This window comes from [Ruminococcus] lactaris ATCC 29176, assembly GCF_025152405.1.
GTDB lineage: Bacteria > Bacillota > Clostridia > Lachnospirales > Lachnospiraceae > Mediterraneibacter > Mediterraneibacter lactaris.
Genome location: NZ_CP102292.1, coordinates 2,364,531 through 2,733,858, shown reverse-complemented (window position 1 = coordinate 2,733,858; position 369,328 = coordinate 2,364,531). Strand labels below are relative to the sequence as shown.

Annotated in this window: 355 protein-coding genes, 10 tRNA genes, 3 rRNA genes, 20 pseudogenes, 2 riboswitches and 1 other annotated feature (1 of these 391 running past the window's edge); of the genes and pseudogenes, 299 read left to right on the top strand and 89 right to left on the bottom strand. The window is 41.7% G+C overall.

The window, feature by feature from the left end; genetic code table 11:
• Positions 1–528 precede the first annotated feature (528 nt).
• From rpmH to rsmG, 8 genes are all read left to right on the top strand, one after another.
• Positions 529–663, top strand: coding sequence for a 50S ribosomal protein L34 (gene rpmH, locus NQ541_RS12890; protein WP_004613283.1), 135 nt, complete (start codon positions 529–531; stop codon positions 661–663).
• A gap of 71 nt (positions 664–734) precedes the next feature.
• Complete coding sequence (gene rnpA / locus NQ541_RS12885) at positions 735–1,070, top strand: ribonuclease P protein component (protein ID WP_005608456.1); 336 nt, start codon at positions 735–737, stop codon at positions 1,068–1,070.
• A 28-nt stretch (positions 1,071–1,098) separates the two neighbouring features.
• On the top strand, positions 1,099–1,311 hold the full coding sequence (gene yidD, locus NQ541_RS12880) for a membrane protein insertion efficiency factor YidD (RefSeq protein ID WP_005608453.1): 213 nt from the start codon (positions 1,099–1,101) through the stop codon (positions 1,309–1,311).
• 12 nt (positions 1,312–1,323) lie between these two features.
• Complete coding sequence (locus NQ541_RS12875) at positions 1,324–2,655, top strand: YidC/Oxa1 family membrane protein insertase (protein ID WP_005608452.1); 1,332 nt, start codon at positions 1,324–1,326, stop codon at positions 2,653–2,655.
• A 68-nt stretch (positions 2,656–2,723) separates the two neighbouring features.
• On the top strand, positions 2,724–3,536 hold the full coding sequence (gene jag / locus NQ541_RS12870) for an RNA-binding cell elongation regulator Jag/EloR (protein ID WP_044939819.1): 813 nt from the start codon (positions 2,724–2,726) through the stop codon (positions 3,534–3,536).
• A 91-nt stretch (positions 3,537–3,627) separates the two neighbouring features.
• Positions 3,628–5,061, top strand: coding sequence for a tRNA uridine-5-carboxymethylaminomethyl(34) synthesis GTPase MnmE (gene mnmE, locus NQ541_RS12865; RefSeq protein WP_005608449.1), 1,434 nt, complete (start codon positions 3,628–3,630; stop codon positions 5,059–5,061).
• Positions 5,027–6,919: a tRNA uridine-5-carboxymethylaminomethyl(34) synthesis enzyme MnmG gene (gene mnmG, locus NQ541_RS12860; RefSeq protein WP_005608447.1), complete on the top strand. Its 1,893-nt coding sequence runs from the start codon at positions 5,027–5,029 to the stop codon at positions 6,917–6,919. The genes mnmE and mnmG overlap by 35 nt, the downstream gene beginning before the upstream one ends.
• Positions 6,920–7,141: 222 nt before the next feature.
• Positions 7,142–7,885, top strand: a complete 744-nt coding sequence (gene rsmG / locus NQ541_RS12855) for a 16S rRNA (guanine(527)-N(7))-methyltransferase RsmG (protein WP_005608446.1) — start codon at positions 7,142–7,144, stop codon at positions 7,883–7,885.
• A gap of 241 nt (positions 7,886–8,126) precedes the next feature.
• On the opposite strand, the gene NQ541_RS12850 is transcribed toward rsmG, so the two are convergent.
• Positions 8,127–9,089: an alpha/beta fold hydrolase gene (locus NQ541_RS12850; protein ID WP_023921335.1), complete on the bottom strand. Its 963-nt coding sequence runs from the start codon at positions 9,087–9,089 to the stop codon at positions 8,127–8,129.
• Positions 9,090–9,360: 271 nt separating this feature from the next.
• On the opposite strand from NQ541_RS12850, the gene NQ541_RS12845 reads away from it, so the two are divergent.
• The 5 genes from NQ541_RS12845 (at position 9,361) to NQ541_RS12825 (ending at position 14,157) form a co-directional block, all read left to right on the top strand.
• Complete coding sequence (locus tag NQ541_RS12845) at positions 9,361–10,128, top strand: ParA family protein (protein WP_023921333.1); 768 nt, start codon at positions 9,361–9,363, stop codon at positions 10,126–10,128.
• 2 nt (positions 10,129–10,130) lie between these two features.
• Complete coding sequence (locus tag NQ541_RS12840; protein WP_005608440.1) at positions 10,131–11,045, top strand: ParB/RepB/Spo0J family partition protein; 915 nt, start codon at positions 10,131–10,133, stop codon at positions 11,043–11,045.
• Positions 11,046–11,066: 21 nt separating this feature from the next.
• On the top strand, positions 11,067–11,594 hold the full coding sequence (locus NQ541_RS12835) for a DUF4446 family protein (RefSeq protein ID WP_005608438.1): 528 nt from the start codon (positions 11,067–11,069) through the stop codon (positions 11,592–11,594).
• A 25-nt stretch (positions 11,595–11,619) separates the two neighbouring features.
• Positions 11,620–12,906: a serine--tRNA ligase gene (gene serS / locus NQ541_RS12830; RefSeq protein WP_005608436.1), complete on the top strand. Its 1,287-nt coding sequence runs from the start codon at positions 11,620–11,622 to the stop codon at positions 12,904–12,906.
• A 375-nt stretch (positions 12,907–13,281) separates the two neighbouring features.
• Entirely contained in the window at positions 13,282–14,157 is an 876-nt protein-coding gene (locus NQ541_RS12825; RefSeq protein ID WP_005608432.1) for a DUF3881 family protein, read from the top strand.
• A 96-nt stretch (positions 14,158–14,253) separates the two neighbouring features.
• Here the strand turns inward: NQ541_RS12825 and NQ541_RS12820 are convergent, their stop codons facing one another.
• Positions 14,254–15,393 (bottom strand): ROK family protein, encoded by a 1,140-nt coding sequence (locus tag NQ541_RS12820; RefSeq protein WP_005608430.1) that lies wholly within the window; start codon positions 15,391–15,393, stop codon positions 14,254–14,256.
• Between the two features lie 239 nt (positions 15,394–15,632).
• Here NQ541_RS12820 and NQ541_RS12815 point away from each other — a divergent pair, with 239 nt between their 5' ends.
• The 5 genes from NQ541_RS12815 to NQ541_RS12795 all read left to right on the top strand — a co-directional run bounded on the left by NQ541_RS12815 (position 15,633) and on the right by NQ541_RS12795 (position 21,874).
• Positions 15,633–17,249 (top strand): mannitol dehydrogenase family protein, encoded by a 1,617-nt coding sequence (locus NQ541_RS12815; RefSeq protein ID WP_005608428.1) that lies wholly within the window; start codon positions 15,633–15,635, stop codon positions 17,247–17,249.
• A 73-nt stretch (positions 17,250–17,322) separates the two neighbouring features.
• On the top strand, positions 17,323–18,681 hold the full coding sequence (locus tag NQ541_RS12810) for a GntP family permease (protein ID WP_044939789.1): 1,359 nt from the start codon (positions 17,323–17,325) through the stop codon (positions 18,679–18,681).
• A gap of 242 nt (positions 18,682–18,923) precedes the next feature.
• Positions 18,924–19,910, top strand: a complete 987-nt coding sequence (locus NQ541_RS12805) for a carbohydrate kinase family protein (protein ID WP_226968641.1) — start codon at positions 18,924–18,926, stop codon at positions 19,908–19,910.
• A 1-nt stretch (position 19,911) separates the two neighbouring features.
• Complete coding sequence (locus tag NQ541_RS12800) at positions 19,912–20,304, top strand: VOC family protein (RefSeq protein WP_005608422.1); 393 nt, start codon at positions 19,912–19,914, stop codon at positions 20,302–20,304.
• Between the two features lie 373 nt (positions 20,305–20,677).
• Positions 20,678–21,874, top strand: coding sequence for an ATP-binding protein (locus tag NQ541_RS12795; RefSeq protein ID WP_005608421.1), 1,197 nt, complete (start codon positions 20,678–20,680; stop codon positions 21,872–21,874).
• A gap of 166 nt (positions 21,875–22,040) precedes the next feature.
• Here NQ541_RS12795 and NQ541_RS12790 read toward each other — a convergent pair whose 3' ends face one another.
• The 7 genes from NQ541_RS12790 to NQ541_RS12760 all read right to left on the bottom strand — a co-directional run bounded on the left by NQ541_RS12790 (position 22,041) and on the right by NQ541_RS12760 (position 26,485).
• Positions 22,041–22,949, bottom strand: a complete 909-nt coding sequence (locus NQ541_RS12790) for a radical SAM mobile pair protein B (RefSeq protein WP_005608420.1) — start codon at positions 22,947–22,949, stop codon at positions 22,041–22,043.
• Complete coding sequence (locus tag NQ541_RS12785; RefSeq protein ID WP_005608419.1) at positions 22,937–23,626, bottom strand: radical SAM mobile pair protein A; 690 nt, start codon at positions 23,624–23,626, stop codon at positions 22,937–22,939. The genes NQ541_RS12790 and NQ541_RS12785 overlap by 13 nt, the downstream gene beginning before the upstream one ends.
• The gene (locus tag NQ541_RS12780; protein ID WP_005608418.1) at positions 23,623–24,060 is read right to left on the bottom strand and encodes a radical SAM mobile pair system MarR family transcriptional regulator; all 438 of its coding nucleotides are present in this window, start codon (positions 24,058–24,060) and stop codon (positions 23,623–23,625) included. Before NQ541_RS12780 ends, NQ541_RS12785 begins: the two co-directional genes overlap by 4 nt.
• Positions 24,061–24,178: 118 nt before the next feature.
• Positions 24,179–24,694, bottom strand: a complete 516-nt coding sequence (locus tag NQ541_RS12775; RefSeq protein ID WP_005608417.1) for a hypothetical protein — start codon at positions 24,692–24,694, stop codon at positions 24,179–24,181.
• A 17-nt stretch (positions 24,695–24,711) separates the two neighbouring features.
• Positions 24,712–25,083, bottom strand: coding sequence for a hypothetical protein (locus NQ541_RS12770; protein ID WP_005608416.1), 372 nt, complete (start codon positions 25,081–25,083; stop codon positions 24,712–24,714).
• Between the two features lie 37 nt (positions 25,084–25,120).
• A complete protein-coding gene (locus NQ541_RS12765) occupies positions 25,121–25,723 on the bottom strand; it encodes a hypothetical protein (RefSeq protein WP_005608415.1) in 603 nt (200 codons plus the stop codon).
• Positions 25,724–25,858: 135 nt separating this feature from the next.
• Positions 25,859–26,485, bottom strand: coding sequence for a hypothetical protein (locus tag NQ541_RS12760; protein ID WP_005608414.1), 627 nt, complete (start codon positions 26,483–26,485; stop codon positions 25,859–25,861).
• A gap of 381 nt (positions 26,486–26,866) precedes the next feature.
• Here NQ541_RS12760 and NQ541_RS12755 point away from each other — a divergent pair, with 381 nt between their 5' ends.
• The 3 genes from NQ541_RS12755 to NQ541_RS12745 all read left to right on the top strand — a co-directional run bounded on the left by NQ541_RS12755 (position 26,867) and on the right by NQ541_RS12745 (position 27,990).
• The gene (locus tag NQ541_RS12755; protein ID WP_044905056.1) at positions 26,867–27,073 is read left to right on the top strand and encodes an antirestriction protein ArdA; all 207 of its coding nucleotides are present in this window, start codon (positions 26,867–26,869) and stop codon (positions 27,071–27,073) included.
• A 240-nt stretch (positions 27,074–27,313) separates the two neighbouring features.
• A complete protein-coding gene (gene rd / locus NQ541_RS12750) occupies positions 27,314–27,478 on the top strand; it encodes a rubredoxin (protein ID WP_005608410.1) in 165 nt (54 codons plus the stop codon).
• A 77-nt stretch (positions 27,479–27,555) separates the two neighbouring features.
• Positions 27,556–27,990, top strand: a complete 435-nt coding sequence (locus tag NQ541_RS12745; RefSeq protein ID WP_005608408.1) for a bacteriohemerythrin — start codon at positions 27,556–27,558, stop codon at positions 27,988–27,990.
• A gap of 212 nt (positions 27,991–28,202) precedes the next feature.
• Here NQ541_RS12745 and NQ541_RS12740 read toward each other — a convergent pair whose 3' ends face one another.
• Positions 28,203–29,357, bottom strand: coding sequence for an IS3 family transposase (locus NQ541_RS12740; RefSeq protein ID WP_005608406.1), 1,155 nt, complete (start codon positions 29,355–29,357; stop codon positions 28,203–28,205).
• Between the two features lie 174 nt (positions 29,358–29,531).
• On the opposite strand from NQ541_RS12740, the gene NQ541_RS12735 reads away from it, so the two are divergent.
• Positions 29,532–29,816: a relaxase/mobilization nuclease domain-containing protein gene (locus NQ541_RS12735; RefSeq protein WP_330362672.1), complete on the top strand. Its 285-nt coding sequence runs from the start codon at positions 29,532–29,534 to the stop codon at positions 29,814–29,816.
• Here the strand turns inward: NQ541_RS12735 and NQ541_RS12730 are convergent.
• The 3 genes and pseudogenes from NQ541_RS12730 to NQ541_RS13315 all read right to left on the bottom strand — a co-directional run.
• Positions 29,799–30,014, bottom strand: coding sequence for a DUF6132 family protein (locus tag NQ541_RS12730; RefSeq protein ID WP_005608403.1), 216 nt, complete (start codon positions 30,012–30,014; stop codon positions 29,799–29,801). The two genes, NQ541_RS12735 and NQ541_RS12730, sit on opposite strands and share 18 nt — an antisense overlap.
• Position 30,015: 1 nt before the next feature.
• Positions 30,016–30,921 carry a thioredoxin-disulfide reductase gene (gene trxB, locus NQ541_RS12725; RefSeq protein ID WP_044939813.1) on the bottom strand — a complete coding sequence of 302 codons (906 nt, stop codon included), beginning with the start codon at positions 30,919–30,921 and terminating at the stop codon, positions 30,016–30,018.
• Between the two features lie 66 nt (positions 30,922–30,987).
• Positions 30,988–31,281 (bottom strand): annotated as a pseudogene (locus tag NQ541_RS13315) (thioredoxin family protein); the annotation flags it as partial.
• A gap of 202 nt (positions 31,282–31,483) precedes the next feature.
• On the opposite strand from NQ541_RS13315, the gene NQ541_RS12715 reads away from it, so the two are divergent.
• The 25 genes and pseudogenes from NQ541_RS12715 to NQ541_RS12600 all read left to right on the top strand — a co-directional run bounded on the left by NQ541_RS12715 (position 31,484) and on the right by NQ541_RS12600 (position 52,443).
• Complete coding sequence (locus NQ541_RS12715; protein WP_005608399.1) at positions 31,484–31,723, top strand: transcriptional regulator; 240 nt, start codon at positions 31,484–31,486, stop codon at positions 31,721–31,723.
• Positions 31,724–32,079: 356 nt separating this feature from the next.
• On the top strand, positions 32,080–32,274 hold the full coding sequence (locus NQ541_RS12710; RefSeq protein WP_023921300.1) for a helix-turn-helix domain-containing protein: 195 nt from the start codon (positions 32,080–32,082) through the stop codon (positions 32,272–32,274).
• Positions 32,255–33,148: a LysR family transcriptional regulator gene (locus NQ541_RS12705; protein WP_023921299.1), complete on the top strand. Its 894-nt coding sequence runs from the start codon at positions 32,255–32,257 to the stop codon at positions 33,146–33,148. The genes NQ541_RS12710 and NQ541_RS12705 overlap by 20 nt, the downstream gene beginning before the upstream one ends.
• Positions 33,149–33,204: 56 nt before the next feature.
• Positions 33,205–33,753, top strand: a complete 549-nt coding sequence (locus NQ541_RS12700) for an aldo/keto reductase (RefSeq protein WP_005608393.1) — start codon at positions 33,205–33,207, stop codon at positions 33,751–33,753.
• A 13-nt stretch (positions 33,754–33,766) separates the two neighbouring features.
• A complete protein-coding gene (locus NQ541_RS12695; protein WP_044939786.1) occupies positions 33,767–34,612 on the top strand; it encodes an aldo/keto reductase in 846 nt (281 codons plus the stop codon).
• A 36-nt stretch (positions 34,613–34,648) separates the two neighbouring features.
• Positions 34,649–35,782: an alpha/beta hydrolase gene (locus NQ541_RS12690; protein ID WP_005608389.1), complete on the top strand. Its 1,134-nt coding sequence runs from the start codon at positions 34,649–34,651 to the stop codon at positions 35,780–35,782.
• 121 nt (positions 35,783–35,903) lie between these two features.
• Entirely contained in the window at positions 35,904–37,079 is a 1,176-nt protein-coding gene (locus NQ541_RS12685; RefSeq protein ID WP_005608388.1) for an iron-containing alcohol dehydrogenase, read from the top strand.
• A gap of 21 nt (positions 37,080–37,100) precedes the next feature.
• Entirely contained in the window at positions 37,101–37,856 is a 756-nt protein-coding gene (locus tag NQ541_RS12680) for a flavodoxin (protein WP_023921295.1), read from the top strand.
• 72 nt (positions 37,857–37,928) lie between these two features.
• Entirely contained in the window at positions 37,929–38,588 is a 660-nt protein-coding gene (locus NQ541_RS12675; RefSeq protein ID WP_023921294.1) for a DUF4405 domain-containing protein, read from the top strand.
• A 17-nt stretch (positions 38,589–38,605) separates the two neighbouring features.
• Positions 38,606–39,289 (top strand): flavodoxin, encoded by a 684-nt coding sequence (locus NQ541_RS12670; protein WP_005608380.1) that lies wholly within the window; start codon positions 38,606–38,608, stop codon positions 39,287–39,289.
• 22 nt (positions 39,290–39,311) lie between these two features.
• Positions 39,312–39,848, top strand: coding sequence for a flavodoxin family protein (locus NQ541_RS12665; protein ID WP_023921293.1), 537 nt, complete (start codon positions 39,312–39,314; stop codon positions 39,846–39,848).
• A 25-nt stretch (positions 39,849–39,873) separates the two neighbouring features.
• Positions 39,874–40,323, top strand: coding sequence for a flavodoxin family protein (locus NQ541_RS12660; RefSeq protein ID WP_005608378.1), 450 nt, complete (start codon positions 39,874–39,876; stop codon positions 40,321–40,323).
• Between the two features lie 25 nt (positions 40,324–40,348).
• The gene (locus NQ541_RS12655) at positions 40,349–41,104 is read left to right on the top strand and encodes a carboxymuconolactone decarboxylase family protein (RefSeq protein ID WP_005608377.1); all 756 of its coding nucleotides are present in this window, start codon (positions 40,349–40,351) and stop codon (positions 41,102–41,104) included.
• A gap of 13 nt (positions 41,105–41,117) precedes the next feature.
• Entirely contained in the window at positions 41,118–41,957 is an 840-nt protein-coding gene (locus NQ541_RS12650) for an aldo/keto reductase (protein ID WP_005608376.1), read from the top strand.
• A 488-nt stretch (positions 41,958–42,445) separates the two neighbouring features.
• Positions 42,446–42,577, top strand: a pseudogene (locus NQ541_RS12645) (linear amide C-N hydrolase); the annotation flags it as partial.
• Positions 42,578–42,622: 45 nt separating this feature from the next.
• A complete protein-coding gene (gene cls, locus NQ541_RS12640; RefSeq protein ID WP_005608374.1) occupies positions 42,623–44,182 on the top strand; it encodes a cardiolipin synthase in 1,560 nt (519 codons plus the stop codon).
• A 172-nt stretch (positions 44,183–44,354) separates the two neighbouring features.
• The gene (locus NQ541_RS12635; RefSeq protein WP_005608373.1) at positions 44,355–45,788 is read left to right on the top strand and encodes a phospholipase D family protein; all 1,434 of its coding nucleotides are present in this window, start codon (positions 44,355–44,357) and stop codon (positions 45,786–45,788) included.
• Positions 45,767–46,477, top strand: coding sequence for a response regulator transcription factor (locus NQ541_RS12630; RefSeq protein ID WP_005608372.1), 711 nt, complete (start codon positions 45,767–45,769; stop codon positions 46,475–46,477). Before NQ541_RS12635 ends, NQ541_RS12630 begins: the two co-directional genes overlap by 22 nt.
• A complete protein-coding gene (locus tag NQ541_RS12625) occupies positions 46,477–47,520 on the top strand; it encodes a HAMP domain-containing sensor histidine kinase (protein ID WP_005608371.1) in 1,044 nt (347 codons plus the stop codon). Before NQ541_RS12630 ends, NQ541_RS12625 begins: the two co-directional genes overlap by 1 nt.
• 31 nt (positions 47,521–47,551) lie before the next feature.
• Entirely contained in the window at positions 47,552–48,616 is a 1,065-nt protein-coding gene (locus NQ541_RS12620; RefSeq protein WP_005608370.1) for an FUSC family protein, read from the top strand.
• A gap of 249 nt (positions 48,617–48,865) precedes the next feature.
• Positions 48,866–49,074: pseudogene (locus tag NQ541_RS13310) on the top strand (ParB/RepB/Spo0J family partition protein); the annotation flags it as partial.
• A 551-nt stretch (positions 49,075–49,625) separates the two neighbouring features.
• On the top strand, positions 49,626–49,955 hold the full coding sequence (locus tag NQ541_RS12615) for a DUF6442 family protein (RefSeq protein WP_005608366.1): 330 nt from the start codon (positions 49,626–49,628) through the stop codon (positions 49,953–49,955).
• Positions 49,952–50,158 carry a helix-turn-helix transcriptional regulator gene (locus NQ541_RS12610; protein WP_003865061.1) on the top strand — a complete coding sequence of 69 codons (207 nt, stop codon included), beginning with the start codon at positions 49,952–49,954 and terminating at the stop codon, positions 50,156–50,158. The genes NQ541_RS12615 and NQ541_RS12610 overlap by 4 nt, the downstream gene beginning before the upstream one ends.
• Before the next feature lie 9 nt (positions 50,159–50,167).
• Positions 50,168–50,470, top strand: a complete 303-nt coding sequence (locus NQ541_RS12605; RefSeq protein ID WP_005608364.1) for a hypothetical protein — start codon at positions 50,168–50,170, stop codon at positions 50,468–50,470.
• 224 nt (positions 50,471–50,694) lie between these two features.
• Positions 50,695–52,443 carry an IS1634 family transposase gene (locus NQ541_RS12600; RefSeq protein ID WP_005608362.1) on the top strand — a complete coding sequence of 583 codons (1,749 nt, stop codon included), beginning with the start codon at positions 50,695–50,697 and terminating at the stop codon, positions 52,441–52,443.
• A gap of 154 nt (positions 52,444–52,597) precedes the next feature.
• Here the strand turns inward: NQ541_RS12600 and NQ541_RS12595 are convergent, their stop codons facing one another.
• The 5 genes from NQ541_RS12595 to NQ541_RS12575 all read right to left on the bottom strand — a co-directional run bounded on the left by NQ541_RS12595 (position 52,598) and on the right by NQ541_RS12575 (position 57,123).
• A complete protein-coding gene (locus NQ541_RS12595) occupies positions 52,598–53,698 on the bottom strand; it encodes a Fic family protein (protein WP_023921282.1) in 1,101 nt (366 codons plus the stop codon).
• Between the two features lie 87 nt (positions 53,699–53,785).
• A complete protein-coding gene (locus NQ541_RS12590; RefSeq protein WP_005608358.1) occupies positions 53,786–54,424 on the bottom strand; it encodes a site-specific integrase in 639 nt (212 codons plus the stop codon).
• Positions 54,425–54,740: 316 nt separating this feature from the next.
• Positions 54,741–54,950, bottom strand: a complete 210-nt coding sequence (locus NQ541_RS12585) for a hypothetical protein (RefSeq protein WP_005608356.1) — start codon at positions 54,948–54,950, stop codon at positions 54,741–54,743.
• Between the two features lie 161 nt (positions 54,951–55,111).
• On the bottom strand, positions 55,112–56,407 hold the full coding sequence (locus tag NQ541_RS12580) for a tyrosine-type recombinase/integrase (RefSeq protein ID WP_005608354.1): 1,296 nt from the start codon (positions 56,405–56,407) through the stop codon (positions 55,112–55,114).
• Positions 56,408–56,493: 86 nt separating this feature from the next.
• Positions 56,494–57,123, bottom strand: coding sequence for a helix-turn-helix domain-containing protein (locus NQ541_RS12575; RefSeq protein WP_005608353.1), 630 nt, complete (start codon positions 57,121–57,123; stop codon positions 56,494–56,496).
• A gap of 171 nt (positions 57,124–57,294) precedes the next feature.
• Between NQ541_RS12575 and NQ541_RS12570 the strand changes: the two genes are divergently transcribed.
• From NQ541_RS12570 to NQ541_RS12535, 8 genes are all read left to right on the top strand, one after another.
• Complete coding sequence (locus NQ541_RS12570; RefSeq protein WP_004843519.1) at positions 57,295–57,525, top strand: helix-turn-helix domain-containing protein; 231 nt, start codon at positions 57,295–57,297, stop codon at positions 57,523–57,525.
• Positions 57,526–57,665: 140 nt separating this feature from the next.
• On the top strand, positions 57,666–57,980 hold the full coding sequence (locus NQ541_RS12565) for a hypothetical protein (protein ID WP_005608351.1): 315 nt from the start codon (positions 57,666–57,668) through the stop codon (positions 57,978–57,980).
• 330 nt (positions 57,981–58,310) lie between these two features.
• A complete protein-coding gene (locus NQ541_RS12560; RefSeq protein ID WP_040893156.1) occupies positions 58,311–60,032 on the top strand; it encodes a MobA/MobL family protein in 1,722 nt (573 codons plus the stop codon).
• Positions 59,971–60,705, top strand: a complete 735-nt coding sequence (locus NQ541_RS12555; RefSeq protein WP_005608347.1) for a DUF6040 family protein — start codon at positions 59,971–59,973, stop codon at positions 60,703–60,705. Before NQ541_RS12560 ends, NQ541_RS12555 begins: the two co-directional genes overlap by 62 nt.
• Positions 60,706–60,768: 63 nt before the next feature.
• Positions 60,769–61,113, top strand: coding sequence for a broad-spectrum bacteriocin mediterrocin MdcF (gene mdcF / locus NQ541_RS12550; protein ID WP_005608346.1), 345 nt, complete (start codon positions 60,769–60,771; stop codon positions 61,111–61,113).
• 67 nt (positions 61,114–61,180) lie between these two features.
• Positions 61,181–61,630 carry a hypothetical protein gene (locus NQ541_RS12545; protein ID WP_004843525.1) on the top strand — a complete coding sequence of 150 codons (450 nt, stop codon included), beginning with the start codon at positions 61,181–61,183 and terminating at the stop codon, positions 61,628–61,630.
• The gene (locus tag NQ541_RS12540) at positions 61,631–63,571 is read left to right on the top strand and encodes a DUF1430 domain-containing protein (protein ID WP_005608344.1); all 1,941 of its coding nucleotides are present in this window, start codon (positions 61,631–61,633) and stop codon (positions 63,569–63,571) included.
• Positions 63,568–64,176: an ATP-binding cassette domain-containing protein gene (locus NQ541_RS12535; RefSeq protein ID WP_005608342.1), complete on the top strand. Its 609-nt coding sequence runs from the start codon at positions 63,568–63,570 to the stop codon at positions 64,174–64,176. Before NQ541_RS12540 ends, NQ541_RS12535 begins: the two co-directional genes overlap by 4 nt.
• A 151-nt stretch (positions 64,177–64,327) precedes the next feature.
• On the opposite strand, the gene NQ541_RS12530 is transcribed toward NQ541_RS12535, so the two are convergent.
• From NQ541_RS12530 to NQ541_RS12490, 9 genes and pseudogenes are all read right to left on the bottom strand, one after another.
• Positions 64,328–64,564 carry a DUF6061 family protein gene (locus NQ541_RS12530; RefSeq protein WP_004843528.1) on the bottom strand — a complete coding sequence of 79 codons (237 nt, stop codon included), beginning with the start codon at positions 64,562–64,564 and terminating at the stop codon, positions 64,328–64,330.
• A gap of 290 nt (positions 64,565–64,854) precedes the next feature.
• Positions 64,855–65,232, bottom strand: coding sequence for an SdpI family protein (locus NQ541_RS12525; protein ID WP_003864540.1), 378 nt, complete (start codon positions 65,230–65,232; stop codon positions 64,855–64,857).
• Between the two features lie 195 nt (positions 65,233–65,427).
• Positions 65,428–66,228: a carbon-nitrogen hydrolase family protein gene (locus NQ541_RS12520; RefSeq protein ID WP_005608338.1), complete on the bottom strand. Its 801-nt coding sequence runs from the start codon at positions 66,226–66,228 to the stop codon at positions 65,428–65,430.
• Between the two features lie 6 nt (positions 66,229–66,234).
• Positions 66,235–66,438 carry a response regulator gene (locus tag NQ541_RS12515; protein WP_005608336.1) on the bottom strand — a complete coding sequence of 68 codons (204 nt, stop codon included), beginning with the start codon at positions 66,436–66,438 and terminating at the stop codon, positions 66,235–66,237.
• Between the two features lie 15 nt (positions 66,439–66,453).
• The gene (locus tag NQ541_RS12510) at positions 66,454–66,924 is read right to left on the bottom strand and encodes a GNAT family N-acetyltransferase (RefSeq protein ID WP_005608335.1); all 471 of its coding nucleotides are present in this window, start codon (positions 66,922–66,924) and stop codon (positions 66,454–66,456) included.
• A 78-nt stretch (positions 66,925–67,002) separates the two neighbouring features.
• A pseudogene (locus NQ541_RS13305) lies at positions 67,003–67,188 on the bottom strand (hypothetical protein); the annotation flags it as partial.
• Between the two features lie 48 nt (positions 67,189–67,236).
• Positions 67,237–67,521, bottom strand: coding sequence for a hypothetical protein (locus tag NQ541_RS12500; RefSeq protein WP_005608332.1), 285 nt, complete (start codon positions 67,519–67,521; stop codon positions 67,237–67,239).
• 296 nt (positions 67,522–67,817) lie between these two features.
• Positions 67,818–67,891 (bottom strand) — tRNA-Arg (locus tag NQ541_RS12495).
• Between the two features lie 577 nt (positions 67,892–68,468).
• Positions 68,469–69,938, bottom strand: a complete 1,470-nt coding sequence (locus NQ541_RS12490; protein ID WP_005608328.1) for an ISLre2 family transposase — start codon at positions 69,936–69,938, stop codon at positions 68,469–68,471.
• Between the two features lie 345 nt (positions 69,939–70,283).
• Here NQ541_RS12490 and NQ541_RS12485 point away from each other — a divergent pair, with 345 nt between their 5' ends.
• The 10 genes from NQ541_RS12485 (at position 70,284) to NQ541_RS12440 (ending at position 83,883) form a co-directional block, all read left to right on the top strand.
• The gene (locus tag NQ541_RS12485) at positions 70,284–70,919 is read left to right on the top strand and encodes a DUF4230 domain-containing protein (RefSeq protein ID WP_005608324.1); all 636 of its coding nucleotides are present in this window, start codon (positions 70,284–70,286) and stop codon (positions 70,917–70,919) included.
• An 11-nt stretch (positions 70,920–70,930) separates the two neighbouring features.
• The gene (locus tag NQ541_RS12480; protein ID WP_023920393.1) at positions 70,931–71,533 is read left to right on the top strand and encodes a DUF4230 domain-containing protein; all 603 of its coding nucleotides are present in this window, start codon (positions 70,931–70,933) and stop codon (positions 71,531–71,533) included.
• A gap of 186 nt (positions 71,534–71,719) precedes the next feature.
• Positions 71,720–72,379: a 3'-5' exonuclease gene (locus tag NQ541_RS12475; protein WP_023920394.1), complete on the top strand. Its 660-nt coding sequence runs from the start codon at positions 71,720–71,722 to the stop codon at positions 72,377–72,379.
• Positions 72,380–72,547: 168 nt separating this feature from the next.
• Positions 72,548–73,942, top strand: coding sequence for a D-alanyl-D-alanine carboxypeptidase family protein (locus NQ541_RS12470; RefSeq protein WP_005608318.1), 1,395 nt, complete (start codon positions 72,548–72,550; stop codon positions 73,940–73,942).
• Positions 73,943–74,341: 399 nt separating this feature from the next.
• Positions 74,342–77,497, top strand: a complete 3,156-nt coding sequence (gene ileS, locus NQ541_RS12465) for an isoleucine--tRNA ligase (protein ID WP_005608314.1) — start codon at positions 74,342–74,344, stop codon at positions 77,495–77,497.
• A 4-nt stretch (positions 77,498–77,501) separates the two neighbouring features.
• On the top strand, positions 77,502–79,982 hold the full coding sequence (locus tag NQ541_RS12460) for a glycogen/starch/alpha-glucan phosphorylase (RefSeq protein ID WP_044939778.1): 2,481 nt from the start codon (positions 77,502–77,504) through the stop codon (positions 79,980–79,982).
• Between the two features lie 17 nt (positions 79,983–79,999).
• Positions 80,000–80,908: a hypothetical protein gene (locus NQ541_RS12455; protein WP_005608310.1), complete on the top strand. Its 909-nt coding sequence runs from the start codon at positions 80,000–80,002 to the stop codon at positions 80,906–80,908.
• A 76-nt stretch (positions 80,909–80,984) separates the two neighbouring features.
• The gene (locus tag NQ541_RS12450; RefSeq protein WP_005608309.1) at positions 80,985–81,980 is read left to right on the top strand and encodes a SpoIID/LytB domain-containing protein; all 996 of its coding nucleotides are present in this window, start codon (positions 80,985–80,987) and stop codon (positions 81,978–81,980) included.
• 64 nt (positions 81,981–82,044) lie between these two features.
• Positions 82,045–82,830, top strand: coding sequence for a M23 family metallopeptidase (locus NQ541_RS12445; RefSeq protein ID WP_005608307.1), 786 nt, complete (start codon positions 82,045–82,047; stop codon positions 82,828–82,830).
• 786 nt (positions 82,831–83,616) lie between these two features.
• Complete coding sequence (locus NQ541_RS12440) at positions 83,617–83,883, top strand: GIY-YIG nuclease family protein (RefSeq protein ID WP_005608305.1); 267 nt, start codon at positions 83,617–83,619, stop codon at positions 83,881–83,883.
• 144 nt (positions 83,884–84,027) lie between these two features.
• On the opposite strand, the gene NQ541_RS12435 is transcribed toward NQ541_RS12440, so the two are convergent.
• Together NQ541_RS12435 and NQ541_RS12430 are read right to left on the bottom strand one after the other, a co-directional pair.
• The gene (locus NQ541_RS12435) at positions 84,028–84,570 is read right to left on the bottom strand and encodes an NADH peroxidase (protein WP_005608304.1); all 543 of its coding nucleotides are present in this window, start codon (positions 84,568–84,570) and stop codon (positions 84,028–84,030) included.
• 36 nt (positions 84,571–84,606) lie between these two features.
• A complete protein-coding gene (locus NQ541_RS12430; RefSeq protein ID WP_005608301.1) occupies positions 84,607–85,002 on the bottom strand; it encodes a Fur family transcriptional regulator in 396 nt (131 codons plus the stop codon).
• 414 nt (positions 85,003–85,416) lie between these two features.
• Here NQ541_RS12430 and NQ541_RS12425 point away from each other — a divergent pair, with 414 nt between their 5' ends.
• Both NQ541_RS12425 and NQ541_RS12420 read left to right on the top strand, forming a co-directional pair.
• The gene (locus NQ541_RS12425) at positions 85,417–86,487 is read left to right on the top strand and encodes a C40 family peptidase (protein ID WP_005608299.1); all 1,071 of its coding nucleotides are present in this window, start codon (positions 85,417–85,419) and stop codon (positions 86,485–86,487) included.
• 426 nt (positions 86,488–86,913) lie between these two features.
• The gene (locus tag NQ541_RS12420; protein WP_005608296.1) at positions 86,914–87,123 is read left to right on the top strand and encodes a DUF1858 domain-containing protein; all 210 of its coding nucleotides are present in this window, start codon (positions 86,914–86,916) and stop codon (positions 87,121–87,123) included.
• A 92-nt stretch (positions 87,124–87,215) separates the two neighbouring features.
• Here NQ541_RS12420 and NQ541_RS12415 read toward each other — a convergent pair whose 3' ends face one another.
• Positions 87,216–87,950, bottom strand: coding sequence for an adaptor protein MecA (locus tag NQ541_RS12415; RefSeq protein WP_005608294.1), 735 nt, complete (start codon positions 87,948–87,950; stop codon positions 87,216–87,218).
• Between the two features lie 522 nt (positions 87,951–88,472).
• Here NQ541_RS12415 and NQ541_RS12410 point away from each other — a divergent pair.
• The 9 genes from NQ541_RS12410 to NQ541_RS12370 all read left to right on the top strand — a co-directional run bounded on the left by NQ541_RS12410 (position 88,473) and on the right by NQ541_RS12370 (position 96,441).
• Positions 88,473–88,733: a hypothetical protein gene (locus tag NQ541_RS12410; RefSeq protein ID WP_005608289.1), complete on the top strand. Its 261-nt coding sequence runs from the start codon at positions 88,473–88,475 to the stop codon at positions 88,731–88,733.
• A gap of 126 nt (positions 88,734–88,859) precedes the next feature.
• Complete coding sequence (locus NQ541_RS12405; RefSeq protein ID WP_005608286.1) at positions 88,860–90,692, top strand: glycosyl hydrolase family 18 protein; 1,833 nt, start codon at positions 88,860–88,862, stop codon at positions 90,690–90,692.
• Positions 90,693–90,775: 83 nt separating this feature from the next.
• Entirely contained in the window at positions 90,776–91,471 is a 696-nt protein-coding gene (locus NQ541_RS12400; RefSeq protein ID WP_044904865.1) for an N-acetylmuramoyl-L-alanine amidase family protein, read from the top strand.
• A 75-nt stretch (positions 91,472–91,546) separates the two neighbouring features.
• The gene (locus NQ541_RS12395; protein WP_005608283.1) at positions 91,547–93,073 is read left to right on the top strand and encodes an L-threonylcarbamoyladenylate synthase; all 1,527 of its coding nucleotides are present in this window, start codon (positions 91,547–91,549) and stop codon (positions 93,071–93,073) included.
• A complete protein-coding gene (gene upp / locus NQ541_RS12390) occupies positions 93,073–93,702 on the top strand; it encodes a uracil phosphoribosyltransferase (protein ID WP_005608280.1) in 630 nt (209 codons plus the stop codon). The genes NQ541_RS12395 and upp overlap by 1 nt, the downstream gene beginning before the upstream one ends.
• A 26-nt stretch (positions 93,703–93,728) precedes the next feature.
• Positions 93,729–94,217, top strand: coding sequence for a deoxycytidylate deaminase (locus NQ541_RS12385; protein WP_044904867.1), 489 nt, complete (start codon positions 93,729–93,731; stop codon positions 94,215–94,217).
• A gap of 50 nt (positions 94,218–94,267) precedes the next feature.
• On the top strand, positions 94,268–95,113 hold the full coding sequence (locus NQ541_RS12380; protein ID WP_005608277.1) for a fumarate hydratase: 846 nt from the start codon (positions 94,268–94,270) through the stop codon (positions 95,111–95,113).
• 48 nt (positions 95,114–95,161) lie between these two features.
• The gene (locus NQ541_RS12375) at positions 95,162–95,719 is read left to right on the top strand and encodes a Fe-S-containing hydro-lyase (protein WP_005608275.1); all 558 of its coding nucleotides are present in this window, start codon (positions 95,162–95,164) and stop codon (positions 95,717–95,719) included.
• A 5-nt stretch (positions 95,720–95,724) separates the two neighbouring features.
• Complete coding sequence (locus tag NQ541_RS12370) at positions 95,725–96,441, top strand: lysophospholipid acyltransferase family protein (RefSeq protein ID WP_005608273.1); 717 nt, start codon at positions 95,725–95,727, stop codon at positions 96,439–96,441.
• A gap of 29 nt (positions 96,442–96,470) precedes the next feature.
• Here NQ541_RS12370 and NQ541_RS12365 read toward each other — a convergent pair whose 3' ends face one another.
• Complete coding sequence (locus tag NQ541_RS12365; RefSeq protein ID WP_044939771.1) at positions 96,471–96,965, bottom strand: hypothetical protein; 495 nt, start codon at positions 96,963–96,965, stop codon at positions 96,471–96,473.
• Positions 96,966–97,322: 357 nt separating this feature from the next.
• Between NQ541_RS12365 and NQ541_RS12360 the strand changes: the two genes are divergently transcribed.
• The 22 genes from NQ541_RS12360 to rsmI all read left to right on the top strand — a co-directional run bounded on the left by NQ541_RS12360 (position 97,323) and on the right by rsmI (position 113,959).
• Positions 97,323–98,000: a hypothetical protein gene (locus NQ541_RS12360; RefSeq protein ID WP_005608269.1), complete on the top strand. Its 678-nt coding sequence runs from the start codon at positions 97,323–97,325 to the stop codon at positions 97,998–98,000.
• 49 nt (positions 98,001–98,049) lie between these two features.
• A complete protein-coding gene (locus NQ541_RS12355; protein WP_044939768.1) occupies positions 98,050–98,316 on the top strand; it encodes a PqqD family protein in 267 nt (88 codons plus the stop codon).
• 261 nt (positions 98,317–98,577) lie between these two features.
• A complete protein-coding gene (locus NQ541_RS12350) occupies positions 98,578–100,833 on the top strand; it encodes a hypothetical protein (protein WP_005608262.1) in 2,256 nt (751 codons plus the stop codon).
• Positions 100,834–100,877: 44 nt separating this feature from the next.
• Positions 100,878–101,009 (top strand): hypothetical protein, encoded by a 132-nt coding sequence (locus tag NQ541_RS12345; RefSeq protein ID WP_259936301.1) that lies wholly within the window; start codon positions 100,878–100,880, stop codon positions 101,007–101,009.
• A 147-nt stretch (positions 101,010–101,156) separates the two neighbouring features.
• Positions 101,157–101,642 carry a S24/S26 family peptidase gene (locus NQ541_RS12340; protein ID WP_005608259.1) on the top strand — a complete coding sequence of 162 codons (486 nt, stop codon included), beginning with the start codon at positions 101,157–101,159 and terminating at the stop codon, positions 101,640–101,642.
• 86 nt (positions 101,643–101,728) lie between these two features.
• A tRNA-Ser gene (locus tag NQ541_RS12335) sits at positions 101,729–101,816 on the top strand.
• A gap of 540 nt (positions 101,817–102,356) precedes the next feature.
• Positions 102,357–103,887: ribosomal RNA gene (locus NQ541_RS12330) — 16S ribosomal RNA — on the top strand.
• Between the two features lie 155 nt (positions 103,888–104,042).
• Positions 104,043–104,160, top strand: a 5S ribosomal RNA gene (gene rrf / locus NQ541_RS12325).
• Between the two features lie 475 nt (positions 104,161–104,635).
• Positions 104,636–107,529, top strand: a 23S ribosomal RNA gene (locus NQ541_RS12320).
• Together the 16S, 23S and 5S rRNA genes with 7 tRNA genes alongside form the textbook arrangement of a ribosomal RNA operon.
• Positions 107,530–107,615: 86 nt before the next feature.
• Positions 107,616–107,689 (top strand) — tRNA-Asp (locus NQ541_RS12315).
• A gap of 6 nt (positions 107,690–107,695) precedes the next feature.
• Positions 107,696–107,768: transfer RNA gene (locus tag NQ541_RS12310), tRNA-Val, on the top strand.
• A gap of 13 nt (positions 107,769–107,781) precedes the next feature.
• A tRNA-Tyr gene (locus tag NQ541_RS12305) sits at positions 107,782–107,863 on the top strand.
• Between the two features lie 25 nt (positions 107,864–107,888).
• Positions 107,889–107,961: transfer RNA gene (locus NQ541_RS12300), tRNA-Thr, on the top strand.
• 28 nt (positions 107,962–107,989) lie between these two features.
• Positions 107,990–108,063, top strand: a tRNA-Met gene (locus NQ541_RS12295).
• A 22-nt stretch (positions 108,064–108,085) separates the two neighbouring features.
• Positions 108,086–108,158, top strand: a tRNA-Phe gene (locus NQ541_RS12290).
• Positions 108,159–108,248: 90 nt separating this feature from the next.
• A tRNA-Lys gene (locus NQ541_RS12285) sits at positions 108,249–108,321 on the top strand.
• A 60-nt stretch (positions 108,322–108,381) separates the two neighbouring features.
• Complete coding sequence (locus NQ541_RS12280; protein WP_005610433.1) at positions 108,382–109,872, top strand: aminotransferase class I/II-fold pyridoxal phosphate-dependent enzyme; 1,491 nt, start codon at positions 108,382–108,384, stop codon at positions 109,870–109,872.
• Positions 109,865–110,455 carry a nucleoside/nucleotide kinase family protein gene (locus NQ541_RS12275; protein WP_005610432.1) on the top strand — a complete coding sequence of 197 codons (591 nt, stop codon included), beginning with the start codon at positions 109,865–109,867 and terminating at the stop codon, positions 110,453–110,455. The genes NQ541_RS12280 and NQ541_RS12275 overlap by 8 nt, the downstream gene beginning before the upstream one ends.
• A gap of 50 nt (positions 110,456–110,505) precedes the next feature.
• Positions 110,506–111,501 carry a DNA polymerase III subunit delta' gene (holB, locus tag NQ541_RS12270; RefSeq protein WP_044940470.1) on the top strand — a complete coding sequence of 332 codons (996 nt, stop codon included), beginning with the start codon at positions 110,506–110,508 and terminating at the stop codon, positions 111,499–111,501.
• 5 nt (positions 111,502–111,506) lie between these two features.
• Positions 111,507–112,376: a PSP1 domain-containing protein gene (locus NQ541_RS12265; RefSeq protein WP_005610430.1), complete on the top strand. Its 870-nt coding sequence runs from the start codon at positions 111,507–111,509 to the stop codon at positions 112,374–112,376.
• Positions 112,348–113,109: a tRNA1(Val) (adenine(37)-N6)-methyltransferase gene (locus NQ541_RS12260; protein WP_005610428.1), complete on the top strand. Its 762-nt coding sequence runs from the start codon at positions 112,348–112,350 to the stop codon at positions 113,107–113,109. The genes NQ541_RS12265 and NQ541_RS12260 overlap by 29 nt, the downstream gene beginning before the upstream one ends.
• Before the next feature lies 1 nt (position 113,110).
• Positions 113,111–113,959: a 16S rRNA (cytidine(1402)-2'-O)-methyltransferase gene (gene rsmI / locus NQ541_RS12255; RefSeq protein ID WP_044940466.1), complete on the top strand. Its 849-nt coding sequence runs from the start codon at positions 113,111–113,113 to the stop codon at positions 113,957–113,959.
• A gap of 74 nt (positions 113,960–114,033) precedes the next feature.
• Here the strand turns inward: rsmI and NQ541_RS12250 are convergent, their stop codons facing one another.
• The gene (locus NQ541_RS12250) at positions 114,034–114,693 is read right to left on the bottom strand and encodes an ABC transporter ATP-binding protein (protein WP_044940463.1); all 660 of its coding nucleotides are present in this window, start codon (positions 114,691–114,693) and stop codon (positions 114,034–114,036) included.
• 123 nt (positions 114,694–114,816) lie between these two features.
• Complete coding sequence (locus NQ541_RS12245; RefSeq protein ID WP_005610425.1) at positions 114,817–115,344, bottom strand: spore maturation protein; 528 nt, start codon at positions 115,342–115,344, stop codon at positions 114,817–114,819.
• A gap of 143 nt (positions 115,345–115,487) precedes the next feature.
• On the opposite strand from NQ541_RS12245, the gene NQ541_RS12240 reads away from it, so the two are divergent.
• The 8 genes from NQ541_RS12240 (at position 115,488) to NQ541_RS12205 (ending at position 126,133) form a co-directional block, all read left to right on the top strand.
• Positions 115,488–117,281: a DUF885 domain-containing protein gene (locus NQ541_RS12240; protein WP_005610424.1), complete on the top strand. Its 1,794-nt coding sequence runs from the start codon at positions 115,488–115,490 to the stop codon at positions 117,279–117,281.
• A gap of 34 nt (positions 117,282–117,315) precedes the next feature.
• Complete coding sequence (locus NQ541_RS12235; protein ID WP_023920421.1) at positions 117,316–117,936, top strand: hypothetical protein; 621 nt, start codon at positions 117,316–117,318, stop codon at positions 117,934–117,936.
• An 88-nt stretch (positions 117,937–118,024) separates the two neighbouring features.
• On the top strand, positions 118,025–119,395 hold the full coding sequence (locus NQ541_RS12230; RefSeq protein ID WP_005610421.1) for a Wadjet anti-phage system protein JetA family protein: 1,371 nt from the start codon (positions 118,025–118,027) through the stop codon (positions 119,393–119,395).
• Positions 119,395–120,039, top strand: coding sequence for a DUF4194 domain-containing protein (locus tag NQ541_RS12225; RefSeq protein ID WP_005610419.1), 645 nt, complete (start codon positions 119,395–119,397; stop codon positions 120,037–120,039). Before NQ541_RS12230 ends, NQ541_RS12225 begins: the two co-directional genes overlap by 1 nt.
• Positions 119,990–123,340 (top strand): ATP-binding protein, encoded by a 3,351-nt coding sequence (locus NQ541_RS12220; RefSeq protein ID WP_044940461.1) that lies wholly within the window; start codon positions 119,990–119,992, stop codon positions 123,338–123,340. The genes NQ541_RS12225 and NQ541_RS12220 overlap by 50 nt, the downstream gene beginning before the upstream one ends.
• Before the next feature lie 2 nt (positions 123,341–123,342).
• Positions 123,343–124,566, top strand: a complete 1,224-nt coding sequence (locus tag NQ541_RS12215) for a Wadjet anti-phage system protein JetD domain-containing protein (protein WP_005610415.1) — start codon at positions 123,343–123,345, stop codon at positions 124,564–124,566.
• Positions 124,567–124,601: 35 nt separating this feature from the next.
• A complete protein-coding gene (yfcE, locus tag NQ541_RS12210) occupies positions 124,602–125,189 on the top strand; it encodes a phosphodiesterase (protein ID WP_023920424.1) in 588 nt (195 codons plus the stop codon).
• Positions 125,165–126,133 carry an NYN domain-containing protein gene (locus NQ541_RS12205; protein ID WP_005610413.1) on the top strand — a complete coding sequence of 323 codons (969 nt, stop codon included), beginning with the start codon at positions 125,165–125,167 and terminating at the stop codon, positions 126,131–126,133. Before yfcE ends, NQ541_RS12205 begins: the two co-directional genes overlap by 25 nt.
• A gap of 65 nt (positions 126,134–126,198) precedes the next feature.
• Here the strand turns inward: NQ541_RS12205 and NQ541_RS12200 are convergent, their stop codons facing one another.
• On the bottom strand, positions 126,199–126,489 hold the full coding sequence (locus NQ541_RS12200; RefSeq protein ID WP_023920425.1) for a hypothetical protein: 291 nt from the start codon (positions 126,487–126,489) through the stop codon (positions 126,199–126,201).
• 321 nt (positions 126,490–126,810) lie between these two features.
• On the opposite strand from NQ541_RS12200, the gene NQ541_RS12195 reads away from it, so the two are divergent.
• Together NQ541_RS12195 and NQ541_RS12190 are read left to right on the top strand one after the other, a co-directional pair.
• A complete protein-coding gene (locus NQ541_RS12195) occupies positions 126,811–127,266 on the top strand; it encodes a MarR family winged helix-turn-helix transcriptional regulator (protein WP_005610409.1) in 456 nt (151 codons plus the stop codon).
• 42 nt (positions 127,267–127,308) lie between these two features.
• Positions 127,309–128,664, top strand: coding sequence for a cytidylate kinase family protein (locus NQ541_RS12190; protein WP_044940458.1), 1,356 nt, complete (start codon positions 127,309–127,311; stop codon positions 128,662–128,664).
• A gap of 126 nt (positions 128,665–128,790) precedes the next feature.
• Here NQ541_RS12190 and NQ541_RS12185 read toward each other — a convergent pair whose 3' ends face one another.
• The 4 genes from NQ541_RS12185 to NQ541_RS12170 form a co-directional block, all read right to left on the bottom strand.
• Positions 128,791–129,408, bottom strand: a complete 618-nt coding sequence (locus tag NQ541_RS12185) for an NUDIX hydrolase (RefSeq protein ID WP_023920428.1) — start codon at positions 129,406–129,408, stop codon at positions 128,791–128,793.
• Positions 129,409–129,540: 132 nt separating this feature from the next.
• Positions 129,541–130,608: a PDDEXK nuclease domain-containing protein gene (locus NQ541_RS12180; protein ID WP_005610403.1), complete on the bottom strand. Its 1,068-nt coding sequence runs from the start codon at positions 130,606–130,608 to the stop codon at positions 129,541–129,543.
• 184 nt (positions 130,609–130,792) lie between these two features.
• Complete coding sequence (locus NQ541_RS12175; RefSeq protein WP_023920430.1) at positions 130,793–131,170, bottom strand: hypothetical protein; 378 nt, start codon at positions 131,168–131,170, stop codon at positions 130,793–130,795.
• Positions 131,171–131,344: 174 nt separating this feature from the next.
• Positions 131,345–132,121, bottom strand: coding sequence for a Cof-type HAD-IIB family hydrolase (locus NQ541_RS12170; RefSeq protein WP_005610400.1), 777 nt, complete (start codon positions 132,119–132,121; stop codon positions 131,345–131,347).
• A gap of 201 nt (positions 132,122–132,322) precedes the next feature.
• On the opposite strand from NQ541_RS12170, the gene NQ541_RS12165 reads away from it, so the two are divergent.
• Positions 132,323–132,526 carry a hypothetical protein gene (locus NQ541_RS12165; protein WP_005610399.1) on the top strand — a complete coding sequence of 68 codons (204 nt, stop codon included), beginning with the start codon at positions 132,323–132,325 and terminating at the stop codon, positions 132,524–132,526.
• Here NQ541_RS12165 and NQ541_RS12160 read toward each other — a convergent pair.
• The 6 genes and pseudogenes from NQ541_RS12160 to NQ541_RS12135 form a co-directional block, all read right to left on the bottom strand.
• A complete protein-coding gene (locus tag NQ541_RS12160; protein WP_005610398.1) occupies positions 132,499–132,903 on the bottom strand; it encodes a DNA cytosine methyltransferase in 405 nt (134 codons plus the stop codon). The genes NQ541_RS12165 and NQ541_RS12160 overlap by 28 nt on opposite strands.
• A 34-nt stretch (positions 132,904–132,937) precedes the next feature.
• Positions 132,938–133,126, bottom strand: coding sequence for a helix-turn-helix domain-containing protein (locus tag NQ541_RS13300; RefSeq protein WP_005610397.1), 189 nt, complete (start codon positions 133,124–133,126; stop codon positions 132,938–132,940).
• Positions 133,127–133,225: 99 nt separating this feature from the next.
• Entirely contained in the window at positions 133,226–133,408 is a 183-nt protein-coding gene (locus tag NQ541_RS12150; protein ID WP_005610396.1) for a hypothetical protein, read from the bottom strand.
• Positions 133,409–133,423: 15 nt separating this feature from the next.
• A complete protein-coding gene (locus NQ541_RS12145) occupies positions 133,424–133,603 on the bottom strand; it encodes a hypothetical protein (RefSeq protein ID WP_005610395.1) in 180 nt (59 codons plus the stop codon).
• Between the two features lie 9 nt (positions 133,604–133,612).
• Entirely contained in the window at positions 133,613–133,996 is a 384-nt protein-coding gene (locus NQ541_RS12140) for a TnpV protein (RefSeq protein ID WP_005610394.1), read from the bottom strand.
• Positions 133,993–134,358, bottom strand: a pseudogene (locus NQ541_RS12135) (DUF4368 domain-containing protein); the annotation flags it as partial. The pseudogene NQ541_RS12135 and the gene NQ541_RS12140, both read right to left, overlap by 4 nt.
• Positions 134,359–134,495: 137 nt before the next feature.
• Here NQ541_RS12135 and NQ541_RS12130 point away from each other — a divergent pair.
• The 8 genes from NQ541_RS12130 to NQ541_RS12095 all read left to right on the top strand — a co-directional run bounded on the left by NQ541_RS12130 (position 134,496) and on the right by NQ541_RS12095 (position 144,027).
• The gene (locus tag NQ541_RS12130) at positions 134,496–134,924 is read left to right on the top strand and encodes a MarR family winged helix-turn-helix transcriptional regulator (protein WP_167528449.1); all 429 of its coding nucleotides are present in this window, start codon (positions 134,496–134,498) and stop codon (positions 134,922–134,924) included.
• A 12-nt stretch (positions 134,925–134,936) separates the two neighbouring features.
• Positions 134,937–136,298 (top strand): MATE family efflux transporter, encoded by a 1,362-nt coding sequence (locus NQ541_RS12125; protein ID WP_005610389.1) that lies wholly within the window; start codon positions 134,937–134,939, stop codon positions 136,296–136,298.
• Positions 136,299–136,535: 237 nt separating this feature from the next.
• Positions 136,536–137,441, top strand: a complete 906-nt coding sequence (gene nadA, locus NQ541_RS12120; RefSeq protein ID WP_023920432.1) for a quinolinate synthase NadA — start codon at positions 136,536–136,538, stop codon at positions 137,439–137,441.
• Positions 137,442–137,464: 23 nt separating this feature from the next.
• Entirely contained in the window at positions 137,465–138,709 is a 1,245-nt protein-coding gene (locus NQ541_RS12115; protein WP_023920433.1) for an FAD-binding protein, read from the top strand.
• Positions 138,706–139,560, top strand: coding sequence for a carboxylating nicotinate-nucleotide diphosphorylase (gene nadC / locus NQ541_RS12110; protein WP_005610384.1), 855 nt, complete (start codon positions 138,706–138,708; stop codon positions 139,558–139,560). Before NQ541_RS12115 ends, nadC begins: the two co-directional genes overlap by 4 nt.
• Before the next feature lie 36 nt (positions 139,561–139,596).
• Positions 139,597–140,136 (top strand): transcription repressor NadR, encoded by a 540-nt coding sequence (locus NQ541_RS12105; RefSeq protein WP_023920435.1) that lies wholly within the window; start codon positions 139,597–139,599, stop codon positions 140,134–140,136.
• 139 nt (positions 140,137–140,275) lie between these two features.
• Entirely contained in the window at positions 140,276–141,499 is a 1,224-nt protein-coding gene (locus NQ541_RS12100; RefSeq protein ID WP_005610378.1) for a class I SAM-dependent methyltransferase, read from the top strand.
• 80 nt (positions 141,500–141,579) lie between these two features.
• The gene (locus NQ541_RS12095; protein ID WP_005610376.1) at positions 141,580–144,027 is read left to right on the top strand and encodes a C39 family peptidase; all 2,448 of its coding nucleotides are present in this window, start codon (positions 141,580–141,582) and stop codon (positions 144,025–144,027) included.
• A 196-nt stretch (positions 144,028–144,223) separates the two neighbouring features.
• Here NQ541_RS12095 and NQ541_RS12090 read toward each other — a convergent pair whose 3' ends face one another.
• Positions 144,224–144,823 carry a 50S ribosomal protein L25 gene (locus NQ541_RS12090; RefSeq protein WP_005610374.1) on the bottom strand — a complete coding sequence of 200 codons (600 nt, stop codon included), beginning with the start codon at positions 144,821–144,823 and terminating at the stop codon, positions 144,224–144,226.
• A gap of 435 nt (positions 144,824–145,258) precedes the next feature.
• Between NQ541_RS12090 and NQ541_RS12085 the strand changes: the two genes are divergently transcribed.
• On the top strand, positions 145,259–146,836 hold the full coding sequence (locus tag NQ541_RS12085; RefSeq protein ID WP_005610369.1) for an AAA family ATPase: 1,578 nt from the start codon (positions 145,259–145,261) through the stop codon (positions 146,834–146,836).
• A gap of 222 nt (positions 146,837–147,058) precedes the next feature.
• Positions 147,059–147,205: pseudogene (locus tag NQ541_RS12080) on the top strand (alcohol dehydrogenase); the annotation flags it as partial.
• A 276-nt stretch (positions 147,206–147,481) separates the two neighbouring features.
• Here the strand turns inward: NQ541_RS12080 and NQ541_RS12075 are convergent.
• Positions 147,482–147,817 carry a helix-turn-helix domain-containing protein gene (locus NQ541_RS12075; RefSeq protein WP_005610362.1) on the bottom strand — a complete coding sequence of 112 codons (336 nt, stop codon included), beginning with the start codon at positions 147,815–147,817 and terminating at the stop codon, positions 147,482–147,484.
• 149 nt (positions 147,818–147,966) lie between these two features.
• Here NQ541_RS12075 and NQ541_RS12070 point away from each other — a divergent pair, with 149 nt between their 5' ends.
• Positions 147,967–148,764 carry a hypothetical protein gene (locus NQ541_RS12070; RefSeq protein WP_167528448.1) on the top strand — a complete coding sequence of 266 codons (798 nt, stop codon included), beginning with the start codon at positions 147,967–147,969 and terminating at the stop codon, positions 148,762–148,764.
• A 144-nt stretch (positions 148,765–148,908) separates the two neighbouring features.
• Here the strand turns inward: NQ541_RS12070 and NQ541_RS12065 are convergent, their stop codons facing one another.
• The 7 genes from NQ541_RS12065 to NQ541_RS12040 all read right to left on the bottom strand — a co-directional run bounded on the left by NQ541_RS12065 (position 148,909) and on the right by NQ541_RS12040 (position 152,463).
• Positions 148,909–150,198, bottom strand: a complete 1,290-nt coding sequence (locus NQ541_RS12065) for a M18 family aminopeptidase (protein ID WP_005610356.1) — start codon at positions 150,196–150,198, stop codon at positions 148,909–148,911.
• 282 nt (positions 150,199–150,480) lie between these two features.
• The gene (locus tag NQ541_RS13010) at positions 150,481–150,723 is read right to left on the bottom strand and encodes an AAA family ATPase (protein WP_081442926.1); all 243 of its coding nucleotides are present in this window, start codon (positions 150,721–150,723) and stop codon (positions 150,481–150,483) included.
• Positions 150,720–151,133 (bottom strand): hypothetical protein, encoded by a 414-nt coding sequence (locus NQ541_RS12060; protein ID WP_005609945.1) that lies wholly within the window; start codon positions 151,131–151,133, stop codon positions 150,720–150,722. Before NQ541_RS12060 ends, NQ541_RS13010 begins: the two co-directional genes overlap by 4 nt.
• Before the next feature lie 72 nt (positions 151,134–151,205).
• The gene (locus tag NQ541_RS12055; RefSeq protein WP_005609946.1) at positions 151,206–151,583 is read right to left on the bottom strand and encodes a hypothetical protein; all 378 of its coding nucleotides are present in this window, start codon (positions 151,581–151,583) and stop codon (positions 151,206–151,208) included.
• 35 nt (positions 151,584–151,618) lie between these two features.
• On the bottom strand, positions 151,619–151,921 hold the full coding sequence (locus tag NQ541_RS12050; protein ID WP_005609947.1) for a hypothetical protein: 303 nt from the start codon (positions 151,919–151,921) through the stop codon (positions 151,619–151,621).
• Between the two features lie 9 nt (positions 151,922–151,930).
• Positions 151,931–152,137 carry a helix-turn-helix transcriptional regulator gene (locus NQ541_RS12045; RefSeq protein ID WP_005609948.1) on the bottom strand — a complete coding sequence of 69 codons (207 nt, stop codon included), beginning with the start codon at positions 152,135–152,137 and terminating at the stop codon, positions 151,931–151,933.
• Positions 152,134–152,463, bottom strand: a complete 330-nt coding sequence (locus NQ541_RS12040) for a DUF6442 family protein (RefSeq protein WP_005609950.1) — start codon at positions 152,461–152,463, stop codon at positions 152,134–152,136. The genes NQ541_RS12045 and NQ541_RS12040 overlap by 4 nt, the downstream gene beginning before the upstream one ends.
• A 174-nt stretch (positions 152,464–152,637) precedes the next feature.
• On the opposite strand from NQ541_RS12040, the gene NQ541_RS12035 reads away from it, so the two are divergent.
• Positions 152,638–152,709: transfer RNA gene (locus NQ541_RS12035), tRNA-Cys, on the top strand.
• Between the two features lie 119 nt (positions 152,710–152,828).
• Here the strand turns inward: NQ541_RS12035 and NQ541_RS12030 are convergent.
• The 3 genes from NQ541_RS12030 to NQ541_RS12020 form a co-directional block, all read right to left on the bottom strand.
• Positions 152,829–153,848: a stealth family protein gene (locus NQ541_RS12030; RefSeq protein ID WP_005609952.1), complete on the bottom strand. Its 1,020-nt coding sequence runs from the start codon at positions 153,846–153,848 to the stop codon at positions 152,829–152,831.
• A 3-nt stretch (positions 153,849–153,851) separates the two neighbouring features.
• Positions 153,852–154,862: a glycosyltransferase family 2 protein gene (locus NQ541_RS12025; RefSeq protein ID WP_005609953.1), complete on the bottom strand. Its 1,011-nt coding sequence runs from the start codon at positions 154,860–154,862 to the stop codon at positions 153,852–153,854.
• Between the two features lie 445 nt (positions 154,863–155,307).
• Positions 155,308–156,144, bottom strand: coding sequence for a formate/nitrite transporter family protein (locus tag NQ541_RS12020; RefSeq protein WP_005609956.1), 837 nt, complete (start codon positions 156,142–156,144; stop codon positions 155,308–155,310).
• Between the two features lie 401 nt (positions 156,145–156,545).
• On the opposite strand from NQ541_RS12020, the gene NQ541_RS12015 reads away from it, so the two are divergent.
• The gene (locus NQ541_RS12015) at positions 156,546–159,485 is read left to right on the top strand and encodes an InlB B-repeat-containing protein (protein WP_259936282.1); all 2,940 of its coding nucleotides are present in this window, start codon (positions 156,546–156,548) and stop codon (positions 159,483–159,485) included.
• A 260-nt stretch (positions 159,486–159,745) separates the two neighbouring features.
• Here the strand turns inward: NQ541_RS12015 and NQ541_RS12010 are convergent, their stop codons facing one another.
• Both NQ541_RS12010 and NQ541_RS12005 read right to left on the bottom strand, forming a co-directional pair.
• Positions 159,746–161,686: an oxidoreductase gene (locus NQ541_RS12010; RefSeq protein WP_005610660.1), complete on the bottom strand. Its 1,941-nt coding sequence runs from the start codon at positions 161,684–161,686 to the stop codon at positions 159,746–159,748.
• A gap of 72 nt (positions 161,687–161,758) precedes the next feature.
• Positions 161,759–162,529, bottom strand: coding sequence for an SDR family NAD(P)-dependent oxidoreductase (locus NQ541_RS12005; RefSeq protein WP_147644464.1), 771 nt, complete (start codon positions 162,527–162,529; stop codon positions 161,759–161,761).
• 297 nt (positions 162,530–162,826) lie between these two features.
• Here NQ541_RS12005 and NQ541_RS12000 point away from each other — a divergent pair, with 297 nt between their 5' ends.
• The 3 genes from NQ541_RS12000 (at position 162,827) to NQ541_RS11990 (ending at position 164,817) form a co-directional block, all read left to right on the top strand.
• Complete coding sequence (locus tag NQ541_RS12000; protein ID WP_005610663.1) at positions 162,827–164,044, top strand: PucR family transcriptional regulator; 1,218 nt, start codon at positions 162,827–162,829, stop codon at positions 164,042–164,044.
• A 115-nt stretch (positions 164,045–164,159) separates the two neighbouring features.
• Positions 164,160–164,372, top strand: coding sequence for a helix-turn-helix domain-containing protein (locus NQ541_RS11995; protein ID WP_005610665.1), 213 nt, complete (start codon positions 164,160–164,162; stop codon positions 164,370–164,372).
• Positions 164,373–164,643: 271 nt separating this feature from the next.
• Positions 164,644–164,817, top strand: coding sequence for a hypothetical protein (locus NQ541_RS11990; protein WP_023920453.1), 174 nt, complete (start codon positions 164,644–164,646; stop codon positions 164,815–164,817).
• Positions 164,818–164,838: 21 nt separating this feature from the next.
• Here the strand turns inward: NQ541_RS11990 and NQ541_RS11985 are convergent, their stop codons facing one another.
• Together NQ541_RS11985 and NQ541_RS11980 are read right to left on the bottom strand one after the other, a co-directional pair.
• Positions 164,839–165,753: an IS3 family transposase gene (locus NQ541_RS11985; protein ID WP_005610668.1), complete on the bottom strand. Its 915-nt coding sequence runs from the start codon at positions 165,751–165,753 to the stop codon at positions 164,839–164,841.
• Positions 165,750–166,034: a transposase gene (locus NQ541_RS11980; protein WP_023920455.1), complete on the bottom strand. Its 285-nt coding sequence runs from the start codon at positions 166,032–166,034 to the stop codon at positions 165,750–165,752. The genes NQ541_RS11985 and NQ541_RS11980 overlap by 4 nt, the downstream gene beginning before the upstream one ends.
• 95 nt (positions 166,035–166,129) lie before the next feature.
• Between NQ541_RS11980 and rhuM the strand changes: the two are divergent.
• The 4 genes and pseudogenes from rhuM to NQ541_RS11960 form a co-directional block, all read left to right on the top strand.
• A pseudogene (rhuM, locus tag NQ541_RS11975) lies at positions 166,130–166,522 on the top strand (RhuM family protein); the annotation flags it as partial.
• A 77-nt stretch (positions 166,523–166,599) separates the two neighbouring features.
• Complete coding sequence (locus NQ541_RS11970; protein ID WP_226968532.1) at positions 166,600–166,902, top strand: hypothetical protein; 303 nt, start codon at positions 166,600–166,602, stop codon at positions 166,900–166,902.
• Between the two features lie 13 nt (positions 166,903–166,915).
• Complete coding sequence (locus NQ541_RS11965) at positions 166,916–167,086, top strand: hypothetical protein (RefSeq protein ID WP_005610441.1); 171 nt, start codon at positions 166,916–166,918, stop codon at positions 167,084–167,086.
• A gap of 32 nt (positions 167,087–167,118) precedes the next feature.
• Positions 167,119–167,526: an LptM family lipoprotein gene (locus NQ541_RS11960; protein ID WP_005610443.1), complete on the top strand. Its 408-nt coding sequence runs from the start codon at positions 167,119–167,121 to the stop codon at positions 167,524–167,526.
• A 102-nt stretch (positions 167,527–167,628) separates the two neighbouring features.
• Here NQ541_RS11960 and NQ541_RS11955 read toward each other — a convergent pair whose 3' ends face one another.
• Positions 167,629–168,033 carry a hypothetical protein gene (locus NQ541_RS11955; protein WP_005610445.1) on the bottom strand — a complete coding sequence of 135 codons (405 nt, stop codon included), beginning with the start codon at positions 168,031–168,033 and terminating at the stop codon, positions 167,629–167,631.
• A gap of 292 nt (positions 168,034–168,325) precedes the next feature.
• Between NQ541_RS11955 and asnS the strand changes: the two genes are divergently transcribed.
• The 16 genes from asnS (at position 168,326) to NQ541_RS11875 (ending at position 186,151) form a co-directional block, all read left to right on the top strand.
• A complete protein-coding gene (asnS, locus tag NQ541_RS11950) occupies positions 168,326–169,717 on the top strand; it encodes an asparagine--tRNA ligase (RefSeq protein WP_005610449.1) in 1,392 nt (463 codons plus the stop codon).
• Positions 169,718–170,150: 433 nt separating this feature from the next.
• Positions 170,151–171,203 (top strand): metallophosphoesterase family protein, encoded by a 1,053-nt coding sequence (locus NQ541_RS11945; RefSeq protein WP_005610627.1) that lies wholly within the window; start codon positions 170,151–170,153, stop codon positions 171,201–171,203.
• A 6-nt stretch (positions 171,204–171,209) separates the two neighbouring features.
• Complete coding sequence (locus NQ541_RS11940; protein WP_005610628.1) at positions 171,210–172,856, top strand: ATP-binding protein; 1,647 nt, start codon at positions 171,210–171,212, stop codon at positions 172,854–172,856.
• A gap of 25 nt (positions 172,857–172,881) precedes the next feature.
• Positions 172,882–174,216: a CCA tRNA nucleotidyltransferase gene (locus NQ541_RS11935; RefSeq protein WP_005610629.1), complete on the top strand. Its 1,335-nt coding sequence runs from the start codon at positions 172,882–172,884 to the stop codon at positions 174,214–174,216.
• Positions 174,217–174,328: 112 nt separating this feature from the next.
• The gene (locus tag NQ541_RS11930) at positions 174,329–175,498 is read left to right on the top strand and encodes a protein kinase family protein (protein ID WP_005610630.1); all 1,170 of its coding nucleotides are present in this window, start codon (positions 174,329–174,331) and stop codon (positions 175,496–175,498) included.
• 161 nt (positions 175,499–175,659) lie between these two features.
• On the top strand, positions 175,660–175,932 hold the full coding sequence (locus tag NQ541_RS11925) for an HU family DNA-binding protein (protein WP_005610632.1): 273 nt from the start codon (positions 175,660–175,662) through the stop codon (positions 175,930–175,932).
• Positions 175,933–176,112: 180 nt separating this feature from the next.
• Entirely contained in the window at positions 176,113–177,045 is a 933-nt protein-coding gene (locus tag NQ541_RS11920) for a hypothetical protein (RefSeq protein WP_023920459.1), read from the top strand.
• A gap of 15 nt (positions 177,046–177,060) precedes the next feature.
• Positions 177,061–177,300: an RNA-binding S4 domain-containing protein gene (locus NQ541_RS11915; protein ID WP_005610635.1), complete on the top strand. Its 240-nt coding sequence runs from the start codon at positions 177,061–177,063 to the stop codon at positions 177,298–177,300.
• Positions 177,301–177,436: 136 nt separating this feature from the next.
• A complete protein-coding gene (gene yabP, locus NQ541_RS11910) occupies positions 177,437–177,721 on the top strand; it encodes a sporulation protein YabP (RefSeq protein WP_005610636.1) in 285 nt (94 codons plus the stop codon).
• Between the two features lie 9 nt (positions 177,722–177,730).
• Positions 177,731–178,060, top strand: coding sequence for a spore cortex biosynthesis protein YabQ (gene yabQ, locus NQ541_RS11905; RefSeq protein ID WP_005610637.1), 330 nt, complete (start codon positions 177,731–177,733; stop codon positions 178,058–178,060).
• A gap of 99 nt (positions 178,061–178,159) precedes the next feature.
• Complete coding sequence (locus NQ541_RS11900) at positions 178,160–178,495, top strand: FtsB family cell division protein (RefSeq protein WP_005610638.1); 336 nt, start codon at positions 178,160–178,162, stop codon at positions 178,493–178,495.
• A gap of 106 nt (positions 178,496–178,601) precedes the next feature.
• Positions 178,602–179,999: a SpoIIE family protein phosphatase gene (locus NQ541_RS11895; protein ID WP_005610639.1), complete on the top strand. Its 1,398-nt coding sequence runs from the start codon at positions 178,602–178,604 to the stop codon at positions 179,997–179,999.
• 66 nt (positions 180,000–180,065) lie between these two features.
• The gene (gene tilS, locus NQ541_RS11890; RefSeq protein ID WP_005610640.1) at positions 180,066–181,562 is read left to right on the top strand and encodes a tRNA lysidine(34) synthetase TilS; all 1,497 of its coding nucleotides are present in this window, start codon (positions 180,066–180,068) and stop codon (positions 181,560–181,562) included.
• 4 nt (positions 181,563–181,566) lie between these two features.
• Entirely contained in the window at positions 181,567–182,094 is a 528-nt protein-coding gene (gene hpt / locus NQ541_RS11885) for a hypoxanthine phosphoribosyltransferase (protein ID WP_005610641.1), read from the top strand.
• Positions 182,095–182,191: 97 nt separating this feature from the next.
• Positions 182,192–183,949, top strand: coding sequence for an ATP-dependent zinc metalloprotease FtsH (gene ftsH / locus NQ541_RS11880; RefSeq protein WP_023920463.1), 1,758 nt, complete (start codon positions 182,192–182,194; stop codon positions 183,947–183,949).
• A gap of 147 nt (positions 183,950–184,096) precedes the next feature.
• The gene (locus NQ541_RS11875) at positions 184,097–186,151 is read left to right on the top strand and encodes an alpha-glycosidase (RefSeq protein WP_005610643.1); all 2,055 of its coding nucleotides are present in this window, start codon (positions 184,097–184,099) and stop codon (positions 186,149–186,151) included.
• 109 nt (positions 186,152–186,260) lie between these two features.
• Here the strand turns inward: NQ541_RS11875 and NQ541_RS11870 are convergent, their stop codons facing one another.
• The 3 genes from NQ541_RS11870 to NQ541_RS11860 form a co-directional block, all read right to left on the bottom strand.
• Entirely contained in the window at positions 186,261–186,803 is a 543-nt protein-coding gene (locus NQ541_RS11870; RefSeq protein WP_005610644.1) for an ECF transporter S component, read from the bottom strand.
• 147 nt (positions 186,804–186,950) lie between these two features.
• On the bottom strand, positions 186,951–191,918 hold the full coding sequence (locus tag NQ541_RS11865; RefSeq protein ID WP_005610645.1) for an alpha-N-acetylglucosaminidase TIM-barrel domain-containing protein: 4,968 nt from the start codon (positions 191,916–191,918) through the stop codon (positions 186,951–186,953).
• Positions 191,919–192,031: 113 nt separating this feature from the next.
• Positions 192,032–192,463, bottom strand: coding sequence for a hypothetical protein (locus NQ541_RS11860; protein WP_005610646.1), 432 nt, complete (start codon positions 192,461–192,463; stop codon positions 192,032–192,034).
• A 218-nt stretch (positions 192,464–192,681) separates the two neighbouring features.
• Between NQ541_RS11860 and coaBC the strand changes: the two genes are divergently transcribed.
• Positions 192,682–193,902: a bifunctional phosphopantothenoylcysteine decarboxylase/phosphopantothenate--cysteine ligase CoaBC gene (coaBC, locus tag NQ541_RS11855; protein WP_005610648.1), complete on the top strand. Its 1,221-nt coding sequence runs from the start codon at positions 192,682–192,684 to the stop codon at positions 193,900–193,902.
• A complete protein-coding gene (locus NQ541_RS11850) occupies positions 193,886–194,680 on the top strand; it encodes a type III pantothenate kinase (RefSeq protein WP_005610649.1) in 795 nt (264 codons plus the stop codon). Before coaBC ends, NQ541_RS11850 begins: the two co-directional genes overlap by 17 nt.
• Before the next feature lie 127 nt (positions 194,681–194,807).
• Here NQ541_RS11850 and glgD read toward each other — a convergent pair whose 3' ends face one another.
• The 3 genes from glgD to NQ541_RS11835 all read right to left on the bottom strand — a co-directional run bounded on the left by glgD (position 194,808) and on the right by NQ541_RS11835 (position 198,072).
• A complete protein-coding gene (gene glgD / locus NQ541_RS11845) occupies positions 194,808–195,923 on the bottom strand; it encodes a glucose-1-phosphate adenylyltransferase subunit GlgD (protein ID WP_005610650.1) in 1,116 nt (371 codons plus the stop codon).
• Between the two features lies 1 nt (position 195,924).
• The gene (locus NQ541_RS11840; RefSeq protein WP_005610651.1) at positions 195,925–197,064 is read right to left on the bottom strand and encodes a glucose-1-phosphate adenylyltransferase; all 1,140 of its coding nucleotides are present in this window, start codon (positions 197,062–197,064) and stop codon (positions 195,925–195,927) included.
• Positions 197,065–197,208: 144 nt separating this feature from the next.
• The gene (locus tag NQ541_RS11835; RefSeq protein WP_005610652.1) at positions 197,209–198,072 is read right to left on the bottom strand and encodes a methionyl aminopeptidase; all 864 of its coding nucleotides are present in this window, start codon (positions 198,070–198,072) and stop codon (positions 197,209–197,211) included.
• A 232-nt stretch (positions 198,073–198,304) separates the two neighbouring features.
• Here NQ541_RS11835 and NQ541_RS11830 point away from each other — a divergent pair, with 232 nt between their 5' ends.
• The 20 genes from NQ541_RS11830 to NQ541_RS11735 all read left to right on the top strand — a co-directional run bounded on the left by NQ541_RS11830 (position 198,305) and on the right by NQ541_RS11735 (position 219,515).
• A complete protein-coding gene (locus NQ541_RS11830) occupies positions 198,305–198,937 on the top strand; it encodes an FHA domain-containing protein (RefSeq protein ID WP_005610653.1) in 633 nt (210 codons plus the stop codon).
• Positions 198,938–199,091: 154 nt separating this feature from the next.
• A complete protein-coding gene (locus NQ541_RS11825) occupies positions 199,092–199,478 on the top strand; it encodes a hypothetical protein (RefSeq protein ID WP_044940572.1) in 387 nt (128 codons plus the stop codon).
• Between the two features lie 332 nt (positions 199,479–199,810).
• The gene (locus tag NQ541_RS11820; protein WP_005609517.1) at positions 199,811–200,317 is read left to right on the top strand and encodes a shikimate kinase; all 507 of its coding nucleotides are present in this window, start codon (positions 199,811–199,813) and stop codon (positions 200,315–200,317) included.
• 229 nt (positions 200,318–200,546) lie between these two features.
• Positions 200,547–201,839, top strand: coding sequence for a UDP-N-acetylglucosamine 1-carboxyvinyltransferase (locus tag NQ541_RS11815; RefSeq protein WP_005609516.1), 1,293 nt, complete (start codon positions 200,547–200,549; stop codon positions 201,837–201,839).
• A gap of 193 nt (positions 201,840–202,032) precedes the next feature.
• The gene (cysK, locus tag NQ541_RS11810) at positions 202,033–202,965 is read left to right on the top strand and encodes a cysteine synthase A (protein ID WP_044940111.1); all 933 of its coding nucleotides are present in this window, start codon (positions 202,033–202,035) and stop codon (positions 202,963–202,965) included.
• A 116-nt stretch (positions 202,966–203,081) separates the two neighbouring features.
• Positions 203,082–204,389, top strand: a complete 1,308-nt coding sequence (locus NQ541_RS11805) for an O-acetylhomoserine aminocarboxypropyltransferase/cysteine synthase family protein (protein WP_005609514.1) — start codon at positions 203,082–203,084, stop codon at positions 204,387–204,389.
• 93 nt (positions 204,390–204,482) lie between these two features.
• Entirely contained in the window at positions 204,483–204,926 is a 444-nt protein-coding gene (locus NQ541_RS11800; protein ID WP_005609513.1) for an RrF2 family transcriptional regulator, read from the top strand.
• Between the two features lie 63 nt (positions 204,927–204,989).
• Entirely contained in the window at positions 204,990–206,144 is a 1,155-nt protein-coding gene (locus NQ541_RS11795; protein ID WP_147644478.1) for a trans-sulfuration enzyme family protein, read from the top strand.
• A gap of 116 nt (positions 206,145–206,260) precedes the next feature.
• A complete protein-coding gene (locus tag NQ541_RS11790; protein WP_005609511.1) occupies positions 206,261–207,445 on the top strand; it encodes a MalY/PatB family protein in 1,185 nt (394 codons plus the stop codon).
• Between the two features lie 161 nt (positions 207,446–207,606).
• Positions 207,607–208,602, top strand: coding sequence for a biotin synthase BioB (gene bioB, locus NQ541_RS11785; protein ID WP_044940108.1), 996 nt, complete (start codon positions 207,607–207,609; stop codon positions 208,600–208,602).
• A 131-nt stretch (positions 208,603–208,733) separates the two neighbouring features.
• Positions 208,734–210,140, top strand: a complete 1,407-nt coding sequence (locus NQ541_RS11780; protein ID WP_005609509.1) for a TrkH family potassium uptake protein — start codon at positions 208,734–208,736, stop codon at positions 210,138–210,140.
• Positions 210,141–210,150: 10 nt separating this feature from the next.
• On the top strand, positions 210,151–210,807 hold the full coding sequence (locus NQ541_RS11775) for a potassium channel family protein (protein ID WP_023920480.1): 657 nt from the start codon (positions 210,151–210,153) through the stop codon (positions 210,805–210,807).
• A gap of 11 nt (positions 210,808–210,818) precedes the next feature.
• Positions 210,819–211,658 carry a TrmH family RNA methyltransferase gene (locus tag NQ541_RS11770; protein ID WP_005609507.1) on the top strand — a complete coding sequence of 280 codons (840 nt, stop codon included), beginning with the start codon at positions 210,819–210,821 and terminating at the stop codon, positions 211,656–211,658.
• Positions 211,659–211,762: 104 nt separating this feature from the next.
• On the top strand, positions 211,763–213,856 hold the full coding sequence (argF, locus tag NQ541_RS13295) for an ornithine carbamoyltransferase (protein ID WP_005609506.1): 2,094 nt from the start codon (positions 211,763–211,765) through the stop codon (positions 213,854–213,856).
• Between the two features lie 114 nt (positions 213,857–213,970).
• Entirely contained in the window at positions 213,971–214,963 is a 993-nt protein-coding gene (locus NQ541_RS11760; RefSeq protein WP_023920482.1) for a biotin--[acetyl-CoA-carboxylase] ligase, read from the top strand.
• A gap of 114 nt (positions 214,964–215,077) precedes the next feature.
• Positions 215,078–215,413, top strand: a complete 336-nt coding sequence (locus NQ541_RS11755) for a DUF6145 family protein (protein ID WP_023920483.1) — start codon at positions 215,078–215,080, stop codon at positions 215,411–215,413.
• Positions 215,403–216,200, top strand: coding sequence for a TatD family hydrolase (locus NQ541_RS11750; RefSeq protein ID WP_005609503.1), 798 nt, complete (start codon positions 215,403–215,405; stop codon positions 216,198–216,200). The genes NQ541_RS11755 and NQ541_RS11750 overlap by 11 nt, the downstream gene beginning before the upstream one ends.
• Positions 216,201–216,210: 10 nt before the next feature.
• The gene (gene rsmA, locus NQ541_RS11745; protein ID WP_044940119.1) at positions 216,211–217,086 is read left to right on the top strand and encodes a 16S rRNA (adenine(1518)-N(6)/adenine(1519)-N(6))-dimethyltransferase RsmA; all 876 of its coding nucleotides are present in this window, start codon (positions 216,211–216,213) and stop codon (positions 217,084–217,086) included.
• Positions 217,087–217,207: 121 nt separating this feature from the next.
• A complete protein-coding gene (locus NQ541_RS11740) occupies positions 217,208–218,578 on the top strand; it encodes a citrate/2-methylcitrate synthase (protein ID WP_005609501.1) in 1,371 nt (456 codons plus the stop codon).
• A 10-nt stretch (positions 218,579–218,588) separates the two neighbouring features.
• On the top strand, positions 218,589–219,515 hold the full coding sequence (locus NQ541_RS11735; protein ID WP_005609499.1) for an alpha/beta fold hydrolase: 927 nt from the start codon (positions 218,589–218,591) through the stop codon (positions 219,513–219,515).
• A gap of 135 nt (positions 219,516–219,650) precedes the next feature.
• On the opposite strand, the gene NQ541_RS11730 is transcribed toward NQ541_RS11735, so the two are convergent.
• Positions 219,651–220,070 carry a hypothetical protein gene (locus tag NQ541_RS11730; RefSeq protein WP_005609497.1) on the bottom strand — a complete coding sequence of 140 codons (420 nt, stop codon included), beginning with the start codon at positions 220,068–220,070 and terminating at the stop codon, positions 219,651–219,653.
• A 15-nt stretch (positions 220,071–220,085) separates the two neighbouring features.
• The gene (locus tag NQ541_RS11725) at positions 220,086–220,418 is read right to left on the bottom strand and encodes a hypothetical protein (protein ID WP_005609496.1); all 333 of its coding nucleotides are present in this window, start codon (positions 220,416–220,418) and stop codon (positions 220,086–220,088) included.
• Positions 220,419–220,655: 237 nt separating this feature from the next.
• Here NQ541_RS11725 and NQ541_RS12995 point away from each other — a divergent pair, with 237 nt between their 5' ends.
• The 5 genes from NQ541_RS12995 (at position 220,656) to NQ541_RS11700 (ending at position 227,510) form a co-directional block, all read left to right on the top strand.
• Positions 220,656–221,642, top strand: coding sequence for an ATP-binding protein (locus NQ541_RS12995; protein WP_023920488.1), 987 nt, complete (start codon positions 220,656–220,658; stop codon positions 221,640–221,642).
• 495 nt (positions 221,643–222,137) lie between these two features.
• On the top strand, positions 222,138–222,791 hold the full coding sequence (locus NQ541_RS11715; protein ID WP_023920489.1) for a hypothetical protein: 654 nt from the start codon (positions 222,138–222,140) through the stop codon (positions 222,789–222,791).
• Positions 222,792–223,431: 640 nt separating this feature from the next.
• Complete coding sequence (locus NQ541_RS11710; RefSeq protein ID WP_005609492.1) at positions 223,432–223,908, top strand: complex I 24 kDa subunit family protein; 477 nt, start codon at positions 223,432–223,434, stop codon at positions 223,906–223,908.
• A 2-nt stretch (positions 223,909–223,910) separates the two neighbouring features.
• Positions 223,911–225,797 carry an NADH-quinone oxidoreductase subunit NuoF gene (gene nuoF, locus NQ541_RS11705; protein ID WP_005609490.1) on the top strand — a complete coding sequence of 629 codons (1,887 nt, stop codon included), beginning with the start codon at positions 223,911–223,913 and terminating at the stop codon, positions 225,795–225,797.
• A 12-nt stretch (positions 225,798–225,809) separates the two neighbouring features.
• On the top strand, positions 225,810–227,510 hold the full coding sequence (locus tag NQ541_RS11700; RefSeq protein WP_005609488.1) for a [FeFe] hydrogenase, group A: 1,701 nt from the start codon (positions 225,810–225,812) through the stop codon (positions 227,508–227,510).
• Positions 227,511–227,622: 112 nt separating this feature from the next.
• Here NQ541_RS11700 and lon read toward each other — a convergent pair whose 3' ends face one another.
• On the bottom strand, positions 227,623–229,890 hold the full coding sequence (gene lon / locus NQ541_RS11695) for an endopeptidase La (RefSeq protein WP_005609487.1): 2,268 nt from the start codon (positions 229,888–229,890) through the stop codon (positions 227,623–227,625).
• Between the two features lie 191 nt (positions 229,891–230,081).
• On the opposite strand from lon, the gene dusB reads away from it, so the two are divergent.
• From dusB to NQ541_RS11525, 33 genes and pseudogenes are all read left to right on the top strand, one after another.
• Positions 230,082–231,044, top strand: coding sequence for a tRNA dihydrouridine synthase DusB (gene dusB, locus NQ541_RS11690; protein WP_005609486.1), 963 nt, complete (start codon positions 230,082–230,084; stop codon positions 231,042–231,044).
• 267 nt (positions 231,045–231,311) lie between these two features.
• Entirely contained in the window at positions 231,312–231,794 is a 483-nt protein-coding gene (greA, locus tag NQ541_RS11685; protein ID WP_005609485.1) for a transcription elongation factor GreA, read from the top strand.
• 138 nt (positions 231,795–231,932) lie between these two features.
• The gene (gene lysS / locus NQ541_RS11680; RefSeq protein ID WP_005609484.1) at positions 231,933–234,014 is read left to right on the top strand and encodes a lysine--tRNA ligase; all 2,082 of its coding nucleotides are present in this window, start codon (positions 231,933–231,935) and stop codon (positions 234,012–234,014) included.
• A 318-nt stretch (positions 234,015–234,332) separates the two neighbouring features.
• Positions 234,333–235,046, top strand: a complete 714-nt coding sequence (locus NQ541_RS11675) for a lantibiotic protection ABC transporter ATP-binding protein (protein WP_005609481.1) — start codon at positions 234,333–234,335, stop codon at positions 235,044–235,046.
• Positions 235,039–235,770, top strand: coding sequence for a lantibiotic immunity ABC transporter MutE/EpiE family permease subunit (locus NQ541_RS11670; RefSeq protein ID WP_004853398.1), 732 nt, complete (start codon positions 235,039–235,041; stop codon positions 235,768–235,770). The genes NQ541_RS11675 and NQ541_RS11670 overlap by 8 nt, the downstream gene beginning before the upstream one ends.
• A gap of 1 nt (position 235,771) precedes the next feature.
• Positions 235,772–236,512: a lantibiotic immunity ABC transporter MutG family permease subunit gene (locus tag NQ541_RS11665; protein ID WP_005330844.1), complete on the top strand. Its 741-nt coding sequence runs from the start codon at positions 235,772–235,774 to the stop codon at positions 236,510–236,512.
• Between the two features lie 14 nt (positions 236,513–236,526).
• Positions 236,527–237,189 carry a response regulator transcription factor gene (locus NQ541_RS11660; RefSeq protein ID WP_005609473.1) on the top strand — a complete coding sequence of 221 codons (663 nt, stop codon included), beginning with the start codon at positions 236,527–236,529 and terminating at the stop codon, positions 237,187–237,189.
• The gene (locus tag NQ541_RS11655; RefSeq protein ID WP_005609472.1) at positions 237,177–238,553 is read left to right on the top strand and encodes a sensor histidine kinase; all 1,377 of its coding nucleotides are present in this window, start codon (positions 237,177–237,179) and stop codon (positions 238,551–238,553) included. Before NQ541_RS11660 ends, NQ541_RS11655 begins: the two co-directional genes overlap by 13 nt.
• Before the next feature lie 369 nt (positions 238,554–238,922).
• Positions 238,923–239,231: a type II toxin-antitoxin system RelB/DinJ family antitoxin gene (locus tag NQ541_RS11650; protein WP_026649468.1), complete on the top strand. Its 309-nt coding sequence runs from the start codon at positions 238,923–238,925 to the stop codon at positions 239,229–239,231.
• Positions 239,228–239,566, top strand: coding sequence for a type II toxin-antitoxin system RelE/ParE family toxin (locus NQ541_RS11645; protein WP_005609466.1), 339 nt, complete (start codon positions 239,228–239,230; stop codon positions 239,564–239,566). Before NQ541_RS11650 ends, NQ541_RS11645 begins: the two co-directional genes overlap by 4 nt.
• A gap of 89 nt (positions 239,567–239,655) precedes the next feature.
• Positions 239,656–239,865, top strand: a complete 210-nt coding sequence (locus tag NQ541_RS11640; protein WP_005609464.1) for a DUF6462 family protein — start codon at positions 239,656–239,658, stop codon at positions 239,863–239,865.
• Between the two features lie 445 nt (positions 239,866–240,310).
• A complete protein-coding gene (locus tag NQ541_RS11635) occupies positions 240,311–241,597 on the top strand; it encodes an AAA family ATPase (RefSeq protein WP_005609461.1) in 1,287 nt (428 codons plus the stop codon).
• A 253-nt stretch (positions 241,598–241,850) separates the two neighbouring features.
• Positions 241,851–242,744, top strand: coding sequence for a hypothetical protein (locus tag NQ541_RS11630; protein ID WP_005609458.1), 894 nt, complete (start codon positions 241,851–241,853; stop codon positions 242,742–242,744).
• Between the two features lie 105 nt (positions 242,745–242,849).
• On the top strand, positions 242,850–243,068 hold the full coding sequence (locus tag NQ541_RS11625; protein ID WP_005609454.1) for a DUF2188 domain-containing protein: 219 nt from the start codon (positions 242,850–242,852) through the stop codon (positions 243,066–243,068).
• Between the two features lie 347 nt (positions 243,069–243,415).
• Positions 243,416–243,655 carry a hypothetical protein gene (locus tag NQ541_RS11620; RefSeq protein WP_005609451.1) on the top strand — a complete coding sequence of 80 codons (240 nt, stop codon included), beginning with the start codon at positions 243,416–243,418 and terminating at the stop codon, positions 243,653–243,655.
• 12 nt (positions 243,656–243,667) lie between these two features.
• The gene (locus tag NQ541_RS11615) at positions 243,668–244,036 is read left to right on the top strand and encodes a hypothetical protein (protein WP_005609448.1); all 369 of its coding nucleotides are present in this window, start codon (positions 243,668–243,670) and stop codon (positions 244,034–244,036) included.
• Between the two features lie 93 nt (positions 244,037–244,129).
• Positions 244,130–244,339: a DUF6462 family protein gene (locus tag NQ541_RS11610; protein ID WP_005609446.1), complete on the top strand. Its 210-nt coding sequence runs from the start codon at positions 244,130–244,132 to the stop codon at positions 244,337–244,339.
• Positions 244,340–244,432: 93 nt separating this feature from the next.
• Entirely contained in the window at positions 244,433–244,603 is a 171-nt protein-coding gene (locus tag NQ541_RS11605) for a hypothetical protein (RefSeq protein WP_005609445.1), read from the top strand.
• 36 nt (positions 244,604–244,639) lie between these two features.
• Positions 244,640–245,875, top strand: a complete 1,236-nt coding sequence (locus NQ541_RS11600; protein WP_005609444.1) for a tyrosine-type recombinase/integrase — start codon at positions 244,640–244,642, stop codon at positions 245,873–245,875.
• Positions 245,876–246,045: 170 nt separating this feature from the next.
• Positions 246,046–246,513: pseudogene (locus NQ541_RS11595) on the top strand (lysine--tRNA ligase); the annotation flags it as partial.
• 302 nt (positions 246,514–246,815) lie between these two features.
• A complete protein-coding gene (locus NQ541_RS11590; protein WP_008119059.1) occupies positions 246,816–247,340 on the top strand; it encodes a flavodoxin family protein in 525 nt (174 codons plus the stop codon).
• Positions 247,341–247,493: 153 nt separating this feature from the next.
• Positions 247,494–248,015 (top strand): DUF6462 family protein, encoded by a 522-nt coding sequence (locus NQ541_RS13400; protein ID WP_005609441.1) that lies wholly within the window; start codon positions 247,494–247,496, stop codon positions 248,013–248,015.
• Positions 248,005–248,232, top strand: a complete 228-nt coding sequence (locus NQ541_RS11575) for a DUF6462 family protein (RefSeq protein ID WP_005609440.1) — start codon at positions 248,005–248,007, stop codon at positions 248,230–248,232. The genes NQ541_RS13400 and NQ541_RS11575 overlap by 11 nt, the downstream gene beginning before the upstream one ends.
• 14 nt (positions 248,233–248,246) lie before the next feature.
• A pseudogene (locus NQ541_RS11570) lies at positions 248,247–248,630 on the top strand (TnpV protein).
• Positions 248,631–248,775: 145 nt separating this feature from the next.
• Positions 248,776–249,384, top strand: a complete 609-nt coding sequence (locus tag NQ541_RS11565; RefSeq protein ID WP_044940102.1) for a recombinase family protein — start codon at positions 248,776–248,778, stop codon at positions 249,382–249,384.
• Positions 249,385–249,595: 211 nt separating this feature from the next.
• Complete coding sequence (locus NQ541_RS11560; protein ID WP_005609436.1) at positions 249,596–252,415, top strand: DNA methyltransferase; 2,820 nt, start codon at positions 249,596–249,598, stop codon at positions 252,413–252,415.
• 644 nt (positions 252,416–253,059) lie between these two features.
• Positions 253,060–253,788 (top strand): annotated as a pseudogene (locus NQ541_RS11555) (AAA family ATPase); the annotation flags it as partial.
• Positions 253,789–254,057: 269 nt separating this feature from the next.
• Positions 254,058–255,344 (top strand): IS110 family RNA-guided transposase, encoded by a 1,287-nt coding sequence (locus tag NQ541_RS11550; protein ID WP_005609426.1) that lies wholly within the window; start codon positions 254,058–254,060, stop codon positions 255,342–255,344.
• 532 nt (positions 255,345–255,876) lie between these two features.
• Positions 255,877–256,185 (top strand): type II toxin-antitoxin system RelB/DinJ family antitoxin, encoded by a 309-nt coding sequence (locus NQ541_RS11545; protein WP_005609424.1) that lies wholly within the window; start codon positions 255,877–255,879, stop codon positions 256,183–256,185.
• Positions 256,182–256,544 carry a type II toxin-antitoxin system RelE/ParE family toxin gene (locus NQ541_RS11540; RefSeq protein WP_005609422.1) on the top strand — a complete coding sequence of 121 codons (363 nt, stop codon included), beginning with the start codon at positions 256,182–256,184 and terminating at the stop codon, positions 256,542–256,544. The genes NQ541_RS11545 and NQ541_RS11540 overlap by 4 nt, the downstream gene beginning before the upstream one ends.
• An 88-nt stretch (positions 256,545–256,632) precedes the next feature.
• Positions 256,633–256,842 carry a DUF6462 family protein gene (locus NQ541_RS11535; RefSeq protein WP_005609464.1) on the top strand — a complete coding sequence of 70 codons (210 nt, stop codon included), beginning with the start codon at positions 256,633–256,635 and terminating at the stop codon, positions 256,840–256,842.
• Positions 256,843–256,934: 92 nt separating this feature from the next.
• Positions 256,935–257,090 carry a hypothetical protein gene (locus NQ541_RS11530; protein ID WP_005609418.1) on the top strand — a complete coding sequence of 52 codons (156 nt, stop codon included), beginning with the start codon at positions 256,935–256,937 and terminating at the stop codon, positions 257,088–257,090.
• On the top strand, positions 257,075–257,488 hold the full coding sequence (locus NQ541_RS11525) for a tyrosine-type recombinase/integrase (RefSeq protein WP_330665152.1): 414 nt from the start codon (positions 257,075–257,077) through the stop codon (positions 257,486–257,488). The genes NQ541_RS11530 and NQ541_RS11525 overlap by 16 nt, the downstream gene beginning before the upstream one ends.
• Before the next feature lie 32 nt (positions 257,489–257,520).
• Here NQ541_RS11525 and NQ541_RS11520 read toward each other — a convergent pair.
• A pseudogene (locus tag NQ541_RS11520) lies at positions 257,521–257,655 on the bottom strand (CHAP domain-containing protein); the annotation flags it as partial.
• A 15-nt stretch (positions 257,656–257,670) separates the two neighbouring features.
• Positions 257,671–257,931, bottom strand: a complete 261-nt coding sequence (locus tag NQ541_RS11515; protein WP_044939900.1) for a DUF4177 domain-containing protein — start codon at positions 257,929–257,931, stop codon at positions 257,671–257,673.
• 187 nt (positions 257,932–258,118) lie between these two features.
• Between NQ541_RS11515 and NQ541_RS11510 the strand changes: the two genes are divergently transcribed.
• The 21 genes and pseudogenes from NQ541_RS11510 to NQ541_RS11415 all read left to right on the top strand — a co-directional run bounded on the left by NQ541_RS11510 (position 258,119) and on the right by NQ541_RS11415 (position 276,723).
• Positions 258,119–259,348 (top strand): PrsW family glutamic-type intramembrane protease, encoded by a 1,230-nt coding sequence (locus tag NQ541_RS11510; protein ID WP_005608759.1) that lies wholly within the window; start codon positions 258,119–258,121, stop codon positions 259,346–259,348.
• A 293-nt stretch (positions 259,349–259,641) separates the two neighbouring features.
• Positions 259,642–259,779: pseudogene (locus NQ541_RS13395) on the top strand (IS4 family transposase); the annotation flags it as partial.
• Positions 259,780–260,193: 414 nt separating this feature from the next.
• The gene (locus NQ541_RS11500) at positions 260,194–260,433 is read left to right on the top strand and encodes a hypothetical protein (protein WP_005608758.1); all 240 of its coding nucleotides are present in this window, start codon (positions 260,194–260,196) and stop codon (positions 260,431–260,433) included.
• Positions 260,434–260,445: 12 nt separating this feature from the next.
• Positions 260,446–260,814, top strand: coding sequence for a hypothetical protein (locus tag NQ541_RS11495; protein WP_005608756.1), 369 nt, complete (start codon positions 260,446–260,448; stop codon positions 260,812–260,814).
• 91 nt (positions 260,815–260,905) lie between these two features.
• The gene (locus NQ541_RS11490) at positions 260,906–261,088 is read left to right on the top strand and encodes a DUF6462 family protein (protein ID WP_005608754.1); all 183 of its coding nucleotides are present in this window, start codon (positions 260,906–260,908) and stop codon (positions 261,086–261,088) included.
• A 256-nt stretch (positions 261,089–261,344) separates the two neighbouring features.
• Positions 261,345–261,683, top strand: a complete 339-nt coding sequence (locus NQ541_RS11485; protein WP_005608751.1) for an HIRAN domain-containing protein — start codon at positions 261,345–261,347, stop codon at positions 261,681–261,683.
• Positions 261,673–261,930: a hypothetical protein gene (locus NQ541_RS11480; RefSeq protein WP_005608749.1), complete on the top strand. Its 258-nt coding sequence runs from the start codon at positions 261,673–261,675 to the stop codon at positions 261,928–261,930. Before NQ541_RS11485 ends, NQ541_RS11480 begins: the two co-directional genes overlap by 11 nt.
• Before the next feature lie 232 nt (positions 261,931–262,162).
• Complete coding sequence (locus NQ541_RS11475) at positions 262,163–262,330, top strand: hypothetical protein (RefSeq protein ID WP_005608747.1); 168 nt, start codon at positions 262,163–262,165, stop codon at positions 262,328–262,330.
• Between the two features lie 125 nt (positions 262,331–262,455).
• The gene (locus NQ541_RS11470) at positions 262,456–263,445 is read left to right on the top strand and encodes a helix-turn-helix transcriptional regulator (RefSeq protein ID WP_023920598.1); all 990 of its coding nucleotides are present in this window, start codon (positions 262,456–262,458) and stop codon (positions 263,443–263,445) included.
• A 20-nt stretch (positions 263,446–263,465) separates the two neighbouring features.
• Complete coding sequence (locus tag NQ541_RS11465) at positions 263,466–265,064, top strand: type I restriction-modification system subunit M (protein WP_005608743.1); 1,599 nt, start codon at positions 263,466–263,468, stop codon at positions 265,062–265,064.
• Positions 265,065–265,069: 5 nt separating this feature from the next.
• Positions 265,070–266,293 (top strand): restriction endonuclease subunit S, encoded by a 1,224-nt coding sequence (locus NQ541_RS11460; protein ID WP_259936262.1) that lies wholly within the window; start codon positions 265,070–265,072, stop codon positions 266,291–266,293.
• A 174-nt stretch (positions 266,294–266,467) separates the two neighbouring features.
• On the top strand, positions 266,468–266,950 hold the full coding sequence (locus tag NQ541_RS11455) for a DUF3990 domain-containing protein (RefSeq protein ID WP_023920602.1): 483 nt from the start codon (positions 266,468–266,470) through the stop codon (positions 266,948–266,950).
• Entirely contained in the window at positions 266,931–267,380 is a 450-nt protein-coding gene (locus tag NQ541_RS11450; RefSeq protein WP_005608737.1) for a hypothetical protein, read from the top strand. Before NQ541_RS11455 ends, NQ541_RS11450 begins: the two co-directional genes overlap by 20 nt.
• A gap of 129 nt (positions 267,381–267,509) precedes the next feature.
• Positions 267,510–267,932: pseudogene (locus NQ541_RS13360) on the top strand (restriction endonuclease subunit S); the annotation flags it as partial.
• 123 nt (positions 267,933–268,055) lie between these two features.
• Positions 268,056–271,037 carry a type I restriction endonuclease subunit R gene (locus NQ541_RS11445; RefSeq protein ID WP_023920622.1) on the top strand — a complete coding sequence of 994 codons (2,982 nt, stop codon included), beginning with the start codon at positions 268,056–268,058 and terminating at the stop codon, positions 271,035–271,037.
• 63 nt (positions 271,038–271,100) lie between these two features.
• Positions 271,101–272,027: a site-specific integrase gene (locus NQ541_RS11440; RefSeq protein ID WP_005608731.1), complete on the top strand. Its 927-nt coding sequence runs from the start codon at positions 271,101–271,103 to the stop codon at positions 272,025–272,027.
• 113 nt (positions 272,028–272,140) lie between these two features.
• Positions 272,141–272,296, top strand: a complete 156-nt coding sequence (locus NQ541_RS11435) for a hypothetical protein (RefSeq protein WP_005608730.1) — start codon at positions 272,141–272,143, stop codon at positions 272,294–272,296.
• Positions 272,286–272,504: a hypothetical protein gene (locus NQ541_RS11430; protein ID WP_226968968.1), complete on the top strand. Its 219-nt coding sequence runs from the start codon at positions 272,286–272,288 to the stop codon at positions 272,502–272,504. The genes NQ541_RS11435 and NQ541_RS11430 overlap by 11 nt, the downstream gene beginning before the upstream one ends.
• A gap of 146 nt (positions 272,505–272,650) precedes the next feature.
• On the top strand, positions 272,651–273,010 hold the full coding sequence (locus NQ541_RS11425) for a YccF domain-containing protein (protein ID WP_005608727.1): 360 nt from the start codon (positions 272,651–272,653) through the stop codon (positions 273,008–273,010).
• 560 nt (positions 273,011–273,570) lie between these two features.
• Positions 273,571–275,763, top strand: coding sequence for a PTS sugar transporter subunit IIABC (locus NQ541_RS11420; protein WP_044939897.1), 2,193 nt, complete (start codon positions 273,571–273,573; stop codon positions 275,761–275,763).
• Positions 275,764–275,865: 102 nt separating this feature from the next.
• Complete coding sequence (locus tag NQ541_RS11415; protein ID WP_005608725.1) at positions 275,866–276,723, top strand: PRD domain-containing protein; 858 nt, start codon at positions 275,866–275,868, stop codon at positions 276,721–276,723.
• A 69-nt stretch (positions 276,724–276,792) separates the two neighbouring features.
• On the opposite strand, the pseudogene NQ541_RS13390 reads toward NQ541_RS11415, so the two are convergent.
• Positions 276,793–276,873 (bottom strand): annotated as a pseudogene (locus tag NQ541_RS13390) (transposase); the annotation flags it as partial.
• A gap of 182 nt (positions 276,874–277,055) precedes the next feature.
• Here NQ541_RS13390 and NQ541_RS11410 point away from each other — a divergent pair.
• Both NQ541_RS11410 and NQ541_RS11405 read left to right on the top strand, forming a co-directional pair.
• A complete protein-coding gene (locus NQ541_RS11410) occupies positions 277,056–278,309 on the top strand; it encodes an ATP-binding protein (protein ID WP_044939908.1) in 1,254 nt (417 codons plus the stop codon).
• Between the two features lie 63 nt (positions 278,310–278,372).
• The gene (locus NQ541_RS11405; protein ID WP_044939894.1) at positions 278,373–278,702 is read left to right on the top strand and encodes a hypothetical protein; all 330 of its coding nucleotides are present in this window, start codon (positions 278,373–278,375) and stop codon (positions 278,700–278,702) included.
• 88 nt (positions 278,703–278,790) lie between these two features.
• Here the strand turns inward: NQ541_RS11405 and NQ541_RS11400 are convergent.
• A pseudogene (locus tag NQ541_RS11400) lies at positions 278,791–279,546 on the bottom strand (AIM24 family protein); the annotation flags it as partial.
• A gap of 268 nt (positions 279,547–279,814) precedes the next feature.
• Between NQ541_RS11400 and NQ541_RS11395 the strand changes: the two are divergent.
• The 6 genes and pseudogenes from NQ541_RS11395 (at position 279,815) to NQ541_RS11370 (ending at position 285,406) form a co-directional block, all read left to right on the top strand.
• Positions 279,815–281,266, top strand: coding sequence for a LuxR family transcriptional regulator (locus NQ541_RS11395; protein WP_005608721.1), 1,452 nt, complete (start codon positions 279,815–279,817; stop codon positions 281,264–281,266).
• A 340-nt stretch (positions 281,267–281,606) separates the two neighbouring features.
• Positions 281,607–283,706, top strand: coding sequence for a hypothetical protein (locus tag NQ541_RS11390; RefSeq protein WP_005608717.1), 2,100 nt, complete (start codon positions 281,607–281,609; stop codon positions 283,704–283,706).
• A gap of 247 nt (positions 283,707–283,953) precedes the next feature.
• Positions 283,954–284,253: a recombinase zinc beta ribbon domain-containing protein gene (locus NQ541_RS13280; RefSeq protein WP_081442904.1), complete on the top strand. Its 300-nt coding sequence runs from the start codon at positions 283,954–283,956 to the stop codon at positions 284,251–284,253.
• Positions 284,254–284,301: 48 nt separating this feature from the next.
• Positions 284,302–284,517 (top strand): annotated as a pseudogene (locus NQ541_RS11380) (type II toxin-antitoxin system RelB/DinJ family antitoxin); the annotation flags it as partial.
• Positions 284,489–284,749, top strand: a complete 261-nt coding sequence (locus NQ541_RS13275; RefSeq protein WP_005608712.1) for a type II toxin-antitoxin system RelE/ParE family toxin — start codon at positions 284,489–284,491, stop codon at positions 284,747–284,749. The pseudogene NQ541_RS11380 and the gene NQ541_RS13275, both read left to right, overlap by 29 nt.
• A 429-nt stretch (positions 284,750–285,178) precedes the next feature.
• Entirely contained in the window at positions 285,179–285,406 is a 228-nt protein-coding gene (locus tag NQ541_RS11370) for a hypothetical protein (protein ID WP_044939887.1), read from the top strand.
• A 28-nt stretch (positions 285,407–285,434) separates the two neighbouring features.
• On the opposite strand, the gene NQ541_RS11365 is transcribed toward NQ541_RS11370, so the two are convergent.
• The gene (locus tag NQ541_RS11365) at positions 285,435–285,950 is read right to left on the bottom strand and encodes a helix-turn-helix domain-containing protein (RefSeq protein ID WP_005608706.1); all 516 of its coding nucleotides are present in this window, start codon (positions 285,948–285,950) and stop codon (positions 285,435–285,437) included.
• Positions 285,951–286,353: 403 nt separating this feature from the next.
• Here NQ541_RS11365 and NQ541_RS11360 point away from each other — a divergent pair, with 403 nt between their 5' ends.
• The 5 genes from NQ541_RS11360 (at position 286,354) to NQ541_RS11340 (ending at position 289,087) form a co-directional block, all read left to right on the top strand.
• Positions 286,354–286,587: a hypothetical protein gene (locus NQ541_RS11360; RefSeq protein WP_005608703.1), complete on the top strand. Its 234-nt coding sequence runs from the start codon at positions 286,354–286,356 to the stop codon at positions 286,585–286,587.
• A 15-nt stretch (positions 286,588–286,602) separates the two neighbouring features.
• Entirely contained in the window at positions 286,603–286,923 is a 321-nt protein-coding gene (locus NQ541_RS11355; protein WP_005608700.1) for an HIRAN domain-containing protein, read from the top strand.
• A gap of 192 nt (positions 286,924–287,115) precedes the next feature.
• Positions 287,116–288,114 carry a helix-turn-helix transcriptional regulator gene (locus NQ541_RS11350; protein WP_044939884.1) on the top strand — a complete coding sequence of 333 codons (999 nt, stop codon included), beginning with the start codon at positions 287,116–287,118 and terminating at the stop codon, positions 288,112–288,114.
• Between the two features lie 101 nt (positions 288,115–288,215).
• Positions 288,216–288,488 carry a hypothetical protein gene (locus NQ541_RS11345; RefSeq protein WP_005608697.1) on the top strand — a complete coding sequence of 91 codons (273 nt, stop codon included), beginning with the start codon at positions 288,216–288,218 and terminating at the stop codon, positions 288,486–288,488.
• A gap of 20 nt (positions 288,489–288,508) precedes the next feature.
• Positions 288,509–289,087, top strand: a complete 579-nt coding sequence (locus tag NQ541_RS11340) for an HD domain-containing protein (protein WP_005608696.1) — start codon at positions 288,509–288,511, stop codon at positions 289,085–289,087.
• A 28-nt stretch (positions 289,088–289,115) separates the two neighbouring features.
• On the opposite strand, the gene NQ541_RS11335 is transcribed toward NQ541_RS11340, so the two are convergent.
• The 5 genes and pseudogenes from NQ541_RS11335 to NQ541_RS11315 form a co-directional block, all read right to left on the bottom strand.
• On the bottom strand, positions 289,116–290,513 hold the full coding sequence (locus tag NQ541_RS11335; protein ID WP_023920661.1) for an MATE family efflux transporter: 1,398 nt from the start codon (positions 290,511–290,513) through the stop codon (positions 289,116–289,118).
• Between the two features lie 232 nt (positions 290,514–290,745).
• The gene (locus NQ541_RS11330) at positions 290,746–291,711 is read right to left on the bottom strand and encodes a PIN domain-containing protein (protein ID WP_005608694.1); all 966 of its coding nucleotides are present in this window, start codon (positions 291,709–291,711) and stop codon (positions 290,746–290,748) included.
• Positions 291,712–292,015: 304 nt separating this feature from the next.
• Positions 292,016–292,111: pseudogene (locus NQ541_RS13385) on the bottom strand (hypothetical protein); the annotation flags it as partial.
• 691 nt (positions 292,112–292,802) lie between these two features.
• Entirely contained in the window at positions 292,803–294,089 is a 1,287-nt protein-coding gene (locus NQ541_RS11320; protein ID WP_005608692.1) for an IS110 family RNA-guided transposase, read from the bottom strand.
• An 85-nt stretch (positions 294,090–294,174) separates the two neighbouring features.
• A complete protein-coding gene (locus tag NQ541_RS11315) occupies positions 294,175–294,891 on the bottom strand; it encodes a helix-turn-helix domain-containing protein (protein WP_005608690.1) in 717 nt (238 codons plus the stop codon).
• Between the two features lie 202 nt (positions 294,892–295,093).
• Here NQ541_RS11315 and NQ541_RS11310 point away from each other — a divergent pair, with 202 nt between their 5' ends.
• From NQ541_RS11310 to nagB, 13 genes and pseudogenes are all read left to right on the top strand, one after another.
• Complete coding sequence (locus NQ541_RS11310; RefSeq protein ID WP_005608689.1) at positions 295,094–295,858, top strand: GntR family transcriptional regulator; 765 nt, start codon at positions 295,094–295,096, stop codon at positions 295,856–295,858.
• A gap of 139 nt (positions 295,859–295,997) precedes the next feature.
• Entirely contained in the window at positions 295,998–296,717 is a 720-nt protein-coding gene (locus tag NQ541_RS11305; protein ID WP_005608688.1) for a GntR family transcriptional regulator, read from the top strand.
• Positions 296,718–296,863: 146 nt separating this feature from the next.
• Positions 296,864–297,286, top strand: coding sequence for a PTS sugar transporter subunit IIA (locus NQ541_RS11300; protein ID WP_005608687.1), 423 nt, complete (start codon positions 296,864–296,866; stop codon positions 297,284–297,286).
• A gap of 32 nt (positions 297,287–297,318) precedes the next feature.
• Positions 297,319–297,792 (top strand): PTS sugar transporter subunit IIB, encoded by a 474-nt coding sequence (locus tag NQ541_RS11295; protein WP_005608686.1) that lies wholly within the window; start codon positions 297,319–297,321, stop codon positions 297,790–297,792.
• Positions 297,793–297,803: 11 nt separating this feature from the next.
• Positions 297,804–298,574 carry a PTS mannose/fructose/sorbose/N-acetylgalactosamine transporter subunit IIC gene (locus tag NQ541_RS11290; protein ID WP_005608683.1) on the top strand — a complete coding sequence of 257 codons (771 nt, stop codon included), beginning with the start codon at positions 297,804–297,806 and terminating at the stop codon, positions 298,572–298,574.
• A complete protein-coding gene (locus NQ541_RS11285; protein WP_005608681.1) occupies positions 298,561–299,388 on the top strand; it encodes a PTS system mannose/fructose/sorbose family transporter subunit IID in 828 nt (275 codons plus the stop codon). The genes NQ541_RS11290 and NQ541_RS11285 overlap by 14 nt, the downstream gene beginning before the upstream one ends.
• Positions 299,389–299,411: 23 nt before the next feature.
• Positions 299,412–300,413: an SIS domain-containing protein gene (locus NQ541_RS11280; protein WP_005608679.1), complete on the top strand. Its 1,002-nt coding sequence runs from the start codon at positions 299,412–299,414 to the stop codon at positions 300,411–300,413.
• 59 nt (positions 300,414–300,472) lie between these two features.
• A complete protein-coding gene (locus NQ541_RS11275; protein WP_005608677.1) occupies positions 300,473–301,330 on the top strand; it encodes a PfkB family carbohydrate kinase in 858 nt (285 codons plus the stop codon).
• Positions 301,331–301,332: 2 nt separating this feature from the next.
• Positions 301,333–301,977 carry an HAD family hydrolase gene (locus tag NQ541_RS11270; protein ID WP_005608675.1) on the top strand — a complete coding sequence of 215 codons (645 nt, stop codon included), beginning with the start codon at positions 301,333–301,335 and terminating at the stop codon, positions 301,975–301,977.
• Between the two features lie 84 nt (positions 301,978–302,061).
• Positions 302,062–303,075: an SIS domain-containing protein gene (locus NQ541_RS11265; RefSeq protein ID WP_005608673.1), complete on the top strand. Its 1,014-nt coding sequence runs from the start codon at positions 302,062–302,064 to the stop codon at positions 303,073–303,075.
• A gap of 68 nt (positions 303,076–303,143) precedes the next feature.
• A complete protein-coding gene (gene pfkA, locus NQ541_RS11260) occupies positions 303,144–304,103 on the top strand; it encodes a 6-phosphofructokinase (protein WP_005608671.1) in 960 nt (319 codons plus the stop codon).
• 35 nt (positions 304,104–304,138) lie between these two features.
• Positions 304,139–304,954 (top strand): Cof-type HAD-IIB family hydrolase, encoded by an 816-nt coding sequence (locus NQ541_RS11255; RefSeq protein WP_005608669.1) that lies wholly within the window; start codon positions 304,139–304,141, stop codon positions 304,952–304,954.
• 18 nt (positions 304,955–304,972) lie between these two features.
• A pseudogene (nagB, locus tag NQ541_RS11250) lies at positions 304,973–305,582 on the top strand (glucosamine-6-phosphate deaminase); the annotation flags it as partial.
• A 319-nt stretch (positions 305,583–305,901) separates the two neighbouring features.
• Here nagB and NQ541_RS11245 read toward each other — a convergent pair.
• Positions 305,902–307,347 carry an ISLre2 family transposase gene (locus NQ541_RS11245; RefSeq protein WP_005608663.1) on the bottom strand — a complete coding sequence of 482 codons (1,446 nt, stop codon included), beginning with the start codon at positions 307,345–307,347 and terminating at the stop codon, positions 305,902–305,904.
• A gap of 409 nt (positions 307,348–307,756) precedes the next feature.
• On the opposite strand from NQ541_RS11245, the gene NQ541_RS11240 reads away from it, so the two are divergent.
• From NQ541_RS11240 to NQ541_RS11220, 5 genes are all read left to right on the top strand, one after another.
• The gene (locus NQ541_RS11240; RefSeq protein WP_005608661.1) at positions 307,757–307,987 is read left to right on the top strand and encodes a helix-turn-helix domain-containing protein; all 231 of its coding nucleotides are present in this window, start codon (positions 307,757–307,759) and stop codon (positions 307,985–307,987) included.
• A gap of 39 nt (positions 307,988–308,026) precedes the next feature.
• Positions 308,027–308,788 (top strand): ATP-grasp domain-containing protein, encoded by a 762-nt coding sequence (locus NQ541_RS11235; RefSeq protein WP_023920675.1) that lies wholly within the window; start codon positions 308,027–308,029, stop codon positions 308,786–308,788.
• A 70-nt stretch (positions 308,789–308,858) separates the two neighbouring features.
• Positions 308,859–309,440, top strand: a complete 582-nt coding sequence (locus NQ541_RS11230; protein ID WP_005608659.1) for a chromate transporter — start codon at positions 308,859–308,861, stop codon at positions 309,438–309,440.
• Positions 309,437–310,006: a chromate transporter gene (locus tag NQ541_RS11225; protein WP_005608657.1), complete on the top strand. Its 570-nt coding sequence runs from the start codon at positions 309,437–309,439 to the stop codon at positions 310,004–310,006. Before NQ541_RS11230 ends, NQ541_RS11225 begins: the two co-directional genes overlap by 4 nt.
• Positions 310,007–310,376: 370 nt before the next feature.
• Positions 310,377–311,321, top strand: a complete 945-nt coding sequence (locus NQ541_RS11220) for an L-lactate dehydrogenase (RefSeq protein ID WP_005608655.1) — start codon at positions 310,377–310,379, stop codon at positions 311,319–311,321.
• Between the two features lie 135 nt (positions 311,322–311,456).
• Here the strand turns inward: NQ541_RS11220 and NQ541_RS11215 are convergent, their stop codons facing one another.
• Complete coding sequence (locus tag NQ541_RS11215) at positions 311,457–312,566, bottom strand: endonuclease/exonuclease/phosphatase family protein (RefSeq protein WP_044939880.1); 1,110 nt, start codon at positions 312,564–312,566, stop codon at positions 311,457–311,459.
• Positions 312,567–312,744: 178 nt separating this feature from the next.
• Here NQ541_RS11215 and NQ541_RS11210 point away from each other — a divergent pair, with 178 nt between their 5' ends.
• Complete coding sequence (locus NQ541_RS11210) at positions 312,745–313,299, top strand: prolyl-tRNA synthetase associated domain-containing protein (protein ID WP_044939877.1); 555 nt, start codon at positions 312,745–312,747, stop codon at positions 313,297–313,299.
• Between the two features lie 18 nt (positions 313,300–313,317).
• Here NQ541_RS11210 and NQ541_RS11205 read toward each other — a convergent pair whose 3' ends face one another.
• Entirely contained in the window at positions 313,318–314,232 is a 915-nt protein-coding gene (locus tag NQ541_RS11205) for an FAD:protein FMN transferase (RefSeq protein WP_005608648.1), read from the bottom strand.
• 411 nt (positions 314,233–314,643) lie between these two features.
• On the opposite strand from NQ541_RS11205, the gene NQ541_RS11200 reads away from it, so the two are divergent.
• The 24 genes and pseudogenes from NQ541_RS11200 (at position 314,644) to NQ541_RS11090 (ending at position 346,730) form a co-directional block, all read left to right on the top strand.
• The gene (locus NQ541_RS11200; protein ID WP_005608646.1) at positions 314,644–317,823 is read left to right on the top strand and encodes a hemoblobin-interacting domain-containing protein; all 3,180 of its coding nucleotides are present in this window, start codon (positions 314,644–314,646) and stop codon (positions 317,821–317,823) included.
• A 402-nt stretch (positions 317,824–318,225) separates the two neighbouring features.
• On the top strand, positions 318,226–319,290 hold the full coding sequence (locus NQ541_RS11195) for an FUSC family protein (protein ID WP_023920684.1): 1,065 nt from the start codon (positions 318,226–318,228) through the stop codon (positions 319,288–319,290).
• 50 nt (positions 319,291–319,340) lie between these two features.
• Positions 319,341–319,772, top strand: a pseudogene (locus tag NQ541_RS11190) (FKBP-type peptidyl-prolyl cis-trans isomerase); the annotation flags it as partial.
• Between the two features lie 180 nt (positions 319,773–319,952).
• Positions 319,953–321,032 carry an STAS-like domain-containing protein gene (locus NQ541_RS11185; protein WP_005609143.1) on the top strand — a complete coding sequence of 360 codons (1,080 nt, stop codon included), beginning with the start codon at positions 319,953–319,955 and terminating at the stop codon, positions 321,030–321,032.
• Positions 321,033–321,096: 64 nt separating this feature from the next.
• Positions 321,097–321,335 (top strand) — a binding site (T-box leader).
• Between the two features lie 60 nt (positions 321,336–321,395).
• A complete protein-coding gene (locus NQ541_RS11180; protein ID WP_005609140.1) occupies positions 321,396–322,391 on the top strand; it encodes a bile acid:sodium symporter family protein in 996 nt (331 codons plus the stop codon).
• A 203-nt stretch (positions 322,392–322,594) separates the two neighbouring features.
• A complete protein-coding gene (locus NQ541_RS11175) occupies positions 322,595–323,899 on the top strand; it encodes a chloride channel protein (protein ID WP_005609138.1) in 1,305 nt (434 codons plus the stop codon).
• Complete coding sequence (locus NQ541_RS13355) at positions 323,808–324,098, top strand: prolipoprotein diacylglyceryl transferase family protein (RefSeq protein WP_081442913.1); 291 nt, start codon at positions 323,808–323,810, stop codon at positions 324,096–324,098. The genes NQ541_RS11175 and NQ541_RS13355 overlap by 92 nt, the downstream gene beginning before the upstream one ends.
• Positions 324,099–325,763 (top strand): PucR family transcriptional regulator, encoded by a 1,665-nt coding sequence (locus NQ541_RS11170; RefSeq protein WP_005609134.1) that lies wholly within the window; start codon positions 324,099–324,101, stop codon positions 325,761–325,763. It begins immediately after the preceding gene.
• A 64-nt stretch (positions 325,764–325,827) separates the two neighbouring features.
• Entirely contained in the window at positions 325,828–327,210 is a 1,383-nt protein-coding gene (locus NQ541_RS11165; protein ID WP_330362680.1) for an MATE family efflux transporter, read from the top strand.
• A gap of 87 nt (positions 327,211–327,297) precedes the next feature.
• Positions 327,298–328,131: pseudogene (locus NQ541_RS12985) on the top strand (Gfo/Idh/MocA family protein); the annotation flags it as partial.
• 241 nt (positions 328,132–328,372) lie between these two features.
• Positions 328,373–329,428 (top strand): 16S rRNA (cytosine(1402)-N(4))-methyltransferase RsmH, encoded by a 1,056-nt coding sequence (gene rsmH, locus NQ541_RS11155; RefSeq protein ID WP_005609128.1) that lies wholly within the window; start codon positions 328,373–328,375, stop codon positions 329,426–329,428.
• Between the two features lie 41 nt (positions 329,429–329,469).
• Positions 329,470–329,671, top strand: a riboswitch (cobalamin riboswitch).
• 192 nt (positions 329,672–329,863) lie between these two features.
• Positions 329,864–334,453 (top strand): ICP22 family protein, encoded by a 4,590-nt coding sequence (locus tag NQ541_RS11150; RefSeq protein ID WP_005609127.1) that lies wholly within the window; start codon positions 329,864–329,866, stop codon positions 334,451–334,453.
• Positions 334,454–335,665 (top strand): ABC transporter substrate-binding protein, encoded by a 1,212-nt coding sequence (locus tag NQ541_RS11145; protein WP_005609125.1) that lies wholly within the window; start codon positions 334,454–334,456, stop codon positions 335,663–335,665.
• Positions 335,666–335,675: 10 nt separating this feature from the next.
• Positions 335,676–336,716 (top strand): FecCD family ABC transporter permease, encoded by a 1,041-nt coding sequence (locus NQ541_RS11140; protein WP_005609123.1) that lies wholly within the window; start codon positions 335,676–335,678, stop codon positions 336,714–336,716.
• A 3-nt stretch (positions 336,717–336,719) separates the two neighbouring features.
• Positions 336,720–337,832 (top strand): ABC transporter ATP-binding protein, encoded by a 1,113-nt coding sequence (locus NQ541_RS11135; RefSeq protein ID WP_005609121.1) that lies wholly within the window; start codon positions 336,720–336,722, stop codon positions 337,830–337,832.
• Between the two features lie 407 nt (positions 337,833–338,239).
• The gene (thiS, locus tag NQ541_RS11130; protein ID WP_044940022.1) at positions 338,240–338,437 is read left to right on the top strand and encodes a sulfur carrier protein ThiS; all 198 of its coding nucleotides are present in this window, start codon (positions 338,240–338,242) and stop codon (positions 338,435–338,437) included.
• 3 nt (positions 338,438–338,440) lie between these two features.
• Positions 338,441–339,076, top strand: coding sequence for a sulfur carrier protein ThiS adenylyltransferase ThiF (gene thiF, locus NQ541_RS11125; protein ID WP_005609115.1), 636 nt, complete (start codon positions 338,441–338,443; stop codon positions 339,074–339,076).
• Between the two features lie 32 nt (positions 339,077–339,108).
• Positions 339,109–339,885, top strand: a complete 777-nt coding sequence (locus tag NQ541_RS11120; RefSeq protein ID WP_005609113.1) for a thiazole synthase — start codon at positions 339,109–339,111, stop codon at positions 339,883–339,885.
• Positions 339,886–339,974: 89 nt separating this feature from the next.
• A complete protein-coding gene (gene thiH / locus NQ541_RS11115; protein ID WP_181973198.1) occupies positions 339,975–341,180 on the top strand; it encodes a 2-iminoacetate synthase ThiH in 1,206 nt (401 codons plus the stop codon).
• Positions 341,173–341,808, top strand: coding sequence for a thiamine phosphate synthase (locus tag NQ541_RS11110; RefSeq protein WP_005609109.1), 636 nt, complete (start codon positions 341,173–341,175; stop codon positions 341,806–341,808). Before thiH ends, NQ541_RS11110 begins: the two co-directional genes overlap by 8 nt.
• The gene (locus NQ541_RS11105; protein WP_005609107.1) at positions 341,805–342,962 is read left to right on the top strand and encodes a glycerate kinase family protein; all 1,158 of its coding nucleotides are present in this window, start codon (positions 341,805–341,807) and stop codon (positions 342,960–342,962) included. The genes NQ541_RS11110 and NQ541_RS11105 overlap by 4 nt, the downstream gene beginning before the upstream one ends.
• 147 nt (positions 342,963–343,109) lie before the next feature.
• Positions 343,110–343,212: riboswitch (SAM riboswitch) on the top strand.
• A gap of 441 nt (positions 343,213–343,653) precedes the next feature.
• A complete protein-coding gene (metK, locus tag NQ541_RS11100) occupies positions 343,654–344,847 on the top strand; it encodes a methionine adenosyltransferase (RefSeq protein WP_023920724.1) in 1,194 nt (397 codons plus the stop codon).
• A 142-nt stretch (positions 344,848–344,989) separates the two neighbouring features.
• Entirely contained in the window at positions 344,990–346,045 is a 1,056-nt protein-coding gene (locus NQ541_RS11095) for a sensor histidine kinase (protein WP_005609099.1), read from the top strand.
• Positions 346,038–346,730 (top strand): response regulator transcription factor, encoded by a 693-nt coding sequence (locus tag NQ541_RS11090; protein WP_005609097.1) that lies wholly within the window; start codon positions 346,038–346,040, stop codon positions 346,728–346,730. Before NQ541_RS11095 ends, NQ541_RS11090 begins: the two co-directional genes overlap by 8 nt.
• Before the next feature lie 139 nt (positions 346,731–346,869).
• Here the strand turns inward: NQ541_RS11090 and NQ541_RS11085 are convergent, their stop codons facing one another.
• The 3 genes from NQ541_RS11085 to NQ541_RS13270 form a co-directional block, all read right to left on the bottom strand.
• On the bottom strand, positions 346,870–347,280 hold the full coding sequence (locus tag NQ541_RS11085) for an RrF2 family transcriptional regulator (protein WP_005609096.1): 411 nt from the start codon (positions 347,278–347,280) through the stop codon (positions 346,870–346,872).
• A 95-nt stretch (positions 347,281–347,375) separates the two neighbouring features.
• Positions 347,376–348,566, bottom strand: coding sequence for an IS630 family transposase (locus NQ541_RS11080; RefSeq protein ID WP_005609147.1), 1,191 nt, complete (start codon positions 348,564–348,566; stop codon positions 347,376–347,378).
• A 3-nt stretch (positions 348,567–348,569) separates the two neighbouring features.
• A complete protein-coding gene (locus NQ541_RS13270; RefSeq protein ID WP_081442912.1) occupies positions 348,570–348,797 on the bottom strand; it encodes a hypothetical protein in 228 nt (75 codons plus the stop codon).
• A gap of 152 nt (positions 348,798–348,949) precedes the next feature.
• On the opposite strand from NQ541_RS13270, the gene NQ541_RS13265 reads away from it, so the two are divergent.
• The 7 genes from NQ541_RS13265 to NQ541_RS11040 all read left to right on the top strand — a co-directional run bounded on the left by NQ541_RS13265 (position 348,950) and on the right by NQ541_RS11040 (position 354,343).
• Positions 348,950–349,135 carry a hypothetical protein gene (locus NQ541_RS13265; RefSeq protein WP_081442918.1) on the top strand — a complete coding sequence of 62 codons (186 nt, stop codon included), beginning with the start codon at positions 348,950–348,952 and terminating at the stop codon, positions 349,133–349,135.
• 129 nt (positions 349,136–349,264) lie between these two features.
• Positions 349,265–349,975: a hypothetical protein gene (locus NQ541_RS11065; RefSeq protein ID WP_005609092.1), complete on the top strand. Its 711-nt coding sequence runs from the start codon at positions 349,265–349,267 to the stop codon at positions 349,973–349,975.
• A 12-nt stretch (positions 349,976–349,987) separates the two neighbouring features.
• Positions 349,988–350,254, top strand: a complete 267-nt coding sequence (locus tag NQ541_RS11060; protein WP_005609091.1) for a PqqD family protein — start codon at positions 349,988–349,990, stop codon at positions 350,252–350,254.
• A 21-nt stretch (positions 350,255–350,275) separates the two neighbouring features.
• Positions 350,276–351,472 (top strand): nucleotidyltransferase domain-containing protein, encoded by a 1,197-nt coding sequence (locus tag NQ541_RS11055; RefSeq protein WP_005609090.1) that lies wholly within the window; start codon positions 350,276–350,278, stop codon positions 351,470–351,472.
• Between the two features lie 296 nt (positions 351,473–351,768).
• Entirely contained in the window at positions 351,769–351,909 is a 141-nt protein-coding gene (locus tag NQ541_RS11050) for a hypothetical protein (protein ID WP_005609089.1), read from the top strand.
• Positions 351,910–352,027: 118 nt separating this feature from the next.
• Positions 352,028–352,516 (top strand): HD domain-containing protein, encoded by a 489-nt coding sequence (locus NQ541_RS11045; protein WP_023920732.1) that lies wholly within the window; start codon positions 352,028–352,030, stop codon positions 352,514–352,516.
• 144 nt (positions 352,517–352,660) lie between these two features.
• Complete coding sequence (locus tag NQ541_RS11040; protein WP_005609087.1) at positions 352,661–354,343, top strand: phospho-sugar mutase; 1,683 nt, start codon at positions 352,661–352,663, stop codon at positions 354,341–354,343.
• A 72-nt stretch (positions 354,344–354,415) separates the two neighbouring features.
• On the opposite strand, the gene NQ541_RS11035 is transcribed toward NQ541_RS11040, so the two are convergent.
• Entirely contained in the window at positions 354,416–355,108 is a 693-nt protein-coding gene (locus NQ541_RS11035; protein ID WP_044939985.1) for a hypothetical protein, read from the bottom strand.
• A gap of 190 nt (positions 355,109–355,298) precedes the next feature.
• Between NQ541_RS11035 and thrH the strand changes: the two genes are divergently transcribed.
• The 5 genes from thrH (at position 355,299) to NQ541_RS11010 (ending at position 360,311) form a co-directional block, all read left to right on the top strand.
• On the top strand, positions 355,299–355,901 hold the full coding sequence (gene thrH / locus NQ541_RS11030) for a bifunctional phosphoserine phosphatase/homoserine phosphotransferase ThrH (RefSeq protein WP_023920738.1): 603 nt from the start codon (positions 355,299–355,301) through the stop codon (positions 355,899–355,901).
• 105 nt (positions 355,902–356,006) lie between these two features.
• Entirely contained in the window at positions 356,007–356,492 is a 486-nt protein-coding gene (locus tag NQ541_RS11025) for a DUF3887 domain-containing protein (protein ID WP_005609083.1), read from the top strand.
• Positions 356,493–356,650: 158 nt separating this feature from the next.
• Positions 356,651–357,532, top strand: coding sequence for a shikimate dehydrogenase (aroE, locus tag NQ541_RS11020; RefSeq protein ID WP_005609082.1), 882 nt, complete (start codon positions 356,651–356,653; stop codon positions 357,530–357,532).
• Between the two features lie 241 nt (positions 357,533–357,773).
• Positions 357,774–359,261: a L,D-transpeptidase family protein gene (locus NQ541_RS11015; RefSeq protein WP_005609080.1), complete on the top strand. Its 1,488-nt coding sequence runs from the start codon at positions 357,774–357,776 to the stop codon at positions 359,259–359,261.
• Between the two features lie 111 nt (positions 359,262–359,372).
• Positions 359,373–360,311, top strand: a complete 939-nt coding sequence (locus tag NQ541_RS11010) for a DMT family transporter (protein WP_005609077.1) — start codon at positions 359,373–359,375, stop codon at positions 360,309–360,311.
• A 24-nt stretch (positions 360,312–360,335) separates the two neighbouring features.
• Here the strand turns inward: NQ541_RS11010 and NQ541_RS11005 are convergent, their stop codons facing one another.
• Both NQ541_RS11005 and NQ541_RS11000 read right to left on the bottom strand, forming a co-directional pair.
• Positions 360,336–361,151 carry a Cof-type HAD-IIB family hydrolase gene (locus tag NQ541_RS11005; protein ID WP_023920745.1) on the bottom strand — a complete coding sequence of 272 codons (816 nt, stop codon included), beginning with the start codon at positions 361,149–361,151 and terminating at the stop codon, positions 360,336–360,338.
• 7 nt (positions 361,152–361,158) lie between these two features.
• Complete coding sequence (locus NQ541_RS11000; protein WP_023920747.1) at positions 361,159–362,607, bottom strand: nicotinate phosphoribosyltransferase; 1,449 nt, start codon at positions 362,605–362,607, stop codon at positions 361,159–361,161.
• A 186-nt stretch (positions 362,608–362,793) separates the two neighbouring features.
• On the opposite strand from NQ541_RS11000, the gene NQ541_RS10995 reads away from it, so the two are divergent.
• The 5 genes from NQ541_RS10995 to NQ541_RS10975 form a co-directional block, all read left to right on the top strand.
• Positions 362,794–363,615, top strand: a complete 822-nt coding sequence (locus NQ541_RS10995) for a CvfB family protein (protein WP_005609072.1) — start codon at positions 362,794–362,796, stop codon at positions 363,613–363,615.
• Between the two features lie 149 nt (positions 363,616–363,764).
• Positions 363,765–367,238 carry a DNA polymerase III subunit alpha gene (locus NQ541_RS10990; RefSeq protein WP_005609070.1) on the top strand — a complete coding sequence of 1,158 codons (3,474 nt, stop codon included), beginning with the start codon at positions 363,765–363,767 and terminating at the stop codon, positions 367,236–367,238.
• Positions 367,239–367,321: 83 nt separating this feature from the next.
• Complete coding sequence (gene pfkA / locus NQ541_RS10985; protein ID WP_005609068.1) at positions 367,322–368,341, top strand: 6-phosphofructokinase; 1,020 nt, start codon at positions 367,322–367,324, stop codon at positions 368,339–368,341.
• Between the two features lie 141 nt (positions 368,342–368,482).
• On the top strand, positions 368,483–369,304 hold the full coding sequence (gene murI / locus NQ541_RS10980) for a glutamate racemase (protein ID WP_005609066.1): 822 nt from the start codon (positions 368,483–368,485) through the stop codon (positions 369,302–369,304).
• A gap of 5 nt (positions 369,305–369,309) precedes the next feature.
• On the top strand, positions 369,310–369,328 hold the beginning of the coding sequence (locus tag NQ541_RS10975; protein WP_005609065.1) for a YwiB family protein. 455 nt of this gene lie beyond the right edge of the window; 19 of the gene's 474 nt are visible here — the first part of the coding sequence; its start codon is at positions 369,310–369,312; its stop codon lies off the right edge, out of view.

Sequence of the window (369,328 nt, the reverse complement as noted above, 5' to 3'; positions counted from 1 at the left end):
CGAAAGTAACTCCTAATCAATATAATAGAGAGAAATTTGGGTAGACTCTCTCCACTACATTTTACATCAAAAAAGCTTCATAAGCAATGAAAAATCAATGTGTATAACTTTATAAACAGTTTCCACACCGCAAAAATTGAGGAAATACAAGGTTTTCCGACATTATTTTATAGTTTTCTACACAATATTTAGTTGTTATACACGGTTTTTCCACAAGTTATCCACATATGTTGATAACTTTGTGGATAACTCATGGATAAGGGTGGGATAAATGTGTGGAGAAACTATTGTAATGCCGATAAAATAAGGCTTTGCGGGATTTTTAATTTTATCCACGTTTATGTGGGAAAATTAAAAATCAAAAAAATTTAAAAGTTTACAGGTGAAAATTGCAACAGAATGCTTGACTTTAGGGCATTTTCCAATTATAATTTAGAGCGATGTCTTCTCGAATGGAGACAGTAGAAGAGTTAATATTGTGAATACTTTATTATATAAGGTATATCAGGTAAAGGGAGGTGTAAGAAAATGAAAATGACATTTCAGCCAAAAAAGAGATCAAGATCTAAAGTTCACGGATTCAGAGCAAGAATGAGTACAGCAGGCGGAAGAAAAGTTCTGGCAGCTAGAAGAGCAAAAGGAAGAAAGCAGTTATCAGCATAGGCCGCATATATGTGGCCTTTTCTTCTATTTAAAAAAGCTTAAATGCATGAAAAGCAGTGAAGAGGGTATTGATGAAATTTTCCGAATCTTTAAAGAAAAACAGGGATTTTCAGTATGTCTATAAGAATGGAAAGTCCTATGCAAATAAATGTCTTGTAATGTATATTATCCCCAATGAACAAAATAAGAACCGAGTCGGTATATCAGTCAGTAAAAAGGTAGGGAACAGTGTGGTCAGACATCATCTTACGCGGCTGATCAGAGAAAGCTACCGGTTATCGGAAGAACATTTCCAGTGTGGATATGACATTGTAGTCATTGCGAGAACAAGTGCGAAGGAAAAGTCTTACCATGAGATTGAGAATGCACTGATCCATCTTGGAAAGCTTCATCACATCTATATCTGAAACGATCATTGAAAGGGAAGTGGCGCATATGAAACGCATCCTTTTATGGATGATTCGCTTTTACAGAAAGTATTTATCCAAAATGAAAAGATATAATACGTGTAAATATTATCCAACTTGTTCTCAGTACGCACTTGAAGCAATCGAAAAATACGGTGCTTTAAAGGGCGGTGTGCTGGCAATATGGAGAGTCCTGCGCTGCAATCCTTTTTCAAAAGGCGGATATGATCCGGTACCTTAAGGAGGATAAGTAATGGAAGTTTATGGACTTTTAGCTTCAGGCTATGGAGACTGGCCTATTATCAAGCAGATTGCCTGGCTGCTGGGTCAGGTAATGAATGGGATCTTTAATGTTCTGAGTGCGATCGGAATTGAGAACATTGGTGTATGTATCATCATTTTCACGATCATCGTTTATACTCTGATGATCCCACTTACAATCAAACAACAGAAATTTTCAAAAATGTCGGCTGTAATGCAGCCTGAGATCAAAAAGATCCAGAAGAAATACGAAGGAAAGAAAGATCAGGCTTCAATGATGAAGCAGCAGGAAGAAATCAATATGGTTTATGAGAAGTACGGAACTTCCATGAGCGGCGGATGTCTTCCAATGTTGATCCAGATGCCGATTCTTTTTGCTTTGTATCCTGTAATCAGAGACATTCCGACCTACGTTAAGGGTGTGAAGAATGTCTATATGCCTGTAACAGAAGCCATCATGAATACAGATGGATTCCAGAAGATCATGGAGAAGATCGGAGAAGCAAGCCCGGTTCTCATGAGTGCAAAGACAAATGATTATTCTCAGGTAGATACAATTGTAAATGTACTTTATAAATTTCAGGATTCCACATGGGATAAGCTGTTAGATAAGATCCCGAGTATTTCGGATCTTGCTCATCAGACGATGAACCAGGTAACTCACCTGAACAGTTTCCTTGGAATCAATATCGGTGAGCAGCCACTCACTCAGTTGACAACAGCACTTCATAACGGTTCTATCGTCGGAGTGATCCTTGCAGTACTGATTCCTGTTCTTGCAGGTCTGACTCAGTTTATCAGTGTGAAGCTTCAGCCAAATGCAGCTTCGGCAGATAAGGACAACCCGATGGCAGGTTCTATGAATGCCATGACATATACGATGCCGCTGATCTCAGTCGTAATGGGATTCACACTTCCGGCAGGTCTTGGTCTTTACTGGGCAGCAAGTGCAATTGTAAGATGCATACAGCAGCTTGCAATCAATAAGTACCTTAGCACAAAGTCTCTGGATGAAATGATCGCAGAGAATCAGAAAAAAGCTCAGAAGAAGAGAGAGAAGCATGGGGCTCCGGCAAAAGAGATCAATAAGATGGCTACAACAAGTACAAGAAATGCCGGAAAAGTGACAAAAGGACAGTCAGGGATCAGTGAATCCGAAAGAGATTCAAAGATTCAGGAGGCTCAGGCAAGGGCTCAGAAAGCAAAGCCGGGCAGCCTTACTTCAAAGGCAAATCTTGTAAGCAGATATAATCAGGGACTTGAGACCGCAGAACCAAAGGTGGAAAGTGCGGAAAAGGATTCTAAAAAGAAAAAGAAAAAATAAAGATAAAGAGTTGTCTGTCCTGATCAGATCGGTAAAAGTATCTGAGTATGAGAAAGGAAGGAATCGAGATGAATGGTAGTATCAGAGTATCAGCTAAGACAGTAGATGACGCTATTACAGAGGCAATGATTCAGTTAGGCGTAACAAGCGACAGACTGGAATATGAAGTAATTGAAAAGGGAAGTTCCGGATTCCTTGGAATCGGTATGAAGCAGGCAGTGATCGAGGCAAGAAGAAAGCCTGAATCAGAACCAGAAGTTGTTGAGGAAGAACCGTTTGCACCGGTTGAAGAAATCAGGGAAGAAAAAGCAGAAGAAATTGCAGAGCCGGTAAAAGCAGAAGTAAAAGAAGAGGCTCCTGTGGTTGAGAAGCAGGAAGAGAGGCCTGCAGAAGAGCCGAAGAAAGCAAGAGAACTTGCAGAGGTTCAGCCACAGACAGTTGAAGCAGTAAAGACTTTCCTTGCAGATACAATGAAGGCAATGAATATGGAAGTTGAGATCGAAATTTCTATCGATGAAGATGGAGCACTTTGTGCAGACCTGCGTGGTGAGCATATGGGAATCCTGATCGGTAAGAGAGGTCAGACGCTGGATTCTCTTCAGTATCTTGCAAACCGTGTTGCGAACAAGCATCAGGATGGTTATGTAAGAGTAAAGCTTGATACAGAAAATTATCGGGCAAGAAGAGAAGAGACGTTGAAGCATCTTGCAAAGAACATTGCACATAAAGTAAAAAGGAACAGAAGACCGGTTGCACTTGAGCCAATGAATCCGTATGAAAGAAGGATCATTCACTCAGCACTTCAGTCAGATCCTTATGTAACAACGCACAGTGAAGGAGAAGAGCCTTACAGAAAAGTTGTTATAACATTAAAGAGATAATCATTTGAAGCGAAAGGACGTTTACGCTTCACGGATACTTTCGTGAGGTTGTGAAACGTCCTTTTTTCAGCTTTAGAAAGGCAGTGTGAATATGAAAAAGGATACGATCGCAGCTATTTCCACCGGGATGACCAATTCAGGAATTGGAATCGTCAGACTGAGCGGAAACGAGGCTCTGGAAATAGCAGATAAAGTATACAGGGGAAAAGAAAAGATAACAGAAGTGCCGAGCCATACAATTCATTATGGACATATTGCAGACGGAGAAGAGACGGTGGATGAAGTCCTTATGATGGTCATGCATGGACCACGGACATTTACCGGAGAGGATACAGTAGAAATTAATTGTCACGGTGGAACGTATGTAGTGAGCAGGGTGTTGGAAACGGTTTTGAAATACGGTGCAAGAGCGGCAGAACCGGGAGAATTTACTAAACGAGCTTTCCTGAACGGGAAAATGGATCTGTCACAGGCAGAGGCGGTGATCGACCTGATCAATTCTGAAAATGAATATGCCCTGCAGAGTTCTGTCAGTCAGTTGAAAGGCAGTGTGAAATCAGCCATTAATGAACTGCGGAGTAAGATTCTGTATCATACTGCATTTATCGAAACGGCACTGGATGACCCGGAACATATCAGTGTGGATGGATATGGAGAAATATTGAAAGGCGTGTCAGAAGAGATCATTGAAAAATTACAGAAACTGATTGACTCTGCGGATGATGGAAGAATCATGAAAGAGGGGATTCAGACTGTAATTGTGGGAAAACCGAATGCCGGGAAGTCTTCTCTTTTAAACCTGCTTGCAGGGCATGAGCGGGCGATCGTAACTGATATTGCAGGAACAACCAGGGATGTCCTGGAGGAACAGATCAGACTGCAGGGACTGAATCTGAATGTGATCGATACTGCGGGAATCCGTCAGACTGAGGATTTAGTAGAAAAAATGGGTGTAGATAAAGCAAAAGAATATGCTCAGAAAGCCGATCTGATTATTTATGTGGTGGATGCATCAAAAAAACTGGATGAAAATGATGAAAAAATCATGGAATTGATTTATGATAAGAAAGCAATTATACTTTTGAATAAATCAGACCTGGAGACGGTGGTTGATGAAAACCTCATCCGTGAAAAAATTTCTAATCTGAAAAAAGAAGCAGAGCAGACAGAAAAATCAGAAGGTCAGAGGTATCAAGTATCAGAAAATATTCCGGTGATCCAGATTTCCGCAAAAGAAGAGCAGGGAATCCAGACATTTCAGGATACATTAAAGGAAATGTTCCTGCGTGGAAATATTTCCTTTAATGAGGAAATTTATATTACCAATGCGAGACAGAAAAATGCATTGGTGAATGCACTGGAAAGTATGAAAAAAGTAATAGAAAGTATCGAAAACGGTATGCCGGAGGATTTTTATTCGATCGATCTGATGGATGCTTATGAAGAACTTGGAAATATTACGGGAGAATCAATGGGAGAAGATTTAGTAAATGAAATATTCAGCAAATTCTGTATGGGAAAATAAAGATGAATATGATGTGGCTGTAGTCGGTGCAGGGCATGCAGGATGTGAGGCGGCACTGGCAACGGCAAGGCTTGGTTTTAAGACAGTGATGTTTACGGTAAGTGTAGACAGTATTGCACTGATGCCGTGTAATCCAAATATCGGTGGAAGTTCCAAAGGTCATCTTGTAAGAGAACTGGATGCACTTGGCGGGGAAATGGGAAAGGTCATTGACCGTACATTTATCCAGTCAAAGATGCTGAACAGCTCCAAAGGACCGGCAGTTCATTCGCTCAGAGCTCAGGCTGATAAAGCAAATTACAGCAGAACCATGCGTCAGGTACTGCAGAAGCAGGAGAATCTGGATATCCGGCAGATGGAAGTAACAGAACTTCTGACAGAAGACGGGAAGATTACCGGTGTACAGACCTATTCAGGGGCGATATACCGCTGTAGAGCGGTCGTATTATGCACAGGCACATATTTGAAGGCTCGCTGCATTTACGGCGAAATAAGCACGCATACAGGGCCTAACGGGCTGCAAAGTGCAAATTACCTGACTGACAGTCTGAAAGCACTGGGGATCAGAATGTATCGGTTTAAGACGGGAACACCTGCCCGGATTGATAAAACTTCCATTGATTTTACAAAAATGGAAGAGCAGAAGGGGGATGAACGGGTTGTGCCGTTTTCCTTTACGACAGACCCGGAGAGTGTTCAGATTGACCAGGCTTCCTGCTGGCTGACCTATACAAATGAAAGGACGCATGAGATCATCAGAAGCAATTTGAACCGTTCACCGCTCTTTTCAGGGGCGATTGAGGGAACAGGTCCGAGATACTGTCCGTCTATTGAAGATAAAGTCGTTAAGTTCCCGGATAAGAACAGACATCAGGTGTTCATTGAACCGGAGGGAAATGAGACCACGGAGATGTATGTGGGTGGAATGTCCAGCTCACTGCCTGAGGATGTTCAGTATGAGATGTATCGGAGTGTTCCGGGACTGGAACATGCAAAGATTATAAGAAATGCATATGCAATCGAATACGACTGCATTGATGCCCGGCAGTTAAAGAGTACCCTGGAATTTAAAGCAATCGAAGGACTCTTTAGCGGTGGACAGTTTAATGGAAGTTCCGGTTATGAAGAGGCGGCTGCACAGGGGCTGATCGCAGGAATTAATGCTGCAAGAAAATTGCAGGGAAAAGAAGGAATCGTGATTGACCGTTCCCAGGGATATATCGGTGTCCTGATCGATGATCTGGTGACAAAAGAGAGCCACGAACCGTATCGTATGATGACCTCAAGAGCAGAATACAGGCTGCTTTTAAGGCAGGATAATGCAGATATCAGACTCTCGGCAATCGGGCATGAGGTTGGATTGATTGATGATGAAAGATACGCACGCCTGCTGAAAAAGGAAGAACTGATCGCAAAGGAAATAGAGCGTGTTAATCATGTAAATTTAGGTACTTCAGAAGCAGTGCAGAAGTTATTGGAGGCATACGGAAGTACGCCGCTTACATCAGGAACCACACTGGCAGAGCTGATCCGCAGACCGGAATTATCCTATGAAAAACTGGCTCCGGTGGACAATGCACGGCCGGAGCTTCCATATGATGTGAAGGAACAGGTCGATATCAATATAAAATATGACGGCTATATTAAGCGTCAGATGCGTCAGGTAGAGCAGTTTAAGAAACTTGAGAATAAGCGGATACCGGAAAATATTGATTATGATTCAATTCAGAGTCTCAGGCTGGAGGCTAAGCAGAAACTGAATCAGATCCGTCCGGCTTCTATTGGTCAGGCATCGAGGATTTCCGGAGTATCACCGGCAGATATCTCAGTCCTTCTTGTATATCTTGGAAGTAAATAAAAAATAGATTTATATTATATATACAGGATAGAATGGGGGTTAGCGAGCAGGAGAAAGCACAGCTTTTTCAGTGCGAGCGGCGAATGACGATCATGATCGCTGCAAAGCAGCTTCAGGCACCAGATGGGTCGATTAAGATATGATATATAGCATGCAATATATTATATACTATATATTATACCCCAAAATGTAAAGCAGCAAAAAGAATATAGGAGGGTGACAGTGGAGAAAGAACAGAGAGAGAGCAGAAGCGGTGAAAAATTTACTGAAGAGCTTGCAAATCTTGGAATAGAGTTGAATGAACATCAGAAAGAACAGTTCGATCAATATTATGAACTTCTTGTAGAATGGAATAAAGTAATGAATCTTACAGGAATTACGGAGTATGAAGAAGTAAACTTAAAGCATTTTACAGACAGTCTTTCAATCGCGAGAGTGAAGGATATGCATCAGGTTCAGTCGGTGATCGATATAGGAACAGGAGCCGGATTTCCGGGAATACCACTTAAAATAGTGTATCCGGAGCTGGAAGTTGTATTATTGGATTCATTAAATAAAAGAATTAAATTTCTTGATGAAGTGATTCGTACGTTGGGATTGGAAAAAATCCGTACAATTCATGGAAGAGCAGAAGATTTTGCAAAGAAAAAGGAATACAGAGAATGTTTTGATCTGTGTGTATCGAGAGCAGTGGCAAATCTTGCGACATTGAGTGAATATTGTCTTCCGTTTGTAAAAGTAGAAGGAGAGTTTATTTCCTATAAAAGTGGGGATTCTGATGAAGAGATAAGAGATGCAGAATTTGCAGTAAAAGTACTGGGAGGAAAGATAACAGATGTGGATAAATTCCAGTTACCCGGTACAGACATGGGAAGATCGCTTGTGAAAATCAAAAAAGTTAAGAATACAGCCGGAAAATATCCAAGAAAAGCAGGTTTGCCATCAAAAGAACCTTTAAAAAAGTAAAACACCAAGAAAGTTATCCACATTATCCACATAAGATATTCACATGATGTTGATATCTTATGTGGATAATGTGGATAACTTTTTACTTTTTGTGGAAAACTCATTTGAAAATCGCTTAAAATTACATATCTCATTAAGTATTGAGCGTATTAAATTTAAGATGCCAGGGTCTCAAGGTCATTCTACCACCAGTGTGCAAGCACACGTGGTTTCAGACCTTTTGACCCTGGCATCAATTTAATTATTGAGCATCAGATAAGAAAATCTTTACATCGCTAAAGAACTCTTCAGGTTTTTCCATATGTGGCATCTGTTTTGTCTTTGCGATTCCCTTAATTTCAATAGAAGGAAGATAATTCTGATATTCATTAGCTGCAAGAATATTTTCCGGGTTAGAATTTCCAACTATAATATAAATACTGTTCGTCAGTCTGGAAAGGCAGTGAACAATATTTGCATTTAAATATCGTGACTTTTGACAAGCATAAAGATATTTGGAATGCGTATGGTCTTTATGGGATGATTCAAAATAAGTCAGAATATCCCTTTCTTTAATATCATTTTGAGCATAATAATAAGAAAAGATAAATTTCTGAAGGATTGTCTTCTTATTTACATTCAAGTTGTAGATAAATGTACCAATAACCGGTGTAAAAATAAGCTTTTTAAATAATTTACTTGCTTTAGTAGGTATTTTGGCCATTTTTACAAGATTCGGAGGATTAATCATCACTACCTTATTAATAATAGAATCATCATTAGCACATGCCATCAATACAAATGGACACGATTCACCGGATACAATTACATCTGTTTTTTCTCCAATAATATGCTTGATAAAGTTAGTAATCAGCTCTACATAAAGAAAATTAGTATAAGTAAATGCAGGACGATCTGAACGACCACATCCCAGCAGATCTATCGAATATACAGTATTTGTCTTTGATAATTTGGAACAGACTTTTTCAAATTCGTAGGAAGAAGAACATACATTTAAATCATGAATCAGGAGAACGGGTGATCCTGATCCGGTCTTCTTGTAAGTAATTTTTCCAAATCTCCAATTATAGTAATCGTATTTATCATCTGAAAGCATATTATCCGCGGTAGAAATGTATTGAAAGATTCTGTTCACTACATGCATCGTACCAATTACTGTCCCGGTCAGTGCAGTAAAAAATGTAAGATTTTTCTTTAAACTCAAAATAGTCACCTGCCTTTATAAATTTAATGATGCAAAAATGATAATTTTGCCTGTAAAATGGTGAGCATCATCTGACATAATTATACTACATTTTGTAAAACAAATAAAGACATAAAGAATGTTTCACGTGAAACGTTAGTCGTAAATCATAAAAAGTTAATAAAGAATGTTTCACGTGAAACATTTTTTTGATTTTTAATAGATGATGTTATGGAATAATGAAAAGAAAGATGATATAATAATGAAGTGTCCGAAAGAAAGGAGTACGAAGATGGGAAGAATTATAGCAATCGCTAATCAAAAAGGCGGTGTAGGGAAGACGACAACGGCAATTAACTTATCGGCATCATTAGCTAGTCTTGGAAAAAAAGTATTGGCAATTGATATGGATCCACAGGGGAATATGTCCAGTGGTCTTGGAGTCGATAAAAATGAAGTCGAGAAAACAGTATACGATCTGATAATTGGAAATATAGGAATAGAAGAGTGTATATATGAAGAAGTAATTGAAAATCTCGATGTTCTTCCATCAAATATAGATCTTTCGGCCGCAGAGATTGAATTGATAGGTGTGGACAATAAAGAATACATTCTCAGGGATGAAGTCAACAAAGTAAAAGAAAAATATGACTTTATCATTATTGATTGTCCTCCGGCACTTAGTATGTTGACCATTAATGCAATGACAACATCTGATTCGGTCCTTGTTCCAATTCAATGTGAGTATTACGCATTGGAGGGATTAAGCCAGCTTATTCATACGATTGAACTTGTGCAGGAACGCCTGAATCCAGAACTGGAGATTGAGGGTGTTGTATTTACTATGTATGATGCAAGAACAAATTTATCTTTGCAGGTTGTTGAAAATGTAAAGGATAATTTGAATCAGAATATCTATAAGACGATCATTCCGCGAAATGTAAGATTAGCCGAGGCACCAAGTTATGGAATGCCAATCAATCTCTATGACCCAAAATCAAAGGGAACAGAGAGCTATCTGTTATTAGCAGAAGAAGTGATCAATAAAGGAGAAGAATAAATATGCCGGGGAAGAAAAGTGGATTAGGTAAGGGACTTGATAGTCTTATACCTAATAAAAAAAATGACATTTCTGATTCAAAAGTTGAAAAGAAGCAGGAAAAGGAGAATGATTCACCAAAATCGGGAGAAATCATGGTAAGGATCAATGAGGTTGAACCGAACCGGGATCAGCCCAGAAAAGATTTTGATGAAGATGCACTTATGGAACTTGCAGATTCTATCAGGCAATTCGGTATTTTACAGCCACTTCTTGTGCAAAAAAAGAAAAATTATTATGAAATTATTGCCGGGGAAAGAAGATGGCGTGCTGCAAAACTTGCAGGAATCAAAGAAGTTCCGATTATTGTAAAAGACTATACAGACCAGGAAATTGTTGAAATTTCTCTGATAGAAAATATTCAAAGAGAGAACCTGAACCCTATTGAAGAGGCTATGGCATTTAAAAGACTTCTTCAGGAATTTCAGTTAAAGCAGGATGAAGTTGCAGAACGGGTATCAAAGAGCAGAACAGCAGTTACTAACTCGATGCGTCTGCTGAAACTGAGTCCAAGAGTCCAGCAAATGATCATAGATGATATGATCAGTACAGGACATGCAAGAGCGTTACTTGCAATAGATGATGAAGAACAGCAGTTCATACTGGCAAATAAGATTTTTGATGAAAAATTAAGTGTAAGAGAGACTGAAAAGTTGGTAAAAGCACTTAAGAATCCTAAAAAGGAAGTTAAAAAAGAAAAGCCAGAACATACGTTCATATATGAAAATATAGAAGAGCAGATAAAGAATATTATGGGAACAAAAGTTAGTGTGAACCAAAAAGCGAATGGAAAAGGAAAAATCGAGATAGAATATTATTCAGAGGAAGAACTTGAGCGTATTTATGATCTGCTCATGACAATACCAAGGGGAGAATAAGTAAAAGGAGATGTATAAATAATGGGCGGAATACTAGGGAGTCTCGGGATAGATCCGTTCTACCTGTTTGTTATTCTATTTGTGCTGCAAGTGGCAATTATCGTATTACTATGTCTGGTTTATGATAAATATAATCGCTTACAGAACAGCTATAATGTATTTATGAAGGGGAAAAATGGAAAGAGTCTGGAAAAATCAATCTTTCGCCGGTTTGAAAAGCTGAAAAAAATTGAAAAGCTTGCAGAAGAAAATCGAGAAGAAATTGATAAAATCTATAAAAAGATGGAAGGACATTATCAGAAAGTTGGTATTGTAAAGTATGACGCATTTCATGAGATGGGAGGAGATCTCAGTTTTGCATTGACTATGTTGGATGAAAATAATACAGGATGGATTCTTAATGCAATGCATAGCAGAGAAGGATGTTATACTTATATCAAAGAAGTGATAAAAGGTGAAAGTTATATTGAGCTTTCTGAGGAAGAAAGAGATTGTTTGGAAAAAGCAATCTATCAGGAAGAATATGATATAAAAAGTTCTAAAAATTAAGTAAAGGGAATGGAAGGAAAGAATTATGTTAGATATTAAATTTTTAAGAAGCAATCCGGATGTTGTAAAACAGAATATTAAGAATAAGTTTCAGGATGAAAAACTTCCTCTGGTAGATGAAGTGATCGAACTGGATAAAAGAAACAGAGAAATCAAGCAGGAAGTAGAGGCACTTCGTGCAGAGAAAAATAAAGCCTCCAAAGAGATTGGTGCAATGATGGCTCAGAAGAAGCTTGAAGAAGCAGAAGCACTGAAAAAGAAAGTAGCAGAGAGTAACGGAAGAATCAATGATCTTTCTGAAGAAGAAAAAGAGGTAGAAGAAAAGATCAAAAAGAATATGATGATCATTCCAAATATTATTGATCCTTCTGTACCGATCGGAAAAGATGATAGTGAAAATGTTGAGGTAGAGAGATTTGGAGAGCCGGTTGTTCCTGATTTTGAAATCCCGTATCATACAGAGATTATGGAATCTTTTAACGGAATTGACCTTGATGCTGCAAGAAGAGTGGCAGGAAATGGATTCTACTATCTGATGGGAGATATTGCAAGACTGCATTCAGCAGTAATCGCTTATGCAAGAGATTTCATGATCAACAGAGGATTTACTTATTGTGTTCCGCCGTTTATGATCAGAAGCAATGTTGTAACAGGCGTTATGAGCTTTGCTGAAATGGACGCAATGATGTATAAGATCGAAGGTGAAGACCTTTATCTTATCGGTACAAGTGAGCATTCTATGATCGGTAAATTTATTGGTACAACCTTAGATAAGACAGAGCTGCCACAGACTCTGACAAGCTATTCTCCATGCTTCAGAAAAGAAAAAGGTGCTCATGGAATTGAGGAACGTGGGGTATACAGAATCCATCAGTTTGAGAAGCAGGAAATGATTGTTGTCTGCGAGCCAGAAGACAGTAAAGAGTGGTATGACAAGCTGTGGAAAAATACAGTAGATCTTTTCCGTTCCATGGATATTCCGGTTCGTACTCTGGAATGTTGTTCAGGAGACCTGGCTGATCTGAAAGTAAAATCAGTAGATGTAGAGGCATGGTCACCAAGACAGAAAAAATATTTCGAGGTAGGAAGTTGCTCCAACCTTGGAGACGCTCAGGCAAGAAGACTTGGTATCCGTATTAAAGGTGAAAAAGGCAGCTACTTTGCACATACATTGAATAATACAGTTGTTGCTCCACCGAGAATGTTGATCGCATTCCTTGAGAATAACCTTCAGGCAGACGGATCTGTAAAGATTCCTGAGGTTCTTCAGCCATATATGGGTGGGAATAAAGAAATTACACCAAAGAAATAATTACGATTATTAAAGTACTGAAGTATAGGGTACGATAAAATAATCAGAGAACTTTTATAAAAGAATAAAAATGAAGTCGGGGGCAAAAGCCCCCGACTTTGATGCCTACGGATTGCTCCGTGCTACGCACTCCCACAATCCTACCCAATATTCGCATATCGTGGGATTATCATCCCACTTTTATGCTCATATCGGGGCGGGGCCTAAGGTCTTTCACCCACCTATGAGCAAGCTCATGTGGGCTTAGACCTTTTGACCCTGGCATCATAAAAATTACAATAGGAGAATAATTCACAGTAAACCGGGATTTGCTGTGAATTATTCACGTTTATAAATGAAACCGTGTGGATAATCCAGAAAAGAAAGAAATAGACAATGCATCAATATTTAAAAGCGATAGGATTTAATAATATTCATACAAGAAAAGATTTAAAAAAATTATTATCTGAAACAGAAGAAAATTTTACGCATCAGACAGTAGTATCTTACAGGCAGGGGGAGGATTTCTGCGAATTTCAAAAAGAATACGGACAGGGAATCGGTATCTCAGTCTGTGGGGAACTGACGGAAGATGAGAAGTTTGAAAGAGCGTACTATTTTCCATATTTCACAGGAAGTGGTATTACCACCTATGCTGATATTACAGTAGAACGTAAGATTGAAAAAGAACAGTATGTTGGCTTATGCGAAGATGCAAAAGTAGGTATCAGCCTGATCTTCACAATTCAAAACGGAATTGAATACATGAGGGAAAGAAAAGCCGGATTTGTGGAAGGAGTGCAGACTTCTGTTACATTCTCAGGGCTGGCATTATCGGGAATGATTTTACTTCCGGTCGTAAAAAATGAACAGCAGATACAATGGGAAAAGGCGGCATCTGATAATCGTCGGGAATTGATGAATGCAGCACGGAACGGAGATCAGACGGCAATCGAGACTCTGACTCTGAATGATATGGATATGTATTCAAAAATGTCAAAAAGGTTGAAAAATGAAGATGTTTTTACAATCGTAGATACTTATTTTATGCCTTATGGGGCCGAATGTGATATTTATTCCATTATGGGTGAGATACTTGCCGTCAGAGAGCGTATAAACGGTGCTACAGGTGTCCGACTGTATCAGATGAAGCTGAGTGTGAATGAACTGCAATTTGACGTTTGTGTGCCGGCTGACGAGGTCATGGGACAACCTGAGATCGGAAGAAGGTTTAAGGGCGTGATCTGGCTGCAGGGATATATTAATTTTTAGATACCAGGGTCAAAAGGTCTGACACCCACCTATGAGCAAGCTCATGTGGGCTTAGACCTTTTGACCCTGGTATCTTAAAATAATTTTCTTTTTCTTTTATGAAATTACAGGGGATAAAAATTCTTTCAGATAATAGAGTGCAGCTCCAATTGCCGGAGTGTATTGTCCGTGATTACCAACCAGAAGCTGATCCTCTTCCATATGGAAAAGAGATTGTTCATTAATTTTTTCTAACAGATATTGCATATCGGCATTACGAAAATAAGGTGCAAGGTATCCGCTTATGATTACCGGACTGTCGATCACAAGGTTCAGATTACGGATTGCAAAAGCAAGGTGATCCAAATAATCTCTCCAAATTCGAAGAAGCGTAGGAGTCTGCGTAGTGTGCAGAATCTTGAAAAAGTCTTTAATTGGCATCCCGGCAGCCGCTTTCAAAGCGTTAGCTGAGCAGTAAGTCTCAAGACATCCGCGATGACCACAGTAACAATCAGGTCCATTCGGGTCAATACAAATATGCTCAAAAAGCCCACTGTGCATATGTTTTCCCTGATGAACCTTATGGTTGGTGATAATTGCACCGCCAAGGTTGGGATTCAGAAGAAAAATTAATGCACTGTCGAACTGGGGATGATTCCAAAGCTCTAAATCTGCAGCTGATTTGGAATCATGTTCCAGGTGACAGGAGTACGGCAGTCTGGAAGAAAAATCAGAAAGCTTCATCTGCGTGTTCCCCATGATGTCTCCATAGATTACGGCTGTTCCATCCGGGGAAATAATTCCCTGGGTAGCGATGGAGATACCTTCAATTTTTTCGGGTTCATATTGACGATTCAGAATAAATGTCTCTACATTTTCTGCGAGTGATGTATAATAAGTATCACTATTCACATAAGGAAGTTCAATGGTTTCTGTCGCCATGACTTCGCCATATAAATTTACTGCTACAATATGAAACATATCTTTCAAAATTCCAAGTCCAAGTGATATGCGGAAATCTTCAACAATTCTTATAATCTGGGCCTTTCGTCCCCCGGTAGATTCAAAATATCCGTTTCGGCAGATCAGGCCATCCTGTTCTAATTCATTCAAATTCTGACTGACAGTAGAAAGTCCCATTTGCAGATCCCGGACAATCTGCAGCTTGGAAGTTTCTTTTTGCTGATAAATATATTGGTAAACTTTATTACGGTTAAATTTTTTTAAATTAATCGTGGTCATCCCTTTTTCTTTCATTTTTCCTCCTTCACTTATGGATGAATCATACGCATAAGATTTAAGCTTATTTTAATATAGATAGATTTGTAAAACAAGAATCCGGATCATTGTTTGTTTAAAATAGACAAAAATAATAAAATAAAATTGTATTTTTTGTCAATAGAAAATTGGTATCAACAGATATATACTTAACTTACAACTTAGAGATAAATGTAAGTCAAAAGCATAATTAAAAAGTAGAACAAGGAGGAAAAGAAATGAAGTTAACATTGGAAGGAATTAAGGATTGTGAATTATGGAATAAAGCGGGAATTACACTTCCGGGATATGATGTGGAAAAGGTTTCACAAAAAGCAAAAGAAGAACCAAAGTGGGTACATTTTGGAATAGGAAATATTTTCCGTATTTTTATTGGTGGCATTGCAGATGGTCTTTTGGAAGAAGGGGTTCTTGACAGAGCAATCACATGTGTAGAGACCTTTGACTATGATGTAGTTGATAAGATTTACGATCCATATGATAATTTGGGACTTAGTGTGATCCTTCATGGAGACGGAACACGCGAGTATAAAGTTCTTGGTTCACTGGCAGAGGCTGTAAAGGCACAGTCAGCAGATCCAAAGCAGTGGAACCGGTTAAAAAAGATTTTTGCAAGTAAATCCTTGCAGTTAGTTTCCTTTACAATTACAGAAAAAGGATATGCACTTCAGAAAGCAGACGGAAGCTGGTTCCCGTTTGTAGAGAACGACATCAAGAACGGACCAGAGCAGGTAACAGGAGCGATGGCAGTGCTTGTAGCGATGCTTCTTGAAAGATATAAAGCAGGAAAATACCCACTGGCACTGGTATCGATGGATAACTGTTCGCAGAATGGTGCAAAGCTTCGGGAGTCTGTACTGATGATGGCAGAAGAATGGAGAAAGGCTGGTTTTGTAGATACAGATTTTATTGATTATATCAGCGATGAGAATGTTATAGCATTCCCGTGGACAATGATCGACAAGATTACTCCACGACCGAGTGAGCAGATTGCAGCTGACCTGGAAGCACTTGGAGTAGAGGACATGCAGCCGGTGATCACAAGCAAGCAGACTTATATTGCACCGTTTGTTAATGCAGAGAAACCACAGTATCTTGTAATTGAAGACAGTTTCCCGAATGGCCGTCCGGCTTTGGAAAAGGGATTTGGAGTTTATTTGGCAGACAGAAATACCGTTAATCTTTCAGAGAGAATGAAAGTAACAGTATGTCTCAATCCGGTTCACTCAGCAACAGGTCCTTTGGGCGTTGTGCTTGGATATGATCTGTTCGCACATATGCTCAATACAAATGAAGATATGATGAAGATGGCTCGTATGGTTGCTTATGATGAAGGCCTTCCGGTAGTTGCAGATCCTGGAATCCTTTCACCGCAGGAATTTGTAGATGAGTTGTTTCATGATCGTTTCCCGAATGAGTATCTTGGAGATACAAACCTTCGTCTTGCAGTTGATGTATCACAGATGGTTGGTATCCGTTTTGGAGAGACAGTAAAAGCATATGTTGCAAAATATGGAGATGCGTCAAAGCTTACTGCCATCCCACTCGGAATTGCAGGATGGCTTAGATATATGCTGGCGGTAGATGATGAAGGAAAGAAATATGAACTTGCTCCAGATCCAATGAATGAGGAACTTCAGGAGCAGCTTGGTGATATTGTTGTAGGAAAACCGGAAACATTTACAGATCAGTTAAAACCAATCTTATCCAATGAGCGTATTTTCTTTACAGATCTTTATAAGGATGGAATTGGTGAGAAAATTGAAGAAATGTTCCGTGAGATGATTGCGGGATCAGGAGCTGTAAAAACAACGATCCATAAGTACGTTTGCTAATTAAGAGGATAGCGGGATGCTGGTAAGCCGGAATACTCGAAATACCAGCATTCCGGGCAGGAGGAAAATAAAAATGACAGAAGCAGTATTTGCAGCAGATCCGACAAGACTGCTGGTTGCGGCGGCAGCGGGGATTGTCTTATTATTGCTGTTAATTATTAAATTTAAATTTCATCCAGTATTGTCCCTGCTGATCTCTGCATTAGTAATCGGGCTCGGAGCTGGAATGCCGGTTCCGACTTTAGTTAATACAGTAGAAAAAGGAGCTGGAGAGACCCTTCAAGGAATTGTATTATTAATCGGTCTGGGATCTTTATTTGGAGGAATATTAGAGGTATCGGGAGGTGCACAGTGTGTAGCTCAGACACTGGTAAATAAATGTGGAGAGAAGAAAGCCGGAATTGCACTTGGAATCACGGGACTTGTTGTCGGAACGACAGTTTTTTTTGAAGCAGGAGTTGTCATTCTTATCCCACTGGCATTCGGTCTGGCAAAAAAAACAAGAAAATCGACACTGTACTATGTGATTCCTCTTTTGGCAGGACTTGCGACCGGATTTGCATTTATTCCGCCGTCAGCCGGTTCCGTATTGGTTGCAAATATGCTGGGGGTAGATCTTGGAATTATGATTGCAGTTGGTGTACCAACAGGTATCCTTTCTTTGATCTTTGCAGGGATCCTGTGGTCAAAGGTTATCGGAAATAAGATACATACCGGCCTTCCATCGGCAGTTTCAGAGGTAAGGGAAGAAGAGGAGGCAAATCTTCCGAAATTTTCAACTGTGATCGCCATTATTCTTGTTCCACTGGTTTTGATTCTGTTTAGTACACTTTCTGAGTATATTTTGGCATTAAATGGAATCCGTCCGGTACTTGAGTTTGTGGGTACTCCTTTTGTAGCATTAATTATAGCAGTTCTTTGTGCAATGTATTTTCTTGGAAAAAAGCAGGGATATAATGGGGAGCAGTTAAAGAAAATTTTGGATCGCTCTCTGCGCCCTACCGGACAGATATTATTGGTAATCACAGGTGGAGGTATTATCCGTTGGGTACTTCAGGATTGCGGAATGGGTGATATCATCGGGCCAGCACTTGAAAAAAGTGGTCTTCCATTAATTTTGGTAGCATTTCTAATTGCAGCCTTGGTCAGAGCATCTGTAGGAGCTGCTGTGGTTGCGATGACAATGGCAGCCGGAATTATGGCATCTATGCCAGCAGTTGCCGGTCTTTCACCTCTTTATCTGGCTGCGATGGTTTGTGCCATCACCGGAGGGGCAACTGCATTCAGTCATGTGAATGATTCAGGATTCTGGCTGGTAAGTTCACTGCTTGAAATTGATGAAAAAACGACTTTAAAATCATGGACAATGATGGAGACAATCATAGGATTTACAGGTCTGATCTGTGCGATGGTTATTAGCATATTTGCTTAGGAGGGTAAAAGATGATCGCAAAAGTAATATTGGGCACAATGAATAATGCCAGAAAACTGGTAAGCATAGTAGAAAAAATACCATATGATGCAGAACTTTGCAGCGGCAGGTATGTAGTGAATGCAAAGTCAATGCTGGGAGTTTTGAGTATGCCGGAATTTGAAGTCGGGGAGCTGCATATTCATACGGATGAAGAGATAGAGTGCAGTAATATTTTGGAAAAACTATTAGAAAATGGTCTTTTGGCAGATACTTATGATGCAGCAAAAAGATCTCTATATGATATTACGACTTTCGGTGAGATATTGATTGACTTTACGTGGCAGGGAGTCAGCGATACGGGACAGACATTGTTTGCTCAGAATCCAGGAGGAGCTCCGGCAAATGTTGCAGTTGCTGCAGAAAAACTTGGTGCACATACAGCCTTTATAGGAAAGGCCGGAAAAGATATGCACGGAGAATTTCTGAAATCTGTATTAGAAAAAGAAAAAGTTGATACAAAAGGAATGCTTTTGGACGAAAATTATTTCACCACACTTGCTTTTGTAAGCGTGGCAGAAAATGGAGAGCGTTCTTTCTCTTTTGCGAGAAAACCGGGAGCAGATACCAAAATTGAGAAAGAAGAGATAAATGTTGATATTTTAGACAAGACAACCCTATTCCATGTAGGCTCTCTTTCCCTGACGGAGCAGCCGGCAAGAAATACGACTCATTATGCAATCCGACGGGCAAAGGAAAAAGGAAGTATTATATCCTATGACCCAAACTACAGAGCTTCTTTATGGAAAGATAAAAAAACAGCAAAGGAACAAATGCGGAGTCTGATTCCATATGTGGATCTGATGAAAATTTCAGATGAGGAGACAGAACTTCTTACAGGAAAGGAAAAGCCAGAAGAGGCGGCAAAGCTTTTATTTGAAAAAGGAGTTAAGATCGTTGTGGTAACTCTGGGAAGTAAAGGAGCTTACCTCTATTGTAAAGAGGGAGGCCTACAGATTCCAGGATTTGTAAGCAAAGTGGCAGATACGAACGGGGCCGGAGATTCTTTTTGGGGAGGATTTTTGTACCGTATCAGTAAATCAGGAAAAAAACCGGAAGAATTTACATTGAATGAATTGAAAGAATATGTACGGTTTGGAAATGCGGTTGCAAGCCTGTGTGTGGAAAAGAAAGGTGCGATACCGGCAATGCCGACACTGATGGAAGTCAGGGAAAGGATGGGACAATAAAATGAATTTAAAAACATATACAACCGGAATACAGCATATTGGAATTCCAACGAATGATATTGAGAAGACAATTGAATTTTATCAAAAGCTTGGATTTGAAATTGCACTTCGGACCGTCAATGAAGAGGCGAATGAAAAAGTGGCATTTTTAAAACAGGAGACACTTGTGATCGAGACTTATGAAAACAAAGCTGCCCGCATGGAAAGTGGGGCAATCGATCATGTAGCAATTAATGTAAAAGATATAAAAGAGATTTATCAGTATATTGAAAAAATGCAGATGAATACGACCAATGATGAGATCCATTTTCTTCCATTTTGGGAGAATGGTGTAAAGTTTTTTACAATTGAGGGACCCAATAAAGAAAAAATAGAGTTCAGTCAGTACTTATAAGATAGCTTTTCCTGCAAAATAAAAGTACCGCATAATCGTCAGATCCGATAATTATGCGGTACCTTTTTTAGCGTTCCTCCGGGGAATGCCTTGATATTACCATTGGCAACAGTATTATTATTTTCCTGCTGTACATGCATCTGTGGATCCAGATTCTTTTTCTCATAAAATGCTTCTTCAAAAAGCTCTGCATTTTTTCTGAAATTAAGTAAAGAATCGGGTTGCCGTTACATAGTTTCCACTTTCAAAAAATTAAAAAATTTGTGTTTTTGAAAGTGACATCTTGCATATACTATTAGCAGACAGTATACTAAGTACAACGAAGCAGTTTCGAAAAATAAAAAAACTTCATTTTTTGAAAGTGGGTGACTAAATGAAAACAATCACAAGAGCAAAATATCTCGATAGAATCATTGAACTGAATGGCACTCCTGACATCAAGATCATCACGGGTATTCGTCGATCTGGTAAGTCCAAACTGATGCAGGCGTATATTGCGTATCTGAAAAGCAACTTTGAAAACATCAATATTATCTTCATTGACTTCATGGATTTAGTGTATGAAGAAATCAAGGAATACCATGCCTTACACGCCTATGTGGAAGAACATTATCAGGAAGGCAAAACGAACTACCTGTTTGTAGACGAGGTTCAGATGTGTTCCAAGTTTGAGCTGGCAATCAACAGCCTGTACTCTAAGGGAAAATACGACATCTATGTAACAGGCTCTAATGCTTTTCTGTTGAGTGCGGATCTGGCAACTCTGTTTACCGGACGCTATATTGAAATTCATGTGTTTCCTTTCAGCTTCCGGGAATATTGCCAATTTTATGATGATATCAGTGACAAAGATAAGCTCTTTGATGAGTACGCTATCAAGGGCGGTTTAGCAGGTTCCTATGCTTATAAAACCGAAAAAGACAGAACAAACTATATAAAAGAAGTCTACGAAACCATTGTTACACGGGACTTAGTACAGAAATATGCTCTGCCGGACACTTTGGTTTTGCAGCGTCTGAGCGAGTTCTTGATGGACAATATCAGCAATCTGACTTCTCCTAACAAGGTCAGTCAGCTGCTGACAGCAAATGAGACTCCAACCAATCATGTAACCGTCGGCAAGTACATTAAGTATTTGTGCAATGCTTTTGTATTTTATGATATTAAGAGATACGACATCCGAGGTAAGAAATACCTTGAAAGCTCTGAAAAGTTCTATTTGTGTGACAGCGGTATTCGATATGCAATACTGGGAAGCAGAAATATGGATTATGGCAGAGTATATGAAAACATCGTTTGCATCGAGCTTCTTCGCCGTGGATATGATGTTTATGTCGGCAAGCTCTATCAAAAGGAAATCGACTTTATTGCTCAGAGAGGCAGCGAGAAGATTTATATTCAGGTCAGCGACAACATTTCCGGGCAGGAAACATTTGAGAGAGAATACTCTCCTCTGCTTCAGATTCGAGATGCTTATCCGAAAATGATTATTGCCAGAACCAAACATCCCCAATATAGTTATGAAGGAATCGAAATTCACGATATAGCCGATTGGTTACTACAAGAATAAGCAGGGCGAAATATCTTTTACGAGTTTCTTGCGAGTTTTTTTAATACCACTCGTAAGAAACTTGTAACATTAGATTTTTCAGTAAAGAAAAAAAGCATATGGAATTGAATCCATACACTCTATGATTACTGGAACTTTATTTCATTTTAATTCAACAAATTGGAAGTTAGCGATTTCTTTTTCCGGTATTCTCTGTCCCTCGGATTTCCTCATGATAGAAATAATCTACGATCACCGGATGCCCCTGCGGGACTCTGCCATAAGGCATTTCATTATCCACAAAGGCACAATCATACTTCTTAGCCATTTTCTCAGCTTTTACTTCAAGCGCTTCAAAGTAGCTGCGGTTATGCTTGTTATAGATCTCGTCGTAAAGTGGTACAAGATCAGGATATTTTCCGGCGATATAATCCATAATTGTCTTTTTGAAACCGCCTCGAAGATTGAGGTTTTCGAGCCAGAACAGATCGCACTGATCCTTTACCCGCTCAAAGATTGCTTCAAAATCCGTGATGCCGGGGAATACCGGGGATACGAAACAGACTGTACGGATACCTGCCTTATATACCTGCTTCATAGCAGCGATACGGTGCTCAATGCTCGAAGCAGAATCCATATCGTTCTTGAAATTTTCATCTAGTGTGTTGATCGACCATGAAACGGTTACACGTCCAAGCTTCTTCAACAGATCAATATCCCGTACCACAAGATCCGACTTTGTACAGATCAGAATATCTGCGTCACTGCCGATCAGCTGCTCCAGAAGTTTTCTGGTATTTCCGAATTGCTCCTCCTGTGGATTGTAGCCATCCGTCACAGAACCGATGACCACCCGCTGTCCGGCATATTTCTTCGGATTTTTAATTTCCGGCCAATGCTTCACATCAAGGAAAGTGCCCCATTCCTCCTTGTGCCCGGTAAAGCGCTTCATAAAAGAAGCATAGCAATACTTGCAGGCATGTGTACAGCCCACATAGGGATTGACCGAGTACCCGCCTACCGGCAGACTGGACTTGGTCATGATGTTCTTTGTTTCCACCTCACGAATGAGGATTCCATTTATTACTTCTTCCATGATCTCTGCACCTCCAACACTTTGTTGAATTCCTCCGGCATTTCCTGAATCATATTTTCATTCCCTATGATAGGGACAAGGTCTTCCTTCATAAACACCGGAATGCCGAGTGCGTGTGCCTGATCCGTCAGAGACCATGCCCATCCCGGCTCCGTATGAATCTTCCTGCTCTGAGCTCCGGTCATGGTGCCGACAACGATCCAATTGATTCCGGAAAGGTCAACTGTGCCGGGATCATCGAATAACGGCTCAAAGGTAACATGATAATGTTTTGCTCTGACATTTTTCCGAAGGGTGTCAATACGCCACAGTTCTGCTTTCCTCGTCACCGTAACGCCAAACCATGCGTTTTCCAGATCGGTATCAAAATCCAGCAAATCAGGTCGCTTGGTAAGGAACAGGAACTGATGCTGTGGATTTTCACGGATCTTTGCAAATACCTCGTCTCTCCATTCCGGCTTCCATCCGGAGAGATCGCTCATCCCGGTAAGAAGAAAGTTCTGCGGACGTTTCTTTTCCATCATCTTGAGCTTACCCGGAAAGAATTCAGGGTCAGCGAAGTCATCAATCATATGCCAGCGTTTCACGTTGTTGCGGGCATAGCAATATGTACACCCCACGGTGCATCCAATGACGATATTCATGTTCTGAATCTGATCGTTGATACAAATACTCATGACTTCTGCCACTCCTCAAGATTCTTTCTAATGCGGTCGAGGCATTCCTCAAACCGGGTAATTTCTTCCTCTGAAAAACCTTTGTAGTAAATACTGCCCATCTCATCAGATACAGAATCGTACTCGCCCTTTAAGGTATGTGCTTTCTCAGTCAGAAACAGGAGCGTTTTCCTTTTGTCCGTTTCAGACTGAACACGGCTTATCAGCCCTTGATTTTCCATTCTTTCCAGCATCGTAGTAAGAGATGTTATCGCTAATCCGCATTTAGTCGAGAGTGACCTGATTGAGATACCATCCTCCTGCCACAGCACATAAAGAATACGCCCCTGGGCTCCATTAAACGCATCAATATTCTTTTCACTGAGAATCTTCTCGAAAATCCGGTCTCCAAGCTGTTTTATTTTGGTAACAAGAAATCCTCCATTCATTTCCATACAAAAGCTCCTATATAGTAGTTTGTTAAAAACATACTATATAGGAGCTTTATTGTCAACAGTTTATATGTCTTAATAGGTAAATTCCGTTTTTTCAATTCTCCAAACTGGAAGTTGTCTAATTCTTCTTTTTCTGATTCGAAATACTTCTTTGTGCATTTTTGACATCTCTTACTAATAACTGAACGTTATCATAAGCTAAGCCAAATTTAAAGAGCTTTTCACCTTGTTTATTATAGAAAATCGTGACCTTATCCCAACTGCTGCTTACATTTCCATCTCCATAATCTTTATAAAACTCTTCAATTTTTTCATTAGAGAATGCAATGTCTGACAATTTATATTCTCTCTTTGTTAAGAAAAATGAATACACAACTTTGCCTTTGTATCTTTCACATTTTCTTGTTAAACCATGCAAAAAACAGAATAAAAATATAAGAAAAATAACTGTGATTCCAATATCAAAAATCATCGTATCTGTACCTGCACAAAGTGATATCACTCCAAAATACATCGTACACACCAAAAATAAGGCAAACATAACGATATAAAGAATTCTATATCTCTTCTTTAGCGATATTATGTATTTGGGTTTTTCCTCAGTCAATATATTAGATTCCTTTTTCATCTCCATCTATTTTTCTGTCCCCTTCAATAAAATATCTCATCCAAGTCGCGTATAGACACATCGCTTTTCCTATACCACTTTGCAAATTTTCGATATATCCTTGTCGGGGGAATTACCATACTTAGCATCATCCATACACACATCCAAAAAATTCCTATAGTTGCACCAAAAGCACAGTAAATAAACTCTTTAAAAATAATAAGAAGAACAACTGATGGCACTATAAATCCAGCTAATACACCGATTAATTGAAACCAAAATGTAAATTTGTATGATCTTATAAATTTATTATAATTCTCCTCAAGTAATATTTCTTTTGCAAAATCCTTCATGTCCAAATTCTGTCGTAGATTTTCTAATGAAGCATTCGCTTGGATTAAGTCTCTTTTCTGCATATTCCTAACTTCTCCTAATTTTTTCTGCCTATAAAAATTATCTTGTTACAGTAATTACAATAGAGATTAGAATTGCCACTATAATACTAATTATTGGCCAGTGATTTTTTAATATATTTTTTCCAGTGTAAACTCTTCCGACTTCCATATAACCACTGATGATACCTGTACTGTTCATGGCTGAAAGCATGTCATCTGTAACACCAGGAATTACTTTTGTTATGGAATTTATTCCATTTCTTCTCATGGCTGCTTCCTCGATGCCCAGCATAACTTGCAAAACCCATTCCTCAAATTCCGTTCTCTCTCTGTTGCAAAAATTTATGTATCTGGTCATTAGCCCGACCTGAATTCTTCCAATAAAAAACATGATAAATCCAACGACAAATGCTACAGCCGGAACGATAAATTGAAAGACTCTAGGAAGGTCGTAAAGTATAAGAACAAACAAAGGAATCGCTCCAAACAATAAATCTATCCCCAAAAATGACAAATAGAATCCTTTGCGAAGTTTTTTAGTCACTTCTTCCGGTGAGTAAACAATCGTGTTTTTATCGGCTTTGTTCATAGTGCGAACCATTAACCATGTTGGAATTCCGATAAGAACCGACACTATAAGTAGTGGAATTATTATATCCATGCAACAATCTCCTCAAATTTCAATTTTCTTGATTCTGTAAATTGGAAGTTATAGCCTGTCAGAGTAATATATCATACCAGATTGTCATTCTAATAGAAATCCATCTTATTACAAAGCATAAAATTTTTCTTTTCTCTAGAAAGTTTTTTCCCAGTCCTCATCTGTATATGAAACTTCTTCATTCATTAGATTTCCGCCAACTACTAATTTCCCTGTATCGACATTATAAATATTTAGATAAATTGAATAATCAGGATTGCCATCTAATATCTGATACATGGCACAATATATAGCTGTTTTTCCAACGCATGAAAAAGCTTTTTTAAATGAAAGTTCTTGATCATAGTACATATTAATAGTGTTATATGAATCATTACAACACATATCATACTTCTGATTGATACCTGTTAATACTGCCTTTTGATCATCTATATGTTTTTCAACATATCCTTTCCAATACTCAATTTCTTCCTGAGTAGCAACCATATTAACTTGTCCGTCAATACATTCGATTTTCTGATAATTTCCGTCACTGTTTTCTTTAAGATAGTCAACTAGTGCTTTTTCATCATACCCAGACAATCCTTCAAACTGTTCTGGAAAAACAATTTCTATTGTATCTTCTAAAACTGTAGGGTTCTTTATTACACTACTTTCCTTTTCGTTTACAGATTCCGTCACAGCGTCTATTTCTTTACTACACGCCGTCAAGAATGTGCATACTAACACAACAACTAGTACAGTAAGAGTGCGTTTTTTCATGATTTTTCCTCCGTTTTTTGCTATTCTCTGTATTCAAACAACATATCATAATCCTTAATTATGATTTTGTGCTGTTCCTCATCAGTTAAGTAATTCTCATTATTCTCTTTTGCAACTTCCGATTTGTCTACTTACTATCATATTTTAATGTTAGCTTCAAAATTGCTTAATGGAGTTCATCCTAACCAAAAACTGACCATCCATAACCAAAAACTAACCAAGCACTAACCATAAAAATCTTTTTTTCTGTTTTACAGTGTGATAATATTATCATAGACAAATGAGACATAAAACACAACAACAATCTCTCGTTTGTTTTCTTTTGCAAAAGAATATGGATTCAAAATATAGCGTCAGCTCATTGCCGTACCGGTGATGAGTATGGCGCTTTTTTGTTGTCCAAAACCAGATGACGATCTGAAATACAACGAGGGTGCACTGGTCGGTGAATGGGTAAAGTTCCCGACAACAGCAGAAGAACTGCAAAAAGTATTTGAACGGATCGGGATCGGCTCCAAAGATGATTTCGGCCATCCATATGAAGAATGGTTCATCACCGACTATAGGATAATGAATGATGCTACATGAGAAAGAGCAATGCACTGCCAGATTTTCAGAAATAGTGTAGAACCAGTCTTTTTCGTAACATTTTAGTCAGATATTACTGAATTTAAAATACATAACATAAAATAATAACAATTACTGTTATTGACAAAATAGAAAGTATCATGTATAATATAAACATACATAAAAAAGCAACAAAATACTGAAAAATTCAGTAGGAATCTATTAACAAAATGAATCAACATTGAAAAGGAGAAAATAACTATGAAAAAATATGAATGTGAACCATGTGGCTATATTTATGATCCGGCAGTAGGCGATCCAGACGGAGGTATCGCTCCAGGAACTGCATTTGAGGATATTCCAGATGACTGGGTATGCCCGATCTGTGGATTAGGAAAAGATGTTTTTGTTCCTGTAGAAGACTAAGCAGAAAATGCAGGTGTGAAACTGACAGACACAAAAAAATCCCAAGAGAACATATAAAAAGAAATGGAGACCAGATTATGACTTACGATTTAAATATTACCTTTGATGACAATTTAGTAACAGGAAATGAAACAATTGATACCCAGCATAAAGAATTGATCGACCGTATCCAGAACTTTGTAACTGCCTGTCAAAATGGCAACAGCAAAGTAAAAGCAATCAAAATGCTGGATTATCTGGATGAATATACTGACTTTCATTTCAAAGAAGAGGAAAAGCTTCAGGAAAAATCCGGTTATCCAGAGCGTGAAAACCATCATGAAAAACATGAAGAGTTTAAAAAGACAATTCAGGAACTGCATGAATACCTTCAGGATTATGAAGGACCAACTGATCGGTTCAGTGAACTTGTACAGAAGAATGTGATTGACTGGCTGTTTGGACACATTAAAACATATGACTGCTCTGTAGCAGAATTTATCTTTATGAGAGAAAATCCAAAACGATACTAAAATAAAACAGGGAAGGTGTTCCCTCAGAGAATTTAGACAAAAGTCACCGACCGGTGGCTTTTTCTTTTTGGGAAGGAAGTGATGGGAATGGCAGCTATAGTGGCTCAGTTGTCAAGACAAAAATCTAAGATTTTTATAATGAACTGATATGGTTGATAAGTAACAAGGAACATGGGGAGGATAGTGGAACACTCCCCAGATCCATATATGCATTAAGCTGCATACGACAAAAGCATTGCCGGGTAGTAGCATTCAGCCGGTGTTTTGTAATCAAGGGCAGAATGGCATCTTTCAAAGTTATAGGTGTAGACATATCGTCCAATAGCAACTCTGGCTTCCTTGATGTTGTTATACAGCGTCAGATAAGCTTCTTCATACTTGAAGCTGCGGAACCATCGCTCAATCATGATGTTGTCAGCCCAACGGCTTTTTCCATCCATACTCTGACGGATACCGTTTTCTTTTACAAATTCAATGTATTTCTGACTTGTGAACTGACAACCCTGATCAGAGTTCAAAATCTGTGGTTTTGACACAGCAAATGCTTTTTTTAGAACATTGATAACCATTCTGGTATCAAGGGTATCATCGACTTCCCAGCCTACGATACAACGGCTGTACCAGTCGATTACAGCTGTCAGATACAGAAATCCGTGTCTGATTGGAATATATGTAATGTCAATAGACCACGCCTGATTTGGTGCATCTATGACGACATTTCGAAGAAGATAAGGACATACCTTTGCCTGTTGCATCCGCTTGGAAAGATTCATCTTAGGATAGATTGGGTAAATATCCATCTCATTCATATAGCGGCGTGCTTTACGACGCCCAACATGATAACCTCTGTTTTTGAGTTGTGCAGACATTTGCCTTGCACCCCAGGTTGGATTATCCGTATGAAGATGGTCGATAATCTCTTTACAAGCCAGTTCTTCGTCTGATACAGGTGAAGTCTTGTAATAGATGCTTGTACGGTTGATATCAAGCAGTTTTGCTCCTACAGATGCCGGGATTTCTTTAGTAGTCAAAAGGTTTTGGACTAAACTTACTCTCGTAGTCAGGTCCACAAATTTCTTCAGATTTTTTTTGAGCCAGTCAACCTGCATGGTTAACTGACCAACCTTTTTCGCATACTCCGCCTTTTCCTTGCGTTCTTCAGCAAGCTTGTCTTTGAGGTTTTCTTCACGCTTGTCATCGAATACTGCAGAGGCATTGTTAAGGAATTCTTTCTTCCAATTGCGGAGCAGATTTGGTTGGATGTTATTCTCGGTTGCAAGGGTGTTGAGATCTTTCTCGCCCTTAAGCAGCTCAATTACCAGGTCTGATTTAAATTTGGCACTAAAGTTTCTTCTTTGTCTGGACATAATGATGAATCCTCACTTTCATACTGATTTTAGTATATCAGATTCATTAATATTTGTCCGAAAAAGTGTCTTAATTTATGAGACCATTATAAGCGACACGATTGATTGCACTTCATGTGAATAAGGGAAAGACGGTCGCTCAATGTTTGGCAGACAGAACAGACTACTCACAAAATGCCGCAAAAACCAATGATAGCGAATTTATCAGTTCCTATGAGTGTGATCCAAAGACAGCAGATGAGGAATTTCTGCTTTCCCCACATTCACAACCATATTATTTATAATTCGACCTCGCTGGATGCCACACGGAAATTCAAAAACTTCTTTCTTTCCGGTCTGGCGGTGCAAAGACTCAGTGATATGGTTTGCCTGGAACACGGGCTGTCCATTATTACACCGAAGCCGTATCGGGAGCGCCAGAAAAGAACTGTTTATCCCAAGCTACTGCGTATTGCATGAACCGCTGCACCCCTTTCCGAAAATACCGGACAACAGCCAGCCGATAAAGCCCATATAGGCCATCGTGATGAACGGGTTAGAAGTCAGCGGACAAGCTCCAGTGGGGCATCTCACAAAGTAGTAATATGCAAGGCCAACTAATGCGCCGCCTGCGGTAAAAAGAACTGGCTTCAGCCAGTTCTTAATTTTTTCTTTCATCTCACATTTCTCCTGCTAAATATTCCTCTGCATAGTGAACAGCAGTTGCCCCATCGGCTACAGCAGTTACGACCTGCCGTAATGCCTTTGTGCGGACATCCCCAACGGCGAACACACCGGGGATGTTGGTGCGGGTACTCTCATCTGCAATAATGTATCCAGCCGGATCAATCTCAATCTGATCTTTCATCAATTCGGTGGAAGGCTTTCTTCCCACGCTTACAAATACACCATCGCAAGCAAGGGTACTTTCTTCTCCAGTTTTCACGTTCCTAATCTGGATACCGGTCAGCTTTTCGTTATGGAGCAGAGCTATAATCTTACTGTCCCAGAGAAATTCTACATTTTCTGTTTTCATCAAAGGTTCATGGTAGATCTTTGTTGCTTTTAGGGTGCCGCTGCGGTGAACGACGATGACCTTTTTGCAGATACGGGAGAGAATCAGCGCATCCGCCGCAGCGGTATTGCCACCTCCTGCGATGACAACCGTTTTGTTCCGATAGAACATTCCGTCACAGGCTGCACAGTAATGGACACCTTTACCGATTAACGCCTGTTCCCCATCAACACCCAGCTCTCTGGGACCGGCTCCTGTAGCCAATACGATGGATTTTGCGTACATAGCGCCTTCGCTGGTCACAGCTTTCTTTACAGAACCCGACAGTTCCAGAGACAGCACCTCAGTCAGCTTGGTTTCCACACCAAACCGCTCCGTTCCTCGCTTCATTTTTTCTCCCAGGGAGAAACCGTCGATGCCATCCTCGAAGCCGGGATAGTTGTCGATTTGCTCGGTCAGAGCCATCTGCCCACCGGCAGACAGCTTTTCTAAAACCACGGTGTCCATTCCTGCTCTTGCAGCATAAAGGGCTGCGGTATACCCGCCGGGACCGCCACCTACAACGATCATGTCATAGATATGCTGCGCATTATTTACTTCCTGAGTCCGGTGCTGTAAGGTTTCCTCAATAAAAGCCACCAGCTGCGCTCTGGATTCTGGAGCGACGATAGAGCCAAGAGTCTGTCCGCTATGATAGATCAGCAGAGTAGGGACAACTTCAATAGCCTCGGTCTCAGCCAATTCCGGTTCATCATCAATGTTGACAGCAGTGAATACCAGTGTATCCTTATATTCCTCAGCAACGCTTTCCAATGATGGAGCCAGACGGCGGCAATATACGCACCAAGGGGCTGAAAACTCCACCAGAACAGTCTTTCCGCTATGCACCATTTCTTCAAATTGATTTCTATTAATATTGATAACTTCCATATTGCCAGCTCCTTTCCTTTGCTTGATTATAGTATAGCCAATTTAAAATAACATTTCGGTGATGATATCACATAAAATAGTGCGACATCACTTTTTTCTTTTGAATATAGAGGAAAAAAGTAAGTAGAAGTAGTAGTAATATGATTGATAGGATAATAATAATCATTCTTATTAATTTCACTCCTTTATCAAAAGATAAGCCTTGGATTTGGATAAGAGTGGCTCATACATTCGTGGAATAACCAGCGGAGCAGCCTTGCCGTCTCTCAGGGAACTGTTCAATATCATCTCGTATTTTGATATGACACCGGCAGAATTTTTCGCCCCACTGGATGATGCGAATACCCCGTATCGTGAATTGTGCGAGAAGCTGAGAACCATGAATGAGGAAGATCTTGAAAAGGTCAGTATCTTTATTGGCTGGATCGAGAAGAAAGAATAACCCAAAGAAATTACGATTTTAACCTGGATGCCAAATGGTAGTCCAGTTTTTTCTTCTTCAGGAAAACGTTCAGTATGAACGAGTAGCCGGTATCGCAGATACCGTTCAAAGGGAATTGGGGATGCTCCCTCAACAAGCAAATTTGCGAAGATTGCACCGAAGGGGAAAATCGAGAAAATGAGTGAACCTGTACAGGTTTACACTGCTTGCCAATTTGTCTCTCCACAAATATTTCCTGCTTTTTCTAAAGCTGTTCACAAAAATTTCGGAAAAAATATCTTGATGCGTTATAAGCGCATGAATATAATATGATTGTACACTTCGGATAAACGCATTAACTTCACGGAGGTTGGAAGATGGATATAATGTCAGTAAAAGAAGCTGCGAAGCGGTGGAATTTGTCTGAGCGCTGGGTGCAAAAGTTATGTGAAGAAGGCCGAATTGAAGGTGTGCAGCGGTTTGGCCGTTCGTGGATGATTCCGAAAACGGCAACAAAACCAAATGATTTACGCAGAAAGGGCGGTGATTCTCATGTACAACCCCCAGCTTGAAACTTTTATCCGTGTTGCGGACGCAGGGAGTTTTAATAAAGCGGCAGAAGAATTATTCATTTCCCCACCCGCTGTTATTAAGCAGATCAATCTGTTAGAAGCACAGTTAGGTTTGACTTTATTTGTTCGGACCCACCGTGGCCTGAAATTGACGGAAGCAGGAAAATCACTCTATCAGGATGCGAAATATGTCATTGGGTATTGCAGGGAATCTGTTGAACGTGCCAGAGCGGCGATGCAAAAGGAAGAAAATGTGATCCGCATCGGCACCTCCCCAATGACCCCAGTCCAAAACATGGTGGACTTATGGCCAAAGTTTCAGGAGTATTGTCCAGATATAAAGTTTCAGATGATTCCGTTTGAAAATACACCGGAAAATGCCCGTGAGATTCTCAAAAATCTCGGAAAAAATATTGATGTGATCGCTGGTATCTTTGACGAGAGCATGCTGAATTACCGGCAGTGTTCCGGAACTGAGCTTTGCAGGGTGCCGCTGTGCTGTGCTGTATCGGTCAACCATCGGTTAGCGAAGAAAAAGCGTTTGACGATACAGGATTTGTATGGGGAAAACTTATTGTTGATGCACCGTGGCTGGAGCCATTACATTGACCTTTTAAGGGATGACCTTTGGACCAATCACTACAACATTCATATTGTTGACTTTGATTTTTATAGTCTGGAAATATTCAACCGGTGTGAAAACAGCAACGACATTTTGATTGCCATAGAAAACTGGAAAACAGTACATCCGTTGCTGAAAATTCTGCCTGTAGATTGGAATTATACAATTCCCTTTGGAATTCTGCACGCCCCCGAACCATCAAAAACTGTGCAGCGATTCTTACAGGCGATTCCTGCTGTCATGGAATTATAACGAAATATTTAGTATTAACTTTTGGGTTTATACTGCATAAGTAATCGAGACTTCTGTTGGAGTCTCGATTTTTTTATAATGTAGATGATAAATCAGAACCGTTTCACAATGAGGAAAACGTATCCGATGATATTTCAGAGGCTCTGATGCGGGGCGTGATCCGCGATCTGCGCGCGTCGATCAAGAATCCCCAGGACTACACAGCCCGAACCGATCCGAACGTCCCCATAGAGGAAGTGGCAGGTGTCATGGCAATTCAAAACCGTTGTTCCATGATGGCCCGGTGGCATGAGGTACTGTTCCCTGTACTGGAGGAATTTACAGCCGAGGCGATGGATCAGAATCAGAAACTGCTGGCACTGCCGCAAGATATGGCAAGGGAGAAAAACGCCACGCTAGCGCAGCTTTCTTTGGCGTGGATGCTCTGCAAAAAGCCCTGGATCGTACCGATTCCCGGCACAAGAAAGTTGGAGCAGTTGAGAGAAAATGCGGGTGCAGCCGATGTGGTACTGACGCCGTCCGAAGTCTCTGCGTTGGATGATGCTTTGGACACCATTCCCATGTCCGAAGTGTTCGGCGGATCAAGAATTGTCAAAAAATGTTAAGGAGGAATCAATAATGGAATATGTTACTTTGAACAATGGAATTAAGATGCCTATGGCAGGTATTGGAACCTTTCTTTTGACCCCGGACGAGGCGGAAGCATCCGTCCTCAATGTGCTGGCGTGTGGCTATCGCCTGATCGACACGGCAAACGCCTATGTCAATGAAAAGGCCGTAGGTCGTGCAATGAAGAAGTCCGGCGTGTCCAGAGAGGAGATTTTTCTGGAAACCAAGCTGTGGCCTGCCTTCTACGAGCAGTCTGATGCTGTGGAAAAGACACTGGAGCGGCTGGACACCGACTACATTGACCTGCTGCTCATCCACCAGCCCGCTGGAAACTATATCGCCGGTTACAAGCTGATGGAGAAAGCCTACACAGAGGGCAAGGTCAAGGCCATCGGTCTGTCCAATTTTAGCCAGTCTCAGATTCGTGAGATTCTGGATATCTGTGAGGTAAAGCCTGTAGTTTTGCAAACCGAGGTGCATCCTTACTATCAGGAGAAGAAGCTGAAAGATTACCTCAAGAAGGAAGGTATCGTCATTCAGGCATGGTATCCCCTGGGGCACGGGGACAAGGCTCTGCTTGAGGAACCCCTGTTTCAGGAACTGGGCAAAAAGTACGGGAAATCCAGTGCCCAGATTATTCTGCGCTGGCACATTCAGGCGGGCAATATCGTGATTCCCGGCTCCAAGAGCCCTGCCCACATTCAGGACAACTTTGACCTGTTCGATTTCAGCCTGACAGCATGGGAGATGGCACAGATTTCCATTATGGATAAGAATGTGCGCTACTACACCAGCACACCGGAACTGCTGCAACGGTATGCAGCTATGGTTCCTCCGGTAGACGAGCAGAAATAATCAGAGAGAAATTTAAATGACAGGAGGAAATCATATATGAAATCCAGATTTGCCGCATTGCTTTTGGCAGGCATCATGACATTATCCCTGGTGGCTTGTGGTCAGCAGGCTGCTGAAAACACCGCTTCCACAAGTGAACCTGAGACCATCGTGGAACAGCCCAGTATTCCGGAAGGTGTATTGGCGATTGCCGAGCAGGGAATGTTCTCTGCTGGCGGTACCGTAATCACCTCAGATGGAACCTTTGATGTTTCCAACTACTATACGTCCAGAGAAGGTTCCACTGCCCATGTGGATCATGCCAATGTGCTTTACCAAATTCCCGCAGAGGAGACTGGCCTGCCCATGGTATTTCTTCATGGCTACGGTCAGTCCCGTATGGGTTGGATGACCACTCCGGATGGCCGGGAAGGCTGGTCCGATATGTTCCTGAAAATGGGACATAGTGTATTCCTGATCGACCAGCCCCGCCGGGGCGAAGCCGGGCAGACCTCCGTAGCCGGTACCATCAACACCGAACCCTCCGACCAGACCTGGTACACCCAGTTCCGCATTGGTACTTACCTGAATGACGAATTTACCTACAACGAAGGCTCCCAGTTTCCTGCCGGAGAAGAAGCACTTGACCAATTCTTCCGCCAGATGACGCCGGATACCGGCATGGACAATGCTGGCGGCGACCAGAACATCGACAACACCGTGGTGGCCCAGGCCGTCGCAGCAACCATCGACGAGGTCTATGCACGTACAGGAAAAGATTCCATTCTGGTGACCCATTCTCAGGGCGGTATGCCTGGTTGGGAGACCGCCAGGTATACCGATCACATCGCAGCCATCGTAGCGATTGAGCCCGGTATGGCTCCCCAGGTGGACAGCGATGACTACAAGGCACTGCTGGAAAAGAAAATTCCTGTCACCTTCTATTACGGCGACTACATCGGTGAGGAATTTACCGATGTCCCGGCAGCAGCCATGTGGGGCTTTATGGCCTCCACCGCCGATACCTTTACAACAAGCTATACAGCGGCAGGCGGCATCAGCACTGTTGTCCATCTTCCTGACGAGGGCATCACTGGAAACGACCACTTCATGTTCCAGGACATGAACAACGATGTGATCGCGGAACACATTGAAAATTGGATTCAGGCGAATGTAATGTCTGCTGAATAAGCCACGGCTTCGGTCTCGGAACGGGAACGGTTGCAGAGGGTTGGATAAACGACGCTGTGAATTTTTGGGAAAATCAAATGCAATGATTAGCTCAAATTATCAATAAATCAGAGAAAGGACTATGACAATGAATAACTTTATTTTTGAAAATTCTACAAAGGTGTTTTTCGGAAAAGGCTGTGTAAAGGAATACCTTTGCTGCCTGACGAAAGCCTACGGCGATACCGTTATGCTATGTTATGGCGGCGGCTCAATCAAGAAAAACGGTATCTATGACGAGGTAACAAACATCTTGGAAGCCGCAGGAAAAACCGTTGTGGAGTTTAGCGGTATTATGGCGAATCCCACCTATGCGAAGGTATTGGAGGGTGCGAAGCTGGCAAAGAAAAATGATGTCAGTCTGCTTTTGGGAATCGGCGGCGGTTCGGTTATGGACTGCTGCAAGGCGATTTCGATTGCCGCCCGTTATGACGGCGATGTATGGGAAGATTTCTGGAAAAGACCGGGTGTTTTTGACTTCGAGCCGTTACCTCTAGGCGTGATCGTTACTGTGGCAGGTACGGGCAGCGAGTGCAACGGCGGAGCAGTTATTACCAATGAGGAATTGAAAATCAAGACGGGCAGAGATTATCCGCAATGCAACCCTAAATTTGCCCTGCTTGACCCCACCTATACTTACAGCGTTCCAAAAAAGCAAATGGTTTCCGGCGGCTTTGATATTCTGTCGCACATTATGGAGATTTATTTCAGCGAGCCGAATGAGGACAATGTATCGGACGATATTTCCGAGGTGCTTATGCGAAGTGCAATCCGCAACCTGCGTGCTGCTATTCAGAATCCGCAGGACTACACCGCACGAAGCAATTTGATGTGGGCGGCGACAATGGCGGAAAACCGTGTTATCAAACTGGGCAAGCGAATGGATTTTGAGTGCCACCAAATGGAACACCAACTCGGCGCGTACACAAACTGCAACCACGGCGAGGGGCTTGCCGTTCTGCACCCCGTTTATTACCGCCATATTTACAAATACGGCTTGCCGAAATTCAAACGGTTTGCAACCGAGGTTATGGGAGTTTCGGCAGAGGCCAAAACGGACGAAGAAATCGCCCTTGCAGGTATTGAGGCTTTGGAAGATTTCATTGTCGAAATCGGACTGCCTGTATCTTTGCAGGACTTGGGCGTGAATGAAAATACCGATTTGAAAGAAATTGCAGATTCCTGTGCCCTTATGCCCGGCAGTTACAAAAAAATGACCCACGAAGAAATCCTTGGAATCTTCAAGGAATGTTATTAAAAACAGAAAGGAAGAAAAGCGATGAAAAAGATTATTTCGCTTTTTATGGTGCTTACTATGGTGCTGTCGCTGGCGGCCTGCTCGACAAATCAATCCCCCAGCGAATCAACACCCGAAGAAAGCAGTTCGCAGACAAACGAGAGCACCCCTACGCCGAGTAACACAAACGGAAAAAATCTTGTGGTGTACTTCTCGATGCCCGATAATGTTGATGACAGTACGGTTGTAATCGACGGCGAAACGCTGGGTAATACGCAGTATATGGCGTATGTGATTCAGGAAACCGTCGGTGCTGATATTTTCCGCATTGAGCCGGAAACGCCCTATCCCACCGACCACGACGAACTGGTTGACCTTGCGAGTGAAGAACAAAGCAATAATGCAAGACCGGCAATCAAAGATACGATTGAAAACTTTGATACCTACGAAAACATTTTTGTCGGTTATCCCAACTGGTGGGGCGATATGCCGATGATTCTGTACTCTTTCTTTGACGAGTACGATTTTTCCGGCAAGACGATTATTCCCTTTAACACCCACGGCGGCAGCGGCTTTTCTGGTACAATTTCCACAATCAAAGAGCTTGAACCCAACGCCGAGGTGTTGGACGGCAAATCTATCTCCCGCAATGATATTCAAGACGCAGAGCAGGAAATCGTAGATTGGGTAAATTCTCTTGATCTGAAACAAGCTGAAGAACAGCCTGATTCTTCTGCCGAAGCACAGCAGCCTACCATGGGACGATTTCTTTATCTTTGCCGCTTCGGGTACGAATGATTTCGCCTATTCGGGATATTACGCTATGCTCTACTTTTATAACGGACTGTGCTGAATATGGAGGTGACAAAAATGAAATATAAACAGGTTGTCAAACTCATCATTGACATTGCAATGTATCTGATTTTTGTCGCTCTTATGCAGGAACACCTATGGGACGGATTACACGAATGGCTCGGTATCGCGCTGTTTACCTTGTTTATCGTCCATACCATCTTGAATTTCCGTTGGTATCAGTCCCTTTTCAAAGGAAAATACACTCCGACAAGGACAACATCAGCAGTTATCAATATTGCGCTGTTTGCTGCTATGCTGTGCTGTATGGTAAGTTCGGTGCTGGTTTCGGGAAAGGTTTTTGCTTTTCTGAATTTGGGCGGTGCAAGGATAGGCAGGACGCTTCACCTCGTATCGACTGCGTGGGTCTTTGTACTGATGAGCCTGCATTTGGGATTACATTTAGCACCGTTCGCAAACAAACTGAAAAAGCACAGACAATTCCTGTGGGCAGGTCGAATCATTGCTGTTTTATTAGCGGCATATGGTGTTTATGTATTCGTTGACCGAGCCTTTTATGAAGAATTGTTTTACCTTACTGAGTTTAAGTTTTTTGATACCGACAAATCGGCTGCACTATACTTTTTTGAGACGATTGCTATGTCGGCTGCCTTTGCAACCTTATCCTATTACGGCAAAAAGCTGCTGCAAATGAAAAGCAGACAGACAAAAATCTAAAAAATTAAGGAGGCACCATGAATAAAACATTAAAATCCATTCTTTCGCTTGTTTTATGCGTTTGCTTTGTTCTTGCTCTATCCGCCTGCGGTAAGCAGAACAACGACACTACTGCGAATAACACCGATACAAATGTAAGTAATAATAATGTCACAGACGACAATACAGATGATTCTGCCGATATCACCCCCGAAGAAAGTACCGCAGGAGATTCTAATATCTTGGTAGCCTATTTTTCGTGGTCGGGCAATACACAGCAGGTTGCGAACTGGATTTCCGATAAAACGGGCGGTGAACTGTTCAGAATTATCCCCGAAGTGGAATATACAGAGGACGATGTATTTGACCGAGCGCAGGACGAACTAAACAATGGTACTCGCCCGCCGCTTTCCTCACATATAGATCAAGAGGTTATGGAACAGTATGATGTTATCTTTGTCGGTTTCCCCATTTGGTGGTACGACCTGCCAATGCCTGTTTGGTCTTTCCTTGAAGAATATGACCTGTCCGGCAAGACAATTATTCCGTTTTTTACCCATAACGGCAGTTCGTCCGGAGCGAGCAGCATTTCTACCGTAGCTGAGCTTTGCCCGGATTCCACCGTACTGACCGATGACTACTTTACCTATTCGGGCAACAATGTTGACGAAGCCGAAAGCGCAGTTGACGAATGGCTTACCGAGCTTGGCTACAACAATTAAAAAACAGGGAGAATTTGAAACGATGAAAAATGTACTTATCTTATCCGGCAGCCCCCGTAAAGGCGGCAACTCCGATTTGCTCTGCGATGAATTTATGCGTGGAGCAAAAGAATCCGGCAACAATGTAACCAAAATCAATGTTGCAAGCAAAAAGATAGCGCCCTGTCACGCCTGCTATTTCTGCGGTGAACACGGCGGCGAGTGCGTCTATAAAGACGATATGGCTGAAATCCTGCAAGCGATGATTGACGCCGATGTGCTTGTGCTTGCAAGCCCCGTTTACTTCTATTCCATTGACGCACAATTAAAGGCGGTGATCGACAGAACGGTTGCACGTTGGCTGGAAGTGAAAAACAAAGAATTTTACTACATTATGACCGCTGCCGATGAAGATAAATCATCTATGGATACTACGCTTGCCTGTTTTCGTGGCTACGCCGACTGCGTAAACGGTGCAAAAGAAATGGGTGTAATTTACGGCACAGGCGTTTATGAAAAAGGTAAGGTGCTGAATACCCCGGCTATGGCTGAAGCCTATGAAATGGGTAAAAATGTTTAGCAGATAAAATCAGGAGGAATAAAGAATGAACATTTTGTTTATCAACGGAAGCCCAAATTCGAACGGGAATACTGCTGCCCTCGCAAAAGAGCTTTTGCAAGGGAAAGAATATGAAACGTTGAATCTGACTGATTACAGGATCGGCAGTTACGGACAAAACTTTGAGGACGACGAACTCGATCAGGTCATTGCCAAAATGAAACAGGCAGAGGTAATTGTTATCGGCTCTCCGCTATACTGGCACAATATCTGCGGCTCAGTGCGAAATATACTGGATCGCTTCTACGGTTTGGTGGAAAACGGCTCATTGTCGGGCAGAACACTTTATTTCCTCTTTCAGGGTGCTGCGCCGGAAAAATGGATGCTGGAAGCCGGAGAATATACGATGAAACGCTTTGCCGGACTTTACGGAATGAAATATGCCGGTATGGCAACCAACTATTCCGAAGCGGCTAAATTATCAAAGAAGCTCTAATATCACATTTTAGGAGGATAGCAATATGGCAGTAAAGCAAACAGCAGGAAGAACCGCCCTCGGAGAATTTGCGCCTAAATTCGCAGAACTCAATGATGATGTACTTTTCGGTCAGGTATGGAGTAGAGAGGATAAACTCTCTTTGAAAGAACGCTCTTTGATTACCGTGGTAGCGCTTCTTTCGCAAGGACTTACTGATACCTCGTTCGTTCATCATCTGGAATCGGCAAAGGCGAATGGTATTACAAAAAGTGAAATTGCCGAAATTATTACACACGCAGCCTTTTATGCAGGTTGGCCCAAAGCGTGGGCGGCTTTCCGTTTGGCAAAAGATATTTGGAAAGAGGACGCAAATGAAGCGGACGAAAAGACCGCTTATGAAAAATCTATGCTGTTCCCAATCGGACAGCCAAACGATACCTTTGCACAGTATTTTGTGGGACAAAGTTATCTTGCCCCTGTTTCAAAAGAACAGGTGGGCATTTTCAATGTAACTTTTGAGCCGGGGTGTCGTAATAACTGGCATATCCACCACGCCGAGAAAGGCGGCGGTCAGATTTTGGTCTGCGTTGCCGGCAGAGGTTTTTATCAGGAATGGGGCAAGACACCAATCTGTATGACGGCGGGTGATGTCGTCAATATCCCGGCAGGCGTGAAGCATTGGCACGGTGCAGCTCCGGATAGCTGGTTCTCTCATCTTGTGGTGGAAGTACCGGGAGAAAATACCCATACCGAATGGTGCGAGCCTGTCAGCAACGAAGATTATGCAAATATAAAATAAAGAGAAATAAATTATGGAATATGTAACTTTGAACAATGGAATCAAAATGCCGAAGCTGGGCTACGGCGTATATCAGTTATCAAATGAAGAATGTGAACGCTGCGTATTAGACGCAATCAGCGCAGGGTATCGCTCGATTGATACAGCGCAGTCATACGGCAATGAGGAAGCGGTCGGAAACGCTATTAACAAATGCGGCGTTCCCCGTGAGGAGCTTTTTATTACAACAAAGGTGTGGATTACAAACGGCGGTTATGAGAAAGCAAAGGAATCACTTGAGGAATCTTTGAGAAAACTGCAAACCGAGTATATCGACTTATGTTTGATTCACCAGCCTTTTAATGATTACTACGGTACTTACCGTGCAATGGAGGAAGCCTATAAAGAGGGCTGGATTCGTGCAATCGGCGTTTCTAATTTTTATCCAGACAGACTGGTTGATTTGTGTAGTTTCGTAGAGGTCAAACCTGCAATCAATCAGGTAGAAACGCATATTTTCCAACAGCAGACAGCCGCCCACGAATATATGGAAAAATACGGCGTACAGCACGAATCTTGGGGACCGTTTGCCGAGGGAAGAAAGGATTTCTTTACCAATCCCGTGCTGAATGAAATCGGGAAAAAGCACGATAAAAGTGCAGCACAGGTCGCTCTGCGTTTCCTTTTGCAAAGCGATGTCGTGGTAATCCCAAAATCCACCCACAAGGAGCGTATGGAAGAAAATATCAATGTCTTTGATTTTGCTCTGGACGCAAGTGATATGAACGCTATCCGGGCATTGGATGAAAAAGAAAGCCTGTTTTTCTCTCACTATGATCCAGCGATTGCAGAGATGATGATAAAGCTGCATTAACAGCAGACTTCCAAAAAGAGGTGAAACCCAAAGGGGATAAGTCTATCTTTTTGAGGTTAAGTCGGTATGCGTTTGTGTACCGGCTTTTTTGTTGCCCAAAAGTCGGTTACAACTGAATGACCGGCTGAATGGGATATGCACAGGCGGACATGGTAACAGAGGTATATGGCCATATCATTGACGAGGACAGGCGAAGAGCTTGAAAGCTGAATAAAAATATAATAATGGAAATAGAACAGAGTCTACTGGCATTAGGAGAAATCCAGATGTGGGTGGACTTTTTGTAATGGAAAATAATGTACATAAGATATATTTAAAGTTATAATTAAGGTAAATACCTTTTGTATGTAGTGTTAGATCAATTTTATATTAAAAATGCTGGAATATACCCAGAAAATAATGTAGTCCTTGAAAGTATGATTATATGTGAATTTGAAGCAAAACAATAGAATTGTGCTATACTATTGTTCAACAAAAAACTTATTGATATCTATTATTATAATACTTATGAAAATCATCAGATCAGTGCGGTAGATATGCATGCAGAGGATCTGGAAAGTAATAAATTGATTTGTTATCCAGTAATTCAAGGGGAACGAATCAATTATCAAAATAAATAGTATTTTGAATATAGAGCTGACGTAGAAAGAAGAGGTGGAATACATATGAAGCAAGATACCTTAGAAGGAAAAGCAAAAACAAAAAATGGAATAAAACGATTGTGCTTTTCCATAATCTGTATTTTTCTTGAAGTGATTTTTATTATTACTATCGTAATGCACTTGAATGAATATGCAGAAATCATAAATTTATTTACCAGAATTTTAAGTGGAATCTTAGTTTTGAGATTGTATGCGTCAGATAAGACATCTTCTATGAAAATGCCTTGGGTCATTTTAATTCTGATTTTCCCAATTATGGGTGTAGGCCTGTATTTATTGATTGGCTTGAATGGTGGCACGCATAAAATGCGTGAGCGATATGCAGAAATTGATAGCAAATTGTTACCAATGCTTCCAGACAATCAGGAGTGTTTAAGCAGAATAAAAGAAAAGATTCCGAAAGCAGGAAATATTGCAAGTTACATACAAAGAAATTCGTGGTATCCAATCTATCAGAATACGGATATCAAGTATTTTGATGAAGCAGTGAAGGGATTAGAGGCACAGCTTGAAGAACTTGCGAAAGCACAAAAGTTTATCTTCATGGAATATCATGCGATAGAAGATGCTGAAGCTTGGCATAAGATTCAAGATGTTCTGGAAGAGAGAGTAAAAGCCGGTGTGGAAGTCAGGGTATTCTATGATGATATGGGGTCTATAGGTTTTATTAACACAGATTTTGTAAAAAAGATGGAGAGTATAGGAATTCATTGTCGTGTATTCAATCCATTTTTGCCAGGCTTAAATCTATTTTTGAACAATCGTGATCACAGAAAAATAACAGTAATTGATGGAAAAGTTGGATTTACAGGTGGATATAATCTTGCAAATGAATATTTTAATTATACGCATCCGTATGGGCAGTGGAAAGATACCGGTATTCGTTTAGAAGGAGATGCTGTTCAGTCGCTTACAGTGACATTTTTAGAAATGTGGAATGCTGTTAGTGAAAAAGCTACGAATGATACTGATTTTAGTAAATACATTATTCATTACGATTATAAAGCACAGCAAACAGGTTTTGTTCAGCCTTATGCAGACAGTCCTATGGATAATGAGCAGGTCGGAGAAGAAGTTTATATCAGTATGATAAATAAGGCCGAAAATTACTGTTGGTTTATGACACCATATCTAATTATAACAGACGAAATGACACATGCGTTATGTCTGGCTGCTAAGCGAGGGGTAGACGTAAGAATTATCACACCAGGAATTCCTGATAAAAAATTCATTTATAATATAACTCGCTCTTTTTATCATGGATTGGTTAAACATGGAGTGCGAGTTTATGAATGGACACCAGGATTTTGCCATGCGAAAATGAGTATAGTGGATGACTGTATGGCAACCTGTGGAACAATCAATCTGGATTATAGAAGCTTATATCATCATTTTGAAAACGGCTGTTTTATGGCAGATTGTCAGGCAGTTGTGGAAATTAAAAATGATCTGATAAGAACGATGGGAGAATGTCGTGATGTAACAGATCAATATTGTACTGGGCGCAGTGCATATTTGCGACTGGGACAATTATTTATGAGATTATTTGCTGGATTGTTATAAGAATTTAGTGAAACGACCTTTCAAAAAATAGTTGATTTTGAGAGGTCGTTTTTGTTATGTCTGATTGCCGGTACAGGAAATTTACATGGATAAAATTAATTCTGTTGAGGTAAAATTGAGGTTGACTTTGTATTGTATAGACATAAGATGAAAAAAAGTCAGGTGATGTGCGATGGGAAAACGTAAGATATGTAAAATTGTTTTTGTTATACTGTCAATTTTTTTATGTGTGGCTTTTTATGAATTATTTGGAATCTGTATTGCATATAAAAAACAGCCGGAAGTGTCTAATACCATCAAAAAAGAAACACAAAATGATTCGTGGAACGAACGCAGCGAGAATATGGAACGAGCAGTGATCATAGAAAAAAATCCAGAAGCACTTTTACAAAGAGTGCGTTTGATCCGAAATGCAAAAGAAGACATTATTCTTTCTACTTTTGCATTTCAATCAGATGAAAGTGGAAAATTGATCTTAGGAGCACTGCATGATGCGGCAGACAGAGGTGTGCATGTTCGTCTGTTAGTAGATGGAATGGAGAGCTGGGTTGATATGGAAGGCAATCCGTATTTCTATGGATTATCTTCCCATGAGAATGTTGAAATTAAACTGTATAATAAGGCCAATCCGTTGAAACCATGGAAGATGATGGGGAGAATGCATGATAAATATTTGATTGCAGATGGTAAGACATATATTCTTGGTGGAAGAAATACATACAATTATTTCCTGGGTGATTTTCTGGGACATAAGAACTATGACAGAGATGTGTTAGTGGTTTGCGATGAACCTGAGAAAGAAAATTCAGTTAACCAGTTGTTAGAGTATTTTGAAACGATATGGGAACAAGAAGACAGTGGTTATTTTCATGACAATAAAAAACTGGCAAATAGAAAATCTGTAAAGAACGCAGTTTTAGAGCTGCAGAACGGCTATCAGAAATATTTTGAAGAGAATAAGGAAAGAATCTGCGATACCGATTACACGGACGAAACTTTTGAGACAGAAAAGATTGCATTAGTGTCAAATCCTATCCACACAGGTCCCAAGGAACCAGTAGTCTGGTATCAACTGGGAGAACTAATGAAAAATGCAAAAGAGCGCGTGAAAATTCATACACCATATATTATCTGCAATGATATGATGTATAATACATGGAAAGAGATTGCGGAGAGAGTTCCGGATTTTTCTATCATGACCAATTCGGTTGCCAACAATGGAAATCCGTTTGGTTCTGCTGATTATGCGAGAAACAGAAACAGAATTTTAAATACAGGAATTGATATCTGGGAGTATGAAGGCGGCTATTCTTACCACGGAAAAAGCATCCTGATTGATGATGATCTATCCGTAATCGGTTCCTTTAACATGGATATGAGAAGCACGTATCTGGATACGGAACTGATGCTTGTAATACGTAGCAAAGAGATTAATAAACAGTTGGAAGAAGGCATGATGGAATATGAAAGAGTGTCCCGACAGGTATTGGAAGATGGAACCTATCGTGATCCGTATCATGTAGAGCCAATCGAATTAACAAAGAAACGTCAGAGAAAAATATTTTTGGTACAGCATCTGCTTGGATGGGCAAGGTATCTGTTTTAATAAGGAGGAAGGAAAACGTGTTTCAAATATTGATTGTAGAAGATGATAAAGAATTAAGCCAGCTATTCCAAAAAGTGCTTGAGAAGAATGGATATCAGGTCAAAAGTGCATCGGATGGAGCACAGGCATTAGAAGTATTGGATAAGGAATATATTGATCTGATCATTTCTGATATTATGATGCCGGTTATGGATGGCTATGAACTGGTGTCAGAACTTCGTTCAGCAGGATATCAGATACCAGTGCTTATGATCACTGCGAAAGGTTCCTTTGATGATATGCGTCAGGGATTTCTTTCGGGAAGTGACGATTATATGGTAAAACCGGTAAATGTGAATGAAATGGTTTTAAGAGTCGGAGCACTGCTACGCCGTGCACAGATACTGAATGAACACAAAATTGTGATCGGTTCAACAGAGTTTGATTATGATGCAATGACGGTTACAACTGATAAGGAAAGTCTTGTTTTGCCTAAAAAAGAATTCCTGCTTTTATATAAGCTTGCAGCTTCGCCAGGCAGAACATTTACAAAACAACAGTTGATGGATGAAGTATGGGGATACGCGACGGAGGCAGACCAACATACGATAGAGGTACATATAGGAAGAATCAGAGAGCGTTTTAAAGATAACCCTGATTTTGAAATCGTAACAATGCGTGGAATTGGATACAAGGTGGTGAAAAAATAATGGAACAAAAGAAAGAAAAAGGATTGCGGATCCGATCCTGTCTGACTGGTGCAATCTGGCTGGCACTTGTATTTTCAACAGTCATATCTGCTTTATTATTTGCTTTTTTGAATCATTTTTTTAATCTGCCGGGCAGCATACCTGTGCTTGGCTGGCTTTTGATTTTCAATACATTGATTGCAGGGCTGATCACTTCCTTTATTAATGCAAAGTTACTGGAACCAATTACCAGACTCAGTAAAGCAATGAAGGAAGTTTCTCGGGGAGATTTTGAACAGCATTTGGAAACGAACAGCCGTATAGCAGAAGTTGGAGAATCTTATCAGAGTTTTAATGTGATGACAAAAGAGCTTCGTGCAACAGAGGTGCTGCAGATGGATTTTGTATCTAATGTTTCTCATGAGTTTAAGACCCCGATTAATGCCATTGAAGGGTATACAATGCTTCTTCAGGGAGAAGAACTGTCTCAGGAGCAGGAGGAATATGTAGAAAAAATCCTGTTTAATACCCAAAGGCTTTCCGGATTGGTTGGAAATATTTTGCTGTTATCCAAGTTAGAGAATCAGAACATACCAATGAAAAAAACAGAATATCGTTTGGATGAACAGATCCGTCAGGCATTTCTTTCCCTGGAGACAAAATGGACAGAAAAAGAAATTGGTTTCCAGGTAGAGCTGGAGGAAGTTAAATATACTGGGAATGAAGGACTTTTTATGCATATATGGATGAATCTTTTAGATAATGCGATTAAGTTCAGTCCTGCAAAGGGGACAATTATGATGTTTCTGAAGCAGGAAAAGGATTCTGTAATGTTTATTCTGGAAGATGAAGGACCGGGAATAGAGGATGATGTGAAAACCAGAATATTTGATAAATTTTATCAGGCAGACGGTTCTCACAAAGCAGAAGGAAATGGTCTCGGCCTTGCACTTGTGAAACGGATCGTAGATAGTGCTGGCGGGACAATCAAGGCAGAAAACCGGGAATATGGTGGATGCAGATTTGTTGTAGAGCTTCCAATACAGAAAGATGAGGCCATATAAGTTTAAGAAAAACAGATAGAGGAGGAATTACATGACATTTTATCAGGAATTGCAGTTAAATCAGGCAGGTTCTAAAAATCTGTTGAAAAAGAGTGAAACAGTGAAAGAAAAATCATATCATATACTGGTATATTTGGTAAAGATAGCTGTTACAATGGCATTTTGTTTTTTATTTGTTACTATTTTCAGTATCTTATTTGGAAATGAGAATAGTATTGTGGGTGTAGTAGTTTTATTATGCCTTATGGTATTTCGGAATGCGGATCTGGGGATCCACACCGGACAATCTACGATGCTTTTGGCTTTGTTCTTTGTAATTATGACTGTATGTCCGCATTTAGCAAACCAGCTTTCACCGGTACTTGGAATGCTGTTAAACATTGCTGCACTGGCAGTGCTGATTCTGTTCGGATGTCATAACCCATTCATGTTTAACCAATCCACATTGGTTCTTGGTTATCTGTTATTGTATGGATATGATGTAACAGGAAAAAGTTATCAGATGCGATTAACCGGAATGGCATTAGGTGCAGCACTTACCTGCTTCATATTTTATCGAAATCATAAAAACAGAACGTATAAAAGAAATTTGAATGATTTGGTACAGGAATTTGATATATCTTCTTCCAGAACAAAGTGGCAGTTATGTCAGATCATATGCGTACCGGCAGTACTCTGCATTGCGGAACTCTGCAATATGCCACGGGCAATGTGGGCTGGAATTGCGGCAATGTCAGCAATCTTACCATTTATGGAGGACATGCAATACAGAGTCCGCAAAAGGATTGTCGGAAATATTGCAGGTGTAATATGTTTTACAGTACTATATTTTCTGCTTCCGTCATCCATCTATACATACATAGGAATCCTTGGCGGAATTGGTGTAGGACTTTCTGCAAAATATGGCTGGCAGGCAGTATTTAACACATTTGGTGCTTTGGCCATTGCTACAGAGAGTTATGGACTAAAAGGAGCAGTTGGTCTTAGAGTGATTCAGAATGTTTTTGGCGTTGTATTTGCATTAATATTTTGTTCTATGTTTTATTGGCTTATGTCGAAAAAAAAGGAAACAGTGGTAACCGTGGCTGCAAAATAACATGGGTCAGAAAGAAAAAAGGTTGATCCGGAGATGGCAGCTTTGCTGACGAGTCTGGCAAAGAGTATAAAGATGTAAGGGAAAATGTAAGATCTGTTGGCTTTGGGAAGAATCCTAAGGGTGACAGATCTTTTTTTATGTTTTATTCTGCTTTGGATATACTAACCATAGTGCTAAAATTACATTGCCAGATCGTGAAAACAGGATATAGAATATAATTAACAAAAATAACCATATTAGCTACAGCTAATGGTCAAACAGCAATGTCTGTTTGGAACTTTACTATCTATAAAAGTTCCAGGCAGGCATTTTTTATTTCCTGAATCCTGGAGGAAAGGAGTCAAGACGACTGAACCAAACAGACAATCAGAAGAAAACATGCTGCGGAGAAACTGGGATACCGTAAAGTACCGGTAATCATCCGGGTATTAAGTGAAGATGATTCCATCTTGAGCATCCATAAAGCGACAGAACGAATTATTGAAGAACAGAAAGAACAATCTGAGGATTCATAGAATGCGATTTAAGAGAAAAAAGCCTCATGACCATGAGGAAAAATGAAAGCAAAATACGTTAGCTGATAAAGTGTATAGGCTCAAAAGGGAAAGTGCCCTTTTGGGCCTTATTTTGTGCTTTGCTATAAGTAATACCACAATTAAAGGGCAAAAAATAGCGTTTAAGCAGGGTGTAACGGAAGAACTGAAAGCAACGGATATGATGAGATAGATAGGATTGATGAATAACATTCGAGCCTATGCCGATGAGATTGTATTGAATGATATTGTGTATTCCTAACGGATACCAACCGAAGAAGAACTGCTGTCAAACCGATGGCAGTTTTTCTTTTTCGGCAAGTATTCAAGAAGTCATTAAGTCGTGAGTATAATCGAAGTGGTAGAAAAGTTATCTCTTATATCGGTTGTAACTTTTTTATGAACTCTATTGACAAGAAAACTTGGTATGTGTATAATTAAAATATGCAAAGAAAACTTGGCATGGAGGTGTTTTTATGAAAAAGGACGAAATCTTAAATGCAAGCAGAAAAGAACATCGCAATAAGGACTTGGCTGAAATGGAAGTGGTATATCAAGCCGGAAGTCACGCAAGCAGAGTTGGTGCTTTAGTGTGTTGTTTGCTTTCGCTGTTATCTTCTGTGCTTGCTCATACTATGATTTACAGTCCGTGGGTTATATACTTCAGCATTATTGCAACACAATGGTTAGTTCGCTTTATCAAAATGAAGCGAAAGAGCGATTTGGTCTTGACTGTTCTGTTTTTTGTGCTTTCCATTTTGGCATTTGTTGGATTTGTTAGCCACCTTTTAGAGGTGAGAATATGAAAGAACAATTACAACTGAAAAATCACTTAAAGGAAGTTCGCACAGAAGCAAATCTTTCTCAAGCTCAGCTTGCAGAAATGGTAGGGGTATCAAGAAATACCATTAGTTCTATTGAAACAGGACAGTTTAATCCAACTGCAAAATTGGCTCTAATTCTTTGTATTGCATTGGACAAAAAATTTGAGGAACTATTCTATTTTTAGGAGGTCATTATGGAAAATATTATAATGTTGATTTTGGGAGTGTTCATATCTGTTGTGGGAATTGTAAATATCAAAGGCAATATCAGCACAATTCACTCTTATAACAGGCGAAAAGTAAAGGAAGAAGATATACCAAAGTATGGAAAAACAGTCGGCACAGGAACGCTGATTATAGGAATATCTCTTGTATTAGGTTTTATTGCTTCGTTTTGGAGTGAAATATTTATAGATTATATCATTCTTCCAGCAGTTATTGTCGGATTAGGCTTTATATTGTATGGACAGTTCAAATACAATAAAGGAATTTTTTGAGAATCAGGTATAAAGATGGAATTGAACACAATATCAGGTCTGGCGATAGCGGGAGTTATCTGCTGTTTGCCATGCTGTTGGAGCCGGGAGTTTGACAGTTGAATATTAGAAAAATACCTTGCAGGCCTTATAAAACCTGCTTTTTTTATGTCAAATTTTCCGTTTTTATATGTACTTGTTTGTAATAGTGTGTTATAATAAAAGAAAAGGAGTTTTTTCTAATCATGTATATTGCACTTACAGGTAGTGAAAACAATAAAGATGTGTATATTTATCATTCTTTTCGCAAGGAAAATGGTAATTCCTCATCTCGTATTTATAAAAAACTTGGAAAATATAACACACTTTTAGAACAATTCGATGGTGACAGAGATAAGATGATGGCATGGGCAAGAGAGCAGGCTGATAAAGAAACAAAGCTCTATAAAGAAGCTACTGGAAAGATTTCTGTAGAGTTTTCAAAAGCTGCTTGCATTCCGATGAATGAACGCCGTTCTTTCAATGTTGGGTATCTCTTTTTACAAGAACTTTGTACACAACTTCGTATAGATAAGATTTGTAGAACAATCAAAGAACGCCACAAATATAAATATAATCTACAAGCAATCCTGACTGATTTAGTTTATGCACGAATCCTATCGCCTTCTAGCAAGCTGGCTAGCTATGACTATTGTCAAACACTGTTAGAGCCACCTAAATACAGTCTGCAGGATGTTTACCGCTCTCTTTCTGTGATTGCAGAAGAATCGGATTTTATTCAAAGTGAACTTTACAAGAATTCTAATTTCCTTTATCCAAGAAATAATCGTATCCTCTATTACGATTGCACAAACTACTATTTCGAAATTGAAGAGGAAAGCGATTCTAAGCGTTATGGTAAAAGTAAGGAAAACCGTCCGAATCCAATTGTAACTATGGGATTATTTATGGATGCTGATGGTATTCCTCTTGCTTTTGATGTTTATCCAGGAAATCAAAATGAACAGACAACTTTAAAGCCTTTAGAATCAAAAATTCTCCAGGACTTTAACTGCAGTGAATTCATCTATTGTTCTGATTCCGGACTTGGAAGTGCTGCGAACAGAAGATTTAACAGTCTTGGAAACCGGGCATACATCATCACTCATTCTCTTAAAAAGATGAAGAAAGAAGATCGTGAGATTGCTCTGAACCCTACGCAGTTTCGTAAAGTCGGTAGCACAAAATTCATAGATCTGCGTACACTTGATGAAACTGATGAAGAAGTTTATAACACTGTTTATTACAAAGAAGTTCCCGTGGTTACAGGAAACATGGATGAAACTCTGATTGTTACTTATTCTCCAAAATATAAAGCATACCAAAGAAGAATTCGTGACCGCCAAATCGAACATGCTGAAAAGATCATCAACACACCTGGGCGTAAACGAAAAGGAAAAAATCAGAATGATCCAATGCGTTTTGTAAAGAAGACTTCTGTGACGCCAGATGGGGAAATCGCTAATAAACAAGTATACAATATCGATGAAGAACAGATTCAAAAAGAAGAAATGTATGATGGTTTTTATGCTGTTATTACAAATCTGGAAGGTGATGTCTCTGAAATCATACGGATTAACAAACAGCGTTGGGAAATAGAAGAAAACTTTAGAATTATGAAAACCGAATTTGAAGCTAGACCAGTCTATGTACGAAGAGAGGAGCGAATAAAAGCTCATTTCATGACTTGCTATATCAGTCTTCTTCTTTATCGGTTATTAGAAAAGAAACTTGGAGATGCTTATACGGTCAGTCAGATACTTGGGACATTACGTTCTATGCAAATGACACTACTAAATACAGCAAGTGGTTATATTCCTTCCTACACAAGAACAGAATTAACGGATTCTCTGCACAAAACATTCGGCTTTAGAACGGATTATGAATTCATTACAAAAGCCTCCATGCGAACAATCATTAAAGAAACGAAACAGATTAAATCAAAAAAATCATAATATAGCACATATCGTTACGAAATAAAAAACGGCTACAGAGCCCATGTTTACTGGGTTTGTAGCCAATTTTATCTTTCCAACTGTCAAAGATGGGAATATAACGCATACGAGACGGTTTGTCCATGCGTTTTTGACTGGCAAATTTTATATTTTATTACGATATTTTTTTCAAAATCTTTTTCTCATTTGTCTTTGAAAAATCACTTAACCGATAAGATCGGACTCGTGTCTTTACAATGATTGGAATTAACAAACCATTATTTACCAACTTTGCACATCGATTAATAATCGTTTTGTTGGTTACACCAAGCATTTTGCTTACTTCAATTGGTGTAAACTCATATAGTCGCTTTTTTAACAGAAATGCTAAGAATTCTTTTTCTTTTGCATTTAAATAAGATAGACTTCCATCTAACTCGTCGTTTTCGGATGTTTTTGATAATTCATATACCTTTTTAGAATACAATTCCATCATCCGCAAAAAATAATTGATCCAAATTTCCGGATGAGGAGGGTTTTCTCTTCCTGAATAATATAACGTCGGTAACCCCATTTGCAGTGATGCATAATACTCATCTGGATCATAGGCAAAATATTCTTCCAGGGAACCTATTCCATTAAAACCATATCCATAATAATCAAGAATATAGCCTGACATTAATCTGGCGGTTCTTCCATTTCCATCTTCAAAAGGATGAATGGTAACCAATTGATAATGAACTACAGCAGCAATAATCAGCGGATGATCATCTGTAGTATTTACATATTCAACAAGTTCATCCAACAAGTCTGGAATATCAATATACTCTGGTGGAATATATTCCGCTGTGCCTGTTTCGGAATCATATACTGCAAATAACATTCCAGGCGGCATAGGGCCTCTTAATCCTATCTTTTCTTTTGACGCACCTTTTTCAACCATTGCCTGCACTTCTAAAATCATTTCTTTTGAAAAAGCTTCTTTCTTTTTCAGTTTTTCTTCTAAAAAATTTAAAGCCAAAAAGTAATTACGAACTTCCTGTTCTGGCTTTAAAAAATGTTTGTGAGGATCACTATCAATAGCTTCATTTGCCTGTTTTTCAGTTAATGGATTTCCTTCAATCTTATTAGAAGCATAGGAACTTTTTTTCTTAGAGTTTTTTCTAAGTCTGTTTTTTATAACAGGTGTCATTTCTATCGTACTAAGAGAAAAACGCTTTTCGTCTATTTCCGATATTCTTTTTAAAATTTCATTTGTTAGCGTAACCTTAATCACATGATCCACCTCCATTTCATCCATATATTATATCGTTTTATGAATTGTTTTTCCACTAAAATTACACTATTTTTTCACTATTTTTCATTACTTCATCGTCTTCGCCAGCGAATTGAGTAATGCCCGCATCTCTGGATTAGCCAATACTTTTGCCAAAAGTTCCGGATCGACTTCATCAGCAACAGGTGCATTATTATTTTCCTGCTGTACATGCATCTGTGGATCCAGATTCTTTTTCTCATAAAATGCTTCTTCAAAAAGCTCTGCATTTTTCCTTCGGTCATCATCCAGAATATGAGAGTACACATCTGTAACCATATTGACCTGAGCATGGCCGGAATTACCCTGTACCGCTTTGATGTCTCCACCATTCAATTTCAGCTTATAAGTAACACTACTATGACGGAAACTGTGAAATACAACCGGTGGGAGATTATAGTCCTCGATCAGTTTCTTTAAAGGACCACGGATTGCTCCATCGCCTAGAGGCAGACCAAAGGTACTTGCCATAACCAGGTTATAATCCATATATTCATCACCCAGGATTTCTTTCATTTCATCCTGCTCAGCTTTCCAGTCTACCAGCATATTAGCGACACTCTTCGGTAAGAATATCTTACGCACACGGCTTTCTGTTTTCGGTGTTTTCAGAATACGTACCGTAGAATTCTTCTTATGATTTGTCGGGAATACCAGCAACACATCTTTTCCATCCAGTGCGTCCAAAGATTCTTTTCTTATACGCTGTGATTCTTTATTGATGAAGACATATGAACGATTTTCTTCAATTGCCTCAGGAGAGATATCTACACAATCCCAGGTAAGACCAAGCAGCTCACCAAGTCGTAAAGAGCATGAGAACGATAGATTTATTGCGAGTTTTTTTTAATGCCACTCGTAAAAAACTCGTAACATTAGATTTCTGCATTTTTTCTGAAATTAAGTAAAGAAAAAGAGCATATGGAATTTGGAATCCATACACTCTATAATTTCACAAACTTGAAGTTGTACTTATGCACAGGCAATCAAGCATCCCGTTTAATCAAAGCGGCATCGGAGTCCGGGCAATCACAATGACTGCCAAAACAGCACCCGCAAACGCTGCTGCGCCGATAACTGCCGCCGTTTTTTTGCTGAAGTTCTTCTTTACTGCCTTACAGATTAGCATGGCACAAACCACGCAAACAGCCGCAGCCGCAAGCACAATGACCAGCGTCTCCCATAACCATGAAAGTTCGTATAATATTCTCATTCGCTCACCATACCTTTCTCTGGCAAACTGGAATTTATATAATTATTCCTCTAACTTTCCCCATTTTATAGGCTTTCCCGCCTGTCCATTAGTGAAATGATATGTAGTTTCCCTTCTTTTTGCCCTTATGAGATAATCACAAGGGAAATAAGGGAAATTTTTTAGTCATTGCCCACCACTTTATCAAGAAGCCGAACTGATTTTCGTTTCGCATCTCTTGTGGAGTGAGCATAGACGTTCATTGTGGTACTGACATCTGAGTGTCCCAACAATTCCTGCACATCTTTTGGGGCAGCTCCATTTGCTAAAAGGTTGCTTGTATAGGTGTGACGTAACTGGTGGAAATGAAAGCCTTCAAATCCCTCTAATGTTTTTGCCACCTTTCTGCAAACAGTCCCCAAAGTAGTTGGAAGTTCCAAACAACCATCCGGTCTTAAACAGACGAAAGAAATTTCTTTATAATCTGTCGGGACTTCCTCTGTTCTGTCTAAACAATAATATTCGTAGTACACTCTGTTTTTCTCTTTGACCTCTTTGTAGTAGTTCGTGTGATAAAGTTCTCCGTACTGCATTCGATTTTTTAACTGCTCTTTCCGGGCATTACGGAAAATCTCTACCAGTGTATCTCCAAAATCAACAACCCTTACTTTTTTCCGCTTGGTTGGTCCGATGATATATTTGCGCTTTGAGCCATCATATCGGATGCTGCGTCTTATGGTAAGGCATTGTTCTTCCAGATTTACGTCCTGCCATGCCAAACCGCAGGCTTCTCCAATACGAAGCCCGGCATAATAGGCTATCTGGATTGGAAGTATTGCGGCTGGGTTCTTTTTTTGCAGATAAGCAAGCAATCTTTCATAATCTTCTCGTGAAATTGGTTGGACATTTCCGTCCATATCCTCATCGGAAAACAAATCCACTTCATCCGTCTGATACCGCAGTTTAATATACTGCATGGGATTGAACGTAATATACTGCTTTGGAAATACTGCAAAACGGAAGGACTGCTGCATGACTGCGGAAAAAGAATGGATATAATCTTTGCTGTAACCCTTTCTCTCTTTTCCGTCGGGATGAACTCCCCCGAAGGAAAGCAAATCGAAGAAGGATTGCAAATGTTCAGAGGTTACATTTTTCAGTTTCCGTTCTGCCAATGGGTGTTTCTTGATATTTCGGATTGTTCCGAGGTAATTCTCCACCGTACCATTGCTGAGCGTACCTGTTTTTAATTCCTCCTCTGCCCACACATCCAAAAGCTGTCCGACTGTGAGATTTTCCGCTTTGGCAACAAATTTCTTTTTCTCATAATCATCCATTGCCTGACGGAGCAGCTTTTCAGTTTCACTTTTGCTTTCTGTTCCAACGCATTCTTTCTGAACAAGATTGCCGCTTGCGTCCTCTACATAGAAGCGGTAGTACCATTTCTTTCCTTTTTTTCTTACAGATCCTTTTGCCATAATCGTATGTCTCCTTTCGATATTAGACAATCGGAACTGATGAAATGCTTCGTGCGTGTAAGTATATCATAACTCCGGTTGTCTTACTATACCGATTCGGAATCTTCGTATAAGACTTCTGATAAAAGATTTGCAAGCCTTTGTTCTGCTGTTTTTGGTTTCTTGGAATAGAGCCTTACAACGTCTGCCATCTCATTAAAAGCATTGATGGTGTGAGTGATTTCCCTTAAGAACATAATCTCATTATATTCATCATTCGATTCAAACCCTATTGTTTTGGCAATATCCGTCTGACCAGCATTCCCCTTGAAGTTTTTGCAGGCGAACTGGAAGGAATCCAAAAACAGACCATATTGTTTTAACATCAGCAGTAATAAATCTTTTGAAAAAGCATCTTCTTCTTTGGTAAGGGCAAGCGGTAACTGTTCCAGAATATCTCCCATCGCATCACGAATCTGTAACTCTCTCTTATCCGTAATGTCGGTTTCATATTCATCTGTTTCCCCTTTGAGCCATTCCACAGATACATGGAGTGCTTCCGAAAGACCTTCCAGCACCATTTTTTTCGTATTGTCAATCGAACCATTCTCATAACGCAGGATTGTAGAAGCGGTAACACCCATCTTTTCTGCGACATAAGGCTGTGTCAGATTCAATTCCAGACGGCGCTGTTTTACTCTGCTGCCTATCAGCTTGCGTAGTTCTTTATCTTTCATGCTGACTGCCTCCTTTTTCGGTATGTATGAATTATAGCATTGTTTTTCTGTAATTGCAATATGCAACTTAAAAATTATTTTTAATATTTCGTAACGCTTGACAAAAAGATATGAAAAGGATATACTTACATCACAAGAATTGCATAATGCAATTTATAAGGAGGTGATTATATGACGCAAAGAAAAATTGCATTATCCATCGAAGAAGCTGCTGACTATACGGGAATCGGCAGAAACACCTTAAGACAGCTTGTAGAATGGAAGAAACTTCCAGTATTAAAGGTTGGTCGCAAAGTCCTGATTAAAACCGATATTCTGGAAATGTTTATGGAAGCGAATGAAGGTCGTGATTTGAGGGATAGAGGAAATGTAAAAGCCGTAACAAGAACTGCGGCAAATTAAAAAGGCGGCTTCCAAAGAAACCGCCAAAGGTTCTATCAGACCGAAGCCATGATATACCTACACGCAAGAAGATTATACCATGTGCTTCTTCTGATACGCAACCGAGAACTTATGTTTGTAAAAGAAAGGGGAATGTAATCATGGCAAAATCAACAAAAAGTTATGAAGAACGAATGCTTGAAATGGAAAAGAAGGAACAGGAAAGCCTTGAAAAAGCAAAACGATATGCAGCACAGAAGAAAGAACTTCTGAAACGAAAGAAAGCCGAAGAAAGTAAAAAACGAACCCATAGGCTCTGTCAGGTTGGCGGTGCGGTGGAATCCGTTCTCGGTGCGCCTATCGAGGAAGAGGACATCCCAAAGCTGATTGGTTTTCTGAAAAAGCAGGAAGCCAATGGGAAATTTTTTTCAAAGGCAATGCAGAAAGAAACACATACCGATATGGAGGAAGTGTAATGGCGGGGGGGGGGATGAGTTTTTCATTCCCTTCATTGCTTTTTCATGAAGGGCGCACTTATGGACAACCAGAGGTCGTCCCAATAAGTTTGCCACAAGTGGCAACCGGTCTTCGCTCACGCTTGCCGGGCTCGTTCCGTCGGCGGGGCTTTCAGCCAGACCTGCTCATGCCGCAGGAGGCACTCTTCGCCAGAGGGGCGCATTCCATGCAGGCTGCTATGCGCAGGGCACTCTTACGCAGAGGGCGTTCCGGCAATACTGCTTTTTCTAAAACTGAAAGCAATGTTGCCGGAAATCTATGCCGGATGTGCAGAAAGGGGGAATCCAGACATGGCGATTTTTCATTACACAATCAAAATAGTCGGACGAAGTAAAGGGAAATCTGTTATCTCCGCTTCCGCATATCTCAATGGGGATGTGATGAAAAACGAGGAAACCGGGCGAATCAGTTATTACACTTCTAAAAAAGAAGTGGTCTACACCAGTCTGATGATGTGCGAAAACGCACCTCCTGAATGGCAGATAGTACCAGAAGAAAATATAAAACGCTTTCAAAAATCTGTCCGATACAAAAGGTCAGAAGATAAAGAAGCTGCTTTAGAAAAATTTAAAATCACATTTCAGAAACAACGGTTATGGAATGAGGTATTGAAGATTGAAAAAAGTGCAGATGCCCAACTTGGCAGGTCATTTGAATTTGCCCTCCCCAAAGAATGGAGCAGACAGGAACAGATTCAATATACAGCCGACTATATCAAAAAAACATTTGTGGATAAGGGAATGTGTGCTGATTGGAGTATCCACGACAAAGGGGATGGCAATCCTCATGTCCATCTGCTTCTGACAATGCGCCCTTTTAACCCGGATCATTCTTGGGGGAAGAAAGAAGTCAAAGATTGGGATTTTGTCAGAGATAAAAGCGGAAATATCGTGATTGATGAATCCCATCCGAACTGGTGGCAGGATAAGAAAAACCCTGACCGTCATGGAATCCGTATCCCTGTATTAGATGAAAACGGAATCCAGAAGATTGGTGCAAGAAACCGCCTGCAATGGAAACGGGTACTGACCGATGCTACGGGATGGAACAATCCAAAAAACTGTGAACTGTGGCGGAGCGAGTGGGCAAAGGTGTGTAATGAACATCTGCCTTTGCATAATCAGGTCGATCACCGTTCTTACGAAAAGCAGGGAAAACTCCAGATTCCTACCATCCATGAAGGTGCTGACGCAAGAAAGATTGAACAAAAGTTTCTTGCCGGGCAGGAAATAAAAGGTTCGTGGAAAGTAGCGGAAAATCAAATCATAAAACAACAAAACACGTTATTGCAAAAGATACTGGACACCTTTGGGAAAGTATCAGGTGCATTATCATTATGGAAGGAGCGATTAAATGACATTAGAAGAAAGCCGGGAAATTATACCCTTAATGGAGTCCATGATTGGGCAAATCGAAGAACAGCAGACCTTAATGGCAGAAATGCTTCTGGAAATGCAGAACCGGGACACCCAACTCTCTCTTATGCAGGAACAGAATCAGAAATTGCAAAAATTAAACAGCGAGTTATCCGAGCTGCTCAACATTTTGCCAAATACCGAGGAACTACTTTCCAAGATGGAAGAACAGAAAACGAAGATAGAACTTTTGGAAAACGAAAATCAGCAATGGCAGATATTGGCACAGAAGCTGAACAGCGAAAACAGTTTATTACTGAAACAGAACACCGAATTGCTGAACTGGAACAGCAGGTAGAGAAAGGACGTGATATAGATGAACGAATCCAGAGAATTAAAGAACGCCGAACAGTTGGAAGAACTTCTGCTCTTGACCGAGGAGATACAAGAAGAGTTGGAACAGAAAGACCAGCTTATCGTGGAACTGAAGACGCAGCTCAACGAATCTCTGACCTTGAACGAGAAATTAAACAAAGAGAACAGAGCCGGGAATATTCAAGCATTAAAGAACGACTTGAAGCTGGCAGACAGAGCATTGCGGAGCGAGAAAGAGAAGCTGCGAAGCGCAAACGTCACGATAGAGGAATGTCAAGATAAAATACGATGCTTAACACAACAACGGGATTATGCCCGGACACATCAGAAAATCGTAGAGATACCGGTAGAAAAGCCGGTACTCTATAAAAAATGCGAAGCCTGTGACCGGACAGCCTATCAGAATGCAAAAGCAAGATACGAAACACAAAAAGAGCAACTTGCAGGACAATATAAAGCAAAAACGGTAATGTTCCAAACAACCTTGTTCCTTCTTGCATGGTATTCGCTGACAACCACTCTTTTTCAGGCAGTACAGTCAGATGTGTTCCTTTCCGATTGCAAATCATTCTTCCATGATGCAGCATCATTCATACAAACTTTTATCGGTTGGACGATTGATGCCGGGCAATCTGTGGCACAAATCAGCACAAAAATTCCAAATGAGATTATAGCCGGAATCATATATTGGTTATTGATGATATTGGTTGTTGGAATATGTGTGGCAGGGACAGGGATACTGGCAATACTGATAGAAATAAAGGTTATAGAATTATATAAGAAAAACTGTTGGGATGTTATTACCCTACTGATGATACTGACAAGTGCGGCTGTCATCATTTATTTTGGAGAAGTAATTAAAAAAGCATTATCAATAAATCTGTTGTTCTTTTGGTTAATTTTACAAGGAATATATCTTACAATTCGACGCTATATAAGTCAAGATACTGATTGACTAGATACAAAATATTTGATAAAATATAAATAGAAATACAGCAGATCAAAGGAGGTAAAACTTATGAGAGCAAAGAAAGTGATTGTAGGGGTAGCTATTAGTGCAATGTTAATTTCTTCATCAATTCCAGTAATGGCATTTTCTGTTACAAACGGGAATAAGACATTTGATAAAAAGTGGGAATTGAGCACTACATCTGATGGCGGAAAAGGTGTTTTGACTTATGGTTATAATACTCTTGCTATTAATGAAGATTATGCACACGCATATCATTCAACTAAAGATCATTACGCATATGTCAAGAATGGAAATGGTTCTTTTTCGGGTTCAAATGTTGGTAAAGGTAATTGGTCTAAAATTGAGGTTGCTCATAAAGGAAATAGTATTACCTACGGTAATAGCTACTAAACAAAGGTTCGGGATAATGGCTGAGTGGTTGGAATTCCAACCACTCTTTTTTGTGGAGTGTATATAAATGAAGAAAAAAATAAAATATATAGGAATTGTTTTGGTTATTTTGTTCTGTTGCTATAATTTATTTTGGTACTTCGGGAGTTATAAACCATATAACGAATTTCAGAAAGACTTCCCTGAAATAGAAGAATCTGGAGTAAAAATTTACACAGATAAAGATGGATTCCAGTATAGTGTGTCTGTCCCTGATTATTTGCTTTGGAATGGAAATCTTGCGATAGCTGAGTCAGATGTTCGATATGCACTAATTATTTGGATAAAACCATTTCACCAAGGAATAAGTCAAGGCGTGCTATTTAATGACTATAAGGATTTGAATACTCAAATTATGTTGTCAAGTAGCAAAAAAGCTGAAGATCAAGAAGATCAATGGATTGTTGATGAAAATAGCACAATATTGACTACGATATTTGAAAAAGCAAATAAAGTATGGAATCTGGGGTTGAAATAAATGAAAGCAATTAAAAACTTATGTTTGTTTTGTTTCCTGATTTTTGGAATACTTATGCAATCTGAAATATTTCAAGATCAGCTTTGGAACTTTTCTACAGCATATTTTACGTCATCACGCTATGAAGTTGCTAGTGAAGATATGTCGCAGTTTCTGAAAGATGTATCAGAAACTGCAACGGAGAATGATGTACATATTTTTTCTCAGTACAATGAAATCAATAATAAATACCTTTCAACACTTCATATTTATGGCGATGATAAAGTAATCAGACAAACATTAAAAAATACTGCAAACATAGAAGAATCAGAATATACCGCTTTAGTTTCCGGAATTACGAAAGTAAAATTTCATAATCTCTCAGAATTGCAAAGTACCTCTGTGGGTTATGAAAACTTTATCTCATACATAGGAAATGAGGACAATATTATCTCTGCATATCAGAAATTATCAGAAAAATATAGCTTAACTTATCCAGAATATTGGAATTCTACGGAAAAGGACATGATTTTTATTATATGGGGTATGATTATTGCATTGATGATTGTTCTAAATGTAATTGAAGTGGTTAGGCGAAAAAAAGAGGTTGTTGTACGAGTTTCCTTAGGAGAAAGTGCTGGTTTCATAGCATTTAAGGCTGCTTTATTCGATGTAACTTTTGACATTGCATTATTTATTGTTGCAAAAATATTGCTGTCAAATTATATATCGGGAGCATATGAGAATAGACTCGTCACAATTTTATATTCCATTGGAATTATTCTTTCCACTATTCCATATTGTTCTTTTTGCTTTTTTGATATTAGAAAGGCATTCGCAAATGCAACACACAAAAGAGGAGTGGATTTTTTAATTTATTCGTTAAAATTTATAGCAGGGGTAGCCGCTGTTTTTACAATTACCACTAATATTAGTAGTATTCATAATAACCTATTTACAAATGAACATTTGTTAGAAGAATATTATGATGCAAATTATTTTACCGTAAAGACTACTGATTTTAATGCTGAAAAAGAAGAAGCTTTTTGGAATAAACTATACAAGAATGAATATAACACATTAAAGCCTGTAATATGCTTGAATATTTTAAATGATAAAAATGATGTGATATATGTAAATAATCATGCAAAAGATATGTTACAAGGTTTTACGAAGCAGATAAATGCAGTAGAGAATGAATCTTCTGATTTGATTATTTTCATTCCAAAGAATAGATATTTTGCTAAAAACAAGCAATTAGCCTATGACTCCTTGAGCCATGTTTTAAATCATGATAATTTACAACAATTAAATATTCAGTACATAGAGTATAGCGAAACAGAATACTTTTCCTATTTAGATACAAGTAGAATAAATGGTATCGAAAAAAGCAAAAATCCGATAATTATTTATCAGGCAAACAAAGATTTAGCAGTCAATGGTGGGTATCTTGAAAGCTATAAAGCAGGAGCAGTTTTATTTCAATGTGATGAAAAACAGCTAAGAAATATCAGCAAAAAGTATGAAGATATGCTTGGAAATTATCAGCTAGTAATTACAAACGTACATGAACAGTATTTATATAATCACACATTTTTAATAAAACTCGTGGGATTTTTAAGTTCTCTTTGTACGATTGTATTGCTTTTAAATATTATGATTATTGTTACAGTAAGTAGACTAGAGTTCCGAGAAAATGCAATGAAAATTTCCTTGATGAAAATCTTTGGATATAGTTTATTTGAACGGCACAAAACACTTCTTAAAATGATTGTAGTGGAAAATTTTGTGATATTAGTAGGTATGCTTATCTATTCTTTATTATCGGTACAGACTGAAGTAGGAATTAGCATTCTTGTTAGTTCATTTATGGCACTAATAGAATTTACAATTATTTTCTTTAATATCACAATTGTTGAAAAAACAAACATACCGAAATCATTAAAAGGAGGTTGCTTATGATAACAATTGAAAATCTATGCAAAGCATATAATGATAAAATTTTGTTCAAAAATTTTCATTTGGAAATTCCAGATAGCCGTTTTTTGGTAATTAGTGGCGAAAGTGGATGCGGAAAAAGTACTTTACTTAATATGATTGGAGGTATTGAAACTCCTGACAAAGGTTCTATTATTGTGAATGGTTTTGATGTGGCAAAAAAAGGAAAAAAGCAGAAATATTTCAAAGAAGTTGTTGGATTTTTATTTCAAAATTTTGCCCTTTTGGAAAACAAAACAGTAAAAGAAAATCTAGAAATAATAAAAAAATCAGGTAGAACGGATATTTCAATAAATGAAGCTCTTGAAAAAGTTGGTTTACAGAAAGTAATTAACAAAAAAGTCTATCAATTATCTGGTGGCGAACAGCAGAGAGTTGCGTTAGCTCGTTTAATGCTAAAGAAATGTTCGATTGTATTAGCAGACGAACCAACTGGTTCCTTAGACAAAAAAAATAGTGAGATTGTTATGAATATATTGCATGAGTTAAGTGAACAGGGAAAAACAGTTATTGTTGTAACTCATAGTGAAGAAATTGTAGCACAAGAAAAGCATGTTCTATATTTATAATTACCCATAATAGAAGAATATGTTCTTTCGGGAGACACCTCCTCTAAGAACATATTCTTTTGGTTAAAATTGATTATAAAGATACTTTTATTTCAGTATATTCGCTATATTGATGGGATATATATTTGCATATTATTTATATGGATAAGGATTATAACTCTAGTGAGTCTTCTGCATCTACCCACATCTGTAAATTACCCTCAAGATATAATCTTGCATATTCCAAAGGCTCATCCACAGCCAATGAAGTAAGCGCACATTCTGATCCGTATGTGGTTTTTAGATTTTTTTCAGCTTTCCAGCAATCAATGCGAAGCATATATCCGGCACTTGTGTAAACATCAATACTATCGTGATTTATGTTGTATTCTGCATAAATTGTTCTCATCGTATCTTATCTCCATTTTCTTTTAATAATCAGTTATAGAGTTAAATATCGAAAACATTTCAATCAGTTCACCATGTCGTTATTGTTATACTGTGTTATGAAATTTTCTTTCCCTTATTTTTTCCCATATTAAGGTTCATGAAAACCAATGTGAGAATATAACACAAGGGAAAGAGTAAGGGAAAGCTCACTTGCTACAAACTTAGTATTTTCAAGGGTTTGCGAAGAATTTGATAATTAAATATAACAGTTATTAAATTTCCTAAAATATGTGAAATATCAACTGGAATTTATCGTCTTGTTCCATTCTTATCAAAATTCTTTTTTAAAGCTATTTCTGTTGGGAGAATAGACCCAATTAAAGGAATAAGTTGAACACCACAGATAATTCCTCCTATACTCCCAACACAATCTTCATTTTTCCCAATCACTAAAAGCATGAATATTACTGTTATCGGCAACATAACCATTCCACAGACATACCAGACTTTACCACAATATTTATGAGCAAATTCCCATGTGTCTTTGTTCTTCATAGACATCGAAGTCCGATATCCAAATACTGAATTTATTTCCTTTGGAGCCTTTTTCATAAAATATCTTCCAAAACCAATCATCGTAAATGGAAGAAGTAAATCCATAATCAACATAAAAATCCAAAACCCCATTGTAAACCTCCTTTACTACAACTTCCGATTTTCTCAACCGCGAACGTTTTCGGAAACAGGTCGATGTGCTTGTCCCTACATATATAATGGAACCGCACATATTATTCAATCGTCTCCACTCATCGCTCTGAGGGAACATGTCCGAAAATATGAGATTTCCCATCCACTCGACCTTATTTCTCAGGTGTTGCACAATCAAAGATAGTCTTCTGTGCGTCTCAGCTGGGTATATGGCTTCTTATTCCGCAAATCGGACGATTCTTTCAGATCCACTTCTGCGTAGAGCCCCCCTTCTTCGTCACCGGCCTTACAGATCAGATTCCCATAAGCATCGGTTACCAAAGATTCACCGGCAAACTGCATGTCGTCCTCTGTGCCTACCCTGTTGCACATAGCGATGGCTACAGAATTCTGAAACGCCTGCACCCTGATTTCCCACTCAAACATCGTGAGTGGCTCTGCCTTTTCGTTAACGGTCGGCACAAGGATTAGGTCGGCACCCATCAGTGCTTCTGTCCTGATACTCTCCGGATAATGCCGATCAAAGCAAACCACGATTCCTATCCTGCCTATGTCCGTATCGAACACATGGAATCCGTCATTGGATGGCGTGTAGTAATCCTGCTCGTAGAAATGCTCCGCCTGTGCGACATGTACCATCTTCTGAATACCAATGATCTCGCCGTCACGCCCAATCAGAATACTGGCATCATAATCGTGCCCGCCTTCACGCAGATAAACATTTGGAACTGCCATGATATGATTTTCCCTGCAGGCTGCCTGAAATGCCTGTATAATCTCGCCGTCAAGTTCACAGGCATATCCGGAAACGTCCTGTCCGGGATATTGCGGGAAGAACTCTGTCAGCTGCACTTCTGGAAAAAGAATCAGGTCAGCACCATTTTCTGCTGCCTCTTTGATTGCTGAGATCCCGGCATTCAGATTTTCATTCACGCTTCCTTTATTTTTATTTTGGAATAAAGCAATTCTTGCCATAGTTTATTATCCTCCTGTATATGCATCATCGACGCTGTTCTTAAAATTCTGCTTTGCCAGCCACTCGTGCTCTTCATCATTCTCCGGAATATCGATAATGCCTTTTCCCCCTGTATCAGCAAGGCTTACTCTGTAGTTTTCTTTTCGCAAGAAATCGCACAGCAGTGTACCTATTTCTTTGTTGTCCTCTACTATGATTATATCTGGCATTGTTCCGCCTTTCTCCTATAAAATATATTCCATCTGGCGTTCCTTTGTCTTAAGCCCCATCTTCTCATAAAATTTCTCTGCAGATGTGTTTCCACTCCATACATTGAGGGTGACCTCGTAGCAACCGAGACGCTTTGCCTCACTCTTTACATGTTCAAAAAGCTGCTCTCCGATATGCTGTCCTCTGGTCTTTGCATCTACACACAGATCATCTATGAAAAGTGATGTAAACGGCACCATGTTGTTGGAAAACGGCTGCTGTCTTATCTGACAGAATGCGTATCCCATGCAGATATCATCATCTCCTGCCGCAACATATATCGGCTTTGTATCGTCCTTTATCATATCTGCAAGCTCTTCATTTGTATATTTTGTCGTTCCTGGGATAAAAATATCCGGTCTGATATCGGCATGGATCTGAAGCACCTGCTCTAACAATTCTATAAGTCTTGGTATGTCTTTTTCCTGTGCTCTTCTAATATTCATTTTTGAGAATCATCCTTCCTGTTGTGGTTTATATGTTGATCTACAATAAATCAATTCAATGTTATATCTGATTACATTTCAGAATAAATCCAGCATATTATCGAGATAAATGTGCTCTCTGACATGTATCTGATACGGTGGCTTCGTCATATAGTAAAGCAGAAATTCAAGTATCATGACACTTCCAAGCCCTCTGCCCTCTATTTTAAAATTGCTAAAGCCCATTGGCAGATAAGTGTTCTTTATATCATCTACTCCTATAAACACCGATTTGCACAACAAATCGTTTTCTTCATTCTATCACAGCTTCTATTAATCCGCCATCAGTCTTTCAAACCAGGTATCCATAGCAAGGATGAACTGGCTTGCTTCCGACCATTCTTGTAGCATATCATCCAAGGGCTTATGCTTCACATATTTCTGCACATATACCCAGCAAGCAACGTCACTGGCTTCTGATACAATGTCAGCTATGATTTCACGCATGACCTCTTCAAATTCAGCGATTTCTTCTTTTGGAACAACATCATACAGTTTTGGCTCTTTATAATCTGATTTCACGCCATTTTCATGTACGTCTTTGATCAGATCCTTCACTTTTTCTTTTCAATACATCATTCTTCAGTTTGTAAGCAAAAGCTTTTTTACTGTAGCTGATAGAATTGAATACTGTTTCAGCTAATTTATGTTTGCAGGTTTGGGAGAGATTTTTTCTTTTCCCGCCTTTTCTCTGATTTACATCCCCAAATAAGGGGTGACAACAGAGCGGAACCCAAATGTTAGCTGGAAATTGATCATTTTGAATGGAATTTTGTGTCACGAACGTGATTAGAAAATAACAAAAGCGTTCGTTGTCAGCTAATCCAGCTAACATTTTCGAACGCTTTGAAGCCCGTCGCCAAGAGGATTTGAACCTCCGACCCCTCGCTTAGGAGGCGAGTGCTCTATCCAGCTGAGCTATGACGACACATGCCGCAAACCCTTGATTTTACTGGGTTTCTGGGATTTTTCCCTTCGGCCATATATAAGATTATCAACTCATTTTCGAGTTGTCAATCTACAGATTTTTTCGATTTGGTAACATTAGAACGTTCCCTAATTTGGGGAATGCCTCGGCTTTCCCTTAGGAGGGATCCGTTATATCCGTTTAACTAAAGGAACATACTGTATTTTCGTCTCAAAGTACCTCGGAAACAACTTTTATTCTATCATAAAATCAAGCGATTCTCAATAGCAAAATTCATAGCAGATTGCGTAAATTTACCTTCGGAAATAATGGTGTAGAGTCCACCCACGATGCTCTGATAAAATATCAGGCAATGACTTTTGGATTTAATATAACTCTTTTTTGTATTCGAAGCAAGCCCAGTTTTTCTTCTGGGCAGACTCCGGCTTATTCCTCTTGGCTGTGCTTTTGACCAGATACTTTCATCTGTCAAGGATGCCCTGCACCACTTGTGGCTTCGTCCTTGACAGATGAAAGTATCTGGTCTTCTTTGTAATCAAGAGGAACAAACCTCTTGATTACATTCCATGTGCACTGTCTATAATCCCCATATATGTGCATTAAAGTTCACGATCTTTTTATTTTGTAGCGACATGCTATGACTAATGTACTCTGTATATTTCCCAAGTTCTCCATGTCTGTTTTTTTCTGACTGGATCATCTGAGCGCTGCTCAGAACATCATATTCGGCTCCTGCAGCTTTCTGTAAATCTCTTTTTTGATATCTTACCAGTTCTAGCATATCTCCTCCATTGAGCTCATATGCTCTAAGTTTTGCCATTTTTGTTGCGCCTGTAATACTCCAGCCCATTGGTCTTGAACTCATTCTGTTGGATAATACATGACTCACATGCCCTTCGGTGCTGCTTCCTTTTACCCTGTTCTGATGTCTCAAACGTAGCTTAGCAGCTGTCCAGTTCGACAGAATATATTCCCTGCCAGTAGCAATTCGTTTTAATCCTGTTTCATCAACCAGACAATCTTCCAATCGATCAACGATTTCCTCAAAGTCCTGTTTTGTTTTACTTCTAATCGCTGCACGAAGTTCATCTAGTGCATCTTCCTTGCTGTCCTTCATGTGACTGGTCAACTTGATCAGATACTTCTCAAGATGAAATTCATCTAGTACATATGTGATTCCTGCTATCCGTTTCATTCCAGATTTAATCCAGCTTCCACCATCTGAACTCAGATATACTTTTTTGACTTTATCCAGGTCATAATGGTTGTTGATATATTCATAAACTTCATCCCAGAATTCCGCATTTTCTTCACCATAACTAGTTCCACAGAAGTAATACGGATTCACGAGTTTATGTCTTTTGCTCTGAGGTGCTTCGTTTTCAATTCCTTCGTGAACATAGACAAGCTTTGTGATCAGACAGTTGTTCTTCCGGTGATTCTCGTTTTCAATCAAATCACCTTTTTTCTCTCTGAACTGAAGTGACGCATGATCCTCATCCGCCTCGATATAGAGGTATTCCACCTCTTTTTTCTTTTCTGGCTTCTCCTTGTTTTTAGGAAATTCAAGCGCATGGATCTTATTTTTTACAGTCTGTTTTTTCACATCTGTTGTCAGGCTTGTTTCTTCTCCGCCACGTCTGTACGAGGTCTGAACAGACTCCTTAAGCATTCTGGCTAGCGCGTCTTCTGTGATACGTTCATGTTTCTCTAACCCCATTATTCGATCAAGAAGATACTCGCTTTCACCTGTTTCCTTATTCGTGAATAACGTTTTTTCAAATGTAACTGCCCCCAGTGATGTAATCAGCTGCTTGGTATCATGAGATTCAACCACCCAGTGTTGCAAACGTTTTGGGCTCTTTCTGAGCATCTGATTCATTTCTTCCAGGGATTCCTGTATCATTTTCAGTCCGAGGTTATGCAATTCTTCTGTGAGCCCCAGAACGTACTCAGCAAGCTTTTTCGGATTTTTTATGAAATCATCCTCAAGTTTTTCAAATCTTTTAATGCATTCTTCTTCAAAATATTTTATACTGTTGTACATAGAGAACACCTTTCTTTGCTTTAGTATTTTGGTCGTGCTTAATACTTTATCACAAAGTGGTGTTCTCTTTTTATCTATTTTCCATTATCCGAGAAAAATTTTACGCTAGCATTCATAGCATTTTACGATAGCATTTTCATGCACATTTTCATGTGCTTTCAGATGATAAATTCACCCTTTTATGTCACAAAATATGAGAAATACATTGAAATAATTCTGCTTTCCAGAAGTGTATTTATAATTTAATATTTATTATACTTGAATAAATCCGAAACAGCAAGAAACATGAAAAATGTAAGTATTCAAAAAGAAAATCTGAAAAAGAACTTATGAGGAGAAAAAAGAATGAAGAACAAAAGTAGAAAAAAGAAAGGTGCTGTTCCCAAGATCAATCCTTTGAAAGTACTCACTTCCATTCCAGGATTGATAAAAGGAGTTATAGGAATTATAGTGATCGTTCTGATCGTATTTGTTATAAAAAAAGGATTTTTTGATTCAAAAGAAGGAGAGGTAACAACGATCAGTCAGTCATCGATTGAAAAAATTTTAGATATCAGTGAACTGTCTACACTTGAGTATACGTATAATGCGGTAGCAGCCGGTTATGATGAAGACGGAAAGACGCTTCTTTATCATGTGGCATATGAGGGAACTGTGAGTGCGGGAATTGATTTTGATAAACTGAAAGTGAAAGTGAATCCGGATAAAAAGGAAATAAGGATTACTGTTCCAGAGGCAAAAATTCTGGACTGTAGTGTCAATGAAGGGTCATTGAAATATATTTTCGAGAAAGATGAATATAATACTGCAACAATTTCTGCTGATGCGTACAAAGTCAGCAAAGAAGATCTGAAAAAGAAAGCAAATGAAGAAACCCGGATTACGGAGCTTGCAAAAGAAAATGCGATTTCTGCAATTTCCGGTCTGATTGAACCATGGGTTGATCAGGTGGATGATGAATATACAGTTATAATTAAGTGAGGTGGATACAAATGAAAAAGAAGATCATAACCCTTTCCCTGATCGGAATCCTGCTGATCAGTCTGTTAAGTGGATGCGGAAAATCAGAAGACAAAGAGGCAGCAAAAAGTACAGAGCCGGATATTATGCAGGTCCGTTCCATCTGTAAACTTGCAACAGTAGAATGTTATTATCATAATGTGGCAAAATCCGAAAAGCCGGCAGGTACGGGAATCTGGCATTTTGGGGAAAAGGACCGGCAATTCTGGATTGAATATACCGGAACGGTGAAACTTGGCATTGATATGTCGAAAGTGCAGATGAAAGTAAATGGAACCGATGTAACGGTCACAATTCCTGAAGCTGAAGTACAACAGGTAAATGTAGATGATGATTCGTATAATTCTGACTCCTATATTTTCAGTGAAGACGGGATTAATAAAAATGAAATTACTGCGGAAGATGCAACCGGTGCGGTAGAAAATGCAAGAAATGAAATGATAAAAACAGCAGAAGAGAATACAGCACTTCTTGTAAATGCACAGGAGCGGGCAAAAAAGATGATTGAGAATTATATCATGCAGCTTGGAGAAACGACGGGAACAGAATATCAGATCACATGGAAATATGAATGAGAATCTGAAAAAACAGTCAGTAAAAATATGACAGAAAAAATTAATTATACTGGATTTATGCAAAAAAGTGATGGGGAGTTTATGCCACAGCTTATCAGATAAAATGGACTTTAGAAACCATTTAAAAAGCAGTTTGGAAAATATTAAGGAATGAGAAAATTAAAAAAGAACAAGAGGAGGATTTGTATGAATTATTTAGTAATAGACTTAGAGATGTGTAAAGTACCAAAGGATTATAGAAATAAGAATTATAAATACGCCAGTGAAATTATTCAGATTGGAGCGGTTCTCCTTGATGAACGATACAGAAGACGGGATGAGATCTGCTTATATGTTCATCCTGAACATGGAGTGATTGATAACTTTATCGCAAATATGACTGGAATCAAGAATCGGCAGATCAAGAATGCACCGAAATTAAGAGAGCGTCTTTTAGAATTGACAGAGTGGATTGGAGATAGAGAGTATCAGGTGTTTGCATGGAGCAACAGTGATTTTTCACAGTTGTCACATGAGGTCAGATCTAAGAAACTGCAGGATGAAAAAATCCAAAGCTTTATGGCCCCGGAAAGATGGATCGATTATCAGGAAGTTTTTGGAAAGAAATACAGTTTTGAAAAAGCAGTCAGTCTTCAGGAGGCTTTGATGCTCTGTGATCTTACGCAGGACGGAAGGATGCATGACGGACTGGATGATGCACTGAATACTGCTAAGCTGATCCGGAAGTTGGAACTGAATCCGGAGTATCAGTTGATTTGCCGGCAGACGCTGACGGAGGAAGAATCTGATCCGCTGAATATATGTCTGGGAGATTTATTTGCAGGATTGCATATTGAGTGTGCCTGAGAGGGGGCTGAAGAGCAGCAGGAAAGAGCAGTTTCAGGCACGGATTCAGGTGTCAGAAATTCTCTGAATGATAAAAAACATCGTAGATAAAAAACATCGTAGTCAGAAAGAGTTGAAAAAGTAAGAGCCGAGATTTATAATAAAGAAGATTATCGGAGGAACTCTTTTATGATAAATATAAAAAGATATGGCACGCTCTGTCTGTCCGCAATACTGGCAGCAGCGTTTGTTCTGACCCCGGCAGTAAAGATATTTGCTGAGGAGGGGGATACAGCGGCGGATCGTGAAACCCAGCGGCAGACTTGCTATGCAGAGCCGACGGATTCAAATGGACTGACGAACTGGCCGCAGGGACCGGCAGTTTATGCTGATTCAGCGATTGTGATGGATATGAACAGTGGAGCGATCCTATATGGAAAGCAGATCGATAAGCCGCATTATCCGGCAAGTATTACAAAGCTTCTGACTACACTTGTTGCACTGGATCATGCGAAACTGACAGATAAAGTAGAATTTTCACAGGACAGTATTTCTTTCCTGCAGTACGGAGATGCTCATATTGGGATGCGTGCAGGAGAGGAATTGACGCTGGAAGATTCTTTATATGCCGTGTTGCTTGCATCTGCCAATGAAGTGTCGTATGCAGTTGCAGAGAGCGTTGGAAAGCAGATGGGCGGAGACTACAATACCTTTATAGAGGCGATGAATGAAGAGTCAGATGCACTGGGATGTACCGGCTCACACTGGACGAATGCAAATGGACTTCATGATGAGCAACATTATACGACAGCTCATGATATGGCTCTGATTGGGGCAGCAGTATATCAGAAAGAAGCATTTCGGACGATCGCACAGTCACTGACACATCAGATTCCACCGACCAATCTGGTAAATGAGGTGAGAACGGTCAATCAGAAGCATAAGATGCTCTGGCCACAGAATGCAAATTATTATGAGTATTGCAAAGGTGGAAAGACCGGTTATACAGATCAGGCAAGAACGACCCTGGTGACGATGGCAGATAACGGAGAGCTGCAGTTGGTTGCAGTGGTGCTATATGATTTCGGGTCAGATGCGTATACGGATACCAGAGCCATCTTTGATTATGGATTTAATAATTTCTCGAAAGTGATGCTGAAAGATCTGGAAAAAGCAGACGGAGTACGGTCATATAAAGATGAGGAAAATGCTTATGTAGTACTGCCCCCCAACGTGAAGTTTTCAGATCTGAAAGCGGAAGTTAAAGCAAAGGATGGTTCCGTCAATGAGGGAACCGTTACATATACCTATGAAGGACAGATCGTAGGGAAGGCAGATGTAACGCTGGATAATAAAAAGTCGGTAGAGAAACCGACAATAACAAAAGGAACAGAAAAGACTGGCACAACGACAGACAGGAAGGAGAAAGAGAGCAGGCCGGTGGTGCTTATCGCTGTGGTCGCAGTGGTTTTGGTACTTGTGACGGGAGCGGTTGCATGGATAAAATATAAGCAGGCAAAAAGCAGACGGCACAGGCGGAAAAGACATCGCAGAAAGACATCGCAGAAAAAGAAAAAACCTTGACTAGCAGGCAGAATCTCTTTATAATAATTCTGTATGGAAGACTACAGGTTAAAGCGATGACGGAGAGAGTAGGATTTATCTGAACATCCCAGCGAGCCGGGGAAGGTGTAAGCCCGGTATCAGTAAGAGATTTCTGAAGATCACTCCAGAGCAGCAACCCCTGAAACGGAAGCATTTAACAGGCATACCGGTGATTCCGGTGAGACAGATTTCGAGGAGTAAGGGTTGACGTGAGTTCTGCGTTAAAGAATACCATATGCGGATCGGGAAGATCCAAGTATGCTGTAACAGGTGGTACAACGAAAGGAATTTCAGACCTTCGTCCTATTACGGACGGAGGTCTTTCTTTATTTTAGAAGATTCCTTTTCCAAAATATATTTTAAGAAAGGATCAAAGCTATGTATAAGAAAGTTTCAACAGACATGAATTTTGTTGAGCGTGAAAAAGAAGTTGAAAAATTCTGGGATGACGAAAATATCTTCCAGAAGAGTATGGATGAAAAAGAAGGATGCCCGGATTATATTTTCTATGACGGACCTCCGACAGCCAATGGCAAGCCGCATATCGGACACGTTCTGACCCGTGTTATCAAGGATATGATTCCGAGATACCGCACAATGAAAGGTTATATGGTTCCGAGAAAGGCAGGATGGGATACGCATGGTCTTCCGGTAGAGCTGGAAGTTGAGAAGATGCTCGGACTGGACGGAAAGGATCAGATCGAGAAATACGGTCTTGAACCATTCATCAAGAAATGTAAAGAAAGTGTATGGAAATACAAAGGAATGTGGGAAGACTTCTCCGGCACAGTTGGATTCTGGGCTGATATGGAGCATCCATATGTAACGTATGACAACAATTTCATCGAGTCTGAGTGGTGGGCTTTGAAGAAAATTTGGGATAAAGGACTCCTTTACAAAGGATTCAAGATTGTTCCTTACTGCCCTCGTTGTGGAACACCTCTTTCTGCACAGGAAGTTGCACAGGGATATAAGGATGTCAAGGAGCGTTCTGCAATCGTCCGCTTTAAAGTCAAAGATGAGGATGCGTATATTCTTGCATGGACAACAACACCATGGACACTTCCATCCAACCTTGCACTCTGCGTAAATCCAAAAGAGGATTATGCAAAGGTAAAGGCAGCAGACGGAAGAGTTTATTATATGGCATGTGCATTGCTTGATACCGTTCTTGGAAGACTTGCAGAAGAAGGAAAAGACGCTTACGAAGTACTTGCAACGTATAAGGGAACAGAACTGGAGGGCAAAGAATACGAGCCACTGTACCAGTGTGCGGCAGACGAGGCTGCAAAGCAGCGTAAGAAAGCATTTTACGTTGTATGTGATGAGTATGTAACTCTGACAGATGGTACCGGAGTTGTTCATATCGCACCGGCATTTGGTGAAGACGATGCCAACGTAGGAAGAAAGTATGATCTTCCATTTGTACAGCTTGTAGATGAAAAGGGTAACATGGCAGAGTCTACACCGTTTGCAGGACTGTTCGTAAAGAAAGCAGACCCGGAAGTATTAAAAGATCTGGATGCAAGGGGACTTCTCTACGATGCACCGAAGTTTGAGCATAGCTATCCTCACTGCTGGAGATGTGATACTCCGCTGATCTATTATGCACGTGAGTCCTGGTTCATCAAGATGACAGCAGTTCGTGATGACCTGATTGCAAATAATAATACAATTAACTGGATTCCGGAGAGTATCGGTAAGGGACGTTTCGGTGACTGGATTGAGAACGTTCAGGACTGGGGAATCAGTCGTAACCGTTACTGGGGAACTCCGCTGAATATCTGGCAGTGTGAGTGTGGATGTATGCATTCTGTCGGAAGTATTGAAGAACTGAAATCTATGTCCGATAACTGCCCGGATGATATTGAGCTGCACCGCCCATACATTGACGCAGTAACAATCAACTGCCCGGATTGTGGTAAAGAAATGCACAGAGTGCCGGAAGTTATCGACTGCTGGTTTGACAGTGGATCTATGCCGTTTGCACAGCACCATTATCCGTTTGAAAATCAGGAGCTGTTCGAGAAGCAGTTCCCGGCAGACTTTATTTCCGAGGCTGTTGACCAGACAAGAGGATGGTTCTACTCCCTGCTTGCCATCTCAACGCTGCTGTTCAATAAAGCACCGTATAAGAACGTTATCGTGCTTGGACACGTACAGGATGAGAATGGACAAAAGATGAGTAAGTCCAAAGGAAATGCGGTTGATCCGTTTGATGCACTGGAGAAATACGGAGCAGATGCGATCCGCTGGTACTTCTACATCAACAGTGCACCGTGGCTGCCGAACCGTTTCCACGGAAAAGCAGTACAGGAAGGACAGCGTAAGTTCATGGGAACTCTGTGGAATACTTATGCATTCTTTGTACTGTATGCAAATATCGACAATTTTGATGCTACAAAGTATACACTGGAATATGATAAACTTCCGGTTATGGATAAATGGATTCTTTCCAAGATGAATACCATGGTAAAAGATGTGGACAACAACCTTGGTAATTACAGAATCCCGGAGGCAGCACGTGTGCTTCAGGATTTCGTAGATGATTTAAGTAACTGGTATGTAAGAAGAAGCCGCGAGCGTTTCTGGGCAAAGGGAATGGAGCAGGATAAGATCAATGCTTACATGACTCTGTATACAGCCCTTGTTACGGTATCAAAGGCAGCAGCTCCGATGATTCCGTTCATGACAGAGCAGATCTATCAGAACCTGGTTCGCAGCATTGACAAGGATGCTCCGGAGAGTATCCACCTGTGTAGTTTTCCGGAAGTTCATGAAGAGCAGATTGACAAAGAGCTTGAGAATAATATGGAACACGTACTTGACCTTGTAGTAATGGGACGTGCATGCCGTAACGCATCCAATATCAAGAACCGTCAGCCGATCGGTCAGATGTTTGTAAAAGCAGACTTTGAGCTTTCTGAATTTTATCAGGAAATCGTAGCAGACGAGCTGAATGTTAAGAATATTAAATTTACAGATGATGTAAGAGACTTTACTTCTTATAGTTTTAAACCACAGTTGAAGACAGTTGGACCAAAGTATGGTAAAATGTTAGGTGGTATCAAAGCAGCACTCAATGACATCGATGGAAATGCAGCAATGGATGAGCTGAATACTACTGGCGTACTCAAACTGGATGTAAATGGTCAGGAGATCGAACTTTTCAAAGAAGACCTTCTGATTGATACAGCTCAGATTGAAGGATATGAATCTGTCAATGATAATGGAATCACAGTTGTACTGGATACGAATCTTACACCGGAACTTCTGGAAGAAGGATTTGTAAGAGAGATCATCAGCAAGATCCAGACGATGAGAAAAGAAGCTGATTTCGAGGTGATGGACAAGATCCGTGTTACGTACGAAGGCAGTGAAAAAGCAGAAGCTGTTTTTGAAAAGAACAGCACCCTGATCGGTGGAGAAGTACTTGCCACAGAAGTTGTAAAGGCAGAGCCTGCAGGCCATGTAAAAGAGTGGAAGATCAACGGTGAAGCAGTTACGATGGGTGTCGAGAAAAAAGGAGAATAAAAGGATGTTCAGTAAAAGATTTGAGAAGGCTGCATTTAAGACAGCAGTGAAAGAAAATGTAAAGACGCTTTACAGAAAGACGATTGATGAGGCTACACCTCAGCAGTTATTTCAGGCGGTTTCTTATGCAGTTAAGGATGTTATTATTGATGACTGGATCGAGACGCAGAAGCGTTACGATGAGACAGATGCAAAGACTGTTTACTATATGTCCATGGAGTTCCTGATGGGACGTGCATTAGGTAACAACCTCATCAATATGACAGCATATAAAGATGTAAAAGAAGCGTTGGAAGAGATGAATATTGACCTCAACGTGATCGAAGATGAAGAGCCGGATGCGGCTCTCGGAAATGGAGGACTCGGTCGTCTTGCAGCATGTTTCCTGGATTCTCTTGCGACATTGAATTATCCGGCATACGGCTGTGGAATCCGTTACCGTTACGGTATGTTCAAGCAGAAAATTGAAAATGGATATCAGGTAGAAGTACCGGATAACTGGCTGAAAGAAGGAAATCCGTTCGAGATCCGTCGTGAAGAGTATGCAAAGGAAGTACGTTTCGGAGGAAATATCCGTTTCGAGAAAGATCCTGTTACAGGAAAAGATAAATTTATTCAGGAAAATTATGAGTCTGTTATGGCAGTTCCGTATGATATGCCGGTTGTTGGATATGGCAACCACGTAGTAAATACACTGCGTGTATGGGATGCAAAGCCGATCACGGATTTCAAACTGGATGAGTTCGACAGAGGAAATTATCATAAGGCAGTAGAGCAGGAGAACCTTGCAAAACTGATCGTAGATGTTCTTTACCCGAATGATAATCATTATTCAGGAAAAGAGCTTCGTCTGAAGCAGCAGTACTTCTTCATTTCTGCAAGTCTTCAGGCACTGATCGCAAAATATAAAAAGAAGCATGGAGACATCAGAAAGCTGTATGAAAAAGTTGTCATTCAGATGAACGATACGCACCCGACGGTTGCTGTACCGGAGCTGATGCGTCTTCTGATTGATGTAGAGGGACTTAGCTGGGATGAGGCATGGGAAGTAACAAGCAAGACCTGTGCTTATACAAACCATACAATTATGGCAGAAGCACTTGAAAAATGGCCGATCGACCTGTTTTCAAAACTGCTTCCGCGTATTTATCAGATCGTACAGGAGATTGACCGCCGCTTCGTGATCCAGGTTCGTGAGACGTATCCGGGAAATGAAGAGAAAGTACGGAAAATGGCAATCCTTATGGATGGACAGGTTCGTATGGCAAATATGGCGATCATAGCAGGCTTCTCTGTTAATGGTGTTGCAAAGCTTCATACGGAGATCCTTGAGAAGCAGGAACTGAAAGATTTCTATCAGATGATGCCGGAGAAGTTCAACAATAAGACGAATGGTATCACGCAGAGACGTTTCCTGGCTCATGGAAATCCGCTGCTTGCAGACTGGATCACCAGTAAGATCGGTGATGGCTGGATTACAGATCTCTCTCAGATCTCCAAGCTGAAACCACTGGTTGAGGATGAAGAGGCAAGACGTGAGTTCATGGAGATCAAATACCAAAATAAAGTTCGCCTTGCAAAGTATATCAAGGAGCATAATGGAATTGATGTAGATCCGCGTTCTATCTTTGATATTCAGGTAAAACGTCTGCATGAGTACAAGCGTCAGCTTCTGAATATACTGCACATCATGTATCTGTATAATCAGATCAAAGAGCATCCTGAGATGTCCTTCTATCCGAGAACATTTATTTTCGGAGCTAAGGCAGCAGCAGGTTATCTTCGTGCAAAAGAGACGATCAAATTGATTAACTCCGTAGCAGATGTTGTAAATAACGACAGAAGTATCAATGGTAAGCTGAAAGTGGTATTTATTGAAGATTACAGAGTATCTAATGCAGAAATTCTTTTTGCGGCAGCAGATGTCAGCGAGCAGATTTCTACAGCTTCTAAAGAAGCTTCAGGAACAGGTAATATGAAATTTATGCTTAATGGTGCACCGACACTTGGAACAATGGATGGAGCGAATGTAGAGATCGTTCAGGAAGTTGGCGAGGAGAATGCATTTATCTTCGGATTAAGCTCACAGGAAGTTATCAACTATGAGAACAATGGTGGATACAATCCGGTTGACATTTACTTTAATGACTGGGAGATCAAGCGTGTAGTAGACCAGCTTATGGATGGAACTTACTCCAATGGTGACCACAATATGTATATCAATCTGTACAACTCACTGTTAAATACACAGTGTACAGACAGAGCAGACACTTACTTCATTCTGAAAGATTTCCGTTCTTATGCAGATGCACAGAAGAGAGTTGAGGAAGCTTACAGAGATCAGCAGAAATGGTCGAAGATGGCAATGCTCAACACTGCATGCAGTGGTAAATTTACATCAGACAGAACGATTGAAGAGTATGTACGGGATATTTGGCATCTTGAAAAAGTAGAAGTACCTTCAGGACAGGATCTTTTTGATTAAGACAGGAGGAATGACAGATGGAATATGGAAATGATTTTGATTTTTCATACGGAGTTCCGGATGGTCCGACAATGAGCAGCAGTGGATCAGATATATTTTCAGTGATCATGACCGTTTATCTGTTGGTGATCGTGGCAGCCGTGATGATTGGTATTGTGAAATATGTATTTAAATCCATTGCACTTTACCGTCTGGCACAGAGAACAGGAAATGCAAATCCGTGGATGGCATGGGTACCGTTTGCGAGATCTTATCTTCAGGGAGATCTTGCAGGCAGTATGCCTTTAAAGAAAAGAAGACTTCAGAGTCCGGGACTCTGGAAAGTCCTTATTCCGTTGATCGGAACGGCTGTAATCGCAGGACTTTATTTCCTTTTCATTGTTGTGGCAGGAATTGGAACTGCATTGAGCTATTCCACCGGAATGGGTGCAGGAAGTCTGACACTGATCTGGGTGATAGTTTTCCTGCTGATTATTGCAGTAGTAGCACTTCAGGCGATTGAAGCGGTGCTGGATGTACTGGTGAACTTTCATATTTACCATAGACTGACATCCCATAATATGGCGATTATCCATAGTGTTCTTGGTATATTTATTCCAATGTACGAAGCAATCTGCTTATTTATTATGAGCAAGAAGCCGTATAACCCGGGAATGGAGCCAAATCTTCCACCGCAGGCACCAAATTTCGGTGGTAATCCGATTCCTCCGACGATGCCTGTATCACCGGCAGCATCAGAAACTCCGGCAGAATCTGTATCTCCGATGCCAGCAGAAGCACCGGTACAGCAGGTCCCGGTAACTCCGACAGAGTCATCGGCACAGAATCCGTATGTGAATCCGATGCAGGTTCAGGGAACAGAAAACCTGGCAAAAGATGCACAGAGTACAGAAGCAGAACCGACAGAAAATAGTGCAGAAAAATAAAGCGTAAAGGTAAAATTTCATACAGGTTCTAAAATAAGACAGCCCTTCATATAATAAAGTATGGAGGGCTGTCTTTATGAGCTTTTATTCAGCAAAAAAGAAAATAAAAAATATAGCTGCATTTCTGATCATCCTCATATTTCTTCCATATGTTGTCTCTATTTTTGTAAATGGAAAAGATGTGAATCTACAAAATGGGAGCGGTCATTTTACAATAAAAGTTGCAAGAACAGACCCAGATGGAACGGAACTGGATCTTGATCTGGACTGGGAAGAGTATCTGATCGGGGTTCTTGCATATGAAATGCCGGAGTCTTACGAATTGGAAGCGTTGAAAGCACAGGCCGTGGTGCTGCGTACAAGCCTGTGCAGAGAACTGGCAGAAAACGAGGAGAAGACGGCAACAGAGAAATATCTGACTCATGCAGAAATGAAACGGAAATGGGGAGCGGCCAATTTTGATACATATTTGAAAAAATATACCAAAGCAGTGGAAGATACAGAAGGAACAGTGGTCTGGTATAATGAGGCTTGTGCATGGACACCATATCATCAATCCAGTAACGGTGAGACACGGAACGCATCAGAAGTTCTTGGAACAGAAGATTATCCTTATATCTGTAAGAGAGAATGCCCGTTGGACAAAGCGGCTGAGGATGAAATTCAGGTAACAGTTTTTGACTATCAGGAAATACAACAGTTATGCAGAGATTTTCTGGTGGCAGAAGAAAATTCGGAGAGTGCAGAAAAAGGCTATAACTTTGCTGACTTTGAAATACTGGAAATGGATTCTTCCGGTTATGTGCGACAGATGAGGATGGGAGATACAGTCTGTACCGGGGATCAGTTTCGGGATGCATTGTCCCTGTCTTCCAGTGCATTTTCATTTTACGAGAGTATAAAAGGTTTGAAGATCACGACCATCGGAAAAGGACATGGACTGGGAATGAGTCAGTGGACAGCAAATGAAATGGCAAAGGAAAAGAAAAATTATGAAGAAATCCTGCAGTTCTTTTTTGAAGGAACAACATTAAATAAAGAATTTGACGAAAAAGAAGCGACAGGGAATTAAAATAGAATTCTTTCCGAATAGAAGTCACATATTCTGGCAATGCTATAGTCAGAGGTGATGATGAATGAATAAGAAAGAGAAGTTTTCCTTTTTAAAGGGAAAAGGAGCTTCTGTTGGAATCGTACTTTGCTTCGTGGCAGTCATTGCAATGGTGGGGACAGTTACATTCAGAAATTACAAAAAGAATATGAATGAGCAGATTGCAAAGGTTCAGCAGGAGACAGAAAAACTGACAAAAGAAAATGATGCAGCGGCAAATTCAAAAGATGTACTTCCAATGGAGGGAGAGGAAGATGCAACACCGTCACAGACAGATCATGCGGATCGTCAGGAACAAGAAGGAGCATCCTCCACAGACGGAACAGAGGCAGAAAATGGACAGCAGCAGGGTCAGGAGACGGATGAGACTGCGGCACAGGGAAGTTCCGGTGCATGGTTTACGGAAGCAAGCATACTGGAGTGGCCGGCAAGCGGGGCAACGCTGATCGGGTACAGTATGGATCAGACCGTTTATTTTCCTACTTTAGAAGAGTATAAGTACAATCCGGCAATGATCATCGGTGGTGAAGTCGGGGAAAGCATCAAGGCATCAGCGACAGGAACAGTGAGCAGTATTGAAGAGACAGCACAGACGGGAACAACCGTTACATTGGATATGGGAAATGGATATGCGGCTGTTTACGGCCAGTTAAAAGACCTGTCCGTATCAGAAGGAGATACTGTTGCAACAGGTGAGCCGATCGGTCTGTTGAATGAACCTACAAAATACTATAGCGTGGAAGGACCGAATCTCTATTTTAAGGTAATGAAAGATGGAGAGCCGGTAGATCCGATGAAATTTATGGAGTGAAATTTGTAGTTGTTGGGGTGATACGCTTGTAAAGAAAAAGACTTCTTTATGGCGAAGCGGACGCAGAAATCAGGGATATTCCTTCGCAGTGCAGGCCCGCTTTACCTCAGCCCGTTGACCGTTTGTAACTCGAAAGTGGAAATCTTCGTGCAAAGGCACTCGATTTACTTTCTCTAACAAACGCTGCAAAGTGTCTTCGGAACGCTCTACGCTAATGCACCTGCTCAGGAACACCCTGCTTTCCGCTGACCATCTCGATAAGAAGTTTTTAGCTCCACAGCGTATTCACTCAACAATGCAAATTTAAAAAGAATAGAAAAAAGCCGGATGGCTATTGACTAAGATATTCGATCGTAAATATTAGATAGTAGATATTGTATTTAATATTTGACTAATCATTCATCTTAGTTGATAGCCATCCGGCTCTTTATTTCTTATTGGAATTTCGTCTTTGTTGGGAGAAACTGTTCTGGCATGAGGGAAAATTTTCTGATTTGAAAAGCCTAATATCCGCCCTTGCTGTTGCGTGAGCAGTGCATTGACAGGGAGCGTTCCGAAGACACTTTGCCCAACTTGTTAAGGAACGTAAACAGGAGTGCTTCTGCACGAGTGTTTCCACGTTCCTGTTACAAGTTGTCAACGGGCTGAGGTAAAGCGGGTCCTGCACTGCGATGCAACAACAAGTGTGGATATGGACGTTCTTCTGTCAGAAACACTTCCTGCTGTCGCGATATTTTCACCCCAACAAATACAAATGTCATGCTATAATAACTTCGAGGTGATTTTTTGAATTATACATACATTTTAAAATGCAAGGATGGAAGTTTATATACCGGCTGGACAAATGATCTTGAGCAGCGTGTGGCTGCCCACAATACAGGAAAAGGTGCAAAATATACGAAAGCAAGGCGTCCTGTTGAGTTGGTTTATTTTGAAGAATTTGAAACCAAAGAACAGGCGATGAAAAGAGAATATGCGATTAAGCAGATGGCAAGAAAAGATAAATTAGAACTGGTTCGAAGAAAAGAAAAAGCGGATGATCGGAGCGAATAAGTAAAAGATAAAGTAACGATCAAAATAAAGTAAAGGTCAGGTACAGGAAGATAAAAAGATGCCAGGATGAGAAGCTGTTCTGCTTCTCGTCCTGGCATTATCTATCATTTCCAAAGAAGGGTGTATAAGATCTGCAAGTTGGAATTAACCAAAGTATCTCTTCAGAAGTCCCTCGAATGCCTTTCCATGTCTTGCCTCATCTCTTGCCATCTCATGAACTGTATCGTGGATTGCATCAAGATTTGCAGCTTTTGCTCTCTTTGCAAGGTCGAATTTACCTTCTGTAGCACCATGCTCGGCTTCTACTCTCATCTCAAGATTCTTCTTTGTGCTGTCTGTAACAACTTCACCGAGGAGTTCTGCAAACTTGGCAGCATGTTCAGCCTCTTCATAAGCTGCTTTCTCCCAGTACAGACCGATTTCAGGATAACCTTCTCTGTGAGCAACTCTTGCCATTGCAAGATACATACCTACTTCAGAGCATTCTCCCTCGAAGTTAGCTCTTAAATCAGCAAGAATATCTTCGCTGACACCTTTAGCAACACCTACTACATGCTCAGCAGCCCATGCCTTTTCACCGGATACTTCTTTAAACTTGTCAGCACCTACATGACAGACTGGACATTCAGCCGGTGCAGCATCTCCCTCATAAACATAACCACATACTGTACATACAAATTTTTTCATAATCGTAATCTCCTTTTCTTTTAAATAAAATATAAGTTAAGACTTTCTAATGCAGTCACTGCATTCTCCATAAAATAAAGTAGAACTGGAAGTGATCATTCCGTCAAAACAGTCATTCGCAAGACGGTTCATCTCTTCAATACTTTTCATATCCAGCTCAAGATCCAGGAACCGTCCACATTTCGTACATAAGAAATGATTGTGCGGCTGTACGGTTCCATCAAATCTGTCTCCTCCGTCAGGTGTTGATATCTTGATCGCCTCACCGATGTCTGTAAGCAGATTCAGGTTTCGATATACAGTGCCAAGACTGATATTGGGAAATTCCTTCTTTACATGCATATATACGGTATCGGCTGTTGGATGTTCCTTTGTGGATGCAAGATAGTGCTTGATCGCTTCACGTTGTCGGCTGTATTTTAATGCTGCCACAAGAATCCCCCTTTCTAATGATGAAGAAATGGATCAGTAACTTCATCAACTTTAAATTAATAACAGTAATGATTACTGTGATTAGAATATAACTCAATTTTTTTAAAATGTCAACTATATTTCTGAAAAAAACTCAAAAATATTTTCAAATCGTAAAAGCTTCCTTAGTATAGGCGGATAGAAGTGGTCAGATCCTCTTTTTAAATGTTACAAAAATATTAAAAAATAAAGTTGAAAATAGACGAAAAAGAGAGAATAATGACAGATTAAAAGGGATGAAAATAATGAAAAAAGCATAAACTATGTTGACATTACAGCAAGATATTGATACAATCCGATTGTAACATAATTAACAAATATGTAACATTTAGAACTTCCTACAAAAGATAAAAAGAGAAAGTAAGGAGGTTTTATATGAAAAAATTGTATATGGGACAAAAGATGATCGTATCTGCACTGGCAGGTATGATATTGATTCCGGGGAGTGTAGTCAGGATACAGGCAGCAGAAACTGAAGAACAGCAGTCTGTTGTACCGACTGCAGGGATCGAATCGGCACTGGAAGAGTGTTACAGGACAAAAGTAAAAGAAAATCTTCAGCTCTATCTTGTGCCAACAGACGAGGGTGAGTATTTGAATATAGCGTTTTCTGACACGGATGATTTCACTTATGTCAGAAGCGAACCGGATGAGAACAGTGACTGGACAGGAAAATTATATAAAGATTCAACTGTCGAAGTCCTGGAATATCTGGATGGCTGGACAAAGATCCGGTCAGGTGAGACAGAAGGATATGTTCCCACAGAAAAGCTGTTTACAGGAGAAGATGCCCGTATTCATTCAGGGGAGTACGAAGAGAATACGGCAACTGTGACGGCAGACAGACTGAATGTAAGAGCCGGAACCGGAACAGATACAGAGGTGCTGACTCAGGTTAGTGAGGGAGAGACTTATGAAATCCGGGGTGAACAGGCAGATGGCTGGTATCCGGTGAAAGTCGGAGAGATCAATGGCTGGGTGTATGGAGCCTATGTCACGACGGAAACTTCCTATTCTTATGGGGAGACGAAAGAACAGGAAGAAGCACGTATTGCGGCTGAAGAAGAGCAAAAAATCCAGGAGGCAGCGGCAGCCGCACTGGTTTCAAAAGGACAGTCAGTAGTGGACTATGCATATCAGTTCCTTGGCAATCCGTATGTCTGGGGAGGTACAAGTCTTACGAATGGGGCGGACTGTTCCGGGTTTGTCCAGTCAGTTTACGCACATTTTGGAATCAGCCTCCCAAGGACATCCTATGAACAGAGAACAGCGGGGGATGAGATCAGCTATGCAGAGGCACAGCCGGGAGATCTGATCCTTTATGAAGGTCATGTTGGTATTTATATGGGAGATGGAAAGATCATAAATGCCATGAATGAAGCACAGGGTATTGGAGTTTGCAGTGCGACATATACGAATATTGTGGCAGTTCGAAGAGTACTGTAGAAGTTGAGTGATAATTCAAATGTCAAGAGCTGGCATGACCTGAAATTTAAATAAGCAAAATGCACAAAAATGTAGAGTTTTGTAAAAAGTGGTCGAATAAATCGAAAATGGAGTTTTCAACTTATCCACATTAAAATCTTAGAAAAAGGTGGAAAAATATAACGTTTTTAAAAAGTTATCCACATTATCCACACGAAATCCACACTTTTTGGTGGATTACTTTTAAATAAAAAGAGAACGAACGTTTTGTGTAGAAGTTATGAAAATAGAAAATTGTCGAAAAAAAGAAAGAAAAGAATTGACTTTTAAGAAGTTGTAAAATCAGTGGAGTTTAAAAAGAAAAATCTGAAAATTCAAAAAATAGTTGATAAAACCAGGTCGAAGGACTATAATGTAAAGCACGAAAAATAGAAGGAGGAATCAGCAATGGCACAGATTTCTAAAGAGACAAGAATTGGCGAGCTTCTCGTTACATTTCCAGAAGCAGCTCCGATTCTGATGGAAATTGGAATGCACTGCCTTGGATGCCCGGCATCTCAGATGGAATCTCTGGAAGAAGCAGCAATGGTTCATGGAATCGACAGTGACCTTCTTGTAGAGAAGATTAATGCAGCGATGGCAGCAGCAGGAAAATAATAAAAGAGGCGGAAACGTTTCATGAAAATTGAAAGCCCCTGACACCAGGAAGTCCTGATGTCAGGGGCTTTTTTTCGTTGTCAGTTATACGGTTAAAGTGCTGCCAGTTTCTGTACTGCATCCGCTGATACGATGATCTCGCAATGCTCTTCAAGAAAAGCAAGGATTGTAGAATCCGCTTTTTCAGGAGTGCTATATTCCGAAAGCATATTACATATCTTATTAAATTCATGGTCGGAAGAAGAACCAGGTGCAAGTGCAAGAATATAAGTGTGATTCTCTTTATCTTTATAAAGTGTATTCGCATTCTTATAGAATGGAGCTGCAAGGCGTGCAGCACGAATCACAGAATCTAAAGTGCTAAATGAGAAAAGACGAAGCGTAAGCTGTGGTTCAGAAACAGCTTCCTCCTGTTCCTCTTCGGGGGACGCGGAAGGAAGACCTGCCGCTGCTTCTTTTACTTTATTGAGCAGGTCAAGAAATTCATCTGCTCCCTGCAGCTTTTCAAGCACATCATTGTTCACTGTATCTGAATCGCCAAGCGGTGTAAATTTTGAAAACCGGGTATCCAGCTCTTCAGGGTCTTCGACTTTCGTTATAATCAGGACGATCGAATCCGCAGAGGAAGGAATCGCCTCGATCATGAGCGGAAGATCTTCCGCATCAAAACCGAAATCAAATGATGCCTGCTGCATCATATCCCGAAATAAAGATTTTGCTTTCTCAGTACCATAAGCCAGCTCGCTGAGCTTTAAATGGCGGGCTGCCAGATCAGCATGTGTCAACGTACAACGAATTTGATTATCATTGATTTTTTCAATTTTCATATGATCACATCCCTCTCTTCTATATAAAAGATGTTGGGGTCAAAAACCCCCAACAATGATGCTAACGGATTGTTTCGTGCTACGCACTCCCACAATCCTACCCTGACATCATATAAAATAATATGAGTATTGAATGACTTTGATCCAATAAGATATATCATTTCACTGTCTAGTATAAGCAAAAATCAAAAAGATGTAAAGAAAAAGAAGATAAGTTTATAATTCTTTCATCATCTTTTTCTGTTATCAACAAATTCACATAGCTTATCAACAAGAAACACATTGAAAAATGCTTTATTCTGCCCATATAATGGCACTTACAGAAGACAGCGGTCAGGATAACGACTCAGAAGAAAGGAGATTCGGAAAAGATTCAAATGGAGAAATTGATTTGCTGCAGGTGGTGCTGTCTTCGCAGTTCGCATAAATACTCAACAGTATGTCACAGTACTTCCAACGGGTCTTCAAAAATGCGGACATAAGGTTATCAGTATCTGCAGAGAAAGGAGAGAGTATACGCCAATGATGGACATAACTGATAAAGAGAGTTACAGAAGTTTGTACTCTGAGTTAAAGCAGTATGAAAAGAGAGGGATAGACATCCTTATGGATGGATATCAGGTAAGTCCGATGCAGATCGTGACCGCATATATGGCAAAAGAAGAAGGTGCTTATATGCGTGATTATGTGATGGATCAGAATGGAAGACTGGAATCTCTGACATTTACCGATGTAGATGAATTGAATGTAGATAAATTTGGATTGTCAGTGCTTACCCCTTGATGCCGGACAGTACAGATAGATGAGCAGTCAGAGAAAAGAAAGGTCAGAAAAGGACGCATCAATGTGCGGAAAGTATATTCAGAAAAAGTCTGATATGTTATAATGATTGCGGATAGGAGGTGCCGCATGAACGAAAGAAAAAGGCATAGAAGAAAAGGCAGAAGAAGACGGAGAAGATCACCGGGGATCGCCTTGATCATTTCCATCGTACTTGTCATTATCATAGCAGTAGCAGGAATTTTTGTTGTCTGGAAGAGATATGGTCCATCGAATGAAAGGGCTGATCTGGAACAATATTATGGCCTGGACAGCAAAGATGAGATCGCAGTAGTGATTGATGATGAAGTGATACGAAGCGAAGATCTGGCACAGGATAAAGCGGAAGGATTAAAAGTAATTTCGGCAAAGGTCTATGACAGTGAATATTATATTGAAGCTTCTGTTGTAAGAGATAAGATTAATGAGCGTTTTTACTGGGATTCAAATGAACAGATTCTTTTATATACACTGCCGTCAGGGAATGTTTCTGTCGTGGCAGATACGAATGAATATACTGAGGTCAATGAACAGAAAAGTGTAGATTATACCATTCTGAAAATGGAGGGCGACAAAGTTTATATTGCACTTCCATTTATACAGACGTATACCAATATGGAGTACAAAGTATATCAGGATCCGAACAGGATCGTGATCACGACAGACTGGGGTGAAAAAGAGACCGCAGTTGTAAAAGGTGATACACAGATCCGTTATCAGGGCGGAGTGAAAAGTCCTGTTCTCACCGATGTAAAAAAGAACGACAAGGTTACAGTTCTGGAAGATGAGGATGACTGGCAGAAAGTAGCTACAGCAGATGGATTTATCGGTTATCTGAAAAGCAGTAAGCTGAAAGACCAGAAGAAAGAAAAAACTTCCAGAGATTTTGCGGAGCCGGAATATACAAGTATTTCAAAAGATTATAAGATCAATATGGCATGGCATAATGTTACGAATGTCAGTGCCAACCAGAGCATTCAGAGTATGCTCGCTACTACAAAAGGACTGACTACGATTGCACCGACCTGGTTCAGTCTTGCAGATACTGAAGGAAATATCACATCCATTGCAGACACAGACTATGTTCAGTATGCAAAGCAGGCAGGACTGGAAGTGTGGGCGGTACTCCGGGATTTCCATGGAGGTATTAATTCATATGATGAGACTTATGAAGTATTAAGTTACAGTTCAAAAAGAGCAAAAGTGATCGATCAGGTGATCGCGGCTGCATTGCAGAGTCAGGTAGATGGAATCAACCTGGATTTTGAACTGATCTCGTCAAAGTGTGGAGTGCATTATATTCAGTTTGTGAGAGAGCTGTCAGTAAAGTGCAGAGAGAACAACCTGGTATTATCAGTAGACAACTATGTTCCGAAGCCCTACAATACGCAGTACGATCTGAAAGAGCAGGCAGCGGTAGCGGATTATGTGTTCATCATGGCATATGATGAGCATACAGACGGCTCTAATGAAGCCGGATCTGTTGCATCTATCAGTTACCTGGAAAACGGTGTGACAGATGCACTGAAGCTTGTCCCGAAAGAAAAGCTGGTTGCTGCAATCCCGTTTTTTACAAGACTTTGGAAAGAAACTCCAAAGACGGAAGAAGAGTTGGCTGCAGAAGCAGGAACAGAGGCAGCAGATTATCCGAACAGTGTAAGCAGTCAGGCACTTGGTATGGATGAAGCTGCACAGGCGGTTCAGAATGCAGGTGTGACAGCACAATGGGATGATGAGACGAAGCAGAATTATGCAAAGTGGGAAGCAGATGGAAGTACCTACAGGATCTGGCTGGAAGATATGCAGTCATTGGAAGAAAAGATGACAGTAATCCGACAGAACGAACTGGCAGGAGTTGCAGAGTGGAGTCTTGGAAGAGAAAATAGCGGCGTATGGGATCTGATTCTCCAATATTTGAATTAAATAAAGATGATTTTGAAAAAATATCCTTTTCAGACATATACTACAATATAAGTCTGAGGAGGATATTTATTTTGCTTAAAAAAATGCGAAAAAAAGCAGGAGCATTACTTGTAATGATTTGCCTTGGCGTGATCATTTTACTGTGTTGGGAGGCGGGAGAGCATCTGAAAGATAAGATTCTCAGAAGTCTTGAAACTGCAGCAGAAGCCCGTACAGGAAAGCAGACAGTAGTCCTTGACAGCGGGCATGGAGGAAGTGATTCCGGGAAAGTCGGGATCAATGGGGCGAAAGAAAAGGAGATTAATCTGCTGATTGCAAAAGAGATCAGAAGATTGCTTGAAAAAGAAAAGATTGAAGTAATTATGGTCCGGGAAAAAGATGAGGAGCTTGGAAAGAGTAAAGTAGAAGATTTGAAATACAGAGTTTCGCTGATGAATGAAAAAAAGCCGTCACTGGCAGTCAGCATTCATCAGAACAGTTATCATGAAGAAAATGTTTTTGGAGCACAGGTTTTTTATTATAAGACTTCAACCGAAGGAGAAAAGGCGGCTGCGGTCATTCAGGAAGCACTTCAGGAAGTGAATCCTGAAAATACGAAAAAAATTAAAGCAAATGATACATACTATCTTTTAAAGAAGACCGAAGTTCCGACGGTGATCGTAGAATGTGGCTTTTTAAGTAATTATGCAGAGGCAGAAAAACTGGTATCAGAAGACTATCAGAAGAAGGTGGCAGAAGCGGTGACAAAAGGCATCCTGCAATATCTGAAAGATCAGTGATGAAAGTAATGAAGAAAGTAATGAAGAAGGGATAAATAGTTTTTTTTTCAATAGAAAGATGTTATAATAAAATTTATGGAAACGATAATAAGAAAAATAGATAAAAATAATCTTGATCCTGAAGTAATCGAAGAGGCAGGAAATATTCTGAAGAATGGCGGGCTTGTAGCATTTCCGACGGAGACAGTCTACGGACTGGGAGCGGATGCGTTGAAGGAGGAGGCAGCGAAGAAGACTTATGCTGCAAAAGGCCGTCCATCGGATAATCCGCTGATCGTGCATATTGCGGATTATGAAGATCTGAAGGCAGTTGCGGTGAATATCCCGGCGAAGACGGATGCCCTGGCAGCTCATTTCTGGCCTGGTCCACTGACGATGATCTTTGAGAAGAGTGAGATTGTACCGTACGGAACGACAGGCGGACTGGATACCGTTGCAGTCAGGATGCCGAGTGATCCGGTGGCAGCGGCTGTGATCCGGGCAGCAGGTGGATTCGTATCTGCACCAAGTGCCAATACATCAGGAAGACCGAGTCCCACAACAGCACAGCATGTCAGTGAAGATCTGGACGGAAAGATCGATATGATTCTTGACAGTGGAAGTGTGGATATCGGTCTGGAATCAACGATTCTTGATATGACTGTAGAACCGCCGATGATCCTGCGTCCGGGGGCAATCACTGCGGATATGTTTGAAGAAGTGATCGGCCCGGTCAGTGTGGATGAGACAATCCTTGGAAGTGAGAGCAACAAAGCTCCGAAAGCACCGGGGATGAAATATCGTCATTATGCTCCGAAGGCAAAGCTGATCATTGCCGAGGGGGACATCCGGGAGGAAGTTCTTGCAATCCGTCAGCTTGCATATGCCGCACATCGCCAAGGCGAGCGGGTTGGAATTATTGCAACCGGGGAGACACTTCCATTTTATAAGTATGGAATTGTAAAGAATATCGGGACCCGAGAGAATGAGAAGACCATTGCAAGGAATCTGTACCGGGTTTTGAGAGAATTTGATGACGAAAAGGTTGACATTATCTACAGTGAATCCTTTGCCATGCAGGGGATTGGAAGTGCGATCATGAACCGTCTGGAAAAGGCGGCGGGACATTTAAGAATCAGTGCATCTGCAGTAGTAAAGCAGCAGAGATACCGGAGAGTTATTTTCGTAAGTAATACAGATTCTTATATCGGACCGATGGCAGCGGAGCTTTTGAGGAACAAAGAGCTGGAACAGGAGTATGTGGTTGATTGCAGCGGACTTGTGGTTTTGTTCCCTGAACCGGTGAATCCAAAGGCAGAAGCAATCATGAAGAGTGCAGGCATGACGCTGGAAGGTCATGTGGCGAAGCAGTTTGACAGTGAGAGTCTGCAGCCGGATACACTGATTCTGACAGTAGATGAGAGTACAAAGAAAAAGATGATTTCAGAGTATGAAAACACAGAGAACGTATATACGTTAAGTGAATTTGCAGGAGAGGGAGAAGAGATTCCAGATCCTTATGGAAAGCCGCTTACTGCATACGGTGAGTGCTTTGAAGTCCTGAAGAGACTCATAGATCAATTAGAAGAAAAATTAAATTCATTTGCAAAAGGAGAAGAATAATGGCAAAAGTACATGTAATGGATCACCCGTTGATCGCGCACAAAATCAGTTATATCCGCAGCGAGGAAGTTGGAACGAAAGAATTTCGCGAGATGATCGGAGAGATTGCACAGTTGATGTGTTATGAGGCAACCAGAGATCTGAAACTTGAAGATGTTCAGATCAAGACCCCGATCTGTGAGATGACAGGAAAGTCTCTTGCAGGAAAGAAACTGGCGATCGTGCCGATCCTTCGTGCAGGACTTGGAATGGTTGACGGATTCCTGACACTGATTCCGGCAGCAAAGGTAGGTCATATCGGACTTTATCGTGATCCGGAGACACTTGAACCGGTAGAGTATTACTGCAAATTACCGGCAGACTGTGAAGAGAGGGAAGTTTTCGTAGTAGATCCGATGCTTGCAACAGGCGGTTCCAGTGTGGCAGCGATTCAGATGCTGAAAGATAAAGGCGTAAAGCATATCCGTTTTGTATGCATTATCGCAGCACCGGAAGGTGTTGAGCGTATGAAAAAAGAGCATCCTGATGTAGATCTCTATATCGGTTCTCTGGATGAGAAACTGAACGATCATGGTTATATCGTACCGGGACTTGGTGATGCCGGAGACCGTATCTTCGGTACAAAATAAGAGGACAGACGAAGGAGCTGATGCAGATGTCTGATAAGAGAACAGATTATTTATCATGGGATGAATATTTTATGGGTGTTGCGATGCTTTCGGGAATGCGTTCAAAAGATCCGAATACGCAGGTGGGATGCTGTATTGTCAGTCAGGATAATAAGATTTTGTCCATGGGCTACAACGGACTGCCGATCGGCTGTTCAGATGACGAGTTCCCATGGGCGAGAGAAGGAGAAGATCCGCTGGATACAAAGTATGTTTATACGACGCACAGCGAGCTGAATGCAATTTTGAACTACAGTGGCGGCAGTCTTGCGGGAGCGAAACTTTACGTGTCTCTTTTCCCGTGCAACGAATGTGCAAAAGCTATCATACAGTCAGGGATCAAAGAGGTGATCTATGACTGTGATAAGTACGCACATACTCCGGCGGTTATGGCATCAAAAAGAATGATGGATGCAGCAGGGGTCAGATACCATCAGTATCATCGCACGAACAGAAAGATTGAGATTGAATTGTAAATGATGCAGGTACGCTTCCGGGCGTACCTGTTTCGTAAAAAGGAGACAATATGATTCGGACAGTACAGTTATCAGAAATTACAGAAAATATCAAAGAAATGTGCATTGAAGCAAATCATTTTCTGTCACCGGATATGGCAGAAGCAATGAAGCAGGCACAGCAGAACGAAAAGTCACCGCTTGGAAAGCAGATCCTTGGACAGCTTCAGGAAAATCTTGAGATAGCCGCACAGGATAGGATCCCGATCTGTCAGGATACAGGAATGGCAGTTGTCTTTCTGGAGATCGGACAGGAGGTACACTTTGAAGGCGGCAGCCTGGAAGAAGCAGTAAATGAAGGTGTACGGCAGGGATATGTGGAAGGATATCTCCGTAAATCCGTTGTAGGGGATCCATTGATCCGCGAAAACACAAAAGATAATACTCCTGCGGTTCTTCATATCAGGATCGTGGAAGGTGACCGGGTGAAGATCAAGGTTGCACCGAAAGGGTTCGGCAGTGAAAATATGAGCCGTGTATTTATGCTGAAGCCGGCAGAGGGAATCGAAGGCGTGAAAGATGCAGTTCTGACGGCGGTGAAAGATGCAGGACCGAATGCCTGTCCGCCGATGGTAGTCGGTGTTGGGATCGGAGGCACATTTGAAAAATGTGCATTGATGGCAAAAGAAGCACTGACAAGAGAGGCAGGAAGTCATTCGGAGATACCTTATGTGAAAGATCTGGAGGAAGAGCTGCTTGAAAAGATCAACGGTCTTGGAATCGGACCGGGAGGTCTTGGCGGCACAACGACAGCAATGGCAGTGAATATCAATACTTATCCGACTCATATTGCAGGACTTCCTGTTGCGGTAAATATATGCTGCCATGTCAATCGTCATGCAATAAGAACAATATAATTCCACGAGCTTTCATCGTGGACAGAGTGATGAAAAGAGGAAGATTTTATGGACAGGCATATTACAGCACCGATCAATAAAGAAACTGCAAGATCATTACATGCAGGAGACTATGTATATATAACAGGGACGATGTATACCGCGAGAGATGCGGCACATAAAAGAATGTATGAGATTCTTCAGAAGGGTGGAGAACTGCCGGTTGACTGGAAGGATCAAGTGATCTATTATATGGGACCATCCCCGGCAAGAGAGGGCAGACCGATCGGATCAGCAGGTCCGACAACAGCAAGCAGAATGGATAAATACGCACCGCAGCTGCTGGATCTTGGACTGGGAGCAATGGTTGGAAAAGGCAAAAGAAGCCAGGCTGTTATCGATGCGATCGTGAGAAATGGTTCAGTATATTTTGCGGCGGTAGGAGGAGCAGGAGCTCTTCTTTCCAAATGTATTACTTCCGCAGAGGTGGTCGCTTATGACGATCTTGGAACAGAGGCAATCAGAAAGCTCACAGTAGAAAACTTTCCGGCGATCGTTGTGATCGACAGTGAGGGAAATAATCTGTATGAAACTGCGATCAAAGAATACAGAAAAGTGGAGGAATAAGATTCATGAAGAGAATCCTTTTGATGGTATTCAGAAATCTCTGGTTTGTTCCATGGGCATGGTGTAAGCTGTGCTATCGGGCGTCTCATACAGATAAATATACAGAAGAAGAACAATATTCATTTATCCGGTGGGTAGATCTGCATGCAAATAAAGGCGGAAATGTAAAAATAGATGTGCATGGAAGTGAAAATATACCGGCAGAGAATGGTTTTATGTTTTTCCCAAACCATCAGGGTCTGTATGATGTGTTGGCGATGATAGAAGCGTGTCCACGGCCATTTTCAGTCGTGGCTAAAAAAGAAGTGGGAAATATTCCATTTTTAAAGCAGGTCTTTTCGTGTCTTAAGGCATTCCTGCTGGACAGAGAAGATGTGCGTCAGGCGATGAAAGTGATCATAGATGTATCGAAAGAAGTTGAAAAAGGAAGAAACTACCTGATTTTCCCGGAAGGTACACGTTCTAAAAATGGAAATAAGATCGGTACATTTAAAGGTGGAAGTTTTAAAGCTGCAACAAAGGCAAAATGCCCGATCGTTCCGGTGGCACTGATTAATTCTTTCGTGCCATTTGACCGGAATACGATCCGCCCTGTAACAGTACAGGTACATTTCCTTAAGCCGTTGGAATATGAAGATTACAAAGAGATGAAGACAACCGAGATTGCGGCACTGGTAGAAAAGCAGATCCAGGAAACGATCGATGCGAATGTAGGAGAATAAATAGAATCAGAATCATTTAACTCCCAATTTTAATAATATCCTGTCCAGCTCTCTTCGTCATCGTCGACATCAACAGAATTGTCCGGGATCGTATCGGTACCATCGGAAATGCCCGGGATTGTAGTATCATTGTCGGCCTTGTTGCCGGAAGTACTGTTGGATGCATTTCCGCTATTACCGGAATTGTTGCTTGAATTATTGGAAGAACTGTTATTTCCTTTGCTCTTGCTACCTGATTTGCTGCCGGAGGCTGAAGACTGTCCATCCTTGTTGGAATCATCGTTCTTTCCGTCGGTCAGGTCAAGATCCGGCAAGGAATTATCGGAATCTTTTGAATCACTCTTTTTCTTATCAGATTTTTTATCTTTAGAAGTGGATTCAGTCTTCTTATCGGATGTTCCTGAAGTAATGCGAATGGCTGCAAATGCGGCTATTGCCAGAACACAAACGGCGATCACCGATATAATGATCAGTTGCTTTTTCTTTTTGGGATTCATTTTTTTTCGTCTTCTCGATCTGCTCATAGGATACTCCTTATTTTTTAAAAAATTTTACTGGTGCAATCGTAGTAGAGGACGTTCTTTTTTCTTTCAATGACAGTCTGAGAGTTTTTATAAAGTTCAGCTTGAAAAAAATCATTTTCCCTGGCAATCACTTCAAGTAAGTTTCATAAAGGAAAGCCCTCCACACCTTACTATAACACAAATAGCCACATAAAAATAAGAAAAATTTGACAAAAAAATACAGGTAAACGGATTGAAAAATGTCAGGAAAAATAGTACTATAAAATAGTATAGTAATAACTTGGTCACAATGCATTCGGAATGTGTTGTGATTGTTGCTTATAAAAAGGAAATAAAAAGAGAAAAGCAGGAGGGATTATGAGTGCAAGAAGAAAGCAGTTAATAGCTTTATCCGTGGTACTCGTCTGCGTCATCGGAATGGCTGCATATGGAATTGTGCGGGTATCGAATAAGACTGCCGATAAGGAAAATGGCTTCGATGTTGCTATGACAGATACGACTGACAAGTCAGAGGATGGATCAAAAGATTCGGATAAGACAGAGAAAAAGGAAAAGACGGATCAGAAGAGTGATGCGAAAAAGGACGATTCCGTTAAAGAAGAGGATAAAAAGGAAGAGACTCTGCCTACATTGGATCTGACAAAGAATGAGGCAAAGAAATCCACCCGGAAGAAGAGCAGTAGCTCATCAGCAAGTTCTTCATCTTCTGGGAATGCAGGAAATACTACAGCCAATGGTTCTAACAGTACATGGAAACCGGGAAACAGTTCCAATACCGGTTCTAACACTGGAAATAATGGATCAAATAGCAGTTCAAAGCCGGAAAATAATGGATCAAATAACGGCTCTAATTCAGGTAATAACGGCTCAAATAATGGTAATAATGGTTCCAATACCGGTGGAAATACAAATCCGGGAACCGGTAATCCGGATAATGATGTGAATCTGCCGGAGACAAAGCCATCAGAACCGACAACTCCGACAGAGCCAACCGGACCAGATGAAAATGGTGAATATTGGACAGGATATTATTAAAAAAGAGTTCAGAATAAAAAGATAATTGATTGCTGCGGGAGGGACGAAGATGAAGATAAAAAAGGGATTTGTATTGCGGGATGTCGCAGGCAGATCCGTTGTAGTTGCTACAGGGGCAGCCGCCAAAAAATTTCGTGGCATGATTATGCTGAATGATACCGGCAAAGAAATTTGGATAAGATTGCAGAAAGGCATGGATCAGGAAGAGATTATCCGCAGCATGGTTGAAGATTATGAAGTCAGTGAGGAAAAGGTCACAGCAGATGTTCAGAGTTTAATCGGACAGATGCAGGAAAATGGTTTTTTAGAAGAATAAATAGATGTCGGGGTCAAAAGCCCCCGACTTTGATGCCTACGGATTGCTCCGTGCTACGCACTTCCACAGTCCTACCCAATCTTCGCATATCGTGGGATTATCATCCCACTTTTATGCTCATATCGGGGCGGGTCCTAAGGTCTTTCACCCACCTATGAGCAAGCTCATGTGGGCTTAGACCTTTTGACCCTGGCATCATAAATACAATACAGTATAATGTGAACTTCCGGAAATTTTACATATAAGGAGGAAAAGAAAGGAATGAACAAAAAGAGGTTACAGAGATTGGGTGTGGTGTGCATGGCAGCAGCCATGGTACTCACGACAGTAAGTTTCCCAAGAGTAGCGAAAGCTGAGGGGGAAACGTCAACGCAGACAGAAGAGGCAACGAGTACTAAACCGGAAAAAGGAAAAGTTCTGGTGCAGGTGGATCAGAATGTGCTGAAAGCAAATGCGATGTGTAACAGTGAGATGGATCCGGCGATCAGTTGGGATAGTGCCAGCAATTACACAAAGAATATTGATGGTCAGGCAGAGTATGCATTTGACGGGGATGAAAGGCTGGGAACGAGTTCGGACAAAATTACTGGTGGTATGTGGCATTCGCGTTATACAAATACTAGTGGCGGAAGAATAGCAGGTACATCTATCAATTATAGTCCTGTCAATCGCGGATATGAAGAAACCATCGACGATTCGAACAGACCTTGGATTGGTTCTGGATTTGGTCGAAAAATTATGCTGGCACAAGTAACATATATGGGAAGATATACGGACAATAATGTAAGTAATAATATTGCAGATTATGTCCTGTATTATGCGAATATGGATAATCCGAATCAAGAACCAGGAGCAAATGACTGGCAGATTGCAAAAGAGGGAACTTTAGCAGCTACTTCTGCAGCATCAGATATCGTGTTGGATACTGCTGTAGAGGCTACTCATTTTAAGCTGGTGGGAAAGACTGTATATAATAACCAAGCGGGTACTAGTAAGGCAGGCGAAGATGCGTTGGTATGTGCGAGAGAGATTAAGGTTTATGAATTAAAAGATATAGATATTAACCTTACTGCTCCAACAAGTGCAGGTGGAACAAATGCAGATGCAACAACTTCAGAGCCGGGTACAGTAATAAAAAGTGTACAGGATATATCAGCGAATCCGGCAACGATGAGCGATGCTGTGGTAACAGATAAAAATGAACTTGATTTATCTCACCCTGTAACTGTTACGAGTACAAGCGGAGATAAGCTTGATATTACGGGAGAAAATAATAAGGATGATTCAGTATTAATTCAATTTCAAATTAAGCTGAAAGACCTTCCTTCAGATGCTGATTCGGTTATTGTTGCTAAGGGCGATCAGTATAAGATTGCTTATAAAAGACAAACATGGAACAATCATACGATATATAGAATTAAATTTTGGGTTACAGGTCCGGATAGTTTAGGGGATGCTCGTTGGAAGGAAGTTGGTTGCAATTTTACTGATGCAACGTACTTGAATAAATGGATTACAGTAACTGCAATGTATGATGGAACAACTGCGACAAAGCTTTGGATTAATGGAACATCTAAGAGCGATGGATGGAATTCCAATACTGCTTATAATAGCAGCAATGTAGGTGCAGCAATTGTACATAAAGATGCAAATGTACAGATAGGTAACACAGGACTATTTGGTTATATTAAAGATTTGAAAATATATTCCCATTTAGGTAATAGCGTGACAAGTAATCAAGGTAATTATTCAGCATTAGTATCGGCTTTATCAGATGAAAATAATGCAACAAAAGTTTTTGATCTTTCAGCAACAGCAGCAGTGGTACCTGCCTATACGCTTAAAACAGTTTGGGATACAACAAGTCAGAACGATCCTGAAACTGGGTTACCCAAGAATACATATACAGAGACAGTTACAGTAGAACCTACTGCAAATGCAAGTATTGTAACAGCTCCGGAAGCTGTAACAGTCAATATCGATGGAAATACCCAAAATAATAAAGTCGTTCCGGTCAGTGAGGACAGCACTGTTGCAGACAACGGAACGGCAACAGTCAAATATGTATTTGAAGATATGCTGCGTGGTGGTTCTCTCAGAATGATCACGGCAAATGGTGAGACAGATTATACGAAGACAAGTATGCGTTTTGGATATGACTTCCAGTTGCCCACAGATACAGCTTTTAATAGCTGTGAATGGTACTATGGAACTACTGCCAGTGATCTGAAGTTGAGCTTAACACCGGGTGCGAATACAAAGAAGATAGAAAATCCGACAGCAACGAAGCAAGGGTATATCCGTTCCAACATTGTATTTACGAATATTGCAAAAGCTAATTTTGATAGAGATATTGTTGCCAGAGTTCTGGTGAAGTATACAAAAGATGGCAAGACGTATAGCAAGATGGGAGCATATGTTGATCAGAACAGCGTAAGTAGTATTGCAGAAAAAATTAAGAACAGCGGATCAGAAACTGAAAAGAATTACGTGAACGAATTAACAAAGACCGATTAAGGGAAGGAAGAGTTATGAAAAAAAGAGTATATAGTGAGCCATCTATGGAGATTGTAATATTAAATGGCGAGGATATTATCTGTGCAAGCAATGCCGGAGATAATGATGTTAAGGCACCATTCTCGGATAATGGTACAGAATCCAATTCATTAGATTATAGTGATCCGGTAGAATAAAAACAGAGATATGCAGAGGTAATTATGAGCTACAGCAGATTTGTCACAGGATGAATTTGCTGTAGCTTTTTTATTTATTTCCTTTATAATGAAATAAGAGTACTTATATAATGAAAATGGATATAAGGAGCAGGCAGAGCAGAAAATATGGAAATACAAAAATCGGATAAAGAACAGGAAAAGCTGAATATAGAAAAAGTCTTGGAAGAAAAAGGTTATTTAATGACAGCACCTTTTGGGACAAGTATGCTCCCGTTCATAAGACCACAGAGAGATATTATCGTCGTGAGAAAGTACCAGGGAGAAGCAAAATGCCGGGATGTTATTTTATACCGGAGAGTGGGCGGCAAATTAGTTCTTCACCGTATTCTGGAAGTCGGTGCCGACAGTTATGTACTTTGTGGTGATAACCAGTATATAAAAGAATATGGCGTAAAAAAAGAGCAGGTATTAGGAGTATTGGAGGGAGTTTACAGAGATGAAAAATATATCGACTGTAAGAAAGGCAGGGGGTATAAAGTGTATGTGAGATTGTGGTGCAAGTCGTTGCTTATGAGAAGAATTATATTAAAAGTAAAGTGGACATTTATAAGGGGAGGATCCTTTTTACAAAAAAATATAAAAAGGGATTGACAAAAAGAAGAACCTTTTGTATAATAAACCTCGCACTGTTGGTGCTAATTGAATAAATACTGTAGAAATACAGTAGAGTTCAGTCAGGAGAAATACTCAAGAGGCTGAAGAGGTGCCCCTGCTAAGGGTATAGGTCGGGTGACCGGCGCGAGGGTTCAAATCCCTCTTTCTCCGTTTGATATCATCCGGAAAACTACTGGATAGCCAGTAGTTTTTATATGTAAGAGTTACAAAATGATATCAAAGATGATATAAGACTGGTTCAAAAGAAAATGAAAAACTTTGAAAAAAGTATTGACATTGAGAAGAACAAATGGTATTATATCTAAGCTGACTCGTGAGAACGAGTAGAGCAAGTAAAAAACTTTGAAAAAAGTTAAAAAAGTTCTTGACAAAGAGAAAAGCTTTTGATAAAATATAAAAGCTGTCGCTTGAAAAGAACAGCAAAAAGAACCTTGATAATTGAACAATAGACAACAATAACCCTTGAAAATTTCTTTAAGAGAAGATTTTCGAAAAGCGAAGACTGCACGAACAAAGCAGCAGTTTTGAAAGCTTGCTTTCAGAAAGTGATGCTTGTGAGTATTGGCGAAGCCACGAAAGCGAAAAACGAAGTTTTGAGCTTGAGGCAGTCGAGCGAACGGTTAAAAACCAAACAACAGTAAAAAGGGAAGAATTAGCTAGTATGTTGATTCTGAACTGGATACAAACACTTTTAACGAGAGTTTGATCCTGGCTCAGGATGAACGCTGGCGGCGTGCTTAACACATGCAAGTCGAGCGAAGCACTTAGGAAAGATTCTTCGGATGATTTCCTATTTGACTGAGCGGCGGACGGGTGAGTAACGCGTGGGTAACCTGCCTCATACAGGGGGATAACAGTTAGAAATGACTGCTAATACCGCATAAGACCACAGCACCGCATGGTGCAGGGGTAAAAACTCCGGTGGTATGAGATGGACCCGCGTCTGATTAGTTAGTTGGTGGGGTAACGGCCTACCAAGGCGACGATCAGTAGCCGACCTGAGAGGGTGACCGGCCACATTGGGACTGAGACACGGCCCAAACTCCTACGGGAGGCAGCAGTGGGGAATATTGCACAATGGGGGAAACCCTGATGCAGCGACGCCGCGTGAGCGAAGAAGTATTTCGGTATGTAAAGCTCTATCAGCAGGGAAGAAAATGACGGTACCTGACTAAGAAGCCCCGGCTAACTACGTGCCAGCAGCCGCGGTAATACGTAGGGGGCAAGCGTTATCCGGATTTACTGGGTGTAAAGGGAGCGTAGACGGAGCAGCAAGTCTGATGTGAAAACCCGGGGCTCAACCCCGGGACTGCATTGGAAACTGTTGATCTGGAGTGCCGGAGAGGTAAGCGGAATTCCTAGTGTAGCGGTGAAATGCGTAGATATTAGGAGGAACACCAGTGGCGAAGGCGGCTTACTGGACGGTAACTGACGTTGAGGCTCGAAAGCGTGGGGAGCAAACAGGATTAGATACCCTGGTAGTCCACGCCGTAAACGATGACTACTAGGTGTCGGGTGGCAAAGCCATTCGGTGCCGCAGCCAACGCAATAAGTAGTCCACCTGGGGAGTACGTTCGCAAGAATGAAACTCAAAGGAATTGACGGGGACCCGCACAAGCGGTGGAGCATGTGGTTTAATTCGAAGCAACGCGAAGAACCTTACCTGCTCTTGACATCCCGGTGACGGCAGAGTAATGTCTGCTTTTCTTCGGAACACCGGTGACAGGTGGTGCATGGTTGTCGTCAGCTCGTGTCGTGAGATGTTGGGTTAAGTCCCGCAACGAGCGCAACCCCTATCTTCAGTAGCCAGCGGTAAGGCCGGGCACTCTGGAGAGACTGCCAGGGATAACCTGGAGGAAGGTGGGGATGACGTCAAATCATCATGCCCCTTATGAGCAGGGCTACACACGTGCTACAATGGCGTAAACAAAGGGAAGCGAACCCGCGAGGGTGGGCAAATCCCAAAAATAACGTCTCAGTTCGGATTGTAGTCTGCAACTCGACTACATGAAGCTGGAATCGCTAGTAATCGCGAATCAGAATGTCGCGGTGAATACGTTCCCGGGTCTTGTACACACCGCCCGTCACACCATGGGAGTCAGTAACGCCCGAAGTCAGTGACCCAACCGTAAGGAGGGAGCTGCCGAAGGTGGGACCGATAACTGGGGTGAAGTCGTAACAAGGTAGCCGTATCGGAAGGTGCGGCTGGATCACCTCCTTTCTAAGGAAGAAAAAAGTAGAGGATTTTTACTGTTGTCTATTGTTGGGTTATCAAGTAGAGGGATGTTCTCCTTACTAGGTTCGAAAGAACCTCACCAAGTGCGGAGAACAAGCTTAGGACTAAGCTCGAAAAGACCTCGCTAAGACCTATAGCTTTTTGGTGGTGATGCGTTCAGGGGTAACACCCGTTCCCATCCCGAACACGATGGTAAAGACCTGAATGGCCGATGGTACTGCACTGGAGACGGTGTGGGAGAGTAGGTGGCCGCCAAATTTAAAAAGAAAAAGACAAGGTCTGACGGAAACTTCAGAAAACTAAGGTTCGAAAAAACCTCACCAAGAATTCTGAAGTACCAATCGACTAACGTGCGAAAAGACCGCACGAAGTCTTTAGGCATAGATACAGGCACAGATGAGCAACAACTTATCACCGCCAACCCAGTCAGCAGGGCAGTGCTGTTATGATAACTGGTTTCACCAGTGATTAGATATACAAAGAGATTTGTGTATGTAATGACTGATGAAAGTCGGTCAGGATGCGAAGCTCGCATCTTTATGTACCTTGAAAACTGCATATAGTGAAAATCAATAGATTAAGATAAATATCTAATCAAGACATCCGAGGTAATGTTAACAACATTAACTTAAGATCTGAAGAAAACAGATTCAAAAAAAATTGACTATCACCAACGCATGCAACGCTATGCATGTGTGGACATTATCCCATTCCCGTGGGATGAGGTCGAGTTGGTTATGCTGATAAGAGCGTATGGTGGATGCCTTGGCACTAAGAGCCGATGAAAGACGTGATAAGCTGCGAAAAGCTTCGGGGAGGGGCAAATACCCATTGATCCGGAGATTTCTGAATGGGGAAACCTACCTGAGCAAACCTCAGGTATCCTGACGCCAATCCATAACGTCAGGAAGGGAACCCGGTGAACTGAAACATCTAAGTAGCCGGAGGAAGAGAAAACAACATGTGATTCTGTGAGTAGCGGCGAGCGAAAACGGAAGAGCCCAAACCAGTGTGCGTGCATGCTGGGGTTCGGACCGCGGAATTGATTCAACAAGTTTAGCAGAACGGTTTTGGGAAAGCCGGCCAGAGAGGGTGAAAGCCCCGTAAGCGAAAGACGAGTTGACATGGCGGGATCCAGAGTACCACGAGACACGTGGAACCTTGTGGGAATATGCGGGGACCACCCCGTAAGGCTAAATACTACTTAGTGACCGATAGTGCATAGTACTGTGAAGGAAAGGTGAAAAGGACCCCGGGAGGGGAGTGAAAAAGAACCTGAAACCATATGTTTACAAGCTGTGGAAGAGCTTTATATGCTCAACCGCGTACTTTTTGTAGAACGGTCCGGCGAGTTACGCTGGCTGGCGAGGTTAAGCACTGAAGGTGTGGAGCCGAAGGGAAACCAAGTCTGAATAGGGCGAAGAGTCAGTCGGAGTAGACCCGAAACCGGGTGATCTATCCATGTCCAGGTTGAAGTTGCCGTAAAAGGCAATGGAGGACCGAACCCACATCCGTTGAAAAGGGTGGGGATGAGGTGTGGATAGGGGAGAAATTCCAATCGAACCCGGAGATAGCTGGTTCTCCTCGAAATAGCTTTAGGGCTAGCCTCATACGAGTCTTGCGGAGGTAGAGCACTGAATTCCTAAGGGGGCGTCAAAGCTTACTAAGGGATATCAAACTCCGAATGCCGTGTAGATGATGTATGGGAGTCAGACGATCCGAGATAAGTTGGGTGGTCAAAAGGGAAAGAGCCCAGACCAACAGCTAAGGCCCCAAAATGTGTGTTAAGTGGAAAAGGATGTGGGATTTCGAAGACAACTAGGATGTTGGCTCAGAAGCAGCCATCCATTCAAAGAGTGCGTAATAGCTCACTAGTCGAGAGGTCCTGCGCCGAAAATGTCCGGGGCTGAAACACACTGCCGAAGCTTTGGAATTGATGAATTTCAATTGGTAGAGGAGCATTCTTAAAGAGACGAAGCAGTACCGGAAGGAGCTGTGGATTTTTAAGAAGAGAGAATGCCGGAATGAGTAGCGAGAGGAAGGTGGGAATCCTTCCGGCCGAATATCTAAGGTTTCCAGAGTAAAGCTGATCTGCTCTGGGTAAGTCGGGGCCTAAGGCGAGGTCGAAAGACGTAGTCGATGGATAACAGGTTGAAATTCCTGTACTATCCTGTAACAGAACTGTGGGGACACAGGCAGAGAGCGTGAGCCGGGAATGGAAAGACCGGTACAAGCGAGGTAGGAGAAGAGCTGGCAAATCCGCTCTTCAATCTGAAGACGTGATGTGGACCGAAAAGAAGTAGGGAAGCACGTGAGCTGACTGTCAAGAAAAGCCGCTATTGTTTGCAGGATACCCGTACCGTAAACCGACACAGGTGGATGAGGAGAGAATCCTAAGGCCGACGGGAGAAGCATTGTTAAGGAACTCGGCAAAATGACTCCGTAACTTCGGGAGAAGGAGTGCCAGTAAGATGGCCGCAGAGAATTGGCCCAAGCAACTGTTTAGCAAAAACACAGGTCTATGCAAAACCGAAAGGTGAGGTATATGGGCTGACGCCTGCCCGGTGCTGGAAGGTTAAGGGGAGAGGTTAGCCGTAAGGCGAAGCTTTGAACTTAAGCCCCAGTAAACGGCGGCCGTAACTATAACGGTCCTAAGGTAGCGAAATTCCTTGTCGGGTAAGTTCCGACCCGCACGAAAGGCGTAATGATTTGGGCACTGTCTCAACAATGCACCCGGTGAAATTGAAATACCAGTGAAGATGCTGGTTACCTGCGCCAGGACGGAAAGACCCCATGGAGCTTTACTCCAGCTTGATACTGGGATTCGGTATTGTATGTACAGGATAGGTGGGAGGCTTTGAAGTGGTTACGCCAGTAGCCATGGAGCCGCTGTTGGGATACCACCCTTGCAGTACTGGGTTTCTAACCAGCAGCCGTGATCCGGCTGGGGGACAATGTCAGGTGGGGAGTTTGACTGGGGCGGTCGCCTCCGAAAGGGTATCGGAGGCGCTCAAAGGTTCCCTCAGAATGGTTGGAAACCATTCGAAGAGTGCAAAGGCAGAAGGGAGCTTGACTGCGACACCGACGGGTGGAGCAGGTACGAAAGTAGGACTTAGTGATCCGGTGGTATAAAGTGGGATTGCCATCGCTCAACGGATAAAAGCTACCCTGGGGATAACAGGCTTATCACTCCCAAGAGTTCACATCGACGGAGTGGTTTGGCACCTCGATGTCGGCTCATCGCATCCTGGGGCTGAAGTAGGTCCCAAGGGTTGGGCTGTTCGCCCATTAAAGCGGTACGCGAGCTGGGTTCAGAACGTCGTGAGACAGTTCGGTCCCTATCCGGCGTGGGCGTAAGATATTTGAGAGGAGCTGTCCTTAGTACGAGAGGACCGGGATGGACTGGCCGCTGGTGTATCTGTTGTCTTACCAAAGGCATAGCAGAGTAGCCAAGCCGGGAAGGGATAAACGCTGAAGGCATCTAAGCGTGAAGCCCCCCTCAAGATGAGATATCTCATAACGTCAAGTTAGTAAGACCCCTTGAAGACGACGAGGTAGATAGGGCAGAGGTGGAAGTGTGGTAACACATGGAGCTGACTGTTACTAATAGGTCGAGGGCATAACCAAAGCAGTGATAGGTAAATGGATGATGATGTTGGTTTTAACTGTATGTAGTTTTCAAGGTATATCAATATCTTGAAAAATTGAAGAATGGCCCAGTGGCTCAGTTGGTTAGAGCGTCGCCCTGTCACGGCGAAGGTCGAGAGTTCGAGTCTCTTCTGGGTCGTTATGTGGGATCTTAGCTCAGCTGGGAGAGCATCTGCCTTACAAGCAGAGGGTCACAGGTTCGAGCCCTGTAGGTCCCACTTAACAAAATATGGATGGATTCCCGAGTGGCCAAAGGGGACAGACTGTAAATCTGCTGCAAATTGCTTCGGTGGTTCGAATCCACCTCCATCCATTTAGCCTTCGGGCTTAAGCTATAAGCCGATGTGGCTCAATTGGCAGAGCAGCTGATTTGTAATCAGCAGGTTATCGGTTCGAGTCCGATCATCGGCTTTTCTCTTATGAGAATTTAATTTAATATCGCGGGATGGAGCAGTCTGGAAGCTCGTCGGGCTCATAACCCGAAGGTCGCAGGTTCAAATCCTGCTCCCGCAACTCAGACTTTTATAAAGTCTATGCCCAGATAGCTCAGTTGGTAGAGCAGAGGACTGAAAATCCTCGTGTCGCTGGTTCGATTCCGGCTCTGGGCATTTTTTATGCCTAACTTTAAATATGAATAGAATAAAAAGTTCTTGCATTTATGTTATAGGTATGATAATATAAATTTTGTGAGTATTTAAGGGCGTGTAGCTCAGGTGGTAGAGCACTTGACTTTTAATCAAGTTGTCCGGGGTTCGAATCCCCGCACGCTCACTTAGGACCAGTAAACTGTTGAGTTTGCTGGTTTTTTTATTAGGAAAGTAAGAGGTTTATATGGAACATTTATATGATAAATTAGTAAAGTACAGTGTATCAGATTATTATGGATTTCATATGCCCGGACATAAGCGACAACAGATCACTGGAGCAGAGAAACTTCCTTATGAAATTGATATTACGGAAATTGAAGGATTTGATGATCTGCATCATGCAGAAGATCTTTTTATAAACTTGCAGGAGTATGCGGCAGAAGTTTTTCACGCAGAGGAAACGCATTATCTGGTAAATGGAAGTACTGTGGGACTTTTGAGTGCAGTACTTGGATGTACCGGATACGGAGACAGGATTTTGATGGCGAGAAATTGTCATAAATCTGTTTACAATGCAGTAGACTTAAATGGGTTGATTCCGGAGTATGTTTATCCTGAATTTGACGAAACTACAGATCTTAATGGAGAGATCCGGGTAGAAAAAATAGAACAGATCCTGGAAAAGGACAGGGGGATGAACCGGGAAGCCGGAATAAAGGCGGTAGTGATCACTTCACCGACTTATGATGGTGTGGTATCGGATATTGAGCGGATCAGTGAAGTGGTTCATAAGTATGGGATTCCGCTGATTGTGGATGAAGCACATGGGGCTCATTTCGGATTTCATGAGTATTTTCCCCAAAATGCAAATGTAAGAGGAGCCGATATAGTGATCCACAGTCTTCACAAGACACTTCCGTCACTGACGCAGACGGCACTGCTGCACATGAATGGAAAGCTTGTAGATCGAGATAGTGTGAGACGATATCTTCATATGCTTCAGAGCAGCAGCCCTTCTTATATTTTAATGGCTTCGATTGATGAATGTATCCGACTGGTCGACGAGGAAAGGGAAAAGGTTTTTAAACCTTATGTGGAAATGCTCTGCCAGTTAAGAAAGGAAATTGGAAAACTGAAGAATCTTCAATTACTGGAAACGATGCAGTATGATGCTTCTAAGATTGTGATTTCTGCGAGGGGAAGAATGAGTGGCAAAGAATTGCAGGAAATCCTTTTGGAAAACGATCATTTACAGATGGAGATGGCAGCGGGTTCTTATGTGATTGCAATGACCGGACCGGGAGATACGCAGGAAGGAATGAACCGGTTGCTCAATGCACTAAGGAATTTAGATAAGAGATTGGATGAAGTACTGCAGGGGAACAGGAAACAGGATAAGAACCTGGATGAAGTACTATCAGGAAATAGAAAAATGGATGCAGCTACGATGAAAAAAGATCCGGGATTTTGCAGGCATCCGCTTATTCCGGCAGAAAGAGTAGTGGAAAGTGCAAAGGTGAAAGGACGAAAAGGACTGGCTGTTCCATGGCAGGAAGCTGCGGGGAAGGTTTCATTGGAATTTGTTTATTTATATCCACCGGGTATTCCGATTGTTGTACCGGGAGAGAGAGTTTCGGAAGAAGCTGTGCAGCAGATTCTGGATTATGAGAAGAATGGTTTTACCATTGAAGGAACGAAGAAAAAGGACAGACTGGAGGTTTTGAAAAATGGGTAAGATATTTTACCTGATGGGTAAGAGTTCTTCCGGAAAAGATACGATTTATAAAGAACTGCTTCAAGGATTTCCCAAAATGAAAAGGATTGTATTGTATACAACACGTCCGAGAAGAGAAGGAGAATGTGATGGTGTAGAATATTTTTTTACAGATGAAGAAAAATTGCAGCAATTCAGGAAGCAGGGGCAGTTGATCGAGGAAAGATCTTACCATACGCAGTATGGGGTATGGAGTTATTTTACAGCGGACGACGGACAGATCAATCTGAGACAGGAGGATTATCTGGTGATTGGGACGCTTGAATCCTATCGGGCAATGAAAGAGTATTTTGGAGCAGAAAGTCTGGTTCCTCTTTATATTGAAGTAGAAGACGGACTGCGGTTGACAAGGGCATTAGAGCGGGAAAAGAGACAGAGTCAGCCCAGGTATGATGAATTGTGCCGACGGTTTCTGGCGGATTCAAAAGATTTTTCTGAGGAAAATCTGAGAGCAGCAGGGATAGAAAAAAGATTTCAGAATGTGGATCTGGAGGAGTGCATCGAAGCCATTGAAAGGGAAATTAGGGGGTGTGACTTCCTATAAGATTGTGGTATACTGAAAGTGTATAATTTTATGTGTGGCAGGTGATAGAAATGAGTAGTTTTAAAGATGTAGTAGGACATAAGAATATAATCAAGTATATTGAGAGTGCGGTCCAGGCGGATGCGGTTTCCCATGCGTATATATTGAATGGTGAACGTGGTTCGGGAAAGAAGCTTCTGGCGAATCTTTTTGCTATGAGTCTGCAGTGTCAGGATCGTGATGAGAACGGAGAGGCATGTGGAAAATGCCAGTCCTGTAAGCAGGCATTGCATGGAAATCAGCCGGATATTGTCCGTGTGTCACATGAGAAGCCAACCACGATCAGTGTTGATGATATCAGACAGCAGGTTAATAATGATATTGTAATCAAGCCTTATAGCAGTAAGTATAAAATTTATATCATCCCAGAAGCGGATCTGATGAGCGTACAGGCACAGAATGCTCTTTTGAAGACGATTGAAGAGCCACCGGAGTATGCGGTTATCATGCTGCTGACAGAAAATGCAGAGGTGCTGCTGCCAACGATCCGTTCGAGATGTGTTATGATGAAGCTGAGAAATATCAAGGATCAGCTTGTGAAGAAGTATCTGATGGAGCAGATGGAGATCCCAGATTATAAAGCGGATGTATGTGTGGCATTTGCACAGGGAAATATGGGAAAAGCAATCATGCTTGCCAATTCAGATTATTTTAATGAGATCAAAGAAGAGGTCGTTCATTTACTGAGAAATATTGACGAGATGGATGTCCCTGAATTGATGGATGCAGTGAAAAAGTGCATGACTTATAAGCTGGAGATCAATGATTATCTTGATATGATGGCGATATGGTACAGAGATGTACTGATTTATAAAGCGACGAAGAATGTGGACCGGGTCGTATTTTCGGATCAGCTTCGTTATATCAAAGCCCGTGCCAGCAAGAGCTCTTATGAGGGAATTGAAAAAATACTTGAGGCACTTGAGACGGCGAAGGCACGAATGAAAGCAAATGTAAACTTCGAGCTGGTGATCGAGCTGCTGTTACTGACAATAAAGGAGAATTAATTAGTATGATAAATGTAATAGGCGTTAGGTTTCGTACTGCGGGAAAGATTTATTTCTTTTCACCGGGACAGTTTGCTGTGAAGCAGGGTGACCATGTCATTGTAGAAACTGCCCGGGGTGTGGAGTACGGGCGGGTTGTGAGCGGTCCGAAGGAGGTAAGTGACGATTCGGTTGTTCAGCCATTGAAGTCGGTAATCCGAATTGCAACGGACGAGGATAAGCGGACTGTCGAAGAGAATCATCAGAAAGAAAAAGAGGCATTTAAGATCTGTCAGGAAAAGATTCGGAAGCATAATCTGGACATGAAGCTGATCGATGCAGAGTATACATTTGATAATAATAAAGTACTTTTTTATTTTACGGCAGACGGAAGGATTGATTTCCGTGAGCTGGTGAAAGATCTGGCGGCTGTATTCAGGACAAGGATTGAACTGAGGCAGATTGGCGTGCGTGATGAGACGAAGATCCGTGGTGGACTGGGAATCTGTGGTCGTCCGCTTTGTTGCAGCACCTATCTGACTGAATTTGCAGCGGTTTCTATCAAAATGGCAAAGGAACAGAATCTTTCTCTGAATCCGACAAAGATATCAGGTGTCTGTGGCCGTTTGATGTGCTGTCTGACGAACGAGGAGGAAACGTATGAGGTTTTGAACAGCCAGCTTCCGTCTGTGGGAGATATGGTGACAACTTCAGATGGACTTACGGGAGTTGTGCAGTCCTTAAGTGTTCTGCGTGGACTGGTGAAAGTGGTCGTAAATCTGGAGGATGATGAGAAAGAGATCCGGGAGTATAAAGCGACAGATCTGAAGTTCCGTCCTCGCAGGAAAAAGAAAAATCCTAAGAAAGATGGAGATTCAAAAGAAAATGGAAAGTAATCTGTTAAAGCAGGGCGAGAGGTTAGATGATCTTCAGCTTGGTGGTCTGGGACTGATCCAGGATCCGGACAAGTTCTGCTTTGGTGTGGATGCGGTTCTTCTTTCAGACTTTGCAAAGGTGCGTCAGGGAGAAACGGTACTTGATATGGGAACAGGGAATGGAATTATCCCTGTTCTTTTGGCTGGAAAGACAGAGGGAAAGCATTTTACCGGACTGGAGATTCAGGCAGATACGGCTGAGATGGCACAGAGAAGTGTCCGTTATAATCACTTGGAGGACAGAGTGGAGATTGTGACCGGAGATATAAAGGAGGCCGCAACAATTTTCAAACCGGCTTTTTTTGATGTGATCACGACGAATCCACCTTATATGCTGGCAGAGCATGGACTCAGGAATCCAGATGACAGAAAGGCGATCGCAAGGCATGAAGTCTTGTGTACATTGGATGATATTTTGCGGGAGAGTATGCGTCTTTTGCAGGATAAGGGCAGATTTTATATGATCCACCGACCGTTCCGGCTGACGGAGATCCTGACGAAGATGAGTCAGTACAAGATTGAGCCAAAGAGGATTCAGTTTGTTCATCCGTATCTTGATAAAGAGCCAACGATGGTGCTTGTGGAAGGAATGCGGGGAGCGAAGCCGAGAGTGAAGATCGAACCGCCTCTGATCATGTACTCCAGGGATGGAGGTCTGCGGATGGAGAATGGATATGGGCATACAGGAGGTTGAAATGGCAGGAATCTTATACCTGGTGGCGACACCGATTGGAAATCTGGAGGATATGACGTTCCGGGCAGTCCGGGTTCTGAAAGAAGTTGATCTGATCGCAGCAGAAGATACACGGAATAGTATCAAGCTGCTGAACCATTTTGAGATACAGACTCCCATGACGAGTTATCATGAGTTTAATAAGTATGAAAAGGGAAAAAAGCTGGTTGAGAAGCTGCTGGATGGTATGAATATCGCTGTGATCACGGATGCAGGAACTCCGGGAATTTCAGACCCGGGGGAAGAGCTGGTGAAGATGTGCTATGAGGCAGGAGTAAGAGTCAGTTCAGTACCGGGGCCGGCTGCATGCGTGACAGCGTTGACGATGTCGGGACTTGGGACAAGACGTTTTGCATTTGAGGCGTTTCTTCCGCCAGATAAAAAAGAGCGGGAGGCAGTGCTGACAGAGCTGGAGACGGAGACGAGAACGATTGTTATGTATGAAGCTCCGCACCGGCTGGTGAAGACATTAAAGCTGCTGTCTGAACGTCTGGGAGTACGTCGGATCACGGTTTGCCGTGAGCTGACGAAGAAGCACGAGACCGCATTTCTGACAACTATCCCTGAAGCGGTGGCTTATTACGAAGCAAATGATCCAAAAGGGGAATGTGTGCTGGTGATCGAGGGACGCAGCAGAGAAGAGATGCGGCAGGAGGAACAGGCACGCTGGGAAGAGATGAGCATTGAGGAGCATATGGAACATTATCTCGCACAGGGGATGAACCGGAAAGATGCCATGAAGCAGACCGCAAAAGACCGGGGGATGCAGAAGAGGGAAGTTTATAATTACCTTGAAAAGATAAAAGAGTAAAAAGCTGCATCCGCAGGAAAGATTCAGGAGCTGGAAGAATCAGCTGGCTGCATGTTCCTGCGGATGCAGTTTTATTATGCTTTGCGATCTTCTTCGATCTTGCCATCTCTCATGAAAATAATGCGGGAATCCAGAGAGAGAGCTTCTTCAGGGTCATTTGTCACATACAGGACGGTTACGCCGAGTTCTCTGTTAATGCGTAAGATGTCGCTGAGCATCTCATGACGTCGATCATCGTTCTGATGTGCAAAATCTTCATCAACAAGGAGTACTTTCGGGTGGCAGACGATCGCCCGTCCAAGTGCGACCCGCTGCTTTTCTGCATCAGAAATATTTTTGATCTTTTCATGAAGAATATCAGAGATTCCGAGGAATTGTGCCGCAGTGTTGACACGGCTGTCGATGACATTTCTCGGAAAATCTCTCAGCCGGAGACCAAGAGCCATATTCTCATAGACATTCAGATATTTGTAAAGCAGATAATTCTGGAATGCCATTGCCAGTTTTCTGTCGCGGGGAAGGATATCGTTGAGCAGTTCATCGCCAAGATAAATCTTTCCTGATGTGATATCTTCCAGTCCGCCGATCATCCGAAGAATCGTGGACTTGCCACAGCCGCTCGGTCCATGAAATACGACAAATTCTCCGTCCTGAATTTTTAAAGTAACATCATCAACGGAGATGAATCCGTTGGGATAAGTTTTGGTCAGGTGTTCAAACATTATATCAGACATCATCATGCCTCCATCCATAGAAATCTTGTTAGCATAATTTTAGCACAAAGGGAATATGTAAACAATGGTTTTGAATGGATGTGTTGTTGATTGACCGGTGTTGGGAGTTATGAATCATGAAAATCAGGAATAGTAACCTGCGAGCAGGACGCTGGCGGCGAGTCCGGCAAAGGTTGCAAAAACAGCTCCGGGAAGCGTATAACGGGTATGGCGGATCCTGGCAGTCATAAAGTAGACACTCATAGTGTAAAAAATGGTTTCGGTACAGGACATGGACAGTGAGGCGATGAGTCCGATCCGGGAATCAGTTCCGTAAGTTTTATAGAGATCAACAAGCAGACCGGAGGCAGCAGAGGACGAGAACATTTTTACAATGGAAAGAGGGACAAGTTCTCCGGGAAATCCGATCAAATTCGTGAATTTTCCGATGAAAGAGGAAATCACGTCGAGAAACCCGGATGCCCGGAGGATTCCCGTTGCAGTCATCAGTCCGATCAGAGTCGGGACAAGCCGGATGACGGTACGGCAGCCATTTTTTGCACCGGTGATAAAGGTTTCATAGACATCAATTTTTGCAGTCAGTCCACAGATGATGATGGAAAGGATCAGAAATGGGATAAAGTAGTTGGAGATGTAGAGAAGAATGTGCAAGGGGTGTCCTCTTTCTATTATGGGGCAATTAGTAGATATATATGTATTTCTTTTGAATATATGTAATATACCAATGCAAAGACTGATGGAATAAGAGGCCAGGGCGATACATAAAATGAAAGAAAATGGTTCGGAAGTGTTCTATGAGATTCTGGGAAAAGAAAGAGGAACAAAGGAGCTGTACCATGCAGAGGATGAGAAAGATCTGTGTGGCAGGGCTTTTTTTAGTTGTGCTGGGATTTGGCGGCTGTGCAGAAATAGCAGATGAAAATGGGAAGGCAGGGAGTTCAGTCAGTGAGGATGAACGATTTGAAGCATATACGAGGGAAGTGTTCTGTAGTGAAGTATCGGCAAATGCAGTCAGTCTGCATTATACATTAAAGTATCCGCAGGAATATGGGATCGAATCCGCTCCTGCAGTTTACGGAACAGTGGTCACGGATGAACAGGCGGTGAAAGCCGGTGTGGAAAATATGGAGAAAGCGTTGATAACTTTTGAAAAAAATAAATTAAGTGTGGAAAACCAGATCACTTATGATGTTCTGCAATCTTATTTGGACAGTGCAGAAAGAAGTGCAGAGTATTTGTGGTATGATGAACCTCTTGGTACAGTCAGCGGTGTGCAGACCCAGCTTCCGGTAGTGCTTTCGGAATACCGGTTTTATGAAAAAGAGGATGCTGATACATACCTGGATCTGATGAGATCAACAGGAAATTATTTTGATGAAGTAATTGCATTTGAGCGGGGAAAATCGGAGAAAGGACTTTTTATGTCAGAGAAACTGGCAGATGCAGTGATAGAACAATGTCAGGCATTTCTGGATATGGGAAACGGAAATTATCTCTATTCTACTTTTGTGGAGCGGATGCGGGAAAGCGGAAAATTTACGGAAGAGGAGATGGGCGAGTATACGAAAAAAAATGCACAGGTTATAGAAGAAGTGGTCTGTCCTGCTTATGAAAGGCTGATGGCAGCAGTACGTGAACTGAAAGGAACAGGAAAAAATGAGGAAGGTCTGTGCGGGCTGCCACAGGGGCAGGAATATTATCAGGTGTTGGTGGACCAGTCCGTGGGAACGAAGGAATCGATCGTGCAGTTGGAAGAACTGACACGCAGACAGATGGAAGATGACATTACTGCCATGGAGGGCGTACTGGGGGCAAAGGTGGAAGAAGCGAAAGAATCTGCGGCAGATATGAAGCAGGGGACAGCGGAACTGATCCTGAAAAAATTGTCGGATGGGATAGAAAAAGCATTCCCGGAGACACCGGACACTACATTGGAAGTCAAGTATGTTCCGAAGGAAATGGAAGAACATTTAAGTCCGGCTTTTTATATGATTCCTGCAATCGACAACAGCAGGGAAAATGTGATCTATATCAATCAGGGGCAGATGCGGGATGATCTGTCGCTCTTCACAACGCTTGCCCATGAAGGGTATCCGGGGCATTTATATCAGACAATCTTTTATGAAAGTACAGATCCTGATCCAGTCAGAAGTATTTTCAATTTTGGCGGTTATGTGGAGGGATGGGCAACTTATGCGGAAATGTGTAGTTATTATCTGACACCACTTCCGAAAGAACAGGCTACGATCCTGCAGAAAAATGGTTCCGTGATCCTTGCATTATATGCACTGGCAGATATGGGAATCCATTATGATGGCTGGAGCAGGATAGATACGACAGCCTTTTTTGCAAAATACGGAATTTCAGATGCAGAAACGATACAGAAAATCTACGATCTGATCCTTGGTTCACCGGGCAATTATCTGAAATATTATATTGGATATGTCAAATTTCTGGAATTGAAGAAATGCTGGGCGGAAAAAATGGGAGAGGATTTCAGTCAGAAAGAGTTTCACCGGGCAGTGCTGAGTGTAGGACCTGCACCGTTCGATGTGGTTGAAACGTATATGTGGAACTATGCACAATAATGACACAAGAGCGTAAGAAAAAGGGGGCGTAAAGTTGTTAAATGGTCTGTGGGCGGGGATGATCCTGATCGGAATTATTTTCGGGGCATGGAACGGGAAAATGCCGGAGCTGACAAATGCGGCACTGGATTCGTCAAAAGATGCAGTGTCATTGTGCATTACGATGCTGGGAGTGATGGCATTTTGGTGTGGGATCATGGAGATTGCGGAGAAAGCGGGACTTGTAAAAAAGGCTGCGGAAAAGCTGCGTCCGGTGATCCGGTTCCTTTTCCCGCAGCTTCCGGTGGGAAATAAAGCAAATGAACAGATCGCAATCAATTTCATTGCAAATATTCTTGGACTTGGCTGGGCGGCAACTCCTGCAGGACTGAAAGCCATGGAAGCACTGGGAGAGCTGGAGGAGGACAGAAGACTTGGCAGAGCTTTTGGTCCAGTGAGAAAAAGAGGGGTGGCAGGAGATGAAATGTGTATCTTTCTGATCCTGAATATTTCTTCGCTGCAACTGATCCCGGTCAATGTTATTGCTTACAGGAGTCAGTATGGAAGTGCTGATCCGGCAGGGATCATAGGCGGAGGGATACTGGCAACCATGGCGAGTACCGGGGCGGCAGTCGTGTATGTGCTTGTGATGCAGAGATGGGGAAAGAGAAAGTAGTCAGGCAGGCGGGCTGAATCTGTGGTATAATAAAAAAACAGAACGACGTGAGAAAAGGCGGTAAAGAAAAAGACAGTAAGGAGTCAGTATGCAGTCACATTATGAAATCCCGGATACATTTTGGAGCTTATTCCGCTCGGTGAATAGAGAAATTTATATAGAATCACTGCTGTGCATTAATCAGGAATATGAGTACAGCAATTATTTCCTGACGAGAGAAGTCTGCCTGCAGATCTTAAATGATATGAATACGCAGAAGAGGATCAGGCTGGAGCGTGAGGAGTCAGAGACGGAGCTGGATCTGCTGGAGACTACTTCTTCCCGGATTCTGAACTGGCTGGTGAAGACGGGCTGGTTAAAAAAAATTGAAGATTATACTTCACTGACAACGAATATCGTGATCCCGGATTATGCGGCGATTTTTATTGAGGCATTTGAGAAGCTGTCTTCGCAGGAGCTGGAAGAGACGGATCTTTATATTCAGAATGTCTATGCTACGTTGTATTCATTTCAGAATAATCCGAAAGTCAACCTGAATATGCTGCGGACTGCCCTGGTGAATACAAAGAAGTTGAACAAAGCCCTGCAGGATATGCTTCATAATATGGATAAGTTTTTTGAGCGGCTGCTGGATAAGAAGACGTATGGTGAACTGCTTCGGGAGCATTTGGACGGATACGTGGAAGAGGTTGTGCGGAAGAAATATCATATTCTTAAGACTTCGGATAATTTTTATATTTACAAGATGGATATTAAGAAATGTCTCCGGGAAATGCGGGAGAATGATGAATGGATCGAAAGCGTGCGTGCAAGAGCGAAAGCTGCAGGGGATGAGAAAGAAGATGTGCTGGAGATCCTGGATCAGATTGAGCGTGGATTTGATGATATTGAACACCGGATTGCCAATATGGATAAAGAGCATACAAAATACGTGCGTGCCACGGTGACACGTCTGAACTATCTGCTCAGCGGTGAGACGGATACAAAGGGGCTGGTGGTACAGCTTCTGAATCGGATTTCGGCAGAGGAGAACGGTGTAAAGAAGGAGGAGAAGCTGCGGAAGACAGCGGAACGGATGAATCTTTCTTATCTGGAGATCCTGTCAGAGAAATCTTTGTATAAGAGAAGAAAGAGTCGGACGGATTTCATCAGTAAGATGGAAACGGAAGAGGAGACGGAAGATCTGAACCGTGAAGAGGTACTGAAGATGAACCGGATTCAGATGCGATACAGCCGGGCGGAGATCGAAGAATTTATCCAGGCTCATATGACCGGGGATATCATGGATGCAGGGGCAATGAAGGATATGACGGATGAGGATTTTGAAAAACTGATCCTTGCGTATGATTACAGTACACGTCGGAACAGCAAATATGCTGCGTTGAATGAAGAAGACAGGATGGTGGAGAACGGCAGGTATCGTTATCCGGATCTGAAATTTATACAGAGGAGGCCCTGATGATAGAATATTATGATTTACTAAATGAGGAAGAGCAGGATGATATGAGAGACCTGATCCAGTTATTGCTGCGTCAGACATTTCTGCTGGAAAGGAAATATGACCGCCGGGCAGGAAGGATGGTTCCGGTGAGGGAGTACCGGTTTGCAGACCGGCATCTGGATTTCCTGAAAGAATATTTCCGGATTGCGGGGATCACACTCCGACAGAATGTGCATATGGGGCTGATCTATATTCAGGAAGAAGCATTATGGGGAGAGAAGCTTTCAAGGCTTGCAACGATCTATATTCTGATTCTGAAGATCCTTTATGATGAGCAGATGGCAAGTGTATCATCGAGCAATCATGTGGTGGTGACACTCGGGATGATCAATGGAAAGGCAGGAGATTTTCATATTCTGACCGGGATGCCGTCTCCGACGGAAATGCGTAAGACGATCGCACTGCTGAAAAAGTATCAGATTTTAGAGCCGTTGGATGTCATGGAAGAGCTGGATGAAAATTCGAGGATGGTCATTTATCCGTGTATCAATACCGTTCTTGTGGGTGATGATGTAAGGGAACTTTTAGGTACGTTCAGTGAGGAGGAATACAGTGGAGACGAGACAGCAGTTCAAGGCACTATCGAAGATATGCCTGAATAACTGGCATTATATAGACAGAAAAATATTAAGCTTTCACGAAGGAATCAATTTCTTTACAGGGCATTCAGGAAGTGGAAAGTCAACCGTGATCGATGCGATGCAGCTTGTTCTGTATGCGAATACAGACGGAAGAGGATTTTTTAATAAGGCGGCTGCGGATGATTCAGACCGGTCACTGATCGAGTATCTGCGGGGAATGGTGAACATTGGTGAGAACAATGAGTCCCAGTATTTGAGAAATAAAAATTTCTCCAGTACGATCGTGCTGGAATTTACAGAAACGGAAAGCCGGCAGAGTCAGTGCGTCGGGGTTGTATTTGATGTAGAGACAGCTACAAATGAGATCAGCCGTCTTTTCTTTTGGCACAAAGGCGGGCTTCTGGAAAATGATTACCGGGCAGATAAGCGGTGTCTGACAACAGGAGAGATCCGGGAATATTTGCAGAGAAATTTCAGTACGACGGACTTTTACTGTGGGCCGAGTAATGAAAGATTCCGCAAGCAGCTTTATGACATTTATTTAGGCGGGCTGGATATGGAAAAATTTCCACGGCTGTTTAAGCGTGCAATCCCGTTTAAGATGAATATCAAGCTGGAAGATTTTGTGAAAGAATATATTTGTATGGAGCAGGATATCCATATTGAGGATCTGCAGGAAAGTGTGATGCAGTATGGAAGAATGCGGAGCAAGATCGAGGAGACGCTGAAGGAGATCCGGCATTTGGAAGAGATCCGTGACAGATATGCCGTGTATCAGACCCAGGTGAAGGAAGTTGAAAATGATCAGTATCAGATCGACCGGCTGGAAATCTTACGACTGGAGGCGAAACTGCAGGAACTGCTGGATAAGATCAAAGAGAGTCAGGAAGATATCGGTCGGCAGGAGCAGGCAAAAGCAGAACTGGAGACAAAGCAGCAGACAGTCCAGGGACAGTATGAGGAAGTGCTGTTAAGGATCGCCAACAGTGGGTATTCTGCGTTGGAACAGAAGCTTGGAAATGTGAATGAGATGCTGGAGCATTTGCAGTTGAGCCGTGCAAAATGGCAGAGGACAGCAGCAGGGCTTGCAGCATGGAAATCAAAAGATGTGACTCCGAATCAGACGCTTTGGGATATTGAAAAATTTGAAACTGTGGCACTGGATGAGGAAACTTTGAAGCGGCTTCAGACAAGCCTTGTACAGATTCGGGAAGAACTGGGGGAAGATCTGAAGGATGCAGAAGCAAAGTTAAGAGTCATTAAGAAAGAAGAAAAGGATGCAAGAGAGGAATTAAAGGAATTAAAGCAGGGGAGGAAGGCATATCCGAAGGAAGTGGAGGAAGCAAAATATGAGCTTCGTACCCGGCTGCAGGAGCGTTGTGGCAGGCTTGTTCCGGTACAGATCCTTGCAGATCTTCTGGATGTGCGAGATGAAAAATGGCATAATGCGATCGAGGGATATATGGGCAATAATAAACTTCTGCTCGTAGTGGAACCGAACTATGTAAAAGATGCCATGGAAATTTATCAGGGAATGGATAAGAAGCGGTTTTCACGGGCAGCAGTGCTGGATACAGAGAAGGTCCTTTCCAGTGATAAAAAGGCAAAGGCAGGTTCTCTGGCAGAGGAGGTGCTGGCGAAAGAAGAGTATGTCCGGGCGTATATTGATTTCTTCCTTGGAAATGTGATCAAATGTGATGGAATTGATGAACTTCGTGAACAGACCATCGGAATCACAGCAGATTGTATGTTGTATCAGGGGTATCGTCTGCAGCACATCAACCCGGAAAGTTATACAAGGCGGGCATATATCGGTGAAACCAGTATGCGTCAGAGAATCCGCAGACTGGAGGAACGTTGTGATGCTTTACAGCAGGAACGTCTTCCGCTGCAGGAAATGAAGGAAGAAATTCAGAGGGTACTGACATTAGAAGCACTTTCCCAACCGGCAGAGGAGTACATGAGCTGGAAGAAAGAGATCGATGAAATTCAGAAAAAGGAAAGAGAAAAACGGCAGATCCAGGAAGAGATGAAGAAACTCCAGGATGGAGAGGTTTCGGCTCTGAAAGCTCAGAAGGAAGATCTTTTGCGGCAGCAGGCACAGCTCAGGCAGGAGCTGGAGGAGCTGATCGGAAAGATTTCAGAGAGCAGAGGAAATGCACAGCGAAATCAGAATTTTTATCAGACCGTGGAAACCGAATTGCAGGACAGACAGAAAGAATTTCACGAAGATCCGCAGAAAGAAGAAGGATTCCGGGCCTATCTGGATACGAAGCGTTCTGTAAATTATGAGTACCTCAGACAGCAGCGGAGTAAAGAACTGGACGCAGTTGAAGTTGAGAAGGACAAGGCATACAGTCAGCTTGTAGACAGGAGAACCATCTATCTGAAGCTGTATCCGAACCGTACATTTTCTCCTACGATTGAAGAGAATACACCTTATGAAAAGCTCCTTTCTGAACTGCAGTGTGATGAGCTGGAAGATTTCAGGCTGGCGGCAAAGGAACAGGCAAAATCAGCGGTAGAACATTTTAAAGAGGATTTCATTTATAAAATACGAAGTGCCATCAAAGAAGCCTATCAGCGGAGAGATGAACTGAACCGTATCATCAGCCGGCTGGATTTTGGTAAAGATAAATATCAGTTTGTCATTACGAAGAATAAAGGGCCGGACGGAAGATATTATAAAATGTTCATGGATGATTCGCTGAGCATTAATCCGTCCCAGCTTTCAGATTCTATGGAGAATCAGATGAACCTTTTTACCATGGAACACGATGAGGAATACGGGGATATGATGAATGAGCTGATCAATATCTTTATTCCACCGGAAGATGCGACAAGGGAGGAACTGGATACTGCAAAGAAGAATATGGAAAAATATGCGGATTACCGGACGTATTTATCCTTTGATATGCAGCAGATCATCCACGGTGAAAAGGATATGAAGATCGGACTGAGCAAGATGATCAAGAAAAATTCCGGTGGAGAGGGACAGAATCCTCTGTATATCGCTCTGCTGGCAAGTTTTGCACAGGTCTACAGGATTAACTTGTCACCGAAGATCCGCAGACCGTCCACGATCCGTCTTGTTGTGCTGGATGAGGCATTTTCCAAGATGGACGCAGAGAAAGTGGCAAGCTGTATTTCTCTGATCCGTGGACTTGGATTTCAGGCGATTATCAGTGCGACGAATGACAAGATCCAGAATTATCTGGAAAATGTAGACAAGACGTTTGTCTATGCGAATCCGAATAAAAAGCATATTTCAATCCAGGAATTTGAAAAAGTTGAGTATGACCAGTTGAAGGTTGAGGAATAGAGATGGAGTATCTGTTGCAGCTTTTGATCGAAAAGATTGAAAATAGTGAGAATCAGTGGAAACCGGGGGCGAATGGCTGGAAGAGTCTGTCAAATAAAGCGGGAAATCTGTACGATGATCGGAAGCATCTGAAGTCGGATGTTGTGAAAGCGGCTAAAGACCTGGAGAAGACAGGACTTGTGAAGATTGAATGGGTACAGGGCTATCGTGAGCAGGATATTCAGGCGATCCGGTACCGGCAGGAGGATATTCCGGCATTGTATAAACTGTACCGGGAAAGAGTGGATTCTGATTTCTGTGCAAGAGCGGAATTAGTACGAAAATATCAGGAAGAAATTCGGGCAGAGCTACAGGGTTTGAGGACTCCGTGGATCAGAGCGTATTATGAAAAGCTGTTGCAGGAATCGGAAAGTGGCAGAGCAAAAAAAGCAACTCTGGAGAAGGCATGGAAACTTTTCAGGAAAAGAAGAGCCTGCTGGCGTGGGATTGATGAATTGGAAGATCCGATGTATAAGCGGCTCTTCAGCAAAAAATATTTAAAAGATACAAAGATTTTTGAAAATGAATTTCAGGATTTTATTGTTTCAACGGCAAAAATATATGCGAAGGAACTGCTGGATGATGCAATGAATGATTCGGAGATTCTGTCGGTTCTGCTGATCGAGGATTATGCACAGGAGCTGGCTTTGAAAGGTCCGCTGCATTTGAAATGGGAGGACGGAACGGAGATTCATAATGAAGACTGGCGGTATGGAAATATTCTGAACAGTGATACACTGCGGTATGCACAGATCGCCGGGCAGCAGCCGGAAATCCAAAGGGTCATTACCATTGAAAATAAAGCAAATTATATGATGATGCCTTGGGAAGAGCATACGCTATACATTTTTACGCATGGATTTTTCAGTCCGAAAGAATGTAGATTTTTACAGTCTTTAAATCAGGTGCTTGAGCATACAGAAGTTGAATTTTATCATAGCGGAGATCTTGATTATGGCGGAATTAAAATATTTCTGTATATTCAGAAGAACATTTTCCCTGAATTGCAACCGTTGATGATGGATGTGCAGACTTATGAAAAATATCGGAACTACGCGGAAAAGATAGAGGACACAACGTTGGAAAAGCTGAAGAAACTGCAGATTGAAAATCCGGTTCTCAGGCAGCTGGCGGAGAAGCTGGCAAGGGAAAAGAAAGGGATCGAGCAGGAAAGTTTTTTGTTGTGAAAATGAAATTGATTAAAAAGAAAGAGGTAATTGATATGAAATTAATGATTGCATCAGATATTCACGGTTCGGCATTCTATTGTGAAAAGATGATAGAGGCATATAAGAGGGAGGGGGCAGACCGGTTATTATTGCTTGGGGATATTCTTTATCATGGACCGAGAAATGATCTCCCGGAGGGATATGCACCCAAAGAAGTGATTGCAATGCTGAATCCATTGAAAAGCGAGTTATTGTGTGTGAGGGGAAACTGTGATACAGAAGTAGATCAGATGGTATTGGAATTTCCGATTCTTGCAGATTATTGTTACGTGAATCTGTCAGGGGAGAATGGACAGGGAGATATAACGATATTTGCAACGCATGGACACATCTATCATCCGCATCATCTTCCACCATTGAAGGATGGAGATATTCTTTTGAATGGTCATACGCATATTCCTGCCTGTGAAGAGATCCTGGATATGAATGGTGGAACATATCAGTATTTAAATCCGGGATCTGTCTCGATTCCGAAAGAGGGATCGGAGCATAGTTATATGATCTATGAAAATGGTACATTTGCGTGGAAAAATCTTACCGGGGAGGAGTATCAGACATGGAAGACCGTTTCGCACTCCTGATTGATGCGGATAATGTATCTGCCAAATATATTAAACCGATCCTTGATGAATTATCGAAATACGGTAATGTGACTTATAAGAGAATTTACGGGGACTGGACAAAGACAAATAATGCAAGCTGGAAAGAAGAACTTCTTCAGAATTCGATCACTCCGATCCAGCAGTTCAGTTATACCCATGGAAAAAATGCAACCGATTCTGCTATGATTATTGATGCGATGGATATGCTTTATACGAGTGAACTGGAGGGGTTCTGCCTGGTTTCAAGTGACAGTGATTTTACAAAGCTGGCGAGCCGTCTGAGAGAAAGCGGAAAGACTGTGATCGGTATGGGAGAGGGAAAGACTCCGTCGCCGTTCAGAAAAGCGTGTGATATTTTTACAGAACTGGAACTTCTTCTTGAAGATAATACAATGGGAAAAGAAGAACGTAATACCCATTCTCATGCTTCGGGAAAATGGCAGAAAAAGGACAACCATGATTCAATGGTTTCAAAGGAAAAAATTGAAGAGGCGGTTGTCAAGATTATTACGGAAAATCAGAATAATGACAGGGAGACCGGACTGGGAGAAGTTGGAAGCAGACTGGTAAAATTATATCCTGATTTTGATGTCCGTCGATATGGCTATAGTCTTTTATCAAAATTTTTGGAATCTTTGCCGAAGCTGATGCTGATGCAGGAGGGAACGAAGGTAACGGTAACAATCTATGAAGATAAGAGCCGGAAAGAAATGCTGGAAGAATATATCCTGTTGCAGATCCAGAGTGCCGGAAGTTATGGAATCCCTCTGAGTAGTCTGGGAAATCGTATTCGTATGAGATTTGGAGATTTTAAGGTACGGGATTACGGATTTTCCCAGTTTAAGCAGTATATTGCAAGCTTCCCGGATGTAGAATTTGTGGATGATGAGGAGAGAACCCGGGCGGTGTATATGGAAGAATAAGGGAAAAAATTAATACACGGTATTAAAAAAGGGAGTGTCTTTTGGCACTCCCTTATCTGTTCAATTTATCCCTGTAATCCATTTGACTGTCGGATCATATCTTCAACGACGATATCAAAAATCTCACCGACGGAACTGCAATATTCCAGTATTTTCCAAGGCTCATTGGTATGAAAATGAATTTTTATCAGGTCTTCATCACCGGCTGCGATGAGGCTGTTTCCTTCAAAATGTTCTGTGATATAGTCGGATATTTCATCCTCATCCAGGTCGCGGTCGCGTCTTTCGATCAGGAGCTGTGTATCATAACGATAAGCGAACTGATCGTCTTCTGCATCAATAGACTGTATTCCCATTTTATTGTCCTCCGTTATAAAATCTGTGGCAGTGTCGGTCACTGCTTTTTATGTCAAAGTATGCAGGAGAAGCTGCCAGTGGCAGGTTCTCTGTATCAACTGTTCCTGTGGGGAACAAATGATTCATAAACAGTATAGCATAAAATAAAAGAGAATGAGAAAATTCTTTTATAGAATGACTTGAGAAAATTTTGCAACAAAAATTTGACAGACATGGCAAAAAAAGTTATAATTCAAACTGTTTGAATTAAAAACGTTTAACACGGGAATGTGCTGAAGTGCATTTGGAGGTTAAAGAAATAACAGCAGGAGAGAAAAGAAATGGATGATTCATTGCATTATCTTATTATGGCAAATCAGATGCTGGTGCAGAAGGCATTGCTCTATAAGCTGAAAGATACGGGGCTTACCATCGGCCAGCCGAAGATTCTTGATTACTTAAGCAGGCATAACGGAAGTAATCAAAAGGAGATTGCGAGAGCATGTTTCCTGGAGGCGGGATCTTTGACGACGATCCTTAATAAGATGGAAGAAAAGGGCTTGATCCGCCGTCAGATACTCAATGGTAACAGACGGAGTTTTCATATTTTTATGACAGAGGAAGGAAAGAAAAAGCAACAGTTGGTCAGCGAGGCATTTTCTGAGATTGAAAGGAAGGCAGTGGAAGGTATTTCAAAGGAAGAAATGGAAGGCTTTCTGTCAGTATATCAGAAAATCTATGCAAATCTGTTGGATGAAGCAGGTTCGTCTTCTATAAATAAAAAGACGGATCAGTGAGAAAAAATCTATTGAAGGATGAGAAAAGACAGGAGAGAGATTATGAACAAATTAAAGAGGTACATATTATTTTTAATCGGGCTATTTGTAAATGCACTGGGAGTCAGTCTGGTGACAAAAGCGAGTCTTGGTACGTCACCAATCTCATCGATCCCATATGTATTAAGCCTGAATTTTCCATTTACATTGGGAAATTTTACAATCGTGTTCAGTATTTTGCTGATCGTATTACAGATTCTGATTTTAAGAAAGAATTTTAAACTTGAGAATATTCTGCAGATACCGGTTTCCATCGCATTTGGATATTTTATTGATCTGACAATGTATATGTTATTTTGGATCAATCCGCAGAGTTATTTTGTAAAAATGATCGCATTGCTGGCAGGCTGTCTGGTACTGGGATTTGGTGTTTATCTGGAAGTGCTGGCAGATGTTGTCATGCTGCCGGGAGAATCTTTTGTCCGGGCGATCGTACAGACATGGAATACCAATTTTGGAACAACGAAGATTGTCTTTGATTCGTCGATGGCGATCATTGCAGGGGTTCTTTCTTTTGTATTTTCAGGAAAATTAAATGGAGTCCGGGAAGGTACGATCATTGCAGCATTGCTGGTTGGATTTATTGCCAGACTGCTTGGAAAAAGGCTGGAGTTTATCAAATCATATCTGTTCCCGGAAGAGAACGGAGAAGGCGGACAGGCACTGGCTTCTGCAGCAGATGCAGAAAATGCAGAAAATGCTCCGGTGGCAGATGGTATAACGGGAAAATTGGCAGAAAAGCAGGAAGCAGAGGGTATTCATAAGAATGTGATTGTGATCGGAAGACAGTACGGATGTGGAGGACATGACATAGGAAAGAAACTGGCAGAAAAATTCGGTTATGAATTTTACGATCAGGAAATCATTCAGATGATCGCCGGTACAACGGGTATGACATCCGAGTTTATCCGTCAGAAAGAAGAGTCCATGACCAACAGTCTGTTGTATGATTTTGTAAATCAGATGTATCTTTATGGAAAGGAAGAGGAAGAGGCTCCGAAAGATAAGATTTTTGAAGCAGAATCAAAAGTAATCAGGGAGCTGGCGGCCAAAGGAAAATGTGTGATCATTGGAAGATGTTCGGATTATGTATTGTGTGAAAATGAGAAGACTTTAAAACTGTTCTTCGCTGCACCATTGGAAGTAAGGGCAAAACGGATTATGGAGCGTCTGAATATCAGTAAGAAAGAAGCTGAGCAGGTGATCCGGAAAGAAGACAGACGCCGTGCAGATAATTACCGTTACTATACAGGACGGGTGTGGGGATCAGCGGCAAATGTTGACCTTACATTTAATACAGCTATGGATGAAAGATATATTGAAGAATGTATTAGCAAAGCTATGGAGCTGGAAATTTAGTGCTATAGGGTGAGAGTGGCTGATGGTATAAGTTTTATAATAGTTATCGGAAAACCTCCGGATATGGGGTCACCTCAAGAGATTCCCCAGTCCTTTTGTCATATTTCTTTTTCACTGCCCGGTCAGTCAGTCAAATAATGTCGAGGCATCCGGTTTCTCATAAAAATCAAAGCACATCAGGATCTGATCTTTCGTGGTCTTTTCAATCGCCAGGTCGTTGGGGAGGGATGTACGGTCAAAAAGTCCGATTTCTGTAGTCTCGATATTTGATTTAAATGTTCCACTTTCATACTGGCAGAGCATAAAGGTTTTTATAACTCCGTAGGCATGGTTCATGACATTATGCTTTCGCCAGTCCTGAACGGCGATCAGTTTTTTGGAGTGTACCGTACAGCCGGTTTCTTCAAAAACTTCCTTCTCGGTGTTGGATGCGATGGACTGATCCACATCGCACCATCCACCGGGGAGAGACCAGGTTCCGTTATTTTCATGGACAAGAAGGATTTTCCCATCAATAAAAACTGCCGCACGGGTATCAATTTTCGGGGTCTGATAGCCGCTTTCATTGCAGAATAACCCGTATACTTTTTCGACGGGGAGATCCGTCTTTGCAGCCATCATTTCAGCAGCAATTTTTCTTAATTCGTTGTAACGTTCTTTATCATATTTATCTTTTCCGTACTGGAGTCCCGCCTGTGCGATACTCTGAATACGGATTGCAAAGTCTAACCACTGATCGTTCATAAAAATATCCTCCTTTTCACTGGGTAAGTCATGCAGAAATATTTTTCCTTTTTGTGGACAATGATTTACTGTAGTCTGAAAATTTTTTCTTACCTGTATATCATAACACAAAGGAGGCAGTTGCGTATGGAATTAGTCTTTCAGTTCTCGTTCTATTTCTTCAATAGTAGGCATGGAACTTTTATAGTCATCAGGAATAAGATTATTAATTTCATATTCGGAAATTCCAACAGGAACATTCACTGCACTGGTAGCATATTGAGCCAGAACATTATCTTTTGTTTTGCATATAAGTAAGCCAATTGTAGGATTATCGTTATCTGCACGTAGTATTCCGTCTGTTGCTGCAATGTAAGTTCCTAATTGCCCCATATCTCCGGGATCAAATGTCCTTGTCTTTATTTCAATTACAACATAACAGTGTTTTTGTATGTTGTAGAACAGCATATCAATAAATTGTTCAGTATCTCCGACAACAAGCCGGTATTCTCTACCGACAAAAGCAAATCCACGACCTAGTTCAAGAAGAAATTTCTGGATATTATCCATGAGTGCATCTTTCAATTCTTTTTCGTCATACCCTTCTCTAAGAGTTAGAAAATCAAAATTATATGGGTCTTTTGTGATTTCTCTGGCAAGATCGCTGCCAATATCAGGAAGCAGCTTTTCAAAATTTGTAATGGCTTTACCTTCTCTTTCATACAAGTTTGTATCGAGAAAATTTAAAAGGACGGCTCTTGACCAGTTGTTTTCATATGTCTTTTTAACAAAAAACAAAGCCTTATCTAAATTACCCTTACATTTATTAATTATCTGAATATGATGTCCCCACGGAATCATAAAAATACAATCATCAACAGCTTGTTGACATATTCGTGTGTCTGAATCGTCAACAAGTTGTTGACGATTTGAATTGTTGTATAAATCGTAAAAATATTTCATATATTTTAAATTAGTTACAGAAAATGATTTTACATCAGGTAGTGCATCCTGCAAATCAAGACTAAGATTTTTGAAAAAAGATTTTCCGTATTTGACTTCATTGTAATTCTCTGATATATCATGCCCGATAGACCAGTAAAATAACAGCATTTCTCTATTAACTTTTGTTGCAGCTTTTATCTGGCTGTTGCGGAATCTTAAAGAAACTTCTTTAATCCACTTTGAATATTCTGTATTAGTTTTAATGATTTCACTCATTGCGTGCAAACCTCCTGAACATTATAAAAACGATTTTATTCATCAGTATTATTCTTTTTAGCTCTTGTCTTATACACATTATATTGATTTTTACATTTCGGAGAGCAGAACTCATTTCCCTTTCGGCTTGCGATAAATGCTTTACCACAGTGCTTACACAATTTCATTTCACAGCTTTCATCAGTCAGCATAAAAGAAAAGCACATCTGTTACCCATTGCCATCACAACAGCAATTTCATCTTTATCTGCAACAGACCATCCGGATTCCGTACCTTTCTTGTGAAAATCAAGCTTTTCAAAAGGGTAGAAGTAAGTAAGATAATCCTCTGTTGAAAGAGTTTCTTCTTTTATAAAGTGGTTTTTAGGAAGATATACGGATTCATATGTAACAAACTGTACCGTTGTCGGCAGTGCTGTCATAAAACCAAGGAATCCATAAGCAGATACAAAATCAAGAACCATCTGTTGCAATATATCATTATCTGCTTTATGCATAGTCATAAGATCAATATTAACCGCATCAAGGACAAGTGCATTGGCATCCTGCATTGGGCGGTACATCTGAGGTTTTGCATTTCCTGAAACTACTATATATAAAGTGCGATCATCAGCAGTGCGATATTCATAGCTGCTATATTTTACTCAAAGGGCACTTGTGTGTTCAAACAGATTTTTCATTCTCTGTTCCTCCAATCTGTTCATTACTTAGTAAATGTAATCTTATATATAGAATCCTCAGATCAGTCCATGGGTCAGGCAATAATCGTAAATGCCATCCTCGGCAACATCCTTGCAGATTTCATCGGCAACTTCTTTTAGCTGAGGGGAAGCATTTCCCATGGCAACACCTGTTCCTACAGAGAGGAGCATTTCAATATCATTGTTCCCGTCACCAAAGGCGAGGGCTTCGGATTTGTCTAAATGGTAGTATTCCAGTACTTTCTGGATGCCGATGCCCTTACCGCCATTGGCGGGAATGATATCAACTGCACGATCCCACCAGGCAGCAATCTTTGCACCATCTACGTCTTTTAAAATGGCAGAATAGTCGGTTTCGCGACAACCGAGCAGAAGCTGATAAACTTCTTCGTTGGAAACCTGCTCAAAATCTTTCGCAACTGTTAATTGTAAATGAGCAATCGAGTAATAATCCGACAGATCAATGTCAAATCCATTGGCAGCCAGCCGGCTTTTAGTGGCAACAGAGACCGGACGTCCGAGACTGTCGGCATTGCGGATGAGCTTTTGAACATCATCCGGGCTGATCGGATTGCTGAAGATCGTTTCTGTGTCGTTGTAGCACAGAGAACCATTGAAAGTCAGGAATGTATCAAATTCAATCCCACTGAAATGGGGAAGGCTGACCGGGGTTCGCCCGGTTGCAATGCAGAGCCTGATTCCGTTTGCTTTCAGGCGGTTCAGTGCTTCAACTGTCTTTTCAGAAAGTTCTTTCGCCCGCAGTCTGAGCAGTGTACCGTCAATATCAAAGAAAATGATCTTAATTTTTCCCATAAAATTCTCCTGTATTATGAATGTTATTCTTCTTCTTTATCATTATAACGTAATCCGTCCGTGATAACTATGACAGTTCTGCATATTTCTATCAAAATCGTGCCGGAAAAACTGTTATTACCTTAGTAGAGCATAAAAAATTATCCACAACTCATCGACAAAAAAGTCGAGTTATGGACAAAAAACAAGAGAGGATTGCCTATGAAGAATAAATTACAAAAACATTTTCCGATGATTCGGACGAAAGGAGAAGCACTTGAAGCGATAAAAAATAATAAAAAGCTCTGGGGAATTTTTTGCAGTTGGAAAGAAGAATACCAGCAGGAATACCTGGATGTCTGCACTGGGGTCAGGGGACTGAAACTTCTGTATGATACCTATTTTAAAGCACTTATCATTTTATAAAAACAATTGCACCATACATTTTCAAATAAAAACATCTTGGGCTGTAGTTTTTCCAAAAACGTTGCATAATGATAAAATAACGTTCCTCTTGCATCTTCCAATCCAAGTTTTTTACCGGCATAGGAAAAAGCTTGACAAGGTGCTCCACCGGATAATAAATCTAATTCACCTTTTCTAACAGAAAAATATTCCTCTAAATCAAGACCAGATATTTCTGCCACATCACCTTCAATAACATTCCAATTTGGTCTATTCTTTCTCAATGTTGCACAAGCATCTGCGTTGAACTCATTTAATGCCAGTGTTTTAAAACCTGCTTTCTCTATTCCCAATGCAAGACCACCTGCACCTGCAAATAATTCAATCGTTGTAAACATATAATCTCTCCGTTTTTATTTTTTAGGTCTGATCCTACTCTTTATCGATCAACTCATCACTGATATTAAAATCAATTCCTTGAGCTTTACAAAAATCATCTATCAATTTCATAGTCTTAAAAGTCGGTTTGCATTTTCCTGATTCCCACCGAGTGACAGTTGTAAAAGAAACACCTACTGCCTGTGCAAATGCTTCCTGACTTAACAAGCTTTTCTCAATCATCCAACAATTAAAAAGGAAACCGTCACAAAATTGGCACGACTCCCTACTGCTCTTATTTTATTGCTATAATACTCAATTTATTTCTTTCATACATTATCGTCATTGCTTAATTTCCTGCCCGAATCCATACCCTAATATAGCTGTGATACAGATAATCCCTGACAGGATATGAAATACAGTTGCGGACAGCCATGTAATGAACATGACCACCAGTTGTACGATTGTCAGACTTATACGCACTGGCAATAACAGGATCCTTATAATGAGTTTTACAATTACCATGACTGTCCACCCCTTTCACTGTTTCAGATAACTGCGATAGCTGTCTATCACAGAATCTGTAACACCGTTTTTGTACACTTTTCGGATATCAACAACTTTTTCATCTTTCAATGCTTTCAGCCAATCTAACAAATCTTTTCTACTGTTTGCAAAATTACAGCATCTTCCGTCTGCATATTCAATTCGGTATCTCATAAGCTCCTCCTATACATAGACCAATTCGTTCAAAATGATTTCATCTACCCGGCTTCTCACATTGTTTGCCTGGCGGATCCATTCCATTTGATCTCTGGTTTTCAATTCTTCCGAAATGCCTTCCTGTTTCATAATCTGATTCATGAGAAAATCTCTGCGTTCTACGCACTGCTCATTTAAGTCTGCAAGGTAAGTCCAAAGCTTTCCAGTCAATGTCAGATAGGAATATAAGCCACTTTTGTAGTCCTTCAGATAGTTTCTGTGAAGGCTTCCATAAAAGCCAATATCACGCTTTTCTTCCGGTACAGCGATCAGTGGCAGATAGATTTCCCCGACAAGGATATAATCCAGATCGTTGCTGTCATCGTGAATGCTTCTTTCTAATTCGCTCATGCTGATGCAACTCCTTTCTTCGGTTCTGCTGGTGGAAGCAGTGATACCGGCACGAACACACCCTTTGCAATATCTTCCTGACGGATTTCCTCTTTTTTTGCATCCATCTCCGCTTTCTTTTTTGCCTTTGTCCGTTCATAGTATTCTTGCTGCTTGCCATTTGCTTTCCTTTTCAAGTAATTCTGATGAAGCCTGTCTTTTCTGGCTTCCCGCTTCTTCATTTCTTCAATTTCTTCTGGTGTCATTTCCACCTCACCGAAATGTGGTGGTAAATATTTTCCAATAAAATTAAAATAGATTTCCACTTCCTGAGTTGTCTCAATGCTTCTTTTGCGGTCACGCTCATGAACCACAATCCTTTCTGTTCTTTAGAATACTGTCCGTCAAGAATCGCATATCGTGTAATTTTTTCGTAAGCATTTTCTTGACAAAGAATAGTTAGAGATGTATATTAAAAAAGTTCAAAAACGAACAGTTCAAAATGAAAGAAGGTGCGTTTGTGAAAAATTATTTTGCACATTGTGTTGATGTAGAAGAATTGTATGAAAATATGGTATCTCCTGTTTGTGAAAAATACGAATTGACTTATATGGAGTTTACAGTTCTTATGTTTTTAACAAATAATCCGCAATATGATACAGCTACTCAGATTGTAAAATACCGTCATCTTGCAAAATCTCATGTATCTATTTCTATTCGTTCCTTACAGGAACGAGGATTGATTTTAGGGGAACATAAGGGAGGAAATCACAGAACCATTCACTTAAGTGTGGCGGATAAAGCAAGGGACATAATTGCAGCCGGGCGTGTGGCACAAGGCAAATTTTGTGAAATAGTATTCGCAGGATTTTCAAAAGAAGAAATAGAAGCCCTACATAGGTTTACAGAGCAAGTAAACAGAAATATCAAAGAATATTTGAATGATTAGGAGAGGTTTATCGTGGAAAATAACAAGGATTTTTTAGGTACGCAGCCCGTTGGAAAATTGCTTTTTAAGTTGGCAATTCCTACGGTGATAGCACAGTTGATCAATATGTTGTATAACATTGTTGATAGGATCTTTATCGGTCATATACCGGATGCAGGCAGTCTTGCTCTGACGGGTGTCGGTGTGACCATGCCTATTATTATGATTGTGTCGGCATTTGCAGGACTTGTAAGTTCAGGAGGTGCGCCACGTGCTTCTATTTCGATGGGAAAAGGAGATATGGACAGTGCAGAGCAAACGCTTGGTGGATGTTTTCTTTTACAGGTAATTGTTTCAATCGTTCTGACAGTGGTACTTTTACTGTTTGGAGAAAATTTGCTGTTAGCTTTTGGAGCCAGTGAAAATACGATTGAATATGCTGTTTCCTATTTGAACATATATGCGTTTGGAACATTGTTTGTGCAGCTGACATTGGGCATGAATGCATTTGTAACTGCTGAAGGGTTTACAAAGATATCCATGGTATCCGTTGCTATCGGAGCAACTCTAAACATTGTGCTTGATCCGATTATGATTTTTGGATTAAATATGGGTGTGCGTGGTGCTGCTTTGGCAACTGTTATTTCGCAGGCGGTTTCATGTATCGTCGTTGTGACATTTTTGTGCAGTAAGAAATCAATACTTAGACTGAAACGTAAGAATCTGAATATAAAGCCCAAAGTTGTGTTCCCGTGCATTGCACTTGGAACTGCAGCATTTATTATGCAGGCGAGTGAAAGCGTTATATCCGTATGCTTTAATTCTTCCCTGCTGAAATATGGCGGAGATATTGCGGTAGGTGCAATGACGATTCTTACCAGTGTCATGCAGTTTGCAATGCTTCCTTTACAGGGAATTGCACAGGGAGCGCAGCCAATTACAAGCTATAATTATGGAGCAAACAATACGGAACGTGTAAAAAAGACCTTTCGTGTTTTGTTAACAGTAAGCCTGATTTATTCTGTCACACTTTGGCTGGCGGTAATGCTTTTGCCACAATTCTTTGTAAGTATTTTTACTCCGGAGACAGCTATGATCGAGTTTGCATCAAAAGCTCTGCGTATCTATATGGCAGTCATGTTTTTATTTGGTATTCAGATTGCATGCCAGATGACCTTTACAGCTCTTGGCAATGCGATAAGTTCTATCATTGTGGCAGTTACAAGAAAATTTATTCTGCTGTTACCATTGATTTATATTATGCCGCATATGGTTTCAGACAAAACCATGGGTGTTTACCTTGCAGAGCCGGTAGCAGATTTCATAGCAGTAACCTTTACTGCAATTTTGTTTTATTTCCAGTTTAGGAAAGCGATGAACAAGATTGAATCGTAGTTTATATAGTCGTTAAGGGGAAATTTTCTTCTTGGCGGCTATTTTTTTATAAAAACGTAATAAAGTAAAGGCATTGTGGCATTTTTCACAAACATTTAACTTTTCTGTACTATTTTTTGTCAAAACATCTGTCTTGTCACCTGTAAACTGCGGTGCTATAATTTACGCTGATCAATACTTATGAAAAATAAAACCCACAGAAAAGTAAAGTTTGAAAAAAAACAGAGAGGTGCAGATATGACGATCAAAGAAGAGATAGAGCAGTTAAAGAAAGAAAAAGATGCGGTGATCCTGGCTCATTATTATGTAAGACCTGAGATCCAGGAGATAGCGGATTACATAGGAGATTCCTTTTATCTGAGCAAGGTGGCAGTAGGCCTGAAAGAAAAGACGATTGTATTTTGCGGAGTTTCCTTTATGGGTGAGAGTGCCAAGATCCTGAACCCGGAAAAGACGGTTCTGATGCCAGATATGGCAGCAGATTGCCCGATGGCACATATGGCATCCCCTGAAACGATCGAGAAAGTGCGTGCGGAGTATGATGATCTTGCGGTAGTCTGTTATATTAATTCAACTGCAGAATTGAAACGTCATTCTGATGTATGCGTTACTTCTGCAAATGCAGTAAAGATCGTAAAGAACCTTCCGAATAAAAATATTTTCTTTATCCCGGATCGCAACCTGGCACATTATATTGCAGGACTTGTACCGGAAAAGCATTTTATTTATAATGAAGGATTCTGCATCGTACATGAGTATATGGAAGTAGAAGAAATTCAGGATGCGAAGAAAGCACACCCGGATGCAGAAGTGCTGGCACACCCGGAATGTCCGCAGGCAGTTCTGGAACTGGCAGATTATATCGGAAGTACAACCGGAATCATCAATTATGCGGGAGAGACGGATGCACAGGAGATGATCATCTGTACGGAGAGTGGTGTCCTGTATGAACTGGAGAAACGGTATCCTGAAAAGAAATTCTATTTTACAGAAACGCTTCCTGTATGCAGAAATATGAAAAAAGTGACGTTGGAAAAGATTCTTCATGTCTTAAAGACCGGGGAAAATGAAGTTTTTGTGGATGATGCACTTCGGGAAGAATCCAAAAAACCTTTGGAGAGAATGTTAGAACTGGCAAAATAAGAGCCGGAAGAATGGAGTTTGTTATGAAAATGAAAGCAGATGCAGTGATCGTAGGAACAGGTGTGGGAGGACTTTTCAGTGCGTTGAATCTTCCCAGAGATAAAAAGATCATCATGATCACAAAGTCAGATTTAGAGAGCAGTGATTCATTTCTTGCACAGGGTGGAATCTGTATGCTTCATGATGAGGATGATTACGACAGTTATTTTGAAGATACAATGAAAGCGGGACATTATGAGAACAGGAAAGAATCAGTAGATATTATGATCCGCAGTTCCAGAGAGATCATTCAGGATCTGATCGGATATGGTGTTGAATTTCAGAAAGAGTCAGATGTTCCGGAAGGTAATTCTGCTGAAGAAGGAAATCAGGAAAAAGGAAGAGAGCCGGAAACAGATAAGCCGTTGGAAGAAATCTATGCATTTACAAGAGAAGGGGCCCATTCCAGACCGAGAATCCTTTTCCATGAGGATGTTACAGGAAAAGAAATTACAAGTAAGCTGCTTGCACAGGTGAAGAAGCTTGCGAATGTGGAAATTTACGAATATACTACAATGACAGACATTATTGTGGAAGATGGAGTCTGCAGGGGAATTTACGCAAAGGATCAGAACGGTCAGGAACTGGAGATTTATGCAGATAATACGATCTGGGCAAGCGGTGGAATTGGAGGAAGATATCAGCATTCTACCAATTTCCCACATCTGACAGGGGATGCACTGGATATTTCTGAAAAGCATGGAATCCGTCTGGAGCATCTGGATTATGTGCAGATCCACCCGACAACACTGTATTCCACAAAGCCGGGAAGACGTTTCCTGATTTCGGAATCCGTCCGGGGAGAGGGTGCGATCCTTTTAGATAAGAATAAAGAACGATTTGTAAATGAACTTCTTCCGCGTGATGTGGTAACAGAAGAGATCCGGAGACAGATGAAGAAAGACGGAACAGATCATGTATGGCTTTCCATGGAACGGATCGATAAAGATACAATACTGAATCATTTCCCGAATATTTACCATCATTGTCTGGAAGAAGGATATGATGTGACGAAGGAATGTATCCCGGTTGTTCCTGCACAGCATTATTTTATGGGAGGAGTATGGGTTGATTCTGACAGTAAGACTTCGATGGATCATCTTTTTGCTGTGGGAGAGACAAGCTGTAACGGAGTGCATGGAGCAAACCGGCTGGCAAGCAATTCGCTGTTGGAGAGTCTGGTGTTTGCGAAGCGTGCGGCAAAGAAAATTGGAGGAGAACAGGTATGAATACAATTACAATGACACTTCAGGCAGATCATCTGATCCTGGAGGCTTTAAAAGAAGATATTTCCAGTGAGGACGTTAGTACGAATGCGGTGATGAAGGAGTATGTCAAAGGAGAAGTAGAACTGATCTGCAAGCAGGACGGTATTATTGCAGGACTGGATGTATATCGCAGGGTCTTTGAATTGCTGGATGATAAGACGGAGACAGAATTTTACTGTAAAGACGGCGATGAAGTCAAAAATGGTCAGTTGATGGGCAAGGTGACCGGTGATATCCGGGTTCTCCTTTCAGGAGAGCGTGTGGCTCTGAACTATTTGCAGAGAATGAGCGGAATTGCAACCTATACACACTCCGTAGCGGCTCTGCTGGAAGGAAGTAAGACAAAACTTCTTGATACAAGAAAGACAACACCGAACATGAGGATTTTTGAAAAATATGCAGTCCGTGTCGGTGGCGGTTACAATCATCGGTATAATCTTTCAGACGGAGTACTTCTGAAGGACAATCACATCGGTGCAGCAGGCAGTGTTACGGCAGCAGTCAAAATGGCAAAGGAATATGCACCGTTTGTCCGAAAGATTGAGATCGAGGTTGAAAATCTGGCAATGGTAAAAGAGGCAGCAGAGGCAGGAGCAGACATCATTATGCTGGATAATATGTCAACGGAAGATATGAGCGAGGCAATCCGGATCATTGACGGAAGAGCAGAGACAGAGTGTTCAGGAAATGTGACAAAGGAAAATATCGGCAGACTGACAGCACTTGGAGTTGATTATATTTCCAGTGGAGCATTGACGCATTCTGCACCGATACTTGACATTTCCATGAAAAATCTTCATGCTATAAATTAAGAAGAGAAACCACAGTAGTAGAAAGGAAGAGGTATGATGACAGGATCAGAACGAAGAACTGCCATTATAAATCAGATAAAGAACAGCACCGTCCCTGTATCCGGGAAAGCACTGGCAGCACAGTATGCAGTGAGCCGTCAGGTGATCGTGCAGGATATTGCACTGATCCGTGCTGCAGGACATGAGATCATTTCCACTAACAGGGGCTATCTTCTCAATGAGGATGCATCCGTACAGCGGACATTTAAGGTAAAGCATACGGATGCCCAGGTAGAAGAAGAATTATATTCTATTGTGGATCTTGGAGGAAGTGTAAAAAATGTCATGGTAAACCACAGGGTCTATGGACATATGGAAGCGGAGCTGAATATTACTTCCAGGCGTAAGGCAGCGGAATTTTTAGATGATATCAAGACGGGAAAATCCAGTCCGTTAAAGAATATTACCTCAGATTATCATTACCATGTAGTGGAGGCTGACAGTGAGGAAACCCTGGATATGATCGAGGCTGCACTCCGGGAGAAAGGATTTCTTCTGGAACAGGAAGAATGGGAAAAAAAGCAGTATTACGTATAACGAAAGAAAGAGAGGTCAGACATCAGGAACCGGTGTCTGACCTCTTGACATCTTCGGGAATATTCTGCAAAATAAGAATTGATAAAGTGAAAGAAAAGAGATTTTCCGTCGTATCATACGACAGGATGGAGTTATATATATGGAAGAAATAAAAAAGCTTCTGAAGGAAGTTTTAAATAGAGAATTTATACGTGCAGTTATCAGCAGTCCAAAGGAAAAAGAAGGAACTGCGGTGCTGCTGGAGTGTGGAACAGAACCGGTTCAGGGGATTTTGAAGATAAAAGTACGTCCGCTGGAAAAAAGAGGGGAATTGATGTTCCAATTAGAAGCGTTTACGAAGACGCAGGCATTTCATCGAAATTTAAATCCCGAAGCGGCGGGTGAGATCCTGGCTGTAGTGATGGAGCGTTTTGGACAGATGCAACTGGAAACGGTGAGTCAGGACTGTACAGTGCTGATCAGTAAAAAGGGAAAGGTGACGATCCGCAGAAAGCAGAAAAAGATCAGAGCAAAGGCGGCAGACCTGTTCCATAACCGCAAAAAGCGGTATATTCTGGAAGAAGGAGTGAAAGTTCCGTTTCTGCAGGATCTTGGAGTTATGACGCAGGACGGGAAAATCGTGCATACAAGATTTGATAAGTTCCGGCAGATCAACCGATTCCTGGAATTTATCGAAGATATCCTGCCGCAGCTTGACAGGGGAAGAGAGCTGACGATCCTGGATTTTGGCTGTGGGAAGTCGTATCTTACTTTTGCGATGTATTATTATCTGCATGAATTGAAAAAATATGACATACGCATTATAGGACTGGATCTGAAGAGTGAGGTGATCCGGCACTGCAATGAGCTGGCAGAGAAGTACGGATATGAAAAGCTTCAGTTTTTAGAGGGAGATATTGCAGATTATGAAGGAGTAAACCGTGTGGACATGGTGGTGACGTTGCATGCCTGCAATACGGCAACGGACTATGCACTGGCGAAGGCAGTTGGCTGGAATGCAAAAGTGATCCTTTCCGTTCCATGCTGCCAGCATGAGATCAATGAGCAGTTTGAAGCGGGGGAGACCCCGGAGGTACTTGCTACGGTGATGGAGTATGGTCTGTTAAGAGAGCGGTTCGCAGCACTGGTGACAGATGGACTGAGGGCAAAGTATCTGGAAAGCGAGGGATATGAAACCCAGGTACTGGAATTTATTGATATGGAACATACACCGAAGAATATTCTGCTGCGTGCAGTCAGGAGGGGGAAGACTGATGGGGCAATAGAAGCGGAGAGCAGAAAGAAGCTGGAAGAGTGTGAAGCATTTCTGAATATCCAGCCGACACTGGGCAGGCTTCTTTCAGAAAAGAGCAGGCATCGGTGACGGGATTTTAGAAAGGGATCATAGAAAAGGATCATAGAAAAGGATAAGCACTGGCGACGGGATTTCAGGGAGAATAAATAATGATAAAAAGAATAATAAAGGGAATCGTGCTGGCGGTATTTTTTGCCGGAGCATTGTTGATAAGTAATTATGTGATGAACCGTGGGACGGACGATAAGATTATGACAATGGGCGAGCCGACGCTCCCGGTAGTTTCTTTTACCGTGAGTGGTCAGGAGATCAATCTTCTGTCCGGGTATGTAGACCAGATGGATGTCACTGCCATGCGTGATACGATCACTCCGCTGGAGAGCAATGGAACGCTTCAGGCTGAGATCGCAGAGAATGGAAATAAGATCAGTAAGATCAGCTATAAAGTTTATTCACTGGATGGAGCAGATACTTACGCAGAAGGAAAAGTCAAAGAAGAGGATGGGAAAGTTACGCTGGAACTGGGGACTGCCCTGGATCAGTCAGCACAGGAGGCGGTGCTGAAGCTGACTCTGACACTGGGAAGTGGTGAAGCACAGAAAAAGGTGAATTATTTCACCCGGATCGAGAAGCCGGATGAGATTACTGCGTGGAAATGTCTTACATTTGCAAAAGATTTTCATGCAAAGGCATTGGACCAGAGTGATGAAGATACACTGAGTATGTATCTTGAGCCGGGAGAAGAGAGTGATAATACGACTTACCAGACCGTCAATATCCACTCAGATATTACTCATATCCAGTGGGGAGACCTGAACCCGGAGATCGTGGGCGATGTGCAGTGGAGTCTGAAAGAAAGCAACAGTGTTTATACATCCATTCTTGCAAAATATCAGGTGCGTTGTCAGGATGATAAAGAGGAAACGGCACGGTATAATGTGAAAGAATTTTTCAGGATCCGGTCGGTGGGAGATACGATCTACCTGCTGGATTATAACCGGGATCTTCAGGAAGTGTTCAGCAGCAGTAGAAGTGTGATGGATCAAAAGGGTATCCTGCTTGGAATCGTGCCAGAAGATGTGCCTTATGAGACAAATAAAAAGGATTCGATCCTTGCCTTTGTGCAGAACCGTACTCTGTGGATGTATAATAAGAAAAATGAGGAGCTGACGAAAGTTTTCAGCTTTGCGGAGGAAGATACACAGGATGTGAGGAGCCTGAATGATCAGCATGCGGTACGGATCATCAGTATGGACGATCATGGGAATATTGCCTTTGCGGTTTATGGATATATGAACCGGGGAGAGCATGAAGGAGAAGTTGGTGTCGGTATTTATTATTTTAATGTGGACAGCAATCTGATTCAGGAGAAAGGCTTTATTCCGAGTACAAAATCTTTTGCCATTGCAGAAGATGAACTGGGAAAGATGGTTTATTATAATCATGCACAGGAGCTGCTGTATGTGCTTGCAGATCAGGTCCTCTACAGGATCGATCTTGATAAGAACCAGCAGGAAGTGCTTGCAAAAGGTCTGGAAGCCGGAAAGTATGCAGTTTCTGATGACGGACATCAGCTTGCTTATCAGACAGACGGAGAGAAAGATGCGGCAAAGGAGATCCGGGTGATGGATCTTTCCAGCGGGGATGAATATAGTGTGAAAGCGGCAAAGAATGAAGCCGTTCGCCCGCTGGGATTCCTGAATGGAGATTTTATTTATGGAATTTTGCGGACTTCCGATGCCGGAAAGACGGCATCCGGTGAGAAGACAACTCCGATGTATCAGCTTGAGATCCATGATTCGAAAAATAAAAAAATAGCAGAGTATTCCTTTGAAGATCAGGGGATCTATATTTCTGATATTTTGATCGAGGGAAATATGGTGACACTGAACCGTCTTGCGAAAGCGGGAGAGATCTATAATGTTACTTCACAGGAATATATTACAAATAATGTAGAAAAGAAAAATACGAAGATTTCTCTTACCTCCTACAGTTCGGAGAAGCTGGGAAAGCAGTACCGGTTTACTTTTGCAGAGGGAATCGAAAAGACGGAGGTGAAGCTGCTCCAGCCGGATCAGCAGGTAGCTGAAAATGCACTGACGATTGTTCTGAAAGGAAAAGATGATCGTGTAAAATATTATGTGTATGGTATGGGTGAACTGGTCGGAATCTACGATAAAGCCGGCTATGCGATCCAGAAGGCGGAGAAGATTTCCGGTGTTGTGATCTCGTCGGAACAGGCTTATGTATGGGAAAAAGGAAACCGGGATCTGGTGTATTCTATTGAAAATGTTGTAGTGACAAAGGAGAGCGGAGAAAGTTCACTGGAAGCATGTGAACGGTATATGAAATCGTATGAGGCGGAGAAGACAGATCTTACGGGCTGTACGCTGGATCAGGTATTGTATGTGATCAATAAAGGCTGCCCAGTGATCGCTCTGACAAGTGCAGATCATGCGATCCTGATGACCGGATATTCTAAGACGGATATCACGTATTCTGACCCGGATACAGGGGCATCGCAGACTGTGACTATGGATGAGATGAATGCTATGGTGGCGGGAAGTGGAAATACCTTTATCGGGTATATTAAGTAATAGAAGAGAAGTGATGAAAGAGAAGAGAATCTGCAGGCGGCGGGTTCTCTTTTATATATAGTGGTTTTCCCTGCATACTACAGAAAAAAATACAGGCGGTGGAATTTCTGTTCCATCACCCGTATTTTAAAAATCCATGTAAGCAGCGAACCAAAAGAGGCGTCTGTACAAGACTCTGGCGACTGCAACAATAACTTTATGCTTCAGCTGCTTCGTCTGCGTTGGTATCTTCAGCTTCAAGGTCAGAAGCTTTTACATGAACTTCCGTGATCGTTACAACCGTAGCATCAACATCGGTCATAAGATCAACGTCTTTGTCTTTGGCGATCGGAAGATCAGCCACACGGATGGTATCACCAACCTTGAGATCTCCGACATCTACTTCAACTTTTTCTACCAGTGCAGCAGGAAGAGCCTTGAAAGAAATCTCCTGTAACATCTGCTGTGGTACACCAGCGGCAAGTTTATCAAGGTTGACAAGATGAATCTCAGCAACAGAATGAACTTTCTCATTGCTTACAAGTGCCTGAAAATCAATCTCATCAACATAACCCTTTAATGGATTGTAGTCAACTTCTTTAATCAGTGCATCATAAGTCTGACCATCAACTTCGAGCATTACCTGTCCACCTTTGTTCTCAACTTTCAGAAGTTTTTCAACATCTGCTTTTTCCATTTTAAGTGGAATGCTCTCTTTCATTTCACGGCCGAAAATACAACCGGTAACAAATCCTTCGCGTCTAAGTTTTTTGGCTTTGATTGACATGTCTCTTTTTTCAGCTTTTAAAGTATTCATTTATCTTTTCCTCCAAATTCTGAATCCGCTTAGCAGCCTTCAACTTTCTGTACAAGTAGGTATTGTTAAGTGCTTTTTCTTTGCTACAGTTACACTATAGCACCGGATGTCAAGGGAAGGAAAAAACAGAAGAATCAGACAGGTTGAAAAATTAAGAATTTTTCTCTGAAAAATACCTTGAAAAATAAAAAAATTAAGATTTTCAACAAAAGAATTGAAAAAATTCTTGTGAAAATGATCAAAAAGAGTGCAAATTCTCATGGAAATAGGAAAAAATCGCTGAAAATACAGCACGTTGTATAAAGAAAGCGGTGTATCATGAAAGAAAGCAGGATATTATGAAAACGAACAGGATTTGCTGAAAAAATAGAAAATAACACCGAATATGGTGTATAATAAAAATAGTATGCAAAAAGAAAATCAGGAGGAAGATGCGTGGGCAGATATTTAAATTCCAATGCAGATGGATTTGGTAAGATTGTTAATTCTGAAATTTATGTGGACAAAACGAGTATGCTGAGCTATACGAATCAGGTACTGAATACAATGCAGGGATATCTTTGCGTTAGCCGTCCGAGAAGATTTGGAAAATCGACAGCGGCAAATATGCTTACAGCATATTATAGCTGTGGGTGTGATTCCAAAGCACTTTTTTCGGGATTCAAAATTGCAAAAGACAAAGATTTTGAAAAATATTTGAATCATTATAATACGATTTCTCTTAATATGCAGGAATTTCTGAGCAGAAGCAGGGATGTATACGATTTGCTGGAGCGGATGAAAAAACTGGTGTTTCGCGATATGAAAAGAGAGTACCCGGATGTGGATTATTTTGATGAAAATGATCTGATCGAGGCAATGCAGGATGTATATGAAGAGACAAGACGACCGTTTGTTGTCATTATTGATGAATGGGACTGCATTTTTCGGGAGTATAAAGAAGACAAAGAAGCACAGGCGATTTATCTTGATTTTCTGAGAGATATGTTGAAAGATAAGCCGTGTATCCATCTTGCATATATGACGGGGATTCTTCCTATAAAAAAATATGGGACTCATTCAGCTTTGAATATGTTTGATGAATTTTCAATGATTGATCCCGGACCGATGGCAGAGTATGTTGGATTTACGGAAGAAGAAGTTGCTTCATTGTGCGAAGAATATAAGATGGACGGAGAAGAAGTAAAATGCTGGTATGACGGGTATTCTTTTGATAAAGTTCCGGCTGTTTACAGTCCAAGATCGGTTGTCAGTTGTATGAGATTTGGTAAAATCGGAAATTACTGGAATCAGACGGAGACGTTTGAAGCGTTGAAGATTTATATTGATATGAATTTTGATGGATTGCGGGAAGATGTACTGAGCATGATGGCAGGAGAATCAGTTCCTGTAAATACTGGTAGTTTTATCAATGATATGGCTACATTCAGGACGGAAGATGATGTGCTGACCCTGCTGATCCACCTTGGGTACCTGGCATATGATTATGAAAATAAGACCGTAAGAATCCCTAATAACGAAATACGGGGAGAATATGTGAGCAGTGTAGCTGTATCAGAATGGGGAGAAGTGTCGACTGCGTTGAAAAATTCTGCAGATACATTAAATGCAATCTGGCAGAAACGACCTTTGCAGGTAGCAGAGGGAATCAGGCAGGCACATTTTGAAACAGCACATATACAATACAATGACGAAAATGCATTAAGTTATACAATTTCACTGGCATTATATGCAGCAAGAAATTTTTATACCGTACACCGGGAACTGGCAGGCGGAAAAGGATTTGCTGATCTTGTATTTGTACCAAGAAAGAAATTTCAGGAAAAACCAGCGTTGATTGTAGAACTAAAGTGGGATAAAAGTGCCAGGGGAGCGATTGAGCAGATCCGGCAGAAAGAATATTTTGAGAGTTTAAAAGAATATCAGGGAAATATACTTTTGGTCGGGATTAATTATAATATCAGAACCAAAGCCCATGAATGTGTGATAGAGGAATTAAAGAAAGACAAATGAGAATGACAGAAGACTGTCGGGATATTCTGAGAAATATTCCGGCAGTTTTTTTAGGGTATGGATTTGGGATTTGAAAACCAGAATCCATACCCTTATTTTCTTTGAAACAAAGAAAAGCGGTAAAATACAACCATAGAAAAAACAAATGATTTCGGCCGAAAAAGAAAAAAGTAAATGTAACATTAAGAACAAAATTCAGACGAGGAGAAATGAACTATGAAAATGAAGGCAATCGCAAGATTTGGTAAAGAATTTGGAAGCTACAAATTGGTAGAAGTACCGTATCCAACATGCGGACCGGAGGATATCATCCTTGAGATCAAAGCGGCTGCAATCTGTGGAGCAGATATGAAGCACTGGAATTATGAACAGCCCCTTGAAAAGGCGTTTTGGTGACTCTGTCACCGGAACGTCTTTTTCTATATCTTATGATGTCGGGGTCAAAAGCCCCCGACTTTGATGCCTACGGATTGCTCCGTGCTACGCACTCCTACAATCCTACCCAATATTCGCATATCGTGGGATTATCATCCCACTTTTATGCTCATATCGGGGCGGGTCCTAAGGTCTTTCACCTACCTATGAGCAAGCTCATGTGGGCTTAGACCTTTTGACCCTGGCATCATAAAATAATGCAAAGAAAAATTATTTTGTAAGCAATTCTGCTTTTTGCAGAAGCTTCTCTACTTTTCTTAAAGAATTCAGGTCAATCTCCCTGAGAGAATAAGCAAGATCGATCAATTCAGAGGATATTTCCGCATCAGAAGATGTACCAAGCAGCCAGTAATCCAGCGAGAGATGAAAGGTCTGTGCAAGCTGAACACAAATTTCTATAGAAGGAAGTTGTTCTCCTCGTTCAATTTTGGTATAGTAGGAGTAAGAGATTCCTGATTTCTCGGCGGCGAGTTCCTGAGTATAACCCAGTTGGAGTCTACGCTCTTTCAGTGTTCTTCCTATGCTTTTACTATTAAGTAAGTCCATTCTTTTGCTCCTCCTCCTGATATATCTTTTATGATAATTCATAAATAAGGATAGTTCCACACACTGACCATGAACGAAACCGCCACAAATAAGGAGTGCAACGCACCCGGATAAAGAGAGGTAGATAATGAAGAAAAATGAAAAAATCCATGAATGATCGTAGTATGAAGAAAAGAACGGTATGGCTGATCCTGGGAGGGATCGCAGTGATAGTATGTGTTTTGTGGTGGGCATATATACAGTTCTGGTCAAATGCATCAGAGAAAGAAGATGTTTCTGCAAAGAGAGAAGCAGACTGGTCATTCCAAAAGCCCAAAGTGCCTGAGACAAAGCTGACAGATCAGGAAGAATGTGCTTTGTGCGGCAGCAGAAAAGAAAGTATGACGGGGATGTTCAGCGGAAAAGATGCGATTGGTATCATCAGTGTGAATGACTGGTACATTATGGATCTGAAGATCAAAAGTGGAAATGAGAAAGGAAATATGCCGGAAGATACAGAAGGAAAGAATACGACAAGGACAACGGTTGGGAAAAATGGAAGAGTTCTGGAGCGTAGTTCAGAAAGTCTCCGGGGTATTTCGGAAATCGTAGTAGATTATGGAGAGGACAGAGTACTTTCCATGGAAAAGGCATCGCAGATTTTGTGTCAGTCCTGTCTGGAAAAGCTGTCTGAAGCGATGGAGGTAAAATGTGAGGAGGGAAAAGAACCGGAGCCTGTCGACCTGGTACTGATAGATTTTGAGACGATGGAACTGTATTGTGTTCAGGAACAGTATACAAAAAAGAGTATCAGAGATTACACCTTGTGGATGGCACATACGGAGGATACGCTGGAGATCAATGCAGTTTATACACCGGTTCGCACAGAGGCAGGAAAAAATGCGGGTATAAAAGAAAATGCCGTACCCTCATCTGCAACAGATGATAGTGCGGCATCTCTGAAATAGATGTCGGGGTCAAAAGCCCCCGACTATGATACCTACGGATTGTTACGCACTACGTGCTCCCACAATCCTACCCAAGATTCACATATCGTGGTGCTTACGCCCCACTTTTATGCTCATATTGTGACCCTGGTATCTGAAATAGGATTAAGCAAAAAATTCTGTGGCGGCACGGATCAGATATTCTGTATCTTCGACACCGATGGTCTCGTAAGGCGAATGCATGGCAAATTGCGGCAGTCCGATATCGACGGTGTTCAGTGCAACCTGCGTGTTGGAAATATTGCCAAGTGTGGATCCGCCTGCCATATCGGAACGGTTGGTAAAAGTCTGAACCGGGACACTAGCGGTATGGCAGATATCCTTGAACATGGCTGCAGAAACGGCATCAGTACAATATTTCTGATTGGCATTGTATTTAATGACAATTCCCTCATTCAGGTAAGGTCGGTTCGTTGGATCGGCCTTTTCTGTATAATTAGGATGAACTGCGTGAGCATTGTCAGCAGAGACCATGAGACTGTTGGCAAGATGCACAAGAAAATCCTCTTCATTATATCCAAGGTTTCTGTGGATTCTTGTCAGTGTATCTTTTAGAAAGGTAGAAGCTGCACCCTGCTTTGTTCCACTTCCGACTTCTTCGTTATCAAAAACGCAGTGAAGAGCCAGATAATCTTCCTTTGCTCCGGAAAGAAAGCCTTTCAGGGAGGCAAAGGCACACTGGAGATCGTCGAGCCGGGGAGCAGAAAGAAATTCCCGGGATGCACCCCAGATACAAGGTTCCTGTCGGTTATATAAGAAGAGGTCATGACCAAGGATTTCATCTTCAGTTACATTGGCTGCCTCTGCGATGGTCTGAAAAAAGGTATTCTTTGCTGTAAGATCACCGTAAAGAGGGAGCATATCTTTCTGAGCATTGTATTTATGCCCGTTATTTGCATCACGATCCATGTGGATGGCAAGATTAGGGATCATGAGAAGATCCCTGTCAATATTGACCAGCTTTGACAGAAAGCAGGCAGAAGGCTTTCCGTCTGTGGAAGGATCTTTTACGATCACCCTTCCTGCAACGGAAAGTGGACGGTCAAACCAGGGGGCAAAGAGCATTCCACCGTAGCGTTCTACATTCAGCCGGATATAATGCCCCTCGGATTCCATTTCAGGATTTTCCTTGATCTTAAAGGACGGGGAGTCACTGTGGCTTGCCATGATCCGCATTCCCTGAAAAGGATGCTCCGGTATGGTAAATGCGATCAGGGAGGAATCATTGCGGGTCACATAGTAAGAACCGCCCTGCTTAAGATTCCAGTGCATTCCCTCTTCCAGTCTGATAAAGCCGGACTCTGTAAGCCGGGCAGCCATGGCACTGACTGCATGAAAAGCAGTAGGGCTTTCCTTGATAAATTCGATTAATTCTTCCGGGATTCTATGGTTCATAGCTCAACAACTCCTTTACAAATTTTATAAGTATGTGCGTAGCACGGAGCAATCCGTAGGCATCAAAGTCGGGGGCTTTTGCCCCCGACATCATAATTTTATAAGAGCATAATCATCACTTCATAAGAATCAGTATAGCACGAATGACAGCGGGCAGCACAACGGTTTTTTGAATGGAAGATCATTTTATGTGATGCTTATGAGCGGGACAGGGCAAAGTTAAAGAAACCGGTATGTGAGCATGCACCGGTGGATGTGATGCCGGAGGTTATGGAGTATGGATCAGCGGAGGAAGTGCTGGAGGTATATGAGGAGACTGCACAGGCGGATCCATCTTCCTGAAATTGAGTATATTGAAAGCCGTAATACGGTTGGTTCTCTATCTTCATCTGTAAAAGGCAAGGCTTCTCCCTTAGAGAGCAAGGCGGCAACGGAAAGCATTAACTTGCTTTTCCCGTCGCCCGGATCGCCCTGCAACAGCGTAACCCTGCCGAAAGGAATATACGGATACCACAGCCATTTCACTTTATACTGTTAAATACTATAAATTCATCCCACAATTCATCATAATTATCAAACTCATAATATCTGTCCGCAACTTTAAAATATTTACCAGGACTAATTGTCAGTGTTTCATCTGTCACAAGATAAATAGTATAATAAGAAACAGCTCCACTTGATACTGCTTTGCTTTCGTCTACTTCGTCACCAAGTTTTACTTGATTCAACAAATTTATAAACTCGATAACTTCATCATCTGAAAAAGAATACGAATAATTACCGTCTTTCCCGCCTGTAGTTCCTGTATGTTCAATTTTTTCGATTTCCGGCACATCAATACTCTCCAAGCCCACACTCGCATCTTGTTTTCCACATCCGAACAATGTACTTGTCAGAAAAATGAACGTGAGCAAAACTATCCCATTTGTTTTCATTTACACTCTCCTCCATTTACAGTTCCGCTTGGTAACTTCAAATTCCCCGGTTCGACAAACTGGGATTTATAGTTACATTCCATACATATTGGCATTTTTTACCATTATTTTATCACCCTTATCTAATTGTTCCTTATAAATTCCTCGCAAACCAATTCCAATATGTTCTGTTTTGTAGCCACTACCATTTGGTCTTCGTTCTTTTGTGTGCACATCAATTGAAGTAATTGCAGTTTCCAAAATCTCTCCATTTGCTTTATTGATATAAGCCTTATCTCCGGTTCTACATATACCAGTTTCAACATTCCCTGTAACCACTGTGCCTACACCTATAATCGTAAAAATCTCATCTACCGTTAAAGTAAAATTCTCTTTCAAGCAAGACGGGACATCTATTCTACTCATATATTCTTTTTCTCGTTCCTTTTTACTTTTACCAAACAATCCCATAAAATTTACCTCCACAACTTCAAAGTTTTCGTTCCTTAAAAAATCCCTTTATTATATTTAATTTGTCCATACAACATAAAGCATAATCCGACAACAACTGCTGGCAGAATGACAAATCCCATAATTTTTTCACTCCAAAATGAAACTATAAACCTCAACACAAGCGATATTCCTATAATCAGCGTTCCAGTACCAACGGCTTTTCCGTATTTTGGTACATCTTCTTCTTTTACTTTTCGCCTATTGTAAGAATGAATTGTACTGATATTGCCTTTAATATTTACGATTCCCATAACAGATATGAACACTCCTAAAATCAACAACATAATGTTCTCCATAATTACCTCCTAAAAATAGAACAGTTCTTCAAATTTCTTGTCTAAAGCAATACATAAAATCAATGCCAACTTTGCTGTTGGGTTGAACTGTCCAGTTTCAATAGAACTAATGGTATTTCTTGAAACTCCTACCATTTCTGCAAGCTGAGCTTGAGAAAGATTTGCCGCTGTACGAACTTCCTTTAAGTGATTTTTCAGATGTAATTGTTCTTTCATACGCTCACCTCTAAAATTCGGCGAACAAATCCAACAAATTCCAAAACGGAAAGAATGAAAAACATAATGGTCAATAGCAAATCGCTCTTTCGTTTCATTTTGATAAAACGAACTAACCATTGTGTAGCAAAAATACTGAAGCATATAACCCAAGGACTGTAAATCTTAGTATGGGCAAGCATAGAGGATAGCAAAGAAAGTAGACAACATACAAAAGCACCCACCCTACTTGCGTGACTTCCTGCCAAATATAGCACTTCCATTTCCGCCAAGTCTTTATTTTGATGTTCTTTTCTACTTGCGTTTAAGATTTCATCTTTTTTCATAAAAGCACCTCCATTCCAAGTTTTCTTTGCATATTTTAATTATATTAACGCCAAGTTTACTTGTCAATAGCATTTGCACAAAAGTTACAAAAGACAACATCAAAGGATCAGAAAATCTTGACTTGAAAAATATATTTTGCTATAATACAGATGTTGCAGGTGCAACATCTGTAAGGCGCAGTAGCCAAGCGGTAAGGCGTGGGTCTGCAACACCCTGATGCACCGGTTCAAATCCGGTCTGCGCCTCTTAAAAGAAGATTCCCGGAAACGGTTTGTTTCCGGGAATTTTTGCGTTGCCAGATATACGGGAAAAATCAGGAGATTTTTTAGTAATATTTTAGTCACCGCATAAACGCTGAGTGATCTCAGTAACGTTCAAAAGAAGAACGATCCGGTAAAATCTGTTCACAGGCTCTTTGAATCTCTTCCTTTACTTTCAGATAAGGGATTTCCTGATTGCTGTCATTCATACAGACAACAGGACTTTTCTGATGGATAATGGTATCAGTCAAAGTAGGATTCGTCTCTGCCAGATTAAAGTACCGGCAAAGTTTTCTTACATTTTTCGGGATAAAATTTCCGCTTAATTTCTGATATTCCCGGATAACGTACTGACTGACGTCTTCTCTGTGACGGAAAGGATGAGAGCATACCTGATCCAGATACTCTCCCTCCAGATTCCAAAGAGTTTCATAAGTACTCTTTTTTAACGGAGATGGTCCATGTACGGTATAAAATCCTGTAAACCGTGGAAACATGATCTCCAAAAAATTATAGAAAAAGTACATCGCAGGATAACCAATGTGAAAATAAGACCCAGGCTGCTTTTTCATATTCTGCCGCTTGTCAAAATATTTAGCCAGAAGCATGGCATTGTTCAGGTAGATATATGGCATAGTTGTGTCGTCCACATTAGTTACATCGGGCTGCAGTGCAAGCATATCAACGGGTTTTCCATTTTTGAAAAAATCCGTCGGCTTCACTGGTTTTAACAGGAGCATATCATCATTGAAATAGATAAAATTTTCCGATAAGCCTTCAATACGATGGAAATTCCATTCGATGGGATGACTGCTAAAGGTAGGCAGGTATTTCGCCGGAATAAAGTCTTCATGGTTTACAATATGTAATTTCGGATTACTGGAATCCAGCCATTCAGGCAGATGTCCAAAGGTCACAAAATGGATTTTACGAACCCATGGAGCAAAGTTTTCAATGCTTCGGAACCAGTAATGCATCAGATCCCAGTCCCGGTAGCGTTCTTCCCGGTCATCACTTTTGACGGATAATCCCTGCTGTCTCATACGTTCCTTTTTCTTTTCGCGCCATACAGGGTCAGAGCCGTCTACCCAGGCCAATACAATATCAATTTCTTCAGTCTTCATGATTTATCCCTTCTTACAATAGAGTGTTCCAAATAAAATTAAAAATATTTCAAAATGCCGGAAAATAAGAAATGTCTTTGCTTTTTGAAAAAGTCCGGCTTCTTTCAGCCTATAAAAACGTTTATAATGATCGATCCGGAACTCCGTTCTGGCAGACTGTAAAATCCGGTATTTTTCTTTTAAAGAAAGAGTACAGGTAGGGAGACACAGGTTATAGACCAGAGAGGCATACCCATCTACATATTTTTGAGACATAATCTCTTCCATCTCCCGCGAGGTCAGTTCCAGAGATTCCAGAAAATGACGAGTCTCCATGAAATTGTTCCGGTAGCATTCGACCAGTTTCGGCTGCCAGCGGTATGCGGCAGAGCCGGCACGGACATTATAGTGGTAATCACAATTTGCAGAAAAGTAATAAGTCTGGGCTTTTGAAAGTGCCTGCATAACGAATACCGCATCCTCTGCATAGGGAAGATCTGGATTGAACCGGAGATCTGCAATCAATTCTCTGGTAAAAATATAGCTGAATACATTGACGTTCAGATTTCCTTTTTGTGCCAGGATGTAGTCTTTCATCTGATTTTTAGAAAGAACTCCTTCAAAGGACGGAATCCCCTTGAGAGAAGAGGAAACTTTTCCGCTTTTCCAGACATCCTTTTTAAATCCATGATACAGTACATCCGTCTGTCCGGTCTCTATTGCTTTTATACATTCAGCCAGCAGGGATGGCTCAAGCAAGTCATCAGCATCTGCAAAAGTAATATAATGGCCTGCGGCAAGAGCCAATCCGGCATTTCGTGCAGTGGAGACTCCCTGATTTTTCTGATGGATCACCTGAATCCTTGGATCGACAGTCTTGTATTGTTCGCAGATCTTATTACTGGAATCGGTTGATCCGTCATCAACTAAAATAATTTCAAGGTTAAGATAAGTCTGATGAATAATAGAATCTAAACATGCCGGTAAATAAGGTGCAACGTTGTATATTGGTACGATAATACTGATTTTTTCCATTATAACCTTTCAGCAGTAAGTACTGCGGGGAGCAAAATATTCAGAGTAATAATAAAAATTACAGAGAAAGAATGCATTCTCCTCTACATAATCGATCACAAACGTAAAGGCATCAAAGTCGGGGGGGTTTGACCCCGATATCATTTTATTATACCATATTTGACCATCAAATTGAAAGATTTGTCCGTATTTGCACACGAAAGGAACTTCGGATCTGTATGAAGGAATCGTAAGTCTGGATGACGGAGTCTTTTGTATCGGAGAAAAATTGAATTTCATGGAGAAGTTATTGAAACTGTTCGGACTGTAAAGGGATGAATACAAATTGAGCAGATGACAGCCTGCTCAATATCGTGCAACAGAAAAGGAGAATCTGCTCACAAGGGTTTCGTGAGAGATTCTCCTTTTCCATTTCTATTTCTAAATCCAGTAATTTATTTCTAAATTAATTCCATTTTTTCTTGTAGATCAGGTAGAGCGGAAGTCCGACGCACAACATACCACCGATCATATTTCCCAAAGTAACCGGGATAAAATTCTGCAGGCTGTGCAGAGGTGTCAGTGTAGCAATCTGTTCTACGGTCAGTCCGTAAGCGTCCTTTGCTTTTGCCACATAATCCGGGTTCATGGCAGCCATGATACCGGCAGGAATATAGAACATATTGGCAACGCAGTGTTCAAAACCGCCTACAACGAAAGCACAGATCGGGAAGAAGATCGCCCATACCTTTCCGGCAATATCACGTGCAGAAGTCGCCATCAGTACTGCAAGGCAGACAAGAATGTTACACAAAATACCGGAGGTGATGCCCTGTACCGGTGAGATCGCGATCTTGCTGACAGCAACTTTGATCGTATAAGCACCGAGAAGACCACCGGAGTAATTTAAGTTTCCGCTGAAAACGATCAGTACGTCCACGCAGAGGGCACCGATCAAATTGCTGAAAAATACGATGAAAAGGTCACGGAACAGTCCGGCCCAGGTTACCCGTTTGTCAAATACGTCCATAATGATCAGACAGTTTCCGGTAAAAAGTTCTCCACCTAAGAATACGATCAGCATCAATCCGACCGGAAAGATCACACCTGCCAATGCTCTTGCCACTCCGACATTTTCTACTGCGTGTGCCGCTGTGCTGCTTGTAGCACCGCCCAGTGCGATAAAAACCCCTGCCATAATACCGAGAAGGATCATTTTCCCGACAGGGAGTTTTGTTTTGTTCTCACATGCTTTGATACTCAGATCTACTACTTCAGCCGGAGTATTAAAATGGTTTTCCATATGTAAATTCCTCATTCCTGTGTATTCTGTTAAATAATTAACGCAATTATTTTATACTAGAAGAGTATGGATTTCAAGTGTAAGGGGAGATGTTTTTTTATAGATACAATGAAAAGTTTTTTGTGTTTTTGTATGTTATATATTTAGATTTTTGTCAAATTTTGACCGATTCTATTGAAAAATTACGTTTTTTGGCATAAAATATATAATGTGTAGTGATAAGTTCGTTTTGAGGGGAAGTATAATTTGATGTGAAAGGAGAGATGAAACGCAAGTTTTTGAAGTTTTTGAAGTGAATTTGTTGAGCATGCTTTCCATTCAGACCATTGGTCTGAAGTAACTTTTTACTGGCTATACAGGGCCATCTTTAACCTGTAAATTTGAATATGGAGGTTTTTCTTATGAAGAAGATGAAGAAGATGAAAAAGCAATTCCTTTCGCTGTTCGTGTTGTTGTGTATGATAATTTCCATGTTTCCAACAACTGCATTGGCAGCAAATATTGATGTTAGTGGCAAGGTAACAGTTGACAGAGTGTATGAGGAACCAACGTGTGCTGATAATCTTTACTACGGTGAAGTTAATGTCAACGGTAGTGCAACAGAAAGTAAAACCAGGTTGACGCATACGGTGTTACCACTTATCCAGTGGCAGTATGGCAATAATACCTATCAGATCATTCCTTCAGCCTATAAATATTACGTTTGCAATATTAACGATCCCAACAATATCCTTGAGGGGATTGAAGGTAGTGAAGGATCAAGCACGCTTTCGGGCTGGCCGGGAACGTATAAATGTTATCAGACGGTGGTGACAACCGATGGTGTGACGAACGGAACAGCTACGTTTGATATTGATCTGGCCTATCAGTTCAGTAGATTAAATTCGTCCATAGGCTGGAACTATACCAGTAATTGGGGGGGGCGTACTCTGCATTTTACTATCACTCAGACCGTGGATGAAAGTACTACTTATACTGTTACTTACACAGATGGAGTTGAGGACGAAGAAGTCTTCGCAGATGATGTACACGAAAATCTTTCGTCAGGAGTGGCTACCCCGGCATTCAGTGGCGGAACACCGACAAGAACAGGCTATGTCTTCAAAGGCTGGAATCCGGAAGTCGCCGCAACAGTAACAGGAAATGCGACCTATGTAGCAACGTGGGGAGAAGATAAAAATAATAATGGCATTGACGACAACGAAGAAACGAAATATACGGTTACGTATAAGGACGGAGTAGACGGAGAAGTCTTCGCAGATGATGTACATGGAAATCTTCTGTCAGGAGTGGCTACCCCGGCATTCAGTGGCGGAACACCGACAAGAACAGGTTATGTATTTAAAGGCTGGAATCCGGCTGTTGCTGCAACAGTAACAGGAAATGCGACCTATGTAGCAACGTGGGGAGAAGATAAAAATAATAATGGCATTGACGATAACGAAGAAACGAAATATACGGTTACGTATACAGACGGAGTAGACGGAGAAGAAGTCTTTGCAGATCAGGTATACGGAAATCTTTTGCCGGGAGTCGATACACCTGCTTTCAAGGGAACACCGACAAGAGAAGGATATGTCTTCAAAGGCTGGAATCCGGCTGTTGCTGCAACAGTAACAGGAAATGCGACCTATGTAGCAAGATGGGGAGAAGATAAAAATAATAATGGTATCGCAGACGATGAGGAGACCAAATACACCGTCAGATATACGGACGGAGTAGACGGAAAAGAAGTCTTTGCGGATCAGGTATACGGAAATCTTCTGTCAGGAGTGGCTACACCTGCATTTGAGGGAACGCCGACAAGAGAAGGATATGTCTTCAAAGGCTGGAATCCGGAAGTTGCCACAACAGTAACAGGAAATGTGACCTATGTAGCAACGTGGGGAGAAGATAAAAATAATAACGGCATTGACGACAACGAAGAAACGAAATATACGGTTACGTATACAGACGGAGTAGACGGAGAAGAAGTCTTTGCAGATCAGGTATACGGAAATCTTCTGTCAGGAGTGGCTACACCTGCATTTGAGGGAACGCCGACAAGAACAGGCTATGTCTTCAAAGGCTGGAATCCGGCTGTTGCTGCAACAGTAACAGGAAATGCGATCTATGTAGCAAGATGGGGAGAAGATAAAAATAATAATGGTATCGCAGACGATGAGGAGACCAAATACACCGTCAGATATACGGACGGAGTGAATGATGGAGTAATCTTTGCAGATCAGGTATACGGAAATCTTTTGTCGGGAGTCGATACACCTGCATTCAAGGGCACACCAAAAAGAGAAGGATATGTCTTCAAAGACTGGAATCCGTCTGTTGCTGAAAAAGTAACAGGAGATGTTACCTATGTAGCAACGTGGGGAAAAGATAAAAATAATAATGGCATTGATGACAACGAAGAAACGAAATATACGGTTACGTATACAGACGGAGTAGACGGAGAAGTCTTTGCGGATCAGGTATACGGAAATCTTCTGTCAGGAGTGGCTACACCTGCATTTGAGGGAACACCGACAAGAGAAGAATATGTCTTCAAAGGCTGGGAGCCGGCTGTTGCTGAAAAAGTAACAGGAGATGCGACCTATGCAGCAACGTGGGGAGAAGATAAAAATAATAACGGCATTGACGACAACGAAGAAACGAAATATACGGTTACGTATACGGACGGAGTAGACGGAGAAGTCTTTGCGGATCAGGTATACGGAAATCTTCTGTCAGGAGTGGCTACACCTGCATTTGAGGGAACACCGACAAGAGAAGGATATGTCTTCAAAGGCTGGAAGCCGGCTGTTGCTGAAAAAGTAACAGGAGATGTTACCTATGTAGCAACGTGGGGAGAAGATAAAAATAATAATGGTATCGCAGACGATGAGGAGACCAAATACACCGTCAGATATACGGACGGAGTGGATGAAGAAGTAATCTTTGCAGATCAGGTATACGGAAATCTTTTGTCGGGAGTCGATACACCTGCTTTCAAGGGAACACCGACAAGAGAAGGATATGTCTTCAAAGGCTGGAAGCCGGCTGTTGCTGAAAAAGTAACAGGAGATGTTACTTATGTAGCTGTTTGGGAAAAAGCTAAAGATAACAACGGAGATACAAAACCTGGAGATACAAAACCGGGTGATACGAAGCCGGGCAATACAAAGCCAGGAAATACCAAGCCGGGAAATACAAAGCCAAATACAACAACGAATAGCAGCACCAAGGCTGGAACGTCTGCCAGGAGTCCGAAGACCAGCGATACAGCAAATCTTGCTTTGTGGATGGCTCTGCTGGTTGTCAGTGGCGGCTCAATGGTTATAAATAAGAAGAAAAAGTACAATAGATAATCAGAAAAGAAGAACAGAGGGTTGTAATAAACCCCACAGACAGTAGAAAAGCCTCGCTTTTGGCGGTGCAACAAAGGGATTTTCGTAAAACGAGAATTTTTGAGTGACACCTTCAAAGAGTGTGGCAAGAAGAACACCCACGCAAGAGTAGAAATGCTCCTGTGTGGGTGTTTTTCTTGCCACAGATTAAGAATTTACGATCATCTTAAAAAATCATGATCAGTTTAAAATTTTACGATTACCTTAAAAATTTATGATTTTTATAAACTTGTAGCCGCATAGAAACCGTCGCGTACAGCTTCGCCTATTTTACCTAATTTATTGCTGTCTCCGACAACTCTCGTTTTGAGATGATATTTTGCTTTGACAGCATCTACTGTTGTAAGAACAGGTTTCATTCCGAATGCGGAAATGACTGTGTCGGCGAGAACTGTCTCTGTTGTTTTGTCCTGCTTTTCGACGGTCAGACCATTCTCTTCAATGGATACGACTTTTGTGTTAGTCATAAGTTCAACGCCGTTTTCAGCAAGTTTGGTAAACAATGTGATTTTATTAATAAAGAATACGTCTTTTCCACATTCCGGCAGCATCTCTACGACTGTTACTTTCTTGCCCATTTCAGAAGCGATTTCGAGTGCTCCGTCAAGACCGGAAGCTCCTCCGCCGCAGATTACGATCTTTTCACCTTTTATGAGGGAAGGATCTCGGTGTGCGTCTAAGATCGATATGACATTGTTTCCGTCAATTCCCGGAATAGGAGGAGTAACAGGAACGGCACCGCATCCGATAATGATGTTGTCGCATTCTTCAAGGATTGATTCATCGCCTGTTATTTCTGTATTTAGACGGACGTCTACGCCTAGTTTTTCTAACTGTACGGTGTACCATTTTGTGAGTTTTTTAATATTATTTTTAAATTTTGCAGTACAGATATCCCCCATAACTCCCCCGAGTTTTGAGTTTTTCTCGAACAGGGTCACTTTGTGCCCTTCTATTGCGGCAACTCTGGCTGCTTCCATTCCGCCCGGACCTCCGCCGATTACGACAACATTTTTCGGGGAGTCTGTCTTTTTGATCTCAAACCGAACTTCTTCCATTGCCTGTGGATTGATCGCACAGCTAAGTTTTGTATGTTTATTCCAAATGCGCCCGATACAATATTCGTTGCAGCGAAGGCAAGGTCTGACATCTTCGGGATGTCCTGTCATCAGTTTGTTAGGAAGATACGGATCGGCAATCAATGCACGTCCCATGTTTACAAAGTCAACATTTCCGCTTTCGATCAATTCAACTGCGGAATCAGGATTATGAGATCCGGCATTAATAAGCGGTACGCTGACAGCTTTTCTTGCTTCTGCGCATACATAAGACATACAGGATTCTCCTAAATAAGACGGAGGGAAGATATAATCCAAAGTCTCATAACATCCGGCGTCGATGTCAAAGGCATCTACGCCTGCAGCTTCTAAAACTTTTAAAAGTTTCATGCTGTCTTCCAACGTACGTCCGCCTTCAAATCTGTGATCAAGAGAAATTCGGAAGATGACAGGCATACTGTCACCGACTACGCTTTTGATCGCTTCTACGATTTCCTTCGGGAAGCGTGCACAATTTTCAGGAGAACCGCCGTATTCGTCTGTTCTTTTATTCCATACAGGAGACATAAACTGATCGATCAGATATCCGGCGTGTGCATGGATTTCGATAGCGTCAAACCCGGCATCGCTTGCAACGCCTGCGGCAAATTTGAATCCTTCCATCATCTGAGCGATTTCTTCTTTTGTCAGTGCGTGGCAGATTACGTCGGGATTGAATACAGACGGAAGCGCTGATGCAGAGATCGGAGGGTTTCCGAATGTATCAGGAAATGCGTTTCGTCCTGTACCAGGGCTGATCTGACAAACAATTTTAGCACCGTATCTGTGGCATCCGTCGCACACAGATGTCAGAGAAGGAAGGACTGTATATGTATCAAGATAACCTTCCATAGAACCTTGTGCGATCTGCTCGTTTAACATTTGACATCCCATATAAAGGATACCGGTTCCTCCTTTTGCTCTTTCAATGAAATAATCGATTTCCTGGGCGTCTTTTCTTCCGTTAGTAAATGCTGAGTTTGTTCCCATCGGAGACAGACCGATACGGTTTTTTACTTCCATGTTTCCGATTTTAAAAGGTGTAAATAAACTTTCATACCCCATAGTAGTTTTCTCCTTTTTAAAATGTTTTTTGTAAATATCTGTTTTTTTTAACGGTATAAGATCGAAAAATAATTAAATAGCTGTATATCCTCCGTCTACAGCAATGTTTTGTCCGTTTACGTATGAGGAAGCGGAAGAAGCAAGAAACAGAGCACAAGTATCCAATTCTCCTTCATTTCCATAACGCCCTACAGGGATTGCCCCTTTTGCATATGCTGTAAACCAGTCGGAGTCAAGAGTTTCTTTTGTAAGCGGAGTTATGAAATATCCCGGGCAGATAGAGTTCACTGTGATTCCTTCCTTGCCCCATTCTGCAGCAAGAGCTCTTGTCATATTGACAACGCCGCCTTTTGCAGCATGATAAGGCACGCATGTTGCTGCCATATTTCCCACAAGACCGTACATAGAGGCAATATTGATAATACGTCCGTAGTGAGCTTTGATCATTTCTTTTGCATATTCACGAGCACAGATGAATGAACCGAAAAGATCGATTTTTAATTCGTTGTTGAATTGTTCGTCTGTGATATCTACTGCCGGAGCGACCGCACCTGTTCCTGCGTTATTGACTAATATATCTACCCGTCCGAATCTTTCCATAGTGGCTGCCACTGCTGCTTTTACTTTCTCGGTATCCGTAATGTCGCATGTATACGGAAGAACCTCTACACCAAATTCTGCTTCGATGGCTGCTGCATTTTCTTCAAGCAGATTTTGACGTCTTGCGATCAATACAAGATTTGCTCCCTGACTTGCGAATGCCTTTGCCATCTGAACGCCTAATCCTGTGGATGCACCTGTTACCACAGCTGTTTGTCCTGTTAAATCAAAGTAATTTTTCATTTTGTCCTCCTTATTCATTTTCGATGACATTTCTTTCGTGTCTGTTTTATAGCTTGATTGTATAGTTTTTTAACAATCTTTTCATCAGATCCTTGCCTGAAATTGCAGAGTGGTTTTTGTGCAAATGCACAATAATATAAAAAATAATCTCAAAATTCGAGGCTTTTTACCTGATTTTGCAGTATAATATGCTTGTTCGTATAAGGAAACCGTAAACTTGACGAATTGAGATAATGGGATATCCGGTTTTAACGTACGTTTATAATGACGATACATTTTGACAGGGAGTAAGACATCATGGAAAAGAAAATTGATTTTTTGGCATTGTATCAGAGATTATTTCAGACACTTTCACACGGAAAGATGCAAGAATTAATGGATGTATCTTATGAGATCACGGGAGTTCCGATCCTTGCCGTGGATATTGCATACAATCTTCTCGGAGCTGTTCCGAAAAATAAAACAGGTGACTATTACTGGGATTATCTTGTAGAGCATAAAAGATATGATATGGACATGACCGTGCAGTTATATACTGATGGAATTATGCAGTCGGTAAATGAAAAGGAAGCACCTTATATAGTTGACTGGGGAGCGGCGACAGAAGAATTTCCGAAGATTTTAGGGGTTATAAAGATTAACAATATCGTAGAAGGTTATGTTGTCATGCAATGTAAAAAGGGGGAGATCACGGAGGAACGGATGAAGGCGATGAGCATTATCCAGGAAGCGTGCAGTCTTATGTTAAAGGGGAAAACTTCGGAAAACAGCATGGAATCGGTTTATCTTAAAACATTTATCAATGAATTGTTTAACGGTAGGATCGTATCGGAGAAACAGTTAGACTTGTGGCGGAAGAACTGTCGTTTCTTTCCGAAACCTCCTTACCGCATTATTACAGTAAATACGAATTCATCTTCTGAGAAGAACGTGCTGTCTTACATCAGTAAATATTTTCAAAACTTATTTTCCGACCAGATGCTTTTGATCCAAGATCGTGTGCTTTATATATTACAGTATAGTCTTCTTCCGAAAATGACGCAGATGGCTTCTAATGAATTATATATTTTTTTGTGCAAATTTAACGCTCACTGTGGTGTCAGCAACTCGTTTGAAAATCTGCTTGATATCGGAGATTATAAAATACAGGCGGCAGACGCTATGTGTATCGGAAAAAGACTAGACGTGCATAGCCGAATCCATTTTTATAAAGATTATTATCTTCCGGCTATTTTGATGCCGCGGATAAATGAAATGCCGCGAAATAATTACATATCTCCGGTTATCGAAAAACTCAGGGAATATGATAAAAAGCATTCAACGGATTTTCTGGATACATTGAAAGTATATATCCGAAATTTATGTAGTACGTCTGACAGTGCGGCTCAACTGCATATCCATCGTAATTCATTTTTATATCGAATCAATAAAATTGAAGAGATTACCGGCGTCGATCTGCGGGAATATCATATGTTTATACATCTTGCGATCAATATTTACATAGAGGAGATATAGAGGAAAATAAATTAACAGTTCATAGGCAGTTTATGCACACCTATTGTAATTCGGAGGATTTTGCAGTACAATAAGTTATCTAAAAAGTGAAACAAGTTACGGAGAGGTGGACTGTATGGTAAAAAACAATATTGAGTTAGATGTAAAAGTAAAGTGTATAGAGAACGGCACCACTCAAGCACAGATAGCGGAAGATATCCAGACCACCAAATCATATGTGAATCGTATCATCAAAAAGCAGGACGGTGTGGTCAATAATACTTTCATTAAAATGATGGAGGCTCTTGGATACGATATTGAACTGACCTATGTGAAACGTGAAGTGTAGAATGTGACGCAATCTATAATAATTTACAAACAGGTGTTGTAGATATCTATGGTATCAACTACTATAGTCCATCATTGGCAAAAGGCATTAGGGAACGTGTAATTTCTGAAAAAACAAGGGATTACGAAGAACTGGTTGCATGGATGGAAGAAGCTATAACATATAACGGATTTTATATTTTAGGGATATAAGTTTCCAGTTTTTACTCGTGATTTAGTATTAAAAAGTGTCACCAGTGGTGACACAATCTAAATAATCGGAGGTGGTTGCGTTGGCAAAAAAGAAAAATGAAATAAGCATTCGTTCAAGTGCAGCAGAATATCTTACCTACGTTGCTTCTGTCGGAGAGCAGGAAGATAGCATTGAAATGCACTACGAAGATGAAAATATATGGCTGACACAGAAGATGATGGCTGGTCCTATGTCAAGATTTAGTACAAGTTAAAATGAGAAATTTCTACCCATTTTAACCTGCCAGAAGTTCCGCCTCCGTATGTGTTCTTTCATACACCCGCTCGAATTCATCCGGTGACATGTAGTCGCAATGACTGTGAATTCGTTTCGTGTTGTAAAAAGCTTCCAGATATTCGAAAATCAACCGGTATGCTTGCTTGTGATCGCGGATTTTAAAGCGATTGAGCCATTCACGCTTGATAATAGAATGAAAGGATTCAATGCATGCATTATCCCATGGAAATGCTTTCTTTGAATAACTACGTTTCATATGCTCTGTTGCTTTTATATATTCTTTTGCAACGTACTGGCTGCCACGATCAGAGTGAATAATAAGTGGCTGATCGATATTTCGGCGGGCTTTAGCTTTATTTATAGTATCAATCACACAGGATACCTCCAGTGTTTCTGAAAGTGTCCATGCAATGATTTTTCTGGAAAATAAATCCATAATGCTGGTCAGATAGACAAATCCATCTATCGTCCAGATATAGGTGATATCCGAACACCAGACAGCATTCGGACGGTCAGGATTAAACTGTTCATCAAGGATATTTTGTAATTCGGTGCTGAAATCAGAATCTTTTGTGGTAATTGTCCAAGGCTTGCTCCATTGAGCACGGATTCCCATTTGGTGCATATATGTACCAACGGTTCTTTCTGAAATAACTTCACCGGTTTTTCGCAGTTCTACAGTGATTTTTGGGGCACCGTAGTTCTGCCTGGAGTTTTCATAAATATCCTTTATCTTTGATTTTACAGCTTCACGACGTTTTTCCGTATTGGAAGGTATGTGGTGGAGCCATGCTTGATATCCTGAGCGTGAGACACCTAGAAGTTTCAACATTCCGGAGACGGAAACCCGGCGTCCAGCCTTTTTGGCAGCTTCCGTCTTCTCAGACACCTCGAGATAAATGGCTTCTGTCATTTTCCCAGAATGTTGATTGCTTTTTTTAATACATCAAGTGCATCTTTGGCATCACGCAATTCGCGTTTGAGCTGGGCGATTTCTTTTTGCTCATCGGATGCATAATTGCCAGATCCGCGAACAGGGATATCACCAGATTCCCGGAAATCCTTCAGCCACTTTGTTAATGTGCTGTATCCGATTCCGAGGTTTTCTGCACATCCACGTACTCCTAACTCTTTATGATCCTGGTAGTACTGGACTGCATCAAGTTTAAACTGTTTGTCATGTTGCTTTGCCATAATGAGATCCTCCTTCAGCATGTTTCTATTGTACCATGCTTATATATATTTGGAACTTCTCATTTTGACTTGTACTATTTATATTCTAGCACCAGGCTACGCTTTATGATGTTGATGTGCGTACAATTAGTGACCATATCAAAAAGGTGTATTCAGATAGCGAGTTGGAAGAAACGGCAACTATCCGAAAATTTCGGATAGTTCAAACCGAGGGTTCTCGCCAGGTTCAGAGAGAAGTGAACCATTATAACCTGCAGATGATTATGGCTGTCGGCTTCAAGGTAAACAATGAACGTGCCGTGCAGTTCCGTAAGTGGGCAAACGGTATCGTAAAGGACTACACCATCAAGGGCTGGGTTATGGATGATGAGCGTCTGAAACGAGGTACTTATCTTACGGACAAGTATTTCGATGAGCAGTTAGAACGCATCCGGGAAATCCGTGCAAGCGAAAGAAAGTTCTATCAGAAAATCACAGATATTTATTCATTACAATACTGTCCTATCTGCTGATCTGGGCGGTTGCCATGATTGTGTTCTGGTTCTTTACAAGCGGAAGTGATGCTATGGGTTATAGTTTGATGTTCCTTTGGATTATTCTTCCTGTAACTACATTCGTTGTGTCCATTGTTATCGGCAAAAATGACTTTTGGGAAAAAGGAAAATGGGCATTTACCCTTTTCTTCGGAGTAATGTATATGCTTGCTGAATACGGAACATTCAAAATGGCAAACAACATTGCTTTTGACAAACTGAATGCACCGGATTGGGGAATGATTGTAGGTGGTGCAATAATTTCTGCAATCGGTATGCTGATAGGTTCGTTGTTTAACAAGAAGCGAAACAAACAGAAGAAACAAGACCTTTAATGGAGGGGCGAATATGAGCAAGTTTAGAACGGTTGTGGCCGTAATTATAATGATTTTGTGCGGAGTGGCAGGATTGTTCCTTGGAGCCACGCTTAACAATGCTATTGGTGGAGGTATCCTTGGTGTTTTGATTTCTGGTATCGCCTGCATTATCTATGTGTTGGATAACCAAGACAAAAAATAAGGCAAAAGCAGTTTGATAAGGAGCGTGATGGTATGAAAAGATTGGTATCAATAGTTTTGATTTTAGTATGCATATTCTCTTTATCGGGTTGTGGGAAGAATGACACTTATAAAATAAGCATTACAGTTCCTGCAGGTACTGCAGGTGAGTTTACCTATATAGAGGACTTTATTTATTCCGACGAAGAAATATCTCCGATTGGTGATACAATTACCGTTTCTTCCGTTGAAGGATTACCAGATACGGAAGTTGTATTGAAGCCGATTGAAGTCAAGGAAGAGAATGCGTATGAACGCACATATCTTACTCCTGGTATGCCAGTAGAAATGGATGTTGAAAAAGGTGCTTGGTTCAAAATTGGTATATCTATGAACAATGACACTGATGAGGATATAACCTTCTATGTCGAAGTCGAGGGTGTCGAAGTGCGAATTGAGTAAAGGAGTGTGATTGTATGAAAAAGTTGATTTTTGGCTGCATCTTAATGCTTTGTGTGGAATTATTGGTGGAACAGGTTGGTTGATTGCAAGTGCATCTATTGTTCAAGGTGGAGCATGGTCTGTGGATGTACTCTCAGAGCCGTCTCTGACAATGCCAAGAGATTCAAATTTATAACCATCTGGGTTTACAACATCGCTATCATCAATGTGAATGACCGGTTCAGAAGGAATCCACTTTTTTAGCATCTGAAGATAGGAAACCGCAGCTTTTGCAGGGGTACCTTTATCAAGATGTCTGGAAAGACGGTCAACAATATTTATTTTTTTAGAGTCCTCGTGAAGTTGGTCAACGACATCTGTTAAAAGGCAACTTTGGGAAGCTAACATACCATAAGTGATATCTGCTGTAAATTTACGATCAGGCTTGGAAAGCTGTTTTGAAATTTTATTTGAAAAAGTTAAAATTTTTCGTTTCAAAGTGTAAGTATTTGATGTAAAATTAGCCATAGGGAATCTCCTTCTTTTTTGTTTAGTAGCTTAATTTTACATCAAAAAGAAGTCAGATTCCTTATATTTTGGACACTTTCATAAAGTTGTGGATAATGAATGGAGCAAAATCAGAGGTCTGTGGATAAAACTGCGGAAACTCAAGGGCAACATTATATTTACTCCTGAGGATAAGAGTGGTATAATTGTCTGTAAGGCTGTCCAAAGAAGAGAAGGACGGCAGAATGAGAGAACCATCGCAGTATGAGAGGTACGGCGTCTGGCAGACAATTTTTGAAGGAGTTTTAATGGTATGGAACTGACAACAATTCGTGAGTTATTTAAGAACAGAGAAGAATATCTGGACAAGCAGGTGACAGTTGGGGGCTGGATCCGAAGTATTCGTGATTCTAAGACATTTGGATTTATCGTGTTAAATGATGGATCTTATTTTGAGACGCTTCAGGTAGTATATCACGATAAGATGGAGAATTTTGCAGAGATCTCCAAATTAAATGTAGGTGCAGCAGTAGTCGTAAAGGGAACGCTCGTAGCGACACCGCAGGCAAAGCAGCCGTTCGAGATCCAGGCAGATGAAGTTGTAGTGGAGGGTGCAAGTGCCCCGGATTATCCGCTTCAGAAGAAGCGTCATAGTTTTGAGTATCTGAGAACGATCTCCCATCTGCGTCCGCGAACGAATACATTTCAGGCTGTATTCAGAGTCCGCTCACTCGCAGCGTATGCGATCCATAAGTTTTTCCAGGAGAGAGGCTTTGTATATGTGCATACTCCGCTGATCACAGGAAGTGACTGTGAAGGTGCGGGAGAGATGTTCCGTGTGACCACGATGGATATGGAGAATCTTCCGAAGAATGAAGATGGAACAGTAGACTATACACAGGATTTCTTTGGAAAAGAGACAAGCCTTACTGTAAGTGGACAGCTCAATGGCGAGACTTATGCACAGGCATTCCGCAGCATCTATACATTTGGACCGACATTCCGTGCCGAAAATTCCAATACGACAAGACATGCGGCTGAGTTCTGGATGATCGAGCCGGAGATTGCATTTGCAGATCTGGAAGATGATATGGAGCTGGCAGAGGCCATGCTGAAATATGTCATCAACTATGTGCTTGAGAATGCACCGGAAGAGATGAACTTCTTTAATTCCTTTGTAGATAAAGGACTTTTGGACAGACTTCATAATGTAGTAAATTCTGACTTTGCACGTGTGACTTATACAGAAGCAATCGAGATTCTTGAGAAAAATAATGACAAGTTTGACTATAAGGTTTCATGGGGATGCGATCTTCAGACAGAGCATGAGCGTTATCTGACGGAAGAGATTTATAAGAAGCCGGTCTTTGTAACGGATTATCCGAAGGAGATTAAAGCGTTCTATATGAAACTGAATGGGGACGGAAAGACAGTTGCCGCTGTTGACTGTCTTGTTCCGGGAATCGGTGAGATCATTGGAGGAAGTCAGAGAGAGGATGACTATGAAAAGCTTCTTGCAAGAATGCAGGAGCTGGGTCTGAAAGAGGAAGATTATGGTTTCTACCTTGATCTCAGAAAATATGGTTCTACAAGACATGCAGGGTTCGGACTTGGATTTGAGCGTTGCGTAATGTATCTGACAGGAATGTCGAATATCCGTGACGTGATCCCGTTCCCGAGAACTGTAAATAACTGTGAACTGTAATAGAATGGATCCTTTTGAGCTTATAAATAAATAGATGTCGGGGTCAAAAGCCCCCGACTTTGATGCCTACGGATTGTTTCATGCTACGCACTCCCACAATCCTACCCGCTATTCGCATATCATGGTGCTTACGCCCCACTTTTATGCTCATATCGAGGCGGGTCCTAAGGTCTTTCATCCACCTATGAGCAAGCTCATGTGGGCTTAGACCTTTTGACCCTGGCATCATAAATAAAGACAGACTGCCGTTTGATGCACATTTCTGTGTGCGTGAGCCGGTGGTCTGTTTTTTTGATTGCCAAAAGCTCAGAAAATGCCTTATAGTATAGAGTATCAGATTCTATCAGATGTGAAATGACTTCCATATCTATAGACGCTGAGCAACAAGAAGTAAAAGTTATCAGGTTATCATACGAAAGCAGGAGAATTGGAAATGAAATTTATTCATATAGCAGACCTTCATCTTGGCGCAGAGCCGGATGCAGGCAGAGCATACAGTCAGAACCGGTCACAGGAATTGTGGGAGACACTACAGTCGGTTCTTGAGGTTTGCGAGGAAGAGCAGACAGACCTTCTGCTGATCGCAGGAGACATTTTTCACGGGCAGCCGCTTCGCAGGGAATTAAAAGAGCTGAATTATTATTTTGCAGAGCTGACGCATACAAAAGTAGTCTTGATCGCTGGCAACCATGATTATATAAGAAAGGATTCTTATTACAGAACGTTTCAGTGGAATGAGAATGTAATCCCTTTATTCGGGCGGGAACTGGAATATGTGGAGTTCCCGGAACTGAGGACGGCAGTGTATGGTCTGAGTTATTACAGCAGGGAGATCAGAGAGCCTCTGTATGAATCGGCGTTTGCGGGAGGAATCCAGGAGTATGAGATTCTTCTCGCTCATGGTGGAGATGAGAAGCATTGTCCGTTCCGGGTGAAAAAGCTGGAAGAGTCAGGATTTGATTATATTGCACTGGGACATATCCACAGACCGCAGGCACTGATGAAAGACCGGATCATTTATGCGGGAGCGTTAGAACCCATTGACCGGAATGATGTAGGGCCGCACGGCTATGTAAAGGGAGAGATTACGGAAGCCGGGGTTCATACGCAGTGGATTCCGTGTGCAATGAGATCCTATATTCATCTGGAAGTTCCGGTTAATACGGAAGATACAATGGGGAGCGTGCGGAAAAAGATTCTGGAGGCCGTGAAGGACTATGGAGCAGAAAATATGTATAAGATCATTCTTACGGGATATCGGGATCCGGATCTGCGGTTTGATACAGAGCGAATGGACCGGGACGGGAATCTTCTGGAAGTGATCGATGAGACCGCTCCGCAGTATGATATGGAAGAATTGTTGCAGGAAAATGAAGGAAATCTGCTGGGAGAGTATATCCGTCGGTTTAAAGACTGCGAAAAGGACAGCAGAGAATATCAGGCATTGTATGAGGGAGTTGAAGTACTCCTTAAGAATAAGGGGTGACGGAAAATGAAGATAACGGAATTATATATCAAAAATTTTGGCAGATTTTCAGAGCAGCATTTCTATATCAAGGATGGTGTTCAGGTCATTTACGGAGAAAATGAGTATGGAAAATCTACATTGCAGGCATTTATCAGGGCGATGCTGTTCGGAATGGAGCGGGGAAGAGGAAAAGCTGCGGCAAAGGATGATTTCAGTAAGTACCAGCCGTGGGAAAATCCGAATTATTATGCCGGAGTAATGCGGTTTCGCTGTGGTAACAGGAATTTCCGGCTGGAACGGAGTTTTGACCGGATCTTAAAGCAGGTTTCACTGGTTTGTGAAGATGATGGAGAAGAGCTTTCGGTAGAGCATGGGGATCTGGATATGCTGCTGGGAGGGATTACTCCGGGGATGTATGACAATACGGTTTCGATCGGACAGTTTCAGAGCAGACCTGGACAGGAACTGGCGGAAAGTCTGAAAAATTATGCGGCAAATTATTATGAGACCGGTGGCGGGGAACTGGATTTAAGCGGTGCGATTTCAGATCTGAAAGAACGGAAAAAAGCAGTAGAGCAACAGTGCAGATCTGCAAGAGAACAGAGAGAAAAAAAGTATCTTTCCATGGAGCAGGAATGTACCTATCTGGAAAAAGATATGAGAAAGTTTCAGGCACAGTATGAAGAAAATCAGCAGAGAATCCGTTTGCTGCAACAAAGACAGAAGGAAAATGATTCAAAAGAAACGGATTTGCATCCGGGTGAAACGGAATCTGCTTCTGAACAACCGGAAGAGAACAGCCGTGGAATGATCATTGGTGGCTTTTTAGGAATCATTGCCGGACTGGCAGGGCTTTTGTGGGGGATATTTTTAAGAGATAAATCCGGAGTTGACGTACTTTTGGAGCGGTCTTCCGCGTTTGTACTGCTGGCAGTACTTTTAGTGATCGCGGGCTGTGTGCTGTTTGTTGTGGGAATCCGTAAGCAGGCAGAACAGAAAAAAATAATAAAAGAAACAGAAAAATCCAGCGGAACCCGCACAGTGCAGGAAAAAGAGAAGGTTCAGACCGGACAGCCGGAGCAGAATGGTGAGAAAGTCTGGCGGGAGCAGAACGATCCTGAGGAACAGAAGCTTCAGTGGCAGCAGGAACAGATCCGGGAAGAGTGGAAAGAAAAGAAGCTCCGGTACGAGAATTTGAAGGAGCAGCAAAGAGAACTGCAGCCGGATGAAGCAGAGGAAAGACTCTATGAGAGGAGAGAGGCACTGGAACTGGCAGAAGAGACGATGAAAAAGGCGGCAGAGCATCTTGGAGAGCGGACAGCAGCAGGACTGAACCGGAGAGTGTCTGAGATTTTTTCCGAAATTACGGAGGGAAAATATCCGGGAGTCAATATCAGTGACAGACTGGAAATTTCTGTATGGGACGGAACGAGGCGGATTCCGGCATACCGGCTGAGCAGAGGAACGGTGGAGCAGATTTATTTTGCCCTGAGGATGGCGGCAGCCGAAATGCTTCAGGAGGAAGAACTTCCGGTGATCCTGGATGAAACCTTTGCATTTTATGATGATAAAAGACTGCAATCTGTACTAAAATGGTTGAGTCAGCAGGAAAGACAAGTTATAATATTAAGCTGTCAGAGAAGAGAAATGGAATTTTTGAGAAGATGCTGACGTTTTCAGGAAGGAAGATAGATACATGAAAATAGAACTGCCAAAAAAAGTTTTATTTATAATCAATAATCTGCAGCTTCATGGGTATGAGGCATTTGCGGTAGGGGGCTGCGTGAGAGATTCGATCCTTGCAAGACGGCCACAGGACTGGGATATTACGACTTCGGCAAAGCCGGAAGAGATAAAAAAGCTGTTCCGCAGGACGATTGATACAGGGATCGAGCATGGAACGGTTACGGTTCTTTTCGGTAAGGACAGCTTTGAGGTGACGACCTACAGGATCGATGGTGCATATGAGGACAGCAGACATCCAAAGGAGGTACAGTTTACCAACCGGCTGGAAGAGGATCTGAGGAGAAGAGATTTTACGATCAATGCCATGGCGTATAATGACCAGGTGCGTCTGGTGGATGTATTTGGCGGAATGCAGGATCTGAACCATCATCTGATCCGGTGTGTGGGAGATCCTGAGGAGCGTTTTTCGGAAGACGCACTGAGGATTCTTCGTGCGGTACGTTTTTCGGCACAGTTGAATTTCCCGATCGAGTCGGCTACAGCGGATGCCATCCGCAAACTTGCTCCGAATCTGCAGAATATCAGTGCGGAAAGGATTCAGGCGGAGCTGGTGAAACTTTTGGTATCACCTCACCCGGAGCGAATCCGTGATGCATACGAACTGGGACTGACGAAGGTGATTCTGCCGGAGTGGGATGCAATGGAAGGTGTGGCACAGAATACACCGCATCATAAATATGATGTGGCAGAGCATACACTGCGGGCATTGAAAAATGTGAAACGTGACAAGATTCTCCGGCTTACGATGCTGTTTCATGATATGGGAAAACCGATGATGAAGACCACCGATGAGAATGGTCGGGATCATTTCCGTGGACATGCACTGGTCAGTGAGGAACTGGCAAGAAGTATCATGCACAGATTGAAGTTTGACAATGAGACGATCCGAACGGTTACGAAGCTGGTCTGCTATCATGATTACCGGGTGGAGGCAACACCAAAGAATGTGCGGAGAGCCATGAACCGGATCGGTGTGGAGCTGTTCCCGTATTATCTGGCAGCGCGTCTTGCGGATGTAAAGGCACAGAGTCCGTATCAGAAAAGGGAAAAGATTGAAAATATCGTAGAAATGCGTCGGCTGTATCAGGAGATCATAAAGAAGCAGGAGTGTGTGACGCTCAGACAGCTTGCGGTCGGAGGTCGTGAACTGATGGATCTCGGAATGAAGCCGGGGCGTGAGCTGGGCAGTATGCTCAGTGAATTACTGGAATATGTACTGGATGATCCTGCAAGAAACGATAAGGAAATCCTTTGTGCATATGTAAAAAATAAATTGAACCTCTAAGTTGATCGCAGCTTTCAGGCATACTTGGCAGAACCTGTTCATAGATTAGAAAGAACTTGAATAGAGGTGCGGGCGTTAAAAGAGCGTCCGCACACGGGAACAGGGGGATGTCATGAGAGAGTATGAACAGGAAGTGCGGGAACAGTACGAGATAGAGATTAAAAGCACCCGTCGGACAAGGGGTGCGTTTTTTTGCGTTGGCAATGCAGATACAGAAGTATTCTTGATGAAAGAAACCCTTGCTTCTGAAAAAAGAGCGGCATTGCTTTATCTGACATTGAACCGGCTTGAGAAGACGGGAAAATTAAAAGTAGATGCACCGGTTTTTTCAAGGGATGGAAAGCTGATCGTTGCTGCCAGGGACGGGACCCGTTATATGATGAAAAAGTGGTACTCCGGGCGGGAATGTGATATGAAAAAGGAACAGGAACTCCTGCTTGCCGCTGAGAAACTCGGGATTCTGCATACGCATCTGAAGTGGCAGGAACCGACAGCAGGGGAGCTGGAAACGCTGCTTTGCAAGTATGCAGTGCGATCAGAAGATGCAGCGGTATCGGAAAGTGGAGCAGTGTCAGAAAATGCAGCGGTATCGGGAAATGGAGCAGTATCAGAAAAGAAGGAGAAAGAGCCTGTGCCACAGCAACAATTCCCGGAAGAGGAGTTTCAGGTCTGCCCGCCTGCTGCACGCAGTCCGCTGGATGAAATGCTGCGGCATAACCGGGAAATGAAAAAAGTCCGTTCGTTTATCAGAAAAAGGGTTGTAAAAAATGAGTTTGAAGCGTTGTATCTGAAGCATTTTGAAGCGATGTATGAGAAGGCCTGTGCGATCACCGCAGCGATGGAACAGTCAGGCTGTATGCAGATTTATGAAAAAAACGTTGCGGAAAACCGGATGATGCATGGAGATTATAATTATCATAATATTCTGATCCTGCCGGGAGATACTGCGATCACCAATTTTGAACATATGCGGATTGGAATCCAGGTGCAGGATCTGTATTATTTTCTGAGAAAAGCAATGGAAAAATATCGTTGGAAACAGAAACTGGGGGTTGGGATCATCCGGGCGTATGAAAGACAACGCCGGCTGGAGCCGGGAGAATGGGAGTATCTGGGGCTTCAGCTTGCCTATCCTGAGAAGTTCTGGAAGACTGCCAGCAGTTATTGCAGGTCGAATAAGGCATGGCTGCCTGAGAAAAGTGTGGAGAAGCTGGAACTTGCGGTGAATCAGGAAGAAGAAAAGACGAATTTTCTGAAAACTATTTTCGGGATACACCTGTAATTTGAAAAAGGTGGAATAAACGGAAATTCCTTGACAAATAAGGACTGAACCGTTATAACAGTACATAAGGGTGCATCCATGTGGACGGACGAGTGGACATGGAGCCTTTGAAAAAATAAGTATGAAATTGTATTTAAGTACAATGAAGGAGGAAATAATCCATGAACAAGACAGAATTTATTGCAGCAGTAGCAGAGAAAGCAGAGATTTCCAAGAAAGATTCAGAAAAAGCACTGAAGGCTTTTGTTGATGTAGTTGCTGAACAGCTTAAGGCAGGAGATAAAGTGCAGCTCGTTGGATTCGGAACATTTGAAGTAAGCGAGAGAGCAGCAAGAGAGGGAAGAAATCCTCAGACAGGTGAGACAATGACGATCGCAGCATGTAAAGCTCCGAAGTTCAAAGCCGGTAAAGCATTAAAGGATGCAATCAACTAATCTTCTGCAGAAAGAGCGGATGAAATGAATCGGATCAGACAGGTTTTTGCAAGGAAATGGTTGCAGTGCCTGTCTGTTTTTTTTCTGCGGGCAATGAGCCGGAGCCTGTGGCTATACAGGCACAGGACACCGGCAACTGACGCAGCATTATTTTATGTGAGATACGAAGGGAGAAAGGTTATGTTTAAGGAAAAAGTACGGGTGCAGATCTTAGAGGGGAAACTGACAGATAAGGGAAAATGCCTCTGCGGAAGTTACAGAGGATATGAGATCATGGTGAACCAGATGAATGGATTCTATCAGATCTGTATTAATGCCCATTCTGATGATGATGTGAATAATCAGAAGCTGGCTGCTTTTCTTGCAGAACATAAGACGAAGGTAAAAGGTGTTCTGGATGCGAAGATCAGTCCGACAGCACTTCTGATGAATGTGAAGATGCCTGCATTTGGTTCAAAGTGTCCGGCAGCGATCAATGAGGCAGTGATGCCGGTGATCCAGTACCTGACGATGGGAAGATATTCCAGCGGATGCGAGTACTGCAAGTCAGAGAATGTACCGGTTTCAGATTATGAGATCAATGGAATGCATCATCTGGTATGTGAAAATTGTGCAGGGCAGATCGGTCAGAATCTGCAGCAGAACCAGCAGGAAGTCCAGGCGAAGAAGAGCCGCGTGGCAGAAGGGATCGTGGGTGCGGTACTTGGTTCTCTGATCGGATGCATTCTGTGGATCCTGATCTATAAGCTGGGCTATATTGCAGGAATCGCAGGAGCAGTGATCGGAATCTGTGCGATGAAAGGATATGAGATGCTTGGCGGCCATCTTGATAAAAAGGGAGTGGTCATTTCCTCGGTGATCATGGTTGTGATGATCTATTTTGGAAACCGGATCGCATGGAGCTGGGATGCATATGATGCATTGAAAGATCAGGGATTCACATTTTTTGACAGTTACCAGTATCTGGGAGAGATTCTGGATCAGACAGGTCTTGCAGGTGATTATTATACAGATCTGACGATCGGATATGTTCTGTCCTTTGTATGTGGGGCGAGGTATATCATTCATGCATTCCGGGCAAGCAATGGAAGTTATACAATGAAAAAGCACTAAAAGGAATCAGAAAAGATGAGATTAGACAAATTTTTAAAAGTATCCAGGCTGATTAAAAGAAGAACCGTGGCAAATGAAGCATGTGATGCAGGAAGAGTCCTTGTGAACGGAAAGACTGCAAAAGCATCTGTAAAGGTAAAGCCGGGGGATGTCATTGAGATCCAGTTTGGAACGAGAACGGTGAAAGTGGAAGTTCTTGATCTTCAGGAGACAACGAAGAAAGAAGAGGCAAAAGAGCTGTTCCGTTATATTTAACCGGTTTCATTGATCGGGAAGACCGGAAAGTGTACTGTGATCTGAAGCTGTCTTCTCACTTTACAGTCATAAAAGCGTACAACCCGTCATATATATCAGATGTGCAGAGTGTTGGACTAAAAAGGGAGGTACGCAGATGGAAGAGCAGAGGATCGCCAAAGCACATAAGCTTGTGGTGAATAATCGGAAGACGAGTATGGTGACCGGGGTTCTGGATGTTCTTTCCTTTGACCTCAATGAGATTCTTCTGGAAACAGAGCAGGGAATGTTGATGGTCAAGGGAACGGATCTGCATGTAAATCGGCTCAGTGTGGAAAAGGGAGAGGTTGATCTGTCGGGAAATATCGACAGCATTGCTTATTCCAGTTCCACTCCGGCAGAGAAAGCAGGAGAAAATTTCCTGTCCCGGCTGTTCCGGTAGGAGGGAAAGATGCCGGGACTTGGAGCAGAGGCAATGATCTTTCTATATGCAGGACTTTCCGGTCTGACCGTTCTGGCCGGTTATGATGTATTGCGGTGGTTCAGGCGGATCATCCGGCATCACGATTTCCTGGTCGGAGTGGAAGATATTCTTTATTCTGTCGCAGTCAGTATCTACCTTTTCCGTCAGCTTTATGTGACGACTTATGGCAGTATCCGATGGTATTTTATAGCCGGAATCCTGCTGGGAATGTTGTTTTGGAAAAGTGTGAAAATATTGTTGAAAAAAATGTTATCAAATCTGAGAAAAAGCCTTGAAAAGTTTAAAAAAAATAGATAAAATAATTATGTTGTCCGAAAATCTGAAGGGGAAAGCAGTTTTCGGATCTGAGGGAGCGTAGCAGTTTGGAGTATCATTTATAAGCAGGGTGAATCTTGGATGGCAAAGAATAAGAACGTAAGGAACAGACGGCAGAAAAGCCGTAAGAACAGCGGTCTTCGCTGGCATAAGAGGGGCATTGTCCTGACAACGCTGGTAATCGTACTTTTAGGCGGAATGGTTACAGCAGGTTCTGTCAGTCTCTGGAGCAGGAATAATGCCTATAAAGCACAGGAAGCAGAGCTTCAGGCACAGATTGAGGCTGAGGAGACCCGTTCAGAAGAGATTAAAGAATATGAGGCATATGTTCAGACAGATGAGTATATCAGGGAGACAGCAGAGGATAAGCTGCACCTGGCAGATCCGAATGAGATTATTTTCAGGCCGATCAAGTAGACAGGCATAAAAGAGTCAGTTACATAGAGAGATACAAAAGATAGCTCCGGGAGAGAAGTTCTCCCGGAGCTTTTATCATCTGACAGGAAGGAGCGGAATACAGGATATGAACGACGGGCAGACATTGCATAATAGCCCCTATGTGGAACAGATCGAACGTTTTGCGGGTTCTGTAAAGCAGCTTTCACAGATATTTCTTGGGCTGGAAGAAAAAAAGCAAGCCTTTTCGGATGAGGAGATCGAGATGATGTTTCGTCGTCTGAAAGAAAAAGTCTGCTCAAAATGTGAGAAATGTGAATGGTGCTGGGGAGAAAATTTTATCCATACCTATCAGATGGGATATGAAGTCCTGTCTGCGGTGGATCATTACGGGAATGATCTGAATACAGAAACCAAGCGGAAACTGATGCAGCGTTGCATCATGGCACCGCGGTTTCTCAGGGAAATGCTGGAAGGATTTCATGATGCAAGACAGAACATGATCTGGATCAACCGGATCGCAAGAAGCAGAGAGGGATGTGCGATCCAACTGGATACTTTTGCGGATATGCTTCAGAGCAGTGCAAGGGAACTGGAGGAAAGTATTTTTACGGATGAACGGATGGAGCGGCGGATCTCCGGGCAGCTGAAAAAGCGTGGCGTCAAGGTTCTGTATACGCAGTTTTTCATGAACCGGGAAGGAAAATACGAAGTTCATGTGACTGCGAGAGCGATGCAGAAAAAGAGAATGACTGTCCGGGAACTGGTGCGGTGCGTATCAGCCGCAACAGGACGACGGTTTGTCGCAGAAAATGACAGTGCCCAGATGATCGGGCAGAATTATATGACGGTTATCTGCAGGGAAGGACCGGCATATTATACAATTCCGGGAGTTGCCCGGATCGGCAAGGGGTGCAACAGCATTTCAGGCGATAATTTTGCCATGATGGAGCTGCCGGGTGGAAAAAAGGGCGTGGTGCTTTCTGATGGGATGGGTTCAGGTGAAACCGCGTGCAGGGAGAGTACCCTGGTGGTGGAGCTTTTAGAAGAACTTCTGGAGGCGGGATTTCCGGAAAAGACTGCAATCCAGATGATTAATACAACTCTGGTGATGGGGCGTGAGGAAATCCATTACTCGACGGTAGACATGACGATCTTTGACCTGTACAACGGGGAATGTGAGATCATCAAAGCGGGAGCATCTTCAACATTTATCCGAAGCAAAGCCGGAGTGGAACATTTAAATTCCACCAGTCTTCCGATCGGAGTGATCAATTCTATAGAAATCGATTCGGTGCGTCGGCAACTGGAAGATGGAGATTTTATCATTATGGTAACGGATGGTGTGATGGATGCACTGCCGGTGGGAGAACAGGATCTGCTCCTGGAGACGATCATCAAAGGCACTGCCATCAGCAATCCGAAGGAGTTGGCACATCATATTCTTCAGCAGGTTCTGAGCTGGACGGGAAGAGAACCGGAGGATGATATGACAGTCCTTGCAGTCGGGATATGGAAAGCGTGACAGGAAAGTCTGAAAAGTTAAACAGCAGGGATTTACAATTAAAAAGTATTTCGGTATAGTTTACATATGATGGATAAAAAAAGAAAAAAAGTAGAGCAGTATATTGAACAGTATCAGATGATCGGGCGGGGTGACCGCATCGTGACAGGTGTATCGGGTGGAGCAGATTCGGTATGCCTGCTTTTTGTGCTTTGCGAACTGCGGAAAAAGCTTGGGTTTGAGGTGATCGTCTGCCATGTGAACCATCAGTTGAGAGCAGAGGCGGCAGAGCAGGATGAGGCTTATGTGAAAGAGCTGTGCAGAAAACTTGATGTTCCCTGCAGGATTTTTCATGAAAATGTGGAATTAATTGCAAAAAATGGGAAAAAATCTCTTGAAGAAGCAGGCCGTATCGTACGGAGCAATGCTTTTGAGACTGTATGCAGGGAGTCCGGTGCGAATAAGATCGCAACGGCACATCATAAAAATGATAATGCAGAGACAGTACTTCTGAATCTGGCGAGGGGAAGCGGGCTTCAGGGAATGTGCGGGATTCGTCCGGTTTACGGAAACCGGATCCGTCCGCTGCTCTGTCTGACGAGGAAAGAGATTGAAGAGTGGCTGGAAGAGGAGCAGATTTCCTATTGTACTGATGAGACGAACGAAGAAGATGAGTATACCCGCAACCGGATCCGGCACAAGATTCTTCCGGTTATGGAACAGGAGATCAACCGTCAGACAGTAGAGCATATCAACCGTCTGAGTTTACAGGCAGAAGAAATATGGGAGTATCTGAACCTGCAGACGGATGCGGCATGGAGACAGATGGTCCATCCGGTGGATGTTTCGGAGGAAAATCCGGAAGAAAAGCAGCAGGGGAAAAAGGAAGAAAAGCCGGCAGGACTCAGGATTGAAGAGGAAGAATATGCAGAACTTCCGGGCGTTTTAAAGTCTCTTCTGATCCGTCGGTGTATCTGTGAAATGGCAGAAGCACAGAAAGATATTGAAGCAGTGCATATGGAAGCAGTAAGAGGGTTATTTGGCAGGCAGGTCGGAAAAAGCAGGGATCTTCCGTATCAGCTCCGGGCGGTCAGAACCTATGCCGGAGTTGAGATCCGGCGAAGATCTGAAGACAGGGATCAGAAAAAGAATCAGAAAAAGGCTCAGGAAAAAGAAGGTGCCGGGCAGCAGAGCGTGGAACTGAAGATTCCGGGGGAAACTTATTTCCCGGGAACGGGGCAGAAAGTCTGCTGTGAGATCTGTGGAAGAGAAGAAGCAGTTTCAGGGAAAGAGTTGCCACAAAAAAGCTACACGAAATGCTTTGATTATGATATAATCAAAAGCGGACTCTGTATAAGATACAGAAGACCCGGTGATGAGCTGGTGATTGACAGCCGGGGAAAGCGGCAGAAGCTGAAGTCTTATTTTATTAATGAGAAAGTCCCAAAGGAAAAAAGGGACCGGATACTTCTGATCGCGGAAGAAGAACAGATCGTATGGATCCCGGGTATGCGGATGAGTGCGGCATATCAGATTGGGGATCAGACAACAAAGATTCTTAAGATAAAGATTGTGGAGGAATAGGATCATGGCAGAGAGTATAAAAGTATTAGTTCCGGAAGAAGAAGTTGACGCAAGAATTAGAGCATTAGGAGAGCAGATCAGCAAAGATTATGAGGGAAAGCAGATTCATCTGATCTGTGTGCTGAAGGGCGGAGTCTTTTTCATGTGTGAACTGGCAAAGAGAATTACGGTACCGGTTTCCATGGACTTTATGTGCGTGGGAAGCTACGGAGACGGAACAAAGTCCAGCGGTGTAGTGCGTATTGCAAAGGATCTGGATGAGTCCATCGAGGGAAAAGACGTGCTGATCGTGGAAGATATCATTGATTCAGGAAATACGCTGTATTATCTGATGGATGTACTTCAGAGAAGAAAGCCTGCAAGCCTTCATCTTTGCACGCTTCTGGACAAACCGGATCGTCGTGTGAAGGATGTAAAGGTGGATTATACGGGATTTGAGATCCCGGATGAATTTGTAGTCGGATATGGACTGGACTACGCACAGAAATATAGAAACCTTCCGTATATCGGAGTTGTGGAAGGTGTAGAATAAGGAGGAGTTATAAGCCTTGGAGAACAAGAAGAAATACAGAGGCGTGAACTGGGGCTCGATCCTGCTGTTCATCCTTATCATAGGAGGCATCCTGTGGATGGCGAACAAGGTGCAGATGCACCAGCAGGAAATTTCCTACTCTACTTTTGTAAAAGAAGTAGAAGCGGGGAATGTCACGGCGGCAGATATCAGACAGAACAGTGCTGTGCCGACCGGACGGGTGACGTTGTCATTGAAAGATGATTCATCTGTAAGAAGCCTGAATGTTTCGGACGTAGGGAAGGTGGAAGAATTTCTGCAGGAAAATGATGTGAAATACAGTCTTGAGGATGTTCCGAAAGAGTCCATCATCATGTCAGCAGTCCTTCCGTCACTGATTACTTTATGCGGTATCTTTTTACTGTTTATGCTGATGAACCGTCAGAATGGCGGAACAAATTCAAAAGCGATGAATTTCGGAAAGAGCCGTGCAAGAATGAGTACACAGAATGAGATCAAGGTGACATTTGCAGATGTTGCAGGTCTGAAAGAAGAGAAAGAAGAGCTGGAGGAGATCGTTGATTTCCTGAAGGCACCGAGAAAATATACCCAGCTTGGAGCAAGGATCCCGAAGGGAGTTCTGCTGGAGGGACCTCCGGGAACGGGTAAGACGCTGCTTGCAAAGGCAGTAGCAGGAGAAGCGGGAGTTCCGTTCTTCAGCATTTCGGGTTCGGATTTCGTGGAGATGTTCGTCGGAGTCGGTGCATCCCGTGTCAGGGATCTGTTCCAGGATGCGAAGAAAAATGCACCTTGTATCGTGTTTATTGATGAGATTGATGCTGTTGCAAGACGACGCGGCAGCGGTCTGGGCGGTGGCCATGATGAGAGAGAGCAGACATTGAACCAGCTCCTCGTAGAGATGGATGGATTTGGTGTAAATGAAGGCATCATCGTGATGGCGGCAACGAACCGGAAAGACATCCTTGATCCGGCGATCTTACGTCCGGGAAGGTTTGACCGTGATGTGATTGTCGGCAGACCGGATGTGGGCGGAAGAGAAGAGATTCTGAAAGTACATGCAAGAAATAAACCGCTGGGGGATGACGTGGATCTGAAGCAGATCGCACAGACGACGGCAGGATTTTCAGGAGCAGATCTTGAGAACCTTCTCAATGAAGCTGCGATCCTCGCAGCAAAGGAGAACCGGGTATTCATCCAGCAGTCCGATATCCGTCATGCATTTGTAAAAGTCGGGATCGGACCGGAGAAGAAGAGCCGGATCGTTTCAGAGAAGGAACGAAGGATCACAGCGTATCATGAAGCAGGGCATGCGATCCTGTTCCATGTGTTGCCGGATGTAGGACCGGTATACAGTGTATCCATCATTCCAACGGGTGGAGCAGGCGGATATACAATGCCGCTTCCGGAAAAAGATGATATGTTCAATACAAAGGGACATATGCTTCAGGAGATCACAGTATCTCTTGGAGGACGTGTCGCAGAAGAAGAGATTTTTGATGATATTACAACAGGTGCATCACAGGATATTAAGCAGGCGACAGCGATTGCAAAATCAATGATCACCAAGTTTGGTATGTCTGAGAAACTGGGACTGATCAATTATGACAATGACAGTGATGAAGTCTTTATCGGAAGAGATTTTGGTCATACTTCAAGAGGTTACGGAGAAAAGATTGCCGGAACGATCGACGAAGAAGTCAAGCGGATCATAGATGAGTGTTATGCACAGGCAAGAAGTATTATTCAGGAATACCATCCTGTATTGGAAAAGTGTGCAGAACTGCTGCTTGAGAAAGAGAAGATAACCAGAAGCGAATTTGAAGCACTGTTTGAGGAAAGTGAGACGGATGCCTGAAAAAGGTTTACTGTATACCCTCTGTCGTCAGAAGGAACTGACGGCCGGGGGTTTTCTGACATAGCAGAGTATGCAGGAGAAACTGCCAGTGTCAGGTTCTCTCATAGGTTATGAATCCAGAATACGAAGGAGCGGAGGAGGGTGAGAATGAACAGAGAAGCATTATTTTGTGATGGAACAGGCGATTATGTCATTCCGGCAGAACCGGAGATAAATGAAAAGGTGGTTCTGCGTTTTCGTACAGCCCACAATGATGTGGATGAGGTGAAGCTCCATGCAGGAGAACAGATCTATACTTTATGGAAAATGCAGACGACTGGTGAATTTGATTTTTATGAGATCGAATATCAGTTGGGAACTGAGCCGTTCCGCTATTATTTTGAGATCAAGAAAGGAACAGAGATCTGCTATTTCAGCCGGTATGGTGTGACCTACCGGGCAGAAGAGTACTATTCCTTTATTATCCAGCCGGGATTTTCCACACCGGAATGGGCAAAAGGGGCGGTCATGTATCAGATTTTTGTAGACCGTTTCTATAACGGAGATCCGACAAATGACGTAGAAGATGATGAATATATTTATATCGGAGCTCCATGTAAAAAAATTAAGGATTGGAGTCAGGCTCCGGCATCCATGGATATCAGGAACTTTTATGGCGGAGATCTGCAGGGAGTCATAGATAAGCTGGACTATCTGCAGGATCTTGGAATCGAGGTGATTTACTTTAATCCTCTGTTCGTGTCTCCGTCGAACCATAAGTATGATATACAGGACTATGATTATATTGATCCTCATTACGGAAAGATCGTAGTGGATGACGGAGAAGTACTTCCGAAGGGTGCAAAGGACAATATCCATGCAACGAAGTATCAGCAGAGAACCGGAGACCTGCGGAATCTGGAAGCCAGCAACCAGTTATTTGCAAAGCTGGTGGATGCAATGCATCAGCGGGGAATGAAAGTGATCCTGGATGGGGTATTTAATCATTGCGGTTCTTTTAATAAATGGATGGACAGAGAGAGAATCTATGAACCGCAGCCGGATTACCCGAAGGGGGCGTATGTGAGTGCGCAAAGTCCGTACCGCAGCTTTTTCTTGTTCCATAATAACCAGGATTCAGCATGGCCGTACAATGGGACATATGATGGCTGGTGGGGACATGATACACTGCCGAAGCTGGCGTATGAGGAGTCACCGGATCTGGAAGATTACATTATGCGGATCGGAAAGAAATGGGTGTCTGCACCTTATAATATTGACGGCTGGAGACTGGATGTCGCAGCGGATCTCGGATTCAGCAATGAATATAATCATTTATTCTGGAAACGTTTCCGTAAAGAGGTCAAAAGTGTGAACCCGGATGCACTGATCCTTGCAGAGCATTATGGAGATCCACAGGACTGGCTTCAGGGAGACGAGTGGGACAGTGTGATGAATTATGATGCATTTATGGAGCCGGTGACCTGGTTTTTGACCGGTATGGAGAAGCACAGTGATGAGCGTAGAACGGATCTGTGGGGCAATGCAGATAATTTTATCGGGGCAATGAGACATTTTATGGCAAGTATGCTGACCCCGTCTCTGCAGGTGGCAATGAATGAATTATCCAACCACGATCATTCCCGGTTCCTTACAAGGACGAACCATAAAGTCGGACGGGTAAGCCAGCATGGCACAAAAGGAGCAGAAGAGGGTGTAAACCTTGCGGTCATGCGTGAAGCAGTTGTGATGCAGATGACGTGGGTAGGTGCACCGACGGTTTATTACGGAGATGAAGTGGGACTGTGTGGTTTTACTGACCCGGATAACAGAAGGACTTATCCGTGGGGGCACGAAGATCAGGAGCTGCTTGCATTTCATAAAGAGATGATCCGTATCCATAAGACGGAAAAACCGCTCAGAAAAGGTTCAATCAAGCTGCTTGCCGCAGGGAAGAATCTGCTGGCATATGGACGGTTTGAAAAGGATGAGCAGTTGGTTATTATTGTGAATAACAGCAGTATCCTGAAAGAAGTAACAGTACCTGTCTGGCTGACAGGAATGGAGATGAGTGGGCGAATGAAGCGTCTGATCTATACCTACGAGCAAGGATATACAACAGCTTATGATGAGTACATTGTAGAGGATGGAGAGATCATGCTGAATATGGGAGCATACTCAGCGATCGTATTGAAACCGATCGATACACTGACGTTGAGATGAACGAAACTGTGGACGGAGTGAAATGAGCATATAAAAAAGAACCAGCTATTTGCTTATGCAAATGACTGGTTCTTTTTGCTGTCAGGAATTTTAAGTCTTGTTCGTTTCCTTATTCATTTACCGCATTGGCAGTCTGTCTTACATCCGGGACAGCCATAAGGATCGGATAAAGGACTGCTGAAATGATGAGTCCGCCGAGTCCCTGGATCAGGTTGGCAGGTACGCTTGCGAATGCACCTGAACCATACAGGAAAAAGTATTCGCAGAAGCAGTAGCCACCGGCTACGAGGATGATATCAGCTATACCGCCGAGAATGACAGCGGCATAACGTGACTTGGAAGTATGACCGATCTTCTGATATAAGAGTCCGGCACAGACAGCTACCAGTCCTTTGATCGCAAAAGTGATCGGAACATACACGAAATATCCGCCAAGGAGATCTGCCATTGCAGAACCAATTCCGCCTGCAAGAAGTCCCCACCATGGTCCGAGAACGACACCTGAGAGGATTACCATTGCATCACCCGGATGAATATATCCGCCGGTTCCCGGTGTAGGAAGCTTGATCGACATAGTTGCAACACAGGAAAGTGCTGCGAACAATGCGGTAAGAACGATCTTTTTCAGTTTTGAATTTGTTGTTGTATTCATAGTTAAACCTCTTTCCTTTCAAACTCTCTCTACTATACAACAAATGTGAACCGTTAAAAATGGTCAATTCTGAAAAAAGATATAAGGTCAGATAAAGCCGACGCAAATGCGTCGGCTTCACCTGTTTTAATGATTGAAGAAAAATGATTACTTTAAAATTGCATCTTTGATTTTCTGTGCATAATCTTTTTCCGTCTGATCTGCGTTCGTATTGGCAAGGATTCCTTCAACGATCATGCTGACGGATCTTGAATCTACAAATGTTCCCATCACACTGCGTTCTTTTCCATTTACTGTATATTTTACCAGGATTCTGGCATATACAGAGCGTTTATAAGCACCGGATGAAAGATTTGTGAATACGATATTGGATCTGTAGTATTCAGCTCCTTTTTTATCAGGATTCGTTATAAAGTTTGTTTTGTCTGGAGAGAAGGTATTCTTTAAGTCATCCTCAGCTACTCCATAATACCAGGTACAGCCTTTAAAGCTAATCTCATCTTTTTCGGATGAAGCTTCCGGTAACTTAAAGTCATATCCAAATCTCATGTTCGTAGATTTTTCAGGAGAAGACTGATCCATTCGTAATGAGCCTCCCTGGAACATATTGCTGAACTGGTAAGTAATTGTGACAGTTCCATCATCATTGAGAACACTGTCTGTGACCGGAATAGCTTCAACGGTTCTTTGATCGTTGAGTTTCAATGTCAATGTATCCGGTACACTGGTTTTGTCAAAGGAATATCCTGTGACAGGGGTGAGAGTAATCTTCGCCGTATAGTCATGAGTCGCATTCTTATCCTTTGATATAGCCGTTACTGTTGTTCCGGTTGCATCTTTCCAGACTGTAGAGACGGTGTATTTATCAGTCTCCTTTGCAGCCTGTGCAGATGACAGATCTGCTTCTTTAGAAGGAGTTGCGATATTTACTATAGTTTCCTCTGCCGGAACGATTGCAGTAGCTGGTCCCATGATACGAATCTCGGCTGCTGATGCAAAAATATTGCTGGTGTCTGATACAGATTCTACCGCATAGAGGCGTACATTGGTAGCCTGGATGGCATGGAACTCTGCCATCTTCCAACTGTCACTGCTGTTCCATGTACCCGTGGCAACTTCCTGATAAGTCTTGCCGTGATCATTACTGATCTCGATGCGGTAGGAAGTGATAGTTCCATTCCCACCACCGGATCTTGGAAGCATACGCAGTCCGGTTACCGTCTTACTCTCTCCAAGAGCGATATCGATCCAGAGATTTTCACGAGCATCACCGCTCCATTTGCTGTGCCAGATCGTACCTGTAGTCTGATCCAGTACAGCGGATGCCGGTCCTTCACTTCCGGTCGTTGCCTGTTCACTTCCTGCTGTAGCAGTCATGCCTTCAAGCGGAAGATCTCTGGAATCATCCTCGGCAGGATCTTTCGGCATATTGGTGAGTGAGTAGTTAGCAAGGACATCGGTTCCGAGTCCCTGAAGATCAAGACCATTCGGAGTACCGGAATATTTATTTGTACCTCTTGCCCATGCCCATTCCATCTCAAACCAGTCCTGAGCAGAGTAATTGGTATAAGATTCTCCGGCAAGTTCTTTTTTACGTTCAGTGATCCATTTCTCCCAACGCATTTTATAGTAATCGTTGGTCAGACCGGCCCACTGACGGTTGGAATAATCGATCAGTCCACCGCTGATTGCCTGGTCGTAACTTCCCCATGTGGTGATCAGACTGCGGGCATTCAGTTCGTAAAGTTCTTTTGTAAAATCATCGGAATTTTTTGCCAGTTTCTTTGCACCGTTGATCCATGTACCGACAAGAAATTCTTTCTGTGTTCCGGTTACTTTTTCTACCATATCAATAATAGAAAGGAATTTATCGGAAAGGGTACTAAATTCTTCCGCATCACCAGAGCGGAAAGCTGCCGCCATCTTTTTCTGATATTCCTGAGCCGTATTGGACAATACCTGTTCCAGTACATTGGCAAGGTCATATTGATAGCCGGCACTGTTCTTCAGCTTATCATAGTCTGCAAGGAGCAGCTCGGCTGCTTTTTCCAGTTTTTTCTTATCATAATCAACAACAGCATTTCCCCATGTAGAAGCTGCACCGATATCCAGTCCCGGTCTGGCATTTACAACAGACTCAGGAGCACCCTGTCCTTTCATATTGTATGCAGGATTGTATACGGTGTCGTGCAGTATTTCCATTGCCTGATAAGCGGAGTCACTGTCTGCACCGTAACGTCTTGTTACATAATTTTTAAACCATTCATCAAGATTGATCTTCTGTAAGTTATTTCCGTCATCAGCCCAGATCGTTTCAAAGAAAAGATCGTAGAGAACCGGATTGTTTACAGATGCCTCCGGTGTGATACCGATTCCTGCCATATGTTCAGCCTGCTTAGAGGCATTTACGATTCCTTCAACATAATTATCAATATGTCCATGGAGTCCGAGACGTCCACCGAAGTTGTTCAGCATACAGTAAACCCACGGAGTATTCAGAAATTCTCCGCCGCCTTCTGCACCACCGTAGTAACCAGGGTTGGTCTCATTCCAGTGAGGTGTCTTTTCCGCATAGAGATCCAGAACAAGAGCATGATCGCGGTTGTCACCTAATCCCTGAAGCAGAGCCGTTGTCGGATTTCCCTGCCAGGACTGGATCACCCAGGTTGCGTGAGGATCAGCAGTCATCATGCTTGCAAGGACTTTCTGCGAAATAACAGCGGAATCCATACCACCGGTATTTCCACCTTCATGGAACGGGTCTGTTGCATAATAATGAGCGGAATCTCCATAAACTTCTTTCTGTACTTTATAGAAGAGTGCTGCATATTTTGTGAAAGACTCACTGTCTGTCCTCAGCATACTTGGCCGCTGGAAAGAACACCAGGTTCCCTGCTTGATCACTTCTGCCGAAGGATCTTTGGAAGTAATATCTACCGGCACCATTCCGCTATATCCCTGAAGGACAGGCTGCATGCCGAGCTTTCTCATGATAAGCTGATTTTTTCTTGCGAGCTCCGTTCTCTCAGTGAACCAGGTATCATGAACCGGGCCGCCATAACCGGAAAGATTTGCCATATAGGCCCATGCATAGTAGGCAGGTCCGGCAATGAAATCTTTGGCTTCCTGATGAGTATAACCAAGTTCTGTAAGGAAACGTCTCCAGACTTCTTCCTGAGCTGTGGCATCAAGAACTACATTTACACCATTCAGTGCAAGCCAGTCTAACTCATTTCTCCATTCCTCTTCGCCCCAGAAAGCCATAGAGTAGGAGAGGGTACAGTAGTTATAAGAATAACGAACCGGGAATTTGGTTTCTTTATGTACCGTTTCTTCAACCGGAATAATGCTTTTCGGCATGGTGACCTGATCGCCGACCTGGGAAATATTGACGTTACAGTAATATTTCAGGTAATAATTCAGACCGGTTGCAAGAGATACACCGTTATTTCCCTTGATATGGATCTTTCCGTTGCTCTGGGAAAGGTCATAATAGTCATATCCATTTGCAGCATCTGCAAGTTCAAATGTAAACCAGTCTTTATAAGCTGCACCGATTCTTCTTTCAATAATTCCCTTTACTTCATTGATCGTATCCTGATCGGTAACAGTTACGTTGTATGCAGAGTTTTTAAAATCTTCAACCTGTACTGCAGGAGTCTCCTGAACAGCTGTACCACTTGGAGTTCCAAGCACACGGATCTCGTTGATCAGTGCTTTGGAGGATTCAGACTGATATTCCACATAGACACGTACGATTCGTGCTTCTTTTTTATTTGCTTGATAAGATTCCCCCTTAGCAGGGCAGTTTTCTTTGTCAGACTTTTCGGCTAACTTCTCAAAATCCCGTCCATCCATACTAGTATAGACAGAATACTGGGAATAACCGGCAGAAGGAGTATAAACCTGAATCTCATCCAGCTTATAATTGGCCTCCAGATCAATATCTACATAAGCCGGATAACGTTCACCCGTCCATGTATTGATGGTAGAACCATCATTGATACGGGAGACAACTCCTCCGGCATTTGTATGAACCGGCTTTTTATAGGCGATACTTTCCGTATCCTCTGAACCGGAACCGCTTGTATCAGCGAAAATTTTAAATTCCGCAAGTGCCGGCCATGGATCACCTGCTGTATTGGTAATGCTGGTGATGACGATGCGGACCGATTTGAGATTTTTGATGGAATCCAGTGTCAGTGTCTGAAGATAGCCGTCATCCAGACGGGTTGCATTCACTCCGGCAAAGAGTGTCTGCCATTCCGTGTCAGTTGAACTCTTCCCATAGATATCGAAGGTAAACTGGAAATTGTTTTCGTCAGAAGACAGATGCTCAAAAGCAGCCTCCATGGATTTGACAGGATATTCCCGATCCAGTTCCATTTCGATCCATGCACCGTCTGGCAGAGTGGACATTCCACCACCATTAAATACATAGAGAGAACTATAGTCCTCATCTGTGAGGTTGCTTTTTGTGCCGTAATCTCCGCCAACCGAGGTGATCGTTGCAGCAGGGGCTACATTGGTAAGAGACTCCTCACCACTTTCATTTTCAGCCCAGATCTCCACCTCTGCAAGTGCCGGCCAGAATCCTCCGGCAGCACCATTGTTAGTCGGATTTGACAGTTCAATGAAGGTATGCGTAAAACTTAAGGCAGTATCATAAGTAAATTCATAACCGTCATCGAAAGATGTGACCGTGGCAGTATTATCTATAACCAGGTCACTGGTAACGTTGTTCAGTGCATGAGAAAGCGTTACGTCAACTCCCCACGCACTCTGACCGGATTCAAATTTTAATACGACTTTTTTGATCCGCTTTGTATTATCGGCGGGTAATTTTAAGGACACGGTACTCGGCCATGTTCCATCGTTCTGAATCCACATTGTGCTGCTGTCTCCGTCAGTCATACGTTCCGCACCATAGCCACTCTGGGAACTGGGGACAGTAATTTCGCAGTCACCGGCAATATTGACTAGTTGGCTGGTCTGTTCTGCCGCCTGCGTCTGAGGTGTCGCGTAGACCGGGATCTGCACAGAAGTAAGTGCTACCGTAGCAGCAAATACAGCAGACAGAAGCCGTTGGACACCTGCAAATTTTGCATTTTTCATACTTTTTCCTCTCTTTCCTTAGTCAGATATAACAAAAAACGATTCGTCATTTGCATATCATAATATAAAATCCTCCAAATTATATTATATCGGAAAGGCGAGGATTGGACAAGTTATAAAAACGGCTCCAGTTCACGGATCATTTCTTCTTCAAGTTTTATGATCCTGCGGGCAATGGAATCAGCACTTTTATCTGCCTGGCAGAGTGTATTGGCACGCTCGCCCAGGGTTTTGATCCCCATACTGCATCCATCGATCAGAACCTTGGCAATCTCAGAATTATCAGAGTTCATGCCCAGCTTGATTTCTGTTGTAAACCAGGAAAATGCTGAAGCAAGCATTCCCGGATCTTTTGGCTCAAAACCGTCTGCTGACAACTGGCTTTCTGCTGTCTGCTGCAGGTGTGTATGCTGTTCGATGTATTTGTTCAATATTTTCTGGAGTGCTGAGTCCTGAGTAAATTCAAGGATCTGCTGAATACTGCTGACAGCCATTTTGCATCCTGATGTACACTCTTCTAAAAGTTTACGGGTCTGTTCGTCCATGGATAAAAACCTCCTGTGATTTGTTGATTTACTGATATTGACTGCTGTTTCTGATTCTGGATCTGCGACAGAAAGAGATCTTCACCAGCAGAAAATTCAGGAACAGTAACAGCATTCCCTGGGAAGGGAGTTTTATACACAGCCGTTGATTTTTCATATTCAATGCCCTATAATAAAGCGTAAATATTGGAAGAGGCGGACAAAAGGAGGAAAACTCGATGCTGAAGGGGAAGACAGTTCTGTTAGGCGTATCGGGAAGTATTGCAGCATACAAGATCGCATCGCTTGCCAGTGCATTAAAGAAGCTGGACGCAGATGTGCATGTGCTGATGACGCAGAATGCCACGAACTTTATCAATCCGATCACGTTTGAGACGCTGACGGGAAATAAATGTCTGGTTGATACGTTTGACCGGAATTTTCAATATAGTGTGGAGCATGTATCGTTGGCGAAAAAGGCAGATGTTGTCATGCTCGCACCTGCAAGTGCGAATGTGATCGGGAAGATTGCCGGTGGAATTGCGGATGATATGCTGACAACAACGGTGATGGCATGCAGATGCAGAAAGATCATTGCACCGGCAATGAATACGAATATGTTCGAGAATCCCATCGTGCAGGATAATCTGAAAAAACTGGAATATTATGGTTATGAAGTAATCTCACCGGCAGTCGGCTATCTTGCGTGTGGAGATACAGGGGCAGGAAAGATGCCTGAGCCGGAGCTTCTTTTAGAGTATATTTTAAAGGAAGTGGCACGGGAAAAGGACATGAGAGGACTGAAAGTTCTTGTGACCGCAGGACCGACGCAGGAGGCGGTAGATCCGGTTCGTTATATCACGAATCATTCTACGGGACGGATGGGATATGCGATCGCACGGGTCTGCATGCAGAGAGGTGCAGAGGTTACGCTTGTCACAGGACCGTCAGCACTGAAGAAGCCGGAGTTTGTGAAGGTTGTGCCGGTTACGACAGCGAAGGAGATGTTTGATGAAGTGACAGGACGGGCTGCTGAACAGGATATCATCATAAAAGCGGCGGCTGTGGCAGATTACCGTCCGAAATATATCAGTGATGAGAAAGTAAAGAAGAAGGGAGACAATCTGTCACTGGAGCTGGAGCGTACGGACGATATTTTAGCTTATCTTGGAATGCATAAGAAAGAAGAACAGTTCCTCTGCGGATTTTCCATGGAGACGGAGCATATGCTTGAAAATTCCCGTGGGAAATTGCAGAAAAAGAACCTGGATATGATCGTTGCGAACAGCCTGAAGGTGGAAGGTGCCGGATTCGGTGGTGATACGAACATTGTAACGATTATCACGAAGGATCGGGATGAGCAGCTCGGCAAGATGTCAAAAGAGGATACAGCGGCAGAGATCCTTGACCGTATCCTGAGTTTCAGAGAGGGGCAGGAGAAAAATGATATTAGCGATTGATGTAGGAAATACAAATATTGTACTGGGATGTATCGACGGGGATGAATGTTTATTTGTGGAACGTCTGTCCACAGTGCGTACGAAGACCGAACTGGAATATGCGATCGATATTAAAAATGTATTGGATATCTATCATATTCACAGAAGTGATATAGAGGGCGGGATCGTTTCCTCAGTTGTTCCGCAGATCACGAATATTGTAAAGCTTGCAGTTGAAAAGATCCTCAAGAAAGAAGTGCTGGTAGTAGGAGCAGGGATTAAGACGGGACTCAATATCCGTATGGATAATCCGGCACAGCTTGGAAGTGATCTGGTTGTGAATGCAGTAGCCGGGATCGCAGAATATCCTGTACCGCTTCTGATCCTGGATCTTGGAACAGCCAATACAGTCAGTGTGATTGACAAAAATAAAAATTATATCGGAGGAATGATCTATCCGGGAATCGGAGTGTCACTGGATTCACTGACGGCTCGTGCATCCCAGCTTGGAGGGATTGGGATTGAAGCACCGGAGAATATCATAGGAAAGAATACGGTAGAATGCATGAAGAGTGGAATTATCTACAGCAGTGCCGCAGCGATCGATGGAATTATTGACAGACTGCAGGATGAGCTGGAAGGGGAGGCCACCGTGATTGCGACAGGCGGACTTGCGAAGAAGATTGTGCCGCATTGTAAGAGAGAGATTATTTTGGATGATGATCTGTTGTTGAAAGGACTGGCGGTTATTTACAGAAAGAATCGGAAAGTTCAAAAGAGTAGAGAAGAAAAGAGATAAATTATGAGAAACCCGCTGCGATGGAAGTTCCATGAAGCAGCGGGTTTCTTTGGAAGGTTTATTATGTAAAGACAAAAGTCTTGCTGACAAAATAATCTTTATAAATGATCAATGGATCAAAGTTGCCCTACAGGCGGTCGCCACGCTTGATATATCCCGGTTTTTCTGGTGCTGCGATGACACGCTTTCCACGGATCAGGCGTGCATGCTTGTCTATTACAAGATTTTCAACATGGACACCCTTTCCGATGACTACATCGGCATTGATGACACAATTCTTAACAACTGCTCCTTCTTTGATGATACAGCCACGTCCGATAACAGAATTTTCAATCGTACCCTCGATCAGGCAGCCGTTGGAAATAACGGAAGATTTCACTTCACTTCCATCAAAGTACTGCGTCGGGCAGGAATCATTTGTACGGGTGTAGATCGGCCAGTTATCATCGAAAAGATCTGTTGCTTTCTTGAGGTTGATCAGTTCCATATTTGCATCATAATAACTGTTGAAGTCAGTGATCGTAGCAAAGAATCCACGGTGAGGATAAGCACGAACATCCAGTTCTTCACATTCTTCACGTACGATATCAGCAAGTGTATACATGGAAGAAAGCTTATGAGCTTTCTGAACCAGTTCAAGGAACAGAGTTTTCTTCATTACATAAGTATCCATGAAGATATTTTTGCTCTTTGTATTTCCATGGTTTGGCTCGATGGAGAGAACACCCTTCTGCTTGTTGATATCCAGTGCATGGCAGTTCAGGAAATGATCCTTTGCATTGTCTACACTGTGATACATCAGTGTGATATCTGCACCGGACTCGATATGAGTCTGAAGGAATGTATTATAATCTGCTGTGTAAACCATATAGCTTGGTGCGAGGATAACATATTCGGAATCAATCTCATCAAAGCAGTCAAGGTTTTCAATATATGCAGCGATATCTGTATTGTAGACATTGTTCTCTTCAATCGTCTCTGCAAAAAGGATATTCAGCTTTCCACGCTTGGAGTTGATGTTATAATGACGTCCTGTTCCGAGATGTTCTACAAGGGAACGGGGTTTTCTGCGGACATACACCTGCATGACATCAATACCACTGTTACTCATATTGGAAATAGGAAAGTCGATCACACGGTATCTTCCGAGGAAAGAAAAAGCTCCGATCGGACGATAATCCAGCATACCACTTACATGTACGTCATTTCTTGCAAAGTTAATAATTCCAAATGCTTTACTCATCTTACTCTTCCCCCTTTACACGTTTTGCAACCAGTTCGATATTCTCACTGTCTGCACTGCCGACTACGGCATTCTTTCCGATCTTTACCTTATCGGCAACAAGTGCACGGGTTACGACTGCACCTTCAGCCACCTCAACGCCCGGCATCAGGACGCTGTCAATGACTTTTGCACCTGTAGCAACTTTTACACCTGTAAAGAGTACTGAGTTCTTAACAGTTCCGTTAATGACACATCCCTGTGTGATGAAAGCTCTGTCAATATCAGCATCGGCACCGACAAACTGTGGAAGAGCAGTGACATCTTCTGTATAGATCTTCCAGGAAGAATCGTTCAGATCCAATGCATTGTTCTTGCTCAGAAGATCCATATTTGCCTCCCAGAGGGAATCAATGGTTCCTACATCTTTCCAGTAGCCTTTGAATTTATAGGCGAAAAGCGTCTTTTCATCTGCGAGCATGGTCGGGATAATATCTTTACCGAAATCATGACTGGATTCAGGATTCTTCATATCAGCGAGAAGCATCTTGCGAAGAAGTTTCCAGTTAAAGATATAAATACCCATGGATGCAAGGTTACTCTTTGGTTTCTCGGGTTTTTCTTCAAATTCTACGATACGGCCTGTCTCATTTGTATTCATGATACCAAAACGGCTGGCTTCTTTCATTGGTACTTCAATCACCGCAATCGTTGCATCTGCGTGATTTGCCTTGTGGTACTCAAGCATCTTATCGTAATCCATTTTGTAAATATGATCTCCGGAAAGAATCAGGAGGTACTCCGGTGAATAGGAATCAATAAAGTCGATATTCTGGGAGATCGCATCGGCAGTTCCTCTGTATACATCAAGTCCTGTATCTGCTTTCTCACGAGGAGGAAGTATGTAAACTCCACTATCTTTTGCATCAAGTCCCCATCTTCTTCCTGCAGCAGCATAGCTGTTGAGGAGAACAGATTCATACTGAGTGAGGACACCGACAATGTCAATACCACTATTTGCACAGTTGCTGAGTGGAAAGTCAATAATACGATATTTTCCGCCATATGAAACGGCCGGTTTGGCCACTTTTTTTGTCAGGTCGTGAAGCCTTGTACCACGTCCTCCCGCTAAAATCATAGCCAACATGTTATCTTGTTTCATATAAAGCCCTCTCTTTCATAATACTTCCATTTCATCATACTATTTCTTGTGATAATTTACCATAAAATAAGTAAAAATTTTAAAATTTTTAGTAAATGTTAAGACACAAAAAAACACGCAGGGCGAGTTTCGACAGGGCATTTATTATTTGGTCAGTACTTCGATGCCGTCTTCCTTTACCAGTACCATGTACTCGATCTGTGCGGAAAGACCGTCATCGATCGTATAGACTGTCCAGTCGTTATCTTCGTCCACAAAAAAGTCAGGACTGCCTTCGTTGATCATAGGCTCGATGGTAAACATCATACCCGGAACGAGGAGCATCTCACTTCCCTTTGGTGTAACGTAACTTACGAAAGGATCTTCGTGAAATTCAAGTCCGATCCCGTGACCACCGATCTCTTCCACAACGGAATAACCATTCGCCTGTGCGTGCGTATTGATGGCATCGGCAATATCGCCCAGATGTCCCCATGGCTTTGCGGCTGCAAGTCCCCGCTGGACACACTCTTCCGTAACGCGTACAAGACGTTCGGCACGTTCAGAGACATTTCCCATCTTGAACATCCGGGATGCATCTGAAAAATATCCATTTAAAATAGTAGAAACATCTACATTAATAATATCTCCGTCCTGGATAATGATATTTTCATCCGGGATTCCGTGGCAGATCTCATTATTCAGTGAAGTGCATACGCTTTTCGGAAATCCCTGATAATTCAGAGGTGCCGGGATTCCTCCATGCTCTGTCGTAAAACGGTAGACAATTTCATCGATCTCGGCTGTACTCATTCCGATACGGATGTGCTTTGCTACTTCATCCAGAACCGCTGTGTTAAGATCAGCACTTTTGCGGATCATTTCGATCTGTGCAGGAGTCTTGAGGATCGCTCTTGACGGAACGATCTCCCCGTGGTCTGCGTGAAGCTGTATTTTTTCATCGATGGGCATATGGCATTTTTTATATTTTTTGCCGCTGCCGCACCAACATGGTTCATTTCTTTCCATGATAGGATCTCCTCTTTCTTTTTGTTGTGGTCTGTTCAATGAGTTAGTTGCAGTTTACTCTCACAATCTATATCATACCAAGAAGTTAGAAAAATGTATACCCAATTCAGGCTTTTTCTGAAAGATTCAGAAGGAAGAATCTGACATTTTTCGACAGAAAAGTCATATAATGCTTGCCGTACAGCAAAAAATATAGTACCATTTAAATTTAGAATGGGAAGGAGAAATTCGTATGTGGTATTGGATCGTAATGGCAGTACTGGTGATCGGATGTATTGCATTACTGAGCGGAACATTTTTCAGTATAAAGAAAAATAAGGCAGAGGAGGCCGCAAAGCGGGCGGAAGCCAGAAAGAAAAAGAGGAAGAAACCGGCAGATGCAGAAGAAGCACAGCAGCCGGGAGACAGACGGAAAAGAGCAGATGGCAGACCGCAGAGCAGCCAGGGTGCAGAGAACGGGCGGCAGCAGTATGCACAGGCACGCCGGGAAGAAGCACGCAGGGCACAGGCAGAGCAGAGAAAAGAGCAGAAGAAACGCCGCCAGTGGAAAGTAATCCTGGAAGATCTGGATTCGTGGACAAAGTACAGTTTTATTTTTTACAGTAATATTGGGATCGGAAGAGCAGAGTCGGGACAGGGCTATGAAAGATATCTTTCATTATCAGAAGATGGAAGAGTATCCAAGAAGCATTGTGTGATCGTTCACAGAGGCGATAAGTTATATCTGAAAGATGAAGGATCAAGGAACGGAACTTATCTGAACGGGGAAGCGGTGACAAGGCCGGTAGTGATCCAGAAGGATGATGTGATCGGACTTGGCGGAACAAGACTTGAGATATTGAATATTTTACGGGAGAGCGAATAAGGCTTTCCCCTTTTTATTTCCTTTGCCTGTTGTGTAAAATAGAGCAGCCGGGCATTAGCAGTGATTCTGCCTAAAATCGCCTCGTCGGCACAAAAGAACCTTTGGCTGTATTTTGCATATAGTGAAATATAATGTCAGACCGGGAGTGAATGAAATGAATCAGAAACTGCCTTATTATATGGCTTATCCGATGCCGCTTGCTTATGATGATGAACGGGTGGAGAGAATGGATCTGGAGTATATGAAGAGTCTTTATCCGGCTCTTGCAAAGAGGATTCTTCCTTATATAGAAGAGGAGTGTGACCGGATGGAATATGGGAACAGTGTCATCTATGATGAGTATCCGGACCGGCTGCAATTACAGCTGATGTGCGGAAGAATTTATGAAAATGTAAGAAAAAATGAGGAAAGATATCTTGAAATTGAAAAAAATGCACAGTTGAAAGATATGATCGAGCTTATGTTATATCAGGAATTGTACAATCAAAGATGCCGGAATCGCAGGACACGGAATCAATTTTATATAAACGGCAGTTTTTAGACCGTTTAAACGGAGGATCAGCCGGGCGGTATACTTGTATGAAATATGAATTATGTGCTATAATCCGCTTATATATAGATGCCAGGGTCAAAAGGTCTAAATCCACATGAGCTTGCTCATAAGTGGATGAAAGGCCTTGGGACCCGCCCCAATATGAGCCTAAAAGTGGGATGACAATCCCACGATATGCGAATAATTGGGAGGATTGTGGGAGTGCAACGCACGGAACAATCCGTAGGCATCATAGTTGGGGGCTTTTGACCCCAACATCATATTATAGATAACAGTCCTGAAAAGGAAGAGCGTGACCGGGAGGAAGGGACAGAATACATATGAAAGAAAATCTTATATTTATCGGGATGCCGGCTGTAGGGAAAAGTACGGTCGGTATTGTAGTTGCCAAGAGGCTTGGAATGAACTTTATTGATTCAGACCTTCTGATACAGGAACAAGAAGGAAAGCTGCTCCGGGAGATCATTGCAGAGGTGGGAGATGACGGATTCCTTAAGATCGAGAATCAGGTCAACCGGGATATTCAGTGTGAGAATGCAGTGATCTCACCGGGCGGAAGTGTTATTTACTGTGAAGAAGCAATGGAACATTTTAAAGAGATCGGAAAGATTGTATATCTGAAGGCTTCTTATCAGACAATAAAGAAGAGGATCAGAAATCCGAAAAAAAGAGGGGTCGTGCTGAAAGAAGGACAGACATTGAAAAATCTGTATGATGAGCGTGTGGGTTATTTTGAAAAGTATGCGGATATCACGATTGATGAGGATGGCTGTCAGATCGAAGAGACGATCGATAATGTGATCCGGGTAGTTGAGGGAGAAGCCTGAAAAGCAGCGGGAATGATGCACCGGAAAAAAGGGATTCCATAAAGCACGATTTTGTGGTATAATTATATATGGAATAGACCGTTAAGAGTTCCTGCTATATATTTGCAGTGAACGATGGCACCCGTCTTGAGGGGGCGGGCAGCAGGGACTTGGGGAATGCGGCAGCAGGCTGTGGACGGTATGCATTGACTTATGGGGAGATAATAAAATAAGATTATTGAGGTGTGAAATGGAACAATATATCATAAAAGGCGGGAATCCGCTGGTAGGGGAAGTTGAGATTGGTGGTGCCAAGAATGCCGCTTTAGGTATCCTTGCAGCAGCGATCATGGCAGATGAGCCGGTATTGATCGAGAACCTTCCGGATGTGAATGATATTAACGTGATGCTGGAAGCCATCGAAGGGATCGGGGCTATGGTTCAGCGTATTGACAGGCATACGGTGAAGATTAACGGAAGCACGATCGGAGATTTTAGCATTGATTATGATTATATAAAGAAGATAAGAGCATCCTATTACCTTCTGGGAGCATTGCTGGGCAAGTACAAGAGAGCGGAAGTGGCACTTCCGGGAGGCTGCAATATCGGAAGCAGACCGATCGACCAACATCTGAAAGGTTTCCGGGCTTTAGGGGCAGATGTGGATATTGAGTACGGAAAGATCGTTGCAGAGGCAGAGCATCTGAAAGGAACGCATCTGTATTTTGATGTGGTAACGGTTGGAGCTACGATCAATGTGATGATGGCAGCAGCAATGGCTGATGGTATCACGATCATGGAGAATGTTGCAAAAGAGCCTCATGTAGTAGATGTGGCGAACTTCCTGAACAGTATGGGAGCGAATATCAGAGGAGCAGGAACGGATGTGATCAAGATCCGTGGAGTGAAGTCACTTCATAAAGCAGAGTATTCTATCATCCCGGATCAGATCGAGGCAGGTACATTTATGTTTGCTGCAGCAGCGACCCGTGGAGATGTGACGGTTCTGAATGTGATCCCGAAGCATCTTGACGCGACCATTTCAAAGCTGATCGATATCGGCTGTGAAGTGGAAGAGTTTGACGATGCAGTCCGTGTAGTGGCAAAGGGCAGGCTGAAGAGTACGCAGGTGAAGACACTTCCATATCCGGGGTATCCTACAGATATGCAGCCGCAGATCGGTGTAGTACTTGCACTTGCAAGTGGAACAAGTACGATCACAGAGAGTATTTTTGAGAATCGCTTTAAGTATCTTGATGAGCTTGCACGTATGGGAGCGAATATCAAGGTGGAAGGTAATTCTGCTACGATCGAGGGTGTGGAGAAGTTTTCAGCAGCCAGAGTCAGTGCACCCGATCTTCGTGCAGGGGCAGCGTTATGTATTGCCGGACTTGCAACAGACGGTATTACGATCGTGGATGATATTGTTTATATCCAGCGTGGATATGAGAGATTTGAAGAAAAACTGAGAAGTCTCGGTGGAATCATCGAGAAAGTATCCAGTGAAAAAGAGATACAGAAGTTTCGCCTGAAAGTAGGGTGAAGAAAGAAGCAGTCGTTTCCGAGCAGGAACGGCTGCTTTTTAAGTGCAGAAGTTTCAGACCTTTTGACCCTGACATCATAAAAATTAAAAAACATATAAAACATAGTTGACAGATAGGTATTTGCAGTGTATAATGCAACTCATAAAACATACCAATCGAGTAGGAAAGAAAAAGAAAGAGAGGATATATATTATGGCGGCTATTTATAAAGGAACTTTAGGACTGATCGGAAATACACCGCTCGTTGAGCCGGTGAACCTTGAAAAAGAGCTGGGACTGGAAGCTACGATTCTTGTTAAGCTTGAGTATCTCAATCTGGCTGGAAGCGTAAAGGATCGTGTAGCAAAAGCCATGATTGAAGACGCAGAAGAAAAAGGACTTTTAAAAGAAGGTTCAGTGATCATTGAGCCAACATCAGGAAATACAGGAATCGGTCTTGCATCGATCGCAGCGGCAAAAGGATACAGAATCATCCTTACCATGCCTGAGACGATGAGCGTTGAGAGAAGAAATATCCTGAAAGCATACGGAGCAGAGATCGTTCTGACAGAAGGAGCAAAAGGAATGAAGGGAGCGATCGCAAAAGCGGAGGAGCTTGCAAAGGAAATCCCGAACAGCTTTATCCCGGGACAGTTCGTAAACCCGGCAAATCCGAAGATGCACAGAGAGACAACCGGACCGGAGATCTGGAACGATACAGACGGAAAGGTAGACATTTTTATTGCAGGAGTCGGAACAGGCGGAACACTGACAGGTGTTGGCGAATATCTGAAATCCCAGAATCCGGATGTGAAAATCGTAGCCCTTGAGCCTGCATCTTCACCGGTTCTTTCCGAAGGAAAAGCCGGAGCACATAAGATTCAGGGAATCGGAGCAGGATTTGTACCGGATGTACTGAATACAAAGGTTTACGATGAAGTATATAAAGCAGATAACGAAGAAGGATTTGCCACAGCGAAACTTTTGGCAAAGCATGAAGGAATCCTCGTAGGTATTTCTTCAGGAGCAGCTCTTTCAGGAGCGATCGCACTTGCGAAAAGACCGGAGAACAAAGGTAAGACTATCGTAGCCCTGCTGCCGGACAGCGGAGACAGATACTACTCTACACCACTCTTTACAGAGTAAGTGATACGAAGACGGTTACAGAATATTTATTATAGAAGAAATTTTACAGCGGTTTATAGCAAATAGAAGAAACCTTATAACAAGACAGAATAAAGGGATAAAAGGAGAACAGACCAATGGCTAAATTAGAGAGAAAAGACAGAAAATTCAAATTTGAAACATTACAGCTTCACGTAGGACAGGAGCAGCCGGATCCGGTAACTGATGCAAGAGCAGTACCGATCTATCAGACATCCTCTTATGTATTCCGTAACAGCCAGCATGCAGCAGACCGTTTTGGACTGAAAGATGCAGGAAATATTTACGGACGTCTGACAAACCCGACAGAGGATGTATTTGAAAAGAGAATTGCAGCACTGGAAGGTGGTTCAGCAGCACTTGCAGTTGCATCAGGAGCAGCAGCTATCACATATACAATCGAGAACCTGGCTCAGCAGGGAGATCATATCGTATCTGCAAAGAACATTTACGGAGGATCTTTCAACCTTCTTGAGCATACACTTCCGAACTACGGAATCACAACAACATTCGTAGACATCTTCAATCTGGAAGAAGTTGAGAATGCAATTCAGGAAAATACAAAAGCAGTTTACATCGAGACTCTTGGAAACCCGAACTCTGATGTAGTTGATATTGAAGCTCTTGCAAATATCGCACATAAGCATAAAATCCCGCTTGTTGTAGATAATACATTTGCAACACCTTATCTTGTAAGACCGATCGAGTACGGTGCAGATATCGTTGTTCACTCCGCTACAAAGTTCATCGGGGGACACGGAACAACCATCGGTGGAGTGATCGTTGAAGGTGGAAAATTTGACTGGGAGGCTTCAGGAAAATTCCCGTCACTGACAGAGCCTAATCCGAGCTACCATGGAATCAGCTTCACAAAGGCCTGCGGACCGGCTGCCTTTGTTACAAAGATCAGAGCAATCCTCTTAAGAGATACAGGAGCTACAATTTCACCGATCAGCTCATTCATCTTCCTGCAGGGACTTGAGACACTTTCCCTTCGTGTAGAGCGTCATGTAGAGAATGCACTGAAAGTTGTAGAGTATCTGAACAATCATCCACAGGTAGAGAGAGTCCATCATCCATCTGTAGATCCGGATCCGAAGCAGCAGGAACTTTACAAGAAATATTTCCCGAATGGCGGTGGATCAATCTTCACATTCGAGATCAAGGGAGATGCAGCAAAGGCTCAGGAGTTTATCGACAATCTGGAGCTGTTCTCACTGCTTGCCAATGTAGCTGACGTGAAGTCACTTGTTATCCATCCGGCAACAACAACTCACAGCCAGTGCACAGAGGAAGAGCTTCTGGATCAGGGAATCAAACCAAATACGATCCGTCTTTCTATCGGTACTGAAAATATTGATGATATCATTCAGGATCTGGATGAGGCATTTAAGGCAATTCAGTAAAAATGAAGGCATAAACTGAGAAATGATCCGGCGGGAGTTATACTCCCGCCGTTTATCTTAAGAGCAACAAAATTGAGTGAAAGAGGGCAAAAAATGAAATTATCGAAAAAAAGCAGATATGGACTGCGTGCATTGATCGATCTTGCCGTAAATTCAAGAACCGAGCAGGTTTCACTTGGAAGTATCGCACAGAGAAATGATATTTCGGCACAGTACCTGGAGCATGTATTTTCGGCACTCCGTAAAGCACATATTGTGAAAAGTATCAAGGGGTCACAGGGCGGTTATTTCCTGGAAAAAGCACCGGAACTGATCACGGTGGCGGAGATTGTGGAAGCACTGGAAGGCAGTTACTATCTTGAAGACGAAGAAGGCGATATGTCAGGTCTCCGGGGAGATCAGGAGGCGATCCAGCATTTGATCATAGACAGGATCAATGAGAAGAACCGGGAAATCCTTGAAGATATTACACTGAAAGATCTCGTGGAAGCATTTGAGGGGTATCAGGATTCCGTAGAGGGAATGTATTACATCTGATGAAGATGGTGGAACAAATAAGCAGGCAGAGGAAGTTCCTGCAGGACGATGGAGGCAGTGAAAATGGCAGAAGAATATAAATTTGAGACACGATGTATTCACGGAAACGGAGGCCTTGTGGAGGGACATCCTTACGGGGCAGTCTCTGTTCCGATTTTTCAGACGGCAACATTTGCACATCCGGGAATTGGAAGAAGTACCGGATACGACTACACCCGTGAGAGCAATCCGACAAGGCATGAGCTTGAAAGTGTGATGTCGACATTGGAAGAAGCGGATGACAGCATTGCCTGCACAAGTGGAATGGCAGCGATTGGATTATGTCTGGAATTATTTGAAGAAGGATCTCATATCCTCTGCACAGAAGACCTGTATGGCGGAACGGTGAGAATGTTTGAGAGTATCGGTGAAAAAAGAGGCGTGACCTTTTCCTATGTAGATACTTCAGATATAGAACTGGTGCGTAAAAGTATCAGAAAAGAAACAAAAGCACTTTATATTGAAACTCCGAGTAACCCGACGATGAAGGTGACAGATTTTGCGGCAATGAAAGAAATTGCAGATGAATATGGGTTATTGATCATTGCAGATAATACATTTCTGACACCATATTTTCAGAAACCGCTGACTCTGGGGGCAGATCTGGTTGTCCACAGCGGTACAAAATTTCTGGGAGGACATAATGATGTCCTTGCAGGCTTTGTATGTATCAAAGGGAAAGGACTTTCTGAAAAGCTTCGGTATACATACAAGACGGTGGGATGTTGTCTGCCGCCATTTGACAGTTTCCTGGTACTGCGTGGAATCAAGACTTTGTCTGTTCGACTGGAGCGTCAGCAGGAAAATGCAAAGAAGATTGCACTGTGGCTGAAAGACCGCCCGGAAGTGAAAGCAGTTTATTATACGGGACTTCCGGAACATCCGGGGTACGAGATCAACCAGAAGCAGGCAAGCGGCTGTGGAAGTATGATCTCATTTAAAGTAGATTCAGAAAAGCGTGCGAGAAAACTTCTTGAGAGTGTAAAGCTGATCTCCTATGCGGAAAGCCTGGGCGGAGTAGAGTCCCTGATCACGTATCCGATGCTTCAGACGCATGGGGATGTGCCGGTTGAGACAAGAGAACGGCTGGGGATCACGGAAGACTTTCTGAGAATGTCAGTGGGAATTGAAAATGCAGAAGATCTGATCGCAGATCTGGAACAGGCGCTGGCAGAGTGATGTGATGAATTGCAGGAGCAGAAAAGAACGACAAATTGCAGGAAAGAGTGACAAAAAGCATAACAGGGAAAGCTGACGAAAGAACAGCAAGGTAAGAGGCAGAAAGTGAGAAGAACATGAGTGAAAGAAATCTGAATTTTGAACAGGGCGTGGACCGAAAGGGAACACGTTGCCTGAAATATGATTTTGCGGTGCAGAGAGGAAGGAGTGCAGATATCCTTCCGCTATGGGTTGCAGATATGGATTTTAAGACAAGTTCCTATATTCAGGATGCACTGCTGCGTCAGGCAGAGCATGGTGTATATGGCTATACAGAGACAGATGAAACATATTTTGATGCAGTACGATCCTGGATGGAACGTCGTCACGGCTGGAAGATCGAACCGGAATGGCTGCTCAAGACACCGGGAGTTGTCTTTGCACTTGCAATGGCAGTGAAGGCATATACAGAACCGGGAGACTATGTGCTGATTCAGGAACCGGTTTATTATCCGTTCCGGGAAGTAATCGAGTCCAATGACAGAGAAGTTGCAAATAATGTACTGTATCAGGATGAGAATGGAAGTTATAAGATTGATTTTGAAGATTTTGAACGGCAGATCGTTGAAAAGAGGATTCGACTGTTCATCCTGTGCAGTCCGCACAATCCGGTCAGCCGTGTATGGACACGGGAAGAACTGGAAAAATTGGGAGATATCTGCAAGAAGCATGGTGTGATCGTGGTCAGCGATGAGATTCATGCAGATTTTGTATTTGAAGGAAAGCATCAGGTTTTTGCAGATCTGAAGCCGGAATACAAAGACTTTACAGTTATCTGCACATCTCCGGGAAAGACCTTTAATATTGCAGGGTTACAGGCATCGAATATCCTGATCCCGAATGAAGCACTCAGGGAGGCGTTTGCAAAGCAGATCACGGCAGCCGGCTACAGCCAGATTTCCGCACCGGGGATCGAGGCGGTGATCGCAGCTTATGCACAGGGAGAAGAATGGTATCAGGAAATGAAAAAGTATGTAGGAGCGAATATCACGTTTCTGCATGAATGGATGGAAGAACATATTCCGCAGATCAAAGTGACAAAGACCGAAGGAACTTATCTGGTGTGGATGGATTTCCGGGGACTGGGAATTGCGGAAAAAAACCTGAAAGATTTTGTGGAAAACCAGGCGGGATTATGGCTTGACGGTGGAAAAATGTTCGGAGAGTCAGGAATCGGATTCCAGAGGATCAACGTGGCATGCCCAAGAAAGACGCTGGAAAAGGCTCTGACACAACTGGAAAGTGCAGTGAAAAATCTTTAAGACGAATGTAAACTGCACATTAAGAAATGGTTGACAATCTAAAACGGTACTTTTATACTAGAACATTAGTGGGAGTGTGCAGCACGGAATAATCTGTGAATCTTATAATTGAGATTTTCTGACCGCCCGCATTATACTAAATGAAAGAAGGTACAGTAACGATGTCAGATACATTCATACATACATTATTAGCAGACTGGGACGAAGAGCGTTCCCTGAGCAGAGAGGAAGCCGTAGCAATCCTTGATCTTCCGAAAGAAGAGATGGAAGACCTGATTTCCTGTGCGTATGCATTGAGGACAAAATATAAGGGGAAAAAGGTCAGCGTACAATTGCTGACAAATGTGCGTAGCGGAAACTGTTCACAGAACTGTGCTTACTGTGCCCAGTCCTGTGAGTCGCACGCACCGATCGAGAAGTACCGCCGGGTATCGGATGAGAAATTATACGGAGATAATGATCTGGTGGATGAAAAGAACCTTGCAAGGCACTGCATTGGTCTGAGCGGAATCAAGTTTACGGATGCAGAGATTGAGGACCTGGCAGAACGCATTCGTATTATGAAGAAAAAGAATACGCAGATCTGCTGTTCCATCGGATTCCTGACCGAAAAGCAGGCGAAGATGCTGAAAGAAGCAGGATTGGATCGGATCAACCATAATCTGAACAGCAGCCGTTCTTTCTATCCTGAGATCTGTTCCACGCACACATATGACCAGCGGGTCAATAATATTAAAATGTTGCAGGGGCTGGGATTTGAGATCTGCAGCGGTGGAATTATCGGTATGGGAGAGAGCAAAGAAGATGTAGTAGATATGCTGATGGATCTGAAAGCAATTTCCCCTGAGTCCGTTCCGATCAATTTCCTTCTTCCGATTCCAGGGACAAGACTTGCAGACCGTGATATTTCAGGACTGACACCGGAATATTGCATGAAGGTACTCTGCCTGGCAAGACTGATGATCCCGAAGTCAGATATCCGTTGTGCTGCGGGAAGAGAAGTTTATTTTAAAGGGATTGAGCCGGAATTATTCAAGGTTGTTGATTCTATTTTTGCATCAGGTTATCTGACAGCAGGTGGTCAGGGAATTGACGACACGATGAAGATGATCCGGGATGCAGGATTTACAGGTGAGATTGAATCTACGGATGAATAAAAACCTGAACAGGAGCGTGTGAAGAAACGGATGTTTTTTCACACGCCTTTTTCTTCTTTGCTTGCCTGTCCCTGTCCAACGTGCTAGTATGATAGAGAGTTTTATTATGATAAGGAGTGTATCTGAAAAGAATGAGAAAAATTCATATAGATGAAGAAGAGTGGGCGGCACGAAAGCTCCGGCTTAGTACGATGCAGATCGTTGCACTCGGATTTATGGGGATTATCCTTGCGGGCGGGCTTTTGTTATGGCTGCCATTTTCAAACCGGCAGCCAATTTCGTTTCTGGATGCTCTGTTCACTGCGGTTACGTGCGTCTGTGTGACCGGACTGGTGACGGTTGTACCGGCAACGCAGTTTACACTGATCGGCAAAGGGATCATGCTGGTGCTTATTCAGATCGGAGGACTGGGCGTGATCGCCTGTACATCGGCATTTTTTCTGTTGCTTAGGAAAAAGATCAGTTTCAGGGGAAGGCAGATGATCAGTCAGTCTTACGGACTGGATACGATGTCCGGGATGGTGAAGTTTATTATCCGGGTTCTGAAAGGGACGTTTACGGTGGAGGCGATCGGTGCCGTCTTTTATTCCATCCGGTTTGTACAGGATTATGGTGTGGTAAAAGGCGTCGGATACGGAATCTTCCATTCAGTGTCTGCATTCTGTAATGCGGGAGTGGATCTGCTGGGAAGCAACAGCCTGATCGGGTATGCGGGTTCACCTTTGATTAATTTTACAACGATTCTTCTGATCGTCGTATCAGGACTGGGATTTCCGGTGTGGTATGATATTCTTGGAAATATAAAAAAAGCAGTCCGGGAACGGGGAACAAGACCGTTAAAATGGCTGTTTACAAGGCTGGAACTGCAGAGCAAAGTGGTGCTGGTCATGACCGGGTTTCTGATCTTATTTGGAACGGTATTATTCTTTTTACTGGAATATTCCAACCCGGCAACCATGGGAGAATTTTCAGTTACGAAGAAGCTGATGGCATCTCTGTTCCAGTCGGTGACGACAAGAACCGCGGGATTTGCAGCGGTCTCTCAGTCTGCACTGCGGCCGGGTTCAAGGCTCCTTGGATGTCTGTTAATGTTTATTGGCGGATCTCCGACAGGAACGGCAGGCGGTATCAAGACGACTACGGCAGCCATGCTGGTTCTCACAGTGATCTCGGTACTGCGGGGCAGAAAGGATACGGAATGTTTTAACCGTAAGATCGATGAAACGGTGGTACGGTCAGGCATTACGATCTCACTGGTTACCTTTTTCTTTTGGATGTCAGGAGTGACGGTGCTTACGATCTTAGAACCGGGACAGGATTTCCTGAATCTGATGTACGAGGTGACTTCAGCGATGGCAACCGTAGGGTTGACAGCCGACCTGACACCGTCTCTGTGCAGGGCGAGTCATGTCGTGCTGATGATCCTGATGTATATCGGACGGATCGGACCGGTGACGATGGCACTTGTATTTGCCGGAAGGGCGGAGAGAACGACACATTTCCGTTCTCTCCCGGAAGGAAGAATTATGATTGGATAAGGGGAAAGATATGAATAAGCAATTTGCAGTACTTGGTTTGGGAAGTTTTGGAAGAAGCGTGGCATTGTCATTGGAAAAAATGGGGTGCGATGTCATGGTAGTCGATGATTCTTATGAGAAGATCCAGGAAATTTCAGATAAGGTTTCTTATGCAATGAAGGCAGACGTAACGGATAAGGATGCTCTGCAGGCTCTGGGAGCAAGAAATCTGGACGGGGCTGTTGTGGCAGTTTCAGAGCATCCTGAAGCCAATATTATGGCAACACTTCTTTGCAAAGAGATGGGGATTCCACTGGTTGTTGCAAAGGCGAAAGATAAACTTCAGGGAACGATCCTGGAAAAAGTAGGAGCGGATTCTGTCGTATATCCTGAGATCGAGATGGGCAGCCGGATTGCCAAAAGCATGGTAGCAAATGAATTTGTGGACTGGATCGAGCTTTCCAATGACTACAGCATCGTGGAGATAGCCGTACCACGCAGATGGGAAGGAAAAAGTCTTGCAGAGCTGGATGTGCGTAAGAAGTACGGGATCACGGTAGTCGGAGTCATGCAGGGTGAAAAAATGGATCTCTCTTTTGATCCGCAGACACCACTGCCGGGAAATGTGATCCTGGTTCTGATCGGAGCAAATAAAATCCTGGAAAAGATCAAGATAGAAGAAAAGTAGAGGAACGGACAATGATTACAAGTACGTCAAATGCACAGATCAAGGAGCTGGCGAAGCTTCAGAAGAAAAGCAGATTAAGAGATGAAAGGCGGATCTTTCTTGTGGAAGGCCCGAGGATGGTGGAAGAAATCCCGAAAGAGCGGATTGAACGGCTGTATATATCGGAGAGCTTTGAACGCAAAAATCCTGCATATATCAGGGAGTTGGGAATGCCTGCAGAAGTTCTTTCAGATCCAGTATTTTCTTATGTATCGGATACGAAAAATCCACAGGGAATTTTAGCGGTCGTAAAAAGACTGGAGTATACGATGGAAGACGTACTCGGAAAAAGTGCGTTAAAGTGTGAAGAAAAATCCGGGGAAAAGGAGAAGAATCCGGAGAACCATCAGATCAGAGTTCCGCACGTGATCGTGCTGGACAACCTGCAGGATCCGGGAAATCTGGGAACGATCTTTCGTACCGCTGAGGCAGCCGGGGCAACGGGAATCCTGCTGAGCAGTGACAGTGTGGATGTCTACAATCCCAAGGTGATCCGTTCGACCATGGGAGCTGTCTTCAGGATGCCGTTTTTCTATGTAAAAGATCTTCCGGCAGCAGTGAAAAGTCTGAGCAGTCAGGGAATCAGAACGTATGCGGCACATCTGAACGGAAAAAATGTTTATGATGAGGAAGATTATACCGAAGGCTGTGCATTCCTGATCGGAAATGAAGGAAATGGGTTAAGAGATGAAGTGTCAGAATGTGCAGACTGTCTGATCCGGATTCCGATGTGCGGGAAAGCAGAGTCGCTGAATGCAGCGGTGGCGGCAGCGGTCCTGATGTTCGAGGCAGGAAGGCAGAGAAGAAAATAAGGCACTGGCGGCAGTATAGAGAGGAAAGTAAGGCGGTTGGAGGCAGTGTTGCATTTGAGTGCATTTTTGTAGTATACTAGCGTCAGTGGACCGAGGTGAAAAGAATGAAGCTTTTACTTGACCGGAAGAAAGAATATGGAGTTGTGCTGGACGGTGGCGGTGCAAGAGGTGCGTATCAGATCGGTGCGTGGAAGGCACTGAAAGAAGCCGGGATTCGGATCCATGCAGTGGCGGGAACATCCGTAGGAGCATTGAATGGTGCTTTGATCTGTATGGATGATCTGAAAAAGGCACAGGACATCTGGAAGAGCATGACATTTTCAAAGGTCATGAATGTAGATGACGGCTGGATGGAAGGGCTTTTTGAGAGAGAGCATAAAGTGAAGGATGTACTTTCGCAGATCTGGTCGGTCGTGACTGCAGGCGGGATCGATGTGACACCGTTGAAAGAGCTGATCCATGAGCTGGTCGATGAAGAAAAGATCAGGCAGTCAGGGAAAGAGTTTTATCTGCTCACGTTTTCACTGACCGATTTTAAAGAACTGGACTTAGGGCTTGAGGATATTCCTGAGGGAAGACTGGAAGATTTTCTCCTTGCAAGTGCTTATCTTTTAGGTTTTAAGAATGAGAAAATGGGTGGAAAGCGATACATTGACGGTGGCGTGGTGAACAATGTGCCGCTTGGTTCGCTCGTAAAGCGGGGCTGTAAGGATATTATTGAGATACGGATTTATGGACCGGGGCGTGAGCCGAGGGTAAAGCTGCCCGAGGACGCACAGATCTACCGGATCGGACCGAGAGTCCGGCTGGGAAGTATTCTTGAGTTTGACGGCAGGAAAAGCCGGCAGAATATGAAGATTGGCTATTATGATGCAAAAAGGATGCTGTATGGACTGGAAGGTCTGATCTATTATATCGATCAGGATCATGCAGAAGTCTGGTATGAGAACCGGATGAAGCATCTTTCGGAGATAGAAAAGGCAGAGCTGGGACTGGTTCTGAAGCTGAAACCGGGAGTTTCGGATAAGCTGTTGTATCTTGCCATGCTGGAGGCAGGAGCAAAGCTGATGAAAGTTCCGAAGTATCATATTTATACAGTGGATGAACTGAGGGAACAGGTGGCAAAGAGATATGAAGAGCAGGCAGATCAGACAGAGCTGCCGGGATTCATGCATACATTGATACGAATAGAAAGGGACAGTAAGATGAATTTAAAAGGAAGGAATTTTTTGACACTGAAAGACTTTACACCGGAAGAGATCACATATCTGATCGATCTGGCAGCAGATCTGAAAGAGAAGAAGAAAAAGGGAATTCCGGTGGATCATTACCGTGGAAAGAATGTAGCCCTGATCTTTGAGAAGACCAGTACAAGAACCCGCTGTGCATTTGAAGTGGCAGCACATGATATGGGAATGGGAACGACCTATCTTGATCCGTCAGGTTCTCAGATCGGTAAAAAGGAAAGCATTGAGGATACTGCCAGAGTTCTGGGAAGAATGTTCGACGGAATCGAGTATCGTGGATATGGTCAGGAGATTGTAGAAGATCTTGCAAAGTATGCCGGTGTTCCGGTGTGGAATGGTCTGACCAACGAGTACCATCCGACGCAGATGCTTGCAGATATGCTGACTATCCGCGAGCATTTCGGAGAACTGAAAGGACTGAAGCTGGTCTATATGGGTGATGCAAGATACAATATGGGTAATTCCCTGATGATCGCCTGCTCCAAGCTGGGAATGGATTTCGTTGCATGTACGACAAAAGAATATTTCCCGAACGAAGAGCTGGTAGCGACCTGCCGAGGTTATGCGAAAGAATCCGGTGCAAGGATCACTCTGACTGAGGATGTAAAGGAAGGCACAAAGGATGCAGATATTATTTATACAGATGTATGGGTATCCATGGGTGAGCCGGATGAAGTATGGGAGAAGAGGATTAAAGAATTATCTCCTTATAAAGTGACAAAAGAAGTGATGGCAAATGCGAAGGAAAGTGCGATCTTCCTGCATTGTCTGCCGGCATTCCATGACCTGAAGACGAAGATCGGTGCAGCAATGTATGAGAAATTCGGCGTTAAGGATATGGAAGTAACGGATGAAGTATTTGAGTCTGCACAGTCTAAGGTATTTGATGAGGCAGAGAACAGAATGCATACGATCAAGGCAGTGATGGTTGCTACGTTGGGAGAATTTTAAAATTCGGATAGAATGGATCATAATGTGCCTGACACTTATGTGGTGTCAGGCACATTTGAATAAGGAATAGCGAATCTTTGTTGAAAAAAGCAGATGGTCTGTGAGGAAGTAAAAATGAAAGCACAAATCTTAAAAATGCTCCGGGAGGCAGACGGATATATTTCCGGTCAGCAGTTATGTGAAAAATTTGGAGTATCCAGGACGGCAGTATGGAAAGTGATCCGTCAGCTCCAGGAAGAAGGATATGAGGTAGAAGCGGTACGGAATAAGGGATACCGGATCATAGACAGCCCGGATGTGATGACGAAGGAAGAACTGGAAAGCCTGATGGATACAAAGTGGGCCGGGAAAAATATTGTTTATTATGATGAAGTCGATTCTACGAATCTGCGGATCAAGCAACTGGGAGATGAGGGAGCAGTGGAAGGCACTCTGGCAGTTGCTGACAGGCAGACAGCCGGAAGAGGCAGGCGGGGAAGGTCATGGGATTCACCGGCAGGAGAAAGTATTTCCATGTCGATCTTATTAAGACCGCAGATCACTCCGAACCAGGCTCCCATGCTGACGCTGGTTATGGCGTGCAGCGTGGCAGAGGGAATTATGGACTGCAAAGATGTGTGCGGAGAGCAGCAGATTCAGATCAAGTGGCCCAATGATATTATCATTCATGGTAAGAAACTGGTCGGAATCCTGACTGAGATGAGTACGCAGATCGATTATATCAATCATGTAACAGTCGGAGTAGGGATCAATGTCAATCTGACGGATTTCCCTGAGGAGATCCGGGAGCGTGCGACTTCCCTGCGGTTGGAGTGCGGACATAAGGTGAAAAGAGCCCCTCTGATCGCTGCCATTATGAAGCGACTGGAAGAGAATTATGCTCTTTTCATGGAGACGGGAGATCTGTCACAACTGATGGAGAAGTATAGTGAACTGCTCGTAAATAAAGACCGGGATGTCATGATCCTTGGAGCGAAAGAGCAATATGTTGCCCATGCACTCGGAATTAACAAGACCGGTGAACTGATCGTGCGGAAAGAAGATGGAACGATCGAAGAAGTCTACGCCGGCGAGGTCTCTGTGCGAGGCGTGTACGGATACGTGTAAAATGTGATGATCCGAAGAAAACAGCAGGATACAGCAAAGGGACACAGTAAAAAGGAATGGCGGGATACCGGGGAGAAGAACCAGACGGATATTCAAAGAAAAGGAGTAGCAGGAATGGATGAAGAAATGGTATTATGTGCGGCAAGTGCATATGAGAGAAAATTTTATCTGAACCCGGAATTTAATTCTCTTCCGGAAGAAGTGAAGCAGGAACTGCAGATCATGTGCGTGCTTTATACGGCAGATGTGGGCGGAATCCTGATGGTTGTCTATGATGAAAATGGAAATTTAGAGCTGAAGGTCGATCATAAAGAAGATGATTTTACTTTTGATGAGATCGGCAGTGTGCTGAAGATCAAGGAATTGCAGAAGACAAAAGAAGAGTTGTTTGAATCACTGGAAATGTTCTACAAAGTATTTTATTTAGGAGAAGACAGCGATGATATTTGATACGCATGCACATTATGATGATGAGCAGTTTGATGCAGACCGGGAAGAACTTCTTTCGGGAATGAAAGCAGGCGGTGTTGGGATGATCGTAGATGCAGCAGCAGCCGTTGCATCCTGGGATAAAATTCTCGAACTGACAGAAAAATATCCGTTTCTCTATGGATCGGTGGGGGTTCATCCGGACGAAGTGGGTGACTTAAATGAAGAGAATTTTGCGAGAATGTCTGAACTTGCCGACAGAAAAAAGATCGTTGCCATCGGAGAGATCGGACTGGATTATTACTGGGATAAAGAAGGACATGATCTCCAGAAATACTGGTTTATCCGGCAACTGGAACTGGCAGGGGAAAAGAAGTTACCGGTCATGATCCACAGCCGGGAGGCGGCAGCAGATACAATGGAGATCATGAAAAAATACGGCAAAGATCTGAATGGAGTGATCCACTGCTACTCCTATTCACCGGAGATGGCACAGGAGTATGTGAAAATGGGTTACTTCATCGGAGTCGGTGGTGTGGTAACTTTTAAGAATGCAAAGAAACTAAAAGAAACTGTCAAAGAGATCCCGTTAGAATCCATTGTGCTTGAGACGGACTGCCCATATCTTGCCCCGGAACCATTTCGTGGCAAAAGAAACTGTTCGCTTTACATTTCCTATGTGGCAGAGAAAATTGCAGAATTGAAAGGGATCTCTGCGGAGGAAGTCATCCGGCAGACAGAGGAAAATGCAAAGCAGCTTTATCAGATCAATGAAAGCAGGCTGCTGAAAGAGCAGGTCATTGAATAAAGGAGAGAAAATGAAAGAGCCAACTCTTGGAAATCCGCAGAATACAATTGAAGTTCTGCAAAAATATAATTTTGTATTTCAGAAAAAATTCGGACAGAATTTTCTGATCGATACGCATGTACTGGATAAGATCATCGGTTCAGCAGAAATCACAAAAGATGATGTTGTGCTGGAGATCGGTCCCGGAATCGGAACGATGACCCAGTACCTTGCCTGTGCGGCAAAAAAGGTGATCGCGGTAGAGATAGATAAGGCACTGATCCCGATTCTGGAGGATACCCTTTCAGAGTATGAAAATGTGCGGGTCATCAATCATGATGTACTGAAAGTCGATATCGCAAAACTGGCAGAGGAAGAAAATGGAGGAAAGCCGATCAAGGTCGTTGCCAATCTTCCGTATTACATCACGACACCGATCATTATGGGCTTGTTTGAGAATCATGTGCCGATCAAAAGCATTACAGTTATGGTGCAGAAAGAAGTGGCAGACCGGATGCAGGTCGGTCCGGGGACGAAAGATTATGGTGCATTATCGCTTGCTGTGCAATATTACGCAAAGCCATATATTGTGGCAAATGTACCTCCGAACTGCTTTATGCCAAGGCCGAAAGTCGGTTCTGCGGTGATCCGGCTGGAGCGTTATGAAAATCCTCCAGTCACAGTGAAGGATGAAAAGCTGATGTTCCGTCTGATCCGGGCTTCTTTTAATCAGAGAAGAAAAACGCTTGCCAACGGACTGAAAAATTCACCGGAACTGGACTATACAAAGGAAGAAATAGAAGCTGCGATCGAAGCGTTGGGGCGTGGAGCTTCTATCAGGGGTGAAGCACTGACCCTTGAAGAATTTGCGAAGCTGGCAGATCTGCTGTCAGAATGTCGTTTCTAAAATTTTCAGGCTGATGATTTCATAAAGATTTAATAGTCAGTTAATTGTATAAAAAGACTTATTTTAGTATAATAAAAAGGTCATACATGGAAAAGAGACAGAGAGAAGGAGGAATACGTACGTGGCAAAAGATATTAACAGCATATTTTTCGACATCACTCCTGAGATTGAAGAACTTGCACTCAAATGTGAGAAGAACAATGCGATTGAAAAAGAACTTTATACAAAGTATGAAGTAAAAAGAGGACTTCGTGATTTAAATGGTAAGGGTGTACTTGCCGGATTGACGAATATTTCGGATGTATGTGCATCAAAGATCGTGGATGGTATATCCGTTCCATGCGAAGGAAACCTGTATTATAGAGGTTATAATATCAAGGATCTGGTCAAAGGTTTCCTTGATGCAAAGCACCCGGGATATGAAGAGACCGCATATTTACTTCTGTTCGGAGAACTTCCGAATAAAGAAGAGCTGGCTCACTTTCAGGAGATGATGGCTGACCGCCGTATGCTTCCTCCGAATTTTGTGCGTGATGTTATCATGAAAGCACCGAGCCGTGACATGATGAACAGCATCACGAGGAGTATCCTTCAGCTTTATTCTTATGATGAGAAAGCGGATGATACAAGTATTCCGAACGTGCTGCGTCAGTGTCTGAACCTGATCAGCCAGTTCCCGATGCTGATGGTTTACGGTTATCACGCATATAATTACAGGATGGGAGAGGATCTTTATATCTATGCACCGGATCCGAAGCTTTCCACAGCAGAGAATATCCTGATGATGCTCCGTGAGGACAGAAAGTATACAGAGTTAGAGGCAGAGATTCTTGATATGGCGCTGGTACTTCACATGGATCATGGCGGTGGTAATAACTCGACCTTTACGACGCATGTGGTTACCTCTTCAGGTACGGATACTTATTCTACCATCGCTGCGGCAATGGCATCCCTGAAAGGTCCGAAGCATGGCGGAGCGAACATCAAAGTAACGCAGATGTTTGAGGATATGAAGTCTGTACTGACGGACTGGGGCGATGATGATCAGATCCGTGCTTATCTGGAGGCACTGCTGGATAAGCAAGCCTTTGATAAAAAAGGTCTGATCTATGGAATGGGCCATGCGGTTTATTCCATTTCCGATCCCCGTGCCGAGATCTTCAAGCGTTTTGTAAAGCAGCTTGCAGTTGAGAAAGGTCATGAGGCAGAATATGCACTGTATGAAAAAGTAGAGCATATGGCACCGGAGATCATTGGTGAGAAGCGTAAGATGTATAAAGGTGTTAATGCCAATGTGGACTTTTACAGCGGACTGGTTTACAGTATGCTGGATCTTCCGCCGGCATTGTATACGCCGATCTTTGCAGCGGCACGTATCGTAGGATGGAGTGCTCACAGACTGGAAGAGCTTAAGAATGTAGATAAGATCATACGACCGGCGTATAAACCACTTGCACCGTATCGTGAGTATATTAAATTAGATGACAGGTAATGATTAGATCATGAGAGATGAATTTTATTTTCCGTCGAAGGATGGTAATACTGAGATCCATACAATAGAATGGAAGCCGGCAGGAGAAGTGAAGGCGGTCGTTCAGTTGTGTCACGGGATGGTAGAATACATTAAAAGATATGATGAGTTTGCTGAATTTCTGTGCAGTCACGGATATTATGTAGTCGGGAATGACCATCTGGGTCATGGCAAGTCTGTGCAGAGCAAGTCAGAGTATGGATTTTTCAATGAAAAGTATGCGAATGCATGTCTGATCGGTGATATGCATACTCTGCGTCAGCGGACAGCAAAGAAGTATCCCGATGTTCCGTATTTTATGCTGGGACATAGCATGGGATCAAGTCTGTTGCGGCAGTATGTGCAGATGTATGGAAATGGACTTGCCGGAGCGATCTTTATGGGAGTAGTTGCGGATAAGCCGTATCATACACTTGTATCAGGAAGAAGGCTGTGCCGTTTTATGGCTGCATTCCGCGGCTGGCATTACCGGAGCAGACTGGTAGACCGCATGGCGGTTGGAGCTTTCAATAAAAAATACAGGCATCCTCAGACGAGAGCAGACTGGGTGACCAGTGACCCGCAGCGTCTGGAAGAGTATGTGTCAGATCCCCTTTGCTCCTTTATGTTCACTGTAAATGCGTATTACGGGATGTTTACGGGGATGATGGCGATGGAAAAGAAGGAAAGCATCTATATGATCCCGAAGAGTCTGCCAATCCTTTTTACGGCAGGAGCTGATGATCCTGTAGGTAATTTTGGAAAAGGTGTCAGAAAAGTTTATGAGATCTATCAGGCAGCGGGGATTCAGGATGTAAGCCTAAGACTGTATGCAGGAGACAGGCATGAACTGCTCAATGAGACGGATCGAGAGCAGGTATTTTCTGATCTGCTGGAGTGGATGGAAGAACGAAGATAAAAAGTGATAAGTTTATTTACATAAAAAGTAACCGTAATCCCAGGAGAGCAGGGAGATATGCTGCCCGGGGCGACGGTTACTTTTTGTCATTTACATATAAGGTGGCTATTGAGTGTTGGTAAAGAGAATATTTCTTCAATTATAATAATGATTAATCGTATCCACATAATGAAATACTAATTCTTTACTATTATGTTCCGCTTTTGTCAATCCTCGTAGTAATACGATTTCTGCCGTAATTTTTTCAGTGAATTTTTCTGACTGACCACTTAGTATAAATTGATTCGTGGCAGGATTAACGTACATCAATGTCACAGGAACATTCATCACCTTCATCAGATCCTGAGGTATTGGAGGTTCTATTGAATATACAGATCCAACTTCATTATAATATTCTAATATTTTCTTACCCTTTTCAGAAGTATCCTTTGAAATTTTATAAAAATATGACAATTTTTGTATGATGTCATCAATAGATACATTTGTATCAGGGATGATAGACTTGTATTTTTTATACACACGGTCCGAAGTTAAAATTTCTTTATAATCACTCATAAATGCCTCCAATATTTAGGGTATGGTAACAAGTGCAGTTTTTGTAAAAGTACCACCACCTACAACAGCTATTACTTCTGTAGAAAAAGCTAATCCATTAGTATTATCATAATGAACCCTAAATCGTACTGTAGCTTCAACAACAGTTCTAGCTTTAGTGTCTGTTAGTTGAACTGGAATCTCTTCTTGATATATAATATTCTGTTCAACCAGTTTGCTCATTTCATCTTGAGTAAAGTGATGATTTTCAGATTGAACTGTATCTATATCTGATGCAAAAGTAGATATTGAAAATAGCATTGATAATAAACAAATCACCGTAAGCATTGCAATTATTTTCTTTTTCATAAAAAATCTTTCTATAACATAAACTTAATAATATTCCCCATACAACATCCATAATTGCAACGTTTTATATGTAAGTAATGCTTAATACTAAGTTAGCATATCCCATTTAATTTGTCAATTATACTAAAACTTGAGTTTCCGCTTTCAAAAAATAAAAAAAATTGTGTTTTTGAAAGTGACATCTTGCATATACTATTAGCAGACAGTATAATAAGTACAGCGAAGCGGTTTCGAGAAATGAAAAAATTTCAATTTTTGAAAGCGGGTGAAGAAATCAAGGAATACCATGCCTTACACGCCTATGTGGAAGAACATTATCAGGAAGGCAAAACGAACTACCTGTTTGTAGACGAGGTTCAGATGTGTCCCAAGTTTGAGCTGGCAATCAACAGCCTGTACTCTAAGGGAAAATACGACATCTATGTAACAGGCTCTGATGCTTTCCTGTTGAGTGCAGATCTGGCAACTCTGTTTACCGGACGCTATATTGAAATTCATGTGTTTCCTTTCAGCTTTCAGGAATATTGCCAATATTATGATGATATTAGTGACAAAGATAAGCTCTTTGATGAGTATGCTATCAAGGGCGGTTTGGCAGGTTCCTATGCTTATAGAACCGAAAAAGACAGAACAAACTATATCAACGAGGTCTACGAAACGATTGTTACAAGGGATTTGGTACAGAAATATACTCTCCCGGACACTTTGGTTTTACAGCGTCTGAGCGAGTTCCTTATGGATAATATCAGCAACCTCACTGTTGTATTTTTCCCGTTGGTAATCAGGAATATAACATTGCCCCCGATTTTGTCTGATAAAAAGGCGTTAATTACATTGGCATGGGATACCCTGTGGCTTTTTCTTACGATTTTTGAAGTATGTAATCATTCGGGAGATAGAGAGGGAATGAGAGCTGGTTATATAGCTGCATTTATTCTTATGGCGGGAGTATGGCTTGTGTTTTGGGTGGCAAGGTATCTTCCGGTAAATGGATGGATAAAAGCAGGAACCATTTTAATCATAAGTTGTATCTGGATGGCATTTACAAATGATGTGTATGCATATTTCGCGGAACATAAAAAGCAATTAACAATACTTTCCACTCATTTTTCTGATTGGACAAATCATATTTGTGTGAATGCAAATGTCTGTACTCTGATTTTGATTTTTGGAGGTATAGCAGGTGGTGGTTTATTAGTATATGGAATGATCAATAGGAAGTGAAAATGCTTAAAGTGATATGAAGCAGCGAAGTCAGTGGTCAGGGGCGAAGCCGATACACCGCAGGGAAGTTTTTAATGGAACGGACACAGACACGAAAGCAAAATCAGAACCCGAAAATCTGCTCTCTATTTGCTCGAAAGGCAGACAGGGCAGATATGGGGACAGTGAAAACCCTCACAGCATCGGCTGTGAGGGTTTTCGTGGTTTTTATAGTTATCTAAAGGAATGAGAGTAAAGTGCTGGCACTTCCTGTGCCATACTTTATGAGGGGGAGATAGTTGTTCATCAACTATCTGAGTATTAGTATAGACAAAATGTGTGTCAAAAATATGAGTAAATTCTAAAACAAACAGAAAAAATATAAATATCTCATTAAGAAATTAGAAAAACTTGATAATCTAAGTAAAAAATGATAAACTTATCACGTAACTGATGGATCTATGTGGAGAGTGGGAACCTCCGCAGAGGGTTCAAATAAAAAAGGAGAAAAAGTTTATGAACAGAGGAAAAATGAAAAAAGTTCTTGCACTTATGCTGACCTTCATTTTTGTAATAAGTGCAACCGCATGCGGTGGAGCAACGAAGTTTGATGCAGAAGCTTATGTAAGAGGCGTAATGGATGCTAATTATAAGCAGAAATATGACGAGTATGCGAAAGCCCGCGGTATTTCAGAAAAGGATGCAAAGGCAGAGATTGAGGATACATTAGACGAGCAGGTCGATACAGAGCTGAGCGGACTGGAAGCTCTGGGAGATTTTACAGAGGAAGAAAAGCAGGAATACAAGGATATGCTTGTAAAGATTGATAATCTTGCAAAATACGAAGTAAAAGAAGCCAAGGAAGATAAGGATGGCAATTTTACAGTAACGATCGAGGTAACTCCGTCTGATGTATATCAGACTCTGGAAGATAATTCAACTGCAGTTGCACAGGAGATGATGGATCAGGGACAGGATGTAAGCCAGGCGGATGCAAGTATGTTCCAGGATCTGCTGATCCAGAGTATGCAGAAGTCGATCGATGGTAATACATATGGTGATACAACGACGATCGAAATTGCTGTAACAAAAGATTCTGATGGTCAGTACGGAATCAGTGATTCTGATATGGAGAAGATCTCCACAGCCCTGTTTCCGGGATCAGTCTAAGAATAGAAAGTCAGTCTGAAAAATCAGATGAAATGAAAAGGTTCTGTCATGGAAGTACCGGAAAGATAGTCTTCCAGACAGAACCTTTTTATCTGTATGAGATAAGAGTGAGGATGAGACAAGAGTGATAAGAACGGAGAAAACCCGCTGACCTTTCGGCCAACGGGTTTTCGGTTTTTTATAGTTATCTAAAGGAATGAGAGTTAAAGTCTGACACCCCGGGTCTGCCGGGATGCCATCACTTTATGAGGGGGGAGATAGTTGTTAATCAACTATCTGACATTTAGTATAATCATAAAATGTGTCCAAATTATGTTTAATTTATAAAAGAAAATTAAACTTCCTTATGATTTTATTAAGAACTAAAATAGTGATTCTTTGTCAGATTCGGAACTAAAAGACAATATATATAAAAAAATAAGCAAGAAATCAGAAAAAAGTAAAGCCCATTTTTTATTGGAAATAAAGGGAAAATTAAGAAAATAAAGAGTGGAAAGGAAAACTAAAATTGTTAAAAATAGACATTTGAAGGGCGATGTTTATTGATTAATCATATAAAATAACCTATAATAAAAACAAATTGATAGAAAATTATCAAAGTATAATAAGAACTGCACAAAAATATTGAAGGAGGAGCTATATGTTAGATCAAACCTACTATAAAAAAGCAGATGAGATCATTTCGCAGCATGGACTTGAACCGGCTTCACTGATTCCGATCATTCAGGACATTCAGAGTGAATATCGGTATCTTCCACCGGAACTTCTGAGGTATGTGGCGAAGAAACTTGGGATCAATGAAGCAAAGGCATACAGTGTGGCAACATTTTATGAAAACTTCTCTTTTGAACCAAAGGGAAAGTACATTATTAAAGTCTGTAATGGAACTGCCTGTCATGTCAGAAAGTCAATTCCGATTTTGGAACGGCTTTATAGTGAACTTGGACTTTCAGAAGAAAAGGCGACAACGGACGATATGTTATTTACACTGGAGACAGTTTCCTGTCTTGGAGCGTGCGGACTTGCTCCGGTTCTGACAGTAAATGATAAGGTTTATCCGGGAATGACCCCGGATGCTGCGGCAGAACTGATTCACGAATTGAGAGGAGCGGAATAAGTATGGAAAAAATTACGAGCAGAGAAATACTTCATCAGATTCGTGAAGAGGCGGCAAAAAAGATCAGCGACAGCCGTTGCAGGATTTTGATCTGTGCAGGAACCGGGTGTCTGGCAGGCGGATCAGGTGAGATATACAGGCGGATGAGCGAACTTGCAGAAGAAAATCCGGATATTGACGTGGAATTTGGACCGGAGATTGCTCATGGTAGTGGCCCGTTGGAAGTGAAGAAAAGCGGATGTCACGGATTCTGTGAAATGGGACCGCTGATGCGGATCGAACCGGCAGGAATCCTTTATACAAAAGTAAAGCCGGAAGACTGCAATGAGATTTTCCACAGAACGATCGAAAAGGGAGATGTTATCCGTCATCTTTTATTTAAGCAGGATGGGATTGAGTATAAAAAGCAGGAAGAAATCCCGTTTTATAAAAAGCAGACGAGAAATGTACTGAAAAACTGTGGACATATTGATGCAGAACATATAGAAGAATACATTTCCACCGGAGGATATGAGGCATTAGAGAAAGTCCTGTTTGAGATGACACCGCAGGAAGTGGTGGAAGAGATTTCAGCATCCAATTTAAGAGGAAGAGGAGGCGGTGGATTCCCAACGGGATATAAATGGTCACAGGTAGCCCGTCAGGAAGAAAAGACCCGCTATGTAGTCTGTAACGGTGATGAGGGAGATCCGGGAGCATTTATGGACCGGAGTATTATGGAAGGAGATCCGCATAAGATGATCGAAGGAATGATGATCGGGGCTTATGCGGTAGGAGCCAGAGAAGGTTATATTTACGTGAGAGCGGAATATCCGCTGGCGATCAGCCGTTTGAAACGGGCAATTTCACAGGCAGAGGAAAGCGGTCTTTTAGGCGATCATATTTTAGGAACAGATTTTTCATTTCGCCTACATATTAATCGCGGTGCAGGAGCATTTGTCTGCGGAGAAGGAAGTGCATTGACTGCGTCCATTGAGGGAAAAAGAGGTATGCCGCGTGTCAAACCGCCAAGGACGGTGGAACAGGGTCTGTTTGGAAAGCCGACGGTTCTTAATAATGTAGAGACCTTTGCCAATGTTCCGATGATCATTAATAAAGGAGCAGAATGGTTCCGTTCCATCGGACCGGAAAAAAGTCCGGGAACAAAAGCATTTGCATTGACAGGAAGTGTTCGGCATACAGGTCTGATCGAAGTGCCGATGGGAACGACCCTGCGGGAAGTGATCTACGATATTGGTGGTGGCATCAAAGGAGACGGAGCGTTCAAAGCGGTGCAGATCGGAGGTCCGTCAGGAGGATGCCTGGTGTCGAAAGATCTGGATGTCAGTCTGGATTTTGATTCATTGAAAAAAATGGGGGCAATGATCGGTTCGGGCGGACTGGTTGTGATGGATGACCATACGTGCATGGTGGAAGTGGCGAGATTCTTTATGAATTTTACGCAGAATGAAAGCTGTGGAAAGTGCGTGCCATGTCGTGAAGGAACAAAGCGTATGCTGGAGATCCTGGAGCGGATCGTGGCAGGAAATGGAAAGCTGGAAGACCTTGATCTGCTGGAGGAACTGGCGAACATGATCACAGAAACTGCACTGTGCGGTCTTGGAAAGAGTGCGGCACTTCCGGTTATGAGTACGCTGAAAGTATTCCATGATGAGTATGTGGAGCATGTGGTTGAAAAGAAATGTGCCTCCCATACCTGCACTGCATTACGAAAGTTTATCATCAGTCCTGAGCGGTGTAAAGGATGTTCAAAATGTGCGAGAAACTGTCCGGTCGGTGCGATCAGCGGAAAGATCAAGGAACCATTTACGATCGATACGGAAAAATGTATCAAATGTGGAGCATGTGCGAGTGCCTGTGCATTTGGTGCGATTCATATTGAAGGGTAGGAGGAACAGAGTATGGGCTATATGACAATTAACAACAGGAGAGTGGCTTTTACAGATGAAAAAAATGTCCTCTCAGTGATCCGAAAGTCGGGAATCGATCTTCCTACGTTCTGTTATCATTCAGAACTGTCAACCTATGGGGCGTGCAGGATGTGTGTGGTGGAAGATGAACGTGGAAAGGTATTTGCATCCTGTTCAGAAGTACCACGGGATGGTATGGTGATCTATACAAATACACCAAGATTGCAGCATCACAGGAAAATGATCATTGAACTGCTGTTGTCATCCCATTGCCGTGACTGTACAACGTGTGCCAAAAATGGAGTCTGTACGTTACAGAAGCTGGCAAGCCAGTTGGGTATTTCAGAGATCAGATTTGAAAATCATAAGAAACCACTTCCACTGGATACCTCTTCGGATTGTGTAATAAGAGACCCCAATAAATGTATTCTCTGTGGGGATTGTGTGCGTACCTGTGATGAAATCCAGGGACTTGGCATTCTGGATTTTGCTTTCCGGGGTTCAAAAATGCAGGTTATGCCGGCATTTAACAGAGAGCTGGCAGAGACTGACTGCGTAGGCTGCGGACAGTGCAGGGCGGTCTGTCCGACCGGTGCGATCAGTATCCGGCAGGATGTTGATCCGGTATGGAAAGCGTTGGCGGATAAGAATATCAGAGTTGTGGCACAGATCGCACCGGCTGTCCGGGTGGCGATCGGAGATAAATTTGGAATCCCGAAAGGTGAAAATACACTGGGACGCCTGGTGGCAGCTCTGCGACATATGGGATTTGATGAGGTATATGATACAAATTTCGGGGCAGACCTGACGGTAATGGAAGAGTCAGCAGAATTGCTGGAGCGTTTAAAATCCGGTAAGAATCTTCCGTTATTTACTTCCTGCTGTCCGGGCTGGGTGAAGTTCTGTGAGAACCGTTACCCGGAATTTCGGGAAAATATTTCCACCTGCCGTTCTCCGCAGGCAATGTTCGGAGCATTGCTGAAGGAAGAAGCCCGGATGAAAGCGGCAGAAGCGGAAAAAGAAGGACGAAGCCTCCGCAAGACGGTTGTGATCTCGATTATGCCATGTACGGCAAAAAAAGCAGAGATCAAAAGACCGGAGCATTTTACAGAAGGGCAGCAGGATGTAGATTATGTACTGACCACGACAGAAGTGACCCGTATGATCAAAGAAGCGGGAATAGATCTGTCGCAGATCGAACCGGAGGCACTGGATATGCCGTTTGGTCTGTCTTCGGGGGCAGCAGCGATCTTTGGAGTAACGGGTGGTGTGACCGAGGCAGTTCTGAGACGTCTGGTACACAGCAGCAGGATGGAAGATCTGCAGGACATCAGCTTTACGGGAATCCGCGGGATTGAAGGAATCAAAGAAGCCTCCATCCAGCTTGAGGACAGAACGGTGAAAATTGCAGTGGTGAATGGTCTTCGCTGTGCAGAAACACTGCTGGAGAGGATCAAAGCCGGTGAAGTCCAATATGATTTCGTAGAAGTGATGGCATGTAAAAGAGGCTGTATTGCCGGTGGTGGACAGCCGGTGCCGATCGGACCGAGGACGAAACAGGCCCGGCTGGATGGAATGTATAAGATCGACAGCATGGCACAGATCAAGAGATCCGATGAAAATCCGATCATTGCAGAGGTTTATGAGGGAATCCTGAAGGGCAAGGAACATAAATTGCTGCATAATAGATAAAAAATCGCCTTATATCAGATGCACAGCAACTGGTATAGGGCGATTTCTGAATTATGTCGGATTATCGGTTATCAAGATAATCTTTTACAAGAAAGAGACTGGAAATCCAGGGTTATTTCAACACCAGTTTTAGTACCTCAGTCACTTTTTTCACCGGAATGATTTCCAGCTTATTTTTAACCTCATCGGCAACGTCATCGAGATCCTGTTCATTGTCAGCAGGAATCAGAACCTTTGTGATTCCTGCACGCTGGGCGGCCATAAGCTTTTCAGGAAGTCCGCCGATCGGCATGACACCGCCACGCAGGGAAACTTCTCCGGTCATGGCATATTCCGGGCTGACTTTCTTCCCCGTGAGAAGTGATGCAAGTGCTGTTGTCAGCGTGATTCCGGCTGATGGACCGTCTTTTGGAACCGCACCGGCAGGAACATGGATATGGAGGTCGTGGTCATCAAGCACTTTGCTTTCCTTTGGATAAAGTGATTTTACAAGACTCAGTGCAATCTGAATGGACTCCTTCATTACATCTCCAAGCTGACCGGTAATAATCATCTTGCCTTTGCCCGGAATCAGTTTACTTTCTATAAATAAAATTTCTCCGCCCGCTCTGGTCCATGCAAGTCCGGTGACAACTCCCGGTTCAGGGGAAGAGAGTTTCCGCTCATGGTGGAGCTGCTTTTTCCCAAGATATTTTTCGAGATTTGTCTTAGTGACTGTCAGTGTTGTTCCCTCATTTTTAACAAGTTGGACGGCAGCCGTCCGGCAAAGAGTATTGATCAGTTTTTTCAGGTCACGGACACCGGACTCCATTGTGTATTCATCAATAATCCTGCGAATCGCTCCGTCGGTTACTTTCAATGCATTTTTCTTAATTCCCATGGCATCGAGAGCCTTTGGAAGAAGATGTCTGCGGGCAATCTGATATTTTTCTACTGCAGTGTAACCGGAGAAATTAATAACCTCCATACGGTTGAGCAGTGGTTCAGGAATCGTATCCAGTGAGTTTGCAGTGCAGACAAAAAGTACATTGGACAGATCGTAAGGCACATTCATATAGTGGTCAGTGAAAGTGCTGTTCTGTTCAGGATCAAGAACCTCCAGAAGGGCACTGGCAGGGTCTCCGCCGTAATCTTTGGCAAGTTTGTCAACCTCATCCAGTACAATGACCGGATTGGAGACACCGCTTCGCTTGATTCCTTCCATGATCCGTCCGGGCATAGCACCGATATAAGTACGTCTGTGGCCACGGATTTCCGCCTCATCACGGATACCACCAAGACTGATCCTTACATATTCTCTTCCGAGAGCCCGTGCAATACTTTGTCCGATACTGGTCTTCCCGGTTCCAGGAGCACCGACAAATAAAAGGATCGAGCCATATTGCTTCCGGTTGAGAGCCATAACGGCGAGTTGCTGGATGATGCGTTCTTTGACTTTTTTCAGACCATAGTGATCTTCATCAAGAATCTGCTCCGCCCGGTCAAGATCGATCGGGGTAAACTGCGGTGCTTTCCAGTCCAGGCTGGTCATAAAGTCAAGGTAATCATACAGAAGACCGTACTCATGGCTGTCCTTGCCTTCCTGCTTCATGCGGTTCAGCACTTTTTCAGCTTCTTTACGGGCTTCGTCATTCATGCCGGATTCTTCAATCTTTTTCTCAAATTTCCGGGTATCGGAAATATTTTCAGGGTGAAGTTCGTCCAGTTCTTTCTGAAGATAACTGATCTGCTTCTTGATGGCTGCCTCGCGATAAAGCTGCTCCTGATCATCTTTCTGAGCTTCCTTTGCTTCGGTGGAAACTTTGGCAACCTCCATAAATTCGTTGATGGCAGCTTCGATCAGCGTACAGCGTTCCCGGCGGGAATCCGTTTCAACAATGGCATATTTTTCTTCGGGGCTGATATTCAGATATTCCGAAAGGGCAGATCCGAGATCATACATATTTTTCCGCTGTAAAATGAAACTTCTTGCCCACATTCCCCACTGGTATCCCTGGACAAATTTCAAAAGTGCGGCACGTAAACGGAGAAATTGAGCCTTCTCTTCTTCTGCCGTATAGTCATCAACCTCTGCACGAATAGATGCCTCTGCGAGAATCTGACCATTTTCCACCTCGACATCTGAAAGATCAACACGCTCCAGCGTGCGGATCTGAACACTGTCATCGTCTCCGAAAGCCTCTACTCTGGCGGAAATGCCGACCGGACAGATATGGTCAGCGTCCAGTTCTTCAGCGTCATCTTCATTTCTTAAGAAAGCAAAAAGCAGCTCACTGCCGACTTCAAGCTGCTCGGATGCATTTTCAGTAAAAAACTCTTTTTTGAAGTGATAGGTGACATCGGGAAGAAATAATATATTATAAATTGGCTGTATTACCATAGTAATTCTCCTTTCATCTGATAGATTATTAGCACTCTTAACTAATGAGTGCCAATATATAGTAGAAACCTAGCATAAAAATGTAAAAATGTCAATAGAGGCAAGGTTGACTTTTAAAATGGTTTCGTCTAAGATGAAAACGATAAAATCTGAAAAGAACGAAATAGAGAAGAACAGAACGGAATAATACGATGAGACAGTTAAGAATAGGAAATGTAACCTTAGAGAATACTTATATTCTGGGGCCAATGGCGGGAGTGACAGATCTGCCGTTTCGCTTATTGTGTAAAGAGCAGGGAGCAGGTCTTTTGTGCATGGAAATGGTCAGTGCAAAAGCCATTCTCTATAATAATAAGAATACAGAGACGCTTTTGGAGATCCATCCGGATGAACAGCCGGTATCTCTCCAGTTTTTTGGTTCAGATCCTCAGATTATGAGTGAAATGGCAAAGCGGGTCGAGGAAAGACCGTTTGATATTATGGATATTAATATGGGATGTCCTGTACCGAAAGTCGTGAAAAATGGTGAAGGATCGGCATTGATGAAAAATCCAAAGCTGGCACATGAAATTATCAGTGCTATGGTCAAAGCAATCAGGAAACCGGTGACAGTTAAAATAAGAAAAGGCTTTGATGACAACTGCATTAATGCAGTGGAGATGGCGAAGATCGCAGAAGATGCGGGGGCAGCAGCCATTGCAGTCCATGGAAGGACAAGAGAGCAGTATTACAGCGGAAAAGCAGACTGGGAGATTATTCGTCAGGTAAAAGAGGCGGTTTCCATTCCTGTGATTGGAAACGGCGATGTGACCAGCCCGGAGCGTGCAGATGCCATGGTGAAAGAAACCGGCTGTGATGGTGTGATGATCGCCCGGGGAGCCCAGGGAAATCCGTGGATCTTTTCTGAGATGATCGAGCATGAAAGAACAGGGAAGATCCCATCGAGACCGACGAATGAAGAAATCCGGAAAATGATGCTCCGACATGCAAAGCTTCAGCTTCAATATAAAGGAGAATATCTGGGAATCCGGGAAATGAGAAAGCATGTGGCATGGTACACGAAAGGACTGCCGGGTTCAGCAAAACTGCGGGAAGAGATCAACCGGGTTGAGTCTTATGCAGAACTGGAAGATCTGCTGTACAGACAGCTATAAAACATAGTACAGAATCGGGGATGCGAAAGCAAGAAAACCGAATACAAAGCCGAATACGAAAGCCGAATGCGAAAGCCGAATCTGCTTGACATCAGCAGGCGGTTTGGGTATAATATTGAAATTGCGAAATAGACTTAAATGACAGCATACAGGTGAAAATCAGGTTGTGTACAGTCTGTATAGATGAACAGGTCAGAACAGTATACGGACAAGGTTGAACCTGTAAGTATAGACAGAAAAGAAAGAATCAGAAAGGAAGCGTAACCGATGGCAGAAGCTAAGAAAAGATTACTTACTTACGCAGGCTTAAAAGCACTGGAAGATGAACTGGAGAATCTGAAGGTAGTAAAGAGAAAAGAAGTAGCAGGCAAGATCAAAGAAGCAAGAGAGCAGGGAGATCTTTCCGAGAATGCTGAGTATGATGCAGCAAAGGACGAGCAGAGAGATATCGAGGCCCGTATCGAAGAATTAGAAGCAATTCTGAAAAATGCAGAGGTAGTTGTTGAGGATGAAGTAGATCTGGATAAGATCAATGTCGGATGTACTGTGAAAGTATTTGATATTACTTTTGACGAGGAGATGGAATTTAAAATTGTTGGTTCTACAGAGGCTAACAGTCTGGAAGGAAAGATTTCCAATGAATCTCCGGTAGGTCAGGCACTGATGGGCAAAAAGGTGAACGATGTAGTTGACGTAGAAACCCAGGCAGGAGTGATCCAGTACAAAGTACTTGATATTCAGCGTTCATAATCAGTATAAGATATACCAGCACAGACCTCTTAAATAATTAAGAGGTCTTAGTTCGCTTAAAGGGCAACCTGAAAGCGGCAGAAAGAGATACGTTTTCTGCGTCATTCATCTGAAACGGACTGACGCAGGGCAGACAATATGGAAGGAGAACAGACAGTGGGACAGAATCAGAAGAACACACAGGAACCGGATATGAATCAGTTGAGAAAGGTTCGCCGTGATAAACTCGCAGAACTGCAGCAGAACGGAAGAGATCCGTTCCAGATCACAAAGTTTGATCAGACGCATCATTCACTTGAGGTAAAGGATCTTTATGAGGCACATGAGGCTGAGCTTTTAAAGGATCACCAGGAGCCGAACGTAGAAGGAATGGATGAAGAGCAGGCAAAAGAGGCTCTTAAAAAGGATTACGAAGAGAGAAGAAGCATTATGGATGCAAATCCGATCCATGTAGCAATCGCAGGACGTATGATGTTCAAGAGAGTTATGGGAAAAGCTTCTTTCTGTAATATCCAGGATTTACAGGGAAATATCCAGGTATATGTTGCCAGAGATGCAATCGGAACAGACTCTTATGCTGATTTTAAGAAATCTGATATCGGTGATATTTTCGGACTGGAAGGATTTGCTTTCAGAACAAGAACAGGAGAAATCTCCATCCATGCAGAGAAGATGACACTCCTTTCCAAGAGTTTACAGATGCTCCCGGAGAAGTTCCACGGTCTGACAGATACAGATACACGCTACCGTCAGAGATACGTTGACCTGATTATGAACAGCGATACAAAGGATACATTTATTAAGCGTTCCAAAATCCTCAGTGCAATCCGTAAATATTTAAGCGGAAAAGGATTTATGGAAGTTGAGACTCCGATGCTTGTAGCCAATGCAGGTGGAGCAGCAGCAAGACCATTCGAGACGCATTTTAATGCCCTGAATGAAGATCTGAAGCTTCGTATTTCGCTGGAACTGTACCTGAAGAGACTGATCGTTGGAGGTCTTGAGAAGGTATACGAGATTGGTCGTGTATTCCGTAATGAAGGCCTTGATACAAGACATAATCCTGAGTTTACTTTGATGGAGCTTTACCAGGCATATACAGATTACCATGGCATGATGGATCTGACAGAGAACCTGTACCGTTTTGTTGCACAGGAAGTTCTTGGAACAACTCATATCGTATATAAGGGAATCGAGATGGATCTCGGGAAGCCGTTTGAGCGTATTACAATGGTTGATGCGGTTAAGAAATATGCAGGCGTTGACTGGAATGAAGTAAAGGATCTTGAGCAGGCGAGAGCAATCGCAAAAGAGCATAATATCGAATTTGAAGAAAGACATAAAAAGGGCGATATCCTGAATCTGTTCTTTGAAGAGTATGTAGAGGAACATCTGCTTCAGCCTACATTTGTTATGGATCATCCGATCGAGATTTCACCTCTTACAAAGAAAAAACCGGAAAATCCGGAATATGTAGAGCGTTTCGAGTTCTTCATGAATGGTTGGGAGATGGCAAATGCTTACTCCGAGCTGAATGACCCGATCGACCAGAGAGAGCGTTTCAAAGCACAGGAAGAACTGCTTGCACAGGGCGATGATGAAGCCAACACAACAGATGAAGACTTCATGAATGCATTGGAGATCGGTATGCCGCCAACAGGTGGTATCGGATTCGGTATCGACCGTATGTGTATGCTCCTGACAGGTGCAGAGGCAATCAGAGATGTGTTGCTGTTCCCGACAATGAAGTCTATCGGCGCAGATAAGCAGGAAAATAAGGCATCTAAGAGTAACGAAGCAGAAAAATGCGACCAGATTGCGACTAAAGAAGAGAAGATTGATTTTTCAAATGTAAAGATTGAGCCTTTGTTTGAGGAAGAGGTAGATTTTGATACATTCAGCAAGTCAGACTTCCGTGCAGTAAAGGTGAAAGAGTGTGTTGCAGTACCGAAGTCAAAGAAACTGTTACAGTTCACTCTTGATGACGGAACAGGTATTGATAGAACAATCCTTTCTGGTATTCATGCATATTACGAACCAGAAGAATTAGTTGGAAAGACACTTATTGCGATCACTAACCTGCCACCGAGAAAAATGATGGGAATTGAATCTTGTGGTATGTTGCTTTCAGCAGTGAATAATCTGAAAGATTCAGAGGATGAAGAACTGCATCTTGTTATGGTTGATAATCACATTCCGGCAGGCGCAAAGTTATACTAGAATTAAAAGATATCAAAATTCAGAAAAATAAAATCATTGATTTAAAGAGAACACGTTTAGTTAAAAGTAGCAGACAATTAATGCCTGCTACTTTTTTTATAATAGTTATATAGTTTGGATGAAATCACGGAGATATTCTGTAAATTAGGACTTCGTATTTGTAACAGCTTTGCTGATTTCAGTGGAAAGCCGAGTTCTGATAATGATATTCAATTGATGGTTTATTCCATACGGGAATAAATCTTCATCAAATCTTTATTTTTTTCTGTTAGGTTATATTTCAGTAAGAAATGAAATATAGAAGGAAGGATAGTAAAGATGGAAATGATGTTACAGACACAAAATCTATGTAAATATTTTAGAAAACAGAAAGCGGTAAATAATGTTTCACTTAATATCGAAAAGGGACAGATTTATGGACTGCTTGGACCGAATGGCGCTGGTAAATCTACCACATTGAAAATGCTGACCGGTATGATGAAACCAACTGCAGGAAAGATTTACTTTGATGGAAAACTTTTGGATAGGAAAGATTTATCAAAAATAGGAGCGTTAATTGAAAATCCGCCTATTTATGAAAATCTTTCCGCCAGAGAGAATTTGAAGGTAAGACAATTATTGCTTGGTACAGATGAAAACAGAATTGATGAGGTCTTGCAGATTGTATCACTTACAAACACCGGAAAGAAGAAAGCAGGACAGTTCTCTTTGGGGATGAAGCAAAGACTAGGCATTGCAATGGCATTGCTTGGAGAACCGGAACTTTTGATATTGGATGAACCTACGAATGGATTAGATCCAATAGGCATCGAGGAATTACGAGAGCTGATCCGGTCTTTTCCGGAACAGGGAATCACTGTAATTCTCTCCAGTCATATTCTCTCAGAGGTACAGTTACTTGCAGATAAAGTCGGGATTATTTCAGGTGGAATCTTAGGATACGAAGGAGCATTAAAGCAGGGAGATAATCTTGAAGATTTGTTTATGAATGTGGTAAGAAAAAACCAGAAAGCAGGTGAAATCCATGGTTAATATTATAAAAGCAGAACATCAAAAAGCCAAAAGAACCATGCGAAAAAAGTTTATCTGGGGATTTCCTCTTCTTACATTTGTCATGGCATTTATATTTACTCTTGGGATGACAAATGCTTATGCAGAAAGTGTTTGGAACTGGTGGTATACACTTTTGCTGCCGGGGATGATTGCTCTATTTTGTTATCTTTCTGTGGCGCAGGAGAAAAAGATAAAATACTATCATTTAATGACTATTCCCACAGACAGAAGAAAATTGTTGCTGGGGAAAATTATTTATATTGGGTACATGATTTTGTTTTCTAATGTGATTGTGTTTGCAGGAGCAACGCTTGGAGGCTTTCTTCTAACGACACATGTTCCAGTTGGAGGAGCGTTGATTGCAGTATTGTTTCTGACGGTTTCTGAGTTATGGGAGATTCCGGTAGCTTTATTTTTAAGTGAACGATTTGGAATGATTGTAAACCTGTTCGTCTGCCTATTTATTACCGTCAGCGGTGTGGTAATATCACAAACCAGAATCTGGTATGTACTTGTTTCTGCAATCCCTATGCGAATGATGTGCCCGTTGCTTCATGTTTTACCAAATGGACTTGCCGCAGAAGCAGGGAATCCTCTTTTGGATACGGGAGTCATTGTTCCGGGAATGTGTCTCTCAATCATCTGGTTTGTTTTTGTAACGGTTCTGTTTTTGAAATGGTTTGAGAGAAGAGAGGTGAAATAAGATGATTGGAAGATCTCTTAATGCAGACTTGCGAAAGATGAAAGGAACATCTGTGATTCTGGCACACTTACTGATTCCGATTATAACCAGCGTTATATTTTTAATATATTACTTTTTTTCACCATGGAATGAAAATATGAAAGTGATTGCATTTTATCAGGCAATAGGAGCAGGACTTCCGGTACTTATTGGAATTTTTACAGCAAGTGTGATGGAACAGGAACAAAATGCAGGTGATTTTCAAAATCTGTTGTCTTTACCGGATAAACCTGCAGCATTTTTATCGAAACTGTTGATGCTACTGGTTTTGTGTCTGTGCTCTATCCTATTGACAGCAATCATATTCGGAATTGGATTTGGAAGAATCGCATCAAGCGATATCGAAATCATGAAAGGATGTATATTTGCAGCATTGCTGCTGTGGGGAAGCAGTGTTCCACTTTATCTGTGGCAGCTGATTCTGGCTTTTCAGTTTGGAAAAGGGGTATCCATTGGAGCAGGGATTATATCAGGACTAATTAGTGCATTGATGCTTACCGGACTTGGAGATTATGTGTGGAAATATGTATTTGTCTGCTGGACGGGTAGAGTACCATATACTTATCTGCAATCTGTATTGGGAGAAACTAGTGTAGGTGAATGGTTGTCATTCATACCAGGTTGCTTAATATTTACAGGGATTAGTATGGTATACTATTTTTGGTGGGTAAACCACTGGGAAGGAAACAGAATATCGGAATAGAATCGAGGGAAACTATGGCAAAAATACTGGCAGTTGATGATGAACCGGCAATTTTGGAAATGATAGAAAGCATTTTGAATAAGGATGGACATCTGGTTACCAAAGTAAGTAATCCACTAAAAATTAATATGGAAGAATTACATCGTTATGACCTGATTTTACTTGACATTATGATGCCTGGAATGGACGGCTTTGAATTATGCAAAAGAATCAGGGCACTTGTGGATTGTCCGATTTTGTTTCTTACGGCAAAAACGGAGGAAAACAGTCTGGTAAACGGACTTTCTTTAGGAGCAGATGATTATATTTCAAAGCCATTTGGAGTGATGGAACTTCGGGCAAGGATCAATGCACATCTTAGAAGAGAGCACAGGGAACATTCTGTCCGGATGGTTTTGGGGAGGGTCTGTATTCAAATATCTCAAAAGAAACTATTGGTTGATGATAAGGAACTTCCTCTTACGAAAGCGGAGTACGAAATCTGTGAATTTCTGGCTAAAAACAGAGGACAGGTTTTCTCGAAGGAACAGATATTGGAAGCGGTCTTTGGCTTTGACAATGAGAGTAATGACAGTACTATAATCACGCATATCAAAAATATAAGAGCAAAATTTGCGGATTATGATTATACACCGATAAAAACAGTCTGGGGGATTGGATATAAATGGGAAGAGTAAAGAGAAGCAATGCACTCAGCAGGATTTTTATGAGATATGTACTGGTCATGCTTGGATCATTAGTTGGTTTGGTGATTGTTGCTTATCTGCTGCTGTACCTTTTGATTAGTGTGGGCTGTATCTATCCGGCGAATTATGCAGAGCAAAAGATTAATGAAGCATATGATACGATTCTACGTGCAGATAAAGTGACTGCTGAGATGATTCCCGCACTTTGTGATTATGTAATCTTTTCAGAGAATGGAGAGAAAATAGGTGGAGATCTGTCAGAACAATACGAACAGATAGCATGGAATGTTGCAAAGTACGGAAACGCATCCGGGAAATATTTTTATAAAGTAATTGTAAGGGAAAATGAATATGTTGTATTGCAATATCGCCTGACACCTCAATATCATTCAGCTTTTTTGAGGGAGCATTTTATAGGACCACAGAATGTGATGATTATTATGTCTGTGATTGGAGCGGTAGCGATTATCATCATTCCGTCCATACGTTTTGGAAAAAGAATCAAAAAGCAGATGCAGCCTGTATTAGACGCAATCGGACAAATAAAGGATCAAAATCTGGAATATGAGACATCCTGTTCCGGTATCAAAGAGTTTGATGACTGTTTATCGGCAATCGATGATATGCGAGATGCATTGCGAGAATCTTTAGAAAAGCAGTGGAAAACAGAGCAGGAAAAGAAACAGCAGATGTCTGCTTTGGCGCATGATATTAAAACACCTCTTACGATTGTACGGGGAAATGCAGAACTACTTTCAGAGACTGAACTGACCACAGAACAGAAGAAAAATATCACTTATGTTTTGAACGGCACAACACAGATACAAAGTTATGTAAAACAGTTGATAGATGTCACAAAATCATGGAATTGCAGTGATGTTACCTATACAACGGTGAGGTTAGAAGATTTTTTCGCAGATATAAAGGAACAGGCACTCGGACTGGTAGAAAGCTATCACCAGAAGATAGATTGGAAGGCGGGACAAAGTGATAAAAAGGTAACGATTGCTTATGATCCAATGTTCCGGGCCGTAATGAATATGATTCAGAATGCAGTGGAGCATACAAAAGAAAATGGAATCATTTATATTGACGCAAAGGAGCAGGATGGCCGGCTGACATTCATTGTGGAGGATAGCGGATCAGGATTTACAAAAGAAGCATTATTGCATGGCACAGAGCAGTTTTTTATGGATGACACAAGTAGAAATGGCGAAGCCCATTATGGGATGGGACTATTTTTTGCAAAAACTGTGGCTGAAAAATATGGTGGAGGTATTAAACTTTCAAATTCTGAAAATACAGGTGGGGCGAGGGTAGAAATATTTTTCCTGAGTAGTCAAGAAACAAGCTAAATAGACCGCAAACAAAGCTGGAGAAAGGTAGAAAGCTGATAAGGGAATTGCTTGCTGATAAAAAAGAAATTTCCATCAGGGAATTAGATGAAAAAGCAAAAGAGCAGGGAATATCCGGACGAACAATGCGTGATGTGAGAAGCCGAATGAAGAATGAGTTGGAGTATCGAGTAAATGAAAAACAGGAAAACAGTATTCGATTAAAAGAATGATGGGTGGCAGAGTTATTGAAGAAAATATAAATTCTTATAGATACCCTATCTGCCACCTGCCGTCTGCCGGTGTATGAAATTACGAAAACAGATTGCGAACCGCTTGCAACTTGCAATCAAACAAGATATAATGAAGAAAAAAGAGGAGGCGATATCTATGGCAAGAACAGCAAATGTATTTGCACGTGTTGAGCCTGAAGTGAAAGAACAGGCAGAGCAGGTGCTTGATCGACTTGGAATTCCAATGTCCAATGCGGTAGGAATGTTTCTGAGACAGATTGTACTCCAGAGAGGAATTCCTTTTGAGATGAAACTTCCAGCTTATGAGGAGCCTGTTGCATATGGCTCTCTGACAAAGGAACAGTTCAATGCAGAAATAGAAAAAGGCATGGAAGATATTAAGGCTGGCAGAGTGTATTCAGCAGATGAAGTTGAAGCAGAAATGAAACGGGAATTTGGTATATGAAATATAAAGTGATGTATACAGCAGGAGCAAAGAAAGATCTGCGAAATATTTTCAGATATATTTCAGAGGAACTGTTAGCTCCAGAGAATGCTGCAGGACAGACAGAGCGGATTATGACGTCAATTCGGAAGCTGGATACTATGCCGAACAGAAATCGGCTCTATGAGGAAGAACCGTGGCACAGCAGAGGACTTCGATTCTTTCCGGTGGATAATTATCTGGTATTTTACAAAACAGATGATGAAACTGAAGCGGTATATGTAGTGCGAATTATGTATGGTGGACGTGATGTTTATAAACAGTTAAATCAAACAGAAGACGTTTCAGTAAATTAAAACAGAATATGGAACCAGAGGTTTAAGCAGTTAGTCTATGAAAAAAATAGGGTAGCTGCTTTTTTCATGTCCAAAAGGAGGTGCGGTGTATGGGATATGCACGTAAAGATGTAGAGAAAACAAAGAAAATAGCAAAGAAATTTGTACGCTATCAAGAGGGTGCAGAGCTTTATAGCATTGGATTGACGAAATTCCAGGAGTTGGCGAAAGAAGCTAAAGCAGTGTATAAGATTGACAAGGTTGCTCTTGTAAATTGTGAGATATTTGAAAAGTATCTGGAGACATTTCGGATTGCGTAGGGAACAGAAGAAAATTGTGGAAGGACGAAAAATAAGGATGATTGAATGACATGGAGTTCTTCATTTTATTCGAAGAAGGTGTTTATATGGTGTAAACACAATGCCAATTTAGACTTTTTTACTAATTAATACATGCAAAATTGCAAGAGACGTTCATGAGATAAAAATATTTTGTGGCTGTTTTTGTAGATTAAGAAGTGATATCAGGTTAGTTTTGCAGAAGGGCGTTTCTATAATGGAAAACATGGGATAATATAAAAAACACAGGATTTATGAATGATAGAACAAAAAGATACTAATAATCAATTTGTTAAGTTGGATATATCGATTGAAATGAAAGAAAAATTAGTTAAACAACAAAAAAATGCATATATGTTAAAAAAATGCATATAACTATTGACATCGCAAAGAGGTTTGCATATAATGTAGTTGTGGAGGTGGAACTATGGAAACAGCAATATTAAAAAGTATATCAGCAGAGAATTTTGCTTCTTTTGCAGACAGGGTAGTTTTTACCTGTGTAGCAGATGGGAGCAAAAAGGAATATGCAATGAACACTTTTAAAGCAGGAGATGATGTTATCAATAAAGTCTCTTACGTGTATGGTTCTAATGGTTCCGGAAAAACATTTTTTTGCAAAATTCTAAGAGAAATTCAGAGGATAATTGCGTTATCGCCGTTTTCAATGATGAAAAGTTCGCAAATAAAAGCCTTATTTCCGAGTGAAGAACTGTTGAAGCCAATACCGAAGTTTGCTTTTGACATTGCATATCAGGACTTACCAACAACATTAGGTATAGACATGATCATTGATAATATTACATATCATTATGAGTTCTCTTTTTTGGGCGAAAAGGTTGTTCATGAACTTTTAACTAAGAAATACCGGCGAACAGAAAAAATTTTAGAAAGACTGTCACCATCTTTTCAGGATATAACTGTTAGATCGGAGCTTAAAAGCTTTGAAGATACTAAGAGAGTTGTAAAAGAAGATGCATTGTGCTTAGGAATGGCTGCAATGTTGAATAATGATTTTGCAAACATGTTAGTGGATACAATCAAGGAAATAAATGTATTCAATATGACTGCTCCCCGTTTAAATCCAGGTGAAATGGAGGCATTTTCTGAAGAACGAATTGAAAAATATGTAAAGATATTACAAAAAGCGGATCCAACTATTCGGAGAATGCATGTAGAGTACGAGGAAGAAGAAGTAGCAAGACAAAAGGTTGATTTTGATGATTTCGAAAATAGAGAAATTATACAAACCAAGACGACAGTCGGTGTAAAAACAGACCATGCATTATACGATCATGGTGTTGAAATTGAAACTGGTACTGACCAGATAGAATTTTTCAAAGATGAATCGTTGGGGACCGTTAAATTATTTACTACATTACCGTATCTCTTTGATGTGTTGGAAAATGGTGGAATACTGGTTTTGGATGAGATTGAAAACGGTTTACATCCTGCACTAGTAAAAGAGATGATTTCACTTTTTATAGACGAAGAAAGCAATCCGCATCATGCACAGTTGATATGTACAACACACCAGCCATTGTTGGTTAGCGAAAATGTTAAGAGGGATCAAGTATGGATTCTTAGTAAAGATAAATATGGAAAAAGTTCCTTGAAGAGATTAAGCGATAAGAGTTTCTCAAGAACGAAGGTTAATCTTACAAATAAGATTTTAGAGGGGGCTTTAGGGTGTAACCCAGATAAGTTTTTTTAAAACAACACTGGATAGAAAAAGACACCGAGTTGCCACACCCGGTGCCATGGAAAGACATTAGTTATAAACTCTGTCTTAATAAAATTCGCAAAATTTATTTTACCACAGAGTTGAAAAAAATACAATAATTAAGAGCTCTTTTCATCGGATTTTACAAATGGATTTAACATAATGTGTACTGCCAATACACAAGAAATCTGTTTTTCTTCCTTGTGATTTTTATAAATATAAAATTAAAAAAGGAGGAAGAAGAATGTATCTTTCTGATTATATTAAAGACGGCCGTAAAGGCCATGCAAACTTTGAGTTTGTAGATGTACAGTTGGATTCGGATAATCGTATTTTTATCGACCCAGCAGTATTAGAGAATGCAACAGATGAATGGAGTGTTAATGCGAATAATTGTGTACAATCATTTTTTGATTGTTTATTTGTGTCTCTGAAGCACAATCAGTCTGATGAGTTATTTAACCATGCTCACGAACAAAATGCTACCAAATTTGGTTATGGTAATGGGAAGAATGGAAAAGGAAAAACTGCCGGTGGGTTGGAAGAGGCATTAAGTCAATTGAGAAATTTGGTACATGTAATTCCTACCATCAGTAAAGGGGAAGATATTCCTGTTCTAGTAGAAGGATTTGCAGAAGATTGTATGTCTGATCTTCTTACAAATATCTTGCATGAACAATTGAATGAATTTACTACACTACAAATGAAGAGCAGAGGAATTCCAGCAGCAGGAATGAAAACTTTTTGGACATGGGATGCGAAGGAAAATGCATGGCATCAGGTGACGAGGGAAAGTTGGTTCTACCAGGATAGAGAATTGCTAATGGTCCCGAAATGGATTGTAAGAAAAAATTATTTGTTTAAAACACATCAGTATTTATATGGTGTCATAATTGAAAGAATGCAGGCTAAAAACGGCTGGGAAGATATGAAAAAAATAGATGTACTAAATAATATGCCAAAGAATAATGAACACTGGGAATACGAAACAGTGATTCAATATACGAAAGAGCATCCGGATGCTTTAGACGAATATCATAAACGAATTCCAAAGTATTATAGTCGTGCCCATGGAATAATGAGCGACGAAGAGTTAGATATGGCAATTTATGGATGTTATATTGAGGAAGTTGCTTAGGTGCATGTAAATTAGAAAATTACATAGTGGCATGTGATTTGATTGAATATGAGGCAAGGCTGGCAACTTGCTTCTATAAATTAAAAATATTGTGAGGTGAAAGTTATGAATCATCATATAACTAAACGACCTGATGGAAAGTGGCAGGTAAAAGGCGAAGGAAATCAGCGTGCATCTGTTGTGACAGATACACAAAGAGAAGCGATAAATTTGGGAAGAGAGATATCCAGAAATCAGAGAGGAGAATTATTTATCCATGGTGTAGATGGAAAAATCAGAGCACGTGATTCTCATGGGAATGATCCGTATCCACCAAGAGGGTAGGGAATGAAAGAAAAATGATTAAGGTGCTGTTTGCGGAGAAAGTAAGTTTTCTGTAAGCAGCATTTTTAGATAACTTTACTATTGCGGTAGATTACGGTCAAAGTGACAGAGATGCTAAGTATTATAAGATGGCGGAATGTCATAAGCTTGTTAAAATTCATCAGTTAGGGCAAATGTTTCTTGCCAAAGCGTAATATTCAATATGCATAGATATCACTTATCAATATATGATTTTTCTAAGCGTATAGGAATAAGTAAATTTGGATTGACAGAAAATATAGAAAAGCGTATTATAATAATAAGAGGTGGGATTTCCCACACAAATGCTTGCGTAGGAGGTGTTGGTAATGGAAGCGATGAAAGATTATGTTGCCCATCTGGATAACAAAAAAAGAATTACGCTCAGAGGAGCTGCTTATCAGTATTACAATGTAAAAGAATACGGAAATGGCTGCATTATTCTGGAACCTCGGGAACTGGCAGTGCCAGAGAGCATTTCAGCCAGAACTCTGGCAGATATGGATCGTGCAGTAAGTAACTTTAAGAGAGGCGATGTTTCCCCGGCTATTGACCTGTCAGATTTTTAAAAGGAATAAGAGATGAATTTTAATATACGAATGGGAATTCCTGAAATGCAGGAACTTTGGTTAGATCTGCAGGAGAAATATCGTTCCGGTAATATAAAAAAGAAGGAAGAACAGTTGTATAAAAAATGGGGGAAGGCTTTAAAGCTGTTGTCGGCTGATCCGGGTTATCCGAGTCTTCAAACCCATGAAATAGAGCCATTATCCAGACGTTATGGAATGAAAGTGTGGCAATCATATCTGGAAAATAAAACCAGTGGCGCAATGAGAATGTACTGGGTTTATGGACCAGACCAGAAAGATATTACAATTATCGGTCTGGAACCACATCCGGAAGATAAGAAAAATGGCGCATACGACCGAATTCCACTGTCGGATTTGTAGAATAAAACTGAATATGGAATTAAAACACGAGCAGTTAGTCTATGAAAAAAATAGGGTAGCTGCTTTTTTCATGTCCAAAAGGAGGTGCGGTGTATGGGATATGCACGTAAAGATGTAGAGAAAACAAAGAAAATAGCAAAGAAATTTGTACGCTATCAAGAGGGTGCAGAGCTTTATAGCATTGGACTGACGAAATTCCAGGAGTTGGCGAAAGAAGCTAAAGCAGTGTATAAGATTGACAAGGTTGCTTTTGTAAATTGTGAGATATTTGAAAAGTATCTGGAGACATTTCGGATTGCGTAGGGAACAGAAGAAAATTGTGGAAGGACGAAAAATAGGGATTGACTTCTTGTCATACGAAAATTATAATGTGGATGTGGAGGAATAAGAACAGATATGGCGAAAATAGGAAGACCAAAGTCGGAAAATGTAAAAAAGAAAGTGTTGAGTATCCGGGTGGAAGATTCTATGTATAAGTGTATTTGCGATTATGCCAGGAACCACAAAATGACTGTGACAGAAGTTGTCTTGCAGGGACTGGAAAAAGTATTGAACAGACCTGAATAATATGTAGTCCTTCCTTTATTTGAAGGAGGATTTTATATGGCACAGACAAGAAAAGATCTGCGAGGCAGAGTCCTGCGGAAAGGTGAATCACAGAGACGTTCAGATGGGAGATATGTATATACTTATACGGATCCTCTCGGAAGACGTAAATATGTTTATACACAAGACCTTGTAACGCTTCGGGAAAAAGAAGCACAGCTCATGAAAGATCAGATGGACGGTCTGGATATTTATGTTGCCGGAAAGGCTACAATAAATTTTGTATTTGACCGTTACATGAGTCTCAAAAACAATCTGAAACCAACGACCAAGAGCAATTATCTTTATATGTATGACCGATTTATCCGGGATACATTTGGAAAGCGGAATATAGCAGAGATTAAGTATTCTGATGTGGTGCAGTTCTATAATCACCTGATTGAGAAGCAGGAACTGAAAATCAACACGTTGGAAACCATTCACACGTTATTGCATCCGACTTTTCAACTGGCTGTAAGGGATGACATTATCAGAAAAAATCCTACGGATGGAGTCATGGCAGAATTAAAGAAAAACTTAGGCATGAAAACCGGTGTGAGACATGCACTGACTATTCCACAGCAGAGAGCATTCATGGAATATATTGCTACGCATCCGATTTATTTTCACTGGTGGCCGATTTTTACGATTTTTCTTGGAACCGGGTGCCGAATCGGCGAAGTTTTAGGGCTTCGATGGGAAGACATCAATTATGAGAAGCGAATTATCAGCATCAATCATAATCTGACGTATTATCCAGTAGGAGAAGACCGGGCATCGGAAAATCACATTTCAACGCCGAAAACAGAAGCCGGAATGCGTACGATTCCCATGTTGGATACAGTGAAAGATGCTTTTGAAATGATCTGGGAAGAGCAGAAAGAAAATGGCTGGACAGATGCAGAGATTGATGGGATGACAGGCTTTGTTTTCTGTAACCGTTATGGAAATATAATGAATGCCCAGTCAGTCAATCGTGCAATTAAGAGAATCTCATCTGCTTATAATGCAACAGAAGAAGTAGAGGCAAAAAAAGAGCATCGAGAGCCGGTGCTGTTGCCGGATTTTTCAGCGCACAGCTTGAGACACACATTTTGCACAAGGCTTTGTGAAAGAGAAACAAACCTGAAAATAATCCAGTCGATCATGGGGCATAAGGATATTCAGACCACTATGGATATCTATGCAGAAGCGACAGAGGAGAAAAAACAGGAAACATTTGAACATTTGGCTGCAACAATGGATGTATTTTAAGAAGGGCTTATGAACCCTTTCATCTGACAACAGAAATAACCAAATGACATCAAATTGACAACAGATATGATTTGACAATGATTCATCATGAATGGTGATGAAGAGAAGACAATTTAATAGGAATAGCTCAGCGAAGCATCACGAAGGGTAATGAAGAAAAATCAAAAAAATTCCCGACAATGAAGTCATTAGATTCTGACAAGAAAGCAAATAAGACTTCCGCAGCAGCTCCGGCAGCGGCAGAAAAAACAGTTGAGAAGATTGATTTTTCCAAAGTAAAAGTTGAGCCATTATTTGAAGAAATGGTTGATTTCGATACTTTCAGCAAGTCTGATTTCAGAGCTGTAAAGGTAAAAGCATGTGAAGCAGTTAAGAAATCCAAGAAGCTGTTACAGTTCACTCTGGATGACGGAACAGGCACAGATCGTACGATTTTAAGCGGTATTCATGCTTATTACGAGCCGGAAGAACTGGTTGGAAAGACTCTTATCGCTATCACAAATCTTCCACCGAGAGCTATGATGGGCATTGACTCTTGCGGTATGCTCCTCAGTGCTATTCACGAAGAAGAAGGCGAAGAAAAGCTTCATCTTCTGATGGTTGATAACCACATTCCGGCTGGTGCAAAGCTCTATTAAGATGAGAAAACTGAGCCTTGCGGCGGTGTGCACTTGCGAACATCGACATAAGGCGAAAAACACACGGAGACGGCAGTCGACGTGATGTAAAGATGTACCGTTTTACCAAATAAACGGAACGTACTTCATTTGATAAAAAACTGAAAAAATAGCGATTTACATCAAACTTACATCATTTGATGCAGAAATCGGTGCAAGCAAGAAAAAATCGCATAATTAGTACAAAGAGTGGGCAATTCCAATCGGGATTGCCCATTTTTAAAACAAACAGAAATACAAATCGGAAGTTGGAGGATACACGCATGAAAATTGTAATCATTAATGGAAGTGCCAGAAAAGGAAACACGCTGACAGCAATCAATGCATTTATAAAAGGAGCATCAGAAAAGAATGAAATTGAAATCATTGAACCTGACAAACTCAACATTGCACCATGCAAGGGATGTGGTGTCTGTCAATGCTCTAAGGGATGCGTCGATAAGGATGATACAAATCCTACAATTGATAAAATTGCTGCCGCAGATATGATTCTTTTTGCTACACCAGTTTATTGGTGGGGAATGTCAGCACAATTGAAACTTATCATTGATAAGTGCTACTGCCGTGGATTGCAGTTAAAAAATAAAAAAGTTGGCACGATTGTTGTAGGCGGTTCTCCCGTAGACAGTATCCAGTATGAGCTGATTGATAAGCAGTTTGACTGTATGGCAAAATATCTTTCATGGGATATGCTTTTCAAAAAATCATATTACGCAACAGCCAGAGATGAACTTGAAAAAAACAAGGATTCCATGAACGAACTTGAGGGGATCGGAAAAAATTTATAAAGCACGTTCCAAATTCAAGTTTGTCAACTTGCCCTTTGAGAGAGGAGAACTCCTTTTCTCAAAGGGCTTTTTCTATTTATACGGATATTCGCAAACTACAAGATAAAGCCAAAACTTCATATACTCTAAGCACAAGGAGGTTGAGGTTTGGCTATGAACAACAGTTTAACAGAAGTACATCCGGAGCTTGTTTCGGAGTGGTCGGAGAAGAACTTACCGCTTACACCTAATGACATTACTTTCGGTTCAAATAAAAAAGTATGGTGGAAAGGTGCTTGCGGTCACGAATGGCAGGCAAGCGTTAAGGCTCGTTCCAATGGAGAAAAATGCCCGATATGTTCCGGTGCGAGAGTGATTGCAGGGATTAACGATTTGGCGACATTAGAGACATTATTGGTAAAGCAGTGGTCGAAAAAGAATAAGATAATCACAAGTATGAAGGAAGTACCGGAGCAGCTTGGAAAATTGCGCCGACAGTATCTGCGTTATCAACAGGCAGAGATTATTTACAGCATTTCTCATAAGAAACTTTTTGAACTCGCCAGTGATGCAGGTGCGATTTACAGAATAGATGGAACCGTATTGATCAACCGGGATATTTTTGATGACTATCTGGAGCGTTTTCATGAACCAGCGACAAGAAAAGGTAAGGAGGAAATGGCAGATGAGCGGTAATGTATGGATGTTTTCAAATGAGATTGACGACGAAGATCTGGAATTTATGAGCCATGACTATGTGACCTACAATATGGCGTGCGAATACTACAGGCTGGGAATCAAACCCGTTGTCCGTATGTCGCATGAAGCAGGGGCAGTATATAAAATCGGGAAAAAGGTGTTGATTCGAAGAAGTATATTTGAAGCATATCTGAGAGAGAAGAGAAAGATTTGATGGAGGAGAAGAACATGAGTAATCAGAGAAAAATACTACATGATGACAGGAATGGATTAGATTATGTGTTGGCAGGAGATTATTACCTGCCAGTGCTATCATTATCGAAAGAAACCAGACCGATTGGGTACTGGGGAATGCTCCGAAAAGAATATATGAAAAACTATAAATCAGGTATGTATTCTTATCTTCTGTTGACTGGGAAACTGGACAGCTATCTTGCGGATATGAATGAACAGGCACAAGAACAGTATGAATTGATTGAGGCACAAATACGAAGTGCGTAGGGAGTTACAGAGGAATTGAAAGCACAGAATCCTATGGAATGGGTTCGCAGAGCAAATAACATCTGGAATCGTACACAGGAAATTGTATTGAGCAAATTAGTGTATCTATAGGAAGGCATGAAACAGATTCTTAAAGCATTGTCCTGAATGAGATAGTAGTTTAGAGTGAAAAAGTTCAGAGAAGACATGGGGAGCTGTCTTTCTTTTGGGGAAGACGGCTTTTCACCTATCAGAGACTATGCAGGAGGTAACAAGGATGGGGAATATATTTGGATATATACGTGTCAGTAGTCGGGATCAGAACGAAGATCGGCAATTGATTGCAATGAAGGAGTTGGCTATCCCAGAAAAGAATATTTTTATTGATAAACAGTCTGGAAAAGACTTCAAGCGTCCACAATACAGAAAAATGGTTCGACGTGTCAGGAAAGATGATCTGCTTTACATAAAAAGTATTGATCGCTTAGGACGTAACTATGCGGAAATACTGGAACAGTGGAGAATTCTCACAAAAGACAAAGGAATTGATATTGTGGTTCTTGATATGCCTTTACTTGACACTCGCCGGGGAAAAGATCTGATGGGAACGTTTTTGTCAGATATTGTATTGCAAGTACTGTCGTTTGTAGCAGAAAACGAAAGAACAAATATTCGGCAAAGGCAAGCAGAAGGTATTGCAGCGGCAAAAGCCAGAGGTGTGCGGTTCGGCAGACCACCAAGCAGATTGCCGGATAATTTTCACGATGTGTATCAGCGGTGGAAAAATGGGAAAATAACTGGAACGTCTGCTGCGAAAGAATGTAATATGCCCTTATCAACTTTTCGGTATCGTGCAGAAATTTACGAAAAAGTCAAATTATTGTAAGGTGGTTGTTTTACATGAAAGTGTACTTTCCTGTAAAATGCTCACTTTTTTCTTTACTTATCCATAATATCACAAAACAGCCATTCTTCCAATGATTGAAGCACCTTGAGAGCATGAAAAAATCACTTGTCAAAAAGTACACATTTTCGCAGATGGAAGTATCGGTACTTTTCCTGTCAGAGCAATAGAGCATGACGCAGGAGGAAAAACGATGACCGATGCAGAACAGAGGGAAGCTGCCCGCCAGTTTGCAAATAAATGGAAAGGACGGGGACGGGAGGATGAAGATGGAAGATCCTACTGGATTGATTTTCTGTCAAACGTCCTTGGAATGGCTAATGTAACAGATCGTGTGGAATTTGAAAAGAAAGTTGTGGTTGATGGAAATACAAAAAGAATTGATGTGTATATCCCGGAAACGCATGTACTGATCGAACAGAAAAGCCTTGGAAAGGCACTGGATCAGAAGATTATGAATTCAGGTTCGGTGGAACTGACACCGTACGATCAGGCAAAACGCTATAATGATAATCTCCCATATAATGAAAAAGCACGCTGGATCATCACCAGTAATTTTTCTGATATATGGATTTATGACATGAATGCCAGAGTGCCGGAAGCAGTAAAGATATCTTTGGGTGAAATACCAGGCAAATATCCGCTGCTGGATATTCTGATAAAGAAAGATGTGCAGAAGATTTTCCATGAGATGGAAGTGTCAATTAAAGCTGGAGATATCGTTGGATTGCTTTATGAAGCATTTCTGAAGCAGTACAAGATTCCGGATGCAAATCCGAAAGCTGAAACAGCAGAGCAGAAAGAGAAAAGAGAGCATAAGCTGAAAAGCCTGAATGCTTTGTGCGTCCGGATTGTGTTTTGTCTTTATGCGGAGGATGCTGGCATTTTTGGAAGAAGGGATATCTTCCATGATTATCTGAAGGCATATGATGTAAAAGATTGCAGGCGTGCATTACTGGAACTTTTTAAGACATTAGATACACCTGTTTCTGAAAGAGATGAATATCTGGAAGAAGATCTAGCACAGTTCCCCTATGTAAATGGCGGTTTGTTCTCCGATGAATCCATAGAAATCCCGCCACTGACGGAAGAAATCAAGGAACTGCTTTTGACAAAAGCTTCCGAAAATTTTGACTGGAGCGATATTTCACCGACTATTTTCGGGGCGGTATTTGAATCAACGCTGAACCCGGAGACACGTCGGGCAGGTGGAATGCACTATACAAGTATTTCCAATATCCACAAAGTGATTGATCCATTGTTCTTGGAGGATTTAAAAACAGAGTTTCAGGAAATTTTGAAGATTCAAGTTCAGAGAACAAAGATAAAGCGTCTGGATGAATTTCAAAATAAAATTGCTTCTTTGAAATTTTTAGATCCGGCGTGTGGTTCCGGAAATTTTTTGACAGAAACGTATCTGTCACTCCGTAGATTGGAAAACGAGGTCATTCGTGAAAAAGTTGGAGGTCAGATGACTTTGGGAGATGTACATAATCCAATCAGAGTATCTATTCAGCAATTTTATGGAATAGAGATCAATGATTTTGCTGTGACGGTAGCAAAGACAGCTCTATGGATTGCAGAATCACAGATGATGGAGGAAACAAAGAACATCGTGTATGGATTCAATGATGATTTTCTTCCACTGAAAACCTATGTGAATATCACAGAAGGAAATGCATTGAGATTGGACTGGGATGATGTGGTTCCAGCTAGTGAGTTATCGTACATAATGGGGAATCCACCATTTGTCGGACATAAAAATGTATCACTTGAACAAAAAAACGATATGAAACGGATATTTAATAATAAACAAGGACGCTTAGATTATGTATCTGCTTGGTATATGCTTGCGAGTAGATATATTCAGAATTCAAAGATAGAATGTGCCTTTGTTTCTACTAATACTGTAGTTCAGGGAACTCATTTAGAAAGTTTATGGCATACCTTATTAAATGATTATCATGTAAAGATAAACTTTGCGTACAATACATTTAAATGGGAAAGCGAAGCATCTCAAAAAGCGGCGGTTTTTTGTGTAATAATCGGATTCTCAACTATAGAAAAAAAGGAAAAACTATTATTTGATGCATTTGATCAAAATGCAGATAACGGAAGAATAGTAAAATATATTAGCCCATATCTGGATGATAAATATACGATTGTGGTAAGGAGTCAAAATAAACCTGTATCAGATCGTCAACTTATGGTATATGGCAATATCCCAAGAGATGGTGGGTTTTATACATTTACAGAGGAAGAAAAAGATACATTTTTACAGGAGGAACCGGATGCTGCTAAATTTATGTATCGTTTTCTCGGGTCTAAAGAATACATCAATAACACTCAAAGGTGGATTTTATTTCTTAAAGATGCAGAACCGCAAGAACTAAAAAATTTACCTAAAGTAATGGAACGCATACAAGCTGTAAAAGAATTTAGATTATCTAGTAAAGCAAAAGAGATTCATAAATTTGCTGAAACACCAACTTTATTTGCACAACAAACGCAACCAGTTGGTGAGCCATTTGTAATTGTTCCTATCGTTTCATCATCACGTCGAAGATACGTTCCGATGGGATATGTAGATGGAAATACTATTGTAAATAATCGAGTATTTCTAATTCCTAATGCTGATTTATATATGTTTGGAATACTGAATTCAAACGTACATAATGCATGGATGCGAAAAGTTGCGGTACGGTTAAAAGATGATTATTCTTATTCAAAAGATCTTGTATATAATACTTTCCCATTACCGGAACTTACAGAGGAACGAAAAAAAAATATAGCACAAACTGCAAAATCTATTTTAGATGCCAGAGCACTTTATCCAAACAGTAGCCTTGCAGATCTTTATGATCCATTGACTATGCCACCGGAATTACTGAAAGCACATAATGCAAATAATAGAACTGTAATGGCAGCTTATGGCTTTAGTATCAAGATGACTGAAGCTGATTGTGTAGCAGAATTGATGAGAATGTACCAGATATTAACAGAAGAAAAATAATGATTACCCCAAAGGGCATTAACCGTAAATGGTTAGTGCTTCTTTTTTTGCTTTTTTTCAAAATCATCTGACTTTATACATTCTGCCACATGTGATTAGTGGAAAAATGATTTTTCAAGAAAATCTATGCCCTCACGTTCTCTGGAACATGCAACTGGCGAAGAAGTATTTCATTTATGTACAAAAAACTTGCAAAAAGGGGTTGGTAAATACCATTTCCAACGCTTTATAGGTAGAGGAATAATTATTTTTCAAAATTTCCCAAAATCATGTCCGATTTTGTCGCTCCCAATACAGAGTATATGAAGGGACTAAGAAAGTAAAAGAAAAAATGATAAAAATGTAAAAAAATATCACGAATTTTTTGCATGGTGCCAAGTCATTTGACTTTAGTAATTAGAGGACGTTTTGGAATGTTCCTTCGTTGAACCTTGACAATTGATAAGTGCACCCTGAAAGCCTACCAGGAGTTCTGCCATGACCTTTCTTTTTCTGAAAGCAAGCGGAATCATAATGACACTCCCGATGATGGGCGGCTGACCCAAGCCTTATGGTCAGTACCTGTGTATGCAGGCAGAGGCAGTCTGAGACGACTGCAGGTGACAGGGAAACGCATGACAGACCGCCGATGCAACAAATAACTAATAACAACAAGACTGATAGAAGCAGGAGCAGGTCTGAGTCGGGGTATGGTAATTGATGATACGGAAGAAGCATTAACCTTATCTGATGATCGAATTGAAAGGGCAGTCAGATAGAATCAAGTGCAGCTTGTAATCATTGATCCTTTACAGGTATTTATTGGAGCAGATGTGGATATGAACCGGGCAAATGAAGTGCGTCCGGTGTTCCGAAAACTGGGAATGATTGCAGAGAAGACCGGATGTGCCATTGTGCTGATTGGACATCTGAATAAATCTTCCGGGACACAGAGCACGTATCGGGGACTTGGCTCTATTGATATTATGGCAGCGGTGCGAAGTTTAATTTTCATCGGGAAAGTAAGAAAAGATCCAACCACAAGGGTATTGATTCATGAAAAAAGTTCTCTTGCACCACCAGGGGAGACAATGGCGTTTAAACTGGGAGACGAAGAAGGCTTTCGATGGGTAGGAGCCTATGAGATTTCCACAGATGAATTGTTAGATGGAAAAGAAGGAAAAGCAACAGAAACAAAGCTGGAGCGAGGGGCAAAGCTGATCAGGGAACTGCTTGTTGATAAAAAAGAAATTTCAAGCAGAGAATTAGACGAAAAGGCAAAGGAGCAGGGAATATCCGGGCGAACAATGCGTGATGTGAGAAGCAGGATGAAGAATGAGTTGGAATATCGGGTAAATGAAAAACAGGAAAATAGTATTCGATTAAAAGAATGATGGTGGCAGAATCATTGGAGTAAGTATCGATTCTTATAGATACCGTATCTGCCGCCTGCCAATGTATGAAATTGTGAAAAAAGATTGCGAACTGCTTGCAATTTGCAATCAAAAAATATAATGAAGAAAAAAGAGGAGCTTCCTGTATAATTCAAATATAGGGAATTCCAAGAAAGAAGGTTGAGAAAAAACAATACCTCAGAGTAAAATAAGATTACTGACTTTGCACGGTTAGTAAAAAATCTTATTAAAACAGTGAGGTATCTAAAATGAATTGTAACACACAGAACGCAAAAATTGCATCTATAACTGAAAAAACTTTGATTGTTGGAATTGATGTTGGCAGTGAGACCCATTATGCCAGAGCTTTTGACTGGCGTAATTATGAATACAGTAAAAAACCACTGGAATTCAGTAATACAGAAGCGGGGTTCATGACATTTAAAGCATGGGTGGAAGATATCGCAGAAAAACAAGGCAAGACAGCTGTAATTCCCGGAATGGAGCCAACCGGACATTACTGGTTTGCACTGGGAAAATTCCTGCAGGACAGTGGAATGAAGCCTGTTCATGTGAATCCTCATCATGTCAAGAAGTCAAAAGAACTGGATGACAATAATCCTAACAAGAATGAGCGTAAGGATCCAAAGACAATTGCAGCATTGGTCAATGAAGGAAGATTTTCTTATCCTTATATACCAACCGGTATTTATGTAGAAATCAGGAGTTTATCGAACCTCCGCTTCCAGACACAGGAAGAGCTTACAAGAATCAAGAACCGGATTGCCAGATGGTTTTCCATTTATTTCCCTGAATATAAAGACGTTTATGGGGATTTAATGGCAGTCAGCGGACGGATGATACTTAAGGAAGCTCCCTTGCCGGAGGATATCAGCAAACTTGGTGTGGATGGTGTGAATCAAATCTGGAGGAACGTGAAGCTGAGAGGCATTGGAATGAAGAGGGCAAAGACCCTGGTATCAGCGGCAGAGCATAGCGTTGGCAGTAAAGAAGCACCGGAGGCGGCAAGGATAGAACTAATGAATCTGCTGAATGACGTGGATGTATATGCGTCAAGGCTAGAGGAACTGCTCCGAAATATAGAGGATAAACTGATGACGATTCCATATGTTGATAAACTAATGGAAATCAAGGGAATCGGATTGGTTACTGTCAGTGGATTTATAGCTGAGGTAGGGGATATTGGACGTTTTGATAACCCGAAACAGCTGCAGAAACTGGCAGGATATGCAATCGTGGCAAATGATTCCGGAAAGCATAATGGAGAAAGCCGAATCAGTTACAGAGGCAGGAAACGACTAAGATATGTGCTGTATGAAGCAGCAATATCACTTGTGGGTAAAAATGCAGAGTTCAAGGCAATACATGAGTACTACCGAACCCGCAAAGAAAACCCGTTAAAGAAGATGCAGTCAGTAGTAGCAGTGGCATGTAAGATTATTAGGGTATTCTACACAATCCTGACAAAGGGTGTGGATTATGACCCAATGAAACTGATGAGTGATATCAGAAGGCCACAGTTGCAGGCAGCGTAGTAAGCAGAGACAAACAGGTAATGCTCTGTCACAGTTGAATTGAACTTTCAGAAATAGCTACGGAGAGTTGAATTCAGCTGTGACAGGAAGGCTGAGAAGTATGAAGACCGAGTCGGGAAAACGTCCGCCGTAAGGTGCCGTGAGGTATTGATACTTAAACAGGTCAGTAAGACTTAAAACAAAAAAGAATGAGCCAGTAGTCGGCAGGAATAATCACCATAGGGCATGACCCTGTAGAGGAGCTAAGCTGACACCCTGGTTATGGACAGGCGGGACGAAGGAAGTTAGGACCCGGCAGAAATGCGGGTGATCCTGGTAGACACGGGAGGTTCGCTGCCGTAGATGGAAGGGTATACACAAGGCCATGTAGAACGAAAATGATGACGTTTTATTTTGTGTACCCCAACCCCTCTATTTTCGTACCAGATACAGAGAAATGTCCATCTTCTTGGCTCATTCATCTGAGATATGGAACTAAAAATTCCTTGAAAAATAAGGAAAAAAGACTTGACTATATAGGGAGGCGATATCTATGGCAAGAACAGCAAATGTATTTGCACGTGTTGAACCTGAAGTAAAAGAACAGGCAGAACAGGTGTTTGATCGACTTGGTATTCCAATGTCCAATGCAGTAGGAATGTTTCTGAGACAGATTGTACTCCAGAGAGGAATTCCTTTTGAAATGAAACTTCCAGCTTATGAGGAGCCTGTTGCATATGGCTCTTTGACCAAGGAACAGTTCGATGCAGAAATAGAGAAAGGCATGGAAGATATTAAGGCTGGCAGAGTGTATTCAGCAGATGAAGTTGAAGCAGAAATGAAACGGGAATTTGGTATATGAAATATAAAGTGATGTATACAGCAGGAGTAAAGAAAGATCTGAGAAATATTTTCAGAAATATTTTCAGATATATTTTCAGATATATTTCAGAGGAATTGTTAGCTCCAGAGAATGCTGCAGGACAGACAGAGCACATTATGACCGCAATTCGGAAGCTGGATACTATGCCGAACAGAAACCGGCTTTATGAGGAAGAACCGTGGTACAGCAGAGGACTTCGATTCTTTCCAGTGGATAATTATCTGGTATTCTATAAAACAGATGATGAAACTGAAACGGTATATGTAGTGCGAATTATGTATGGTGGACGTGATGTTCATAAACAGTTAAGACAAACGGAAGATGTTTCAGAAGATTAAAATTGAATATTGAACCGGAGATTTAAGCAGTTAGTCTATGAAAAATAGGTTAGCTGCTTTTTTCATGCAAAAAAAGGAGGTGCCGTGTATGGGATATGCACGTAAAGATGTAGAGAAAACAAAGAAAATAGCAAAGAAATTTGTCCGCTATCAGGAAGGGGCAGAGCTTTACAGCATTGGACTGACGAAATTCCAGGAGCTGGCGAAAGAAGCCAAAGCAGTGTATAAGATTGACAAGGTTGCTCTTGTCAACTGTGAGATTTTTGAAAAGTATCTGGAGACATTTCGGATTGCGTAGAGAACAGAAGAAAATTGTGGAAGGACGAAAACAGAGATTAACTTTTTGTCATACGAAAATTATAATGTGAATGTGGAGGAATAAGAACAGATATGGCGAAAATAGGAAGACCAAAGTCGGAAAATGAAAAAAAGAAAGTGTTGAGTATTCGGGTGGAAGATTCTATGTATAAGTGTATCTGTGATTATGCCAGGAAACACAAAATGACTGTGACAGAAGTTGTCCTGCAGGGATTGGAGAAGTTTTAGGGCTTCGATGGGAAGACATTGATTACGAGAAGCGGATTATCAGCATCAATCATAATCTGACGTATTATCCGGTAGGAGAAGACCGGGCATCGGAAAATCACATTTCGACGCCGAAAACAGAAGCCGGAATGCGTACGATTCCCATGTTGGATACAGTGAAAGATGCTTTTGAAATGATCTGGGAAGAGCTGAAAGAAAATGGCTGGACAGATGCAGAGATTGACGGAATGACAGGCTTTGTTTTCTGTAACCGTTATGGAAATATAATGAATGCCCAGTCAGTCAATCGGGCAATCAAGAGAATCTCATCTGCTTATTATGTAAAGATAAAGCAGGACAAACCCTTGAATTTTAAGAAGTTTGCCCTGCTTCTTTGCATAACATCTTTCTCTGCATAAGGTGTGTTATGCGTTTAAGGGCATAAGATACCTTATCCATAGATATTGCTGCTTCCGACTGCGTACTGTCTTTGCTTGCAGGCGTCGCCTGAGTTACCCTCTACAGTATAAACAGTGCCATTCTCACACTTCTCTACGATACCAACATGGTCTGTTGTACCATCGCCTGATTACCTCCGGCATTAAAGAATTTTTTCGAATACCATGGTGGCCTGAATACGGTCACCGCCTAAAAAACCGCTGCTGGTGGCAGACGCAGTCGTAATCGTGTGTAGGCGATAGCCTTTGGCAGCCTGTTCGTTTAAAACGGATTCCAAAGCCGATAAGTTTCCGGATCCGGTTCCGAGAAATTTTTCTTTTAAGGTAACCTGAAGAACAACGTACTTTAAGCCGTCAATTCCGGACGCAGTTGAATAAGGGGATTCGTCAGAATAGTTTGCCATAATGGGATCCTCTCTTTCGTTGAAATAAAATATTCTGGTATTTTCTTCTATAATAATCTGTTTCAGGAGGCATGTCAAAAAGAAAGTGAGAGAAAGGGACAGAATTATCTGAATTGGGAGAAAGACTTGTCAGAAAAATGGGGTAGGAGTATAATTGGAACGGAATATTTGACAAAGGAGAAAGACTATGGGAAAAATGTGTCCAAATTGCGGGAATATTTTAAGTGATCAAGCAAAGTTTTGTCCCAAATGCGGAACAAAGCAGGAAACACAGACCAGGCAGGAAGGAAAATTCTGCCTGTTTTGCGGGGCAACCTTGGAGCCGGGTGCAAGATTCTGCAGCAGCTGTGGCAGAGATCTTATGGCGGCAAAAAAAGGAAACGGTGGGGCTGTACACAGTAACGTAAGTGCTGCAGATTATGTGAAGAGTGGTTTTGACAAAGTGGCAGGCACTTTGAATGAAAAAATCGGTGAAAGCGGACCGGTGAAGGTGCATTTGTCGGATCTGGTATCGGAGGTGTTTAAAAAGCATACGATGGAAGAGACAGAAGAGCTTTTCATTGCCGGAACAAAGAAAACAACACCGAAAGAATCAGAAATCACAGCGACATGGCCAAAACCATGGCTGTATTCCAGAGTACTTCTGTTTTTGGCCGTTACCAGTCTTATTTTGTATTTTATTTTGATTGAGTTTCATAATCCGAATGCCTATCCGGGCTTCATTTTTATGGGAGCGATGACGGTTCCGTTTGCATTGCTGATCTTTTTCTGGGAAGTTAATGCCCCGAGAAATATCAGTATATTCAGCGTGGTTTCTATGTTTTTTGTCGGCGGAGTTTTGTCGTTGGTCTGCACGTTGATCCTGTATAATATTACGGGAGCGGGAGATCTTTCCTACGGGGGAGCGATGCTGGTCGGCTTTGTGGAAGAGGCCGGAAAAATTGTGGTGGTAGCTTATTATATGCGGAAAACAAACTCCAAGTATATTCTGAACGGATTGCTGCTGGGTGCATGCGTGGGAGCAGGATTTGCCGTATTTGAATCTGCAGGTTATGCATTCCAATGCCTGTTGTCAACCGGAGCAGATTCGGCAATGATGGATATTACACTGCTCCGAGGCGTTTTGGCAGTCGGCGGGCATGTGGTGTGGACGGCTATCGCAGGTGCGGCATTGGCGGCAGCAAAGGGAGAAGAGATGTTTAATATACAGCAGCTGATCAGCGGACGTTTTCTGTTCTTCTTCGCGATTTCCGTTATTCTTCACGGAGTCTGGGATTGTCCGTTACAGTTTTTGGGAGCCTATGGAAAATATATTGTGTTGATCGTACTGGCATGGGTCGTAACATTGACTTTGATCAGTTCCGGTCTGAAGCAGATCACGAGATTGGCACAGCAAAAAGGAAATGAAAATCAGTAAAAAACGGCGGGAAAAAATGAATGCGTTCGGCAGATTTTTACATGATACCGTAAATTTTAAATAATCAAACTTCGCACATTAAAATGTGCCTATGCACCTTGAAAATTCAATAATAACTGGCATAAAAATAGCATGAAACCAATGGCTTTGGTATAATTGAGTTGTCAAAAAACAATTACAAACCGGAGGCTCATGCAATACTCCTGATTTTGCAAAAGATACCGTGTATCGTTTCATGAAGATGGTTCAAATTAACTGGATGAGTTTTACTACAATACTTGCATCCAGAATCTCGCTACGATGGTGAAGATATGTCTTTAATTTCCATTTACAACAAAAATAAAAAGAGACGAGGCAAATCAAAATATCTGCTTTCTGTTATGGTTGATGTAGTGAAGGATGGGGACATAATTTCCTACCTCATTGCGTATAGCTTTTTTATTTCTTCGAGATTGAATTCTGTAGAAGGAAGATTGGTAATTACACATTCATAAGTATCTTCTGATATAGGAAATCTCAACACTCTAAACTCCATTTTACGGTTTATAATAAGGATTTTTGTCTAAGTCTATGTAATCAAGACAATCTTTTTTATGAAAAGACTTATAAATTTCCGGATGATTTACAATCTCCTTTGTACATTTGCGAGTAAGAATAATTGAAATATTACAGTCAAACTGGTCGGATGCAGGCAATTTATGTTTTAGACCAGATAATATTTCATTACTACTGATATCTTTGCATCTGAATAAATAAAATTGGATTGACAGAAAATATAGAAAAGCGTATTATAATAACAAGAGGTGGGATTTCCCACACAAATGCTTGCGTAGGAGGCGTTGATAATGGAAACGATGAAAGATTATGTTGCTCATCTGGACAATAAAAAAAGGATTACCCTCAGAGGAGCTGCTTATCAGTATTATAATGTAAAAGAATATAGAAATGGCTGCATTATTTTGGAACCTCGGGAACTGGCAGTGCCAGAGAGCATTTCAGCCAGAACTCTGGCAGATATGGATCGTGCAGTAAGTAACTTTAAGAAAGGCGATGTTTCTCCGATTATTGACCTGTCAGATTTTTAAAAGGAATAAGAGATGAATTTTAATATACGAATGGGAATTCCTGAAATGCAGGAACTTTGGTTAGATCTGCAGGAGAAATATCGTTCCGGTAATATAAAAAAGAAGGAAGAACAGTTGTATAAAAAATGGGGAAAGGCTTTAAAGCTGCTATCGGCAGATCCAGGGTATCCAAGTCTTCAAACCCATGAAATAGAGCCATTATCCAGACGTTATGGAATGAAAGTGTGGCAATCATATCTGGAAAATAAAACCAGTGGCACAATGAGAATGTACTGGGTTTATGGACCGGACCAGAAAGATATTACAATTATCGGACTGGAACCACATCCGGAAGATAAGAAAAATGGCACATACGACCGAATTTCACTGTCGGATTTGTAGAATAAAACCGAATATGGAACAAAAGTACAAGCAGTTAGTCTATGAAAAATAGGTTAGCTGCTTTTTATATGCAAAAAGGGAGGTGCCGTGTATGGGATATGCACGTAAAGATGTAGAGAAAACAAAGAAATTAGCAAAGAAATTTGTCCGCTATCAGGAAGGGGCAGAGCTTTACAGCATTGGGCTGACGAAATTCCAGGAAATTGTGGAAGGACGAAAAACAGGGATTAACTTTTTGTCATACGAAAATCATAATGTGAATGTGGAGGAATAAGAACAGATATGGCGAAAACAGGAAGACCAAAGTCGGAAAATGTAAAAAAGAAAGTATTAAGTATCCGGGTGGAAGATCCTATGTATAAGCGTATCTGTGATTATGCCAGGAAACACAAAATGACTGTGACAGATCTTCTGGGTCTTATTTTGTGTTTTTTTATAATGGTCACCACAATATATGTGGGGGTTTTTATATCCCACCTATTAATCTACACTATAACCATCAAATAAAAGTAGCTAAAGGAGGGCGTATCATGGCAAAAGTATTTATCACACTGACAGGAACAAAACATTATTTTGGAAATGATTTTCTCAAAAAAGGAACGAAGATCCGACTAGAGAAAGAACCAGATAATGAGTATGACAAAGAAGCAATCAAAGTTACTTATGAAGGTCTTGGAAAAATCGGATATGTAGCAAATAGTTCATACACCGTTATCGGCGATTCTATGAGTGCCGGTCGTTTGTATGACAAGATCGGGAAGACTGCTTATGCGAAAGTTGAGCTGGTAACACCGGCTGGAACAATATGTAAGGTTTGTAAGAAGAGCCTTAAAAACGAAATGAAGGAGACAATGAACGATGAAAAATAAAGAGATGTTAAGAAAAATCTATTATGAAAATAAAGCAATAAACAGAAATATGCAGAGACTGGTGAATATTGGGTTGATCGGAATACTTGGTGGTATCGCTAAAGAAGCAAAAGCGTCCGATGATCCGAAAGCGAAAATCTTAGTAAAGGCAGGAATGGTCATGATAGCCATAACAGAGGGATTACTTTTGTTCAGTGATATTCTAGATTATCGTAAAAGCAGAATTGAAGAAAAGTTGGAGAAATAAGAATAAAATGTATACAAAAGAACAGGACGGCGAAATTGAAAAAGTTTGTCGGGTATTTGCCGACTACATTAAAGAGAATTCATATTTTGACGTGGTTTGGTCAGAAAAACATTACAACCCTTTATGAATCAACTTCCTGAATATATGTCGCTGGTGGAAGAAATAGTTAAGGATTAAAGATATACTGTATTTCTTAGAATATAGGAAGTGCAGCTTTGAAGGAGTAGATCTTATGAAAGATGGAAAATTGGGTTGTGGAGGATTGATTGCGATCATTCTTCTGGTATTTGCTTTTTTGAACGATTTTGCTTCAGAACTTGGAGGAGCATTTCAATTCTTCTTTTGGATTGGAATTATCATCATAATTGTTGCTGTAGTTAAGTTCTTTCATGATAATTAATGAAAAACGAACCTACATTTGTATAAAACTAGATTTACAACAAAAAGATTTATGTAAAAAGATGCACAATATATTTCCCACCTATGATATACTTGAAATATGTTGGCAGAAGGGAGAAGTGCATCATGCCGAAGGGAACAAATCAGAAATTTAAGCTGTACCGACTGGCACAGATTATGCTGGAAAAAACAGATGAAGAGCATTATATTACAATGCCAGAAATCATGGAAAGTTTGGCGGAATACAATATCACAGCTGACCGAAAAAGTATCTATACGGATCTTCGTGACCTAAGTGTTCTTGGCATTGAAGTGGAAGGAGAACCGATTGGAAACCGTTATCATTATCATGTGGTCAGTCGCACGTTTGAACTACCTGAGTTGAAACTTCTGGTAGATGCAATTCAGTCTTCAAAATTCATCACAGAAAAGAAATCGAATACGTTGATTAAGAAGCTGGAAAAAATGGTTAGTGAATATGAGGCACAGAAACTGCAGCGTCAGGTATATGTGTCTGGAAGAATAAAGACAATGAATGAGAGCATCTACTACACAGTAGATGCTATTCATAATGCAATTTCAGAAAATAAGAAAATAAAGTTCCAATATTATCAGTGGAATGTAAAAAAAGAAATGGAACTCAGACATAATGGAGCCTGGTATCATATTAGTCCATGGGGACTTTCGTGGGACGATGAAAACTATTATCTGGTAGGCTACGATTCGGATGCGGAGAAGATTAAACATTACCGAGTAGATAAAATGCTTCATATCCGATTTTCAAGTGAGAACCGGGAAGGAAAAGAGTTCTTTAATAAGCTTGACATGGCTGATTATGCAAAGAAAAGCTTTGGAATGTTCGGAGGAAAAGAACAGACGGTAAAATTACTGGTAAAAAACAACCTGGTAGGTGTCATCATTGACCGTTTTGGGAAAAATGTGATTTTGTTTCCGACAGATGATGAACACTTTACTGTGAATGTAAATGTGCATGTCAGCAGACAGTTCCTTGGATGGGTATTTTCATTGGGGGACGGTATAAAGATTGTTGGACCGGATGATGTGGTGGAGCAAATGAGAAGTGAAATTAAAAGATTGATTGAACATTATTCATAGAAAATGGAGGGTAAACAAAGATGGCAGAAATAGAAAATAGCAAGGATTTGATTAGCGTATTATGGAGTGGAGCAGATATTTTACGTTCAAAAATGGATGCAAATGAGTATAAGGATTATCTGTTAGGAATCGTATTTTATAAATATCTTTCAGATTCTTTTTTGATTAAAGTATATGATTTGCTTTATGATGAAAAACCAGCCACATTGAAAGAAGCATTAGAGGCATATAAAGAAGCACTAGAGGATGAGAGTGCAGAAGAATTGAAAGATCAGCTGTCAGAAGAATGTCACTATGTTATGGAGCCAGAACTTACATACACTTATTTTGCTGATGCTGCAAGAAATAATTCTTTCAACCGTGAGCAGTTGCAGAAAGGATTTAATAATATAGAGCAGAGTGATCCAATCTTCGCAGATTTGTTTACCGATATTGATCTGTATTCCAATCGATTAGGTGCAGGCGACCAAAAACAGAGTGATACAGTTGCAAGTCTTATAAAAGAAATTGATAAAGCGGATCTGTTAAATTCAGATGCGGAAATACTTGGAAATGCCTATGAATATTTGATCGGACAGTTTGCTTCTGAAACAGGAAAGAAAGCAGGAGAATTCTATACTCCGCAGGCTGTATCAAAGATATTAACAAAAATTGCTATTTCAGGGCAGGAAGATAAAAAAGGATTATCCGTATATGATCCGTGTATGGGATCGGGGTCATTATTGTTAAATGCTAAAAAATATGCATCAGCACCAGAATATATCAAATACTATGGACAGGAACAGAATACATCAACTTATAATCTGGCGAGAATGAATATGTTTCTACATGGAATAGTGGCGGAAAACCAACATCTTCGAAATGGAGATACATTAGATGGGGATTGGCCAACAGGAGAAGAAACGGATTTCAATATGGTTCTTATGAACCCTCCATATTCAGCCAAATGGAGTGCAGCAGCAGGATTTCTTCAAGATGAACGTTTCAGTGATTATGGTGTATTAGCACCAAAGTCAAAGGCTGATTATGCATTTTTATTACACGGATTGTATCATTTGAAAAATAACGGGACAATGGCAATTGTTTTACCACATGGAGTTCTTTTCCGTGGAGCAGCAGAAGGAAAAATCAGAGAAAAATTGCTTCGCTCTGGTAATATCTATGCGGTGATTGGACTTCCGGCGAACTTATTTTACAATACATCCATTCCAACTTGTATCATTGTCTTAAAAAAACACAGAGACGGACGAGATGTACTCTTTATTGATGCATCTAAGAAATTTAATAAAGGTAAGAAGCAAAATGAGATGACAGATGAACACATCGATGAAGTTCTTGCTCTGTATAGTGACCGAAAGACTGTAGAAAAAGAATCCTATCTGGCTAGCTTTGAGGATATTGAAAAAAACGATTTCAATCTTAATATTCCTAGATATGTTGATAATTTCGAAAAAGAAGAAGATGTGGATATCAATACATTACTACAGGACATGAAGAAAACGGATGACGAATTGGAACAGGTCAAAGGTGACTTTGTATCTCTTCTGAAAGATTTAACATCACCAGATCAAAACATTATTTTTTCGTTAAATGATTTGATCAGAAAGCTGGAGGGATAATAGAGATGAAAAAACCAAAGATTAGATTTAAAGGCTACCAGGAAGATTGGGAACAGCGTAAGTTGGTTGATTTGGTTGATCGTGTTACAAGAAAAAATCAAGATTTAGTCTCAGAGTTACCGCTTACGATATCGGCTCAATATGGCCTTATTGATCAGAATGAATTCTTTGATAAGAGAGTTGCAAGTAAAGATGTCAGTGGTTACTATCTGATTGAGAATGGAGAGTTCGCTTATAATAAAAGTACTTCAACAGATGCTCCTTGGGGAGCTATTAAAAGGCTGGATCGTTATAAAAATGGCGTATTATCAACGCTTTATATCGTATTTGGGATAAAAGAAAACAATCCTGTAGATTCCGATTTTCTGGTATCGTACTACAGCACAAACTTGTGGCATAAAGGTATTCATGAAATTGCTGCAGAAGGAGCGAGAAATCATGGACTTTTGAATATTGCACCTGCGGATTTCTTTGAGACGAAGCTGATGATACCGCAAGATATTGAGGAACAGAAGAAAATTGGAAAGTATTTTGAAGAGCTAGAAAGGCTCATCACTCTTCACCAGCGAAAGTGCGAAGAGACGAAAACCTTGAAAAAATATATGCTTCAAAAGATGTTTCCACAAAATGGTCATTCAGTTCCAGAAATTAGATTTTCCGGGTTTACTGAAGATTGGGAACAGCGTAAGTTTGCAGATTTCACATGGGATGCAGGGAAACGGAACAAGGAAGATTTAGATTTAGAACCGTATGCTATTACAAATGAGCATGGATTTATTCGTCAGCGTGATGCACATGACGATTTTGGATATATGAAAGATACGGACAGAAAAGCGTATAATATTGTTCAACCAAATTCGTTTGCCTATAATCCAGCAAGGATCAATGTAGGATCTATCGGATACTATAAAGGTGTGGAAAATGTGATAGTTAGCTCACTTTATGAAGTTTTTCAAACAGACAATTATGTGAACGATAGGTTCCTCTGGCATTGGCTCAAGTCTGATGAATTTCCAAGATGGATTGAGAAACTTCAAGAGGGAAGTGTTCGATTATACTTCTATTATGACAAGTTATGTGAATGTCAGTTATATATGCCATCATTAGAAGAACAGGAGAAGATTGCGACATTTTTAGATGACCTCGATCACCTCATCACTCTTCACCAGCATAAGTGTGAAGAATTACAGAATATTAAAAAATTTATGCTGAAAAATATGTTTATATAAAAAATAACGATAGTTTTTGATACTGAAATTAAGAAAGTACTAATAGATAGAATTAGTGAAAATTGCATTGTAGAAGAATGAGGCTTACGATGAGTATGATCTATAGCAAGAAATTTTAGATAATAATGAGTGAAAAGAAATTTAAAGTATAAAAATATGAAAGAAGTGAGAAAAATGGACAAAAAAGTGGAATTGTATCATGGAAGTGGTCAGATAGTAGAATTTCCTGAGGTTAGAAAGACAAGATATACAAAAGATTTCTCATGGGGATTTTATTGTACAAAAAGTTATGAACAGGCATATAGATGGGCAGAACGAAAACATAAGCATGGAATAATTAATGTATATTCATATACAGAAAATAAACAATTAAAAATAAAGAAATTTGATCAGATGTGTGATGAATGGTTAGATTTTATTGCAGAATGCCGAGTTGGAAAGATACACGAGTATGATATTGTGGAAGGCCCAATGGCAGATGATACAATCTGGAATTTTGTAAATGATTATTTAAGTGGAAATATAAGTAAAGCTGTATTCTGGGAATATGCAAAGTTTAAACATCCGTCACATCAGATTAGTTTTCATAGTATGAGAGCCTTAGAATGTTTGACGTATGAAAGGAGTGAAAACGTGGATGACGACACAGTGGAATAAAGATGATTTGTTTTATGTATGTTCGATGATTGAGTTTGTTGCAAGAGAAACTCATAATAAAGTAAAAGATGTAGTTGGGAAAATGACAGATGAAGATTTAGTGCATCAATTAAGAACGGCTGGTGTAAATCACTGTCTTTCTTTTGAACAGGTATGTGATGAATGGATTGAAGAATATCAAATTACAGAGGGAAATTTTGATAATATTACAACTTGTAAATATAGTGTTCCAACAGTAACTTCAATTGGAAGAGTATACCAAACGTTAATATTGAATGTTATGGGTTTGTATGCGAATGTAGTAGAAGCTATTAAGACTGTATATAATTCATTCATTAGTGATGAAATATCAGATTTTAATTCAAATGTATTTTATAGTAATCCGGATTATATAAAATGTTCATATGAAGCAGGTGAATTGTTGGATTAAAAAGTAGAAGATATTTTGAAAAAGTGAACGACTACAGAGATTCAGCGTAAGTTCAAATTTTGTATTGAATTGAGTTCAAACGATTGGGAACAGCGTAAGTTGGGGGAACTTGGTTCATTGAAAAATGGAATGAACTTTTCCAAAGAAGCCATGGGAATAGGATTTCCATTTGTAAATCTTCAAAATATATTCGGAAATAATGTAATTGATGTTACAAATTTAGGGAAAGCAATGGCATCTGATTCACAGCTGAAAGATTATAATTTGCTGAATGGCGATGTATTGTTTGTACGCTCTTCGGTAAAATTGGAAGGTGTAGGAGAAGCCGCCTTAGTACCACAAAACCTTGAAAACACAACATATTCTGGATTTATTATAAGATTTCGAGATGAATATGGATTGGATAATAATTTTAAAAGGTTTTTATTCGGAATAGAATCTGTACGAAATCAAATTATGGCACAAGCTACTAATAGTGCAAATAAAAATATCAGTCAAACAGTGTTGGAAAATCTTTGCTTGAAGATTCCAAATAAATCAGAGCAAGAAAAAATTGGTTTATATTTTTCTAACCTTGACCACCTTATCACTCTTCACCATCGGAAGCAAAATTACGTGTTAAATACCCTAATATATGCCAAAACCACGCTATTTATTACAAAGGAGAAAAAGAAAATGCCAGAATTAGAGAAAGTAATAGAAGATAAATTAATAGAACAGCTAGTTTTTGGAGAGTCCCAATGGACTTACCGTGAAGATTTAAAGACTGAGGAAGAACTTTGGCAAAATTTTAGATACATTCTAGAGCAGAATAATAAAGCACGTCTAGATGGACAGCCTTTGTCTGATGCAGAGTTTGAACAGGTTAAGAACCAGCTACAGTTTTCTTCGTTCTATAAAGCTGGTGAATGGCTGGTTGGCGAAAATGGGAAGGCAATGGTTCATGTGCAAAGGGATACAGAAAAATTGCATTTAGTTGTGATGAATCATGAGCATATTGCAGGTGGAAGCAGTGTTTACGAGGTTATTAACCAATATAATGCATTAAAAGACGATGACATCACTACGGTTACAAGGGACAGAAGATTTGATGTTACACTTATGATTAATGGTCTTCCAATGATACATATTGAATTAAAGAACAGACAGCACTCTTACATGGAAGCTTTTTATCAGATAAAAAAATATATCAGTGAAGGAAAGTTTACTGGTATTTTTTCGGCTGTCCAGATGTTTGTGATCAGTAATGGAGTAGACACGAAATATTTTGCTGCCGCAAGTGATACAGAGTTGAATCCTAAATTTATGAGCGGTTGGGTAGATACGGAGAATAATCCGGTGGCTGATTATATTGATTTTGCAAAGAATGTTCTTCGTATTCCGGAAGCCCATGAGATGATTGCCAGATATACAGTTTTGGATGAAGATGCAAAGCGATTGATTTTACTTCGACCATATCAGATTCATGCCATTGAGTCTATACGTGAGGCATCAAAGACAGGAAAATCTGGTTTTGTCTGGCATACGACTGGATCCGGAAAGACGCTTACTTCTTATAAGGCAACCAGAAATTTACTGATGGATATTCCTGCGATTGATAAAGCAATCTTTTTGATTGACCGTAAGGATTTGGATACTCAGACAACCATGGCATTTCAGGCTTATGCGAATAATGATTTGGTCGATGTAGATGAGACTGATAATGTAAATGATCTGAAAAAGAAATTAAAATCTGATGATCGTCAGGTAATCGTTACAACAATTCAAAAAATGCAGATTCTGATTAGCAAAAGATTACAGGAAGGAACATCTGAATACAACAAGATTAAAAACCTGAAAATTGCTTTTGTCGTAGATGAATGTCACAGAGCAGTTACTCCAAAAACAAAGCGTGAACTAGAACGCTTTTTCGGAAGATCGCTTTGGTATGGATTTACAGGAACTCCGAGATTTGCGGAGAATCCATATCCGCAGATGGGTGATTTGCCACGTACAACAGAGGAATTGTATGGAAAAAGACTTCACAAATATACAATCCAGAATGCGATTCATGATAATGCTGTACTTGGTTTCCAGGTAGAGCATAATGGTCCGAAAAATATTACAGATGAGACAGATGCCAGTGCATACGACAATGAGACCCATATGCTCCGGGTATTAGATATCATCCTGAACAAATCCTATTACAAGCTGGGATTTCAGAATGGAAAAGGACAAACATATGAGGGACTTTTGACAACGAGTTCCATCCAGATAGCACAGAAGTATTATGAACTCCTGACCAAGGTGAAAAACGGAGAAACATCATTAGAAATCGATGAGAAAATCAAACAGGTTCTTCCGGATTTTCCGAAGTTTGCAATTACTTATTCCGTAACAGAAAATGAAGAAGGTTCCCACGTAAACCAGGAAAAGATGCAGAAATCACTAGATGATTATAATCAGATGTTTGGTACAAAATATGAGCTTTCACAGATTCAGGGGTATAATGGTAATCTGAATAAACGTCTCGCACGGAAAGATGCAAAATTCAAGAGCAGAAGTGAGCAGCTGGATCTGGTCATTGTGGTAGACCGCCTGTTAACAGGATTTGATGCACCATGCATGTCCACCATTTTTATTGACAGACAGCCGATGGGACCACATGATCTGATTCAGGCTTTTTCAAGAACAAACCGTATTTTTGATAAAAACAAAACATACGGACAGATTGTTACTTTCCAGGCACCAAAGTTATTTAAGGAAAGTGTTGACAACGCAGTGAAATTATACTCTGCGGGAAGTACAGGGACAGCGATTCTGGCAGAATGGGAAGAAATAGAACCAGCATTTCGTAAATCGTTGGCAGCATTAAGAGTATCAGCAGAAACACCGGAAGAAGTAACACCGATGTCAATCAAAGAGAAAAAAGTGTTTGTCAAGATGTTTCAGACCTTTGACCGATTATTTGCTCAGCTCAAATCATTTACCCAGTATGATGACAGTATGCTTGAGGAGTATGGCATTACAGAAGAGGAATACGATAAATATGCCGGAGTTTATAAAAATGCTGTAGAAGAAATAAAAATAGCAGAAGGTGGAGACGATTCCGGGAACGAACCACCGGAAGATGAAACGATAGACGTCGATTATGAATTGATGGCTTATAGTAGTACAAAGATTGATTATGAGTATATTATCAATCTGATCCAGAATATTGTAACACCAGATGAAGATGCAGAAGCGGTATCTCCGGAAGAACGTCAAAAACAGATTGATGAAGTGAAACAGTATATTGATGAAATGCGGAAGGATAATCCAAAGGTAGCCGAGATTATGACGAATCTGGTTAGTGAAATTGAGGAAGATGAAAACAAATATAAGGGTCAGTCTATCTTAAATATTGTGGAAAACATGAAACGTGATTGCATTGAAAAGGTAATCTCTGATTTCTGTGTGACTTGGTACGCATCGAAAGAAGATGTTATGTATGCGGCTCTTCATTACAGAAACGGGGAAATACCAAACGAAAGTGTGATCAAAGCAACAATTGACTATCAGAGTTATAAATCCGTACAAGAAAAGGCACTTCCAAAATTCAAATATTATGCGAAGTGTATGGCAGAATTAAAGAAAACATTAGATGAAGAAATTAAACCTCTGATCAGTGTTGCATAAGAAAATAATAGGTGATTAATTGTCTGTATCAGCGTAAGTGATTCGGGAAAGGAAGACAAACTTATGCAACAGGAAACAGACAAAATGCAATTATTTTATGAGTACTATAAACAGTGGATTGAAGTGTACAAAAAAGGTGCGATCAGGGATGCCACGATGGCAAAGTATCTGATGACGCAGAAATGGGTAGAAAAACTTGCTCCGGAGTTGAAGGTTTGTGAACTCACCAGGACTGCTTATCAGAAATTGCTGAATGATTATGCAAAAGATCATGAACGGCAGACAACGCTGGATTTCCATCATCAATTGAAAGGAGCAATTCTGGATGCGGTAGATGAAGGAATGATAGAGAGAGATCCAACCAGAAAGGCAATCATCAAGGGGAAATCGCCAAGAGCAAAAAAAATAAAGTATTTGAATCAGTTTGAATTACATACGTTAATTGCTCACCTTGATATTCGAGAAGAGGTAAACTGGGACTGGTTTATTCTATTGGTTGCAAAAACCGGTATGAGATTTTCAGAGGCACTTGCAATTACTCCTTCGGACTTTGATTTTGCAAGACAAACATTGTCTATTAGTAAAACATGGGATTATAAGGGTAATGGTGGATTCCTTCCAACAAAGAATAACTCATCAGTGAGAAAAATTCAGATTGATTGGCAGATTGTTGTGAAATTTTCAGAGCTTACTAAGAATCTGCCAGAAGATAAACCGATTTTTGTTGGAGAAACAAAGATCTATAATTCTACAGTGAATGATGTACTTACCAGACATTGCAAAGCGTGTGGAATTTCAGAGATATCCATTCATGGACTTAGACATACACATGCCTCTCTTCTTCTGTTTGCAGGTGTATCAATCGCCAGTGTAGCCAGACGTCTGGGGCATGCCAGTATGACAACAACGCAGAAAACATATCTGCATATCATTCAGGAACTCGAAAATAAAGACGTTGACCTGGTAATGAGAACATTATCAGGATTATAAACGCAAATAATTAAACAGGATTACTTACGCTGATCTAGATATATAACGAATCCGAAATCAAAATGTGTAGGAGCAGTATTTTTAGGCATAAAAATGGAAACGGAGGCAGTGAAATGGATATATCAAAAGCAGACTGGAAACTTTATCGTGAGCGTGTCCCAGACTGGCAAGAACACTATATGGAAAAACTTACAGAAGAATATGTAAAATTACTAACTTCCCCAGGTCATGCGTCAGATCATTTTTGGGAATACAAAAGTGGATATTGAGAATGGAAAAGTGGACATTCAAGACAAAAAAGTGGATATTGAAAGTGTACTTTCCGAAAAAGGCAGCAACTTCTCGGTGAAAACGACGGTTCATATCCATAGACTTTTTGAAAAGTTTGGCTTTGATGAGGTGTTTGGAAGAAGTGCGGTTATGGAACTTCTTGTTATTTGGGATTTATTGGGGATATGCCATTTACATTTATGCTGATGTTTGTGTTCTTTTCGTTTGGAATTTTTGCGGGACTTGAACCAATAAGCAATCACTAAAATAGGTCGCATAAGCGAATTATTTTTGCTATAATATGCTTATGCGAAAAAAACTCGCACTATTGGTGCGAGAATTGAGGTGATTGAATGAAATTATTAGGAAATATACTCTGGTTTCTTTGTGGTGGGATAATCGGAGGTCTTGCATGGATCATTGCAGGATGTATATGGTGTGTCACAATTGTTGGAATTCCTGTTGGCTTACAATGCTTCAAATTTGCATCCTTAGCATTTTGGCCTTTTGGAAAAGAAGTTGTATATGGGAACGGAACATTCTCATTTCTTGTGAATTTAATTTGGATTCTTTTCTTTGGATGGGGAATGGCTCTTGGAAATATTGTCTTAGGGTGTATGTGGTGTATCACGATTGTAGGAATCCCGTTTGGAAAACAATTCTTTAAAATGGCACGTTTATCTTTTATGCCTTTTGGTGCAAATGTGCTTTAGAACAACCTTTTATATAAAGAACAGTCGGGTAAAAATGGCTCCGAAATTTGCAGGCAGAGACACTGCCAGCGTTACGATAGAATAAATAAGATGCCAGGGTCACAAAGTCAGAACTTTTATGAGTTTCACTTAGTTTTAAAATTTACTGTCAAACTCCCGAGAACGAAAAGAAAATGCCATGTAGGATTTTATGGGAAATCCGGCATATTTTTAATTCATATTTGGGGCGAGTAGCGGGGCGCAGAATATAAAAAATTATCAGCGGTGAGGAATAAAATGGAGAAAAACGGCTTGACAAAGCTTGCCGTGCGATGCTATTATGTCAGAAGTGATATAGTATGTTACTTGTTAAGAACGAACGAGGCATTAACTATGCATGAACTTTTTGGATGTTTATGCGGTTAGTGCCTCTTTTTCTGTTGCTAAGCGTACAGAGAATGCGTCTAGAAGCCTGCTTCTTTGTCAAGACTATAAAGAGAATGCCTGACTGTTTTTACAGATTACCGCAAATATTCATAAACATTCATACTCGTAAATTCATAACGAAAAGGAGAACAATTATGAAAGACAAAATTTTTGGCGTGCTTCAGCGCGTGGGAAGATCATTCATGCTTCCAATCGCCATTCTCCCGGTAGCAGGTCTTCTGCTCGGATTTGGTGGCTCATTTACCAACGAAACAATGCTTGAAACTTACGGACTGTTAAATGTCATGGGACCTGGCACCATTCCATATGCCATCTTCCAGGTCATGAGCGAAGCCGGTAACATTGTATTCGCAAACCTGCCGATTATTTTCGCGATGGGTGTTGCCATCGGTATGGCTAAGAAAGAAAAAGAAGTTGCGGCTCTCTCTGCTGCCATCGCATTTTTCATTATGCACGCTTCTATCAGTGCGATGATCACCATCAACGGTGGAACAGAAAACATGCTGGAAGGTGCAACTACGTCTGTTGTCGGCATCACATCTCTTCAGATGGGTGTATTCGGCGGTATCATCGTCGGACTCGGTGTTTCTTCGCTGCACAACCGTTTCTACAAAATCGAACTGCCACAGGTATTATCGTTCTTCGGTGGAACAAGATTCGTACCAATTATCTCTTCGCTTGTATATACCGGCGTTGGTATCCTGATGTTCTTTATCTGGCCAGTCATCCAGACAGGGATCTACGCACTTGGAGATCTTGTACTTAATTCAGGCTATGCAGGAACATGGGTATATGGTTTCCTCGAAAGACTATTACTTCCATTCGGTCTTCATCACGTATTCTACCTTCCATTCTGGCAGACTGCACTTGGTGGAACAATGGAAGTCGGCGGCACTCTCATCGAAGGTGCACAGAACATTTTCTTTGCACAGCTCGCTGACCCGACAGTAGAACATTTTGCAGTATCCGCAACCCGCTTCATGTCAGGTAAATTTCCATTGATGATCTTCGGTCTTCCGGGAGCCGCACTTGCCATGTACAGAACAGCAAAACCAGAGAAGAAAAAAGCGGTTGCCGGACTCTTACTTTCCGCTGCTCTTACTTCTATGCTGACAGGTATTACAGAACCACTTGAATTCACATTTATCTTTGTGGCACCAATGCTTTACGGTATCCACTGCGTATTTGCCGGTCTTGCATATATGCTCATGCACCTCTTTAACGTAGGTGTTGGTATGACATTCTCCGGCGGACTGATCGACATGTTCTTATTCGGTATCTTACAGGGAAATGCAAAAACAAACTGGATCTGGATTGTAATCGTAGGGATCGGCTACTTTATCGTATACTACTTACTGTTCGGATTCTTAATCAAGAGATTCGATTTAAAAACACCTGGCCGTGACGACGGTGAAGAGGTAAAATTATACCGCAGAAGCGACGTGGAAGCTCGCAAGAACGGCGATAACGGTTCCGAAGCTTCCTCAGAAGATGCACTTTCTCAGACTATCTGTCAGGGACTTGGCGGCAAGAAAAATATTTCCGACGTAGACTGCTGTGCAACAAGACTTCGTTGTACCGTTCACAAAGCAGAACGCGTAGACGATGCACTGTTAAAATCAACTGGCGCATCCGGCGTAGTACACAAAGGAAATGGCGTTCAGATTATCTACGGACCTCGTGTATCAGTCATCAAATCAAATCTCGAAGATTACCTCGAGACTGCGCCAGACGAAGAATTCACAGCTGGCGGAAATGATGTCGATGCAACTGCACACGCTGGTGTTGATACAAATGTTGACGGTGGCACAAATGCTGGCGTTGCAGAAAATGCCAACACAAGCTCGGCAGAAGCAACTGTTGTTGAGACAATCGTTATCTCAAGCCCAATCACAGGTCTGGCTGCTGACTTATCTACCACTCCAGACGAAGCATTTGCTGGAAAAATGATGGGTGACGGTGCCGTTGTCACACCGGAAGATTCTGTTGTAAGAGCTCCGGAAGATGGCGAAGTATGTTTTGTATTCGAGACAAAGCATGCAATTGGATTCTTGACAGATAGCGGCGTAAGCCTTTTGATTCACATGGGAATCGACACCGTTGCACTGAACGGAGAAGGATTTGAAGTATTCGTTGAAAACGGACAGAAGGTAAAGAAGGGCGAGCCACTCCTCGGCTTGAATCTGGATTATCTCAAAGAAAATGCTCCATCACTCGCTTCACCAGTCCTCTGTACAGAATTGGAAGACAACCAGAAGGTTCGCCTCTTAAAAGACGGACAAATCAAAGCTGGCGAGGCATTATTTGCAATTGACATCTATGAATAAAAGCTATGAATAAAACAAAATAAAGATTGTTATTCGTAGTTGTTAATGTTAAAATCAGATTAATCATTAGTAACAAAATTGGTCACACATGGGGATAAGATTATGTATCGAATTAGTAAAGTTCTCAATCATAATACGGTAATTGGCATTCACGCCGATGACAACCAGGAATACCTGGTGATGGGAAAGGGGATCGGATTCGGCAAAAAAGTCAGCGAGCGAATCGAAGTACGTGACGGCGATACCGTCTACTCGCTACAGGCAACTTCCAATCGTGGAAATGCAAAAGAGCTCGCAACTTCCATCCAGCCCATTTACCTTGAGATTGCAAATGAAATACTGGACGAAGCGGAAAAAGTGTTCCAAAACATTGACCGTGCAGTCCTCTTCCCTATGGCTGACCATTTGGAATATGCTGTAAAGCGCATCCAGAATCACGAACAAATCAGCAACCCACTCACGGATGATATCCGCGTCCTCTTCCACCTGGAATACAAGACTGCGGAATGTGTCCGTCCGATTTTAAAAGAGCGTTTGGGAATCACCATTGATGACAATGAAGTCGGATACATTTCCCTTCACATTCATTCCGCAATCAAAGACGAAAACGTTTCCCTGGCAATGCAGATTGCACGTGCCGTGCGCGAATGCATTTCCCACGTTGAGCAGGCTGTCAACCGACCAATTGATGTCATGTCTCTGTCGTACAACCGACTGATGAACCACATCCGTAACATGGTCGCACGAGCACTGCAGCACGAAGAATTGAAGTTAAACTTAAACGACTACATGGAAGTCAAATTTCCACAGGCATTTCAGATGGCGCAGACCATCTGCGATCAGGTCGGAAAAAACCTGTGCTGCACACTCAGCGATGCTGAAGTCGGATATCTGGCGATGCATATTGAACGTGTCGTCCACGAAGACGAAGATCTCGAGGCAATCGAAGCCAGAGATTAAACATATCATGATATATACAAAAAGGGGATGTGAAAAAACTCGATTGAGTTTTTTTGCATCCCTCTTTTTGCTTATATTGTTAAAAATGTTTTCAATCTTATCATGAAGGACTTCGTTGATGAAATATCCAAAGGTTCGGTATGATGGACTCTATCAGGGGTTCTGAATAGTTACAAACACAGAAAGTAATATTAGACGCATGGAGGGGTAAAATACAGGGTGTGAGAGAAAGATTTTTAAATTAAGGGAATAGATATTGAAGCTCAGATTGTTCTATGATAGAATATCATTACTAAAAAGTGTGCAGAAGCACAGAATTGAGGAATATAATGATGGAAATTAAAAGAGATGCTTATCTACAGCAGTTGACCATGCGAAAAGATAACGGAATGATAAAGGTGATTACCGGCATTCGTAGATGCGGCAAATCTTTTTTATTGTTTAACATTTTCAAGAGATATTTACAAGAGAATGGTGTTAATACCGATCATATTATTGAGATTGCCTTGGATGGTATTGAGAATGAGGAATTAAGAGATCCCAAGCTGTGCTTTAAGTACATCAAAGATGCCATGAAGGATGATGATAAGTATTATCTTCTTCTGGATGAAGTACAGTTCATGCCACGATTTGAGGAAGTGCTGAACAGTTTGTTACGCATGAGCAACATTGATGTGTATGTCACCGGAAGCAATTCTAAGTTTCTGTCCAGCGACATTGTGACTGAGTTCCGTGGCAGAGGTGATGAGATCAGAATCTATCCCCTCTCTTTTGCAGAGTTTTATTCTGTCTATGAAGGTGATTACGACGATGCCTGGGATGACTACATGATCTATGGAGGATTGCCGCAGGTCGTAAGTTTACAGAGTGAACGACAGAAGGCAGATTACCTGAAAAACATCTTTGCAAATGTTTATCTGAAGGACGTAATTGAAAGAAACAAGATCCAAAATGTGGATGAAATTGGCATTCTGGTTGATGTGCTTGCATCTGCAATTGGTGCACCGACCAACCCTTCAAAGATTGCTAATACCTTTGCCAGTGAGCGTCAGATGAGTTACACAAATAAAACGATTTCCAATCATATTGACTATTTGGCAGATGCGTTTTTGATTTCTAAAGCAAACCGATACGATATTAAGGGCAGAAAGTATATTGGTGCAAATCTGAAATACTACTTTACCGATCCAGGCCTGAGAAATGCCCGTTTGAATTTCAGACAGCAGGAACCTACTCACATCATGGAGAACATTGTTTATAACGAGCTTCTGATTCGTGGCTACAATGTTGATGTGGGTGTTGTGCAGATCTTTGATAAAGATAAAGAGGGCAAGCGTGTCCGTAAGCAGTTGGAAGTTGATTTTGTAGTTAACCAAGGCAATCAGAGATACTACATCCAGGTTGCTTATGACATGACTTCAGAAGAAAAGCAGAATCAGGAGTTCAATTCTCTGCGTAATATCCCGGACTCTTTCAAGAAGGTTGTCATTGTAAATGGCAGCAAAAGACCTTGGAGAAATGATGAGGGATTTGTCATCATGGGAATGAAATATTTCCTTTTGAACGCGGATAGTTTAGAGTTTTGACATTGGATAGAACACATTGGTGAGCCTTAGAATGTTTGACGTATGAAAGGAGTGAAAACGTGGATGACGACACAGTGGAATAAAGATGATTTGTTTTATGTATGTTCGATGATTGAGTTTGTTGCAAGAGAAACTCATAATAAAGTAAAAGATGTAGTTGGGAAAATGACAGATGAAGATTTAGTGCTTCAATTAAGAACGGCTGGTGTAAATCACTGTCTTTCTTTTGAACAGGTATGTGATGAATGGATTGAAGAATATCAAATTACAGAGGGAAATTTTGATAATATTACAACTTGCAAATATAGTGTTCCAACAGTAACTTCAATTGGAAGAGTATACCAAACGTTAATATTGAATGTTATGGGTTTGTATGCGAATGTAGTAAAATGATCACAATCAATAAAGCAATTAATAACGCCGATACAGGATTTTTATAATCTTATACCGGCGTTTGTTTACGAGATAATGTGTTTTACGCTTACTTTCCAAATGTATTGCTGGATTTAGCTGCAGCTTTAGCTGTCATGGTGTTGGTGGACTCAAACAAGGAAGTTGTCGGTGCGACCGGACACATCAGTACTCGTCCTGTTCCACGATAAACATTTACCAGGCCCTCTCCGCTAACTGCAGATCCTACAAGTGTTTTTGTAGATCTTTCTACGGTGAATTCTAGATTTGATGACCAGCATACAGCAAGATTTCCGTCAATTTTCAGTTCATCATTTTCCAATATGACTTCGATCAATTCATCTTCAGGAACATTAGATTCCAATGCGGCTACACCATTTCCCTGCAAACTCAGATTAAACAGACCTTCGCCACCTAGTACGGCTGATGAAAGGTTCTTTCTGGCTACAACGTTACTTTTTACATTTGCATCACAAGCAAGGAACATGCCATCTTCAATTGTCATTCCGGCTGATCCCCACTTGCCAACATCTGCAAGAATAATGTATTTATATGTTGGTTCCAGTACCAGACAGCCTTCGCCAACATATTCCGGTTTAACTGCTGTTTCTTTTGTAACGACACCTTTGATTGCTTTTCCAAGAAAATCTCCGATGCCTTTTACGCCAGATGTAGCTCGTACATTTCCACCCATCCATTGCATGGCACCAGCTTGGATAATAGCAGAATGGTCTTTATCAATATCAATAACAACCTGTCTTCTTCTAACATTCATTTTACTCATGAAATACTCATTCATTGCATTCATAGGTGAAACGCTGGCATCCGTTTATTATAATAGAGTCAGCATAGATAGAAAACAATTTGTGCAGAGAAATATAAAGACAGAATTCTCAAAATTCGAACAATATAAAGATGCAAATCCTCATGGTGGATGCGTATTATGAAAAATAAAGCTATCGCTTTATAAACTCTTGTATTTCTCGAAAAAATATAGTACACTATACCACTATACTAGATTCAAATGCATTGGACTGTACTCCCAACGACATCATGGAGTTCAATGATGACAGCAAGTAAAGGAGATTTTTGAAGTGGATACAATTTTAACAAAAATTACGCAAGGCGTGGATTTCAAAACGAAGGATAAAATTTCTTACATAAATGCTGTTGTCCTTATGGGGCTGTTTACTTTTCTGTTTTTAGGTGCGGAGTATTCATATGTGGATGTGCTTTCCCGTATCGTATCAGAAGATAAGACTGTGCTGGCGCAGAATTATGCGTTGGGCGTAAGTGCGGCGGGGTTTCTTTTGTATCCGTTGTTTAACCGCTTTTGCAAGGAACGTTTGAAAACGATATGTTTTCTTTTTATCGGTTTGCTATCTGTCTTGGGCATAGCTTTTATTGGGGTGGGTACGGCTTATACTGCGATTTTCACAACCGGACTTGTATTATTCCTGCTTCTCGGCTTACTCGGCAGCGGCGTGTTTTATGTTTCCATGCGTATGATGAAAACGGACAGATATTTGGCGAGGACTGTGGGTATTTCGTATGCGATGGGAATCCTGCTCCAATTTGTAAACAATAATCTTGTTCGGTCAGAAATTGCAGAAACGGTCATTTTATCCGTGTTTTCGCTGCTGCTTATCTGGCTGCTGATGAAAAATGATTCGGCTTACTGCCGACAGGACGAACAGAATACACAAGGTTCGACAGAAGAAAAAGTCAAAGAAGATACAGGGAAAATAAAAAAAGGCGATATCGTTAGTATTCTTATGATCCTGCTTGTGGCACTTATGACTTGTATGTTCAGTACCCTTGACAATGCGGTAACGCTTGTCCACGCCGGCGGAGCAACGGACATCGGGCAATGGCCGAGAATCCTGCTTGCTTTAAGCGGTCTGGCGGCAGGCTTTATCTTTGATATAAAAAACCGAAAATATATGGGGATAGTGATGTACTGCATAATGGTGCTGTCCACCATCTGCGTCGCTATACTGAAATTTGCCGGACCATTTATGGCGGGGCTGATTGTATTCTATCTGTCAGCGGGATTTTTTGCCGTGTTCTTTACTTCCGGTTTTATGGAAATATCCCGCCATATGAGAATCCCGGAACTTTGGGCAGGTATGGGACGGGCGGTAAATAATATCGCTGCCGCTGTGATCGCTAACTTTGTTTTAACCCTTTTATCTTCTGACAGTAATCTTACAGTTATTATTCTTGTGCTGGTTTTGTTTGTGACAGTCAGCGTCGTGGCGGTCATATACACCTTTCAAAAGAAAACTTTTATGGAGCAGCTCATTACAAATGCCGCCGATGTGGTTGATGAGAAAGAAAGGCTGCGGAAATTCTCGGAAGTGTTTTCGTTCACGGAAAGAGAGAGCGAAGTGTTTAACTGTCTGGTCAATACAGAGGATAGCATTCAGATGATTGCGGAAAAATTGTATGTTTCCAGACGGACTTTGGAACGCCATATTTCCGCCATTTACGAAAAGACCGGCGTAAAATCCCGTGTGGGATTGCTCAACCTTTACAACAAATGATCTTTTGATGTCGGCATTCATCGAGCCGCCTTCTGGAAACAGAGGGCGGATTTTTTATGCCTTTTTTGATAAAAATCACCTTTTTGCCTTGATTTTGAAGAATGGCGGAACTCCGCCACCCCATGTTGACAGATTGGCGGAGCTCCCTTATATACTTTTTTTCCTCTTTTTCCCATAATAAAGTCGGTATTTATGCGAAACAAGTGAAGCGAGCCGTTACTGCTGTTGCCGACCGGATATCACAATATCTGGAAAATAAGACAGTGCTGGCGAATGCTTTGCTGAGAAGATCAAAATTACATGAGTCTGTTTGCAAGGCTTAGAAAATGGAGGAATCATTATGAAGAATCAAAAAAGACACAGCAGGAAGCTGCTGAGTATCCTGCTCGTACTCTGCATGGCACTGACCATTGTGCCGATAACTGCGTTTGCGGCAGGAGTCAACTACATTGACAAAATTAGTGTCACCTACACCAAACCGGACTATAAAGCTGGCGATGCACCGCAGGCAGCAGCGACGGTGACAGAGGGAGAATGTTCTGTTGCCTATGAGTATTGGATGGAAATAGAACAAAAAACAGAAGGCAGTGTCTGGACAAGTACAGGACGGTATTGGTATTCTGATTCGAGTAAAATGGCGTCTCTTGCAGCAGACAAGCAGATTACACAGTTTGAAGCAGGACACCATTATACCTATAATATTGTACTTAAAACAAATAGCGGCTACTTTATCAGCGAGGATACAAGTGTTTCCGCAGGCGGTCATAAGTTTGATAAGGTGGCTTTCAAAGCGAATCTTGAAATAAGAGAGATGAGTACGGAACTGCGTATTTACAGTCCTTACTCAATCGATCTTCCTGCCGCCAGCACCGATGAGGTTATCACCACAGTTGACATCGGTAATGTTTGGAAAAACTTGGATTCCACAAAGCCCGTTGCGTTTACAGCGGAAGTAAATCCCAACAATTCTGCTTGCAGCGGAAAAGTGGAAATCGTGGAAGAAGCGTGGGAGAAGTCCACTTATGGTGAAAGTACCCCGATAACAGACGTTATTAAAAGCACAGATACTCCCCGTAACCCGATTGCCGGTGGAGAATACTGGTATAGCATTGTGTTAAGGGCGAAAGAGGGATATGTATTTTCTGATAATGTGACTTTTATTTGTGAGGGAAAAACATATACCGCACAAACGGCAAATACAAGCGTGTCTGATAATGGGAAAACCTTTACTGCGTGGGAATTTTTGCTGCCTGTCATAGTAAGCGACGGGGCAGACGATACCGTAATAAAAGATGTTGAAGTGATTGGTGCTACACTTTCTTATGATGCGGGAGATACACCAAAGGCTACTGCTGTGACTAGAGATATTGGTGCAAACTATGAGATTGCTTATGAAAGTTGGGAAGACGAGCAGCATGCTTTATGGTACTCGGATGAACACTATTATCCTAGTGAACTCTTCTTGGACAGGTTTACTTCGTTTGAGGAAGGGAAATCCTATAGATATTCAATTCTGCTGAAAGCGAAAAACGGACGGACTTTCGCAGCAACAGATTCGGGACTGACAGTAACTGTAAATGGTTGGACGGTTGAGCAGCAAAATATTAGTATGAATCTGGACGGACAATCTGTGTATGTTACTGGTATTGCAACAATTACACCGACCAAGCCGGTTGAACCAAAGGAAATTGAAGTTATAGAAATCAATAATGCAACCATAACTTTTAAAGATGGTGATAAGCCTGTATTTACTGGCAATGTACCCGATAATAAAGACTACGCATTTCGGTGTGAGTGGTGGAGCCTGGACAGCGATACTGGTCTGGTTTCTACTGAGCCGGAGTGGGGAAGCGGAATTTATAAAAACAAAATTACTACTTTTGAAGCTGGAAAGACCTATCATTACGGGGTGTATGTGACTGCATATTACGGCAATTTCTCACCCGATGCCAAGCTGAAAATCAACGGTCAATATGTGAATTATAAGCGGATAGGCGATGACGACAATATGCAAACCATGTGGCTTGAAACTGATTTGACCATGACGCCATTTGATTCTTCTCACACGCACAGCTATGGAGCAGATTGGAAATCAGACTCAGACAACCATTGGCACGAATGCTCCTGCGGCAGCATCGCAGACAAAGCAGCTCACGATATGGAAACAAAGAACGCTAAGGACGCAACTGCAACGGAAAAAGGCTACACCGGCGACAAAGTGTGCAAAGTATGCGGTTATACTGTAAAGGGCAAAGAGATTCCGGTTTCGGGAACAACAAAACCGACCAATCCGACAAAACCGGATGGAAATACAGATGTCACCAGTCCTAAGACAGGCGACAACAGCAATCTGTGGCTGTGGTTTGCAGTGCTGTTCCTATCTGCTGGAATGCTGATCGGAACAAGTGCGTATTCCAAGAAGAAAAAGTATTCTAAGTAAGCTGTTCCGACTGATTTCGATAGGGAAATCAGCAAAGATTCTACATCATTGAATATTGTTAGAAAAAGACGGCTGAGCTACTAATCGTATTGAGAAGGAGAAAGAATTAAAAATGAACGCAATTATGGTACGGAGATCAAAATGAAAAGGGTATTAAAAATGCTTCCGGAGGTTTTCAAAAGACAAAAAGGTATATAGCAACACAGGCGGCGGGCTGTACTTATGCAAGTGAGTTACAGCTCGCTTTTTGTGTGCTTTGACTTATATCCCCATCATATCGCCCCTGCACTTATGCTGCAACGCACACCGCCGCAGACCGACCAAGACCGGAAGGACGAGCCTGTTTTCGGGGCTGGTATACTGTCCCGACTGCGGTGCAAAACTGCATTTCTCAGCCGCCAAAAGCATGATGCGAAATCAGGAGCATTTCCGCTGTGCCAATTACAAATCGGGACGGGGAGACTGCACCCGGAGCTTGTTTCGGAATGGTCGGAAAAGAATTTACCGCTTACACCTGATGAATATCGTTACAAATGTATTGAATTAGCAATGATATGGCATTATAATAAAAGAAAAAGAAATGGAGGTATCTAAAATGGCAAGTACAATTCAAATCAGGGTAGACGATGATTTAAAGAGTAAATCAGATCAGCTTTTTAAGGATCTTGGAACAGATACAACGTCTGCAATAAGAATGTTTTTAACACAGGCTGTTGCATATAACGGATTCCCATTTGAAATAAAAAGAACAGTGCATAATCCATATACATCTATGATAGAAGATGAGATGCTTCAAAGACTGGAACAATCATAAGCAAGCGGCGAAGAATGTGCTTGATGATTTTGAGGATACTGTAGAACTGTTAAAACATGTAGCAGGAAATATGAAAACATGTGATAATCCACGCTTACAGAGTCTGGGATACCATCGAATAAATTTTCAAAAGCACAGATATTTCATGCTGTACAGAATAGAAGATGATGTTGTATATGTGGATGACATTTTCCATGAGTTGCAAGATTATGAAAACAGAATGATATAAATTGAATATTAACGATGAAAAGATCATTTACCGTAAAATCGTAGATGGTCTTTTTTATCCTTTGACGATGAAGGAAATCAGATGGTGAAAGGTGCTGGTATGAAACTGAACCACTATAAGAGAGAAAAAAATAAAACGAAGGAATTCCTCGAAAATTGAGAATTACATACGTTAAATTCTTTGCATCAGGTATATATTTTGAAAAGTTATCTGGTTATACTGACAATATCAAAAGGCAGAACTGTTAGAATGAGGTAAGCAGATGGATACAGCACGGAGAATAAAGTTAATTCGGATGATTGAAAAGATAGAGAAAAATCCAAAATTCAGTAGTAAAATTTGTGTGAGAAATGCATCTGAATTTATAGCAGAAAAACGGCAGAAAAAATGAATGGCATCAATCAGAACAGGAGCCAAAAGGAGTAGAATATGTTATCATTATTATTTGCAATTTGTATGATCTGGTTTATTGGAAAATTCTTTATATTTGGTATAAAAACATCGTGGGGAATTCTGAAATTGCTCTGTACAGTAGTATTCTTTCCCGTTATCTTAATGGGTATGGTTGTTGGTGGACTGATGTATATTGAATTTCCACTGCTGATCATCGGTGGAGTCATCGCAGTGTATGTAAAGAAGAGAGGCAGTGAACCATAAATAGGTTCGCTGCCTTGCTTTTTCGCACTTATTTCTGTTTTTCTTTTTCTTCTCGGAACAATTCAATGTTCAGTCCCTGTTCTCCGGCTGTCTTATCAACCCAAAGATTCAGGGAATCTATTGCCAGAGAAATCTCATCCAACTTATTGCTGATAAAAGCAAAATCCCTGATTTCATCGTCGCTGATTCTACCGTCACGGGCAATCTGGATCAGGCGTGTAGTCAGAGGATTGATTTCATTTAAACTGGCAATGGTTTCCAGGATTATATTGGATAAGTCGGTAACTTCGACTTCCGGAACATAGCGATGTCCGATTTCACACTTATGAGAGCAGTAATAGTTACAGAGATCCGGTCGTCTGTAAGCGTCGGCCATCTGGATAATATCGTAAGGTGTAGGCTCTTGTATTTCATATTCAAATTTTTCAATTTTAGAATCAGAAACAGCAGTCATTTTTTCACTGGCTTCTGATCTTGTAAGACCGGCTTCTTCCCGGCAAATCTGATAAATTGTCTTATTTTCTCTCGTAGATTGTTTCCCCATGAGAATAACCTCCCTGTATATCGCAAAACATGAGGATTATCGGGCGGTAACTCCGCATGCTGTACGCGTATTTTCTTTATGAATTTTATTATACTTGAAGCATTAAGAAACAACAAGCACATTGTTGCTATGGAAGTTATGAAAGGCTCAGAAAAAGGTATTCTGGGTCTTTTAACATAGAAGAATAGTCGTAAAAAAAGCAGGGATTTTTATACCCCACCTATTGGTATAAACTGTAATCATCAAAGAAGATTAAATCATAAAATTCACGGAAATGGAGGAGTGGGCAATGAAAGGATTTAACACAGGTGATGGTTACATGGGATTGGTAGATGGTAAATATATCTTGTTTGCCAGCGAATCCGATTACTATGAATACATGAAGGATTAAGGTGGTGCTATTATGAAAGGAATATTCGGAAGTATGTTTGATTTAAACCATGATGGAAATATCAGTCTGCTAGAAAGTACAATGGAATTTATTTTTCTGAATGAATTGCTGAAGGATGATTCTGAAGAACGGACGGAACTGGAGTTATCTGGACTGGATCCGGACGAGTTGGAGTTTATGGATACAGATGAACGAAGAGAAGTACTGGAAGATGCCGGATTGGATCCGGATGAATATGATTTCTAAGGAGGAGCAATTACGATGACAAAAGTATTTATCACACTGACAGGAACAAAGCATTATTTTGGAAATGATTTTCTTGAAAAGGGAATGAAAATCCGACTGGAGAAAGAGCCGGATAATGAATATGACAAGGAAGCAATCAAAGTTACTTATAAAGGCCTTGGAAAAATCGGGTATGTGGCAAATAGTCCTTATACCGTGATTGGTGAATCAATGAGTGCCGGACGTCTCTATGATAAGATTGGAGATGTTGCATATGCCAAGGTGCTGCTGATCACATCAGTTGGAACTATTTGTAAAATCTGTAAGAAGAGTCTGGTAAAAGAAGAGGAGGAATAAGAGTGATGAAAAATAAAGATATGTTAAGAAAAATTTATTATGAGAACAAAGCAATGAATAGAAATATGCAGAGATTCTTGAGCTGGATGATCCTGAATATAAGAAGAAAATTTCATCTGTAGTCCCGCTACTTATGATATACTGATGATATCGTTGATATATCTAAATTATGATGAACAGGAGGCGGGGAAAGTGCCAAGAGGAAGTAATCAGAAATTTAAATTATACCGGCTGGCTCAGATCATGATGGAACAGACAGATGATGATCATTATATCACCATGCCGGAGATTATAGAAGAGCTGGCAAAATATGATGTAACAGCAGATCGGAAAAGCGTGTATGCAGACTTGCGTGATCTGAGTATTCTTGGGATTGAGGTAGAGGGAGAGCCGATCGGGAATCGTTATCATTATCATGTGGTAAGCCGGGCATTTGAACTTCCGGAATTGAAGCTTCTGGTAGATGCGATTCAGTCCTCGAAATTCATTACGGAGAAAAAGACCAACAGACTGATCAAAAAACTGGAGACGCTGGTCAGCAAATACGATGCACAAGAGTTGCAGCGTCAGGTATTTGTGTCCGGAAGAATCAAGACAATGAATGAGAGTATCTATTATACGGTAGATGCAATTCATAATGCGATATCCGAGAATAAAAAGATCAAATTCCAGTATTATCAGTGGAATGTAAAAAAAGAAATGGAATTGCGGCATAATGGGGCATGGTATCATATCAGTCCATGGGGACTTTCATGGGATGATGAAAATTACTATCTGGTCGGTTATGATTCAGAAGCGGAACAGATCAAGCATTACCGGGTAGACAAGATGCTTCATATCAGAATGTCAAATGAAAGCAGAGAGGGAAAAGAATATTTTAAAAAGCTGGATATGGCAGACTATGCAAAGAAGAGTTTCGGAATGTTCAGAGGTAAAGAACAGACTGTAAAAATGCAGGTGGATAATCGACTGGCGGGTGTGATTATTGATCGTTTTGGAAAAGATGTGATGATGATTCCGACAGATGAAGAGCATTTTACGGTGAAGGTGGATGTGCATGTGAGCAGACAGTTTCTTGGCTGGATCTTCTCTCTTGGAGAAGGAATTAAGATTGTAGGACCGGAGGAAGTTGTGAACCAGATGAAGGCGGAGTGTGAAAGACTGATGGGACAATATCAGTTACCACAATAAAAATAAACTGTCTGACAGAACAGGATAATGAAAATACATCTGAAATCAAATAAGTGACAGTAAAAAGAACAGGATAACAGGGACAGAACAGGAGGAACAGGATGGCTGAGTCAAGACAGGATGAATTATATGATGCCCTGCAGCTTAAGGGATATCCGGAAGATTTTTGCCGGGAAATTGCATACAGGCAGATGAATACCGATTACACTGCAACCCGGATGCTGGGGTATCTTTACAGGATATCAGAACCGAGACCGGAGGATGTTGTAGATGAAATGCTGGCGATTTTAAGCGACCGGAATGCAATCATTCAGAAAAAAGAATTGGAACATGCACAGACAACGATCAATAAAATATATCGGGAAGGGTTGTAGGAAGGAAAAGCAGGAATACGATGAGTGAATATATAACCACCTATACAGGATTACATTTCAGACCGACAGAGCCAGATTCAGATTTGATCAGAATACAGGATATTGCCCATGCTCTGTCGCTGATCTGCAGGGGAAATGGGCATGTGCAGACATTCTGGTCTGTGGGAGAGCATTGTATCTGCTGTGCAAAAGAGGCAGCAGCGAGAGGATTTTCAGAGCGTATGATACTTGCATGTCTGCTCCATGATGCAAGTGAGTGTTATCTGTCGGATGTGCCGGCACCGTTTAAGAAAGAATTACCGGAATATCAGGAAAGAGAAAACCGACTGCTCAGTATGATTTATAAAAAATTTCTTGGCTCAGACCTGTCGGAAGAAGAACAGATACAATTAAAAGAAATAGATCGTGCAATGCTTTGGTATGATCTGAAAAGACTCCTGAAAGAACCACAATCCGGCGAAGCACCACAGCTTCATATGGAACTGAATTATAAAGTCCGCAGTTTTTCAGAAGTAGAAAAAGAATACCTTGCGTTATTTGCAAGGTATTCAGAATTGTCGGGTAATTGCCGGGTATACGACATTAGTGACGATATTTAGCTTTGAAAAGCAGGCAGAGATAGTATCTTTACAGAATATCACTTCCATCCGGGATTTTGGAGATTACTGTCCGGTTGATCCTTAAAAGGAAGAGGAGTGATACTACAAGGGAAACAATTTCTGCGATCGGGAAAGACCACCATACAACGTGAAGTCCGCCGAGCTTCGATAAAATGTAAGCAGCAGGAATCAACACAACAAGCTGTCGCATGATGGATACGATCATGCTGAAGACTGCCTTACCGAGAGCCTGGAATACTGTTCCGGAAACGATACAGAACCATGCAAGCAGATAGTGGATTCCGATAATACGAAGTGCCGGGATACCGATCGTGAGCATATCTTCTGAAGCGTTGAACATCCCAAGCAGGATCTGTGGGATTCCCTCAAAGCAGAGGAATCCAATAAAAGTAAGACAAAATGCCGTGATCAGACTGAGCCTGATGGTTTTGACCATACGTTTTCTGTTTCTGGCACCATAATTATAAGCTATGATCGGTGTAATTCCATTATTCAGCCCGAACAGTGGCATAAAGAAGAAACTTTGCAGTTTAAAGTACACACCAAAAACGGCTGTTGCGGTTGAAGAAAACTCGATCAGAATCCGGTTCATGGAGTAAGTCATGACAGAACCGATGGACTGCATGATAATCGAAGGTACACCAATCGCATAAATGGTTCCAATGATCTTTGCACTGGGGCGGAAACCACGAAAATGCAGTTTTACATCGTGGTTGAACTTGTGATTGCAGGTGAATGCGACGATTGCAGCGACACACTGTCCGATGACGGTTGCAGCAGCAGCACCTGTAACGCCCATTTTGGGACATCCGAGTAATCCAAAGATCATGATCGGATCTAAAATAATATTCGTAATCGCTCCACATAATTGTGAGGTCATACTGAAGATTGTTCTTCCGGTAGAGGTAAGCAGACGCTCAAAAAATATCTGGGAGAGCAGTCCGAAGGAAAAGATCATGACGGTTCTTAAGTAGTCGATTCCCATTTCCATGATTTCTGCATCTGCGGTTCCAATCTGACTTGCGTAGAAAGGTTTTACAATCGTAAATCCGAGTATCAAAAATACAAGATAGCTCAGAAAGTAAATAAATGCAGTATTTACGGCAATTTTATCAGCCTCGTCGGAACGGCGTTCTCCAAGAGCTTTGGAGAGTAAAGCATTCATACCGACACCTGTACCGGTTGCCACTGCAATGAGCAATGTCTGTAAAGGGAATGCTAAAGATACGGCCGTAAGAGCATTTTCAGATAATTTTGCTACAAAGATACTGTCAACAATGTTATAAAGTGCCTGCACAAGCATGGAAATCATCATTGGCAGGGACATGTTGAACAACAGTTTGCCAATAGGCATGGTTCCCATTTTATTTTCTGCTGCAGGAGCAGTTTTCATTTTCTGATTCATAAATCCTCCTATCTGATGTATTTGCATCGTGTCTGACCATGATAAGATAAATCAATGTTCAAATGATGGCAGACGGGATGCCTGAATAATTATGTGCTAATTAAATATAGTATCATGCCGGAGAGAGACTTTCAAGTTATATTATTATTATTGAGATAAGTCCCCTTATCCACTGATATGCGTCAGTGATATAAGGGGACTTCCTCTGTCCGAATTTCCTTTCTGTCGTTCGTTATTTTAAAGCTGATATCGTTTTGAAATAAGGCTTGAAAAGGCTGTAGTATTTCATCCCGATATTATTTCCATAAGCCTTGGTGATCGCAGAACGGACTCCATTGAGATTTTTAGATTTGTCCTTATTTTTTTCAAGGAAATCTAAGAAGTTTCCAGGATCGTCCAGGTCACTGTGCGAAAAAATGATATCAGTAAAATAGTGTACCTTATCTTTGCGTGAAAGAGTTTCAGGTGCAAAAGAATAAGATTTATCTTTTACGGTTTTGTAAATATTTTGTCCCTGCTTCTGACCGTATACATGAACCAGGGTTTCGTGAATTGCAATCAGATTATCTTTGCCAAGGCAGTTGATGAGAGCGTCGACTTCTTCCTTATCAAAAGAACAGGGCTTCTGAGAAGCCGGAACTTCTTTTAAAGGCTCAGGACAAATGGAAGAAGAAACTTCTTTCGGTCTGTCTTTAAAAGGAAGTTCTTCAGCAGAAGATCCCGGATGAGATTCTTCGCCGGAAAAATCTTCTGTAGATTGCACCTCGACAGAATTGGATTGTTCTGCCAGGCGAAGAGCCGCTTCTTTCTGTCGTTGCAAAGCTAATTTGCAGTAATTCACATTGATTCTGTTTACAGGAAAGCCTCTTTTTTTCCAAAAGTTGACCGCAGGATCATAACCGGTATCGTTACTCATTACAATGAACTCAGAATCTTTCAATTCTTCGTTCTTCATCAGATAACCAAGGTAAGAGATCAACTGAAAATCCAGAGCATTATTTCCCTCATTACATTCTTCAAATTTAATTTCGCGAGTACATCCGAGCAGTTTGATGACTGATGAATAGGACATATGAGGTGAATTTTTCGTATAAAACACGATGATCTTATCCGTTTCGTCACTCAGATCCAGCAGCATCAACCAGTTGTCGTTGACATTCTCGCTGTCTACTAAATAATATTTAATAATAACCACCATTCATTCGGACAAGATTATTGTAGCACGATTGGGGAGAAAGGACAATTTGTATTTGTTGGGGGATAGAGTAAACTTATTGTCAGTTGAGAAAGAATAAAGAGCTCCTAGATATAAAAGATTTGAATTCGGTCACATCTGTAAGCCATTTCTCGTTCGGTGCATCTGCATAAAATTCGCGATTCAATATATTTTCTGCTACAAACTGTGGATTCGCCGCCTGACGTGTACATCCATTATTTGTATATTTAATTGTTGATTTAATGTCTTTTTTTCTGCATATGCGGAGAACTCGTTTATCATTGACTTTTATACCATGATATCGTTCCAAATCATCTCGTATTCTGCGATACCCCTTATCTGGTGATTCTGTATGTATTTTTTCGATTTTTTCTGCAATCATCTTATTTTTTGCTTCATTAGCCGGAATCCCTCTGTGTAACCATTTATAATAAGATGCTCTACTTACATTTCCAAGCTTACACAGTGCGCAGACAGGATAACCGTATGTATCATTTTCTTCTTTAATCGCCTGATAAATATGTTCATGTCTTAACAGGCTTAACCCCGCCTCCCTATATAGTCAAGTCTTTTTTCCTTATTTTTCAAGGGATTTTTAGTTCCATATCTCAGATGAATGAGCCAAGAAGATGGACATTTCTCTGTATCTGGTACGAAAATAGAGGGGTTGGGGTACACAAAATAAAACGTCATCATTTTCGTTCTACATGGCCTTGTGTATACCCTCCCATCTACGGCAGCGAACCTCCCGTGTCTACCAGGATCACCCGCATTTCTGCCGGGTCCTAACTTCCTTCGTCCCGCCTGTCCATAACCAGGGTGTCAGCTTAGCTCCTCTACAGGGTCATGCCCTATGGTGATTATTCCTGCCGACTACTGGCTCATTCTTTTTTGTTTTAAGTCTTACTGACCTGTTTAAGTATCAATACCTCACGGCACCTTACGGCGGACGTTTTCCCGACTCGGTCTTCATACTTCTCAGCCTTCCTGTCACAGCTGAATTCAACTCTCCGCAGCTATTTCTGAAAGTTCAATTCAACTGTGACAGAACATTACCTGTTTGTCTCTGCTTACTACGCTGCCTGCAACTGTGGCCTTCTGATATCACTCATCAGTTTCATTGGGTCATAATCCACACCCTTTGTCAGGATTGTGTAGAATACCCTAATAATCTTACATGCCACTGCTACTACTGACTGCATCTTCTTTAACGGGTTTTCTTTACGGGTTCGATAATACTCATGTATTTCCTTAAACTCAGCATTCTTCCCCACCAGTGATATCGCAGCTTCATACAGCACATATCTCAGCCGTTTTCTGCCTCTGTAGCTGATCCGGCTCTCTCCATTGTGCTTTCCGGAATCATTTGCCACGATTGCATATCCCGCCAGCTTCTGCAGCTGCTTCGGATTATCAAAACGTCCAATGTCACCTACTTCTGCAATAAATCCGCTGACTGTAATCAATCCGATTCCTTTGATTTCCATCAGTTTATCAACATATGGAATCGTCTTCAGTTTTTCCTCTATAGTTTGGAGCAGTTCCTCCATCCTTGACACATATACATCCATGTCATTCAGCAGATTCTTCAATTCAATCCTTGCCGCTTCCGGTGCTTCCTTACTTCCAACGCTATGCTCTGCAGCTGATACCAGGATCTTTGCCCTCTTCATTCCAGTGCCTCGCAGCTTCGCGTTTCTCCAAATCTGGTTTACACCGTTCACTCCAAGTATTCTGATATCCTCCGGCAATGGAGCTTCCTTGAGTATCATTCGTCCGCTGACTGCCATTAAATCCCCATAAACGTCTTTATATTCAGGAAAATAAATGGCAAACCATCTAGCGATTCGATTCTTGATTCTTGTTAGCTCTTCCTGCGTCTGGAAACGAAGATTCGATAAGCTCCTGATCTCCGCATAAATACCGGTTGGTATGTAGGGATAAGAGAAGCGTCCTTCATTGACCAGTGCCGCAATCGTCTTTGGATCCTTACGGTCATTCTTATTGGGATTGTTGTCATCCAGCTCTTTCGACTTCTTGACATGGTGCGGATTCACATGTACAGGCTTCATCCCGCTGTCCTGCAGGAATTTCCCCAGTGCAAACCAGTAATGACCGGTCGGCTCCATTCCGGGAATTACAGCTGTTTTACCTTGCTTTTCTGCGATATCTTCCACCCATGCCTTGAACATCATGAAACCCGCCTCAGTATTACTGAATTCCAGCGGCTTCTTTGTATATTCATAGTTCCGCCAATCAAATGCCCTGGCAAAATGAGTTTCACTGCCGACATCAATTCCAACAATCAAAGTTTTTTCAGTTATGGATGCAATTTTTGCGTTCTGTGTGTTACAATTCATTATAGATACCTCACTGTTTTAATAAGATTTTTTACTAACCGTCCAAAGTCAGTAATCTTATTTTACTCTGAGGTATTTCTTTTTCTCAACCTTCTTTCTTGGAATTCCCTATATTTGAATTATACAGGAAGCTCCTCTCTATTTCTTCTAATTTTTTTAAGAAAGATACTTCCATTTCCGCTTTTTGCCGTTTGGCTTTTTCTAATTTTAATTCAGCTCGAAGTTTTTCAATTTCGGTAAGAGCGTCTTCTGGTTTTCGCCGACCTCGATTATCTTGCAATGCGTCAACTCCGCTATTTTCATATTTAACTGTATAATTTCGTGCCTGCTGATAAGAAACTGAAAACTTTTCTGCTGTTTCCGCATAATTATGCCCATGTGAAATACAATAAGATGCAATTTCCACTCGTTCTTGAAATGTTGTTTTTCGCCCTTTTGTCATGATGACTTTCCCTCCCGTTCCGGAAGCGTTCAGCTCCTCATGATCATTATACTTCTTTATCCAGCTTCTGAGTTGGCGAGTTGAAAGGATTTTAAATCTTTTACAGATATCCATAAGGGAACCTTCACCTGCTAAATATGCTGCAACAGCCTGTTCTTTTTCGACTTTGGAATAATGCTTGTTTTGACTAGTTGCAAAAGCATCTGTTCCCATCGCTTCGTAATTTGTGACCCACTGTTTAAAAGACTGAAATGAAATATTTAAGTGCTTCGCTATGGAATTCATGCTTTCATTTCCATCCAAATATTCTCTTACTGCATTTAGTTTTTCTTCAACACTATATTTTGGTTTTCTTCCCAATAAAAAACTCCCTTCTAGGCAACAAGTTTTTATTATTATACTTGTCTACCTAAAAGGGAGCATATCATGATTTTACAGGTTTCTTTTTTAGAATTAAAATAATTATCGTGCTTTTGAAAAATATCTGATATAATATATTGTATAGATACATCATATGACATACTTAGAATCTCGTTAATAAAAAAAGAGAGGACTATCGTAAATGATAAAATTAAATAGTGCGATACCACTGTATCAACAAGTGGCAGAAGATTTGAAAAATAGAATAGAACAAGGTGAGTTTTGTTCAGGACAATCTATTCCAAGTGAAGCAAAATTGTGCGAACAATATGAAGTTAGTAGAATTACAATTAGAAATGCAATTGCAGAACTGGTTGAACAAGAAATTTTAGTGAAATATCAAGGTAAGGGCGTGTTTGTGCGTACACCTAAAATTTCCTCGAGTTTGACAACATTCAAAGGCTTTACATATTTTTGCCAAGAAAATCATATAAAAACTTATACAAAGATTCTTGAAAATAAAGTGGTTTCAGCTAATGCAGTGATGGCAAAAAAATTAGAACTAAAAGATGGGGAAAAGCTTGTATATTTGAAACGTCTACGACACGTAAATGATAGACCTGTTATGATAGAACATGTATATTTGCCATATTCGAAATATGGATTTCTTTCAAAAATAGATATGGAAAATTGTTCGCTTTATGAGAAAATAACAGAGAAAACAGGATTACAGATAGAAGATAATTGTTATACTTCAATTATGCTTGAAACCAATATAACAACAGAGGAAGAGATTGTTTTAATGGGACTTTCAGAATTAGATGCGGTATTTGTATTAACAGAAACGGTTTATTTGAATACGGGAAATCCGCTACATATTACAAAACAGGTACTTTTGGGGGATTATTTTAAATTTTTCATGTCAAATAAAGTAAATCAGTTATCGATGAATTGGAAAAAAATGTAACTGTAGTTATCTATAATAATTTCGGAGAGAAGAGTATATTGTATGGATTTTCAGAAGATAGTATAGACATTGAATAATAAATGTTATATAATGTATTATTATGTAACATAATGTGTTGTGACGAATAGGGAGAAGTAATATGGAAAAAAATAACAACATAAATCCAGACAGTATGATTCCGATGTATAAGCAAATAGTGAATCTATTAAATGAAAAAATTGAAAAAGGTGAATTAAAACCCGGAGATAAACTTCCATCAGAGGCTGAACTAATGGAGGCATATTCTGTAAGTAGAATAACCATTCGGTCAGCAATCAGCGAGTTAGAAGAAGATGGTCTCGTAATCAGATCTCGAGGAAAAGGGACATTTATTGCATCTAAGAAAGCTATGTATTCGGCAGATGATACGGTTGGATTTACACATTCATGTCAGCAGGAGGGAAAACAGGCTACTACAAAAGTGGTAGATGTGTCATGGATATATCCGACGATGTCAGACACACAATATCTAGATATAGAAGAAGATACAACGATTTTATGCACAAAGCGTTTACGCTTTGTAGATGATGTTCCTACAATGATTGAAACCAACCATTATGGAAAAGGATTCTCGTTTTTGGAAGGAGAAGATTTAAATCGGTCATTGTATGATATTTTACAAAAACATAAAATTACACTGGGGAAAAGCATCCGTACATTAGAAGTTGTATATGCAAATGCTCAGGAAGCAAGTTTGTTGAATATAAAAAAAGGAGAAGCATTGTTGCTTTTTACAGATAAACATCAAGATGAAAAAGGGAAACCATTGTTTGTATCAAAACAAGTGTATTGTACAGAACGATTAAAATTCTATCTTTAAAATAAAAATTAGAAAATAAAAATTAGTACTTTTGCATAAAAAATGCAGAAGTACTATTTTTTTATTGACAGAAACAGCACATGGCAGTAAACTTATTGTAACGAGATGTTATATGATGTTATATCACAAGAGTAGGAGGAGTGATAATGAACAAAATATTGCTTGCTAGTCATGGCCCCTTGGCAAACGGAATGAAAAAGACAGCGGAATTTTTAATGGGGCAAAATGAAAATGTAGAAACTCTATGCGCTTATGTAGATGAGCAATCTAAGGATCTTCCGGCAATGGTAGAAAAGTGGATGAACGAAAGAAATCCAGAAGACCAGTGGGTTGTTATCACAGATATATTTGGCGGAAGTATCAATAACGAATTTATGATAAGAGCACAAGAGGGGGGGTATTGGTTAATAGCAGGAATGAATCTCCCATTAGTTCTTAGTTTGTGGTATGAAACGGAAAATTTAACAGAGAAGCAATTGGAAACTAATATTTCAGAAGCAAGTGAAGGTATTGTTTTATGCAATAAGTTATTGTCTGAGGATACAGTAGAGGAAGACGATGGATTTTAAAATCAATTAAAACAAGATACGGAGGATGTAAAATGATTAAATTATTAAGAGTAGACCACAGATTATTACATGGTCAGGTCGCTATGGCGTGGACACAATCGTTAGATTCAGATTGCATTTTAATTGCAAATGATGCGGTTGTGAATGATAACATTCGGAAAACAACAATGAAATTGGCTAAGCCAAATGGGGTGAAGCTCGTTATGAAAAATATTGAAGATTCCATCGCTGCATTAAATGCGGGTGTTACAGATAAATATAAATTATTTATCGTTGTAGAGAGTATTGAGGATGCATATCGATTGGCCAAAGGATATGCAGGAATACGATCTATCAATCTTGGCGGTTGTAAGCCAAAGGAAGACATTGTTAAGACACTTTATAAGACAATTCCAGTTACTGCCCGGGATGAGGAAATGTTAAAAGAGTTGTTAAACGATGGAATTGAAATTGAAATCAGGCAGGTGCCTGGTGAACAGAAAGTAAAAGTATCAAAGAACATGTGAGGAGGAAAATTATGTTAGTTCAGGCAATTCTAATAGGGTTGATTGCCATGTTTGTTACCTTTGAGTGGATGTTTGGAACAAACTTAGGATCACGTCCAATTATTACAGGAATGCTTGTTGGACTGGTTATGGGTGATTTGAAAACGGGAATCATTCTTGGTGCAACCCTTGAAATGGTATTTATTGGTTCTATTACACTTGGAGCAGCAGTTCCACCAGATGTAATTACAGGTGGTGTTTTAGGTGCCGCATTTGCAATTTCAACGGGAAAAGGTGCAGATGTAGCGTTGGCACTGGCGTTCCCAATCGCAACATTATATTTGGTTGTTGACAATGTACTTACACTTGGAATACTTCCGTTCTTTTTACATAAAGCAGATAACTATATAGAAAAAGGCGATTTTAAAGGAATGGAGCGAATGCATATACTAGGTGGATTTGTGGTGAAAAGTTTGCCAAGAGGAATTATATGTGCAGTAGCATTTTATCTAGGAACACCAGTTATGAACCGAGTTCTTGAAGCGATTCCAGAGTTTGTTCAGAACGGACTTGTGGCAGCAGCAGGATTTATTCCGGCACTTGGAATTGCTCTGCTTGCACAGATGATTTTGTCTAAGAAAACAATGGTATATTTTATTCTTGGATTTGCATTAGCTGCTTATCTCAAGATTCCAATGCTTGGAATTGCAATGATGGCAGGATGTTTAGCAGTTATCCTTGTGCAGATGCAGGGAACACAGAAAGTAGCAGTACAGGAGGTGGAAGACGATGACGACTTCTAATACAGCAGAACAGAAGAGTGTAATTGGAAAGAAGGAATTAAGATCAATCTTTTTACGTTCATTATCTTTGGAATACTCTTGGAATTATGAGAGACAACAGAATATGGGATATTGTTTTGCAATGCTTCCTGCGATTAAAAAGATTTATCAGAAAAAAGAAGACCAGATAGCAGCAGCAAAACGCCACATGGAATTTTTTAATACAACACCATACATTTCAACGGCGGTATTTGGAATTTCAACAGCAATGGAAGAGAGCAATGCTAGAAATGAAGATTTTGATACATCATCCATTAACAATGTAAAGGTTGCATTGATGGGACCATTAGCAGGTATTGGAGATTCTATGTTCTGGGGAACGCTTCGAGTAATTGCAACAGGAATAGGTACATCTCTTGCCATGCAAGGTAGTATCCTGGGACCACTTTTATTCTGGCTTATATTCAACGTGCCGGCATTTGCAGTTCGATATATTTGCTTAAAATTCGGATATAAATTTGGAACAAGTTTTCTGAATAAGATTGAAGAATCAGGTATGATGCCTAAATTGACATTTGGTGCAGCAGTACTTGGACTTATGGTAATTGGTGCAATGATACCGAGTATGATAACGGTTAATATTGCTGGAGCTATCGGAAGTGGTGATGCAGCAGTAAAGGTACAGGAAATCTTAGATGGTATTATGCCAAACCTTGTTCCATTTGCAATGACATTAGGAATTTATGGGCTTTTACAGAAAAAAGTCAAAGTTTCATGGATATTGATCGTGCTTATGATTGTAGGAATTGTTGGAGCACTTTTAGGTATTTTTTAATTTAGATTTAGGAGGAAATTATCATGATGGTAAAGTTTGATGAAAACCAGATTTTGAAAAACGGAGAATATATTTATGCTCAGAGAGCAGAGATTGAAAAAATAGCAGATGCTGTTTGCGAGAAAGGGTTTGACAATATTTTGTTTACTTCTTCAGGTGGTTCACTTGCAATGATGCAGCCTTTTGACTATATGATTTCAGTAATGTCCAATTTGAATGTACAATCACAGATTTCAGCAGAACTTCTTGTTGAGGGAAATAATCATCTTACAGATAAGACATTAGTATTTATGGCATCAAAATCAGGAGATACAAAAGAGACAGTTGCTGCAGCTAAGTATGTCAAAGAAAAAGGAGCAACGATTGTGTCTGTTTTAGGAGTTGACAATTCGCCGATGGGTGAGTTATCAGATTATTCAGTTGTATACAAAGACGGAAGACCACAAGAGTATGTTTTGTATATGCTAATCGGAAAATTGTTGGAAAATAAAGGATTCTTTGATGATTACAAACAGTTTGCAGATGAATTGAAGAATCTTCCTGCAGCTCTGGTATCTGTAGGAAAAGCAAGTGAGCCAAAAGCAAGAGCATATGCAGAGAAGTATAAAGATGATCCATATCAGATTTGGATTGGCTCAGGTAATTTGTGGGGACCTACATATTCATTTGCAATGTGCGTATTAGAGGAATCACAGTGGCTGAGAACAAAATCTGTAACATCTCCGGAATTTTTCCACGGAACAATTGAATTGGTGGAAAAAGGAGTTTGTGTAGCTTTAAATATGACAGAAGGACAGACTAGAAAATTGGATCAGCGAGTAAAAGATTTTGTAGGACAGTATACAGATGACTTTACAGTATTTGATACAGCAGATTATGAATTGCCTGGTATTAGTGACAAATTTAGATGGATGCTTTCTCCGGTTGTGATTAACGCGGTATTGTCCAGAGTGAGCAAGAATTTTGAACAAATTAGAGATCATTCACTTGATATTAGACGTTACTATAGAAAAGTAGAATATTAGATTAATGAGTAGGATACCGCGAATAGAATTTGCGGTGTCCTTTTTTAGAGGTAAAAAATATGAAAATAGCAGGAATCGGCGATAATGTAATAGATCGTTATATGAATATGGGGATTATGTTCCCAGGTGGGAATGCAGTTAACGTTGCTGCTCATGCAGCACTTCTTGGCGCAGAGGCTGCATATGTAGGAAGCATCGGAGCAGACAGAGAAGGAAAAATATTGAAAAATGCTTTGGAAAGTTTAGGAGTAGATTTATCTCAATGCATCTTTGATCCGGAAGCAACAACAAAAAAATGTGATGTGAATGTAATTGATGGTGAAAGACATTATATAGGATGTGATTTGGGGACAAAATGGGCACATACAACGACAATTCGTACAGAAGATGTGGAATATCTAAAAACTTTTGACGTGATCCATACAAGTTGTAATGCCAAATTGCATGAAGATGTATATAAATTAAAAGATTTAACAGGAATGGTGACCTTTGATTTTTCGGTAAAAGATAAATATCGTACAGAAGAGTTTTTGAATATGACATGTCCATACTTGGAATTGGGACAATTTTCCTGTGACCATATGGAAGAACCAGAAATACAGGAACTATTAAAAAAAGTTTATGCACATGGGTGCAAAAATGTAATTGCGACTATGGGTGGCCGCGGACAGATTTTTTACAATGGAAGCGAATTTATAAAAGGAAAAGTCTATTTTGTAAAACCTGTTGACACAATGGGGGCAGGTGATTCTTATCTTGCGGCATTGATTGTATCTTTGCTGAAAAAAGGATGGAAAAAAGGCATTGTTTTGCAGGCAGATGTGATAGAGGCAGCAATGGATGATGCTGCACATTATTCATCAGACAACTGCTTGCGAGAGGGTGGCTTTGGGTTTAAAAATCAGATTGAGGAATAGAAATGAAATATATTATTTTTGATTTAGATGGAACATTGAGTCGAACAGATAAATTTATGATTCCATCAATTGAATTGGCAATGGAAAAAATGAATATACCGGTTTGGACAGAAGATGCTATTCGCTGCACGATAGGTGAACCGGTAGAAGTGACCAATCTCAAATTTTTTGGACAGAAAAAAAGCGAAGAAGCGGATAATTTCTGGAAATTAGTATCTGGTTATTATAGAACAGTATTTCATAATTCTGTTGAGGAATATGAAGGTGTAGGAGATATGCTGGATTCTCTTCATGAAAGAGGATATAAAACAGCAGTATGTTCAAACGCCGATGAAGAGTATATAGAAGAGGTATTGGACAAACTTAATTTGCACGAAAAAATAGATCGAGTAAGACCTATTATTCCAGGAAAAGGAAAAGTGGAATCATTAGCCCGTTTTTTACAGGATGAAAATCCAGAGTTCGCAATATTAGTAGGCGACCGGTGTTATGACTTTGAAGCAGCGCAGGCAAATCGTATTTTGTTTGTTGCCTGTAAATATGGATGTGGAACAGAGGAAGAGCTGAAAATGGCAGATTATTCTATAAATGAGCCACGGGAACTATTGGATATTTTGAATGAAATAGAAAAAATTTTAAAAAATTAAAAAAACTACTTTACATATAATGTTATATGATGTATTATTACATCAACGAACAAGATAACATTTAAATTTAAGGAGGAAAATAAGATGTTTAATTTTGATGTACCACGTTACGAAAAAGTTGTAGGAGATGCAATTGCATTAAGACCACAGATCGAGAAAGCAGTTGATGAGATTTGCAAGGAGGGTTATTCAAACATTTTCTTTATTGGATGCGGCGGAACTTATGCACATTCACTTCCAATGAAATATTGGTTTGATACAACTTCAGAGATTGAAACACACTCAGTAATTGCAGCAGAATTCATGGTATCAGGACATAAGAGATTCACAAAAGACTCAGTATGTGTATTCTCTACAAGAAGTGGAAATACAAAAGAGATTGTAGCAGCAATCAAATATTGTAAAGAAGCAGGAGCAAGAACTCTGGTATATGTATCAAATGATAATACACCAGCTTGTGAATATGCAGATTATAAGTTCTTCAGTTTTGCAGAAGATGATTGCCTGTGTGAAGCAATTTATACATATATGATTACATTACTGGCAAGATTCAAAAAGAATGCAGGAGAATTTGATAAATATGATGAGTTTGTAGAGCAGTACAGCAAGATTGTTCCATATCTCCTGAAAGCAAAAGAGCAGTATGAAGATAGATGTGCAAAAATGGCAGTAGAACATAAAGATACAGACTATCATATGGTAATTGGATCTGGAATGCTTTGGGGAGAAGCTTATGATTATGCAATGTGTATCCTTGAAGAGATGCAGTGGATTAAAACTAAATCTATCCATGCAGCAGAATATTTCCATGGAACACTGGAACTTGTAGAAGAAGATACAAGCTTAATCCTCTTCTACGGAGAAGATGAGACAAGACCATTAATGGATCGTGTTAAAAACTTCTCAGAAAAAGTAACAAAAGTAATTAATATTTTTGATACAAAAGAAGTTGAACTTCCATTTAAAGATGCTGAATACAGAAAAATTGTTTCTCCAATGATCATGTATGCGATTACAGAAAGATTAAGTTGCCATCTTGAAAAAGAGAGAAATCATCCACTTACAACTAGAAGATACTATCGTCAGATGGAATACTAATAAATATAAAATAAACGAAAGGGAGGCAGGTGGAACTGCTTCCCTTTTGCAATAGGAAGGTGAACAAAATGAAAAAAATAGGAGTACTTACCAGTGGAGGAGACGCTCCGGGAATGAATGCAGCAATTCGTGCAGTTGTAAAAACAGCAATTGCAAATGGAATTCAACCGATAGGATTTATTAAAGGATATAATGGGATTCTTGAAAAAAATTATCATGTTATGGATCGAGAAAGTGTTTCAGGAATAATTCATTCGGGCGGAACCATTTTAAAGACAGCAAGATGTATGGAGTTTTATGAAGCGTCATATCGTGAAAAAGCATTTCATAATGCAAAAGAAATCGGATTAGATGGCTTGGTTGTAATAGGGGGAGATGGTTCATATCGAGGAGCAGGATATTTGTCAGAATTAGGGTTACCTTGTATTGGGGTTCCGGGAACAATAGACAATGATATTGCTTCAACAGAATATACAATTGGATATGATACAGCAATGAATACTGTAGTAGAATGTGTAGACAAATTAAATGATACGTGTCAGTCACATGAGCGGTGTAGTGTAGTCGAAGTAATGGGAAGACATGCAGGACACATTGCATTAAATACAGGTATTGCAACAGGAGCTGTCCAGATTATCACGGAAGAGATTCCTACCCCAATTGATGATGTTGTAGAAAATGTTAAAAAGATTCGTGAGTCAGGAAAAGATCATTTTATTGTTATTGTTTCAGAAGGGTACGGAAACCCTGTAGAAATAGCTACGCAGATTCAGGAAAAAACAGGAATTGATAGTCGTGCCACAATATTAGGGCATGTTCAAAGAGGTGGAAATCCGACATTAAAAGATAGGGTAAACGCAACTCGCATGGGATATTATGCAGTAAAGCTTCTTGAAGAGGGCAAAACCAATCGTGTAGTTGCTTTGCAACAGGGAAATCTAGTAGATTATGATATCCAAGAAGCTCTGAAGATGAAGAAACCGTTGGATATGGATTTATATAATATGATGATGGAAATTAGCTTTTAAGAAACATAATAAATTGAATTTTGGAGAGATATAGAATGAAATATAAAGTTCTTGTTCTTGATTTAGATGGAACATTAACAAATTCAAAGAAAAAAATTACAGATTATACTAAGAAAATATTATTAAATTTACAGAAAAAAGGAGTACATATTGTACTTGCATCAGGTCGTCCAGAGTATGGAATCTGGCCGATAGCAAAAGAGTTGGAATTAGAAAAATATGGTGGCTATATTCTTGCGTTTAACGGAGGAAAGATTGTAGAGTGTAGTACAAAAAAAACAATATTTGAACGAACAATAGAATATTCGTATGTTCAAGAAATTTATGAGCAGGTAAAGGATAAAAAAGTAGCACTTCTCACATATGAAAATGATTCATTGATAACAGAAACGCCGAAAGATTTTTATGTAGAAAAAGAATCTTTTATTAATAAGATGAAAATAAAAGGGGTAGAAGATTTTATACAATATATCTCCTTCCCAATTACAAAATGTCTTATTACAGGTGATGGAACATATTTAGAAAGATTAGAGAAAAAATTACAAGAATATTTTAAAGATGAGTTAAGTATATATCGATCCGAACCATTTTTCCTGGAAATTATGCCACCTTTAATTGATAAAGCAAAATCTTTAGAAAAGCTCTTGAGATATCTGGATTGTTCTCGAAAAGAGATGGTAGCATGTGGAGATGGGCTAAATGATCTTACGATGATTGAATATGCAGGAATAGGTGTGGCAATGGATAATGCACAACCAGTGTTAAAAGAAAAATCTGATTTTGTTACACTTTCGAATGATCAAGATGGTGTTGCTGAGGCAGTAAAACATTTTTGGAAAGAACTCGCATAAAAATGAAGGAGACCAAATATGAGGATTATAGAAGCACAGGATTATAAAGATATGAGTAGAAAAGCGGCAAATGTTATTTCTGCACAAATGATATTAAAGCCGTAATCAGTCATAGGATTAGCAACAGGATCTACTCCGATAGGAGTTTACGATCAATTGACAGAATGGTATAAAAAAGGAGATTTAGATTTTTCGAAAATACATACAGTAAATTTGGATGAATATAAGGGGATTGATGCAGAAAATAAGCAGAGTTATCATTACTTTATGAATCAGCATTTATTTTCGAGAGTAAATATTGAACTACAGAATACATTTGTGCCAGACGGAATGAATGAGAATCAAGATGAGGAGTGTCAAAGATATGAGAAACTAATTGCAGGTTTGGGCGGTGTTGATCTTCAGTTATTAGGGTTGGGACACAATGGTCATATTGGTTTTAATGAGCCAGCTGAAGTTTTTGTAAAACAAACACACTGTGTTTCCTTATCAGAGAAAACGATTCAAGCAAATCAACGTTTTTTTGAATCAAAAGAACAGGTGCCGAAACAGGCATATACCATGGGAATAGGAACAATTAGGTCAGCTAGAAAAATTCTCATTAATTATTAGTGGAGAAGATAAAGCAGCATTGAGTAAATTAGATATTAAAAAAACCACCGGCAGAATCTGTTCGAATGATTCTGCCGGTGGTTTTTCAAAGATTTCTTAGATTTGTTTCCCTTAGTTTACTGTATTGATTTCGGATTGTCAAAATATCTTCTGCAACCCTTTGGGGTATGCAAAATAATCCATTTCTGCTTGGTTGTATTGTATCTGCTTTGAATTAGCTGTCAAGGACCTGCCTCTGGTGCTTTGCATCCTTGACTGCTAATTCAAGGCAGATAAACTGTAATCAAGCAGGAATAGATTACTGGGTGCATTGGCACCTTCTTCTTACTGTTCCTTTATATTAGCCGTATCTGTTCCCGAATGGCGGCAATCTTTCTGACTGTTCCGTCCGGTATTGTTGCCTGGATTCGTTCGATATAGCTTCTTGCCTGATTATAATGGTCAGCTCTTATTTCCCGAAGTGAAACCCGTATCGGCTCCACACTATCCGTCCCCGTTCTTGCCAGTTTCCTTTGCTGTCTGCTGTATTTCACCAGGTCTATTATCTTTTCACGTCCGTAATTCTTCTCATAACAACGCAGCTTGCTCATTCTGTCTGCTCCTGTTTTACTCCATCCCATTGGTCTTGAACTCAGACGATCCGACAGTACATGACTGACATGGCTTTCTGCACTACAGCCTGTTATAACCTTGCTATGATAGGTTCTCATGACTGCACTCCAGTTTCCCAGTACAAATGTCTGCAGGTCCTGTATCGGCTTCTGGTTTGACGCTGATGCCATCATCCGGTCGGTGTATTCCTTGATTCCCTGTTTATCCCGCCTATACAGCATTTTATAGATTTCACTTTTCACAAGTTCGCTTTCATCCAGCATCTGTCCTGCAGCCGCATTGATATATTTCATCAGATGAAACTTATCCGCACAGAATAAAGCTTTGTTCAGATATTTTGCTCCACTTTTAATCCAGGATGCTCCATCCCCACTGATAAAGATTCGTTTCAATTCTTCTTCGTTATAAGTTTTGTGTATAAATTCTCCTACCTTATTCCAAAATTTTTCTGTCCCATTTGTTCCGGAATAAACACCTCCAAAGTAGAATGTATTCACCAGTTCTTTTCTGGCTTTGCATTTCGGATTTTCCTGCTTGTATTCATACACATATGCAAGTTTACTGATAAAGCTACTGTTATCCTCTGGGGGATACCATCTTCCATGTTGTTCAGCCACATGATCTTCGTCTGCTTCTATAAACAGATACTTACAAACTTTCTTTTCTTCCCTTTCAGGAATCCATATTTCGTCAGCAATACCATGCACTTTATTCATCACGGTTGTCTTGCTGATTTCCTGCCTGGATGGAAGCACTTTTGTTGCTTCACTGTAGCTTGTTTTCATCGCTTCTGTCAGTAGTACCACCTCGGCTTCTTCCGTAAATCTTTCCCTTGTATCGAGTCCCAGTATCTCTTCCAACAGATAGTGATGCACCCCATCTGCTTTACTGCGGAAGTATGTGCTCTCAAACGTTATGTCACCAACAGACGATATCAGCATTCTCTTGTCAGTTCGCTGTGCTGTGTATCTTGTTTTTCTCCATCTATCCTCATAAATTTTTTCATTCATACTGGTCAGTACATTTCCAAGAAAGGCTGCCGAAAATGCCTCCGTTGTTGACTTTACCGATTTTTCCAGAGAATAGAAATCCTTTGGATTTTGAAAAAAAATATCTTCTGCTGCAATTAACCCATTCACCAATTCTTCTATAAGTGTTACAATGTTCATGAGAGTAGTCCTCCTTTAATTCTTAGTTTTCGGCGAAACCATTATATCAAAGGATGTTTGATTACTCTCATTTTATTTTTTTATTCAACTGACAAAAACTTTACTCTATATTGTTGGGGTGATACGCTTGGAAAGCAGAAAACTTCTATGTGGCAGAGCGGACGCAGAAAGCAGGATATTCCTTCGCGGTGCAGGCCCGCTTTACCTCAGCCCGTTGACCGTTTGTAACTCGAAAGTGGAAATCTTCGTGCAATGGCACTCGATTTACTTTCTCTAACAAACGTTGCAAAGTGTCTTCGGAACGCTCCCTGCTAATGCACCTGCTCAGGAACACCCTGCTTTCCGCTGACAATCGCAGTAAGAAGTTTTTCCGACTCCACAGCGTATTCACTCAACAATACAAGATTTAATGGTAGCTACAGGAAGAAATATTATGAAGTTGAGAAAGGCGGCAGGCTTGTCAGTAAGAGAAATGCAGAATATTTTTGGATTTACGACACCACAGGCTATTTATAAGTGGCAGCATGGGACAGCAATGCCGACGATTGACAATCTGGTTGTGCTGGCAGCAGTACTGGATGTTACGATTGATGAGATTCTTGTGGTACAAAGAGAGGACATAGTGCAGTTTGCTACATAATTCAATGATATGAAAAAGAAAAAATACGAGGAGAGAAAAATGAAAGTCTATGCAAAAATTCGACAGAATGGGGAATATCATTCGCAGAATATTTCACAGGCAGTTTATGGATTCCGTGAAATGGGAGCAGAAATAGTCAGATATCAAAAAATCAGTGATATTTATGAAAGTGTCACAAAGGAAGATATTGTACTTGATTATATTACCCAGGTGGAAATGATTCTTAAAAAATTTGGTGTAGTTCCAGCTTGCGAAGATTATCCAGTGGAGTTGAGAAAATTTATGGGAAGAAATGTCTGGAAAGATACAATCAATTCAATCAATACTCATCCGGAAAAATGGGGGGTTTTTGTAAAACCGGTAAAAAGCAAAGCATTTACCGGACATGTGATTCGCTCATCAAAGGATTTGATAGGCTGTGGAAGCTGTTATGAAAATTATGAAGTACTTTGTTGCGATGTTATCGCTCCAAAGATGGAATGGAGAGGGTTTATTATTTATGATGAATTGGTAGATATCAGACCGTATCGGGGAGACTACCATTATCATTTTGATGCGGAAGTAGTGGATCAGATAGTAGAAGCGTTTAGAACAATCCGTGAAAGACCCATGGGAGGAAGTCTGGATTTTGCTGTAATTGAAAAGAATGGAAAGCTTCAGACTGTGTTTCTGGAAATGAATGATGGTTATTCACTTGGAAGTTATGGACTCGTTCCAATCCAGTATGCAAAGCTGGTTTCGGCAAGATGGTCACAACTGTTGAATCGTACTGATGAATTTGATTTTAGAAAAATGAGATAGTGGTGAAGTGTTATAAATAGTTTACATCCTCCCCGAACAGTAATATACTGGTTTTGTTGGAGGAAATTTCATGGAGAAAAAAGGAAAAGAAGCAAAAGCGAAAGTTTTATGGAAACTTTTTATTTCAACTTTATATTTAAGTGCATTTACTTTTGGTGGCGGCTATGTGATCGTCACGTTAATGAAGAAAAAATTCGTAGATGATCTGCACTGGATTGATGAGAAAGAAATGTTGGATCTTGTGGCAATCGCACAGTCTTCGCCTGGAGCGATCGCAGTGAATGGGGCAATCGTAGTGGGATATAAACTGGCAGGAATTGCAGGGGTGCTGGTGTCGATCCTGGGGACAATGCTTCCGCCATTTGTTATCATATCAGTGATCTCGGCTTTTTATCAGGCATTTCGCAGTAATTTTTTTATCAGTCAGATGCTGGAGGGGATGCAGGCAGGAGTAGGTGCTGTAATTGCGTCGGTTACATATGAGATGGGAGCGGGAATCGTAAAGGAGAAGGATGCCGTTTCGGTCGGAATCATGATCGGAGCTTTTATTGTCTCCTGTATTTTCGGAGTCAATGTAGTCCTTATCATTTTGGTCTGTGGTCTTCTGGGTGTGATTCGCACTCTTTTTGCAAAAAGGAGGGAAATGAAATGATTTACATTCAGTTATTTTTCAGCTTTTTGCAGGTGGGACTGTTCAGCTTTGGTGGAGGTTATGCCGCTATGCCGCTGATTCAGGGACAGGTTGTTACAATGCACCAGTGGCTGAGCATGTCGGAGTTTACGGATCTGATCACAATTTCGCAGATGACACCGGGACCGATTGCGGTCAATTCGGCAACTTTTGTCGGAATTAAAGTTGCGGGATTGCCCGGTGCGATAGCTGCGACAGCAGGGTGTATACTTCCATCCTGTATCCTTGTTACGGTGATTGCAAAATTGTATTTGAAATACCGGAATATGGAGCTGCTTCGGGGTGTGCTTGGCTCTCTGCGTCCTGCGGTGGTGGCGATGATCGCATCAGCAGGGATTCTGATCCTGATCTCGGCATTTTGGGGCAGTGCATCAGCAATATCCTTTGAAGAAACAAAATGGAGTATGGTTGTCATTTTTATCCTTTGTGTGATATCCTTAAGAAAGACAAAAATAAATCCTGTCTGGGTGATGGTGCTGGCAGGGTTAATGAAAGCGGGGCTGGCATTGACCGGGCAATGGGTATAAAAACTCCATTCGCTTTACCTCGCCAGTTAATGAAAACAGGACAGCAATACAGAGGCAGGATAAAAAGTAGTGAGGGACTATTTGTCACATGAAGATGGCTTCATGGATGACAGATAGTCCCTTTTATTTACTCAAGTAACAAGCCTGAATCTGTGCCGGGACAAAAAAGAGAAGCTACTTAAAAATGGAATATAGCCCCAATTCAAAAAAATATGATATAGTCCCGATTCAAAATGAAGACAATATAGCCTTAATATTTAATAATAGTAATAATTATTAATATTGACATAAGAAAAATATTACGATATAATTGGATCAGAAAGAAATAATTTTATAAATTTGGAGATTTTAGGAGAAGGAGGATACATATATGGGAATTAACAGTAGAAAAGTAGTAGTTGTAGGTTGTGGATTTGTAGGATCATCTTCTGCATTTGCTTTAATGCAGAGTCAGTTATTTTCAGAAATGGTACTGATTGATGCGGATCAGAAAAGAGCAGAGGGAGAAGCAATTGATATCAGTCACGGAATGGTATTTGCAAGTCCGATGAAAATTTACGCAGGAACGTATGATGATATCAGTGATGCTGCTGTGATCGTCATCACAGCAGGAGCAAATCAGAAACCGGATGAGACAAGGCTGGATTTGATCAAAAAAAACAGCAGGATTATGAAGTCGATCGTTGGAGAGATTAAGAAACGGGAATTTGAGGGCATTTTACTGATTGTGTCGAATCCGGTAGACATTCTTACTTATATTGCATTGAAAGAGTCAGGGTATCCGGCAAACCGGGTCATTGGTTCGGGTACAGTTCTGGATACAGGAAGATTCAGGTATGAGCTTGGTGAGCATTTAGGTGTAGACAGCCGGAGTGTGCATGCGTATATTATCGGAGAACATGGGGACAGTGAACTGGCAGCGTGGAGCGATGCAAGAGTTGGCGGACTTCCGATCAATGATTTCTGCGAGCTGCGAGGTCATTTTGACCATGATGCATCCATGGAAAAGATTTTCGATCATGTGAAGAACAGTGCTTATGAGATCATTGCCCGAAAACATGCGACTTATTATGGAATTGCGATGGCAGTGTGCAGGATTTGTGCAGCAATCGTCCGTGATGAGCAGTCCATTATGCCAGTATCAAGTCTGATGCAGGGCGAGTATGGATTGGAGGATGTGGTGTTGAGTATTCCGGCAGTGGTAGATGCAAATGGAATCGAAACGGTCGTTCCGATCGAGTTAAGTGAGAAGGAGCTGGCACAGTTAAAAAGTTCTGCGGAGATCTTAAAGAAAATCATAAAAGAAAATAGCTGAAAAGAATAAATAATTGAAGAAAGCGGCTGGGAGAATGGTGGAAAATTTGATAAAGACGTATTAAAAAAAGGAACAACTGATCGGTGAAGGATCAGTTGTTCCTTTTTTGCTGTCAGGTATACGACAAGAACTTTTTCAGTTGTCTAAGAGTTTAAATTTCATATATACCGGATCATGGTCGGAATAAGAATAACCGGTATTGACATTTTCATACTGAAGACATTCTATATTATCGGAAATGATAAAGCCGTCCAGCGTTACAGTATAAGTTTCACCGGGAATGTATTCCATATCAGCATTTCTTGCACTGTTCCAGAGAGCGTTACGTTCAGTGTCAGAAAGCTGATCGATGCAGAAGGAAAGATGCTCCGGCAGTTCTTCTCTTGGGAATGGATAAGCCCAGGATTCATAATCAGCGGCATCATCATTGTCATCATTGGAGGCTTTCAGATCATGGTTGAAATCACCTCCGCAGAGAACATAATTCCCGGCTTCGTATTCTTTTTGCATATCCTGACTCAGCATACGGATCTGCCCTTCACGGATTGCATCACTGTTTCCGTAGGCCGACATATGCAGCAGAAAGATAACCAGCTCTTTTCCGTTGTCTGTAGGAACTCTGGAAATGCTGTAGCACCGGTCCAGATCAAAAAATTTACTGAAGGAGGTGGATACCGGGAAACTTCTTCTCAGAGAATCTGTAACCGGATATTTTGAAAAAAGTGCAAGTCCTGACCGACTTTTTCCATGCGGCTGATTCAATGGGTAGAAGAGAAAAGCGGAATCATAATTCTGTGCAAATACGGTATTATAACTTGGAATCGTTTCCTTGAGGATTGAATACTCGTCCACATGGTAACTCCTGGTAGAATTAAGATCCACCTCTTCGATCAGTGCAAAATCAGGATCTTTAGAAGCAACCAGCTCTCCGGCACTCTGAACGGTCTTTTTTACACTTTCCTTACTTTTGGCCCAGGAGGATTTTCCACCATCCATGAAAAAGCTGAAATCCGGGGTATAGGCACCAAAGCCGATATTGTAAGTCAGGGCAGAGTATTCTTTCTCTGTTGTCAGGGTATCTCCTGATGAAATACTCTCTTTTGTCTGTTCAACCTGAAGTGGCTGATTATCGGGAATCCGGTGGTAACTTGCAAAAAGATAGATGATGTATGCAAGGAGAAGAACCAGGACGATCAACACGATGATCCCGAGATATTTTAGTATTTTTTTCATTCCTTTTTTCATAGTCTGTACATTCCTTTTTAGTTGCTGATCACAGAGAGTGCGTAGCACGGAGCAATCCGTAGGCATCAAAGTCGAGGGCTTTTGACCCCGACATCATCATTTTATTACTATAGCATGACCGGGAAGTTTTTGCTATACTGCTTTATAAGAAATTGTTTATAGAGAAAAGAGGATGAAAATGGAATTACAAAATGGAAGACCGGACACTACAGAAGGTAGACTGGAAAAAGAACTCCGGGTATATGACCTGTTGGACAGGCTGGGAGTAGCATATCAGAGAGTTGATCATGAGGCAGCTATGACGATGGAGGCGTGTGAAGAAATTGACCGTGTACTGGGAGATGGAACAGCAATCTGTAAGAACCTGTTCTTATGTAACCGGCAGGCGACGGAATTTTATCTGCTCCTGATGCCGGGAGACAAGCCGTTTAAGACAAAAGAACTGTCGGCACAGATCGGGTCTTCAAGACTTTCATTTGCGAAATCGGAATATATGGAGAAATATCTGGACATCACACCGGGGTCGGTCAGCGTTTTGGGATTGATGAATGATATAGAGGGAAAAGTACGGCTTCTGATTGACGAAGATGTACTGACAGAAAGATATTTTGGCTGTCATCCCTGCATCAATACCTCCAGTCTGAAATTTACGACGGAAGATCTGATCGGGAAAGTGATCCCGGCACTGAAGCATGCACCAAAGATGGTGAAACTTGGGATGACAGAATCGTGAAGCTTCTGCGAAAAGAAGCTATTTTTCAAGTACTTTTACATTGGTATCCGCATGATCTTCTGTGAGGGCAAAGCAGTCTTTTAATCCTTCAGTAATGTAGACTTCATGTGAATCGGTCACAAAAACAGCTTCAAAGTCATTGCTTTGCTGCCAGAGTGCTGCGGCTTTCTCAAGTCCCATGACAAAAAGAGAAGTAGAAAGAGCATCGCAGATTCCACCGTCTTTTCCAACCACCGTGACGGAACAAAGCCCGCTGTCTGCCGGGTGGCCGGTGGACGGATCCATAATGTGCCAGTAAGTCTTTCCGTCCTGTTCAAAGTAGCGTTCGTAACCACCGGAAGTGATGACTGCCTGATCGGAAACCGAAAGGACCATCATGGGAGTATCGCCGGTCGGGTCCTGGATCCCCACCTGCCATGGAGATCCATCCGGTTTACTTCCAATGGCCTGCACATTCCCGCCAAGGTTCAGGAGGGCGGAAGTCACACCTTTTTCGCGGAGCAACTGGGCAGCGAGCTGTCCACCGCATCCCTTTGCAATACTTCCAAGATCAATGGTCATTCCTTTTGGAATGGATACAGTTCCTGTAGCAGTATCATATTGGATCTTTGTATAATCAACAAGCGGGAGAAGGGATTCAATCTCTGTTTCCTCAGGAACCTGATATTCTTCCGTAGTAAATCCCCATGCACGTACGATCGGATAAACAGAAATATCCAATGCACCGTCTGTGCGTCTGCACATTTCTAAAGCTTCCTGCATCAGATCGCCAGCATTCCCGGTCAGTGTACCAGTTCCATCCTGATTGATCTTATAAATTTCACTGTCAGGGTCTGTGACAGAAACTTCAGATTCCAGATCGGTCAGCACATTCTGTGCCTCTTTTAACAGAGAAGCATCCCCGTAAATATTAAATTCAATCGAAGTATCCATAGCAAAAAAATTGCTTTTTTGTAGCCCGGAAGAAGAACTTGTGGAAGATTCGGAACATCCACAGAGCAAAAAGGCACAAAGAGCGGAAAAAAATAAAAGTTTTTTCATAAATGAAAGCCTCCAAATGGTAATTAATGGTAAAAATTTTCAATAAAAAGAGAATTTTTTTTCTTTGATTGACAAAGAAAATGAACAGTGTTAGTATTGTGCAACTGTGATTAGCACAGACTAACCAAAGAAAATCAACTGAAAGTATAGCATGAAAGGAGGCATATTTCAATATGATATCCGGCGTTTGAAAAGAGTTGAAAAGGAAAGGCGTCAGGTATCTGATTGATGTAAAGGGGAAATTTCATAGCGAAAACCTTATCAGAAAGACAAAATTATTATCGAACTTTTAAGGAGGCATTTATGAAAAGAAATTGGAGAAAATTACTATCACTGGTTCTGTCCGTGATGGTGATCCTGACAACAGCAGGAACACCTGTCATGGCAGCGGAGAAAAAAGCGGCTCCGACGACAGTTACAAATTGTGAAGCCAGTGGTTTCTGGACAGAGGTTTTAAGTCTGGGATTTGAAGATACTGCCTGGATGGATAAAATCAGCAGTGTAACAGTTAATGAGATTCAATATGCGAAAGGAACGATCAATTCCTTTGGAAGTGATACAAATCTGTGGGAAATTGGAAATGCGACCGGAACATTTGGAAGTTATAAAGCTCTGAAGATCGTAAGTCCGGGAACTTATCCGCTGACGATCGCTGTGACAGCAGACGGATATGAGGATGTGACTTTTAAGGTAACGAAAGATACATCGAGTTATCCTTATACTTATACAGCGACAGTCGTAAGTACACCGTCAGGAGAAAAAACTTATACGGCAACTGCGGCAGCAGCTACAAATGGTACCGTCAGCTTAAGTGCAACGGAAGGGATTCAGGCAGGAGCAACGGTTACTGTAACAGCTACACCGGATGCAGGATATGAAGTAGAAGCGGTGAATGTTAATGGAGTGAGCGGTGCTTCTGTAGATGTGCAGAATACAGAAGGCGTTTATACATTTACAATGCCATCTGAAAATGTAACGGTAGCGGCAACATTCAGGGAAACTGCACCGATAGAGCCGGGCAGCATTGATTTAAGCCAGGTAAGTATGGAGACTGACTTTTTTGGAAATGAGTGGCATCTGGTCTTTGCGAATGCAGATGGTTATGTGGCAGCAGTTACCGATGTTAAAGTCAACGGAATATCCTGGGAGAAATCATCTTTCAAACCGTCGGCTGGAGGAAAATATTTTATTGATACAGAAAATAATCAGATTGTATTTTCTGCGAAAGATTTCAGTGGAAGTTCAGACTCACCGGTTTTAAAAAGCGGAGATTCTGTGACGATCACAGCAAATGGTTATGAAGATCTTTCATTCAAATTTGTTGTAGATCAGAATGGAACGATTTCTTTACAGCCGGATGACGGACAGGGTGATCCATATGAACTTCATGTGAAGATCGATGGCTCTTTTGAGGCAGCGATTGTAGGACAGAAAGATTATGACGGAATATCCAGTGCGAGTGTTGGCGGGGCATCGGGCAATAAGAACAGTGCCGTAAAGGTTTATGGAGCAATTACGGAAAAAGGAACAGAGCCTTCAGAGAGTGACTGGGAAGAGCTGGATCATTCCTCTCAGATCAGCCTGAACGGAAGTAAGTGCAAAGTAAGCATTGTACCGGACACAGAAGCCGGAACACCGGAGAACAGTGACAGTGGTATGGAAGGTGTTTATATGACACTCAGCAGTGACCTGACACTGAATGGTACGCCAAAGGATGCAGGAACTTACAAGATTTCGGTTTCCATTACTGATATGCAGGGACGTACGGCTGTCAGCAATACACTTCCATTCCGCATTTATACAGGAGAAGAAACCCTGGCAGACCGCCTGAAAGTCGAGAATTTCAGACAGTATGAAAGTGGATTGTACGCATGGGATATCATGGAGCCATGGGCGATCAAAAATTTTGGAAGTAATGTAGACGGTGAAGAGAACAGTGTTCGTGTACCGGCAGCATTAGAAGCATGGTTCGGTTCCCATGAAAGCGGAACTTATGGATATCTTGGTTATGATCTTGCATGGAAAGAAGTGAAGAAAGGAAATATTCCTCAGACACTTTACATTCCGGCAGGATGCAGTCTGACACTGACTAATATGGAAATTCTCAGTAGTGTGCGTATTGTTGTGGAAAACGGCGGAAAGCTGACACTTTCAGATTCTGTAGTCCAGGGAATGATAGAAGTACAAAGCGGCGGTACATTTTCTATGAATTATGATTCCTTTAATCAGAAATTTACAACAGGTTCTTCAATCTGTGGACAGCTTCGTATGGAAGATGGATCGGTTCTGGAAAATGCAGCAATTTATTCTCATATTAATTACCTTGCCAATGGAGATCTGACTGATCGTAGCAGTGCAGAGCCGGTTGTTACGACAACTGGAAATGTAACAGTAAAGGGACAGGTATTTATTGAAGGTGATGAGGCCGGAAGTGAGGAAGGTCAGACAGCCCTTAGAGTGAAAGACGGCACATTGAATCTGGCAGACGGTGCGGTACTTGTTACTTATGGCGGTGGCGGAAATGTGCAGCTCTATGCACAGGGCGGTACAGCCATTGAGCTGGATAACGGAACAATCACAGGAAATGGAAAAGTCGTTGCGATCGGTGGCGATGTACTTTGGGGTGACGGTGGAAATGCCGTGACAGGAAATGGAACTATTTATACAAATGAAGTATTCCTTCAGGGAGCAACAGCCCGCATTTCCAATAAGGCAACACCGGGTAAGGCTCTGGAACACGGAATCAAAGTTACCGGCTCCGGAAGACATATTGCAGATGGAACGCTGATCGGGAATGAGGTTACAAATGATCCGCTGGCAGATCTTTACTGGACAACCGGTGTAGATGCAGTTCCGCCACTGGAAAAATTTGTGACAACACCATCTGCCGGTTTATTTGAGGTAACGGCAGATGTAGATTCTGTTATTTATGACGGAAATAATCAAATTCCGACTGTTACCGTAAAAGACGGAGATAAAGAGCTTGTCGCAGGAACAGATTATGTCATTACTTATGTATTTGGTGATGACGCTACAGCAAGACCGTTTGAGGGAGCAGAGTTTGTTGAAGCCGGAAAATATGTACTGACAATTACCGGAATCGGCAATTATACAGGCATGTCAAAAGAGATTATTTTCAACATTACAAAGGATTCATCCGATAATGGAAATAATTCCGGAAATGGAGATAACGGCAACAACGGAATTAATTCCGGTAAGGATAATAATTCCAATGCAGGAAATAACGGTGCCGTAGATAAGGGAAATAACGGTGCTGTAGATAAGGAAAATGGTTCTGATAAGACGAATGGAAATAAAGTCAGTGCAGATGGCAAAAAGAACAGCCAGACCCAGGCAGTTACGCAGGCAAAGAGTGTGAAGACCGGAGATACTGCGGATCTTGCTCTTTGGATGACCATGCTGGTTCTTTCTTTTGGAGCAGGATTAAGCATCGTGCAGCTTACAAAAAAGCGTGAAAGATAGGGTTGTAATCTACAGGGAAAAAGAGTAAATTTAATAAAATAAGTTGATGCCAGGGTCAAAAGGTCTAAGCCCACATGAGCTTGCTCATAGGTGGGTGAAAGACCTTAGGACCCGCCCCGATATGAGCATAAAAGTGGGATGATAATCCCACGATATGCGAATATTGGGTAGGATTGTGGGAGTGCGTAGCACGGAGCAATCCGTAGGCATCAAAGTCGGGGGCTTTTGACCCCGACATCAATAAGTTGCCTGACAAATGGATTCAGCAGAACAGGTATGGATGCCTCCGGGGATGAGTCAAGTTCCCGGGGGTATTTTTATGTCAGATTCAGCTTGACGTATCTGCAAAATTGTATTATAGTTTCTCGTTGCTTTGGAAAAATAGCAGGAGGAAATGGCAGTATGACAATTTATCAGGAACTACAGCTTAGTTCGGTTGGGTCGAAGCAACTGATCCGGGCAACAGAAGATAAGAAGGAAAAAAGAAGACATATTCTGATCTATAATTTTAAGGTATATCTGGTCATGGCTTTTTGCGTGGCAGTGGTATCATTGTACAGTAGTCTGACGGGAAAAGATAACAGTGTAGTAGGAGTTACAGTCCTGTTAGCTGTGCTTGTACTGCGACAGGCAGATTTTGGAATACGGACTACACATGGTCTTGGATCGATCCTGGGAATCTTTACGATCCTGATGACAGGACCGAGGATCAGCAATCTGGTTTCTCCGGTTCCTGCATTTTTTATTAATGTAATCTGCATCTTACTTTTGATGATCCTTGGATGTCATAATGTGATCATGTATAATCATTCTACTTTTGTACTGGGGTATCTTCTGCTCCAGGGATATGACGTAACAGGCAAGATGTATGTCCGCAGAGTGGAAGGGCTGTTGGTCGGAATGATTCTCTGTATGATCATATTTTATAAAAATCAGAAGAACAGACCATATCGCAGGACATTCCTTGATCTGTTCAGGGAGTTTGATGTCCATTCCGCAAGAAGCAGATGGTATATCCGGCTGGCATTGATCGCTTCCAGTGCAATGCTGTTTATGTCGCTGGCAGGCTTGCCCAGGGCAATGTGGGCGGGAATCGCCTGTATGTCGGTATGTCTTCCATTCCCGGAGGACGGGCTGGAGAGAGCCGGAAAAAGAGCTGCATTTAATATAGTAGGATGTCTGTTATTTGCCGGACTGTATCTGCTGCTTCCCCAATCATTTTATCCATATATCGGAATGATCGGAGGAATCGGAGTAGGATATTCTGCGGGGTACGCATGGCAGACTGCATTTAACACATTTGGTGCATTGTCGATCGCTTCAGGACTTTTCGGGATGCCGTATGCGGTGGCACTCAGGATCGGAGCAAATGTATTCAGTGCAGTGTATACAGTGGTATGCAGTAAAGGTTTGGGGCTTGCTTTTACAGCCATATCAGCTTATACTGGTTCCACAGAGACTGAATGAAATGAATGGAGGATTTGTAAATGCCAGATACAGGAACAAATGAGAACACACTGACAGGACGTAATGTCGGAAAGACATGCCGTACTCATTACCGGGGAACTTTTAATGACGGAACGCAGTTTGATTCTTCTTATGACCGTGGAGAGCCACTGGAATTTGTCTGTGGAGCAGGTCAGATGATTAAAGGATTTGATGCGGCTGTAGCGGATATGGAAGTGGGACAGATTGTCGATATTCATCTGATGCCGGAAGAAGCTTATGGTATGCCGGATCCGGAGGCAATTTTTACACTTGAGATCGCACAGCTTCCGGGATCAGAGAATCTGGAAGTTGGACAGCAGGTTTATCTTTCTAATCAGTACGGACAGCCATTTCCGGTAAAAGTACTGGAAAAAGAAGAGAAGACGATCACTTTTGATGCAAACCATGAGATGGCAGGCAAAGAGCTTAACTTTAAGATTGAACTTGTAGAAGTGAAATAAAAAGTGGATAACTTTAGAGAAAAGTGAAAAAGAGACCGTTTCCGGTGGATGAATGTGGAAAAATCCGAACACCGGAGAAGGTCTTTTTTTGTGTATTGAAAATTAAATCAGGAAATGCTATAGTTTAATAAATAGAAAATATAGTTTAAAAATTATGATTTAAAGAAAGGAAAAGGAAGCGTGTCATTCAGTGAAGAGAAGAGAAAAGCGATACAATTATATATGTTAGAAAAAATCCGTATGGATGATACACTTTTTCTGAAAAAGACAGCAGAAGTATTTTCTATTTCAGAGACATCTGTACGGCGTTATGTAAAGATGTGCATAGATAAAAAGTTGATTGAAGTATCAAATAAAAATCAGTGTGGTTATCGACTTGTAACTTATGAGAAAAAATGGAGTGTCAGTAATGATGGAACTTTAGAAGAGGATCAAATCTTTTACGCAGAGATTTTACCGGAACTGAAGGAAATTTCGAAAAATGCAAAAGATATATGGGCATATACATTTGCTGAAATCATGAATAATGCTATCGAGCATTCAGAAGCAGAAAAGATCAGTTATGCAGTAAAGAGAGATTGCCTGTATACAGAGATTTCTATTGTAGATGATGGGATTGGAGTTTTTAAGAATATACAGAAGTATCTCTTAGCTCATGGGATAAAAAATGTCAGTACAGAACAGGCAGTTCTTGAATTATATAAAGGAAAGCTTACGACAAATTTAAAAGAACATTCAGGAGAAGGCATCTTTTTTTCATCAAGGATGTTGACAGAGTTTGCAATATTATCAGATCATGCGATTTTTTCCATGAAAAGCGAAAACAGGGAAAGTTTTATCCGGTCGCATCTGATTGCATATTATACGAGGTTAGAGAAAGTGGGGACGATGGTAGTGATGAAATTGGAAAATCAGCCAGCACATACATCAAAGGATATATTTGACCGTTTTGCACCGATCGAAAGAGGGTTTGTGAGAACCGAAATCCCAATGAGAGAGATGTGTCCGCTGGGAAATCCGGTGGCACGTTCACAGGCAAGAAGGATTCTGCGTCGGCTGGATGAGTTTGAGGAGATCATTTTTGATTTTCAGGGAATTGATTTCATGGGGCAGGGGTTTGCAGATGAAATATTCCGGGTATTTCAGAATCGACATCCATCAATCCGGTTAATTCCGGTAAATGCAAATGAATCAGTTCTTGGAATGATCCATCATGTGACAGTTGGAAAAATTGAACAAAATCAGCAGAGCGAAGAGTAAAAATTTTCACTTGACTTATTTCGTGAGAGGACTATAATAATCCCCGTAAAGAAAATATTGTTCACCAAATTCGTTGATGAGAACAAAGTCATATTCGAGATTATTTTCAGAGAGCCTGTGGGTGGTGTGAGCAGGTAATAACCGGATAAGGATATCCTCTCTAAGAAGCGGGCTGAAAGCGTGATGCACGTCAGTAAACCTCGCCGGTATCCACCGTTATATGGATAGCATATGCTGGTATGTGAAGAGCCGCAGATTTTTTGCGGAATCAGGGTGGTAACGCGGATTATATTCGTCCCTTTTCAGATTGATTTCTGAAAAGGGACTTTTTTATTGAGTGGACAGAAGTAAGGAGGAAATGTAATGAAAGCATTACAGAAAGTCAGCAAATTTTTATCAGATTATACTTCAATCGTAGTAATTGCGATTGCAGTCATTACGTTCTTTGTACCGGGAATGATGGGATGGGTTAATCTCCAGTTATTTACAGATCCGGTATCCAATAAGTTTACGTGCCAGTCGATCATCATCGGAGTCATTATGTTCAGTATGGGACTGACATTGACAACTGAGGATTTTAAGATTCTTGCCCAGAGACCTTTTGATATCTGTGTGGGTGCGATCGCCCAGTATCTGATCATGCCATTTCTGGCATTAGGACTGACAAAGCTTTTGAACCTTCCGGACGGAATCGCACTTGGCCTGATTCTGGTCGGATGCTGTCCAGGAGGAGTGTCATCCAATATCATGTCTTATCTGTGCGGAGGGGATGTGGCATTTTCTGTTGGAATGACAACGGTTTCCACGATCCTTTCACCAGTGATGACACCATTTTTGGTTTCATTCCTTGCCAGCGGAACGCATATTTCAATTAAGGCACTTCCAATGCTGGTGTCTATCGTAGAGACAGTCATTCTTCCGGTTGCACTTGGATTTTTGCTGAACTATTTATTCGGAAAGAAAAAGACATTTGGTGAACTGCAGAAAATAATGCCGGGAATCGCCGTACTTGGACTGGCATGCGTGGTTGGTGGAGTTGTATCTTCTCAGGGTGCAAAATTCTTTGAGTCAGGAGTTATCATCTTTGTTGCAGTCTTCCTTCACAACGGACTTGGTTATCTGCTTGGTTACGGGGCAGGCAGACTGGTTGGCATGAATACAGCGAAGAAGAGAACGATTGCGATCGAGGTCGGTATGCAGAATGCAGGACTTGCAACCAATCTTGCCACAACGACAGCTCAGTTTGCATCTACACCGGAGTCAGCGATCATCTGTGCAGTATCCTGTACATGGCATTCAATTTCAGGAACATTACTGGCAGGAATGTTTGCATTTTATGATAAATGCAAAAAGAAATAATGCTGTTGCAAAGGAAACTTAACCGGTTCTAAGCAGGAAAAAAGAATCCGAAAATTTTCTTGATAAAAGAAGATTTCCGGGTTCTTTTTTTGGAAAATTTTTAGGAAACTAACTGGAAAGCTGACCGGAAAGTGCTGTTAACACTTCACTTTATTCCGCTTTTTTGATACACTGGAAAATAGAAAAGAGGTAAGGGGAATATCATGCAGACAGAGAAAGAAAAAGGGTTATCGATCGGATCTTCAAAAAAGAAAATTCTTATAAAATATTATTACGAACGGATCAGGCGGGATGTTACTAATTTTATCAAATGGATGTTACTGGCAATTCTGACCGGACTGGTGGTCGGTGGGGCAAGCAGTGCATTTGCAGCCTGTATCAGTGCGGCAACTGAATACAGAAACAGTCATCTATGGGTATTTCTCTGCCTTCCGCTGGCAGGAATCGTGATCGTATTTATGTATGAAAGGCTGGGAAGACAGGATGGAGGAACGAATCAGGTTTTATCAACGATCAAGTCAAAAGATAATGTTCCCTTTATCTCTGCCCCGCTGATTTTTATTTCTACATTACTGACGCATCTGACCGGAGGTTCTGCAGGAAGGGAAGGTGCATCGATCCAGTTTGGAGGCAGTATCGGAAGCTGGCTGGCAAAGCTGGTGCATCTGGATGAGACAGATCATCATGTGATGATCATGTGTGGAATGAGTGCGGCGTTTGCTGCAGTTTTCGGAACACCGATGGCAGCGGCAGTCTTTGCGATGGAAGTTGTCAGCGTGGGGGTGATGTATTATGCAGCATTACTGCCGTGTGTGATCGCATCGATCATTGCCGCAGAGTTTGCGACAGGAGTTGGTCTGAACCCGGAGACATTTCCGGTTGCAAGGATTCCACAATTAAGTGTTGAGAGCGGCTTGAAGATGGCAGTGATCGCAGCCGGTTGTGGATTGCTGAGCATTTTATTCTGCGTGGCATTAAAGGCAGTATCCGGGATTTATGGAAAATATTTGAAGAACCCGTATCTTCGTGTCTGTGTGGCAGGATGTCTGGTGATCGGGATCACAATGCTTCTTGGAACAGGAGATTATATGGGAGCAGGTAATGAACTGATCGCAAGGGCAGTGGAACAGGGAAAAGCAAGACCGTTAGACTTTTTGTGGAAAATGATCCTGACAGCGATCACGATGCGGGCAGGTTATCGTGGTGGGGAGATCGTTCCGGCATTTTCAGTGGGAGCCACATTCGGTTGTGTGGCAGGTGGACTGCTTGGTTTTTCTCCGGAAGTTGCAGCAGCGGCAAGCATGGTGGCATTATTCTGCGGAGTGACGAACTGTCCGATCGCATCCATGCTGATCTCATTTGAATTATTTGGATTTTCAGGGGCAGCGTATTATCTGATCGCCATTTCGATCAGTTATGCCCTGTCGGGATATTACAGTCTGTATAAAGACCAGACGATCGTTTATTCAAAATATAAGGCAAGATATATCAATAAAAAGACACATTAAAAAGAAGTGGTATTATACAATAGAAACTTATTTGCTGACATATGGTATGATAAGATTTGTACTTGAAAATTTGCGATATGATGCGGTCAGAGGAAGTATGATGGGAATTTCAACATCTCAATGGATCAGTCTTATTATGATCATTTTGTCAATCGGCTCAGTTTGTCGCAGAAAAATAAGAAAACTGAAAGGTGAATAAATGGAATATACGATTGAAAAATTGCTGGCAGAGGAACAATGGAAGCAGTTAAATGTGATTGAGGGTAAAGAGTCCTGTAAACGAAAAATTGAAGGCATCCGCATTATAGAAGTACCGGAAATGGCAAGATATCTGACGGGAGGGGAACTGCTCCTGACCAGCCTGTATGTATACAGAGATTGCAGTGCGGAGGAATTTTATCAGTATCTGATCGCTTTTGAGGAGAAGCATATCAGTGGAATCCTTTTGAAAGAACGGGAACAGATCAGCGAAAAAGAGAAGAAAATCAAATTACTGAAAACGTATTGCGAAAGTAAAAAGATTCCATTGATTGAAATGCCAAAAAAAATCAGCTTTTGGGTAATGATCAGTTTTGTCATGAACCGGATTTTTACAAAAGATGTTGCACGGCTTAGGTATTTTAAACTGACGCAGGATAATTTCAATACACTTTCTTTTGGAAGAGATATCACATCCAGTAAGACGCAGGATATTTTGGAACTTCTCAGTGACATGGTGGATAATCCAGTTACACTTTATTACAGTAATCTCAACTGCTATGTGACCAGTGGAGGGGATCATTCGCGTCTGGAATTACGGGAAGATCTTGAAGAGTATATTCCATCTGTCATTACGAAATTTTCTTATATGCGGCAACGGAAAAAGGGGACAGGAGAAATCCAGTACGTAATCAAGATCAGTGTTATGGAAGAGGTGGAAGCTTATCTGGTGGTGACAGAGAAAAATAGAAAGTTGTCAGCAATGGATTGCATGGCGATCGAGAATGCGATTATTACACTGCAGTATGGTTTTGTTACAGAATTTGTGCAAAATGAGATTGAAAAGAAATATCACAGAGATATTGTGCATAATGTACTGAGCGGGATGCTTGGAAAAGAAGAAATGGAAGAAGCAGCAAATCTGCTGGAGATCCATTCTGAGGAATATTACCGGGTTGTGACATTTTATACTTTCCAAAAAGAACGGGGAGATATGTATACAAGTGAACAGTTGCGGGAAACCGGAATTATTGAAGGGGAGATCATGACACTTTGCCCGGGACAGCATGTATACCGGAATATAGATCAGATCGTGATGATTCAAAGAGTGGATGAAAAGCAGAAGCGCGAGGTATATCTGAATAAAATGGAAGAGATGTGTGCGGCATTGCAGAATGCGATCCGTTACCGCCATAAGACAGAGAAGATCCAGGTCGGAATCGGAAAGATGGTCAAAGGGATCTATAATCTGAAAGATTCTTATTATGAGGCAAAAAGAGCGATCTCCTATCGGGATATTGCGAAAGTTATTTCTGGAAATGAAAATCAGACAGTTACACTGTACTCAGATCTTGGATTTTTTAAACTCCTTGGAGATATTGATGATCTGAACACACTAATGGATTATATCCCTGAATCCTTGCAACGGTTATACAGTTACAATAAACCGCAGCGGAAAGATCTGATTCTGACGCTGCAAACTTACCTTGATAATAATCAAAGTCTGAATAAGACTGCACAGGCATTATTTATTCATTATAAAACTGCAACGTACAGAATTGACAAGATTGGAAAAATGACAGGAATGGATTTTAAGAATCCAAATGAAATGTTGAATGTGAGAATCGGGCTGATTCTTTATAAAATGTTGGAGAAAGCACGTTAAAGTAAAAAAGAAGATAAATGAGTTGGTACTGGTGTTTTATGAAAAGAAGACTATAATAGTCAGTATGAAAGCGATGAATAATAAAAAGAATGTTGAGCATGATTTTTCAAAAGGATCAATGATCCGGAATATTTTGTCCATGGCAGTTCCGGTCACGATTGCACAGGCGGTGCAGCTTTTATACAATCTGGTAGATCGGGTCTATTTAGGACATATCGGTCAGGGAGCAGATCAGGCTCTGACCGGTGTGGGGCTGGTATTTCCGATTATATCGATCGTGAGTGCATTTACGCAGCTTTATTCAGGCGGTGGAGCACCACTGATGTCTATCGCAAGAGGTGCAGGAGAGGAGGAAAAGGCATTAAAGCTTGAGAATGTAAGCTTTGTACTTCTTATTTTAACCGGAGTTGTATTGATGGGTGTCTTTTATATTTTTATGAAGCCGATCCTGTATCTTCTGGGAGCATCGGATGCAACTTATCCTGTGGCAGCATCCTATTTACAGATTTATCTGCTGGGGACACTTTTTATCATGATCAGTTCAGGGATGAATCTGTTCATTAATGCACAGGGGTTCGGGACAATGGGAATGATGACAGTCTGTATCGGGGCTGTTCTGAATCTCTTTCTTGACCCGCTTTTTATTTTTGTGTGGAAACTGGGAGTACGGGGAGCAGCGATCGCAACGGTTCTCAGTCAGATGGCAGGATGTATGTGGGTTCTGTGGTTTCTGACTGGGAAAAAGGTGCAGTACCCATTGCAGAGAAAGTATATGAAGCTAAAAGACAGAAAAATGATTCTTTCCATCCTGGGTCTGGGACTGTCAGGCTTTATTATGTGCGTTACGAACAGTCTGAGTCAGATCGCCTGCAATGCAACGCTGGCACGCTGGGGTGGAGATCTGTATGTCGGTGCGATGACGATTTTAAATTCGGTGCGTGAAATTTTCAATCTTGCGGCAAACGGTGTGGCGGAAGGTGCGAAACCGGTGCTTGGCTATAATTTCGGAGCAAAGGAATATGAGAGGGTCAGGAAAGGAATTTTTGTTACGTGCGGTATGATTCTGAGCTATATGGTGCTGGCATGGCTGACGGTTCATTTCTTCCCGTCTTTCCTGGTGGGATTTTTTACGTCTGACAAAGCACTGGCTGAGATTGCAGCACCGGCACTGAAACTCTTTTTTGCAGGATTTTTTATGATGGGATTTATGTTCTGCGGACAGGCGACATTCGTGGGGCTGGGATTCCCGAAGCAGGCAATTTTTTTCAGTCTGTTGAGAAAAGTTGTGATCGTTGTGCCATTGACGATATTACTCCCATATTTTATGGGAGTTGAGGGAGTCTTTGTTGCAGAGCCGGTCAGCAATTATATTGGTGGGATCGCAAGCTTTGGAACAATGCTTCTGACGGTGATGCCGATCCTCTTAGGTAAAAAGCAAAAAATTTAAGAAATGTTTAGAAAGTCCGGGCTGGTACTTCTGACTGCAGGAACGATTGCCATGACAAGATTATAACTTGTAAAGGAGAGAAAAGGGATGGAAAAGAAAGAAACTTTTCGTTTTGGCGTTATGGGTGCCGGAAATATTTCAAATAAATTTTGCGATGCAGCAGAGAAGACAGAAGAGGTCTGTGTGACTGCTGTAGCAGCGAGATCAGAAGAAAGAGCCAGAGAGTTTGCAGAGAAATATGAAATACATACCTATTATGGAAATTATGAAGAAATGCTTCAGAAAGAAAAGCTGGATGGGGTCTATATTGGTGTGGTTACCGGAATGCATGTGCAGTTGACAGAATTATGTATCAGATACGGGATTCCGGTTTTGTGTGAAAAGGCATTGACAGGAAGTTCGGAGGAGGCAGAAAGAATTTTCAAGCTGGCAGAAGAAAAGAAAATTTTTGTTATGGAGGGAGTATGGAGTCTTTTTCTTCCTGCAAATAGAAAAGCCAGAGAATGGTTGCGGGAAGGGCGTATCGGTAAACTTGCAGTCAGTAATGTTGAAATCGGATTTACAGCTCCGAAGAATAAAGAAAATCGCTATTTTAACAAAGAAGCCGGTGGAGGGGCGGCATTGGATCTGTTAATTTATGCGTTGGCACTGACGATGTATTTTTGTGGTGAAGACTGGAAGGAAGAACAGATTCAGGTAATCTACAATGAAGATCAGGTGGATGTGACGGAACATGTTATACTTCGGTATGAGGAGCATCTTTCGTTTATGACTGCCACGTATCTGGCAAATGTAGATGAAAGACTGGAACTGACAGGATCAGAAGGAAAAATAATGATCCGACATCCGCATTATGCAGATCAGATCGTTTTGTACGATGGGCAGGGAAAGCTGATAGAGCAATATTCCGATCAGGTGACGGAAAATGGGTTTGTGTATGAAATCAAAGAAATGGTTGACTGTGTACGAAATGGTAAGACTGAAAGCAGCATAGTTCCACATCGGATGACATTGGAATGTGCCAAAATATTTGATAGGATTGTGAGAGTGAGTAGCACGGAGCAATCCGTGGGCATCAAAGTCGGGGGCTTTTGACCCCGACATCATATATAAAAATGAAAAATTCAGTCAGAGTGTATTTTAGGAAAGGAAATAAAAGAATATGAGTCAGGAGCAGCAGACACCGCACAAAAGGCGTGTGCGGTATAAAGGAAAATATCCGAAGAAATTCGAGGAAAAATACAAAGAGCTTCAGCCGGAAAAATATCAGGAGACCGTGGAGCATGTGATACGTAAGGGAAATACTCCTGCCGGGATGCATATTTCAATTATGGTAAAGGAAATACTGGATTTCCTGGATATTCAGCCGGGACAGACCGGATTTGATGCAACATTAGGATATGGCGGGCATACAAAAGCCATGCTGGAATGTTTGAAAGGACAGGGGCATATCTATGCTACAGATGTAGACCCGGAGGAATCGGCAAAGACGAAGAAACGACTGGAAGAGCAGGGATTCGGAGAGGAAATCCTGACGGTCTGCCTTCAGAATTTCTGCACGATTGATGAAATTGCAGAGAAAGTGGGTGGATTCGATTTTATTTTGGCAGATCTTGGCGTATCGTCCATGCAGATTGACAATCCCAAAAGAGGATTTTCATTTAAAGCCGATGGGCCTCTGGATTTGCGGCTGAATCAGGAAAAGGGAATCAGTGCAGCAGAGCGTCTGGATACCATCTCAAGAGAAGAACTTGCGGGAATGTTATATGAAAATTCTGATGAACCATATTGTGAAGAACTGGCAAAAGCGATCACGGATGAGATTCGCAGAGGAAACCGGATTGATACAACGACAAAGCTCAGGAACGTGATCGAGAAGACACTTTCTTTTCTTCCAGACAATAAAGAGAAAAAGGATATCGTAAAGAAAACCTGTCAGAGAACATTTCAGGCTCTGCGAATCGATGTGAATAATGAGTTTGAAGTTTTGTATGAGTTTATGGAGAAATTGCCGGATGCACTGCGTCCGGGCGGAAGAGTTGCAATCCTGACGTTTCATTCCGGTGAGGACAAGCTGGTAAAGAAAGCATTAAAAGCAGGTTATAAAGCAGGCATCTATTCTGATTATGCGAAGGATGTGATCCGCCCGTCCGCACAGGAATGTGCAAAGAATGGGCGTGCAAGATCGACGAAGATGCGTTGGGCGGTCAAGGCGTAACGTTGACTTTCCTATGGCATCATGCTATAGTAGCGAAGAAAAAAGTAAATAAAGCGTTCGGTGCTGTTCTATATAGGAAGATATAGCAACAGGTAAAAGGGAAGCAGGTGCAATTCCTGCACGAACTCGTCACTGTAAGCAAATGTGACCGGCAGGCGTGAAGACGCAGCCACTGGGAGACCGGGAAGGCGTTCGGGCATAAGATTTGTAAGTCAGGAAACCTGCCGGTCGCTGGTGCGGGGAATGTACATTCCAGATCACGAGTAATTGATTGTACCGAAAAGTAATGGATCCGGGAGCTTTTCTTAAAAGAAATTCTTTTCTGACTCAGACAGCTCAAAGAAACCGGTTTATTTTCATTGTCTTTCTGACGTTTCTTACTTACTTTTAGATAAGTTCAGCTTATTTCCCGTATTATTCAAGACAGGAGGAAAAATGAAGAACAAAAAGGTTAAATATCTTGCCATGTTGCTTGCGTTTTCTATGGCAGTTTCACCGATGTCTTATACGAAAGCATACGCAGAAAATGCGGAGACCGCACAGGCGGCAGGAGCGGTGAATGCAGGAGAAAATTTGGCAGACGGAGCAGGCATTCAGGAAGGAACAGATACTTCCGGTGGAACAGATACCTCTGGTGGAACCAATACATCCGATGGATCGCAGTCCGCTGATGCAGATCATACCGGAAACGGATCAAAAGAAAATGGTTCTGAGAATGCAGGTTCAGAAAATACAGGTTCACAGGATCAGAATACACCGTCACAGGATTCCGGCAGTACCGGTGAAAATTCGGGAGAAGATCAGAATACTTCTGATGAGACGGGAGAAGGAAAAGATTCTGAAAAAATGAATGAAAAATCAGATGATCCGTCTGACAAAGCTGATGCGGAGAAAAAGGATGCAGAAGAGAAATCTTCGGAAGAAACTGCAAAGCAGGCCGATGAGACAACTGCAAAAGAGACACTTGTAACACCGACGAAAGAGATCACAGGGGTTGAAGTTCTGAAAAATGATGGAACTTCTTATGGAATGTTCCCGATCACAGATGCAACGTGTACCGTAAAAGGGGATAAGATCGAGATTTCCTTTAGTACCGGTACAAAGACTGTGTTTGACCGTCTGTATCTCGGTGCAGCGACAGACGAGGATAAGAGCAATTATGTTCAGGGTACGAATACCGGAAGTACCTGCCAGTTTACGATCCAGGTTCCGATTTCCGCAAAGAACAGTTGGATTCCGGTTTCGGTAGGACGTTCAGATAAAGGAACATGGTCTGAAAATCTGCTGTGGATGAGTATCCCGGATGTGCAGACATCAGGAGAAAAAGAAGATTATCAGGCAAATGACGGAGTTACGGCAATTTATGGTTCTGATGATGCAAAGAAGCCGGGACAGGCTTACAGTATGATCAAGATCGCTGCATCTAAAGTGGTTGTAAAAGGCGGGGCATTGCAGGTTTCGGTCTGGATACAGCCGGCAAGCAGTGGCAGTTTTACTTATGATGCAATCTATATCGGAAATAGAAATGATGAGACAAAAGAACCGATCATTTTAGGTGAAGTCGATACAGAAAAAAATCTTGAAAAATTTACCTTTACCGTGCCACTTGAAAAAGCAGGCGGAGAAGTCTCTTTTGTACCAAGAAATGGAAGAACGCAGAAGTGGAGCACTTCAAGTTCACTGGCATTCAAGCTTCCTGCAATGGACGATTTTGTGAAACCGTCAGAGATCAACATCACAACGCAGCCGAAGCAGGAGACTGAGGCAGGCAGCGGAAGTTCTGTGGCACTGTCGGTGGAGGCATCCGGTGAAGAAGGAATCAATCTGAATTATCAGTGGCAGTTCAGTGCCGATGGTGCAACGTGGGCAGACTGTACCGGAGTTACTGCAAAGACTGCAACATATACATTTACCATGTCTCTGGAGACAGCAGGAAAGTATCGTTGTATCGTTTCTGATGCGACAGGAACGAGTGTCACTTCTTCCGAAGCAGTAGTGAAGCTGCCGGAGGCTCCGGTTGTTACGGGGAATCAGGTAAAAGTAGTAAAGTCCAACGGAGCTGACTTTGCAATGTTCAAGACCAGTGAATCAAAAGTGGTACAGGATGGAGAGGAACTGGAGATCACTCTGTCAACAAAGAATGTCTCCTTTGACAAGATCTATTTTGGCTATAAAGATGATGAACTGAAAGAATCTGTAGCAAATGGCACAGAAGCAAATGGAGAATGGAGCTTCACATTCCATCTGCCGGCTTCTGCAAAGGGAACGACAATCCCAGTAACACTTGGAAAGCCGGATGGAAGCTGGTACTCGAACCAGTATCTGTGGATGTATATCCCGGATGAGGGAATCACAGAACTTCCGAGTGCGGCAGATGCAGTAAAAGTGATCGCCGGGGGAACGGGTGCAGCGTACAATGATTTCAATATTGTTTCTTCAAAGGCGGTATTAAAGGGAAAAAATGTAATCCTGACTTTGAATGTGAAAGGTCAGAAATGGACCCGCCTGTATCAGGGAGTTCAGGCAGATGCAGATAAGACATCTGCAGTAAATGGAGTTTATCGTGCAGAGGATGATACAACGACATTTACACTGACAGTTCCTGCAGAAAAGCAGGGAATGAACATTGCAGTTACACCGGGAACGGCTTCTGCGTGGATGTCCTGGGCGAGAGATTTATATATCAATGTGCCGAATCTGGAAGGAAAAGCAAATGTAACAGAAAATGGAGTTTATGATCTGTACGGCTCAGCATATCCGACCAGCAGCTATGCAAGCCTGAATTTTGAACGGGGCAGCAGTATTTCCATCAATGGGGATACAGCAACCGTGACTATGGTTACGCAGGCATCTGCTTATGATAAATTATATCTTGGAACAGTGTCAGATGCGGATAGTGTGAAAGATGCCGGTGCCATCAGTGCGGAAGATAAGTCCGAGATCGCCAGTGGTTATAAGACATTTACATTTACGATTCCAACAAAGGATCTTGGAAAAGAGATCAATTATGTAGTCCACATTCAGAAATCAAATAAATGGGCAGAAAAGCAGAGTACTTTCTATATTAATGGAATCCTGCCAAAGACAGGAGAACTTCCGACACCGGATCCTGATCCGACACCAGATCCGGAACCTGGCACAAAAGTTCCGGCAGATGGAATTTACAGTATCCAGGTGGATTCCAGTGCGTCTATGTTCCGTGTCATTGGATGCGAACTGACTGTAAAAAATGGAAAGATGAAGGCGGTTCTGACGCTGAGTGGTACGGGATACGGTTATCTGTATGTCGGAACAAAAGAACAGGCGGCGGCAGCAGACAAATCAAGCTGGATTCCATTCCAGACAAAGATGACAGAGAACGGAGAAAAGTATACTTATGAAATTCCGGTGGAGTCATTAGATAAGAAAATTGCAGTTGCAGCTTATTCGATCAAAAATAAGATCTGGTATGACAGAATGCTGACATTTAAATCTGATACGCTTGTAAAGACCGGTGATATCGGAAAAGATGATCAGGGAAATGATTCAAAACCGTCCAACCCGACAAAACCAACGACACCGTCAACGAAACCATCCAATGGTTCTAATGGAAAGAATGACGGCAAGGCTGATCATGAGTCAAAATATGAGGCAGATACCAGTGGTTCTACAGGACGCGTAGACAGCACAACGGCCTTAAAAGACGGAGTATATACACCGGATCGCTTTACCTGGTCCGGCGGTACAGGAAAAGTAAGGATTACCTGTAATAAAGTAACAATCAAAAATGGACAGGCTTATGCAACACTGGTATTCAGCAGTGACCATTACCAGTATGTAAAAGCCAACGGAAATACATATTATACGACAAAGAGCGGAGGAACAGCGACCGTAGTTATCCCGATCGCATTGAATAAAAATAATAAGATCCTTGGAATGACAGATAAGATGTCTGTGGCACATGAGATCGAGTACAGTATTTTCGTCTATCTTGCCGCAGCAGGAAATGGCACAACTGTCGGGGAGAACAGTAATAAGACACTGGACGAAAAAGCACCGGAGATCATGGGACTTGAATATCAGTCAGAAACAGAACTGGAATATGCAGAATATTTCAAGATCTACCATTACGATCAGGGAATCGTTCTGTTGGAAGTAGACATGACAAAAGATACGGCAAGAGATCCTGAAAAGACATCCAAAGAAACTTCTGAGGATACAGAGAAAGAGGTTTCCAAGTCCGATAAGAAAGACAGCACAGAAAATAAGAGCAGTAAGAGTGACGCTGCGGAAGAGGAAAGCGGAGATTCCACGTCGGATCAGAATGGAGTCAGTGAAGAAGAACTGGCAGCAGAACTGTATAAAGGCAATGTTGTAAAATATCTGCTTGTGCCGGAAGACGTAGAAGTACCGGTCGGTCTGGATCAGGATATGATCATTGTGAAAATGCCGGCAGATAAAACCTATGTGGCATCAGATGAGATCCTTGAACAGATGAAAGAACTGGATCTCCTTGACTCTGTGGCAGCAGTAGGAATGGAGCAGAAAGCTTGTACTGTTCCTGAGATTGCAGAAAAAATGCAGGTAAATGAGGATGAAGATGAAGCGGATGCTGAAGTTATTTACGGGGGAAGCTTTGAAAAACCGGAATTAAAAGCACTTGTGAAGAAAGAAGTATCTCTTGCATTGCTTCCGGGAGAACTTCTGCCGAGAGATGCAGAAGATGCAGAAAAAAATGACGATGCAAAGACAGACAGCACGAAAAAGGACAGTGCAAAGACAGAGGATAAGAAGACAAAAGAGCAGTCAACCGGTGATTCTGATGAACTGACCGTAGAAGAACAGACAGAAAGATTGGAAGAAATCACCGAAAAATTTGCATTGCTTGGTATTCCGGTGATCATTGACCGGAGTGCAGATGAAAAGACGGAACTTGCACAGTACGAGTGGATCAAGGTATATGGAGTACTTTTCGGATGTGAAGAGAAAATGGACAAGATGTTTGAAAAGGCAGTAGATGAAGCAGGAGTACAGGAGAATCAGTAAATGAAAAAGAAGCTTTGTAGAATAACTGCATTGCTGTTGGCAGCGGTCCTCTCACTGGGGGGCTGCGGTCAGCCGGGGGCTGGTAAAAAAAGAACAGACAGTACACAGCAGACAGAAGAGACAAAAAATAAAAAAGAAGATCAGTCAAAAAGTGATAAAAAAGGGCCGGAGATTGACGGCCTTACCTATGAGTCGACAATGGATCTGACCTATGCGACAGAATTTGACGTATATGATTATAAAGACGGATACAAGCTGTTGGATGTACATGAAGACAGACAGTACCTTGTTGTGCCGGAAGGGAAAGAAGCTCCGGAAGGATTGTCGGAGGATATTGTAGTCCTGCAGCAGCCGTTGGATCATATCTATATGGCAGCAACAGCAATCATGTCGCTGTTGGATGCAGTGGATGCCATTGACCAGGTGAAATTTTCCGGTCTTAATGCATCCGGCTGGTATGTAGAAGATGCAAAGAAAGCGATGGAGTCCGGTGACATGATCTACGCAGGAAAATACAGTGAGCCGGATTATGAGACTCTGGTGAACGGAGAGTGTGATCTTGCCGTAGAATCAACCATGATCCTTCATACTCCGAAAGTACAGGAGATGATCGAAGATCTGGATATACCGGTCTTTGTGGACTATTCCAGTTATGAATCTCACCCATTGGGCAGAACCGAGTGGATCAAACTGTACGGTGCAATGCTGAATAAAGAAGATGCAGCCGACAGCTTTTTTGAAAAGCAGGCCCAGGTGATCGAAAAGCTGAAAGGCTTTGAAAATACAGAAAAGACGGTGGCATATTTTTATGTGAATACAGACGGTTCTATCGTAGTAAGAAAATCAGAAGATTATATCCCTTCCATGATTGAGATTGCAGGCGGACGTTATGCATTCAAGAACCTGAAAAATGTGGACAGCAATGCTCCGTCAGTCAAACTGACTATGGAAGAATTTTATGCAACAGCAGTGGATGCAGATTATCTGATCTATAACGGAACAATCGACGGGCAGGTGAAGAGTATCAGCGACCTGGAAGCGAAGAGCAATTTGTTTTCCGAATTTAAAGCAGTAAAAGAAGGAAATGTATGGTATACAGGAAAGAACCTGTATCAGGCAACAGATACGGTTGGAGAACTGATCATGGATATGCATCTGATGCTGACGGATGGGGATCCGAAAGAAATGACCTTCCTTGAGAAGATGAAATAATGGAGAAACTATGAAAGATACAAGTTTTCACGGAGAAAATCTCAGACGGAGAGCCAGATACATAGCTGTATTTTCAGGGCTTGTGATTGCATTTGCAGTGACAGTGGTACTCAATATCAATACAGGAAATGTGCATATTTCCGTTCCTAAGATCCTCAGGATTCTTTTTCTGCGTGACGGGGCGGCAACGGAATACAGTATTATCTGGAGAATCCGCCTTCCGAGAATCCTGATGGCAGCGATGCTGGGAGGAGCCTTATCTTTGTCCGGTTTCCTTTTGCAGACATTTTTTGCCAATCCCATTGCAGGACCGTTTGTCCTTGGAATTTCTTCCGGGGCAAAAATGGTCGTAGCACTGACGATGATCATTTTTTTAAAATATATTGGTCATTTTTCATCGTATACACTGATCGTGGCAGCGTTTATCGGATCGCTGATCTCGACGGGGTTCATTCTTCTGATGTCAAAAAAAGTACATCATATGGCGGCACTGCTGGTCGGGGGAATCATGATCGGTTATATCTGTTCTGCTATCACAGATTTTGTTGTCACATTTGCAGATGATTCAGACATTGTCAATCTGCATGGCTGGTCGCAGGGAAGTTTTTCAGGAATGAGCTGGAGCAATGTGCAGGTGGCGGCAGTGGTAGTCGGGATCGCATTTGTATGCACGTTCCTGTTGTCGAAACCGGTCAGTGCCTACCAGCTTGGTGAAGCATATGCACAGAGTATGGGTGTGAATATTCAAGTTTTCCGGGTGGTACTGATCCTGCTTTCCAGTGTGCTGTCCGCAAGTGTAACTGCATTTGCAGGACCGATCTCCTTTGTGGGAATCGCAGTTCCGTTTCTGACAAGAAAAGCGTTCGGAACATCAAAGCCGATCGTGATTATTCCGGGAACATTCTTTGCGGGGGCGGTTTTCTGTATGATCTGTGACCTGATCGCAAGAATGGCACTTGCACCGGTGGAACTGAATATCAGTACGGTAACATCCATTTTAGGTGCACCGATCGTCATTTATATGATGGTGAAACGGGAGAAGGGAAGGTAGTGTATGGCGGATTTTTATTTTCAGTTAAAAGACCTGGCAGTCGGGTATCATGGAAATCCGTTGATCCGGGATATCAATATTGGGATAGACAAAGGCGAGATTGTGACGCTGATCGGGCCAAACGGCTCTGGAAAATCTACGATTTTAAAAAGTATTACAAGACAGTTGAAGCTGATCGGTGGAACGGTATTTTTTGATGATACATCCCTGATGGAACTGTCGTATAAAGAGTTATCTTCCAAAATGGCTGTGGTTCTTACCGAGCGGATCAAGACAGAACTGATGAACTGTCATGATATTGTGGCAACCGGGCGGTATCCGTATACCGGCAGACTTGGAATCCTGACAAAGCGGGATGAAGAACTGGTAGAAGAAGCAATGGAGGCAGTCCATGCACAGGAACTGGGCAACCAGGATTTCAATGCGATCAGCGATGGACAGCGGCAGAGAGTTTTACTGGCGAGGGCAATCTGTCAGGAGCCGGAAATCCTGATCCTGGATGAGCCGACTTCCTTTTTGGATGTGAAGCATAAGCTGGAGCTTCTGGCAATCCTGGAAAAAATGGCAAGAGAGAAAAAAATGACGGTGATCATGTCTTTGCATGAAATCGACCTTGCACAGAAAGTATCAGACAAGATCGTATGCGTGCAAGGAGAAAATATCTCCCATTTCGGAAAGCCGGAAGAGGTATTTCAGGAAGAGATCATCCGTGACTTATATGGGATAACGAACGGGTCCTTTGATCCCAGGTTTGGAAGTATTGAACTGCCGGGAATAAAGGGAGAGCCGGAAGTGCTGGTCATTTCTTCAGGCGGCAGCGGAATCCCGGTATACAGGAAACTGAGAAAAGAGAGGATTCCTTTTGCAGCCGGCATTTTGTATGAAAATGATATTGACTGCGAGCTGGCAAGGCAGCTTGCAGTTGAAGTGATCACAGAAAAAGCTTTTGAGGAAATTTCGGATGAAACCTTTGCAAGTGCAGAGAAAATGATAGAACGATGTGGAAGAGTGATCGATGCCGGGGTGCAGATCGGAACGTATAACCGCAGGATTGGGGAACTTCTGGAGCAGGCAGAGAGACTTGGAAAGTTAGAAAGAGCAGGTACACTAAAATAGTGTGCCGCTTTTTTATGTGTGCCGAGCATGGCACTAATCAAAGCTTAAATGGTAAACGTAAACCGATTCTAGCACCAAAAATATCATTCAAGAAAAACAATGAGGAAGTTGCCAACGTTTACTTGACACAAACAGCCGGACGTAAAAGATTGACATTTTCAGGAAAGTCTTTTATACTAAATCTTGCTGAAAATAAATAGAGATACTGATTTAGAGTGGACAGAAGTTCATGAAGGGGTACACCACCGCGGGTGTAGTTCTTTGTGGACTTCTTTTTTTGTTGTCGGGCATATGGCAAAAGATCCAGTAGATTGTTTCCTATACCAGGATGAGTGTCTCCGTGATATGTAAGAACACTCAGCGGGACGCACAAGATGAGGTGCAGGAAAGAGCAGAAGGAGGAGAAAATGATTACAGTAAATGGAAAAGAAGTAAAAGGTCAGGAAGAGCAGACGGTTGCGGATTATCTTGAAGAAAATGGTTATCGGATGAACCGGATCGCTGTGGAGTTAAATGGAGAGATTCTTCCAAAATACAAATACTCAGAGACCCGTCTGAAAGATGGTGACAGTATGGAAATCGTGACATTTGTTGGAGGAGGCTGAAAAATGATATTAACAAAAGAAGAAATTATAGAAGCGTTGAATGAGCGTCATTCACCGGAAAAGCAGAAGCTTTTATCAGAAGGTCATGTAGCAGTCGCAGGTTTGGGAGGTCTTGGATCAAATGTGGCATATGCACTGGCAAGGATCGGAGTAGGGCATCTGCATCTGATCGATTTTGATGTGGTGGATATCACAAATCTGAACCGGCAGCAGTATTTTATCGATCAGATCGGAATGTATAAAACCGATGCACTGAAATCTCTGCTGGAGCGAATCAATCCATATTTAGACATCCGAACAGATACAGTGAAGGTGACGGAAGAAAATTTACAGGAACTTTTTGCTGATGCACCGATCGTCTGTGAGGCCTTCGACAGACCGGAGGCAAAGGCAATGCTGGTCAACGGGATACTGGAACATTTCCCAGAAAAGAAATTAGTTTCTGCAACCGGAATGGCAGGTTATGGAAGCAGTAATACGATCCGAACGCAGAGGCTGATGAAAAATTTTTACCTTTGTGGTGACAGGGTGAGTGAGCCGGAATATGGCAGGGGGCTGATGGCAGCGAGAGTTGCGGTCTGTGCCGCCCATGAGGCAAATATGATCACAAGACTGATTCTTGGAGAAGAAGAGGCTTAAAGAGAAAATAAAAAAGAAGGAGAAATTAAAAAATGAAGACAGCAGAAGACAAATTAATTTTGGGAGGTCATGAATTTACTTCCCGGTTTATTTTAGGATCAGGAAAATTTTCACTGGAACTGGTGAAAGCCTGTATTGAAAAAGCAGATGCACAGATCATCACACTGGCTCTGCGCCGGGCGAATGAGGGAGGACTTGCCAACATCCTGGATTATATCCCGGAAAATGTCACACTTCTGCCGAATACGTCAGGAGCAAGAACTGCAGAGGAGGCAGTGCGAATCGCAAGACTTTCAAGAGAAGTAGGATGCGGAGATTTTGTTAAGATCGAGGTGGTTCATGATTCAAAGTATTTACTGCCAGATAATTATGAAACGATAAAAGCAACGGAAATACTGGCAAAAGAAGGATTTGTTGTCATGCCATATATGTATCCTGACCTGAATGTGGCAAGAGCTTTGGTGGATGCAGGTGCGGCATGCGTGATGCCACTGGGAGCACCGATCGGTTCCAATAAAGGACTGAGTACGAAAGAGTTTATTCAGATCCTGATCGATGAAATTGAGATTCCGGTGATTGTGGATGCAGGGATCGGGCGGCCATCTCAGGCATGTGAAGCAATGGAGATGGGAGCAGATGCTGTGATGGCAAATACAGCGATCGCAACCGCAGGAGATGTGCCGATGATGGCAGAAGCTTTCAAAAAAGCGATCGAGGCCGGAAGAAATGCGTATCTTTCAGGACTGGGAAGAACCATGGAGCGGGGCGGTAGTGCGTCCTCACCACTGACAGGATTTCTTCAGGATTAGGAGGCAGCAGAATGGAACATACAAATACAATGGAAGATACACATACACAGGAAAGCACACAGACCAGGGAAGATAGACATACCCATGAGATGCATATCAATGAGAGCATTCTGAGTAAGGAAATTCTGGAGGATCAGAAGAAAAACCGGATCGACCATATGACATACCTTCCGGGAATGGAGGACATTGGATCGGAAATACTGGATCAGGTTGTGGAAAAAATGAATGCGTATGATTATGACCAGTATACGGCAGCAGATGTAAAAAGGGCATTGGCACATTCACAGCGTACACCGGAGGATTTTCAGGCACTTCTGTCCCCGGCAGCCCTTCCATATCTGGAGGAAATCGCACAGGCGGCACAGGTGGAGACAAGAAAGCATTTTGGGAACAGCGTCTATATGTTCACTCCGATCTACATTGCGAATTACTGTGAAAATTATTGTATTTACTGTGGATTTAACTGCCATAACAAGATCAACAGAGCAAGGCTGAATGCAGAAGAAATCGAAAAAGAGATGCAGGCGATCGCAGCGACAGGACTGCAGGAAATTCTGATCCTGACAGGTGAGAGCCGGAGCAAATCGGATGTAGAATATATTGGAGAGGCATGTAAGATCGCAAGAAAATATTTCAAAGTAATCGGGCTTGAGATCTATCCGGTCAATTCAGATGAGTATGCTTATCTGCATGAGTGTGGAGCAGATTATGTGACAGTATTTCAGGAAACTTATAATTCAGATAAATATGAGACACTGCATCTGGCAGGGCATAAAAGAATCTATCCGTATCGTGTCAATGCACAGGAGCGTGCATTAATGGGCGGAATGCGTGGTGTGGGGTTCGGTGCTTTGCTGGGACTGGATGATTTCAGAAAAGATGCATTTGCGACAGGATATCATGCATATCTTCTTCAAAGAAAATATCCCCATGCTGAGATTGCATTTTCCTGTCCGCGACTTCGTCCGATCATCAATAATGACCGGATCAATCCGATGGATGTGCATGAACAACAGCTTCTGCAGGTTGTCTGTGCATACCGGTTATTTATGCCATTTGCCAGCATTACGGTTTCGACAAGGGAATGCGAACGGGTAAGAGATCATCTTGTTCAGATTGCAGCGACGAAAATTTCTGCCGGGGTCAGTACAGGAATTGGAGGTCACGTGGAAGAAATTGAAGAGAAAGGCGATGACCAGTTTGAGATTTCCGATGGACGGTCAGTGAAGGAAGTTTATGATGCACTGCTGACAAATCATCTTCAGCCGGTTATGAGCGATTATATCTATGTATAAGGAAAATCAGGAGTACTGCGAAAATGTGATCGCAGTCAGCAACCGGCATTTGTGCAAAAGACCGTTCCTTGAGCAGATCAAAATAGTATGCGAATGGCATCCCAAAGCACTGATTTTAAGGGAAAAGGATCTGACAGAAGCGGAGTATGAACAACTGGCCGGACAGGTAATGAAAATTTGTGAAACGTATAAAGTTCCATGTATTCTTCACAATTTCTGGCAAATTGCGGTAAAATTAAACTGTAACCAGATTCATCTCCCACTTCCTGTGCTGCGGCAGTTGGTGAATCAGGCTGTGATACAGGAGAAAAATCAGGGCAGCGGAACATTTTATCAGATAGGGACTTCGGTTCACTCGGTGGAAGAAGCGGTTGAAGCGGAAAAGCTGGGGGCATCTTATCTGGTGGCAGGCCATATTTATGTGACGGATTGTAAGAAAGGCGTTCCTCCAAGGGGAATCAGATTTTTGAAAGAAGTCTGTGATGCAGTGAGGCTGCCGGTCTATGGGATCGGTGGGATCCATTTTGAGCCGGAGCAGTGGAAAGAACTCGCCAAAGCCGGAGCAAAGGGTGGCTGCATTATGTCAGGAATGATGACGCTGTCAGAAGAGGAAGGAAAAGCAGAATGAAAATTGTAACAGCGATAGATTCGTTTAAAGGCAGTATGACATCCATGGAGGCCGGAAGGGCTGTGGCAGAAGGAATCCACAGGGCAGATGCCGGGGCAGAAGTACTCGTAAGACCGCTGGCAGATGGTGGTGAAGGAACGGTAGAAGCACTGACGTCGGGAATGAACGGGAGCAGACAGCAGGTACAGGTAACAGGACCACTGGGAACACCGGTCATATGCGAATATGGAATTATTGAAGCTTCCGGGACAGCCGTGATTGAGATGGCAGGTGCGGCCGGGATCACACTCGTTCCAGATGAAAAAAGAAATCCGCTCTATACGACAACATATGGTGTCGGTGAAGTGATCCGGGATGCCATCAAAAAAGGCTGCAGGCGATTCATTATCGGCATTGGTGGAAGTGCAACCAATGACGGTGGAACAGGGATGCTGCAGGCACTTGGATACGGATTCCTCGATAAAAATGGAAACCAGATTCCCTTCGGAGCGAGAGGGCTGAAAGTTTTAGAAACGATCACGGAGACGCATGTTCTGCAGGAATTAAAGGAGTGCAGATTCCGTATAGCGTGTGATGTAACGAACAGCCTATGCGGTGAGCAGGGGTGCAGTGCTGTCTTTGGTCCGCAGAAAGGGGCAACTCCGTCCATGGTTGTGGAGATGGATCAATGGCTGGAAAATTATGCGGCACTGGCAGGAAAAAAATTCCCGAAAGCAGATCCGCAGCAGGCAGGAACCGGGGCAGCCGGAGGACTGGGATTTGCATTTCTGACATTTACCGATGCAGTTTTAGAGTCAGGGATCAAGATTGTTTTAGAAGAAACCCGGCTGGAAGAGTACATCAGAGAAGCAGACTTGGTGATTACCGGAGAAGGACAGATGGACGGACAGACCGCCATGGGGAAAGCACCGATAGGAGTAGCCGGACTTGCAAAGAAATACGGAAAGACTGTGATCGCATTTACCGGGGCAGCCGGAGTGGATGCAGAAAAATGCAATGAACATGGAATCGATGCATTTTTTCCGATTCTGCGAAATGTGGTTACACTGGAAGAAGCCATGAAAAATGAAAATGCAAAGAGAAACCTGGCAGATACGGCAGAGCAGGTGTACCGGTTGTGGCGGGCAGGTACAGGCAGCGTGTCGGTATTTTGACTTGTGAAATGGATTCCCAAAGTATGGTTACTGGGAAGTCATAGATAAGAAAATATAATGAAAGTTTTCTAAACTATATTGACATAATAGACAATGCGTTGTATAGTCTGATACGAAAGTAAAATACTAATTTAATAAAGAAACTTTCTCTTATTCAGAGCAGTGGAGATACAAAGGATCTAAGAAGCTGCGGCAACCCCACATTATAAAGGAAGGTGCCAACCTGAGCGAGTTACTCGAACAATAAGAGGATTGTTACGATAGATTGACAGTCCGCCTTATGCGGACTGTTTTCGCGTATTAAAGCCTGACCTGCACCCTGACAACTCATTGGCTGCCACGCTTGCGTGAGCAGACAGAGAGTTGCCAGGGTATAGGCAGGCCGCCCGCGACCGAGATGAAGCGAAGCGGAATCGAGGTTCCGCGGGGCAGGTCAGGCGGAGGCAGTCAGAAAACCTGTACCGGAAGAAGGGCAGGCCGCCCGCGACCGAGATGAAGCGAAGCGGAATCGAGGTTCCGCGGGGCAGGTCAGGCGGAGGCAGTCAGAAAACCTGTACCGGAAGAAGAGCAGGCCGCCCGCGACCGAGATGAAGCGAAGCGGAATCGAGGTTCCGCGGGGCAGGTCAGGCGGACGAAGGCGATATTACGTGAAAGCAGTAAGCAGAAGAGAAAGTGAGTGAAAGGAGAACTTATGGAAAAGGAAAAGATTTTATTTACATCTGAGTCAGTTACAGAGGGACATCCGGATAAGATGTGTGATCAGATTTCAGATGCGATTCTGGATGAGTTAATGCGTCAGGATCCGATGAGCCGTGTTGCATGTGAGACATGCTGTACAACAGGTCTTGTTATGGTTATGGGAGAGATCACTACAAAAGCATATGTAGATATCCAGAAGATCGTTCGTGATACAGTTCGCGAGATCGGATATACAAGAGGAAAATATGGCTTTGATGCAGATACCTGCGGTGTACTCACAACATTGGATGAGCAGTCAACAGATATTGCAATGGGAGTTGATAAGGCTCTGGAAGCAAAAGAAAATAAGATGTCAGATGAAGATATCGAAGCCATTGGAGCAGGAGATCAGGGAATGATGTTCGGTTATGCTTCTGATGAGACAGAAGAGTATATGCCATATCCGATCGCACTGGCACATAAGCTTGCACTTCAGCTTACTAAAGTTCGCAAAGACGGAACGCTGACTTACCTGCGTCCGGACGGAAAGACTCAGGTAACTGCAGAGTACAATGAAGATGGTTCTGTAAAGCGTCTGGATGCAGTTGTGCTTTCTACGCAGCATGACCCGGAAGTATCTCAGGAGCAGATTCATGAGGATATCAAAAAGTATGTATTCGATGAGATCATCCCGGCAGAGCTGGTAGATGATGAGACGAAATTCTTTGTAAATCCGACAGGCCGGTTTGTAATTGGCGGACCTCACGGAGACAGTGGACTGACAGGACGTAAGATCATTGTTGATACTTATGGTGGAATGGCACGTCACGGTGGCGGAGCATTTTCAGGAAAAGACTGCACAAAGGTAGACCGTTCTGCAGCTTATGCAGCACGTTATGCAGCAAAGAATATTGTAGCAGCAGGACTTGCAAAGAAATGTGAGATCCAGCTTTCTTATGCGATCGGTGTGGCACAGCCGACTTCTATCGCAGTTGATACATTTGGTACAGGAAAGTTATCTGATACAAAGCTGGTTGAGATCCTTCGTGAGAATTTTGATTTCCGCCCGGCAGGAATCATTAAGATGCTGGATCTGAGAAGACCGATCTACAAGCAGACAGCCGCTTACGGACATTTTGGACGTAATGACCTGGATCTTCCGTGGGAGAAACTTGACAAGGTAGAAGATTTAAAGAAATATCTGTAAAGTGAAAGAATATCTCAAAAATGAAAGAAATATTTGTAGAATCTGTAAAATAAGCAGAAGTATCAAAAGAAGGTGTCTGATCTCCTGAAAAGGTTCAGGCACCTTTCGTTAATCATACTCGATTTTCGGAAAGGAGCTGCAAATGAAGCTTAAGACAAAACTCGTTATCGTATTTATGGTGGTCATGGTATTTCCGATGCTTTTTACCGGAGTGATGACAAGGGCATTTGTACCGGAAAAGGCAACGGAGATCCAGCAGATGTATCTGATCGTCGTATCCATCACGGCAGCATTGTTGATCATATGGATTTATCGTGCGGTATCAGTGCCGCTGCAAAAATTACAGAAAGCGGCAAGGAATATCAAAGAAGGAAATCTGGATTTTGAGATTAAAGCAGAAAATGATGATGAGATCGGGCAGCTTTGCAGGGATTTTGAGGAAATGCGTCTTCGGTTGAAGGTGCAGGCAGAGGAAAAGGTTGCGTTTGACCGGGAAAATAAGGAACTGATCAGTAATATTTCACATGATCTGAAGACTCCGATCACAGCGATCAAAGGTTATGTGGAAGGAATTATGGATGGTGTGGCAGATACACCGGAAAAGATGGACAGATACATCAGAACCATTTATAATAAGGCTAATGAGATGAATCTTCTGATCAATGAGCTGACCCTTTACTCCAAGATCGATACGAACAGGATTCCATATAATTTCACAACGATCTCTGCAAAAGGTTATTTTGGAGACTGTGCAGAAGATCTGAGTGTGGAGCTGGAGTCAAAAGGGGCAGAGTTTACATACCGAAACTTTATGGATGATGACTGTAAAGTGATCGTAGATCCGGAACAGTTAAGAAGAGTCATCAATAATATCGTATCAAATTCGCTGAAGTATACAGATAAACCGAAAGTGGAGATTACGATGGATGTAAAGGACGTGGGAGATTTTATCCAGATAGAGCTGGGAGATAATGGAAGAGGGATTGCGGCAAAGGATCTGCCGTTTATCTTTGACCGGTTCTATCGTGCGGATGCTTCAAGAAATTCTTCAAAAGGAGGAAGTGGTATCGGACTTTCGATCGTGAAGAAGATCGTGGAGGAGCATGGCGGAAATATCTGGGCTACCAGCGAAGAGGGCGTTGGTACTACGATGTATTTTGTAATAAGGAAGTATCAGGAGGTACCGGTGAATGAGTAAACGTATTTTGATCGTGGAAGATGAAGAAAGCATTGCAGATCTGGAGAAAGATTATCTGGAGCTGAGTGGATTTGAAGTAGAAGTAGCAAATGACGGAGAGACAGGTCTTCGGAGAGGACTTGCCGTAGAATTTGACCTGATTATTTTAGATCTGATGCTGCCGGGAGTTGACGGATTTGAAATCTGCCGTCAGATCCGGGGGCAGAAAAATACTCCAATTATTATGGTTTCAGCGAAGAAAGATGATATTGACAAGATCCGTGGACTGGGACTTGGTGCGGATGATTATATGACGAAGCCGTTTAGTCCAAGCGAGCTGGTCGCACGCGTGAAAGCCCATCTTGCAAGATATGAGCGTCTGATCGGAAGTGTTGTGGAACAGAATGATGTGATAGAGATCCGCGGACTTAAGATCGACCGGACAGCGAGACGTGTATGGGTGAACGGTGAGGAACGTTCCTTTACAACAAAAGAGTTCGATCTGCTTTCGTTTCTGGCAGGACATCCAAACCATGTTTATTCAAAGGAAGAATTATTCCGTGAGATTTGGGATATGGAGTCAATAGGAGATATTGCAACAGTTACCGTACATATTAAAAAGATCCGTGAAAAGATTGAATATGACACATCTCATCCACAGTACATTGAGACAATTTGGGGGGTCGGATACCGCTTCAAGGTATAAGAGAAGTTAAAAAGAGAGAGGAAAGCAGAGCGGAAAATTTTGTATAAGACAGGCGGAAGTCTGGCATAAAGATAGTTATAGAAAAGAAAGAACGTTACTCCATGGATGTGCAGTCATTCGGGAGTAACGTTCTTTTTTGTCAGACAGTCCCATCAATCAGGTCTTTCAGTGAGACACTGCCAAGATAATCCTGGATCAGTGTATCCAGTTTTTTCCAAAGTGGGCGGGTAGGGCAAACCGCTTCCCTTTCACATTCAGTCGCATTTTCTTCAAGACATGCCACCGGTGCAAGTGATCCCTCTGTGAGACGGAGAATTGAAGAAATAGTATAATCCTCCGGTTTCTTAGTGAGCTTATAGCCACCGCCTTTTCCGCGAAGTCCAAAGATCAGGCCACCGGTAACAAGAGACTTGAGAATATTTTCAAGATATTTTTCAGAAATCTCCTGCCGTGCTGCAATTTCCTTGAGTGGCGTATAAGTATTCGGATCTTGTCCGGCCAGATCAATCATGACACGAAGTGCATATCTTCCCCTGGTAGATATAATCATAATTATTCCTCCTACGTTGATTCGTTATTATTATGATACCAGGGTCAAAAGGTCTGACACCACGTGTGCTTGCACACTAGTATAACCGTTATTAATTAACTGGACTTTTGAATTGGCAACGTATCAACCACCACCTCTTCACTTGAATTAATTTCTTCAAGCTTATACTTCCAGTGATATACGACAGGTTGTTCGTTTACTTCATCGAAGTATCTATAGATACGCTGCACAAGTTCATCCTTAGTTTTTACACGTATGCCTTTTAGCATCTGACGTGTGAGTTTACTAAAGAATCCCTCAACAAGATTCAACCATGAACCATGCTTGGGAGTAAACACAAATTCAAATCTTCCCGGCTTTGTCGCAAGGTATTTTCGGGTTTCCTCTGAAGAATGAACTTTCAGATTATCCAATACCAGACGAATCCGGTCAGTCTCCGGATATTTTGAATCAAGTATTTTTAGAAACTCAATATATTCCTTGCTGCTGTGTTTATCTTTTACAAGCGGAATTGCCTCCCCTGTTTGTAAGTCGATTCCAGCAAGCAGTGAAATAGTTCCAAGACGTTTATATTCATAATCACGGCTGACCGTCTTGTGATTTTCATCCGGCAAGAGGTCTTCTGTGGTATTGGCAATTGCCTGAATTCCGGGTTTTTCATCATAGGAAAGTACATGTACAACCTGTTCATCCTCCTTAAACGGAATGAGCTGTCCCTTCTCGTCAAACTGTAAAGACAATTGTTTATATACAAGAAGAACATTATGCATTTTCTGGTCAAAATCAGGGTCACGATTTTCGCAGTAATAAGTTATTTTGTTAGGCTTAATATCCGCTTCTTCCAGTATTGTGCGGACCTTTGACTGACTGATTGTTGACAACCTTGTATGACCTGCTTCTTCGGCAAATTTATTAATATGTTTTGTAAGAAGAGCACGCGTCCATACTTCTGCTGAATATCCAAGATTGACAGGCTTCTGACAGGCGATATTTATTATCCAGGCTTTTTCATCATCGGTTATTTCAGCATTCCTGCCACGACCGGGTGCATCAAACAGAGCATTTTCCACACCACCCTCAAGGTATTTATTGATACAGAGCATGACGCTTTTGCGATTCATTCCTACTTTGTCTGCAATATGGTCAACTGAAATACCTTCTGCTTTGAGTAGTAAAATTCTTGCCCGAATTACTGTCTGGGCTTGAATTGTTCTTGCACGCATCTGAGTTTCAAGATATAAACGTTCGTCCTCGCTAAGATTAATAGTGGATGCTTTTCTTCCCATAGTTTAATGCTCCTTTTGATTTGATGAGAACAGTATACTACAGAAAAGAAATATAGTCCATTTATTTAAAAACTTTTGTACTAGTGGTAGAATGACCTTGTGACCCGCCCCAATATGAGCATAAAAGTGGGGCGTAAGCACCACGATATGCGAATGTTGGGTAGGATTGTGGGAGCACGTAGTGCGTAACAATCCGTAGGTATCATAGTCGGGGGCTTTTGACCCCGACATCTTATTATAATACCCTATTTCAAAGTGAATTTGTAGGAAAAAGAAAAATATAATTGACTAACTTGTGCAAAAGTACAAAAAGTTCCGAATCAGACAAAAAGCAGAATGCAGTTGATGGAAAAGAGTATACAAGAGGACAGTATAATGATAAGATGATGTTGGGGTCAAAAGCCCCCAACAATGATGCCAACGGATTGTTTCGTGCTACGCACTCCCACAATCCTACCCGCTATTCGCATATCATGGTGCTTACGCCCCACTTTTATGCTCATATCGGGGCGGGCCTCAAGGTCATTCTACCACCAGTGTGCAGGCACACGTGGTGTCAGACCTTTTGACCCTGACATCATAAGATTACTGTAACCGCAGAAGAAAAAGAAGGACAGACTTTTGCGGGATGGAAACAGAATGGACAGGCACAGATTTTCAAATGTGATTGTAACAAAAGCAGATGAGAGGGGAAAAGGATGTATTATAAGATTGCTGATTGTTTTGTGAAATATGAGCCGAATTATATGTATATGCAAAAGAAAATAAAACCATATGAAGAGCGGTTTCATGGAGAAAGTGAAAATTCATGTATATATTTAGGGTATAAGTCGGATGCATATTATAAAAAAAAGCAAAAAATGCATCCAGAAATTACCTGTGAAAAACTAGAATACGTTTATGTTGGAGCTGAATTTAATAGAAAAATTTTAAAATACGGTGGTATCATGATTCACTCATCTGCGGTCGAAGTGGATGGAAAAGCCTATTTATTTTCTGCTCCATGTGGTACAGGAAAATCGACACATACGAAGCAGTGGCAAAAATATTTTGGTGCAGATCAGGCGATTATAATTAATGATGATAAACCGGTTCTAAGACGACTGGAAGATGGATGGTATGCATATGGAACACCTTTTAGTGGGAAAACCGATGAGAATGTAAATAAGAAAGTAAAACTTCAGGGAATCTGTATGCTTGAACGGGGAGAGAATCGGATACGGCAGATTCAGCCGGCAGAGGCAATCCCTCTGATTCTTCAGCAGACGATCCGTCCAAAGAATGAAAAATACCTTGGAAAGATGATGGAGATTATGGATCAGCTTCTTAGAGAAGTTCCGGTCTATAGAATGCAGTGTGATATATCAGAAGAAGCTGTAAAGATGTCATATGAAGCAATGAAGGGATAAAGAAGGAGCAAAATGAAGTTAAAAAAAGGATATATTATGAAAGAACTTGCCGGAAGATATGTAGTTCTTCCGGTAGGAGGCGAGCCAGAGGGATTTCAGGGAATGATACAGATGAATGTGACCGGAGGATTTTTATGGGAATGTCTCTCAGAAGAGAGGACAAAACAGGAATTGATCGATCTGTTTTTGGAGAAATATGATGCAAGTAGAGAAGATGCAGAAGCAGATGTAAATACTTTTATAGAAAATCTTAGTAAAGCGGGGATACTGGAAGTCTGATCATTACGAGGAGAAAAATAGATGATGTATGATAAAGCACAGTGCAAAATTTTGTTTCAGATCATTCGGGTTAGTTTGTTCGACAGTGATGAATTTGAAATAAATGCGGAGGCAGACTGGAAACTGATCTATCGGATCAGCCGGGAGCATAAAATCCATACGATTCTCTGTAGAGGATTGGAAAAGATTTCTTCAAAAGATAAAATACCGGAAAAGATGATCGGAAAACTAGAAGAATTGTGGCAGATCGAGAGGGCAAAAGATGCTGTGCAGAAGTACTCCATTGATGAGATATTGGATGCATTTGAAAAGGATAAGATAGATTGCGTGCCTCTAAAAGGAATTTATATGAAAGAGTTTTATCCGGATTCCAGTCTTAGAACCATGTCAGATCTGGATATTTTTTACAGACAAGGTGATGAGGAAAAAATAGAAAAAGTACTGGTGTCTAAGGGGTATGTATTTGATCACGACGGTCCACATCATGATGTTTATCAGCGAAAGCCATTTATGAATGTGGAGATGCATCATCATTTAACAGATGGAGATCCTGTCGCTGAAAAATATTATAAAGATGTATGGACGACCAAAGTTCATCTTAAAAAAGGATATACTTCCATTTATGAATTTTCATGGGAAGATTACTATATTTATATGCTTGTGCATCTTGCAAAGCATATAAAACTTGGAGGCAGTGGAATCCGCTCCATAATTGATATCAAGATTTTCCTTGATAAAAAGAAGGAAGAACTGAATTGGGATTATGTGAAAGAAGAACTAAAAAAACTGCATTTAAGTCAATTTGAATATTGGATGCGGCAATTAAGTGAAGTCTGGTTTGGCACAGAAAAAACTACACCTTTGTATGATGAATTGACAGAGTTTATTGTAGACAGTGGAACTTATGGAACTATAAAAAATTATCATGCAAGTCATGTTGTTGAATTGGGTGGAAAAAATCAAAATCTTTCTGTAGGAAAGATACGCAGCAAACTGGAAATTATTTTTTTACCATATGAAGGAATGCAAGAACAGTATTTATATCTGGAGAAATTTCCATTTCTTCTTCCGGTGGCATGGATACAACGGATTTTCAGAACAATAGTATGGCGTAAGGACAAAATCACTTCGACCCTGCAGTCTACAAATATAGAACAAGATAGATTGGAGAAAGTAAAAAAAGTGATGGATGCTCTGGAATTGTTTGAAAGCGATTAACCGTTCCGAATTAGATAAAAATTGTGCAGTAACTGTTAAAAATGGCGAGCTAAAGTTTTATGGGAAGAGGCTCTTGATAATGTAGCCACTGTTGGATATAATGTATATGTGATGTCGGGGTCAAAAGCCCCCGACTTTGATGCCTACGGATTGCAGAAACTAATTGATATCACAGTGAAAGCTCCTGACAAGGTTGTATACATATGAGAATGGAACGCTTACATTACCAAGTATTAGTAACTGTAAAATAATTTATACTTTGAATATAATATTTTATTTAGGAGGAGATGTGCAACATGAAAAAAGAGAGTTATGAGAAACTTGAAATGGAGGTAATTGCTTTCGATAAGATCCATATGGATACAAGCTCTACAAGTGGTATAGCAGTTGATGATAGGGAGGATGCTGATGAAGGAATCTGGACAGGATATTATTAAAATCTACCTTTAGATAAGACCGCATATAGAATGCTGTGAACCAAAAGAAGCTCTGATGATTTATTATCAGAGCTTCTTTGAACTGAAATAGCATTTCATGAAGAACGGGAGCAATACCATGAAAGAAGAAAATACCTATAGACAAACTATTCCGTCATCCACCACAGGCCGTTATACCGCCCTGACAAGAAAGGCGATGCGGATCTGTTATGCCGCACACGAGGGACAGATGGACAAAAGCGGTGTACCATATGTCTTTCATCCGATCCATCTTGCGGAGCAGATGGAGACAGAAGAGGAAATCTGTACTGCATTGCTGCATGATGTGGTGGAAGATACGAAGTGGACACTGAAAGAACTTGAGGCAGAGGGGTTTCCGACAGGTGTGCTGGAGGCAGTCAGGCTGCTGACCAGAGAGAAAGATGTACCATATATGGCTTATATTGAACGACTGAGTGGAAATCAGATTGCGAGAAAAGTTAAACTGGCAGATCTGGAACATAACAGCGATCTGACCCGTCTGATTGAAGTGACAGAGAGGGATTTGAGAAGACAGGAGAAATATTTTCTTGCAAAAGAGTTTCTGCTCCGACAGGAAGATACATAAAAACGTCGAAAAATGAGAATAAATTTCATCAAAACTCCGGTTTAAAATGCCGGAGTTTTATTGATGTTAAATAAGAATCATGGTATATTATGGTTGGTGTTGTCTCGGACAAGCTAGTAGAAAAAGTAGGTAGGAGTGATAAGTATGTATCAGGAAGAGTTTAAGCGTTGGCTGGCAGCAGATCTTGAAGATCCGGATCTGAAGCCGGAGTTATCCAGAATCGAAGGAAATAATGATGAGATCAAGGAACGTTTTGCAGTTGCACTGAAGTTTGGAACAGCTGGACTTCGCGGTGTACTTGGAGCCGGAACAAACCGCATGAATATTTATGTGATACGACAGGCTACGCAGGGACTTGCAAACTGGGTTAAGACGCAGGGTGGAACGCAGACTGTTGCGATCAGTTATGACAGCCGTCTCAAGAGTGATGTATTTGCAAAGACTGCTGCAGGTGTTCTTGCTGCCAATGGGATCAAAGTAAGAATTTATGATGCATTGATGCCGGTTCCGGCACTCTCTTTTGCGACACGTTATTATCAGTGTAATGCAGGAGTTATGGTGACAGCGTCCCACAATCCGGCAAAATATAATGGTTACAAAGCATACGGACCGGATGGCTGTCAGATGACGGATGATGCAGCAGCGATCGTATACGAAGAGATTCAGAAGACGGATGTTCTGACTGGAGCTAAATATATGTCCTTTGCAGAGGGCGTTGAGGAAGGTCTGATCCGTTTTGTGGGAGATGACTGCAAGAAGGCTCTTTATGAAGCGATTGAGTCTCGTCAGGTGCGTCCGGGTCTTTGCAGTACAGCAGGACTGAAACTGGTGTATAGCCCGTTGAATGGTTCAGGGCTTGTTCCTGTTACCCGGGTATTGAAAGATATCGGCATTACAGATATCACGTTTGTTCCGGAGCAGGAGTATCCGAATGGTTATTTCACAACCTGCAGTTATCCGAACCCGGAGATTTTCGAGGCATTGGAGCTGGGATTGAAGCTTGCAGAAGAGACAGAGGCAGATTTGATGCTGGCGACAGACCCGGATGCAGACCGTGTAGGAATTGCAATGAAATGCCCGGATGGTTCTTATGAGCTTGTCAGCGGAAATGAAATGGGAGTTCTTCTTTTGGACTACATATGTGCAGGTCGCATTGAGAAGGGAACGATGCCGGAGAAGCCGGTGGCTGTGAAGTCCATCGTTTCTACTCCACTGGCAGATGCGGTTGCAGAGCATTACGGAGTAGAACTCCGCAGCGTTCTGACAGGATTTAAGTGGATCGGTGATCAGATCGCCAGACTGGAAGATGCCGGAGAGGTCGATCGTTTTATCTTTGGATTTGAAGAGAGCTACGGATATCTGGCAGGACCATATGTACGTGACAAAGATGCCGTGATCGGTTCCATGCTGATCTGTGAGATGGCAGCTTACTATAGAAGTATCGGAAGTTCACTGAAGCAGAGACTGGAAGAGATTTATGCCCAGTATGGACGTTATCTCAACAAGGTAGACAGCTTTGAGTTCCCGGGACTCAGTGGAATGGATAAGATGGCAGCTATCATGCAGGGACTTCGTGAGAATCCACTGACAGAGATTGCAGGATATAAGGTTGTGAATGTAACGGATTATCAGAAACCGGAGGAGACAGGTCTTCCGGCAGCGAATGTTCTGATCTATAAGCTGGAGAATAACGAGACAGTCATTGTCCGGCCTTCAGGAACAGAACCGAAGATCAAGATTTATTATACAACGCTTGGTAAGAACCTTGCTGAGGCTGAGGCTGAAAAAGAGAAACTGGCAGCAGCAATCGAACCGATGCTGGTATAAGAAGAAAAGAGAATCTATTTACCAACGAAGCAGACTTTAGATCATCGAATCCAAAGTCTGCTTTTCTTTCTTCTATCTGAAAAGCTCTTGTCCTGTAAGAAAGTCAGATGTTGCTTTTCCTAAAAATTCCAGTAATGGAGAAAGTTCAAAGACGGTCAGTTCTTCCACTGCACAAGGCGAAAGATCCATAAATTTTTTTAGCATAGAAAGCAGACCGTTCATATCCTCGGAATGGATTCCCTCAATGCCGTTTTGGGGAAGGTGGGGATAAAGTTCTGTCGGCAGTTGATATTTTTCAACCAGATACCGGTTCATTTTAGTGTAATCACCGTAATAGTATTTTTCAGATAAGTAATCGGTCAGAGAAATGCACTGATTCGATTTATGGATCAGGACAGAGCAGATCTCATTGCGGATGTCGGTAATCTTTCCTTCTTTATCGTAAAAGGATACGATCTGGGGAATATAATCTTTAAAAAAGCGTTTATCAATATAAAGATGAAAATAGTAGCCGAGATACAGATCATTTGCAAGCTGATTCTGATAGCTGGAAAGAAAACGTTTCAGGTCCGGCCAAAGCATCATTTTGTCGGCATAAAGCAGATTGCGGAAATGAGTCCGGTTCTTGTTGGCAGTGGCATCGGGCAGCAGAGAACCGGTCATGAAATCATTTTCGGAAGCAATCATATAGGGAAAATGAGGGTGATCCGGTAATTGGTTCAGAAGCATTTTAGCGGAAGTCAGATGTAAAATAAAACCAGGCATAAAGTATAGATCCTTTCTTTGGTGATTTAGCTGTATACTATTTCAAGTATACAATCAAAATCCCGTGATTGCCAATTATAAATTGCACAGCAGAAAGCAGTGTGGTAGAATGAAATCAATGTTCAGATAATGGATGTACCAAGGTAAAGCAACAAAGCGAATAAAGTTGAATAAATGGAGGAAGAAAGTTATGTATATTACCTGTCTTGATGTAGAAGGAGTTTTAGTACCGGAGATCTGGGTCGCATTTGCGGAAGCAAGCGGTATCCCGGAGCTGAAAAGAACGACACGTGATGAGCCGGACTATGATAAGCTGATGAACTGGAGACTTGGAATCTTAAGAGAGCATGGTCTGGGTCTGAAAGAGATTCAGGAGACGATCGCAAAGATTGATCCGCTGCCGGGTGCAAAGGAGTTTTTGGATGAACTTCGTACCTTCAGCCAGGTGATCCTGATCAGTGATACATTTACGCAGTTTGCAACTCCGCTGATGGAGAAGCTGGGATGGCCGACACTGTTTTGTAATAGTCTTGAAGTGGCGGAGAATGGTGAAATCACCGGATTTAAGATGCGTACGGAACAGTCCAAGCTGAGTACAGTAAAGGCGTTACAGTCCATCGGATTTGAGACGATCGCCAGTGGAGATTCCTATAATGATCTGGGAATGATCCAGGCAAGCAGTGCAGGATTCCTGTTCAGAAGTACAGAGAAGATCAAAGCAGATTATCCTGAAATTCCGGCATATGAAAGTTATGACGAGCTTCTTACTGCGATCAAAAAAGCAATGAAATAATCTCGGAATTATAGCAGGACTTCAAAAAATAGAAAAATGAGATTTGAGTGACCGGTCGGAACAGAGAAATGTGATCCGGGAGATCAGAGAGATAAGAGGGAGCAGATGAACCAGAAATTATATAACCCTAAGTTTAAAGAAAAAAAGACAGCGGCTGAAAAAAAGAAGAAGACCAGAAATATTGTGATCATTGCGGTCATACTGGTTTTGGCTTCAGTGGCAACCTACTGGATGATGCCGAGGACAGGTTCGCTTGAGGACAGTACTCTTTTTGATGAAGCAACCGTAAAAAGTCAGGCAGAAAAAGTCATAGGATATATTAATGCGGATGATTATGAAAGTCTGCAGGATGTTTCAGCTGATAAGATGAAAGAGATCATGACAGAAGAGCGTCTGTCAGAGGCAAAAGAAAAAGTTTCAGATGACTGGGGTGCATTTAAGTCAATGGGAGATATATCCACGACAACGATTTCCAAGCGTGGTGTGAATGCAGCGGTTGCTTATGTCACAGCGACATATGAGAATGTAGAGATTCATTATACATTAGCGTTTGATGAGGATATGAAGCTTGCATCTTTTGGAATGCAATAGAAAGTGTCATAAAATAGGTTGACAGCGGACAACGTAAAGTGGAAAAAGTTAAAAATTTAACGCGTTAAAGCGATAAAAATTTTACACTTTACAGTATTGAAGTTTTGAAAAAGAGATGTTATACTGTACCTACGTTTTGATTTTGGGAGGTATTTGTAATGGAAAAGAGAATTAACGGACATACGAGATTATACGCTTTGATCGGATCACCGGTAGGTCATTCAGGATCACCGGCAATGCAGAATTATAGTTTTGAAAAGCTTGGGATTGATGCGGCTTATCTTGCATTTGATGTGAATGTAGGGCAGACAGCTAAAGCACTGGAGGCGTTCCGTACTCTGAATGTAGGTGGATTCAATGTAACGATGCCATGTAAGACGGAGGTAGCGAGACTGGTTGACCGTTTATCACCGGCTGCCGAATTGATCGGTGCGTGCAATACGGTCGTTGTGGAAGAAGATGGTACAATGACCGGTCATATCACGGATGGGACAGGTTTTGTACGCAATCTGAAAGAGCATAGTGTAGAAGTAAAAGATCAGAAGATCGTGGTGCTTGGAACTGGCGGAGCAGCGACAGCGATCGCAGTCCAGGCAGCGTTGGACGGAGTAGCTGAAATTGCGATCTTCAACAGAAAAGATGAGTTTTTTGCCAATGGTGAGAAAACCGTGGAGAAGATCAAAAAAGCTGTTCCGACGATCGGAAAGGTGTACATAGAAGATTTGGATAATACGGAGAAATTGCGAGCTGTGATCGCAGAAAGCGATATCCTTATCAATGCTACCCGTGCGGGAATGGCTCCGCTTCAGGATGTGATTCCGGTACCGGAGGATGTCCTTCGTCCGGAACTGGCAGTTGCAGATGTTGTATACAATCCATTAGAGACTTTACTTGTGAAGAAAGCAAAAGAGGCAGGCTGCCGTGCGGCGATCGGTGGAATTGGAATGCTGTTATGGCAGGGAGCAGCAGCATTTGAATTATTCACAGGAAAAGAAATGCCGGTAGAAGAAGTGAAAGAAAAGTTTTTCTCAGAGGCATAAAGATAACGGGAATATAGAGTGAGTCTGAATGAAAAGAGGCAGGAATGGAATGTTTTTCCATCCTGCCTCTTTGAGAGTATAAAACTTTTTAAATCATTCTTGATGAAAAGAAAATTTTATAAAAATTTAATTTAATCTATCTTTTTTTGCAAAAATGTAGTCTAATAGAGAGAGGCATTCTGCCTGTGGTAAAGAGAATGCTGCCGGAAAGAACCGGATACAAAGGATGAGGAGAAAGTGAATGGAAAAGGAAACTTTTGACGGAAACGATATAGAAGTAACAGAGACAGAAACGTCAGAACAGCAGGTGTCAGAGGAAACTGAGAAGCCCCACAAATGGAGAAAACCATTGTTGATCACGCTTGGAGGGATTGCAGGAACAACTGCTGCAGTTTACATTGGAACAGCAGCGTATTTCTATTTTCATTGTCTGCCGAATACGGAGATTAATGGAAAAGATTTTTCTTATGCGAACAGGGCAGAAATTGAGGACTATTTAAAAGAAGATACAAAAAATTATGTGTTGGAGATAAAAGGCCGGGAAAATGTGAAAGATCAGATTCAAGGTTCGGAAATCGGTGTTGAATATGAGGCGGATGATGCGGCAGGTAAGTTGTTACGGGAGCAGAATTTCTGGCTGTGGCCGGTTGCATTTGATCGAGAGCAGACGCTGGAAATTCCGGTCAGTGTATCTTATGATAAGGAAAAGTTAAAAGAAAAGATCAGTACATTGAATGTAGTGACAGGTGAACAGACGCAGCCGGCTTCTTCCACTCCTTTTTTTGACGGAGAAAAATTCGTACCGGGAGAGGAAGGAAAAGGGACGGCAGTAGATGTAGATACATTGAACGAAGTGATCGGAGATGCAGTTTCCCATTTGACAGAAGAGCTGGAGCTTGATGATACAGGATGCTATGTCAGACCGAAATATATTAAGGATTCTCCGGAAGTTCAGGCAGCATGCGATCAAATGAACCCTTATCTGAAAGCAAGGATTACTTATGAGATGGATGAACCGGTTGTAGTAGACGGGACAGTGATCTCGCAGTGGGTAACGGCTGATGAAAATTTTGCTGTGACTTTTCATCCGGAACTGGTACAGGAGTGGTTGAAGCAATTTGCGGAAAAGTATGATACAGTCGGAAAGACAAGGACTTTTACGACAGCGGATGGCCGGTCAGCTCAGGTGAGTGGAGGAACCTATGGTTGGGAGATCGATGAAGAAAGCGAGCTGACAGCATTGCTTGCCAATATTGAGAATGGGGATACGGTCAGCCGTGAACCGGCATATGTAGAGGGAAAGACGGCGATTTCCCATGGTGCATCTGACTGGGGGACAACCTATGCAGAAGTCGATCTGACGAATCAGAAAATGTGGTATGTCAGGGATGGACAGATCCTGATGAGCACGGATATTGTGACGGGACTTCCGACCAGGGCAAGGCAGACCCCGGAAGGTGTTTATACGATTCTTGAAAGGATGAGAAATAAGACATTACGAGGAGCTTTGAAGCCGGACGGAACTTATGAGTATGAGACACCGGTAGATTACTGGATGCGGGTAACGTATTCAGGGGTTGGATTCCATGATGCAACATGGCAGAGGACATTCGGTGGTGATGTTTATACTTATCGTGGATCACATGGATGTATCAACATGAGCTATTCCGATGCAGGACAATTATATGATCTGATTCAGGTGGGAGATCCGGTAGTGATCCATTATTGATCAAGATGTCAGGACTGTTGACAGTCATGAATTGGCAGATAAAAACTTCAAAAGATATGAGATTGTCATGAGGAACAGATCAAAAAGATCAGATAAGGAAGTCGAGAGAAGATGGACAAAAGAAAACTAAGTAATATGCTGTTGATTCTGACAGCGTTAATTTGGGGAAGTGCATTCGTGGCACAGAGCATCGGAATGGAATATATCGGACCGTTTACGTTTGGTGCAGCCCGGAGCATTTTAGGGGGAGTAACTTTGCTCCCGGTCGTCTTTTTCAGAAAGAAAAAGTCACAGGCAAATAAAGGGAAAGCAGAACCGGATGAAAAGAAAGAAAAAAATGAGCAAAGAAAGACTTTGCTGGCGGGAGGTATCTGCTGTGGTATCTGTCTGACGATCGGAAGTATGGCACAGCAGATCGGACTGCAATATACCACAGCAGGAAAAGGCGGATTTATTACAGCTCTCTATATTCTGATTGTTCCACTTTTGGGACTGGCATTCGGGAGAAAAGCAGGGAAAAAAGTTTGGTGCGGTGTTATTTTGGCTGTGGTTGGAATGTATTTCCTTTGCGTAAAAGACGGATTTTCTATTTCAAAGGGAGACTGGATCATTTTGGCAGGTTCTTTCGCTTTTGCGGGACACATTCTTGTGATCGATTATTTTTCGCCGAAAGTGGATGGAGTATGTCTTTCGTGTCTTCAGTTTTTTATTTGCGGGATGATCTGTGCCATTCCGATGCTGGTGTCAGAACAGCCGACAGTGAATGCGGTACTGGTATCCTGGCGACCGATCGTATATGCAGGTGTATTGTCCAGTGGCGTCGGATATACGCTTCAGATCATTGCACAAAAAAATACAGACCCGACGGTAGCATCATTGTTGATGAGCCTGGAATCTGTATTTGCTGTACTGGCGGGATGGGTCATTTTAGGAGAAAGACTTTCCGTCAGAGAATTTGTGGGATGCGTACTGGTATTCTCAGCAGTGATTATTGCCCAGCTCCCGGAACGGAAAGCAGTCAGTTCCGGAAATCGGACAGTTTCAGAATAAACTGCAGGGTTGCAGAATATGCCCCTAACGCATGAATAGATTAACAACATGAAGGACTCCGTCTTCATCATTCGAGCGGGTGATGAAATCAGCGGAGTCTTTTATAATTGGCTGTGCATTTTCCATGGCGACACCGAGTCCGGCATATTCGATCATGGAAAGGTCATTAAAGCCGTCACCGCAGCAGATCATGGAATCAGCAGTCAGTCCGATACTGTTGAGAAGTTTTTGCAGAGAATGAGCCTTATCAATGTTCTGAGGCATGATCTCAAGGAAATACGGTTCGGAAAGATAAATATTGAGTAGTCCGTGGTATTTCTCTTTCAGCAGTTTCATCAGCTCCTGAAGGACATCTGCGGGTCCTGGGACAAGCAGCTTATTGATCGGGAAATCAATATAGGAGACAAAGTCATCCGGCTGGTAAATCTCCATACGGTTGATTCCCGATTCAATCCGGGTATACTGGTTCGGAGCGATCGCAGAGATAATCGTTGTATCAGTATAAGTGATCAGATCAACCCCCTGTTCTGCATAAGAGCGGACGATATCACAAATCGGTCGGATCATCTCAGGTGGAATCTGCTTATTATAAATGATCTTCCCATCTGAACAGCGTGTCACTCTTGCACCGTTAAAGGAAAGCATATAGCCTCCGAAATCCTGAAGACGCAGTTGCTTTGCCAGTGGAGCAACCCCGTTGATGGGGCGGCCGCTGGCAAGAACAACTGTCTTTCCGTTCTTTTGAATGTCGATGAGAGCCTGACGGGTCGGTTCGGTGATCTCCTTTTTTGAATTTGTAAGTGTGCCGTCCAAATCCAGCACGATAACCTGATATTGCATAATTCTCCTATTTATGTGCTTCATTCAGAAGCTCAGTTTTTGTATCATATAATTTCTGAGAAAGATCCACATATACTTTATGAGGATTGAACAAACGCTTTGTCTCATCCCAGAGAGTTGCTTTTTCTTCTTTACAGAAAGCTGCGATCTCTTTGACGGAAGGGGACTCATACTTACATTCTCCGTGAATAAAAATTGGCTGTAAAAGTTCTTTCATAGTATAGGTTCCGCCTTTGAGAAGTGTCTTTTTCCAGGTTGCATTCGGATCGAAAAGAAGAAGGTCTTCTTCAGGATCATAAACCTCATCAGCGAAACAAATAAGGTCTGCACGAAGCATATGAGTTTCTTTATCATAAATTCTGTAGATCGTCTTATTTCCCGGGTTTGTGATCTTCTCCGTATTTTCGGAGATCTTGATCTTCGGGATAAACTGTCCTTCTGCATTTTGGATCGCTGCCAGCTTGTATACACCGCCAAAGGACGGGCAGTCTTTTGAAGTGATCAGATTCGTTCCGACCCCCCAGGAAGTAATGGCAGCACCCTGCATTTTCAGATCGTGGATGAGGTATTCATCGAGGTCATTGGATGCAGCAATAACGGCATCCGGGAAACCGGCATCATCCAGCATCTTTCTTGCCTTTTTGGAAAGGTAGGCAAGGTCACCGGAGTCAAGGCGGATTCCATAGCTCTTCGGTTTGATACCTGCCTCACGAAGCTCTTTAAATACACGGATCGCATTCGGAACACCGGATTTTAAAGTATCATAAGTGTCTACCAGCAGGGTACATGCATCCGGATACAGTCTTGCGTATTCTTTAAATGCAGTGTATTCATCCTTAAATGTCATGATCCAACTGTGGGCATGTGTTCCCATAACAGGCACATCAAACATCTCTCCTGCGAGTACATTGGATGTACCTACGCATCCACCGATGACGGCAGCTCTTGCACCGTAAAGTCCGGCATCCGGTCCCTGTGCCCGGCGGAGACCAAATTCCATGATCCCATCTCCCTGTGCGGCGTATACAACACGGGATGCCTTGGTAGCGATCAGACACTGATGGTTGATGATGGTCAGGATCGCAGTTTCTACAAGCTGTGCCTCCATGATCGGGGCAACCACTTTGATGAGCGGCTCTCGTGGGAAAATCACACTTCCTTCCGGAATCGCATAAATATCCCCGCTGAAATGGAATCCGCTCAGGTAATGAAGAAAGTCTTCACTGAAAAGCCCCAGCCCTCTCAGATAGTCCACATCTTCATATGAAAAATTCAGATTCTTGATATAATCGATGACCTGATCAACGCCGGCCATAATGGAGTACCCACCTTTATTTGGGTTCTCACGGAAAAATACGTCGAAGATTACGGTCTGGTTTTCCTGAGTTTCAAAATAGCCCTGCATCATAGTAAGTTCGTACAGGTCTGTCAGTAAAGTAAGGTTCTGTGCACTCATAAATTTCCCTCTTTTCTGTAGCATTGAATCAATTATACATAATTAATGCGTGTAAATCAATAAAGAATCCATTGACAAGGGACTGTCAAATAGCTTAATCTATATGGAAGATTAGGATGAAATCCGATTGAATGACAGGAAGATCAGTGAAGTGAGTGCTGCAGGGGCAGCAGATTGGAGTAGAGAATGAGATTAGGAGTAAAGCAGGTACTGACGGTTGTAAAGATCGTAGATTTTGGAGTGTATCTGGGCAGCGATGAAGAGAGAGTGCTTCTGCCAAAGAAGCAGGTTCCGGAAGGAATCGAGGTCGGGGATCCGATAGAAGTCTTTCTTTATAAAGATTCATCAGACCGCATGATTGCGACGACGAATGAGCCGAAGCTGACACTTGGGGAGCTGGCAGTGCTGACGGTAGCAGATGTTGGCAGAATGGGGGCATTTCTTGACTGGGGATTGGAGAAAGATTTGTTCCTTCCATTTAAAGAGCAGACAGAGAAAGTGGAAAAAGGGGATAAATGTCTTGTGAGTCTTTATATTGACAAGAGCGAGAGACTTTGTGCCACAATGAAGATCTATCACCTTCTGCGGACGGATTCTCCTTATAAAAAGGATGATACAGTCAGAGGTACGATTTACGAAGTGAACCGGGAGATCGGTGCTTTCGTGGCGGTAGATAATCTTTATTCTGCACTGATCCCGAAAAGAGAGATGTACGGAAGGATGTCTGCAGGACAGGAGATCGAAGCCCGTGTAGCAGCCGTAAAAGAGGATGGCAAGCTTGATTTAAGTGTACGTGGCAAGATCCCGCAGCAGATGGACGAAGATGCAGAACTGATCCTGGACTGTATTGAGACGTGTGGGGGCAGGCTGCCATTTACGGATAAGGCAGACCCGGAGCAGATCAAGATGGAGATGGGGATGAGCAAGGCGGCATTCAAGCGTGCGGTCGGAAGACTTTTGAAGCAGAGAAAGATTCAGATCAGGGAAGACGGGATTTACAGACTGTGATCTGAAATAAAAAGATCAGGCAGAGCCTATGGAGAGAGAATGTCAGGTGTCCGGTCAAAAAAAGAAAAATACTACTTGAAATTAAGCTGGCAGAAGCGATAGATGGAACTTATTGATAACTGCAAAAGAAAGGACAATGAGGTGAAGGTATGAGTTTTGCACATTTACATGTCCATACGGAGTACAGTCTTCTGGATGGCTCGAACAAGATCAAAGAGTATGTTGCAAGAGTGAAAGAGCTGGGGATGAACAGTGCGGCAATTACGGATCACGGAGTCATGTACGGAGTGATCGATTTTTATCGGGAGGCACGTAAGCAGGGGATCAATCCGATTCTCGGATGCGAGGTCTATGTAGCTCCCAATTCCCGGTTTGACAGGGAAGTGACAGGCGGAGATGACCGGTATTACCATTTAGTGCTGCTGGCTGAGAATAACGAAGGATACGAGAATCTGACAAAGATCGTTTCCAAAGGATTTGTGGAAGGGTACTATTACAAGCCGAGAGTAGATAAAGAACTTTTAAGAACCTATCATAAGGGGATTATTGCGTTGAGTGCGTGTCTTGCAGGAGAAGTTCCAAGATATCTTACCAAAGGGATGTATGAAGAGGCAAAAGACCGGGCTTTGGAGTATCAGGAGATTTTCGGAAAAGGGAATTATTTTCTGGAGCTTCAGGATCATGGAATCCCGGATCAGCAGTTGGTAAACCAGCAGTTGATGAAGCTGTCGCAGGAGACCGGGATTGAACTGGTTGCTACGAATGATGTGCATTATACCTATGCAGATGATGAGAAGGCACATGATATCCTGCTCTGTATTCAGACGGGGAAAAAGCTGTCGGATGAGAACCGGATGCGTTATGAAGGCGGGCAGTATTATGTGAAGTCCGAAGAAGAGATGGCGGCTCTGTTCCCGTATGCAAGGCAGGCACTGGAGAATACGCAGAAGATCGCGGACCGCTGTTCTGTGGAGATTGAGTTCGGAGTGACGAAGCTTCCTAAATATGACGTGCCGGAAGGCTATACTTCCTGGGAGTACCTGCAGAAGCTGTGCTATGAAGGACTGGATCAGCGTTATAGGACACCGTCGCAGGAGCTGAAAGACCGGCTGGCATACGAGCTGGATACGATCCGGCATATGGGATATGTCGATTATTTCCTGATCGTATGGGATTTTATCAAATATGCAAAAGACCATGGAATCGCAGTCGGACCGGGGCGTGGTTCAGCAGCGGGAAGTATCGTGTCCTATTGTCTGGGGATCACAACCATTGATCCCATCCATTATCAGCTCCTGTTCGAGCGTTTTCTGAATCCGGAACGTGTATCCATGCCGGATATTGATGTGGATTTCTGCTATGAGAGACGGCAGGAAGTGATCGATTATGTAACGAGAAAATACGGAAAAGACTGCGTGGCTCAGATCGTTACATTTGGAACGCTTGCGGCAAGAGGTGTCATCCGTGATGTAGGAAGAGTCATGGATCTGCCTTATGCCTATGTGGATTCGATTGCCAAGATGATTCCCCAGGAGCTTGGAATTACGATTGATAAAGCTCTGCAGATGAATCCGGAGCTTCGTAAGCTTTATGAGTCGGATGAGACGGTGACGCATCTGATCGATATGGCGAAGCGACTGGAGGGACTGCCGAGGCACTGTTCGATGCATGCGGCAGGAGTGGTGATCTGCCAGAAACCTGTAGAGGAGTATGTACCTCTTTCAAGGGCAGCAGATGGGACAATCACGACCCAGTTTATTATGACAACGCTGGAAGAACTGGGACTTTTGAAGATGGACTTCCTGGGCCTGCGTACACTGACCGTGATTCAGAATGCGGTACAGCTTGCAAGAAAAAAGCAGCCGGATCTTCAGATCGACAAGATTGACTACAATGATAAGGCAGTGCTGGATTATATCGGTACAGGAAAGACGGAAGGAATCTTCCAGTTGGAAAGTGGCGGGATGAAGAATTTCATGAAAGAATTGCAGCCCCATAGCCTGGAGGATGTGATCGCGGGAATTTCTCTGTACCGTCCGGGTCCGATGGATTTCATTCCACAGTATATCCGGGGAAAGAACGACAGATCATCCATCACATATGACTGCCCACAACTTGAACCAATCCTTGCACCGACTTATGGCTGTATCGTTTATCAGGAACAGGTTATGCAGATCGTGCGGGATCTTGCAGGTTATACACTTGGACGAAGTGACCTTCTGCGTCGTGCCATGTCCAAGAAAAAAGCAGCGGTCATGGAAAAGGAACGGAAAACTTTCGTTTACGGCGATGAAGAGACCGGTGTACCGGGATGTATCAAGAACGGGATTGATGAGCAGACTGCAAATAAGATCTATGATGAGATGATCGATTTTGCAAAATATGCTTTTAACAAGTCTCATGCGGCTGCTTATGCAGTAGTATCTTATCAGACGGCGTGGCTGAAATACTATTATCCGGTAGAGTATATGGCAGCCCTGATGACTTCTGTGATCGATAATCCGACGAAGGTTGCAGAATATATTTACGTCTGCCGTCAGATGGGGATCAAAATCCTTCCGCCGGATATCAACAAAGGGGAGGCGGATTTTTCAGTAGACGGCGGAGATATCCGTTATGGACTGGCTGCGATCAAGAGTATCGGCCGCCCGGTGATCCGTGCCATTGTGAATGACAGAAAGGAACTCGGAGAGTTCAGAAATCTGGAAGATTTTATTACTAGGATTTCGAGCCGGGAGCTGATGAATAAACGGCTGGTGGAAAATCTCATCAAAGCCGGGGCATTGGATGTCCTGGGGGGAACAAGAAAGCAGTTCATGAGTATTTATATTCAGATCGTCGACCATATGCAGCAGGAAAAGAAAAATTCCATGGTCGGTCAGATGAGCCTGTTCGATATGGTGAGCGAGGAGCAGAAGGAAGAGTTTCAGATCAGAATGCCGGATGTCGGAGAATATACAAAGGAGAACCTCCTTGGATTTGAAAAAGAGGTACTCGGAGTGTATGTCAGCGGCCATCCGCTGGAGTCTTATGAAGAAGAGTGGCGGAAGGTGATTTCTGCGACCACTGCTGATTTTCAGGTTGATCCTGAAGTCGGATATACGAAAGTAAGAGACGGAGCCAGGGAGATCATCGGCGGTATCATTGCGGAAAAGACGGTGAAGCATACCAAGACGAACCAGATGATGGCATTTCTGACGGTAGAAGATCTTTTCGGAACAGTAGAAGTAGTTGTATTTCCGAGGGACTACGAGAAGTATCGGCAGTATCTTGAGGAAGATAATAAGATCTTTGTAAAGGGAAGAGTTTCGGAAGAAGATGACAAGGCAAGCAAGCTGATCTGCGAGAAGATCCTTCCGTTCGGGCAGAAGAAAAAGGAATTATGGATCCAGTTTCCGGATAAGGAAACGTATCTGGAGGAAGAGGCGATAACCTATGGATATTTGGCTGATTCAGAAGGAAATGACGAAGTCATGATCTACTGTGAGAAGGAAAAAATTGTGAAAAAATTACCTGCGAATAAGAATATCAGTATAAATCCACAGATTTTGAGCAGGTTAATGAACCATTTTGGTGAGAATCGGGTAAAAGTAGTAGAAAAAGCTATTGAAAACCACTTCTAAATAAGGTAGAATATTTGCGGAGTTGATAAAAAATAGACAATAGAGATCTTTATCAGACATTGCAGAGAAAGGGTGGAGATAACATGGCAGAGAAAACTATGAATGAAAAAGAAAAATATCTGGACGAGATTGAGGATAAGATCCGTACGATCGGAGTTCTGACGAGTGGAGGAGACGCTCCTGGAATGAATGCAGCAATCCGTGCAGTCGTAAGACGTGCCCTTGCAAAAGGATTAAAGGTTCGCGGAATCCGCAGAGGATATCATGGACTTCTGAAAGAAGAGATCATCGATCTGACAGCACGTGATGTGTCTGATATTGTTCAGCGTGGTGGTACAATTCTTCAGACAGCACGTTGCAAGACAATGCGTACAGAAGAAGGACAGCAGAAGGCAGCTGCTATCTGTAAAAAGTATGGCATTGATGGTCTTGTAGTAATCGGAGGAGACGGATCATTTGCAGGAGCTCAGAAGCTTGCAAATCTCGGAGTTAATACGATCGGTGTTCCGGGAACGATCGATCTGGATATCGCCTGCACAGATTATACGATCGGATTTGATACAGCGGTTAATACAGCTATGTATGCGATCGATAAAGTTCGTGATACTTCTACATCTCATGAGAGATGCAGTGTCATTGAGGTTATGGGTCGTGACGCAGGATATCTTGCACTGTGGTGCGGTATTGCCAACGGAGCTGAGCGTATCCTGATGCCGGAAGAGCATGGATTTGATGAGAAAGCCCTGATCGAGGACATTCTTGAGAATAAGAAACGCGGTAAACAGAATTATATCATTATCAATGCTGAGGGTGTTGGTGATTCTATCAATCTTGCAAAGAGAATCGAAGATGCAACAGGTATTGAGACAAGAGCTACGATCCTTGGACATATGCAGCGTGGTGGAAGCCCGACATGTAAGGACAGAGTTTACGCTTCTACAATGGGAGCTATGGCAGTTGACCTTCTCTGCCAGGGCAAGACAAACCGTGTTGTAGGATATCAGCATGGGGAGTTCGTTGATTTTGATATTGAGGAAGCTCTTGCAATGAAGAAGACCATTTCTGCATACCAGTATGATGTGGCTAAATCACTTGCAATCTAAATAAGCATTGCAAATCCTGGTGATTCAAATTATAATATTATAAGGCAACGACATGATGATAATTCAGCCTTGTGGAGTCTTCGGAGTCCGCATGGCTGAATTTGTGTCATTATAGAAAAATAGGGGAGAATATAGTCGGATATGATGAATAAAAAGACAGCTCCTGTCGGAGTATTTGATTCAGGAGTCGGAGGACTGACGGTTGCAAGAGAGATCAGCCGACAGTTACCGGATGAGAATATTGTTTATTTCGGAGATACTGCCCGCGTTCCTTATGGAAGTAAGTCGCAGAATACGATCATTCGTTTTTCGGAACAGATCATTCGTTTTTTGAAGACCAAAGAGGTGAAGGCGATCGTGATCGCCTGCAATACTGCAAGTGCATTGGCACTGGATGCGGTGAAAGATGAGTTTGATATCCCAATCCTGGGAGTGGTTATTCCGGGTGCGAGAGCAGCCGTAGAGGCGACGAAGAACAGGAAAGTCGGAGTAGTTGGGACAGAGGCAACGGTTCAGAGCGGGATGTATACGAAAGTGATCCAGGGAATGAACCCGGAGATCACGGTCATTGAGAAGGCCTGCCCGTTGTTTGTTCCTCTGGTGGAAGAAGGATTTAAAGAGCATCAGGTAACAGAGGAAGTAATCGAGTATTATCTGGAATCTATGCGAAGTACGGATATTGATGCCATGATTCTTGGCTGTACGCATTATCCGTTGCTCAGATCTAAGATCCGGGCTTATATGGGGGACAAGATTCAGATTGTAAACCCTGCTTATGAGACAGCGATGGATCTGAAATGTCTGCTGGAAGAGAATGATATGGCGAATGACGGAACAGAAGGGCAGCACAGCAATTATTCATTTTATGTAAGTGATGCGGCAGAGAAGTTCAGAAAATTTGCAAATACAGTCATGCCATTTGATGTGCCGATAACGAATGTAGTGAATATAGAAGGATATTAAAGATTATGACAAAGGATGTATTTG

Coding starts and splice junctions, on each gene's coding strand:
- NQ541_RS12480 (WP_023920393.1), top strand. CDS start 70,931: ATGAAAAAGAAGATCATAACCCTTTCCCTGATCGGAATCCTGCTGATC.
- NQ541_RS12600 (WP_005608362.1), top strand. CDS start 50,695: ATGTATATTGCACTTACAGGTAGTGAAAACAATAAAGATGTGTATATT.
- NQ541_RS12825 (WP_005608432.1), top strand. CDS start 13,282: ATGCATCAATATTTAAAAGCGATAGGATTTAATAATATTCATACAAGA.
- NQ541_RS12650 (WP_005608376.1), top strand. CDS start 41,118: ATGGAATATGTAACTTTGAACAATGGAATCAAAATGCCGAAGCTGGGC.
- NQ541_RS12585 (WP_005608356.1), bottom strand. CDS start 54,950: ATGAGAATATTATACGAACTTTCATGGTTATGGGAGACGCTGGTCATT.
- thiS (WP_044940022.1), top strand. CDS start 338,240: ATGATTACAGTAAATGGAAAAGAAGTAAAAGGTCAGGAAGAGCAGACG.
- NQ541_RS11995 (WP_005610665.1), top strand. CDS start 164,160: ATGGTAAAAAACAATATTGAGTTAGATGTAAAAGTAAAGTGTATAGAG.
- NQ541_RS11340 (WP_005608696.1), top strand. CDS start 288,509: ATGAGTGAATATATAACCACCTATACAGGATTACATTTCAGACCGACA.
- NQ541_RS12355 (WP_044939768.1), top strand. CDS start 98,050: ATGAAGATAAAAAAGGGATTTGTATTGCGGGATGTCGCAGGCAGATCC.
- NQ541_RS12470 (WP_005608318.1), top strand. CDS start 72,548: ATGATAAATATAAAAAGATATGGCACGCTCTGTCTGTCCGCAATACTG.
- NQ541_RS12365 (WP_044939771.1), bottom strand. CDS start 96,965: ATGAGCAGATCGAGAAGACGAAAAAAAATGAATCCCAAAAAGAAAAAG.
- NQ541_RS11915 (WP_005610635.1), top strand. CDS start 177,061: ATGAGATTAGACAAATTTTTAAAAGTATCCAGGCTGATTAAAAGAAGA.
- NQ541_RS11285 (WP_005608681.1), top strand. CDS start 298,561: ATGACGACTTCTAATACAGCAGAACAGAAGAGTGTAATTGGAAAGAAG.
- NQ541_RS12540 (WP_005608344.1), top strand. CDS start 61,631: ATGAAAGCAATTAAAAACTTATGTTTGTTTTGTTTCCTGATTTTTGGA.
- NQ541_RS11775 (WP_023920480.1), top strand. CDS start 210,151: ATGAATAAGCAATTTGCAGTACTTGGTTTGGGAAGTTTTGGAAGAAGC.
- NQ541_RS11435 (WP_005608730.1), top strand. CDS start 272,141: ATGGATATATCAAAAGCAGACTGGAAACTTTATCGTGAGCGTGTCCCA.
- upp (WP_005608280.1), top strand. CDS start 93,073: ATGGCAAAAGTACATGTAATGGATCACCCGTTGATCGCGCACAAAATC.
- NQ541_RS11145 (WP_005609125.1), top strand. CDS start 334,454: ATGAAAAAGAAGCTTTGTAGAATAACTGCATTGCTGTTGGCAGCGGTC.
- NQ541_RS11450 (WP_005608737.1), top strand. CDS start 266,931: ATGACGACACAGTGGAATAAAGATGATTTGTTTTATGTATGTTCGATG.
- NQ541_RS11590 (WP_008119059.1), top strand. CDS start 246,816: ATGAAAATTGTAATCATTAATGGAAGTGCCAGAAAAGGAAACACGCTG.
- NQ541_RS10990 (WP_005609070.1), top strand. CDS start 363,765: ATGAGTTTTGCACATTTACATGTCCATACGGAGTACAGTCTTCTGGAT.
- thiF (WP_005609115.1), top strand. CDS start 338,441: ATGATATTAACAAAAGAAGAAATTATAGAAGCGTTGAATGAGCGTCAT.
- NQ541_RS12095 (WP_005610376.1), top strand. CDS start 141,580: ATGATAAAAAGAATAATAAAGGGAATCGTGCTGGCGGTATTTTTTGCC.
- NQ541_RS11575 (WP_005609440.1), top strand. CDS start 248,005: ATGAGCGGTAATGTATGGATGTTTTCAAATGAGATTGACGACGAAGAT.
- NQ541_RS11235 (WP_023920675.1), top strand. CDS start 308,027: ATGAAAGTCTATGCAAAAATTCGACAGAATGGGGAATATCATTCGCAG.
- holB (WP_044940470.1), top strand. CDS start 110,506: ATGAGTAGTTTTAAAGATGTAGTAGGACATAAGAATATAATCAAGTAT.
- NQ541_RS11000 (WP_023920747.1), bottom strand. CDS start 362,607: ATGAGTGCACAGAACCTTACTTTACTGACAGACCTGTACGAACTTACT.
- NQ541_RS11460 (WP_259936262.1), top strand. CDS start 265,070: ATGAAAAAACCAAAGATTAGATTTAAAGGCTACCAGGAAGATTGGGAA.
- NQ541_RS11365 (WP_005608706.1), bottom strand. CDS start 285,950: ATGGGGAAACAATCTACGAGAGAAAATAAGACAATTTATCAGATTTGC.
- NQ541_RS11205 (WP_005608648.1), bottom strand. CDS start 314,232: ATGGATACTTCGATTGAATTTAATATTTACGGGGATGCTTCTCTGTTA.
- NQ541_RS12115 (WP_023920433.1), top strand. CDS start 137,465: ATGAAAATGAAAGCAGATGCAGTGATCGTAGGAACAGGTGTGGGAGGA.
- NQ541_RS11085 (WP_005609096.1), bottom strand. CDS start 347,280: ATGATTATATCTACCAGGGGAAGATATGCACTTCGTGTCATGATTGAT.
- NQ541_RS11715 (WP_023920489.1), top strand. CDS start 222,138: ATGAACAGAGGAAAAATGAAAAAAGTTCTTGCACTTATGCTGACCTTC.
- NQ541_RS12475 (WP_023920394.1), top strand. CDS start 71,720: ATGAATTATTTAGTAATAGACTTAGAGATGTGTAAAGTACCAAAGGAT.
- NQ541_RS11955 (WP_005610445.1), bottom strand. CDS start 168,033: ATGGCTAATTTTACATCAAATACTTACACTTTGAAACGAAAAATTTTA.
- NQ541_RS12780 (WP_005608418.1), bottom strand. CDS start 24,060: ATGGAAATGAATGGAGGATTTCTTGTTACCAAAATAAAACAGCTTGGA.
- ileS (WP_005608314.1), top strand. CDS start 74,342: ATGTATAAGAAAGTTTCAACAGACATGAATTTTGTTGAGCGTGAAAAA.
- NQ541_RS12275 (WP_005610432.1), top strand. CDS start 109,865: ATGGGTAAGATATTTTACCTGATGGGTAAGAGTTCTTCCGGAAAAGAT.
- NQ541_RS12490 (WP_005608328.1), bottom strand. CDS start 69,938: ATGTACAACAGTATAAAATATTTTGAAGAAGAATGCATTAAAAGATTT.
- NQ541_RS12635 (WP_005608373.1), top strand. CDS start 44,355: ATGGGAAAACGTAAGATATGTAAAATTGTTTTTGTTATACTGTCAATT.
- NQ541_RS11110 (WP_005609109.1), top strand. CDS start 341,173: ATGTATAAGGAAAATCAGGAGTACTGCGAAAATGTGATCGCAGTCAGC.
- NQ541_RS11220 (WP_005608655.1), top strand. CDS start 310,377: ATGGGAATTAACAGTAGAAAAGTAGTAGTTGTAGGTTGTGGATTTGTA.
- NQ541_RS12070 (WP_167528448.1), top strand. CDS start 147,967: ATGAATGATCGTAGTATGAAGAAAAGAACGGTATGGCTGATCCTGGGA.
- NQ541_RS12150 (WP_005610396.1), bottom strand. CDS start 133,408: ATGGTAATTGTAAAACTCATTATAAGGATCCTGTTATTGCCAGTGCGT.
- cysK (WP_044940111.1), top strand. CDS start 202,033: ATGGCGGCTATTTATAAAGGAACTTTAGGACTGATCGGAAATACACCG.
- NQ541_RS11410 (WP_044939908.1), top strand. CDS start 277,056: ATGGAAATTAAAAGAGATGCTTATCTACAGCAGTTGACCATGCGAAAA.
- NQ541_RS11240 (WP_005608661.1), top strand. CDS start 307,757: ATGGTAGCTACAGGAAGAAATATTATGAAGTTGAGAAAGGCGGCAGGC.
- argF (WP_005609506.1), top strand. CDS start 211,763: ATGAAGCTTTTACTTGACCGGAAGAAAGAATATGGAGTTGTGCTGGAC.
- lon (WP_005609487.1), bottom strand. CDS start 229,890: ATGGTAATACAGCCAATTTATAATATATTATTTCTTCCCGATGTCACC.
- NQ541_RS11005 (WP_023920745.1), bottom strand. CDS start 361,151: ATGCAATATCAGGTTATCGTGCTGGATTTGGACGGCACACTTACAAAT.
- NQ541_RS12625 (WP_005608371.1), top strand. CDS start 46,477: ATGGAACAAAAGAAAGAAAAAGGATTGCGGATCCGATCCTGTCTGACT.
- NQ541_RS11335 (WP_023920661.1), bottom strand. CDS start 290,513: ATGAATCAGAAAATGAAAACTGCTCCTGCAGCAGAAAATAAAATGGGA.
- NQ541_RS12195 (WP_005610409.1), top strand. CDS start 126,811: ATGGATGATTCATTGCATTATCTTATTATGGCAAATCAGATGCTGGTG.
- NQ541_RS11180 (WP_005609140.1), top strand. CDS start 321,396: ATGAAAGCATTACAGAAAGTCAGCAAATTTTTATCAGATTATACTTCA.
- NQ541_RS11230 (WP_005608659.1), top strand. CDS start 308,859: ATGGAGAAAAAAGGAAAAGAAGCAAAAGCGAAAGTTTTATGGAAACTT.
- NQ541_RS12145 (WP_005610395.1), bottom strand. CDS start 133,603: ATGAGATACCGAATTGAATATGCAGACGGAAGATGCTGTAATTTTGCA.
- NQ541_RS11175 (WP_005609138.1), top strand. CDS start 322,595: ATGCAGACAGAGAAAGAAAAAGGGTTATCGATCGGATCTTCAAAAAAG.
- rpmH (WP_004613283.1), top strand. CDS start 529: ATGAAAATGACATTTCAGCCAAAAAAGAGATCAAGATCTAAAGTTCAC.
- NQ541_RS12185 (WP_023920428.1), bottom strand. CDS start 129,408: ATGAACGATCAGTGGTTAGACTTTGCAATCCGTATTCAGAGTATCGCA.
- NQ541_RS11530 (WP_005609418.1), top strand. CDS start 256,935: ATGGCGAAAATAGGAAGACCAAAGTCGGAAAATGAAAAAAAGAAAGTG.
- NQ541_RS12795 (WP_005608421.1), top strand. CDS start 20,678: ATGAAAACAATCACAAGAGCAAAATATCTCGATAGAATCATTGAACTG.
- NQ541_RS12565 (WP_005608351.1), top strand. CDS start 57,666: ATGGCAAAATCAACAAAAAGTTATGAAGAACGAATGCTTGAAATGGAA.
- NQ541_RS12510 (WP_005608335.1), bottom strand. CDS start 66,924: ATGAATATTAGAAGAGCACAGGAAAAAGACATACCAAGACTTATAGAA.
- NQ541_RS12100 (WP_005610378.1), top strand. CDS start 140,276: ATGGAAGAAATAAAAAAGCTTCTGAAGGAAGTTTTAAATAGAGAATTT.
- NQ541_RS11170 (WP_005609134.1), top strand. CDS start 324,099: ATGGAATATACGATTGAAAAATTGCTGGCAGAGGAACAATGGAAGCAG.
- yabP (WP_005610636.1), top strand. CDS start 177,437: ATGGAAGAGCAGAGGATCGCCAAAGCACATAAGCTTGTGGTGAATAAT.
- NQ541_RS11485 (WP_005608751.1), top strand. CDS start 261,345: ATGGCAAAAGTATTTATCACACTGACAGGAACAAAACATTATTTTGGA.
- NQ541_RS11655 (WP_005609472.1), top strand. CDS start 237,177: ATGGGAAGAGTAAAGAGAAGCAATGCACTCAGCAGGATTTTTATGAGA.
- NQ541_RS11660 (WP_005609473.1), top strand. CDS start 236,527: ATGGCAAAAATACTGGCAGTTGATGATGAACCGGCAATTTTGGAAATG.
- NQ541_RS12055 (WP_005609946.1), bottom strand. CDS start 151,583: ATGGGATTGTTTGGTAAAAGTAAAAAGGAACGAGAAAAAGAATATATG.
- NQ541_RS11355 (WP_005608700.1), top strand. CDS start 286,603: ATGACAAAAGTATTTATCACACTGACAGGAACAAAGCATTATTTTGGA.
- NQ541_RS12695 (WP_044939786.1), top strand. CDS start 33,767: ATGGAATATGTTACTTTGAACAATGGAATTAAGATGCCTATGGCAGGT.
- NQ541_RS12345 (WP_259936301.1), top strand. CDS start 100,878: ATGGAGATTGTAATATTAAATGGCGAGGATATTATCTGTGCAAGCAAT.
- NQ541_RS11895 (WP_005610639.1), top strand. CDS start 178,602: ATGAACGACGGGCAGACATTGCATAATAGCCCCTATGTGGAACAGATC.
- NQ541_RS11300 (WP_005608687.1), top strand. CDS start 296,864: ATGAACAAAATATTGCTTGCTAGTCATGGCCCCTTGGCAAACGGAATG.
- NQ541_RS11795 (WP_147644478.1), top strand. CDS start 204,990: ATGGCAGAAGAATATAAATTTGAGACACGATGTATTCACGGAAACGGA.
- NQ541_RS11035 (WP_044939985.1), bottom strand. CDS start 355,108: ATGCCTGGTTTTATTTTACATCTGACTTCCGCTAAAATGCTTCTGAAC.
- NQ541_RS11090 (WP_005609097.1), top strand. CDS start 346,038: ATGAGTAAACGTATTTTGATCGTGGAAGATGAAGAAAGCATTGCAGAT.
- NQ541_RS12615 (WP_005608366.1), top strand. CDS start 49,626: ATGAAAAAGGACGAAATCTTAAATGCAAGCAGAAAAGAACATCGCAAT.
- NQ541_RS12420 (WP_005608296.1), top strand. CDS start 86,914: ATGGCACAGATTTCTAAAGAGACAAGAATTGGCGAGCTTCTCGTTACA.
- NQ541_RS11420 (WP_044939897.1), top strand. CDS start 273,571: ATGAAAGACAAAATTTTTGGCGTGCTTCAGCGCGTGGGAAGATCATTC.
- NQ541_RS12385 (WP_044904867.1), top strand. CDS start 93,729: ATGTCTGATAAGAGAACAGATTATTTATCATGGGATGAATATTTTATG.
- NQ541_RS12450 (WP_005608309.1), top strand. CDS start 80,985: ATGAGCTTTTATTCAGCAAAAAAGAAAATAAAAAATATAGCTGCATTT.
- NQ541_RS13275 (WP_005608712.1), top strand. CDS start 284,489: ATGAGATGCTTCAAAGACTGGAACAATCATAAGCAAGCGGCGAAGAAT.
- NQ541_RS11610 (WP_005609446.1), top strand. CDS start 244,130: ATGGGATATGCACGTAAAGATGTAGAGAAAACAAAGAAAATAGCAAAG.
- NQ541_RS11930 (WP_005610630.1), top strand. CDS start 174,329: ATGAGAGAGTATGAACAGGAAGTGCGGGAACAGTACGAGATAGAGATT.
- NQ541_RS11295 (WP_005608686.1), top strand. CDS start 297,319: ATGATTAAATTATTAAGAGTAGACCACAGATTATTACATGGTCAGGTC.
- NQ541_RS11635 (WP_005609461.1), top strand. CDS start 240,311: ATGGAAACAGCAATATTAAAAAGTATATCAGCAGAGAATTTTGCTTCT.
- NQ541_RS11545 (WP_005609424.1), top strand. CDS start 255,877: ATGGCAAGAACAGCAAATGTATTTGCACGTGTTGAACCTGAAGTAAAA.
- NQ541_RS11055 (WP_005609090.1), top strand. CDS start 350,276: ATGATGTATGATAAAGCACAGTGCAAAATTTTGTTTCAGATCATTCGG.
- NQ541_RS12675 (WP_023921294.1), top strand. CDS start 37,929: ATGAAATATAAACAGGTTGTCAAACTCATCATTGACATTGCAATGTAT.
- rsmA (WP_044940119.1), top strand. CDS start 216,211: ATGAAAGAGCCAACTCTTGGAAATCCGCAGAATACAATTGAAGTTCTG.
- NQ541_RS12655 (WP_005608377.1), top strand. CDS start 40,349: ATGGCAGTAAAGCAAACAGCAGGAAGAACCGCCCTCGGAGAATTTGCG.
- NQ541_RS11195 (WP_023920684.1), top strand. CDS start 318,226: ATGACAATTTATCAGGAACTACAGCTTAGTTCGGTTGGGTCGAAGCAA.
- NQ541_RS12875 (WP_005608452.1), top strand. CDS start 1,324: ATGGAAGTTTATGGACTTTTAGCTTCAGGCTATGGAGACTGGCCTATT.
- NQ541_RS11465 (WP_005608743.1), top strand. CDS start 263,466: ATGGCAGAAATAGAAAATAGCAAGGATTTGATTAGCGTATTATGGAGT.
- metK (WP_023920724.1), top strand. CDS start 343,654: ATGGAAAAGGAAAAGATTTTATTTACATCTGAGTCAGTTACAGAGGGA.
- NQ541_RS11445 (WP_023920622.1), top strand. CDS start 268,056: ATGCCAGAATTAGAGAAAGTAATAGAAGATAAATTAATAGAACAGCTA.
- NQ541_RS11490 (WP_005608754.1), top strand. CDS start 260,906: ATGGGATATGCACGTAAAGATGTAGAGAAAACAAAGAAATTAGCAAAG.
- NQ541_RS11370 (WP_044939887.1), top strand. CDS start 285,179: ATGTTATCATTATTATTTGCAATTTGTATGATCTGGTTTATTGGAAAA.
- NQ541_RS11245 (WP_005608663.1), bottom strand. CDS start 307,347: ATGAACATTGTAACACTTATAGAAGAATTGGTGAATGGGTTAATTGCA.
- NQ541_RS11835 (WP_005610652.1), bottom strand. CDS start 198,072: ATGGAAAGAAATGAACCATGTTGGTGCGGCAGCGGCAAAAAATATAAA.
- NQ541_RS11960 (WP_005610443.1), top strand. CDS start 167,119: ATGAAAAGATTGGTATCAATAGTTTTGATTTTAGTATGCATATTCTCT.
- NQ541_RS11565 (WP_044940102.1), top strand. CDS start 248,776: ATGGGGAATATATTTGGATATATACGTGTCAGTAGTCGGGATCAGAAC.
- NQ541_RS11320 (WP_005608692.1), bottom strand. CDS start 294,089: ATGAATTGTAACACACAGAACGCAAAAATTGCATCCATAACTGAAAAA.
- NQ541_RS13300 (WP_005610397.1), bottom strand. CDS start 133,126: ATGATTGAGAAAAGCTTGTTAAGTCAGGAAGCATTTGCACAGGCAGTA.
- NQ541_RS11940 (WP_005610628.1), top strand. CDS start 171,210: ATGAAGATAACGGAATTATATATCAAAAATTTTGGCAGATTTTCAGAG.
- NQ541_RS12685 (WP_005608388.1), top strand. CDS start 35,904: ATGACAATGAATAACTTTATTTTTGAAAATTCTACAAAGGTGTTTTTC.
- NQ541_RS12660 (WP_005608378.1), top strand. CDS start 39,874: ATGAACATTTTGTTTATCAACGGAAGCCCAAATTCGAACGGGAATACT.
- NQ541_RS11255 (WP_005608669.1), top strand. CDS start 304,139: ATGAAATATAAAGTTCTTGTTCTTGATTTAGATGGAACATTAACAAAT.
- NQ541_RS12040 (WP_005609950.1), bottom strand. CDS start 152,463: ATGAAAAAAGATGAAATCTTAAACGCAAGTAGAAAAGAACATCAAAAT.
- NQ541_RS12250 (WP_044940463.1), bottom strand. CDS start 114,693: ATGTCTGATATAATGTTTGAACACCTGACCAAAACTTATCCCAACGGA.
- NQ541_RS12730 (WP_005608403.1), bottom strand. CDS start 30,014: ATGAAAGAAAAAATTAAGAACTGGCTGAAGCCAGTTCTTTTTACCGCA.
- NQ541_RS12665 (WP_023921293.1), top strand. CDS start 39,312: ATGAAAAATGTACTTATCTTATCCGGCAGCCCCCGTAAAGGCGGCAAC.
- mnmG (WP_005608447.1), top strand. CDS start 5,027: ATGAAATATTCAGCAAATTCTGTATGGGAAAATAAAGATGAATATGAT.
- rd (WP_005608410.1), top strand. CDS start 27,314: ATGAAAAAATATGAATGTGAACCATGTGGCTATATTTATGATCCGGCA.
- NQ541_RS12280 (WP_005610433.1), top strand. CDS start 108,382: ATGGAACATTTATATGATAAATTAGTAAAGTACAGTGTATCAGATTAT.
- NQ541_RS12105 (WP_023920435.1), top strand. CDS start 139,597: ATGACAGGATCAGAACGAAGAACTGCCATTATAAATCAGATAAAGAAC.
- NQ541_RS12735 (WP_330362672.1), top strand. CDS start 29,532: ATGCCGCAAAAACCAATGATAGCGAATTTATCAGTTCCTATGAGTGTG.
- thrH (WP_023920738.1), top strand. CDS start 355,299: ATGTATATTACCTGTCTTGATGTAGAAGGAGTTTTAGTACCGGAGATC.
- NQ541_RS12760 (WP_005608414.1), bottom strand. CDS start 26,485: ATGAAAAAACGCACTCTTACTGTACTAGTTGTTGTGTTAGTATGCACA.
- NQ541_RS11060 (WP_005609091.1), top strand. CDS start 349,988: ATGAAGTTAAAAAAAGGATATATTATGAAAGAACTTGCCGGAAGATAT.
- NQ541_RS12190 (WP_044940458.1), top strand. CDS start 127,309: ATGAACAAATTAAAGAGGTACATATTATTTTTAATCGGGCTATTTGTA.
- NQ541_RS12205 (WP_005610413.1), top strand. CDS start 125,165: ATGGAAGACCGTTTCGCACTCCTGATTGATGCGGATAATGTATCTGCC.
- NQ541_RS11925 (WP_005610632.1), top strand. CDS start 175,660: ATGAACAAGACAGAATTTATTGCAGCAGTAGCAGAGAAAGCAGAGATT.
- NQ541_RS12165 (WP_005610399.1), top strand. CDS start 132,323: ATGAAGAATAAATTACAAAAACATTTTCCGATGATTCGGACGAAAGGA.
- NQ541_RS12425 (WP_005608299.1), top strand. CDS start 85,417: ATGAAAAAATTGTATATGGGACAAAAGATGATCGTATCTGCACTGGCA.
- NQ541_RS12755 (WP_044905056.1), top strand. CDS start 26,867: ATGGCGCTTTTTTGTTGTCCAAAACCAGATGACGATCTGAAATACAAC.
- pfkA (WP_005608671.1), top strand. CDS start 303,144: ATGAAAAAAATAGGAGTACTTACCAGTGGAGGAGACGCTCCGGGAATG.
- NQ541_RS12170 (WP_005610400.1), bottom strand. CDS start 132,121: ATGGGAAAAATTAAGATCATTTTCTTTGATATTGACGGTACACTGCTC.
- NQ541_RS11510 (WP_005608759.1), top strand. CDS start 258,119: ATGGGAAAAATGTGTCCAAATTGCGGGAATATTTTAAGTGATCAAGCA.
- NQ541_RS11440 (WP_005608731.1), top strand. CDS start 271,101: ATGCAACAGGAAACAGACAAAATGCAATTATTTTATGAGTACTATAAA.
- NQ541_RS11605 (WP_005609445.1), top strand. CDS start 244,433: ATGGCGAAAATAGGAAGACCAAAGTCGGAAAATGTAAAAAAGAAAGTG.
- NQ541_RS12200 (WP_023920425.1), bottom strand. CDS start 126,489: ATGGGAATACAGTCTATTGATGCAGAAGACGATCAGTTCGCTTATCGT.
- NQ541_RS11390 (WP_005608717.1), top strand. CDS start 281,607: ATGAAGAATCAAAAAAGACACAGCAGGAAGCTGCTGAGTATCCTGCTC.
- lysS (WP_005609484.1), top strand. CDS start 231,933: ATGGAAGGAGAACAGACAGTGGGACAGAATCAGAAGAACACACAGGAA.
- NQ541_RS11330 (WP_005608694.1), bottom strand. CDS start 291,711: ATGGTGGTTATTATTAAATATTATTTAGTAGACAGCGAGAATGTCAAC.
- NQ541_RS11455 (WP_023920602.1), top strand. CDS start 266,468: ATGGACAAAAAAGTGGAATTGTATCATGGAAGTGGTCAGATAGTAGAA.
- NQ541_RS12370 (WP_005608273.1), top strand. CDS start 95,725: ATGAAGAGAATCCTTTTGATGGTATTCAGAAATCTCTGGTTTGTTCCA.
- NQ541_RS12175 (WP_023920430.1), bottom strand. CDS start 131,170: ATGTACCGCCCAATGCAGGATGCCAATGCACTTGTCCTTGATGCGGTT.
- NQ541_RS11675 (WP_005609481.1), top strand. CDS start 234,333: ATGGAAATGATGTTACAGACACAAAATCTATGTAAATATTTTAGAAAA.
- NQ541_RS12520 (WP_005608338.1), bottom strand. CDS start 66,228: ATGGCAAGAATTGCTTTATTCCAAAATAAAAATAAAGGAAGCGTGAAT.
- NQ541_RS12605 (WP_005608364.1), top strand. CDS start 50,168: ATGGAAAATATTATAATGTTGATTTTGGGAGTGTTCATATCTGTTGTG.
- NQ541_RS12815 (WP_005608428.1), top strand. CDS start 15,633: ATGAAGTTAACATTGGAAGGAATTAAGGATTGTGAATTATGGAATAAA.
- NQ541_RS11865 (WP_005610645.1), bottom strand. CDS start 191,918: ATGAAAAATGCAAAATTTGCAGGTGTCCAACGGCTTCTGTCTGCTGTA.
- NQ541_RS11980 (WP_023920455.1), bottom strand. CDS start 166,034: ATGGCAAAGCAACATGACAAACAGTTTAAACTTGATGCAGTCCAGTAC.
- NQ541_RS12610 (WP_003865061.1), top strand. CDS start 49,952: ATGAAAGAACAATTACAACTGAAAAATCACTTAAAGGAAGTTCGCACA.
- NQ541_RS11755 (WP_023920483.1), top strand. CDS start 215,078: ATGGATGAAGAAATGGTATTATGTGCGGCAAGTGCATATGAGAGAAAA.
- NQ541_RS12380 (WP_005608277.1), top strand. CDS start 94,268: ATGATTCGGACAGTACAGTTATCAGAAATTACAGAAAATATCAAAGAA.
- NQ541_RS11515 (WP_044939900.1), bottom strand. CDS start 257,931: ATGGCAAACTATTCTGACGAATCCCCTTATTCAACTGCGTCCGGAATT.
- NQ541_RS12020 (WP_005609956.1), bottom strand. CDS start 156,144: ATGGAAAACCATTTTAATACTCCGGCTGAAGTAGTAGATCTGAGTATC.
- NQ541_RS11850 (WP_005610649.1), top strand. CDS start 193,886: ATGATATTAGCGATTGATGTAGGAAATACAAATATTGTACTGGGATGT.
- NQ541_RS12705 (WP_023921299.1), top strand. CDS start 32,255: ATGTACAACCCCCAGCTTGAAACTTTTATCCGTGTTGCGGACGCAGGG.
- NQ541_RS12375 (WP_005608275.1), top strand. CDS start 95,162: ATGGACAGGCATATTACAGCACCGATCAATAAAGAAACTGCAAGATCA.
- NQ541_RS12435 (WP_005608304.1), bottom strand. CDS start 84,570: ATGAAAAAATTTGTATGTACAGTATGTGGTTATGTTTATGAGGGAGAT.
- NQ541_RS11210 (WP_044939877.1), top strand. CDS start 312,745: ATGGAATTACAAAATGGAAGACCGGACACTACAGAAGGTAGACTGGAA.
- NQ541_RS12775 (WP_005608417.1), bottom strand. CDS start 24,694: ATGGAGATGAAAAAGGAATCTAATATATTGACTGAGGAAAAACCCAAA.
- NQ541_RS12680 (WP_023921295.1), top strand. CDS start 37,101: ATGAAAAAGATTATTTCGCTTTTTATGGTGCTTACTATGGTGCTGTCG.
- NQ541_RS11970 (WP_226968532.1), top strand. CDS start 166,600: ATGGGTTATAGTTTGATGTTCCTTTGGATTATTCTTCCTGTAACTACA.
- dusB (WP_005609486.1), top strand. CDS start 230,082: ATGAGACAGTTAAGAATAGGAAATGTAACCTTAGAGAATACTTATATT.
- greA (WP_005609485.1), top strand. CDS start 231,312: ATGGCAGAAGCTAAGAAAAGATTACTTACTTACGCAGGCTTAAAAGCA.
- NQ541_RS12025 (WP_005609953.1), bottom strand. CDS start 154,862: ATGGAAAAAATCAGTATTATCGTACCAATATACAACGTTGCACCTTAT.
- NQ541_RS11345 (WP_005608697.1), top strand. CDS start 288,216: ATGGCTGAGTCAAGACAGGATGAATTATATGATGCCCTGCAGCTTAAG.
- NQ541_RS12005 (WP_147644464.1), bottom strand. CDS start 162,529: ATGAAAAATTACTTTGATTTAACAGGACAAACAGCTGTGGTAACAGGT.
- NQ541_RS12015 (WP_259936282.1), top strand. CDS start 156,546: ATGAAGAAGATGAAGAAGATGAAAAAGCAATTCCTTTCGCTGTTCGTG.
- murI (WP_005609066.1), top strand. CDS start 368,483: ATGATGAATAAAAAGACAGCTCCTGTCGGAGTATTTGATTCAGGAGTC.
- NQ541_RS11815 (WP_005609516.1), top strand. CDS start 200,547: ATGGAACAATATATCATAAAAGGCGGGAATCCGCTGGTAGGGGAAGTT.
- NQ541_RS11535 (WP_005609464.1), top strand. CDS start 256,633: ATGGGATATGCACGTAAAGATGTAGAGAAAACAAAGAAAATAGCAAAG.
- NQ541_RS11710 (WP_005609492.1), top strand. CDS start 223,432: ATGTTAGATCAAACCTACTATAAAAAAGCAGATGAGATCATTTCGCAG.
- NQ541_RS11750 (WP_005609503.1), top strand. CDS start 215,403: ATGATATTTGATACGCATGCACATTATGATGATGAGCAGTTTGATGCA.
- NQ541_RS12580 (WP_005608354.1), bottom strand. CDS start 56,407: ATGGCAAAAGGATCTGTAAGAAAAAAAGGAAAGAAATGGTACTACCGC.
- NQ541_RS12630 (WP_005608372.1), top strand. CDS start 45,767: ATGGGCAAGGTATCTGTTTTAATAAGGAGGAAGGAAAACGTGTTTCAA.
- NQ541_RS11790 (WP_005609511.1), top strand. CDS start 206,261: ATGAGTGAAAGAAATCTGAATTTTGAACAGGGCGTGGACCGAAAGGGA.
- NQ541_RS12745 (WP_005608408.1), top strand. CDS start 27,556: ATGACTTACGATTTAAATATTACCTTTGATGACAATTTAGTAACAGGA.
- trxB (WP_044939813.1), bottom strand. CDS start 30,921: ATGATCGTTGTAGGTGGCGGTCCCGGCGGGTATACCGCAGCCCTTTAT.
- NQ541_RS11275 (WP_005608677.1), top strand. CDS start 300,473: ATGAAAATAGCAGGAATCGGCGATAATGTAATAGATCGTTATATGAAT.
- NQ541_RS11200 (WP_005608646.1), top strand. CDS start 314,644: ATGAAAAGAAATTGGAGAAAATTACTATCACTGGTTCTGTCCGTGATG.
- NQ541_RS11050 (WP_005609089.1), top strand. CDS start 351,769: ATGAAAAAAGAGAGTTATGAGAAACTTGAAATGGAGGTAATTGCTTTC.
- NQ541_RS11730 (WP_005609497.1), bottom strand. CDS start 220,070: ATGAGTGATTATAAAGAAATTTTAACTTCGGACCGTGTGTATAAAAAA.
- NQ541_RS12560 (WP_040893156.1), top strand. CDS start 58,311: ATGGCGATTTTTCATTACACAATCAAAATAGTCGGACGAAGTAAAGGG.
- NQ541_RS11500 (WP_005608758.1), top strand. CDS start 260,194: ATGGAAACGATGAAAGATTATGTTGCTCATCTGGACAATAAAAAAAGG.
- jag (WP_044939819.1), top strand. CDS start 2,724: ATGAATGGTAGTATCAGAGTATCAGCTAAGACAGTAGATGACGCTATT.
- NQ541_RS12835 (WP_005608438.1), top strand. CDS start 11,067: ATGGGCGGAATACTAGGGAGTCTCGGGATAGATCCGTTCTACCTGTTT.
- NQ541_RS11165 (WP_330362680.1), top strand. CDS start 325,828: ATGAAAGCGATGAATAATAAAAAGAATGTTGAGCATGATTTTTCAAAA.
- NQ541_RS11600 (WP_005609444.1), top strand. CDS start 244,640: ATGGCACAGACAAGAAAAGATCTGCGAGGCAGAGTCCTGCGGAAAGGT.
- NQ541_RS11945 (WP_005610627.1), top strand. CDS start 170,151: ATGAAATTTATTCATATAGCAGACCTTCATCTTGGCGCAGAGCCGGAT.
- NQ541_RS12180 (WP_005610403.1), bottom strand. CDS start 130,608: ATGAGTGAAATCATTAAAACTAATACAGAATATTCAAAGTGGATTAAA.
- NQ541_RS12740 (WP_005608406.1), bottom strand. CDS start 29,357: ATGTCCAGACAAAGAAGAAACTTTAGTGCCAAATTTAAATCAGACCTG.
- bioB (WP_044940108.1), top strand. CDS start 207,607: ATGTCAGATACATTCATACATACATTATTAGCAGACTGGGACGAAGAG.
- NQ541_RS12065 (WP_005610356.1), bottom strand. CDS start 150,198: ATGAACCATAGAATCCCGGAAGAATTAATCGAATTTATCAAGGAAAGC.
- NQ541_RS12460 (WP_044939778.1), top strand. CDS start 77,502: ATGTTCAGTAAAAGATTTGAGAAGGCTGCATTTAAGACAGCAGTGAAA.
- NQ541_RS13270 (WP_081442912.1), bottom strand. CDS start 348,797: ATGTCGGGGTCAAAAGCCCCCGACTATGATACCTACGGATTGTTACGC.
- NQ541_RS12030 (WP_005609952.1), bottom strand. CDS start 153,848: ATGAAGACTGAAGAAATTGATATTGTATTGGCCTGGGTAGACGGCTCT.
- pfkA (WP_005609068.1), top strand. CDS start 367,322: ATGGCAGAGAAAACTATGAATGAAAAAGAAAAATATCTGGACGAGATT.
- NQ541_RS11045 (WP_023920732.1), top strand. CDS start 352,028: ATGAAAGAAGAAAATACCTATAGACAAACTATTCCGTCATCCACCACA.
- NQ541_RS12360 (WP_005608269.1), top strand. CDS start 97,323: ATGAGTGCAAGAAGAAAGCAGTTAATAGCTTTATCCGTGGTACTCGTC.
- NQ541_RS12060 (WP_005609945.1), bottom strand. CDS start 151,133: ATGAAAACAAATGGGATAGTTTTGCTCACGTTCATTTTTCTGACAAGT.
- NQ541_RS12350 (WP_005608262.1), top strand. CDS start 98,578: ATGAACAAAAAGAGGTTACAGAGATTGGGTGTGGTGTGCATGGCAGCA.
- NQ541_RS11010 (WP_005609077.1), top strand. CDS start 359,373: ATGGACAAAAGAAAACTAAGTAATATGCTGTTGATTCTGACAGCGTTA.
- NQ541_RS12075 (WP_005610362.1), bottom strand. CDS start 147,817: ATGGACTTACTTAATAGTAAAAGCATAGGAAGAACACTGAAAGAGCGT.
- NQ541_RS12240 (WP_005610424.1), top strand. CDS start 115,488: ATGAGATTCTGGGAAAAGAAAGAGGAACAAAGGAGCTGTACCATGCAG.
- NQ541_RS11415 (WP_005608725.1), top strand. CDS start 275,866: ATGTATCGAATTAGTAAAGTTCTCAATCATAATACGGTAATTGGCATT.
- NQ541_RS12010 (WP_005610660.1), bottom strand. CDS start 161,686: ATGGGGTATGAAAGTTTATTTACACCTTTTAAAATCGGAAACATGGAA.
- cls (WP_005608374.1), top strand. CDS start 42,623: ATGAAGCAAGATACCTTAGAAGGAAAAGCAAAAACAAAAAATGGAATA.
- NQ541_RS12455 (WP_005608310.1), top strand. CDS start 80,000: ATGGAATATGGAAATGATTTTGATTTTTCATACGGAGTTCCGGATGGT.
- thiH (WP_181973198.1), top strand. CDS start 339,975: ATGCATATCAATGAGAGCATTCTGAGTAAGGAAATTCTGGAGGATCAG.
- NQ541_RS11280 (WP_005608679.1), top strand. CDS start 299,412: ATGATGGTAAAGTTTGATGAAAACCAGATTTTGAAAAACGGAGAATAT.
- yfcE (WP_023920424.1), top strand. CDS start 124,602: ATGAAATTAATGATTGCATCAGATATTCACGGTTCGGCATTCTATTGT.
- NQ541_RS12690 (WP_005608389.1), top strand. CDS start 34,649: ATGAAATCCAGATTTGCCGCATTGCTTTTGGCAGGCATCATGACATTA.
- NQ541_RS12810 (WP_044939789.1), top strand. CDS start 17,323: ATGACAGAAGCAGTATTTGCAGCAGATCCGACAAGACTGCTGGTTGCG.
- NQ541_RS12765 (WP_005608415.1), bottom strand. CDS start 25,723: ATGGATATAATAATTCCACTACTTATAGTGTCGGTTCTTATCGGAATT.
- NQ541_RS11615 (WP_005609448.1), top strand. CDS start 243,668: ATGAATTTTAATATACGAATGGGAATTCCTGAAATGCAGGAACTTTGG.
- NQ541_RS12485 (WP_005608324.1), top strand. CDS start 70,284: ATGAAGAACAAAAGTAGAAAAAAGAAAGGTGCTGTTCCCAAGATCAAT.
- NQ541_RS11800 (WP_005609513.1), top strand. CDS start 204,483: ATGAAATTATCGAAAAAAAGCAGATATGGACTGCGTGCATTGATCGAT.
- NQ541_RS11265 (WP_005608673.1), top strand. CDS start 302,062: ATGTTTAATTTTGATGTACCACGTTACGAAAAAGTTGTAGGAGATGCA.
- NQ541_RS11080 (WP_005609147.1), bottom strand. CDS start 348,566: ATGGGAAGAAAAGCATCCACTATTAATCTTAGCGAGGACGAACGTTTA.
- NQ541_RS11215 (WP_044939880.1), bottom strand. CDS start 312,566: ATGAAAAAAGGAATGAAAAAAATACTAAAATATCTCGGGATCATCGTG.
- NQ541_RS11625 (WP_005609454.1), top strand. CDS start 242,850: ATGAATCATCATATAACTAAACGACCTGATGGAAAGTGGCAGGTAAAA.
- mdcF (WP_005608346.1), top strand. CDS start 60,769: ATGAGAGCAAAGAAAGTGATTGTAGGGGTAGCTATTAGTGCAATGTTA.
- NQ541_RS12845 (WP_023921333.1), top strand. CDS start 9,361: ATGGGAAGAATTATAGCAATCGCTAATCAAAAAGGCGGTGTAGGGAAG.
- NQ541_RS11470 (WP_023920598.1), top strand. CDS start 262,456: ATGCCGAAGGGAACAAATCAGAAATTTAAGCTGTACCGACTGGCACAG.
- rsmI (WP_044940466.1), top strand. CDS start 113,111: ATGGCAGGAATCTTATACCTGGTGGCGACACCGATTGGAAATCTGGAG.
- NQ541_RS12265 (WP_005610430.1), top strand. CDS start 111,507: ATGATAAATGTAATAGGCGTTAGGTTTCGTACTGCGGGAAAGATTTAT.
- yabQ (WP_005610637.1), top strand. CDS start 177,731: ATGCCGGGACTTGGAGCAGAGGCAATGATCTTTCTATATGCAGGACTT.
- NQ541_RS12415 (WP_005608294.1), bottom strand. CDS start 87,950: ATGAAAATTGAAAAAATCAATGATAATCAAATTCGTTGTACGTTGACA.
- NQ541_RS11620 (WP_005609451.1), top strand. CDS start 243,416: ATGGAAGCGATGAAAGATTATGTTGCCCATCTGGATAACAAAAAAAGA.
- NQ541_RS11480 (WP_005608749.1), top strand. CDS start 261,673: ATGAAAAATAAAGAGATGTTAAGAAAAATCTATTATGAAAATAAAGCA.
- NQ541_RS11105 (WP_005609107.1), top strand. CDS start 341,805: ATGAAAATTGTAACAGCGATAGATTCGTTTAAAGGCAGTATGACATCC.
- NQ541_RS13265 (WP_081442918.1), top strand. CDS start 348,950: ATGATGTTGGGGTCAAAAGCCCCCAACAATGATGCCAACGGATTGTTT.
- NQ541_RS12545 (WP_004843525.1), top strand. CDS start 61,181: ATGAAGAAAAAAATAAAATATATAGGAATTGTTTTGGTTATTTTGTTC.
- mnmE (WP_005608449.1), top strand. CDS start 3,628: ATGAAAAAGGATACGATCGCAGCTATTTCCACCGGGATGACCAATTCA.
- NQ541_RS12570 (WP_004843519.1), top strand. CDS start 57,295: ATGACGCAAAGAAAAATTGCATTATCCATCGAAGAAGCTGCTGACTAT.
- NQ541_RS11900 (WP_005610638.1), top strand. CDS start 178,160: ATGGCAAAGAATAAGAACGTAAGGAACAGACGGCAGAAAAGCCGTAAG.
- NQ541_RS11965 (WP_005610441.1), top strand. CDS start 166,916: ATGAGCAAGTTTAGAACGGTTGTGGCCGTAATTATAATGATTTTGTGC.
- NQ541_RS11735 (WP_005609499.1), top strand. CDS start 218,589: ATGAGAGATGAATTTTATTTTCCGTCGAAGGATGGTAATACTGAGATC.
- NQ541_RS12535 (WP_005608342.1), top strand. CDS start 63,568: ATGATAACAATTGAAAATCTATGCAAAGCATATAATGATAAAATTTTG.
- NQ541_RS13355 (WP_081442913.1), top strand. CDS start 323,808: ATGCCCTGTCGGGATATTACAGTCTGTATAAAGACCAGACGATCGTTT.
- NQ541_RS12790 (WP_005608420.1), bottom strand. CDS start 22,949: ATGGAAGAAGTAATAAATGGAATCCTCATTCGTGAGGTGGAAACAAAG.
- nadA (WP_023920432.1), top strand. CDS start 136,536: ATGACGATCAAAGAAGAGATAGAGCAGTTAAAGAAAGAAAAAGATGCG.
- NQ541_RS11040 (WP_005609087.1), top strand. CDS start 352,661: ATGTATCAGGAAGAGTTTAAGCGTTGGCTGGCAGCAGATCTTGAAGAT.
- NQ541_RS13400 (WP_005609441.1), top strand. CDS start 247,494: ATGAACAACAGTTTAACAGAAGTACATCCGGAGCTTGTTTCGGAGTGG.
- NQ541_RS12515 (WP_005608336.1), bottom strand. CDS start 66,438: ATGCCAGATATAATCATAGTAGAGGACAACAAAGAAATAGGTACACTG.
- NQ541_RS11665 (WP_005330844.1), top strand. CDS start 235,772: ATGATTGGAAGATCTCTTAATGCAGACTTGCGAAAGATGAAAGGAACA.
- NQ541_RS11985 (WP_005610668.1), bottom strand. CDS start 165,753: ATGACAGAAGCCATTTATCTCGAGGTGTCTGAGAAGACGGAAGCTGCC.
- NQ541_RS11640 (WP_005609464.1), top strand. CDS start 239,656: ATGGGATATGCACGTAAAGATGTAGAGAAAACAAAGAAAATAGCAAAG.
- NQ541_RS11405 (WP_044939894.1), top strand. CDS start 278,373: ATGACGACACAGTGGAATAAAGATGATTTGTTTTATGTATGTTCGATG.
- NQ541_RS12525 (WP_003864540.1), bottom strand. CDS start 65,232: ATGGGGTTTTGGATTTTTATGTTGATTATGGATTTACTTCTTCCATTT.
- NQ541_RS11560 (WP_005609436.1), top strand. CDS start 249,596: ATGACCGATGCAGAACAGAGGGAAGCTGCCCGCCAGTTTGCAAATAAA.
- NQ541_RS12045 (WP_005609948.1), bottom strand. CDS start 152,137: ATGAAAGAACAATTACATCTGAAAAATCACTTAAAGGAAGTTCGTACA.
- NQ541_RS11645 (WP_005609466.1), top strand. CDS start 239,228: ATGAAATATAAAGTGATGTATACAGCAGGAGCAAAGAAAGATCTGCGA.
- NQ541_RS11015 (WP_005609080.1), top strand. CDS start 357,774: ATGGAAAAGGAAACTTTTGACGGAAACGATATAGAAGTAACAGAGACA.
- NQ541_RS12840 (WP_005608440.1), top strand. CDS start 10,131: ATGCCGGGGAAGAAAAGTGGATTAGGTAAGGGACTTGATAGTCTTATA.
- NQ541_RS11475 (WP_005608747.1), top strand. CDS start 262,163: ATGAAAGATGGAAAATTGGGTTGTGGAGGATTGATTGCGATCATTCTT.
- NQ541_RS11095 (WP_005609099.1), top strand. CDS start 344,990: ATGAAGCTTAAGACAAAACTCGTTATCGTATTTATGGTGGTCATGGTA.
- NQ541_RS12215 (WP_005610415.1), top strand. CDS start 123,343: ATGGAGTATCTGTTGCAGCTTTTGATCGAAAAGATTGAAAATAGTGAG.
- NQ541_RS11310 (WP_005608689.1), top strand. CDS start 295,094: ATGATAAAATTAAATAGTGCGATACCACTGTATCAACAAGTGGCAGAA.
- NQ541_RS12445 (WP_005608307.1), top strand. CDS start 82,045: ATGAATAAGAAAGAGAAGTTTTCCTTTTTAAAGGGAAAAGGAGCTTCT.
- NQ541_RS12160 (WP_005610398.1), bottom strand. CDS start 132,903: ATGTTTACAACGATTGAATTATTTGCAGGTGCAGGTGGTCTTGCATTG.
- NQ541_RS11550 (WP_005609426.1), top strand. CDS start 254,058: ATGAATTGTAACACACAGAACGCAAAAATTGCATCTATAACTGAAAAA.
- NQ541_RS12140 (WP_005610394.1), bottom strand. CDS start 133,996: ATGAGCGAATTAGAAAGAAGCATTCACGATGACAGCAACGATCTGGAT.
- NQ541_RS11540 (WP_005609422.1), top strand. CDS start 256,182: ATGAAATATAAAGTGATGTATACAGCAGGAGTAAAGAAAGATCTGAGA.
- NQ541_RS11290 (WP_005608683.1), top strand. CDS start 297,804: ATGTTAGTTCAGGCAATTCTAATAGGGTTGATTGCCATGTTTGTTACC.
- aroE (WP_005609082.1), top strand. CDS start 356,651: ATGGAAAAGAGAATTAACGGACATACGAGATTATACGCTTTGATCGGA.
- NQ541_RS12000 (WP_005610663.1), top strand. CDS start 162,827: ATGGAAAAGAAAATTGATTTTTTGGCATTGTATCAGAGATTATTTCAG.
- nuoF (WP_005609490.1), top strand. CDS start 223,911: ATGGAAAAAATTACGAGCAGAGAAATACTTCATCAGATTCGTGAAGAG.
- NQ541_RS12800 (WP_005608422.1), top strand. CDS start 19,912: ATGAATTTAAAAACATATACAACCGGAATACAGCATATTGGAATTCCA.
- rnpA (WP_005608456.1), top strand. CDS start 735: ATGAAATTTTCCGAATCTTTAAAGAAAAACAGGGATTTTCAGTATGTC.
- NQ541_RS12395 (WP_005608283.1), top strand. CDS start 91,547: ATGGAAACGATAATAAGAAAAATAGATAAAAATAATCTTGATCCTGAA.
- hpt (WP_005610641.1), top strand. CDS start 181,567: ATGGCAGAGAGTATAAAAGTATTAGTTCCGGAAGAAGAAGTTGACGCA.
- NQ541_RS11305 (WP_005608688.1), top strand. CDS start 295,998: ATGGAAAAAAATAACAACATAAATCCAGACAGTATGATTCCGATGTAT.
- NQ541_RS12530 (WP_004843528.1), bottom strand. CDS start 64,564: ATGAGAACAATTTATGCAGAATACAACATAAATCACGATAGTATTGAT.
- NQ541_RS12410 (WP_005608289.1), top strand. CDS start 88,473: ATGATGGACATAACTGATAAAGAGAGTTACAGAAGTTTGTACTCTGAG.
- NQ541_RS12620 (WP_005608370.1), top strand. CDS start 47,552: ATGACATTTTATCAGGAATTGCAGTTAAATCAGGCAGGTTCTAAAAAT.
- NQ541_RS11780 (WP_005609509.1), top strand. CDS start 208,734: ATGAGAAAAATTCATATAGATGAAGAAGAGTGGGCGGCACGAAAGCTC.
- NQ541_RS11650 (WP_026649468.1), top strand. CDS start 238,923: ATGGCAAGAACAGCAAATGTATTTGCACGTGTTGAGCCTGAAGTGAAA.
- NQ541_RS11770 (WP_005609507.1), top strand. CDS start 210,819: ATGATTACAAGTACGTCAAATGCACAGATCAAGGAGCTGGCGAAGCTT.
- NQ541_RS12225 (WP_005610419.1), top strand. CDS start 119,395: ATGATAGAATATTATGATTTACTAAATGAGGAAGAGCAGGATGATATG.
- NQ541_RS11935 (WP_005610629.1), top strand. CDS start 172,882: ATGAAAATAGAACTGCCAAAAAAAGTTTTATTTATAATCAATAATCTG.
- NQ541_RS11425 (WP_005608727.1), top strand. CDS start 272,651: ATGAAATTATTAGGAAATATACTCTGGTTTCTTTGTGGTGGGATAATC.
- NQ541_RS12090 (WP_005610374.1), bottom strand. CDS start 144,823: ATGAATACTTTAAAAGCTGAAAAAAGAGACATGTCAATCAAAGCCAAA.
- NQ541_RS11805 (WP_005609514.1), top strand. CDS start 203,082: ATGGCTAAATTAGAGAGAAAAGACAGAAAATTCAAATTTGAAACATTA.
- yidD (WP_005608453.1), top strand. CDS start 1,099: ATGAAACGCATCCTTTTATGGATGATTCGCTTTTACAGAAAGTATTTA.
- NQ541_RS11065 (WP_005609092.1), top strand. CDS start 349,265: ATGTATTATAAGATTGCTGATTGTTTTGTGAAATATGAGCCGAATTAT.
- NQ541_RS10995 (WP_005609072.1), top strand. CDS start 362,794: ATGAGATTAGGAGTAAAGCAGGTACTGACGGTTGTAAAGATCGTAGAT.
- NQ541_RS11860 (WP_005610646.1), bottom strand. CDS start 192,463: ATGGACGAACAGACCCGTAAACTTTTAGAAGAGTGTACATCAGGATGC.
- NQ541_RS11830 (WP_005610653.1), top strand. CDS start 198,305: ATGTGGTATTGGATCGTAATGGCAGTACTGGTGATCGGATGTATTGCA.
- NQ541_RS12670 (WP_005608380.1), top strand. CDS start 38,606: ATGAATAAAACATTAAAATCCATTCTTTCGCTTGTTTTATGCGTTTGC.
- NQ541_RS11920 (WP_023920459.1), top strand. CDS start 176,113: ATGTTTAAGGAAAAAGTACGGGTGCAGATCTTAGAGGGGAAACTGACA.
- NQ541_RS11270 (WP_005608675.1), top strand. CDS start 301,333: ATGAAATATATTATTTTTGATTTAGATGGAACATTGAGTCGAACAGAT.
- NQ541_RS11140 (WP_005609123.1), top strand. CDS start 335,676: ATGAAAGATACAAGTTTTCACGGAGAAAATCTCAGACGGAGAGCCAGA.
- coaBC (WP_005610648.1), top strand. CDS start 192,682: ATGCTGAAGGGGAAGACAGTTCTGTTAGGCGTATCGGGAAGTATTGCA.
- NQ541_RS12575 (WP_005608353.1), bottom strand. CDS start 57,123: ATGAAAGATAAAGAACTACGCAAGCTGATAGGCAGCAGAGTAAAACAG.
- NQ541_RS11870 (WP_005610644.1), bottom strand. CDS start 186,803: ATGAATACAACAACAAATTCAAAACTGAAAAAGATCGTTCTTACCGCA.
- serS (WP_005608436.1), top strand. CDS start 11,620: ATGTTAGATATTAAATTTTTAAGAAGCAATCCGGATGTTGTAAAACAG.
- NQ541_RS11025 (WP_005609083.1), top strand. CDS start 356,007: ATGAACCAGAAATTATATAACCCTAAGTTTAAAGAAAAAAAGACAGCG.
- NQ541_RS11150 (WP_005609127.1), top strand. CDS start 329,864: ATGAAGAACAAAAAGGTTAAATATCTTGCCATGTTGCTTGCGTTTTCT.
- NQ541_RS11135 (WP_005609121.1), top strand. CDS start 336,720: ATGGCGGATTTTTATTTTCAGTTAAAAGACCTGGCAGTCGGGTATCAT.
- tilS (WP_005610640.1), top strand. CDS start 180,066: ATGATGGATAAAAAAAGAAAAAAAGTAGAGCAGTATATTGAACAGTAT.
- NQ541_RS11495 (WP_005608756.1), top strand. CDS start 260,446: ATGAATTTTAATATACGAATGGGAATTCCTGAAATGCAGGAACTTTGG.
- NQ541_RS11840 (WP_005610651.1), bottom strand. CDS start 197,064: ATGAAACAAGATAACATGTTGGCTATGATTTTAGCGGGAGGACGTGGT.
- NQ541_RS11725 (WP_005609496.1), bottom strand. CDS start 220,418: ATGAAAAAGAAAATAATTGCAATGCTTACGGTGATTTGTTTATTATCA.
- NQ541_RS12770 (WP_005608416.1), bottom strand. CDS start 25,083: ATGCAGAAAAGAGACTTAATCCAAGCGAATGCTTCATTAGAAAATCTA.
- NQ541_RS11700 (WP_005609488.1), top strand. CDS start 225,810: ATGGGCTATATGACAATTAACAACAGGAGAGTGGCTTTTACAGATGAA.
- NQ541_RS11630 (WP_005609458.1), top strand. CDS start 241,851: ATGTATCTTTCTGATTATATTAAAGACGGCCGTAAAGGCCATGCAAAC.
- NQ541_RS12995 (WP_023920488.1), top strand. CDS start 220,656: ATGAAAAAATTTCAATTTTTGAAAGCGGGTGAAGAAATCAAGGAATAC.
- NQ541_RS11820 (WP_005609517.1), top strand. CDS start 199,811: ATGAAAGAAAATCTTATATTTATCGGGATGCCGGCTGTAGGGAAAAGT.
- NQ541_RS12710 (WP_023921300.1), top strand. CDS start 32,080: ATGGATATAATGTCAGTAAAAGAAGCTGCGAAGCGGTGGAATTTGTCT.
- asnS (WP_005610449.1), top strand. CDS start 168,326: ATGGAACTGACAACAATTCGTGAGTTATTTAAGAACAGAGAAGAATAT.
- NQ541_RS12340 (WP_005608259.1), top strand. CDS start 101,157: ATGGAAATACAAAAATCGGATAAAGAACAGGAAAAGCTGAATATAGAA.
- NQ541_RS12260 (WP_005610428.1), top strand. CDS start 112,348: ATGGAGATTCAAAAGAAAATGGAAAGTAATCTGTTAAAGCAGGGCGAG.
- rsmH (WP_005609128.1), top strand. CDS start 328,373: ATGAGTCAGGAGCAGCAGACACCGCACAAAAGGCGTGTGCGGTATAAA.
- NQ541_RS11825 (WP_044940572.1), top strand. CDS start 199,092: ATGAATCAGAAACTGCCTTATTATATGGCTTATCCGATGCCGCTTGCT.
- NQ541_RS11760 (WP_023920482.1), top strand. CDS start 213,971: ATGAAAGCACAAATCTTAAAAATGCTCCGGGAGGCAGACGGATATATT.
- glgD (WP_005610650.1), bottom strand. CDS start 195,923: ATGAGTAAAGCATTTGGAATTATTAACTTTGCAAGAAATGACGTACAT.
- NQ541_RS12230 (WP_005610421.1), top strand. CDS start 118,025: ATGCAGTCACATTATGAAATCCCGGATACATTTTGGAGCTTATTCCGC.
- NQ541_RS11360 (WP_005608703.1), top strand. CDS start 286,354: ATGAAAGGAATATTCGGAAGTATGTTTGATTTAAACCATGATGGAAAT.
- NQ541_RS11670 (WP_004853398.1), top strand. CDS start 235,039: ATGGTTAATATTATAAAAGCAGAACATCAAAAAGCCAAAAGAACCATG.
- NQ541_RS12050 (WP_005609947.1), bottom strand. CDS start 151,921: ATGGAGAACATTATGTTGTTGATTTTAGGAGTGTTCATATCTGTTATG.
- nadC (WP_005610384.1), top strand. CDS start 138,706: ATGAATACAATTACAATGACACTTCAGGCAGATCATCTGATCCTGGAG.
- ftsH (WP_023920463.1), top strand. CDS start 182,192: ATGGCGAACAAGGTGCAGATGCACCAGCAGGAAATTTCCTACTCTACT.
- NQ541_RS11225 (WP_005608657.1), top strand. CDS start 309,437: ATGATTTACATTCAGTTATTTTTCAGCTTTTTGCAGGTGGGACTGTTC.
- NQ541_RS12820 (WP_005608430.1), bottom strand. CDS start 15,393: ATGAAAGAAAAAGGGATGACCACGATTAATTTAAAAAAATTTAACCGT.
- NQ541_RS12405 (WP_005608286.1), top strand. CDS start 88,860: ATGAACGAAAGAAAAAGGCATAGAAGAAAAGGCAGAAGAAGACGGAGA.
- NQ541_RS11120 (WP_005609113.1), top strand. CDS start 339,109: ATGAAGACAGCAGAAGACAAATTAATTTTGGGAGGTCATGAATTTACT.
- NQ541_RS12400 (WP_044904865.1), top strand. CDS start 90,776: ATGCGAAAAAAAGCAGGAGCATTACTTGTAATGATTTGCCTTGGCGTG.
- NQ541_RS12785 (WP_005608419.1), bottom strand. CDS start 23,626: ATGAGTATTTGTATCAACGATCAGATTCAGAACATGAATATCGTCATT.
- NQ541_RS11875 (WP_005610643.1), top strand. CDS start 184,097: ATGAACAGAGAAGCATTATTTTGTGATGGAACAGGCGATTATGTCATT.